This window comes from Bacillus aerolatus (assembly GCF_009183655.1).
GTDB lineage: Bacteria > Bacillota > Bacilli > Bacillales > Domibacillaceae > Pseudobacillus > Pseudobacillus aerolatus.
In genome coordinates this window covers 288,358-674,828 of sequence record NZ_WEIO01000001.1, presented here as the reverse complement: position 1 = coordinate 674,828, position 386,471 = coordinate 288,358, and the positions used below count along the sequence as shown (strand labels likewise).

The following is a 386,471-nucleotide window of genomic DNA, read 5'->3' as shown; positions in this document are numbered from 1 at the left end:
ACTGTCGCAACTAACGGATCACCTTGCTGCTTCGCTAAACTGATTATTTCATAGATCATATGGCTAGCGGCATAGACAGCATCCTTACGATAGCCCATCGGCGTTGTTCCTGCGTGGTTTGCTTCGCCTGTTACTTCAATCGTAAAACGTCTTTGCCCGACAATGCTATGTACGACACCGACGGATTTTTTTTCATTCTCCAGTACATTCCCTTGTTCAACATGAATTTCTACAAATGCTTTTAAATCCTGACGCGAAACTTTTGATTCGTCTTTAAAAGCAAACCCTGACTCTTTCATCGCCTCAACAAAAGGAACACCCTTAAAATCCGTAATGGTTTCTACATCTTTCCAGCTCGCCATTCCCACGACATTCTTCGATCCCCAGAAACAATAAGGAAATCTACTGCCTTCTTCCTCTGCTAAAGACACGATTTCAAGATTTCGTTTCGGTTGTCCATAATGTTCCTTCAAATACTTTATCGCGAGGATCCCCGCCACAATTCCATATTGGCCGTCATATAACCCGCCATTTTTCACTGTGTCAATATGAGAACCAGTAAGAATCGTCTCATTTGTATCTTTCCCCTTTAATGTTCCGCTCAGATTCCCAATTTGATCAAACTGCACATCAAGGCCTTCGCTTTCCATCCAGCGCTTTAAAGCCTGCTGGGCATCAATCCATTCTTTTGAATAGAGAAAGCGAGAAACTCCTCCGGCTGGATCTTTTCCAAAACTACCTAACCACTCGAGCTTATCAACGACCTCTTCTGCCAGATTTTCAACTTCAAGCTTTCCGTCATATTTAATTAGCCCTTCCATAGCTATCATTCCCCCTTAAATTATTCCCGTAAAATTCATTACCGATTTTGCGGGGATAATTAGCTTGAATTGGAATCTATTAAGCTTCTAGCTTAAATTTTAAACAATTTCACTTCATGAGTCATTATCACTAATCAACAAAAACTCTATTAATTATTAGCTATTATAAATAAAGAATGTGTTATCTCTTTAATGGTTTTGCTTAAGATTTGATTTCTGTTTTTTCCTTAACAGTAACGTTTCCATTTTCAAAGACAACATTCCCATTGACGATCGTTGTTGTTACTTTTCCTTAATGTCCGTAAAGAAGGATTTAGTTCGTTTAACATATTCATACTCCCTTTCCTGATTAATTACTAAAAATTTCTGAAAAATAGTTTCATCAAACAGTAATTCTGTATACAATTGATTTTAAGAAAATTAATAAACAAAATCATTATTCAATGTAAACAGTTTGCATTGTCGTTTTTGTTTAAAAGAAACAATCTATAGCTTGAACTCACGATCCTAATTTGGAAATAAGAGTGGTCAAAAAAGTTGAAATAGAGGTGTGTGATGAAAAAGGTTGAGGATTTATTTATTGTCGATGTGTTCCAAGAAGCAACAATCATTGCTGGGCATGCCGGGCTCAAAAGAGCAGTTGAGTCCATAGAGATTTCAGAAACACCCGATGTCATCCACTTTTTAGCTGAGAACTCCTTGCTATTAACCACGGGATATGCCTTTAAAGACGATCCTCAAGGACTGTGCAGTCTCATTTCACAAATTAATGAGCGCCCCTGTGCAGGGATTGCTATAAAGTTAAAAAGATTCATTGATGAAATTCCCGAAGAAGTAATCGACTTAGCTAATTTATTAGAATTCCCAATCATCCAGATTCCAGAATCATTAACATTAGGTACGGTCGCTCACCAATTATTAAGCTTTATATGGGATAACCAAATTGAAGAGTTATTTTATGCAATTCATGTACACAAAAAATTCACCAATATGATGATAAAGGGCTATAGTCTGCAAGCGTTGATCGAAAACCTCGGATCTCTATTAAAATGCCCTGTCCTCCTACTAGATCCAATTGGTGACGTGATTTCTTTTTCCCACCATTTCCACACAGGAAATATGAACATGTTAATGGAAATTGTTGAGGAGCTTTTTAAAAGTGATATTGATACATACCGCGAGAAAGACAAACTCACAATTTCCGGCCTAAATGCACATATTACAGATGTTTCTATAGGAATATTCCAAGTAAAAACGATGTATCTATATCCCTATTTACTAATTATTTTTAATCCTGAGAAGCTTCCATACCCTTCTTCGCAATTAGCTATTGAGCAAGCATCAACAGTCATTTCATTCACATTGCTTAAAAACGAGGCGATCAAAGAAAACAGTCGTTTGTTAGAAAATAATTTTTTTACTTCCCTCGTTGATGGAAACATTTCTACTAAACAAGAAATTATTCATAGAGGAAAACAGTATGGCTTAGTTGACAACTTGAAATATGTTTGCATTGTTTGTAAGGTTGATGATGATAAGCAAAGCACTTTACAGCAAGGTTCAGATATATTGAACAGATTATACGACTATTTATATAAATCTTTGAAGAAATCATTTTTGAAGGTAGATGTTAAAAATATTGTTTTTATGAAGGATGCTTATTTTGTTATTTTGATGCAATATTCAAAGAATATTGATGACCCCATTAAAAACTCAATAGAAGAAAGGCTGAAGGAATTTCAGCATGAAGCTTATTCAAATTTAAAAATTTCGCTCTCATTTGGGGTTGGCAGCTTTTTTAATGACGTTACTGATATTCCGATTACATATGCAGAGGCAGTAGAAGCATGGGAACATGGAGCAGGATTATTTCAATATAATTTTATAAACTTTTATGAAACAAAACAATTAAAAGAAATGATTCGATTAATTCCAGAGGAAAATCTGCGGAAGTTTTATGAAAATACGTTGCGCTCTCTCTCCTACCCGAAAAATAAAGATGAGGAAGACTTAGTTAATACATTGATTGTATATTTAGATAACAATTGTGAAATTGCCATTACCTCTAGGAAATTGTATATTCATCGTAATACCGTTAAATACAGAATTACCAAATGTGAAGAAATTTTCGGTTATTCTGTCCATGATTCACAAAACTCACTTCATTTACGTATGGCTTTACTTATGCGTTCATTTTTAACTTAAATAGCAGTAATAAGAGGGTTTGTCAAGTTAAGTGCAATACTTCGTGCGCCGTGTGCCAACCAAGACATTTTCTGGGCCGGTTATTAATTAAGTAATGAAAAAAGCCGATTAATTCCTTACGCTGGGGAATTAATCGGCTTTTAGTCTTGGATTAACACTATAATATTGTGTAATTCGTTGCCTATAGTAAATATAGATGGCGTAAACCTTTATTATCAGGTTCAAGATAAAGGAGTACCCCTTATTTTTATTTCTCCTCGTTATACATAACCAAAAAATCCATCTCTAAACGTTTGCCTATACATCGCATTGTTGTTAAACATAGCATATTCTAGACTAGCTTATTAAAATAAGTTAACTCAAGTGTCTTAGAAAATATATTGATACTATTCATTCTTAAATTATTATTGGGTCGTTATTTTTTGTTGCATTCACCTTCATAAGAAAAAAGAAAGGAGAGTAAACCATGGGTAAATACGAAAGAATCGAGAATCAGATGGAACAGCAAACTGAAGTGTTATATAAAATTCTCCAAGAGATGGAGGCGCAAGAAACGATACTAGTAGGAACAAAACAACAAGAATTGTTGAATAAAATCTTACAACAAGTAGAAACACAAGAAACAATGCTAAAAAGAACCAAACAACAAGAAACATTAAATAAAATCTTACAACAGGTGCAAACACAAGAAACAATGCTAAAAAGAATAGAACAACAACAACAAGAATTGTTGAATATAATCTTCCGGCAAATAACAGGGATGCCCCCACCAATACAATTCAAAAATCCTTTTAGCATAATCGATAAGTTTGATTTCGATATGGAAAAACTATTAAAAATCATAATGTTTTTAACCAAACTTTATCATAAAAGTGAGAATGAAGATGCAGAAGAAGATGTAAATGTAGATGAGGATGAGGATGAAGATGTAGATGTAGATGTAGATGTAGATGTAGATGTAGATGAAGATGAAGATGAAGATGAAGATGCAGAATAAAAAGAGGCTGACTTATACCTTGATAAGTCAGCCCCCTTTTTATTTTCTAAAAACTCCTATCTTATTAGAGCCATGCTGCTCCGACAATAATTAATAAGATAAACAATACAACAATTAAAGTAAATCCATTTCCATAACCGTAACCAGACATATTCATACCTCCTCTTCAATTTTTTTTGTAAGAGCTCTTACATTAATAAGTTATGCTTCTACATTAAAGTTTGTATAGGACAAGTATATTAGGTACTATGCGGAATTTTAATTTGGGTAAGGGGTTCTTGTGCCAAAACCCAAAAAAACATGCAAGTTGTATACCTGCATGTTTTTCCAATCACTAACAATCGATCCATGATACGTCTCGTACTTCCCAATCTTTCGGCATCGGAACATCCGAGACAAGGCAAGTGATGCGTTTGAGTGATTCGATTTTATAATTTGCCTTTACTCCAAGTTTTGAATGGTCAGCAAGGACAAACGTTTCGTTTGCATTGTTAATATAAATTTTCGATAATAAACATTTCTCTAAATCAAAACTTGTGATCCCGGATTCTGGATGAATGCCGTCAATGGCAATAAATGCTTTGTTCACATAAAATTCCTTCGCCATTCTTTCTGCCAGTGAGCCCGAGGCACGAAAATGCTTGCTTCTGATATGTCCACCAAGAAAAATAATTTCACCTTTAAAAAGTTGCTTATTTTCATAATCCATCAAGATAGCCGCAAGTGGAAAAGAGTTCGTAATAACCGTCACATCCGACAAGTCTTTGAGTGATAAGACCATCTGCAGCGTTGTACTTCCTTCATCGATGAAAATAACTTCTCCCTCTTTTATAAAGGAAGCAGCCTTCCTGCCGATACGCTTTTTCTCTTCTATTCTTAATATTTCACGTTCAAACATAGATGGTTCTGTTGTTTCAGACTCCATTTTCACCGCACCGCCATACACTTTTTTTAATTTTTTTTCATTTTCTAATTCTTCTAAATAGCGGCGGACGGTTTCTGTTGATACATCAAATTTTTTTGCCAGATCATTCACTTTGACTTGTCCTTGATTCTCAATGAGTCCAATAATTCTCTTTTTTCGCTCTTCTGCTAATAAAGACATGTACCTTACTCCTTGCTTTAAGCTAAGATCATATCATTTAAAGATTCGAGTTCCTTCATCTCTTCTTGAACAAATATACCACGTTTTTCTAATTCTGTAAAAATCACCTGTGGGTGAGGAAATGCTTCTTCTGGAATAATGACACCTTTCTTGTCCACCATTCCTTTTGCAATCAGTTCCGTCGCAATGGCCATAGGAATGCCAACGTTTCTCGTATAGGCACGCAAGTCTTCCCACCCTTCGACTGAACCATCGGAAGGAGGATGAGTATGGGTTAATGTATGTAGATAATGTTTGCCGTCCTTTGTGCCTGTTATTTCAACGTGAAGTGCATAACCGTATAACTCCGTTTTATTTCCTTTTTCAGATTGATATAAATACTCGCTGATGCAATCTAAAATTCCTGCTTCCTGACCGTTCATGTTAATTTTTTCATTTTTAAAAAAACCGTAGTTATAAAGGGCACGAACAAGCTCCATGTTTTCCTTCGGCCATGTGCCGCGAACTTCAATCAGTTTCACATTTTTATCATTCAACGCTTTTGCCAGAGTTTTTGTTTCGGCATGAGGAATAATATATTGAACAGTTTTCCCATATGGCTCCGGCAGTTGAATTTCTCTCGGACGGGCGAATGGAGGAACTTGGATAAACTCGCCGTTTTCATACACAACACGTGTCGGCAAATTGGGATCGTATTCATATGTGGTTGTTTCCGCGATCGACTTTGAGAATGCGATTGGACGGAAAGAACCGTGGCTTACACGAACGGCCTCCACTGTATCTAATTGGTTTGCTGCATGCACCGCCATCATTTGTGTTAATCCTGGTGTCATACCAAAGCCTGGCAAACATGTTTTTCCGTTTTTGACGAATATATCGTGAGAATGTTCTTCTTCGCCGAAACCATTTAAGTTAATGCCATGGCAGCCCGCTTCAGCGATACAAGCCGTTGACAAACCGTTTAACGTAATAGTTGTCCCATCCATAACAATATCGTAACCGCGCATCTTTTCCACTGTTTCTTCATGATTAAATACGTTCACTTTTACAAAGTTCACACGTGGATCATTTAACCATTCGACGACTTTTTTTCCTTCTTCTTCATTAAAATCGGCAACGGTGATTTGTTTAAATTCAGAATGCTGAACTAAAACCAAAATCGCTTCACGACAAATTTTCCCTGCTCCGCCTAAACAAAATACTCTCATGCTCTCACTACTTCCTTTAATTGTACAGTTTGTTGAATAGCTTCTAATAATCTTTCAATATCTTCTATATACACTTCGCCAATATTACCGATTCGGAACGTATTCACTTCTGAAATTTTACCCGGATAAATCACAAATCCGCGTTTTTTAAGAGATTGATAAAAATCTTGGAACGTAAAGTTAGAGTCATCTGGGTAAAGAAATGACGTAATAATTGGTGATTGATGCTGCTCGTCTAGCAATGCTTCGAAACCAATCTCCTTCATTCCTTCGACTAAACGCTTTTGATTTTGTTCATAACGCTTGAAGCGTGCATCGACGCCGCCTTCTGCTTCAAGCTCCAGTAACGCTTGATAAAAGGCTCTTACTACGTGGGTTGGAGACGTAAACCTCCACTTGCCTTCGTCTTTTTCCATCGTGTCGTGCTGATCGAATAAATCTAACGAAAGGGAACGTCCATTTCCTTTACATTTGGCCAGCTCATCACGTTTGGCGATGACAAAGCCGAACCCAGGCACTCCTTGAATACATTTATTAGCGCTGCTGATGAGAAAATCGATGTGCAGCTTATGAACATCCATTGGAACACCGCCAAAGCTGCTCATCGCATCAACCATTGTAATTTTATTGTATTGCTTCGCAAGGCGGCATACGTCTTCAATGGGATTCAACATACCCGTTGTCGTCTCACAATGAACGATGGCCACATGGGTGATGTCTTCGTCTTCCTGAAGAAGACGTTCGATCGCTTCTGCTTGAATGGGTTCACGTTCATCCAATGAAATAACTACTGCATGAATACCTAAAACATGACACATTTGAACAATTCTATCGCTATACGCACCATTTGCAGCAATTAACAGTTTCCCACCGTCTTTCGGCATCACCGTTCCAATCGTCGCTTCTACACAGAACGTACCGCTTCCCTGCATTAAGACAGCAGTATATAAATCTTTATGCGATGTCGCTAGCCCCACAAGCCGACGACGAATGTCCTGAACGAGCTGATTATATTCATTATCCCATGTGCACCAGTCACGCAGCATTGCTTGACGAACTGAATTCGTTGTAGATAATGGACCTGGCGTTAAGAGTAAGTAAGGGTTTTTCATATTAACTCTCCTTCTTTCTTTTCTTCTAATGCATCCACTACTTGATCAAGCTCTGAAATTTGATCAATGACAAAATCAGCACCCGCTTCCACTAAACGTTGGCGAACGATGTCCATTTTTTGCTTTAATTCCACCTGATCCATTTGCGCCGCTTCTTCTTGCGTTAATCCCATTTCACTGCCTCCTGAAATCACACCTACTGTCCACATACCGGCATTTTTTCCTTCTTGAATATCAATTGCTGTGTCCCCTACTTTGATCATGCGATTCATCGGATAAACGTCTAATTCCATCGCATTCCGGTAACACATCCATGGAGCGGGACGGCCGGCTTTTACATCGTCTGCTGTGAAACAGCAATCCGGTGAGTAACCTTTTTCTTTTGCTTCTGGCATAACAATTTCCATCATGGCTCTCGTGTAGCCCGTTGTAGAACCGATTTTAATGCCTCGTTCTCTTAACCGTGCAGCTAATTCAACGGCACCCGGAACTGGAGTAGTAAAATCGGGTAAAATGTTGAACAAGATCGACTCAAAATCATCGTTCATCTCCACAATATCTTGCTCCACCGGCTCTTTCCCGTGTACGTTCACCCATTCTTGTCGAATGCGGGGCATGTCACAAAGCGCGCGGATATGTTCAATTTTCAACATCCCCATCGGCTCTCTTGCTTCATTAACGGTAATTTCAACGCCTCTCTTGCGGAAAATCTCCAAAAATACTTCAAGCGGTGCAAAACAACCATAATCAATCATTGTACCTGCCCAGTCAAAAACAATTGCTTCAATTTTTTTCATTTAAATTCCATCCCTTCTTTATTGGTTTTGCCATTTCATATTTTTCTGGCGGATAAGTTTCGTTACGACTTCATATAAAACGCGAACAACAATATTGGTAAAAATGATTAAGACACTCATGGCAGCTGCGGATGCCAGGTTTCCGGCATCATCCATGTTAACAATGGAGATAGCGGCTAATTTGAAGTCGGCTGTGTAAAGAAATATAACAGCTGATATCGTCACCATAGAGTTAACAAAGAAATACATGGCCATCTCAAGCACTGCCGGCAGGCACATCGGCAGAGTAATTTTAAAGAACGTTTTGTAAAACGGAACACCTATTGATTCCGATACAAGTTCAAATTCACGGTCCAGCTTCTTTAATGCTGTCACAGCTGTCACATAGGCTACTGAGTAAAAGTGAAGAATATTTGCGATCACAATGATGGCAATTGATCCGTATAAAAAATTAAGCGGATTTGAAACTGTCCAGCCAAGTATGTTCATTTTCGGCTGACTGAAAAAGAACACGTAGCTTAAGCCAATGACAAGACCTGGTACAGCAAGCGGAATAATCGATAAAAAGTGGCCAAACTTTCTCACGCCGGCCATACGCCTGATTTTTTCAATTGCATAGGCGAAGACAAATGTAAAAATGGTGCCAATCACAGCTGTCAACGCTGCCACGATCAAACTATTTTTGTAAGCTGTAAACCCATCTCCTGTATAGCTTTTCAATTCGAAATGCTTCCATGTAAGACTCATATCATACGGCCATACTTTGACACTTGCCGCCAGAACGACGGCTGCAAACAAAATCAGTATGCAGGCGGAAATAATGGAGCAAAAAACAAATGATAACGAATCCCTTTTAGAATTTTGGCTAATTTGATAAGGGACAGATTTAGACGAAACATAGCTCACTTGTTTTCTTTGCGTCAGTTGATCCACGATGAAAGCGATCAATGCAGGAAGCATTAAGATCAATCCGACCGTTGCGCCCATCTCCATTTTATGCTGACCAATGACTTGCTTGTACACGTCGGTGGCCAGCACGTTATATTGTCCCCCCACTACTTTTGGTGCTCCGTAATCGGTAAAGCTAAGGGAAAATACTACGAGCATGGAGCTGACTAAGCCGTATTTCACACTGGAAAGAGTGATAGTGATAAATTGCTTTGCCTTGCTCACTCCCAATGTATTGGCTGCTTCATATAGACGATTATCGGAACCGTTTAGCGCAACAAGCATGATCAAGAACGCCTGTGGAAATGTATAGATGACTTCGGCCATGATAATTCCAACGGGTCCATATAAATCAATTTCTATTCCTGGTATCGTCCCGAAAAACCCTTTCGTCACAAGTCCTTGGTTTCCAAATAAATACATAAGGGCGATTCCATGCATCATCGTAGGCGCAAACAGCGGAAGTAAAGCCGTATACCGAAAGAAAGTTTTCCCTTTTACATTCGTTCTTACTAAACAGTAAGCAAACATAAAGGCGAGCGTAACAGAAATGGCTGTTGTCATCGTTGCGATGAACAACGTGTTTTGAAACGATTGAACTAAAGATGGTGTTGTAAAATATTTTACAAAGTTGGCTATTCCGATAAATGTTCCTTCTTCATTTTGAAAGGCTTTCGCAAATAACGTTCCTAACGGGAAGATTAATACAGATAAGAATGACAAAAGCATCAAGATGATGAGTGCGCGCTGAAGCCATTCTTCTTTGCCGGCACGCTGACTCTTTGTTTTTGTAAATGACTGAACTCGTTTGCTTTTCTCAACGGCCTCCATATTAACTAACCACCAATTCGTTATAAGCGAGAATACTTTCTTCCGGCAACGAAATATGGATATTCATTCCCTTAACTAACTTCAGATGATTTACATCATGTGTAGAAACATCCACCTTGATCGACTGGCCGTACAAATGCGAGGAAGAATCTTTCACTTTGAATTCCAAACGGTAGATCGGTCCGCGAAATTCCACGTCTTCTACTTCTGCGAGTATGCCGTCAGTTCTGGAAAGGCGAATATGCTCTGGGCGAATCGCGGCTGTTTTCTCTTCGTTTTTTCCCTTCCTACTTTCTTTCCAAAAGTTAATAGAACCGATAAAATCAGCTACAAATGGATTGGCAGGCGTATTATACACTTCTTGCGGTGTTCCGACCTGCATGATTTCTGCATTGTTCATGACGATGATTTTATCTGCCATCGTTAACGCCTCATCTTGGTCGTGCGTTACCATGATTGTTGTAATTTGCAGCTTTTCTTGAATAAAACGTATTTCCCGGCGCAGCCTCTCCCTAACTTTTGCATCAAGGGCTGACAACGGTTCATCCAACAGCAGGAAGTCGGGTGATAATGCAATGGCCCGGGCTAACGCAACGCGCTGCTGTTGCCCCCCCGATATTTGAGCCGGGTACTTATCTTTGACATGCAGTAAGTCGACGAGGGCCAGCGCCTCCAACGCTCTTTCTTTCACTTCTTTTTTAGGTATTTTTTTTGCCTTTAATCCATAAGCGATGTTTTGCAGAGCAGTTAAATTGGGAAACAAAGCATACGATTGGAACACGATGCCAAAGTTTCGTTTAGCGGGCGGCATGTATGTCATATCTTTTCCATTAATAAAGATGCTTCCTGCAGTCGGTTGTTCAAGGCCAGCAATAATTCTTAGCAGCGTTGTTTTTCCACATCCGCTTGGTCCTAACAGACAAACAAACTCGCTTTTCTTTATATCAATCGAAATCCCATTTAACGCTGTAAATGAACCAAAGTTTTTATGAATGCCGGCAATTTTTAAATAACTGTTGTTCAACGTAAAAACTCCTTTTTGAATAATAGTGAAATAGTCTTTCGCTCTTATTATTCTTTCGGCTCCGCTTTGCTGCCGTATTGTTCCTCCCACTTTTCAAGAATGGCGTCGCGATTTTCTGCTGCCTTTTTTAAATTATTGTCTTTGTACATTTTCTCTTCAACGCCTTCCGGGAACCCTTCAGGCTTTTCAAAATCATTTTCCATTGTCGAGAAGCCGTTTGCATCGTAATATTTCTTCATGACATCATCTGTCACAGCCCAATCTAGGAATGCTTTCGCTAACTCGTCACTCTCTTTATCATCTTTGTTGATTAACGCATTGGCCTCAACATCCCAGCCAAGTCCCTCTTCTGGCAATACGACTTCAACAGGTGCACCTTCTTGCTTTTGCTGCACGCCGCTGTATACTAATGAAATGCCGATTGGATACTCACCAGAGGCTGCAAGCTTGGCCGGTTTCGAACCAGAGTGAGTGTATGTACCAATGTTTTTATGTAACTTCGTCATGTAGTCCCAGCCTTTTTCCTCGCTCATGATTTGCAGCCAAGCAGATACCGTTAAGAATCCTGTACCTGATGAAGCCGGGTGCGGCATGACGATCAGACCTTTGTATTCCGGTTTTAATAAATCTTCATATGTTTTTGGAGCGTCTATTCCTCTCTTTTTCAACTCTTCTTTATTGACGACAATTCCTGTCATAAATGTTGTGTTGCCTACCCACTTTTCAGGTTTTTCGCTGTCTTTATAAGGGGCGAGAATCTTGTCGCTTTCTTTCGGTGTATATCCTTCAAGCATATCTTTGCTTTCGAGCGATAATAAACTTGATGCTGCTGTTCCCCATACAACATCTGCTTCCGTGTTTTTCCCTTCAGCTAATAACTTTGCTGTAATCACTCCTGTTGAGTCACGTACGATGTTCAAATCTACATCCGGATACTTCTCTTCGAATGTCTCTAAGTATTGAGGAATTAACTCTTCTTCAATCGCTGTATAAACCGTTAACTCACCCGATAGATTCTCAGAGTTAGCCCCCTCACCATCCGTCTTAGTGCTAGTGTCTTGACCGCATGCTGCCAGCATCATCGCACTTGATAACACAATGAATGATTTTTTAATGTGGTTTTTCATTGTTTTTACTCCTTTTTCGGAAAAATTATTTCTAAATACAATATAAAACCACATTATTAAGCCAGTATTAATTTGAGGTTAAGTAGTTGTAAGTAAATATTAAAAATTTGTTTTCTTCTGTTTTTTTGTAGTTTTAGTTGTTTTTATGACTATGAAAACAACTAAAACTAGCGTGCTGCCCACCTTAAAAATATAGTTATTTATTGATTCAATTGATGTAGAAATAGGTTTCAACCACGATTTAGAAGAAAAAATAGGGTGATATTATGATGAAAGAGGAGGTTTGAAAAGCCATCAATCAGTTTGGAATGAATAAAAGACAGCTTATCCAATCCCGGATAAACTGTCTCTTTTGAATAATTAAAACGCCACAGTCAGCTGTTCATCTTCAAGCGGGACGACTCCGCCTTCAAAATACAATCGTTTTATTGCCATGAACAATTACCTTATCTTCAACATGCCAAGAAACAGCTTGGGCAAGAACACTTCTTTCCACATGACGTCCGGCCACCTTTAAATCTTCTGCTGCATAGCGATGATTAACCCGCAAGATATCCTGTTCAATAATTGGTCCTTCATCAAGGTCATTGGTGACATAGTGTGCAGTTGCTCCAATTAACTTAACCCCCCGATTAAAAGCTCTTGCATAAGGGTTTGCTCCTACAAATGCCGGTAAGAAAGAGTGATGGATATTAATAATTTGATTTGGATATTTGGATATAAAATTAGGAGAAAGAATTTGCATATACCTTGCCAGAACAATAAAGTCTACTTTTCCTTTCATAAGTTCTGCGGCTTTATGTTCAGCCTCTTCTTTCGTTCATAAACGTTATAATTTAATTTTGTGCAAAAAAGAAGACAAGTTTGTACCTAATCCAATTCTGGATATGTTTAGTTCGATGTTCTTCAGTTTGGTAAGTTGCATCTGTCACCTCTCCTTCTCAAAGAACCATGTCCGACATCAATGACCGGCGGCAGAAGAATTAAAGCTGTTGTGCCTCTTCCTTCTTCACTGGAAAAAGTAATGGTTCCTTTATGATTTTTTATTATCTTTTTGCTCACCATTAGTCCCAAACCCATCCCTTTTTCTTTATTAGAATAAAAAGGCTCTCCAAGACGCTCAAGGCGCTCTTTCGATATGCCCACTCCCTCGTCTTTTACTTCTATAGCTGCATAGCCATTATGAGCAGTATGTGTTTTTATATGAATCTTTCCACCGGCTGGCATTGCTTCAATAGCATTCTTGATCAAATTAATAATAACCTGCTTGATTTGCTTAGCCTCACAATTCACAAATGGGAGGGATTTGTCTGGGTCTACAATAATATCTACTTTATTTAATAGCGCTTCCGGTTTTATAAAAGCAGCAACCTCTTTTAAAATTTTATTTATATTTCTTTTTTCCATTTTTATTTCCTGTTGAGGCTTGGCCAGCATTAAAAATTCATTTAAAATAGCCCCTATCCGCTCAAGCTCGGATAAAATAATCTCACTGTATTTATTACCCGTTTCTTGGGCCAGCAGTTGAACAAACCCTTTGACAGCCGTTAAAGGGTTTCTGACCTCATGGGCAATCCCAGCTGCCAGTTGTCCAACCACCCCCGAATTTTCCCATTTACTCATCAGTGTATCTCTCTTTTTTACATCGGTAATATCTTGAGAAATACTAACAAGCCGGTTGGGGGTTCCATTCTCATCAGCAGTCAGAATAGCTTTCATTCGAATCCAACGGGCTTCTGCCTCTTCTTTTCCTTTTAGCTGGAATTCTATTTCTCTCGGAAAGCGGGATGGGTTATGAAATAGGTCAATGAATTTCTCTCTATCTTTTTCCTGCAATTTATCAAGAAAAATAGCAGAACCTTGATAAATTGCGTCAATACTGACTCCCCAAAACCTTTCAAAAGAAGGGCTGATAAAAAGAAATTTGTTCTGTTTAATATCGTATAAGGAAATAACTTCAGTAATGTTTTTAGTAATATCAAGAAGCAACTTTTCCCCTGCACCATCCGTAAAATCTAAAAAATTATTTCTCCAATTGTTATTTAAAGCGCTTTCATTTTTCTTTTCTTTATCATTTTCCACAAGGTGGCCAATCGTTCGAATCCAGCCTTGCTTAGTAATTTCTGCCGTATCCCAATGCACTAAATTATACGTCCCGTCAACCCGCTTGCATTGACTAGTAAATGGTCTAAATTCACGATCTTTTTGAAAATGAAGTAAATGTTCTGTCGTTTTTGCAGTGTCTTCATTATGAATAAAATCTAAAAAAGACTTGTTGATCATCTTAGAAAAAGGAATGTGCAGAATTTTTTCAAAGGTGGGATTTACATATTTTATGAGCCCGGTATCATCCATTAATAAAAACATATCATTTGTCCTGCTGGCAAACCAATTCATTGTTTCGTCCATAAACATTGTTTCTATATTTGTCGGATTCATTGAATTCCTCCTTTTTCCTACTTCTTGAACAGTTACAATTTAGTCTACCAGAAAAAAGCAATAATTTTAACGAAAATTCATTAAATTGTAACTTTTATGGGTTTTTTTACACTTTACCCTAACATAAGACTAAAATTGCATATTAAAATGATAAAAAGATGACCAGCTATCTTTCTAAGGATGCTGGTCACTTTTCTATGAATAAATTGGAATAACAATCATTCCTCCACTGTAACGGCCGGATTTACGTTTTATCAGCAATTAATTGGCGGTAGGCATCCTTAGTATTAATGTTTTTAAATATTTCTTCAGCTGACTGTAAATCAACTTCAGTAACTATTTTTGTATTTATTTTTTTCAAAAAATCTACCATCCGGTAATGGCCGGCAGTGAGCTGATTTATTACAACAGGCAAAACCCTTCGGTGGTAAACAGCGGCAAGCGGCTGCCATTTGCCTGCTATATATGGAACAATGGCATCAAATGCTTCATCAGACGCAGCAGTCAGCCGGCCTATTACTTCAGTATTGACTAACGGCATATCACATGGAAGGACAATATACCATTTGGCATCGAATTGCTTCATCACACTGTATAATCCGGCCAGCGGTCCTTTTCCGGAATAAAGTGTCAAATCTTCAATAACCTGAACAGATGGCTGCCGGTTGAATCGTGCCGCTAGCGCCGGATGGCCTGTGAGCACGGTTTGATCTGTATAAGGAGCGAGTGCTTGTACAGCCCGCTCATAAAAAAAGCTCCCATTATACAGCGCAAAAGCTTTCGGTTCCCCGAATCTCCTTGATTCCCCGCCGGCAAGTACAATACCAATTCGTTCTTTCCGCTTTATCGTCCCCATTTTTGTCCGCCCCTCTTCGCAATGGAAGAAAATAGCTTCTGCCTTAAATAACGTCTTTGCATTTTTCTCTTCCTTTCTGATAGACGGCAATAATTAATTAAATGGAAGCTCCAAAATGATAGTTGTTCTCTTTCCTGGAGCGGATTGAATAAGAATTGCTATTGTAAGAAATAGATAGTGTTTTCTATATCGGGGGAAATTCCCTTATGTATGATTTTTTATTTTAATGATCCTAGTTTCTTTCCTATATATTGAACAAACCAGTCCAGATACTTTTCTTCTTCCTCAAGCAAAAAAACGGGGTAACTCTTTTTTTTCATGATGAGCGGCTGCCAGCTGATCACGGCCTGAATGTTTTTGAGGCGGTCAAGCAGTTCTAATTCTTTGTCGTCTTTAACCAAAACAACTTTCGGATAGTCTGCCTGTTTATATCCTTCAATCAGCAACAGGTCGACAGGGAAATTATCGTATAAACAAAGAATTTCTTCTAGCTGCCACTCTGCTTTTTCAGCGGTAATTTGTAATACCCCTCCGCCTTCTACGCCTGCAACTAACGCGCCTGCCTGAAAGTGTCGGCCGCTGTCCTTTTTATCTTCCGCAATTAAAGGTGCACCGCCGTGGCCATGATGCTTGAAAGAAGCAACTGTCCAGTCTTGCCGCTTCGCTTCTTGAATAAACTTAGTCATTAGCGTTGTTTTACCGCTGTTCTGGTAGCCGGCCACTTGAAGAACCGGCTTGTTCAGTCCCACGGCCACTCACTGCCTTCTTGGGAATCAAGCAGCAGCACGTCCACCATATCACCTTTTTTAAAGCCTCTCGTTCCGCCCGGCAGCATCATTAGCACATCTGTGCAAGCAAGTACAGCGACTGCGTTAGATTTATTAAAGCCGCTTGGATCCACCCGCAAAAAGCCGTCTTTATAATCAAGCCCGCTTCTGACAAAACGGGTAAACGGATTGGGCTTTAGGAAATCTTCCACGAGTTCCGCTTCCACCTTTTTCAAATGCTGGGCAGTGGAAAACGAGCGATGATAAATAACCGGACGCACAAACAATTCAAAGCCGACATAGCAGGCAGACGGATTGCCCGACAAACCGAATAAAATTTTCCCTCCCGCCTGAGCGACCGTCGTAACACTGCCTGGGCGCATGGCGACTTTATTAAATAACACATCTGCGCCGATCTCTTTATAAATATCCGGCAGCAAGTCGTAGTCGCCGACCGACACGCCTCCGGTCGTAATTAGCATATCGACTTTGTGAAGCGCTTCCTCGACAGCAGATAGGCAAAGATCAAACTCGTCCGGCAGTTTGCCAAGATACAGCGGCTTGGCTCCAGCCCGCTCAATCTGCGCAAGAATCATATGAGCATTGCTGTTGCGGATTTTTCCCGGCTGCAGCTCCTCATGCACATCGAGCAGCTCCGAACCGGTTGCAAACACCCCGATGGCCAGCTTTTTGGCCACCTCGACTTCATGATAGCCAAACGTTGCCAGCACCGCCATCACACCGGGATTAATAAACGCTCCTTTTTGAACAAGCACTTTCCCTGCTTCGGTGTCTTCCCCCTTGAACGAAATATTATCGCCAGACTTAAACGGCCGCTTGATCGTCATGTATTTATTTCCGCCTTCTGAATGCTCAGCAGTCAATTCAAACATGACAATGGCATCGCATCCAGCCGGAATTTGTGCGCCTGTCATAATCCTGACCGCTTCTCGTTCTTGCAGCTCTCCTTCAAATACATCTCCGGCTCCTATTTCACCCGCTACCCGAAACGTAACCGGATTATCTCTGCCCGCAGCCTCGGAATCTTCAGCACGAATGGCAAAACCGTCATACGGCGAACGATCAAACGGCGGCACGGGGTGACTGGAGATAATATCCTGAGCAAGCCGGCGCCCGAATGCTTCATTTATATGTACTGTTTCTTTATTGCCGCTGCCGGCCACGTCCATCACTTTTCGAACCGCTTCGCCAACAGTTATTGGTTTTCTTTTCTCCATTGTTCTCCAATCCCCTTTCCTCTCTAATTCTTCTAGACCTCTTCAAGCAGGCTTTCTTCGCCGTGGCTACAGATTTCGTTGACAAACAGCAAATCACTGATAACCTTGGCTGTATCGGCTGCTTTGCCAAGCTAAGCCACGCTAAAATGGCATATATTCTCACTTACTCCGATTGTATCCTAATTACAGTAATTAATCACACATAAAAATAACACTGCTCAATTTTTGAACAGTGTGTACAAGTTTTATCAGATTTTCAGGCGAGAATACCCCCATCTTCAAATACGTGAAGGGCGCAGCCCAGTATTAAGTGGGGGGTGAATCGCCTTCGGACAAGGGATAGCCTCGGCTATCTCGATTGTCCGACTGTTCGAGTGATACTTGCAATAAATGAAAAACAGTTTGTGTACGGGTGCCCAATCTTTTTTCTCTTTGTATCCGTCCACTCTTTTTAAAATTGTTGTAGGAAACCATCATACGATTGTTTATTTTCCTTGATTTCACCCCTGAAATAATATGAAGTTAGTTCCTAATATGGTATAATAAGTATATAAAAAGATGCGAGGAGGTGAAAGCTATGATCGTGAACAAGGCATATAAATTCAGGATATACCCTACTGAAGAACAAGCCGTTTTGATGAATAAGACAATCGGTTGCAGCCGATTTGTATTCAATCACTTTTTGTCTCTTTGGAACGATTCTTATAAACAAACAGGAAAAGGATTGTCCTATAACAAATGTTCTAAACAACTCACGCAATTGAAGAAAGACATCACCTGGCTAAAAGAACCGGATAGTGTAGCCTTACAGTCTTCCCTTGAACATCTTTCAGATGCGTTTGAGCGTTTTTTCAAAAAACAAAATGATGTCCCCCGTTTTAAATCTAAAAAGAATAAAGTACAGTCCTATAAAACAAAACACACAAATGGGAACATTGCTATTGTGGAGCACACAATCAAACTCCCAAAACTCGGACTTGTCAAGTTTGCCAAAATCCGGGAAGTGGAAGGAAGAATTTTAAGTGCAACGATCAGGCGGAATCCAAGCGGAAAATACTTTGTGTCTATCCTGACAGAAACGGAAGTGAAAGAGCTTCCTAAAACAAACTCTTCTGTTGGTATAGATGTCGGCTTAAAAGATTTCGCCGTTCTAAGCACAGGAGAAGTGTTCAGCAATCCTCGATTCTTCCGAACATTAGAACAAAGATTGGTGAAAGCACAGCGCATCATGAGCAGACGGAAAAAAGGCGGATCTAATTGGAATAAAGCAAGGATTCGAGTTGCCCGCCTACATGAGAAAATCACCCATGCCAGAAAAGACTACTTAGACAAACTCTCTACCTGTATTGTCAAAAACCACGACATCATAGGCATAGAAGATTTGCAAGTGTCGAATATGCTGAAAAAACGTAGCCTGTCCAAAGCGATTAGCGAAGCAAGCTGGTCAGAGTTCCGTCACATGCTTGAATACAAAGCAGAATGGTATGGAAAACAAGTGGTTGTGGTGTCAAAAACATTCGCCAGCAGTCAGCTTTGTTCCGCTTGCGGTCATCAGCATAAAGAGGTAAAAAGCCTCGCCTTGCGTCAGTGGAACTGCCCTTCCTGCGGCACACACCATGACAGGGATATAAATGCAGCCATCAATCTTAAAAAGGAAGCATTAAGAATGTTAAAGTTAGATGCATTGTCGGAGGCGTCAGCCGCTTGTACGACCTAACCGCAGGAACTGCGGGGATCGCCTGCTTAATAACTGGTGGATACACTGGTGTTCGCAGAAAAAAGAATCCCCCACTTCAAACAGCTCGAAAGAGTGTTAAGTGGCGGGAGGGTTCAACACAGCGACAAAAAACACCTATTCTAAAGGTGTTTTTGTAGATGATTCAGTTTGCGGGTAAAAAGACTTTGTCAAAATTCAGCGTCTTTGCTGTTCAATTGGAGAATATTATTTTATTGAGATTCAAGAGTTTATGATATCCTCCATCTTTGGAGAAGTCGCTTTTCTTGCCAACTTCCCTCCATCATAAAATTTCCCATATTTTCTCATTAGCTCTGTCGCTTCTGTTGTGGAAGGAATTTGCTCATTTGCAGAATAAGTCAGGTAGTATGTTTTCGTATTTCTTCTGTGAATCACCCAGCCAAAGAATTTCATCGCAAATCCATGTGAACTCTTATTTCGAAATTTCGGCATTAACTTCCCATCCCAAACTGTCATGGTTTGCCCATTTCCTTTGCCGCGCTTTAGTTCTCCACTTAATTCCGCATAAATGAGTCCAGGGGATTTCTTCATTTGCCTCATGACCATTAATGTTAACACGTAGTTGACAAAAAGCTGCAAGAAATTCAGCCCTTCGCCTCTCGTTAAAGAGATAAAAGCAGTTTCCGGGAGAAGCTCTGGCTTCTTTCCTAATACCAACGTACCATTGCTTCCCTTCCCTTTTTTTGTTATCCATTTCTTTTTTTCCATAGTGGCCTCCTGCTGATAAAGTCCACAAATTATATTCTGCAAATGTACGAAGTATTCCTTTTTGGAGGATTGCATGGTTTAATCCCGACTCTCTACTCGCCTCACATCCCCTTTTTGAACATCATTCACCGTCAGGTATTTTCAATGTGATTTTGCCAAATTGCTGGCCTTTTTCCATATACAGTTGGGCTTCGGCAGCTTCTTCAAGGGAAAAAGTACGATCTATAACCGGCCGGATTTGATGCTCTGTGAAGAATTGAAGCATCTGTTCAAAATCCCGTGGGCTTCCCATCGTTGTTCCTTTAACATCCAAATGCTTAAAAAATATTCGTGGAAGCACAAGCTCTGGGATTGGACCGGTTGTCGCACCAAAGTTTACGATCCTTCCGCTAGGTTTAGATAATTGAATCATGTCGTTAAAAGTTTTTCCCCCTACCCCGTCAATGACAAGATCTGCTCCACCCATCTTCTCTTTTAAGTCTTTTACGTATGCACCTGAGCGATAGTTTGTCCCGCCTGCAGCACCGAGTTTTTTAGCTTTTTCCAGTTTCTCTTCACTGCTGGACGTAACGAACACATTTGCCCCGATAGCTGCAGCTATTTGCAGAGCAAACAATGCTACACCGCTGCCAATACCAGGAATCAACACGGTTTCTCCTTTTTTCACATTGCCTCTAGTAACTAATGCACGATAAGCGGTCAAGGCTGATAACGGCAGGGCTGCTGCTTCCTCAAAGGAAAGATAATTTGGCTTAAGATAAACGTTTTCAGATGGGACGCTGACGTATTGAGCATATGTCCCATCTATCGGCATCCCCAATACCGTATAGTCAGGCCCATTAAACGCCTCATTCTCTCCCCAATGCAAGGAAGGGTTAATGACTACCTGACTGCCCACTTCAATTTCTTCCACCTGATCCCCTACGGCCACTACTTCTCCCGCTCCATCTGCTCCCAAAATGGAAGGCAGTTTCATACCAGGGTACATTCCGTATGTAATCCATACATCTCTTCTATTTAAGGAAGCATACTTTAACTTCACCAACACTTCACCAGATTGTGGCACTAGCATTTGCACATCTTCGTATTTGAGCTGATTAGGTCCGCCTGTTTCTCTTAAAATGATTGCTTTCATTCAAATCCCCCCTCTTACCAAGATGATAACTGAATAATCAGTAAACAACAACTTCTTCAGCTTTCGTCACTAAAAGCAGGTTCTGAACAAGCCCCCAAATTAATGCAGCTAAATGATACTCACCTGCAAAAAATAAAAATCCCGCCGAGTGCCGGCGAGATTCATCATTAACCTTTGTAATCGAAATCTGAAATTCTTGTTCCGCCTGTATAGTCGTCTTTAGTCTTTAGTCTTTTGTCTTATCCATTCAATAATTTCCACACTTGCTCATAGACTTTTTTCAGGGGAATACCGTGCATTTTTGCAATCTGTCGGCAATCTTCAAACTCCGGTGATCGCTGCACGACGGCACCTTCATAAATGCCTTCCTTGACGGCCACGGAACCCCATTTTGTTTCCACCGTCTTAAACGATCGCTCGAGACGGTGCACCGTCAGCGGATAATAGCGCACACCGAGCGTTGTCGTTTCCTTAAATAAAATCTCTTTTATTTGATCCACACTGCTCTTTGAACAAAGGAGCTGCAGCAAAACACCCGGCCTGTTTTTTTTCATAAAAATGGGCGTGTAATACACATCATTTGCGCCCGCTTCAAATAAAATATCCATCACGTAACCAAGCCATTCTCCCGAAATATCGTCAAGATTGACTTCCATTTTGACCATTTGATCGTCGAGATGTTCATGATCAGGCGGTCTGGACATTACGATTCTCCAATCATAACGCGGAGCACGTTTGGATGTTCCTTGAACGTTTTCGTGCCGGCGCCATAGCCGATCGCTTCCACTGTCATCGATGGCAGCGGACCGAATGTATCGGCAAGTACCGCCGCAATGGCGGCCCCTGTTGGTGTAGCGAGCTCCGCGCGAATATCAGTACCGGCGATCGGCACCCCCTTTAAAATTTCAAGCGTGGCCGGCGCGGGTACTGGGTAAATGCCATGAGCAATTCGGATCCGGCCCGTACCAGCGGTAATTGCAGAGGATTGAATGGACTGAACGCTGAGCTGGTCGATTAAAATGGCCGCGCCAATAATATCGATAATAGAATCGACTGCTCCAACTTCATGAAAATGAACATCTTCAAGGGGAATACTATGAATCCGTCCTTCCGCTTCGCCAATTTTCTTGAATATAGCAAGCGACATAGCTGTAACCGGTTCATTGAATCCAGCCGCTTCGATCATACCGGCAATCTCCTTGTACGAGCGGTGGCTGTGGTGGTGATCGTGACTATGGCTGTGATCGTGGTGATGACTATTCTGTTCCGTCAAAATCACATCGAACTTCGTGCCTGTAATTCCATTTTTAATCACTTTTTTCCACTGCAATTTATATTCTTCTTCAATTATCAATTTTTTCAATTCTTCTTCCATAAAAGAAGGGTCCGCTCCGGCGTCAATGAGCGCACCGATGACCATATCACCGCTAATTCCGGAAAAGCAGTCGAAATAGAGTGTTTTCATTTTGAGTCATCTCCTTTTTGCGCCAGCCGGTGAATAAGCGCGGCGTTATACGCAGCACCAAATCCGTTGTCAATATTGACGACGCTGACCCCGGAGGCACATGAATTCAACATGGACAGCAGCGCTGACAACCCGTTGAAATTCGCTCCGTAGCCGATGCTCGTCGGCACTGCGATGATTGGGTTCGTCACGAGACCGCCGAGTACGCTTGGCAGTGCCCCTTCCATGCCTGCCACAACAACAGACACAGTCGCGCCTCGAATATCGTCGATATGATCGAGGAGCCGATGCAGGCCGGCGACGCCAACGTCATAAATACGCCGCACATCACAGCCGAGCGTTTCCGCCGTCACAGCCGCTTCCTCCGCCACCGGCAAATCAGACGTACCTGCGCACACAATTGCGATATAGCCTTCTTTAAAGCGGCGTTTGGCGCCAACTTTTTTCCATGATAATGTGCGGGCCATCTCATTATAATCAAATTCTGGAACTTGGCTGCGGATGTAATCGGCCTTTTTCTCGGAAATACGCGTCACTAGGACAGAATCGTTCTGCGCCTTCAGCGACTGTACAATCGCCAAAATATGTTCGGCGGTTTTACCTTCGCCAAATACAATTTCCGGAAAGCCCTGCCTGCTTTTACGATGATGGTCAATTTTCACGAATCCCAAATTTTCATAAGTTGAAAGCTTTTCTTTCGCTTCGGCTGCCGATAATACGCCGTTTTGTACTTGCTCCAAAATGTCATCGATCATTAGTTTCCACACACCTTATTCAAAAGTTTTAAAAGTATTTGGACAAGTCGTTCACAAGACGCGCGTATTTTTTATACACATCTTGATAGATTAGATGCGCATGCGGATCCGGTTTCGTCACTGCCCCCATTGGTACATTTTGTTTAATGTCTTCAAATGAGTCGACTTCCCCAACCGCAACAAGTGCGGTCCAAGCTGCACCCCAGGCAGCACTATGATGACTCTCTGACACGTAAATGTCTTTTCCGAACACATCAGCCATCATTTGCAGCCAGAGCGGTGATCGCGCCAGACCGCCATTGACGTAAATTTTTTTCGATTCACCGGCCAGCCGTTCAAGCGCTTGGCCGATCTGATACAAATTAAACGTGATGCCTTCGAGCACCGCGCGGACGAGGTGCTCTTTTTGATGCGTAATCGACAATCCGAAAAAGTTTCCTTTCGCCTGCTGATTCCAAAGCGGCGCCCGTTCGCCATTTATGTATGGTAAAAAGAGAATGCCATTCGCGCCTGGGGCCACTTTTCCTGCTTCCGCCGTCAGTTCATCGTACGTGCCGTCGTAATTAATTAACTTTTTCAGCCACTCAAGCGCAATGCCACCGTTGTTTGTCGGCCCGCCGATAATAGAAGTGTCCCCAGTAAACATATAGCAAAATGTTTCATGTTTTTCATTTACTTGAAACCCTTTAGCCCACTGTCGGACCGCACCGCTCGTCCCAACGGTTACCGTCACTTCACCTGGCAGAATGGCGCCAATACCGAGATTTGCAAGCTGGCCGTCTGCCGCACCGATAACGAGTGGCAAGTCAGCCGGAATGCCGATTTCATCTGCAATTTCCTGCTTCATGCCTGAGAGCACTTCTGTCGGCGGTACAACCTCGGACAGCTGCTCTTTTTTTACGTTTACTGCGCTTAGCGCTTCTTCATCCCATTCCAACGTGTTCCCGTTGAACATACCAGTAGCAGATGCCATTGAGTAATCCACTACGCGCTTTCCATACCATTTTTGAATCACATACTCTTTCACAGAAAGGAAATAAGCGGCTTTCCGATAAGGTTCATAGCCGCTTTCATTCATCCACTTTAGCTTGACAAAAGGGGACATGGGGTGAATCGGCGTGCCCGTTCTAGCATAAATGCTGAGTCCATTCTCCCCCATCAATTGTTCCGCTTGAGCACTGCTCCGTCCGTCCGCCCAGATGATGGCACGCGTGAGAGGTACTCCATTTTTATCGACGCAAATAATGGAATGCATCGCGCATGAAAAGCCGATGGCGGCGATCTGCGACGGAAGAATGCCTGCCTGTTGAATGGCCGTTTTAATAGCGGCAGCGGCAGAGACCGCAAGCTCTTCTGGATCTTGTTCCACCCAATCTGGTTGTGGATAATATGAAGTAGTCAATTGTTCCGATTCAGCGGCCACTTTTCCATTGAGGCCGAAGACGACCGCTTTGACGCTCGTCGTGCCCATATCGAGGCCAATTACAAATTTTGCTGTCATATTGTCTCTTCCTTTTTGAGCGCTTTATTCATGCTGCCGCTTTGATAGCCGGCGAGGTCTAAAGCGATATATTTATAGCCGAATTGCTGCAGTTTTTTCGTGATGTCTTCATGATGCGCCAAAACAAGCGCCATGTCTGCCTGCTCCACTTCAATGCGTGCGATGTCCCCGTGTGTCCGGACACGCACCTGACGGATAGACAAAGATTTTAAATAGGCTTCCGCTTTTTCGACTTTCGTCAGTTTTTCTTTCGTAATCGTTTCACCGTAAGCAATGCGGGATGAAAGACAGGCAAAAGACGGTTTGTTCCACGTTGACAAACCAAAATGGCGAGAAAGCTCTCTTATTTCCTCTTTAAACAAGTCCGCTTCCTGCAGCGGCCCGCGAATGCCTTTTTCTTTCGCCGCTTTCATTCCCGGCCGGAATTCGTTTAGATCATCGGCAATAACCCCGTAAATAATATTATTAAAACCGTACTGATCCATCACCGGAATGAGGTGGTCAAAGAGACTGCTTTTGCAAAAATAACAGCGGTTTTTGTCATTTTCAGTATAGCCCGGAATCGCGAGTTCCGACGTTTCAATGACTTGATGACGCGCTCCGATTTGTTTGGCGAGTTCACGTGCTTCTTCGAGCTCACTCGTCGGATACGTTTCGGAATCGGCCGTCACAGCAAGTACGCGGTCCGCCCCGAGCGTGTCGACCGCCGCTTTCAATAAAAATGTACTATCGACACCTCCGGAAAAAGCGACAACGACTGTCTCCATTTCACGAAGAATTGCCTGTAGAGCGGCATATTTTTCGTTTACCATCAGCGTCCTCTCCTTTCAATCAGATTGTCATGCTGCCAAAGCCGCCGTCGACACGGATCATTGTGCCGGTTACGAAACTGGACGCTTTATCAGACGCGAGCCAAACAGCAGCTCCCTGTAATTCTTCCGGTTCGCCGAAACGATTCATCGGCGTATGAGTCATAATCGATTCAATTCGTTCTTCACTCAAAATTTTGCGGTTCTGCTCAGCCGGAAAGAATCCAGGGATAATTGCATTGACACGGATGCCGTCCGATGCGAATTCACGCGCGAGAAATTGCGTCACGCTGTTCAGTCCTGCTTTTGATACGGAATACGTAAATACTTTAGACAGCGGCGTCGTGGATGAAACGGACGAAATGTTAATAATGCTGCCTTGACGTCCCTGCTCTATCATCTTCTTCGCGAAAATTTGGCACGTGATGACAATCCCTTTTAAGTTCACGTCCATAATATCATCCCATTCCTCCATGTCCAGTTCAAAAAAAGGAGTCGCGCTGTTTTTGCCCGGTGCATTCAATAAAATATCCCATCCGCCTGACCACGCTTCAATGTCCGCCGCCGCTTGCTGCAATGATTCTCTCGATACAACATCAGCCTGAAAAGCTTTTGCTTCGCCGCCGTTCGCCTTAATTTCTTCTACAACGCTGTTTGCTTTTTCAAGATTACGTCCAACAATCGCTACTTTTGCGCCGTGCGCCGACAATCCTTTGGCCATTGATGCACCGAGAACACTGTTGCCGCCGATCGCGACCGCTGTTTTACCTGTTAAATCGAATAATGTACTCATTGTTTCTCCCCCGTCTAGTTGTTAAATCAAGTTCCCTTGCTGATCGAATGACATCTCTTCCGGAATCGTAATCGATTCAAGCTGTGGATGTTCGTTCACATAATTAAGCAGTGCTTCTGATACTTCAATTTTGCTTACTTCGAGTGTATTTTTGATACGGACCATTTTCACTTTTGTAAAATCAAGGATGTTGCATGTTTTAATGGCTGCTTGAATCGCTTCTTTATCATTTGCAAGCGTCGTGGCAATTTTCGTTGGCGCGACAACAGTCGACGTCAACCCATTTGCATATGTTGTCTCAAGGTCCATTTTATCAACGAGACGCTGTGTCGTGAAATCAGCCGTTCCGACTCCGTTTGCATTTCCTTCTGTCTGTTCAGTTAAATCGAGTACGACCATTTTATTAACATCCGGTCCGCCGTGTGCGTATGGTGTCGGGTAACGTCCTGTAATATTAGGATCCATCCCATCGCCGCTTATATTTTTTCCGATCTCATCAATAACGAGCACATCGATGTCTTTGAAAAATAATTTTGGCAGCAGTTCTTTCGCTTTCACCTGCAGCTCCACTTCTTTTTCTTCGATTTCTTCTGCAGCGAGCACTTCCACAATGGCCGCTTTATCAAATGCATTTTCAACGGTTGCAACACCGAACAATACCGGCTTATGCGCCATAATCATCTTCGCCATAGCCGGCACATGTTCCGCCATATATTTGAATCCTAGCTGATGACATGCTTCCGCTCCTTTTTGTTTTCCGAGGCCAATGCTGATCATTTTCATGATGCCGCTTTCGACCGGTCCGCGAAACGCCGTATGCGGCTTAATGCGATTAATGACGACAATGCCGTCCGCTTCTGATGCATATTTGTCCACGTATACCGGCAAGCCGTTCGGCAGCTCGCCAAGTTTGACGACCTCCATCGACGAGCGGATTTCTGCTCCGGCACTTTCTTCCGTCACACCGAGATGCTTGAGTACATCGCGCTGCCCTTGTGCCGTCGCGCCGCCATGACTGCCCATGCTCGGGACGATAAATGGCTCCGCTCCTAGTTCTTTTAAATAACGAATAGTAGTGGCCGTTATATCAACAAGCCGGTCGACCCCGCGGCTTCCGACCGCGACTGCGATCGACATACCGGGGCGCACTTTTTGCCGGATCACCTCACGCTGTAATTGTTTCATAAGCGCCTGTTCCAAGTCTTCTACTTTCGTATCATCAAAAAACTGTTTAACCTTTACCATTTTCGGTACAGGAATATCTTTTACTAGTTCATGAATAATCCCCATTTTTTCCTCTTCTCCTTATGACCGTTTTAAAAAATATGCTTCTGCATTATTGTACGCAATATTTCGCACCATCTGCTCAAGAGCTGGCAGGTTGTTCGGCGCTTTGCCTTCTTCTACCCATTCACCGAGCAAATTGCACAAAATCCGGCGGAAATAATCATGCCGCACATATGAAAGCAAGCTGCGCGAATCCGTCAGCATGCCAATGAAATGAGCGAGTATACCGATATTTGCTAAATCTTTCATTTGTTTTTCCATGCCATCAATATGATCATTGAACCACCAGGCGGAACCAAATTGAATTTTGCCAGGCACACCTTCTTCGTAAAAGTTCCCCATCATGCCCGCCAGCACCTCATTGTCACGGGGGTTCAAGTTAAACAACACTGTTCTCGGCAGCGATCCTTCCTTTTCAAGCACGTCCAAAAAGCGCGACAACCCTTCCGCCATATCACCGTCACCGATGGAATCAAAGCCGGTATCCAGGCCAATCTGTTCTTTCATGCGCGTGTTGTTGTTACGCATCGCTCCTATGTGCAGCTGCATCACCCATTGTTTGCCAGCGTACATTTTTCCGAGTTCCTTCAATAAAAAGGAACGGTACTGGAGCACCTCATTTGTTGTGAGCTCTTCGCCACTGAGACGCTTATCAAAAATGGCTTCCGCTTCCACTTTCGTCGTTTCAATATAAATCATTTGCGGAATATCATGATCGGAGGCTCGTCCGCCTTGTTCATGAAAGAAATCGACTCGCTGTTGGAGTGCCTTCAGCAAACCACCTACTGAAGTGGTCGACTTGTTTGAAACATCCGCCAATTCCCGGAGCCACTCTTCAAACGTCAGCCGTTCGATAAAAAGTGCGCCGTCCGGACGGAAAGTCGGTGCAATTTGCGCTTCGAATGATGAATCTTCTTTTAATAATTGATGATAAGCAAGGTCAGACACCGGATCATCCGTTGTGCCAATAAATTGAACGTTCGCTTTTTTAATGAACATTTGCGGCTTGAATTCCGGATGTTGCAATTTTTCGTTGCACTCTTCCCAAATTTCTCGGGCTGTGCCAGGACTCAGAAGTTTATCAATTCCAAAAAATGTTTGAAGCTCCATATGAGTCCAATGGTAAAGAGGGTTGCCAATTAAATGTGGCACTGTTTCGGCCCAAGCCGCAAACTTTTCCCAATCATCTGCCCCCCCTGTAATCCATGCTTCACCGATTCCGTGCATGCGCATCAATCGCCATTTGTAATGATCGCCCGCAAGCCAAAGCTGTGTCATATTGTCAAACGGCTTGTTTTCCCATACTTCTTTCGGGCTCAAGTGACAGTGAAAGTCGAAAATCGGCATTTGTTTCGCTGCATTATGATAAAGATGAACCGCTGTGTTATTATTTAATAAGAAATCTTTCGTCAAAAATGGTTTCATTTCGGTTTCTCCTTGGGGGTAATGAAAACCTTTTCAAGATTAATGTGATTTAATTTGTTTAGTAAACTAATTAAGTGTATAATTACTTTATCATGCCCTATATTTTTCGTCAATATTCGCTTTCAATAGAAAGAAAAAAGAAAGTATTTGTATAATAAAAAAAGTATATAAATGAAGGGGGGAACGTATTATGGCTACCGGCGATGCGGCTTATATAAAAAAAATAAACCGCTCTTTAATCATCAGTAAGATCATTGAAGAAAAATTGATTTCGCGGGCTGATTTATCAAAACAGACCAATTTAACTAGAGCCACCATCTCTGCCCAGGCCGCAGCTCTATTAGATGATGAATTAATTGTTGAAACACAGCAAGATCATTCTACAGTCGGCAGACGTCCGATTATGCTTTCGCTGAACCGCGATGCGGGTTGTGCACTCGGGATTGATCTTGATTACGATTCAATTACGTTCGCATTGACCGATTTGCTTGGCCGCCCTGTCTCGTCACGCACGATTGATATAGAGACGACAGAGTATGAAGTGATCGTCCGCTTATTAATTGAAAATATTCAGGCATATAAGACAGAATGTGCGAATCGCCGTTATGGTCTTATCGGCATTGTGATTGGGATTCACGGGCTTGTGACGAATGATGAGTTCATTCACTTTATTCCTCGTTTCCAGTGGAGAGATTCAAATTTGAAGCAGGACCTTGAAAAAGAAATTGACCTTGAGATTCACCTCGAAAATAATGCGAATTTAGTTTCATTCGCTGAGCGGGTGTACGCATACCATGAAACTGAAAATTTATTGTGTGCGACGCTGTATTCAGGAATCGGTCTTGGCATCATGATGAACAGTGAATTTTTCAGAGGCCATAACGGGTATGCGGGTGAAGCCGGTCACATGATTGTGATGCCCGGCGGTAAGCAATGCAACTGCGGAAATCATGGCTGTTGGGAACAATATGCCTCCGAATCGGCTTTTTTCAAAGAACTTGCTGAAAAGAAACAGCAAGAGAGTGTGTCGTATGAAGATGTCCGCGGCTGGCTCGAAGTGCAGGATGATGTAGTACACGAAATGATGGAGCAGTTTATTTATTATTTGTCGATTGGTTTGAATAATATGATTAACTTATACAATCCGGAAATACTCGTGTTGAACAGCGAACTGCTCAGACTTTACCCAAAATCGATTGAACGGATGAAAGACAACTTAGCATCAACCGTCAGCCATTATCGGGAATTATCCATCTCCACGCTTGGAAAAAAAGCTTGCGTTCTCGGCGCTGCTTCGTTAGCTATTAAGAAATTTCTTGATATTCCGACGCTGGATTTGACGTTTGAAGAAAAGGAAAAGACAATGGTATTGAAATAATTAAACGACCGGGGCTAAACAATGAAAAAGAACTGTACCAGCTCCGAAAAATCGGACGCTGAAACAGTTCTTTTTTGAAAAAATTATTCCATCCAGTTCGTATGAAATGTTCCTTCTTTGTCAATACGCTGGTACGTGTGCGCACCGAAATAGTCGCGCTGTGCCTGGATTAAGTTCGCTGGCAGCGTTTCCGTTCGGTAGCTGTCGTAGTAAGCGATGGCACTTGCAAACGATGGAACCGGAACGCCACGCTCAATCGCCAGCCCGAGAACGCGGCGAAGCGAGGATTGATAGTTTTCAACAATGTCTTTAAAGTACGAGTCGAGCAGCAAATTGGACAAGTTCGGACTGTTGTCGAACGCTTCTTTAATTTTTTGCAGAAATTGTGCGCGGATAATGCAGCCGCCGCGGAAAATCATGGCGATGTCACCGTAGCGGAGATCCCAGCCGTATTCTTCGGATGCGGCGCGCATTTGGGCAAATCCTTGTGCGTATGAACAAATTTTGCTCATGTAAAGCGCTTTTCGAACCGCTTCGATCAGTTCTTCTTTGTTACCATCAAACGATGAAGCATCCGGTCCTCTTAACACTTTACTCGCTTTTACTCGTTCGTCTTTCATCGCGGAAATAAAGCGGGCGAAGACGGATTCGGTGATGACTGGAAGCGGTACGCCAAGGTCTAGTGCGTTTTGGCTCGTCCATTTTCCTGTTCCTTTTTGACCAGCTGCATCCAAAATGACATCAACGAGCGGTTTTCCTGTTTCTTCATCCCTTTTTGTAAATATATCGGCCGTAATTTCGATCAAATAGCTGTCGAGTTCGCCTTTATTCCAATCCGCAAACACACGGTGAAGCTCATCCGTATCTAAATGCAATACGTGTTTCAAAATGAAATAGGCCTCGGAAATAAGCTGCATGTCGCCGTACTCAATACCGTTATGTACCATTTTTACATAGTGTCCCGCTCCGTCCGGACCGATGTACGTGCAGCATGCATCGCCCTCCACTTTCGCGGAAATTGCTTCAAGAATCGGGCGCACGAGCTCATACGCTTCCCGTTGGCCTCCTGGCATAATGGATGGACCATTCAATGCGCCTTCTTCCCCGCCGGAAACGCCAGTACCGACGAAATGAATGCCTAGGCTGTCAAGCTCCCTATTGCGTCTGACTGTATCTTGAAAAAATGTATTCCCGCCGTCAATTAAAATATCGCCTTTTTCTAAAAATGGTTTAAGCGAATCAATCGTTGCATCCGTCGCTGAACCTGCCTTAACCATCAATAAAATTTTGCGCGGCTTTTCAAGTGACTGGACAAACTCTTCGATTTCGTATGTTCCTTTAAAGTTCTTTCCTTTCGCTTCTTCTTGTAAAAAAGCCTTTGTTTTATCAGCCGACCGGTTGAAAACCGAAACGGAATACCCTCTACTTTCAATATTTAAGGCTAGATTTTTACCCATTACTGCCAAACCGATTACACCAATTTGCTGTTTTGTCATGTCTTTACCCTTTCTCGAATGATTCGTGTTATTTACTAAAATACTGATACACATTTATTACTTGTCTTTTTGAAGATCAGCAACAATTTTTTTCGTAAATTAATATGAAACAGCGCGAACAGAAGCCGTTAGTAAACTCGAATTAGAGCGCTTTTATTTTTGTTAGTTTACTAAACAAATTAACATTTTATTTTAGCTTACCACCTTCTTCTTCTCTCGTCAATCTTGATATAATCAACATTTAAGGAAACCGTTTTTTTACCAATCTGTTATGTAATTTTGAGAGAAGGAATAAGGACAAAACCGAACTCATTCCTTTACTCCACTCACTATAGAGAGGGTTTCGATTTAAAGTATTAGTCAAAGAGCCATTTTGTATACAAGGTATAGGGGACTGTTTGCATTAGATGATTGCCAGCTCACATTTGAATTTTCTGTTTAGACTTCGTTTCCTACTTACCAAATTTAGGACGTTTACATACAATAAACTATCTTGTCCTTTCGTTCTCTTAGGATATTCCCCCAATTTAGAAAATGTTCACGTATATTTGATTTTAGCAATATACCTAAAAATGATAATTAATTTTGGAATAAGGAGTTTTGCTAAACGGATTGGAGAACAAGAAATATTTAATAAATAGAAAAAGGCTCTAACGTTACACTGCCGTCAGAGCTCCTTCTTTTTTCACTTTATTTATAGATAGCTGGTGAAGTGTGATTTCAGGGCGACTTCCAACCCTTATATTGATAGACGTTTGTCCTAACCCTTCACTTATATAAAAAGGTTTTTCATCATAGTAATGCAGGCCTTTGATCATATTCATTCTCATCATAGTACGTCCGAGCTTTGCGAGATGATAAGGCTTAGGCCAGTAAATTTGTCCGCCATGGAAGTGACCTGATAAAAGATAATCGAAATAGCAATCCTTCATATTTAGAACAATGTTAGGGTCATGAGTTAACACTAAGTCGTATCCTTCCTCTAGGCCGGAAAATGATGTGTGCAAGTTGCTTCTTTTTGTGTGAAAGTCGTCAATCCCTATAATATTAACACGCTCTCCTTGAACATTAATCGTCTCATTTCCATTTTGAAGCGTTTTACAGCCATGCTCCTCCAGTACGTTCCTCAATATTTCAAAATCCTTTTGTTTTAAAATATAATCATGGTTTCCAAATACAGCGTAGACTCCATATTGCGCATTTAAGCGGTTTAAAACATTTAAATATGGGATCAATTTAGGAATACTCCGCCTTTTATCTAAGTAATCCCCTGTAAGAGCGATTAAATCGATTTTTTCATTTGCCAACTTGTTATATAGCTGTTCAGGCGAAATAGAAATATTTTCAAGATGCATATCTGAGATTTGCAAAACATTTAAAAGAGAACCAGGTGGATGATGAGAATCCATAGCAGCTAAATTAACTTTATTTAAAGCAACTTTTTGAGTGTTTTTATATGCTCTATAGAAAAGGAACATAGTAATGGCAAATAGTATCACCAACAAAATGACTGTCATTTTATCTCCTCCCCACTACTCATTATAGAAGAACCGAAAGCGAATTATTAGCGGTAATTAATGGAGGATCTTATATACATCAGGAGCGGCCTTTATTAGAAAGGTAAGCTGCCGCAAGACAAAAATAAAAAAACTTACAGAGGTTGTTCAAAAACTCTGGGAAAAATAGCGGTCGAATTTCTGCGTCAGCTTGCTTCTCCGCTCCTCGAAACTGCGCTTCTTTGAACTTCTCGACCTCCTTTTTGAACACGCACTTACAATAAGGCTGTAAAATAAAGTTCATTATAAAAAAAGCATTTTTTAAACCTTTTTAGCACATTACACCGGAAGTTTTCCTTCGTGAAGTAATTCAGATACTCCTCTTCCTTTCGAATGTAATCACCTTTATCATTAGATTTCATGAACCAGTTGCTAATCGGAGACTTTTCAAAAAAACAGGGTTCAATTACGATAACTTTGCCCTCAGGTTTTAAAATTCTTTTGAATTCCTTTATATAACATTCGATCATTTCTGGAGGAATATGATGCAGGACAGCGATGATTAAAACAAAATCAAAGCTGTTGTCCTCTACGGGAAGTTCATTTCCCATAAAAGTTTCAAACCGGTATGGAGCGTACAATCGTTTAGCAAAGTCAATCCTGTACGAATCGGGGTCTAGCCCGAAATAATGAGCAGGTGAACATAAAGTACAGTTCGCTCCGGTACCCGCTCCAAAATCCAGCACTTTTTTATCTGTAAAATCAAAGTGCTGTTGAATTTTATTTTGAATATATATTTTTGTGAACCATTTTGGCCGAACAAATGAGTGATAAATCCTAGGTGATAATTGCAATTAAAAGCACCTGTCCTTTTTTAATATTTAGTTCCTGTACCCTTATCATCATCCATTTGGGGTTTATTCTGTTCTTAAATAAAGAAGCTTGCTTGTGCGCTTTTTAATCCAGCCAGCGTTTGCTTGACGTCACTGATTACTGTCATGGCTGATTCCCCCTTGTATTTTTAACAACAGTGTTAGAATGAGGAGAAAAAAGCTTGATTATGTATTTTAAAAACATCCAGCTCATGTAAAAAATGCTATATATACATCTAAAAATAAAAAAGTTTGTTGGTACAATCGATTGGAAGTTATCTCCTGTATTTTTTCAGGCTAAGCGGGAAATTTAATAACACATATGGAGTAAATCTTCATAAATATGATGAACAAGGGGTCATTGTATATGAATTTACAAAAAGAATATGTGAAAAAGTTAGTTGGAATAAATTCGATAGCACGTCATAAGGAAGAAAGCCACATAGCTGATCAATTTTTAAATCCATTAATACATAGACAGATTCATGGAAGTGAAATATATGTTCCATTAGACCTTAAACAATTTTGGAGTAGATAATAAGTAACAGGGTACTCCTTCTACTTTATAAACAACACTTACATGAAGGTAAATAGTTACCAGCATAATTAACCGTCAAATTCATCAAGATAAACTTGCTTCTAAAAAAATTGTCTTTTTAGAAGCCATTCACTCGAATATCCAATAAAGGAAGGATGGTTTTTCATGAATAATCAACGTGGTATGATGGCCTCGTTATTAGCTGTGGGTGCTACTGGAGCTGCTATTTACGGAATATCAAGAGGTTTGCGAAACGGAACTTTCCAACAGTTGTCACAAACCGTGTCCAATGCATTAAATAGTCAACCTATTCAGCAAATGGCAAACCCTATGCTCGGTATGGCTGCTAATCAGCCTTTACAACAAACGTTATCAAACCAAAATAATCAATAAGTTTATACAAAAGTGGAACAAGTTGAACAGGTTGACCATTCCTCTTAGGACCCTATTTTCTTCCCTGTGAAAAAAGCTCTTTTTGATCCTATGGTTCAAAAAGAGCTCTTTCTATAAGGTCAAGCTTAAAGGTCAAGCTTAAAATTATTGTGGAGGTGTCATTTGTTGCCAACTGTAAATATAGATGGTGTAAATCTTTATTATCATGTTCAAGGTAAAGGGGTGCCCATTGTTTTTATTCATCCCCCCTTGCTCACAGGCATGAACTTTACCTGCCAGGTGAATGAACTATCAAACGATTTCAAAACAATTATTTTTGATATTCGGGGCCATGGAAACAGCTCTTTTTCAGAAGAGACATTAACTTATCCGTTAATTTCACATGATATAAAACAAATATTAGACCATCTGGAAATAGACAAAGCCTTCATATGCGGCTATTCAACCGGGGGGTCTATTGCTCTTGACTTTTTGCTGACATATCCAGAATACTCTTTAGGAGCCATCCTCTTAGGAGCCATGTCAGAAGTGAAAGATCGCTCATTAAAAAATAAAATTTGGCTGGGGGTGATATTAGCGAAATTGAACGCAATCGAAACTCTTGCTTTATCAGTTTCTTTTGGTAATTCAAATACAAAGAAGCTATTTAAAGAGCTGTATACTGATGCGAAAAAAGGTAAAACACAAAATATTGAACAATATTATGAATACAGTTTGCATTATAATTGTACAGAGCAATTAGATAAAATTAAATCCCCTGTTTTGCTGCTCTACGGAGAAAAAGATAGGCAGTTTCATCCATATGCTCACTTACTAAACGAAAAGCTCCCTGTTAATGAATTGATATTAATAGGGGACATGAAGCACCAGATTCCTACAAAGGCAGCCATAGAAGTAAACCATCTCATTAAGCAGTTTATACATATGTATAAAAATCCAATATATGAAGTCTGACCATACTTTTTAACTCCCGACAAAAGCGTGCAAAGCGGCTGACGGCAAACAGCTCCAAGTACTCTGCATACGAAATGGTGTTTTTTCAAATACTATAAATAGAAAACATTTTTATAGGAGTGAAAAAAGTGATAAAAGAAGGTAGAGGTAACAGTACAAAGATTCACCTATTTTTATTATTGGTTGTTATCGCAGTTTTTATTTGGTCTGTTATCAAGCCAGCGGGGTACTCGTCATGGGCAGCGGAGGTTATTCCCGCCGTTGTCGGATTAATTATCGTAATTGCAACGTATAATAAATTTCGATTCACCACTCTTTCTTATATCATCATTGCCATTTTAGCAGTTATGATGTTCGTCGGCGGTCATTACACCTATTCAAAGGTTCCTCTTTTTAATTGGATAAAAGATGTCTTCGATTTAAATCGAAATCATTATGATCGTTTTGGACATTTGTTAAAGGGTTTGTTTGTGATTGTAATAAGGGAAATATTATTACGAAAAACCCCAATAACAAAAGGTTTTTGGTTATTTTCCATTACTATAAGTATTTCGCTTGCAATCTCTGCATTGTACGAAATTATTGAATGGTTATCGTTTAAAATAACAAAAGGAGGAAAAGCATCTAAAAATTTTTTAGGTATGCAAGGCGATATGTGGGATGCACAATGGGATATGTCATTGACCTTAATCGGTTCGATTCTTGCCTTACTCATCTTTTCAAAACTACATAACCGGCTATTAAAAAAGAAGTAATTAAAAAGTGAATATGTTAAAAAGCGCCGCTTTCTTGAATATTTTCTTGTTTATTTCGTAAACTAACAAGGTGAAATTAAATAAGAGGAATAAGAGGAGGTACGATGATGTTAGTACGTGAAGTTATGTCGAAAAATGTAGAAGCTTGCTCCACCTCTGACTCCCTTCAACAGGTTGCCAGTAAAATGAACACATTAAATGTAGGAGCAATACCTGTAGTAGAAAATGGACAGGTTGTTGGGATGGTTACCGATCGTGACTTGGCTGTTAGAGGGTTAGGTCAAGGAACGACACAATTAAATGATGTGATGTCTAATAATATTGTAACCATATCACCAGATGCTTCATTAGAAGAAGCATCAAGTATTATGGCCAGTCATCAAATTCGAAGGTTGCCTGTAGTAGAAAACGGACAAATTGTTGGAATGTTGTCACTCGGAGATTTAGCAGTGAGAGAGCAATCTAATGTTAATGCCGGCAATGCCCTTTCTCAAATTTCTCAAAACGATTTCTCTTAATCAAGCTATCGTCCCATTTATTACAACATGAAAGAAAAGAAGATGTAAGATAGAGAAGGGAGAAACAATTCTCCCCTTTTTTAGTTGTTATTCGGTTCTTGTTGCTCTTATTAAGCACGCGTATCCAAAAATCACGCCAAAAAATACAGGTTTTCGGAAGGTGCCAGCTAAAGAATGTTTCACTGAATGGCTCTCGATAATTTGGAAGATAGAGCGGCCAGCCAATTCTGTTTCTCTCACATCGAAATGTCGACAGAAATCCGCACTAACCTCAATAATTTCTCCTTCTTCATTCGCCTCAATATAAATCCCCAATTATTCATTGCTTTTTGCCAATGCTTGACCTTCTCCGTTTACATCACCTATCAAACGTGATTGGACAAAACAAGAATCACAACTTGTCCTTTTATTACTTCATTTCCATTGTGTTCACTCGAATAAACGAACCGCCATGCCTCTTTACTTTTTCTTCTAGAATCGTGATAAACATGGCGGGAGCTCGGTGGCCCAATGTTTTCCCGAATCGTTTTTTTCGTTTAAACTTTCCCGTCTTTTCGGAAATTTCCGTTTCTTTTTTGCGTTTTTGAAGGGCTTTGAAATTCATTGTTTCCGTATATAACGTGGCTCCTAAAGTCAATAAAAGGTTGGCTAACGTTCTGTGTGACAGCTTTCCCACTGCAGCTTGTTTACGATGCAGTTCTTTTAACCTTGAACGAAGCAGTTGATAACGATTGGGATCGTTCCAAGTTTTCCTGCCCTTTTTTATTGTACCGTCTGTTTGATAGTTGTTAGGGTTCATTGCTCGTTTGGAACGATCCATTTTTCGTTGAATCAGCCGGATTTCATTAGACATCTCTTTGACCTGTTCGGCTAGATTCATTAAGGATACCTTTGCCAAAGAGGAAACAGCCAAGCTTGCTGTACCGATATCTAATCCTACGTTTCCTTTGCCTAATGTTCTATTTTTGGACGGTGGATAGCCGCAAATGACGAACTGTAATGGGCTTTCCCGTTCGGACAAATCTGTAACTAAATAAATGAAAGGTATCACATCAAAACTAGCACATGGATTAAATCTATCTTAAATTAAAAACAAAAGAAAAAAGCCGGAGATCTCCCTGGCTTTTTGTTAAGCAGACGCGTGAGAATGGACTTTTTTTCGCGATTCCCATTCATGCAGCAACCGAAAAAATGGCGGCAATATAAGACAGACGGCTAAAATTCGGAGCACTTGAACGGCGACAACAAAAGTGGAATCAGCACCTAAAACAACTGATGTCGTCGCCATTTCAGCAATTCCGCCGGGCGCAAAGGCGAGTGCTGTTGTAATAAATGCTAATCCTGTTACTTTTGAAACTAAATAAGCACTGGCAAACATCGCAGCGATTAACCCGAGCGTGCTGATGAAGGCAACAATTAACGTTTGTTTTAATCCAACAAACATTTTTTTATGAAAACGGGATCCGATCGATACAGCAATCAAAATTTGCGACAAAACGATGAAGTGATGAGGCCAGTACGCAGCCATATCGTGTCCGGCGAAAGATGAACTGAACGACTGGACGATTGCGATGGCAGTCATACTCCCGAGCAGCCACGGCGCCGGAAATTTCAACTGTTTTCCAACGTAATATCCGCCCCACCCAACTAGTGCAAGAACGATGGTCCAGGCAGCCGTGCCTATTTCAAATGCCGGTGCGGTGCTTTGAACAGCCATTGGGTCACCCGGATTCACTGCCCACATGGACACAATGACAGGAATAATTAAGATGACTAAAAACACACGCATTGTTTGAATGATACTCACGACCGCTGTATTAGCTCCGACTTCTTCTGCCACTGCAGGCATCGCTGATATTCCGCCGGGGGCTGTACCGAAAAAGCTAGTCAGCATATCCGAACGGCTGAATTTCCAAAGGACGAAACCAGAAAGCAGAGAAAGCACAATTGATAGCAGCAACATTACAATAATGACCATCCAGTGTGATTGAAAAATAGCTAAGACAGATAAATTTATTTTCTGGCCGAGTTCAATTCCTAAAATAAACTGCCCGGCATAAAGCCAAGATTTCGGTATGCTTTTTTTTCCTGAAAAATGAGGAAACGCGAAAGAAATAAGCGCTGCTGTCAACAATGTGCCGAGAATCCAGCCAATTGACAGACCCGACAGCGAAAGAAAAAACCCACCGGCACTACTCAGTATAAGAAACAACCATTTATTTTCTTTCATCTATTACCATTCCTTCTCTCTCTACCCTGTATGAATAACTATAATATAATTAGAGAAATAAATAAAATATCTATTTTTTATAGTTAATCATAACAAACTGTTATGCCTGAAGGAGAATGAACGATATGGATGAACGGGACTGGCTCGTTTTACAGACGCTTTATCACGAGAAAAATATAACGAATGCGGCTAAAAAGCTATACATTTCACAGCCGGCATTAACGAACCGCCTGCAGCAAATGGAAAAAGAATTCGGTGTGCGAATCGTGAATCGCGGGAGACGCGGCGTTCAATTTACGCCGCAGGGAGAATATTTAGCAAAATGCGCAGACGACATGCTGTTATCGCTGCAACGCATAAAAGAAAACGTGCTCAATATGGAAGATAAAATCACCGGTACATTGCGGCTCGGTGTTTCGACATTTTTCACCGATTATAAGCTGCCCGGCCTATTAAAACTGTTTAAAGACGAATACCCTGATATTGAATTTAAAGTAGTCACAGGCTGGAGCAATGAGATTGTTCATTTCGTGCATAGCCAGGATGTTCATGTGGCATTTATTAAAGGGGACTACAGTTGGAAAGAAGGGAAAAAGCTGTTATTTGAAGAGCCAATTTGCATTGCTTCGAAAGAAAAAATTGCGATCGAAGACTTGCCTGAGCTGCCAAGGATTGATTATCATACAGATCAAATGCTGCAAACAGTTATTGATAACTGGTGGGCGGAAAACTATTCAAAACCGCCGCTCGTCAGCATCGATGTCGACAAGGCCGGCACGAGCAAGAATATGGTGGCAAACGGGCTTGGCTATGCCATTTTGCCAGGCATGATTTTAAGTGACCTGGAAGATATTTATAAAGTAGCGATTAAAACAAAGGATGGCCAGCCGATCACCCGCAAAACGTGGATGTTTTTCCACGACGAATCACTGCAGCTTAATATCGTTCGGGCATTTGTAGAATTCGTTGAAAGTCTTGACTTGGAGAAAATAAATTAGCCTTTCAAAGGATATCAGTCAAAGAATGAACGCTGAAGATAAAAAGCTGTTCTAAAGTCAGTGAATGACTAACTTAGAACAGCCCGCTTTTTGCAAGTGAAAAACTATTGATCAATCATTCTTTTTATATAATCATTCATTCGCTCGACGTCTACACGCATTATTTCTCACCCACTTCAAAAGTGACTGCCAACTGCTGCCCTTCCCTTATGTCTGTCTGTTCGGCTATGACTCCATTCTCTAGCCGATACACCCCCGGCTTCAAGTCAGAAATATTGATTTCCTTTTTCAACTGTTCGCCTGGCGGCAGCGGAGAATATCCATATTCCTCTGTTTGTGGACGAGTCGGATACACATGTTCCCACTCGTCTCCGTTCCATTTAAAAACTTCTGTCTTGATATGTTCTCTAATCGAGCACATACCCCTCTATAATCATGGATTTTTCTTGTTTATTCTTTTATAATTTGAATTTTGCATATAATGAATACAGTAATAATTATTAATTCGGCTAGAATTAGAAGAAGTTTTCCACTTTAACAGTAAACAAGACAGCATTTTTTCTTCATTTAATGTAAAACCACTGCCCGTTCCTTGTTTCCCTCCGGCACTCGCCCGCATAGCGCAAATATTCGAGATGAGCCAATGTCTCCCCAACTGCAAAGCGCAGTTCGTGTACCGTCAACCCCGGTCGGAATAGACGCCCGCACACTTCGTAAACAGTGGATCCTTCTTTGATTGCTTCAATTGTCTCAGTTAACCGGTCTTCGTGATGCTGCAACAGCTCATCAATTCGTTTGTTCGCCCCATGAAACGGTTTTCCATGTGAAGGGATCACCAAATCTGCATCCAGTCGTTTCATGTTTTTCAAAGAAAAAAGATAAGATTTCAACGGGTTCTCGTTGCCGTGGAACCAGTAGGAAATATTCGGGGTGATCTTCGGAAGAATGTGATCGGCCGAAAATAGGACACTTTTTTCTTCATTATAAAAACAGACCATTCCATCTGAGTGGCCCGGCGTAAAAATCACTTCGTATTCGTATCGGCCAATCGAAATTTTTTCACCTTCTCCGAAATAGTGATCAATTTCCGGGGAGGGAGTGACAAGCGGCTTGAATTCAGCTGTATTCCTAGTCATTTGGTCTGCTATTTCTGCCGGGATTCCTGCCGTTTCATAGTGGCTGCGGATATGTTCAATAAATTTATTTGTCCAAGCTTTCATTCCCGCTTCCGCGTCTATTCGGCTCATGGACACACGGGCACCGGTCAGCTTTTGAAGTCCACCTGCATATCCGAAATGATCCGGATGATAATGCGTGACCAGCAGATCCGTGATTTCTTTGTCTTCTATGTATTCGTTCCATACACCCCTTGTACTTTCGTTATTTAACCCTGTATCTATGATTGTCCAGCCATGCTCGCCCTCAGCGAGAAAACAATTCACATGATTGAGCCGAAAAGGAAGATCCACTCTAATTAATTTGATACCCAACTGTTCTAGCATGCTAATACCCCCTGTCAAATAATAAAAGGTCATATACACAAACGGCTGCTGCTTCAAGTGAAAATTGATTTTTAACATGTTGTTCAACCCGCAGTTCCTGGAAGCTGACTGATTTTACTGGAAGCCGCCGCAACTATCCCTCTTAAGAATAGCTAACAGAGAAATAGACTGCAACTTGGACTGCTTTGAGGTTCTGTTATACTGCCAGCCCTCGTCTGCCTAAACAATACGGTTTTACAAAAGAATAATTCACCGAAATTTAATAACGAAGTTGAACATATCGGTCTCTTGCTAATAAAAGAGCAAAGGAAGCTGAAGTTAATCAGCTTCCTTTGTTTTCACTAATAGACTGGCAGTGAGAGTTATTTACATGAACTATTTCTCGTCATATTCACCAATGATCTTAACCGCTTTTTCTGCCAGGGACGTATCGACCGCTTCATCAAAATCAAACTCTCCGCGTATGGCTCCGTTTGCTTTGTACATCTCGTATTGCTTTTTGATATCTTCAACGTACATTTCACCGTTCGGGTCCAACCCTGTTACAGATACCTTCTCCCACACTTTCGCATCTTTCAAAGCCGTATACTTCGTCATGATGTCGATAATTTCGGCTTTGCCTTTGCCTTTCATAAAAGCATCATTATAGTCGCGGACGCCTTTTAAGTAGGCTGCCATAAATCGTAAGGAAACCTCTTCTTCTTCGTTAATGAATTTCGGCGACCCAAGAACCATCGCGATCTGCGCTTCTGGTGCGTAGTCCGTCGTATCACCGAAGCGCATGTGAAGACCTTGCGCCATCCCTTGAGTGATCAGTGGTTCAATTTGAAGAGCAGCATCGATAGAACCGTTCTCAATGGCGGCTAACATACTGCCAAAGTCAGGCATCAACACAAACTCGACATCTTCTTTTGTGAGACCGCCATGTTTAATCATTTGCTCAAATATATAATCATCTACTCCATTTTTGGTTGAAACCGCAATACGCTTTCCTTTAAAATCGGCGTAATCTTTAATCTCATCCTGCTTATCTTTACCGATCACAAATGAAAAATAAGATTTCCCTTTAACATTGTGCCCTTTATCCGCAATAATTTTAACGTCGATTCCCTGGGCGATTGCATTGAAAAAAGAGGCAGTGGACACGCCGCCGGCAATATCGACTTCCCCAGCAGCGAGGGCTGGCAGCATATCATCGCTGTTAGCAAATTGCGCGAATTCCACTTCAATATTATAGTCGGCAAAGTACCCTTTTTCTTTTGCAATGTAAAAGCCTGCACCTGAAGCCGCACCGTCTTCTGCGATAACGACCGTCGTTTTTTTCTTGAGCGGCGCTAAATCACCGGACGGATTTTTTTCATTGGTGTCTTCACCCGGCTGTTTGTTTGTGCCGGATTGCGTGCAGCCGCTCACAATGAAAACAAAAGTAAATAACGCAATAAACCAACCACTGATAAATCGTTTTTTCACAGAAAACCCCTCCTTCAGTTTCTTGATTGCTGAACTTCTTCCTGCAGATGTTTGCGGATCTCCATAAAGTAGATAGCCATTTCCGGGTCTGCCCGTACTTTTTCCATCGTTCGCGGCCGCGGCAAGCTGATGTCGATTTCATTCACGATTTTGCCAGGCCGGGCACTCATCAGCAATATTCGGTCTGCAAGCAGCAGCGCTTCATCAATGCTATGTGTAATAAAAAGGACGGTTTTTTTCGTTTCTGACCAGATCGCCAGCAATTCTTCCTGGAGAATGAATTTGTTTTGTTCATCAAGCGCTGCAAATGGTTCATCCATTAATAAAATTTCCGGATCGTTCGCAAACGCACGGGCAATGCTCACTCGCTGCTTCATGCCGCCGGACAGCTCTTTCGGATAGAGGGCGGCATATTTATCGAGCCCTGTTTTCTTCAAATAGTAGGCCGTCCTCTCTTTTATGACACTTTTTGGAAGCTGTCTCATTTTCAAACCGAATGCCACGTTTTCCTCAACAGTCAGCCACGGGATGACCCCGCGCTCTTGAAAGACCATTGACTGCAACGGCCGGGTCTTTTTGCCTGGTGCAATCGCATAAGAGCCAGTGCTGGGCTTTTCAAGATCGGCCAGAATGCGGAGCAGCGTCGTCTTTCCGCATCCGCTCGGACCGACGAGGCAAACGAATTCCCCATCGTTAATGCTAATCGATATATTATCCAAAGCGATGGCGCGGCTGTTTTTCTTGTAAAACACTTTCGTCAAGTTTTCGATTGATATTTTTGATTGTCCGCTCATTTGCTCACCTCCAAGGAAGGATCTTTTTCTGCAGCCCCCGCAGAAGAACCGAAAAAAGATAACCGAAAAACGAAATCAGAATAAGTCCCACGAACATTTCTTTTAACAAAAAGGCTTTATACGATGTCCAGATCAAATACCCAATACCCGATGTTGCCCCCATCATTTCCGCTGCTACAATCGTCAAAAGAGCAATTGCCTGCCCCATCTGAATGCCTTCAAGCATGACAGGGAGAGAACCGGGCAAAGCAATTTTAAAGAAATAATCTTTTGATTCAGCACCGTAATTTTTTGCCACATCCAAGTAAATAGAATCAATATTGAGTACCCCCGCTGCCGTATTGATCACGACCGGGAAAAAGACACTTCCGGCAATCGTAACAATTTTGGACATGTCTCCGATACCAAACAAAATGATAATGATCGGCAGCAAAGCAAGCGTCGGAATGGGCATCAGCGCCATTACGAGCGGAGAAATAAAATGACGAATCGGCGAATAAAGACCCATTAACAAGCCAATAATGACACCCGGAATCACGCCTAATAGAAACCCGGCAAAAATCCGGTATAAAGAAATCCCGATATGGATGAATAACTCTCCGCTGGCCCCCATCGCAATAAAAGTTTCCAAGATTTCAGTGGGCGGCGGAAAAAACCGGGCGTCAATAAGACCCGTTCGCGACAAAAACTCCCATAATAGAAGAATAAAAACTGGAGAAGCAATCGTTAGACCTTTCTTAAACCGTCCTTTCCGCTGCCGCCTTTTCCAGTCCTGCTGTTCAATTTCAAAAGGATCCATACTAATTGGCGATTTTTTCATCTTTCACCGTTCACCACCTTTACTAAAATAAAATATGTCATTAGCCTAAAAAGTGTGAAAAAAACGGAGGGGGCAATTGTTTTTTCCATAAAAAAAGAACCCGAAATATCCGGGTCCTCTAAAAACAATAGCCAGCAAATGAAAACGAGCATCAGCCGGGGTTTTATACCATTTATTCAACTTTGTTCTCGTTCGCCACTGCCTGCTTAAGCAGCCTGACAAACCGTTCTTCAAATAGAGCATCATCTTCTCTTTGACGCTTCTTTGGACCTTTCATCCGACCGCCTGCCTGCCTTGCCTTTTTAGCAACGTGACGAAAGCCAAGAAGCTGATCAATATTCTCCGGAGTATAATAACGGCCATTTTGATCAATTGCATAGCCGTTTTTGGCAAGAACCATCGCCGCCAAGCCGTAATCCTGGGTAACAACAATGTCCCCTTTTTTCACGCGGTTCACTAAGACAAAGTCCACCGCGTCGGCCCCTTTCGAAACGGTGATCGTTTCCGCTCCTTCCCGCTGCATAAGGTGAGCCGTGTCACAAATCAACATCACCTTCAGTCCAAACTGTATGGCTACTTGTATGGTAAGGTCAACGACAGGACAGCCGTCTGCATCAATCAAAACATTAGGCATAATGATTCAACCCTTTCAGTAAATATTTTTCCATTAATCACTCGGGAAGCTAATCCCAATTTGCTTTCGCACTTCATCCATTATTTCCATTGTTATCAATGAATTTTCATAAGAATTCTTAACAGACTCAACGATCCCGCTTTTAATTAGTTCAATAAATTCTTTTACTTCATAATACATCGTGCTCTTTTTTTGAGGAACGGAAATGTCTTCTATGCCGCCTTTGCGATAGTGAATAGCCACTTTTCCCTGTGTAGAGATTCTATCCATTCTAATGACTCCTTCTTCCCCTTGTATTTCGGAAGGAAGGTTCGTTTCTGTAATTTTAGAATACATCATGACTGCACTCATTTCCGCGTATTTGCAGATGATACTCCCTTCACCATCTACTCCTGAATCTAACAAAAAACCGTCCGCCTGAATTTCCGAAGGCTTTCCAAATAAAACAACCATCGGATAAATGCAGTACACGCCAATATCCATTAAAGCGCCGCTCGCAAAAGCGGGATTAAAGGCATTCAATATCGTTCCTTCCTTATATGCATCATAGCGGGAAGAATATTGACAGTAGTTAGCAAAGTATTTCCGGACCGTTCCTATTTTAGGCAAGTGTTCCTGAACAGACTGAAAATTTGGCAAAAACGTGGATTTCATTGCTTCCATTAACAACACGTTATTGTCTTTCGCTGCCTGGATCATTTGTTTGACTTCCCTGCTGTTAGCAGCCATCGGTTTTTCGCACAATACGTGTTTCTTATTGCGCAAGAAAATTTGCGCTTGTTCAGAATGCAGAGTATTAGGACTGGCAATGTATACAGCATCAATTAAACTGCTCTTTGCCATGCTCTCCAAATCTGTGAAAGTATGCTCTACCCCATATTGTTCAGCAAAAAGTTCTGCTCTTTGATTCGTCCGCGAGTAAACGGCCGTTAGTGAGAAGTCTTCCACTAAGCTCGCCGCCTCTAAAAAAGATTGAGTTATCCAGTTCGTACCGACCACACCGAAACGCACCATGTTGATTTCCTTCCTTTCTGTTTTCATCTCTCCAAAGAGTATACAACGGAAAACAGACAGCCGCTATTCATAGCTTGCTGACTGTCAGTCCACTAGCAATAACGTTTAAGCGATATTTATCTTACAAACCATACATTAGAAACTATTAGGAATTATCAGAAATTAACTGTATAGTTAACATGAAAGGAAAGGAGTTCTTCCAATGAGGAGATTTTCACTTAAATCAACTGCAGCAATTACTTTGTTAGTTCTTATTTGGGGGTTAAGCTGGGGTATTTACAAAATGTCCTTATCTCACACTCCACCCCTGCTATTCGCAGGAATGCGTGCTCTATTCGGAGGATTATTATTATCCGTTTTCTTATTGCCAACTTGGAAAAAAATAAAATGGCGTGAAAACTGGTCCAAATACTGTATATCTGCGCTATTTAATGCCGTTTTCTTTTATGGAATTCAAACAGTTGGACTGATCTATTTGCCGGGAGGGTTATTTTCGGTCCTTGTTTATTTCCAGCCGGTACTTATTGGGCTATTCGCCTGGGCATGGCTCGGTGAGCAGATGTCAAGAATGAAAGTCATTGGTCTAATTGTTGGCTTTATCGGAATCTTGGCTATTAGCGCTGATGGATTAACCGGCCAGCTCTCTACCTTGGGGGTCATTTTAGCTTTATTGACAGCCGCAAGCTGGGCGCTTGGTACAATTTATGTTAAAAAAGAGAGCGGTAAAGTAGACCCTATGTGGATGGTGGCTTTACAATTTACAATCGGAGGGGCTATTTTAACAAGCATCGGAACAGGATTGGAAAACTGGGCAGATATTGTTTGGAACAAGGAGTATTTGTTCGGTTTAGGATTTGGAGTTACTTTTGGAATCCCGGTAGCGTTCGTGCTCTATTTTAAGCTAATCAATTCGGGAGAAGCCAGTCAAGTAGCTTCCTTTACTTTTCTTGTCCCACTTATAGCCGTTTTAACTGGGACAATGTTCATGAATGAACCATTCACCTTTTCGCTGCTTGCCGGGTTAATATTAATTGTACTCAGTATTTATTTTGTGAATTATCCTAAAGTGGTAAGAAAATCTCAATTAGTAGAAAGAACCATGCAGAAAACCGCAATAAAATGAAAAAAAGATGAGCTTGTCCTACAGGATAAGCTCATCTTTTGATGAAACAGCTATGAGGACAGTCTTAAATATTGACGAAAATCTAAAAAATGTCTAGTCAAAATATGCGTACATGCATATTATATTATAGGAAAACTTTACAAAAAAATTAAATGGAGGGATAATTAAATTGAAACCTCTACTCTTAGAGGAAGTATTAACTTCTATGGGATTGGAATCCACTGAGGCTCATAAAGGAGTCACCATTTCTAATGTCACCCATAACAAGTTTTATCCAGATCATCATACTTTATATTTTAGGAGAAATGGAAAAACATATCTTAATGGTGAAAAGTTTGTAGATTATACCGACTTTTATATAGTAACGGATACACCGTTTTTAAATATGGATAAATTGAAACCGGAACAAATTATTATGGTAGACGATGTGATGGAAGCTTTTTTCAAATTCACTTCCTACTACCGTCACTTGTTCAATATTCCTGTTGTGGCGGTTACTGGCACTTGTGGGAAAACAACGACGAAAGAAATGCTTAAACATATTTTACAAAAAGATTTTACTGTACAAGCAACCATTTCAAACAAGAATGCAGGTTGTTACAATCTTCCTTATTTAACCGGCATTAATGAAGAAACTGACGCAGCTATTTTTGAAACGGCAGTATCAGAACGTGGCGATATGATGGAGGCATGCAAATATTTTTTCCCAACTATAGGAATTATCACGATGATTGATGTCGATCATACCGACAAGTTCCGTTTATTTCAAGATTATGTTGCAGAAAAAGAAAAGATAATGGAAGGCCTTAATAATAAAGGAACACTTATTATTAATATTGATGATCCACACATTATGTCTATGGATTTCTCCAAGTATAAAGGGGAAATTGTGACCTTTGGAAAAAGTAAATTTGCCCATTTACGCATAGAAAATATTGCTTTTACCGAAAACAGCATGCACTTTAAAATAAAATATAATAACCAATTGTATGATGGAATTGTTCCTGGATTAGGTGAGCATAATGTCTACAATGCAGTCGCTTCTATTGCAGCAGCTTTAGAAATTGGCATGAATATGAACACTGCAATAAAAAGGGTGGCATCCTTTCACCATTTAAACTCTCACTTTCAAATAATCGAAGGCAAAAATCAGGTCACCGTTATTGATGATACGTGGAAATCAAATCCTGCTTCTTTAAAAAATGGATTGTTGGCATTTAAGGAACTAGCCATGCCCTCACAGAGGAAGATTGCCATTCTCGGGAGAATGGCTGCACTTGGAAAATATGCAGAAGAGGAGTACGAAAAAGCAGGATTATTGCTGAAAGAATTAGGAATAGACGTACTGATTACCAAAGGATTTCTGGCAAAAGATATCGCGAAAGCAGCAATTAATGCAGGAATGGACAAGAAAAATGTGTATCACTTTTCTGAAGCGGAAGAAATGATAAACTTCCTCGATTCTTTCTTGCAGCCAACTGATCTTCTGTACTTTAAAACCGCGGGCAATGACAAAGTATTTAAAGATGTCATTCGATATTTAAGGAAAAGTTGACTAAAATCTTTAGATAACTTGTCAAAAGCCGATTAAATAATTATTGTCGGGAATCAATTTTAATTCGTGCCGGACAAGTATATACATTTAGCGATTGCTTGCGGATAAATCCTACTGTTGTAATTCCTAACTCTTCCGCCAGTTGTAAGGCCCGTTCAGTGGGGGCTGATTTTGACAGGACAACCTCACATCCGATTTTAGCCACTTTCAATAAGATTTCTGAAGAGATGCGCCCGCTGAACACAAGTACTTTATCACTAAGGGTAATGTTGTTTTTTAAACAGTACCCATAGATTTTATCAAGTGCATTATGTCTTCCAATGTCCATTCTGCTTAAAACACAGCCATTCAAATCACATAAAGACGCATTATGAACACCGCCCGTCTTCTGAAAAATAATCGCAGACTTTTGCATTTCATCCATCAGCCGAAAACAATCCTCGGGAGTGAGTTTTACATGAATGGTATCCATTTTTTTTGCCGTCAATGCATCATTTACAAACACAAACCCCTGCCTGCTCATTCCACAGCAGGAAGTAATATACCGCTTATTTTGAAAGTTTCTGGAAAAAGGATTCAGTTTATTTGTTTTAATATGAACAAATCCTTCTTTTTCCTGCATCCAAATATGTTGAATATCTTCATATTTACGAACAATACCTTCAGAAGCTAAATAACCAATGACCATGTCCTCTATATACTCCGGGGTGCAAACCATTGTCACAAATTCTTCGCCATTGATTTTTATTGTCACAGGATATTCTGTGACAATGCTGTCCTCTATATATTCAGCCTGGCCATTCGTAAAACGAAGAATCTCTCTTTTTATCTCTATCTCGTTCACTTTCATTCCCCCTTTATACGATATTTTTATCAAAGACAAACACAGAAACGGCTATGTCTTCTTCTACCTTAATATCAAGTTAATATTGTTTATTTCTTAGTTAACTACTATAATAACATTAACAGAGATGAAATCAGAATATTTAAAAAATGTTCTAGTTCTATCACGTTTAATTTCTATTGATTAACTGGATTGGCTATTTAGTACGGACTGCTAAAGAACTATTCCACCATGAGTACACTAGGCCTGCTGTCGGGCCGGGTTCGTGGTGGATTTTTTTATATATAAAAATAAAAAGACAAGGGAGGTATAAAAATGAACTATCATATGTTGATGATCACTATAAATGGCAAAGAGTACACAGCCAATGTAGGATCATCCGTTTTGGAAATCATCAATCAACATAATATTCCCCATCCGCAAATTTGTTACGTACCTGAAGTGGATCCTATTCAAACATGCGATACTTGTATCGTAGAAGTAGATGGTGAACTTGTCCGGTCCTGTTCAACCGTTGCAAAAAATGGAATGAATATCGAGCTTTCTTCCACTCTTGCAAAAGAAGCACAAACAGAAGCGATGGATCGTTTATTAGAAAACCACTTACTTTACTGTACCGTTTGTGATAACAACAACGGCAATTGCACCTTACATAATACCGCGCAGCTAATGGAAATCGAGCATCAAAAATACCCCTACACCCCAAAAGCGGACGTAACGGAAGTTGATATGTCCCACCCTTTCTACCGTTATGACCCCAACCAATGTATTGCTTGCGGTCAATGTGTGGAAGTTTGCCAAAACCTCCAAGTGAACGAAACGCTGTCGATTGATTGGGAAGCAGAGCGTCCGCGCGTTCTTTGGGATAAAGGAAGCGCCATTAACGACTCTTCCTGTGTCAGCTGTGGCCAGTGTGTCACCGTTTGTCCTTGTAACGCTTTAATGGAAAAATCGATGCTTGGCGAAGCGGGCTTTATGACAAGTATAAAAAACGAGACGCTCAGCCCGATGATTGATCTTGTCAAAGCTGTTGAGCCGGGATACAGCGGCATTTTCGCTGTATCTGAAGTGGAAGCTGCCATGCGCGAAACACGGACGAAAAAAACAAAAACGGTCTGTACATTTTGCGGCGTTGGCTGTTCATTTGAAATTTGGACAAAAGGACGGAAAATACTTAAAGTCCAGCCAACGTCCGAGGCGCCGGTGAACGCTATTTCCACGTGCGTAAAAGGAAAATTCGGCTGGGATTTCGTCAACGCCGAAGAACGGCTCACGAAGCCATTAATTCGTAAAGGCGGCGAATTCGTTGAATCCACATGGGAGGAAGCATTGAATTTAGTTGCCAATAAATTAGGTTCGACTCAGCAGCAATACGGCTCTGGTTCTGTCGGGTTTATTTCTTCCTCTAAAATTACAAATGAAGAAAACTACGCTATTCAAAAACTGGCACGACAAGTATTTGAAACAAATGATGTCGATAACTGCTCCCGCTACTGCCAGTCCCCGGCAACGGATGGATTATTCCGGACCGTTGGCATGGGCGGAGATGCCGGCACAATTAAGGACATCGCTAAAGCCGGCCTTGTCATCATCGTCGGGGCCAATCCAGCTGAGGGCCACCCTGTTCTCGCAACCCGTGTAAAACGCGCCCATAAGCTCCAGGGCCAAAAACTCATTGTTGCTGACATGCGGAAACACGAAATGGCCGAGCGCTCGGATATTTTCATTAGGCCAAAGCAAGGAACGGATCAAGTATGGCTGATGGCTGTGACAAAATATATCATTGATCAAGGATGGCACGACCAAAAATTTATCGAAGAGAATGTTAACTTCTTTAATGAGTTTAAAACCGTGCTTGAAAAATATACACTCGAATATGCCGAAGAAGTGACCAGCATTGCAAAAGAAACACTCATTCAAGCAGCTAAAATGATTCGCGATGCTGACGGTACGTGTATCCTTTGGGGAATGGGTGTCACGCAAAACACGGGCGGTTCAGATACTTCCGCAGCGATCTCGAACTTGCTTCTTGCTACAGGCAACTATCGCCGGCCAGGTGCCGGCGCTTATCCGCTTCGCGGCCATAACAATGTACAAGGTGCTTGCGATATGGGTACGCTCCCCGGCTGGCTCCCCGGCTATCAGCACGTAACGGATGATAAGGCACGGGCAAAATTTGAAGAAGCGTACGGCGTAAAGATCGATGGAAAGCCAGGCCTTGACAACATCCAAATGCTTCATGCTGTTGAAGCAGGCAAAATGAAAGCGATGTATTTAGTCGGCGAAGACATGGCACTCGTCGACTCTAACGCGAATCACGTACACGACGTGTTATCAAAACTTGATTTCTTTGTTGTCCAGGATATTTTCTTTTCCCGCACTGCCCAATATGCCGATGTGATTTTACCTGCTGCGCCATCTCTCGAAAAAGAAGGAACATTTACAAACACAGAACGCCGTGTGCAAAGATTGTATCAGGCCCTTCCGCCGCTCGGTGATTCAAAACCTGACTGGTGGATCGTGCAAGAAATCGCCAATCGTCTCGGCGCCAATTGGAACTATCGCCATCCAAGTGATATTTTTGCGGAGATGGCCAGCCTGTCCCCTCTTTTTGGCGAGGCGAACTATGAAGTGCTTGAAGGCTGGAACAGTTTCCTATGGGGAAGCCACGAGGGAGCAAGCACGCCACTTCTTTACGTAGATGGGTTTAACTTCCCGGATAAGAAAGCGCGCTTTGCCTTGTCTGACTGGGTTGCGCCTGCTGAATTTCCGGAAGAATATGATCTTCACATTAACAATGGACGGATGCTAGAACATTTTCACGAAGGCAATTTGACGAACAAGTCAGAAGGAATTCAAGCGAAAGTTCCTGGGATTTTCGTCGAGGTGTCTCCGGAACTGGCAAAAGAGCGAGGAGTAAAAGACGGGTCGCTCGTTCGCTTAGTTTCCCCGTTTGGAGCGGTGAAATTACCTGCCTTAATTACAGATCGTGTCCAAGCAAATGAGCTTTTTCTGCCAATGAACTCGGTTGATAAAAGCTCAGCGATTAACTTTTTAACAGGCCCTGCGGTGGATCAGCGTACGAACACACCTGCTTATAAGCAAACGAAAGTTCGTATGGAGTTGCTTAAAGCAGACGGAGAAAATCCACTGCCAAAAACGAACCCTCGCAACAAAAAACGGCATCCGCAAAATGGTGTCGAAGTGCAGCGCAAATGGGATCGTCCAGGATATGTGCACTTAACGACAAAATAAATCGAGGAGGATAAGCCCATGGCCACACCCATTACTTCTATTCGAAAGCACGAACGAACAGAAGAAGAACAAACACAACAAAAGCTGGAAGACTTACAAAAGCTGCTTGCTGACAATGAAGAAGCACTAAATAAAATCCTCGGCATTGTTAGTGAATTGCATAATACCGGGGCACTTGAAGCAGCAAGTTCCATGCTTCAAGCAAAAGAAGAAATCGTAGGCATCGCACTTCACCAAGTATCTCGTGAACCGGTAACCAACTTGATCAATCATTTTTTAGGCGCAACCGGGGCCCTTGCGAACATAGAGCCTGAAATGACGACAAAGCTTGCGAGCGGTGTAGCAGCCGGCATGGAAGAAGCAAACAAACACATTGATAACAATAAACAAATCGGCATGCTGGATTTGTTAAAAATCTTAAAGGACCCCGATATCAATCGCGCAGTCGGGTTTGGGGTTCATTTTCTGAAAGGCATGGGGAAAGGGTTGAAGGAAGAGGAATAGGCTTTATCCTCGAGCGGCATATTTTTCACTCATAAATTGGGGTGATGCTCACGAATTTCGGATGCTCGCTTATAAATCGGGTGCAGCCACTTGTAAATTTAGGATATCCGCTTATAAATTTGGATTGTCCGCTCACAAATCAGGCATCGTCGCTCATAAGGTCCGAAAGTTCGCGCATAAAGCGGTACCACTTCATTCTCTTTATTTGAAATAAGGTGAGGGTGTCCTATTTGAGGCACCCTCACCTTATTTATTGCTACCTGATACTTCATTTGCTTTTATGAAATATATGAATTTTTATTCAATAAAAAAGTCTTCTTTTGTCAAAGGCTTGATTCATCTGTATTGTTTAAAAAATGAGCGGCAGTATAATTTCCACTGTTGTGCCTTTGTTTACTTCGCTTTCTATATTAAGTGTACCTTTATGCTGCTCAATAATGCGCTTAATGATCATATAACCAAGACCGGTGCCTGTTTCTTTCGTTGTGTAAAATGGAGTGCCCAGCTTTTGGATTTGATCTAATTTCATTCCTTCTCCTTTATCCATGATTTGAATAACGACTTCCTTTTCGCTCTTTTTTCGTACTCGGATCGTCAATTCGCCGCCATAGGGCATGGCTTCCATACTGTTTTTAAAAAGATTGATAAACACCTGCTTCAGCTGATTTTCGTCACAGTTTATGATAAAATCGCTGTTTTCATAATCAACGGCTATTTGAGTGTTGTTCATACTTGCCTGGGCTTGAAACAGCGCAATTGTCTCCTTTAAAATTTGTGTCACATTTTTATCGTGAAAGTGGACGACATTGGGTTTAGATAAAATTAGGAATTCACTCACAATGAGATTGATACGGTCAATTTCATCTAAAATAAGATCAAAATGCGATTCTTTCTGAAAGTCTCCTTTTACGAGTTGAATGAATCCGCGAATCGTTGTAAGCGGATTGCGAATTTCGTGGGCGACACTGGCTGCCATTTGGCCAACAGCCGCAAGTTTTTCAGCGTTTAATAATAATTGCTCTGTTTTCTTACGTCGGGTAATGTCCCTAATTTGTGCAAAGGCACCCATTAAGTTTTGTTCTTCATCAAAGATTGGCAGAGCATCAAATAAAACAGTGAGTACTCGTCCGTCCTCCCGTTTAAAAGGTGTTTCTAAATCAGTATACTGTCGTTTTTCTTCAAGTACATTCATTAAATACGAACCGAAATTTTCTAATTCATGTATATGATGAAAAAGAACTTTTTCTCTTTTCCAGCCAGTTATTCTTTCTGCAGAATCATTAAATCCTATCACTTTACCTGTTCTGTCGGAAATCATCATTCCGTTTCTTGTCGTATCCATGATGAGTTGATTAATGATGTGTAATTTCTCATTTTGTTTTAGCAATTGTAGTTCTCTTTCGATCGAATCTTTCATCGTTAACAAGAGAGTTAATAAAAGAGGACTTCCTTGATCAACGGCTGTCATAAATGTAATCGTTCCTACAGTCCTCCCTTCTATTTGATCGGTAATCGGAACACTGTAACAAGCAGATGCGTGTAAAACATGATGGTAATGCTGTGAACCAATCACTTCGATTGGCTGATTATATTTCAACGCTAGATTGACAGAACTTATCCCGTTGTATTCTTCTGTAAATTGAACTCCTTCTCTAATTCCAAGCTGAGTGATCGTCTCTTTGATCGCCTGATCTCCAAGCAGTTGAATAACATAGCCTTCTTCATCAGTCGTTGCCGTTAACACGGGCACACCTTGCATCGATAACATGAATTTTTCAAAAAAATGGATAACAACTTTTAATAATTTCGCATGCTGCGATTGCTTGATTTTCAGTTCCTGTTTCGTAAGAGTTTTTTTATATGAGGGTATGTTTAATGGGTCGAGGCCCCGTTCCTTACATTGTGCTTTTATTGATTCAAAACACAAGTTTTTTATTTTCATTGTTTTCAAACTCCTAAATAAATGATGATTACTGTTCATTACGTTACTCTGTTTTATTGATTAATGTAAATGTTTTTGGCGTAAACATTTTTAAATTCCTTCAATTACTTGATTATAAACGGATTTTAAAGATAAAAACAGAACAAATGCGCAAGCACCTTAATCAGCCTTAGGCAAAAATGTTCTTTCACCGATGTCTAGCTGCGCCTCCTTGGGGCTCGAGGTCATATGCCAGTCTGACTGCATGGCTGAAAAACGCCATTTTGTCAGACTGTCATATGCTTGTCGCCCCAGAACAGTCGGCTCCGCTTTCCTCAATGAAGTCTTCTTTTTTGACTTCATTGAGGAAAGGTTATTTGACCTCGAGGGGCTAGGCGCTGGAGCTGGACGCAGCCCCGCTCCATTGGCAAAATTATCCACCGTGCGATTGTTTTATAGTTTCCTAAACACAAAAAAACCGAATATCGTGTTTTAATCGCCCGATATTCGGTGAGCCTTCCTACATTAAATAAACAATATCTATTGTTAGATCCTTCTTGAATAAATCCATGTTCTTCCGGGCCATTAACTTCACTGCTGTTTTAATAGCAGAATGGATAACAACCTCTTAGTTCTTATTCCTTATGCACAAGTCAATTTATTGTTATTTTATACCGAAAACCGTGAATATCGTAAGAATTCTCGGAAATTTCAACTGAATATTTCTTGTGATTTTCAAAAATATAGTCCATAATATCTATAAAAAGCTCTATTTTCCTATTGGAAAGAAAGGTTTGAGAGAGAACCATGAAAAGTGAAAAGAATAAACTAATGCATTATATTGCAGGTGCGGTCGTAGTGCTAGCTATGTTATTTAATACTTTAGGCAGATATTTTCATTTATTTAATCATTCGCACGGCGGCGGGCATATCGTTTCATCTTATGACATTGAAGCCCAATATAGTGCAGCCTTAAATATTTTACTGTTCATGCCATTAGTCTTATTTGCCATCAGTATTTTCTTGTATCAAAAAAATAAAAATCATCCGTACATTCCTTATTTGCTTACATTAGTGCTGACTTTCAGCAGTATGGCGATTATATCCGGCGGAAGCGGAAGAGTAGAATTTCACTTTAGCATCTTTATGGTTGTTGCCGCGTTAGGATATTATCAGGAAATTAAGTTATTACTGATTATGACTTCCCTTTTTGCCATACAACATATCGCAGGTTTGCTCATTTTTCCAGAATTAATATTCGGCGTTCACCATTATACTTTTTTCATGCTTTTATTGCATGCTATTTTTTTAGTGTTGACGTCAAGTGCAGTCAGCTGGCAAGTACATAGTAATAAGAAGATTGAAGACTACTATAAGAAAAAACAGCATGAGCAAAGAAATAATATTATCGAAGACATTGTCGGCCGTTTATCTGTGACGTCTGATCAAGTTTTACATGTGTCAGAATCACTTTCATTCAATGCCAAACAATCCATTGAACAGAGTTCGCAGCTCGCCGTTTCTATCGGAGAGGTAGCGAGCGGCACTGAACATCAAATGAATATAATTGAAAGCAACATGAACATCATTTCAGAAATAAATAAAGGCATTCAAGAGATCAATCAAACAGCCCAAATGACTTCTAAAAAGTCTCACCTATCAGCACAGGAAGCCCAGAAAGGCAGCCAGCTTATTGAAAGTTTATTGACACAGATGAAAGAAATAAATCAGAATGTGGAAGTTTCATTTACCACGATAAAAGAACTGCACCTTCGTTCTCAATCGATCGAAAGCATTATTGGAGTAATTACTAATATAGCAGATCAAACGAATTTATTAGCTTTAAACGCTGCTATTGAAGCCGCCAGGGCCGGTGAATATGGAAAAGGTTTTTCAGTTGTGGCAAATGAAGTGAAAAAGCTGGCTGAACAGTCCCTAGATTCTTCCAAAAATATTTCGGAGATAATAAAACAAATTTTAGAAGAGTCAAGTCGGTCGGTTGAATCCATGATAAATGTAAAATCCTCCGCCACAGATGGTCTGGAAATTGCTCAACACTCAAATAAAGTTTTCCATCAAATTTCCGAAGCGTCAATGAATGTAGCTGCTCAAATTCAAGAAATCTCCTCTTTAGTTGAATACTTAAATTCTTCTTCAGGGAAAGTAAATGAAGCCATGAGAATGATGTACGCTACCGCAGAACAGTCTGCCGCAAGTACAAAGGAAATTACTATTGCGACTGAGCAGCAACATGAGCTGACAGAAAATACGTTCCAAGTTTCCAAAGAGCTGAATGATTTAACGAATGAACTAGGTGGAGTAATAAGCAAACTAAGAGACTAATAAATGGATTCATTTTTTATGAAAAAGGCCGTTTTCGATTGAACTCTATATAATAAAGACCAAAAGCATATTCTTAGCAATAAATAAACATTCCGTGTATGCTGTTGGAAGAATTCATATTGGGAGGCTTTCATATGGCACAATCATTATCAGGAAAAACAGCTATTATTACCGGCGCCGGCCGCGGGATCGGACGGGCAATTGCGATCGCGCTCGCAGCGGAAGGCGTTCATGTTGGTTTAATTGCCCGATCTGAAGAACACTTGCAAGCTGTAGCAAAAGAAGTGGAGGCTCAAGGCGTGAATGCTTCATTTGCCGCTGCAGACGTATCTAATCTAGACGATGTCAATCAGGCAGTTGATTCATTAACATCCGATCTTGGCAAAGTAGATATATTAATTAATAATGCCGGCATTGCCAAGTTCGGCGGCTTTCTCGAATTGGAACCGGACGAATGGAAAAAGATCATTGATGTAAACTTGATGGGCGTGTATCACATCACTCGTGCCGTCCTGCCGGGTATGATTGAGCAAAAGTCAGGCGATATTATCAATATTTCATCCACTGCCGGACAAAAAGGCGCACCAGCCACAAGCGCGTACAGTGCGTCGAAATTTGGCGTTCTCGGCTTAACAGAGTCGCTTGCACTTGAAGTGAGAAAGCACAACATTCGCGTCAGCGCGCTCACACCGAGCACAGTCGCTACTGATTTAGCTTTCGAAAACAACCTCACAGACGGCAATCCCGACAAAGTCATGCAGGCAGAGGATCTTGCTGAATTTATCGTCGCTCAATTAAAATTAAACAAACGGACGTTTATTAAATCAGCCGGTTTATGGTCAACGAATCCTTAAAACGTTAGAAGCCCGCAACAAAGTTGTAGGCTTCTTTTTAAATTCTTAACTATATTTTGCTATTTTGTCCGACTTAATCTGGCGAAGACATTCCGCCGGCTCCTGTTGAATTCTTATCCGGATGGGCAGGGATGGTTTTCTGCACTTTTTCCTCTGGCTTAGGTGTTTTCTGTTGGGCAGTTGAAGGAGTATTAGAAAGTTGTTCTTTACTGTCTTTCATTTTTTCGCCTCCTTTTATTCCCCCTTAGTTGTTTTTTCCCCGCTATATTATTTCTAAACCATGCAAGCCAATTATTTCCTTAAACGTTTTCTGCCACGTAAATGTATTATCTGCTTCGATAACCAAAGAAACTCTCCTCTTGCTATTCTCTTTTAAAAAAGAAAGCTTTTTTGAATGAATAATCACTCATTTGTTTTCATTTAATTAATTTTATTGCTTACGTAAGTTGTACCTTTTTATTCGCTAGTAACTCGAGCGCTTCTTGATACGAATCTCCCAGCTCTTCCACGATTTCCTGTACCGTCTGTATTTTTTTTACCGTGTTGATGCCTTGCCCGGCTGACCAAATGTTTTTCCACGCTTTAGGTGAGGTGTTGTTCATTTTCGAAAAGTCTACTTCATCCTTTTTCGTCAAGTTATCGGGATCGAGCCCTGCTTGTCTAATGCTCGGTTTAAGGTAGTTGGCATTCACTCCGCTGAAAGCGTCTGTATAAATAAGATCTTCCAAAGTAGATTCTATAATCATATCTTGATATTCTTTTTGGGCAAAACTTTCTTCCGCTGTAATAAATCTTGTTCCCATGTAAGCAAAATCGGCTCCGAGCGCTTGTGCTGCAAGAATATCTTTCCCATTTGAAATAGAACCTGATAGAATTGTAATTCCATCCCAAAACTCTTTCACTGCCCCCATAAAAGCAAACGGATTAATCGTTCCCGCATGTCCGCCGGCGCCGGTGCAAACAAGAACAAGACCGTCCACCCCTTTTTCAGCCGCTTTTTTCGCATGAAAAATAGTGATTACATCTGAAAATACTAAGCCTTCATATTCATGCACAATTTCTACAACAGGGCTCGGATCACCAAGAGAAGTAATCACAATTGGCGGCTCGTACTTTTTAATAAGCGCTAAGTCTTCATCGTATCGTTTATTTGACCGGTGAGCGATAAAATTCACTGCCCACGGAGCGACCGCCTGATCTGGATGTTGTTTTTTCGCTTCTGCCAATTCAACCGTTATCGTCTGCATCCATTCTTCGAGCACATCAACTGTACGGGCATTTAATAATGGAAAAGAACCGATCACCCCGTATTTGCAGCCTTCAATGACCATCTTCGGACTGGACACTAAAAACATAGGAGCCATAATGACCGGCAATATCACTTTTTCTTCAATTATTTTCATCATTTTTTCCGACATCTTTGTTCCTCCTTTTATAATAATACATAGTAAACTTCTTCAGTCATTGCATAAATTCCTTTTTCAATAAAAAAGCATCCACTAAAAAGTGAATGCCTTGGTGAATTAGTTGCTCTTCTCATATTGCAGCCAGTCAGATCCGTTAATTTGATTGGATACATCAATGACTTTATTTTTAACTCTTTCTGCTTCCGAGCCTTCAAGTCTCTTTGGCTGGTAATTATTTCGGTGAGTGACAGAAGAAATCGAGAACGGCACGACATTAATTTCTTTTTGATCTGTCAGCTTGCCATTTTTCAAATGGAATGTCTGCTGAAATACGTATGTGTCTTTATCACTCGGGTTTCTGTTTCCGCCGAACATAAAGTTTCCAAGGCTGTAGACGATGAACTTCCCCTTATATTCTTCTATCCCTTGTACGACGTGCGGATGATGGCCGAGAATCAAATCGGCTCCGCTGTCTACTGTGTAACGTGCCAGTGTCTTTTGTGATTCTCTCGGGACGTAGCTTCTTTCTGTCCCCCAATGATAGTGAACGAGGACGATTTCCGCTCCTTTTTCTTTTAACGTTTTGATGTCTTCCGCCACTTGCAGCCGGAGTTCAGGTGTATCATCCCAGCCTTCATAGCCGAGAGCTCCAACTTTCACTCCTTTCACTTCTGTCATGTATTTATTGTCATAACCAAAGTAGCCAATCTTTTGTTTCTTCAAATTGTTAATCGTATCATCGTATCCTTTTTGTAAGTAATCATAAATATGGTTGTTTGCCAAGTTGACAGCTTCGATCCCGCCAAGTTCTAAAACTTGGACGTAGGATGGATCACCTTTGAAGCGAAATTTTTTCACCGCTTTTTCAGTAGCTTCCGTTAATGTTGTTTCTAAATTAACTGTGGATAAATCATCGTTTTTAAAAATATCGTCAAGCTCAGCAACAAAATAAGGAAGACCATTTTTATTCGCTTCATCCGGAAAAGACCCGGCATATTGAAACGCTTCATCCGTTCCGAGTGTAAAATCTCCCGCTGCACTGATTTTGATCGTTGTTTCTTCAACAGGTGCTGCCGCTTCTTTTTTCTCTTGCGTCTTGGCTGCGAAGGCTTTTTCTTCTTTTGTCTGGCCGTTCTTCACTGTCTCGGCAGACTTCAAACTAAAATTGTAAATAGAAAGCCCTATTACAAGCATGCAAAGGACGAGAAGTGTCAGCTTAACAGATTTTTTTAACCGTTTGCCTTTTCTTCTTCCATTACGACTGTTTAGTTCATTATTCATTTTTATCCGTATAGCCCCTTTATGTCATTATTTTTCCATCTTCCATGAATATACTACAAAATCTGTTAAAAAACTATATCTTTCTCAATAGTTTCATAGAATGACAAAATAATATTTAGTTACAAAAGTCCTCCAACATTCTATTGAATTTGGAGGAAGCAACCTTTAAATATCGTTGTGACTTATGTATAGGGCACGTTTTTTAGGAAATAGTTTCTCCGATCTTTAATACCGCTAAGTGAATATTCGCTGAAGAAATTGAACGTTTTTTAAATGAAACGCTCGCTCCGCTTCAACAAGAAAGTGATCCTAACAATGAACTGGAACACACGCTGTATGTGTACATCGAATCCAATAAATCTGCTGCTGAAACCGCTGCCAAACTGCATATTCATATTAATACACTGTACAAACGGCTGAAAAAAATCGAAAAACTGTTGCAAATGAATTTTAACTGTCCGGAAGACAATTTAAAAATCCAATTGGCCTGTCATTTAAAAAAGAGCCTCGATTCATCACTACTTGCGTAAAACGAAGGCTTGTTCTTTTATGCTACACAAAAAAAGCTGCTTCCAGTGGGAGCAGCTTTTTTGTATTCACCTTCTATATTCCTTCTCGGCACCGCCCGCATAATCAATTTCCACTTCCACCGATTTTGCATCTGCCGGAACGTCAAATGCTTCTTCTACAGTTTTTAACACTTCATCATCAGGTGTACTTTCATTAAACACAAAAGAAGCAAATATTTCATCCAGTTCTTTCATTGCATCGTCGCCATTTAAACGTTTATTCTGATCCTTATTCATATACGACGCTTCTGTTCCATTTTTATCTTTTTCGTAGCTGACATCAATAGCGTCGTTCGTTCCTTCTAAGTCGACGTCAAGGTCAAAACTTGTAAACGTATAGCCGCCATTAGCTTCCTTTCCTTCTGCTGGAGCCTTTTCTGGCGGGTTTTTTACTTCTTCTTTATCCGCGCAGCCCGCGAGCGACAAAGCTAACACAAATGAGGCGACCGGAGTTATCCATTTCATGTTACCCACTCCTTCTCTTTAATGACTATTGTTTGTATACCCTCATTTGTGCTTTTATATTCACGTTGTTTTTTGCGCGCCTCCTGAAAAAGGAACTTTATACCCTTTAGCAACGATATCTCCTAATACAGCTTGCGGTGTGTCTGACTGGCAGCCGCAAGTTCCCCCTTGTCCTGTTGCCTGTACGTGTTGGACGCTCGCTTTTTCGATGCCTGCTCCGATTAAAATGCCTCTTTTCGCCGAATGTTCAATCACGACATTTTTAATATGGACATCATCCGCTTTTTGTTCCCCGCCAAACACTTTAATATCTACACCGGCTTTATTAAAATGCTTCATTTGAATATGGTTCAAGTGTACGTTCCTGGCTCTGTACTGGATGGCAATAACGGGTTGTTTTTCATAATCGTATTCACGATCGCCGATCACAGCAAAGTGATTGACAACGACGTTTTTATAAGCGGATACGACCAGCGCTCTCGGATGTGAATCGCGGTAAAGGTCCGTCCGTATCGGTGCGAGGGACACGATACGTGCAGCGGTAATATTGTATGCCGTCAGCGATTCCGCATCAGAAGCACTATGGTGGCCGATATGCCTGAAATTAAACGACCGGTTATCGTTCACTGATAAGTGGCCAATAATATGAACATTGGCTGCAGCAGATGAATTGTGGTGGGCTTTTATTTCCACACCGCCAAAACATCTCGCTGTTGAGTTGTTAAACAACCACACGTTTCGCGATCCATCGTCTACTTCAATGCCATTCGAATTGGAAAACCCTTCTTTATGGGCTTTTCCGCTTGGATCACACATATGCGAATGGGAAATAAAGATAAAATCACTGTGATGAGTCGTTATACCATCATCCCCAAAACCATATCCGTTTAGGCGGTCGAGCCAAATGTACTTACTGCCGCCCCGTGCTCTGTAGCCGTCGCCTGAGTAGCTGTACTTTGTGGAAGAAACATCAAAACAGTGCAATCCGGGGTTTATTGCTTGAACATCTTTCACCCAGCCATACGTCACGTTGGCGTAAGTGAGACAGCTTGAACGATTGCCCCCTGTGCTCGTTCTGGGCACATCCCCGAGCCGTTCCACATTCCAGTCGAGCGTCATTTTTTCTACGTAAAGGTGATGGTTCCCTTTCTTATGATCGGCATTCGTAATCAGCCAGCCGGCTTTCGGTGTCTTGTCGTGCAGCTTAAGCACCGTTCTGTCTTTTCCTTCTCCAGTTATGGAAGTGAAAGAAGGCAGCTTGATTTCTTTTACGAGATAAATTCCTTCTGGCACATATACATTCACTTTCCCTTTTCCAATGGCCCGGCGAAAAGCTTCCGTGCAGTCCGTTACCCCGTCTCCTACAGCACCAAATTGTTCTACGTTTACTTTTCTTGCCGTCTGTTTTTGCAAACTTAAGTATTCTTTGTCGAGTATTTTTTTCCACACCGGGTAAATAGAGCCCTGTTCATCCGTCCATGTTTCTGATGAATCCGTCTGTTTCGACCGTTCCGCAGGAAGTATAAGCCCGATGAGAAAAGAGGTGAGTTTTTGCCACAAGCTGCTTTGTTCACGCTGTTTAACGGACGGCGCACAATATAGATCTTTGCATTCAGCAAACATAGTGTGCGTTTCCTGAACAGCTTCTTTTATGGAAGCATTGCGATGAAAAAACTGAGAAATTAACTGATCGTTCTCTTCAGGATGATGCCTTTTGCTTAAGTGGATCATCTAGTACACCTGACCTTTCATTTATTTCTTTTCCTGTAATTGAATGTACCCTTATTTTTCAATTGAGAAGCTTTCTAAGCCCAAAATGAAAGAGATTAAAGAGGAAGAAAGAAGGGTATACAGTCGTTTGACAAGATTTAAATAAATTGGCTGATTATGTATGAGTAAAATCTTTCTTTTCTTTTCATTTTCTTGTCAATTAAGGGCATACATAAAGGAAACACATTAATTTTAATCTTTGCAAGGCTATTCTTATAAAAAGAAGGGGCAGGGAGATATGGGTACTATTTCAATCATCATACCAGCTTACAATGAAGAAGATAATATTCAACTGATTTATGAAAGCATAAAAAAAGAATTTACAAAGTTAGCTTATGATTTTGAAATTTGTTTTATTAATGATGCCAGTACAGATCACACGTTAGAAAAGATAAAACAACTGGCTGCCAAAACGCCGAAAGTCAAATTCGTTTCCTTCTCACGAAATTTCGGAAAAGAAGCCGCCTTGCTGGCCGGTTTGCAGCACGCGCACGGCCGAGCCGTTATTATTATGGATGCTGACTTGCAGCACCCTCCTTTTTTAATTCCTGAACTTCTGAGGGGATATGAAGAAGGATTTGATCAGGTGATTGCGCGACGAAACCGAAACGGTGAACGTACGATGAAAAAATTGCTTTCCTCCAGTTATTACCGGATCGTTAACAAAATTGTCGATGTGAAACTCGAAGACGGTGTCGGTGATTTTAGGCTGCTGAGTGAAAAAGCTGTTCGGGCCGTGTTATCATTAAACGAAGGACAGCGCTTTTCCAAAGGGTTGTTTTCCTGGATCGGCATGAGTCAAAAAATCATCGACTATGACAATGTTCTTAGGGAAAATGGGGAAACGAAATGGTCATTTTCAAAATTATTGAATTACGGATTTGACGGCCTAATTTCGTTTAACAATCGGCCGCTCAGAATTTGTTTTTACACGGGAGCGATGATTTTATGTTTGTCGATTATTTATAGTGCGGTTACGTTTATGCAAATTTTAAACAGCGGCATTGATGTTCCTGGATATTTTACGATTGTTACAGCGGTCCTTATTTTAGGCGGTATTCAACTCGTCAGCCTTGGCATCATTGGTGAATACATTGGACGGATTTATTACGAGACGAAAAAAAGGCCGCCTTATTTAATTCAAGAAACAAACTTTATGAACGGAGCGCAATATGAAAAGAACCAGCCAAGAATTTATCAGATTCGTCATAACCGGGGTAATCAATACCTTTAATTATTATGCGGTCTACTTACTGATGCACGTTTTATTTAATTTTCCCTACTTGCCATCCCATGTGATTGCATTTTTACTCAGTTTCGTCATTTCCTTTTTCTTGAACTCGTATTTCACCTTCAAAGTGAAGCCGACATTAGCAAAGTTTTTGAAGTTTCCATTATCACAAGCGGTTAATTTCATCGCTTCTTCTCTTTTTATGTATGTGTTCATTGAATTCTTTCACATTAGCAGCATGATCACGCCTATTCTGGCTGTTTTTATCGCCTTGCCGGCTACATTTATCGTGACTAGTAAAATTTTGAAAAAAGAGAGTGTCAGCACATGAATAGAAAATGGGTATTTTTTTTAATCATAAGCAGTCTGCTTTTATCAGCAGCTGCTCATTTCTATTTTATTCAGGAATGGTTCGAAGGAAGATTTATGATCGGTCCGAATGACGGTCTGTCGCAAATGATTCCATTTAAACAGTTTCTTTATGATCAATATAAAGAAGGAAATTTTTTCTACTCGTGGGCATTCGGCCTTGGCGGGGGATTTTACAGCCAGCTCGCTTATTATTTCTCTACTTCTGTCATCTTTCTAGCCACAGCGGGTGTTGTCTTCCTATTGGAAACGCTGCACTTAATTGATGCGCCCGATTTACTGTTTTGGGCGGATACAATATTGTTTGTCAGCATCATCAGGCTGTCTCTCATTATGATAGCTGCCACTTTTGCCTTTCGGTATATGGGCATTCGAACAGCCGCTGCTTTTACCGGAGCCGCTGTGTACGGTTTGTCCGTCATGTACTTCCGGCACGTCATTTTCTGGGAATTCTTCACGGATGCGATGCTTTGGCTGCCTCTGCTCGTATTAGGTACAGAAAAAGTAATTCGGGAAGGTAAAACGGGCTGGTTCATTGTTGCCTGGGCACTCATGTTCTTCAATAATTTTTATTTCGCTTATATCCATCTCATCTTTTTATTAATTTACATACTGTTTCGCTGGATCGTCCCGCTTTCGGAAAAAGAATGCACGAAATGGCAGCAACTCCGTCTGTTTTTTACGGCAGGAGTCATTAGCTTTTGTATAAGCGCCGTTTCCTTTATCCCGGCTGTATACGGCTTTCTGAATAATCACCGGCCTGCTTACGAAGCGGATATTCCAATCTTTCATGTCATGGATAATATTTTATATGCCAGCAAGTATATTATTTTACCCGCCATCCTGTTGTTGTTTTTATTCACAAAAACATTATACAAGGAACGTACATATAAGTTTTTTGCATGGCTCACTTTGTTTTTAATTGTACTGCACTTTAGTCCATTAGCGGCGAGTGCGTTTAATGGCTTTTCAGCCCCGCAATACCGCTGGGAATATTTGCTTTCCTTTACGGCTGGAGGCTGTATCGCAGCAGGACTGCAATCTTTGCATAAAGTACGAATAAAGCAGGTTCTTTTGCCTGCAATCGCAGCCTTTGGACTCTATTTTCTGATGGCACAAACCATGGCACGAATAATAGGACCGGTCCTTGCCCTTGAGTTTCAGAGACAGCTGGAGATAGTGTTTCAGTTGTTTCTATTATCTGCCTCTCTGCTCCTTCTTTACGTTTGGAGAAAGCATGTTTCTTTCTTGTTTTTATTGCAGCTTGGAATTGTCGCATCATGCCTCGTTGTCGTTAATGAGTATGAACAGCTCACGATATCAGAAAGATTTGGCATAGATAAAGCCTCTCGTGATTTTTTACATAGCCCCGCCTATAACGGAGCTGAGCAGCAACGCTTAATAAGAAAAATAAAAAATTCAGAGCGTGATCCATTCACACGGATCGATTGGATGATTGGCTTGAGGAATAACACACCGCTCGTGCAGAATTTTAACGGGACGAGTTTGTATTCAAGCATATTTAACGAGGAGCTGCTGTTTTTCTATTGGCGTGATTTACAAATAGATATGAGACGGGAAAGTGTGAGCCGCTATGCGACTTTAGGCAACCGGGCGAATTTACACAGCCTTCTCCAAACTGACTACTGGATGAGAAAAAAACAGCAGTCAGCAAATGCTCCTTATGGCTTTGAACTTTTTGCAGAATCGGCAAATTATGCTGTATATAAAAACACCCTTCCGCTTCCTTTTGTCAGAACAGCTCGGCACGTGTTTTATGAGGAAGATTTAAAAGGCAGCTCTACGCTGGACAAAGAACATGCGATGCTTTCAGGGGTTGTTTTAGAAAAGAAAAAGGGGCAAAGTCATGCACTTCAAAAAGAAAAGAACATCATCAACGAGTCAGTCATCCAAACAGAAAGCGCTGAATACAAAAATGGAAAATTAAAGGTGGCAGCAGACAACGGCGGTATTACTATAATTCCCCGCTCTCCTTCCGCAGGGACGAAAGATTACTATGTCCATTTTCATATAGAGAATGTGCACGGCGACGGCTTTGCATTAAAAGTAAATAAATATCGGACAACAAGAAAGCCGGCTTCTTCCATTTATAAAACAGGAATTCATACGGTTGTCATCCGTATCCCTAAAGAGAAAAAAATCGTGATCCGGCTGCCTAAAGGCACATACGAGCTGAAAGATTTGAAGCTGTATGAAGAAGATTACCACGAGCTTCATCAAGCGGCTTCAAAGAATGTTATACAGCCCAAATTAAATTGGGACAAAAATAAAATTTTAATCGATTATAAAAATGAGACAAATGAACAGTATATGGCTTTGCCTATTCCGTTTGAAAAAGGATGGAAACTAAAAATTAACGGCAAAACACAGCCAATTGAAAAAGCTAATTTTGCGTTTACCGGCTTTAAATTGCAACAAGGAGAGAATCATATTCAGCTCGTCTACCGTCCGCCTTTCTTTTCCTATTCTGTTTTCTTAACTGTCCTTGGCTTAATTGGAGCAGCTTGGCTGATCAGTAGATCGTCTGACAGAAAAAATGTTCTCTAAACTTTATATGTTTAAAGCAATGAGCTTGTTGGTAAAGATATAGGGAAGACAAAAACCAGGAGGAAGATAGAATGGTTACAACAAAAACAGTTGAAAATGCATTGCAGGCAAAAAGTGAAATTGAAGGATTACTCGCTCAAGGATATTCCCTCGACGATGTTTACATCCTTGCTCATGATGAACACCGATCAGAAGATGTCTCAGATGCTCTTCATACGAATGAAGTCGGCATGAAAGAACAAGGTGTACTTAACAGCATGGGCAACATGTTTAAATCGCGCGGCGATGAACTAAGAAGTAAAATGGAATCACTTGGGCTGTCCCAGCAGGAAGCAGAAACATATGAAAAAGAACTAGATAAAGGGAAATTAGTTCTTATTGCAAACAAACATTAAAAGTAAGACACAAAAAAAGCTGTCATAATAGGGCAAAGCCCCTTATGACAGCTTTTTTTTGACGTATTTGCGGCGGAAAACCGCCTGGCCACATCCAGACGTTCTGCTTTACAGCAAGCTTTCCGACTTACGCAAATTAGCTCATCGCTCAATTAATATACCACACATGTTCCATTGACAGCAATCTTTTTTTATTTTTTTAACTCACTGCTCATAAATGGTGTGTAATCCGGGTAAAGTTATAATAAAAAGACAGCAGGCAGCAAGTGGAAAAGGAGATTATCGTAAATGACAGACACACAAAAAACAAATGATGAATTATCTGAACGATTTGAAGCCGCTTTTAACCGCATTCACAACAAATTAAAAGCGATGGGGAAACAATCCGACGGTGATGCATTTGTCGAACTGCTTCACAATAGTGCGCGTAACCACGCGAGTATACGTGCCCATTTAGATGAATTAAAACAGTTTGCTAAATTAAGAAATGCCATTGTTCATCAGAAAACAGAAGCGTATTACTACATAGCCCAGCCTCATGAGAAAATTGTGGACCGCATTGAACAGATCGACAAAATTTTGTCCGAGCCCGCTGAAGCGATCTCTATCGCTTCTACACCCGTTTATACGGTAGAACCTGATACCCCGCTTTTAAAAGTGCTCGATATGATCCGCGACAACAAACTAGCAGAATACCCCATCTACGAAAAAGGCAAATGCCAAGGCTTACTGACGGGGAGAGAAATTTTAAAATGGATGGCGGACAACCAGGAGAATGGGAAAGTTGATATCGCTGATGTAACAGTTAAAGACATATTGCCGTCTAAAAATGACTATATCATCTCTTTTGTGAAAAGAGATGCGAATATATTTGATATTGAATATACGTTTGAAGAACATCAGTCCAACAATAAAAAACTGGAGGCTGTTCTCATCACACCAAATGGCGGTTCAGATGAGCTGCCGGTAGGTATTATTACTTCCTGGGATTTAACGAAAAATAATGACGTCATTTTAGAACCGTAAAAAAACAGGCAGAGTCTCTCCTGCCTGTTTCTTTGATTAATATTTTTTTGCACCTAAGTAGCGTTTAGACCAGTAAGACTCTTTCAAGGAACTGATGGTCACACCTTTTGAAGTGGAACTATGTATAAATTGATTGCCGCCCAAGTAAATTCCAGCATGAGACGCGCCTTTTTTATAAGTTTCAAAGAAGACAATATCGCCAACTGCCGGATTGCTCGTTTTAGATCCTTTTGCGTATATGCCAGCCACCGTTCTTGGCAATGAAACATTGGCACTGTTTTTATACACATAAGTTAAAAATCCACTGCAGTCAAACCCTGATGGTGTGGTTCCTCCCCACTTGTAAGGAACATTCATAAATTTCTTCGCATAACTGACGGTATTTGCTTTGCTATATGTATGACTGTTTTGTGCTGCAGAAGTATGTACGGCTGTTTTTCCTAATACCCTAAACGTATTCTTCCCCGCAATTCCGTCAGCTGTTAATCCATGTGCTTTTTGCAGCTTGATCACCGCTGATTTTGTGAGAGGACCGAAATGCATATCTACTGAAGATTTGTAATACCCTTTTGACTTTAGCGCTTGCTGCAGTTCTTTCACATCTTGGTGCTTCATCCCGCTCCTCAATGTTTGATCACCTAGAGCGGCCTCACTTACAATCGGGCCAGTAAATAGCGCACCCGAAATCGCCGCTGCCATAATCCACTTTTTCACTCTGTTTCCCCCTGCATTTCATATATTTGTTAATGTGATTGTATCATCTGAAAATTTCTGAACTATTTTAATTACATTACAAATATATTAAATTTTCGAGGTTATTCTATACATTTAGTTTATTATTTTCCTTATTTGACATATTCACATATTCAAAAATAGTCATTTTAACCGCCGATTCGAGTATTGGGAGTACCGTTTCTAAAGCTTCTGCCATGTTTACTTAAAAAAAAGCATATCAACATGTCAGCTTTTTTCGAGGTGAATGTCTTTCGTAAAACCGCACTTTTCACACAAAAATCTTTTTGATTCTTAATAATGAGTATACAATTTATAAAATAAAATAAGAATACCATTAACTTTCACAGTTCTCCAAATGCAAATTTATAATTAGACCAGCCGGTCCCAGGAAAAGTTTTATGCCCTGGCGGCAGCGGGTATCATTATATTGCTGACACTATTGCTTTTATTGAATACTATCTGTAATTCAAAAGAAATATTAAAGGAGGTTCATGATGACGAAAACGCCGGAGAATAAACAGACTATAACGAAAAGACGAGTAAATGTGTTAAGCAGTAGTGGAAAAGATATTGTTTATAAAACAAAAGAGTTAAATTTATGGTACGGGGATAATCAGGCCTTGAAGAACATCAATCTGGATATCATTGAAAATGAAGTGACTGCAATCATAGGCCCTTCAGGTTGCGGAAAATCTACTTATATCAAGACATTGAACAGAATGGTAGAGCTTATACCGGTTGTTAGAACTGATGGTGAGATTTTATACAGAGGGAAAAACATCTTCGATAAATCTTACACGGTTGAAGAGCTGCGGACCAAAGTGGGGATGGTGTTCCAAAAGCCTAATCCGTTTCCCAAATCGATCTATGAGAATGTCGTGTATGGGCCAAGAATCCATGGGATCCGCGATAAAAAAATCCTGGATCAAATCGTCGAAAAAAGCTTGAGGAGTGCCGCGCTTTGGGACGAGGTAAAAGATCGCCTTCACCAAAACGCTTTCGGCTTGTCAGGCGGACAGCAGCAGCGACTTTGCATCGCCCGGTGCATGGCGATTGAACCGGATGTTATTTTGATGGATGAACCTACTTCTGCGTTAGATCCGATTTCAACGTTAAAAATAGAAGAACTGATGCAGGAATTGAAAAGAAGTTATAGTATTATTATCGTAACGTATAATATGCAGCAGGCCGCCCGGATTTCGGATATGACTGCTTTTTTCCTAAATGGGGAAGTGGCAGAATTCGCGAAAACAACAAAAATGTTTTCAAAACCCGATGATAAGAGAACAGAAGATTATATAACAGGCCGGTTTGGATAATCTTAGGGACCAGTGTGTATATTGATTTCATTTTCGGGAAGGGAGCTTAAAACATGTCCATCCGTAAGAATTTTGATGAAGAATTACAAAAGCTTCAAGGTAGATTAATGGAATTAGGTGACTTCACCGATAACGCACTTACACGATCACTGGAAGCCTTGGAAACGCAAAACGTTGATTTAGCATTAGAAATAATGGATGACGACACAAAGGCTGATATTATGGAAGAAGAAATTAACGATGTCTCGATTTGGCTTATTGCCAAAGAGCAGCCCGTTGCCAAGGATCTGCGCAAAATCATCGGAGCCATCAAGATCGCAACAGATGTGGAGAGAATTGCGGATTTTGCTGTAAACATCGCAAAATCGACGATTCGAATCGGCACCGAGCCTCATGGCCAGTTTCTTGCTGGCATTAAGCAGATGCATAGCATTTTGCTGGAGATGCTGACATTGTCTTTAGAAGCCTTTAACGAAGAAGATATAGAAAAGGCCAAGAAGGTAGCTGAAATGGATGATGAGGTAGATGACTTATATGGCCAAACGATAAGAAGCTTCCTTTCCATGAATCAAAGCAACCCGGAGCTTCTGCCGCAAGTAACCCAGCTTTGTTTTGTTTGCCGTTTCTTAGAAAGAGCGGCTGACCATTGTACCAATATTGCAGAAAACGTTTATTACCTTGTGAAAGGCAGAAGGTATGATCTAAACAGTTAATAAAAGGCTCTTTTCTAAGAGATTGTTGCTTTTAAAACGAAAACTGTTAAAGGTTGATTGGAGCGGAAATCAACCACACCGCACTACTTGGTAAATAGCAACAAAGTTTGCGAAAACAGCCTAATAAAAAGACTTTCTATCTCTAATAAGTTCTCTACAAGAGTCATTTTCAAGAACGTCAACTACCATCACATCCGTTTTAATAAATAAAAGGTAAAGTAAAAAGACACTAATTTTTAATAAAATCGTGTCTTTTTTAGCGTTATAATGTGTTTTGTTTGTTGTACATATTCCACGAACGGCTCCCAAGTGACGAATATTAAATCTAACATTCACATAAAATGATTAGAACTTCATTTTGGACAAGTTGGACAAGCGAGGAGGATTGCAATGAATAATAAGTTCATTTTTTTTCTATTGCCTGCTCTTTTCATCATTCTTATTGTGGCATCAAGCTTCGATTTTTCCTCCCGCAAGTTTGTAGAGGAAAAAAACTCGATATTATTTTCTGAACAGGATAGTACGCTCGCAATAGCTGAATCAAAGGAACAAAAAGAGACATACCAATTTAAAAACTTTGAACTGGAAGAGAAAATAGTAGGTATTGAGGAAGCGGATGGTTACATTATAGAAACTTATCGTGAATATGAAGTCTACAAAGACAAACAAGGAAACGTAAAGGAAAAGGTCCCTACTTCAAACTATAGCTACATCCGTTATCAAAAATACTAATTTTATCTTATCAAGGGAATCACATCTACCTAGTCATCACTTTTTTTAAAAAAGTAATGATGATTCCGCATAAAATGGCCACACCTAAAAAAAGAAGGGATTAAAAATAAAGGGTTAATGATCATTCCACCAAACGCTACACTTCCTGTGCATTTTTTGGGGATTCTTTCTAAAAAGCAAAAAGACGTCTCTGCTGTCGGAGTAACTTATATTAGCTTTATTGTTCGGTAAAGAAAGTGCTTTTTTTCTTCCTTTTTTCCAATAACGGATGAACCTTCTTTTCAAAATTTTTTATTCCAATGTACACATCCGAAAGACCAACTATTAGAGTGATGGGTATGATACTCACTCCTGTAACTCTCAGGAAGAAAATAGGCAAAACCCATAGGAAGTATGTCCGTTTCACATTTTTCCCACATCTCATATATTATTTTAGATTTAGGTTATTTTCGTAAATATTGTTGTTTTCAAATAAATTTGTTTATTTTATACCAATTAATTTTGAGGTGGTTCAAGTGACTGAAAAGGTAATAGAAATTTTTGATATAAATAAAGGTAAAGTTATAATGAATGTTCAATTAAATACTGATTTACAACAAGAAGTAAAGAAATTTCTTAAAGGGATAACAGGCATATACGTTAAATTCAAACCAATTCCGGATACAGGATTTATGATAAGAATTCCTTTAGAACCTAATATTATGATGAAATATCAATCGTTTAATGCCCTTGTAGATGAAGTAATAATCATATTTTCCGGTCAAGAAAATCCATATTTAATGGTTTTTGACAATGAAAACAGACCGTATTTCTATAGATTTGAAGGCGATACAGACAAATTCTTGGCATTATTAAACTTCAAACCTTGAATTCCCCCAGTTACTCACTTCGTTCGTTGAACGTGGGGATTCCTGCGTACAGAACTCTAACGAATTCTAATTAAGCAAGATTTGATAAAAAGACGAACCTGCGAAGCTGCAGCCCGCCATTATTCCACCATCCTGCTTGTTTCCGAATCAAACCGGCTCATGGAACAGTGTTTTTGCGCCTGCTGTGCGTTTATAATGGCCTCTGTATTTTTTGGCGGGCATGAAATAAACGCCTCTGTGTTTGTTTCTTTTTCAATGAAATTGAATATGACAAACTAACTGAAAAAGCAAACGAGCAAGAGCTTCCACGTTCAAAAAACGGCATTACCTTAACAGCAGAAAAGGAACCATATACAACATCCACTGATACACTCACCGTTCTTATTTAAAATGACAGCAACACTGAATTCATTACGGGTGTACACATTTTCCTAGAGAAGAAGATTGATAGCACGTGGTATGAATTCCCCCATAAGGCCAATATGTTTACAGAAGAAGGAAGGCTCCATCGTCCGGGTGAATCATCTTCACTTAGTCTCTCGGTTAGTGAATTGAAATATGAGCTTACCCCTGGTGAATACCGGGCTACTATTTCTGGTCTTGCTGCTCCTTTTGAAATTACCGGGAAATAAAAAAGAGCCCTCTATATTGGAGATGCTTATTCATTCAGATTCCGGCTGCCTTATCAAAAACAGCCCCATTCCTTAGTTATCAAGGGCTGGGGCTTACTTTATATAAATATTATTTTTGAATAAGTTCTCTTTCTACAGACAAAACTTCTTTATTCTTATCCAGAAAAAAGAGTTCGTTCATCGCACTTCCTTCAACTAGCAGAAATGAATACCACAGCTTAACTTGTTTAAGCTCGGGGTCATTTAACTCCTCCTCTAAATGAAAAACTTTCGTTGCATTTTGGTCTTGCAGCTTCATATTGAACTCACTAGGCACCAGATATTCAACCCGCTCATTTTTTATCAGACCAAACGTTAAGCCTTCTGTTTTCGGTGCATGTGCATAGGGAATTTCTCTTTCTTCATTTATATCATATACGTTTAAAGCAGTTGGGTGAATCTCAAAATCTTTATACCAGCCAAACGGATAAAAAACATAACTGGAAGCGACGGACACACGCCCATCCTCCTCAATAAGAAAAGTTAATGTATTATCAGGCAGCGTGAGGATATGTCCATCTGTCTTTTTCTCCAACTCCTCCATTGCTCCTTCGGCGGTATGATGATAGTTCAGTATATAATAAACAACCGTTCTCAAAATCAACATGGCTATACTAGCTGCTAGCCAATAGAGTGCTTTTATCACAAAAAAGCCCCCTCCATATATTCCAGTATCTTAACGTTTCTTAACAAACGACTTCCTTTTGTATCACCAAAACAAAGCAGAAATGGATAAATTCAGTCTAATATTCGAACAAAAGCTGCTTTGTTAGAAGCAGGTGCCATTTATAAAGATTTCTCAATAAATATTTTAAAAATCAATTATCTTTTTTGCAAGCTATCTAATTTTTCTTCAATCCTTTTCAGCCGTTCATTTCGTTTCTTTGTAGAGCGTAAAAAAAGGATGATAAGAATAATAAAAGCTATTGGTATAAGCATTGCAAATTGTATCGCGACGGTCAGGAGAACTAGCTTAACACCTTTTATATATTTATTTTAGCGTTTTCTTTATTTGGCACATTAGCACTTTCAAAAGTAGCCATTTCAGCTGTCATTTTTACCGCTGATTCGAGTATCGGGAAAGCGACAGCCGCTCCGCTTCCTTCTCCAAGGCGCATGCCTAACTGCAGAATAGGCGATTTTTCTAAATGATTAATGGCCGCCGTATGCCCCGGTTCGGCTGAATGATGGGAAACAATCATATAATCGGATGACACGGGAGCCAGTAACTGAGCTATACAGGCAGAAACGGTGCAAATGAAACCATCAAGTAAAATCGGTATTCTTCTTTCTGCCGCTGCTAACATCGCTCCGGCCATCGCGGCCATTTCAAGCCCACCTACTTTCGATAAAATATCGATCGCATCTTGTGGATTTGGCTGTCTGTTATTGACTGCCCGTTTAACGGTTTCTATTTTTCTTTCATGCTGCTCTTTTGAAATGCCGGTTCCCCGGCCGACCATTTCCGCTGGGTCAGTGTCAGTTAAACAAGTTAAAACAGCGCTGCTCGATGTAGTGTTGCCAATTCCTACTTCTCCAACGATCAGACACTTGATTCCATCGTCAATCAAGCTTTTTGCTTCTTCATAGCCGATGGCAATGGCTTGAACAGCTTCTGCCTTCGTCATCGCTTCTTCCGTTAAAAAGTTCGCTGTGCCTTTTCTAATTTTTTTATGTATGACTCCTTCTTCAACGACTTCTGAAGCAACTCCTACATCTACTAGTTTAAACTTTGCACCGATCTGCCGGCTGAATACATTAATAGCTGCCCCTCCATTTACCATGTTCGCAACCATTTGCGCTGTTACTTCCTGCGGAAAAGCAGAAACTCCTTCTTGCGTGATTCCATGGTCAGCTGCGAATACAATAACGCCCGGGGGTGACACTTCCGGAAATGGCTCACCCGTCATTTCCGCTAATTCAATCGCAAGGGACTCGAGTTTTCCTAGACTGCCAACAGGTTTTGTTAATGTATTAATATAATTTGATACTTGCTTGCCCATTTCTTTATTTAATGATGGAACCTTAAACTTTATCATGATAGACTCCCCTTTTTTATATTGTTACTGCTTACCACAACGGCTCTTCCTTATTGCTTAATTTCAAATAAAACGGAAATAAAAATGAAAAAATAAAAAGACTGATCCATTCGATGAAGAAAATAGTCCCGATCGAAACGTCAAATAAAGAAAGAGGAAACCATGCGATCAGCGGACATACAGCAAGGAGAGACATTCTTCTTCTTTCACTTTCTTTTTCGTTTCATCCGGAATAGCCGCTCCTTGTAAGATTCCCGCAGCACCATAATCATCCCCCCATTTGGCAAACTCCTTGCATGTCATATAAGCTGTATTTGTATAACTTGATTTTCCATGTCTCATCAAGATGATTTCCATTTCTTAAGCTCTCCTGTTCATGTGGTCAATCAGAAAATTTCCCGGAAAATAATTTTATTTTCGAATTTTTTGTGAACAATCGTTATCAAAACTCTGTTTCTCATCATTCATTCATTCATTCATTCATTCATCCATTAGAGAGCTATTTCAACAAAGCTTTCTATGTATTTATTTTCCTATAATGGATGGGTCATATCAATGAAAAGAGAACAAAACGAGTGGTATTTATTGTATTTACCAGAGCCTCTTTTCCCTACAATCAATATATGCTTATGTTTAAGCTCTTCCATGAAGGGAATAAAAAACTATCAACCTTTTAAATCTTTTACTTGGAGGTTTTATTATGAAAGACAGCGGGATGGCAGACAAACTTAAAGGCATGGGTAACAAAGTGATGGGCGAGGCGAAAGAAGCTTGGGGTAATATGACAAATAATGATCGCACGAAAGCTGAAGGAAAAGCCGATCAATTAAAAGGCAAATTCCAGGATGCGGTCGGCAAGGCAAAAAATAAGCTGAATGATAGATAACGAAAACCATTTCCATTTCACATGAGCTGCTGGCAAAACTGGCAGCTTTTTCATATGCATAAGTCACTAAACGGGATTTTTTAAAGTTTTGATTTATAATAAAAGAGATGACAATAAGGAGGGATTTTTATGGCGACTTGGGAACAATTAGATTTCGTACGAACAGCAACAGTAAACACACTTGAAAAAATTGATGAAAACAAATGGGACAAACAGCCAGAAGGCTTTTCCAACACAATCAAATGGAATGCTGGACATATTTACGTATCGTTGGAGTCATTCTTGAAAGCAGCTGATTCAGAATTTCAAACAAATGTAGAAGAGTATGCCCCGTTTTTCGGCATGGGAACGAAGCCTTCCGAATGGCCAGATAATGCGCCTTCGAAAGAACAAATTATTCAGCTGCTTACTGATCAAAAAACAAGAGTTCAACAGCATTTCAAAGACCGTCTATCCGATCAGCCAGCGAATGAAATTAAAATCGGCCCGCTGTCACTAAATACGATCAATGACGTAATTAATTTTTCTCTCTTTCACGAAGGGCTGCACTTAGGAGTCATTCAAGCGCAATTGAAGATATTGTAACAAGTAAAGTGCCCCAACAAACTGCTGTTGGGGCACTTTTTCTGTCAACTTATCATTAATCCACTTTTTTAGACATGCTCTGTTGTCTTTCTTGCCTTTCCTGTTCAGCAATGATTTCATTGTCTTCCGCGTTATCTCTCGTCACTTTTTGCGTTAAGATCGCCCCGACTGCCACCAAAATCATGACGGCAATGTAATATCCTTTTTCATTGAGCTGCAAACTATCAGCATTATAAAGACCAATACTAAATAAAAATACGCCGGCAAAAAATGTGAAATAGGCCAGTACTGTGAAGGCGGTAGTGTTTCTCCGTCTGTACTTTTGCATGCTTATGACCCCCTAAAAAATGAGTGCATGATTATATATATATTTCCCAATCTTCAAAAAAGAAGGTGCACTCTCTTTATAATATCAAGTTCCTTTTTAAATTGGTACCTTTTCACATAATAAACAGTATTTTACTCCTATAAAAAACGCATGTCTTCTAATGAGGAAACATGCGCTTCGTGAACTTCTTACTATTTTTATTTATTATCTTTCATAGCTAATCTATTTTGTTACACATATAGAACCTTATTTAATCAATGAATGCTCGTTTAGCATTTCATAAGAATGATTATCAAACCAATTGATTTTTTCTCTAAGCTGAACAACATCTCCAACAAGTACAATGGCCGGATTTGTGATTTGATGTTCTTTCGCTTTTTGTTCTATAGTCGAAAGCTCTCCGGTAATCGTGCGTTGCTGTGCTGTCGTTCCCCATTCGATAATGGCTGCTGGAGTGGAAGGTTTTTTGCCGTGGCGGATCAGTTGATCACATATATGATTTAAATTGCCGACACCCATATAAAAAGCGATCGTATCAATACCTTGAGCGAGCGCCTGCCAATTAATGTGGTCCTCACCTTTTTGTTCCCGGCCATGAGCAGTGACGATAGCAAAGCTTGATGCATGATCACGGTGGGTGACTGGAATCCCCGCATAGGCAGGTGCAGCAATCCCTGCAGTAATACCTGGGATAATTTCAAACGCGATATTTTTTTTAGCTAATTCTTCAGCTTCTTCCCCACCCCGGCCAAACACGCACGGGTCTCCGCCTTTTAAACGGGTAACTATCAACCCTTGTTCTGCTTTTTCTACTAAAAGCCGGTTGATTTGTTCTTGAATGAGTGCATGCCTGCCTGGAAGCTTGCCGCAAAAAATAAGTTCAGCGCCTTGTTTTGCATATGTAAGTAATTCTTTATTAACGAGCCGATCATAGGCAATCACATCTGCTTGTTGAATGCACTCCATTCCCTTAACTGTAATTAGCTTAGGGTCTCCCGGACCTGCGCCAACTAAAAATACTTTTCCTTTCGTCATCTTTTTTCCCTCCAATCTCTTAATGTATTTGTAAACAGCCGCTTTCTTTCGCTTTCAGAGACGGCTCTCACTTTTTCTTCAAATGTAGAACTAGCAAGCTCTCTTAAAATCTTTTGCCTTGCAGAGGGATCGGAAAACGATTGTTTAACGACAGCCCGGCACTCGTCCAAAAACTCTAAATAAGATACATACTGGTCATCAAACTGCTGCTGTAAATCCCGAACAATGTTTTTGCTTAAACTCGGACTGGCGCCGCTCGTGCTCACTGCCATACAAAGTTTGCCCCGCTTGAATGAAGCGGGAACGATAAAGGTGCTGCCTTCCGGGTCATCCACAATATTGACGAGCTGATGCGGGGAAGCAGTTTGTTTAATGCGTTCATTTACCGCCCGATCATTTGTTGCTGCAATAATGATAAAAGCATCGGCCAGATCAGCCGGTGAAAACTTTTTTTGGATCCACTTTACTTGATGACGGCAAAGCAGCTCGTTCATTGGCTTTGAAATGTCCGGGCTGACCACTTCGACAACGGCCGAAGCTTCTATTAACGACGCTGTTTTTCTCGCCGCAACAGGGCCTCCTCCGATAACTACTGCTTTTTTTCCTGCAAGATTAAGCATCGCCGGATAAAGCATAATGTTCATTCCTCTTTAATCGTTGTTTTGCTCGATAGTCTTCACAAGCTTGAACGAAACGGCCAGCCATCTCTGGTGAAGAAGCAAAATGAACATGTGAGTAACCGGCCACTACATTTTCTATTAGACAGCCTTCTTGTTTCGTTCCCCTTCTCCCTGCAGACTGCCAGGCAGCCGGAAATGACTCATCTGTACTGAACGAAGAATAATGAAATTCATGTCCGCGCGCTTTTTCTCCGGCAGGTAAAAGAAAGTTGGGCTGCAATCCCGTTAATTCGCGGTAGCCGAGAGCCGCCAGCTTTTTCTGCATGGTCACTTTACCGGAAATGACCCCAGTCATCGGGTAAATGTGGCCTTCTGTATCTTCAATCGAATTTGTTAAATACATAAAGCCGCCGCATTCAGCAAATGTCGGCATGCCATTTGTAATGGCTTCTCGGATAGAGGATTTTGCTCCAGTATTCTCAGCCAGCCTCGCTGCAAATTCTTCGGGGAAACCGCCGCCGATATATAATCCGTCTGCCTCTTTTGGGATGGATTCGTTTGAAAGCGGCGAAAAAAATAACAGCTCGGCGCCGTTTGCTTCTAGCAGCTCCAAATTTTCCTTGTAGTAAAAGTTAAATGCCGCATCTTTTGCGACAGCTATTTTCACTGTTGCGGCTTTTTTCTGTTTAAAAATGGAGTGCTCACTTTTTTCTACGATAGGTGCTTCGGCCATATTCCAAATGGCTTCTAAATCTAAAGTAGCGGAAACGAGATCGCCGAGCTGATGAAAAAAGCCAGCCAGCTCTCCTCTTTCCACGGACGGCACGAGGCCGAGGTGGCGTTCAGGGATGGCAATCGCTGATTCTTTCTTTAAATATCCGACAACCGGGATTCTGCATTCTTGCTCAATGGCCGCTTTGACGATATGATAGTGACTTTCACTGCCGACTCTGTTTGCTATGACGCCCACAATTTTGCCGGAAGGGTCCATTGCTTGAAACCCTTTTACGATCGCTGCCGCACTTCTTGCCATGCTTGCACAGTTGACGACTAACAAAACCGGACAATGGAGGAGTGTACTTAAGTCTGCTGAGCTACCGTCATTTTTCAACGGGTCTTTGCCATCGAAATAGCCCATCACGCCTTCTAAAATGGATAGATCAGCTTCCTCTGCTCCTCGTGCATAAATGTCTTTGACGATCTGCCTGTCCATCATCCAGCTGTCCAGGTTGCGGGATGGCCTGCCAGTGACAGCTGTATGGTACGCCGGATCAATATAATCTGGTCCGCACTTAAAGCCTTGTACAGAGCGGCCACGTGCAGTGAACGCCGCCATTAAGCCGAGCGTCACCGTTGTTTTGCCTGCTCCGCTGCCTGTGCCGGCAATCATAATTCTTCTTTGGCTCATTTTTCCCCCTCCTTACCCATAAGTAATCAGCCCAACGGAGATCGTCACATTTCCTGATTTTTTCTTCGCCAGCAGCAAGTCATCGTTCCCGCTCGACAGCATCGCGGCCGGTTCACTAACGCCATATGCCCCCGTAAATTTATACACCGTTTCTGATGGCTGGGCGATCTTCTTTTTATTTAGCTCTTCGGGAGGATAATGGACAAATTCCCATTGGTATTTCTTTACTACTTCCAACAGCCCCGCTTCGTCTTTTTTCAAATCAATCGTAGCGACTGTTTTTACGCTTTTTATGCTTACTTTCAGCCCGTCCAGCGTGTCAGTGATGACTTGCTCAATTTCTTCAGCGGACGTGCCGCGGTTACAGCCGATACCGAGCACGAGCACTTTCGGCCGGAAAAGGACGCCGTTTAATAAAATATCTTCTTCTTCCCTTTCAAGCTGCCGGTGTGTGACGACAAGAGCAGCAGCCGGCTTTTCGGCCAATGCTTCTTTTATCGATGAATACAAATGAATCGTGTCCGGTATTGGTGTATCATACATCCACCAGTCTTTTTCTCCCGATTCTTGGACAACCGCTACCTTTTCTTCATTCACGACAGAGGCACTGACCGGCGTCAGCTTTTCATCCGATTCCCACACCCAGCCAAAACGGCGGCCAAATAAATCGACTGGTATCGTCTTTTGCACATCAGAAGCCGTCGTAACGACCGGATACGCACCTAATAGTGCAGCTACTTCACGCGCCAGTTCATTCGCCCCGCCAATGTGACCGGAGAGTACACTGATAACATGTTCGCCTTTATCGTCAACGACGACGACTCCCGGATCGGTTTTCTTATCTTTTAAAATCGGCGCAATCATGCGGACGACGGCACCGAGTGAAATGATCAGAATCAGCCCTTTATATTTGGCAAAAAGATCCGGCAGAAGCAAACGGACCGACCCTTCAAATAACGTGATCCCCCGTTCGCTTTCATCACCTTGTTCAAATTTTTTCATATAGTAAAGATCGCTGCCGTGAAACAGAGAAGCAATTTTCCTGGCAAGCTGCGTGCCGTGTTTCGTAATCGCAACGACAGCGTAATCGCCTTTTGCTATGATTTCCGGCAGCACCTTTTCTTCTGCTGTTAAGGTCACGCTTTCACCCCCCGGCGGTAACCGTGAGTAAATTCTTTATCGTACAATTTAGAGCGGAAGTCTTTTTGATGAATGTTCGGATCGAGCGCCCAGCCGGCTAAAATCATCGCTTGTTTCCGGATTCCGTTTTTGCGCATATCTTCATCGAGATTGGCGACAGTCGTTCGGACAATCTTTTCATCCGGCCATGTTGCTTTATAAACGACAGCTATTGGTGTGTCAGGAGACCAGCCGGATTCCATTAATTCTTTCATGACCTTTTTCGTCAATGTCGCACTGAGGAAAAAAGCGATCGTACAATGATGTTTCGCCAGCTCCGCTAATCTTTCACGTTCAGGAACTGGTGTGCGCCCTTCTGCTCTCGTTAAAATGACTGTCTGCGTTAAATCCGGAATCGTTAATTCAGCTTCTGCTCTTGCTGCCGCAGCAAAGACGGAGCTCACACCCGGAACGATATCGATTTCGACGCCCGCTTCTTTTAACAGCGCCATTTGCTCCATGATCGCTCCGTAAACGGCGGGATCGCCTGTATGGAGCCGAACGACTTTCTTTCCTGCTTTCAGTCGATTGATCATTATTTCAACCATTTCTTCTAAATGCATGCCGGCTGTTTTTAACACTTCCGCTTCTGGTTTCGCTTCTTGGAAAATTTCTTCATTGACGAGTGAATCCGCATATAAAATAACATCTGCTTCTTTAATGAGACGCAGACCTCTCACCGTAATTAAATCGGCAGCTCCAGGGCCTGCCCCAACGATAGACAGCTTCATTTTCTCACCACCATTAACGTTAAATATTCCGGTTCTGCTCCTTCCAGCTCTTCCATGTTCCACACAACTTCTTCTTCCGATGTTACTTTCGAAACGACCGTTGCTTTATTTGTTAAATCGAGCTCTTTCAAAATGCGAAGCATTAAGTCAATGACTTTTGCCACTTTGATAAAAATAACGCAATCATGTTCTTCAATTGCTTTTTTCATTGCTTCATAGTCATCTCTTGCCGGAACGATTGCGACTATGTCATCTCCTTCTGCAAGCGGGAGAGAGAGTCGTGCCGCTGCCCCGTTAATGGAAGAAATACCGGGGATCACTTTCATGTCCACTTCTCCATATTTGTCTTTCATGACGTTCATCATATGTATAAAAGTGCTGTATAAGAGTGGATCGCCTTCTGTAATAAAAGCGACGTCTTTTCCTTCCTGAAGCTTTTCCCAAACTGCTTCTGCCGTCGCGTTCCATTCCCGTTCTAAAATCGCCGGATCTTTCGTCATTGGAAAGACGAGGCCGAGCATGTCTTTTTCTGATGGGTCTACATAGGCGTCAATAATCTTTCTAGCGTAGCTTTTGCTTCCTTTTCGTTTTTTCGGATACGCGATAACCGGTGCATCTTGCAGTGCACGAAACGCTTTCACTGTAATTAATTCCGGGTCGCCTGGTCCGGCTCCTACTCCGTATAATGTGCCTGTCATGATCTTTCTCCTTCCGCCCTTTTAGCTGTAATAATATAAACGGGGTTTAATCCTTCCATTCTCGTCAAATGTAAAATTGGTTTGCTTCTTGCTACTTGAGCGAGTGTCAAGTCTACTTGAAACCCCCGCTGTTTGAGCGCCTGCTGAGCTTCATATAAATTTTCAATCGTTACCACGTTCATCACGATCGTGCCGCCGTCATTCAGCCGGCTGCAGCATTCGTCGAAGATTCCTTCAATGTTTCCAGCCGTGCCGCCAATGAAAACGGCATCGGGGTTAGGAAAATCAGCCAGTCCGTCCGGCGCTTTGCCATGCACGGCTGTTACATCCGTCCGAAACTTCACAAAGTTTTCTTTTGCATTTTCAAGATCAGCTTCATTTTTTTCGACAGCATACACAGCGCCGTCCACCGCGATTTTTGCTGCTTCGATAGCGACTGAGCCGGTACACGTACCGATGTCCCAGACGACGCTGTCTTTGTGAAGATTCATTTGGCCGATTGTGAGCACACGAATTTCTTTTTTAGTGAGCAGCCCTTTATCCGGTTTTCGCTGTACAAATTCGTTATCTGATATGCCGAGCGGCCATGCTTTTGATTTTTCCTTCGCTTTCAAAAGGACGACATTTAATGGCGAGAATTCAGCCGTTTTCATTTCCTCTAAAGGCATCCACCGGCATCGTTCGCTTTCACCGCCGAGATTTTCAGCAATAAATGCCTCGTACTCGTTCATCTGAAAACCCTCCATATAACGGGCGATCGCATTAGGCGAGTTTACCTCATCTGTTAAAATAGCAACCTTCGCTTTGCCATCTATCCGCTGGGCAAGACCGGTTATTTTTCGTCCGTGCAGGCTGATGACTGCCGCATCGTGCCAGCTTTCTCCCATTCTCGCAAAGGCGAGCTGAACAGAACTCGGCTGTGGATAAATATCCGCTGCTATTCCTTTCGATAAGTAACCGCCTACCCCGTAAAACAGCGGATCTCCCGATGCGAGGACAACCGTTTGTAAATCGCTGCTTTGAAGTTTCTCTTTTAACTCTTTCAAGTTCCCTTTTACCATCATTGTTTCTCCCTGATAATCCGGAAAAAATGACAATTGTCTTTCTCCTCCAACTAACAATTCGGCTTCATTTATCCATTTTTCATATAAAGGAAGCAGCCCCGTTCTGCCTTCATCACCGATTCCGATGATTTTCATTCGTTTATCCATGACGCTCCGCCTTTCCTAAACATTCCCCTTTGAACGTATATAACGTCGTGTCCACTTCTAACCCGCCGTCCACTTCTTTGATGGCATGTTCACAGCAACTGCCGCAAAGGATATCAAAAAACTGCTGATGCCCGGCCGCTGCCATCATTTCACCCGCGTGGGAAGCCGTATTCGCTCCTTTTACTTCTTCCACTTCCTCCGGAGAAGCGCCCGCCAGTCTCGCTGTTTCGGCTAAAAAGTTAAAGTCAACCGGCGCACTTTTCGAATGAACCATCATGACTCCCTGGGCCACTTTAGAAAATTTGCCCATCATACCGACCATCGACACTTTTTTAATGCCGAGCCGTTTGCAATGTTTGAGCGTAAAACCAATAAAGTCTCCCATTTCAATGAACGCTTCTTCTTTTAAATGAGGGAGCTGTTTCATCGCATACTTTTCGCTTCGCCCGCCGGTTGTCACGGCCACATGGTCACATCCCCCTGCGCGTGCAACATGAATGGCTTGAATAATACTCGCTTTATAGGCAGCTGTAGAAAACGGCATCACGATCCCACGTGTGCCTAAAATAGAAATGCCCCCCAAGATGCCGAGGCGCCCATTGAGCGTTTTTTTTGCCATTTCTTCCCCGCCGGGAACAGAAATAATAATTTTTACACCTTTTTGGCACTGGAAGTCCGTTAATATTTTTTCTGCTTCTGACAAAATCATTTTTCGCGGCACCGGATTGATGGCTGCTTGTCCGACTTCAACGGCGAGACCGGGTTTAGTGGCCCGGCCGACACCTTCTCCGCCATCAAGTTCAATGCCGGGCTCTTTTGTTAATATGACTTCTGCGTAAATGATCGCCCCGTGTGTGACGTCCGGGTCATCCCCGGCATCTTTTTTAATAGCTGCAACCGCCCGCCCTTCATACACTTCACATTGCTCGACCGTGAACGTGGCAAACACTTTCGCCGGAAGGTAAATCGTGGCGGTTTCTTGCTTTTCTCCTGATAACAACGAAGTCAGCGCTGCCTGGACAGCAGCCGTGGCGCAGGCACCGGTTGTGTAGCCTTTTCTAAGCGGCTTTTCTTCTTTCTTTTCCTGCGCTGCCATCGTTATTCTTTTTCCGCAAGCAGTGATAAAGCATTTAATGCGGCAACGGTCACTGTACTTCCGCCTTTTCGTCCGATGTTCGTAATATAAGGAATATCGAGCTTGGCCAGTTCTTCTTTTGATTCAGCGGCGGACACAAAACCTACCGGAAGGCCGATGACAAGGCTCGGCTTCGCTATTCCTTCTTTAACGAGACGGATCAATTCCAAGAGAGCAGTCGGTGCATTGCCAATCGCATAAATGCCGCCATCAGCTTCTTTCACTGCTTTGCGCATCGAGATGATCGCTCTCGTTGTATTTAACTTTTTCGCTTCTGCCATGACGTCGTCATCAGAAATATAGACATGGATGCTGCCGCCGAACTTTTCGATTCGCGGCTTGCTGACGCCCGACTGCACCATTTGCACATCACAAATGACCCGTTCCCCATTTTTTATTGCTTGAATGCCCGATTGAATGGCATCTGGATGAAACAGCATGCTTTTGCCGAGTTCAAAATCAGCCGATGCATGTACGACGCGCTGCACGACTTTGTATTCTTTTTCTGTCAAAGTATGTGGGCCAAATTCTTCTGTAATAATGTCAAAGCTGAGCCCTTCAATTTCCATTGGCTGAACTGTTTCCGGTTTGAATTCTGTTTTAAAGTCCACTTCGTACTCCTCCTTGAATGTCTAATTTATTTAGTTGAGCTAATACTTCATCAAAGCTTGAGCAGCGGTTTTCATAGTTAATTTCTGGACGTTCAATCACGATCGTTTCAATGCCGAGTTCTTTCGCCGCTTCCATTTTTTGATCGACTGACCCGCGTTCCCCGCTTGCTTTCGTGACCATACACGTTACTTCATATTGCTCGTAAAGTGCTTTATCAAATGCTTTCGTGAACGGTCCTTGGATGGCAACGATATTTTTTTGCGGCAAGCCGAGCTGCTCGCATTTCTCCATATTGTCTTTTCTCGGAAGCATGCGGGCAATCAAACGGATGTCTGGCATCGGCAGCAACTTTTCGGTAAACACAGCGAGCGTTTTGCTCCCTGTTGTCAGCATCACCGTTCCTTTCACTTCGGCTGCTTTTTCTGCAGCTGCTTCATATGAAGATACGTATGTAATGAACGGTGATTTTTCAAAATTTTGTTCTTTTCTTTCAAAGCGGATGTAGGGCACACCAGCCAATTTCGCCGCTTCCATTGCATTTTTTGATGCTTCTTCTGCAAATGGATGACTCGCGTCGACGACAGCTGCCGCTTGTTTTTCTGTCACAAATTCACACATGTGCCGAGCATCCATACGTCCCGCAAAAGAGTCAATATTTGCTTTTTTCAGTTCATTGACTGCATTTTCTGTCACGACAGAAGCAATGAGCGGATACCCTTCTTCTTGCAGTGTGACCGCCAGTTCCCTCGCATCGCTCGTTCCGGCTAAAAAGAAAATCATTTGACCGTCGCCGCCTCGCTTTCTTCTTCATGGCTATGTTTGTGATCATGATGGTGGTCGTGGTGATGATCATGGTCGTGGTCATGGTGATGATGGTGATCAATATGCTCCATCGCTTCAAACCTGTACTGGCATGTGTCACAGTTCATGTATACCTCGCCTTGCAGCGCTTCTTCCACCCGGTCTTTAATCACCGTTTTTAACTTAGGGTGAAAGCCAAAGTAGTCCGCGAGTGAAAATGGGATTCCCGGATAAGCCTCCTGAAATTGCGCGGTCATTTTTTCGAGCCGCTTAATTAAAATGCCTGTAAATAGAAAATAAGGGAGAATAATCACTTTCTTTGCACCGAGCTTTACTGCTTTTTCCACGGTTTCTTCCAAACTTGGAGAAGTAACACCGATAAATGCCGTTTCAATAATCGGCACCCGCAGTTTTTCCCACAGCAGGCGGGTAATTTTAAACAAATCGCTGTTGGCATCTGCATCACTGCCGCCGCGTCCAAGTAGGATAACGGCTGTGTTCTCCTCTGAGTTCTCTTCATACTCACCCGTTTCCAAAATCCGATTTTTACAAATTTCAACAGCTTCGTAATGAATACCGATCGGCTTGCCGTATGTAAATTGCACCGCCGGGTACTTCTCCTTTGCTTCGTCTATTTCATGAGGAATATGGATTTTGGAATGGCCGGCCGGAAGCAGCATCAATGGAATAAGGGCAACAGATGTTGCTCCTTTCGCCACACACGTCTCAATGCCTTTCGCAATATCGGGCTTTTCAAACTCTAAAAAACAAGTTTCATAGATAATATTGTGTTCAAGTTCCGGTGTTAGCTTTTCGATAAATTGCCTAATTTGTTCGTTTCCTTCCGGGTCTCGGCTTCCGTGGCCGACAAAAAGAATGGCTTTCATTATTCGTCTACTCCTTTAATCCCCGCACGGTGCAGGTTCTAAGTTTATTTTTGGTTCCATGTCACGGTAATCAAAGTGTTGAATTTTTTTCACGCGCTTAAAGTATTTAAAGAGTCGTTCGTTCGGATGACCTTTTTCTTTATATTCAGCAATAATATTTTCAAGCAGCGGGACAAGCGCTTCCGGTTCGATTCCTTCGGCCACCGGCTGCCCAGCGTGGGCCGTTCTGCCGACCGTTTTTGCCCCTAAAAACAAATCAAATTTACCTCTTCGGAAAACAATGCCGATATCATCATTCACCGCTCCGTAGCAGGCCATTCCGCAACCATTTAAGCCGATCTTCAATTCTTTCGGCATATCGAGCCCGTCAAACCGTTCATGCAGCTGTTCAGCGTAAGGAATGGCGTCCTTCTTTTCGCCATCGCAAAAGTCGCATGCTTTTACTGTTGCGACATCACCAATCGCTGACAGCAAAAAGCCCGCTTTCTGCAGTTTAGTAGTCAGCACGTCCGGACTTTCTGTCGGCACGCGCAAGATCATTTGATGGTGCGGCGTATATTCAATGGCCCCTTTTTCTCCTACTGCCGCTGATAGAGTGAGCAGCTGATCGGCTGAAAACATTTTATTAGCGACCCCTGGACTAACGGCCACTTCAAAAATAGATTCGATTTTTTGCTTAAATGGAGATTCTTGACTGTCTGTTGTTTTTTTTCCATCAAGCAATTGCAGTGCTTTCATGCCCACTTTATACAAGTCTGTTTTCTCTTCTTTTCCTTCATGCAGCGCCCACGGCTCATTTTTCGGCTTCAGCCGTTCATGAGGCTTAAGCGGCTGCTTTTCGGATGACAACGTGTACTTTCGCTGGTAACCCCTCGGCGTAATCATTTTGTTGTCATACATAAACGTTGTTGAATTCCCAATGATTACTGTCGTCAGCATGCCGATTTCGTGGTCAAGCATTTCCTGTAAATTTGTCATGACGACTTGTTCTCTTTCCCGGTACGCGCTTTTAACGAGACCAACCGGAGTATCCGGTGAACGGTGTTTTAATAAAATCCGCTGTGCTTCAACAATTTGTCTCGTCCGCCGGCCGCTCTTCGGATTGTACAAAGCGATCACAAAATCAGCAGCCCCGGCGGCATCTATACGCCTCGCGATTAAATCCCATGGGGTTAAATGGTCGCTCAAACTGATCGTACAAGCATCATGCATCACAGGAGCCCCGAGAAGAGACGCGCATGAATTGATCGCTGAAATCCCAGGAATGATCTCTACTTTTACTCCGCTTTCTTCTTTCCAGCCTTGTTCAACGAGCACTTCATACACAAGTCCTGCCATGCCATACACACCGGCATCTCCGCTTGAAATAACAGCTACTTTTTTTCCTTGCTCAGCAAATTTCACCGCTGCCTGCGCCCTGCTGACTTCCTCTGACATGCCGGTGCTAATAATTTCTTTCCCCTCAATAAAATCAGCAATTAAGTCCACATATGTTTTATAGCCGATGATGCTGTCGCTTTCCTTTAACGCTTCTTTCGCCCGTTCTGTAATATGTTCAGCGCTTCCCGGCCCGAAGCCGACAATCAATAGTTTCCCCGTCACTTTCATTGCCCCCTTATGCCTTCACTGCTTTTTGTTTTTCTTTGTCTTTCGCCACTCCCAGTTCACGATCGTTTTTCAGTTGCATACCTATGCCGTTATATGTGTAGGTGATGGCTTCTTCAAGCGGCTCGCCTTTTTCTAGGTGAGAGGCGACGATTTTTTCTGCCAATGTCTCATCCACTTCGTGATACCAAGTGCCTTCCGGATAAACGATAACAACGCAAGCATCTTTGCAGCGTCCATTGCATCTCGTTCTCGTCGTATGGACATTAATATCTAGCTCCCGATTTTTTATTTCATTACGAATCGCCTGCGTTACTTCTTCTCCACCTTTTCTCATGCAGCTTGAACCGTTGCAAATTAATACATGATGTTTCATCTCTGTTAAATTCCAAGTCGCCATGCTTCCCACTCCTTTTCAAAAATAAATGCGCAAGCGCCTTGATCAGCCCCGACAAGCAAATGTTCTTTCCTCAAAGAAGTCCGCTTTTTGAATTCATTGAGGAAAGGTTATTTGACCTCGAGGGGCTAGGCGCTGGAGCTGGACGTAAACCCGCTCCATTTGCAAAGTGATCTAAAATGCGATTATTTTGTAGTTTCCTAAAAAATAAAAAAATCCTTAACTTCAACAGAAGTTAAGGATTTGAGCATTCATGCATAAATAAAGTTGGACCGGTTTAATAAGCCGCACATGCCGGCTCCGTTCCATGCAGTCATCCCGTTCCTCCCTCCGAAGAATGATGGTTCGAAGAAGAAAGCAGGTCTCCTGGCTTACGGATCGCTTTACTCTTGTCCCTTCCCGGCGGTTACACCAGTGGCTTTTGACAATTTCATCACCGTTTACAGTAGCGGGGGCTGCATCGGATTTTCACCGATTTCCCTATTATTCTGAGATACATTATCTCAGACACTTTCTTCTTATTATTCAATTATTATGTACATTCGCCTAATTTTACAGTGTTTCTAACACTGCTATAAGAGTAGCAGGTTCCTCCTTCATTTGACAAGAGAATTTTTAACTTAACTATTTTTATTCACTTTTCCCCATCTAAAATAGTTCCGGTAATGATAGGTGTCCAGCCTGTTTCCAGCTGGATCATCCGTTTAATTTCCTTCACTTTTTTCGGTAGAAAAAGATCGTTTTTATCCAACAGCAGCCCGATAACTGTGCCGCTGTGGCCAACGACGACTCCTGCTTCAAACTGGCTGGCGATTTCGGTAAACAATGAAAAAAATGGCTTCGGAAAAAAGCGATCATTGATAACCGCGCTTTTTGTCGCTGCCAGCAAAATATCAGCTGTATTTCCTGAGATCAGCCCATGATGCATTTGATCATATACGAGCTGCATCTCTGCTTTCTCAGCTGCCGAATACTCTCTTTTCATTAAATAATAATCATGCGTATTTAATATGCCGCCACTGTCGTAGCCGATGAGAAACAACTCCGGCAGGCGAAAATATGATTGAAGAAGCTCGCCGTTTTTCTGATTCAGCGCATTGATCCCTTCATACATGACCCCATCTGTCGGCTCAATTGCTGCTGCGATGGAAGAAATATCGGCCCCGGTGAAATGTGTGCCAAAACTGGAAGCAACGGCCCGCACAGCGGCAGTAATATCAGCAGAGCTGCTTGCCATTCCTTTGCTGACTGGAATTTGCGAAGAAATATACAAGCAGCCGCCCGTTTTCTTTCCTAGCTTTGCTAACGCAAGTTCAGCTGCTCGTATTATTTTACTCTTAGAGGAGCGGCTCCTGACGCCGGCAAAGCGATCGGGGACAAAAACTGCCTGGCTTTTTAATGGCACAGGCAAAGTAAATAAAAAAGGATGCCCGTCCATTTCCCCTTGGGCTAGTTCTCCGAATGTACCAAAGCAGCTGCCTGTTCCTTTTTTCACAACACTCTCACCTCTTTAATAAACAACTATCAAGTTTCAGCCCGCTTTTTTTCTTTTATTAAAAGAAGCGTTAAAGGCAAAGCGAGGATAATCGGGAAAAGTGACACAATGTACACATCATTAATGCTCATTGCTGCCGCTTTGGCCTCTATTCCCGTTCCTTTGATCTCTAATTCATGAAAGGCTGTTCTTGCAGCAAGAATAGCCGCAAATATTCCAATGGAGAAAGATGCCATTCCTTGGCGAATCCAATTATTAATGGCTGAGGCGTATCCAGCATCTTGCGGAGGTACAGCCGTCATACCAGCATTCGTGATTGGCATATTGCATAATGCAATGCCGAGATAGCGGATCGCCATCCAAAAAGCCACATAGCCGTGAGAAATATCGACGGTAAGCCGCCCCATCATGAAAGTACCGATTCCCATAATTAACAATCCGGTGAAAATCAGCCGGACCGGGCCGACAGCGTTATACACTTTACCGACAACCGGCGTCATGAGCGCCATTAATAAGGAGCCCGGCAGCATAATGAGTCCTGTTTCCAATGCTGATGCTCCTTGCACGGATTGAATAAAGACCGGGGTTAAAAAAGCGCCGGAATAAAGGCTCACAGACAAAACAGAATTCAAAATGAGACTGTATGTATACCTAGAATAGTTCAACACACGAAAGTTCAACAGCGGTTCTTTTACTTTTAATTCACGCTGGATAAAGTAGACAAATGTTACGGAACCTAGGAAGAAAAGACCAATTGTTTTCATGCTCGTCCATCCCCAGCCGTATCCTTCGCTGAAGACAATGAGCAAGGAAGCACTTGCAATGATGACACTGACAAATCCTAAAAAATCAAAAGGAAGGTCTTTTTTCATTTCCCCTGCCGGTATGAACTTGATGACAGCCCAAATAGCCGCAAGTCCAATAGGGACATTAATTAAAAAGACGGCCTGCCAGCTGAACTGGTCGATCAGCACGCCGGCTGCTGTAGGCCCGAGAGCAGGAGCAAGTACGGCAGATAAACTCCATAAGCTAATGGCAAATGCCAGCTTATCCTTGGCAATGGACTGATAAACAATCGTCATCGTAGCCGGCATAATCGCGCCGCTGAATACTCCTTGCAAAATGCGAAAGAGAATAAGAGATTCTATGTTCCAAGCGGAGGCGCAAAGGATTGAAAAGAAAGTAAATCCAGCCAAAGCAATCATATAAAGTTTTTTATAACTTAAGCGTCCCCCGAAAAAACCGGCCGTTGGCGCAACCGCTCCCATTGCCAGCATAAAGCCGGTTACTGTCCACTGTACGGTGGATAGATCTGCTGAAAAATCTTTCATAAATACGGGCAGAGCGACGTTAATCGTCGTTGTACTTAATACGGCGAGGAAGTTTCCGAAAAAAACAGCAAATATGACTGTCCAAAACGGTCCCGCTTCTTTTTGTGCCTGTTGCATGTTTTCATCTCCAAAAATAAATTGCGGTGCTTTATTCGGTTCAACTATTAACTATATCGAGCCGTCATTTATAACACTTTATTATAATACTTTTTGATTACCATTCCAATTGAATAAGTTTGATTTGCCTTGTTTGCTAGTTAATTTTTAATATATTATTTGAATTTTGCACATATTGAAATCAGATAATATTAGGTTGACCTTGGCTTTGTTAAAGAATGTTGTTGATTTTCTGCTTTAATGGGTGCTTGAGTTTAAGAGTGGAGATTGTTGCGGCAACCCTTTTTATTCTGCTAAAGAGTCAGGTTAGTTCAAGAATAACTGGTACAGTTTTTTTATTCTGTACCAGTTATTTAAGGACTTCTTTGAAGGTAATATCTATTACTTGTTCTGTTTTAGTATCATATTCAATTTCTACAAAGACACCAAATTCTTCGTCGTCCCCTTTTAACCATAGTTTAAATGTTTCTATTGAAGATTTTGCTCCTTTATGTGTACCGACGTGAAGATAATCAATGATTTTCGCATTTGGGTATTTTTCTTTCGTTTTTTGCATAGCAAGCTTTCCCCATTTTACATAAGGCGGACTTTCATTTTCTGCCTTAACCATATTACTTGTGCTGAATCGGATGGAAGCTAAATTCCCAGAAATCAATAGGATGCAATACAATAAACTAAGTAATAATCTTTTCATTTTAACATCCTTTTTGTGTTAGCTTTCGTAAGCTCCTCAATATTATTCGTTTGTACACCTCCTTTTCCCTAAGTTCCCCTATTAGAAGCAAATAATTTAAAATGAGCGATGCTTGAATAAGGCATCGCTTTTGTTGTGTGACTAACAGGTCAGGGGTGTTTAATACCCTTTAATTTATCAAAATGATATTGTAAAATTAAAAGGTATGGAAAAGATTGGAGGTAATAATCATGGCAACTATTGAGGATTTTTTGAAGTTGGATATCCGAGTTGGCACCGTAATTACAGCAGAATCATTTCCACAAGCACGAAAACCAGCAATTAAATTAGAAATTGATTTTGGGGAGATGGGTATTAAACGTTCTTCGGCTCAAATTACGCGAAGATATGAACCAGAACAACTTATTGGACGGCAAGTTATTGCGGTAGTGAACTTTCCTGCCAGGCGTATCGCAGGTTTTAAATCTGAAGTATTAGTAATCGGTGGTGTTCCAGGAGAAGATGATGTGGTACTTTTAAAACCAGATGAACCTGTTAAAAATGGTACACCAGTCTCCTAGAGCATGAGAGTAACTTAATGATGGCGCTAGAAAGAGCTTAGAAAAGGACCGAAAAAATTGGTCCTTTTCTTTTTATGACGTATCAACACTAATGCTTAACAGAGACTTGTTTTTAACAAAAAAAATGAAGTTGACAAGAATAGTTACCTCTATTTACAATGAAGTTAACACATAGATAAATTGAACGATTGTTTGGAGGAGATCAAATGAATACTCAGCATGAAAAGCTTAGAATGATGCTGACAGCAGCTGTTTTCGCTGCCATCATCGGCATCCTTGCTCAAGTGACGATTCCATTGCCTTTAGTCCCTATAACAGGGCAAACGTTGGCTATCGGTTTAGCTGCCACCATTCTCGGTGCAAGGTATGGTACATTGTCCGCCCTTTTATATATGTTAATTGGCGCGGTTGGCCTGCCTGTTTTTTCAGGCATGACTGGCGGCATGGGTGTGATCTTCGGACCGACTGGCGGCTATATTGTCAGTTTTGTTTTTTCTGCCTTTTTTATCGGGTGGTATATCGAGAAAACAGCAGCAAACATACGGCACGCCTTTGTTGCCAATCTAATCGGAATGATCATCAATTTATCTTTCGGCACTGCCTGGTTGAAAGTCATCGCTGAACTTTCTTGGCCTGAAGCATTCGCTGCAGGATTTGTCCCATTTATTATCGGCGGAATAGTAAAAGCGCTCCTCGCCGCCTGGATTGGCATTCAAGTCCGCAAGCGATTGGCGTCTGTCCGCCTGTTGCCGCAGTCTTCTCAAAAACATCCTGCTTAATTATCAAAAGATGTTACTTTTCATTTGTTTTGTCATCGAAAAAGATATATAGACGCACGTAACACCGTCCGATCATTCGGACGGTGTTTTAATTAGTTGTTAATATTCTTAATTCATAATTTCACATCAAATGGTTATATTAACATGGGAACTACACTATGATTGAGGAAGGTGAATTCATGGTAAACTCAGAGGACTTTGTAGAAAAATTACAGGAGCAACAACAAAAACAAGAAAAAAACAAACAACTTCATGGCCATGGAAATCCTGGCAAGAAAAAGCCGAATAAAACGCATAAATAACAAGAAGAAACACCTCCAGGATTCAATAGTTGGAGGTGTTCCTTCTTTATGTTTGAGATAGCCTTCTGCCTCTCTTCATTTAATCCTTATCTTAGCTCTTTCTATCCTCACACTTATTTATTTGTCTCTCCTCTTCTTTTACAGGGTCGCTTCCACCTTTTCGCTTTTCACTTCATTATTCATTTGCCCTGGATCAGCTTTAGCAATGCCGTACCCTGTAAAAATATAAATAAGGGCAAACACTACTCCAAGATAAATGACGGGAGCATAGAGGATAAATTGACCTGTTGGAACATTCAGCGTGCTTGCGACAAAAGCACCTGTTATTCCCCAAGGAACGGCCGGGGAAAAAGCTGATCCAGTATCTTCAAGTGTTCTTCCTAAATTTTTTCTATGGAGGCCATATTTATCATATAATGGTGCAAGCATTGGCCCTAATACAGAAAATGATACATAAAAACTACCTGTTATGATAAAAAAGAGACTGTGCAGCGTTAGGCAGGAAGTCATCATCGCTTTTCCGGTCTTGGCCAATTCTGTGATTTTATTCAAGATTACCTGAATCACACCGGCAGTTCTCATAGGTGAACCAAAGATAGCTGCGGCAAATAATATCCCCAATGTGCTATACATACTCGATAGTCCACCTTGTTGCAGCATTTCATCAACTGCTTTCACATTTGTGTTAGCTGAAAAACCACCATTCAGAGTATTAGCTACTTCTAGCAAAGTGCTCCCTTGAAAGACCATTGCTAACACACAACCGAGTAAAATGCCAATTCCAAAGACAGGTAACGTAGGTTTCTGCTTATAAATTAAGACCAACACGATAATAGGAGGCAGCAAAAGAATCGGATTCAAGTAAAAATGAGACTCCAATGTAGACAGAATTGTATTGATATCTTCGCTGTTGTTAGCTTGTCCGTGTAACTGGAAACCTAAGACTGCATAAAGAACGAGAGAAATAACAAAACCAGGTATAGTCGTATATAACAAATGTTTAATGTGTTCAACAAGATTTACCTCTGTAAAAGCTGCTGCCATAATCGTTGTATCAGAAAGTGGTGACAGCTTATCACCAAAAAAAGCTCCTGTTACAATTGCTCCGGCGGCATAGTAAGGGGGAATTCCGAGTCCGATCGCAACGCCCATACACGCAACACCAACCGTTCCAATCGTCCCCCAGGAAGTGCCCGTCATTAAAGACATTAACGTACAAGCAAGGGTAACTACGAGTAAAAATATCGATGGTTTCAACAACAATAAACCATAATAAATAATAACTGGGATCGTTCCGGATAACATCCAGGCACCAATCAAGATTCCTACAGCCAGTAAGATTAAAATAGGAAGCAGCATCTTTCGTAAGGTTTCGAAAATATCCTTTTCGATGTCATCCCATTTAATTCCCCACAATAGGGATAGAACGATAACCGTTATTCCTGCAGCGACAAGCACCATAGTTGAAGGAGCTTTAACAACGAGTAACCCCCCAAAGATAACGACAATCGAAACAAGCAATAATGTAGTAGCCTTCATCACGGATAGTTCCCTCAACGTTCTTCCCCCTTTTATTTACTAGAATGGAAAACCTAAAAGGTGCAGCACTACCCTATAGTTTGAAACAACTTTCTTTTATTTGACCGGCGGACAAAATTTTAGGATTCGTAAGTACTTCAATCACGGCAGGACGACCGCTCGACAAGGCTCTTTCAAGTGCAGGGATAAAGTCTTCATTCTTCGCTACTTGTTCCCCGTGAGCCCCGACGAGCATAGCCATTTTAGCAAAATTAGGGTTCGATAAACTCGTTCCAACCACACGATTCGGAAAGTGCTTCTCTTGGTGCATGCGAATCGTTCCATACATATTGTTGTTCGCTACAATGGTAACTACTGGAATATTCTCCCTGACAGCGGTCTCAAGCTCTTGCATTGTCATCGTATACCCACCATCGCCAGAAATAGAAATGACCGCTTTTCGAGGATGAGCTAATTTTGCCCCGATCGCAGCAGGCAAACCATAGCCCATCGCTCCTGAAGTGGACCCTACATACGTATTTTCTTGAACGAAACGGTAATAGCGAGACACCCAGCCAAAGAAATTGCCGGAATCACTTGTAATCACGGCATCCTCCGGAAGTGATTGCACTAGATCATGCATCATGCCATCCATATCAACATAATCCGTAGAATAATCTGCCTTTGTAGTAGAAAATTCTATATAATTGGAATGCAGTTCTGTAAGCAGTTCCTCCCTTTCCGCATCTTTTATTTCCGTCATTTTTTCAAGCGCTTTTAATAAAAATTGTTTTACATCCGCTAAAATTGGAAGAGTTGGAGTATACACTTTTCCGATTTCGTCTGGCGAGATATCAACATGAATGAGACGAGCATTGTCGGCCAAAAGACTATAATCTTGTGTCGTCACTTGAGAAAAACGTGTGCCAAGCGCTATCACTAAATCAGCATTTTGGATGTAGTCAAGCAGATTAGAGGGAGTGCCAAACCCTAAGCACCCTGCATAGCATGGGTGCTTATTTGGGAATGCATCCATGCGCCGGTAAGAAGTAAGAACTGGAAGCTGCAAAGCCTCGGCAAATTGAATTAAAAGCTGAGTCGATTTGGACTGTGTTATCCCACCGCCGACAATGAGTACGGGCTTTCTTGATTTAGAAATTTCCATTAACGCTTCATCCAGTGACTCTTCATTTGGAATCAGCGGTGCGGCTTCATAAGGTTTTTGTTCTAAAAATAATGCTGTATCTTCTAACATATCATGAGGTAACGAAACAACAACTGGCCCCGGCCGACCTGACCGTGCGATATGAAAAGCCCGATGCAAGAGTTCCGGAATCCGTTCAACACGATCAATCTCTACCGTCCACTTGCATAAATGACTAAAGAAAGCAGCAAAATCAACCTCCTGGAAAGCCTCTCTTCCTTTAAACTTGTTACTTTCCCTTGCGAAGTTTGACGATCGGTCCAGTCCGTAAGCTAGCCTTTATCGTTATTGCCTTAATCTAATTGTATATTTTTAACCAAAAGACAACACCTCCTTCTTTAGCTTTTGTCTTTTTGGCTTAATTTCACGGAAGTCTATTAACTGAGAATTCTAATTATATTTATGCAATGCTAGTGAAGCGAAATATATTCTTAAAGTTTTAAATTTTCATTGGATAAAATAGAGAACAATGGAGACGAAGGAGCAATGGAATGGTGAAGTTTGCAAAAAAGACGTATAGACAGAGAAGCAAACTCAGTAAAAGGTTTGCTCCCAGTTACATTGCAACTCGAATAATCAAACTCTTAACATCTATAAAACTCAATAAATGAGACCTAATTTTAAAGTTATTTTGTTTATTGTTATCACCGCTTTTCAACTTACTATCCCTATCATACTTAATAAATCATAATAATTTGTGCAGTTTTTAAGGAGGTTTTTTTAAAATGTTAGAAAAATAATAAGGCGGGTATACTTCAACTGACTATCATTCAAGGAGGTTTTTTTCACAACGTATGAGGAATGTATTAAAGCTTGTCTCGAGTGTATGGAGGCCTGCAATATTTGTTATGATGCATGTTTAAAAGAGGAAAATATAAAAATGATGGCTGACTGTATTCGATTAGACAGAGAATGTGCTGACATGTGCGCATTTGCGGCAAAAGCTATGCAAACTAACAGTCCATTTGCAAAACAAATTTGCCAGTTATGCGCCGACATTTGTGAGGCGTGCGGTAACGAGTAGTGTAAAAAGCATGCCCATGAACATTGCCAAAAATGTGCTGAAGCATGCTTGCATTGTGCTGAATATTGTCGGAAAATAGCCTCTTAATTTGATTAGATCAACAAGTAGAAAAGCCTGTTTACCAATTCCCTAAAATGAACGCTTTAAGGGGTCACCTTATTTATCAAGGTTTTCAGCCTTAGCGTGGGGTATAGGATAAAAAATTGGTATTATCCCCATACAAAAACACCCTCCTGCTTATTCGAATTAGTTACTCAACTAATACGGTGCAGGGGGTGTTTTTTTTCCTTGCTCACTTTATGGGGTCACTTCAGCCCTTCACTGTTTAACAACAAATGGTTAAGCTCACAGTACAAGGGTTCGTACCTTGACGACATCTAAAAAGAACTTGGTTTGCTGCTGCTGCTGAAATGTAACTAGTTAATGTTGCGCCTCGTGGCACTCTCTGAGTTGAACCGGCAATGGGATTACCAGCGGCATCTGCTGAAAAGATATCAATCGAACATTCTCCTGTATTGCGAATATTGACATACCGTTCTCTATCTCCATTAGTTTTGCTGATAACAAATGGACCTGAGAAACACTCTACACTGAAAGTAAGTGTGATTCCGCTGCCGTTGGATTGAGTGGAAATATCTAATGCTTGAGGTGGAATCACTGCCTGTGCTTGCTGAATCGATACATTCTTTTCACTTTCATCTTGGCAACAATCTTTTTCTACAGAAGAAGTATTGTCGTTGTTTTCGGTCATTTCCTATCACCCTTTTACAGTTGAAATTTGTATGTACACACCACGTGCGTTGATTAGCCAAAATTAGACAGACCGATCCCTATGAAACTGAAAATAATGATGCAAAATACATTTTACAAGAGTGCGTTTCTTTTGCTCGTTTCTTTCTGGAAGATTATTCATGATCAACGCGCGTATGTACACACATTTAAAAGAATATTGCCGTAAAGGAAAAAATATGACTATTTTTTAAAATTTCACTTTATATGGAGTACCGCCGTCAAAACGCGGATAGTGTAGGTTAAAATAAATATGATAATAGACATACTGATAGACACAAAATTTTTTCCGCTTGGATTCCGTCTGATCGTTGCACTTAAAACCCGGCCTTCCACTTCCCGGCTTTTGGCAAACTTGACAAGTCCGAGTTTAGGCAGTTTGATTGTATGCTCAACAATGGCAATGTTCCCATTTGTATGTTTTGTTTTATAAGATTGGACTTTGTTCTTCTTGGATTTAAAACGGGGGCCTCATTTTGTTTTTTGAAAAAACGGTTAAACGCATCCGAAAGGTTTTCAAGGGAAGACTGCAAAGCCACACTATCCGGTTCTTTTAGCCAGGTGATTTCTTTCTTCAATTGCGTGAGGTGTTTGGAACATTTGTTATAGGACAATCCTTTTCCTGTTTGCTTGTAGGAATCGTTCCAAAGAGACAAAAAGTGATTGAAAACAAACAGTCGTATGACGATTTCCTAAAATACTTTTAAAAAGAGTCAGAGAATACAAATAGAAAAAAGTATTTGGCCTCCGTACACAAACTATTTTTCATTTACTGCAAGTAGTACGCGAACAGTCGGGCAATCGAGATAGCTGAGGCTCCCCCTTGTCCGAAGGCAATTCATCCCCCACTTCATACTGGGCTGCGCCCTGTACGTATTTGAAGATGGGGGTATTCTCGCCTGAAAATCTGATGAAAAAAGACTGACTTTTCACAGTCAGTCTCTGGAAACGTAGGTCGGTGCTGCCTACCTACGTCCTACATAAATAGAATTTAATTTCTCAACACAACGACCTGCAAAATCATTGGATCCTTATTGTATTGACTAGATTGATATGTTGGATAAGTTAGCTATACTTATATAGTATAGTATGAAATTTTTGAACAAGCGTCACGGCTATTCCCCTAAAGAACGATCTAAAGGTTAAAGTTTAGGACGGGAAAATCAACGAGTGATTTTTGTCCTTATTATATTCTACTACACTACCTTTATATATAGTTGTGGAGAGTGATGAATGAAATCAAATGAAGTTCTTCAAATTCTTTGATTTTTCCAAGCTTCATGCACCTTCTGAACTCATTTACTCCATATACATCCTCTTAATTCGTTAATTCCCGTAGCATGGTAATTCATTTTCACGAAGGCTCAATAACGAAGTGAAATACTTTTTCTGCAGCAAGGCTTCCCTGTAAATACGTTCTTTCTGCAAAAGAAACATTGTTCAGCCGATCAATTAATAAGACTGTTGAAGACCTCGTTCCGTAGTCTTCTCCGGCAATAAATAAAGGGGAAAGTTTCCTCTCCCATTCGAGAGAGACACCAGTTGTCGGCAAATCTTCATCTGCCGCTACTTTTGTGTCCTGTAAAAAGGAGAACAAACAATCGGCAAGATCGTCTGCTTCGTTATGTAAACATTCATCAAGACGAGCTTTTCCTTTTTCCGATTTTGGCCAAGGTGAATTTAACAGTGCATTGCTTAAGCTGTGTGTACCAGGGGCAACGGATTGCAAGTCATTTTGCCGGTTGTTGTAACACCATAGTTTCTCACCTGTTCCGGCAAGTAAATTAAAGCCCGGATATTCGTCTTTCTGCTTTTTCAGTTCATGCATAAATTGCTCAGGGCTGATAGCATCAGTTAAGAAAGAGCGGACTAGTTCTCCTCGTGACCGCTTGCCTTCCGCTTTTTCTGACGGGTCGCGAAAGTTCGTTAACGCAGCAAAACGGCCTGTTTTCGATATTCCAAGCCACGTACCCATTTTTTCTAAATCACGTCCAGCTAAAATACCGGGCTCGTCTTCCCAAAAATGAGCTTTTTGCGTCGGCCGGTTAAAAAACTCATCACGGTTTGCCGCTACAACTAATTTATATTTTTCGTGCTGCTGAAAGTGAAAATTAATTAAACACATGTACCTGCACCTTTCTCACGGTTATGGCTGGTTTACTTGAATAGGCTGTGAAGCAAGCTGAATATTATTTTCCTGGAATAGAAAAGCAATCGCATGGCGGAGCCTGCTTTCTATTTTTTGTTTGATTCCAATGCTTTGTACAGGCATCTCCACCTTGAACACCATCGCTTCGTTGCGGAAATCAATAAAACGGACAGTTTTGGGTCCTTTTAGATCGATTTCTTTTTCAGCGATGACCTTGTCCACCGCCTCATACAGCAATTGTTCAATCTTTTCTGTATCTTGCCCAAAAGTAACTTCCACCACGACTTCTGCTAAAACTTCTGCCCCTGAACGGTTTGGAACAATTTGTTCAATAAAATGTTGATTCGGCACAATTAAAGAGCCTTCTGTTGCTGTTTTCACAATGGTCGAACGAAGACGGATTTTTTCCACACGTCCAAATTTGCCGTTGATTTCAACGATTTCTCCAACTTCAATTGGCCGTTCAAATAAAATAATGATGCCGGATACAAAATTGCCGGCCACATTTCTCATGCCAAAGCCAATCCCGATGCCGAGCACGCTAAATAAAGCCGCTGCTGCTGTTAAGTCAAGTCCTACAGTAGCAAAGCTAATAGCCAGTGCGATCACCATTACCGTGTAGTAGATCATACGGTTAAGCGTGTAGGCCATTCCGCTGTCCAATCCGTAATAGGTATACACTTTGCTCATCACAAACCGGTTAAACAGTTTAACAAGCCGCTGGGCCAGTGACACAGTAAGCACAGCCACAATGATAAGAAAAACAGTCACCTTTGCTTCTCCGGATGTATAAAGCGGATAAAACAGCCAGCTCTCTTTTGAAAAATAGTATAAAAACAATAAAAGAATTCCGTAGAAAGTGAGCCAGTTTAACGTTGTATTGAAAAGAGGAATCAGCTCTTTTTTCCAGGAATCGGACAGTCGTTCTCTTTTTTTGATTCCTTTCATAACGAACCATTTCACAATTAAAATGATCCCAGACAACAAACAAAAATCGAGCAATTTCACTGCCATATTGTCTGCCGTAAATATTTTTATTATTTGATCCATATCATCACCACTGTTTCGTCTTTCTTTCACTTTACCTACATTCAAGTCAGACTAAACAGAAGCTTGTCATTACAATAAAATTCTTTTTTATAAGCCGTTCAGCTGTTCTCCTTTTTTCAACATAGCAGCCATTTCCTTTTCAGGAACGAGACTTCCGCCTGTCGACCAGACAAGATGAACCGCTCCTTCTCTTTGACTAGCCGTAAAATGCTGTTCCAGCCAGCCGCTCATCTCCGCCCGTACCGGACCTTCTAAACCTGCCAATGCAGACGGCTCAAGCTTCTCTTCTTCTAGCGTAAACAGTTGATGCAGATACGCAAACAGTTTGTCATCTGTCACTGTAAAAATACCGTCTAAATGAGACTCGATGGCTTTGCCTACAAAGCTAGACGGACGGCCGACAGCTAATCCGTCTGCATCTGTCTTCAATTCAATGCCGATATCCTGAACGGCAATTTGATCGTGCAGCCCTGTCATCAAACCGAGCAGCATACAAGGAGCCTGTACCGGTTCTGCAAAAAAGCCGTATACGTGGTCCCCGAATACCCGTTTCAAGCCGGCAAAAATCCCTCCAGGCGCTCCGCCTACACCGCACGGCAAATAAACGATCAACGGATGATTTGCATCGATGGAAATTTTTTTTTCTTTTAACTGCTTCTCCAAACGAAGAGCGGCTGTCGAATAGCCGATAAATAATTCTTTAGAGTGCTCATCATCAATGAAAAAGCTGTTGTTTGTCTCTTCACTTAACTTTCTGCCTTCTTCCACTGCCCGGCTGTAATCATCTGCATATTCCATCACTTGTACGCCTCTATCCCGCAGGCGTTGTTTCTTCCACTCTTTTGCGTCAGCGGACATATGAACAGTCGTTTGAAATCCGAGCGCCGCTCCGGTCATGCCGATGCTAAGCCCTAAATTGCCGGTGGAACCGACAGAAAGTGAATAATCCGAAAAGAATGTTCTCATTTTTTCGGATGACAATTTGCTGTAATCGTCCTCTGTCGTTAATAGACCGTGGTGAATAGCAAGCTGTTCTGCGTGCTTTAACACTTCATACATCCCGCCGCGCGCTTTAACGGAGCCTGCGACTGGCAGCAAATGATCGGCTTTTAGCAGCAAGCGCCCCTGAATCGGTTGGCCGTGCTGTTGTTCAAGTGCTTTTTTCATATGAGCTATTTCCAGCAATGGAGATTCAATGATTCCTTCCGCTTCTGCCGTTTCAGGAAACACGCTCGCTAAAAATGGCGCAAATCTTCTAAGTCTGGCATCCGCTTCATACATCTCTTCGATTGTAATGGGCAAAGCGCCCGCTTGATCTTTTCTTTTGTGATCATTGATCCATGTCACTTCCCGGCTGTCTTTCATCGCCTCTATAAGCGGCCATTGAGCCTCTAGATTTTCCTTATTTACTTTTTCTTGTTTCATCCGAATTCCTCCACTCGTGTAAATTATTTTATGTAGCCTTCTGTTGATTAGATCGCTTTAAGAACCGTTTGTTCATGTGATATTCATAATAATGAAACGCGGCCATTGAGAAAAGCAGCCAAGCCGCACCAGCCGCATATCCACCAACCACATCACTCGGATAATGGACACCTAGATAAATGCGTGACAGTCCGATAATGAAGATAAACAACAAGGCTGTGAGCGCACCCGTCACTTTCCAAGACAGTTTGTCCAGCAGCTGAAATAAAATAAATGCAAGCGCTCCGTAAAAAATAAACGAACCCATCGAATGTCCACTTGGAAAACTATAGCCGCCTTGTTCAATCAGCGGCAAAACATCGGGACGCTGGCGTTTAAATAGTTCTTTCAGCAAATGATTAAAATAACCTGCTCCAACGGCCACTGTTAAAATGATAAAGAGCGCGTAATCTCTTTTCCTTTTCAAAAACAAAATAAGGGCTGCCAATAAAGTTCCGCCCGCTATGCCTTTCACTGAGCCTAAATGAGTAATATAGACGACCAGATCTGTTCGCCCCGCTGTCACCCACGATTGCACTTCATCGATAATGGCTAAATCAAATGCCTCTACTTTGTTTTCTTTTAATGCTTCTACTACTTCTAAAAAAGCCCAAGTAAAGAACACGAGAAAAGCAAGTAAAAGAAGGTAATATAACGCCGTCCGCTTTTTTTCCTGATTATTCAACTTTCTGTTTTCCTCTCTTTTTCCACTAGTATTCCACTGAAATTGCCTAAAAAATGCAGAAAGAAGCTGTTTCGCTTAGGTGAATACCGTTTTTTGAAGCAATTGCCTTACTTCATCTCCGAGCTTTTCATACTGTTCCTGTTCTTCTCTTTCTTGCCTGCTTGCCAAAGTGAAGGCAGCCGGTTCATTAAGATCTACTTCCACAGTAGCATCAAATAAGTAAGTGGCATTGCCAATTAAATCTATCCAATAGCTGCCGTCTTCTTTCTGGTGGGATGCACAGCGAACCTTGCCGCCGTTGTTGAACACGTCAATCGTTTTTTCGAATTCATTGAATTCGAGCAGGCATGTCATTAAACTCGATGCTGACATCGCTGTGCCGCACGCATTTGTAAAGCCGACTCCGCGTTCAAATGTTCTTACGTAAATTTTTCCGGTTTCGATTGGATAGACAAAACTGACATTCACGCCATCCGGGCAAATCGGATTCAGGCTGTTCAACTTTTCAGCTATGTATTTCTGCTCATAAGAAACTAACTGCTGTTTATCGACAACGGCAATTAAATGAGGATTTGGCACAGCCGCTGCTGAAAAAGCAATCGATTCAGACAGCTCAGGCACCACTTCATTAAACAAAGTAACTTTTCCATCAATGTTCATCGGCAAACTGGAAAGCTCAAATAGGACCGGTGATATTTCTACCCGATAAGTCGGCACCTCGACAAATAATTCTTCCTCTTTTGTTACTTTTAAAATCGCTTTCATCGTTTCAACTGTAATTTCATCTTTATGTAACAATTCGCACACGTAGCGGCCGAGACAGCGCAGCCCATTTCCGCACATCGACGCTTCAGAACCGTCGGAATTAAAGATCCGCATCTTTGCATCCGCCTGTTCGCTTTCCATGACGAATAAAATGCCATCAGCTCCGAGACTTGATTTTCTGTTGCAAAGGGCAACCGCCAAGCTGCTCCTGTCTTTTTCTGAAAATGAATAGCCGTTCGCCCACTCATCTATTAACAAAAAGTCATTGCCAGACCCGTGGCACTTCAGTAATTTAATCTCCAATTTTTATCCCCTCAATCCACTTGCCCTTTTTTACTAGCATATCAAAATAATAAAGGTGCGGTCCATCATTTCATGAAAAAAAGGAGTCCCAATTAGACTCCTTTACTCATTAAAGATACTGCAATATAAAGTTTATGAAAAACAGCAAAGAAATGATCAATAATAGTTTTGATAATTCGCGTCCTTTGCCTGCAAACAATTTCAATGTAGGGTATAAAATAAACCCAATCGCTATTCCATCAGCAATGCTGTACGTAAATGGAATCATCACAATGATGAAAATAGCCGGCAGTGCTTCTGTTAAATCAGTTAAATCCAAATGGCGGATATTTTGCACCATTAAACTGCCGATAATAATCAAGACAGGTGCAATGGCCATATCAGGAATCAGTTTCATGTAAGGTATGGCAAAGATCGACAGCAAAAATAACACACCGGTCGTCAATGTCGTCAAACCCGTTCTTCCTCCGGCGGCAATAGCAGCTGAACTTTCAACAGTGGCGACTGTTGGGCTCGTTCCGAAAATCCCGGCAGTAAAAGCCGAAATGGCATTGGCCTGTAACGCCCGCTTAAATTTACCCGGACGCCCGGCAAGTCCTGTATGGCCATGAACGAGACCAATATTCTCAAATACGAGTACCATCGTCAATGAAAATACGGCTGCCCAAAATGGGACTGATAGCCAGTCAGCGAACGAAAACGCACCGAATACATCTTTGTATGTCGAAAAGTTAAAAGAAGTGCCGCCTGTTTCTGGCAGCAGCCCGGACATCCATGTGACAAGTGTGCCGAACAAAATGCTCCATAAAAAACCGCCCTGAATCCCTTTTAAAAAAATAAAAATGGTTACGATGAGCGTGAGTATCGTAATTAAGACTGTCGGTTCACTTAAGTCCCCAAGCGCTAAAATAGAATGATCCCCGCGAACGACGAGCCCGCCTTTTTCTAGTCCAATCAGCATAAGAAAAAAGCCGAGGCCAACCGAAATCGCTTCTTTTAACACATCCGGTATCGAGGCATTTAACATACCAGCTAGTTTAGTCACCGATACGAGCGTAAAAATAATCCCTGAAATAACGACGACACCGAGCGCTTCTTGCCAGCTTAACTCCATTGTCTGGACAAACGTGTATGTGAACATCGCATTGATGCCCATTCCAGGTACGAGCAAAATAGGTGCATTTGCCCAAAAAGCCATGATCATGCAGCCGACAAACGAAGCTAAAATGGTCGCGGCAACTGCCCCTTCAAATGGAATACCAGCTTCAGACAAAATCAACGAGTTAACAGCAACGATATAAACGATCGTAAAAAACCCGATTGTCCCTGCTGTCATTTCCCGCTTAAACGTTGTTTCGTGCTCAGTTAACTGAAAAAAACCTCCGCTCTTCTTCATGTATACATGTACCTTTCGTACATCGCCCTCTCCCTACCCGCTTTCCCGCTCATGCGGTTCAGCCACAACAGGTATTGTATCAAAGTGCATATGAAAGAACAACCGACGAGGAAATCATCATATTTTGTCGAAAAGGTGACAAAAAAATTTTTTTCCAATTGTGCCATTTTTTAAAATGAAACTATGATACTATTACTTTAATCCATTATTTTTATCATATTAATGAAAAATTGGTTTTTGTTATATATAGTAACGGAGAGTGAGTTTCATTGAATAAAGGGCAAAAAAGAATGAAAAAAAATATAAAATTGTTAGCGGTTGTTTTTATGTTACTAGCCGTTTGTTTTACATTACTAGGTTATCAACTGAATCAACATACAAAAGCAATCGCTTTAGCTGAACAAAAAAAGACAGCATATAAACAAGCGTTACCGCCAAAACAGCCGCCGCATGAAAAGGCAGCAATTAACACAAAAAATGAGCCAGTGACACCCGTATTTCCTCAGCAAAGCGTTCAGACTAACGGCAGTCAAGCGGGAAAAGTCGTCTATTTAACGTTTGATGATGGTCCGGCTGCCGTGACACAAGATATATTAGCCCTGCTTGACCGCTATGGGGCTCAAGCAACCTTTTTTATGCTTGAGCCTAATATGCGCCATTATCCGGCTGCCGTTCAACAAATGGTCAAGCAGGGCCATGCGGCAGGCATGCACGGCGTTACCCATGACCAAAAAAAGATTTACCATTCCGCACAGTCAGTCATCGATGAAATGAAAGCAGGACAAGAAACGTTAAAAAAACTGACCGGACTGGAAAGTTACTTAATTAGAACCCCTTACGGCTCAGTTCCCTTTATGACACCGGAATACAGGGGAAAAGTAAAAGAAGCAAATTTTAAAATGTGGGATTGGACGATTGACAGTCTAGACTGGAAATTTAGAAGCCAACAATATGTACCGCACGTTATTAACCAATTAAACTGGGCATCAGAAAAACAGCAGCCGCTTGTTATTTTGCTCCATGAAAAAACGACAACACTTCATCATTTAGAACAGCTGCTGCAATACTTGCAGTCCAACAATTACAAAATGGATATATTAAATGAACACGCAACACCTTTTGAATTTCACTCTTAAAAAAGAAACCTAAAACAATAAAAACGCTTGGAATGAAAACCGAGTGTTTTTATTTTTAAGCTTGATAGAGATGGGGTAAGCCCCCTATAATAGAAATTAATGAAATAATAAAAAGCTGCAAAAGCTAGTTTGCAGCAGGTGGATTTTTCGTGTAAGTTGATTACTTTACTTTTCGCCACCTGTCTCTTATAAGAGATGGGTGGCTTTATTGTGTCCTATGGAGGGGTGGAGAATGGGAATTTGGGTCTATGCTTTACTTGTTTTTCTTAGCGGTTGTTCTTATGGAGTCGTCTCAACGTTTGTTAAGTTGGGGTACAGTGAGGGATTTATACTAAGTGAAATAACAGGAAGTCAATACTTTTTTAGTGTCATCATGTTGTGGATCATCGCCATCTTTGTGCCAAAGATCCGCTTGAGCGGTAAACAATGGCTGATTTTGGCCATAAGTGGAATACCGATGGGATTAGCTAGTATTTTTTATAATCAAGCGCTTGATTATATCAATGCTTCATTTGCCATTATCCTTTTACTGCAATTCACATGGATAAGCATTGTTTTGCAATATATCTTTGATAAGAAAGCTCCGAGCCGAAAAAGCTTGATCGCAACGGTCATCATCCTTTTCGGCTCCGTCCTTGCGTCTGGCTTTTTGAAAAGTGACATCACCTTTTCACTTGCTGGAATCAGCTGGGGGATGCTTTCGGCGTTATCCTTTGCTTCCTTTATTTATGTAAGCGGGCGTACACGTATACCGGTTCATCCGATCTACAAAAGTGCCATTATGGCAACTGGAGCAGCAGTGCTTGTATTTATTGTGTTTCCACCGGTCTTTCTTGTAAACGGGGCGCTTACAAACGGGCTGATCATGTATGGTCTTCCTACCGGATTCTTCGGTTCACTCGTCCCAGCTGTTTTATTTAATATTGGCATGCCTAAAATAGGCAGCGGCTTGGGCACCATTTTAAGTGCCTCCGAACTGCCAATGGCTGTGTTCATGTCCACCCTTGTTCTGCACGAGGTCGTCACCTTCTCCCAGTGGGTTGGTGTGATTGTCATTCTAGCTGGGATTGCTTATCCAAACTTTCGGAGCCGTCAGAGGGCTTATTTAATAAAGAAAAAGGAAGATAAAGTGTCAACTTGAACTCTCTGCCTTATCAAAAAAGCAGACCAACACGCGACGTGAATTGGTCTGCTTTTTTATTTATGAAATGACAAAATAATCGCATGGTGGATCACTTTGCTAATAGAGCGAGTTTAAGTGCCTGATACAGCCAGCACTTTGTTGGCAGCGGCTGGCGGCTGATCGATGATACAGCGGCCTTTTCCGTTTGGGATACAAAGCGGCGTTCCGAAAAGCGGGTCGCGGGCTACTTGGCACTCCATATTAAAAACGGCACGTACGAGGTCGCAGCTAATAATGTCTTCCGGCTTTCCTTGAGCATAAACCCCGCCGTCTTTAATAGCTACTAAGTTGTGCGCATACCGGCACGCCAAATTTAAATCGTGAAGCACCATGATGATTGTCCGGTTTTCCGATTCATTTAACTCAAATAATAAATCCAATATTTCAATTTGATGAGTCATATCCAAATAAGTTGTCGGCTCGTCAAGCAGAATAACGTCTGTATCTTGTGCAAGCGTCATGGCAATCCAGGCCCGCTGACGTTGGCCGCCGGACAATTCATCGACTAACCGCTCCTGCAAGTCTTCCATGCGGGTGGATTTCAGCGCTTTTTGCACCATTTCTTCGTCTTCTTTTGACCATTGCTTAAGCCACGATTGATGAGGATAACGTCCTTGTTTCACAAGCTGATAGACAGTAAGGCCTTCCGGGGCAGTCGGCGATTGCGGCAAAATAGCCATTTTCCGTGCCACTTCTTTCGTAGCTAAAGAAGAAATTTCTTTTCCTTCGAGCATAACCGCACCGGATTTCGGCTTCAGCAGCCGGGCAGCTGAACGAAGCAACGTAGATTTACCGCAGCCATTGCCGCCGATAAATACCGTAATCTCTCCTTTAGGCACTTCTAAATTTAATTCTTTAATAATTAAACGATCCCCGTATCCAAGCGACAAGGATTTCGTTGAAATGGCTTGTTTCATCTGCGATCGCCTTCCCTTCCATGCCTTTACTGACTCATTCAGCCTCGATCTTTTTTATTCTTATTGTCTCTAGTATAATGAAATTGATTCTCAGTGTCAATTTCCCTTTCTATCCCTTTTAGAATAAAAAGCTGCTTTTTTCTTTTATTATCCTTCAATAGATCTTACTAAATTAGCCATTTCAATAGCTGTTGCGGCAGCTTCCCAGCCTTTGTTGCCAGCTTTAGTGCCCGCCCGCTCAATCGCTTGCTCAATAGTATCTGTCGTCAGCACACCGAAGATGACCGGTACACCGGATTGCATGCTTGCCTGAGCGATTCCTTTTGTCGTTTCATTGCTCACATATTCAAAGTGGGCAGTCGAGCCGCGAATGACTGTACCAAGCGTAATGACCGCATCATATTTTCCGCTGTCAGCCATTTTCTTCGCAATGAATGGGATTTCAAATGCCCCAGGTACCCACGCTGTATCAATATCTTCTTCCTGCAATCCATGGCGGCGCAGCGCATCTTCCGCTCCGCTTAATAATTTGCTGTTAATAAATTCATTAAAACGGGCAACAACAATCCCCACTTTCAAACCTGTTCCAATTAAATGACCTTCAAACGTTTTGCTCATGTTCTTTTCCCCCTGATTAAATTAAATATTTAAAAAATGTCCTAGTTTTGATACTTTTGTTTCTAAGTAGCGGCGGTTTTCTTCTTTCGCCGGCATTTCAATCGGCACCCGGTCGACCACTTCGAGTCCGTACCCTTTCAACCCGGCAATTTTGCGCGGATTATTCGTTAACAGCTTCATTTGCTTAATGCCGAGGTGACGCAATATTTGGGCGCCAATGCCATAGTCGCGCAAATCATCAGCAAATCCGAGTTTTTCATTTGCTTCCACCGTATCAAAGCCTTCTTCCTGCAGCTTGTACGCCTTCAGCTTGTTAATGAGTCCGATTCCCCGGCCCTCCTGGCGCATGTATAAAAGAACGCCTCTGCCTTCTTTTTCTATTTGCTGAAGAGCAGCGTGCAGCTGGGGACCACAGTCACAGCGGCAAGAGCCAAAAACATCACCTGTAAGACATTCGGAATGAACACGGACGAGCACTGGAGAACCATCATGCACATCACCTTTAACGAGGGCAACATGGTCTTTCCCCGTCATTTTTTCAGTAAAACCGACTGCTTTAAAGCTGCCGAACTCTGTCGGCAAGTCAATGACGACTTCCATCGTGACAAGCTCATCTTTTTTTCGGCGGTATTCAATCAAATGCTGAATGGTAATGATTTTTAAATTCAGTTCTTCAGCCATCACGAGTAAATCAGGCAGCCTTGCCATCGAGCCATCTTCTTTCATTATTTCACAAATGACACCTGCTCCTTGTTTCCCGGCTAAAAGAGCAAGGTCTACTGCCGCTTCTGTGTGGCCGGCTCTTTTTAAGACGCCGCCTTTTTTCGCAACGAGCGGAAAAATGTGGCCTGGTTGTTTAAAGTCATTTGGCGCTGCGTCTTGTTTCATCATTTCTTGAATTGTTGCGGCCCGTTCAAATGCACTGATGCCTGTGTGAGTGGATTGATGATCAATACTCACTGTAAACGCCGTTCCATGACTGTCTGTATTGTTGTCTACCATCATTTTTAATCCAAGCTGCCTTGCTTTTTCTTCTTCAACTGGAACACAAATGAGTCCCCGGCCCACTTTCGCCATAAAATTCACCATTTCAGCATCGGCCAAATCAGCCACTCCAATAAAATCGCCTTCATTTTCCCGGTCTTCATCATCAACGACAATAATGACTTTGCCTTGTTTAAGATCTTCCAGCGCTTCTTCTATAGATGCAAACATTCTTTTCACCTCTTCATTTTTATTAGGCAAAACCGTGTTTTTCCAACAAATCCATCGTCACATTCGAAGATGGCTCCTGCACTTTACGATTCATCATGCGTTCTACATATTTTGCCAGCATATCGCATTCTATATTAACTGAATCGCCAATTGCTTTTGCCGCTAAAATAGATTCTTCCTGTGTATGAGGTATAAGCGATATCGTCAGCTCGCGGTCAGTGACATGAAAAATAGTTAACGATGTACCATCAAGAGCAACCGACCCTTTCGGCAATAAATATGGCGCACACTCGGATGGATAAGAAATATCAATATAAAGAGCATTTTCCACTCTTTTCTTGCCTGATATGGTCCCTATCCCATCCACATGACCCGACACGAAATGCCCGCCAAAACGGCCGTTTGCTGACATCGCCCGCTCCAAATTTACTTTCGATCCGCGGTTCACTTTCCTTAACGAAGTAGACTGAAACGTTTCGGGCATGACATCCGCCGTAAAGCGGTCAGCGGTAAAACTCGTCACTGTCAAACAAACGCCGTTGATGGCAATGCTGTCACCGAGCCGGACGTCTTCTAATACTTTTGATGCTGCTATTGCAAGCTGAAGAGACTGGGCACCGGAGATGACTTCTTCCACTGTACCTATTTCTTCTATTATGCCAGTGAACACTTTTTTTCACCCTTCTTTCAGTGAAGCTGTAATTTTAATATCCGGCCCAATCATCTCCACCTTGTCGAACTTCAGTGGGATCGATTCATCCATCGTGGCCAATCCCTCTCCGCCAAAAGGAGTCGGAGCCATTTTGCCGCCAATCAGCTTTGGCGCCATGTAAATCAACATTTTTTGAAAGGCTTTCTCTTGAAAGAAGGAAGCATTCACTTCTCCGCCGCCTTCAACAAGAAGAGTCATGATTCCTTCCTCTCCCAACTTCTTCAAAAGGAGGGGGATATTGATATTCGTTGTTTCGAGCCGTATGATATCTGCACCTGCCTCGATCAATACAGCTTCCTTTTCTAATGAAGCCTCTTTACCACACACAATCATTGTGTCCGCTTCTTTGTTTTCAATTACTTTTGCTGTTACGGGTATTCGTAAATGAGTATCTAAAATGACTCGAATGGGGTGTTTTCCTCCGTGGGGCAAACGGGTAGTAAGGACGGGGTTATCCTGAAGAACGGTATTGACACCGACTAAAATGGCGTCTTGCTCATGCCTGATGCCATGAACATCTTCCCTCGCCGGTTCATCTGTAATCCAGCGGCTATGGCCGGTATAGGCTGCTGTTTTGCCATCGGCTGTAATGGCTGTTTTCATCGTGACGAATGGGGTCTTGCTTTGAATAAAATGAAAAAACGGTGCTAAAATTTGATCCGCTTTCTCCCGACAAATGCCCGTTTCCACTTCAATTCCTGCGGCTTTTAATTTTTGAACTCCCTTTCCGCTCACTTTCGGATTAGGATCCACCGTTGCAATAAACACACGCTTTATTCCTGTTGAAATGACTAAGTCCGCACAGGGAGGTGTTTTTCCATGGTGTGAACAAGGTTCTAACGTTACATATAAATCCGCTCCGGCCGCTTCTGTGCCTGCTGCTGCGAGTGCATGCACTTCCGCATGACCGCCTCCCGCTTTTAAGTGGGCGCCCATCCCGATAATTCGGCCGTCTTTTACAACAACAGCACCGACAGGCGGGTTAGGAGACGTCTGCCCTTTTACACCTTCAGCAAGCGACAAGGCTAACTCCATATATTGTTCCTTTAACATTTCCGTTAATCGTATCTCCTCTGCTTAATGATTTTCGTCAAATGAAATTGATTTACAGCCAATAAATCAACAAAGCCCCGTATATGAGGTATACGGGGCGTAAAAGGCATAGCCAAATAAGCATCTAAAAATCAAATTTTAAAAATGCTCCATCCTTCTCCCATCCAGACTATCACTGTCGGCTTCGGAATCTCACCGAATCCACCGTAAACGAATACGGGTCACGGGCTGAGAGCGTGCGCTCATTACCGCCGGTAGGGAATTTCACCCTGCCCCGAAGGATTACCTATTCAAGTTAATTCCTATTATCTCTCTTGGGTTATGGTTGTGTCAAGGTTTTTAATGTTCTGATTATGATTAATTTGGGTGGAAAATGAGGATTGTTGACGAGTTTCGTCGACAATTCGTCAACAAACCTTCTTTATGAACATTCACCAGCCGCAAATTCCGGCCCTTTATTAAATACTACCTTCATAATATTCGCGCGTCTCCACTTCAACGGTTTCTCGACAGCCCGAGCCCTCCATTCAGAGGGCTATTTTTCTTGTCTTATTTTTGGATTAAAGCCAAACTCTTGGCTGATCTTTCGTTGGGCAGTCATTGCAGATTCAAGCGTGTTAAACACACCGGTCCAGACCCTTCGCTCCTTGGCAAATGGTTTATATCCTAGATTGGTACCGATCAGCTGAGCTTGTCTTTCGGCTTCTGCATCGGATTTAAACAAGCCTGTGTAGATTCGATACTTCCCTTTTGCAATAACAGCAGCCTTCACTTCCCCCTTACTCAAAAACCAAGACAGTTGCTTCGTTCCTATTAACTGATTTAAATCAACATTGCCTTTCACACCTGCTAGTCGTCCAGTTTCGGTATATTGATGCAAGTCGCATGAATAAGCCGGCTTCTTCCCGCCATATCGAGGGATCCAAACAAAGTCAGCTTCAATTTTATCTGCTTGGAATAGTTTATAAGTGTGATGCCCGACATATAACCCTACTCTCTTTGCACCTAGTTTCCGAAGCTCATCAATAAAAGTCTGTGTACCGGCTTTCATATCATCCATCGTTTTCACTTCTACGTCCGCTACCCAAAATAACGCATCTTTATCGCCACGCTCCCAAAAATCGCGCGCTTCTTTTTTGGCATCACTGATAGAGACAAAGCGGCAAAAAGCATAATTCCCGAAAGGCACACCGTGTTTTTTAGCACCTGCTACATAATTTTGGTACTGTCTATCTTGGACCCTCGAACCATCTTGAACTCTAAGAATGGCAAGGGATAATTCCTTGGATGCCTCGCTCCAGTCGATTATACCTTGATGATGTGATAAGTCAGCGATTTTGCTCATTGTTTTTCACCTCTTCCTTTCATTTTCGCCCGCCATTAATGCTTTCATTATTTTAGCACTTTTTCAGGAGACTAAAAGTACAAGGGATACCACTACTTAACAATGGTGTTTATGTCGCATTATCGTCCGACTGCCCCAGAAAAAAGCCAACAGATTACTGTTGACTTTTGCTCTTTTATTAAATTAAAGCATCCTGTAGTTTAGGTAGAAACCTTCCCAATCTCTTCTACACTTTATCATAATCCTATCCTTTAAATGTGTTGTTCCGAATAAATGTGTTGTTCCGAAATCTGAACCATTACAAAAAGACGCCTTCTTATTCAAGAAAAGCACCCGATTGCTGAACAACCAAAAACCTTGCATTAGCAAGGTCTTTTTTCCTGAAAAGCATTAGTCTTCTTTCATTATTTCATCAAAAGCTGAGGAGACTCTGTCGAATTCCCCGTCGCTTTCAATGGCTGTAAAGTCACCGTCCCGGTCGATCTTTAAAAAGAAGATATCAATGTCTTCCCCGGTTTCTTCTTGAAGATCCTCCACAAAGCTGACTGCAACGTATTCTGTCTCTTCAATATTTATTGCTGCCAACACTTCAACTTTCTGCTCCTGGTCATTCTCATCGCTAATCGTAAAGATTTCGCCTACTTCAATGTTTTCCATGCGATAGCCCTCTCCTTTTTGAAAAATTGTCTTGTACTAATAACCGTATAAAAGTATTCATAATCATTTTATTTCCAAAGAGGAATAGATTCATGCAGGAAATTCAGATTTTAAAATTTAACATATTATAAATTATCATATAACAGTATTTTTTAAAAATTTGCACTCTTACTAACCTGCCCCATTAGTTTAGCAAAAAAATTTAAGCTTAATGAACAATTTCGTCCGACTGCGACATAAAAAGTCAGCACCATACACGCTGACCTAGCCCTTCTTTAACTCACTCATTAGTTTAATAATTTAATATTATTCTTTGATACCTTTAATTAAATAAAAAACACCAACAATAAAGAGCAATAAACTTATAATCAATGGTATATTTCCAATTTCTTTTAAAGCTGTCCCAAACACACCTAAGTTAGTATCGTAGCTGCCTATATCTGGAGCAGTTAAATAAAGCGAATAAACTGCTGCAGCGATTAGTGTCATTCCAAATAAAATAACACCTGATAATACTCCGGTACCACCAATAATTAATTTCTTCATTTTAGTTCTCTCCCTAGTTAGAAACGTGTACTTATCTACTTTAATTACATATCGAGAGCAAAAAACCTCTTTTTTTACAAAGAGTACTTCTTATACTAACCTGCTCCTTTAAGTTTAGGAAGTAGATTATTGCGTAGTACCGTCCTACTAACGACATAAGAAAAGCCAGCACCATACATGCTGACCGAGACTTTCTTTAACTAGTTAATCTATACCTCAATTTGTTTAATTATTTTTGCAGGATTTCCACCTACTACAACACATAATCACAACGAAATGCTGGTTCTATGTATAGATCTCTTCCAGTTGAACCGAATAATTCTTTTAATAGTTCAGTTCTTTTATTCCCATCCGTTTCGAGTGTTTGATTGTATAACCTGGTTAGTCTTCGAGCGTTTAATCTTTCTTTTAGCAAATCCGGGTCGGTTCCATTATAAAGTTCACCCTTCAACATTTTCTCTTTTTCAGTTTTCATTTTTTCGAATCTCCTTAACAAACATAAATGTGTTGTTAAAAACAATCGTACCATATCCATAAGATTATCTTGTTCAAGTAAACTCCTCCTTTAGATTCGTGCGCAGTATCGTCTAACAGATGACATAGAAAAAGCCAACTAAAAGGTTGGCTTCAACTGTAAAATGGGATACGTGTTTGATTATTAAAGTGGTTTAATCAAAGTTATAAACTTTGATACCTTATTAGTTCAGAAGCATTAAATGCACACATTATCGTCCACTAACGATATCAATTAAAAGTTAACATTTTCAAATGTTGACTTTTAATTGATATCATTTCACTTTAATGAATACTTCTCTTTTTGAACCGGCCGCCCCGTACCTCCGAAATATCCGCAAGTGCTAAGAAGGCAGAAGGATCGATTTCTTCAACAATTGTTGTTAGTTTGGATTCTTCGAGTCGAGTGATAATACAGAATATAACCTTCTTGTCGTCACCTGTATAGGCACCTTCTCCATGTAGGTAGGTGACACCTCTTCCTAAACGACTATTGATTGCATCGCCTATCTCTCTTGCTTCATCACTAATGATCCATGCTGACTTTGATTCTTCCATTCCGGCAACAACAATATCAATGGCTTTGGCAGCTACTACATAAGCTAAGATTGAATACATCGCTCGGTCCCAAGTGTATACAAATCCTGCAGAGCTAAGTATAAACAAGTTTATGAACATGACGATCTCGCCAACGGAAAAAGGCACTTTTTTACTTACTACAATCGAAAGTACTTCTGTACCATCCAGCGCACCACCGTTACGAATGACCATTCCAACACCAACACCTAAGATAATCCCCCCGAAAATTGTAGCGAGAAGGATATCCTGAGTAAATGGCAAAATCGGATGAAAAAATGTTGCAAAAATAGATAGCATGATAATCCCATATACCGTAGATATAGCAAAAGTTTTTCCAAACTGTTTATATCCAAGGTATACAAATGGTAAATTTAAGATTAAAAGAAAAATGCCGAGTTTTAAACCTGTAATGTGAGAAAGCATAATAGAAATACCTGTAATGCCACCATCAATTACCTGGTTGGGAACTAAAAAGATTTCTAATCCAACGGCCATTAACAAGGCACCAATTGTAATAAAAATGGCCCTCTGGATCACTTTCAAACGAGATAACTTTTTATGTTGCTTTTTTAGTGGTAAGCCTTCCGTCAAAAAAATCACACCTTTTATTATTCATTTATTTTTATTATATCCTAATCCCGTATTAGGAAGAATAAATATGAACAAATGTCTCTCCAATAACAGGAACTACTCCCGGTACCATCGCTAGACCAAGCAGAATTTCACTTTTGCTCTATAACCCTTGTAGGCGCGGCTTAGAAATGTACGAAACCCCCAGCAAAACGCGGAATGTTGGCTGCCTATCGAGCTCCTCTAAAACAAAACTCTCTGCTCATCTTCTGCTGCGTTTCCCTAAGTGTAAAAATAATTCAATAATAAAGATAAGAAGAATAGATAAACCAAATAAAGTTGCTGCTTCAGCAAAGAAAATCAATACATCGACCTTTTGTGGGGCATAGGCAATCGTCTAATCATAGTAAAAATAAGCTCTTTTCTAAACGCTAAGCATAGCATGTAAATGCCAGATACTCTTTAAAAAAACAAGCGGGAAATGTGTTTGATGAAAGTATGAAGACAGACGAACGAATAAGACCATTTGGTGGATTTGGATCACCATTTTTGGGAGGGTTAGCGGGTGGTTTATTAGGTAGTGCGTTATTTTATCCATACGAAGGATATTATTAATTTTTTGTGCTGTTTAACTATCCTAACAGGTACATTAATCCAAGCTTTCCTTACTTTTTCTCATATCATATATTATTCCTACTAATTAGGAGGTGAAAATTGATATGGGCTTCTTTGGCGGTGGATGCTATGGTGGATATGGTGGTGGTTATGGCGGATACGGCAGCTCTTTTGCGTTAATTGTCGTATTGTTCATTCTTTTAATCATTATTGGCGCCTCTTTTGTAGGCGGGTATGGCGACTCTTGCTAACTTGTGAATTTTTAATAAGATCGGGCTATAGGGAATTATCCTCTTTCTCGCTATAGCCTTGTTATTTAGACATCTTGAATTCTTCTGTATTTGAGATACACTCTTCTTTCACTATTCGTGAAATCAGACTGAACCTGTTTTTCCGTGCGAAACAACGGGTAAAGTCTGGTTTTATTTTCTTTCCCCCTAAAACAATATGATCCGTTCAAAGTTATCTATCTCTTCCTTCTTCGGTTGATTTTAAAACCCGGGGGATTATTAATAATAAAAATAAGGAAAAGATGGCAAAAGCACTTCATTCACGCCATTGGGCTACAGACATTACAAAAGAAAGCACTTATGCTCAAGCAGCTGCTCCAAAAATTACGTAATAAGATTATTTCCTTAATATGCGGGTATAAGATACTAAGCTTACTCCATTTAACAGCTAACACTAAGAGTTCTTCTGTCCGTTTTTCGAACAAAGAAGTCTGGGTGGGAGGTGATTAAATGAGAAAAGTCAATAGAACAAAAGATTTAATGATCTACCTTGATTCGGTAAATTATCCAATGACCGAAGAAAAAATCAATGACCTAATATTCCGGAAAAAGATACCTCACAGCCGACCTATGAGCAGTATTGTTATTTTCGATTTAGATCATATTGATTGGTGGATCAATGAACAACGAAAAAAAACTTGATTCACTAAGGCCCTGCTCTCGAGCGGGGCTTTAGTAATTCAGGAGAGCACCCTTTGCCGCTGCTTTCTATATCACATCATTCACGGAAAGCGATTCAGAGTAATTGCAAAATCACTTGGATACATCGGATGGACTTCGTGACGAGCACATTTTATTTCTGCTGTGCATTATTCACGAACTACGTAATAAATTCTTCCTTTTTTAAGATCCTAAAGTCAGCTATTATGGACATAGAGCATTATATAAAAGGTGTGATACTTTGAATACGTCAACTTTTTTATTGTTAATTGTATTTGCTATGCAATTTATGACTCTTATTAACATCACCATTTTCAACGGAACATGGAATGGGATTGTTTATCCCTAAATACAGGGCTATTTATTCTGGCACTAGCTTTATATACTGCAAACAAGTCTAAAAACAGTGAGAGAAGAGACAACTAAGTCTGTCTTTTTTAATCAACTTTTGTTACATATTTTGCGTCTACAATTTCCATGTACTCCTGTTTCAGTTTATCGTAGGCTAGTATGACCGCCGACGTATTCACGGCCAATTAACCTTCCGGACGCCACAAGATAAGAAAAGCCAGCACCTTGCATGCTGGCCTAGACCTTGTTCATCAAAAAGTTCCCTTGCAATTTATCGTTCAACTCCGTAGTAATAGTTAAATAAAATAAGACATATTATAAATAAGCATTAAACCTAACATTAGAAAAATAAGTGTAATGACATATTCTTTTGAGTTCTTCAAGTACTTCCATTGCACAAACGACTGAAAACCCAATGATAGAATTAAATAGGAGATCCAATACCACTTCATAACATGTTTGTCCTCTTCTATAACAAAGGGAAGACCACACAAAAAAATGACTACGATGATGCCTCTCACCCAGCGGTTAACATTCTTACCAGACGTTTCCGAAACCTTTTTCTTTTCTACACGAAGCCATTTCCTTAATAATCTTTCTACTAAGAAAGACAAAATAATAAGAGTGATTAAGAACCCTAAAAACCCCACTGAACATTCCCCTTTTATATGTATATTATTTTTTAGGTTTTTTATATTTTTGTTAGTGGAAATTTGTTTTAATAATACTCATATTGAACAGAAAAATATAAATATATTGAGGTGATCATTTGCAAATAAAAGATTTCGTGGTTGATCAAAACTTAAAAGAGCTAACCAAACACCGTACAGTCGTGTTGCCGATTGCCTGTTACGAAACAACGATTGACCAAAATATACATGGCTATATCCTACTTCATTGGCATGATGAAATTCAATTTGTCCTGATTGTAAAAGGGGAAGCAATCTTTCAAATAAATGAAGAAAAACTAGTGGTTCGAGAAGGCGACGGCCTATTTATTAATAGCGGCTGTCTGCACATGGCGGAAGAAAAGAACCACTCAGGCTGTGTCTATATTTGTTTAAATGTTTCTCCTCATTTTATTTTACCCCAAGAACTCTATACAACCTATGTATATCCCTATATTCAAGCGACTAATTTCCCTTACTTATATATAGAGGCAAATGAGCTTTGGGGGAAAAACATTTTAGCTGCCATTGTAAAAATCAATCAATGGATTCAACAAAAATCGACATACTATGAAATCGACATCACCGTACAGCTAACGTTCATTTGGCAAAACTTAATCATCAATGGCTTTCAACTAGAATACAATCAGACGGAAATGTTAAAGAGTCATCGAATGAAGCAAATGTTAAATTGGGTACACCTGCATTTTGCTGAGGAAATCATGTTAGACGATATTGCAAGAGCTGGTCAATTGAGCCGTTCTGAATGCTGTCGATATTTCAAACGAATTTTAAAGACAACACCGTTGAGTTACGTCATCGTTTATCGAATTCAAAAAAGCTTAGCCCTACTGCAACAAGCAGAATCCAATGTGACAGAAGTTGCCTATCAAGTAGGATTTAATAGTACAAGCTATTTCATCGATAAATTCCGAAAGTCAATGAACATGACACCATTAGCATACAAAAAATGTAGAATGGATGATTGTTAATTAGATGAGAATCATTATATACTTCAAAGTCTCTAAATTTGATTTTGGTTTGTTTCCTCCTTAAATTTTTGGCAAACAAGAACCTGAATAGTTCAACATACTATTCAGGGAGATATGAACCTTATTCTTCTACAATTCTTATTTCTAAAGCATGTCCTCCATAGGCTGGTGCAGAAAGGCCGTACATATCATGTTTAATAACTACTTTTTGTCCGACATGGAGAGCGGAAATCGTCTTTTCATTGATTGCATCCATGTCAGCCGTCCTAAAACTAACGCCTTGACCGTCATACTTTTCTCTCAAAAGAGCCTCCAGTGCTTCCTCGTTCTTGCCCATTAGTTCCTCTTTTGTAATTTTAGGCATTACCCTTATGTGCCTTTCATCCTTCCTAACAATATAGCCTGTTGTGACATAATATTCCTTCGATTGAGCCTTTTCCTTTACTGAATCATTTTCATTGGCAGAGGTCGATTCTTTTTGAGTTTGACTATCAGATGAACAGGCCGCAAGAAAAAGCAGTGGAATGCACAGAATAATGAAGAGTAGTTTTATTTTCAAACGAATGACTCCTTTACCTTATACTGGTGGAAAATCTATTAAAATATAGTGGACCACTATAACTTATCTTTTTGTAGAGGTTCAGCGCTTAGAAACATCATTCTCTTGTTCAACTAAACTGTCCCGCTAATTGAAGAATGAAAAGAACGGATAAAACACTAAATAAAAAAAGAACCGTCAAAGGTTCCGGCTTTAAAAAAGATGCCTGCACATTTCAAGCACATTAGCGAGAATGGCCTTGTTTCATTAAATCATTAGATGTAGTCTTCGTACTCTTCGTCATAAGAGTTATTTTCCCCCTTCGAACAAAAAATCGTAAACAGGTCCTACTATAACACCCTGCTCTTGTTTTGCTGTTTCGATTTCTGGCTTTTCTGCGACTTCTCACGATTGTTATTCATAGAAAACCACTCCTCTCATTACCTTATTTTTATCATACTGCGAAGGGGGTTTCCTCCGCGAAGCAAAGTTATAACCCTATTCCAAAATAAGATGATTTCTCTTTTAGATTTCAACATAATTAGTTTTTTAGGTTAGTGCAAAAATACCCTGATTAAAATATTCCTCATTAATTATGAAGGAAACTGCAAATCTTTTAGATATGCCTCACAAACAAAAAATAAATACAAATAAAAAACACCGAAATGTTAAAATCGGTGTTTTTTAACCAATCAAAATCCATAACAAATATTAACTTTTATTTGAATGCTTTGGATTAATTCGCTCTGGTTTAGATTTTAGGTCATCGAGTTCGTCTAATTCGCGAGAAAATTCTTCATCTACTTTGCTTGGAGGTATTTTTAAGTTTTTTGGTGTTTGCGGTAAAGAACTTGAGTTGTTACCACCTGTTTTATTATCGTCTCTTCCCATGATAAAGCCTCCATTCAAATATTTCGTTCTTTAAAAGTATGGCTTAGAAACTCCACTTTAATGCAAGATATTTCTTAAATCAATTTTCTTTTTCAAAATAAAAGGCTGATGTATCTGCCAAATAAACGTTTTAAAATCCTTTGCTGGGCCAGGGCGGATTTTGTTTTATAAAAACATAGCTGTCGAGGTCACAAGCCAATCCAACACTTTTAGATTACTTTTTCAGCCGGATTAAGATAATAACAATTTCACCCCCCCTCCGAGAAGAGTGATTATTCAATTTTAACCTTAATTTTTTCTATCGCATTATAACCATACCCTTTTCTATTCCAAAAAGGAGTTGCTGGCTGTTCCTGGTTATACGAATTCGTTGCTTTTGCCATTAATGTATATTCTCCTTTTGCTGCCACTGACCATTCAAACTTCCAAGCAGACCAAGCATAACCTTCTTTATTTTGTTGAGATACCTTTGCTTCCGTCCATGTTTTTCCGCCATTAGTACTTACCTCAACCTTTGTTATATTTCCTTTGCCGGTCCAAGCAATTCCTTCGATTATATGCTTGCCGGTATTCAACACTTCCATATTTAATGGCTTTTGTATAGTGGAGTTAACTTTAATAGTTGTAACCGGAAAAGCCCCTTCATCATTCTCTTTATGTGGATAATAAACATAATCAACAGATTGAAAAGGCCCAGTAAAGTCTGAATCAATCACGCTGATTTGCTTAATCCATTTTACAGAAGCCATTGCGTACCACTGCGGAACAATTAATCTCAGCGGATAACCATGTTTAAAAGGAATGGGGCGGTTATTATATTCATAAGCAATGATCGTATCGGGATGAATGGCTTTATATATAGGTAAACTTCTGGCATAAGTATGAACAGTATCTAGATCCGTTCTTCTTCCATAATCATATCCTTCCACTACCACTTCTTTTGCGCCTTCTTTCATTCCTGCTAACTCAAGAAGCGTTCGTAAAGGAACCCCTTTCCAGTATCCTTGGCTAATCGCTCCTTTTTCCCATTGCTCTCCAAATACTTTCGGCTCAAACAAGCTGCGTTTATTTCCTGCACATTCAAGAACTACCTTCAATGTTTTCGAAGGCAGCCTGAGAATATCTTGTAAGGAAAAGCATTTTGCTGTCTTAACCAGTCCGTTTATAGGAAGCCAATAATTTGAATAGGACAAACCCGGATAGGCAAAATGGTTTCTCCTATAAAATAGCTGATAATCGATTGTATCTGTCTTTATAAACTGAATAGGTGTTTCCTGATTTTCGGGCTGCAAACCGCGTGTCATTAAATAGGGTTTTACAAAAGGATAGAGTGGATAAGGCATCATTTCCTTCCCCTTTCGCTTTATTCACTGGATTATATGTATGGAAAAGAGTGACTAGTCCATTTCTGTACAGGGAGATGATAGGTAAACGCACGGAAACAAAGTTAAGCTCATCCTTTATATGCTTTCTACTTTTCATGCCTCTATCTGTAACATGCTTATGTAACCAAACATCGAAACTACAGTTCGTATTTAACCAATAGCAGCAAAAAACCATTTTATCAAGCGCGGGCTTGCCGATTATCAAACTATTTATACCTCACAAATTTAGCTTAACGAGATGAACCCTTTTTCAATATTAATCACTAACTTCATCAAAAACTTGTTGTGAAAAATGTCCACATGAATCACAAATAAAGACATGTGGACATTGATGGTTCTTGTAATCATCCGGTATACCATCGAATTTTTTCATTGTATCAATTTCTAAATATGGGCTATAAGGATCCCACTTATCGAAGTCCGTTAACCTTCCGTAATCGGTCATAAGATGACCACATCGCGAACAACTATGTTTTACGGATTTCATACCATTACATACAGGACAAAAGTAAGACAAAAAACCAACTCCATTTAAATGTATTTTTATAAAAGTATTATCCCAATACGTAACTACAATTCAGGAGTTTGACTAGACTAAAATGATTTGAACCTTCGCAATGACAGTAGGAACTAAAATGCAAGAAACCATTGCAAGCTGTGAAAGTACGTTAGGTAACCTACATTTATGTTTTTGTATGGGTTTGTACAAAAATTCCGTCTCCCTCCAACCATTCAGCTATAAAAACATCTTTATAATCTGAAATACTTTGTGTTAAAAGTTGCATCTTTAACCAGGATTCATCAAATCCCAAATCTTTTATTTCATCCCATAATACTTCTCCATCACGAATGAGAGTAACAGGAACGTAAACAGGCTTTCCTAAAAGCTTGAAATCCTCCAACGTTGTTTTCTGATACTGTGATTTCTTTAAAATGCTAATTGAACCGTTTGCCTCTAGGTAGCAAAAGGCAACTTCCCGAATCGAAAAGGTTTCACTTTGCCGAAGTAAACTTTGCAGTTGATTGATATTCATTCGACTTTTTTTCAGTGCTTCTCTGTCGACTATCCCGTTTTTTATGAGGGCAGCTGGTTTCCCTTCAAAAACACCTCGAAAAAATAAAGACTTTTGGCCAAGATATTCGACAATAAATAGTAAAAGCCCCCATAAGCACATGGAATAGATAATGTAAGCTACTCCGATTTTGTGGTCATATAAGGCGTTTCCAAGTAGTTCTCCTAACACGATGGCAGCAATAAAAGTAAACGGCGTTATCTGGGTGATGATTTTTCTGCCAACAAACTTTACAAGAATAAACAATAAGAAAAATCCAACGATAAGTTCAAATGTTAAAGGCATCACCTTCATCATTCTAAACACTCCAATCTGACCCCATAACTGGTAAATAATCTTATTATCACCAGATGACGATTAGTTATTAAATTTCCTTATCACAATATGTAAAAACCTTTACCAAAAATGGTAAAGGTTTTTTTATTGGTATTTTAATGGGAGGTAATCGTATGGAAAATGGACAGCATTTACTCGATTTTATATAAAAGGAGCCTGATAAACTAGCACTTCAAACAGTCATACAAAGTCAGAAACTAATTGAAAAGTGCATTGAAGAAAAATATAAAATCTTAAACAAATGAGGAGAGTATTCATTGTTACTGAGGAAATTCATGTCTCGTTTAGGAATAGGTTCAGCACAAATAAGGCCCAACGAAGAAAAAGAGAAAAAAGGGAAAAGCTATCGTATGACTGTTGCTCAAATTGCATTAGCAGATATCGCATTCGCTGTCGATTCAATTTTAGCAGCAGTAGCTCTTGTCGTTGACTTGCCTGATACGCCTATGGGTGATATTGGTGGTATGGATGGCGCTAAATTTATTGTTATTATAATAGGTGCAATTGCAGGTTTAATTGTTATTCGATATGCAGCAGGATTCTTCGTTAAGTTGTTGACAAAACGCCCTAGTCTTGAAAAAGCCGCAATGTTATTAGTTGGTTGGGGTTAAGTTATTAATGCATACTCTTGCTCATCCTTCAGTGAACATTGTTTCCCATGATTTTGTCGAAGGAGTAATTTGGAAGTCAATCTTTTGGTCAGTTATGCTTCTTATTGCTTTAGGTGGTTGGTTTTTATCTAAAGAGAAAACAGAAGAGACCAATAAAGAAAAATAATTATAAAAAACCCCTACTATATTTTTATTCCTTATAATTAATTGGAGATTTATTGATAAAAATCCCGACTTGTCTATGAAATAAAAGAATAAATCGGGATTTGTTTTTTCACTAAAGCAGCCGTTCGTATTAGTGAAATAGATGCGTCACTTAAAACCTGTAGCTTTTTTAAATATAGATATCGGGCCTTTGCTCGCTGTATTAAATACAATTAATTAACGATTATTGCGATTGTTCTTGTTATGTTCGTTATCAAGAAATTGTGCGTCGTTTTCAGCAGCAAATTCAATATTGAAATTATCTACATTTAACTCCTTGTTGCGATTGTTGTTTTTGTTGTCCAAATCACGGTTATTACGATCAAAGCTTTTGTCTTGGTTCACATTCATCCCTCCTTAGTTTTTCATCATAAAAAAACGTATGTCTTTCTATAAAGAATTCTAAATTAGAGCAGCGTTTCATCTAAGCAAACAATCCTTTTGAAATGCGGAGGACTATTGCTTAAGAGTCCAAAAGTATTTGTTTATTTTTAATGCCTGCGCTACTCACTGATATATAGTGCGCCATTTCCAAAAAACTATTCTTAAAAATTTTAGCCTTCTAATTGGGCGACTTATTACCAACTGGCTTTTATTGATTTCGTTTACCTTCGTTAATATAAGGCCGTTTATGCCATTAAGAATATACCGTTACTTTATGGGAGAAAATAACGTCAAAAGGGAGGTGTGAAAATTGACTAGCTTGTTATTAAAAATTTTCGCTTGTCCAATTGCCGTTATAATCGCTATGTATTTATTTCCCGGTGTAGACTATACATCTTTGTGGCAGCCGATTGTTATTGGATTAATACTTGCAGGTGTTGGCGTGGCCATGGAATATTTCATATTAAGAAGAGGAACTTTATGGGTAAGTGTTGCGGCAGATTTTGCAGCCTCAGTTTTGATTGTTTATTTTCTCTCTAATCTTCTCTGGAATGCGTCAGTTACCTTTCTAGGGGCTGTTTTAATCGGGCTTTTGCTAGGTGTAGTAGAATACTTTACCCACAGATATTTAATTTCTACTGGGAAAACACAAAAATCACCGGCCTAACTTTTTGATAGACTTACTTTGTACTATTTCGGAGGATTTGTTATATATGCGAAAAGGAAATATGCTTTTCTTCTTCACCAACCCGGCACGTTAATGGAGTAATGAATAAAACCCAATTTCTCGATTTTAACGCTGAGAAATTGGGTTTTTAATATTGGAATTTCCTTAGCGCTGTAAGTCCGCATCTTCCTGACACTATCCCATTAAAAAGGTGTTGAAGAGGACAGCACTAGATCATGGTTTTAACACAACCTTAATACAATTATCTTCCTTGTTATTAAATATATGATATCCTTTGGAGGCATCTTCTAACGGTATAATATGAGTAATGATTTTTTTAGGGTCTATATCCCCATTTTTTATTTTATCGTACAAATGCGGCATATAATGGCGCGCAGGTGCTTGTCCCATTTTTATTGTAATATTACGAACGAATAAGGGACCTAATGGGAACATATTGTATAATCCGCCATAAACACCTGTAATTTGTAATGTTCCACCTTTCCGTACAGCCTTTGTAGCAATCTGGATTGGACCTAAAGTTCCCCCTTGGAGCTTTAGCTTCTGTTCTACCCACTCAAGTGGAGATTTTTTCCCGTCCATTCCTACGCAATCGATCACAACGTCTGCTCCACCTTTTGTTAATTCCTTTAAAGTTTCACCCATATCATCATACTCGGTAAAGTCAAATATTTCCGTCCTGTTCATCTTTTTCGAGTGTTGGAGCCGATTTGAAATGTAATCTACTGCAATAACACGTTCTGCTCCTTTTTCCCAGGCAAACTGTTGAGCCATTAATCCGATTGGCCCGCAGCCTAGGACAATGACAGTATCTCCTTGTTTTACACCCGCATGATCAACGCTCCAGTAGGCAGTAGGAAGTACATCTGATAAAAACAATAAGGACTCATCTTCTAATTCACAATCCTTCGGAATAACAAAAGGGGTATAGTTGCCAAAAGGGACCCGTAAATACTCAGCTTGTCCACCGGGGTAATTACCGAATTTTTCAGAATATCCTAAGTAGCCGCCTGAATCATAGTGGGGGTTAGAGTTATCACATTGACTTTCCAAATCGTGTTGACAGTATTGGCATGTGCCACATGCTACGGTAAATGGAATGACTACACGATCCCCCTTTTTTACACTTGTAACATCCGGCCCTACTTCTTCAACAATTCCCATCGGTTCATGTCCGATAACATAACCGATAGGTAAAGGGAAATTTCCTTGATACAAATGAAGATCTGAACCGCATATAGCTGTTGAAGTCACTCTTATGATAACATCTTCGCGGTCTTGTATCTTTGGTGCTTCTACTTGTTTTACGGCAATTTCATGTTTTCCCTGGTATGTGACAGCTCTCATGATGTCCTCCTAACATTTTTAAAAAAATATAGAACAATTATGGGTTCCAAATGTTACTATCTTAATAAAGAATTCTAAAAGCTTAATCAAACTCCAACGGAATTTAAGTACCCTTTTCCGTCATATAGTCTCATTTTCTGATTATATGTAGATTTTTATTCAAAAATCGAAAGAACGGGGGATATCACGTTATCGAGGACTCGGAGTTATGATCTACTAGCATATTGAGAAATGTCTCGGCCGCAGACAGGACCTGAATCCGCATATGTATAATGCTGCCAGCCACACGCGCATAAAACGCCTTGTCTTAGACAAGGCGTTTTAATTGATTTCTTATCGATAGGAGGCCAGGGGTCCTTCAAAATAAACGATTTGTGATATTCGTATGTGTAGAGAACGATCTTCCAAGTTCATTTGAATGTGATCTACGGCTACTCCAGCATTTATACCTTCAATTCTACCTGCCGTCGTCATTAATGCCATCTTTTGACCTTGGTGCCTGCTTAAGTGTTGCACAAATACCGGGTCTAAATGCGTAACATATTCGGTAGGCTGAGGCCCCCCCTAATCGGATATATCTGAGTATGCATTGCGGGCAGTTGATTGACATAACCCGGCTGATCGATAGGTTTTTGAACTCCGTGAGCCTTGCCTCTTTCCCCGTCTGTGCCTGTACTCAAATTCCCCCCCCTATATCAACATTATTTCAATATTTATGCTGAAGAGGGATAATGTATTCATGATACTCTCATCTATGTCAAATATGATAATGTCTCATTAATTACTCACAATAATTGAGTGGAGTAGATATGAAATTATATTCTCCTCCTAACATTTTTGATCACTACTTTACTATGGGGAATACTTGGCATGCTGACCATGCTGAAACTTAAATCCTGGTCAGGAACTTCGTAATCTATTCGATTCGCTAGATAATCAAGACTCACTTTCATGACTTCAATGGTAACCCACTCCCCAGCACAGCGGTGTCCCATAAAATAATCACCACCACCCTGCGGAATAAAGCTGAAAGGGCTTCCTTCCCATTTGGCAAACCGCTCCGGACTAAACACATCAGGATTTTCCCAAATTTCAGGGTCATGATTTGTTCCGTAAAGATCCAGCAAAGTTAATGTGCCTTCTTCAAATTTATAGCCGTTCCAGGTGAAATCTTTTTTTACTAGCGCCGCGACAAACGGAAAAAACGGATAAAAACGACGAACTTCCTGTATAAACATCTGAGCATGCTTTTCATCGCCGGATGTGAGCTTCTCCCTTTCTTCCGGGTAATGGTGCACTGCCAGCGCAATGAAATTGATGAATATAGCGATCGCCGCAATCGGTCTCAAAATATTGATCACTTCTACAGCAGCGGTATCGGTATCCAGAAGATTTCCTTCCAGGTCACGATACCAGGCAAATCTGTGTAATGTGGTATTTTCAGGAGGATTCACTTTCCCATCACGAACCCTATCAATAAGTTCTCCGATCCACTTTTCCACGCGATTCCGTGCATTCCTCCCTAGCCAATGATTTGGGCCAATTGCAGCAGCCGACTCGAACATCGCCCCCAAATCTTTTGTCAGCCTCTTAACCTCGTCTTCTTGTATTGTTACACCTGCCCACTGACAGGCTGTCCTGCACATAATTTCCTGTACTTCTTCATAAAGAATCACCTTGTCCATCTGTCTCCATTTATCCACTGCTATCTCCCACTGTTTTTTTGTAATGCTGGTGAGCTTTTCAAGTCCGTTAGGAGACATGATCGACATAAACATTTCCTTGCGATGTTTATGGTTCTGGCCATCTAACGACTGAACACCATTCTTGCCAAACAATGTTTGTACCACCCGGTTTGGTGCTGCATTTTTCCTTTTGAATTTCTCAGTATCATAAAAAACTTCCGCAGCTTCCTTTCCTCCCATGCAGATCGCTTTCTTTCCAAGCAATCGAGTCTCGAAAATATCAGAATTAAAACTGTGACGTCTGTTCAAAATGTACATATATCCTTCTCTCATAAGACTCAAGCTATGATCTATTCCTTCTTCCCGAGGCATTTGATTTGTATTTGACATCTGATTCAGCTCCATTTTTCATGAGTGTTAGTTAATAGGAAGATCCGTCCCAAAGGTATTTTTTAATCAAATCCATATTCACTTCAACTCCAATTCCCTCTCCCTGGGGAATGTGGACGTTTCCATTCACCGGCTTGACAGGAAGGAGCTCCGAGAAAGGGTTCTCCATCGCATCCCACTCGACCGGCTCAATAGCATCCTCCCTCATTTTGCTCCATGGCTTCAGGCTGGCCTGGAAAAACAAGGTATATAGGCGCGTTATCACTCCGTCATAGCTATGGGGGGAAACACGGATTCCAAAATGGCGTGCAAGCTTTAAAGTGTCGAAAAAATCGTCTATTCCATTTTCATGCATGATATCCGGTTGAATGATATCAATTGACTTTTTCGTCAGCAGGGGTAGAAATTGCTTTGCACTTTTGATGTTTTCCCCGCCGGCAACAGGAATGGACAGGTTGGCTCGCAGCATCTGATAATCCTGAATCTGATCCATTGGCATGGGCTCTTCCAGCCACAAAACATTTGTCCATTTGGAAAAGCACCTCTCCCACTTTCGGGAGGCTGCCAAATCATAGCTTTGATTGGCATCCAGGATAATTTCCGCCCCCTCTCCGACGGTTTTCTGGAGAGCTTCGATATGCTCCATGTCTTCCTTGAATGCCCTGCCTCCTATCTTGACTTTCATTTTTCCAAATCCGTTTGAAACACTTTCTTCCGTTATGCTGAGAGAATGCCTGATCCAATCCGGGTGATCCGAATAAGACTGGAACGAAGCATAAACCGGAATGCTGCTTCTGAAGCTTCCTCCCCACAGCTCACAGACAGGAAGATGGGCGGACTTGGCGACAATCTCGGTTAAAGCCATACTAACAGCCGTGGCTGCACGCTGGTGCCACTTTTTCACAGTGCCGACAAGCTTCAGCCGGTCAGTTGCCTTTTTTCCAGTTAAGAAAGGAATAATTCTCTCTTTAAATCCGATGTCTAGGGCCGGCAGCCAGTCAACGCACTCCCCCCAGCCATCTGCACCTGATTCCGTGATGATCCGGATAAGATAGCAGGACCGGTAATGTTTGTAGCCATTTGCATCCCCATATGGCTGAGGCAGCTTATAGAATAAGGGGTAGGTTTCGATTTTTTGGATTTTCATATGTTCACACCTTTTTTTGCAATAAAAAACTCCTAAATAGTATTGCCTATTAAAGGAGCTTTGTTTCAGAATAACCATATTTATTTAAGAGGCATTTTGCTTTGGCTTTTTAGTGATAAAATCCACATTTGGGAAAGGAAGTTCAGGTAGTAGGTATCTAAAAAAGTCTTGAAGCCTCAACATCAACGTCTTCTCCCCCGATAAATCACTAGTTCCTTCTATTTATATATTGCTGCTAGTTAAATCTTCTTCATGTTCTTTACGGAATAAGAAAAGCGTATTTCTTTGTTTGCCTATTTTACATAATTAAAGCTTTTAAGCAGCAAAAAAATCACTGTTCTTAGACTCTTGTCCAATCAAAGTTAGAAGATAAAACATAGTGTAATAGCAAAGGAAAAATAATACCTTTTAATGAAAAATAAGAAGGGAGGTTATATGATGAGTTGGGACAAGTTAAAAAGACTGTGTCAAGAATTTGCTAGGATACTCGATGGGAATGGAAGCCTTGATGAAAATGGAGTTTGTTTAGTACAAAAGTTTCGTGATATTAACTTTACTATTCTTGGACGTGAAACAAACTCTCCACTAGTTGTTCCTCAATTTTTTACTTTTGAAAATTTAGATAGAAAAGGTAATGCGTTAAACTTAGGCGAAACCGTTCTATTACAGGAAGAAGTTAACCCCTTATTAACGGAACTTCGAAAACGAGACATTATCGTTACTGCTGTTCATAATCACTGGTTATTTGAAGAACCTAGGGCAATGTACATGCACTTTGAATCAATTGAACCTCCACTACAATTTGCTAGAAAAGTAAGAGAAGCATTTAAAGTATTAAAAGGGTAAGAAAATTATTCCCTATAGAGCTATAGCATTGTATATCCCATTCATTTCTATTTAACATAATCGTAACTTTAGAAAGTATGAAAAAAGCGAATTCCTTATGTATACACAAGGCGTTCGCTTTTTGTGTTTTTTATAATATAGTTTTTATACATCGTTGATAAATCAACGGTTTCGTGAATCGTGTAAAAACCATCTTGCACATATTCCTCTAAAGGTATATTAATGCCACCAATAAAGTTGCCCATCTCCATTTTCATTTTTTGTGCAAACTTTATTCAGCAGCTGACAATTCACTTTCTGTCACCCATTTATGGTTTTTCACTTTTTCTCCGCCAGTGGCAGGAGTATAATCTACCATATACACAGTTGTTTCTTCAGCTGATTCGATTTCAGCGGCAGCACCATTCATCCCTTGCATATGATCGGCCTCTAAAGTAACTTTTGTTCCCGGTTCTAAAACTTCGTCATCAGCTTCTTTAACCTCTTCATGAATTACCCATTTATGATTTTCTACTCTTTCTCCACCAGTTGTCGGATTATAGGAAACAACATAGGCTATAGTATCATAAGCACCCACGATCGTTGCTTTAGCACCTTTCATCCCTTTCATGTGATCTGTTTTCAGAATCGCTTGACTTCCCACTTCATAAGTTGGATTTTCCGCCACTTTCAAACTTTCGGGAACTTCGCCTGAACTGGAATGGTTCATATCACCATGATTCATGCCTTCCATATCTGTAGTGTTTTCTGTACTTTCCGTGCTCTCTCTGTTGTCTGTGCTTTCGCCATTATCGTTGGAGCAGGCTCCCAGTACTAAGAAAAGGGCTGCAAATAATGAGAGTATTACCGGTTTTTTCCGCATAGAAATATCCTCCTTTGACGTTTGTCCACAATCATATCAAGGAAATTTGCAGAAAGTATGGAGTAAGGCCAATGGAAATAAAAAAACAGAGCGTGTTGTTCACTCTGTTTCCAGGTCCCCAATTATATAGTCCCCATTCTTTGAGACAACTATTATCAACTCTCCATTCTTATAACTTACTATTCTTTACTCACCCACTTATATCCAATCCCCCAAACGGTTGAAAGGTATTGATCGACAGGAAAATTTGCTTGTCTAAGTTTATCACGAATATTTCGCACATGAGAATCAATCGTTCTGTCTTCCGTAAATGCTTCATTTCCCCAAATGCTTTCAAGTAAATTCGGTCTCGAAAAGACTTTATTTCGGTTTTTCAATAATAATCCGAGTAAGGAAAACTCTTTTGGAGTGATTTGAATGGGCTGTCCTTTATACATTAATTCATGAGCTGCTCCATCCCACAAAAGCCCTTTAAATTCAATTTTTATGTTGCTTTCGCTTTTCACTCTCCTGAATACAGCATCTATTCTTGCAAGCAGCTCTGCTTCATCGAACGGTTTTGTCACATAGTCATCCGCACCTATTTGCAATCCTTTTACCACATCCGCTTTCTCATTTCTAGCTGTTAACATAATGATCGGAACATCCGAAAATTCTCTAATTTGTCTGCATGTGTCCCATCCATCCAATTCCGGCATCATAACATCTAACAAAATTAAATCGATAGGATCACTTTTTATGTACGTAATGGCTTTCAAGCCTGAATTTACTTTGATACACCGATAATTTGGTGATAAGTAAATGCTTAATAAATCAAGCATTTTTGCTTCATCATCTACAAGCAGTATTGTTTTCATTCTGTCATCTCCTCTATCAAAATCAAAAACGTGCTCCCTTTACCGAGCCCACTTTTCACCTCAATTCGGCCTTGATGTGCTTCTACGAGCTCTTTTGCAATCGACAATCCCAAACCTGTCCCTCCAAAATCTCTGGAACGGGATTTATCCACCCTGTACAACCGCTCAAATATAAAAGGTATGTCTTCTCCAGGAATTCCACGCCCCTCATCTTTGACTTCGATTAAAACATTTTCCTTTTCTCTTTTAACAAGAACGCTTGTTTTAGTATGTGGATCTGAGTATTTAATGGCATTATCAAATAAATTCAAAAAAACTTGTTCAAATCTCATAGGATCGATTAAAACATACATATTTTCATTGCAATTAATTTCAAGGTTTATGTCTTTTTCCTTAAAGGCTGGCATCATCTTTTCACAAATGCCTCGTAAATAGAAGCATATCTGTACTTTCTCCTGATGAATAACAAAAGTATTTTGGTCCATTTTGGCTAAATCAAATAAATCCTTCATCATATTCGATAATTTTTCAGATTCTTCATAAATAATGTCGAGATAACGTTCTCTATCTTTATCCGCAATGTTCCTTCGTCTAGCCACATCCGCATATCCTTTGATATAAGTTAACGGTGTTCTCAACTCGTGAGAAATACTAGATAAAAAATCGTTTCTTTGTTCTTTCAAGTGCTTTAAGTCTTGGGCAAGAATAGTTATTGATCGCGATAATTCACCCAGCTCGTCTTCTCCCCTATCTGGCAGCTGAACGGAAAAATTACCCTTGCTCAACTTCTCTGTAGCTCTTTTCATTTGAATAAGAGGAGTTGTCAAAGCCCTTGATAAGAACAGAATCGTTACAATTAAAAGTATAATAGTTACAGCCGCTGCCAATAAAAAATGCTGGTTTAATTTTGAAATTAGCCTTTGTACCTGATCCGTACTTTTAAACATATAAACGTATCCATTTTGGTGTCCATTTACTGAATAAGGGCTGACAGTGGAAATATACTTCTCATTTTTCCATCTTCTCTCCAGGATTTTCCCATCACGGGGAACGTTTTCTAGCTTTTTAGATACAATTTTCTTCTCTCCATTGTCTACCTTGGAGGAACTAATAATAATATTTTGTTTGCCGTCTGTGATAATTACCTCTGTATCAGCTTTTAATTCCATAAGAGCAATATGGTGCAGAGTTTCCGTGTTATATAAGTCTTCAAGAACCTCTCTATGACTGTTCCCCCTTGCAAGCAGCGCACTTAATTCTTCTTCTACCCGGCTTTCTACAAGGCCAGTATGCAAAACAAAGAATAAGCAGACTTCAATCATCATCATCACAAAGAAAAACCAGAGACCTAGTTTTAAGGTTATTTTATTAATCGTTATCACCGCTTTTCTAATTACTCTTTCTATCATACTTAATAAAACGCGATAATTTGTGCAGTTTTCAAGGAGTTTTTATTAAAAAATAAGACACCGCTCAATAAATGAACAGTGCCTTTTGCTTTGATGTTGGGTTTATCATATTAATTAGAAGAAGAATCATCAGATGGAGGGCTATCTGGTACAGGTTTGTCTGGTTCGGATCTGGCTGGTGTGGCATTTTCCGGCTCAATATTGTCTTGTGCAGGACTGTCTGAGACAGGATCCGTATGTGTATCTTTGGCATGAGGAAGCTGCACAGGGTGGGCATCTTCAATAATCCGAATAGGTCTCATCATATCATGGTCTTCATGTTCAAGGAAATGGCAGTGCCAGATGTAATTCCCTATATGTTCTTTAAAATGCATAATAATTTTGGTTACCATTCCAATGTCGACCTTCACAACGTCCTTCCAGCCGCGTTCATAGTCTCGAGGTTCCTCTGCCGGTCCCGTCCACTCAAGAACCCCTTCATTTTGGTAACGCTCCACATTGAAAGGACGCCGCTCGAGAATTTTAAACTGAACCAAATGAACATGGATAGGATGCGGAATCCGGGTTAAGTTGATAAAATTCCATATTTCAATGCTATCGAGTGATGGTTTTTCAGAAGCCGGGTCATGATACATTCGATCGTTTAGCATCAGCATTGGCCGTCCGTACCGATCTCTGGAAACGGTCAGAGGCAAATCCCTTATAATATGGGCGTGATGATCGTGCAGCTCCATTTCCGGATATAACGTTTGTGGAATTTGGCTTTCATCTTTTCCCCTTAAAGGAAGATCGACCCTAAGTTGCATTACACCGCTTGTGTGTTCACCTGGAAATTCTGTATCGGTATTTCTCAATGTAAACTGTTGCCCCTCCATGCCGGAGAAATCAATAATAATATCTGTCCGTTCAGCCGGAAGCAATTCAACAGAGGAAAGCTCCATAGGCTGAGTAAGAAGTCCTCCATCCGTGCCGATCTGGAAAAACGCATTTTCGTTGGATAAGCTTAATACATAGCCTCTTCTATTAGAAGCGTTAAGAATCCGAAAACGGTACTTTCTTGGTTCTACCCTAAGATAAGGCCATATTTTCCCGTTTACTACAATCGTATTTCCAACTACACCAGGTGTGATGGACGGATGGACGGATACAGGAAATGGAGGGGTATCAGGATAAAAAAGAGAGCCATCTTCATTAAATGACCGATCTTGGATCATTAAAGGAATTTCGTATCTCCCAGATGGAAGCTGCAACCTTTCTTCAAGAGAGTCGCGAAGCAGATAAAAGCCCGCAAGTCCCGCATAAACATTTAATCTTGTAAGCGACATCGCATGATCATGATACCAAAGTGTCGCTCCCGGCTGGTGGTTTGTATAGGCGTGTACCTTTCTCTTAAAAGTCGGGCCTGTCATTTCATAATTTTGCGTATACCACGCCTCGGGGTGGCCGTCGCTCTCCCAGTCTACATTCGCCCCGTGAAGATGAACGACAGTCCGTACGTCCGGTGTATCAATACTTGAATGAAGAGTACGGTCAATTGGAAGAAAGTGTTTGCATGGGAGCTTATTCACATATTTTATATAAGTGGTTTTGCTCTTCATTGCCTCAATGGTTGGTCCAGGGCTGATTCCATCATACCCCCAAATTCGTGTTTTAGGAAAATCCCTATGGAATCGGTGTATTGCTTCTTTCATTTCAATTTCATAATAAGAGCCTTCAGGATAGCCAGAACGGGGAACAGGCCGGGCAACGGGCGGTTTTTTTAGTTCATCCATAAACTTCGGGATCGTATTTGGATCCGACGGATTTATCTTATTACCCAATGCAATTACATCCTTTCGTTATTACAATTAAAAATCACTAAACTTTAACATGTGACATCCTTATCTCCTGTATAACTCATAAGAGTGACTCAAGCGTGTGAATTTTTGGGCAACAGAAGTTATTTTTGCTCGAATCACTTGTTTCCTTAATTTGCATGTGCAGGAAGCAACTACATCATTATATGCTTGTTAGATCTATTGGCACGGACAAATACCCTTTAAGTGTTCAGTAAAAATAAAGTTTTTTATTTCAATAGCGTGAAGCCGCATTCTTCAGTTCTAGCAGCAAATGGATTTCCTTTATTGTTTCACCGACTGCTTCCTGGTCGATGCCTTTCACGAATAAAGTAAATATAATCCGTTGAAACTCCCCTTAAGTCAAGTTGCCGTAACATAGCAGCTATATTACCTGGATGATACGTCTCATGATTAACCAAATGATCTATAACCTCTACAAACGCAAACCCTTCAGAGAACCGTTGAACCGATAATACCTGCCGCTAAGATGACTCCCGCCACAAGCAGCATCGACCGGACAAACACACGTGAAACCCAACCTTTCTGAAGCAAACGGCCGTAGGTGTAGAGTGTATAGGGCAGAACCACAGCAATGGCGGTCACGACGCCCGGTGTATAGCTATGGAACAGCGCGGTTTGCGCCAAGTGCGTAAACACGTTCAAAAACAGAGCAGTTATTCCGATAACGAACCATTTGCGGTCTTTAGCCGTGGCGCCTGGCCGGGCAGCGCAATAAGATGCGATACAGATCAACCCTAACAACACGGTAACGGCAATAGCAAATCGCGGTGTCGTCCAGAGGACACCTTGCAAATTCCAACCCCCTAGATGCAACTTCTCCGCAAGCATCCCCCGGTGGTTCTCCATCCAAGACTCAATCAGCACCAATTCTTCCATGTCATGGATCAAAAAAACGAGTGGAAAAAGCCACAACACCGCTCTTAACGGCAGCAATCGTTTTACTTGGGCGAACATTGAAATCACTCCTTTGTCCTAGGAATTTATTTACAACCAACAGATTAATAATTTATTAGAATGGCCTGACTGACTTTTCAATTAGAGCCATTCTTTTTACGCTTACGTTGGGTTTGATTCTAGGTCTTGACCTTTGAAGTGCTCTGTAGAAAGAAATTTCTACAGGCATTTTTAATTTAACGAATGATTGTTTTGGAACGGAGACTGCCCGAAACTATAGGGACAAGAAACCTGTCGGCAATAATTACTTAAACGATTAGGAGATAGGACCGATATATAAAGAGGACTTAATAAAGAAATGGCTGGCTTTGTCAAAGAAAAGAGTTTTTGCAAGTTCTTTATGTCTTATTCTAATTTTATATTTATTAGGGGTGAAAAAGTGAAAAAAAGCATTTTTGCAATCATCATGATCGTATCAATTTTTATGATAACTGGGTGTTCGAGTCAGATGGTTTCAGAAGAAAAGAAAGCAAATCGTGAACAGGTGAGTGAAAAAGTTAACGAACAAGTTAGTGAAAAAAAGGCTGCATCTGAACCTGTGGCTACACAGGAAAACAACGAAGAGGATCGCTCTTGGGATGGACAATGGGTCTTTTTGAGTGATGATAATCTTGGACAATTACAAATTGAACAGGTTGAAGGGAACGGGATTAACTATACTTTAGGAGGAACTAGGATTAATCCGAATAATAATAGTTCATATGCCAATTCATTCCAAGGAACAGGCATCATAAAAGGTGACAAGGTTGAATTTAAAAATAATCTGCTTGAAGAATGCGGTGGAATGATGGAAAAAAAAGATTCAGTTATAACCGTTACGGTTGAGAATGAGGGCTGCCATACTCCGCAGGTTTATTTAAATGGTGATTACAAAAAAGATGATTCGATTACCACCCCATCGTTTTTTGCGTACGAGAATGGCGAATTTAATATTTATGGGATTACATTAGGGGATACACCATCAACGACAAAAGGGTTGGTTGGAAACCCGGATTATGAAGGTCCTGATGAAGAAGCCTTCTACGAATGGATTCAAGATTACCCAAGTAAAAATCTATTTATATCCTATTTCAGCAATAAAATTGAATCCATCCATGCAGAGGCTAATGCAAGCGAACTAGAAGCTGCCATTGCCGAGGAATTTGATGGTGATTATTATATTAGTAATGATGGTTCTAACTATTTGTATAATCCTGAGAATAAACAATTATTAATATTCAATGAGAATGAAAAAAATAGCCAAATGATTAGTTTTTTTGTTACATATGCTGACGGGAACTTCTATTACGGAGTTGAAAACGGTTCGATAAAACAAAAATAAGGAGGGTGTAGCTTTGAAATAAAGGTTGATCAAAAACACCCTGTAAACATGCATTCCAAGCAAAATAAGAAGAATCCATTTTGAAAAAAGATTGATCAAAACGGATTTTTCTTATATAAGTACTGACTTGGTTTTTATAAAAAAGGTTGATTAAAACCATCAATCAATGATCATTAATGACAAACTACATATTCTAAATCCCCTTTGTAAGACTTTCCGGCACAGCTGTACTTCCAACATGATGTATATCAACATTAGGAAGTAAAGATTGTAATTTTGTTTTTTTATTCAAAAAATAAAGCATCCACTTTTTCCCGAAACTACTCCTCTTTCACTCTGGATATATAATCTGATGGTAAACTATTTATTCTCCTCTTTTTTATAAAAAGCACAAATGCAACGCTCACTGTTCCAAGCCATACAAATAACAAAATGCCCACAAGGATCGGCAAGGCCGTTAGTTCAAATACAGAGCGGCCTAATGCCGTTTGGAAACCTATTAGTATAATCGATAGCATCCAAGCCATACTGCCATAATGGATGAGCCGTTTTTTAAAGCGATCATTCACTTGTACTTTCTCTAAAAGCCATCCTGGCAAGATTAATGTTTGCAGCGCATGAAAGCCAATTCCATGTAGGACGATTAAATTCCCTGCCTCTCCTGTAAACCGGTCTTGCAGCAAAATCATCCATATTCCGGCAATATTGGCTATTAGGACAGAGAGGAAAGCATAGCGAATCCCCATAATAAGCAATGGACGTTCATAAGGATATTTTATTCTGAAAAACTGGATAGTAAGCAACAATGCTAAAGCAATAAGTAAGAGCGAAACAACCCCAAATAGCATTCCAGCTATTATATCGGCGACATCTCCTGCACGAGAAAATCGTGGATTAAGACCTCGAAAGTTTTGAACCGTTTCAATGGCATAGGAGTATATGGCTGCTATAATAAAAATCCACCGTATCGCCTTCCTGTTACGAGCTTTAAGTCTTGCAAAAGGTAAAATCGCAGCTATTGAAAGGGTAAACATGCCGATTGCCGCATTAAAAGAGAAAGCATCTCCTAAATCTCCTTCAGGTAAAATAATGGGGCCTCGAAAAAAGATAAACATAGCGATGCCTGCTGCAAGTATAAATCCAATCAGACTTGTAATCACAAGCCATCTTTCTCCTTCAAATAGCTTGACAGACGAGTCCACTACATCGTTTCGGCCAGCTCTCATAACATTCGTCAAGGATCGTCCCTTCCTTTCAAATTCGTTTATTTATTTATCAATCAATAAATAAAAATGTAAAAAAAAGAAAGTTGATCCACTTCCTCTTTTTAACAGCAACTCTTCACTCTGCTTCATCTTTTCCACATATTAATTGGGGCAAATTCAATACTTCTGCAACCGTAATAAGTAAACCGGTGCCAATGAAATGTGCGGCTGTTTCTTTAGCATTAGAAATTCCCGCTCCTTCAAATTTCAAAGTTAAGGATTCAAAAATGGTGAGAAACAATTGCCGAACATGTTCTCGAATCCCTGCCTCTGAAATGGCATGAGCTTGCATAACCATTAACACCTCATCACGATGGGTTTGTATAATTTGATTAAAAGCACGACCCATCGTTTCGATTAATTGATCAGCAGGTGCATTTACTTCTGAAAATGCGTCATAAATGCGGCTAAATGCACGATCAATGACAGCCTTGAATAATTCTTCCTTGTTTTGAAAAAAATGAAACACATACGGCTGCGTCACTCCTGCAGCCTTTGCCACCATTCCCGTCGTTGCTTTATAATACCCCCTCTCTGCGAAAACCTTTACAGCATTTTCAATAATTAATTCTCTTTTATCTTCTCGGACTGCCACTACTATCATCCTTTTATCTATTTATTGATTAATAAATAAATCGTATTCAAATTGATTATTTTTGTCAAGGTTTATTTACCTATTTATATCCAATTATCGCAGCATACAAAATTGCTGAGCATTCCATCATTATTACAGGAGGAAGCTCAGAACTCGCCTTTCAGTTACTGTTGATTTCTTTATTTTTCAGTCATATTCCAAGCTACATTGCAAAAAATGTATTACTTCAAAACCTCGAGCATAAGTTTAATGTGAATCTTCCTAACATTGCCAGACAAAGGAGAAGATTATATGAATAACACCGATTCAAAATCAGAACAAAATGAACAATCGCCAATAAGCTCTAGCCTCAGACTTGCCCTGATAGCTGCTATTCTTACTACTATTGCAGATGGGATAGCGGCCATAGCTGCTATCGCTGCTATAGATGAGGAAATCATTAATGCAGAAAAAGAAAAACAAGATCAAAAAGAATTAGATGAGAAGTTTGAACAGATGCAAGAGCAAATTGACAAATTGACAAATGAATTAACAAAAATGAAATACTCAAAATTTTAAACCTTACATTAGGGGAGATATGCTTCGGCTAAGTATTTCTCACGTTAACGAAAATCACATCAGCCAAGGGGTGGAACAAATTGCCCGGTGCATTGACTTCATTCATAGCAGATAAGATTATATCATTCAGAGTCCCCCTTCATTATTATGAGCTTACATTTCAAAGGCTTCTTTTCTTAAAGTGAAAGACAGTTGGCGTGCGACTAATTTTTTCCAGATAGAGAACAAGCTGCGCTCAAAACAGAAGTTAGCATCTTAATCACTAATAGGCAAATAAGCACAACGCCGTTCTTACTCTTTAAAATGAAATAAACATAAAAGACGTTGAGCATTGATTTGCTAACGTCTTTTTATCATGTTACGCATTATATAAACTAAGGATAAGCCTAAAGGGGTACCAAAACTTTAAATAAGATTGAAATCTTCTTTTATGATTGAGTACATATATAAATCATCGAATTTACCATAAGTAAATTCATAATGTCTTAGCAACCCCTCTCTTCTAAAGCCTTGCTTTTCTACTAGCTTTTGTGATGGGAGATTAGAAGGTTCAATTAAAGCCTCAATTCTTTCTAACTGAAAATGTTGATAACCATACTTAACAACGGCTTCCAATGCTTCACTAGCTATCCCTCTTCCCCAGTAACCTTTGCTTAATTCATATCCAACTTCAGCTCGATAATGTTTGGTAAGCATATTAAGAAAACCACAACTTCCTATAACCTTACCAGCATCTTTTAGTGTAATTCCCCATCTAATTCCTGTACCTTCTTTGTATATAGATTTATACCACCTGATTTCATCCCATACGTCTTTTACTTTTTGGCACGGTACTAACCCCATAGGTTTCACAACATTTTTATCAGATAGATAATTAAACATATCATTAGCATCCTCTGTTGTTACTTCTCTCAAGATTAATCTTCTTGTTTCAATTATAGGAAATTCTTTTTCCATTGAAATTCCCTCCTCCCAACTAGAAAGCCACGAATAGAGTAAAGTTATTATATTATTCCTTGTTTAATTAACTTGTCTCATTAGCATAATATGAAAAGGAGATGCCGTAGCAACTCCTCATTTTTAACAAAAGCACCTGTTAGTTGAAGAAGAATATATAAGTTTATAATATTACTCCCGCAAAGCTTCCTCTCAATACTTGTGTCTCATTCTGATTTGTGCATAGGAAAGATGCCGAAATAGATATCCTATTATTATCTTGTTTTTCAAACTTCTCGATCGTTACTTCACATATTATTGTATCTCCGTAATGTAGCAGTCAACAACCCTTGAGTGACAAGTCTCCCCTGTTCATCAGAATTAGTATGGGGATTCCCCTCATCCCAGGATACTTTTGTAAACATTTCAACATCTTCTTTTGTGAATATCTGTTCAAATCTAATTATATCTCCGACCTTTTAATTGAATGCCAGAAAACAATTTGTTAGCTGTTGGACGATTAAATTTTTAGTTGTAATTCTTCAGGTGGTTGAGAATGCTTAAACAAATCATACAGCCGCTCTGCAATGATCGTAGAGTCCGATAACTCCTCATTCGTAAAACTTACTTTATGAATGGTTTCATCGAGATTTCTTTCAAGAATTGCAGCACGCTGGAAATATCCTCCTACTTCTTTGCTGACTGGAACTTGCAGCTCAACATATAGGTCTGTATGGTCCTCATATATATCAAAGATGAGTTCCACTTCTTTAAATTTCTCTCTAAATTCTGGCGAAGGCAAATATTCGATTTCTTGTGCCATTGGAACGAAACTCCTTGAAATCATTGGATATAAGGGATGGTCTAATACTTTTTTATTTGTTATCCATTTACCTCCAAATCCAGCGTAATAAATGACTTCTTCACGATTTGTTTTTTGAAAGCCAAGCTGGCCAGTTAATACTTCATTCACTTTTGTTACGAACGGATGCGCGTTAACATGTATAAAATCAAGATCACGAGGGTCTAATTTGTACGGTATATTGACGTCTGTTTGTATCCAGCATTTCCTCTTCGGCAGTATATGGGGCACGTAATAAGGGACCATAAAAGAAAATGGAAGCTGAATGTTTGTCTGTTTTTTCTGTTCATCCGTTAGATGGATCTCTAATGTATGTAAAGGTTTCATACATAGAAATCGATATTGATCATTTTCTATATGTGTTGTTCAATAATCGCGCCATCTTCTTTAAGAACTAAAGATAAAGTATAGATATAGTTAAGTAAGCTAATGACATTAAACTTAGCAAGAAAACAAAAGTTGCATAAAGTAAAAACTTTGACTTTTTATTCATTACTACACCGTTTTTAAAGGAGTTAGAAAACCCTAATAACAAACCTCCTAAAATCGTTATTAATCCAAACAACGGATCAATCGTGCTTCTCATCCATATTCCTATCATAAAAAGCATTAAAGCAAATATCGGATTAAACATAATATTTACAGCCACTTTGATTTACTCCCCCCCTTGTGCTCTGGCACGCCGGAAATCATATTTTTTGGTGCTTCACCCAGCCGAGCTGGCCAATTTTTTCTAATAAGTTCGTGGTTTCCGCCAATCCCACCGCTCGTCTGCCGGGAAAGAGTGGTCAGACTGGGACGTAAAAAATAAGATAACAGCAATGAATGGAACTTTAACTACTCCAGCCGGAACTTTTAAGAATGTAGTTACTGTAAAATAAAGTGACGGCTACACGAGCTACTATGCTCAAAATATTGGCTTTCTGAAAACGGTTTCTAATGGCGTAACAATAAGTGAATTAACGAGTATAAAAAAGAAATAAACCCTTGGCAGATTAATAATTTATTCGAATGGACTGACTGACTTTTCAATTAGAGTCATTCTTTTTACGCTTATATTAGGTTTGATTCTAGGTCTTGCCCTTTGAAGTTCCCTGTAGAGAGAAATTTCTACAGGGGTTTTTAATTTAACGGATGATTGTTTTGGAACGGAGACTGTCCGAAACTATAGGGACAAGAAACCTGTCGGAAATAATTACTTAAACGACTAGGAGATAGAACCGATATATAAAGAGGACTTAATATATCCTATTTCAGCAATAAAATTGAATCCATTCATGCAAGATTAATATTTGTAACGCATGAGATCCAATTCCAGGGTCCACCATAAAAACCCTGACTTATCTATGGAATAAAGAGATAGGTCGGAATTTTGTTTTTAGTAAAGCCACCTGTTAGGTGAAGAAAAATGTACTATTTAGCAATTACTTTTTAAAATTGAAAACAGTTTTCTCCCAGATTCCACTTTCTATACTGCCTCCTACCAACTTTACTATTTTCCCTTCTCCATTCAGTTCTACCGTGTATTTTTGCTCGTCGTACAATTCAATTGAAGGTGTTACTTGAAAAACACTTAACTCTGAAAGTCTATTATTTTTATAGTGGTACTTCTCGAAATGAAGGTTTGCGTCCTCTTCAAAACCAACAAGACTCCGTTCATACTTAACAATATTTCCATTATCATAAGTACATTTTGATACCACATTTATCTCTCCGATGTTTGAAAATTCTAGTGAATAAATAATGTCTTTGTCGTAAATTAAATATTCCTCATCAAAATGACTAATTGGTGTAGTAAACTCATTTACGCGTTTTACCCTTATCAGCCTGCCGTGATTATCGAATCCATATTCATAAGAATATTTTCCGAATTCAGGTTTCTTTTTCAAAAGTCTCCCTCTTTTAGGACAGAAAAAAGCCTACATCAAATGACAGGTTTTTCGGCTGCAACATTATATCGATCACTATAAAAGAAAAAAATGATTTACTCTTCTAGGCAGCCACGACTAAGTCTTTTATAAACACTCCCTCTGAATATGATACGATATTTTAAAGTGTTGTTGTCATGTGCCCATCATGGATGTACCCCAGAAAAGCAGAGGTGATAAAAGGATGCCCTCTGCTTTATAGGTGTCTACTAATTAGAGTTTCCTAATTTCCGCTCCTTTTTATACTGCCGATAAAAGAACAGCTCATATACAACTGGAACCACAATTAATGTCAACAAGGTAGACGAGGTTAACCCTCCAATGACAGTAACCGCTAACCCTTTTGAAATTAAGGTTCCAGATGACGTTGTCAGAGCGAGGGGGATTAATGCGGCGATAGTTGCAAAAGCCGTCATTAAAATGGGGCGTAGTCTCGTTTTTCCCGCTTCCACAAGAGATTCCCGAATCATAAGACCCCGGCTTCTATTTTGGCCGATGCGATCTACAAGTACTATGGCATTCGTGGTCACAATTCCTATTAACATAAGGAATCCGATCATGACGCTGACCGAGAGCGGCTCTTTTATTAAGTACAAAGAAATGAGCGATCCAACTGGAACGAAAATCAGTGATGACAAAATGATAAATGGAATTCGGGCTTTGCCGAACGTAACGAGCATTGTAAGATACACGAGTCCTATCGCTGCCACAATGGCGATTCCTAATGATTGGAAAATCTCAACGGTCTCATCATTTCCTCCTCCACTTGTCAGTGAAACTTCTTCTGGTAAATGGAGAGCTTGAACACCCGCCTTCACCTGTGATGAAACAGTTTGAATATCGTCCCCTTTTACTTGACCAGAAACGCGTGCGTACACTTTTCCATCTAACTTTTGAATCGACGTAAATGTATCGACCTCTTTTACTTCAGCTATTGCAGAGAGCTGAACAGGCCCTTTTTGTGTAAAAACCTGTACGTCTTCTAATTCTTGTTTCGATTCAAGATCCTTATTGAAGGACAATTGAACCTCTCGTTGTTTGTCTTCTAATTTCAGTGTCCCTACGCTAATTGGTTTTGTCTGATCACTTACAGCGCCTAGAATTTGAAACCCAGATAAGCCATATTCACTCGACTTCTCAGGGTCAATATCAACTAAAAACTGTTTTTGTTTTTCGCTGAAATTGTTTGTTACGTATTTAAGGTCATTATTTGCTTTCATATAATCTTCTACTTGTTTAGAGGCCTTTTGAAGAGCGTTCAAATCATTAGAGAAAAGATCGACATCCACGTTATTATTGGTCGGAGGTCCACCCGTTGATAATTCTTGAACGCTAATTTTCAGATCAGCCTTCTCTTGTTTAGCAATAGACTCAATTTTTTGTTCCAATGTTTTAATAGATTTTTCAACGTTTGCCTCTTCCTTCAAGTTAATGAAGTAGCTCGCTTTGTTTTCAAGTCTAAGGCCCGTCGCAAAGTCTCTCGCTCCAACCGCTGCTGTTACTTCTTTAATGTCGGACTGCTCACCAAACATTTTTTCAATTTCCAACGATATCTCGTTCGTTTTATCTAAGGAAACAGACGCTGGGAGTTCAATCGACGTCGTAAGCGTTTTAGATTCTTCATTAGGAATGAATGTAAAGCCAAGTGTCGGAATGACCGCGAAAGACCCTGCGAGCATAACGACGGATATGATTAAAACAATGAGCTTGTGATTCAACGATTTGTCTATAATCCGCCCATACCACCTTTGGAGGGCCCCTTCTTTTTCGTCAGGAGGCACTTTCTTAAATGAAAACTTGGCAAGGATCGGCACGATGGTTATGGAAACCAGCAGGGAAGCCAATAAAGAAAAGATAATTGTTAAAGCGAATGGCAAGAAGAATTTCCCGGTAATTCCTCCTACAAACCCAATAGGCAAGAACACGACAACCGTGGTAATGGTTGAAGACGTAATGGCCCTCAATATTTCTTTGGTCGATTCAATAATCACCTTATCCGTCATGCCTTCTTGTGATTTTCGAACTCGTCTAAATATGTTTTCAATTACAACGATACTATCATCGACGACGCGTCCTACGGCAACCGCCATCCCACCTAGCGTCATGATGTTAAGCGATATATCGAGTTGATTGAGGAAGATGGCTGCGATTAAAATGGAGAACGGAATCGATATAACTGCAATAATCGTCGCGCGTGTATTCCTTAAAAAGACAAGAACTGCGATGGATGCAAACAAGGCACCTAAAAGGCCTTCCTTCACTAAAGTGGAGACGGATTTCTCAATATCCTTTGCCGAATCAATCCCAATCGCATAATCGATTTCGCTTTCATATTTTTTCAATACGTTCATCACTTCATCGGCCACTTCAATCGTGTTAGCATCCTGCTTTTTCGTAATGGCCATAGACAGGGATTCTTTTTCATTGTACCGGGCTAATTCGCTTTTTTCAGAAATTGCCTCAACAGATGCAACGTCCTTTAAACGGACACCTTTGTTTTGAAAAGGTTGAGACGCATTTCCAGCATTAGAGTTTTGACCTGTTGAAGGAGCTCCTCTTGTATCAGGAGTTAACAGTAAATTTTCAAGTTTAGAAACAGACTCCAGGCTCTCTTCCACACGAATCGGAATTTGTTGCTCATCTACATTCAATTCGCCTGCAGGGAATGAAAGGTATTTGGCGTTGATTTGATCTTTAATGCTGCTTAGTGACAATCCCGCTTGAGTGGCTTTTTCTTTATCTATTGTAATCTGAACCAGATTATCCGTGAGTCCGGCAACCGATACATTGTTGATGCCTCTAATTTTATTGATTTCAGGAATCACACCATCTTGGAGAATACTTTCAATACTGTTTCCATTCTTACTAAACAATGAAATATTATAGATAGGAAAAGACCCAAATGATAATCGATTCAATTTAATTTCCGCTTCTTCTGGAATCCCCGCTTCCTCGACGACCGAATTAACCTGTTGTTCCACCTTATCAAGGTCGGTGTCAAAAGGAAATTCCACATTAATAATACCAATGCTATCATACGAGGAGCTGGTGACTTTGGTCGCGCCATCAATTGATTTTAACTGATCCTCAAGTTTTGATATCACCTGTTCATCGACATCATATGGAGAAGCACCAGGATAAACCGCTTCAATTGAAATTTGGGGAAATTCAATATCTGGGAACTGGTCCACCTTTAACTGTATGAACGAGTATACTCCGCCCATAATTAACAAGAATGAAATAATAAATACAGCTACGACATTCCTAAGACTAAATTTTGTTAGAAAATTCATCTTTAACCTCCTATCTACACATATTTATTTATATTGAGTGATGAAACATCACTTATTTTATTAATTTCACCTTATCAAACGATTTTTGATCCTTAGTTTTTCATCGTTTATCATTATATATAGTCCCTTCTTGATAGATAATATCTTAAAAAATCTATCACTTGATAGATTCATACAAAAAAATAGGATAGAAGTCAAAAAAGATTTCATTAGATGTACGCAGATTAACATAAAAAATAGAAGACCAATCATGCTCGTTACCCATACAAAGCCGACAAAATTATTAAAGTAAAAATCAAATAAGCTGCATTGAACATAAAAAAATAGAGGATAACTCAAAATTAAAGAATCCCCCCTCCCAACCATGGAATATCTAGTATTAAAATGGTGATAATCATTCTAATACTAGATTTTGTGTGGGAGTCAGATCACTTTGAGTTACCCTCAATTTACTTTACAAATGAAGTTCTTGGGCTGGTTCACCATTATTGTTTAAGATACGGATAGTTTCAGGTTGTATTTGTAGAAACACATAGTTCGGATCTTCAGGGCTGTCGAACCATTTTTTAAATGATTCATCCCAGAATTGTTTCTTCAAATGTTGCGAATCATTAACTATTGATGTTCCAGAAATTTCAACATACGTATCGCTTAATCCTTTTTCTTCATAACCCAACAGGACGGATACGGATCGATTCTTTTCTATTTCATCTATTTTCTCGGTATCCATTTTCGTTGGCGTAAATAGTGTTAAGTCCTCATTATAAAACGTCATATATCGTGAATAAGGCTTGTTATTTTCAACGGTTGAAAGGACGCCCTTTCTATGATCAGAGATAATTTTCACGACTTGCTTTTTTAACTCTTGCTGGCTCATTGATTTTCACTCCTTTTCTATGTTACTGTGCCACTTATCCTTGAAATTAAACCTTCCAGTTCTTTGTATTTTCTTCTATGAGAATTGAGTAATGATGATGATCGATTAACTTATCTTTACAAAGGCCTAGACTGCTTCATTAGACTGGATGTAAAATTTATAACCCGAACAATAAAAACCAAAGATGGAATTTTGCTTTATGTGAAATACTCTAATTTTGCATTGGGAAAGAATTTCTCCATATAGGAATAAAGATGTTCTTTTATATCCTCTTCTTCATCTTTTTGATAAATGTATTTGCCTATTCCGTACTTACCCCATTTATATCTTCTTTCTGACTCATTTAATTCTAATTTGGTCATAGGATAATTTTTTTCAATCACTTTCTTGGCCGGCTTTGTAAAACGATGTTGAATGAATTCAAATGTTATATCTTTCCTTGCTTCAACAGGTAATTCTGCATCGAGACGCTCAAACATGTGATAGTAACCATCCTGCCACCCTTCATGAAGGTAAATAGGTGCCACAATAAACCCTAGTGGATATCCAGCCCTTGCTACTTTTCCTGCTGCCTCTATACGCTTTGCTAAAGGAGAGGTTCCTGGCTCAAAGTTTTTAATAACATAATCGGCGTTTACACTGAATCGAAATCTTGTTTTTCCGTTATGCCTTGCATCGAGTAAATGATCAACGTGATGAAATTTAGTGACAAACCTCAACTTGCCATGCTCCGATTTTCCAAAGTGTTCAATCGCCCGCTTTAACGTATGTGTCAGGTGGTCCACTCCTACAATGTCAGAAGTACAAGATGCTTCAAATCTTGTGATTTCGGGCACACGTTCTTCCATATATTGATCAGCAGCTTCCAAAATTTCATCCACATTCACATATGTACGGATATATGGCTTGTTTCCCATCGTTGTTTGTAAATAACAATAATGACAATGACCCATACAGCCTGTTGCAAAAGGAATAGCATATTCAGCTGAAGGCTTTGATGTATCAAATTTGAGGGTTTTTCTTATTCCAACTACTAATGTAGACTTTGCAATACGATACCTTTGAAAATCATTTTCACCAGGAAGATTCCTTACTTGATTATGGGATGTCGTATATCGAATTTCCACATCCATCTTTTCAAATTTTTCTTTAAGCTCCTTCCCTAGTGGATAATCCAAAGCTTTTGGTTCAAAGTATACGAGTTGGGGTGTAAACGGTTTAATCATTCCATCATCCCCTTTTAATAGTTCCCAAAATAATGTTGATAGGCTTGTTCTGCCTCTGCCTCACTTGAATATACAGCCATTTCATTTGTTAACGGGTAGTAAGTCTCGTACAAAAATAAAGCTAATTCATTCGGATTCTCAGGATTATTCACAACTGCCGCTTCCTGTATATTCGCTACATCCTGCGTGTGGGGGTTTCGATAAAAAACATAAACAATATCTCCCTTATCGAAACGACTATTTTCGTTATTCAATTCCATATTCATCACCTTCCTATAGCTTTTATTATATTTTGCCTTCAGAAGAAAAAATTATGATTACTTGAATATAAAAAGAGCAAATTCAACAAGTATGAAAATCTGCTCTAAACTTTTTGTCTCAATTTATCTATTACTTTAAGAACTTCTTCTCTATTTTTTGACAGCTTCATCCAGTCGTTTCATGGAGATGACGTCTCTGTCAAATAAAGAAAATAAGAGTATTGACTAGGTCAACACTCTTTGGATCAACTTGACACAGAGCCTCTATGGGCATCAATAATATGCCCAGAAGCCTGCAGCTTCAAGGCTTGGCTGTACCCCATGCCCACCGCCTCTTTAAGGCGCTTACACTTTCTCTTTGTAACATTCTGCACTTTTATTTTGCCATGCACATTATAGTCCCGGCAAACTTTTAAATCGAGATTCGGCTTTTTCTCCTTCTTCAAAGAGCGCGATATAAAAAAATACATTGACTAATACACCGCCAATTCCATATACAACAATTGCACCGATATATTTATAAACTTTTGTGCTAAATTTAATCTTACCAATGATGAAATCTGCTAACATGGAAAAAATAATGCCTCCTATCAAAAACATAGGCAAAGAATACATTGTATATACAGAGAACAGCCCTGAATATGACCAATATCCAACCGCTTCTTGCTGTTCTGCTACTGGAGTATAATTCATGTAGGATACTAATAAAGAAAAAATAATGGCAGAAATGATAGCGGTAATTAACTTTTCCCCAAATAGCCAACTTTTACATCCCCTCTTTAATAACTTTATTCTAACATTCCCCTTATTAGGATAAGGTTAGGAAATTGTCGATTTACAACGATAAGGAAATTCCAATATAGGAAACCCAATTTCTCTATTTAATACTGAGAAATTAGGTTTTTCGTGATTTCATAAATGAATAGTTTATCTTTCATAGGGAACGTCCATGACCTATTTCAATATACTTAGGAAATGTAATTTTTTCAGGCAAATAGTAAGAAGCAACACTAGCAATAAGAGAAATAAAAGCTGCTAGTCCAAATGCTAATACATGAGTTCCAAACGTCTCATATCCCCAGCCGCCTATAAATGAACCGATTGCTCCTCCGATCTGATGCCCGAAAAAAGCCCATCCATTTAAAATCCCAAGCAAACGAACCCCATATAAATCGCTCAGAATCGCAGAGGTCATGGCAATCGACCCTGCCCACACCAATCCTCCGGTAGCTGCCACTAAATAGAGTTGCCAGGGAGTGGCCACTAATACTAAGCCAAGAATCCCCATCCCTCGAACAAAATAGACCAAAAAGAGAATGTTTTTTCGAGGATAGCGATCTGAGATTGATCCCAAGAATAAAGTGCTAAATATCGCTACAACCCCAATTACTCCAACGCCGAATGAGGAAGTCATAGGCTCAAAATGATGATCCACCAACATAGGGACTGCGTGGGACCCTATTAGATTCATACCAAAACCGCAGGCAAACATTCCAATGACGATTTGCCAGTAGGCCCGTGTCTTAACAGCATCTTTCCATGAGATTTCCAGTTGGATGTCCTGTTTGATTTTCCCCCCACGAGCTGCAGCATCATCTGCCCCCTCTGGTACGTCTTCCCGCATGACGAAGATAGCTGAGGGAAGCACGACACAAATGAACACCCCTGCAAATATTAGAAGTGTCTGCTGCCACCCGACCAGCTGAATTAGCAGGGTTTCAACTGGTGTCATAACAGCGATTCCTGCCATTCCACCTGTGGACAGATAAAAGAGGGCTTTTCCCCTTTGTTGAACAAACCACTTGGTAATGATCGGTGCCAAAGTAATATTGCTTAAAAAAGCAAGGCCTAGGGATAGAAAAATACCGAAAGAAAGAAGAAACGAAAACAATCCTTTTGAGTTTATCGTCCATACTATCGATGCACAAACGGTAATCAAGCCGGTTAACAAGACGAAACGGGTGCTGAAACGTTTTAAAAGAGACCCAGCCAGAGGCATCCCTAATCCATAAACAATCATTCCAATTGAAACAATGAGTGAAAACTCTGTTCTAGACAATGCCAAATCTAACATCATCGGCGTAACAAATGGACCGATCCCCATCCGTAATCCCATGGTAAGTAAAACAATCACGGATGCCGATGCAACGATGTACCACCCATAATATGTATGTCTGCCATTTTTAATCAAAGTGCTGCCCCCTTAGCGATAGGTATCAACAGTTTTGCGATTAATATATAGTAAACCTATAAAAATATGAAATAAGTGTACTTGGAATAATATCTAACATAATAAATTTACATGTTAGGGTTGAATGAGCTTTTCATTGAAACAATGGAAGAGATGATATGAATAGAGTCCCATTGACCCCCGGAAACTTCAACAATTGGGTATTTCCTCGGAAAAAGCTTTTTATTGATTTCATTAATTGAGAGTCCTTGTTTATGAAAATCTTTCACTTCCTCACAAAGATTCTCAAGATAATTTAACTTTTGTTTTAACATCTTTTTTCCGTCCTGTATGTACCCAGCATGACTGCAAAACATTGGTCCAAAATCATAGGAAAGCAACGTTCGGATGGAGTCCATAATCACGGGAATTGATTCACTATCCATAATGACCTTTGTCTTCGGTGCCACAATTAAGTCACCTGTAAATAACCTGCCTGTTTCTTCATGATAATGTGTTTGAATCCGGTATCAATTAACATACCGTCTACTAAAAATACATAAACCGTTCTGCCTTTGTGACCAGACTTTCCATTGCTGCCCTCTACACAAATAACACCCTCTCTTTCATACACATTTATCATGCTTTTCTCTCCCATCTTTTTTATGATAAACATACTAATATTAAACAAGTAACAAATTATTCCTATTATCCTTCCGTATTCTTATTACTTATTCCAATGTCAAAAAGCATTTTCTTAAATAGTCGAATCTCCTCATCAGCAAATTCGGACGTTACTTCTTTATTCATTTCATCCATCTTCTGACACAATAGAACCTCCAAAGATTTCCCCTTTTCTGTCAAAAAAACTAGCTTGTTCCGGCGATCATCGGGGTCAACGCGCCGCTCAATAAATCCGTTATGTTCCAACCGGTCGATGATACCTGTTATGGTTGCACTGTCAAGAAGAAGTCTTTCAGCTAATTCATAACTGAATTGTCTATCCTTTTTCCACAATTGACGAAGCAGCGCATATTGAACAGGTGTCACACCATACGGGGATAGTTTGGATTTACTCACTTGATTCACTCTTTGCAAAGCTTTCCCTAGAAGAAAATGAACACAGATATCGAATTTTTCCATGAATCTCCCACCATTATTAGTTAAAATTTTCCGAATAATAAGAATATAATACATCAAAGATGTTTTGTATACAAGTGATTTGTACACAAGTGATTTTACGGAACTAGAAAACATTTTACGTGGCCAAATAAATACAAAGGTGATAAAAGAAAATTATGAGGATGTTTTGCGGTTAGCCCATTCTATAAGAGAAGGTACTGTCTCAGCATCACTTATTATGGGGAAACTAGGTTCTTACTCTATTCCTGACGCTACCCCTTATTAAAGTAACCTGACCTGTTAAACAACAAACTTAACTTTTTTTCCGACTATAATACAAAGAGATCAGAAGATAGGCGCCAAAAATAAAAGAAAACCAATAGAGCATAAATTCAACATTCAATGTACCCGAACGAATCCAAGCTGTTAAAAAACCTAGGATTGCTGCTACAAAGATAGCAATAAACCCCTTAGAGTGTGGTTTCATTACTTAAAATCCTCCCTACCTAATCACATCTTATATTTACGAATATTATTTATCATCCTTCTTCAACTAACGCATCCGTTCGTTTAAGAAGAAAACAACCCCTCATTTTTTTCATATTTACTTAAAGACAAAGGTTAAAATAATGGCTAACGTAATTAACCATAATCCACTCCATCCATAGTCAATGAACTTATTCCCTGTCTTTTTATCAAAGTTCTTTTTAGTTAAATAACTCTCTAAAATTGAAAATCCTGCACCTAATACAAAAAAAGTGAAAACCCCTAAATAATTCGTAAATAATAGCACTAAAATAATCGCGCAAAAAATTGTCCAGCGAGTAAACGGTAGTCTTAATAAGTACATATAATCATCTCAGTTCCTATAAATTGTACTTTAATACAGATCAATACTTTCTGATTCATCGTTCCACCTCGGATGTGCAACCTCAAAAAGTCAATTAAACGTTGACTTTAGCAATCATTAGAAATATCTTATTTATTCAAATTTTCTTCGAGCGAACGACCATATTAAAGCATATGTCAAAGACATTACTATTGCACGAACAATTCCCCAAAAATCTAAATTAAAAGCTTCTTTCCGTATTATTTCTTGAAATGGTAAATCAGAAGGTTCAAGAATTATACTAAACACTATTATCCCAATAAAAAGTATAAAAAAATCTCTTACAAACTTTCTCATAGAAACTTCATCCCATTTCTACATTTTGGTTCAATCTAATAAATAATACGCTCACTATATTATTTAGTTGGTAACATGTACTTCTTCCATCCATTGGCTTGATTTTGATCTTACTATAATTAAATGCTCATTTTCCCATTTGATTGTCCCTAAAAACCTGGAATATACCATTTCATTCCCGACGTCCTCTGCTAATAATTGGTCGATTACTCTCATCCCTTTCTCATTATAAACCTCGCAGCGCAACTGAAAACCTTCAGATCGATGAATCCCTTTTAAAATAGCTAATTTCTTGCGGCTAGGACTTTTCTTCGGTGTTTTGCCAACTAAAAAAACGGCTTCATAATTTTGTTTAACAACTTCCTCAAGTGCTTCCTCTACATACGTTGAAATAGTTGATGGCGATAATGTTGAGTATTTTTCCAAAATCGGCACGATGTACAGACGAACCAACTCGGTAAATACTTGAAATTTGGCTTGAGTAGAATCCAAGTTTAAAAAAGACATATAATCATAGGGTATTAAAACATTAATCTCTTCAAGAGCATAATTTTTATCATAAGAGAATGTCTTATTCGGATTTGCCAGGCAGTAGACAATAATGGTGTCAAACTCACCTAATTTTACTCCTAACTCACTCAGTTTTTTCGAAAAGATCAACTCGAAAATTCTCATCTCATGTAAACGCTTATAATGCTTTTTGGGACGCTTCTTCCCCCAGTCCTTAAAATGAATACTTAACATTCAATCATCCTTTCTTTATTTGCTGGCTTTTGTGCGGTTGCCGTTGGCGTCGTACGAATACGTCTGGCCGTTAATAATGATATAATCAATTTATCAACTACATAGTAAACAGAGGAGGAAATCTTATTGTCTGAAAAAGCAATTGATAATTTGAAGAATTTTTTGCTCAGCATACACCGTGATGAAGTCAATATCTTGAGTCAAGATGAATCGGTTTGTTTAACATTTATTCTTTTCAAAGAGAACGAATTAGAAGCCGAACAATTAGGTTACAGCGTAGATGAACGAGGAAATTCATTGACAGGCAAAGCTAAAGGTGATTGGCAAGAGGAGTGGATAGTCATTGGTTATGAAGAAGATCTTGAAGATCCTTTAATTGTCGATACTTCTCGAGAAAGCTGCCCAGTACTAACTGCTGAACATGGGACTGGCGAATGGGAACCAATTGTTCTTTTTCATTCCCTCCGTAATATGAAAAAAAGTATCAGCTAATCACTACTCAAGCTGATACTCTTTCTGTTAGCTTAGTAGGAGCTTAGCTCCCGAACACTGTGGTTGAATGCATTTTTGTTATTAACCAGCTATCAAAACTTTCATAGCGAGAAACGAGCTTTGCTGACCTTCTCGTCAGTTCAACCACACCCCCAGCAGCTTCGATAGCAAATATTGTTTTAGGAGTTCCGCCAAAATAGAACAGATCATCAGGAATTTGGCAAGGAGGATCTTCAGTCTCCTCAATTAAATCATATGGCTGGTACAACTGTTCTTCTCTAGACATCCCTTTTTCTAAAAATGATTTCCCATAAATATAAAAGTTTCCCCCAAAAAGAAAAACTCCGTTGCATAGAGACAAAAAATTTTTGTATGATTCAGGGAACCTTTTCTTACTCTCGTTTTCAAGTAAATCTACATCAGCTGGGAGCAATGGATGAAAAATATGATGTACCCAGCCCTCTACACCTGTTTCGTAAGTCTTGTTAATTAATACTGTTTTATTTTTTAATGTTTTGAAACCAAGCATTTTTTCCTTTTCAATTATGTGTAAAATTTCTGCTCTATAATCCATTTATGTTATCATCACTTTCTTTTAATAAATTTACCAGTGATTTGATTTTTCCATTTGCCGCTATGGAGCCTATCAGGAGAAAATTTCTTGCACGATTAGAAATTATATTTCTATCGTTAATTCATTAATTTCTTTGATCCCATGCTTTATAAGTTTAAAGCGCATTTTATCGGCATATGCTTGAGGACAATGAAATATGACATGAAAAGGAACAGCTTTTGCTGAAGGCGAATCATCATTCAGGCCAGACGCCCAGTCTTCAGCTGTATTGATTAATGTTTCAGCAAAAATGGAAAAGTGATCAGCATGCAAAGTCGAGATGTGATCTATTTTGCTAGTAAGCAACTCTTGGCTATCTATAATGATCACCAAATAGGTTTCTTTCACCAGCCAATCTAGATCGTTTATACACTCGTCAAAAGCATCCCAATTATGACCAAAATAAGATGGAAATTGCAACCCTCTTTGAAATTCTTTAAAAAGAACACTCGTTGTTCTGCATTTTCGCCCATTAATAAAAGTGACATGGAGATTGCCATCAAGCGTATTTGTTTTAAAAAAGCCTTCCAGCTTACTGGCTTCACCTGCGAATAAATGAAAAAAAGGAGAAGCTGTCTTGTAAAAAAAGTCCAGGTTTACGTTCATTCCCATCACCTAATTCTTTTAAATGTTTTATAGTGATATGCCGCTTTTCCTCTTAGGTCACTAACGGTTCCATTCGGATAATCTGGCATTTAGTACAAAGAAAAAAGTTTAAGATCATTTCACCAAGCAAAAAAGGAACCGCTGTGATTAAGGTGCCGTCTGTCACATCTTCCGTAACGGATGCAACGTACATCATGTCATTATTAGTTCTAATGAATTTCCATCTAGATCATGAAAGTATATTGCGGCGTGAGCATTCGGGTTATTAGGTAACACAAGAGGCTGTTTTTCCGGCGGGAAATCAAATGATGTTTGTACAACTATTCCTTTCTGCTCTAACAATTTTGAAAATCGTTAAACAATAAATTAGCTTCTCGTAATCCTATTCTCCCCTTTTTTATTGTCCTCAAAGATAGAGATCACTAAAAGCAGAGCAAACCAAGTAAAAGGTTTGCTCTGCTTTGTATATGTATCTTATTCTACTAACGCCGCTCCGTCGTAACAAAAAAGAATGAGCAATAAGCTTAACTTAAAAATTATAACGGATTTTCTCCGTACGCACCCCACAACAGTGGAAACTTTTTACGCAATCCCTCTTCATCATCTCCATCCCAGTCAAATTCCAATTCCGGTTCGATATAATCATCTTTTGCCAACTGATCGTATAACTTGAAATACTTCTCATCGTCAAACCCCGTCTTTTCCTCATAAGCGATACTTGCTACATACAATAGTTCTTCCAACTGTGGAATTTCTTCTTGCTCTTCTAACAACTTGAAATAAGGAAGTAGTGTTTCAGGGTTTTCAATGGCAGCTTCGTAACATTCTTTACCTAGATAAAGCACCCATGCTCTGAAATAATCAAAGCAATCATCTGAACATCCTCCCATAACGATATAAGCAGCTGCCCACAAGTTTGATGTGTACGACTTGTAATAGTATTGATTGAAAATAAAATCAAACATCACGATGTCTTTTACCGGCTTTCTCGACAAATGAGTAACTAACCACTCGATTTGCTCATCTATATCTTCTCCCTTTTCCTTGCATGTCTCTAATAACTCCCAAAACTGGGCCTCTGTCATCGTGCTTTCTTTTACAATCTGATGTGATGATTGCGCGAATACATATCCTTTTTTTAATTTGGATTGAATTAGCTTCTCGCCTTCTCTTTGGCAGGCCTCTTCCGATTGAAACTCTTTTGTTTTTACCGACCCGATCGTACCAACTTTCCCATACGTCACGGTAGATGTGTTTCCTGCAACATATATTTTCCAGAATTTATTAGATGAGCCGTCGTTATAGATAAGTAGTGTTTCCAATACTACTTCACTCCTTAACACAATATTTATATAGTAATGAATTATTTTTTAAAATTGAAAACACTTTTCTCTTGAATTCCATTTTCTATACTGCCTCCTACTAACTTTACTATTTGCTCATCTTCATTAAGTTCTACTGTATATTTTTGCTCGCCGTACATTTCAATTGAAGGTGTTACTTGAAAGATACTTACCTCAGAAAGTTTGTTGTTTTTATAGTAGTACTTCTCGAAATGAAGGTCTGCGTCCTCTTCAAAAATAACTAGACTTCGTTCATACTTAACAATATTTCCATCATTATAAGTACATTTTGATACTACATTTATCTCTCCGGTGTTTGAAAATTCTACTGAATAAATAATATCTTTTTCGTAAATCAAATATTCCTCATCAAAACGACTAATTGGTGTAGTAAACTCATTTACGCCTCTTACCCTTATCAGCCTGTCTTGATTATCGAATCCATATTCATAAGAATATTTTCCGAATTCAGGTTTCTTTTTCAACAGTCTCCCTCTTTTAGCATTGCCAACGATTAAATCATAAATGGGGCTTGGGCAGTAGTATCCTCTATGGATAGTTTCTCCGCCCTTTGAATATTCAAATTGACCAACTTCCCTTTCTGTTAAATTCCGTAATTGCGAAAGATTACTTTTATATTCATTTTTAATGTTTGCTAACTCTGAAATAGTCTCTTTAAAAGCACTCAATTTCTCATGATCGATTTCTATGTGTAAATTTCTTCTTTCATCGGCAATCAATTGTTTTAATTCATCCATCATACGTTCAAATTCTTTCACTTCATCACCCTTTTGAAATGGTTAATTTATTCTTCCATAAAGAAACATAAAAATTTTTATTATAGGGAACTAACCCCGTTACTTAAAGAATACCAATCTAAATTTAAGCAAAGTTGTTTTTATAATAATTATTTGTTTTTCATTATAAGTAGAGTATCTTTAATTTGACTTGGCGCAGATTCCAGGACAATCCCGGTCCAGCAAATTTTTACTTTTTGACCTTTTTCAAAATTTTTGTTCAAGACTTCATTGATAAAGGATACATCATAAAACGACCGTTTTGATGCTCCAACATCGGAACAGTATTTCTTAAATATGTTATAGACCATTAGTTGCTAGTTTTTTAAGAGAAAAGCTATGTTCCTTGTATTTTAATTATTTAATTTTTGATATGAAATATATTACAGGCAAAAAAGAAACTAGAAATACGATTAGCGCAAACATAAAACCAAAGAAATCAAAATAGTATCCGAGGAACAGAATTGTAACGAAGAGTGTCGAAAGATAAATGAACTTCGCCAAAAATCCCTCCTCCTTCTCTTTTATATTTATCTAGAATTTATAGTGTATTACAGCAGTTCCTTGTAGAGCAGTCAATGGAAAAGAGGTGTAAAAATCGTTATTCGATGCTTTATATTTGGCCTTTGCGAATACTCTTAATTTTTGTCTTTCCTCTAAAACTACTCTGCCCTTCGTTTAGCTTAAGAAGAAAAAAGCCTCCATTATCACAATCTTTTCCACAGATTTTGTAAGGAAATCCGTTCTTTAAATAAAAAGACAAACAGGTTATTTGCACCTGTTTGCCTTTTGCATGTAATGATAGAGTACCTGACAGCTTCTGTCCCTGGTAGGGTGAGATTAGGATTCATTCGCCGCTGCAGAAACTTCTGTCTGCCAGTCTTCTCCAAACTCCTCGTCTACTACAATATTATAGATCTTCCATTTACCGTCTGTATCTTTTTTCAGGTAAGCCGTTCCGGATGCATTAATATTCATCGTGAAAGACATGTCTGGTGATGTGAACGATACTTTATATTTCAGACTGTCAACACGCACTTCTGCCAGCCGTTTTCTGATTGTCACAATATCAAGCGAATGGACGCCAGTTTGTTCCATTGAGATAGTGCCATCTAATTCTTCAACATCATCAACCAGTGCAATGCTTTCCAATGAATAAGACAAGTGGTAACCTGTTGTCGTCTCGCGGTAAAGTGCTTCCAGTGCCTGCATGTTTTTTTCTTCCGTCAACTGAAGTTCTTCTTGAATGTTGCGATCCACAACTTCTCTGACAGCTGCCATGTCTTCTGCCATGCCTATTTCTTGATGAAGCGCACGGTCAATGATCGCAATGGCTTGGCCGCGGGTAGCATAATTATGTGGCTTGAACGTATCGCCGTACCCCTGAACAATGCCGTTAGCAGCTAATTTGACAACCGCTTCATATTAGAACTAGTTCAGAACAATGATACGCAAACCGCGCAATGAAATGCTGCCAGTTTTAACAAATTTCAAGCAAAAGTGATTTCCCTCTGGATTTAAGTGATTTTTAAAGAAACCAAAAAGAAGCGGCATTTAACTTTGAAAGTGTTAAATATCGTTTCTTTTCATGTTCAAAAGGATAGTCTCACCTTTATTTAAACCATGTTCATCAATATATTTATATTATGAAGAGAAAGACAACAATCTATGTGGAAACGGTCGCGGTTATGTGCCATGTACGGCCCCAGTCTAATTGATACGTTTTTCACTCATGAGATCACTGACGGTTCCTAGTTGGTACCCTTTCCCCTTAATATCCGCTATCATGGTCTTCAGCCCCTCAGCAACCGGCTTTGTAGGATGCATAAGAACCATTGAGCCATTCTCAACTTTTGAAACCACTCGACTAACCATTTCTGAAGTTGAAGGTTTTTTCCAATCAACCGTATCGACCGTCCATAGAATGGTTTTCATATCAAGTTGGTCGGCTACATTAACCGTTACCTGATTAAAGCTTCCGCTTGGTGGTGCAAACCACTTTGGTTTTATATCGAGGGTTTCTTTAATGACATCATTTGTCTTTTCCAATTCTTCCATGGTTTCAGCCTCGGAACGCTGTTGGAGATTGGGATGACTATAAGCATGATTACCAATTTCATGGCCTTCTTCACCAATCATCTTAGCCAGATCAGGGTTCTTTTTAACCCAGCTGCCATCAAAGAAAAATGTTGCTTTGGTTTGATGGTCATTTAAAACTTCGAGGATTCCCGGGATGTATTCATTCCCCCAGGCGACATTGATTAACAGAGTCACCATAGGTTTTTGAGGATTGCCTCTATAAATCGGTTCGGGATCTAAATCTTCTAAATGAACATTTGGCGATACTTCCTTATAAACGACTTTGTTTGCATCAAACTTACCGCTTGCCTTCATTTTTTTATAACTGGCTTTACTATTTACCTCCAGCCCATTGTACCCGGGTATCGCTTTCCATATTCTGTCGACTTTTGCATCAATTGGCTTAACCTTATGCTTTTTGCTGTACGCTTCAATTTTTTTATAAAGTCCTTCCTTATCCATCCTTGCGGAAGTTGGGATGGCACTTCTGGCATCAGACTCTGTGGGCACAGCTGCATATGGGTTAGCAACGTTTCCCAGCGTCAACACTAACGCACTCGCAAGTAACATAAGGTATATGATATATTTTCTTTTCATCCTTCTCCTATCACCTTGTATCATTGAAAACCCTCCATTTTGTATTTGGTTAGTACTAGGTTTCCCCTTCGCCGGAGGACTATGCTACATGGGATTTTAAGCCTTCTTCATTCCCTTCATCCATTTTGGGATATAAAGTAAAAAGGCGATTTTCCCTATTACAAGAGGGAAATCGCCTTTTGCTTTCTCCAGCCATGTTATAGTTTTTGCTAACCAGTGCTAGCAAATTTAATTTTTTCTTCTCCTGTTTTCAACTAAAGGCTCTCTTACTGCTAGCCAACCGAACCAAAGGTTTAGAAGTATTAATCCACTCCAACCTAACCATTCTCTGATTTTTTGCTGTTTCTCTGGTAAAACTAGTTGGTCTATACCCGGTCAATGAATGTGCAAATAACCGTCAGTAGTGTTTGATAGTGACTGATTCTCTACACCGACCTGCATTGTAACTCCTTTTAAAGGCATTTTTTCCATCACCTTAACATGTGCTGGAGCTCTAGATTCAATTAACTTGCCATCCTTATAAACATCCGCCCAGCCCCAAAGTGCAATGTCTGGTTCCATTTCTGGCAAGTGGCTTGTTCCAGTCTTGGTATCACCATGCATTGGTTGATTATATACAACTCCAAACCACGTTGGGTCTCTGCCGTTAATATGGTTAACCATAGGTTCGGTGATTATTACTTCATAACCTGATTTATCTGTTGAAAACTTTGCCTCTACTGTTAACTCATCTATATTCTGAAGTGAGGACCCGCGATCTCCCTTATCATTAACTTTTATTGAAATCGTTCCGTTAATGGGCTTAGTCTTTTCAAAGTTATATGGATCAGGACCGGTAACAATCACCCCCTCACCTGAAGCATTGACGCTTGCCGGAGATCCGCTGCTATCAGTCGTCGCCAAACTCTGAGTAGGTAAACATAACCACTAATAAGATTAATGAAATTCGTCTCATGACAGCTTTTCCCCCATTGGCGTAAACCTTCTTGTGATCAATAATCCAATTAATGCGGATGCTAAGGCTCCTGGAAATGTCATAAACCAGAGTTCATTATAACCAAGGTAAATCGGGGTATTTCTTGGCAAACCCAAAGGACCAAGATACATGTTGTATGTTAGCCATAATAAACTAAGCAAAACAGCTCCGCTTAACAGTCCCTTTGTATCTAAGCCAACATAACTGTTCCACAAGAACAAGAAAACAAACGCTAGAATGAGTCTCTGCAGGAAAAAAGTAAACCCAGGGTAGACACCGAATATAAAAGCTTGTGTTATTAATCCGTCAAGAAGGAGAATAATAACGGCCGTTATAAGGGAAAAGACCGCGATTTTCCTTGGCTTAATGCCCTCCATAATTTCTTTTATGTGGACCCGGCGACGCCAAATCCATAATGCGAGCAAAAATCCAGCAAGATAATGTACGAGATAGCCAGTCGTCCATATATCATAATGAGAAAGCCAAAAAGGCTCTTGTGGAAGACCGACAGGGGAAAGGAATTCATAGTATACTTCCAACGTTAAGGCCTGAATGGCAATCAATACTATTCCCTGCCAAATACCAATACCCAGATATAGAAGTTCCAAGGCTGATAATCATCGTAATTAAAAAAGCATCTGTAACCCAGTAAGTCCATTAAGGGTCGTTTTTCCAGAATAGTCCATGGCCAATCGCGGCGTCCAGGAACATGGCAAGGACCCCTGTCAAGATGCCGAATTTAATTGCCCCATTCGGAGTAAGAAGCATAATAGGAATACCCCCACTTAGTTTTTATTATCCTTTCCTGTGGTCGAATAATTATTCATTTTATAAAATGCGCATCGGGAAAGTCGTTTAAAAATCAACTTTTGTTGAACGAAAGTTCCGTTAATTCATTAAGGAACATCACTTGTCTATTGTCGAGTTTCAACATACTGTGACATACCAGCACTTTTTATTTCTTCAATAAAAAATCTCTAATACATTAAAATTGAAAGTGTTGGTACAATAGTATAATGATTTACCTTCAAGGTGAAAGGGGTTTAATTATGTCTGTTACAGAACTGGTGCTTAGACTTGCTATTGCTTTTATTACTTTATTGGCTTTAACAAGGCTTATAGGAAGAAAAGAAATTTCTCAAATGACTTTTTTTAACTTTATATCCGCCATTTCAATCGGCACTATTGGCGCTTCCCTTGCCGTTGATAACTCATTAAGCATTCGTAATGGACTGATAGCATTAGTGGGTTGGAGCGCTTTTACCATTTTTCTCGGATTTTTAGATATAAAATCTAAAAAGGCCCGTTATGCTATTGTAGGACAACCAATCATTCTTATTAGAAAAGGCCAAATCATGGAAGACGCTCTTCAAAAAGTACGACTAGATATAGATTCTTTAAACGTTTTATTACGAAAGAAAAATGTATTTTCCATTTCTGATGTTGATTATGCGATTTTTGAAACAGACGGCACCCTCTCTGTAATGAAAAAAGAAGCAAAGCAGCCTTTAATTAAAAGTGACATGAACATTCAACAATCTAATACTGATGTTTTCCCTATTTCTATGTCTGTTGTTTCTGATGGGAAAATTAATACAAAGAATTTGAAAAAGTTGAATCTTGATAAGAAATGGTTAGACGAACAATTGCAATCGGCCGGCATTCATTCTGTTTCCGACGTTTTTTACGCTGAAGTTCAAAAGGACGGTACATTATATATCGATAATAAAAATGATGTTCTTCATTAAATTCAATAATTTTCCTCTTTTTTAAACCTTCATCCTGCGTAGTTTGTGTCAAGTATGGAATACTAAACAAGATGATTTTTATTAAAGTTTCTTTTAGCTGGCTTATTTTAACAAGGAATAGTTATATTCATCGTCATTAATTATTCTATGTAATTTAATAAATTCTTCGGAAATGGAAATAAAGTGGCTATTCTCGCCGTTATGTAAGCCTCTTGCCGTCCCGTCAATCTTTCCCATCAATTGGGCTTGTTTCTTTCCAATTTCCCAACAAAAAAGCTCACCGTTTGAATCATATCTATCATAAAAGTAAGCATATTTCCCTCTAATGCATATAGCATTCGAACCGTGTAGTTTTTTGGGGACTTTATAAGAATTTATTATTCTTGATTCAGGGAAAACCTGTAACAAAGGAAATTCAGTATAGGGGAATAACCATATGGACGATCCGTTTCCTTTACAAATAGCATAACAATCAGCTATCCATGGCCTATCCAATAAGTCGGAGTGATACCTGAAAATGATGTTACCAGAAAAGCTGAATAATACTAAGCCTTCTGTTGATATTCCATCTCCAAAAACGCCTTCATCAAAATAACTTATCCAAATACCTTCTTTACTCACTTCAATACCTTCAATCCCATCTCCACCATTAAATGAACTTAGAATTGTTCCGGATAAATTTAAGATAAAAACATTATCTTTTTGCGATTCATTCCTTGGATTGGCAATGACAATTGTATCCTTATCAATCCACCTTACCATCGGAAAACCCAATTTAATATTTGGAATAAGGAAATTATCATTATTTAAACGTATCATAAACTGTCGTTGTTCTTTTAAAATTACTACTAGCCCATAATTATCTTTCCAATCTGCGTTAATGATTTCATATGAACCTAGGTTAGCGGCTGATTTTGAAAACACGATAGTATCATATATATATTCACTCAAAGAAAGCCCTCCATATTTCTTTTTCTGCCTTTTACCATAATTATCGATTATCAGAAGTTCACTAGTCCTTTTTATTTGTGATATTGAAACTTATCCAAGAAAGACCGGATATTTTAGGCTCTGCAGCTATCCCTCCAAAAGAACAATAGCCATTTTCGTACTCATCCGGTCCTATTACACTCCAATCAATGGAAGAATAAATTCAACAAGTATAAAAACCTAAACTTTTTGTCTCAATTTATCTATCACTTTAAGAACTTCCCCTCTATTTTTTGACCGTTTCATCCACGCTGGCAGCCTGCTCTCCATACTTAAATAATATAATTCAGAAGGCCTTAAATGCTTTTTAATATATTCTTCTATATGGTCAAGGTGTTCAAGGTTAAAGAACCATATGTTATTCCCGCAACATTGCGCTTGAAGATATAAAGACAAACCAAAATACCAGTCAACTCCTTGTTTTTCATCAAATAGTTCATGGTTAAATGTCCACAGATTATTCCAGCTTCTTTTTGGATGTATATCTTTTGTCAATCCGCATTTACTGCATACTAACCGCTTGGATTCGTGTCCTGTATATCTAGGTTCATTCTGACCTTTTGCATTACTGGGAGTAAAAATCCTGGCGCAGCTGCTACATCTAGGACAGTGAACGAGAAACAAATCTGAATAAGCTAGTAACGATCCACCTACACCATTTAGCATAATTGATTCTCACCTGCTTTTTCTTAAATTTCTAATATTATTATAAGCTATCATCTATGAGCCGATCTCATTAAAACAAAATGAATACTACTCAAGAATCCTATATAATGACAATAAACTAGGGAGGAGATTAAATGAACAAGGAACAAGAAGAAATAGTGGTAAGATCCTTTTTTGCTAAGAGACTTCAAGAAAGGGTTATATTTGAGTTGTTTTCTCCTAAGAGACGAGAAAAGGCATTACATCGTCTTAACCATGATTACAAAAAAACTCTTCGTGAGGAATATATGATGGAAATACCGAAACCCAATTCCTCCCCTATGGAAATTGCCAATTTACTAAAAAAGCATGGGGCAGGAAAGCAATGTTATGTCATTTCTTTTAATGATAATATTGATGGTAAAGAGTTACCTTTACTTACTGCTCTAGAACATGCAGTAGGTTATGGCTTCCCTTCTATCGTTTCATGCATACCAAATTTTGAGGCTGAACAAGAGTATGGTGCTCCGCCAAGATATATCCTGAAGAGAGAATCTTAATAGACAGCATTCGCTCTTCAACATACAAATCTAGTTCACATAGCCACTTTCACAAGAAATAAACCATAACAAAATCCCTTGGCGCCCAAGGGGTTTCAAAGTACCCGTTTTTCATCATTTATGCAATCTCTTGTTCAACTAACGCACCGGTTAGCACAATAAGATTTTGGTGAAGATTGGTACATCAGTTCAATTTCTATTTTTTCTCTTCCCAAGTTTCCATTAATTGATTGTGCATCTCTCTTGGCTTTTCAATAAAAAACCAAACTAATGAATATGCCGTTGTTGGCATGATTTTCTTATGGCGAATCCTTATCTTTTCGTGGTTTGTATAATGAGGGTAAATCACAGTAGACTTTATTCCAGTTAAATATCCTTTATCGAACCTAATGTCTTCAATTTCATTCCAGTAAATTTTATTCTCTTTTAGGTCAATGATAATTCCCTCATCGTTCCAATAAATTCCCTTTCCTTCTCTTCTCTTTCTCCATAAATAAAAAGAATATCCTAAAAATAATAACGAAAACATAAACCATAAAATTATAAAGTAAACTTGTTCCGAAAATTTAAGGCTGAGTATATCGTCAAAATTCAAAAGAGCTCCCCAAAAAAGAAATAACCCCAACGTCATTAAAATCATGATGGAATACCAAGGAGTTTTATGTATTTCCATTATCCGCACCTCCCTGCCTACAATGTGAATTCTGTTCCGTTAGTTCAAGAAGAACTATTTTTTAGGGCCGCCGACATAGTTAGTTTTGCCATTCCAAAAGTCATCAAGGCTGTTCCACCATTTCAGCGATTCTTGCTTTAAGCAATTCTTAAATACATTAGGATTAATGTTATTATTTAGTGATATAGTTTGTATGTCCTCCAATAAACCAATGGTTACTGCTTCTTTAACATCATCATCACCATTGGTATGCAATAGTTCAATAACCTCAAACAACTTCGGATATTCGTCTATCTTTTTTTGTCTATATAAATCAACGAGGTAATTAGCGAAATCGGCTAAATCACAATATAATAGGTACTCTTCTCCTCCTTCATAATTCCCTTGAACATATTCTTTCCATCGTTGTTTATATGAAGGACATGCTTCAATTAATAAATCCATTACTTCATGTCTTTTAATTTGATTTTCCATAGAGAAATTACCTCGGTATGTTTATTTTATCACTACTAACCTGCTCTGTTAGTCGTACAAAGATGGCTGCCGGAACTTCAAGTAAAACATCCGGTAATTCAATAATGGGCTAGATGTTAATCTGCCATAAATTTGCTGCGGAGTCTGCTATACTACTTTTATATATTAATGTGGAGAGTGGTGGATGAAATGAAAGCTAAGGAAATTCTTCAAATGCTAGATGATTGTGCTGAAGATTTCAATTTCCCTGTACTGGACAATTATAATTTTGATCTAGCCCAATGCAGATTATCTGTTTTTCGAGATATAGACAAATGGTTAATTGTATTTGAAATTGTGGGCGTGAATAAAAACCAAGACATATGTAATGACCTTTACGTTTACAGTAATGCCACTCAGCAAAGGGGAATCATTATAAGTCTAGATGATATCGTATCCTTAGCTAATGAAGAATGGTGGTATGATGACGAGGACAACTTTATTGTAAATCCGTTCCATCTAGAACTTCTTGTCAATGGAGAGTCTCTTATGCTAAGCCCTAAAGCAGAAGAGTATATACAACTTGGAATTAAAACCGAGCCATTTACCCCAACTAAACTCATTCGTTATTTGAGTTCTAAATATAAAGAAAAATTTTGGTTAGGAATTCCAGACTTGTTAAATGAAATCGACATAAACATTAAACCTACGCTATTTTATCAAACAGAGGAATGGGGACATCCTGATGAAGAAAAACCAAGCGAAAACATATTCTTTCAAAGTCTGGCGAAAGCAATTGAACTAAATGATGTAAGTGTAATAAGGTCCTATAAATCAAATATTCATTGGTCCAACTGGACATGGAGTGATTTTGAAAACCAAGAAGAGGATTAACTTACAATTTCCGATAACAGATGCCATGTTAAAAAGCCACTTTTTGCAAGGTGGCTTTTCTTCCTTAAGACCTTTCTGAACTTAAACATCCGTTAGCTGAATAGCCCATTACCTTTAATTGGTATTTTCTAATATATTTCGTATTTTATCCGTATAAATTTTATCTAAGTGTTCGGTACTGTATTCAAAATTCTCCATACTTGACACTTTGGGAATATCCATGTTTACAAATTGAATGTCAAGTTCTTCAATGATAAAATACTCATGCTCATCATTTTTTACTCCACCCACTTCAGCTAAATCGATTTTTGAACCATCATCTAATTCTATAATGTAAAAGAAATCACCCTTTGAGTGCGTAAACGGTAAATATAGTTTTTTGCCATACACTCCTGTGTTAACCTTTACCACATCGTTGTAGCTATATTCCCTACCCTGTGGAGAAAGAAATGAATAATCTATAATCTTATTATTTGTTATTATAGTAACAGCAGAAGTTATGATGTATATCAGAACTATATTGAACGTTATGAAAGTGGAGAGAATTTGTTTTCTATGCTTTTTAAAAAGGCTATTCAACGTTTTCCTAAACCCCTTATGAAAAATGTAGAATAGGCCTCCAAAAAGGTACAATTCATAAATGAACACTAACCTAGAAGCGGGATATTTAAAAGCCCACATCATATACTCTGGAGGTACAAATAACTTTTCTTGAATTGCTACTATCAATATATAAATCCCCATTGTTAATATAACTATGGCAATTAATGAAAGAATATAAAAAATAATTGATTTTAACTTTTTCAAATTCAATACTCCCATACTGCTTAATTTCCCCGAACAATTTATTAAATTTATTGAATAAGACCTGATGAGCTTCTATTAGCTGGTTTTGTTGAATAAAAAACCTTGTATTATTGTACTTCGATGACAAAAGTATAAGATGAGTCTCCATTTGACCATACAGCGTTAATTTCAATTACATACTTTCCTTTTTCCGATGGTAAGGTTATTTGGTGTTGATTCAAAGGTAATTCTTCACCACGTTTTTCTTCTTCCCACAAATAAGCGTGTAATTGTGGTTGAGAGCCATCATTAAACTTTATATTTGCTACTGAACTTTGTTCAACTATTTTCGCTTTCATATCTTCAGCTATTTGAAATGGTGCAGCAGCATCAGCATTAACCGTGCGATTAGAGAATAACCCCTTTGTTTCCCATTGATAAGTGCCTTTAGCTGTTTCAATATTTTCATCATTTATTTTTACTATCGCTTCTGGTGGTTCTTCCTTGGTTTCACTTGAACAACCCACTACTATAAGTAAAAACAACATTAATATAGCGAATAAATACTTCTTAATTTTCACGTCAATACCCCCTTTTTTTCCTTTTAGACGTTAACTATTTATGAATGTTACATACCTTATTCAACAACCATTGCCCTTTAACTTACAAACCATAGTAATAAGTTCCTGTTCCTAATAAGAGTAAAATGTAACCAATTAAATACTTTCTACTTTTTTTACACTCCACCCAACCCCAATTAAAGCAATTACTAAAATAAATAAAAGACCATAATATGTGGTCTGGGACTGCTCTTCTAATTAAGAACTTGTTAATTTATTTAGAAACTGTCAGAAAGGAAAGATCTCTTGTACCTTTGAAATCTCCTGTACATTGCTTGAGAACATAATTATCGGCGCCATTTTCTGTTTCCATTGCTATGTCTTCACAACTGTATTTCTCTACAAATTTCTCATCAACACTGCTGGAAACATGAATATTGTTCTTTTTAGATGTTAGGGTCATTACCCCGCGTTGCCCTTCTACACCGTACTCAATATAATTTACAACATCGTCCTTGTTGATTTTTGCCCGTTTCATAAACGTATTGAGAGCTTCTAAGTTCTGAATATCGTCATGTTTATTCACTACTTCTGCAATAGCATTGTCATTAGACTGAGTAGCACTATCGTTAGACTGGCAACCTGCAATAATAAAAAAAGAAAGTATTATTCCAAACAAAATACGTTTCATTTAAGCACCTCTTATTTTTATAAGTCTTGTTTTTCCCAAAAAGCCAATAATTTAAAAATTTAAATCGCCTGTATCGAAAACGCCTTAGATCTTTAAAGGTCTGAGGCGTTTTCAAGACAACAAAATAACTATTATGCTGCGTTACATTAGGAAGATAAATTTTATATTTTACCGTATGTCTTTATACAATTTATACTGGTTAACTTATTATGGCTGATATCCTTGCATCGAAATAAAAAAGAAGAAGATTAAGTAACCAACTCCAACTGGAATAATGCTAATTAAAAGCCCTATTCTTTCCCCCCTCGTTTTAGTATTGCTCAGCCAGAAAGCATATCCCCATAGGATAATGATAAGAAGAGGACATGCGAAGAATGGAATGTAGCTGTCAACAAAGGCCGTATTTTTATCCCACCTTACATCGATGGGTTGACCTTGAGATTCCTCCCACCGCCTTTCCTTGCCTGAAAAAAAACACGTAAGAAAGAATACAATAGTATAAAATCATTCCAAACACAGAGCCTAAAAATAATCGCACAATAAATCTCCTCAGTAGTTTTTCTTTTTTTCTCTACTTCTCCTTTGCCATGCTTTTCAATTTCTAATATCTCTCTTAACTTGACCTTAACACGAAATACTAGAACAGTTAATTTTTTCTGTGCACGCATTTTTTATTAATGCGATCTTCTATATTGAAATTAGACAGCCCAAAGAATTCACGAATTCTTTGGGCTGTCTTTCAACAAACACAACATAATCAGATTTATCGGTAACGAAAAAGGATCTCCAATTGGAAGATCCTTTTAGCTGCTTATTGAATTACAGCACCCGATCGTTTACGTACAAAATTTCACAAGTTCAAAATAACTTACTTAACAACCTCTATTGCTTATAGCAAAGGAACAAAAAGTTCTCATGGTACAATTATTAAGAGGTGTTTTATGTTCTAATATCTCCTATGTTGCTGCACAAAGTAGACAACCCTTGAATTAGAGGTGTCTCATCAATTGCTATCTGCGATAAATCATTCCGCATGGCAAATCCATCCCGCAAAAAGTCCAGTAGAATAAAACCTGGTTATATTTGCGAATCCAGACTTTTCCAATAGCACGGTTGGTTAGATCTTGTAATAATTGATCCCAAACTTCATATGCCCAGTCTACTTCTTTTTTTGTAACGGTTAATATATTCTTATAAGCTTCATACTGGATTCCTTTGTCTTTTGATTCTAAATCATCAAAGTAACCTTGAACTTTTGCATCCATTTCATCAACTCCTATACAAATTGATACAACTTTTGATTACTCAAACGATTTTTAGCCTTTATAGCTAATTTTTCCTTTCTCAACTAATTCCTTAAGCCCCATAAACATTAAATTCCAGCCGTGTTCAGATCCATCGTGATACTCTCCAAGAGCTTTTTCGATATCAGATTTTGTCCAATTTTCTTCGTGTGGAACGATGATATTTTGTGAAAATGTCATTTCACAGCCTTGTTGTATTTCTTTTAGCTCAACTGTAATGGTATCTTCTGATTCGCTAAACTGTGGCATTTTAAAGGTAAACACTAATTTTTTTGGAGGGTCAATTTCAAGGTACTCTCCAATCGCTCGATAATCTTTTCCATCTCGATGATCAATAATTTCCCAAGTACCTCCTACTTGCGGATTATTTTGTGTCACCTTATTTGTCCCTTCCAATGTAAAGAACCATTTTCTCATCATCTCAGGGTTCAGCCATGCATCAAAAACCCTTTCAGATGCTACATCAAAATTTCTTGTCATTGTTAAAGTGACTGTTGAATAGTCGTTCATTATAATGCTCCTTTATGTCATTTAGTTTTCTTTAAATGGTTCTATATAGTTGATTGATATAAAGCTCGAAGTCCGGACCCAGGTTTTCATTGTTTTCACCGATGATTTTACCTTCATATAACGATTTCCCTGTGCGTAAATCACGGATAAAGATCGAATGGCCGTCAGAAACACGATTCACCATATACAGTTTACCATTTTTAAGCTGGAAAAACGGGCTGTCTTCATCATTGGCAGAGTTCGCAAAACTAAAGTTTAAAGGATTTTCCCATTGTTCCTTTTCAATATTATAACGGTTCATCTCCAAACCGGTGTCTGAAGGAACAGGAATGAATATATCAGCCCCATGAATGGCCATCAAGTCAATATATGGTTTTAATTCATTAGGAACCGTCCATTCCTCCACTTGCTTGGTGATGTTGTTATAAAGATACATTTGGCTGGAGATGAGTTCGGGCTCAGTATATGCATCGACATCCATTTGATCCTTATATTTGCCTACCATATATAAATAATAGTTTTCGGTTTGAAGTATATCGGAATCATTAAATATACGGATACTGGACATGATTCCCTCTTCCGGCTCTGCTTTTGCAATGATTGAATCGTTTTCGAATTCTTTATTATTTTCATCGACCGTATAAATGCGAAGTTCCTCTTCGCCATTAATAAGAGAGCCGGTTAGGAGGGTTTTTATTTTCCCATCTTCTGCGTATATATCATTCACGTTCATCCAGTTGTAGCTGGCTTGAACTGGCGTATTGATTTCAAAAGATGAACGTTCATTTGTTTTTTTATCGAGAATATCAATCTTAAAGGTTAAGGGACTTCCCTGGATCACTTTTCGTCCATTATCCGGAATGCTAGTGTAAATCAAACGTTCTCGGTCTTCAAAATAATGACTTGGGTTCAATTCTTTGCCGCGCATAAAATTACGGTGTTCTTCAATTAATTTTTGAAACATCGAAGTCCCATAAGTATTTACATTTATCAATGCTTTAATATTAGACTGATTCATCATATCAGTCGTACCATCCTTTGAAATATCCAGCCAACGATTAATATCACCATTCTTATAGGCCACTTGTAAGATAATATTTTCTATTTCTTCCTCATTGCCGCTGATGGTTTCTATTCTAAAGGACAATTTGGTGTCAGCAGCCATTGCTGCCTGGATATAGAAAGCACCGATTGTAATAATTATAACTAAACTGATCAATATGGTTTTCCAATATTTTTTCAATGTGATCCCCCCTCAGACCTTGATTTTATATTTTAGCAAATGATTAGCTATCCAAATTGCACTTACTAAAACGATGACACCTGTCACCAGTTCCATTACAAAGATTTCGATCGGGTAAAAATAGCCCCTTGCAAAAAAGATATCCAATGATGCCGGCGCAAAAAAGACAATGAACGAAAGAATTCCATAAACGCTTGCGAGGAAGACTCCTTTTAAACGGTAACTCCGCTCCAATAAAATGGCGGTGAATACGACCGATACAAAAATCAGTCCGATTCCATAAATAAGGATAAATTCAATAATTGTGTTCGGATAAAGCCAGACCATTAAACTTAGATTAAAAATTTCATGAAATGGCAAATCCGTCCGAAAGTCGGCAGGCACAATACTTTTTAATATGTGCATTTCGATTGGAATCAATAAGATTTGCAAGGCAATAAACCCAAGTACAAAAAACATGATAGCCGTCAGTTTTGCGAAATATATATTAATCCGTTCGACCGGCAACATTAACAATCTGTAAATGAACGTATTTTTTCCAAACCAGTCCCGATACCAAATAAAGAAAACATAAATCATCAAAGTTGCGCTACAAAGCACGATTGGCAGCATAAACCATCCAGAAAAAACGATTTTGGAAAAGGACAAGCCCCCGAATTGCTCAATGAATTGGCTCTTCGGCATTAGATTTTCATAAATCATCCGATTTGCCTCATTCATATATCTTTTTGAGACAGCAAATGAACCAATGATTTGAGAAAGAATTGTGATCCCAATTAAGATCAAGTACATTTTGAAAAATCGATTCACTTCAAAATTAACGAGTTTTAAATAACTTTTCATCCTTGGTACACCTCCCGCATCACATCGACGACCGATTTCCCTTCATTCTCACGTACTTCTTCTACGCTAAATTCCTTTAAAACTTCACCGTTATCAATGAGCACTGCTCTATCAATCAAGTGTTCAATATCATTAATTTCATGAGTTGTGATAACCACGCCGCGGTCTTCAATCAAATGGCTCGTAAACACATCCGCAATCTGTTCACGGGTAAAAATATCGATTCCGGAGAATGGTTCATCCATCAGTAAGTAATCCACATCCAGTGCCAAACCTAATAGCAGATTGACTTTAGCCGTATTTCCCTTTGATAAATCGGAAATCCGTTCTGAAGCATCCAGCTTGAAAAATTGCAGAAGTTCCTTTGCCCTTTCCGGATTCCAGCTTTTATAAAAGTCCGCCATGAACGTGAAGGCATCGACAATCTTCATTTGCGGCAACATCGTGATGGCATCGGGAATAAAGGTGATTTTTTCAAAGCTTTCCTTCCGGATTTTTTCACCGTCAATCAAAATTTCACCGCTATCAATCGGAGTGAGCGCCATGATGGCTTTCATGATTGTCGTCTTCCCGACCCCGTTTATACCGATCAGGCAAGTGATTTCACCTTTTTCAGCAGTAAAGGAAACACCTTTTAAAACCTGTTTCCTGCCGTATTTTTTCTTGACATTTTTTACTTCAATCATTCTGATCCCTCCTCTTCTCCGCTTTCGGTATCATACTTTTCCTTAACCAGTTCTAACACTTCGGAAAGTGGCACGTTGATGGTTTTGATGGAACCGATAAAATTCTCAACCGCTTCGACGATCAATTCCTCACGAACCCTTTTAAGGACCGCTTCATCTTTCGTAATGCGGCTCGGCATATTCCCCTCGGTAAAAACCAATCCTTGTTCCTCCATTTCCTTATAAGCTCGTTGTGCGGTATTGGGATTAATCTTCAGCTGATTGGCCAGTTCCCTTCTTGATGGAATCTCCTGGCCCGGTTCAAAATAGCCCCTGGCGATTTGTTCTTTAAAAAGCCGGATGACCTGCACATAAACCGGATCCCGATTATTAAACTTTACATTCAATCGACCCAACTCCCGGAAAATCATATTTTTGTGTATTAACTAATTAATACAGATGAAGCATAATCATGGGCTATGTACAGTGTATTAATATATTGATACAGAACTACCCAATAAACTGTTGCCGTTAGTACCGATAAAACATGCAGCCATTGCACTGGCTAATCAACTTTATGTATTAAGCTTTTAATACACTATCCGTAAAAAATGTATTAAACAGTCAATAAGCTCATCGAGGTGTATTATATACTTAATACACCTTTCATGTTAACCTATATTCAATACGTTTAGTTAATAGCTCTATTCCTTTTGTCCTTTCTCTTTGTTCATCTTTTTCTTATTTATATTAGGAGTACTACTATCGTTTCGGAATTTTGTACGCTAGGAGAACTTCAACCTAAAAAAGTCGAATTCCTTACTATGCTAAGGATTCGACTTTTTTAAAGAAGGTTCTTAACAGTTATAAAAATTGACTAGTATCTATCCTAGTGGAACTTTTTCCCTTAACCTGCTTTAACGTCGCTACTATAAGAAAGCTAACAATCACTAATAAGAGCCATGAACTCACCTTTCCTAGATGAACGAGACTCCATGCATCGGTTTGGTTTGGATATTCCCAAGCTCCAAAGAACGTTGCGATATTTTCGGCTACCCATATAAAAAATCCGATGAGCACAAAAGAAAGTGCGAGTGGCATGCGGTAACGAGTTCCATCAACCTCGTATGTGACCCATGATTGCCAAAAGACGATAATGACAAGTCCAGATAACCAAAAGCGGACGTCAATCCAATAATGGTGGGTGAAAAAATTCAAATAAATCGCAGCTGCAAGAGGGACAACTACCAAAAACGGCGGCCACTTAACTAGTTCAACCTTAAGCCTCCTCCACGCCTGGCAAAGATAACTCGCTACACTTGCGTACATGAATCCGCTATACAAAGGCACTCCAAAAATCTTGAAATATCCTTCCTCTGGATAAGACCAGGAGCCCATATGTACCTTGAAAAGTTCAAGAGCAAGTCCAATAAGGTGAAACAATGTGATAACTTTTAGTTCATCCCGTGTTTCAAGCCCAGAACGCGCCATCCACCACTGCATGAGAAGGCAGATGATGAGCAGCCAGTCATATCGTGGCAGAAAGGGAAGTGGCATGATTTGTGTAAAAGCCAAAGAGGCAAAAATAACGACAGGAAACAAACATGATAGGGCCTGCTCCCAACCAAAACGAACGAGTTGTTTTAGTGCTCTCATGATTTGTGCCTCACTTTATTAATCTTGAGTGTCTTCGTCCCTTTTGTATTCTAAAATGTCTCCAGGCTGACATTCTAAAGCCTTACAAATCGCCTCTAAAGTTGATAATCGAATCGCTTTTGCCTTTCCATTTTTCAATATAGAAAGGTTAGCCATTGTTATTCCAACCCTCTCCGAGAGTTCTGTTACGCTCATTTTCCTTTTAGCCAGCATCACATCAATATTGATTATAATTGCCATTGTTTTCACCTCAGACTATTAAGTCATTTTCCGATTTTATATCAATCGCTTCTTGTAAAAGTCTTTGAAGAACAGCAGCGAATACTGCAATTACCATTGAAGCAAAGATAGGGACCATTCCTATTATTATGAGACCTGGTGCATCGTCTAGCTCTGCTACGAGATAAACAAATGGCATAATTACCACATACAAGCCACTGATTGTCATTGCACAGAATTTGATATTTTTTAGAGCTTTAACAGACAATTCAGAGAAAGCTTGGTTCTTGTCAATATAGCTTAAAAGTTTAAAAGCCTGATACAATGCAACGAAAAACGGTATTACTGATACATACATACCTATTAAAATGGGATATAGTATATGGGCATAATCTGGATTTACTGGATTATTAGCTAACCAAGGCAACCCAAATATACACAAAGCAAGAACTGGAGTTCCAATAAGAAAAACAGCCATCCTTAAAAATAGTGTTGACCCTCGTTTCATAAAAAGCACCTCACTTATTTATTGTCAGTTTGAATTTAACACAACATTTATCGTTTTGCAATAAATAATTACTGATTCTAATTATACTTTTATTGTTATGGAAATATCCCTTTAATTTTAGACAAAGATAAAAAGCATTCCTCGTTACACAGAATGCTCCATAACTTTAAACTATTCAATTTATAACTTGTTCAACTCCCTCAGTTTAATACGATTTTCTGTAGAGCGTTCAGGTGAAGAATGCGTTTTTATTTTGAAAGGACAAATGACAATCGCATTAGGGGATACAGAATATGTTTTAAGCGAAGGCGACTCGATTCGTTTTAAAAGTACAATCTCCATCGTTTTTTTAACCTCTCACAAGAAACAGCTTTATCCATCCGGGTCATGACTGGGCGAGTGGTGTAATGCAGAAAAAAACGGAACTGAGCTAGCTGCCATTTTGTTGAATGAAGAGTATTTTTAAATAAAAAAGGAGAATGATTAACTATCCATTCTCCTCTTTCATTTCTGAAATTTACTTTATCGGCTTGCCGGAATGCCCGTTTCGACTGTTTCGTCAGGTGCGTTCTCTTTCCTTGAATTAAGTTTAAGAAAAGCGAGACAGCAAACGATGCCGAATGCAACAAGCAGCCAAACAACTCCACTGTATGATCCGTTAAAAAGGTCAATCATGAAGCCGATAGATAACGGAGCGACGAATCCCGAATTTGCATACCTAAATTAATCATTCCGACAGCTGATCCGCCAACAGCTTCCGGCAGCTGTTTGATTGGCAAGCTGAAAATAATAACCGACAGGACTGCTGCAAACATTGGCAATAGAGATTGATAGATGACTACACCCGTAATTGTTTGAGCATTAAACATTAAATAAACCATACACGCGATTCCGATTCCGCTGGCGGCCCCAAGCCATTTTTCATTGCCGGATTTCACTTTATCCAATATATAACCGGCTAAGAGGAAGAAAGCAAAGCCTGTTACGGCAGGAATCATTTGCAGCACACCTAAGACTTGTAGATCAAGACCGCGTTCATTCACTAAGTAAGTCGGCATCCAAGAGGCTGTTCCCCAGCTAATGAAACCATATGCAAAAGAGGCGATCATTAAACTCCATACTATTGGTGTTTTTAACAATACTTTAAATGCTCCTTTAGCCGGAGGTGCAGACTGCTCAACAAGCGGTTGTTCGCTCTCTTGGCGTTGCTGCTCTTTCTTCGGTTTTAAGTAGAACCAATACAATAAACCGACTAAAGACCCGCATACACCAATAACGACGAACATCATCCGCCAGCCGATTTGAAGAAGCATCGTTGTTGCCAGCAAAGGAGCAGCCACACCAGCAACCGTAAGTGCAGAAAGATAGAAAGACATAGCCCGGGAACGTTTTTCTTGAGGAATAGTGACAGAAATCAATTTGGCTCCGGCCGGGAAAAAGCTTCCTTCCGCCAGCCCGAAAATAAAGCGAACAGCGATTAATGAAGCCAGAGACCATGCTAAACCAGTTAAGCCGGTGAAGATGGAAAAGCCAATAATAGAGATAAAGAGCACTAACCGGGCACCGAACCGGTCCGCTAGCCACCCGCCGGGAATTTGCATAAACGCATAGCCTAAGAAAAAGATGCTTAAGATCAGTCCCGTTGAAGAGGCATTCAACTGCAGGTCTTTTGATATGTGTACAATCCCGTAGTTAATAAGAAACCGATCCAATCCGGAAATCAAGTTCCCCATAAATAGTAAAAATACAATCATTTTTGGATTAAGACCATATGTGGATCCGTTCAAATGGATTCCTCCTAAAGTTTATTGGCCCATGAATAACTCCAGTATGCCGGACATTCAATGTCACATCTTCGACAAGGTCATCAACTTCTGTGTGTGCTCTAAACTTAAGAAGTTTTTATCGTTTCATGTCCATAGACCGGCTCTCCGCCAATATAGGTAGCGAGAACGGCAATGTCTTTAATCTCTTCATGTTTGACTGTTGTAGGGTCTGCCTCTAAAACGGCAAAATCAGCCTGTTTCCCCACTTCAATACTGCCTGATACACCTTCAGAAAAATTGAGCTTCGCCCCATAAATTGTCATTGACTTCAATGCAGTTATAACATCAATACGTTGCTCAGGACCAAGAACTCGCCCTTCCTTGGTCAGGCGGTTAACGGCTGCCCATACAGAAAACAATGGGGAAATTGGTGTAATCGGACAATCGGAATGGAGAGTAAACAGCAGATCCGACTTTACCGCATCAGCAAGCGGACTAATGCGCCTTGCTCGTTCTGGTCCTAAAAAGATTTTTTCATGCCGGTCTCCCCAATAATAGACATGATTGATAAAAAACGAACCGGCTACTTTAAGCGCTTTCATTCTTGCTATATCCTCATGTGTAGCTGCTTGTACATGCTCAATGCGGTGGCGGTGATCGCTGCGTTTATGTTTCCCTAGAGCATACTCATATGCTTCTAATATCGATCCGATAGCACGATCGCCATTTCCATGGGTAGCAATTCGGAAGCCACGCTGATGAAGATCTGCCACCTCCTCATTGAACACTTTCTGCGAGTGAATTAGATCACCGTAAACATCGGAATTTTGATAGTACGGCTTTCGCAGTGCCCCAGTCAGCCCTTGGATTGAACCGTCCTGAAACATTTTTGCACTGTCGAGTTTAGCCATGCCGCCGGACCGCTCCTGAATTTCTTTATCCAATTGAGCCGCCGTATATCCACCAAACGCTCCTCCTTCACGAAGAAGGTGATGCATAATCATTAGCTGTGTCCGTATAGGATTAATGTCTTCTTCCGCTGCTTTCAAGTGTGCAGCTAAATCATCAAGACCAAAAATCGCGGCATCCGAATTTGTCGTAATTCCTTGTGCCACGTAATCCTTTGCAGCCTCACGCAGAAAACCTGTCATATCTTCTACTGTCAGTTTAGGCGTCTCGTTCATCACCGGATGCATCGCAGCAGATTCATACAGCACCCCGTTCAGGCGCCCCTTCTCATCCCGCCCGTAATGGCCGCCCTGCGGATCAGAAGCATCGTCCGCTAAACCTCCCATTCGCAAAGCCAGCGAGTTAGCTGCAGCCAGATGGCCAGAAGTATGCATAATAAGAACAGGGTTATGGGGAGCCGCTTCATCCAAATCCGTTCGTGTCAGATGGCGCTTTTCATGAAGCAAAGTGTCATCATAACCATAGCCTTGAATCCATTGTCCATGCGGTATTTCTTTCGCTCTCGCCCTGATAGCCTCTATTATATCCTTGATCGATTGATTAGGAGGCGTACCGCAGTTTAGCTGTCCTTTCATTTGGCCGTATGCCAAAATATGATTATGAGTATCAATAAAACCCGGTATCAGTGTCGCTCCCTTTAAATCAACAACATTTGTCTGGGCTGTTATTTCAAGGTCGCTTTTAGACGGCTCCCGTTCCTTCCAAATGCCGACAATCCTGCCGTTTGCCACAGCTACAGAACCGGCGCAACGATTGTGGCTATCCAAGGTCAGCACATTCGCGTTCTTAAATAAAAGATTTGCTTTACTCATTTACAATCCCCATTTCTTATATGGATTTGAGCCCAGTTCACTCGATCTTACAAATACGGCCATTGACAATACAGCTGCTTCACACAGAACTTGGCTGTTTCCCTTACACTCTCTCGTTTGAACAGCCTTTTTTCAGGTTTAATGCGGCAACCGCTCCTTTCATTATTTGCTTAACACCTCATGGAAGTCCTGTAAATTTAAGTTATTAATATTTTAACGTCTAAATTCTCAATATTCAATGAATTTCCAACAAATATTCATCTTACTAACTCGTAAATGTTATCGGAATTTTGAATAAATAATGAAAAGTAGAGGGAGCGGAATGCTATTATAAAGCAGCTGGATAAGAACTTATCAGAAGGCACCGTTAAAAAGCTAAGCCATTTGTATAATAAGCCTATTATACAAATGGCTTGTAAGATCAGCTTTTAATGATAACGCATTTCAATTACTCTCCAATCTCAATTACACACGCTTTTTCACGTGAATAATCCATCACTGAATCCGTGCCATACCCGCTTTCTTTAAAGCCGCCAAACGGCAAGTCTGCCCCTACCCGTGAATAAGTGTTTACCCATACATTTCCGGATTCGATATTCCGAATCATACGATGGGCAAGGTTAAGGTTCTTTGTCCATACCCCTGCTCCCAGGCCAAAACAAGTGTCATTGGCAATAGCTACAGCCTCCTCCTCTGTCTCAAAAGGTATAACGACCGCGACTGGCCCAAAAATTTCCTCTTGGCAAATACGCAGTGAATTACTGTTTACCTTGAACAAAGTAGGCTCCACCCAGTAACCGTCAGACAGCTCAGCCTTTTCTGGAACAATGTTCTCCCCTCCATGCCGGCCGCCATAGACAATCTCCCCGCCTTCTTTTTTACCTAATTCGATGTAGGAAAGAATTTTTTCATACTGGTCCTGGCTTGAAAGAGGTCCCATTGTACTGGCTGGATCCATGGGGTCGCCAACCTTTATTGTATTTTTCACTCTTTCCGTTATTCGCTCTAGCATCTCATCAAAAATAGTACGCTGAATAAGAATTCTTGAGCCGGCTGTGCATCGTTGACCGGCATTGCTCGTATAGATAGCATGAATGACTCCATCAACCGCTTTATCTAAATCTGCGTCTTCAAAAACGATGTTAGGTGATTTCCCGCCTAACTCAAATATAGATGGTTTTGGGTGCTGAGCACTGGCCCGGAGAATAGCACCAGCGGTTGACCCGGAGCCGGTCATGCTTACTTTATTAACCCCTCGATTAGCCACTAGGGCATCTCCTATTTCCCTTCCCAAGCCGGAAATAACGTTTAATACACCTGCAGGAAGAATTTCACCAAGCAGCTCACCATACCGCAACGAAGAAACAGCAGCCTGCTGCGAAGGTTTAATGATTACTGTATTGCCTGCGGCGAGAGCGTAAGCCGCTTTTATAGTGAATGTAAAAAGCGGGGCATTCCATGGCAGGATCCCTAACACTACTCCGAATGGTTCTCTTAAGGTGTAGCCAACACTGTTAGGCCCCATTTGAACTGTTTTTCCCTGACCGCACTCTTTACAAGCTCCGGCAGCGTCATACCAGACGGATTTTAAAGCTTCAGCCAGATACATAGCCACGCCAATCACATCTCCGTTATCCCGGGTCTCTAGTTTGGTCAATTCTTCAGCATGCACGGAAATAGAATCCCCAATGCGCCTTAAATAGCTTGAACGTTCTTCAGCAGAAAGGGCAGACCAGCTCGGGAATGCATGACGAGCTGCTGCGACAACTGTTTCTACGTCTTCCTGAGTACTGAGCGGGATCTGCGCCCAAGCCTTCCCTGTTGAAGGGTCAACGCTTTCCATCGTCTTTCCCGATGAAGAGACTGTTAATCTGCCACCAATAAAGTTTTGATACTGTTTCAATTCTTGTTTTGTTTTCACTGCAATCCCACCTTTTAGTATTATAGAGAACTACTTTACTTACGCTTTACTTTCACAGGACTCCGTCTCATCCAAACTCTTTCCAGAATTGAAATGTGTCTCCAGTACAGATTTTTCAAGTATTTCTACAATATCCAGCGTTTGCACTCCATCTTCTTTTTCCAGCGCTTTTGTGCCATCACTTAACATTGTCAAGCAATACGGACACCCGCTGCCTATGACGGTTGGGCTTACAGCTAATGCCTGCTGTGTCCGTGCCACATTTATCCGCTGTCCGGTATCTTCTTCCATCCACATCATACCTCCGCCTGCACCGCAGCACATCGCTGTTTCACGACTGCGCTCCATCTCTACAACTTTTACTCCGGGTATGCGCTTCAGAATTTCACGGGGCGGGTCGTAAACATCGTTATAACGTCCTAAATAACAGGAATCATGATAGACAACCGTTTCGTTCACTTCATATTTTGGGGCAAGCTTTCTCTCTTGGATAAGCTTGAACAAAAGGTCGGTATGGTGATAGACTTCAACGTTCTCAAGGCCGAACTCTGAATACTCATTTTTGAATATATTGTAAGCATGCGGATCAACGGTAACAATTTTTCTTACATTGTGTTTCTGGAAGGTTTCAATATTAGCCCTTGCCAGCTCCTGAAATAAGAATTCATTGCCAATCCGGCGGGGCGTATCTCCGGAATTCTTTTCCTTATTTCCTAAAATTGCAAATGTCACGTCAGCGATATTTAATAATTTGGCAAAGGATTGAACAATCTTCTGGCTGCGGTTATCGTAAGAGCCCATCGATCCCACAAAGAATAAGTATTCGAACTCTTCTCCTTTTTTCTCAAGCTCCTTGATCGTTGGCACTTCAATATCTTCACGTCCGGTGCGCCAATTTTCCCGTTCCTTGCGATTAATTCCCCACGGGTTGCCCTGGCGTTCAATATTGGTAATTGCACGCTGGGCATCTGCTTCGATCCTTCCTTCTGTTAATACAAGATACCGGCGAAGATCAATAATTTTGTCCACATGTTCATTCATAACTGGACACTGGTCTTCACAATTACGGCATGTTGTACAAGCCCAGATTTCCTCCTCTGTGATGACATCCCTGATCAAGCTGGGGCTGTCATCAAGTGTAGCGGCTGCTTCCTGAGCCGCGCCCACTTTAGCCATCGCAGCAAGTTGGTTTCCTCTTGTATTAGCAAAAGCAAATTCGGGCACCCATGGTGATTGGGACGTCACAACGGCTCCGGTGTTTGTGAGATGGTCCCGTAGCTTAACAATTAAATCCATTGGTGAGAGCATCTTCCCTGTGCCAGTTGCCGGGCACATGTTTGTACAGCGGCCGCATTCTACGCATGCATATAAGTCAATTAGCTGCTTTTGTGTGAAGTCCTGTATTTTGCTGACACCAAACGTTTCTTGAGATTCATCTTCAAAATCAATTTTCTCAAGCTTTCCAGGCGGAGTTAAGCGGCTGAAAAACACATTGGCCGGCCCGGCGATTAAATGAGCGTGCTTGGATTGTGGAACGTAAACAAGAAAGGACAGCAGCGCCAGTAAATGGACCCACCAGAAAATGTAAAAAAACACAGTTGCAGTCGTTTCACTTAGCCAGCTAAACGCGATAGCCACCACTGAGGCAACCGGTTCAGCGAGCGATGCGGAATGGCCGTGCCAAACAATAGCCATCCCGTTGCCAGCCAGTACAGAAAGCATAAGCGTCCCGATAAAAATTAAAACTAGCCCTGCCTTCAATCCGCGCTTCAAGCGAACGAGCTTTTCAATATACCGGCGGTAAAATGCCCACACAACCGCTGTCAAAATCATTAAGGTAACGGCTTCCTGGAAAAACGTGAAGACTGGATAGACCGGGCCAAGCGGGAGGTGTGCACCCGGCATAAGCCCTTTAATAATAAAATCAATCGCTCCAAGCTGAACAAGGAGAAAGCCATAAAACATCATGACATGAATCGTACCGCTCTTCTTATCCTTTAATAATTTCTTCTGTCCAAAAACGTTGACTTTTACTAAATCGAGCCGTTCCTTAAATTTGCGGTCAAACGCCTGCTTGCTGCCAAGCTTGATATAGTCATAACGAGTCTTGAGCAAATATAGAAACAAGTATAGGGCGTAGCCTGTCACTAAAAGAAAGGCGATTGTGTTGATGATTAATAGATTCATTATTGTCCCTCCCTTTTATTGCGATGACGCCCCTTTATTTACTGCTTCACTGCAGCAAATTCTTCTATTAACAATGGAACGACTTCAAACAAATCACCAACAATGCCATAGTCAGCTACTTGGAAAATGCTTGCTTCCGGATCTTTGTTGATTGCAACAATTACTTTCGAGTTGGACATTCCCGCCAGATGCTGAATCGCTCCGGAGATCCCGCAGGCAATGTATAAATCAGGTGTAACCACCTTTCCTGTCTGGCCAATTTGCAGAGAATAATCACAATAGTCGGCATCACATGCCCCGCGGGAAGCACCGACTGCGCCGCCAAGCACCTTTGCCAGCTCCTTTAGCGGTTCAAATCCTTCCTTGCCTTTCACGCCGCGGCCGCCGGCCACGATGACTTTCGCTTCGGAAAGATCGACGCCTTCAGTCGCTTTTCTAACGACATCTTTAATGATCGTGCGCACATCTTTAATCTCAACGGATAACGAAGAAATTTCCCCTGTCCGTGATTCATCCTTCTCTAACGCTGCAATATTGTTTGGACGGACCGTCGCAAAAATGAGACCGTCTGTGATTACTTTCTTTTCAAAGGCTTTTCCAGAATAAATCGGCCGGGTAAATACGAGATGTCCGCCGGCTTCTTCAACAGCGGTTGCATCGGATATTAATCCTGAAGACAGCTTGCTGGCAATTCTTGGTGCCAGGTCTTTCCCTAATGCGGTATGGCCGAGGATAATCCCCGCTGGATTTTCTTGATCGATCACTGCGAGCAGCGCCTGGGAAAAGCTGTCTGATGTATAATGCTTTAATTGTTTATCCTCCACAGTTACGACCCGGTCGGCGCCGTAATGGATCAGCTCATTGCCCAATGATTGGACGGCATCTCCAATCAAAACACCTACCACTTCTCCACTGCCAGCAGCAAGCTTAGCTGCTCCCATCGCTTCAAATGAGACGTTTCTTAAGGAGCCGTCACGCACTTCTCCTAACACAAGAATTTTTCTGCTCATTATAAAAACCTCCTATACCTTGTTTGATTTCGATGATCTGCTGTTTGCTTTTTATTAAATGACTTTTGCCTCGCTGCGCAGCAGCTGGACGAGTTCACTTACCTGCTCATTCATTTCTCCGGTTAACACCTTCCCTGCCTCTTTTTTCGGCGGCAGGAATACTTCAATTGTTTTTGTTTTCGGCTCGATATCGTCTTCATCGAGGTCTATATCATCCAGCTCCAGCTCTTCAAGCGGCTTCTTTTTTGCTTTCATAATCCCCGGTAGGGAAGGATAGCGCGGTTCATTTAAGCCTTGCTGGGCCGTGACCAGCAGAGGGAGAGAGGCTTCAATCGTTTCAGAATCCCCTTCGATATCGCGAACGACTGTTACACGACTGCCGTCGATTTCAAGATTTGTAATCGTTGTGATTGCAGGGATTCCGAGCATTTCAGCGACACGGGGACCTACTTGACCAGAGCCGCTGTCAATCGCTACATTTCCCGCAATAATCAAATCTGCCGCTTTGTCCTTTAAATATTCAGCGATTATTTTCGCGGTCGTGTACTGGTCGCCGTTTTCAATGTCCTCTTCACTATTAATCAGTACGGCCTGATCCGCTCCCATTGCTAAAGCGGTTCGCAGCTGTTTTTCCGCTTCTTCGTTTCCGACAGACACGACCGTGACTTCCCCGCCCTGAACGTCGCGCACTTGTATTGCTTCTTCAACCGCGTATTCGTCATACGGGTTAATAATAAACTCAGCGCCTTCTTCGTTGATTTTTCCATTAGAAAGCTGAATGGTTTCTTCTGTATCGAATGTTCTTTTCAACAGAACATAAGTATTCATGTAAACCCCTCCGGACAAAATTTAATTTAATACAAGTAACAAATTACAGCTGGCAATAGGTACATACTTTGCAGCCGATAAGGTTTTCTAAATAATTTCAGTGTCTTTTTTATCTTCGAGCAGACCTGCTGTTCCTTCTTGAATGCCTGCTGTTCTTTTAGGAATGAGGATAAGGAATAAGAAGGCTGCCACGGTAAAAACAGTTAATAAAAGAGCCGTCGTTGAAAGTGCTCCTACTGAGTTTCCTCCCGCCGCAAACAATGCGAACGTGACAAGCGCAAAAGAGGCACCCACACGAGAAGCAACGTTCTCGATCGTAATGTATGTGAACGAAATGACCCCAAGACGGGATTCATTGGCTTTTGATACAATCACGGATTTTACGACCGGACCAACCGTACCGATCGCTGTGCCAATCAAGCTCATAGACAGGAATAAATAGAGAAAGGAAGTATCGATCTTCGCAATCGTCAGCATACCGATCCCAATAACGAGCAGACTAATGCTCGCGCCAATTAATGTCCGGGCTGAGAGCTTACCCATTAATCGACCGCTCAATAAGTTGGCCAGTGCCATCGTTAAAAAGAGCGGAAGCTGCAACAAGCCGACAACTGTTGAAGGCTTCCCTTGCACACTTTGAACAAAGAACGTTAATAAATACATGACGCTGCTAAATGACATATACATAATGACAGCAATAACCGAAGGCACCCAGAAGTTTCTCGTCTTTGCATAGTCAATATCAAGCAGAGGCTTTTTCTGTCTTTTCTCAACAACAAGCAGCAAGGCAAAGGAGATAACAGAAACAACAAAAGCAGGAACCCACATCCAAGAGGAAATTCCGTAATTGTTAATAAACGTAGGTACGGTTAAAAGCCCTCCTAATATTAAGAAGACTAGGATAACACCACCGAAATCCAAATATTCAGTTTTCTCTCCTTTTACATTCGGCACACCATAAGCAAACAGCAACAAGGAAATAACACCAAATGCAGTACACAGAAGGAAAATAGAAGACCAGCCAAAGCGGTCAACAAATATTCCGCTCAGAAGCGGCCCTGCCAAACCGCCAATGACTGTATAAAACCCATACAGCCCCATCATTTTTCCCCGCTGCTCGCCTGTAAAATATCTTCCTACAAAGCTTACACCTGCAGGAATGACGGCGGCTCCGGAAAACCCTTTTAAGAACAAACCCGCAACCAATACCCAAAAAACAGGAGCAGTAGCGATTAAAAGTGAACCGATTGCCATACAGGCCGCTCCAAAAAGGATGACTATTTTTTGTCCGAACGAATCTGACACCCATCCCATCAGCGGCTGGAAGCCTGTTAACCCTAACGCAAATCCCAATTGCATATAAACTGAATACCCTGCGCCTAAACCGAAGTTTTCGAGCATTTTAGGATAGGCGGGTATATGTGTGGCTTCAGCAAAAACAACAAGAAGAATTCCAAGGCACAAAAAATGAAAGGCTTTCCTCACTGAATTTTCTTCCATTAACTTTCCTCCTTGTTTTAAAAGGCCCGTGATCCTTTACACAATTAAGATTAGGCGGGGAACAGCACCCGCCCTTGCTATTTTACCTGCTTGGAAGCCAAAGCAGCCGGCTCAGCTGTCCTCCACATATCCCCTTTTAATAACAGATGTTTTTACATGGGCATTTTTCATAAACGGAAATAATCAACTGTATATAAAACTCTCTAATTTCTTTCTTGAAACAGTTTTTTGCTTTTTACGCATTAAAATTGTTTCACTTTTTCTGGTTCGCACCAGCCTAAGGCAGCAGCCGCCTTTTCATAATACGACTGTGTGCTTCCCAAGTAATTTTCATAAAAACGGGCACGTTTGACATAGAGATGGCAGTCAATTTCTTCGGTAAATCCGATCCCGCCATGAATTTGAATATTATCGGCGGCTGCCTTGTTGTATGCTTCTGCTGCAAACAGCCGGGCACACACTATCGCCTGCACTCGGTCTTCAGCCTCGTTTTCCAGCGCCCAGTTTGCGTAATAAGCGAGAGAGCGGGCTATCTCGAGATCAACTTTCATATCGACGATTTTATGCTTAATCGCCTGAAAGCGCCCAATCGGCTGACCGAACTGTTCACGGATTTTTGCGTACTCGGCAGCCATATCTACGACCGCTTCGACTCCGCCAACCATGATGGAAGCAAGAGCAGCATTTACAGCGAGCAATCCTTCCTGCAAAACATCCCACCCTTTATGAAGCGGCCCAATGATTTGTTCCTGGGAAATCCGGATAGGATCGAGTGTGATTTCTGCTAAATGCCGGCTGTCATCAATATTTCTTTGTCTCTGCAATGCTATGTCCGTATCAGCAAGATCTAAGATCACTAGTGAAATTCCTTCTTCGCCGCTTCCTCTGCCTGTTCGCACGGGAAGAATTAAGCTGCTGGCCAGTTCAGCATCCGGCACCAGCGTTTTTGTTCCACCCAGCCGGATAGAGTCTCCCTCTAAAGAAGCCATCATCTGGATATCAGCAGGACCGTAGCTGCCGCCCGGCTCAAGCCAGGCAATCGAGAAGGTGTGGGTGCCTTCTGCGATCGCCGGCAAATACTTTTGCTTTTGACTTTCCGAACCGAACCTTTCAAGCACGGTTACGGCAAAGCTGTTCGTTTCTAAATAGAGACCGGGCAGGACACTGCGGCCCAGCTCTTCAAGTACAGGTACCAAATCAAGCGCTCCGAGCCCCATGCCGCCATATTCTTCAGGAATATTGATGCTTGTGCAGCCGAGTTCAGCCAGCCCGGCAACAATCGTTTCGTAAGATTCCGTCTCTCCTTTTATAAATTCACGGGCTACTTTTGTATGGCCCATATTATTTAAGTACTTGTTCACGTAGCCGCGGAACATTTCCTGTTCTTCACTTAATGAAAAATCCATTTACGCCACCTCCATTATGTCTAGCGTCCGAGATCCTTCGGCAAGCCGAGAATGCGTTCTCCGATTGTGTTTTTCTGCACTTCGCTCGTTCCTCCGCCAATCGTCATCCCGAATGAATACAAATAGTTATCCTGCCAATAGGAATCTCCAAAAACCGCATCCTCTTTCCATAGCACACCTTTATGCCCTTGCATGGACAGCGATTGGGAAAACAGCTCTTTCGTCAACTCGCTCACTATGAGTTTATCCATCGACCCTTCTGCACTCGGCTGCCCATTTTTCAACGTCTTCGTCAAATTTCGGTAATAATTTAAAAGTGAGCCCCGAGAACGGGTATATAAATCAACCATCGCTTTACGGGTAAACGGATTTTTAATTAAAGGCTGGCCGTCTTCCTGTACCTCTTTCGCCAGTACGACCAAATCCTCAAACTGCTGTTCCAGTGTGAACACCTGTGCTCCAATGCCTGATCTTTCATGCATTAACAGCGCGATCATCACTCGCCAGCCTTCATCCACTTCACCAACAATATCTGCATCGTAAGCAACGGCATCCTCCAAATACACTTCATTAAAGTCATGCTTGCCGTCCATCTGAATGATCGGCCGCGTTTCTACGCCCGGCTGATTCATATCTAAAAGAAAAACAGTAATTCCCTTATGCTTCTTTTCCCCGCGGCTTGTTCTTGCGAGGAGGAAACAGCGGTCAGCCAAATGGCCGAAGCTCGTCCACACCTTTTGTCCATTAATTTTCCAGCGGTCCCCATCGCGGACAGCCGATGTTTGAATAGCGGTTAAATCCGATCCGGCGTTAGGTTCTGAATAGCCTTGACACCATACTTCTTCACCGGTTAGTATTTTTTCGATATACGCTTCCTTCTGTTCTTCCATCCCGATTTGCATCAGTGTTGGGCCGACCATATGAATACCGACATAATTCACGAGTGGAGGAGCTTTGACGCGCACCATTTCTTGCTGATAAATAATCTCCTCCATTAAGGTTGCCGCCCGTCCGCCGTATTTTTCCGGCCACGCGATCGCTGCCCATCCGCCTTCATATAGCTTTTTTTGCCAGTTTCTCAAAAACTCGGAGTATTCCTTTTCGTCTTCCGGAATGTCTCTCTTCCCCTCCAACCAGCCGTCAGGCAAATTGCTTTCAAGCCATGTACGCAGCTCCTGGCGAAATGCTTCTTCTTTTTTTGTAAAAGAAAAATCCATTCGTTTTCTCCCCTTTCAAATCAAACAGCTATAAGTTTACGCAGGAATCCATTGGGGAAGAGCGCGCCCTTCCTTAATGTCCTGCCATGTCATTTTCACATTCATCCCAATATTTACTTCTTCGGGATTGCAATCTAGCACATTGGCAATCAGCTTGACCTGCGGGGCTTTTTCAAGCTCTACAGTAGCAATGACAAGCGGGGGATCATCTTGGAATCCGGGCAGGAACGGCCGGTAGGAAACAATAAATGAATAGACTGTTCCCTTCACTTCACTTCCAAGATTTTCCCAACTGAGTTCAGTGCTGCCGCATTTAGCACACGCTGGTCCAGGCGGATGTGAATAGTGCTGACAGCTTTCACACTTTTGGATCAACAGTTCACGGCGGTCGGCCGCATCCCAATATGGATGATTATCCTGATTTTTTAACGGTATTGGCTTTTGATAGTCCATTGTTTCCCCTCCTAGTTTCTAAGAATCATAGCGCCGGCAATATCCGGGCCCGCCCAGCCGGTGCAAAGGCCGATTTCACAGTTTTCTACTTGCCGGTCCGTTCCCTTATATTCATGGCGGATCTGGCGGACAATTTCGAGAACATTATTCATCCCATGCGTGTAGCCTTCTGAGAGCATGCCGCCCGCTGTATTGCTTGGCAGCTTTCCGCCCAGCCGTAGGTTTCCTGCTGCGACAAAGTCGCCTACTTCCCCGCGGGGAGCAATACCGTAAGCCTCCAGCTGCCGCAGGACAACCCAGCTATAGCAATCGTAAATCGATGCAACATCAAGATCCTCCGGTTTCACGCCGGCCTTTTTATATACATCATCTGCTACATAATCAGCCGCTACCTCCGTCAAGTCTGACCAGTAGTGCGAGTGGGACACACATTGCCGGGCAGCTATTCCCATAATATAAACCGGTCTCGACTGGCAATCCTTCGCTCTTTCAGCTGACGTCACGATAATAGCGTTCGCTTCATCTGATTCAAGGCAAAAATCATGTTTATTGAATGGATAGCTTAAGTACGGCGTTTCTTTGTATTGCTCCATCGTTAACGGCTTTCCGTAAAAGTAAGCTTTCGGGTTGCGCTGGGCATGCTCGTAAAAACTGACGCACACATGGCCTAAATGCTCTTGTGTAAGTCCCGTCTCGTGCATATGCCGGGTAGCGAAAAGTCCAAACCATTGAGCCGGTCCCCCTGCTCCGTAAGGAATAATAAAGCTGCCGCCGTCAATAGCGGACTGTAACATATTGACGTCCCATCCGCCGCCGCCCATCCTAACCCCGGAGCGTCCATTCATCGAGCGGTAAATGAGCACAGTATTTACTTGGCCTGTTTCAATTAACCCGATCGCGTCCGCAATTAACATCTCCGTGCTGCTGCCACCACCCATAATGTCTTTTACATATTTCGGGCGAACGCCTAAATAAGTAGCCAGCTGATGGGAAGTACAAGAGTCATTCTCGCTATAGCTCATAAACCCGTCGATATCCTTCGCCTCAAGGCCGGCATCTTGAATGGCGGCCCGCGCCGCATCTAGCGCAAGATGCAGCGGTGTCGTGCCCGAATTCTTTGATCGCTCACTTTCTCCTACGCCAACGATGGCATAGCGGTCTTTTATTTGTGCCACGAAAAACACCCCTTTTCATTTTAGAAAAAACGCAAAGTTGCTTGACCTGAGCCGACAACCTTCCCAGGTGCCTTTTCAGCTTTTATCTCTAAATCGGCATATTGTTTGCTATCTTCTTCGTAAATATTGCGGACAGCCGCAGAACAAGTAATTTCATCCCCCGGTCTTGTTATCGCCCCAAACCTCATGCGAAAATTTGTCGGCTCGGCTTTAGTGCCGGCTATGTGCATTACATATTCACCCAGGAAGCCCATAACAAGCATTCCATGTGCAATAACACCGGGCATTCCAATGCTTTGGGCAAATTCATCGTCTGTATGCAACGGATTGAAATCTCCGGAAGCTCCGGCATATTTCACGAGTTGTACCTTTGTAACAGCCGGCTTTACGAGCGGCTTCAATACCTGTCCCTCTTGCAAGTCATTATATTTCAGCAATTGCGGCGCCTCCTTCCCTTTTAAAAACTCGAATACTTTCTCTATTTTTAGCGGTAAATAATGTTTGTCCGGCTAATTGCTACTTGTTTGCCGTTTTCATCTTTGATTTCCGTATCAAGAACTAAGCACTGCATTTTGCCGCTTCTTCCTTCCTTTTCATATAAATCAGCTACTTTCATTTGGCAGGTCAAACGGTCTCCCGGCCTGATCGGACGGTTATAAATGAATTCCTGCTCGCCATGCAGCATTCTTTTCTGATCAAGCTCAAGGTCGATACTTTCACCTTCCACCCCAATGGCAATTGGAAAAGTAGGTGGGGCAATAATTCCGCCATATGGCGTGCCGGCCGCGTATGCCTCATCGACATACAATGGATTTTTGTCGCCAATAGCCTGGACAAACTGTCGAATATGCCTTTTCTCCACTTCAAATGTAAATTCCGGCCCTGTTAAGCCGACAATGCTGTTGTCTAAACCCATTCTTTTACCCCCCAATCTCTGTTTTCTCAGCCGCTCGACTGTTCGTGACGATAAGCGCATCCGCTGCTTTCAAGCCATTCTCATACACAATGAGCGGATTAATATCTAATTCGTCGATCATTCCTTCTGAATCAGAAATCAATTCAGATACTTTCAATAACACATCAATAATTGCTTCGCGATCGGCAGGCGCCTGGCCGCGCACTCCTGTAAGAATCGCTTTTCCTTTGATTTCCTCAATCATTTCTACGGCATCCTGCCTAGTGAGTGGAGCCACTCTGAAGGAAACATCTTTGAGCGTCTCTACAAAGATTCCACCTAAACCGAACATGATGACCGGACCAAAGACTGGGTCCTTCGTTACTCCGATGATAACTTCAATACCTTTAGGAAGCATTTCCTGAACTGATACGCCGTTAATGACCGCATCCGGATTGTACTTTTTAGCAGACCGTAAAATATCGGCATAGGCATCAATCACTTCATGTTCATTTTGCAAATAAAGTCTAATCGCATCGGCGTCTGTTTTATGCGGGATGTCCTTAGAGTCTACTTTCAGTACGACAGGGTAACCAATTCTTTCCGCACATCGCACTGCTTCCTCTGCCGTAGCGGCGAGGGCTTTTTGAGCGGTTGAAATTTGATAGCGCTCTAATATTTCACTCGCTTCAAATTCACTCAAAGTAACACCTGGCTTCAGTAAACTCTCTAATGTGCCTTTTAACTCATTTGCCTGAACCTTACGCTGTTCTGCTAGTGCGTTCGCATTCTTATTGCGGCGATATTTCTCACTGTAATCCACTAGCTTGGCGAGAGCAGACATCGGCTGTAAATCTCCTGTTACTACCGGAATGCCGTTTTTTTCCATTTCAGCAGCTCCTTTAGGAATCGACATCCCTTGCAGCGGAAAAGTAGTAACAAAAATGAATTTGTCCGAGCTTTTACATATCTCTATAAATTCCTGCAGCAGCGGATGATCGGCATCCCAATGCATCGGAAATTCAGTCAAAATGATATTATCGATCTCAGGGTCTTCAATGAGTGCCCGTAACGGCGCGATAAATAATTCTGGATTCGTAACAGCTGCAGCAGCCGTTAAATCAATCGGGTTAGAAGTACTCGCAAAAGATGGAACATTTTTCTTAATCTTTGCTTTTGTTTCTTCTCTGAGCGGAATAATTTTCAGGCCGTGTGCTTCACAGCGGTCCGCTTCATTGATTCCTCTCCCCCCGGAGCTTGTAATGATGACTGTGTTGCGCCCGGAAGGCAATTTCCCTGAAAGAAACAGCTTGGAAAAAGAAATGATCTCTTCATAATCGTTGGCTCTAATCATGCCTGTCTGCTTAAAGAAAGCATCATACACCTGGTCTGCGCCAGCCAAAGATCCAGTATGCGAAGCTGCCGCGCGACTGCCAGCTGAACTGCGTCCCGTCTTCATGACGATCATTGGTTTATTACAGTCAAGCGCTTCTTTCGCCAGCCGGCGCAGCTTAGCCGGATCCTTTGCCCCTTCTAAATAGCCGCTGATGACTTTCGTGTTCGGATCATGAACCATATACTGGACGATGTCCGCAAATTCCGTTTCCATTTCGTTGCCAACAGTAACAAAATAGTTAAATGTTAATCCATGCTGGGCTGCCGCCATATAAGTAAGAACGCCGAATGCCCCGCTTTGGGAAACATATCCAACAGCACGATTGTCATTTAATGGATGAACCATGACACCAGGTGAAAAGGTACCAACGAGCCCGTTCAGCGTATTCACCATGCCTACGCAGTTCGGGCCAATTAAACGAATACCATTCTTTCTAGCAATCTCGGCAAGAGCTTCCTGCTGCCTTGCCCCCTCTTCGCCAGTTTCAGAAAAACCGGAGGCGAAGATAATGGCAGCTTTTACTTTTTTCTGTGCGCACTCTTCAAGACTTTGCTGAATTTGATTGGCACTTACGCAAAATATCGCTAAATCTACAGGCTTTGGTACATCGGTAATGGAGGAGTAACACGCCAAGCCTTCTATTTCTGTCGATTTTGGATTGATCGGAAAGATCTCCCCGCCAAATTGGCCATCTATTAATGCTTTTATTTGAATATAACCGAGTTTGTTAGGGTTTTGTGATGCTCCTAATACTGCGACAGAACGAGGGTAAAATAATGGTTCAAGACTTCTTTCGGAAACGCTTTCATTGCTCATGCTTTTCACCCCGATTTTATATAATTTGAATAGATGTCCATCCTTGATTGCTATCATACAAAATGGGCTTCATTAATTAGAAAAAAAAAAGTGCTTAGATTATTTAATTGTTAGGCTGTAAATTTTTTTGAAAAATAAAAAAACGGCTGCTATGTAAAGGGTTAAATAATAGAAAAAAAAATTTTGTACACGATAATCCCGACATTCGTTCTTAATAGCCTCGACAAATGAATAAGATAAGCTTTTTCATTGGCTCATGTTTTCTGCTTTGACGAACAAAAAAAGAACGCTGTGCCCATTTGCAAGTATGGACACAACGTTCTTTTTACTGTTAATGAAAGCGCTCCAGCCACTTGATAAGCCTGGCTTGGATTTTCTTTGACGGGGTTTTAATGCCTCTTTCAATGCTGCTTAAATAAGAAGAAGACATTTCAAGTTCTTCCGCTGCATATTGCAAAGACAAACTCAGCCTTTCTCTTATTTCCCGTATTTGGCTTCCAATCATTTTATTTGACTCTTCCGACAGGCGATTGTCGAGCTGAACTTTCGGTAGGGTTTGTATCGGCCGATTTCTCTTAATCGGCCGGTATTGTTCCTTCACATATTCCGGCGGATCAATGATAATTGTAGAATGAATCCAAATACGTCCCCATCCTTTTTGATCGGCGATCGACTCATCCCACTTTTCGTAATGCCATGTTTTAATAAGCCCGTCCTTCTGTAAAATATCGAGCGCTTTTTCGAACCGGTCTCTCGTGCGTGACGGAATGCGGTCATTCAGCTTTATCCCAATTGCTTCAAGCAGTGTGCTCACTTTATTAGGCTGCAGAAAATCACTTTTTCTTGCCTGAATCCGCCACCGCCAGCTTAAATATCTTGCCAGCCGCTTTTCCCATGCTTTTCGGTACGGATCATAATGCAGGGTTTTTACAGGAAGGAGCGCCACTTGTCTTCCCGAACCGAATAAGTATTTAGCAAATACACCATCGACTGTATAGCTTATTTTTTTCTCGTTCATTTCTTCTGTTATCCGGCAATCTTTTCTTTGCTGATCAACAAAGAGAAAAGTCCGGCCCTGAAGCTTTGTCTCTACTGGCTTTCCTTTTTCGTATACGACAGCTTTATCTAAATCAATCCACAGATTTTGAATAAGCGAAAGCGATTTCAACACTTGGCGGCGCTGTTTCAGTTCATAACCGCCTCGGCGGCCCTCTCCGCCCAATTTTGATTTTAATCCGCGAATAGCTAACAAATCATCTAATTGAATGTCAACAACGTCTTCAAAATGCTTTGCTTTCGTTAGAAAATTCGTGCATAAGATATCAAATATATCCGCATCTAAGTCTGATAATGCCTCGGCCTGCTCCCATGCTTCCTGGACACTAGCATTCTCTTTAGCCAGCGGGTAAGAGCCTTTTTGGAGCGGTTTAATTTGCAGCATGCCTTCAATACTCCCTTTGCTGATCGAAGCGGCAGGCCAGAAAGAATGCGCTGCTGCAAAATTCTTTTTATAAAGCGACTCGCGCACAGATTGGTACGGGGCGCTGTTCATGACAAATACATAGTCTTGTACAGTTAAAGTGAAATCATTGGTTGGAGATAATGGAGTAAACTCTTGGAAAGAAGCACCTTTATTTAAATTAAGTATCGTTTCAATTTCATGCAGAGCACAGTTTTCTAAATTCAACGACTGGCTGATTCTTTTCACCCAATCTACCGTGTAGCTGTTAACAATAGCTGCAAATCTTGTGAGGAAATCAATATCGCCGGATAAATTTTTTGATATATATTGATAGAAAAGCTCGTTCAGCTCTTTCTTATTTAATGATTCCAGCTGCTCAGAACCGACAGACTGTGTCATTTCTTCCAGCACCCATTCTGTCAAATGCGCCCGGAACCAGTTGCAGAAATTCTCCCACACATCAGCATTCACTAAAAAAGTATCCTTTTTCAGCATAGCCTCGATCGTCTGAACGGCGAGCATTCTTTTTCTTTCATCATTCAAAATAGTAGAAAGGGCTGGAGACAGTTTTTTGTACTTCATCAAGAGATATGTAACGATATTATCAGCAATCTGCCTGATTAAACGGTTTCGGGAAGCAACACGCAGGCTATTGAAAACTTGAGCACTCTGTTGATATACCCGTTCCCAAATAATAAATGAATTCGTGCCGCTGATTTCTGTGAAAATCGGCAAAGCTGACATTGAACTCTTTGCCTGACCAGCTTCCAGTTTGCTTTCAGCCGCTGATTTATGATCCTGCTCTTCGATGCAAAGGATAAGAAAGTTTTCTATCTTTCCTGATAATTGTTTAGAAAAGCTGTTTTTACTGTTTAACTCTTTCTGATTCTGTCCGACAATATTACTGCTATCCAGCATCATTATTCCCCCTAGCATTTAATAGAGAATATTTGTCCCGGTGAACCTGTTTATGCATTCCAAAGATATTCAGTTATCCTTAAATGTAACAAAAATATTCTTAATATTCAATATAATCAAAAGGGTATTGTTAAGAATAAGAAAGTTTACTAGTCGTGTCAATTTTTCTTATTGTTCCTCTGAAGATGTTACCTTAGAATAAAGCTTGATCAAATAGATACTAATAAACCTGATAAATGAACAAAAAGAAAAGAGGGATTTTTTCACTCGATTCCCACAAGAAGAGCAATCTTGTGACGTGTGGTGCGGTTCTATTTTGACAAGAAGCCCTCCATTTTCCTCACACTTATAAGCAAGCATTTAGCGGAACATTCCCCAGCCTGCATCCGAAATCAATTTAGATAGCTTGCGGTTTCGAACCATGCGGCGAATGTTCAGGTTCTCCGCGCATACCACAGAGTAGGTCTGCGTAATATGATAGCTTAACTTGTGCAGGAAATCCCGTCTTTGATTGGAGACCTTTTCGTGTAATCGGCGCAGGCGCACCACTTGTTTTCTGTAGTTGGAAGAACCGCGTTTCATTTTAGAAAGCTTACGCTGCGCCTTTTTTAGCTGTTTTTCTTTTTTACGGAGGAATGTAGGGTTTTCAAATTCTTTTCCATTGGAAAGAACGGCGTATTTGTGGATACCCACGTCTATACCAACTGCGTGGTTGACATCAAGTGAAGAGAGGGAAGCTTGTCTTTCGACACTGAAAATAGCATACCACCTCTCCCCTTGCCGTTTGATGGGGATTATTATGCCATTATCAAATACAAATCTATACATTTGGAAGCCATTTTCAACATCACCGCCACCACCGTTTACTCAAGCTGTTGGGTCAGCACTGAATAAGCTTATATTAAAAACAGATTAAGAATCTGCGAAATATAAGCTGTTTCGCAGATTCGAAGGAGTAGACGATGAAATCTAAAATTCAGTTCCTATTATCAATGATAATCTTTGGTACGATTGGCGTATTTGTAAGATACATTGATTTATCTTCGAGTGAAATAGCTTTATTACGTGGTTTAATGGGATATTTACCTTAATCATCACCATATTTTTATTAATTTTCGGTATTACTGAAGCAGAAAAGTCGATTCAGGATATGAAAGATTATACAAATGGCGAATGGCAAGTCAAGGACTTATTAGTGATGGATATATATAGAGGATCTCGTCCTTCTAGGACTACGAGTGTACTGATTGAAACCGGTGAAGGTGATATGACACTCTTTTTTGAAGATTTTCTAATATATGAAGGAGAGAAGTATCGTTTCACTTATTTAAATGCAACAAACACAGTTATCAAAGTTGAAAAAATTACAGATTAATTATTTCAATAGTATTCTCATTTTTCCATAAGGTGATGAGTAGAAATTATGTCATTTCCAGTTATTGCTGAAGAACATAGATCTGGGGTATTAGAAAATATGCATCAAGGGAGAATCTGCGTTTTAGAAGTCAAGTCCAAAATCCAGTGTAACTAGTGTTACAATGTTTTTTGGTTAAAACACAGAATATATATCAAAATTACCAAGCAATAGTTAAAACAAACATTGTTAAACAATTTGATATGGAAGGGAGAGTGTAGTAGCCCCAGTGACACAGCCAGTTATGTCTATTAACTCGCTTTTGGTTGGGGGACCACGATTGTTAAAGGAAACAATCAACCGTTCTAACGAACCGTTGATTGCCTCGTTTTATTATGAAAGTCACCTTTAAAAGAATATAACGACATTTCTAAGAAGAAACGTTTATTCGAAGAGAGCAAAGAAGCCGTGTCCATCTTCTCCACTGTGGGTCTCCGCCGACGCTCCGCCACGAGTTTCGAAGCTGGTCACTCTATTCGGGGAAGTATTCTGCGGGCTTATTCATCTGCAGCTATGCCGAAGCATTTCAGGGAAGCCCCTCCTCACATCGCTGCAGGAAGCAAAAGAGGCAATAAGCTTTATTCATTGCTTTAATGTACCGGAACGGTTCGCAAATCAAAACTCTTAATACTGTCTATAACGTTTAAAGAAGTTAACGAAGAAGCCCTTGAAAATTTCGGTTTTAAAGGCTTCTTCTTTTAACCATAATTATACTCCCTACATTTTCCTACCTAACTACTCAACAAGATTAACTGAATTCATGCCGTCTACAATTATTGAAGTAAGCAAATAGATATTCCCCAATTTACCGTTGCCCTTTTTTAATCATATGCATCGCTTCTATTCCAGAAATAACGGACTTCGCTGAGTGAAAGGATTTTAATCCTAACATTGAACGAACTCGCTTTTTAATAAACCGATGATCTTGTTCTATTACGTTATTCAGATACTTCACTTGCCTTACTTGGATACCTGCGGGCCTCTTTTTTTCGTTCTTCAACTCTTCAATCGCTATAGGATAGGCTGGGTTCTTGTCTACTGTGATAACAGGGGGCGTTGAAACATGAAGAGACCGCAAAGCTTTCTTAAAGAATCGCTTTGCGGCCTCTTGTTTTACTTAGATAAAAATCAGTCGTATTTCCTTCTGAATCAACAGCCCGGTACAAGTACATCCATTGCCCTTTAACTTTAAGATACGTCTCATCTACTCGCCAAGAATCATTGGTTGGCTTAAGATGACGCCGTACTCGCTCATCCAATTCAGGACCATACTGATGAACCCAGCGCATGATGGTTGTATGAGCAATAGACAGTCCACGTTCTTCCATTATTTCGACTAAATTACGAAAACTGAGATTGTACTGCAGGTACCACCTTATGGTTAATAAAATAATATCAGGTTGATAATGTTTCCACTTGAATAGATTTTGCTTTTCCATACTGATCACGTCCTTTTTTAGAGTACTGGTACCAGTATCCAAGCTTTGTAGATTACTTGCAGATATTTTGAAGTTTTTGCATCAGAACCGCCCAAAATGAAGTTGGACTCATACATAAGTTGTTTGGAATTGCATCATAATCTATCATTGAACAGTCCATATAGGTTCTATGTCTTTAGCAAATGGTGTTTGCACCAGAACCGAAATTGGACATATATTAAAGTTTGGAAGAGATTGCGAAGGTTTGTAAACAACATTTTTAATAAAACTGAAGCATTAAGTAAAAACTTTATAGGAAAGTAAACAAATTGGGCAGAGAAAAGATTGAGGCAAGCACCTTAAAAGTGCTTGCCTATTAAAAGCTCATCCAGAGAAATAATTCTATGTTTTAACTCTTCATTCGAATCTAAAACTGCTATAACAATTTGATTAGATTCTGTTATGGTCGCATATCTGAAATGTTCATCCCCATTAACGAGTAAACCTGGTACCAGCTTTGCCTCCATCTTCGCAAAGACGCTTTCTGTGTACTCAAGTGGTAGAAAGTCATCTAGCCCTTCTGTTGGCTCACCAATCCATTTAAATAAGAAATCTTTGATTGCAAATTGCTCAATCGTTGATAATTTTTTCTTGAATTTTAGCTTATCCACTGATACTGTTCCCATTTAATCACTCCTCAAGTAAGTAAAGTTTATACTTTCGGATTCCCAACATCAACAGTAGTACAGTAACAGAATGCTAACATTTTTATTACAGGCTAATAATCAATTGTATAAGTATTTTAGGTTCTGGTGCAAAGATAAAATAAAAGAGAATAAAGCGCATATATTCCTAGCAGAATCGTATCTTATGCTACAAGCCCAAACAATCGATGGATGAATTTTTTCTGACTTTGGACAGACTGATCCCGTAAATCAATCTGTTCTTTTTTAATCATATGCATGGCTTCTACTTCTGAAAGAATGGCTGTAGCCGTGTCAAAAGACTTGAATCCTAACATAGGAAGGACTCGCCTCTTAATGAATCGATGATCCTGTTCCACGATGTTGTTCAGATATTTTATTTGCCTTATTTGGGTGCCTTCCGGCATCTTTTTTTCATTTTTCAACTGTTGAATCGAGACTGGATAAGTTGGATTTTTATCTACTGTTATGACACGAGGTCTGGCAACATACGAAAAAGCTAAGGCTTTTTTCATGAAGCGCTTGGCTGCTTTGGCATCTCTTGTTTTAATAAGGAAAAAGTCAATGGTATTCCCACCTGAATCGACCGCACGGTACAAGTACATCCATTGCCCTTTCACTTTTATGTACGTTTCGTCCACTCTCCGTGAGTCATTGGTTTGTTTGGGATGAAATCGGATTCGCTTATCCAACTCAGGACCATATTGATGAATCCAACGCATGATGGTCGGATGAGGAATAGATAGTCCGCGTTCTTCCATTATTTTGACTAAATCACGAAAACGGTGGTTGTACCGCGGGTATCATCTCACGGTTAATAAAATAGTATCAGGCTGATAATGTTTCCATTTGAATTCTACTGGTTTTGTCACACCGACGTCCTTTTTAGTTTAGTAGTATCAATATGTCCAAGATTCAGAGATTAGTTTCAAGTTAGCTGAAATTTTCGCACCAGAACCAATCATAGTAACTCCAAAAGATTCAATCGTAGAGAAAATAACAGTTAATGATGAAAACAAATCCTTTATTGAGAAGGACTATGACAAAGACAAAGTTTATTCTGTTACATTTAATAATACTGAGACTGATTCTTCTGGAAAACTTACGGTTTTTGTTGGTTTGGATAAAGAAATAGTTGTGGGGAAAGGCTTTACGAGCAAATAAAATCTATCCTTGTTACCAAATGGAACATCAATAAAAATGGGAAACCTTTGAAAGTTGGGTTTCCTTTAAATTTATCCAATTATCAACATTAGATTTTAACAGAGCCAATAAAAAAGCCCAAAGGCCGCGGCCTTTGGGCATAATTCGTTACATGGCTGGTGAAGATGGTGCCTGTGTATTGTCTTTTTTTAATAGCCAGTATTGACCGCCAAGCATAAGAGCAAATGCAACAAGACCAATCGCACTATAGATTCCTTCAGGATAGATCAAAAGGAATCCAATGACCAGCGCAACTGCTCTTTCTAAAAAGTTAAGGCTTCTCATCCAGTAGCCGATCATTCCTGCACCGATTGCAATCATGCCGACAAATGCAGTGGAAATGACCCAAAATGCTTCTATCCACGTCGTATCAATCAGCATCAACTGTGGCGAGATGACAAAGATATAAGGAATGATAAAAGCCGCTATAGCAAGTTTTGATGATATGATTCCTGTCCGTATCGGTTCACCTCCAGAAACCCCAGCTGCTGCAAAGGCCGCAAGTGCTACAGGAGGCGTGATATCGGCAATAATTCCGAAATAAAAAACAAACATGTGAGCCGAGAGAGCCGGTACACCAAACAACAGAATTGCCGGAGCTGCGATTGTGGACGTAATGACATAGTTCGCCGTGGTAGGCGATCCCATGCCTAATATAAGTGATGCGACCATCGTTAAGATCAGGGTAGGTATCAAATATCCGCCCGAAAGCTCAAGCAAACCATTTGCCATCTTAAGTCCAACACCTGTTACCGTAACAACGCCAACAATCATTCCGGCAGCCGCTGTAGCAGCTGCTACACCAAGAGCTGTTCGAGCGCCATCTGCCAGCGCTTCAATAAAGAGCTTCGGACCCATTCGTGTCTGCTTATTGAACATTCCGACTGCAATCGCACTGACGATCGACCATAACGCCGCCTTCGTTACACTCATTCCGCTCATTAAAAGGATAATAACGACCAAGATCGGAATGAGCAGGTAGAGTTTTTTAATAACTCTTTTCGTTTCTGGCATCTCTTCCCGGGACAGTCCTCTGAGCCCGATTCGTTTCGCTTCAAAATGGGTCATAATCCAGATCCCTGCAAAATAGAGGATAGCCGGAATAGCAGCAGCCTTTGCAATATCCCAATAGGTGATCCCGCCTCCAATAAATTCAACCATCAAGAACGCAGCAGCACCCATAACAGGCGGCATAATCTGTCCTCCAGTAGAAGAGGCAGCCTCAACCGCTCCAGCAAAGTTCTTGTTATAACCTAACCGCTTCATCATCGGAATGGTAAAAGCACCCGAAGTTACTACATTTGCAACCGAACTTCCACTGATCGTTCCCTGCAAGGCACTTGAGAAAATGGCTACTTTAGCAGGACCACCCACTCTTCTGCCCGCAATAACAATTGATAGATCGTTAAAATATTCTCCTACCCCTGTTTTTACAAGAAATGCCCCAAACAAAAGGAATAAGAAGATGTATGTTGAGGAAACCGCGAGCGGCGTCCCCAGTATTCCTTCTGTCGTAAAAAACATCGTTCTGACAATACGTTCAATCGTCAAACCTCTATGCTCTAAAAACCCTGGCATATATGCCCCAAAATAAGCGTAAAGCAGGAATAAACCCGCAATAACCGTAATAGGAAGCCCGACGACACGTCTTGTTGCTTCTAAAACGAGTACAATCGCGATGGCTCCAATCAGAAAATCCTGTGTTGTAAGCCTTCCTACCCTCATAACAAGATCATCCATAAATAAGTACCAGTACGAGCCGACAGCTAGAGATAATAAAGCCAGGAGCATATCATACCAAGCTACTTGAAACCGCTGCTTTTTTTCTCTTTTCTTTTTTGATGCAGGAAATAATAAAAAGATCAATGTAAGTGCAAAACCTAAATGGATCGTTCGCTGCAGCTGTGCTGGCAAAACGCCAAATATAGCTGTATAAAGCTGAAATAAAGAAAAGGCAACAAGCCCGATAAGCGTAACCCAGTACAGGGCTCCTTTTAAGTTTCGAAAGCCTGCTTCTGGATCGTATTTCTCCATTAACTCTTGTACGGCATCATCTGAAATTTGATCACGCTGCAGATGTTTATTGTTTTCCAAGCCTTTTCCCTCCAATCATCCATTTCCAGATATTCCATTTTTTTGTTTCTATCCTTACCCATGATCCTTTACCACTAAAGCTGGAAAAAGGATATTCTTCCCCATCAATGATCAATCTATGATCTGCAACTACTTGTCCCACCCGAATATCGATAGAAGAAAAGGTTCTATTCATGTTCGCTAAAATATAAGTTCCATCCTTTTGAGTGAATGTCTCGTTTCCGCTTGGTCCTGAAGGCATACCTACTCCAAATTCCTCAAACCTCATTTCCGTCTGTACAATCTCCCCATTTTTATTGGTCAGATAGGTTTCGAGAACAGGCGTCCTGTGGATAGAGTGTATGTACTTTATACTGAATTTTTCACCAGGCTTATTCAGAAAAAAAGCTAATGGTCTGCCGGACTCACCCTCTTCTGCGACGACGACAGAAAGGAAAGGATACGAAACGGCAATAACAAGAACGGTTACAATCACTAATATTGCTATTATTCTCTTCATAAGAACACATGGACTAAAGAAAAATCTTCAGCCCATGCTTGCACCTCTTATTTTAGGATTCCTTTTTCTTCAAAATACTTTTTAGCTCCTGGGTGGAAGTCGATTCCCATACCTTCTACAGCCTTCTCAGCAGAAATCAGTTCTCCTTTTGCGTGGCTGATCTTATCTACATTTTCAAAGATAGCTTTCGTAATCTGATAGACTGCCTCCTCATCCATGTCTTTACGGACAGTCAGCATGGATAATACAGCTACTGTTTTGACATCTGCTTCTAATTTGTAAGTTCCGCTTTTCACTGTGTCCTCAATATAATAAGGGTGAGTATCAATCAACTCTTTAATCTTATCGTCTGCAATCGGAACGACCGTTACAGGATTTGTTGCAGATAATGCATCGACAGCGCCAGTCGGTGTTCCTGCCGTAATGAATGCCGCTTGAATGTTTCCGTCTTGGATTCCTTCAGTGGATTCATCGAATGAAAGGTGCTGCGCGTCAATGTCTTCCATCGTTATACCGTGGACTTTTAAGATCTGCTCTGCGTTTGCGAAGGTTCCGCTGCCAGGAGCTCCTACTGAAACTTTCTTTCCTTTTAAATCTTCAACGCTTTTAATGCCGCTGTCTTTTAGCGTTACAATCTGAACTGTTTCAGGATACAACGTACCAATACCCGTAACCTGATCAACCTTCTCTTTGAACATTTCTTTGCCTTCTACCGCATAGCTCGCAATATCTGTTTGTGTAAAGGCGATATCTGCATCACCGTCTTGAAGAAGCTGCATGTTTTCTACAGATGCTCCTGATGACTGTGAGTTCGCTTCAACGTCCAGCTCTTTACCGACGATTTTCGCCATCTCACCGCCAAGTGGATAATATGTACCTCCCGTACCGCCAGTCACAATGCTGATTCGCTCAAGATTTAAAGCAGGACTTTCTCCTGATTCCTTTTTCTCAGACGGTGTGTCAATTTTTTGTCCACATGCAGCAAGTGAAAATGCCAATAGTAAAACGAATAATAAAGTGATCCTCTTTTTCATGCTTTCCCTCCTAGTGGAATTAATTAATTTCTATTTCAATAGTTTAGCATAAAACTCCAAAAAATTTACAGAATAATCACAATATTCGGATACGTTTTCGCATAAAATGTAGATTTGGAATAAATATTGATTAAAAACGGTTCTGGTGCAAATACTTGAAGAAAATATAAAAAAGCGAAAGTTTTCCAATGACCCTTGTTCTTATGCAACTAGTCCAAACAGTTGTTGGATGAATTCTTTTTGATTTTGGACAGACTTCTTCCTTTGAAGAGTCTGCCCTTTTTTGATCATGTGCATCACCTCTATCCCCGCAATAATTCGTTTGGCAGTCCGTAAAGACTTTAATCCAAGCATCGGGTGAGTTCGTTTTTTTATAAAGCGATGATCCTGCTCCACGATATTGTTGAGATATTTAACTTGCCTTAGTTGGATGCCTTCGGGCATCTGTTTTTCTTCTTTTAACTCTTGGATAGCGATGGGATAAGCTGGGGTCTTGTTTACTGTGATCACACGGGGCTTTGAAACATGAAAAGACTGCAAAGCTTTCTTGAAAATGTTTCCACTTGAACAGATTTTGCTTTTCCATACTGATCACGTCCTTTTAGAGTACTAATATCAGTATGTCCAAGTTTGGAAGATGACTTGCCGATATTCTGAAGTTTTTGCACCAGAACCATATAGCTGCTTCAATAATAAATAAAAGCATTAGTTGAAATTGAGAACAGTTATATAGTTTTTCTAGTCTTTTTTCAAAAATGTACTTGGCATTACGTCAGCGATAACTTCTCCAGTAGCAACAAGTGTGTCATTTGCAAATACCTCTGTTTCAACCTTCCACTTTTTTGGGTGAATCTCTTGTACAGTCCCAACTGCTTTTAATGGAACACCATGTGGGGTTGGATTTTTAAAGTCCACTTTTAAAGAAGCCGTTACAAAGCGAGGAGGAAGCGTACCATCCCCTAATTCATGTCCATTTTTACGGTGTAAAGACATGGATGCCGAACCTGTCCCATGACAATGACAATCTATTAACGACGCAAGCAACCCTCCGTAAACAAAACCTGGAATGGCCATATGCTCTGGTTGTGGCATATAAATTGTTACCGTCTTCTCGCCTTGCCAGCTTGTCCGAAAATGATGACCGTTTTCATTTAACCGACCACATCCATAGCACCATGCAATATCATTTGGATAATCATCTTGAATCGCTTTTAACACTTTTTCCATCATAATTCCTCCTTTTTCAGATTATCTCTTCATATCTTAATTGATTGGGTCCACCTAATTCTCTTAATACGACCGCTTTCATATAACTCCCCCTCGTAACTAAAATATAGATGTACGTCATTCTCAACTTGTTGACTGAGCGCTCGTTCAGTTATTTACTCAGAAATATCTTAATTTTAATAATATTATAATTATTATTTCTTTTCAAGTAGGAGTAGCCTCAGGATTTTGTGGATCTACACCGTTAAGGTATCCCCAAAATCATACGAATACTTTATGCAAATTTAGTAAACATAATCTTCGATATCGGTACTAAAAAAGGATCTCGGCTGGAAGATCCTTTTTACTGCTTATTCGAGGTAGTACCAGCGAAGCTGACATCACCCGCAATAATTAATCGTGCCTGATTGCTAAATATCAGATAGAAACATCTTACGAGTCAGGCTAATAAATTCATCTAAAGGTGGTGTCACCCATTTATCCTTATGCCAAGCAATTTGAGTATAAAGTGGAGATGAGGAAGACTTCCACGGTAATTCCTTCAATCGTCCCTCTTTAATATCCTTTTTCACTACCATTTCAGGCAGTAGTGCCACTCCTAATCCTGCAATTACACATTGTTTGATGGCCTCTATACTAGCAAATTCTATTTTATCTAGTGGGTATATTCCAAAAGAATTTAAGGATTCTTCGAACATATTTCGATAAGAACATCCATCTTCTGTAAGCAAAAGAGTTGCATGCTTCAGATCATCTATTGAAAACGCTGATGTAGATTGGTTTGGTGTGACAACTAGTTTTAACTCCTCTTTGATAAGTTGCTCTACTATTAAAGATCCTTCAGGCTTTCTTTCATCCATAATAAAGGCAACATCTAATAACCCCCCCATAAGATGTTTTCTCGCCATTTCGTCAGAATTTGCCGGTTTAAATACGAGCTTTACTTTTGGAAATGCAGCCTTGAACTCTTTGAGAATTGGCGGTAATCGATAGGTACACTGACTCTCCTGAGCCCCTATTGTTAGAGTACCAGTTAGTTCTTCTTCCCCGTTTGCAGCCGTAATTGCTTCTTCGCTTAAATTAATCATTTTTTCAGCATATCTTTTAAATTGATGTCCGGCTTCTGTTAAAATCAGTCGTTTGCCTAAACGTTCAAATAAGGGTTTGCCAATCTCGTCTTCTAGGACTTTGATTTGAGCCGTAACACTTGATTGTGCAAAATTCAATAATTTCGCCGTTTGGGTAAAGTTCAGATTTTCTGCGGCATGTTTAAAAGTAATTAATTGTTTAATATCCATTTTATCAGCCTCTTTAAATCGGTTTTTCCGATCTATCTAATCGTAATAATCGTCTGTATCGATTTAACAACTTATTATAAGATATAAATACTCGAGAAACAATAGCAGAAAACTACATGGTAAAGGAGATAAGCAAAATGACAATTGTAGTTATTTACGGTGGCAGCCGTCCAAACGGAAATACAGAATCCTTAACAAAGGTAGCAATTCAAGATTTAGATGTGGAAGAAGTATATCTGAAGGATTATTTCATTGAACCTATAATCGATAAGCGACATGCAGAGGAAGGCTTTCCCGAAATCAATGATGATTATAACTCCGTCATTAATCGAATTCTTCCACATGATATTCTTATTTTTTCTACCCCGATTTATTGGTATAGCATGACAGGAACAATGAAGAATTTTATTGATCGATGGTCACAAACTTTAAGAGACCCAAATTATCCTGATTTCAAGGCCGTGATGTCTTCTAAAAAAGCATATGTAATTGCAGTGGGGGGAGATCAGCCGTACATTAAAGGTTTACCAATGATTCAGCAGTTTCAACATATTTTTGACTTTGTAGGGACAACTTTTGAAGGATATATAATTGGGGAAGGAAACAGACCAGGTGATATTGCTCAAGACTTGAAAGCACTGTCTACAGCGGAACAGCTAAGAAGAAAATTACAATAATACTCCAATTCGCAAGAGATACAAGGGGGATTGGAGTTTATGAGCCAACAGACATTGGCAAATATGGTTTTGATAGTTATAAATGCTTTTTGGGGGCTATCATATGTTTTTATGAAGTTAGTGCTTGGTTCACTCCAAGCCTTCAACATTGTTGGGCTTAGATTTTTACTTGCTTTTTTAATATCAGGAATTCTATTTTATAAACGTTTAATGTTAGTTACTAAAAAAGTGATTATTTCTTCCCTAATGTTAGGAACATTATTGTTTGGTGTTTTCACCTTTATTACATTTGGTGTTAGTATGACATCTGCCTCTAATGCCGGATTCCTTGTTAGTCTTACCGTTATATTCGTGCCATTAATCAATTATTTATTAGTTCGATTTCAATTATAGGGTCCTTTAGTTGAATAAGGCTTCTAAGTATCAAATGAATATTCCATACACCCCTTGTTCACATAACGCCACAAGCAGAAAGCTCGCATACTAAAAACTTCTTGTCCTTCAAGGGGTTTCTTTTTGTTCCCTCTTGATTCTTTATGTAGGATTTTATACATCGTTGATTTATCAACGTTTTTGGCTTCTGAAAAAGCCCGGTGGCTGCATAAGAACAGATTCCATTAGGAATCTATATATATCTTTCAAATAAATGCAATCTTTGCACCAAAACCGAAAAACTAACGAGCCCCCTAGTTGGGAAACTCTCTTTTTTACATGAAATTTTAAAAAAATAAAATTTTCTAACCTTTCGATCAATTAAAGCCCCCATTAGCTTAATTACGTTTCTTAATAATATGCTACCCTTCCCCTGTATTGAGATTTACAAGATCTTTAGAATACCTTTTTATACGACTTATTTAATACAAAGCAATATGTATTTTCTGTCCTTCAATAAGCCAATATAAAAGGAATGGCTGATGCCTATAAGATGTGAAAGTGAGGTAAAACCATGTATTTTTACAGGGAAGATTTAATTAATATTATTGTACCTGACAAACCTGATCCAGTTGCAGCAAAGGTAATGCAGGAAATCCTTGGCGGACACTTTGGGGAAATGCGTACCATGATGCAGTACTTTTTTCAGAGTTCAAATTTCCGCGGTACGGATAAGAAATACCGAGATCTGCTCCGGGGAATTTTTTTAGAGGAGATTGCGCATGTTGAACTTGTGCAGACGACCATCAACCAATTACTGAATGAATCCGGGGAACCCGGAGTAGGGTCGGAAAGTCCAAGCGGTGCACCATTGGCAAACCCAGTGACCCACGCCAACCCCCATCATTATATTATTGGTGCCCAGGCTTCTGTTCCAGAGGATGCGGCAGGAAATCCGTGGAATGGATCCTGGGTGTACAGCCATGGGAATTTGATAGGAGACTTGTTGGATAACCTTACATTGGAATCAACTGGGGTTCTGCAAAAGTCCAGAATATATGAAATGAGTTCAAATAAAACGTTCAGGGAAACGCTTGCGTTTCTGATCGTTCGCGACAATGCGCATCAGAATGCGTTTGCCAAAGCCCTTGAAACACTTGGAGTAGACTGGGGGAAATTGTTTCCGGTTCCAAACTACGATATAAATAAATACCCTGAATGCCGGAAGTATATAGATATGGGCTTCCACAATGCCCAGTTTAATTTCAGGCTGGATGATACCTTAATTGCAGAGGTTTTCACTGGGAAATCTCCAAGCAGGAATGGTGGGGAGCTTCAGGTTGTTCCTCCACCGACAGGTTATCCAGTCCCAGTTATGCCTGAGCTTCCAAATGAACACTCCCCAGGAATAAGTGATTTGAATAGATAATTATGACCCGCTCTAAAGAGCGGGTCTCAGTTTGTCGCCAAACTGAAAGCCCCTTTTAAGGGGGCTTTAGCAACACTATCAATTCTGCAAATTATATCTAGGCTCTATTTAGATTATTAAGTATTCTTTTAGTGCCTGTTGCAACGTACCCAGTGTTTTTGTCTCATGATCAAATGAGAGTCCCTGTTGTATCATTTCCCTTACTACTTCTACTCTTAATCCGGTAATGACCGTCTTACATCCCATTAGGGAAGCACCATTGATAATTTTCATTAAATGGGCAATGACCTGGGGTTCCATATCTGCGATTCCCGATAAATCCATGATTAAGGTTTGGATGTGAGCTATACCAATTTCAGTTAGAACCTTTTCCTCAAGGATTGAAGTTCGAAAAGTATCAACCGAACCAATCAAAGGCAAAATAGAGATAGAAGCGTTGATTGGAATGATGGGAACCGATAGATTTTCGACCAACTCTCTCTGAGCTATGATCAAGGAATCCTTAAATGTAGAATAACTAATAAAAAAGGTATTTAAAAATGCATCGATCCGAGTATTAATTTCCTTTTCTAGACGGAAAAAGTTCAAAGTCTTCTGTTCACCTGCTAATTCGCTGTACTGTTCTATAAAATTCCATAGAGTCCTACGAATGGCTTGCACCCACTCCAATTTGAATGATAGGGCGATGGAGTGAGTAGCCCACGCTATTCCTTCTTGTTTCGCAAATAATTGAAGTTCTTTTTCTTTCCCTTCAATAATATAAACAACCATACTGTGGGCATTATTTACAAGGTTAATATTGCCGATAGCTAAAATTTCATTGATTTTGTCTTTTACATTGACAGCCTCCGATAATAACTTCTCTTCAAATTTCTCACTATTTTTTTCAAAAAATTCTTTTAGTTTAAATGAATGTTGAAACGCTTCTTTCATTCTATACTCCTCCTTTGTGTATGTAACTCCACAAAAACCCATACCACTTTCCTTTATTAAACTGCATCATTTATAAAACTGAATTTTCAGATTTTAATAGATTATAAAATTACGGGGAATATTTTTAGTATTCACCTGCCTTTTGTTATTCAATTAACGAGGGGCTTTAGTTCAGAAGCATAAAGGTTTAAGTTTTTCAAAAACGAAAGATCTACTTATTTATCGAATTGTATTTTGAAAGTGTCTCTCCCCGAAAAAGTATTATGCTGTGTTTTAAAACATTTAAAAATAAAAAAACTGAATCACCCTTGTTGAGCCAATTCAGTCTTGGAAGCACACCCATTGTTAGTAATTTTAACGATAAAACAATCATGACAACTTTCTCTTATCGCTGTACAAGTAGCAGAAAATTCTTTTTGGCCATTGATCTCTGTAAAGCTAATTTCTTGATTGACCATACTATCAATATCTGGACAATAAGCAGCGACTCTCCTTAGGTATTTTTCCATTTCACCATTAGCCTTTTACCTTTCCCTGTTTGATAGCGTTTTAAACTGACTATCCCCTAATTTATTTAAATTAAAACAAATGTAATACAAAAAGCTTTACAAAAGAGGTCCCACAACAGAAGGCCTTTTCATGTAGTTCCTATGATTCGAAAGGCGAAGATTAAACAACTTAATTTAATATATGGATTTTCTTTGTATTAGTGATCATAGCTACCTTCCCAGAAATTCTTCCCTAGATTCGCAACTTATTTTAAAATCGATAAGTTTGTTTTACAAGAGTTTTTGTCCTTTATGTTGCGTTCGAAATATGGAATAAATAAAAGCCCTTACTCTTTGGGTAACGGCCCTTTGGATACTTCTGACTCTTTTACTAGCTCAATAAGGTTGGGGTTCTTCACACTTCTGATTTCCCAATACCCTGAATCATATTTATGAATTACCGTATAGAGTTTTCCATTGTAGTTTACTTCCTCAAATGACATACTGCCTTCTCCTTCCAGTTTACCTTGTTAGCCACATTGTATCAGATCCCTCTTCCTGATTTTTCGCTGTCCTTTCTTCCCATCAGCCTGGTGACTGCATAAAAAAGTGGGATTTTATACACTCAGCCCTTACAAACTAGACTTTCTTATGCAAAAAAGAAGGGTGAACAGTAGACACAAACTGTGTCACAAAGAAAGAGAGCGTTCGATAAATGGGAAACAAATCATGTATATAAAAAGAATTCCTCTTAGGGAGAGAGGAATTCTTTTTAGGTAGGATTCTTTTCAAAAGCAAGTTTTAAACCGAAACCCACAAGTACAGCGCCTGATACTCCTTGGATTATTTTCTGAGTAGAATGCTTTTGCATAAATCCACTTATCTGATCTATGAGTAGAATGAAAAACAAGGAGTAAAGGAAGGTTAGTCCAACGTAGATTAACCCTAACATTAGCAATGGGAAGAAGCTGTTTATATTTGGTTCCACAAATTGAGGCAGAAATGTTAGAAAAAAAACAGCAACTTTAGGATTGAGCAAATCTGTTAGAAAGCCTTGTCGGAAAAGATTTTCGTTTGTAGCCTTATGATCCTTATTTAGAGTATTCATGTTTATCTTATCTTTTCTCACTGATAAGAAAGCCATTATCCCTAAATAAATGAGGTAAGCAGCCCCAACGAATTTAAAGATTGAAAACAGATAAGCTGAACTAGCAATAATGGCAGATAATCCAACTACCGCTATAAATGTATGAACCAGTAATGCTAAGCAGATACCTAATATAGTTTGTAATCCACCTTTACTTCCTTCTTTTAACGTGTTTCTTGTCAAAATCACATTGTCAGGTCCTGGAAGAATAACTAAAAAGAAAGACATAATCACGAAAGTAATAACGTTTATCATAGCTTTCACATCCTTTATTTCAGAATTTTACCACAGGAAATGAATGTTTTAAAGATTGAAAAATATAGAATTAATGATAGATATTGATGAAATTACAGAATTTGGCTTTCTCCCTCAAATTACTCCTCAAACTCAACTTGCTCAACTTGAAGAAATGTTAAAGCCTTCCCCAAATACAAACAATTCAAATTAGATTTGGAAGGTACTCATTAAAGGAGTAGCGCCAGAAAAATGCGGATTGACAACGATTAGCTTTTGATACAAGGTTTTCTGTCTTAACGTTGTCAATCCGCATAATCCTGATGCTACCCTTTACTGGGGAAATCATATTTTAATCTTTATTTTTGCTATACAGTTTGTATCAAATACGAAACAAACCGATTTTTATTAACTTCACGATGACAGCTAAAAAAGACACAATTCCTTGTACTGGAATCGTACCCTCATAGTTATGATGATTTTCAAATGAAAAAACATAGTCGGTACGGGCTCATTACTATAGAAGGTTGAATAAGGTGAAGGGTACAAAGAAACGCTCTAAGGAGGATACGCTTTGCAACGCTATACATTCAGCCCTGAAGTAAAGTTATTGTTAGTAGATCATTCAGATGAAAAAGAAAAGGTTTTATATGATTCAAACCCTTATACTCGACAAATGCCCAAAATAGGACCTAGACCGCCATATTATTGTAATCCACGATATGAGCAGTACTATCCTGTTATCTAGTCGTATTTTGTTTTATAAGCCTTGCGATTCTGCCACCCTCGTTTTCCCACTCATCCAGATCTACAGTATCGTTTCGATCAGAAGATTCCTCGTTGTTTTTGGATAGGAATAACCATTTCTTTTCCACTCTATCACCCCATTATATAAATTGACTAAAACGGTGTTTTCCGAACTTGATCGTATTCCTCCCGTAATAGTGTATATATAATGGGTCTTACTCTGTTTTATGCATGGCTTAAACGTGATTTGAATTATGCGGCATTTCTAAGCAAGCAGCAGATAACAATGAATAATTATGAACATTGCTGTGCCAAACAAAGGAAAAGAATTTATGTTTTTTTCTAAAAAGATCAATATCTGAAAATCCCTCTGCTGCCCCACCTTTTATAAGACGGGACATTAGAGGGATTTTTTAATATACATACTTTAACATTTTCAAGACAGTGATTCCCCCTCCGTTTACTGATACAACCCAACTAGCAACAAAAGCAGGGATTCCTTTGCTTCTTGTACTTTATTTAAAAAACAGATCAAAAGTGATTGCAATCAAATACGCAACAACAAGAGCACCCGAGAGATATGTACCAAGATAAAGTAAATTTTCCATCATCGTCCTCCTCACAAATGTTCGTGCATCAAAGATTCGAGCCGTTGTAAGGGTGCCAAAAATCGTTTCCTGACATGTCGATTAATCATATTTTTTAAAACCTTTTCTTGCAGTGATAATATCACTGCAAGAAAAGGTTTTGTTAACAAGAAGTGATACAATCCTTTGCTATACTAAATGTTAATAAATGATCATCTCAAAAATTATTTGTCAGCCGGCTCCTCTGTCACCATTTGAAGGCCATTCTGTATTACTTCTCAGCAGGCTCTTCTGTATTCATATCTCCACTAGAAGGTTCTTCCATATCCGTATCACCACTTGAAGGCTCTTCTGTATTTATCTCCCCACTAGAAGGTTCCTCCGTATTTATATCACTATTTGCAGGTGCTTCTTGAGGATTCATATCTTGATCATTGCTGCAGGCCGTAACAAGCATCAAGGCAAAAACGAGAACTAATATTTTCCAAATCTGTTTAAATACCATTTCTCTTCCTCCTAATCATTTTTTAAAGTACTTAATTATAAAGATTTTCAACTCCTTCCTTCAAAGCTAAAGCCATTATAAACAAGCCATTCTGAAAAGCTTGTCGATTCATTCGATATTACTTAACTTTAAATGAACTGTTAACGTTCCTTAATAAAAGAAATAAACTTTTTATTTCCCCCTCTTAATGTTTAAGGAAGGCATCTTTTTTGTTTAATTTGTAAGGCAACCGCTTCACATACTTTCCAATTTTTACACTTCTTTAAATAAACATTGCATGGAATTAATATTTTATCTTTATACTAAAAATCAGGCGGGGTAGCACGCGTGGCTATCATGGTATTCGGCGAAGGCGGGGCCGGTACTTTTTTTGTGTTGACGAAACATTCATCCCTTTCGTATGATCAACCAGCGGCTCCTGTTTGCGAATAATAAAGTTATTACATAGTAAAAAAACAGAGCACAAATCGTAACGGGTTCGGTTGATGGGAAGAAAATATCAATTCACAAACTATTTCACATTGTCTTTAACACATATTTCGCCATTAAATTAACATAAAAAATAGCAACTGAATTATTCAGTTGCTATTTTAACGGTATTATGAACACGAATGGTGCAAGATTTAATATCAAACCTGATTTATTGAGCCTTTTATTAAATAGCAGAACAACTCCTACTATCTAAATACCTATAAAAAAGTGTCTTATTATCCTTGATTGTCTTCGTTGCTTTTGTATTCTAAAATATCTCCAGGCTGACATTCTAAAGCCTTACAAATCGCTTCTAAAGTTGATAAACGAATCGCCTTTGCCTTTCCATTTTTCAATATAGAAAGATTAGCCATCGTTATTCCAACCCTCTCTGAAAGTTCCGTTACACTCATTTTCCTTTTAGCCAACATCACATCAATATTGATTATAATCGCCATGTTATTCACCTCAAACGACAAATTCATTTTCGGATTTTATATCGATGGCTTCTTTTAAAAGCCTTTGAAGAACAGCAGAAAATACTGCAATTACCATTGAAGCAAAGATAGGGACCATTCCGACTAATGCGAGACCCGGTGCGTCATCTACCTGCGCCATGATAAAAACGAATGGTAGGGCTACCGCATACAAGCCACTGATTATGATGGCACAGTTTCTTATATTCTTTAGAGCTCTTACAGATAATTTCGAGAAAGCTTTGTTCTTGTCAATATAGCTTAAAAGTTTAAAGGCTTGATACAAAGCGATGTAAAACGGTATCGCCGATACATACATAACCATTAAAATGCCGTACACCACAAAAGCCACATCTGCGCCTCTTTTTGCTGCTTCATTTGCTTCATTCGCTATCTGAGGCAACAAAAATAGACACAAAGCAAGAACTGGAATTCCCATAAGAATAACAGCTATTTTTAAAAAGAGCGTTGTTCCTCGTTTCATAAAAAGCACCTCATTTATTTATTGTCAATTTGAATTTAACACATACTTTATCGTTTTACAATAAATTATTATCTTTTTTTATTATATTATTATCGATATATAAATATCCTTTTAATTTTAGACAAAGCTAAAAAGCATTCTTCATTACAAAGAAATGCTCTTTAGCTTTAAACTATTCAATTTATAACTTGTTAAATCAACAACCTGCACCGTTAAATAAATTAGCCTGCGATATAACAATCCTTTAGGATATCATGCAGGAATATCGGTAAAAAAATCATAGACTTTCAATACTTGTCTCTTGAGAAATAAAGTACATACATCCAATCATTTTAGATCATAACGATCATTCAGCTTTTAGTTTAAATGATCCATTATTGTTCACCATTTAAAGAATAATTCCTTTTACTTTACACACCATATCTTTATCGGAGGTGAAGAAAGTGAAAAAAGACAATAACGAGAGTATCAACTTTCAAAACAACGATACTCCTCAAGATGCAATCATGAATAAGGTTAATCAAACTTTTGATGAAATGGTACAGGATGTAAAGAATATAATTAATGAAAATGACCAGGGAAGTAACATCAAATAACCTTAACGCCAATAATGGCGTTTTTTTAATGATTTTTTTAACAATTGATTTTATACATCTACTTAAGATTAGCTTTAGATTGCCATAACGAATGCCTGCTTTAGTTTCTTTATGGTGTAATGGCTATCCATCAGCATTTCGTAAGCGCCCTGCATCCACCTCTACACATCAACGAAACGAACCTTGACCAGCTGGGCTGATGCCTGGCTTTTTGCCGTTGCTGATTAATTTTTACAGAGGCCTTTTTAGTAATTAGATGGTGCTAAATTCTATTTTCAAAGCCTTTTAACTGCTTATTATTTATTTCCGCTCTAGTGTGGGTCTTCATCAGCTCACGCCTTTTCGCTGTTCATCCAAATACTCATTAAAAAGTAAAATTCCCTCAACTACTTCGTCTTTTGAAAATCTCATGGCCACTTCCCTGATAAATATTGGTCCCTGCATCACCCGGCCGGTTGCCCGGTAATACATTTTCATATGATGAAACACTTTATTTTCACTCATAAAGTTTGTGCCTCCCATCGCCTTTTCATATTTGAAAACCTTGAATGTTCTTTAACAAATACTAATGAGAGCGGGCAGACGGCTGATCCATCCGTTTTTTCTCATGTTCAACCAAGTCACGAATAGATTGAATGCCCGCCTTGGCCCAATCACCTAAGATCCGCCAGTCGTTAAGATGCATTAACGCATGCCATAACAGAACAGCTGACTGAGGCAACTCATTTAGTTCGAGCCAGTCATAAAAAGCATGGACTTCTTTGATATAATCCGTGGCTGTTTCAGTTGTCACTTACATCCATCCTTTCTTTTCCATTGAGAGACTAATCCTCCCTCTACTACTTAAATAAGAAAAAAACGGTGAAAAGGACACCAAAATCAAATATTAATATGTAAAGAATATGCAAATATGTTCGTTAAGGGACATTGCTTCATGCTCACCTGCCGTGTTTAACTTGTTTTCATCTTCGTATAGTTGAATCAAAAAAAGCTTCTTCTTTTCAAATAATGTGAAAAGAAGAAGCTTTCAAAAAACATTCGATGATCGCTTAACGTTTAATTCGTCACTTTTACAAATCTCCACAAATTTTCTTTACTGCTAACGTCTGACGATAATGATTGTGTCCGGGTTTATTTCATGAGCCGTGGCACCCAGTATCTTTGCAATACTCGTGCTGGTTTTTTGTAGTGTCTCTTTATTTTCCACAGTAAAAGTGGGTGCGCCGCCTTTTATGTTTTCCTGTTTAGTAGTAACAATGGCAACAATTGAAGTTTGCTTTTCAGCCATTTTTCCCGCCTCCTTGAACTATTTTTGCGGATTTTTTCGTTTGCCTTTATCTGCTTCGCTCGGTAAACGAATAGCACTATCAAGAATCGGTACATTTTCTAAAACCTTTTTTATTTGATTAAAATCTTTTTCCTGGGGCATTAAAAATAAACCTATTCTGCCATCTTCCATATCACGTTTGGAGAGTGGAATAAAGTCAGGCTCCCCGGAATCAATGTAGGCACCAAGTACATTGGCTACATGATGTAACATTGCCTGACGCTGCCCAAGATAGGATAAAGTAACAATACTATTTTCATTTTTAGGATTGATGATCGCTCCCGCTGCTCTTTCCTTAATTACCTTTCGGCTATCCTCTAATCCGACGTTTTTAATATGAATATCACCTATATAAAGGTTCGGTCCTTCAAACCGGATTTCACCTTCCGTAATATCAGCAACGTCTGCTAACAATTTTCCTGACCTCTTGAATTTAACAATTACAAGCATGACTCCCCCGCCTAGTATCCCCAGCCAAGGGGTGAAGACGGAGAAAAGCGTAGTAACGAGGGCGGTAAACATTACCAGATAATTCCGGCTTTCAAATGCTTGAGCCATCCCTTCAATAAATGGGGATCCACGCTTGACCAATTCTTGCTCGTCAATTTTTTCAAGTGTGTCCCTTTCCATTTTCCGAACTTCGCGAAATTGTGTAGCAGCAAGTCCAAGAAATGTAACTGCAGTCCAATCAGATTTCAGAACCGCAGGAATAGCTACCGCTCCAATAAAAGCTGCTATAAATCCAAATGAAAGGTGAATAATTCTTCCTTGCGGATATGTAGGATATTGCCGAAAATCGGTACGCAACAATACAAACCTTGATAAGCAGCCGAAAACAATTCCAATTATAACTGCCAGTAAATATTTATCCATCGTCCGTCCCCCTGTAAAAAACCCTGGCGATTTCGCCAGAGTTAAAAATTGCCGTCGTTCAAAGTGTTAAGATATATATTTATATTAACCATTCGTTAAAAAAATATGATGAATGAGACTTTCTTTTCGAAAAGAACGAAAGCGAACCCTTTTTGCCTTTACCTTCGTATATTGAGATCAAAAAAAGCTTCTTCTTTTCAAATCATACGAAAAGAAGAAGCTTTTCAAAAAAACAGCCGATGATCCCTTAACATTTAATTCGTCACTTTTACAAATTCCCACAAGTTTTCGATAGGGCAAATGCCATGACGCGGTGCGTGTGTAAATTCGTAGCAGGCATAATCTTTCCAGCCATGGAGATTTATTTTTATTTCCCTCTGTTCATCTTCCAGCCAAACAAACTTCCAATCCTCATTTAACAGACTGAGCAACTGATCACTTGTTTTTATCTTTTGAACTGAGCTGAATAAATCTTCCATTCTTTCGCCTCCTCATTCACTTACATACAACTTCTTCTTTTTTATGTAAATTCCTTCCTTAAGATTGGATTTCTCATTTTTTTCTATCTTAAATCAACATTCCACGGCCGGTTGTCTTTCTTTCGGAGTATATGCAAGAAATGCGTGTGAAAGAACAGCAAATTAATAAAAACCTGCTAATGAATCAGCCGCTTGCCAACAAGGCAAGCGGCACTACAATTAGTTAATTTTTTTCTGCGTAATGTCCTTTCAGCTGTTCACGAAGCGCCCGCTTTAAAAATTTACCGACAGACGTTTTTGGAATTTCTTCTATAAAGACGACGTCATCCGGCAGCCACCATTTAGCAAATTGCGGGGCTAAAAATTGCAGCAGTTCTTCTTTTTCTACTTGCCCTTTAAAATGGTCCTTTAAGACCACACAAGCAACGGGCCGTTCCTGCCACTCTGCATCGGGGACGGCGACGACGCTTGCTTCAAAGACCGCTTCATGAGCCATCAGGGCATTTTCAAGGTCGACGGAGGAAATCCATTCGCCGCCGCTTTTAATTAAATCTTTCGTGCGGTCGACGAGTTTAATGACGCCTTCTTCATCCACTGTTGCCACGTCGCCTGTATACAGCCAGCCGTCTTTGAATGCTTCGTTTGTTCGCTCGTCTTTATAATATTCATTTGCAATCCACGGCCCCCGAATAAGCAGCTCGCCCATTTCTTTCCCGTCCCAAGCCACCTCACCATGCGCACCGACTATTTTCATTTCCAGCCCCGGAACGAGCAGTCCTTGTTTCGCACGCTGATCAAGTTTTTCTTCTTCGGAAAGATTGGACTGATAGCTTTTTAACCGTGAAACAGTGGCAAGCGGGCTCGTTTCTGTCATGCCGTACGCATGAAGGAAAGGCACGTTGAACTTTTGCTCAAACGTTTGAATCATGCCTCTCGGTGCAGCCGAACCGCCGCAAAGAACAGCCCGCAAACTCGATATATCGTATGAAGCTTCTTCCAATTCTCTCATGAGTCCAAGCCAAATCGTCGGCACACCGGCCGTAATCGTTACTTTTTCCTGCTCAATGAATTCCGCCAGCAGTTTAGGTGTGAACTGCGGACCGGGCATTACTTGTGTCGTGCCGAACCAGGCGGCCGCAAATGGTACGCCCCACGCATTGACGTGGAACATCGGCACAACCGCCATCGCGACATCGGATTCAGACAGTGCCGCTGTATCTGCCAGCCCAAGCGCATAGCTATGCAGCACGATTCCGCGGTGTGAGTAGATGACCCCTTTCGGATTGCCCGTTGTAGCCGACGTGTAGCACATGCCGGCCGGCTCATTTTCACCGATATCAGTTATAAATTGTTCGTCGGGGTTTCCTGCCTTCAGCAATTGTTCATACGAATAAACCGGCTGAAGAGTTGTTTCCGGCATCTCTGGCTGATCGGTCATAATGACGTAGGCTTTCACCGTCGGCAATTTGTCTGCAATCCGTTCAATGAGCGGGACGATATCTTCGTCAATAAAGAGTACTTTATCTTCCGCATGGTTAATAATATAAATGATATGTTCCGGCGACAGTCTCATATTAATCGTATGGAGAACAGCTCCAATACCGGGAGCGGCAAAATATACTTCGAGATGACGGTGGTGGTTCCAAGCGAGCGTGCCTGCCCGTTCTCCCTTTCGTATGCCTAATGTCTTTAATGCACTCATCAGCCGGCGCGTCCGTTCACCGACTTCTTTGTACGTCAGCCGGTGAATGCGAGAATGAGTTCTGGAGATGACTTGCTTTTTTGGAAAAAATCGTTCGGCGCGTTCTAATAAGGAACCAACTGTTAACGGAACATTCATCATTGCCGCGTCTCTCCATTCCATTACATTATTTGTTTGAAAACATCATTGGATGGCCAGCTAACACCTCAGCTGTGTGCTCCCCTTTTTTCGGCGGTTTGGATGCTTCCTCCAAAGTTGGCTTTACTTGCGTTTTCACGAAAGGAAGGCCCCATTTTTCCGTAACCATTTCCCTTTCTTTCATATAACAGTTTTCCGCCAGCTCGCTTGTTTCCAACACAGGAGCCATACAACAGTCAATTTTTTCGCTAAAAGCAGTCCACTCTTGAAATGTTCTGCTTTGAAACAACTTGACTATGTCTTCATAAACTTCATTATCGTCCGTCGTTTTGGACGTATGAGCGGACACCCACTCTTCCTTGTTGACAGCCGCGCAGAAATTTTTCCAGAAGTTAAGTTCAAGGGCGGCAAGACTCATATAGCGCCCGTCCTTTGTTTCATATAAACAATAAGAAATAATCTCACCGGAAAGAGCTTTTACCCCGTGCTCGTACCCGGACATTTTTTCGATAACAAGGTGATTGGCCATGAAAGCAGTAAGAGCATCTGTTAATGAAAGATCTAAAAAACATCCTTCGCCTGTTTTTTGCCGCGCAATTAAAGCGGCCAATATGGACTCGTTCGCAGCGAGACTGCCGATTAAATCAGCGAAGGTCATTGTTGGATGAACCGGCTTTCCTTCTTTGTCTTTCAGCTGGGAAAGCACACCGCTTAAAGCCATGTAGTTTAAGTCGTGGCTTCCGAGTATGCTGAATGTGCCCGATTGGCCGTAGCCGGAAATAGAACAGTAAATAATATCCGGTTTGACTCGTTTGACTGTGTCATAGTCAAGTCCGAGCCGCTTCATCACTCCCGGTCGAAAGCTTTCTATCACAACGTCCGCTTCGCTGATCAGTTTTAAGGCAGACTCTCTCGCTGCCTCTTCCTTTAAATTCAGCACGACGCTTTTTTTGTTGCGGTTATTAGCCAAGTAAATCGCTTTTTCTACTCTTCTGGCGGGATCGCCGCTGGGAGACTCGATTTTAATAATTTCCGCCCCTAAGTCCCCGAGTCTCATCGCCGCGAACGGACCAGGTAAATAATTAGAGAAGTCGATAATTTTTATTCCTTCCAGCACAAAATCAGTCCTTCCAGTCAGTTCGGTAAAATAGTTTGAATATCCATCAGCAATTCTTCTTTGCTTTTAAAATAGTAGTAAAACGTTCCTTTCGTCACGTTCAATTCATCCATGATGTCTTGTATAGATGTTTCTTTAAAGCCTTTATTAGGAAATAGTTCGATGCTTTGTTCTACGATTGTCTCTTTCATTTGTTAAACCCTCTTTTGATCATTTTTACCAAATTGTATCACAAGGAAGAAGGTTTATTGAGCCCTTGCCGGCCATTACGGAGTATTGATTGCTTCTTCCCGCAAAGCTCTTCTTAAGATTTTTCCGACATTTGTTTTCGGAAGCTCTGTTCTGAATTCCACTTGTTTAGGTACTTTATAAGCAGCTAAATGGGCTTTGCTGAATTCAATCATTTCTTCCTCGGTGGCAGATTGACCGGCTTTTAACACAAGAATGGCTTTAACAGTTTCGCCGCGGTAACCATCGGGTATCCCGATCACGACCGCTTCTTGCACAGCCGGGTGTTCATAAAACACTTCTTCTATCTCACGCGGATAAATATTGTAGCCGCTTGCAATAATCAAATCTTTTTTCCGGTCAATAATGGACAAATACCCTTCTTCATCAAGCACAGCAATATCACCTGTGTACAACCAGCCGCCGCGGAGAGTGACAGCCGTTTCTTCCGGCTGATTCCAATATCCTTTCATCACTTGCGGCCCTTTAATAATCACTTCGCCAAGTTCCCCCGGCTTCACATCTTTCGTACCAGTAGCAATATCGACTACCCTGCAGGCTGTTCCGGGAATGCTAAGCCCTACTGTTCCGGGTTTCCGTTCAGCAAATGGTGGATTACAGTGCGTCACAGGCGAGGCTTCAGACAGACCGTAGCCTTCCAGTATTTTCGCTCCCGTCTTTCTCTCAAACTCGCGGAGAAGCTCGACCGGCATCGGGGCGCTTCCGCTGTTGCAAAGCCGGATACAATCGATGCCAAAGCTTTCAGCCTGCGGGTGGTTCGTAATCGCGACGTACATCGTCGGTACACCCGGAAATATGGTCGGCTGTTCCTGCTTTATTGTTTGCAGCACTTCATCGATTTGAAACTGGGGCAGCATGACCATTTCAAATCCAGCATATATCGATAAGTTCATGCACGAAGTCATGCCAAAAACATGAAACAAAGGAATGACGGTCAGACACTTTTCCTGTCCTTTTTTAATTTCATTTTTAAAGAATTTATAAGACTGGACAACGTTAGCAAGGATATTCTTATGAGTAAGCATCGCTCCTTTTGAGCGGCCAGTTGTACCTCCCGTGTATTGGAGAATAGCCGTGTCTTCTTCCGGATTGATGGAAACAGGGGTGAATAACGTACTTTTTGTTAAAAATTGCATGAATGTACTGTCAGGCGCTTCCGGCTGAAAAGGATCTTTTAATGAGACGGTCACAGCCAGTTCAATAGAGGTATTTTGGCGGATTGCCTGCAGTTTGGGGTAAAGGGCATCAAAAATAACGATCATTTTCGTGCCGCTGTCTTCTAAGATGAATGCCAATTCTCTTTCCATAAGCATCGGATTGATTTGAGTCACGATCGCACCGGCTCGCAAAATGCCAAAGTAGGCGATCACATATTGTGGGCAGTTTGGCAGCATAATACCGACGCGGTCGCCTTTTTTGATGCCCGCTGCCTGCAGAGCACAACTGAACGCCTGGACCGCCTGCCAAATGTCCTGATAGGTCGATTTGCTGCCATAAAAACTGACAGCCGGTCTGCTGCCAAATTGTTCAACAGTTTTCTCAAACATTTGCGCTAGTGACAATTTAGGTATGTTCAATTCATGGGAGTAGCCTTCCGGAAAAGAAGCCAGATACTGATTCGGTGCGTTCATTTTTTATCCCCCTTAGTGATTGAATCTTTTTAGAAGCCTTCTTCAAGAAGACGACTCGTTTTGCAGCCGCCTGTTAAATCAAATAATTCTTTTATATACATGAAAAGTCCTCCTATTCTGAAAATTAATTATTTTTCAACTCTAAACGGGCCAGCTGGGCTTCGTGTACTTCATCCGGCCCGTCGGCAAGCCTGAGCGTTCTCGCATTGGCCCACTGGGCAGCTAACGGAAAAGCATCGCTCACCCCGGCGCCTCCATGGGCTTAAATGGCCCGGTCAATCACGTTCAATGCCATCAAAATTCGTTACTTGCACCTGTAGTGACTTTACTTTTTCTGAATAAGAAAAATCCATGCGTTTATCTCTCCTTTCAGTACTAACTGGTTAGTATGTAAACTATTATTATCTTACCGCCCAGCAGCCGGCAACGTAACGGTTTTTGAATTTTCTGTGTTTTAAAAAGAGAGGACATCCTCGTTTTTTCTCCTCTTTTGTAGACATCGCTAGTTGATTATGTAACTTTAATAGAAGTTTTGTCGAACACCTTTCATTTTAATTGTGAAATCGTCATAATATGTAATGTTATATTTTAACGCAAAAAAATATCTGTTCAGGAGAGCTAAGGAATGGAAAAGCAGGATATTTATAATGAATTAACAGCTAAAATTAATTCTAAAAGAAATTTAATGATTAGAGCCGGCATGACAAAAGGACTTAATCACTTTGAAACGATTCAATACAGCGAAGAACTGGATAAACTAATCCATACATACCAAATGCTGATCAAGCTTCCCAGCAACTGATTGTTTGGAATTTAATTATTGTTACTAACTTATTTGAAAAGATTTTTAGGAAAAAACGGGATTATGTGAGATAATGAAAAAGAGTGTAAAATTGAAAAATAGGAAGTGACAAAATGTCTTATTACAATAACAGACGGGAAGAGCCTTTGCCAAATGAAGATATTGACACTTGGGAATGCGTATCAGAAGATTGCAACGGCTGGATGAGGAAAGATTTTTCTGCTGCTGAAACGCCCGCCTGCCCGTTTTGTGGCAAAGAAATGAAAAGCGGCACACGGTATACTCATTTTCTGAAAAACAACAATATACATAAAGAGTAAGCAAGGGGAATTCATCTTCCCCTTGCTTACTCTTGTTATTTTCTCTCTTCGTACGGAATGAGATAAAAACCTATTTTCTCTGACCATTCTCCATAAAAAATATCCGCTATATCATCTACTCCTTCTTTTTTCAGCTCAGATAAAAGCCATTCTTTGCTTTTGCCGGCTTTTTTTAATTCTTTTTCTTCTACTTCACCTTCATCCACTAATAAATACGTCGGTGCATTTTCTTCCGGCGTTATATTCAGCATACCGGGTTTGACGGCCATTTCTTTTGCTTTTGGCAATACGCTCAATGTTCCGCTCGTTTCCAGTGTGGCATGTTCGATTTCAGTTAAAGAAAAGTACCCTTGGTTTCTCATTAAAATTCGCAGCTGTTCCATTTCAATATGATTTTTCTTGAGTGCTCGTATATCAACTTTTCCTTTAATAATTAAATCAGAAGATTCTCCTTTTAACAGCTTTCTAAATCGATCTGACTTCATGACAAGGACCTCGATCAAATAAATCAATCCACCCCAAATAGCAACGGCATATAAAATATGAAAGATCGAAACCTTTTCATCAAATACTCCTTCTTCAAGAAAGCTTCCTAAGAGGATTAAATAAATAAAATCAAATGGAGTGATTTGCGAGAGTTCTTTTTTTCCAAGCAGACGAATGACAATTAACAAACCGATCAACCCAAAAAATATTTTTAAAGCAATACTTACATACATCCTCTTACCTCCTGTGACAAAGTGATAGTTTATCCTTTCTACTCCTTTCCCTTTATACACACGTTCAACCAAGCAAAAATCTTCCTTCCGAACGTTTAAGTCTTTTCCAATATAAAAAATACATCCGCCATTTATTCAACGGATGCATTCTTTTCGTGAAGCTGTATGGAGACAGCCCATATTTATTTTGTCAGTTTGCTTTCCTTCAGCCACTCGGCTAATGAGTCATATGCGTCAGCAGCATCCTGCCAGCCAAGGTCATACAACTTCGTAAGCTTGCGCTGATTGCGCTCCACACGGCTGACTTCAAGCGATTGTGTCGGACGAATAACAAACGCTTCGTTTTCTTTTTCCAGTTGATGAATGTACTCTATCGTTTGGTTGTACAGTTTCCATCTGTTTTCAAGCACCTTTACTACTCCCGGATAGTGAGCGTACTTTCGTTTCGCCATAAAATGAAGACGGGAAGGTTTTTTCATGTATCCTTCGTGCTGTGTAAGAATGATAACATTGCGGCTGCAGCCATCTTGTACGGCCTTCTTGATCGGAACGGGATCGCTGATGCCGCCATCAAGCAAATGATAGTCTTGAAAAGTGACGACCGGCGCAGCAAACGGCAGTGAACTCGATGCCCGGATTGGCGTTAATAAATCTTCTTTATAATCTTTTCTGCCGAAATAAACTGGTTCACCCGTATGGCAATCCGTCGTTCCTACGACAAACTCCGTCTCACTTTTCTTAAATTCCTCATAATCAAATGGAACAATTTGGTTAGGAATGACATCAAACACATAATCCATGCCAAACAGCTCGCCTTTTCTGATCAAATTCCGAAATGAAATGTATTTTGGATCTCTGACAAATCCAATATTCACCCGCTTGTTTCTTCCCCACTGTTTCGAAATGTAGGAAGCGGCATTGCAGGCGCCTGCCGAAACACCAATCACATATGGAAACTCTATTTTGTTCTCAAGAAAAAAATCGAGCACACCCGCTGTGTATAGCCCTCTCATACCGCCGCCTTCAAGCACAAGGCCTGTCTTTGTGTGCATTATTTACCCTCTCCTTTTCATATAATATTGTATCAAAATCTTCCTTCAGTAACGCCTGTTTTGCTTAAAGAAAACTCATTCTATCCGGATGAAAAAATTTTTTTAAAAATTAGGCAAAAACCTATTTTCAAACGAAACATTTTTTTGTATGATATATTCAGATTTACGATAATTTGATGGGAATTAGGGAAGGCAAATGGTGCGCCACCAGCTTCTGCAGCTGGTTCTAGTGGGTTCGATTCCCACCCCGAAATTTTTTATGAACGCTATGAAAAATTTCGAGGGTGGATTCGGACGCAACAGGACCGGAGTGCCCTCATTTGGAGGGATTTACATGTTAAAGAAGCGCGATGTACATGACAGCCATGTACTATTTGATTTGATGACGCACCCTGAAGTCTTCCCTTTTGTGCGCCAAAAAGCCCATTCCTATGAAGAATTTGTCTTCGTAACAAAACAAACGATTGAATCAGAAGAACGGGGAGAATTAATTTCCCGTACAATTACCGATGAATGGGGCAATCCGATCGGTACGATTAATTTATATGATATCAACGAAAACGCCGGATTCCTCGGCACTTGGCTCGGTAAACCGTTCCATGGAAAAGGCTATAATGTCCTGGCAAAAGAAGCTTTTTTTCATGAACTTTTTTTTGACCTCGGTATTGAAGCCGTTTTTATGCAAATCCGCAAAGTGAATGCCCGGTCACGCAAAGCAGCAGAAAAGCTTCCTTACGCGATATTGGCTAACGAGACCCGCCCGGCTATTTATTCTCGTATTAATGAAACGGAAGATGTGTTCGATTTATTTGAAGTGTCAAAGGACTTGTTTACTTTTTATATGATGAGAAAACAAAACGAATCAGCAGAAGAACAAGCAATGGAAGCTTAAACTTTTCGATCCTTCCCCTCTGTCTATGCAGCTTTAAAAATGAATGTTCCTTTCTTGAACCCTTCGGTATCCCGCCGAAGGGTTTTCCAGTTCATCAGCACAAAAGAAAGTTATATGATATAATTTTCTCGTTCTGTGTGTATTTTTAGAAAGAGAGGAGAAAAGAAGTGCAGCAGACGTTTACCGCAAGTGACAAACTGAAACAGCTTTTTTATATTTTAATGCCGATCTTGATTACTCAGCTCGGTTTATTTTCAATGAATTTCTTTGATACGATGATGTCTGCCCGCTATTCGGCAGATGATTTGGCTGGTGTTGCCATTGGTTCCTCTTTATGGGTGCCTGTTTATACCGGTTTAAGCGGCATTTTGCTTGCCGTTACACCCATTGTCGCCCACCTCGTTGGGGCTCGAAAAAAAGGGGACGTCCCTTTTACAGTGATGCAGGGTATTTATGTTTCTATCGTCCTTGCTATTGCTGTTTTCGCTGTCGGCAGCGTGGCGCTTGAACCTATTTTGAACGTAATGAATCTTGAAGAAAGTGTACGAGCGATTGCAAAAGACTACGTCATCGCTTTGTCTTTCGGTATTATTCCCGTATTCGTGTACGCGGTACTCCGCTGCTTTATTGATGCGCTCGGCATGGCGAGGACCTCCATGGTGATTACACTTATTTCTTTGCCTTTAAATGTTTTTTTTAATTATGCTCTCATTTTTGGGAAATGGGGTTTGCCGGCACTTGGGGGAGTCGGGGCTGGTTATGCGTCCGCCATTACGTACTGGCTCATTGCGATCATTGCTGCCATCGTTATTCATCGCGAACAGCCATTCAGCAACTACAAAATATTCCATGCCTTTCCCGCTGTTTCTTTTTCTAAATGGAAAGAAATTTTGCTCATCGGCATTCCCATCGGACTATCTATTTTCTTTGAAACGAGTATTTTTTCCGCGGTCACTTTGTTGATGAGTGAATACAGCACAAATGTTATTGCTGCCCACCAAGTAGCCATCAATTTTTCGTCCTTGCTTTATATGATCCCGCTCAGTATCTCTATGAGTTTAACTATACTTGTTGGTTTTGAAGTGGGAGCCGCCCGGTTAAAAGATGCCAAGATATATAGCTGGATGGGGGTCGCTTTGGCTGTGACCTTCTCATTAATATGTATTACATTGCTGTTGTTATTCCGGGAGCAAATTGCATCGATTTATACGAAAGATGAGGAAGTGCTTAAACTTACCGCCCACTTTTTGTTTTTTGCTGCTTTGTTTCAACTGTCAGACGCGATCCAGGCACCCGTTCAAGGGGCTCTGCGCGGATATAAAGATGTAAACACGACTTTTTTTATGACGCTGGTCAGCTATTGGGTGATTGGGCTGCCATTAGGCTATTACTTAGCCGACGCTACTCACTTTGAAGCGTACGGCTATTGGATCGGCTTAATTTCAGGGTTAACTGCTGGAGCTTTCACCCTTTCCGCCCGGCTGCTTCTCATTCAGCGAAAAAGGCTTCATGCACCAAAATCTGCCGGATAATTGTTATCTTAATAGGACCCCCGGACTGTTGTTCATTAATTTGACGGCTTTCTTCACGAGTCCGGGCTATTGTCCATCATTTGGATGGCTTTCCGACTGCCAAAAAAGAGGGCGTCTCACAGTTGAGACGCCCTCTTTTTGTTTATCCTATTCCATCTGCTGAAGGATATTGTGCGAGAATATAAACGAGTGACAGCGGACCTGCTTTTCTCTTAAGTTTATGAACACAAAAACCATCAGCATCAGCCAATGGTTTAGAAGCCCTCCTGCTTGCTGGTGAGATTAGCTGTCGGGGTCAGTACGTGATTAATCTTTCCGAGAACATCTTGCCCTCCGGTGACCGGAATAATGCTCCCTGTGATAAAATCGGCATTTTCAGAAACGAGAAAGGAAACAACTCTTGCCACATCTTCTCCTGTCCCCGGACGGCCGACAGGAATAAAAGAGCTGCTCTCCCGCTTCGCCTCAGCAATTGTCTCTTCTTTCCAGCGGCCGGCAACATCCCCAGGACAAATCATGTTCGCGGTAATTCCATTTTTCGCTTCTTCCATAGAAATGGTTCTTGTAAAAGAAGCGAGCCCCGTTTTGGCTGCGGCAAAAGCCGATCGGTAAATCCAGCCGGGCGCGGTTTCTACACGGTCAAAACCAAACGTGACAATTCTCCCCCACTTGTTTGTGCGCATATACGGCAAGGTTAACTTGGTTAAATAAAAAACGCTGTTTAAATTACCGTTAATCATATACCCCCATTCATCCCATGTGTATTCATCCATCGTTTTCCGAGGAGCTACGTAAGGACCGGCATTATGGATCATAACGTCAATACCATCAAAGTATTTTGAAGATTCCTCAATTAATTTCTCGCAATCTTCTTTTTTTGAAATATCTCCTTGCACACATATCGCTTGAATAGCGAATGTTTCCGAAAGCTCGTTCACAAGACTTTCCGCTTCCGGCCTGCTAGAACGGTAATTAATCACTACGTTAAAACCACTTTCAGCAAGCTGGACAGCTGTCCGCTTGCCAATTCCTCTTGAACCTCCTGTAATAAGCGCCGTTTTCCTCCCCATGTCATCCTCTCCAAAAAAGTATGTTATATAGATATATACTAAGCATCCCCCTCAGAATATGCAAATTTAACAAAAAAAAGCATCGTGAAATCACGATGCTTTAAGAACGATTTACTTTTTAATAAACATTTGTGTCCAAATGTGGCCGTTTTCTACATAACCGACACCAATGTGTGTGTAATCTTTATTTAAAATATTAGCACGGTGGCCCGGGCTTTCCATCCAAGCTTTTACAACTTCTGCAGGCGTGCGCTGACCTTTCGCAATGTTTTCACCAGCTGAACGGTAGCTGACGCCGAATTGCTTCATCATATCAAATGGCGATCCGTAAGTCGGGCTTGTGTGGGAGAAATAATTTTTTGCCAGCATGTCTTCTGATTTTTTTCTAGCAACAGAGCTTAATTGACTATCAAGCTGTAAAGCTGCTAATCCTGCTTTTTGGCGCTCATTGTTCGTTAAATCGATTACTTGCTGTTCAAATGCATGCAAGCCGGCTGCTGGTTTTGCTGTTGGTGCTGGTTTTGTTGTTGGTGCCGGTTTTGTTGTTGGTGCCGGTTTTGTTGTTGGCGCTGGTTGTGGCGCTGGCTTTGTTGTTGGTGCCGGCTTTGTTGTTGGTGCCGGTTTTGTTGTTGGCGCTGGTTGTGGCGCTGGCTTTGTTGTTGGTGCCGGCTTTGTTGTTGGCGCTGGTTGTGGCGCTGGCTTTGTCGTTGGTGCTGGCTTCGCTTCTGATGCTGGTTTATCAACAGGCTGGGCTGGTTGCTGAACTGTCCAGCCATATTGTTTCAAGATTGATTGCCAGTTAATATTTCCTGCCATAAGTCTTTGCGCCATATCTTGTGAAACAACGAACGCTTGTGTTTCATATTGAACTTTCACTGTCGGTTGTGAAACCGGTGCAGCTGCTTCTGTTTTGTTTGCAAACGGAGAAGCAAACAACGTTAATGATGCGGCTAATGAAACTAGTACTTTTTTATTCACGTAAACTTCACTCCTGTTTTTTTATTTGTTTGACAGTAAAATCGTAGCATGATTGTTTTGTAATAAGAGAGGGAATTCCTAGCAAAAAAGCCAGTTCCTTTTTCTAAAAGAAACTGACTTCTCCGCTTGGTGTTTTTCTACTATTTCCCCTTATAAGATCAATGGTTACCATAAAATTCACATGAATGCTTATTTTGGTTTTCTCTCCACCACGCTGGATAGTTCACGATAAATTGGCACGTTTATATACTAGCAACGCAGGGAACAACTCCATCAGTTTTTTCAAAAAAGACAGTTTGATGACAATTTCAACAAATGTTTGTCATAAAGAAAAATTCTTTCAATAAAACTTTTACACATTCTCAAGGCTTGTCAGTTCGGCTTTCATGTCGGCTTGATTCAATTGTTCCCCGATAATAACAAGGGTTGTCGGCATGTTCATTTCTTCTGGCATCCATAACGGCATCCCATACGAATATTGAAACAGCATCGGAAAAACAGATTGAGTAACAGGTACATACCCTTTCATTCGAAAAATGGTCTCACTATGTTTGCGAACCCATTGTTCAAACTCTTCCATGTTTACTTTTTGTGTAAACGTATGGCTGAACACACTTAAATGGAGATGGTGATGAGCGTGCACAGCCGTTGTTTCTTCTTTTTTCGACATCGACAAGTTTTGTAACGCTTTCATTGGTATTTTCGCATTGACGGCCGCATACAATGTTCTTTCAGCATTTATTTGCTGAATCTCATAAGCAATGGTGCCTACATCCATTTCCGAAACAAGATCTGTTTTATTTACGACCAGCAAGTCGGCATGTTTAATTTGTTCATACATAAGCTGGAGAACAGCAGGAGGCAATTCTGCCCTCTTTTTCCATGTTAAACAATCAACGGTCGTCAAGATCCCTTTCCACTCCAGCTGATCAGCAAAAAGGGGAGACATAATCGCATCGATCGCTTCGACTGGATGAGCGGCGCCTGTCGTTTCAATAATTAAATCATCGAACGTTTCATTAAAAAGCAGCTCTTGTAATTGTGATTCTAATTGTTCTTGTACGGTGCAGCATATACAGCCGTTTAACAGCTCTTTTAACGGCGTGTCCTCTTCTACAACCGCCGAATCGATCGACACGTCTCCAAGTTCATTCATGAGCACAGCCGGCCGGCGATTTTGGCCCTTTAAATGAACGAGTAATTGTTTCAATAAGGTTGTTTTGCCGCTGCCGAGAAAACCCGACAATACGTATACATGTTTTTTCATTTAATGATCCAGCCTTTCCATTTTGTTTTCATAAAAAAACTGCCTTTAAAAGGAATGTAACCGGCCTTTTAAAGACAGCTTTTGACCCCATTAAGACGTGGAATCTTTTTGCCGTTTCGAGAGGATCTCTACAGCTTTTTGTTTTTGCGTATCGTTTTGCTGAACTTTTTCTCTTAAATCTGTCATTAGTTGAACGGTCGTGTCACCTGACAGCACACCTGTTTCGTCCATTCCTGCTTTTTTCTGAAATTCCTTCACGGCTTCTTCCGTTTCTTCATCAAAGAAACCATCAATTTTTCCAGGGTTGTAGCCAAGCGCTTCGAGCATTTTCTCCGCAGTCTTCACCTCTTCTGACAAGCTATCGAGCTTGAGCTCACTGTCAGGGCTCAGGTAAGACAAGTTCGAATAAGCAGGCAGCTTAACTACCGTATCAGGTTCTACCCCTTTTTTATGAATCCAGTTCCCATTTGGCGTCAGCCATTTGGCCGTCGTAAATTTCATGTTCGATCCATCTTTGAAATCTTCCGCTGTTTGCACCGTGCCTTTGCCGAATGTTTTTTCTCCTATTAAAGGGACACCGGCTGATTCTTTCATCGCAGCCGCAAAGATTTCAGAAGCACTGGCACTTCCGCTGTCGATTAGCACTGCTACAGGAAGAGTGAACTTTTCTTTGTTATCAGACACCATTTTCTCGCGCTTGCCTGTGCTGTCTTCCACTTGGAAAAGAACTTTCCCTTTTGGTACGAACATATTTGTTATTTCAATGGCTTGATCAAGCAGTCCGCCTGGATTTTGCCGTAAATCCAGTACCATGGACTTCATGCCTTTTGCTTTCATTTCTTCGATTGCTTTTTTCAGTTCGGCCGATGTGCGGTCAGAAAAGCTCGTAATTTGAATGTGGGCAACCTTGTCTTCATCCATTTCCGCATAAACGGTCTCTATTGGAATTTCATCACGGACGATCGTGACTTCCATCGGTTTCGTCGCCCCGGCACGCTGAATTTGCAATTTTACTTTTGTTCCTTTTTCACCGCGTATGAGCAAGACAGCCTCAGATGAACTCTTACCTTGCAGACTTTTTCCATCAACCGCCATGATGCGGTCATTTGGACGAAGACCTGCCTTTTCAGCCGGCGATCCTTTAATTGGGGAGACAATTTTGATCGTGCCTTTTTCTTCCTGGATTTCTGCACCTATTCCTTCAAATGAAGATGATACACTTTCATGGAATTGGCTTGCTTCTTTTTTATCCATGTAATCAGTGTAAGGATCATCAAGAGAATCGAGCATCCCATTGATTGCCCCGTTCACTAAAAGATCTTTATTCACATCTTTGTAATAATTTTTTTCCAATTTATCATATGCTTCATATAATTTTTCAAATTCCTGGCGTGGCTTCACACCAACATCTGCCGCTTTTTCATCACCAAAAGCAAGGGCAAATGTCGTAATGGCCGCTGTTGCGAATACGAGAAAAAATAAAAGCATAATAAAGTGGAACTTTTTCAACCGGATATAATGGGAATGATGTTTGTCTTCAGGCTGGCCGGACCTGTTTTCATCCATGATGCTCACCGCTTTCCATGCATTAATATTCATTAATTCAACTCTTACATTCTATCAGTTTTTTATTGAATTAAAAAGGAAAAACCTCTCCTTACTTAAACGAGGAGAGATTTCAAGTTGAATTGTATGAAATAACCTTGGCACTCGGCTATATTTTTTCCACTTCATGAAAATATTCTTCCAGTGTCCAGCCGTGCTGAAACATTTCTTCAGCCATTCTAACGCCGACATAGCGAAAATGCCACGGTTCATACATATATTTTGTTACATTTTCTTTATCTTTCGGGTAACGCAAAATAAAGCCGTACTTATGCGCATGATTGGCGAGCCACTGGCCTTCTTTTGTCGTTTCAAACGATTGGAGTAAATCAAATTGCACGCTTTCCGCGGAGATATCCATCGCAAGGCCTGTCTGATGCTCACTTTGCCCTGGGGGTGCCACTGACTCTGTCGCTTTTTCGAACGAGCCGGCTTTGGCTATTTGATTGTTCATAATTTCCTGCTGCCGGTCGTAGGATCGGTAGCCCGAAACAGCAAACAAATGAATTTGTTCTGTCTTTGCCGCTGCAAACATTTTTTCCAGCGCGGCAGCCGCTTCTTTTCTTACATAGCTTTTTTCAATATCTTGTTCACCGAATGAAAACGGAATATTCGGGCGCACTAAATCTTGCGGCTTATAATCTGCCGGAAGCGAAAACTGTTTATTGACGAGAGCCATTATATTTTCGGGGTTGGCTATGACTGCTTTTCCATCCACTTCTTTTACTTCATTGAAAAAGGCCGCTTCTAGCTGCGGTCCTGCAGAAGCTTGTTGTTCCGGTTCTAATTTTTCCTGCTTCTTCTGTTCAGTTTGTCCACTTTCCCCTGGTTCTTTATTTTTCCATTCATCCATCGCGCCTTCCAGCTGCTGGCATCCGCCGAGCAGTAAAACGGCTGATAAGATCCATCCTGCTTTTTTCACTTCATCACCTGATTTCTCATCCGCTCCTAAATTTCTCCGTAAGAACAGATAAATTGTCAAAGGAAAACCAGCCTGTCAAATGGCTGGCTTCTCGATTATTACTCTTGAATCGCTGCTTCAAGAGCTACTTCAATCATTTCGTTGAATGTCGTTTGACGTTCATCGGCGGACGTTTCTTCCCCCGTTAAAATGTGATCACTCACTGTCAAAACAGATAAAGCTTTTCGTCCAAACTTAGCCGCGAGCGTATAAAGAGCTGCTGTTTCCATTTCAATTGCTAAAATGCCATAATTAGCCCATTTTTCATGTTCGGCATTATCATTATAAAACAGATCGGCTGTAAATACATTACCGACTTTTAAATGAAGGCCTTTTTCGACACCGGCATCAAACGCTTTTTTTAATAACTCCCAGTTAGCCGTTGGTGCATAGTCGACACCTTTAAATGTCATGCGGTTCATTTGAGAATCAGTAGAAGCGCTCATCGCTAAAATAACGTCACGGACTTTTACATCCTTTTGAATAGCTCCACACGTACCGACACGAATCAAATTTTGGACGTTGTAGCTTTGCATTAACTCATTTATATAGATGGAAATGGATGGCACACCCATTCCCGTTCCTTGTACAGAGATTTTCTTTCCTTTATATGTTCCTGTATAACCGAACATGTTTCTTACTTCATTATAACAAGCCGGGTTTTCTAAAAATGTTTCCGCAATATATTTCGCCCGCAGCGGGTCACCGGGAAGGAGAACCGTTTCTGCTATTTCGTTTTCTTTCGCTCCAATATGAATGCTCATTGTAAAACCTCCTGATTAACGTCTATTTGCATCCATCATTTTAATCCTTTTCAGAAGGCTCTGCAATGAAAATGAGCCGTTTTTTGTCAGGACTATTATTTAGATGAACAGCTATTTAAACGTATTTAGCGATGATTTGCTTTAGTTTTTCGTTAAGCTTTGGCACGTCTTGGGAAGTGACTGTCAGTCTCACAAATGTTTCATCCATTTCAAATGCTTCTGCCAAAAACCCGCCGATCCCTTTTGCTTTGCGGTCCACTTGAATGAGCAGTTCCGCTTTTTCTTTCGTTTGAGAAAGGAACATCACTTCAAGTTCATCCAGCTTGCCGCGGAACGGACCGCTTGTCGGCACAAATTCAAACTCCTGAACGAATGGAAAACGGCTGCCTATTCTTTTTGGCGCCTGCTCGCATTCCACTTGCCGCAGCCTGAAACCGAGCTGTTCGACTTCTTTTAAAACAGCAGCAGTCATTTTGTCTGGACGGATTTCAATATAATCTTTATCTTCCGGATCGGCTGCATTTTTAATATCCAGACCAGTCGCTACCCAAACGCGCGTATTGCCGTAAGTGATGGGCGTATCTAAAGGAAGCTCCATTGAAAAAGGAATCACTTTCGTTTCATTTGCCCCGATTTTAAAAGGTTCATTTAGTTTATGTTTTTTGATGGATGCATAATCCGTATATTTTTTGTCATCCGACTCACGAATAAACGTTGTATACACCGTTAAGTAAATGGAATCGATTTGCTGTTCGACGCTTCCCCCACACACTTCAACCTGCCCTTTCATGATGTCTCCAGCTGTGTATTCCGGCTTTTCCAGTTTTGTATCTACTTTTGCGCCGCCGATCCCAATACTTGCAAGCACTTTATTAAAAAACGACATATAAACTCCCCCTTATACTTTTATCTAATCGGTACATATACGTTAGCAACCTCCGAAAGGTTTCGTTAAACATAAAAACTCCCTCTCATTGCAGAGAATGAAAGGGTCAGTCTTTTTCTTCTTCCATATAACGTTCCCACGCGTCATCGAATACAGTCATGCTTGGCAAGTAAAGACCATTCATTTCTAAATACCGGCTTAATTCGTCGTACTGCCGAGCCGTTTTCGGAAAGCTGTGATCGGTAAACGCGTGGTTGGCAAAGTCCGCAAGCTCATCCCGCGGCGGTTCTTCACGAAATTTCATTAAATAATGAAAAAATGACTTTCGCACAACACCATCTCCTTTTTCAATCAATATAAAGGAACGTGGTGTTTCGTGTAAAGAGAAAGTTTTTCACATTACAAAAAGAATGATTCAATAGCCGATCAATTTTCTTCAAAAAGTGACAGCCATTCAACGTAGCCTTCTTCTTTCATTTTTTCTTTCGGAACAAAGCGTAAAGCGGCCGAGTTGATACAATAACGCAGTCCGGAAGGCCCCGGTCCATCAGGAAATACGTGGCCAAGGTGGGAATCGGCTTTTTCGCTTCTGACTTCCGTACGTACCATGTTATGGCTGAGGTCTTGTTTTTCCAACACTTCCTCTTCCTTAATCGGCTTTGTAAAGCTTGGCCAGCCGCAGCCGGCATCATATTTATCGCGGGAAGAAAACAGCGGTTCCCCGGAAATAATGTCCACATAGATGCCGTCTTCAAACGTGTTCCAATATTCATTTCGAAAAGGCGGTTCTGTTCCATTGTTTTGCGTCACTTCAAATTGCATTTCGTTCAACTTTTTCTTTAATTCTGCCGGATTACCTTTCAACTTTTTTCCCTCCCCAATGGTTGCGAATAAAAGCAGCCCGTCCTGACCCTTGCTGATATGATTCGTAATGGGCTGGATTTTTTTTATAATAATGCTGGTGATATTCTTCTGCCGGATAAAATGGCTTGGCCGGCAAGATTTTAACGGCCACCGGCAGCGGAAACCGTCCGCTCTCGTCCAGTTTTTTCTTTGATTCTTCAGCGAGAACCCGCTGTTCTTCCGTATGATAAAAAATAGCTGTTTGATAAGACTGGCCCCGGTCATAAAACTGGCCGCCGGCATCTGTCGGATCGATTTGCGTCCAATATACATCAAGCAGCTTTTCATACGGAAAGACAGACGGATCAAATGTAATTTCAACCGCTTCATAATGGCCCGTCGTTTCGCTGCATACTTCTTCATACGTTGGATTTTCTGTGATGCCGCCGGTATATCCTGAAATGACTTTTTTGATGCCTGGCTGCTCATCAAACGGCTTCACCATGCACCAGAAACAGCCGCCGGCAAATGTTGCTTTTTCTTCCATCTACAATCACCTCTTTAGAAAATATACCCTATTTTAGCTATTTTAACGTACCTTCCCAGAAAGCGAAATAAATCAGCTTATAACAAAAAGGATGTCCCATAAGCGCTTGGCTCTTTGCTTTCGGGACATCCTTTACTCATTTATTTTCGACTGGCAGCAACAGTGTGAAGCTGATATCATCTTTTTTAAGATCAATACGTTCGGCTCTGACTTTCAAGTTGCTTTTCAGCTCCATCTTATCGAGCGATATATAAATTATTTTATCATTAGGCATGATTTTTACCCAATCCGGAAACTGATAGGCGTCGCGCGCTGCTTTTAATACGTAGGACACAGGCAAATTAATTTTACCAACTTTAATTCCTTTTTGCCGGAGAACGACGTTGCCGTTTTCTAATGCTTCCGGTTCAAACGTCAATTTGTAATCAATCCGTTCGGAAAAAACAGCGACATCTCCGTACAGTTCAACTTGATCGCGTAAATAGACGTTGTAATCAACCAGACTGTTCGCTTTTTGTTCTTCAACAAACATTTTTATGACTTTATTAAGATCTTCTTTATTAGATTGCACGTGAAACTTGACTGCCTCTTCTTGAGGGCTTGCTTCAGGCAATGGTTCCTCCTCAATAGGCAAAAGCAAGCCGATGACAAGAGCAAGAACGAGGAGCACATTTAAAGCGAGCAATCCTAAAAATGCAAATTTCCATCCTTTTTTCATGGGCTTTCCTCATTTACGTAAATAATTTTTTTGTTCGTTAGTTCTTCAAGCTTTTCACCTTTAATCGTTTCAAATATTCTGTTGGCCATTAGTTCGTATCCACGGTCATTAGGATGGAACTGGTCTTTATAAAAGAGATTTTCTTTCGTATTCCGAAAAAGGTCTTCCACAGCAACAAAGCATGTTTGGGTGTATTGCCCCACAGCACTTTCACTCGCCGCGTTCCAGTCTTTCATAATGACTTCCACCTCTTCTACATCAGCGAACACTTTCATAAAAGGATTATAAAGGCCGACTAAAACAATGCCTGCGTCCTTGTTTTGCTTTCTGACCGTTTGGATAATTTCATGAAGACGCATTGCATAAGATTCGCGCTGCCGATCAAATTCTTTTACGCTGAGCTGCGCAAAATTGTCTTTGAACACTTTCATAATATCGTTCCCGCCGATCGTAATGATGACGAGGTCTGCTTGTTGAAGTGATTGTTTCACTTCTTGCTGGCCAAGCCGTTCAAGCAGCTGATCCGTACGGTTTCCTTTTACCCCAAAATTTTCAAAGCGGGCGCTTTTCACTGCATTTAATTGTTCCAGCTGTTGTTCTAAATAGGGAATATAGCCGCCGCTGCCTGAACTGTCGCCTACTCCTTGTGTTAAAGAGTCACCGATGGAGACGACATTCAAATCTTTCGGAATCACTTCTTTTTGTTCGGTTATAAGCTGAGCACAGCCGGTTAAACTGAACATAAAAGCAAAGAAAATGATCCACCATTTTCTCAAGTTGTTCACCCCACAGTTTAAATTATTCATATTATAGCATAATCCTTTTTTAGAAGAAGCATGGAGCTTTAAGATGCCTGCATTGGTTCTTTCCGAATCGTATAGTATAATATGTTTGCTTATATAGAAAAACCACCGCAAAGGAGTTTTTACGAATGAAGCTGCTTAATTATTTCGCTCTGCTTAGCATTCTGCTCGTCTTGATCGCTGGCTGTTCAGCAAAAACAGAAAACGCCGAGGATACCGGACATTCCGAGCATGCTAATCATGATCACATGCATACCCAGCCAAATGGCGATCTTCAAGAAACGACTCTATCCGTCGAGACAATGCCCGGATTTTTGAAAGATAAAGATGATCAAATGAAAGCCATTTATCTGGCGGCTGCCAAAAATCCCGATGTGCTGTCATCGATGCCCTGCTACTGCGGCTGCGGTGATTCAGCCGGCCATAAAAGCAATTTAAATTGCTTCGTTGCTGAAATGACCGAAGAGAAAGTTGTTTGGGATGACCACGGAACGCGCTGCGGAGTATGCTTGGAAATTGCTGCAGAATCGGTTCTTATGAAAAAAGAAGGTAAATCACTGAAAGAAATTCGCCAGTATATTGATGAGAAATACAATGAAGGCTACGCTAAACCAACTCCAACACCTATGCCAGCATAATGCCAAGAAGCTATCCCTGTCTATCGGGACAGCTTTTTTATTTTGTTAAGCCGCAGCTTATTTAGCCCAATACATGATTCCAAGTGCACCGGGACCGGCATGTGTTGAAATAATCGGAGTCGTTGTTTCAATGTCAATCTCTTCAACACCGGTTACTTCGATCAGCTTTTCTCTTAGACGGCTCGCCAGCTCGTAACCCCCGGCATGAACTAATCCGATTTTCACTAATTTTTTTCCTTTGACTTCTTCAGCAATTTGCGTCGATAAAAACTTGATGACTTGAGCGTGGCTGCGCACTTTTGTCACCGGACTTAATTCCCCTGTATCAAGGTTGGCGATTGGCTTAATATTCAGAAGTGAGCCAATAAAACCTTTTGCTTTGCCGATACGCCCGCCTTTTATTAAATTTTCCAATGTATCAACCACAATATAAAGCTTTGTTTGTGACCGGATTTCTTGCAGTTTTGTGACGATGTCTTCCATTGCTTCGCCTTGTTCAGCCATTTTGGCTGCTTCAATAACTTGAAAAGAGAGGGCTTTTGAAATATACCCTGAATCCACAACAGTCACATCAGATTGGCTCATTTCTGCCGCTTGTTCAGCTGAACGCACCGTTCCACTCATCTTGCCTGTCATATGAATAGACAAAACTTTGCTGCCGTCTTTCCCTAATTCGTCATATACTTCAAGAAATCGGCCGACAGGAGGCTGAGAGCTTTTTGGCAGTTCTTTCGCCTGCTTCATCCGCTCCAAAAATTCATCAGGGGAAATGTCGACTGCATCCAAGTAGCTTTCCCCATCTATAAAAATCGTTAAAGGAACACTTGTAATCTCATATTTGTTCAGTATTTCTTCTCTTAAATCCACTGATGAATCTGTTACAATTTTTATTCGTTGCACGATTTCACATCCTTACTGTATACAATCAATCTGTTGATATTATATCGTTAAATGCACACAAGTAAAATCATATTCCCTTTATTGACTATAAAAATGTCACTATAAGGGCAGCGTCACTATCGTAAGTGCTAAAATAGTTTTTAGCGGCTGAAAATGGAAGAAACATCCACCTGTCGCCACTTTTTTTAAGGATGAATATGAAGTGCAGCAATCCCTTGTTTCTCAATTACATGAATATAGAGTTTTTGAACTTCATATCTTATACAGTTGGGAAAAATCTTATTAGGGGATGAGGAGATTATGAAATTTGCACTTGAAGAAAAATTTTCGAATTTAGCAAATGGATCTATAAAAAAAGTTTCAACCGAAACCGAGTATGAGGTCAGAGAGAGTGAGAGAAATATCGAGATATTGGGAAGATTTGTGGTCACCAGGGAAATAAAAAACCAAAATAGAGTGACCGAGATCAGAGATTATCTTCCCATAGAAATTACTGTTCCAAAAAATAAAATAATTAAAAAAACAGCGGAGGTATCCCTTCTTTTAAAAGAATTCCGAATTGAACTCGAAGGAGACTTTGCCATATTTGGAGTGGAAGTAGAACTTACTAATGTTACGACTTCTTTACCTTCTCTCATTAACCGGGATAAACTAAAAGATAATTTAGCAGAAAAAGCTATTAATTCGGGGGGGAAACGCTATTTTGATAATGAATTGATTGATGCATATCGGCTTTTAAATTATTAATTAGAACTACTAGATTATTTTCAAGGCATCCAACTTAGCTATGGTAACGGAGTCTTAGTAGTACCCAACGTTTGTCTGTAATGAGTTTAGCAGGCGGGAGTAAGACAGGTTGATGGGCATGTGACGCTGCCCCTTAAAGTCGTTTTTCTCATGAAAACTACCGAGGCGTCAGCTTAATTTTGTCCATACAAAAAAGCTTGAGGGAAACCTTCCTCAAGCTTTTTTATGTGCTATTTAATACGTGAGTGATGATGTTATTTTAGTTTTTCTCCACATTAGTAATCCCGCTTATGGTTGTCGGGGCAGGACAGGCGCTTCCGCTTTTCTTCTTGTCCAGCTGCAGCGCCTTGCCCCTCGAGGTCAAATAACCTTCCCCAATGAAGTCAAAGAACGGACTTCTTTGGGGAAGAACATTTGCTTGTCGGGGCAGGACAGACGCTTCCGCTTTTCTTGTCCAGCTGCAGCGGCCAGACTCTCGGACATAAGCCGTCACGCCTGTGTGGCAAAGAGCGCCACTTCGGCGGTCCGTCTTACGCCTGCCGAGTCTAAACGGCCGCTTCCGCTTTTCTTTATGCAAGAAGGGAACGGTCGCTTAAGAGCGCTTCGCCGCGGATTCTTTGGAATTCAGCTAATAGCTTTTCTACTGTCAGGTCCGGCTTTTCTGTTTCATTTGCCTGAAAAATAATTTGGCCTTTATCCATCATAATTAGACAGTTGCCGAGGTCTAGCGCTTGTTGCATGTTGTGAGTAACCATTAATGTTGTTAACTGGAATTTCGCAACAATTTCTTTCGTTAATTTCGTAATTAAATCCGCTCTTGCGGGATCGAGTGCTGCTGTATGCTCATCCAGAAGCAAAATATCCGGTTTCGTGAACGTAGCCATCAGCAAAGACAGCGCCTGCCGCTCACCACCTGACAGGAGCCCGACTTTTGCCTGGAGACGATCTTCCAGTCCAAGATGAAGAATTTCCAATTGCTCCCGGAAGAAATCACGACGCTTTTTTGTTACGCCAAACTGGAGCGATCTCGGCTTTGTCCGGTTGTATGCCAGTGCCAGATTTTCTTCAATCGTCATCGTTGGAGCCGTTCCGGCAAGCGGGTTTTGGAAGACGCGGCCAATTTTTCTGGCCCGCTTATGCTCAGGCATGGAAGACATATCTGAACCGTTAATTTTTACTGTCCCGTAATCAGGAAAAATATTGCCGGATATAATATTCATTAACGTCGATTTTCCCGCCCCGTTACTGCCAATCACCGTCACAAAGTCACCAGGGTTCATCTGCAATTGCAATTGGTTCAAGGCGATTTTCTCATCTGGAGTGCCCTCATAGAATACTTTATAAATCTGATCTAGCTGCAGCAACTTGATCCCCTCCATTTGTACCAGCCGATCCTAATTGTGCGGCCCGCTTTTTCTTTCTTGCTCCGGCTTTTTGCTTTTCAATCAATTTAGGTACGACGAGAGCGAAGATGACGATCACCGCTGTGATCAGCTTCATATCTCCTGTTTCGAGAAATTCTGCTCTCAGTGCGAGCGTCACGATCAAACGGTATAAAACGGCTCCGATTAACACAGCAAGCGTAGCTCTTACAATCGTCGCATTGCCAATCACGGCTTCACCGATAATGACAGAAGCCAACCCGATAATAATCATCCCGATGCCCATTCCTACATCACTAAATCCGTTGTATTGGGCAACTAAAGCGCCTGAAAATGCGACGAGTGCGTTAGCGATTCCGAGACCAAGGACTTTCAGCCAGTCTGTGTTCGCTGAAAAGCTCCGCACCATGCCATCGTTGTCGCCGACAGCACGCAAGCTCAAGCCGATTTCTGTTTTTAAGAAAAGGTCGACTGCCTTTTTAATAGCAAATGCCAATACAAACATCACAGTAAAAATTCCCCATGTAGAAGGAATGTACTCGCTTAAGCCGATAGAAGTAAGCAAGCTTTGCATCATGCTGTCAAAGCCTAAACCTTGCCACCAGGCAGAAATTTTTGTAATCACTGTTTCTTCCGCAAGCAGCGGCACGTTCGGTTTATCCATAATACGAAGGTTAATTGAATAAAGGGCGATCATCATTAAAATACCGGATAGTAGTGCGTTAATTTTACCTTTCGTATGAAGAATGCCCGTGACACAGCCGGCTAAAAATCCGGCGACTAAAGCACCGGCTGTCGCAAGAAACGGATTGACGCCTGAAATAATCAGCACGGCGGCTGTCGCTCCACCTGTAACGAAGCTTCCATCGACCGTTAAATCCGGAAAGTCCAATATTCGAAATGACAAATAGACTCCCAGGGCCATAATGGCATATATTACGCCGACTTCAACTGAACCGAATAAGGCTGTAAACATATAAATCCCCTCCTGTTAGGCAGAAAACAGAGGGGCTTTTGGCGAAAAAACCCCTCTGCTTATCATTTTAGAAATTCAGCCTGCTCTTTCCACTCATCTTTTACTTTAATATTCATTTCTTTCGCTGCTTTTTCATTGATTAGCAGTTTTAAATTTTGCGGAGGCTGCACAGCCATATCAGCCGGTTTATCTCCATCTTTTAAAACTTTCGCTGCCATTTCCCCTGCTTCATAGCCGATGTCATAATATTCGAAGCCAAATGCGGCAAACCCGCCACGTTTAACAGAGTCCAGTTCACCGACAAATAAAGGAATGTCCTGCTCGTTAGCGACTTGAATGACCGACTCAAGAGCGGATACAACCGTGTTATCAGTAATGATATAAATCATGTCTGCCTTTCCGCCAAGCGACTCCGCGGCTTGCTTGACTTCCGAGGTAGCAGAAACCGTTACCGGCACTATTTTCAGCCCGTTTTTATCCATGACCTTTTTCACTTCTTCTACTTGGGCAACAGAATTTTGCTCGCCGGCATTATAAATGACTCCGACACGCTTTCCTTCAAATTCTTTTGCCATAAATTCAATCGTTTTTGGAATAGCTTCTGGATGCAAATCTGTTGTTCCTGTAATATTTCCGCCAGGCTTGGCCGGATCTTTTACTAAACCAGCTGCTTTTGCGTCTGTGACAGACGTAAAAATGATCGGTATTTCTTTTGTTGCGTTCAATGCGCTCGTAGCACTCGGTGTGGAATTAGCAAAGATTAAATCCACTTTGTCGCCGGCAAAGTTGTTGGCAATCGTTTGGTTGTTATTTTGGTCGCCTTGTGCAATTTGCACATCATATTCAGCTTCCACGCCAGCATCCTCCAATGCCTTTTTAAAGCCTTTATAAGCGTTATCAAGGGACGGATGCTCTACAAATTGCGTAACGCCAATTTGAACCTGTTCTTTTTTCTCATCAGATTCGGATGCTTTTTGCTCTTTTTCTCCGCCGCATCCCGCAAGCAAAACAGCGCTTGCGATTCCTGCGGTTGCCATGCCCTTCATCCACTTTTTCATCTTGTTTCCCCCTCAAATCCCGTTGTTTTCTGACAACTTTTAGACACATTTATAAGCTAAATTCATTATGCTTCAAAAGTAACAGAAAATCAAGTATTTTCAGAATAGTAATAACACGAAATTTCACCGTTATATTTATTAATGTTATAGAGTGAAAGCCGCAGTATACATATTAAATCAATAGCTTTAATAAAAAATAAAATCTATTTATTACGTGTATTTATAAAGCGTATAAATACTTTTGTTTAATAACTTTTTTGAGATTTAATCAAAAAAAAACAGCAGAGGATATCTGCTATTTTTTCTCGTAAATACGAAAGTAATATTCATAAGGGTTTTTATCATTTGTTTCCCCTTGCTTCTCAGAAACAAGGTTCCAGTTTTCCCACTGAATCATGTCCGGAAAAAATGTGTCTCCCTCAAATGAATGATGAATATTTGTGACATATAATTTATCCACATACGGCATCATTTGCTTGAACACTTCCGCTCCTCCGGTAATAAACAATTCTTCTTCGTTTTTAGCTTTTTCCAGCAGTTCCTCATATGAATGAACGATCGTACAGCCGGCTGCTTTATAGTTTTCATCTCGTGTAATGACGATGTTTTCACGTCCGGGGAGCGGTTTTCCGATGGATTCGTACGTTTTTCTGCCCATCACGATCGGGTGGCCCATCGTTGTTTCTTTAAAAAATTTCAGATCTTCCGGAAGTCTCCACGGAAGTGAATTATTTTTGCCGATGACGCCATTTTCATCCATTGCCCAAATAAAAGAAATCATGCCATCCCTACTTTCTTTCAATAATCAAACAGCTACAGGTGCTTTAATAGTGGGGTGCGGGTCATAGCCTGTAAGCGAAATATCTTCCATATCAAAATCAAACACCGACTGCTTTTCTTCGTTCAATTTTAATGATGGCAGCTCTTTCGGCTCACGGCCCAATTGAGCTTTCACCTGCTCAAAATGATTCACATAAATGTGGGCATCGCCCAATGTATGAATGAATTCCCCCACTTCCAAACCGCATTCATGCGCCACTAGGTGGGTTAATAGTGCATAGCTCGCAATGTTAAAAGGAATTCCTAAAAAGATATCTCCGGAACGCTGGTAAAGCTGGCAGGACAATCTGCCTTCTGACACGTAAAATTGAAACATCGTATGACACGGCGGCAGCGCCATCGATGGGATGTCTTCCGGGTTCCAGGCAGAAACAATCAACCGGCGCGAATCCGGATTCTTTTTAATCGTTTGAATCACTTCTTTTAATTGGTCAATCGTTTCGCCGGCAGATGTTTTCCACGCCCGCCACTGGCGGCCGTATACATCGCCCAGTTCGCCGTAGGCAGCGGCAAACTTATCATCTTCTAATACCCGCTGTTTGAATAGATCCATTTGCTCCTGGTATAAAGCATTAAACTCTTCGTCTTGCTGGGAACGCAAGCCGAAGTTCGACATGTCCGGCCCGTTATAATCTTTGCTTTCCACCCAGTTTTTAAACGCCCATTCGTTCCAGATGTTGTTATTATGCTGAAGCAAATAACGAATATTCGTATCGCCTTTAATAAACCATAATAGTTCGCTGGCGATCAAGCGGAAAGGGATGCGTTTAGTCGTTAAAAGCGGAAAACCTTCTTGCAAATTAAAGCGCATTTGCGCACCAAACAAGGAAACAGTCCCTGTTCCAGTTCGGTCTTCCTTTTTCGTTCCTTCTTTTAAGACATGACGGCATAAATCCAAATACTGTTGTTCACTCTTACTCATCGTGTTGTATTCACTCCTCGTTAGTCACATGGCTTACTTTGCAGACACAGCCGATGTCCCGTCCACTTCAATCGTTCCATAATGAAAAAGTGACGTCGGACGGATATGCTGCTTGAAGCCTAGCTCAGAAAATCGTCTAGATTGATAATGATCTTTTAAAACAATCCGCTGTTTTGCCACACGGAGAGCTTCTTGTACCGTTTCCTTTGTTAGTTCATCATGTACAGCAAGTTTTCTCAAACCGGCAATCCCTTCTGAAGATAAAATGGGCTTTGTAAACATCGGATCGAAGTAGACCACATCGAAAGATTTGTCAGGCAGTCCAGTCAAAAGCTCTTGGTAATGCCCTTGTTTAACTGAAATCCTCTCCATCGCTTCATTCAGTTCAGGAAGCGGCGACTTCCACTCTTTCAATCCATGCTTGACGATATAAGCAAGTACAGGGTTTCCTTCAATCCCAACCACCGTACCTTCCTTTCCTGCTATCAAACTTGCGGCGATACTATCGGATGCCAGCCCAAGCGTACAATCCAGCAGCGACATGCCAGGCTGAAGTCCAGCAGCTTCAATAAAAGGATCTTCTTCTCCTCTTATCAGCCGCTTAATCCGGAAGGAAGCAGAGTTTGGATGAAAGAAAAAAGGTTCTGTCGATCCGAATGAATAATACTCGAGCCGCGTTTTTGCGACAATTAAACAATCTGTTCCATACATATCGTGGAGTGAAGCAATCGACCGTTTCCTTCTTTTAACGAATGGATGCTGTAACTCTTCTGCTGCACGTTTCGCTCTATTGTCGAGTACGTCATTTGTTCTTGCTGCTGTAGATATGATCATTATTTCTCCCATAAAAAAGGATGCCTAGTGACATCCTTATCATTATTTGCAATATTGGTCAAACGCTTTCGTTAAATCTTGGATAATCGAGCCGATATCATTTCCTTCAATTTGCTCCCGCGGAACAAAGTGAACGACTTCCTGGCCTTTGAGCAATGCCATCGACGGAGATGACGGCTCATATCCGTCAAAAAACTCGCGCATTTGTGCCGTTGCTTCCCGATCCTGGCCGGCAAATACAGTCACTAAATGATCAGGAGAAGCCTCATGCATAGCGGCTTGCGTTGCAGCAGGACGGGCAAGTCCAGCGGCACAACCGCAAACAGAGTTCACTACAACAAGAGTCGTTCCTTCCACGTTGGAAATAAATTCATTTACCTCCTCGGCCGTAGTCAGTTCTTTAAAGCCAGCACTTGTTAACTCGGCACGCATCGGCACAACCATTTGTTTCATATACTCTTCATAAGCGTTTGTCATCTTTTCTTCCTCCAATCATTACTTTTCTCTTGCTTCAGTCATTTGTTTCCAGACAGAGCCTTTTGCTTCTTCTCCGCCTTCAATTCGTTCAATCGCCATCTTAATTTGCATTTGCACTTCAAATTCCGGATCATTTTCTGCTTGCTTTAAAGCAGGAAGAGCCGTTTCGTCTCCGACTTCATATAAAAACATGGCGGCCCTCCAGCGAACAATCTTACTTTTATCCTGCAAAGAGTCACACATAGCAGGGATCGCTTCTTTAAAGCCAAGATCAGAGAGGCAGTCTCCTGCCGTCCGGCGAACAGTCACGGTTTTGTCCGTCAATCCTTGATAAAGCAGCGGCAGCACTTTTTTATCTTCAATCATGCCAATATAAACAACTGCCAGGCGGCGAATCGCCGGTTTACTGTCTGCCAGCGCCAATTTTAATATCGGCAAGTCGTCCTCTGCCGGGTCTTCCATTTGCTCAAGCCACTGGTAGCGGCGGCGCCAGTCTTCCTCTTCCTGCCACATGGACACAGTCAGCTTTAGGCCACGCCGTTTCGTTTCCGGAACTGGCTTTCCTTCTGCTCCGGCCGACGCCAAAGAGTCAAGCCGCTCTTGCGGATAAGCAGCAACGATTTCTTCTAGTGTTTCTTTTCCGATTTCTTCTAAATCTCCATAGCGGATCCCGAAATCTTCCCATTTTCTTTGAAGTACATAGTTATCGTCTGCCAGCTGCGCTTTTTTGAACGCTTCCATGAAATAATCAGGAAGAGGAAAACGTTTTTCTTCAGCAGGGGATGTTAATTTCAGCTGGATCGGAATGCCTTTAAATACTTGAATAGACGCCTGCACTTCGCCGTATGCTTCTTCAGCGGCAACGGCTGAATTCTCTGCGGATGCCTCTTCCCCAAATATTCCCCTTACTTGTGGCAGCAAACTTTGCCAATCATACTTCCCGTTTCGCTCAATAGCTAGAAAATCAGCCACGTGATAAACACCTTTTACTCCTTCTATCGTTAAAATAGCTTGTATTTTTTCAGGTGCACCTTCTGTCTCACCGGCTTTATAATTGTTGCTTTTACCGGCAGGCAGTTCCTCGTTCAATATGATTTTCATCGTATTTGGACTTGGTGTAGGTTCAATTTTTAAAATCCGCAAAATGAACGGCTCCTTTCACAGTGCTTTCTTTACCGCCATTTTATCATATATAAATCGGCGGCGGTTTCACTTTGCTCATTGAACGAATTCTGACAAGTAACTCCAGCGTTCAATGAAGTGCTCCAACTTTTCGTTTAACCCATCCAGTTCTTCGCTTAACTGCTGGGCTTTTTCAAAATCGCTTCCCACTTCTTCCAGCTCTTTTTCCGCTTCGGCTATGCGGGTTTCCACTTTGGCCATCTCTTCTTCAATCGCATCCCATTCCCGCTGTTCATGGTAGCTTAACTTTTTCTTTTTCGTTTTTTCCCGTTGTTCTTCCGGCTTGCTCTCTTTAACAGGTGAAACGACCAGTTTTTCCGCAGCCGCCTGTTCTTCTAAATAATCACTGTACAAACCGTAATAGGAACCGATGTCACCATCCCCTTGAAAAATGAGCAATTGATTCGCCGTTTTGTCCAGAAAGTAGCGGTCATGCGAAACCGTAATGACTACACCGGCGAAATCCTCTAAATAATCTTCCAAAACAGTCAACGTTTCTGTATCCAGATCATTCGTCGGTTCATCCAATAAAAGAACGTTTGGCTGTGTCATTAACAGCTTCAGCAAATAAAGCCGGCGTTTTTCTCCACCTGACAACTTCGAAATAGGCGTGCCATGCGAATGCATCGGAAAAAGAAAGCGCTCAAGCATTTGGGCAGCAGAAATGGTCTCGCCTGTCTTCGTTGTCACAACTTCTGCCGACTCACGTATATAAGCAATCATGCGCATATTTTCATCCATATCGGTGCGTTCCTGCGTATAATAAGCGGTCTTCACCGTTTGGCCAGTCACTATGTCTCCGCTGTCAAATGGAATTTTGCCGGCAAGCAAGTTCATAAAAGTGGATTTACCGCTGCCGTTTTTACCGACAATGCCGAGACGGTCGCCGGGCTTGACGAGCAAGTGAAAGTTTTTCAAGATCGCTTTGCCGCCGAATGATTTAGAGACATCTTTAAGTTCAAACACTTGCTTACCGAGCCGGCTGCCTTGCACAGATAAATCGACCTGCTCTTTTTTCGGTCCTTGGCCAAGAGTTCCTTCTAACTGGCCGAATCGGTCAATCCGGGCTTTTTGTTTTGTCGTTCTTGCTTTAGCGCCTCTGCGCATCCAAGCAAGCTCCCGCTGGTATAAATTTCGCCTTTTATCTTCGGCAGCCGCCTGTTGTTCTTCCCGCTCCGCTTTGGCAGAAATGTAATCTTGGTAATTGCCTTTATATGTATAAAGGAGGCCATTGTCAAGTTCAAACATCCGGTTCGTTATCCGATCAAGAAAATAGCGGTCATGAGTAACGAGAAGCACGGCTCCTGCATATTTACTCAAATAATCTTCGAGCCAGCGGATCGTTTCATAATCAAGATGGTTCGTCGGCTCATCTAAAATTAATAAATCAGGTGTTTCAATAAGTACTTGAGCGAGCGCCACCCGCTTTTTTTGGCCGCCGGAGAGTTCCCCGATTTTCCGGCTGAAATCATCAATACCAAGCCTCGTCAAGATCGCTTCCGCGTTTGTATTCGCTTCCCATGCACCGAGCGCATCCATCTGCTTTTGCAGCTCGAACAACTTCTCAGCCACTGCTTGATTTTCCGGTTCTAATTCAAGTTTCTTCAGCGTGCTTTCATATTCTTTCAACAGCTGGATGACCGGCGCTTCACTTAAAAACAGCTGATCCATCACGGTCAGTTCAAGATTCATTTCCGGTTCCTGTGCCAAATACGCGATCGTAAAGTCATTTGGGGCTTTGATCTCCCCGGCATCAGGAACATCTTTTCCAGCTACTATTTTCAGCAAGCTTGATTTACCTGTTCCGTTAACACCAATTAACCCGGCGCGTTCTTTTTCGGCAATGGAAAAAGTCAAGTGGTCGAACAATACCTTTTCCCCATATGATTTTGTCATGTCTTGCACAGTTAGTGCTCTCATTTCAGTTCTCTCCCCACCTTGCTTATCATTCGTTCTTATTTGCCGCTTTCAGTGTGTCAGTGATAAAACCGACGAGACTGCCAAATTCTTCAATCATGTCTTCAGTAATCGTGCGGTTAAAATGAATGCACCATTCATAAACGGTTTCACTTCTATTTGATTCGACTTTGCGTCGTTCATACTGCCTTTCTTCTCCCCACATCTTTTCAAGCTCGTCCATCCGTTCAGCAGTAAGGACTTTTTCTGCCCCTGTATATGTAATTTGCAGCATCACACCCGGCTCTGCTCCCGGCAGCTGCTTCAATTCACCGGCGAGCTTATCGAGATCTGCCTGAACAAAAAGAGTCACGCGGAGCTGCGGACTTTCTTTAAGCGAAAAACTAATGGAGGCTTCCCGGCTGAGGCTGGCGAGATCGACTTTATCCGTCCGACTGTGAATGTGAATAAGGCCGTCAAGATCCCGATCGTATACTTCAGCTTGCATTATAAATTTGATATTATCAAAAGCTGATGGGTCAAACAAATGAACACCTTCTTTATTTTCTATTGTTTCTCCAGCATAAATAATGTAAAAAACGTAAGTGCCTGCTTTAATTCCGTTGGGAAAGGTTGAATGTCGGATTCGGTGATGCCGTTCTTATAGACGTGCTGCTCACCAATTAACGCAAAGCCGTGTTCGGACGCAAGTTTCGTAAATTCCCACGGCATCATCGTATTCATGATAACCGGCTTCCCATTTAAGCGGGCATAACTGTTTTCCCGCGGCCCCGCTGTCGGTCCTAAAATAGCTGCGCAAAATTTCCCGGCAGGTTTCAATACTCTTTTAATTTCATCCAGCACCAGTGCCGGATGCTCTGTCCATTCGAGTGAATTAATGGCCATGACCGCATCGAGCTGTTCATCTTCGAATGGAAGACTCGACAAATCTCCCTGCTTGAATGTTAAATGTTCTTTTTCGAACCTTTTGGCAAGCTCCACCATCTTATTAGACAAGTCGATCCCGATCACTTTGTATCCTTCACCGTGCAGTTTTTGGCTGCCATAACCGTCTCCGCAGCCCAGGTCGGCTGCAAAGCTGCCTTTTTGTACATGACTGGCAAAAAAAGGACAAATACCTTTACGGCTGCCTTTTTCCCACATATCGGCACTTTTCGCCCGCCAGCCGTCCGCTCTTCTATTCCACTTGTCTTTCGCTTCAAATTCCCACGACATTTTTTCCATTTCTATCCCCCCTGTATGAGTTCATTGTAAGGGAATGATCACATGTTCGGCAATATAAATGAAACCGCTCTGTCATCAGAGCGGTTTCATTTAAGAAGCTTAAAAACGTCAAGCCATCCAATCAACTGAGTAACGGACTTTTGGAGAAATAACGTAAAGACTCTTCTTTCACATGATTAAATAAATTCCGGTCAATAAAAGGAATCAGTTCTTCAGCGTTATTCCAGGCGTTCAGCTCGATGTGAGCAAGAACCTCGACGCTCTTTGTCTCTGCCAGACGGTCACTTAACCGCGGCAGCTCAGAGTCCAGCGCATGGCCAAGCTCATGAGCTAAAATAATCCATTCATATTCCTTCAGTCGTTCGAGTGAACCGAGCAGTCTTTCGCATTGGATCGCGATATCTCTTTTATAGAGTGTGATGGAGTGGGAATCCGGAGAATACTTCCCTCCTACACAACGGACACCGGGAAATTCTTTTTCTATGTGAAATGTTAACGTATGATCAATTTTTTCTATAAAAGAGTGATAACTCACATTCATTTACTCCTTCTTATTTTTCTGTCTGCGCCTCTTACATTCTGGGCTTTTATATTAGAAGAAGATGAGTCATTTGTATATAGTTACTTTTCCCTGTTTTTTACACAAATCAAGCAGCCGCTCGTTAAAACGGCTGTTTACTCCGATGCTTTTTTCTGGACAGACTGCAATGTTTTGATCCGTGCTGGCTCCTCATTAAAATAATCGACGAGATCAGCAATCCGATCAATAGAATCCCAGCTTAGGTGATGTTCGATTCCTTCTACGTCTTCATAAATATGTTCTTCTTTGACCCCGATAATCCGCAGGAAATCTTCTAATAAGTCATGTCTTTCCACAAGCCGTTTGCCAATCTTCTTTCCTTTGGCTGTCAGGACCAACCCGCGGTATCTTTCATATATTAAGTATTCATCTCTGTCCAGCTTCTGTACCATTTTCGTCACAGAGGAAGGATGGACGGATAGCGCCTCGGCAATATCAGACACACGGGCATACCCTTTTTTATCTATAAGTATAAAAATTTGTTCTATGTAATCTTCCATGCTTGGTGTCGGCATCGGAACCCTCCTGAATGTACTCATCAACTCAAGTTTACTATAAGAGCCAATTTAGCACAAGATAGCGGTCCGTGCCTCTCTATTTACCAATCGACTGAATTGTTCTCTATTTTAATAGATCAAATGAATTTATTTGACTTTTCTCTCTTCTTTCCCCTTGACTATTTCAGGAATTTACTGTATATTATAAGTATTATGAGCAACCTTTTATGTTCATAATGAATATTTTGATTTGGGCACATATAGACAAAATGTGTTTCGAAGATTTAGGAGGATTCATTAACATGCAAAACGGTAAAGTAAAATGGTTTAACAACGAAAAAGGTTTTGGATTCATCGAAGTAGAAGGCGGAGACGATGTATTCGTACACTTCACTGCAATTGAAGGCGACGGATATAAATCTTTGGAAGAAGGTCAAGAAGTTTCTTTTGAAATCGTAGAAGGAAACCGTGGACCTCAAGCTGCTAACGTTACAAAACTTTAATTTCAAATGAAAAGCGATAAAGCCGGCAGACTCTTGCCGGCTTTTTAACATGCTTCTATTTATTTCAACAGCTGTTCCCCGCGCTTTCTCAGCTGTTCTCCTACGGTGCATGTTGTGATACAAAATTTATGAGCAAACGACTTGCCTTTTTCTTTTCGAAACGCTGCTTTCAACAGGCAGTCCTCGCAATATGTGTGAAGCAGTTCTTCCACTTCTGCCATCAGCTGTTTTCTCTCCAAACGTGTCACACCTTTCTATTCTTGCTTCTTACTAAGAAATGACGGAATGGCTATGAACGAAAATTTCCTGCAACGCCTGGTTGGCTAATTTGTCCGCTTCTTTATTTTGCCTTCTGTCTACCGGTTTGTAAAGCGGGGTAATGCCAAGCTTTTCGACTTTGTTTTCTATCCGGTCGAGCCACTTATTTAACCCTTCATCAAAACAAGGCCACTCACCGGACAGCTGTTTCAGCACGACTTGAGAATCTCCTGTAAACGTGACCGGCACTTGTTTGACCCCGATTGTTTCAAGAAGTTCGACAGCTTTATACAGAGCTGCATATTCCGCTTCATTGTTTGACTCAAGCTGTACGAGCCGCTCGTTGACCCGGTAGCGCCAATTGTCACCGTTTTGTTTATAAAAAACGACAACCCCGATACCTGCTGTTTGTGTCTGGCGGTCAAACCCGCCATCAAAATACACCTCTACTTCTCCCGGCTCATCGTCCAGCTTCTTATTCAATTTGATAAATTCTTTGACTGTCCATTCATTTAAAAGTTCATCCGTAATAGTCGTTGATTTCATTCGGCCTGTTTTTGTTAAATCTTCAATAATAGGCAGTACATGTTCTTTGTTCAGCCAGTCTGATTCAAATGCTGTTTTTCTCCCTTTAAACTCATATTGCCAGCTAATTTTCATTTTCATTCAAATCCCTGCTTTCTTCTTGAGCCATTTTCATGATTTTGTATAATGTACGTTATGCTTAAATACTCTACTTAATTAACCAGTTTGTTGATGTTTATATCTTTTCCTTCTTACAGAAAAAGTTTCTGAAATCGATGACTTAATACAGCAATCTTAAAGTCGTCCATTTTTTATTGCAAATTTTTTGTTTTTTTCGTAAAATTTACTGTTAGTACGTGTTCAAAAAGGAGGACAAAGGGGGAATTGAATTGTTCGAAGTATACACAGATGGAGCCAGCACGGGATCTCCAGGATTGGCAGGAGCCGGCATTTTCATTAAAGACGGCAGTCACGTCGACCGATATTCTTTTCCTCTCGGTGTAAGAGATACACATGAAGCCGAATTTATCGCAGTCATTAAAGCGCTGGAACTGTTAAAAGAAAAACAGGCGGCCACTGTTTCCTTGCGCAGCGATTCACAAACCGTTGTTCAGGCGATTGAAAAAGAATATATACATAAAGATCTTTATAAACCGCTGTTAACTGAAATTTTAACTTTATCGAAAGTGTTTCCCCTTTTTTTCGTGAAGTGGATTCCAAGTAAAGAAAACCGCGCCGATGGCCTTGCCCGCGAAGCGATCAGACAAAACAAAGGACATTCGAAATGATGAAATGGGCAGCCGAGCTTTCTTTATTGTTTGTTGCCCTCATTTGGGGAGTAACGTTTGTCGTTGTTCAGCAAGCCATTGAGTTTTTGCCGCCGCTTTTATTTAATGGCATTCGTTTCTCTTTCGCTGCTTTCCTTCTATTTGGCCTTATTCTTTTTCGAAAAGAAGCCGTTAAATTAACAGCAAAAACTTGGAAACACGGAATGATATTAGGGGTTTGCCTCGCTATTGGCTATGCCTTTCAAACGATCGGCTTATTATACACGACCGTTTCCAAAACAGGATTTATTACCGGCTTAAGTGTGGTGCTTGTTCCGCTTCTGTCTCTGATTCTTTTGAAAAAGAGACCAGCGCCTAATGCAGCGATCGGTTCGGTGACAGCTGCTGCCGGCTTATATTTGCTGACAGCCGGCGGCGCAGGCGGATGGAATATCGGGGATTTTTTTGTGTTGATTTGCGCATTTGGGTTTGCTTTTCATATTATATTCACTGATGCCTATACTCAGTATTCGTCCGCATTAGCATTAACCGCTGTTCAAATCACAACGGTGGCTGTTCTTTGTTTTATCGGCGGGTTCTTATTGGAAGACTGGCAAACTTCTTTAACCGCAGCTAATTTACTGAACCCTGCTGTCTGGAGTGGGCTGCTCATCACTGCCTTCCTGGCGACGGCACTCGCTTTCTTTATACAGACAGCCGCTCAAAAACATACCTCGCCGACGCGCGTTGTACTAATTTTAGCGATGGAACCGGTGTTTGGCGCCTTAACCGCCTTTTTCTGGATTAACGAACGGCTCGCAGCAGCCGGATTAACCGGCTGCATCCTCATTTTCTTCGGCATGCTGCTGGCAGAAATCCCCGTCCACAAATGGCTGCATACGAAGTCTATTACAAATAAACCATAAGAAAAACGCCCGGCGCAGCGGGCGTTTTTTTATTACAGTAAACCGTGAGAGCGGGAAAACTCGATAGCCATTTCTCTGTCTGTGACCTTTTGTTCAGTCAGCCGCTCCAGCAGCGATAAAAAAAAGCTGCTGTCAAACCCTTTTTGAGCTTTTAGTGTAATTTCCACGGCTGCGGTTATTAAAGGGTCCGGCGCATTCGTCGATCTTTTTCCAAAATAAATAAATGCGATCATGTCATCTGAAAACTTAAAGCCCCGCCCTTCCAGCTTGAGCAAATAATCAGCTAGAGTCTGTTCTTTCTCCACTATTGTCCCCACCTTGAAAGTTATGAAAATGGATCTAATAAATCCCCACTAGGAACCGCTGTTTTCATTTGCATAAGGTGGCGGCGCAGCACCTTCAGTTCCAGTTCTTCCACCGTTTGTTCCGCCTGACTGCCGATTCCCTCCCAGCTCGCTTCATCAATGTGCCAAATAAGCGGCACACCGCAATCAATTTCTGCCAGTTGCTGCGATAAACGCAGCATATCCATTCCTTCGTTCATCTTCTTTTGCTGGGATGGGCTGAGCTTTTCAATATTGGAAATAATGTCTTCAATTGCCCCGTACTCCTGTACGAGCTTGAATGCCGTTTTTTCACCAATGCCCTTCACACCTGGGTACCCGTCACTCGGATCGCCCATTAATGCTTTGACGTCAATGAACTGCCTTGGTGAAATTCCGAATTGGTCAGAAAAGCTTTCTTTCGTATAAGTTGTATAATTGCCATATCCTTTTTGGAGCAGCATCACATCAATTTGGTCATCGAGCAGCTGCAAAAGGTCTTTGTCACCGCTTAAAATCGTCACTTGTCTTTCTTTATGTTCATTTTTAGCGATCGTGCCGATACAGTCGTCTGCCTCATAGCCTGCCACACCGATATTCGGCAATAAAAAAGAGCCGGCTACTTCTTTAGCCAAGTCAAATTGCGGCAAAAGCTCAACGGGAGGCGCCTGCCGGTTTGATTTATAATCAGCAAACAGTTCGTTTCTAAATGTCTGGCTTCCCATATCCCAGCAGACCGCTGCATGAGTAGGACTTATATGTTCCACCGCCATTAGTAAATGCTTCATAAATCCCTGGACGCCGTTTGTCGGCATACCTTTTGAATTAATCATAAACTGGCCGCTTACTGCTGTAGCGAAAAAAGCCCGAAAAAGCAAAGCCATGCCGTCCACAAGCAGCAAATGTTCTTGTTTCTTCATTTTGTCACCTCATTGCTATTTTACCATATCAAGAGGCTTGAATGAGAAACAACCGCAAAACAAAAGCCGCCCGATAAAATAAACGGAGCGGCTTATTTTTATTTATTTTTTCTTTTCCACTGGCAGCTCCTCATAAGAGGACCAGTCACTGTAACTTCCTGCATAAAGCCGGACATTGTGAAAACCTGCCTGCTTTAACGCAATAATGTTAGGGGTGGCAGATACGCCAGAGCCACAATAAACAATAACGGGCTGAGTGGGATCCAATTCTTGAAATCTTTCTTTTTGCGCTTCTTCACTTTTCCAAAAGGAACCTTCCAGGCCGGCTTTAAAAAAGTGATTAACAGCGGTTGGAATATGGCCGGGCACTCTGTCAAGCGGCTCGACTTTCCCCTCGTAACGTTCAGGTGCGCGGGAGTCGATGAGTGTCGTGCCATCTTTTTCTAGCGCAGCTTGTTTTACGTCCTCAACCGAAGCCGTCCAACCTTCTTGCACTTGAAGAGAAAGACGGCCCGGCTGGGAATCAGGAGCGGCATTTGAAACGGGCAAGCCTTTCTTTTTCCATTCGGCAAACCCGCCATCAAGAATATACACATGTTGATGACCCACGTAGGACAAGAGCCACCAAAACCGGCCGGCAAACATAGCGTCCCCGTTATCATAGACAATCACTGTTGTATCGTCATTTATACCAAAAGATTGTGCAGTTTTTTGGAATTCTTTCAGATCGGGAAGCGGATGCCTGCCTCCATGTGTTCTTTTTTCACCCGACAAATGCCGGTCCAAGTGAGCATAATGAGCACCCGGAATATGGGCTTCTTTATATTCCCGCTCACCGGAATCAGCGTCTGCCAGATTAAAGCGGCAGTCCACAATGCAAACATTAGGGTCATTTAAATGATTTGACAGCCATTCAATCGATCGAATATATTCCACACTTTTCTCCCCTTTTCAGTACTGATCAAACTCGTTTGCTTCTTCTATTCTCTTTTTCATCAGCTTGATCACTTCGTCTTTTGGATCCCAGCAATTAAATTTATAATTTGGCTTTGTTTCATATTGCAGCCGGCTGCAGAAATAGCGCATGCCTTTTTCTTGTTTCACTGGCTGAAAATGACGGCACGTGGCACAAGCATGAAAGCGGTTTTTAATGTCTTCACTGCGATTGTTCGAGTTCAATGAACGTGCGCTCCCACTCTTCGATGTTTTCCGCCTCGTCGAGTACTTGCATCCAGGCGGAAAATTGTTCTTGTACATCAGAAGCAACCGTTTCTTTCATAAGAGCCATTCCTTTGACTAATTCATCCACTGCCCATTCGCGGAGCTTTGCTTTTTCTTTTTCTAGATAGCTGTCAGCAAGGTCGGATAAAATCGCCTGCAAGGCGTCCTGCATAAGCTGTTTCTCATTTTTTTCAAAGAACGATTTTGCATTTTTGTAGATAGACAGAGCTTCGCTAAAAACAGCCGGAGACTCTTCTTGAAAGGCTGTCGGAAATGGCGGTGTTTCCTTTGATGGCCACTCAATCGCTGTAAATTGCAGCTGCGGCTGAATGGATTGATAGTGAAGCTGTAAGCCGGCATGTTTTTCTGACAACAGTTTATGTGCCTGTTTCTCTGAGCGCAAGCTTGTCGCTCTCATCTCCTGCGCGAAATCGTACCCAACAGCTTCCTGCAGCTCTTTTAACGCTTCCTGCAGGGCATTTTTCGCTTGGCGGCTGCCTCCGAGAGAAGCCGGGTTAAACGCTTCTTTAAAGAAATCAGAGAATCGGTAAAAGACACGCTGTTTTAAATAGAAAACGAGCTCGTCCATTTCCTGGTCCAGTCTTTTTTCGATTAACTGCGGAGACTCCTTTTCCAAGTGGCTGCTAATTTGCTGTTGCTGGCTGTTCAGCTCTTCTCTTCTTTGCTCTCTGTTTTCCCGGTTTTCTTTTGCCGTTGCGATTAACTGTCTCAGCCTTTCCAGCCCGCGCTCCCATTCCGCTTCCGCTGACTGGACAGCCATATGAGCAAGATCGCCGTCCAAAAATTGATGGAACGATTGCTTAAACGGCAGCAAGTTTGAGTGAGGATGATCGAGCTCACCCCGCTCTATTTCTTGAATGGCCTGGAGACTTGACACTCCGTGGATGCGCGGAAAACGAATGCCATACTGCAGCAGCTGTTCTTTGACATAATTGGTGACTTCATTTACTTCCTCGTCGTCACGCGCCAAGTCAATGGCGTTGACGATAAAAAACATTTTATCAAGTTCAAATGCATCTTTTACGCGCCCAAGCTGAATTAAAAATTCGCGGTCCGCTTTTGAAAAAGCGTGATTATAATAGGTGACAAACAAAATGGCATCCGAATTTTTAATGTATTCAAAAGCCACTCCTGTATGTCTCGCATTAATTGAATCTGCCCCTGGTGTATCGACGAGTGTAACACCTTGCCGCGTAAACTCACAATCAAAGTACAAGTCAATCGATTCAACGAAGCAGCTTTGTTTTTCATTGGCAACAAACCCTTGGAAAGCGGCTAAATCGACCGAAAGCGTTTGACCTAGATGTCCGCTGTACTCTGGATATCCTTCATAAAAAGCGTTTAAAAAGGATAAGTGAATGTTCTCACGGCCTTCTCCTGCATTTTTCTGCAGCAAGTCCGGGATAAGGGCATAAGCGCCGTCGAGAGTTTGGACCGTGCGGTTGAAAAATTGCAATGATTGCTGTAAATCAAGGAGCAGCTGTTTTTCTGTTTTTAAATGGACAGCTGCCGTCCGGTGACCGTGTGTGTCATCAGGCGGATGAATGCGGTTGACGGCTGCCGTCGTTGGGTTCGGCGAGACCGGCAGCACCTTTTCGCCAAGCAAAGCATTGGCGAAAGAGGATTTGCCGGCACTAAAGGCACCAAATAAAGCAATCGTATACTTTCTTTGTTCAAGACGATCTGCTTTTTGTCTCAGCCCATCAATAAAGCGTTGAAAGCCGGGAATGCCTTCAAGGTGCCTGCTCATCTTTTTCAGGCGCCCAACTGTTTCCCCAACTCCCGCAGATGGCTTTTCAACAGGCATAGAGACGTACTCTTTCGGATCAGCCGTTTTTTCGGCAGGCTGTGCAGCAAGTTCATTAACTTCATCTTCATCGAAAACGGTAACATCGTTGAGCTGTTCATTCCATTCTCTTACGAACTTCTCGAATTGAGCAGGAATGACTTCCTTATCCTCCGCTAACAAGTGAAGAAGGACATGGCGCCTTTCTTCAGCGGCTGCTTCCATTTTTTCCAACTCATCAATTGCTGCAAGCTTTTCATGCCACTCTGACCATCTCGCTTGCAGTTCCTTTTTTTCGGCAGCAAATTGGCGCTCCATGTCAGCCGCCGCTTTCTCTTTTAACGCGTCTGTTAACGTCCGTGCTTTTTTCTTCAATCGGCTCGCCACATCTTCACTGTACGTAAGGACATAGTCGCCAGTAACCATCGCTCCCGGCTTGACCGTCTCTTTTATAAGTGATTCGTCAACGGTCACACTCAATTCTTCCGCTTCAAGCTGCAGCCCTTCATTCACCAGCCCGCTTGATTTGAGCCAGCTGCTTACTTGCTGGCGCAAATGCCATTCCAGCTGCGTTTCCGTTTTTTCCTTTACATCTGCAAGAAAGCGTTCCAGCCTTCTTTCCCGCTCTTCTTCTGTTTTCTTCTTGCTGAAAAACATCCCTACTTTAAATCCCGGCTGCACAGCTTCTAAATATTCTTTCGCCAGCTCGCGTGTCGAGGCAGGCATTAAATAAGCATTTTGCAGTACCTTTTCCCGGCTGTCTTCCAGCTGGCGAACGAGCGCTTCAGTATCGCGTTTGTCGAGCTGCTCTTTTGCCTGCTGTTCTTTTTCAGCTATTTCATTTTTCTCCCACTTGTCACCGAGCAAGTGTAAAATTTCTTCTTTTACTTCTGCCTGCTCTTCTTCCAGCCAGTTCAAATGTTCACTGATAAGCTGGTTCATCATCGTTTCAGCCGAACGGAAAGCGAGTTCTTCTCTGTCGGTCATGCTTTCATGAATCAAGTTTTTTACTGCCTGAAAGTCATTCCCGGGCAGTGCACGCTCTTTTAAGCTCGTAAAGAAAAACCGCTCCGGCCTCACTCCCCATGCATCAAAAGATGTGTATACGGATTGCTTGAATTCTTCAAAAGACAGCTCTTCTTCCCGGTGCTTGTCAATTTGATTAATAATTAAATACAGCTTCACACCATGTGCAAGCAAGTCTTTCGTATAAATGAAATTTAATTCTGATTGGACATGATTATAATCCATGACGTAAAAGACCATATCAGCGAGATGAAGAGCAGATTCTGTTGAAATACGGTGGGCGTCATCCGTGGAATCAACTCCAGGCGTGTCCATAACCGTCACTTCAGCGGGCAAGTTCGACTCGCCGTGCCCAATTTCAATGGCCTCCACTTCTTCCCCATTTTTACAAAATTCTTTCACTTTCTCAAAGCTGTATGGCGCTTTGAAGAGAAGCGGCTTTTTATCTTTGTAATACACTTTCGCGAAATCTTCCGGCGTCCGGTGAATTTTCACTAAATTGGCGCTCGTCGGAATCGGGCTTGAAGGCAAAAGTGTTTCACCAGTTAATTCATTGATCATTGTCGACTTTCCTGCGGAGAAGTGGCCGCAAAAAGCAACGATAAACTCTTCATCATGCAGCTTTTTTAAAAATAATTTCGCTTTTCTTGCCCGTTCTTCATCGCCTGCCCGCTCGAATATTTCAAACAAGCCGGCTGTTTTAGCTATCATATGTGACATGGATGATTGTGCAGTTGCTAATGACATTATAAAAAACCCCTTATATGATGATCTCCTTGTTTCTCTTAAACATTAGGAAGGCAATCTTTTTCCTTATTGTATCCGATTTTCAGTTACTTTCCCACCACAAAAAAAGAAGGCATAGGAAGCCTTCTTTCGGTTCATTATTGGATTTAGGATAAGTTCGTGTTCAAAAAGGAGAACAAAAAGAGCCAAAAAGTTTAAGGCAGCGCAGCTTCGAGTACGAGAGAAGTAAACTGACGCAAATAGTAGACAGCTGTATTGCCCAAACTTTTTAAAAAGCCTCTATTCGTTGCGCGGTGCTTGCGGTTTGCCGACATGGTCTGTCACATATTTCATTACGCCCCCGTAAACTACAACTGTCGCTGCTACAAACATCCAAACCATGAAAAGCACCGTCCTTTTATTTGAAGTCAATTACATGTTTATCATATTGAGAATAATTTTCATCTTCATTTACATCGTAGCACGGTCGATAATGATTTTCAATACCATTTCTATTTTTTCTGTCTTTTTTAAGAAAAGGCTCTTTTCTAAGAGATTGTTGCTTTTAAAACGAAAACTGTTTAAGGTTGATTGAAGCGGAAGTGCGAGACTCCTGCGGGAATAGCGGGACAGGCGAGACCCCACAGGCGTTTACGCCGAGGAGGCTCACCGCCCGCCCCGCGGAAAGCGAGCAACTCTCGCTGCAATCAACCACACCGCACCACTTGGTAAATAGCAACAAAGTTTGCGAAAACAGCCTAAGAAAAAAAGAAGCGTGCCTAATCTACGCTTTTTCATAGACAAGTTCTTTTTTTCACTTCTCTCTAAGCTATCCTGACAATATTTTAGATTTACTTTCAACTTAACAACTATGCCTTTTTATTACTATTATCAAATATCTTCCCTAAGAAGAAGCCATCTATTTCGCTTAATTTCCCCCGCCAGAGAATTTCCCCTTTTGAAGGTGTAGGTTTACTATCGCCACAATATACCTTGGTATCTTTCATATGAATAAAGCAGGCTTCAGGGTTATCTTGTGATTGGGCTGCTTCTCCGGCGTCTACAAGCTGGTCGCTTAACATTTGAGCAACCTCATCACCATCTTCAAATATTTCACTTAGCGTGTCGAAATATTCCTTAGCAGATATGATTGTTCCTGTAATAACGGCGCCTTTTACGTTTAACGTAATATCTAAGGAGAAATCATGTTTATTCGCTGCTTGTACAAAGAATTCAAGAATGCTGTCTTTCATTGCACCGGGCCCCATACTCATTTTTACATCTCCTTTCTCAAGCTATCCAGAAGAAGATAGGTGTCCTGGTCATCGGAAAGAACATTGGAGGCCTCCTTAGCCGAATTTACGGACTTTGATGTTTTTTCAGAAGGGCTTTGCTTTTTAGTTTTACTGGATTCAGCATCAGCACTATGTTTCTCTCCCTTTTCTTCCTCCTTTCCTTCTTCTTTATCTTGCTCATCTTTTTCACTGTTATCTTGACCTTGAGCATGCCCCTTCTCGTTATCAGGCTGGTCTTCTGTTAGGTCTTGTTTCTCTTCTTTATCAACCTCGCTTTTTTGTTGAGTTTCTTTTTCTTTCTCTTTGTCTAATTGCTTTTGAGTCTGAGAATCTTTTTCCGTTTTATTCGTTTCGTCCCCCTTTTGATTAGATGCTAATTCCTGGCTCTGACTCTTTTTATCTTGAATTAAATTCGTTAGCATTTCTTCTATTTTTCCTAAACGATTCTGCAAGTTATCATTTTCCTTCTTTAATGACTCGTAATCGTTGTCGGTTGATTTTTGACTTGATGTAAGGCTTGTCTCATCTTTATTTGTTTCCCCTTGGTCTTCTGGTTGGGATTGTGCCGCTTTATCATCCAACGAACTTTGTTGAAGATACGATTGTGATTCTTTGCTATCATTCTGTTTCTCTAATTGAGACCGGTCCTCTTTACTTTGTGAGCTATTCTGCTCATTGTTTAATCGATTTATCACTGAGGATTCTTTACTCGATTCATCAGATTCATCATTTAGCTGGTTTTCTTTTTCTCTCTGACTCTGGCCCTTTCTTTCTTGAATCAGTTTCATGAGTATTTCTTCTAATTGATCATTAGAAATTGTATTGTCTTTATTAGATGAACCTTCATTATTTTTATTGGAACCTGATTTAAGATAGGTTTCATTCTCAGCCGTTTCATCTTGTTCATTTGAATAACCTTCAATTGAAACATCTTCTTTATTAAATAAATTTCCGGCTGAATCTTTAATAGAATTTGCTGCTTCCTTAGACTTTTCCTTAACTGCCTGGCCTAGTCCTAATCCTGTGCTTTTTAATTTATCTGGACTCATATTCTCCATCAGTTTTTTTCTATGCTCAGGAGCAGCTAAATATCCAACTGCAGCTCCAATCAGCCCCCCTGCTATTGAACGTTTAATTGGGCTGCCATTTAATTCATTCTCATTTTTCGTATCTTGGGATTGATTTTCTATGTTTTTTGTTTTTTCCATTGTAAAACCTCCTATTAGTAGTTGGACTCGGTTGAATTTAATCGGTTTGCAGCTATGCTCTTTTCAAGCAATTCGAGTCTTTCATGCAGCTTCTTATTCTCTTCTTCGAGAGCTTTTGTATTGTTATCCGAAGCTTTAGAAGTTAAATATGGGTCTGTTTCCCACCAATCCATGCCAATTTCTTTTGCCTTATCAACAGAAGCGACAATAAGACGTATTTTAATGGTTAACAGCTCAACATCAGCAATTCCTACTGTGATATCGCCTGCAATAACCACACCTTTATCTAATATCTTCTCTAGCACGTCCACAATCGTACTGGATTGCGTTGAATGTTCGAGTGCCATTTTATAAAGTCCTCCTTGGCATTCGCATTAAAGTAAGCTTCCTAAAGGACCGAGATTAATATTCAAGTCTTCATCATCCAGACCAAAGATTTCTTTCAGTTCTTCCATTTTCTCTTCAAGATTCATTAAAGCTTCACCTAAGTTTTCAATTTGTTCGTCTGTCAGATTCCCACCCTCGACACGTCTAATTGCATGCCTTTCAACAATTTGCCTCAGCAGTTCAATAACAGTTAAAACAAGCTGGGCCAGTCCATGCTCTGCATTTTCAGAGTCGAGGTTAATTTTTCCACTTGCTTGGTTGACCGGTTGCATCAGCCAACTCCTCCCTCTGTCTATCAAATTGTTCTGAAGATACCGTTTTGCCATTCCTCTGCTGAGCCTGAACGAGAGATTCTACAGAAGCAATTAGCAATCTCAAATCCAGATAAACCAAGTCGACTCCCGCAATAGAAATGACTAAATCTGCCTTTATCGCAACGCCCTTATCAAGGATGACATCTAAAATATCAATTAACGCGATATCTTTGTTTTCTATTGATTCTCTCAGTGACATATTCGTTTCCTCATTTATGAAAAGATAGAAAAATGGTAAGCTGGCCATGGTCCGGATACCTCAAACTGCCATCCAGTTTTCCGCATCTCCTCTTCATATTGTTGGATTTTTTCTAAAAAATTCTCTACTTTTGATTCAGCAATAAGATATACACCATTCCAGGTCATATTATCTTTTCTTCCTGTCACATCGGTACCCCAAGTTCTTTTTACATTTCCTTTAAGGGCAAACTCTTTCAGGTGCAAATGAATTTTTTCACTGATTTTGTTTTTTTCTTCTTCAAGTTCAGACTCAATCAATTTGTCCAGCTTTTTCTTTTCAAAAAATTGTTTACCCTTAGATAATTGGCTAATTTCCTCTCTCTTTGCTTCTATTACTGGATTGCTCTGACTCACTCTTTTTTTTAATAGCTGGTCATCACAATAAATTTTTAAATTCCATTCTTCATGTCCGGCTATTAAGTCGAATGTACCCATCATTCTAGATTCATTAGACTGAACAGTTGTTTTTAGACTGTCTGGATTTTTATATAAAGTACAAAATTTCAATGGTATAACGGTGAAAATCTTTGATAGTGTTATTAACGTTTCATGGTGGTGAAATGCTTTTTCCTGAAGCCATTCCATGTCGTGATTAATCCGGTCTTTTATACTTTCTTCTGAGTATGTTTCTCGATCCAATTTACAAACAATCGCTGTTATATTTCCTACCGGGATTGTGTATAATTCACCTGTACCATCGAAGCCTTTTAAAGATGGAAACGATTGATTGTCTGCCTCCTTGGTTGGAATTAACCCATATAGATAAATTAGATCATCCATTTCTCACTATCCTCACTTCTTCTGTGTCATCTGTTCCCATTGCTCCATTTCCATTCGTTTTGCCATTTCATATCTTGTAAGCAGCTCTTCTTCCTTGGCTTTATAGGCCGCTTCAGGAATTTCACCAAGCTCATACATCATTTGCAGCTGAATGAGCTTTTGTTGAATGGTAGAAAGGTCAAACAGTTCTTTATCAGCCTCTTCTTTCACTTTTTCCGCAATTTTTATGACAAGATTGATAGGTGCGGAAACTAGCTTATGCAGCATCAGGCTTCCTCGACTTTTAATCTGATATTGACAAAGTTATATGCGGGCCAAGGGCCGCTATAGCTGAATTCCACCTTATCCTTCCATTTTTCATGCATCTCATTTACTTTTTGATCAAACTGGGCTTCCTTGTCCCGATCCACTAAGAAAGAAGCATTTAGGAGCATTCTCTCGCTTATGGGATCATTCGTTTTTGATGCTTCAGCTAACTCTTTCAATGGATTAAATACTTCCTGTTTTATCTCATTTTGCAGAGAGGTGATAATTTTTTGGGCAGCTCCGCCCAGTTGAACTCTCTCATAATAGCTAGCCGCTTCAGATTTTCCCTTGATCGCTTTGGCCATCTTATCAATTTGTGAATCCTCACTAACCTGTGACTCAAGCCAATCTTTTTTTCCAATCACTTTTAATCCAAGCTCAATCTTTCCTTTTATTTCAGGGAAAAGCTTTTCAAACTGTGGATATAAATTTTCCAGCAGTACGCGTACATCTTCTTGTGAATGGAATACATTGCCGAAACTAACAGGTATGACTGTAGAATTCTGCTTCATCACAAGTGAAACAGCACCTTGGTGTATCATTAAATTATCTTTATTTGGATGATAAATTTTCATTGGTACCTCGGCGGCAACGATAGCTGCATCTTTATACCGAATCGTAAATAGCTCTCTTTGCTCTCCTTCCATTTCAATTTCACCAAACTTCTCATCCGTTTCTGTCTGAATTCCGCAAAAAATATATATACCCATTTGCTCTTCTTGGCTCATTGTCAAACTCTCCTTTATTCTTCAATAACTTTCATGTTATGACATGCTTTTAGAATTAGTATTTCTGCTGTTTTTATTGGATTATCAGATTGTATACACCGACTCACCTGATGACCTAGTATATCTATACATAGGCGCTGAAAATTCGCATTTGATCCGTCTATTGGAATACCTTCTTCTTCAGCCAATTTAACAATCATGAATGAAGCCCGTAGGCTCGGCCCGCTATTCTCTTTGCATTCCTTACGTAGTTCAGCTACAAGAGTGGTAATAGCTTCGGCTTCATTCTTATCGATATCCATTTTTTCCGAGATAATGGCTGCTTCGCGGTCACTTTCTTTATGATCTATAAATATTGTAATGAGTCTATCTAGTAATGCATCCTGCGTTTGGTAGACACCTGCATATTCATCAGGATTGCTGGTAAATATGCAGGCAAAATCAGGATGCACGCGGACAAAGGGTTCAGTTAGTTTTGTCCCGTATAAAGGAAGAATGCCTTCCTCTAAAATGGATAAGAAGATATTATTAGTCGTTGGTCGTGAACGAGTAAACTCATCGTAAATAAGTGTGTATCCGTTCTTGACAGCCTCTAGCAAGCGCCCGTCCCTCCATGTTTCTGTCACGCTTTCGTCTCTTTTGTAAACAGAACGCACATAGTTATCAACAACTTTCTTACTCGTATATCCAGTAAAGTCGCCAATTAAATCCTTATTGTTTAATTCATGATTACCGTGTATGAGCATAACAGGTTTTTTTCTTTTTTTTGCTAGAGCTAGAGCCAGGGACGTTTTTCCTGTTCCAGATGGGCCCGTAAAATGAACAGGATAGCCAGAATTCAAGTATTGTAATGAGCGGGAAAGTAAGTCTTCTGTCTTTGCATCTTGGACGATTGCTCTTGTATTCTTCGTGATTTTTTTCTTTAAGACCGTCACTCTTTTTCCTCCTACTCCCGCGTCCTACATTCCTTGATTAATGGCACTTCTATAACGAATATCTTGTCTTTTATAAGCGGTCACTTCTGTATCCTGATTTAGATAAACCTCGTAGACGCCGATCATTTCATCTTTTGCATACTTTTTCATGTATTCCTTCTCTTCAATAACTTCTACAGTAAGCTTCCAGCTATTGTTTTCACTTTCTTCGACCGAAGTAATTTTATGAACTGGTGCTACGTATTCGTTAAAGAAATCCGTAGCATTTCCAATGATTTTTTTAATTTCCATATTCGCCTCCTGCTAAAGCATGGTCGTGCTTAAATACTAAAGCGTGCATTCCTTTCATTTTGTTGAGCTGGAAGTCCTTTTTCTTCCACCCCGTCCTGAAGTAGCCCGACAGCCTCTGCATAACGTAACCATGTATCAACACTCGCAATAACCACTCTTGCTTCAACTGTTAAAATCTCAATTCCCACTACTGAGACCCTTACAAATGCGTCGATCACGATTCCTTTATCTAAAATTCGGTCAATAACCTCCGCCAAGCTTGAGCTATCTGTACTTTTTTGAACTGCCATCGTTATATTCTCCTTTCGTTATGTCATTAAGAGCTTATTGTCTTGATGTCCTTTGAGGATTTAATAGTATTTGCGCTTTTGATTTTAGTAGCACCCTTAATATCCTTAGAAGTTTTTATATGGCTAACGCCTTTAATTTTCCGATCATTGTCATCTTTGCTTGTGGAAAAGACTTTCTTTTGAAAGTCATCCCCAGTCCCAACAACTTTTTCCAACTTTTCTTTGGCCGAAAGCAAGACATTTTTGGTTTTTTCTTTTGCTTCGCCTGCTTTATCGTGGACTTTATCAGCAACATCATCTCTGGCATTGCCTAGCTTTTCGGTAAATTCTTTTCCTTTATCCTGAATATTCTCCACTATCTGCTCTTTTGCTTTGTCTACTACTATTTCTTTTACTTTTTCCTTTACTGGCTCAGGAGCATGTTCTACTGCATTTTTCACAACTTTTCCAACTGCTTTTTTTACGCGTCTGTTCATCCAATCACCCTACGTTTATAGAAAAATTAACTGTCATTACTTTGAATTCACCAGATTATTCAACATATCTTCTATTCTCTGGAGACGATCATTTAAGTTTTTATTCTCTTCCTTGATCTCGTCATACTTTGAAGATTGACTTTCGTCATTTACACTATTTTCTCTGCCATTTTCCTCGTTCGTCTTTTCAGGAACCGGCAACTCTTCATCCATTTTACTGGTGTAACCCGCGGCTAATTGTTTAAGGCTAATTTGAGCTTGCCTGGCTAGAAGTTCCTGAGCGGTTTTTTTAAATTCCTTTCCTGCAGTTTTTACAAATTCAGATTCACCTAAATTTTTTATGGCTTTCTTGCCCGTTTCTGGATTGGCAAGTAAACCAACTCCGGCTCCTACTACTCCACCGATTATCGCTAAATTCATAGAATAACTGGTGTCATCCTTGTTCTCTTCAGTCTGGTTATTTTCGTTTATTTCTCTATTGTCATTTACTTCTGCAAGGCTGGAACTATCTGTACTTTTTTGAATACTCATATCTTTGCCTCCTCTCAACTTTTTATAGGCGGCGATGGTTACTGAGATCATTTTGTTTTGTGGTTTTAGCATGTATATACCTTCGTAATCCACAATAAAACGAGTTATTTGTATCCATGTTTTCCAAGTTAATCACAGTATGTATGAAAGTGGATATGGAGTAATATTAAAAATGGGTATTGCCCTATTTCTAGAGCATTTATTCCATTTCTTTCATCAAATTACTTATTTTAGAAATAAGAAAGAACATGGAGTTCCATGTTCTTTCCATAATGTTGAAAAACAATATTGTCAATAGACAGAATAAAATAATTGCGAAGGTAAATTGAACATAAAAAAATCCGAGTGTTCTAATAACACTCAGATTTTTTATGCACCTCCTAATTCACCTGGGAAGCCAGTGATCTCTATAGAGACCATTTGAAACCAGCATATCTATTCATTCCAATAAAAGGGATAGTAGCAATATGTATGAATTAGATTTTATTTTCAAAACACCCCTCTTCTTTATATCCGCTGCTTTGAACACAAAAAGTTTTATCCCTGCGAAAAAGGAGGCTATTTCCGGAGAGTTTTAACTGGCTTTGCTTGGAGAAATACTTGATAACCTTTTATCCGTCTGTCGCCTACTCGTTTAATAAACTTGTTATGACTAACATATTTCTGATTCATCATTGTTTTTCTCTCGTAATCGTAATATTGTTCTTCTCCCGTTTGAGCATGCTGAATACATTCTAATGCTTCCTGTAAAGTTAGCTCAGGGGAAACATCAATCAATTCTTTTGTGTCGTAATCGTAGATTTCTAAATGAAACATAAAAACACCTCCAGTTGTTTACCGTATTAATTCGACAATTAGAAGGCGTTTCCTGCTGAATATAGGAAAATTTTCGCGGGTATATTCAATTAGTTACGCCAGGGTAATTCATCTGACTTTTTTACACAAATGAAGTAGTTGAATGCCCGAGGAAAAGCAACATTAAATTCTAATTCTTCATTTACACTTGCCCGTTTCATTCGTCTTTTTTTACGCAAAAAAACGCCACCTTCATCTCTTTTTAGTAAAGAAATGAAGGTGACGCACCGACATTTTATGCTTTTAAAACGCGAGAGTTTCAAGCTCTTCTTAAGATACTTTTTGTTCAGCTAGTTTAACCGCTTTTTTTGATTTTTGGCCGAGCTCGTTAAACAAGATATTCAAGAAAATAGCGGTCATACTGCCGGCAACGATGCCATTGCCTGTTAAGATTTGCACGCTTTTCGGCAAGCCGGCAAACAAATCAGGAACGACCGTCACACCGAGCCCCATGCCAACTGAGCAGGCGATGATTAATAAGTTTTCTTGAGAAGACATATCGACGCGGCTCAGCATTTTAATGCCTTGCGCGACAACCATGCCGAACATGGCGACCATGGCGCCGCCAAGAACGGCAGAAGGAATGATCGTCGTAAACGCGCCGATTTTCGGCACTAAACCGAGCAGCACTAAAAATCCGGCCGTGTAATAAATAACTGTTTTTGATTTTACTCCCGATAATTGCATGAGTCCGACATTTTGAGAAAAAGCCGTGTACGGAAACGCATTGAAGATCGCTCCGATCACAATGGCTAAACCTTCAGCCCGGTAGCCTTTTGCTAAATCTTTTTTCTCGACTTTTTCTTCACAAATGTCACCAACCGCAAAATAAACACCCGTTGATTCGACGAGACTTACGACCGCAACGAGAACCATTGTTAAAATAGCGGTCCATTCAAACGTCGGCGTTCCGAAATAAAAAGGTTTGACTATATGGAAGAAAGAAGCATCCATGACCGGTGAAAAATCTACCTTCCCCATCACAAAGGCGACAACTGTTCCTGCGAGCAGTCCGACAAGCACGGCAATCGAACGAATAAAGCCGTCAAAGAAACGAAACAGCGCAATAATTAAAAATAAAGTGGTAAACGCCAAGCCGATATTAGACAAAGATCCGAAGTCGGGACTCCCTTGGCCGCCTGCCATGTTATTCATCGCCACCGGAATTAATGTAATACCAATGATCGTCACCACAGATCCTGTGACGACCGGCGGAAAAAAGCGGACGAGCCGGCTAAAAAAGGCGGAGATCAATAAGACAAATACGCCCGAAGCTAAAATAGCGCCATATACGGCTGAAATTCCATATGACCCTCCGATCGCAATCATCGGCCCGACAGCTGTGAATGTACAGCCTAAGACGACCGGCAGCCCGATGCCGACAAAACGGCCCTTCCACACTTGCAAGAAAGTGGCGATCCCACACATAAAAATATCAATGGACACTAAATAAGTAAGCTGTTCGGCGGTTAAGCCAAGTGCCCCGCCAACGATAAGCGGCACGATGACAGCTCCTGCATACATCGCTAGTACGTGTTGTATGCCTAAAGAAGCGGTTTTTAAGACAGAGGTATTCATGAGAGAACCTCTTCTGCGAATGTGACTTTACCGTCTTCCAGTGATTGCACTCTTGCAAGGGATTCCACTCTAATTTGCTTTTCGCGCAGCAAATTGCCACCTTCTTGAAATCCTTTTTCAATCACAATACCGATTCCGGCAACAGATGCGCCTGCTTGTTCAGCAATATCCAATAACCCTAAAGCAGCTTGTCCATTTGCCAGGAAGTCGTCAATAATTAAAAGGCGGTCCTGTTTTGTTAAAAATGAGTTAGATACGGCGATCCGGTTCGTTTCTTGTTTCGTATAAGAATGAACATCGGCGGTAAACAAATCTTGCGTCAATGTCAGCGACTGCCGTTTTCGTGCAAAAATAACTGGAACGTCCAACTCTAAGCCGGCCATTACGCTCGGTGCAATGCCGCTCGATTCAATCGTTAATATTTTCGTGATTTTCTCATCGGCAAATCGTTTGGCAAATTCTTCGCCGATTTCTTTCATTAATTTAGGATCAATTTGGTGGTTTAAAAACGAATCTACTTTCAACACGTGGCTAGAAAGCACTTTGCCTTCTTTCACAATCTTTTCTTGCAAACTCTTCATTATATGTCCTCCTCAACTTTAATCGACCGTTTGGACAGAAAAAAACCCAAAGATCATTTCATTCCTCAATACAGAGTGAAGCAATGCCCTTTGGGTATGAGAAGACAGCAAAGAAAGACTGCCCTTCCACTGCTCACTCATAGTCAAATGATTTACGGTCATTCGGTAGAAACTTGCAGGCCATATTCCCGCGATTATATGAGCGAATGTTAAGTTTTAATGTATTCATATTATATCAATATAGAAGAGAATTTCAATCCTATTTACGAACATTTTTTATTTAAACCTCTTTATTATTCGCAATTTTCAATTAAAATTACACAATAATAAAAACGGCCAGAAATAGTTTCCAGGCCGTTTTTGCTACCTTTTTGTCGGATAATCCATCGCTTGTCCAGGATAAAAAGGAAAATCATCATCCGGCTCTTCTTCTTTTTTCGCCCATTTGGATATAAGAAGAAATAAAGCCGTCCCGTAAGACCCGAGCTGAATCGCCTTTAACATCCCGCCAGCGAGCTGCTGGTCCTGAAGAGCGGTTAAATGAGGCAGCAGCTGCTGTCCTCCTTCTGCATAAAGAACATAAAATGGACTGCCGGCCACAAGCAAAAAAATTCCAATCGGCATGAGCAGCACGGAAGCAACAAACACATAGACGACCCGCACAGATTCAGACAGCCGGTTGATCTCCGGCAGCGGTGAAATGATCGTCCACCACATTAAAAATGCGATTGCCAGCAAAGCGGTCTGGCTCATTGCCAGCAAGAAGGTGTGCTGCTGCAATGAATTAAAAATAGAAGGGATGAGATAAACAGACAGCGCTATGTTAAACAACAAAGCCGTCATCCATGGATGAGTAAACAATTTCAAAGCGAATCTCATTCGGTAAGACCAGAAAAAAGAGCGTAAAAACTCTTTCGGCAAGCCTAAAATTAAAAGCGGAGGCACAACAAACAGCATGATCATTAACTCCAGCACATGAGCGCTGAACAACCTTTCCGCAGCGATTACTGCCAACGGACTGCCTACAAATAAGTAAAATAAAACTAAGCCTAAGTTGAAATAAAACTTTTGAATCCTTTTGACTGTATATCTCCCAGAAGAAACTAATTTTGCATACAGAAAAGACAGCAGCAACAGGAAAATGAGATAACCCACTCCCCATAACTGAAACCAGTTAAAATCAGAAACGACATTTCCGACCAATTGATTGTCCCCCCATTAACGATAAGTAATAGAGCTCAATAATCCGCCCAACTTATCACTCATTGTATCAAACCTTCACAAGTTTCTACACCCTTCTGTGCAATCGCTCCTGCCTGAGTCAAAAAGGTCAGCTTAGTCTTTATTTCTAGGCGGACGTTTCCCCCAATATTGGTAATAATCCGTCCGGATAAATCCATTGAACAGCTTCCGTTTTTTTGTCGCTTTCTTGCCGTAAAACTGAGTTTAAAGCAGATTATTAATAACCTTGACCAGATTAATCTTTTACCATTACTTATAATTATACTCTGGTCTTTCAGAAAAGAAAATGGTTTGTATGTAGCCACGCCACTATGTATACTTCTTCTTGTTATTTAGAAAACATGTTCATGGGAACACTTAAGCTAGAAAAGCTTATACTACATTTCAATATCCTTACATGCCCGAAGAAAGAATAGATATGTTAATTCTACTGCCTTTTCATGTTTCCAAATTCCAAATATTATACCTTCCTCTTTTTTTGCAGATTTATAGGTAGAACACGGCCCATTCACAAAGGTGCCGTACTCTACCAAAAGGTTATTTAACACATTCACTTTCATTCTTATTTAGATATTCTAGAACAAATTTATTTAGGTGCTACTAACCCAGGAATCGCTTCACTCCAAAGTTTATGAAGTTCATCAACGGTATCCTCAATTACATGTTCACCGTTTACAGATACAATCAATTTCCCATGGTTAGTTACCGAGCCGATTTGGCTTGCTTCTGTCCATAAATTTTGAAATTGTTCTTTGTTTTCTGCTTTTACAGTTACTAAGAATCTTGATTGTGATTCACTAAATAACGCTACCGTTGCGTCACCAATTAAGCTAACTTCAACACCTAAACCTTGTCCCTTAAATAAACTCTCAGCTAAGGCAACAGCAAGTCCGCCTTCAGATAAATCATGTGCAGATACTACAAGACCTTCTTTAATTGCAGTCGAAAGTAAGTTTTGACGGTTCGCTTCAACTTGTAAATCAATGACTGGCGCTTTTCCTGAATATTTTCCAGCAACTATATTTTGCAGTTCACTGCCACCGAATTCAGGGAACGTTTCACCAATTAAATAAACAAGGTCACCGTTATTTTGGAAATGGCTCGGTGTCACATATTTTGTATTTTCGATTAGTCCGACCATACCAATGATTGGTGTTGGAAGAATCGCTTCGTCTTTTGATTGATTATATAAGGAAACATTACCGCTAATAACTGGTGTCTGAAGAGCAAGACATGCCTCGCTGATCCCATCAATGCTCGCTTCCATTTGCCAAAATACTTCTGGATTGTTTGGGTTACCATAGTTCAAGCCATCTGTAATTGCAAGTGGTTTTGCACCAGAACAAACAAGATTACGTGCTGCTTCAGCAACGGCAATTTGCCCACCAACTTTTGGATCTAAATAAATATAACGAGAATTACAGTCCGTCGTAATCGCAATTGCTTTATCCGTTCCATCGATTTTCACGATTGCTGCATCAGATCCAGGACCAACAATGGTGTTTCCTTGTGCCTCAGCGTCATATTGCTTGTATGCCCATTCCTTGCTTGCAATTGTCGGCTGCTGTAAGAGCTGTCTTAACATCGCTTGATGATCGTCTACTGCTGGAACTTCATTTTCAATCGCTTGAAATTCTTGATAGTATGACGCTTCTTTTGATGGTAAATGATAGACAGGCGCATCATCAGCTAAAATATTGACAGGAATATCTACGACAACCTCACCATGCTGCTTAATACGGAAGGTTTTTTCCTGAATAACCTCACCGATAACTGCCGCATCCACATCATGTTTCGCAAAAATATCAAGAATTTCCTGCTCCTGCCCTTTTTTCGCGACTAATAACATCCGCTCCTGTGATTCAGACAGCATAATTTCATAAGCATTCATACCTTCTTCGCGCTGTGGGACAAGGTCAAGATTCATCTCAATTCCCGTACCTGCTTTAGCTGCCATTTCACTCGCAGATGATGTTAATCCTGCCGCACCCATATCTTGAATACCAACTAATGCATCCGAATGAATGACTTCCAAGCATGCATTCATTAATTTTTTACCAATATGTGGATTTCCGATTGCGACTGCAGATGTATTCTCTTCTTTTCCACCTTCGACAACATCTGAAGAAAACGATGCACCACCAACTCCGTCTTTTCCGGTATCCCCACCGGCATAAATAACTACATTACCTACACCAGCGGCAACACCCTTTTGCACATCGTCATGATGAACAAGCCCAACAACCATCGCATTGACTAATGGATTTTCTTCATATTGCTCATCAAATTGTATCTCGCCACCAACAGTTGGAACATCGATCACATTGCCATAGCTCGCAATCCCACGTACAACCTCAGAAAATAACAGTTTCGTATGGTCATTATCTAGATTGCCAAAACGTAATGAATTCATGGCTGCAATTGGTTTTGCTCCCATTGAAAAGACATCACGCATAATCCCACCAACACCTGTTGCTGAACCTTCAAATGGCTCGACAAAAGACGGACTATTATGACTTTCAATTTTAAAAACAACGGCTTGATTATCACCGATATCAACAACCCCAGCACCTTCACCAGGCCCTTGTAAAACATGACTTCCTTTCGTTGGTAACCTTTTAAGTAATGATTTCGATGATTTGTAGCTACAATGCTCGGACCACATGGCAGAGAAAATGCCTGTTTCCGTGTAGTTCGGATGACGTTTTAATAGATCCTTTGCTAGTTGATACTCTTCGTCTGTTAACCCCATTTCCTTGTATATTTGTTCATTTTCAATTTGTTCTGGGCTAATGTTATGTTGCGACATCGATAGTTCCCTCCAAAAAAAGAATTTAATTTGTTTGCTAAATTAGGCGATATTCAGATGGCTAGGAATAATTTGTTGCTAGCTCGAACATCTGCATCTGTTCTTCCATTTACATAAATCAGTGTTTCTTCGCTTTTCTTTATTTAGTTCGCAAAATCTTCTCCATTGCTTTTCCTTTTGCTAACTCATCAATTAGCTTGTCCAAGTAGCGAATTTCCTGCATGATAGGTTCTTCGATGTCTTCCACTCGGACTCCGCAGATTACACCTTTGATCAGACCTCGTGAAGGGTTCATTTGGGGAGCTTCCGCAAAGAACGTTTCAAAGTCTGTCTTGTTTTCCATTAGTGCTTCTAACTCTTCTTGGCTATATCCTGTCAGCCAACGGATGATTTCATCTACCTCATCTTTCGTACGTCCTTTTTTCTCCGCCTTTGTCACATAATGAGGGTAAACACTTGCAAAACTGGTTGTATAAATCCGATGTTTGCCCATGATCTATCCTTCCTTTTTTCTTTTTCTTCTATGAGAGTAGAACAATAATCTACAGGTAGCGAAAGCTTACTTTCTATAAAGAAGCACATGTTCGTGTGTATATTAGTTAGGTAAATCAAGCTGCCATGACACACCGAAACGATCAACTAGCCAGCCAAATTTCTGGCTGAAACCATAGTCCCCAATCGGCATAAGGGCTCCCCCACCATCACTCAATTTTTGATAGAGATGGTCAATTTCAGCTTCTGATTCGCAAGTAACATAGATCAAAAATGAAGGTGTGCAGGAAAACTCACGTTTTATATTACTACTGTCGATACACATAAATTTCTACCCTTTTAAGGAAAAAACGGCTTCCATCACAGTCCCTTCTTCCCCAGCTTCATTAGCTCCATATCGAACGATACTTTTAATTTCTGAATCCTCCATTAACGAAGTATAATAATTCAGTGCTTCCTCTGCTTTTCCATCTCGAAACATTAAAAACGGCCTAACCTTTGATATTTTTATCCACCTCTTAATAATATATGATACTTATAGGTCATCAATTATTATAGCTGATAGATTCGGTTTCAACTAGCGTTTAAGTACCATTACATGTTAATTTCTCTTATTGAAAATAACTCTAAATACTTTTTATTAATGAGGTGAAGAATAAATCTGTCAAGATTAAAAAGCATTTTCAGGTATATCATCACTAATTACGCGTTTATTCGCAAGTGTCATTATACAAAAAGTGAATATGAAATTGCTGCTCATTATTTCTCTTCTTTATTTTTGGGGCACAATCGCTCTTACATTTGTAAACGACTTCATCGGTTTTTTAATATTCATTCGAGAACTACATAGACACAAAAGAGAAGCGAAATCTCCGCTTCTCTTCTTGTCATCCAATATCAATATTGTTCAAAGGGTTATACTTATCGTTTTGTTGCTTCAATGCCATTCCCCAAAGATTCACATAACGTTGAGTCATGGTTATGTCCTCATGTCGAAGGATTTTCTGTAATGTTAGTACGTCCATCCCATTCATAATGGCTCTATAGGCAAACGTATGACGAAAAGTGTGACTGGACAATCTAACACCGCTCCTTCTTGAGCCGTTTGAAGATAGAAGCAACGGCTTCTGTAGTCATTCCACCGTTAATTTTGACGGTACATCTTCAAAGTGTAGCTTGATAAGTTTTTGTAATTTCTGTCGTCCAAGAACTCTTGAATAGCAAATTTTAATAACATGTCCATCTTCCTCCCAATGATTTTTCATTGGAAAAGTAATCTGGTCAAGTTAAAAATAATCCAGTGAATTTTTGACCACTATATTTGAGAGCCTTCAAACCCGTACTACATCAATCTTTTCTAGGCGGGCGTTTACCCCAATATTGGTAATAATCCGTTCGGATAAATCCATTGAACAGCTTCCTTTTTTTTGTCGCTTTCTTGCCGTAACATTCTTCAAAGCCTTCATGCGAAGTCAACATATATACAGACCACGTGTCATTGCCTGTGAATGCCCGGCCCATTTCCTGATACATTTTTTCCACTTCCGGGCGGTCGCCGAGACGTTCGCCATATGGCGGGTTTCCAACGATGACGCCGTATTCCTTGGAAGTAGTAAAGTCGCTTACATTCATTTGTTTAAATTGGATGAGATCAGCAAGTCCTGCTTCAAACGCATTTTCGCGGGCAATGTCGACCATTCGGTGATCGATATCGCTTCCTGTAATGTCAAGCGGCTGGTCGTAATTCGCCCGGTCTTCCGCTTCAATTCTCGCGTTGTCCCACACCTCTTCACTCAGCCAAGGCCATTCCTCTGAGAGAAATTCCCGGTTAAAACCAGGTGCAATGTTTTGACCGATTAAAGCCGCTTCGATCGGAATCGTCCCTGAACCACAAAATGGATCAACGAATGGCCGGTCAGGGTGCCAGTTCGTCAATTGAATAAGCGCGGCTGCCAATGTTTCTTTCAATGGAGCGCCGCCCTGAGCAATACGATACCCCCGTTTATGTAAGCCTGCTCCACTTGTGTCAATCGTCAGCGTCGCTTTGTCTTTTAACAAAGCCACTTCAATTTTAAACAAAGGACCGGTTTCCTGCAGCCATGTTTGGATTTTATATTTGTTTCTCAGCCGCTCAACAATCGCTTTTTTCACAATCGCCTGACAGTCAGACACGCTGAATAAAGTTGATTTCACGGACTTCCCTTGAACCGGAAACTCCGCATCCACCGGCAAATATTGTTCCCACGGCAGAGCTTTCACTGCTTCAAACAGCTGGTCAAACGTTGTCGCTTTAAACTCCCCTACAACGATTTTCAATCGGTCCGCTGTCCGCAGCCACATATTGCAGCGGGCGATCGCTGACTCATCGCCTTTAAAAATAACTTTTCCGTTTTCAGTCTGGCAATCATAACCAAGGTTTTTCACTTCATTAGCCACGAGCGATTCTAACCCCATCGCCGCCGTGGCAATTAATGTATATGTTGTCATTCAATCACCTGCACATTTTAAGTATATACTGCTTATTTAGCATGAAAAATATCCATATAGAACAAAAGCTCTCCATAAAGGAGAGCTTGTGAAATTAAATCCCGTAATAACGTTCTGTAAGCCATGTTCTGTACCATCGTACTGCAAGCGATCTGGGAAGATCTTGTACTCCGGCGGCAATCATCTATCTGCGGATGTTCTTCAAACATCCACCCTTCTTATCGTTCATTTCCTTAAAGAAGGTGCCCCTACCTAAATTTGGGTTGCTCACTCGCGGGGTTTACCTCGTTCCACCTTTATAATTTCTTATAAAGCTACGTCACTGTGGCACTTTCAAAGTAGTCATGCCATATCCGAAGACTTAGGCATTTTCCCTGCCGTCAATCCAGCCTGAGCCGGACTGCCCTAGCTTATTTTTTCGCTAGGCACGAACACTACGGGCATCTCAGCACCGTGTGAGCATGGACTTTCCTCTGCAGCCGGATGGCTGCAGCGATTACCCGAACGCTATTATCGTCACCTAAACCATTATACAGGAAAACGGCCGACAAAGCAATAGTCGGTTTTCAGACCAATCAAAAAAGCTATTCGTTATACAGTTTATCTCCAAATACATGCCGCTCCAAATTCGATAAGCGCTTGAGAATATCGAAGTTGGTAGCCCCTGCGACCGGCTGCGGAGCAGGCACAGGCGCCGGTTGCGAGCGGCTCCTTGTTATTTCACTTTGCTTTTTCAAACGGAGATTTTCTTGTTGAAGCTCTTCAATCGCCTGATGAAACACTTCATAATCTTTAATGATTAAATCAAGAAATTGATCTACCTCATCTGGATTATAGCCTCTCATGGACGTCTTAAACTCTTTTTCCAAAATATCTTTTCCTGTTAGTTTCACTTTATTAGATAACATTCCCGTCATCACCTCAATATATTCCAAACCGTCTTTCATCCATTTTTTCAAAAATAGGCTGCTTTGTCAATCAATTCACTGGTTATTACCAGTCTGTTTGCTTTAACTGTTCTTCTTCCACTACAAGCTGCAAGTCATAAAATGTCAATTGGCGGATATCAAATGAGTGATTCTCTTGAAACGAGCGGGCCATGTTAAATAAATATTGAGGAGAACCGGTATTTTCTTCATCGTAAAGAACGAGTAAGCCGGCTGATTTTTGTAAAAGCAATTGATTTTTATTCCGGAATTGTTCGGGACCTTTATACGGTTGCTTAGACACTGAATCCACGAAATCGGCTCCCGCCAAAATTTCTTCATAATAAGCCTGGTTTTCTTCTTTCCAATTTTCTTGCTGATTCAAAAAAGGAGTAAGTACAGCAAGTTTTGCGTCGGGATATTCTTCTTTTAACTCAAACAGAACTTCCGCTGCCCAACACTCCACACCGAGCTGTCCGCTAATCAGCATCCACTCCATTCCTTCTTCTAGCAGGGTACGAAGTTCTTTTTCCAATGCTTTTTTTATGTATAGTACAGCCGGATCGTCTCTTTTGAAAACGCCAAGCTCATACGGCTTGTATCCCGTTACTGCCCAAACCGTCATAGCAAGAACCCCCTTTCACATGATAAAAAAGTAAGGGATCGATTTCCCTTACTTTTTAATGAAATTAGAAGCCAAATGGACGTCGTCGAGGGCGTCTCCCGCAAAATTGCTGCTGGCTATGAACATCCTGAACGTAAGATTGAGTGTGCGGATAATAATGCTGATGTTCATACAGCTGATGATTAATATTAGCTGTATGTGTTGGATGAATATGCGGAACGATAAATTTCTCGTACATATGATTCGTGCAGCATACAGGCGGATGCATAACCGCCGGTAATACTTTGGGCCTGTTGCAATGCATGATTCTGTTCCCCCTTTCCCTCTCTTATAAAACAGTTTATGTAAGAAGAGGGGAACATGTACTATTACAAACACCTATTTTACAAGAAACTGTAAAAGCTGTCTTTTAAATTCGTCATTAAAAAAGCGGTCAACCCGACAAATACGAAAAATAACACAAATAAAGCGCGATACACTTTTCATCCACCCCATAAATAATTTTCTCTTATATTTCTACATCATCCAACATTTTACCGCCTTTTGTCATAAGAAACAATAAATAATTGGAAAATATTTCGACAAATCAAATAAAATATTGCGATTTTTTTATTATTTGTCAAATAGAGAAAAAATACTTACTTTCGCATCTTCTTTTCCAGCCGCTTTAGCCTTTTATCGATCTCTTCCACCAGCCGGCCGTTCTCCTCGATGTGAAGAGTGCCGGCCGCATTAGCATGATGAAGCGAGTCAGTATATTGCTTTTCCCTATGTTCGTAATATTTACTTAACTCAATATGTGCTTCTATTCTCTCTTGCGGCGTTCCTTTTTCACACACTTCTTTCCAAAGTGCAACGGCTTGATCCCACTCTTTTTCTCTCTTCAAGTGAAAAGCTAGTGCATGACTCGCTGTTATTTGCGTGTCCGTGTGCTTCTCTTCCACAAGCTGACTGTAAGCTTTCGCCGATAATTGTTTTTCCCCGATTGCATCAAACCACTTCGCCACTTCCATTCGCTCTCTGCTCGTACTTCCAATACCTTCCTGCAAAATGTGAAAGCTGAGATGAGAATAAAGAGTAATGAGTGTTAAAATATCCAGTTCATTGTGATGCATGACTTTTAGTATGCCTTCCGGCTGCTTTCTTTCGACAAAATCAAAGTAAATCATTGGGGCTAAATAACCAGGCACGTCTTCCACCCGGTGAATATTCAGCTTTTCCTTTTCCACGTTCACGAGCTTGACAGAATCCATAGAATGTTTCCACAATCTTCTCGAAGCATGGTATAAATCAAAGTGGCCAAAGCTTGGCAGTTTAGGAACGTGCTCACGAACAAGCGTGTGCCGTGTTTTCACTTGCGGCCAGTCAAACGATTTTCCATTATAAGTAACAAGTGTCGTGTAATCCACCTGTTCAAGAAAGCTTGAGTATAGGGCGACTTCATTTCCAGGAGCCGGCAAAAAATGCTGGCGCAACACGACTTCCCCGCCTTGGACCTTTGCATAGCCGAGTAAAAAAATCGTATTTCCTGCTCCTCCGCCGAGCCCGGTTGTTTCCGTGTCAAAGAAAAACAAATCTGAGGCCGCCATTCCTTTTGCGGACAAAGGATGAGTCCCTTCCCAATGATTCCATTTGGCAACGGCTTCCGTCACGTCAGAAAACTGGTGATTGCCATGTTTGTATAAAAGAGGATAGCGCACTTCACGGATTAAGCAAAATTGATCGCCGGACACATACGGTTTCACACCAGCTTTTTCCCACTCATCCATATAGGGAAGGTCCGCCCCTTTGAAGGACGGCTGCTCTATCGCCTTTTTTTGTGTGTCTTCCCGTACGATATGGCGTTTCATCCGCTGGAGCTTTCCAGATAAACTCATTTTATTTCTCTCCTAACATCAAAAACATCTCAAGAAGGCGGTGAGCATCTTTTTTGGCGGAATAGAAGGCGGTATCTGTCCCGATGCAAGATGGACAGCCGTTTGGACAAGGACAACGGTGAATTAATTCAGCCGCCTGCTTTAAAATATCTTCTAATTGGCTGAAAACTTGCTCGCTTAGCCCGATGCCGCCAGGATAATGGTCATAAACAAAAATCGTTGGTTTTTCATTGTGGCTCGCTTTTACTTGCGGCACAATATGAATGTCACTCGGGTCACACATAGCAAACAATGGAATGATCGCTTTTAAAGCATGAGCCGCTCCAATCAAGCCGTTTTCCAGACGGTCTTGAGACATGTTCTTTAACTCATCGTTTAGTGACATCCAAACCGCATTCGTATGAAGCTCTACTTCCGGAAGATGAATCGGTCCTGAGCCGATGTTTTCATGAGTGTCAAATTTAATCTTTTTAAAAATAGTGGCCATGGCATGGACTGCCACATCTCCGTATGAAAACGTGATATTCTCTTTTTCCCGCCTTTTATCTTCTTCAAGTACTTGCAGCTGAACAGCTAAGTTCGCGTCTGTAAAATAGTCCACATCCACTTCCCGCACATACGCTTTTTTCTCTTCCCAATCAAGTTCTTCCACTTGAAACTGAGTGCCCTGATGCAAATAGATCGCTTCTTCGTGCAACAGCGTCATGGCGCTGAATGTGTCCATTTCTCCAATGACTTGGTGATTGGCTGTCTCGGAAATATCAATAATCACGACATTTTCTTGCGAAGCAGACCGCAAACTAATGTTATGGGCAGGAAATGAATCATTCATCCAAAACCACTGGCCATTGTTTTCATGAAGCACTCTTTCTTCGGTTAAAAATTCAAGTACATCTTCTATGTCTGTCTTTCCGAATCGATCCCCTCGTTTAAACGGCAGCTCATACGCCGCACATTTTAAATGATCCACTAATATAACGAGATTGTCAGGATTAATTCGGGCGGTTTCCGGCGTTCGCTTAAAAAAGTAATCCGGGTGATCAATAATAAATTGGTCAAGAGGATCAGAGCTTGCGACCATAATGACGAGCGACTCACCATGCCGTCGGCCGGCCCTTCCCGCTTGCTGCCAGGCGCTTGCGATCGTGCCGGGATAGCCGGTCATCACACATACTTGCAACTGGCCGATGTCCACTCCTAGCTCAAGCGCATTCGTGCTGACTACGCCATAAATTTCGCCGTTTCTTAAGCCTTTTTCAATTTCGCGGCGCTGTGTCGGCAAGTAGCCTCCGCGGTAGCCTCTGATCGATTTTGACCCGAGTTCATTTTTCACAAGTTCTTGCAAATACGTCAAAATAATTTCCACACGCACCCGGCTTCTGGCGAAAACGATCGTTTGTATCTTGTTTTTCAGCATTTCTCCCGCAAGCCGGCGGACTTCCAAAGTAGCACTGCGGCGAATATTGAGCGGTTTGTTGACGACCGGCGGATTGTAAAACACAAAATGTTTTCTTCCTGCCGGCGCTCCGTTATTATCAATTAGCGTCATTTCTTGTCCGGTCAATGTTTCAGCGAGTTCCAGCGGATTGGCAATCGTCGCTGATGTACAAATAAAAACAGGATCGCTGCCGTAATAACGGCAAATCCGCTGGAGGCGGCGCAACACATTGGCCACATGGCTGCCAAACACTCCTCTATATATATGCAGCTCATCAATCACAATGTATGTTAAGTTCTCAAATAAGGAAACCCATTTCGTATGATGAGGCAAAATCGCGGAATGAAGCATATCGGGATTCGTGAGAATGATTTGTCCTGCTTTTCTTACTTTTTGGCGGATATTTGCCGGTGTGTCTCCGTCATACGTATAACTGTTGATCGGCAGACCGATTTCTTGGATCAATTCATTGATTTCACTTTTTTGATCTTGAGCGAGCGCTTTCGTCGGAAATAAGTAAAGAGCCCGCGCTTCCTCGTTATTAATAATCGATTGAACAACAGGCAAGTTATAACAAAGCGTTTTTCCAGATGCGGTCGGCGTCACCGCTACAAAGCTTTTTTTGTTTCTTGCCGCTTCAAAAGCGGATAATTGATGTGTATATAGCTGATGGATCCCTCTATTTTTTAACGCGTCCGCAAGCCTTGGGGCAATGTCAGCCGGCAGCGGAACAGTGCTCGCTTCTTTTTCAGGAATCGTCTTCCAGTGAATAATATTAGAACAGACGGCTTCTTCTTCCTGCAGCCATCCAATTGTTTCTCGTAACGACTTTCTTTTCGATAGCATCGCCATCACCTCCCCTTTATTCTAGCGAACAAACAATCTATTTGGAAGAAGAAAAGCGAAGCCGACTGCTTTGAGGCGACAAGCATATGACAGGCTGACAAAATGGCGCTTTTCAGCCATGCAGTCAGACTGGCATATGACCTCGAGCCCCAAGGAGGCGCAGCTGGACAAGAAGAAAAGCGGAAGCGCCTGCTTTGCCCCAACCGCAAAAAAAGACCCTGGAGGAAAAGTTCCCTCCAGGGTTCGGCGCAGTTCAAGCTTTCAGCCAGCCAGTCATATCTTTTACTACTTTAGAAAGCTGTGAAACTGTACTGACCATCATACCTGCTGTGTCAACCGCTTTATTGACATCAAATGAACCGTCTTTATTTTTAAAGGACTGTAAAAGAAACTGGCTGCTGCTTTTCTTCCCCGGCGCATTGGGCGGCCTCTGAGAAGCATTCGGGTACATCTGATACGGTCCTCCCGGCATCTGCATTTGATAAAGCGGATGGTTCCACAAATCTCCGGAAAACTGAGAGTGTTGGGAGTATTGGGAGTATCCAGGTGGAGAAGGTTGGTGACCGTGATAAGAAGCAGGCGGATGGTATGGAAAATGGCCGGGATACGGATACATCGGCTCCCATGGGTTCATCTTCTTCCCTCCCACATAGTTGGTTATAGCATGATATGTAGGATTGAGAGAAAAAGTGCAAGCTATTTCAACTCTTTTAACAGCTGCTGTAAAACAAAGAGAGTCGATTCCACATAATTTCTGAAACGGGTATAACTTGTTTCCGGAAAAAATGCCTGGACAGAAATCAATTCTATATTTTCAACGACTGCTTTCACTTGCGGAAAATGAATATATTTAAATTGGCTCGTTCGGAAACTTGCTAATATTTCTTTCTCCCATGCAGCTGACAACCGTTGGGCTTCGTCGGCAAACGGTTTCACTTCTGTATAAAAATCCCCTTTTTCTTTTTTCTCTCTAGCTATATGATAACGATCATTGGCACGGTTCACGATCCTTAACAATTCTTCTGTCAACTCTTGAAGTACAGTCATTTTCTACTCTCCTCTTAACGCCATTTCACTTTTCTTCTTCATAGTTTATAAGTTTTTCCATGACTGTTCAAGCAGCTGCTTATTAAACCGGCTCACATGTCACTTTAAAAGATTGAACCATTTTGTGGGTTGGGGCGGCTGACAATAAAAACTCTGCTCCTTCTTCAAGCAGCCCAATACGTGCCATCACTGCTTCTTTCTTTTTGGAAAGCCGTGAATAATGTGCTTTATGCATAATCGTCACTCTTTTTTTCAGCACTCGCTCGATTTGATCTACTTTTTCCTCAATTTCATTTAATGTGCGAAGCACTTCTTCTCTCGTCATCCGTCCCACTCCTTTATGTTTTCATTCTTTAAAATTCCACTGGCTCTTCATAGTCTCTTGTAAGCTGTATTCTCTCTCTTCTTTTCGATCTCCTTCCCGTCTGACAAAACTAGGTTTCATTCGGCAAAGAAAGAACGAGAAAGACAAAAGTTTCGTTCATTTCGACAATCGCCCTGCACCATAGAAAGACCTCCTCCCTATTAAATGCGGACCGCGCCCGAAAAGGTTATAATAAAGAAGCATGGAAAAGTTATATTAGCCGGGCGAGCGGCATAACTGTACAAGAGAGCCAGAGGAAAGCTTGGATTTAAGCGTCTTTCTCCCAGCCTTCTTTCTAAACAGCTAAGTGAAAAATCAGCCTTTTTTCTTACCCCATGCCATATTTTTTCTGTTATGATATGTATTATCTTGTGAGGTGTATGCAATGGCGATAAGATATCCGAACGGAAAAAAATACGTGCCTGCGGCCAGTGCAGCTGCAATCAAACGGCCCGCCATACAGGACAGCTACAGCAACAGAGGCATGACGCTTGAGGAGGATTTAAATGAAACAAATGCTTATTACCTTGAGCGTGGATTGGCGGTTATCCATAAGAAACCAACGCCTGTGCAAATTGTTCAGGTAGACTATCCAAAAAGGAGTGCAGCTGTCATCAAAGAAGCTTACTTTAAGCAAGCTTCAACAACCGACTACAACGGCGTATACCGCGGAAAATATGTAGATTTTGAGGCAAAGGAAACAAGAAGCACCACCGCATTTCCGCTCAAAAACTTCCATGAACACCAAGTCGTTCATATGAGAAAAGTGGAACAGCAAGGAGGCATCAGCTTTGTTATCATTCGTTTTGCTTTAACTGAGGAAGTATTTTATCTTCCGGCAATCCGCTTGTTAGACTATTGGGCCAGAATGGAGGACGGCGGCCGCAAATCAATTGCGAAAGCGGAAATTGAAACCTCTGCCTATCTGATTCCAATGAGTCTGCACCCGCGGATTCCTTATTTGTCTGTTATCGACCAGTTGCATTTTTAAGCGAAGCGTCTCATAAGCGCCGCTTAGGAGAAACTGTCCGCTAGTCAAACAGGCGTAAATGAACTGTTAAATTTACTGTGGTTTATAAACATTCACAGCAGGAAATTTAACCACTCTTTATTCCCATCGAAAGCGAGGATATTGGACAAATGTCTGATCAATACAATTCACGTACAGAAAGAAGAAAGCAGCAAAAGAAGCGTACGGCTAAAAAGCCGCCTGCAGCAAAGAATCCTAAAAAGGGGCAAGCATCATTAGTTAAAAAAGTATTTTTAACTCTTGCGGTCTTATTTCTTTTATCGTTAGCAACAGGCCTTGGAACATTTGCGTTTATGGTGAAAGATACGCCGAAGTTGGATGAAGCTCTTTTACGCGACCCGATTTCGTCGAAAATTTACGATATGAACGGTGACTTTGTTACATCCGTCGGCTCACAAAAGCGGGATTACGTTAAATACGAAGATATACCGCAGCTAGTGAAAGATGCCATTCTCGCCACAGAAGATGTCCGCTTTTTTGAACACCACGGGATTGATATTATCCGTATTGGAGGAGCAGTCATTAAGAACGTAACAGAAGGCTTCGGTTCACAAGGGGCAAGTACGATCACACAGCAAGTCGTGAAAATGTCTTTCTTGTCTCCTGACAAAACGCTTAAGCGGAAAGCCCAAGAAGCATGGCTTGCTTATCAGCTTGATAAAGAATATTCCAAAGAAGAAATTTTTGAAATGTACGTCAATAAAGTGTACATGTCGGATGGCATTCACGGCATTAAGGAAGCGTCCAACCATTATTTTGGAAAAGACCTCGATGAACTGACGCTTCCGGAAGCAGCCGTCATCGCCGGCATGCCGCAAAGCCCGAACAATTACAATCCATTTGACCATCCGGAACGGGCGGAAAAACGCCGCAACGTCGTGCTTTCTTTAATGGAGCAGCATAATAAAATTTCCGGCACAGAAATGGCGGAAGCAAGACAAACATCCGTTTCCAAACAGCTGGCTGAACAGAAGCCCGACACCAGAAAAGTGAAAAAGTTTAATTCCTATATTGATATGGTCGTAGAAGAAGTCCAAAAAATGGGTGAATACAATCCTTACTCAGATGGCTTAAAAATTTATACGACGCTCGATCCGAAAGCGCAGACGTATATGGAAAAGCTGCTCGACACAGAAGACATCATTAATTATCCTAGTGAAAAGTTCCAGGCAGGGATCGCGCTCACAGATACGAAAACCGGTGAAGTACGGGCAATCGGCGGCGGCCGCAACCAGCAAGTGGAACGAGGCTATAACTATGCCGTTGACTTAAAACAGCGCCAGCCCGGATCTGTTATTAAGCCGCTTATCGACTATGGACCGGCCATTGAGTATTTAAAATGGTCGACATACCAGCAGCTCGATGACCGTCCGGATACGTATTCAAACGGAGCACCTATCCGCAACGCCGGTGGATCCTACATGGGTCCGATGACGATGAGAACTGCACTTGTCTATTCCCGCAACATTCCGGCTCTGCAAACGTATAAAAAAGTCGGACATGAAAAAGCAAATGAGTTTTTAAATAATGTAGGCATTCAACTTTCAAAAGAACAATCAGAAAACGAATCTAACTCCATTGGGGCAATGAGCGGTATTTCCCCTCTTGACTTAGCTGGGGCTTACGCGGCATTTGGTAACGAAGGAACGTACATTAAGCCGCATACAGTCAAGAAGATTGTTTTATCCGATGGCGAAACAGAAGTAAAAAATGATATTAAACCGCAAGCAGCAATGAGCGATTATACGGCGTATATGATTACCGATATGCTGAAAGATGTGATGGATGAAGGAACAGGCAGAAGAGCCAATATTCCAGGCCTTCATGTAGCCGGCAAAACCGGTACGACGAACTACACAGCAGAAGAAAAGCGTGATTATGGTATTCCATCATCCGGCTCACCCGATTCATGGTTTGTCGGCTATACAACGAACTACACAGCGGCCATTTGGACAGGCTACTCAAGTAGAAAAGAGTATTTGTCTAAAGACAGCCAAAATATTTCTAAAGAACTATTTAAACATTTAATGGACGAAGTATCTTCTGATAAAGAGACGAAAAACTTCAAGAAACCGAACAGCGTAGTGGAGCTTCCAATTAGAAAAGGCTCCAATCCGGCACAAATTGCCAGCAAGGGTACGCCTAACAGCGAGAAAGTATATGAGTTGTTCATCAAAGGCGAAGAACCAAAGAAAGTATTTAATGATTTCAAAGAAAAAGATAAAGAAAAAGACAAAGAGAAAGACGATGATAAGAAAGAAGAATCGACAGGAAAAATTCAAGGCTTAACGGCTTCCTACAACGCTTCTGGTCAAAACATCTCCGTGTCTTGGTCATTTGCAGGTGAAGGGTCGCCAAGCTTCACTGTCTCTTCATCCGCTGGAGAATCCCAGTCGACAGGCGGAAACTCAGCAGTCTTCGGCGGTGCCCAGCCTGGCCAGACGTACAGCTATACTGTAACAGCTACAGTTGATGGCCAGACAGTCGACACAGCGTCCACTTCCATCACTGTACCGGGTGGAGAGGAACCACCGACTGAAGATGATACCCATGAATTGCCACCGGAAGAACCTGAGACCCCTGATGACGGTAATGATCAAGATAATCCAGGCGACAACGGAAATGGCAACAACAATGGCGGTGGAAATGGGAACGGAAACGGAAATGGCAACAATAACGGTGGAGGCAATGGAAACGGGAACAATAATGGCGGCAACAACGGTACCCCGCCAACGTCTCCAACTACTCCGCCAGCCCAGCCTTCAAATCCAGGAGAAACACCTGCTCCGCCACAGGAGGATACACCGGCCGCTCCCCCAGCCTCTGGAAATGGGGCTGCATCGAGACAAGATACAGACGAATAATGTGTATAACAAAAGCGTAAGCGCCTTGACCAGCCCCGACAAGCAAATGTTCTTTTCCTCAAAGAAGTCCGCTTTTTGACTTCATTGAGGAAAGGTTATTTGACCTCGAGGGGCTAGGCGCTGGAGCTGGACGTAGACCCGCTCCATTAGCAAAGTTATTCACAATATGATTATTTTATAGTTTCCTAAAAAACAAAAGGATGGCGAAATCGCCATCCTTTTACTGTTTCTTTTTTAATACACAATATTTTGCTGCCTGTTTTTCCTGTTCAATCATCAGTTCACATATTTGCACGTAAGCATGATAAGAATAAAGCTCTGACAGAACAAAGCCGAGCCGCTCCTCAACGTTCACTGGTTTAATGTCAAACTTCTTAACGTTTTGCTGCCAGCCGTTCAGCTGAACTGGCGCACTATTGCTCCAAAACAGCTTCATTAAAAATAAAGCGGCAGCTGCTTTCATCTCTGCTTGAACGTTTTTATCCCGCTGCCGGAATTTTTTTTCGAGCACCGATTTCAGCTTTGTCCATTCCGCAGCGATTAAAAACATTCCCTTTTCTTCCCCCGCCCATGGCTGTTCCTCGCCCGCCAGTTCATAAATAAAAAACGGCTCAGCAGTTACTGTTGCCCGGGCTGATAAATACACTTCTTCTTGTTGAAAAAAAAGCGGGTGCTTTAACCATTCAGGAATAGTGACGGTTTGCTCCATCAGCCGGCTGTCCTTTTCATCCGTTTTTTCCCTTCACGGCACAAGTCAAGCAGCGGGCATATTTCACATTGAGGGGACTGTGCCTTACAATGATAGCGGCCGAAAAAAATGAGACGGTGGTGAGTTACTGACCACTCTTCTTTCGGTATTTTCCGCATAAGCGTTTCTTCTACTTCTGTGACGGAATCTTTCCAGCGGCAAATACCGAGCCGCTTGCTCACCCGCTCTACGTGGGTATCGACAGCAATAGCGGGTACGTCAAAGGCAACAGAAGCGACCACATTAGCTGTTTTCCGCCCTACACCTGGGAGCTTAACGAGCTCTTCTTGTGTTTTCGGCACTTCCCCATTCATATCTTCCAAAAGCATTCGGCTTAAGTTTTGAATGTTTTTCGCTTTATTGCGGAACAGTCCAATCGAGCGAATGTCCTCCTGAAGCTCTTCGAGAGGGACAGATAAATAATCTTCTGGTGTTTTATATTTCTTAAATAATTCCTTTGTTACTTTATTAACTAAAGCATCCGTACACTGAGCTGATAAAGCCACTGCAATGACGAGTTCAAACGGATTATCATGGACAAGTTCGCAGTGTGCATCTGGAAACATATCAGCGATTGTATCAAGACAATAGCGTATTTGGGTTTTATTCAACATCATTTTTCTCTCCTTTTACTGTTCGAGCCAGTTATAGAAAGGTACAGCTTTTCTAGATCGCTGCACTTGATCAGGAGAGGATTGGTTTTGCCGGAAGCGCTGGCCGTACTTTCTCGCTTGCTCAAGCGTCTCGATCCCCTGCTTTTTCCATTCAAAAAGAATTCGATCGATATAGCGAAAGTTCATCTTTCCTGAAATGACCGCTTCTCTTAAAGCGGCCTTTATAATGACCGCATCATGATGGTCCTGATCTATCCAAATAGCGAGCGTTTCACATTCAAGAGGAGAAAGCGGCCGGCCAAATTCTTGTTCAAAACAAGTATATAAATCCTGTTCATCATTCATTGCCTGATGGAGAGCAGATTGCCGCGATTGCTGCATCATAAATTCAGCCAGTTTTTTCCAAAGAGGCTTTAAAGAATAGCTTTCAAAACCTAATGAGTCTCCCTGCTCAATAGCAATCATTTGCTGCTGTATTAATTTTTTTATTAAAATGGAACATTCGCCGGCAGAAATAGTCATGCGGGCAGCTAACTCTTCAAATGTCGGAAAGTGCCGGCCTTTTTGTTTGCAGGCAAAAATCTGCAGCAATAAAACGAGTTCGGCTTCCGTCAACTTTAGCTCATTATAGTGGGTAAGTAAAACTTGGGGGACACTAACCATTCCTTCGTCCATCCAGTGCATTAATAATTCTTTTTGTTCCATCGCAGACACCTCATAGTTAGTATATCATGGTGAGATTTTAAAAATGAGAATTGACAATTAAGAAATTGCTATTCCACCTTTTTTGCGCTTATCTGAAAAATAAAGAAATGCCGCACAATGGCGCGGCATGAGAATTTATGGATATAAGCGGTTTAACAAACGCGGGAATGGAATCGTTTCACGGACATGCTCGACTCCGCTAATCCAGGCAACGGTTCTTTCAAGACCAAGGCCGAAACCTGAATGCGGGACAGATCCGTACTTCCGCAATTCGAGATACCATTCGTAAGCTTCCGGTTCAAGATTATGCTCTTTAATCCGCTCACTTAATAACTGGAAGTCGTGAATCCGTTCCGAACCGCCAATAATTTCACCGTAGCCTTCAGGAGCAATTAAGTCGGCGCAAAGCACGACTTCTTCCCGGCTTTCATCCGGCTGCATATAAAACGGCTTTAAAGAAGTTGGATAATGCGTGATGAACACAGGCTTGTCATAGCTTTGTGCGATGGCTGTTTCATGCGGCGCACCAAAGTCATCTCCCCACTTAACATCCTCAAACCCGTTTTTGTGTAAAAATTCGAGGGCTTCATCATACGTAATGCGCGGGAAAGGCGCCTTGATCTGCTCAAGCTTCGATGTATCCCGTCCGAGACGTTCAAGCTCTAATTGACAGTTTTTCAAAACTGACTGAACGATGTGAGCCACATACTCTTCCTGAACCTTTAGATTGTCTTCAAAATTGTAAAAAGCCATTTCCGGCTCAATCATCCAAAATTCAATGAGGTGACGGCGTGTTTTCGATTTTTCTGCGCGGAATGTCGGGCCAAAAGAAAACACTTTTCCAAGCGCCATAGCAGCCGCTTCCATGTACAATTGCCCGCTTTGGGAAAGATACGCATCTTCATCAAAATAGCGGGTATGGAACAATTCAGACGTTCCTTCCGGTGCGCTTCCTGTTAAAATCGGCGGATCCACTTTCACAAATCCCCGCTCATTAAAAAACTCGTACGTTGCCCGGATGATTTCATTGCGAATTTTCATCACTGCATGCTGACGGCGGGAACGCAGCCATAAATGACGATGATCCATTAAAAACTCAGTGCCATGTTCTTTCGGCGTAATTGGGTAATCAGCCGCTTCTGAAATTATTTCAAGGCCAGTTACCGTTAACTCATAGCCGAAAGGTGACCGGCTGTCCTCCTGGACGAGGCCTGTGACGTACAAAGAAGATTCTTGGGTCACGGCCTTCGCTGCTTTAAACAGTTCCTCCCCGGCTTCACTTTTCACAACGACTCCCTGGATAAAACCTGTCCCGTCACGAAGCTGCAGGAAAGCAATTTTTCCGCTGGAACGTTTATTTGCCAGCCAGGCACCAATCGTCACTTCTTGTCCGACGAATTGACCTACTTCTGCAATTGTAGTTTTCATGTAAGATTCCCTCCAACATATTCAGCAATTCCTATTCTTTTCGTATAATATTATACCTGTCTTTCTTCACAAAGTGCAAGAAACGCCTGCTGAGGCTCTTTTTGCCATATACAAAAGCGCAAGCGCCTTGATCAGCCCCGACAAGCAAATGTTCTTTCCTCAAAGAAGTCTGCTTTTTGACTTCATTGAGGAAAGGTTATTTGACCTCGAGGGGCTAGGCGCTGGAGCTGGACGCAAACCTGCTCCATTAGCAAATTGATCCACCATGAGAGTATTTTATAGCTTCCTAAACATTAAAAAGAACCCGGCAGCTTTGCCGGGTTCTTTCGTTCCATTCATCGTTCATATTCTGCGTTTCACTTATTTTTTAGCAGCTGCATGGCCGTTGACAAATTCAGCGATGCGGGCAACAGCTGCCTCGAGCAAATCGAGTGATGTGGCATATGAGAGACGGATATTATCCGGTGAACCAAAACCGCTGCCTGGAATGACGGCTACCTTTGCTTCTTCGAGAAGAGCGGCCACAAAGCCGTCCACATCGCTGAAGCCAGTAATAGCAGCTGCTTCCTTCACATTAGGGAACAAATAAAACGCTCCTTGCGGTTTCAGGCAGCTGACGCCCGGAATGTCATTCAGCTTCTTGTGAATAATAGTTAACCGTTCTTCAAACGCTTTTTTCATTTCTTCTACCGGTTCCTGCGTTCCTTCATAAGCAGCGATCGATCCATATTGGGACACTGCTGTCGGGTTGGATGTAGAGTGGCTGGCTAAGTCCGTCATTGCTTTAATCACTTGGTCATTGCCTGCCGCATACCCGATGCGCCAGCCCGTCATGGAATGGGATTTTGATACCCCGTTTATAATGATCGTCTGCTCTCTTAAAGCCGGAGAGATTTCCGCAATCGATACGTGCTGATTAGCACCATACACAAGCTTTTCATAAATCTCATCAGATACAATCCAAATATTGTGTTTTAGAGCCACTTCTCCAAGTGCCTGCAATTCCTCTTTAGAATAAAGCATACCCGTAGGGTTGCTCGGCGAGTTAATGATGACTGCTTTCGTTTTTGCCGTCACAGCGGATTCAAGCTGCTCTGGAGTAATTTTAAAGCTGTTTTCTTCTTTGCCGTCAATGTAAACCGGTGTACCGTCAGCGAGCTTTACTTGTTCCGGATAACTGACCCAATATGGAGTCGGGATAATCACTTCATCCCCTTCATCCAATATGACTTGAAACAATGTGTACAGTGCATGTTTCGCTCCTGTCGTCACAATGATTTCATTGCGTTTATATGTAAGTCCTTGATCTTTTTCAAACTTGCCGATGATGGCATCTTTTAATTCAGGCAAACCGCCGGACGGAGTGTATTTTGTCTGGCCTTTTTTCAATGATTCATAGGCCGCTTCAATAATATGTGCTGGTGTATTAAAATCGGGTTCACCTGCTCCAAGACCGATCACATCGATGCCTTGAGCTTTCATTTCTTTCGCTTTTGCCGTAATGGCGAGTGTCGTTGAAGGAGTTAATGCTTTAACACGTTGAGCTAATTGTACGTTCACAGAAAATACCTCCACTATTTTTCTCTTTTTACTAGTATTTATGTACGGTAAATAGTAAAAACGGCTTTATCTTTGTCTTTTGCATCAAGAGCCAAGCCAAACATTAAATCTTCCCGCTTTAACGTGCGGTTTAACACATCGACTATTTTATACAAGTCGGGCTGATTCTTAATTGTGACAGTAGACAAAACTTCAATTTTACTTTCCATTTGAATGCCCCCATTCTTTTTATATTATAGCAGGAAATCATTCAACTTCATTAATAAATTTTGCGAAAAATATGAATTAATCTCACTTTAATTCAGGGATGGAAAAAACTTCATACCCTTCTTTTGTAAATTTAACGATAATTAGCCCATGCTGTTCTGCGTAGTATACGTCAATCCACATTTGATGAAGCATTTCCATTAATTCACCATTAGGACGTTGGTCTTTTCGTTTAAATATGATGGCTGTCTGCGGGTCGATATGTGTTAATAAGTTGTAGGAAAGACTGCCATGGACACCGAATTTTGGAACTTTCACAATGTTACTGTCTTTGAGAGATTGAGTGAGCATCTTCTTTTCGGCTGACCGCGAAGCTGACGACATCCATAAAAAGCGTGAGTCAAAATGTTTAATTGAAAAATCCAGCCCCTCATTTTTTTGCGAACCATTATAAAGAACAGCCAGTTTTACTCCAGAGTCGAGCTCTTGCAATGTCCCAGCCAGCCATTGTTCATAAATGAATCGGCCGCCGCACAAATGATCCTTTGCCGGCCAGCCGGCGAATATCTTTTTCAGCTTTCGCGTTTTAATCAACTGTTGAATAAAACGCTCTTGCCAATATTTTTTTTCAGTAATAATTAATCCATCCAGCTGACGAATTTGAAATTTATTCATATAATGTAAGATTTCCGGTCCGCTGCCTTTATAGCCTGTGTTAATTAAAAACTGGCGTCCCTCTGCCGTGTGCAAAAGCGCCGCTTCCCCATTTGACAGCGGCAAGAATGAAAGAGCAAATTCTCCTTCTTTTAAATGTAAATGAATAACAGAGGCATCTGTACTGGCAGGGAAAATAAACATGAGACTAACAAAGACAGCTAGGATGATTTTCATAACGGGCTCTCCTTTCTCTACCGTTAGAATATGTCATCCACTTGTAAAATAAACGCAGTCACGTTTCTGAAAGCTACAGCCAATTTTCTACAATTGAAATGGTTTCATCGAGTGCGGCTTCTTCTACAGGAATAGGAGGGATCGACTGCAGAAATGTTTTTCCGTAAGCGCTCGTTTGTATGCGCCGGTCAAATACGATAATGATGCCACGGTCTGTGCTGCTTCTAATTAACCGGCCAAATCCTTGCTTAAAGCGCAAAACTGCCTGTGGAAGAGAATAAGCAGAAAAAGCGTTTTTTCCCTTTTGGGCAAACTGCTCGTTTTTCGCTTGAGTAAACGGATCGTCCGGCGGTGCAAAAGGAAGCCGGACGATCACAAGACATGACAAGTCTTCTCCCCGTATGTCGATGCCTTCCCAAAAACTGTTTGTACCAAACAATATCGCTTTGTCAAACCGCTGAAAATTTCTTGTCAGCCTCGCCCGGCTTCCGTTCGTGATGCCTTGCGCTAATAAAATATACTCATCGAGCAGCCCGCTGTCTTTCATTAAATCGTACGTTTTTTTCATCATGTCAAACGAAGTAAATAACACGAGCATTCTTCCTTTTGCCGCTTCAGCAACAGCTGTTAAATGATTGGCGAGTGATTCGACGTACTCTTCCTGATGCACACTTTTCACCTCAGGCACGTCATTCGGGATGATCATGCGGCAATTTTGCTTAAAGTCAAAAGGCGATGGCAATATCACTTCTTTATGGTCAAATGCGGACAGGCCAGACTCTTCGGCAAAGAAGCGGAATGAGCCGTTTACCGTTAATGTCGCTGAAGTGAAAATAACATGCTTTTTGTCAAGTATTGTTTCTTTAATCAACTTCACCGCTTCGATCGGGTGGGCTTTAATAACAAACGTATTGGCAAACGAGCGGCTGTCCCCTTCCATCCAGATCACTTCGTCGTCTTCCGGCCGAAAAATGATTTTTTCCAGCGCCAACTGATATGCTTGCCACTCTTCGATTGTTTCCTTAAAACCATCCATCTTCGCTTGTTCCGCTGCCGCCATTTGCTCGCGGAATTTCCCCATTTTTTCTAGTTGCTGCTTCATCCAAACAACGAGTTCCTGCAACAGTGAGTCAATTCTTTCCGCACCATATTCGACATGATCCCAATAAAGAAGATTTCTCGTTTCCGTGGTTAACCGCAATTGGCGCCGATGCCAGTTGCCTGCCCTTTTTTTCGTATGTTGTTCAAAAAACATTTGCAGCACTTTAAACCATTCATCACTCTCAAACTGAAGTTCTTGCAGCTTTCGGTCGACAGCCCTCCGCTTTTCTTCATCCTGTGTTTGCTGGTACTTGGCAAACAGTTTTTCAATATTAAAAAACAACTCTTTCTGATCATACAGACCAATTTTTCCGAACAAATGTTTAAATGTTATCTGGTCAATCGATAAGCCAAGGCGGTCTCTCGCTGCCCGCTCAAAGTGATGGGCTTCATCAATAATGACATGGCTGTATGTCGGAAAGACGGGTGTTTTCGCCATTAAATCAGCGACAAGAAACGAATGGTTCGTAATGACGATATCTGCTTCTTTCGCTTGTTTTTTTGCGTGTAAATAAAAATCTTTATCGAGCCAAGCTTTCCGCCCTTTATTCATATAGTCTCCGTCTTGTTTGATCTCGTTCCAAAACAGTTCGCCGCCTGAAGACAAATTAATTTCATCTACATCACCTGTTTCTGTCTCAAGCAGCCAAGTCAGGATTTGCATTTTGGCCAGAGCGAAGTCATAGCTGTCCCTTTTTTCTTTCAAGCTTTGGGAAAACTTATACAAGTCGATATAGTGGCTTCTTCCTTTGAGCACTGCGGCCAATAGACGAAAAGGCAACAATTCCTGAAGCTGCCTAATTTCTTTTTGCAATAACTGCTGCTGCAAAATAATCGTGTATGTACTGACAATGATCGGCTCTTTTCGTTCTTTGCTCCGATAAACGGCCGGCAGCAAATAGCCGAGTGACTTCCCGGTGCCTGTTCCTGCTTCTATCGCTAAATGACTGGATGACTGCAGCGATTCATGAATGAGATCCATCATATTCATTTGGCTTTGGCGCGGCTCAAAATGAGACATAACGGAGAGCAGCGCTCTTTTCTCTTCATTTGTTTCCGGATAAGGCAAATGATTTTTTTCGATCATTCTCTTCTCGACGTTTTTTTTGCGCAGAGCCAGTCCACGATACACTTCTGTCTTTTCTGACAGCTGTTCAATGTTCAGCTGTTTTTCCTCAATGATCGCTTTAATTAACAAATAGATGTCACTCTTTAAACGCACGGCCAGCTGTTCAAGCTTTTCAAGCGTCACCATCGGCAGGTCTGCAAGCTTTTCGATCATCATGAGCAGCATTTCTGCTGTCACATACGCATCGCTGTCTGCCTGGTGCGGACGGTCGTGGCTCAGGCCAAGATTGCCCGTTAAGTCTCCCAGCTTATAGCTGTCTGACGTCGGCCAGACAAATCTCGCCAGTTCTACTGTATCGATAGCTGCACCCGAAAAAGGCATATATCCGGCTCTTTCCAGCTCCGACTGAAGAAATTGCAGATCAAAGGAAACGTTGTGAGCCACAAAAACAGCCCCGTCTAAAAGCGGCAGAATATCTTTGGCAGCTTCATGAAAAAGCGGGGCATCTTTGACCATTTCATCAGTAATGCCTGTCAGCTCTTCGATAAAAACTGGAATGGGCGTTTCCGGGTTAAAAAAAGATGTATATTGTCCAGTAATTTGTTTGTTTTCAATAACGACAAAGGAAGCCTGAATAATGCGGTCATTCCCTTTCGACGCATGGCCAGTCGTTTCAAAGTCGGTAACGACGAATCTCGGATAAGTCATAATGGCTTCCACACCTTTTTCTCTTAAAATCTTTCTTTCAGTTTAACATATGAATTTGCGTAAGAGCCAGTGCACAGTGCGGCACCACTCCACTATTTAGAACAAATGCGCTAGCGCTTACCGCAGGCCCGCCCCATTAGCTAAGGTATACACATGCGATTATTTCATAGTACGCTAAACAATAAAAAAAGAGCTGCCTAAAAGCCAGTTATTCATTGACTTTTAGGCAGCTCCCAATTCTTTCAATCTCTTAAACGATGGTGCCCGCAAGCTCTTCGTAAAGAAGCTGCTCAATTTTGTTGCTTTCATCAGCAACAACTACTTTTGGCTGATGATTTTTCACTTTCTCTTCAGGAACCATGGCATAAGAAATGATAATGACTTTATCTCCGGGCTGGACGAGCCGGGCTGCCGCTCCGTTTAAACAAATGACGCCGCTGCCCCGTTCGCCTGGAATGATATACGTTTCCAAACGGGCACCGTTATTGTTATTCACTATTTGCACTTTCTCATTTGCGGTCATTCCAGCAGCATCAATTAAATCTTGATCGATCGTAATGCTGCCTACATAATTCAAATTTGCTTCTGTGACAGTTGCGCGGTGGATTTTTCCATTCATCATTGTACGAAACATGTTCAGCATTCTCCTTTAATTCAAATTAAAAATTATATTGTCTATGAGACGTGCTTTTGAATATTTTATAGCGGCGGCAAGAATCATTTTCCCGTGCGCTTTTTCAAGCGGTTCTAATTCCGGATAGGAAAGCAATTCAACATAATCAACAGCTGCCCCCGCATGGCTCTGCAAATAATCATTTGTCAGCTGTTTAATTTCTGCGGGGCTCTTTTTTCCCCGTTCGGCTGTTTGGACGCCAAGCTGAAGCGCTTTTTGCAAATGGGGCGCCTTTGATCGCTCGTCTTCCGTTAAGTAAACATTACGCGAGCTTTTTGCCAGCCCGTCTTCTTCTCTGATCGTTTCTACACCAATGACTTCTACAGGAAAGTTCAATGATTCCACGAGACCGGCAATAACAGCAAATTGTTGAGCATCCTTTAAGCCAAAATATGCTTTATCCGGCTCTGTTAAATGAAAGAGCTTCGTCACGACAGTCGCTACCCCGTCAAAATGACCTGGACGCTTTTCGCCGCACAGCTTATCCGCCCTGCCAGTTACAGTCATCGTAATGATAGAAGGCTGCGGGTACATTTCTTCCACTTCAGGAACGAAGAGGCAGTCGACACCGGCTGAAGCAGCCAGCTTTTCGTCCCGCTCTAAGTCCCGCGGATACCGCTCAAAGTCTTCGCCGGGCCCAAACTGCAGCGGGTTGACAAAAATAGTCATAATGACAATGTCATTTTCTTTTCGCGCTTTTTCAGCTAAAGAGAGATGTCCCTCGTGAAGAAAGCCCATCGTCGGCACTAAGCCAATTTGGCGGCCGGCTTTTTTCTCTGTCTGCACAAATTCTTTTAATTCTGGAATCGTTTTTACTACCTTCATGAACGTACTCCTCCGTATAGCGCTTCTAATTCTTCTTCTTTCATCGTGAATGAATGCTCCCGGCCAGGGAAAGCCCCGCTTTTCACTTCTGTCACATAAGCTGAAATCGCCGGCAAAATGGACTCATTGACGTCACAGTATGATTTAACAAATTTAGGTGTCCGGTTCACCCCATATTGAATGAGGTCGTGATAGACGAGTACTTGCCCGTCCGCTTCTTTTCCTGCCCCTATCCCGATGACTGGAATGGTGAGCGCGCTTGCCACTTCAGCTGCGATTTGATGAGGAACACATTCAAGCACAATCATGAATGCCCCGGCATCCTCCAGCTTTTTAGCATCGTCCAGCAATTGCTTTGCTGCTTCGGCTGTTTTGCCTTGTACTTTATAGCCGCCGAGAACCCCGACTGATTGCGGTGTCAGCCCTAAATGAGCGACCGCCGGCACTCCGGCGCTTGTTAAACACTGAATGGCTTCTGCTACTTCCCCCCCGCCTTCCAACTTCACTGCATGCGCACCTGCTTCTTGCATAAGCTTTCTCGCAGCCCGCATCGTTTCTTCCCGGTTAATATGATAAGACATAAAGGGTAGATCAGTAACAATAAATGTATTTTTTGCTCCCCGTTTTACTGCTTTCGTATGATGGATCATGTCATCCAATGTCACAGGTACGGTTGATTCATAACCGAGAACGACCATGCCAAGTGAATCGCCGACTAAAATAATGTCCGCTGAACCTTCTTCTGATAGTTTAGCGGATGGATAATCGTACGCGGTGATCATGGCAATTTTTTCACCGGTTTCTTTCATTTTAATAAAATCACTCGTTTGCTTCATGTACGCTTCCTCCTTTTTAAATCAGAGGAGACGAAACAATGGCCAATAAAAAGAGTCCTTCAGACAGAAGGACTCGATTAATTACAATTAGTTGTTTCGACCCTCTGTCCCTGTCCTTTACGGATCAAGGCAGAATTTTCGCTTATTCAATTGAGCCAGCGGCTGAGTATTAGACAAGTGCAGTTCATTAAAGATACTGCCCGTTTTTATTATAACAACACCTGCGTTTTTTGACTATTGGAAATTTAGAAGGTAGTGTAAAATTATGGTTGAAGGAAAATGTTATATTTTAGGAAGGTGAGTCTATGAAAAAATGGATGCTGGCCGCTCTTGTTTTATTGCCGGGATGCACTGTTAACGAAGAGAGACCGGCTGAAGAACAGGCAGCTCTAACTAACGACACAGTTGACACAGGACAAGTTGCAGAAGTCATTGCAACAAACTTAACTATTCCGTGGGATATTACGAAACCGAAAGATGACTTTTTTATTAGCCAGCGCGGCGGTAATATTGTGCACGTTCATCCAGATGGCAAGAAAGAAGAGATGCAACTAAAGCTGAAAAAAACAGTTTCGCATGAAGGGGAAGGCGGATTACTAGGCTTTGAGCTCGACACCGACTTTCACGAAAATAGCCTGGCCTACGTATACCACACGTATCGTGACGGGGAAAGATTATTGAACCGCATCGTACAAGTTCAAAAAGTTGAAAATGGTTGGGAAGAAACGAAAGAACTGTTAGCACGTATTCCAGGCGGCTCTATTCATAATGGCGGCCGGCTTGCCATTGGTCCCGACAGTAAGCTGTATGCGACTGCCGGAGATGCCGGAGTGAAAGATTCCGCGCAAAATAAACAGGCACTTTCAGGTAAGATTTTGCGACTGAATCTCGATGGCTCCATTCCTGAAGATAACCCGTTTAGTGACTCTTACGTTTACACGTTAGGCCACCGTAACCCGCAAGGAATGGCATGGGCTGAAGACGGCACGATGTACGCCGCGGAACACGGTCAGAGCGCCCATGATGAAATTAACACCATCAAGCCCGGAAGAAATTACGGCTGGCCTGTCATTGAAGGAGATGAAAAACAAGAAGGTATGGAAACACCGCTATTCCATTCCGGAGAAGAAACGTGGGCCCCTTCAGGAATGGCCTTTAAAGGTGGCAAACTATTTGTTGCCGCCCTTAGAGGAGAAAAAGTGCTTTCATTTGATTTGAAAAATCACGAAATCACTGTTTTTTACAGCGGCGCTGGCAGGCTGAGAGATGTGTACGTTAGCAATAACTATCTTTTTATTGTAACGAATAACACAGACGGCCGCGGAACGCCAGCTGAAAATGATGACCGCCTGCTCCGTCTCCCGCTATCAATAACAAGCCATTAGCAAAAGCGCAAGCGCCTTGATTAGCCCCGACCAGCATATAATTATTTTATCGTTTCCTAAACATGAAACAAGCTGCCGGAAATCTTCCCGGCAGCTTGTTCAGTTATCAGCCTTTTTGATCGATTTCAATATCGGCTGAGTATATATCGTGAATGGTGCCTTCTTCATCAAGCAGTTTTAATACGCCTTCTTCCGTAATGCCGAGTGCTTTGCCGCGAATCACGCCGGTCACCGTGCGGGCTGTAATTTTTTTGCCGATGGAAAGCGCGTATTTTTCCCAGCGCTTTTTTATGTCAGCAAACCCTTCTTTCATATATACATGATAATACGTTTCGATGTTTTTCAAAATTTCCTGGACGAGCTGTGAACGGGAAACCGGCTCTCCTTTTTCAATGGCGAGTGAGGTCGCAATGTCTTTTAGTTCGTCTGGAAATTCTTTTTGGTTAACGTTAATGCCAATTCCGATAATGATGGAGTGGATTTGATCGGCATCTGCCTGCAGCTCCGTTAATATACCGGTAATTTTTTTGCCGTTCAGTAAAATGTCGTTCGGCCACTTTATTTCAGGCCGCAGGCCGGTTACGTCGATGATGGCTTCGACAATGGCAACGGCTGTAATCAGCGTAAACTGCGGTGCTTTATAAGGAGGAAGCGACGGCTTTAAAATCACACTCATCCAAACGCCGGTATATTTCGGTGAATGCCATGCTCTCGTCATCCGGCCGCGCCCCGCTGTCTGTTCTTCAGCAATGACGACTGTTCCTTCTTTAAATGGCTCCTGCGCCAGCCGATGCGCTTCTTTTTGTGTCGATTCTGTTGTTTCAAGCGAAACAATTTCCTTGCCGAGCCAATTTGTTTGCAGCCCGATTAAAATCTCATTTTCTGTCACTTTATCCGGTTTCGTTAAAATGCGATATCCTTTTTTCCGAACAGCTTCAAGCTCGAAGCCTTCTTGCCTTAATGCTTCAATGTGTTTCCAAATGGCTGTCCGCGAACAGCCAAGTATTTCTGCAAGCGCTTGGCCGGATACAAACTCTCCATCCGCTTTGGAAAACGCCGCTAATAATTGTTGCCTTACAGAAGATTGCACGCTTTCAGCCACTCCTTTATTTTTTCTTTGCTGTTTTCCACTTTCTTTTCCACAACAGCCCGTTCAATCATTTCAAGAAAGCTTTTCATCCATGGGCCGCCCTGTTCATTTTTCCATTCTTTCAATTCCTTGCCGGTGACTGCAAGTTCTTTCCGGTCTTTTATTGGCAACTCCTCGTGCCGGCGGTGGAGCGCTTCCGCATGAGAAGGCCGCCCGGCAATAAGCGCACTTACTTCTTCTATATCCGCCGCCCGTTCCAATCCTGTCTCATATAATGAAAAATCAGACCATGTTTCTTTTGGACTTCTTAGAAACCACTCGTACGTCCCGGTTAAATATTTTATTCTTCGCGCTGGCATCCGCCAAGCTTTCAGCCAGTCATGCACATTATCCGGTACGAAGAGAACGAGTAAGAAAAGCCATTTTTGCCTGACGGTTAACGGCATGAGATCGTAAGAAAGCAAATTTTCCAATTGACTGTCTTTCCCGGCTAAACCCGGCAAAAAAGCAGTTAATTTTCCTTCGAGAAGCACGCGGATACCAGCTGCTGTTTCTTTTCCGGCAAGGAGTTTGTCCATTTCAGTTAATTTTCGCTCAACGGCAATATGTTCTAATAAATGGGAACAGCGGCTTAACGATTCTTTTGTTTCATGATGTAAATGAAAACCGAGCTGACTCGCAAATCGGGCCGCCCTCATCATTCGCAGGGCATCTTCCGAAAACCTTTCTTCGGCGGGGCCGACCGTTTTAATTTGCTTCATTTTCAGAGCTGATTTTCCATTGAAAGGATCAATGATCTTTCCGTGCCGGTCCATGGCCATCGCGTTGATTGTGAAGTCCCGTCTTTTTAAATCTTCTTCAAGCGAACGGACGAAAGACACCTTTTCCGGCCGCCGGAAATCCTTGTAATCCGACTCTGTCCGAAAAGTCGTTATTTCATAGCCGCTTCCTTGCCAAATGACAAGCACTGTTCCGTGTTCAATTCCTACATCGACCGTTTTCGAAAAAACTTGTTTCACCTCTTCCGGCAAAGCAGAAGTAGCAATGTCCACATCACCAATCGGCCGGTCCAGCAAAAAATCCCGCACCGCTCCGCCCACATAATAAGCGTCATATCCTGCTTTTTCAAGACGGGTTAGTAAGGGAGACGCTTGTTCGAACATCAGCCGATTACTCATCTCTCTCACCCGATTGGCCCGGAAGCAAGCTCATATACAGCCGTTCGTATTGATGAACGATGCTTTCTGAATGAAAGCGTGTTTGCACCGTCTTCACCGCCTGGCCGCTAATTTTTTGATAAAAAGAGTGATCTGTCAGCAAACGAAGCGCTTGTTTCGTCATGGATTCAATATCTCCCACTTTAGAAATAAATCCGTTTACCCCGTCTTCAATCACTTCAGGAATTCCGCCGACGTTCGTGCCAATACAAGGAACACCACAAGCCATTGCTTCTAGGAGTACAAGTCCAAAGCTTTCCTTTTCTGACAGCAGCAGCACAAGATCGCTGATCGAATACAGTTCCTCCAAATTATCCTGCTTGCCGAGAAACAATACGCAATTCTCAAGCTTTAGCTCAGCCACAAGTTTGCACACAGTCGTTATTTCCGGTCCATCGCCGACAAGCAATAATTTTGCCGGCATCTTTTCACGCAAACGCTTGAATACGTGGACGACATCTGGCACTCTTTTCACGCTGCGAAAATTGGATACGTGCATAATTACTTTTTCTTCCGGGGCAATGCCGTATTCTCTGCGCAGACGATCGTCCGGCAGCATTTGCCGGTAGATCCGTTCATCAATAAAATTATAAATGGGCTCAATGCGTTTCTCAGGATGAATGACGTCTATCGTCTGGTCAATCAGTGCGTTTGAAACGGCCGTTACGGCATCCGATTCTTCAATACCAAATCGGATGGCCGCGGACAAGGAAGGGTCATGCCCAAGCACAGTTATATCAGTTCCATGCAGGGTCGTGACAATTTTCACATTGGACCGGGCAATTTGTTTGCCGAGTATGGCGCAGACCGCATGCGGAATCGCATAATGCACGTGCAAAATGTCCAGCTGCTCTCTATTAATAATTTCGGCTATTTTATTAGCAAGGGCAATTTCATAAGGCGGATGTTGAAAGACGGAATATTGATTCACATCGACTTGATGAAAATAAATATTGTGATACATCCGGTTCAGCCTAAACGGCCGGTCGGAAGTGATAAAATGAATGTCATGCCCTTTTTCTGCCAGCAGCTTTCCGAGTTCAGCCGCCACTACGCCCGATCCACCGACAGTAGGGTAGCACGTAATGCCGATTTTTAATTTCATATTAATCCCCAATCAAATCTTGTTCTATTAATAAAGGCGATGAAGTAAGAAAACCTTCGGCAAAAGTCTTGCCGGTCTCTTTTCCCATCAGGCGGTCTCTCGCCTCCACCGCTTCAATGTATCCGCTCGTTAAAGGAGTCGCCACCGAACCTTCACTTATGACAAACTGGCTCCGGTAAGCTTGCAGGCTCTTTTTTTTCGTCTCCATAAATTCACCTGTATCCACACAAAAATCAGGGTGGTGAAAGCCGTTAATCATGTAAAAATAAAGGCGGTTTGCTTTATGGGCGTCCCATTGGCCGGCTGTTTCATATTTTCGGATGCCCGCAGAAAAAAAAGCTTCTTGGACAATGCGTGAACAAGCACCGTGATCCGGATGGCGGTCTTTCTCATATGGAGCAAAAATAGCTTTCGGCTTAAAGCGCCGAATGATTTCCGCTGCTGCCCTGATCGCTTCTTCTGTTAGAAAGAGCCCCCGGTCAGGCAAGTCGAGAGTCAAACGTTTTTGCACGCCTAAAAGAGCGGCCGCCCGTTTCGCCTCTTCAGCTCTGTCAGCGACCGTGCCATTAGAGGATAACTCCGCTTTCGTTAAATCACAAAAAACGACCGTTTTGCCTGCCGCTGCATATTTAGCCGCAGTGCCGCCCATCCCAATTTCAATATCATCAGCATGAGCTCCGAAAGCAAGGATGTCTACATCATTTGTTTTCATACGTTGGTCTCTTCCCCTGCAATTTTTCAAAGTCGCCCCGCTTCAGTCCTTCTATCAAAACGGTTGCAGTGCCAACATTAGTAGCAAGCGGAACAGTGTAAACATCACAAAGACGAACGAGTGCCGATACGTCCGGTTCATGCGGCTGAGCTGTGAGCGGATCTCTAAAGAAAAAGACCGCATCCATTTCTTCTCGGGCAATGCTCGCTCCGATTTCCTGATCTCCGCCGAGCGGGCCTGACTGAAAACAGTGAATAGATAACCCCGATGCTTCCATAATTCGCCGGCCGGTTGTTCCGGTGGCGAACAGCTCGTGTTTTGCAAACCCGTCTCGGTGCTCTAAAACGAATTGGATTAAATCATCTTTTTTCTTATCGTGGGCAATTAAAGCTACTTTCATAGGTGCCTCCTCATTAGTCCAATATATTTTCCATGCCGTAAATCAACGTTTCTACTTTCATAACTGTTTCTACACACACTTTCACACCAGACATGAAAGATGCCCGATTATAAGAGTCGTGACGAATCGTCAACGTTTGGCCGTCTGCACCAAACATCACTTGCTGGTGGGCAATTAATCCTGGCAAACGGACGCTATGGATGTGCATCCCTTCCATTTCAGCTCCGCGCGCGCCTGTCATTGTTTCTTTTTCTTGAGGGTGCCCTTGCTGTTTTGCTGATCTCACTTCTGAAATCATTTGTGCCGTTTTGATCGCTGTGCCCGATGGTGCATCTAACTTCTTATCGTGATGAAGCTCGATAATTTCCACGTCTTGAAAATATTTTGCGGCCATTTCGGAAAACTTCATCATTAGCACGGCACCGATGGCAAAGTTAGGAGCAATGATGCAGCCGAGACCTTTTTCTTCAGCCAGCTCTTTTAGTTCCATCAATTGTTCGTCTGTAAATCCGGTCGTGCCGACGACTGGACGAATGTTATGTTCTAGCGCAGTCTTCGTATGTATGTACCCTGTTTCCGGCGTAGTTAAATCAATAAGCACATCGGCATTTATTTCACTAAAGCAGTCATTAATATTCGTAAATATCGGTACGTCAATTCCAGAAAACCCGTCCAACTCACTAAGCTTTTGCCCGTTATATTTATAGTCCAGCACCGCAGCAAGCTCTAAATTAGCTGCTTCCTGTACCATGTAAACAGCTTCTTTCCCCATTCTTCCCCGAGGTCCTGCGATGATTACTTTAATTTTATCCATTACTTACTCCTCCTCTTTTCTCGTCCAGCGATCTTTATCTCTCGTGTTAAACTTTTCCATAACTCTTTCATGAGCCGCTTGCAGATCTATATTGAGCGAATTAGCGAGACACATGACAACGAATTGCAAATCGCCAAGCTCTTCCTCGATTGTTTTTGCTTCTTCTGTTTCTTTTTTTGGTTTTTCCCCGTAATAATGATTCACTTCCCGGGCCAGTTCCCCCAATTCTTCTGTCAGCCGGGCCATCATTGCGAGCGGGCTGAAATAGCCTTCTTTAAATTGGCCGATATAATCGTCGACTTCTTTTTGCATCACTTTCATTGTTTTATCCATTGTCTTCCCTGCTTTCTTCCTTGTTAATTTTATGTTAGCTAATTCTTGCCTGTCTGACAATGAATTTATCCATTTCTTACGTTCATGTTTCTTATTGTCGGATACCGTCTAGTTATATATAATGACAGGTATCGGTAAATGACTCAACATTTAACATAAAGGTGGTTAACATATGTTTGGCATGAAAGTAAAAAATATTTTTTTCATTTTGCTCGGCAGTGCTATTTATGGCTTTGGTCTTGTTCATTTTAATATGGAAAACAACCTCGCTGAAGGCGGCTTTACCGGCATTACATTGTTATTATACAATCTTTTTGCCATTGATCCTTCCTACTCCAACTTAGTTCTGAACATTCCGTTATTTTTTATTGGCTGGAAGCTGCTTGGGAAAACCTCTTTCTTTTATACAATCTTAGGAACAGTGAGTGTATCCGTGTTTTTGTGGATTTTCCAGCGGTACCAGCTGCACATTCCGCTTCACGATGATTTATTTCTGGCCGCACTGTTTGCCGGCGTCTTTATCGGTATTGGCCTTGGCATTACATTCCGTTACGGTGGAACGACTGGCGGAGTGGATATTATTGCCCGCCTCGTTCATAAATACCGCCATGTCAGCATGGGAAAAACAATGTTTCTATTCGACGCTGTCGTCATTACTGCTTCGCTGTTAACGTACATCGATTACCGCGAAGCGATGTATACACTCGTCGCCGTCTTTGTCGGTGCCCGCGTGATCGATTTTATGCAGGAAGGCGCATATGCAGCAAGAGGAGCCATGATCATCTCCAATCACCACGTGGAAATTGCCGAGAAAATCAATAAGCAAATGGACAGAGGTGTCACTGTATTAAAAGGACACGGCTCTTTTACAAAAGAAAATCGGGAAGTGTTATATTGCGTCGTCGGCAAAAACGAAATCGTCCGGCTGAAAAACCTGATCACTTCGGTTGATCCGCATGCGTTCGTTTCAGTCACTGTCGTTCACGATGTGTTTGGCGAAGGCTTTACATTAGATGAAAACAAGCGTCCGTTAGAAATATGAAAAAGCAGGAAGCCCAAGGCTTCCTGCTTTCATATTAACATTAGTCGTCGCTTTGCATTCCTGTGAACATAAAAACAAGACGCAGCAGTTCAAGTAATGCAACAGCAGCTGCAGCAACATACGTCATAGCCGCGGCATTCAGTACTTTACGGGCTTCCCGCTCTTCGTCATTACGGATAATACCTGATGAAACGATTTGATCCATAGCGCGTGAAGAAGCATTGAACTCAACAGGCAGCGTAATCACCTGGAATAAGACCGCTGCAGCCATTAAAATGATGCCAAGCATAAACATGCCTGTCATTGAAGTAAATAATCCAATCATGATAAAAATCCACGATAAGTTCGATCCGATATTTGCCACAGGCACAAGTGCATGGCGGAAACGCAGAAACGCATAGCTTTCTTTATCTTGAATCGCGTGGCCAACTTCATGGGCTGCTACGGCAGCTCCGGCAATGGAATGGCCATGATAATTGTTTGGCGAAAGATGAACTGTTTTTGTCAGCGGGTTATAATGATCGCTTAAAAAACCTTGCGTTTCTACAACTTTGACGTGTTGAAGGCCGTTGTCATCTAAAATGCGCCGCGCAGATTCTGCCCCGGTAATTCCAGTGGAAACAGGTACTTTTGAATATTTTTTGTACGTGCTTTTTACTTTCATCTGCGCCCATAAAGGAACGAGAATAAGGATTAGAAAGTAAATAAGAAAGCCCATAGTTTGGTGTTACCCCCATTTGAATTTTTATTTACTACTCCTTCATTCTACCCTTTCCCGTATTTTATATCAATGATTCTGCTTTTTCTTTGCTTCTTCTTTTTGTCCTTTGTATTTTCTCCAGCCAACATAAGAAAGAGTAGTAATAATGATGCCTCCAGTGATGCTGATGATCCATCCAAGAGAGGGCTGGGATGGATCTTTTTTGGACATTTCATTAAATACCGTCTCCACTTCTTTTTCCAGCTGACTAATTTTCCCTTCAGCAGACGCGCCGGCAAAAACCTTTTCTCGGTTATGGTCCATATAACGAACCTGGTTATCGAGTGACTGAAGACGTTTTTTGGAAATATCCACTCTTAAACTTGGCTGGATCATATAGTAGTTAGCCAGAAATGCATTGAGAGATGCGTGAAAGCCAGAAGAATCAGCCGCGGCAGATGATTCTTTTAAAGATTGCAGCGAATACATGACAGGCTGTTCCATTTCAACCCATAATGGCTGATGGCGGGAGACAACTGCGTCAGCTGCCAAACGGAAAGAAGTAACTGTCTCGAGCGCTTCCTTCTCTTTTCCTTCAGGTGATTGAATAACTTGAAGAGCCTGGCCAACAGAAACTGACAAGACGGTCCAACCTTCCACTGAAAGCCCAATGCTTTCAGACTGCAATTGTATAAGTTCATTCTCGACAGCCTTCAGCTGTGCTTCTGCTTCCTCGTAGCGGCCGGCTTTCGTAAACTCCAGAGCCTGACCGGCTGTTTGATCTAATTTAAGAAGGCGGGCATTAGAATCCTCTGCCTGGCTGTGAATGGGAATAATAAGTAAGCAACAGACAAGAAGCAAATACTTTATTTTTTTCATTTCTCTCCCTCCTCCGCTCCTGCTGTTAATATATGCATGAGTAAAGGAAACGAGAAGAGAAACTTATGAATCCGCTTAAGACAACTCTTAACAGATATTGCATCACAGCGGCCATTTTATACGTTTTTCCCTAACCGCCAAATACCAGGTAAGGAAAATCGCCAGCACACTCAGCCAAAATGTAAAATAGCCTATTTCTCTAATATACAAATTTAATTGGGAATAAACCGGATATTGCATGAACACGTAATCGATTATTTCATTATGCAGCGCCCATAAAGCGGCTGCCGCGAAATGCCATGCTTTCATCCGGTAAAGGGGAGCGTAGAGCAGCCCTTGAATCGCCATGCCTAAATGAGAAGCCATCAGCATGTATCCTTCCCAAGACAAATAGCCGGTTACTTTTAATGTTAATAGGTTCATGACAACAGCCCAAATGCCATATTTAAATAACGTGATGATGGCGAGTGCTTGAAACAGCCCCCATGACTTCTTCCATAAAAAGCCGAGCAAGACAATTGTGAAAAACAAACTTGCAGTCGGACTGTCCGGTACGAACGGCAAAAAAAACCACTCTGTTCTAGCCAATTGCGGGACATACCAAATGTATCCATAAATCGTACCGAGCAAATTAATTAAAAATAATAATAATAAAAACTTTCTATTCGTTAGAAACCAATACACATATTGCAAAGCAGCACCATCCTGTCTGTTCAGCAGATTTTTCCAAGTTTGACATGAATAAATTCATTATATATAAAAAAAGATGCCCTATTCAAGATAGGGCATCTTTTCAACTTATTTCGCTTCTAAAGTAGAAAGATATTCAGCCAGTTTGTCCAGCTCTTCATCGCTGCCTTTAAATTGGTCAGGAGGCATGGCGCCTCTTCCTTCTTTAGCAATTTTTTTAATTTCATCAGGTTTTAATCCAGTGCCGACTAATGTCGGACCTGCTGCACCGCCTGCAAGAGTATCCCCGTGACAGTTAATACAGCCGTTCTCCTGATAAATCTTATATTCTTCTGTCGTTTGATCGATTTCCGCTTCTGCGACGATCTTACCTTGTGCTTTCGCTGCTTCCCAGTCATGGTTTACGACTGATTCCCATGTAAGGAAAACAGTTGCCGCTAATGCAAGAAGCATAAACCCTGTCGCAAATGGACGCTTCATCGGTCTGCGTTCTGGTCCGCGGTCAATAAATGGAGCCAGCAGCAGCCCTCCGAAAGCCAAGCCTGGAATAATAAAGGCTCCAATGACGTTGTAAGGTCCTGAAGCATATGTGTATTTCAATAACTGGTAAAGAAATAAGAAGTACCAGTCTGGAAGTGGAATATAACCAGTATCCGTCGGATCCGCGACACGCTCAAGCGGAGATGGATGCGCCACCGTTAAACATAAGTAACCAATTAAGAAAACGGCACCGACCAACCACTCTTTTAATAAAAAGTTCGGCCAAAAAGCTTCCGTTTTACCGGGATATTCCGAGTAATCTTTCGGAATATTCGGCATGCGTTCTGCCGGGACACGCGAATCACCAACGAACTTCATCCCTTTTCCACGATGCATAGCGTTCCCCTCCTTTTAAAAAGATCTGCACTCATTCAATTAAATATTAATTTTTACAATGGTCCGGAAATACCTTGTTTACGAATCATAATAAAGTGAGCTCCCATTAAGCCGAGCAATGCAGCTGGCAGGAAGAACACGTGAATCGCAAAGAAACGAGTAAGCGTCTGAGCTCCGACGATATCAGAGTGACCGGCAAGTAAAATCTTCACCTGTTCACCGATAAATGGAGTAGAAGCCGCAATTTCAATTCCTACTTTCGTTGCGAATAACGCTTTCATATCCCAAGGCAATAAATAGCCTGTAAAGCCAAGGCCGAGCATGACGAAGAAAATCAACACGCCGACAACCCAGTTTAATTCACGAGGCTTTTTGTAGGCCCCCTGGAAGAACACGCGCAAAGTATGTAAGAATATCATAACGATAACTAAACTCGCACCCCAGTGATGCATACCACGCACAATCATTCCAAAAGCTACTTCATTTTGAAGATAGTAAACAGATTCCCAGGCATTTTTAATATCAGGCACGTAGTACATCGTCAAGAACATTCCTGATAAAATCTGGATGACTGTTACAAAAAATGTTAAACCGCCAAAACAGTAAACGAACGCCGAAAAGTGATGGGCCGGGTTTACGTGTTCGGGCACTTCGTGATCAGCGATATCTCGCCATAAAGGCGTAATATCTAAACGTTCATCAACCCAATCATAAATCTTGTTTAGCATGTATTACGCCTCCTTTATGCAATCGTTTGTGGTTCTGGTTTACCTAGCTGCAGGAAACCATCTTTTACATTTGTCGGGTACTTATCAAGCGGTCTTGTCGGCGGTGTTCCCGGGATGTTCTTGCCGCTCTTCTCATATAATCCGTTGTGACACGGACAGAAGAACTGGTTTTTGTGGTCATTCCCTTCCCAGTTAACCGTACAGCCTAAATGTTTACATACAGGTGAAAGGGCGACTACTTCGCCTTTTTCATCTTTGTAAACCCAGGCAGTGTTTGTAACATCGGATGTGTACCATGCATCTTTTTGTTCGTAAGAGAAGTCTACACGAGTTGGTGTGGTCGTCAATTCATCCACTTTCTGCTTCGTTGTATGGTATTCACCTTCTGCACCTTGCACGAGCACTGGATCAAGTGCAAAGCGAACCATCGGCATCAGCATACCAGCTGCCATAAAGCCGCCAACGCCTGTTAGTGTATAGTTAAGAAATTGACGTCTTGATACAGGTTGTTTACTCATTCTTTTCCCCCCTCTATTGTAAGCTGTGTCCGCACTGGACGTTATATAAGCGCACAAACATAAACTAGGACATAATTATGATAATCCAAACTCGGTAGCAGGTCAATATCACAACCAATGAAATTGTGTCAAACTATGTGACGAATTTCTGAATTACGACAAATTTTGCTGCCATTTATGGACAATAATATTGACAAATTGCTTCGCTTGTTCTTCTATTAAAGAATATTTGTACGAATCCTCCATGTGCTCAAGCGGCACAGAAGGCACCCAGATCAATGAACCATTAATCTTTTCTTCAGCAAGCTTCCAGCTGCTGTCTGAAGTAAAGAAAAACTTATGCTTAAATCCGGCCTTGTCCACCTCATCAGCCCAGCGGTTTAACGCTGTCAGTTTCTCTTCTTCTGTTTGCTTCCTTATGTAAGAAAATGGGGGAACGAGCAGCATTCTTCCTTTAAACTGCTTCTCAAGCAGCATCGTCAAAAGTTGAATGAATTCATACTGGGAAGCCACCTCTTTCATATCGTTTTCAAAAGAAACCGGTGCGAGCGGCATGAGAAGTGTATCAATATATTCTTTTTGCTGCTGAAAACTTTCTATGTCTTTACCATTCCAGTTCATTCTTTTCACCTCTTGTCTATCATCATATCATGTCAGTCTGCAGTGAACCACCTAAATAAAGCCTTTTGCCGTCAGGCAAAAGGCTACTTCAACTCTTTTAATTGAGCGGTCAATTGAAGGAAAGCTTCTTTATCCCCTCTGTCAAGCGCTTCATCTATCCCTTTCAACAGACGCTCTTTTTGAAAACGGTAAATCCCTTCTTTAAGAAAATTCTCCGCGATCACTTTATCTTTTTCAGTGATCTTTAAATTGCGCGGCATGAACGGATTTTCTTCCATAACGGCTGCGTATTGATGGGAAACGTTAGACGATCTAAATTTTAATTCAATATAAATGTCCTCATCTTTGTTCAGCCTGATATCATGGAATGATTTTTCAGCATCGGTCGTCATAATATTTTCTTTAAAAAAGCGAAACGGAGCACTGTCAACACAGTGAGTAGACATAACCATCCCGCGCGGACAATACTGCGCGTCTTCTACAAAGTGAACTTTTTCCATAAGCTGGTCGTGACTCATTAAATAATTTAAAATCCAAACAGATTCTCTTCTCTTTAATTGATAGTGATTTAAAAACCAGCGGACAAAATCTTTTTTCTCGTGAACAGATACAGGGGCAGTCATTTGTAAATCCCTCCTCTGTAAAGAATAATTGTTTCTTTAATCTTGCAGCCGCTCAATCAGCAGCAGCCACTCTTCATTTGCCGGATCATTCTTTAATAGATGTTGGAATACTTGCAGCGCTTTCTTGCGCTTCCCTTCTTCCATTAGAAAAAATCCGTATTCTTCTAAAAAGTGTACATTTTCTTTTAAAAAATTATATGCTTCCTCATAAGCATTTAATGCCTGTTTGTATTCTTCTAATTCACTGCAGGCTTTTGCTTCATCCCATATAAACTGCGGATCCGCCTCTCCATCTTTTTTCAGCAGCGCCGTAATTTCAAGCACATCCTCATAACGCTCTTGATGAAAGAGAAGCTTATTGAGTGTCAGTCCAGCTTCTGAGAATTCCGGGTCCAAAGCGAGTGCGGACCGCAGAAATTCTTCCGCTTCTCCTTCTTTACCTAGCTTCAAGCTTAGTTTGCCGGCAATGAAATACAGCTCTTTTTGAAACTCATCGTGCCGGATGCCTTCTTTAGCCGCCTCCACTCCTTTTTCCAGCTCTTCTTCCCGCTCATACGCTTTCGCCAAGTAAAGATAAATAGAATGATAGTCTGGATCAAGTGCTTTCAGCTCATTAAACTTGCCGATAGCCGTTTGATAAAATCCTGCCTGAAAAGCAGTAAAGGCATAGCCAAACAGCGTGTTAATCTCCAAATTGTTTTCAAGCGCCCTTTCGTAATGGCCAAGACTTTCTTCAAAAGCACCGCCCGCGCTTAATGCTTCTGCTAGGCGCTGATGAGTGGAAATACCGGCAATTTCTTCGTTTCCGTCTGCAAGCAGCCCTTTATAATATCGAACAGCCTCCAAAAACTTCCCTTGTTCTAAGTACAACTCTGCGAGGGCAAATTGAATCACCGGTTCTTCCGGGAGCAAACGATTGGCGGCTTGCAACTTTTGCTCGCTCACTTCGTATAACCCTTGCATTTGATATAAATCGGCAAGGAGCAGCAGCGCTCTTGGATAATATTCATCTGTTTGATCAAACTGTTCAAGGAGAAGCATCGCCTCTTCTTCTTTATCCATATCCACGAGCACTTCAGCAAGAAGAACGCACAGCTCTCCTTCTTCCGGATAAGCAGCGAGCAGTCTTTCATAAAGCGTTCGCGCCTCTTCCAGAAAACCTAAATTGTACAGCTGTTCAGCGAGAGAAAATCTTTCTTCATCTGTTGAAAATGACTGAACTTTTTTAAATAAGGAAAACGCTTTTTTGTCGTCTCCTTTTTGTAAACTTTCGAGCATTTGCTGTGCATAAGACATTTTCTTCGAACCCTTTCTAAAAAACAGTGTATTAATAATGTTATCATAGTGAAAGAAAAACATGTCAGCAATTTTTTTATTTATCTATATTACATACATTCTCCAACAAAGCCCATTTTCCTTCTTCACTTTAAGAAAAGCGAAGAGCACCTGCCTATTAAGGAACGCAGACTAAATTCGCCACTTCCTGTGGCAACGTCTGCATGACCCGCTTCCTGCGGGCCTCAAGCATAAGACGAGCCCGCTGGAAGGTTGTTCTTTAACCTTCTGGACGGATTGGCTTATGACCTCGAGTCGATGGTGCTCAGAGCTAGACAATTAGAAAAGCGCAAGCGCCTTGATCAGCCTTAGGCAAAAATGTTCTTTCACCAATGTCTAGCTGCGCCTCCTTGGGGCTCGAGGTCATATGCCAATCTGACTGCATGGCTGAAAAACGCCATTTCGTCAGACTGTCATATGCTTGTCGCCCCAGAGCAGTCGGCTTCGCTTTTCTATAAAGAAGTCCACCTTTTGACTTCATTGGTGAAAGGTTATTTGACCTCGAGGGGCTAGGCGCTGGAGCTGGACAAAAGAAAAGCACAGGCGCCTTGACCAAACGAAAAAGGAGCTGATAAAAATCAGCCCCCCCTCCCTTTATTTTTGAGTGAGTCGGTTCATATCTTCAAAAAATTCCGGGTAAGAAATCGCAATCACTTCCGGATTTTCTAATTGAATCGTGCCTTCCGCTACGATGGAAGCAACAGCAAGCATCATCCCAATTCGGTGATCGCCGTGCGACGAAACACGGCCGCCGGACAACCGGCTTTTGCCGTAGACGATCATACCATCTTCCGTTGCTTCAATTTCCGCACCGAGTTTTTTTAATTCATCTACAACCGTATCGATGCGGTTCGTTTCTTTTACTTTTAATTCTTCTGCATCTTTAATAACCGTTTTTCCTTCAGCTTGAGTAGCGAGTAAAGCAATCACCGGGATTTCATCAATAAGCCTTGGAATTAACTCCCCGCCAATTTCAATCCCTTTCAGTTCTGAGCTGCGAATCGTGATCTTACCGATCTCTTCACCAGCAGCGTCCTCCGCCTGAACTTCGATATTTGCTCCCATTTGGGTAAGGACGTCAATGATACCGGTTCTTGTCGGGTTCAAGCCGACATTTTCAAGTATCACTTCACTGTCTGTAGCTATTGCTCCGGCGGCCAGGAAAAAGGCCGCTGAAGATATATCTCCGGGAACATACACATCCGTTCCTTTAAACGATTGACCGCCTTTAACGATAATATCATTGCCGCGGCGGGTGATTTCCCCTCCGAACTGCTTGATCATTTTTTCAGTATGGTCACGCGTAGGCTGCGGTTCAATAATGACTGTTTCTCCTTCAGCCTGCAAACCGGCAAAGAGAATAGCCGATTTTACTTGAGCGCTTGCCACAGGCAGTTCATAACGCATCGCCTTTAGCTGTGTACCGTCAATCGCAAGCGGAGTAAAACGGCCTCCGCTTCGTCCATTAATGCGAGCCCCCATTTCGGCCAACGGGATCACGACACGATCCATAGGCCGCTTGGCAATGGATTCATCACCAATCAATACAGAATGAAAGGAGCGACCGGCTAAAATACCGAGCAAAAGCCGTGTCGTCGTGCCGGAGTTGCCGGCATCCAATATATCGGCAGGCTCTTTCAAACCCTCCCAGCCATTTCCATGAACAATAATTTCATCATCTGTTTCTTCGATTTTTACGCCGAGCTTACGGAAACAGTCAATGGTCCGCAGGCAGTCTTCCCCTTTTAAAAAATGACGGACAGTTGTTTTGCCGTCTGCCAGCGCACCAAACATAATCGAGCGGTGGGAAATAGATTTGTCTCCCGGCACTTCTAGATGTCCATTAAGTGAGGACTTAGTCAGATTCAATTCAATTTCCTTCATAGAATCACCCTTCAGGCTAAAAATAAGTCATAATTTGTATGTTTTTCAATGCACTTCTGTGCCCGCATACGGTCTTTTTCATTTTGAAAACTAATGACAAGCACCCCGTACACATCTTCCCGAGTTTCCATAATCCTAATGTTCGTAATGCTGATTCTCTCTTCCGCTAAATAAGCCGTCACTTCAGAAATCACACCAGGATAATCTGGTACATCTACATATAAATCATAGAATGAAGGAATCGCCCCCATCGCTTTGACAGGAAGCTCATCTCTGAATCTTTTCGCTTCATTAAAATAATCAAATAAAAGAGGGGCGCTTCCTTCCTTTAAAATATCTATCACTCTTTCCATTTCTACTTTCCACTCGCTTAACAGAGCCAGCAGCATTTCTCTATTATGTAACGAAATATCTTTCCACATTTCCGGGTTTGACGAAGCAATTCTCGTCACATCCCTAAACCCTCCTGCAGCCAGACGGGAAATCAGCGAATTGCTGTGATTGTGCCGGCGGGCTTGATGTACGAGAGAGGCCGCAATGACATGGGGAAAATGGCTGACGACGCCTGTCAAGTGGTCGTGGTCGTCAGCGGATAGCTCAATGATTTTTGCTTTCGTTCCTTGCAGCCACTTTTTCAGGATAGCCACTTGCTTTTCATTCGCATGTTCACCTGGCGTCAATAAATAAAAAGCATTTTCGAACAAAAGTTCTTTCGCAGCTGCCACCCCGCTTTTATGCGAGCCGGCCATCGGGTGGCCCCCAATAAAAGCAGCCTGTCGGCTTTCCAAGATAGCTGCACAGTCCATAATTCTCTTTTTCGTGCTGCCGGTGTCTGTAATAATGACCTCTTTTTTCAACTCAAACCCTGCCAGCCGTTTGATCATTGCTTCCGTCTGCAGAACAGGCGCAGCTAAAATAATGAGGTCAGCCTGCTCGGCCCCTTCTTGAAACGATTCCGCTTTTCTATCTATGACATTCAGCGCTTCTGCCAAACCAACTTCATCTGCGCGAATGTCATATCCAATAACTTCCGCCTGCGGATGGGCTTTTTTTATCGTTTTCGCCAATGACCCGCCGATTAAGCCCAGCCCGGCAATAAATACTATTCCTCTCATAATTAAACAAGCACCTACTGTCTAATGGCTTTTTCAGCTACGAAGCTTTTCATAGCCTGAATAACTCCTTCATTTTGCTCTTGCGAACCAACGGTCACCCGGACAGCACCCGGGAAGCCAAGGGCATTTCCTGAACGGACGATATAACCTTTTTCCATTAAATATTGAGTTAATTCATCGCTGTTGCATTTGAAATCAATTAAAATGAAATTTCCTTCTGATGGATAATAGAATATATTTTCATTTTGGCAAAATTGATAAAACTGCTCCAGCCCTTTTTTATTTTCAATTCGGCATTTTTCAACAAACGCCTGGTCAGAAAGTGCGGCAATAGCGGCTCCTTTACCAAGCGTATTAATATTAAACGGTTCACGGACCGGCTCTAGGGCACGAACCACTTCTTCAGCCCCGAAACCATAGCCGACCCGGAAACTGGCAAGGCCGTAAATTTTAGAGAACGTTCTTAAGACGAGCACGTTTGGATACTTTTCGACAATCTCAACGGCATTATAATAATCATCCGCTGTGACATATTCATAGTAAGCTTCATCCAAAACAACGAGTACATCTTCCGGCACTTTATTTAAAAATTGAACGAGGTCGTTATTGGATATATGAATGCCGGTTGGATTGTTTGGGCTGCACAGCCAGACAACCGCTGTCTGCTCATCTATAACAGCAAGCATCGCATTCAAATCATGGGCGCCGTCGACGAGCGGCACTTCGCGAATTTCCGCTCCTTCTACCGTCGCATTGTGGCGATATTGCGGAAAAGTAGGTGTAGCCATAACTGTATTTTTTCCCGGCTCAAGCATGGCTCTGGAAATAATTAAAATCAATTCATCAGACCCGTTGCCAAAAATGAGCTGTTTTTCTTCTACATTAAGCGATTCACTGAGGGCAGAGCGAAGATCGGTTATGTAACCGTCCGGATAAATAGCATATGAGGATCCATAAGACTGAATCCATTCTTTTGCTCTGTTGGATGAACCGAAAGGATTTTCATTTGAAGCGAGTTTAACGATTTTTTCCAGACCGTATTCTTTTCTCACATCTTCAATTGAACGCCCCGGCTGATAGGCTTTTAAATTGGTTATTTGTTTTTTCCATTTCATCTTCATCACGATCCCTCCATTTTTTTCGCTTGTTCAGCTGGTTGAATTGCTTTGCTTTTGTAAATCAGGCCGCAGCCTTACTGCTTCCTCTAAATAAATGTGGTGAATTTCCTGCTGTGACACCTTTGTGTTCACATGCATCATGACTCTAATGCACTGGCGCAAGCTTCCTGGAACCGAGATTTCATTCATGCACATTACCGGAACATATTCCCAGCCCTCCAGCCGTCTCAATGCTTTCGCAGGAAAAGCTGCGTTAATATCATCGGTTACCGAAATAAAAACGGAACAAACATCTTCAGGCTGTATGTCATTTTGCTGCACCATTTCTCTAATAAGTCTATCGGTCGAGTCAATCATTTCTTTTTCCGTATTTTCTGTAACAGTGATTGCCCCCCTGATTCCCCTAATCATACCGCAGCCTCCTCTCTCATGAACTGATCAACTTCTTGCAGTTCCTGCCGGCTCATTTCTGCGATCACTGGCCGGCCTACTTCTTGTAATAAAACAAACCGAATGCTTTCACCGATCGTTTTTTTATCTCTCTCCATTAATGTGTATAATTCATCAAATGACAGCCCGTTATTCAAATCGAGCGGATATCCAAGTTTAGCCAGCCAATTCATAAACCGTTTTAATTCAAATGTCAATCCTTCTTTTCTTTCACTGGCGCGCAAAGCATAGACCATGCCTGCTGCCACCGCTTCCCCGTGGGTAACCTTTCCATAGCCGAGCTTTGCTTCGAGAGCATGGCCGTATGTGTGGCCGAAATTCAAATAAGCTCTGACTCCGTGCTCTTTTACGTCTTCCTTAACGATTTTCCCTTTAATTTGAATCCCTTTTTCAAGGCAATAGGCGAGAAAATCAGCAGATATATGTTGAAAGTTCGTTATATTTTCCATAAGCTCTTTTAAAAAGTCAGGATCAGCAATCAAAGCATGCTTAATGATTTCCGCAAAGCCTGAACGGATCTCCCGCTCTGGCAGCGTGTGAAGAAAACGCGTGTCAAAAAGCACCGCTTCCGGCTGATGAAAATGGCCAATCATATTTTTTCCGAGCGGGTGGTTGATAGCTACTTTTCCTCCTACCGCACTGTCATGCGCTAAAATGGTCGTTGGAATTTGAATAAATGAGATTCCTCTCATATAGCTGGATGCCACATATCCAGCCAAATCTCCGGCAGCGCCGCCGCCAAAGGCAAGTATACAAGATTTGCGATCCAATCCTTTTTCAAGCGCAAAAGTCAGGCAGCGTTCAAAAGAAGCAAAAGTTTTAGCTGTTTCCCCCTTCGGAACTGTCAGCCAATCTGTTGGCAGATGAGGCGGAAGAGCTCTTTTCAACGTTTCTGCATGGAGTGATGCAACGAGTTCATCCGCAATGATTAACAGCCTCGTCGTTTTCTTTAAAGGACCAGCAAACAGTTCGTCCAGTTTATTTAATGCGCCTTCTCCGACAAAGACAGGATATGATTGATCAGGTGTTTCGATCAATAGCTCCCTCATCATCAAAACTCCTTCGCATAGCGTCGGAATTCTTCTACCGAAGCGGACAAGGCATCCATCCGGTCACTGTAAAACTGGTCCATAATAGCCGAAGCGAGCTCCCAAGCAACAACTGCTTCTGCGACAACAGCCGCTGCCGGAACAGCGCAGCTGTCAGAGCGTTCAATACTTGCAGTAAATGGTTCTTTCGTATCAATATCAACACTTTCAAGCGGTTTATAAAGAGTCGGAATCGGCTTCATCACTCCGCGGACGACGATCGGCATTCCAGTTGTCATGCCGCCTTCAAAACCGCCGAGACGATTTGTTTTCCGGTAATACCCTTTTGATTCATTCCAGGCAATTTCATCGTGCACTTCACTGCCGAATCTTTCAGCGGCTTCAAAGCCGATGCCAATTTCTACCCCTTTAAATGCGTTGATGCTCATGACTGCAGCTGCCACTTTTGCATCCAGCTTTCTGTCCCAATGAACGTAACTTCCTACTCCGGCTGGCATTCCTTCAGCAATGACTTCGACAATGCCGCCGATTGAATCGCCATTTGCTTTAGCATCATCGATCGCCTGCATCATCTTTTTCTCTGCTTTTGAATCGAGACAGCGTACCGGCGAATTTTCACTTAGTTCCTGCAACTGTGCCAGACTTTCAAACTCCGCCTGCTCTGCTTTAATGCCGCCAATTTCAACGACGTGAGAAGCAATTTCGATGCCTAAAAGCTTTAACAGTTGTTTCGCAACAGCACCTGCCGCAACCCGCACTGTTGTTTCGCGGGCGGAGGAGCGCTCGAGCACATTTCTCATATCACGGTGCCCGTATTTCAAGCCGCCATTCAAGTCAGCATGACCCGGGCGCGGACGAGTAATTTGCCGTTTCACTTCTTCCCCTTCTGTTTCATCGAACGGCTCACTGCCCATTATTTTTGTCCAGTGTTTCCAATCGTCATTTTCAACGACAAGAGCGACAGGTGATCCGAGCGTATAACCGTGCCGAATGCCACTTTTGATTTGCGCCTGGTCTTTTTCAATTTGCATTCTGCGCCCTCTGCCATGCCCTTTTTGTCGGCGGCTCAGCTCTTTATTAACATCTTCAGCCGTAAGCGGCATACCGGCCGGCAACCCTTCAATAATTGTTGTTAATTGCGGACCATGTGATTCTCCTGCTGTTAAATATCTCATAACACTTTCTCCCTTCAACTCGTTAAAGCGGTTATGTACTACTATAACATATTTTTTTTATTCCGCCACAAAGCTTATGTATGTTTTCGAGAATTTTACCATAATTAGCGCCATATTTGTCATAATTCTTTATATTTTTCAAAATATTAATTTCTATAAAGAAAAAGACCTTTTTATGAAAGGCCTTTCACGCAGTCTTCAGTTTCATTTGATTTTACGGTAGAAAAATGTATCTTCCGCTTCAAACCCATATCCACTAGGGTTGAAAATTTGTTCCGTGCTGCCGACGAACAGAACTCCATCCTTCTTCAGCGCCGCACTGAATTTTTTATATAAAAGATCTTTTGCTTCTTCCGTAAAGTAAATCATCACATTGCGGCAAATAATTAAGTCCATATTGGAAGCAAACCGATCTGCCAATAAATCCTGTTTTTTAAAAGTGACTGTCCGCTTTATTTCTTCGTTGACTTTGTAAAAAGCTCCTTGGTTCGTAAAAAACTTCTGTTTTTCACGCGCGGGCACTTCTGCTAAAGAGCGTTCTGCGTATACTCCTCTTTTCGCTTTTTGGATAGCACTTTCGTCAAGATCTGTTGCGGTAATCGAAATTTGCGACAAAGGCACATAGTTGGAGAGAACCATCGCTGTTGTGTACGGCTCTTCACCTGTTGAACAAGCTGCACTCCAGATGTTTAGTTTTTTATTTTCTGTAAGCAAGCGAGGAAAGATTTTCTTCTCCAGCACGTCCCACCTCTTTGCATTTCGATAAAACTCCGACACATTGATCGTCATTCTGTCTAAAAACTCATTAAGAAGGTTTGCATCTTTGTTTATTAAATCAAAAAAATCTTTAAAAGAATGGCATCCTTTTTTTTCATACAGTGAAGTTAACCGTCTTTTCATTTGTGCTTCTTTATATTTGCTGAGGTCAATGCCCGTTTTTCTTTTTATATTAACAATAAAGTTTTCGTAATCGCTCATTTGTCCGTCCCTTTCTCCATCTAATTCCCGGGTAATCCCACATCGTTCTATAGTCCTTATTATAACGAAGGCCGGCATGAAAGGAAGAGCATTTTTTGACAAACAAAGAACAAAAGCGCAAACGCCTTGATCAGCCCCGACATGCAAATGTTCTTTCACCAATGAAGTCCGCCTTTTGACTTCCTTGGTGAAAGGTTATTTGACCTCGAGGGGCTAGGCGCTGGAGCTAGACGTAACAAAAGCGCAAGCGCCTGTGAAAAGCGGCGCCGACTGCCATGGAGGCAGAGCTAGACACAGATCAGCCCCATTATTATTTTATCGTTTCCTAAGCAATAAAAAAACCGCTGTCCAGGGACAGCGGCCTTCACTTTCTTAGTAAATCCATTCATTTACTTCTTTGTTGTAAGTAGTTAATTCTTCCTCTTTAAAGAAAATCGCGATTTCTCTTTCTGCGCTTTCAGGAGAATCCGATCCGTGGATAATGTTTTTGCCGACAGTGATACCGTAGTCGCCGCGGATCGTTCCAGGTGCTGCATCTTTAGGGTTTGTTGCACCCATCATTTGGCGGGCAGTAGCAATTACATTTTCCCCTTCCCAAACCATAGCGAAAACAGGGCTTGAAGTGATAAAATCAACCAATTCACCGAAGAATGGGCGTTCTTTATGTTCTGCGTAATGCTGTTCAGCTGTTTCTTTAGAAACGCTCATTAGCTTTGCACCGACTAATTGAAAGCCTTTCTTTTCAAAGCGAGCGGTAATCTCACCGATTAAGCCTCTTTGTACGCCATCAGGTTTCACCATTAAATATGTTTTTTCCATCGTATTCACTCCTATAGTATGTATCATTTTTTATAACAATCCCTCAAAATAGTACCATTGATTCCACGTCTTGACAACGTTTTCACTAAAAAAACTAATATTTTCGCTTGCCGATGAATTTGGCAATATCCCGAAGCGTTTTCTTTGTTCGGTTAGCTGGCAGTTCATCTAATATGTGCAGTGCCCGGCTTAAGTACCGCTGACTCAATGCATGTGACCGATCAATGACATCACTTTGTTTCATATGGGTGATGATTTCATCCATTTCAGATTTGGGCGTATGCTTATTTACTCGAATTATTTTTTCCCGCATTCGGTCATCTTCAAGCGCATAAAGAGCAGGAAGCGTCACGTTCCCTTGCCAGAGATCGCTCCCAGCCGGCTTGCCAAGTTCTGCTTCCGTAGCGGTAAAATCAAGAATGTCATCTGTAATTTGAAACGCCATCCCGACGTTGTAACCGAATTGATAAAGCTTTTCATGCACCTGCTTTGGAACATTAGAGGAAATCGCCCCGATTTGACAGCTTGTGGCGATTAAAATAGCCGTTTTCCGCTTAATTCTTCGCAAATAGTCCCTCAAATTTTGATCGAAGCGGTACTTATCTTTAATTTGGTTAATTTCCCCTACGCACAATTCAACCATAGCATTTGACAAAATCCGATGAGCTTCGACATTTTCAATGTCGGCCATATACTCAAGTGCTCTGGCAAAAATATAGTCGCCCGTATACATTGCGACCCGATTATCCCATTCGGCTTTTACGGTCGGCTTGCCGCGCCGGATGTCCGCATTATCAATGACGTCATCATGAACTAAAGAAGCCATATGAATTAACTCAAGTGCAACAGCTACATTTTTTACCCGGTCAATTTTATAATCGCCAAATTTGGCGGCAAGTAAAACAAAAACCGGCCGAATCCGCTTTCCGCCTGCTTGCAGCAAATGAAGCGATGCATCACGCAATGAAGGAGAAGTAGAGGAAATCGCCAGTTCTAGTTCTTTTTCAATTAAATCAATGTCCGCTTTTAAAAACGAATACAGCATAGTTAACTTCATTTTTTCCACCCAGCTTATTTACTTTTGTTTAAAACCAATATGGGTTGCCGCCACGCCGCCTGTGTGAGGCATGCAGCTGACATTGATGAGTCCTGCTTGTTCAAACATTCTTTTTAGTTCTTTCATTCCCGGAAAATCACGGGCAGATTCCTGCAGCCAGGAATACTCTTTATAGCTTTTAGCAAAAAGCTTTCCGAACATCGGCATAATAAAGCGAAAGTAAAGAAAGTACAGCTGCCGGAAACCGATCATAGTCGGCTGGGAAGTTTCAAGGCAGACGGCCATACCGCCTGGTTTAAGAACACGGTGCATTTCTTGTAATACTTGCATATAGTCTGGTACGTTGCGAAGACCAAAACCAATGGTGACATAATCAAACGTGTTATCCTCAAACGGCAGTTCCATTGCATTGCCTTGTATCATTTCCACTCTTTTTAAGCCGGCTTCTTCTACTTTCTCCTTGCCAACATTCAACATATTTTGACTGAAATCGAGCCCGACGACGCGTCCTTCCGGGCCAGCTGTTTTAGCAAGAGCAATAGTCCAGTCTCCTGTTCCACAGCATACGTCAAGAGCAGCCGCGCCTTTTTCGACTGCCATCTTTTTCATCGTGTCGTTTCTCCATCGCTTATGCTGCTGAAAGCTGATTAAAGAATTCATTTGATCGTAATTAGAGGAAATTTTCTCAAACACACGATGGACTTTTTCTTCTTTCGATTGTTGCATTCCTTAACCTTCTCCCGCATATATTTTGTTTCCAAAGATAGCATTGTACAATAAGCTATATAATCGCCATGCATGATGAGCAGACAGCTGGCCTTCCAGGGCATTTTCCGCTTTTAGCCTGGCATGGTCGATATAATGGTCGCAAATTTGAATGATTTCATGCTGTTCATCATTTGAAAGCTGCCCATTTCCTTTTGGAAACTGCAAGCTTTTTATTGCTTCTGCCACTAACGCTTTTTTCCCCGAAAGAAAGTACTCCTTCTCTTTCAGCAGCCGTTTCACGAATAACAGCTGGGAAACCGCCGGGAAGAAAGATTGAAAGTGAAACGTTGTAAAGAAGCGCTCCACAATTTCCGTTTCAATTTTAAACACACTTTCCATTACAGAATCGATCGATACATGTTCCTGCTGATAAAGAGCGATCTTATTCTCATTGATGCTTTTGACGGCACCTGAAAGAGAGCGGATCATTTGAATATCTTTTAGTTCTGCCAGGATCTGATAATACAATCCACTAAAATAGTCGCCCGCCAACACAGTCAGCTGCTGATCTTTGGCAATATTTCTCGATAAAGCCGTTACGTTTTCATGGGTATCAAGGGCAATCTGAATTAATGTGGCTGTCGTAATATATTTTTTCATGTCGACCGCCGACAACTGCTCCATCGTAAAAGGCAGCATCAAAATAAGCAATCGGGTGTCGTCGATTTCCGGCTTTTCAATAAACTTTCTCAAATAAGGATAAGAAAGTTTTTGCTGGACTTTTTTCTCAATGTTTGTTTTTTGTTTTAGCCATTCATTCATCTTGTATACCCCTTAATCCCGTATCTTTTGTTTGACCGTGCTTTCTATGTAAAATAGTCTTTCGTCTGTGATTTTTCGTTGTAAAACAAAAAATATTATACCATATAAGTATTAGAAATACGAATGGATGTTAAAAGACAGCTATTGGTTTTTATACCCTGCGGCACCAGCAAAGCAAACAGCTGTTTTTCTTTTTGGAAAAACAGCTGTTACATTTACTTTTTATGCTTCATTTCCACTTTCCACTTCGCCGAAACTCGTAATAATTTTAGCACGCCCGCGAACTTTAATAGCCGAAGTGTGCTCTGTAAACTGGGCAATCATTACTTCTCCTCTATCGAGCTTTTCTGAATGATGAAAGCGGGTATCAGACCCTCTAGTTAAACCAATAACATTCACTCCGTCTTCTACCGCCCGGATCATAATAAAGTCAGCTTGATTGTTCTTCATTCGATCCACCTGCCTCTCTTCTATCAGCCTTTAATTAAATTGAGCAGCTCCGAGCGCGAATGTACATCGTTGGCGAACTTTCCGCGAGCTGCAGTCGTAACCGTTCTAGCTCCCGGCTTTTTCACTCCACGCATCGCCATACACATATGCTCTGCTTCTACGACAACCATCACACCGTGCGGCTGAAGCTTTTCCATCATCGCATCTGCTACCTCAGCAGTAATGCGTTCTTGCAGCTGAGGACGTCTCGCCACCGTTTCCACCGCTCTTGCCAGCTTGCTAAGACCGGTAACCTTTCCGTCTTTAGGAAGATATGCCACATGAGCATGTCCAAAAAAAGGAACAAGATGATGCTCGCACATCGAGTAAAAAGGAATATCTTTTACTAAAACGAGCTCTTCATAATCCTCGCCAAAAATCGTTTCAAAATACTCTTTCGGATCTTTATTTAAACCGGAAAAGACTTCTTCATACATTTTAGCCACCCGCTTAGGCGTATCCAGCAATCCTTCACGGTTTGGGTCTTCCCCGACTGCTTCCAAAATCATACGAACTGCTTCCTCAATTTGGGCACGATTCACTTCAGCCATACTCTACAATCCTCTCTATCAATCGTAAAATTAACAAACACTCACTAAATAGTAGCATAACATACCGAAAAGCGGAAGGCGCTCGTTCAGCGCGATAGCGGATTTATAGCTCTCGACGAGGAGTCGTTCTTCAGGCTCCGACAGAGAGGGCGAAATCAGCGGACGCGCTAGCGCCTGCAGCTAGACACGAAAAGCGGAAGCGCCTGTCCAGCCGCGACAAGCATAAGACAAATAGCGAGGAGGCTGCTCTTCAGCCCCACAGCTATTTGGCTTATGACCTCGAGCGGCTAGGCGCTGCAGCTAGACACCGAAAAGCGGAAGGCGCTCGTTCAGCGCGATAGCGGATTTATAGCTCTCGACGAGGAGTCGTTCTTCAGGCTCCGACAGAGAGGGCGAAATCAGCGGACGCGCTAGCGTCTGCAGCTAGACATGAAAAGCCAGCTAAACAAAAAAGAGAGACCATGAAGGCCTCTCTTGTAGCCGTTAGGCTATGTAATTATTTAACCGCATCTTTTAAAGCTTTGCCTGGTTTGAACGCAGGTACTTTGCTTGCTGCGATCTCGATTTCTGCTCCAGTTTGCGGGTTACGTCCTTTACGTGCAGAACGCTCACGCACTTCAAAGTTTCCAAAACCGATCAGTTGAACTTTGTCTCCGCTTGCCAGCGTGTTTTGGATGGCATCAAAGACGGCTTCAACCGCTTTAGTAGCATCTTTTTTAGATAGTTCCGCTGTTTCTGCAACTTGATTAATTAAATCTGTTTTATTCATGCCATTCACCTCCTCCCAAAGGGGGTTTCAACGAAAGTCTGTATTTTACACTATTACTTTCATTCGTAAGCCATTTTCCTAATTTTTATACATACAAACGGAAAAAGCTTTTAAATCAATGTTTTTACACATTAATTCTGTTAAAAGATTATCACATAAGAAATGTCATATCAAGCAGAATCCCTTAAGAATTGCCATTCTTTCTAGCTTTAGGACAAAAAAAAGCAAAAAAGACTCCCCACGATGAAGAGAGTCTGCAAATATGTGTTCATAATATAATGGCAATCATGCCCCCTGAACCTTCATTAATGATTCGTTCAAGGGTTTCTTTTAATTTATATCTAGCATTTTCAGGCATGAGAGATAGCTTGCCTTGTATACCTTCCCGCACGATGGAACTTAAATTCCGTCCAAAGATATCAGAGTTCCAGATAGACAGCGGATCATCTTCAAAGTCTTGCATTAAATAGCGGACGAGTTCTTCGCTTTGTTTTTCCGTTCCGATAATTGGAGCAAATTCCGATTCGACATCGACTTTAATCATATGAATCGATGGAGCTACGGCCTTTAAACGCACACCAAATCGTGATCCTTGCCTAATGATTTCCGGTTCATCCAGGCTCATATCGGCAAGAGATGGAGCCGCAACGCCATAGCCCGTCTGCCTTACCATACGCAATGCATCAGCTACTTGATCATACTCTGATTTGGCGTTGGCGAATTCCTGCATTAATTCGAGCAAGTGGTCTTTCCCGCGAACTTCCACTCCAACTACTTCTTTTAATACTCGATCATATAACTCATCGGGAGCAAATAAATCAATTTCAGCTACACCCTGCCCCATATCCATGCCCGCAAGCCCTGCATTTTCGATAAATTCATATTCGTCAAACTGCCCGACTACGCGATCGACATCCCGCAGACGCTTAATATCTTGCACTGTTTCTTTAATCGCTTCTTGATAATGTCCGCGCAGCCAGTGACTTTCTTTCAGTACCATCACCCATCCCGGCAAGTTCACATTTACTTCGTGTACAGGAAATTCAAACAGCGCTTCCCGCAGCACATTCATAACATCTGTCTCTCTCATGCTCTCAACAGACATGGCTACTACCGGAATGTCATATTTCTCAGCTAGACTATCGCGGAGACTGTCTGTTTCCGGGTGATAAGGCCGGGCTGAATTGACGATCATAATAAACGGTTTGCCTACTTCTTTCAGTTCTTCAACGAGACGTTCTTCCGCTTCTAAATAATTGCTTCTCGGAAGTTCTCCGACCGTGCCATCTGTCGTGATCAATACGCCGATCGTTGAATGTTCTTGAATCACTTTGCGCGTGCCGATTTCAGCCGCTTCATGAAAGGGAATCGGCTCTTCAAACCAAGGTGTATGAATCATTCTCGGCCCATTTTCATCTTCATACCCTTTCGCTCCAGGAATGACATAGCCGACGCAATCAACGAGACGGACATTCACAGAAAGTCCCTCATCTACGTTGATCGAAATCGCTTGATTGGGCACAAACTTCGGCTCTGTCGTCATAATTTGCTTACCTGCCGCACTTTGAGGCAATTCATCTAATGCTCTTGCTTTTTCCGCTTCATTGTCTATATTAGGAAGAACAAGCAGTTCCATAAATTTTTTAATGAACGTGGATTTTCCCGTACGGACCGCACCAACAACTCCTAAATAAATATCTCCTCCTGTCCGTTCAGCTATATCTTTAAAAATATCTGCTTTTTCCAAGTAATTCCCTCCCGACTTTATTGAGTGCTCTTTTTATTAGTGGCATCATTCATACAGTAAATTGTATGATGTTGTCCTGCTCTTATATGACTGAAAATATTCCTGTAAAAAGAAAAGAGGTGTCTCATAAGTGCCTGGCTCCTCCCTTGTACATCCGCATATAGTAGATAATCGAAGATTTCATACTATATACGGAGCTGGAGATGCCGGGCTCTTTGCTTTTGAGACACCCTCTATCATTTATTTATTTCACCATAAAAATGGGTTCATTTTGATCGTTTACTGTATAAGGAAGAGAAAAAGCAGGTGCAAAAGAAGAATCTTTTAAAAGAAGCGGTCTAATATCTTCCCCTTCCTTTACTTTCTTGCCTGATTTTTTAAGAGCTGTGTATAAATCGCTGCTGTAGTCCACGTATATGTTGCCGTCTCCTGATACGACAAACGGCAAGTTGTGGTTCGTGTATGGACTGACAACGTAAGGCTCCTCTTTATATCCGAGTTTTTTAAAATTTAACGTGTACACATTATTAGCTATATCCTTTTTAAAAGGTGGGTACCCTTGTGCTCGAATGCGCATTTTAATGTCTCTGATTTGTTCGGCCATCCGCAGATCAATTAATTTAACGGTAGGATTTTTTTCTACGTCTACGAGCGCATACTGAAAAATCCCGCCAGATTCAAAAGCATTCCCGGGCGGCTCAGCCATAAATTGCGGCACAATTTTTTTAAAATCTATCGGATATTTCTCATACAACGGTGTATCCGCTTCTTTTGTTTTTATCGGCAAGATACCGCCGTTTGCTTCTTTAAACTGGTTGACTGCGGATTGAACGGCTTGAATTTGATCTTCATATGGAGTTTGATTCTCCACGCGCCGGTCTTCCGGATACATACACCCGCTTATAAGCGCTGCTGACAGGACGATCATCAGTATAATTGCTAGTTTTTTCATTCGTTGACTCTCTCCTTCAATCTTCAAGCTGGACCGCTAAATACAATGTACACCATTATTAGCCCGCCAATGATCATACAAGCATAGGCTAAAAGAGCGGAAATCACTTTTAAAAATCCATTTTTAAATTTATACCGGCTTATATAAATGGTGAAAACCGACAAAATCATAAGCCCCATCCCTATAAAAGAGATCCACATATTCATCATGGCCGTTGACATCTTTCACTGCCCCTTTCATTTATCCTTTATGCACACAGAAATAAGCTGAATATAGACGAATCATCCATCGCAAAATAGCAAAAATGGTGAAACCTCTTCTTTATCGACATGATTATAACATATTGATCAAAAAAGTGGACAACAGCAAAGTTATACACAATACGATTATTTTATAGTTTCCCAAACTGCAAAAAAGGCTGAAGCAGCTTTTTGCCGCTTCAGCTTATACGACCGCCGCCTGTTAAATGCCGGCTTATTCGTCTTAGTATATGAATAGCACGCAAACTTTGACTCAACTGCTTACTTTATAGATCCTCTTTCCTCCGGTCCTCGATGATGTCGACTAGATCTTCCATTTCATGCGTTTTCATGCGGGCCATCAAATCATCTACGGCCTCTTTTGGCTCTTGTCCTTCAAACAAAATTCGGTATAGCGCTTCAGCAATCGGCATTTCCACATTATATTTTATGGAAAGCTGCCGGGCTGCTCTCGTTGTTCGGACACCTTCTACTACCATCCCCATACTGTCGAGAACGTCTTGAAGCTTTTGTCCTTTTCCAAGCAAATTACCGGCGCGCCAATTTCGGGAATGAACGCTTGTACAAGTCACGATTAAATCGCCGATGCCTGCCAAGCCAGAAAATGTTAATGGATTCGCTCCCATTTTCGTGCCGAGCCGGGCAATTTCTGCCAGTCCTCTCGTGATTAAAGCGGCTTTGGCATTATCTCCATACCCAAGACCGTCAGAAATTCCAGCTGCGAGGGCAATGATGTTTTTTAACGCTCCGCCGATTTCTACGCCAACGACATCGGCGTTTGTGTACACGCGAAAATGCTGGTTCATAAAAATATCTTGAATTCTTTCCGCTGCTTTCATATTTTCGGATGAAGCGGTCACTGTTGTTGGATGGCGCAAGCTCACTTCTTCCGCATGGCTTGGACCGGAAAGAACAACAATATCGCTGAGAAGCCCATCCGGCAGTTCTTCTTTTATCATTTCAGATATGCGCATGAGCGTATCCGGTTCAATGCCTTTGCTGACGTGAATAATCGTTAAAGGTTCTTTGCGTATTGTTTTTATTTTTTGCAGCACTTCACGAATTGCTTTTGTCGGTACAGCCAGGACAATAATGTCTAGATTGCTTAACACTCTTTCCAGCGAATCGGAGCCAATGATGTTAACAGGCAATTCAACACCCGGTAAATATTGGCTGTTTGTATGTTTTTCATTGATTTCATTTATTCGGTCTTTATTGTGAGCCCAAAGGCGAACTTCATGCCCATTATCAGCGAGGACAATAGCCAGAGCAGTCCCCCAGCTTCCGGCGCCAATTACCGCAACTTTCACTTTGTTTTCCATACATACTCACCAGCTTTTCTTTATTTTCGAGCACGCGAGAGAATTCGGATTGGCGTTCCTTCAAACCCGAACGCTTCACGAATACGATTTTGTAAAAAGCGCTCATAAGAAAAATGCATCAGCTCTGGTTCATTAACAAAAACAACAAATGTCGGCGGCTTGACAGCCACCTGTGTCGCATAATAAATTCTTAGACGCTTTCCTTTATCAGACGGCGCTGGATTCATCGCCACCGCATCCATAATTACATCATTTAATACACTCGACTGAACGCGCATGGAGTGATTTTCACTCACCTGGTTGATGACAGGCAGCAATGTGTGCACCCGCTTTTTTGTTTTCGCAGACAGAAAAACGATTGGTGCATAATCTAAAAACAAGAAGTGATTGCGAATTTTTTCTTCTAACGTTTTCATCGTTTTTTCGTCTTTTTCCACCGCATCCCACTTGTTAACGACGATAATAACGGCACGGCCGGCTTCATGAGCGTATCCCGCAATGTGCTTATCCTGCTCTCTGATGCCTTCTTCGGCGTTAATGACGACAAGCACTACATCGGACCGCTCAATCGCACGGAGCGCACGAAGCACACTATATTTTTCTGTCGTTTCATATACTTTTCCTTTTTTACGCATACCTGCTGTGTCAATAATGACATATTCCTGGCCTTCGTACGTATATGGCGAATCTGTCGCATCTCTCGTTGTTCCGGCAATATCGCTTACAATCACCCGGTCTTCTCCGAGCAGAGCGTTCACTAAAGAAGATTTTCCGACATTCGGCCGGCCGATTAACGAGAACTTAATAACATCCTCATCATACTCTTCCTCTTCTGTTTTTGAAAAATGGCTCGCCACTGCATCAAGCATGTCTCCGAGCCCGATGCCGTGTGCTCCTGAAATAGGAAACGGCTCGCCAAATCCGAGCGAATAAAAGTCATAAATTTGGCTTCTCATTTCGGGATTGTCCACTTTATTAACGGCAAGAACAACCGGTTTTTTCGAACGGTACAATATTTTTGCCACTTCTTCATCTGCCGAAGTGACACCTTCCCGCCCACTTGCTAAAAAGATAATAACGTCCGCTTCTTCAATGGCAATCTCTGCCTGCTGGCGAATTTGTTCTAAAAACGGCTCATCCCCAATATCGATTCCGCCTGTATCAATTAAATTAAATTCGTTATTCAGCCATTCACCTGAGCTGTATATGCGATCTCTTGTAACGCCTGGAATATCTTCAACAATGGAAATCCTTTCACCGACTATTCGGTTGAAAATGGTAGATTTCCCAACATTCGGGCGGCCAACAATGGCGACAACTGGTTTCACCATTTGGTTCATCCTTTCCATACATTCATTCTCTATCGTTCTTATCCTTATGTTTCTCCGTCCGTACAAATAAAACCCTTCTGGCATGAGAAGGGCTTTGCTGAACTAGTTTATTCTATCAATATTCCCTGCACCAGGCAACTTTAATCATCACTGCCCGGAAACAATAATGATTCTAGACGTTCATTCTTGACACCTTTGACTAAATTTAGCTGGATGACACCCACGCAAATGAAGCCGGTGATACGTATCACCTTGAATAATAATTGGTGCTTTATGAAGATCGGCCACTTCATTCGCCCCGAGCGCACACATAATCATCCTTAAATCTTCGTGCAAGGAGGAGAGTTCTGTGAATAAAGCTTCTGGTCCTTTTTCCATCAATACGTTCAGCAGCAGACCCGCCATTCCAACTGCATTTGCCCCGAGTGCAAGCGACTTTGCAACATCAAGGCTGTTCTGAATGCCCCCTGAAGCAATAACGTCCATATGTCCTGCTTCTGTCTTACACTCCACTATTGCTGCCGCTGTGGGAATACCCCAGTTGTTAAAGTAAGCAAGCGCTTTTGTCCGCCGTTCATTTTCAACGGCCGCGAAGTTCGTGCCGCCAAACCCGCCGACATCTACTGCAGCTACCGGCAGTTCCGCTAGTTTCCCGGCCGCTTCCTTCCCAAAACCGAACCCTGTTTCTTTGACGATGACCGGTACAGCCAGCTTTTCTGCGATGATCCCGATCCTCTCCAATGCGCCTTTGAAGTTTCTGTCTCCTTCCGGCATAGCCAATTCTTGTATAACATTTAAGTGGATCTGCAGCGCATTTGCCTCGAGCATATCAACGGCCGCTTCCGCCTGATCTACCGTTGCTTCACTTCCAAGGTTCGCCATGATTATTCCATCGGGGTTTTGCTTGCGGACAACAGTGAATGAACGTCTTTCCTCCCGGTTTTTAAGGGCAGACATTTGTGATCCAACCGCCATTGCCACTCCCGCTTCTTTTGCCGCTAAAGCAAGCTGGCCGTTGATCTTCTCTGTTTCCTGTCCCCCACCCCCTGTCATCGCGTTGATAAAAACAGGCGAACTTAAGAGAAGTCCGCCTATTTCCGTTTGAATAGATATATCTTCAAGTGCAGTGTTGGGGAAGCTTTGATGAACAAACTCGACATCATCGAGGCCCGTTTGTCTGCTTTGACCTGTTGAAAGTGCATATTGGATATGATCCCGTTTTCTTTGTGCCCTCGTCACTGTATATCACCGTTTCCTTATTCAATAAAAGCAGAAGAACGGATCTATATGAACAGATCCGAACTTCGCATGTTAATTATTCTTCTCTTTTTAAGCCTTTTAATTTATCGCCAATCATTTCGCCAAGCTGGAAGCCAGTGCTTTCCTCAGGCATGCTGTACGATTCATTCGCCTGCTGGGACTGGTCTTCAAATTGTTTCATACTCAGTGAAAGACGGTTTTCTTGTTCGTTTACATCAAGTACTTTTACTTTTACTTCCTGGCCTTCTTGCAGCACTTCATGCGGCGTACCAATATGTTTATTGGAGATTTGAGAGATGTGAACTAATCCCTCGACTCCAGGGAACACTTCCACAAAGGCGCCATAAGAAACGAGGCGCTTGACTGTACCTGTCAGCTCAGCTCCTATAGGGGCTTTTTCAGCAATATCAGACCAAGGTCCAGGGAGCGTTTCTTTAATAGATAAAGAAATTCTTTCGCTGTCACGGTCAACAGACAGCACTTTCACTTTCACATCCTGGCCTTCCTGAATAACATCGGATGGTTTTTCCACATGTTCATGGGAAAGCTGGGAGATGTGGACAAGGCCATCTACGCCGCCAATATCAACGAAGGCGCCAAAGTCAGTCAGGCGCTGGACTTTCCCTTCAAGAACATCGCCTGCTTCAATTTCAGAAAGCACTTTTTTCTTGTTTTCTGATTTTTGCATGTCGATCACTGCGCGATGCGATAAAATTAAACGATTTTTGTCTTGTTCCAGTTCAACGATTTTAAAGCTCATCGTTTTCCCTTTGTAGTCTTCAAAGTCTTCCACATAGTGATCTTCGACAAGTGAAGCAGGAATGAATCCGCGGATGCCAAGATCAACGACGAGACCGCCTTTGACCACTTCTTTTACTTCCGCTTCAAACACTTCTCCGTTTTCAAAACGGCTTGTCATTTCTTCCCACGCTTTTTCTGCATCTGCTTTGCGCTTGGAAAGAACATATAGATCATCTTCTTCTTTTGTTACTTGAAGCTCAAGCTTGTCGCCTTCTTTCACTACATCGGTTGCTTTTTCCACGTGCAAGCTGGAAAGTTCACTAATTGGGATAATGCCGTCTTTTTTACTTCCTTCAATTTCAACTTGCACTTGCTTTTCTTCGACTTTCACTACAGTAGCTTGGACTTTATCGCCTACTTCGTAGTTATTCACTTCAGTTTGGTTCATATCCTCTGTCATATGTACTCCTCCTTAATACAGAACTGCTTACATTCATTTGATAAAATATTCTTTCTATTAACTTCTAACAATTGCCGTCATTTGTCAAGCAGTAAGTATTTAGCAATAGTCCTCTCTTAACTTCCGAATGTGGGACATAATTACTTCTGTTGTTTCTTCAGCACTTGCTTTTCGGCTGCGCAGCTCTTCCATGTCGATGGGGGGGCCGTAAACGACTTTCAGTTTGCCGAGCATTTTATAAGGCCCGACGATCACACAAGGAACAACGTAGGCATCCGTGCGTAAAGCAAAGAATCCCGCGCCTGCCAGTCCCCGGCCGATTTCACCTGTTTTTGAACGGGTTCCTTCAGGGAAAAGTCCGAGTACTTTCCCTTCTTTCAAAAATTTAAGTCCTTTTCGGAGAGCTTCTCTGTCACTCATCCCTCTTTTTACTGGGAATGCATTCAAGTTAGTTAACATTTTCCCAAAAACGGGGACTTTAAACAACTCTTCTTTTGCCATAAATAAAATGGGCCGTGGAGCTGTAATTCCTACAACAGGGGGGTCCAGATTATCGATATGGTTGCTGCACAGAAGCACACCGCCTTCTTTCGGAAAATGTTCTCTGCCATGCACTTCTATGCGGTACAGCGGCATTAAAATAGATTTCACGACTGTTCTGGCGATTGAATAAAATGTTACCATGCCTTTATCCTTTCTTCTGCAATGGACATAATTTGATCGACAACATCTGCAATTGATAAAGATGTCGTGTCCATTTCTATCGCATCCTCCGCTTTTTTCAGCGGGGCCGCTTCCCGCTCCGAGTCAATTTTGTCGCGAAGAGTAATCTCTTCTCTTAACTTCTCTATATTTGATGAAAATCCTTTAGAAATATTTTCTAAATGCCTTCTTTTCGCTCTTTCTTCTGTGCTTGCTTTCAAGAAAATTTTCACTTCCGCCTGCGGGAGCACATGGGTACCGATGTCACGGCCGTCCATAACCACTCCGCCTTGCTCGGCGAATACTTGCTGGCGCTTCACCATTTCTTTACGCACGAGTGCATGCTTGGCTACAAAAGATACGTTATTCGTTACTTCATTTGTTCTTATTTCATTTGTCACCTTTTTTTGATCGAGAAAAACTTGCTGGCCGTTTTCTCCCGGCTTTAAGTCAATGGTTGATTCGTAAAGCAATTGCAGCAGCTGCTCTTCATTTTCAAAGTCAGCCTTTGTTTGAATGGCTTTGTAAGTGAGAGCCCGGTACATCGCTCCTGTATCAATGTAAATATAAGATAGTTTTTCAGCAATAATTTTCGCCACTGTGCTTTTGCCGGCGGCAGCCGGTCCGTCTATTGCTATTTGAATTTGTTTTTGCATGCTTTCACCTTCTACACATTTTTTCTCCTTATTCTATCACACGACGAGAGGATATTCTTCAAAAAAAACCCCCGCCGTTTGGCAGGAGTCATTGAACAAGTCCTTTTCTTTTCATCATGAGCTGGCATTCAAAACAAAAACGCAATAAAACTTGTTGTTCGTGCTCTCGCAAATCAGTAAATTCGATAGAAACAATGGTCCGGTTGGTATGATCCGTTCGTGTCCTTACGACCTTGCCGGCTATTTCAAAATAATGATGTTCACTTGACTGCATAGGGACAGAAAGGAAAACGCGGCCTGAATCTCCGTATTCCGCTTCTACCCCTTCCGGCAGCGCTATAGCTATTCCTCCAGCACTGATATCCTCGGTCGCTGCCGTAAAAGGAGGTTTATTATTCAAGTAAATCGCAGCATTGACCGGTGATTGCAAACGCACAAATTTACGGCGCTGGATCCGCTCGTATTTATCCTTTCCCGGGTCGTGGAGAAGTAACAGCGGGATTTCTCTTTTCGTCCGGCCGATCACTTCCGTGTTAAATGTGTACACAGCCGAAGAAGATTTCGGATCGATAAATTCAGCGGAAAGCTGCATGCCATCTACAAAAAAAGTGGAACGGTTTGTTTTTATTTTCACTGGATAATCAATTAGTATGTGGCCTTCATCTATATCTGCCACCCGACAGCGATAACGCTCTTCTTCCCCTTCAGCGTCCGTTGATACTAGCAGTAAATACATTCCCATTTCGATCATTTTTACCACCCACCTAATTCTTCCTCTCCCTAGTTCATTTGAACTAATATTTTCCTTAAAATTATAGTGTGTGAAAGGTAAAAATGCAATAAGCGATCTTTTCACCTAGAATGATTTACAGTAAATTATCATACACCGGTTCTGCCCGGCGCAGCTTTTCAACTTGCTCTTCTGTGCCATCTTTAGCATTGATTAAAATTCGATAGGTGTCTTCTCCGAGCGTTCCTAAAAATTCATAGCAAAGCACTTCTTTATTGAGGTCGTTTTTGATCACTGCGAGACGTTCTTCTTGTATTTCGACTTTTGAATTGATAAATTTTTCTGCTTCGCTCTCAGTCAGTGCCGGCTTCTCCAATTTTCTTTCGTGATGATTCTCTAAATATTCATTGGCAGCCACCCCGACTACTTGCCCATTATCCAAGGCTACTTTCACTTTCACCGCATCCGGATAAATTCGGATGCCATCTTGTTCGCCTACGAACGTAAACACACCGACATTATCATATTGCGTACTGTCGTAGAGTACTAAATCTTTCATTTTATTACGGTTTAAAAACTCTACTGCTTTGTTGTTTGCATCATTCAAGCTGAGCGCAGGTTTCCCTACTTCCCTGTTGATGATGTACCAAAGCGGATAACCGCCTCTTCTCGTCATGTCAATGCTTGCTTCTCCGCCATCTTTATTTGTCATATGGATGCTGTAAAATGAAAAATCCGATCCTTTCCCGCTTTTTGTCACTTTTATGTCATTCACTTGTTTCATTTGAACGTATTCTTTCGCTTTTTCTACCGCTTCTTTTTGGCTGATCGGAGCCGCTTTGTTTTTCTTTAAGTGATTGTCATCGAGTTTATTCATATCGCCTGGAAGTGTACTGACATTTGTTTCACTGTAGCCTTGTGATTTCTTTTCCACTGTTTTAAAGCCGTCAATGATTGTATTATCTGTTCCTTCTTTTTCCGTGGCTAGTGCTAATTCAACATCCATCCATCTTAAATTGTTCTTCAATACCATGTGCTGCACCTTTCGCAGCTCATTTTGAATGTCGGCTGACTGCTCGTGAAGATTTTTCAAATGAGCATACTCTTCATTCGTGAGTGGTTCCTTCTCCAAATCTCTAACTGCGGCTTTATAGCTGAAGTCACCAATGCTGCCGAGAAACTCTTCCGTTTTGTTAAACGGCAAAAGTGTTAATGGCAGCTGCCCTACATCGCTATGAGCCTCAGACGTCAGCCGCCATACATCTGCAAGAGCCGGTGATAGTGATTTTCGGGTGTTCATAGCCAAGGTTGCGCCGATTTGGTCGTGAATTCGGTCGATTCCGAAAGTTAAATCATGAAACGCACGCTGATAGCTGTTTTCAGCATTTATCAAAATGGCATTTTTCTCTTTATGCTCCTGGTAGCCCCAGAATCCTGTTCCGACGGCAGCCAGCGATAAAACAACAATAGTTAATATACGCAGCATCGTTATCCTCCCTTTTTTTAATTACAGAAAATATGCTTGCCTATTTTTTTAATTTGCGGCCGTGTCCAAATCCAGGCGCTAGTCGCCGTATCGGGATTAAAATAATACAAGGCATCGCCAGTCGGATCCCAGCCGTTGATCGCATCCAGCACGGCACGTTTCGACGTTTCATTCGGCGTCAGCCAAATTTGCCCGTCTGCGACAGCCGTGAACGCACGCGGTTCAAAAATAACGCCTGATACTGTATTCGGAAAACTCTGGCTTTGCATCCGATTTAAAATAACCGCTGCCACTGCCACTTGGCCTTCGTACGGTTCTCCGCGGGCTTCTCCGTGTACTGCATTAGCCATCAACTGAATATCATTTTGTGAAAATCCCGGCGGAACACTTGTCGCCATTGGTTTGTTGCCAGAGGAGCCTGCTTTGTTTTTTGCCTGCTTTGATTGTTTGCCATAGTGAGTAAATGAACGGCCTTTTTCAATTTGTGATTTTACATAGCTTTTATCGTACTTTGACGCTTTCACAAGCTTGTTCTTTGTCGTCGCTCCAACGAGACCATCAATAGGCAGGCCAAATGCTTCTTGAAAGTTCCTCACTGCCCAGTACGTGCCCCAGCCGTATACGCCGTCAATTTTGCCTTTATAGTATCCGATGTACTGGAGCCTTGCTTGGAGTTCAATGACGTCATCTCCGGAAGCGCCCTTTTGAATGACCTGCCCTGAAAAAGCATGTGACGGTTCCGGCATAATCGATAGGCTGCCTGTGACGAGACTAATAACAAAAGCAATCGTTACAGCTGTTCTTTTCATTTTAGGACGAATTCTCATCTTTTTTATCCTCCACCTGATAGATGTTGTGTAAGGGTATTTTTTGCAAGGTGCATATTTTTATACAAAAAAAGAAGCTCTTTTTCAATTAAGAGCTTCCTTCGCGTGCCATTCTATGATAGTGCTGGTCAGACAATGCGTGAGCTTGCTTCACTTTCTTTAACGCCAGCCACCAGAGAATCAACATAAATGGAATGATATAATATATCCATGCCGACTCTATAAATAAAATATAATCATACAGTCCGTGCAGTAAAAATGGGATTAAAAGAGAGAGCCAGAGCCATTGGTTTTTCTTCCCATCTTGGCTGAACTTAGCTTTTCCTAAATAAAACCCCATAAACACACCAAAAAGCGCATGGCTTGAGACCGGCAGCAACGCCCGTAAAAAAGCATGGTCCACGCCGTAAGCTAATAAATAAAGAATGTTTTCCACTGTCGCAAAGCCAAGCGAAACGCTCGTCCCATACACAATGCCGTCATACGGTTCATCAAAATCCACATGCTGATAAATTAAATAAAATAGGATAAACCATTTCACAAATTCTTCGAGAAAACCAACGGTAAAAAAGGCTGTAGCTGCATTTGATAAAACGATGCCTTCTTCTTTTAGGACATACTGAATAAACATGACTGGAAACGTAAGCAGCGCACCATAAATAAATGACTTCGCCACTGTTGCCACCGGCTCTGCATCGTATTGATCACGAAGATAAAAATAACATAAAAGTGCTAATCCAGGAGCAATGCCCGCCGAGAAGACCGCCAGCATAAATCTGTCCTCTTTTCTTTCGGTTTTCTTCATCGTATCATTAATAAAGAGGATTGAACATACATAATCCAAATTTGTACAGTGGGGGTTTTTCTTTTGTCAAAAAAACGAATATTCGTGATTCATACAGGCGGAACGATTTCCATGGAAGAAGATAAACAGTCAGGAGCCGTCAAGCCATCTTCTACAAACCCGATGCGCTCGTTTGATCATTTGCTGGATGAATCAGCAGCTATTTTTTCCGCGGAACCGTTTCATCTCCCTTCTCCTCATATTACTCCGAAAGAAATGCTCGAGCTAAAAAATTTGATTGAGCAGACGTATAAAGAACGGCCGTTTGATGGCGTCGTCATTACGCACGGAACGGATACGCTGGAAGAAACGGCTTATTTTCTTGACTTAACACTGGAAACGAATGTACCTGTCGTCGTTACCGGCGCGATGCGTTCAAGCAACGAAATTGGTGCGGACGGGCTGTATAACTTAATTTCAGCTGTCCGGGCCGCTTCTTGCGACGACGCCAGAGGAAAAGGAGTGCTCGTCGTATTGAATGATGAGATCCACTCTGCGGATAATGTAACAAAAACGCATACGAGCAATATCTCAACCTTTCAAAGCCCGCAATACGGGCCGATCGGCATTATTACGAAAAGAAAAGTCATCTTTCACCACGAACCCGCCATTCAGCAAAAACTACTGGTGACCACCGTCAGCAAAAAAGTTGCTTTAATTAAGGCCTACGCCGGTATGGACTCTTATTTACTATCTGCGTTAAAAGAGCTTCAATATGATGGTGTCGTGATCGAAGCGCTTGGCCAAGGCAACTTGCCGCCTGCTGCTGTTTCAGCGGTAAAGGAACTGATTAATCAAAACATACCAGTCGTGCTTGTTTCAAGATGTTTTAACGGCATTGTGCAAGACATATATGGATATGAAGGCGGCGGAAAACAACTAAAGGAGCTCGGTGTGATCTTTTCAAATGGGCTAAACGGTCAAAAAGCGAGATTAAAGCTTTTAATCGCTTTGTCTTCAGCTAACGCGCCCGCTAATCTTGAAAAAGTATTTGAGTAATAGAAAAACGGGCCGTTTAGCCCGTTTTTTTATTACTTATTCACTTTATTCCTTCCCGCTCGGCAATAGCTGCTGCTATTTCACCGCCGTGAAAGCGCCCGTTTTCAATAAAAATCTCATTAGCATTGTTTCCTGCTGCTATAACTCCGGCAATAAAAATCCCTTCTATATTTGTTTCTTTCGTTTCTTCATTGTATACAGGACGGCCTGTTTCCCGATCGATTTCCACGCCCATTTCTTTCAAGAAACTATGATCGGGATGGTAGCCAGTCATCGCAAACACAAAATCATTTTCAAGTTCCTTCTTTTCACCATTTTGAGTGTAGACAACCGTGTCTTTTTTTATTTCAACGAGTTCTGCATGAAACTCCATGTTCATTTCACCATCGCGGACGAGCACTTCAAATTCAGGCAAAATCCACGGCTTGATGCTTTTCGAGTATTCGCCTCCGCGGTAAAGAACCGTCACCCGCGCTCCTGCTTTATGAAGTTCCAGCGCTGCATCGACAGAAGAATTCTTGCCACCGATCACAGCTACATCCGTATCAAAATAAGGATGCGCTTCTTTGAAATAATGAAACACTTTATCCAGCTCTTCACCCGGAATGTTCATGTAATTAGGGTGATCATAATAACCGGTTGCAATAATAACATATGGGGTTTGATAAGAACCGGCCGTTGTATGAACACAAAAAGAACCTTCCGCTTGTTTTTCCACTTTTTCTACCGCTTCAAAACGCTGGATGCGGAGCTCTTTCATTTTTACGACTTCACGGTAATACGTTAATGCCTGATTGCGCTTTGGCTTCCGGCCTTCAATAATAAAAGGGACGTCACCAATCGCAAGTTTTTCGCTGGAACTAAAAAAAGTCTGGTGTGTCGGGTAATGATAAATGGAATTAACGATGTTTCCTTTTTCGATTACGAGCGGATTTTTGCCGATTTCTTTTAACGCTATAGCTGCTGCCAAACCGCACGGCCCTCCGCCTACAATAATACAGTCTTCCTTCTGCATAACTTCCTCCTTGTTATCCGCACAAAAAAATTTCCTATCATACTTTGATGATAGGAGAAAATCGCTTTGATTTCAACGGATAGCACTTAACGGAAGCTAGGCTTTCTTAACAAAAAACTCATAAATCTTCTTTGTTGCTTCCTTTTGAATAACGGGAGTCGCATATTCTTTTAACATTTCTTCAGGCAGACTGGAAGGAGAAGCGTACTCCAGCAGTGCAGCTTCGAGTCCATCATATTGGCTGTCAAAATCGAAGGAAAAGCAAATATAATAGGCGTCTTTGAAATAGTAAAGCGCACTTTGAATTTCTCTTACTTTTTTCTCATCGTGTACCAATCCGATCGCATCCTCGATATCTTGAAACTTGAACGTCAGATCACAGCCTAAAGTGTCTTCTGATTCCGCAGGCACTTCATCTACTTTGTCTAAAAAATCAAAATGATCAATCGTTAAAATTAATACGAGTTCATCCCCTGACATTGAGTGAACTTCAATCGCAATCATCCCTTCTGTGTCGATGTCCAACTGCTCTTCAATGACATCCAGCATTTCATCAAAAATTTCATGCCAAATGTAAGAATCCTCTAAAATGTGTTTCTTCAAGCATCCTTTTTCTCTTAACTCTTCGTATGAAACGGAAAGCATCACCTTGTTATCTGATAAACGTTCTATCCTCATAGTTTGCTGCCCCCTGCTTAAGGACCTCTTTATCACATACTATGAATCAAAACGCAGATGGTGAGTTGTCAATCATATTAGGGCTGCCCTTTTTTGATCGTAATTAAATGCGTTTCCGCTCTCGCACCAAGCCGGAGCGGCAAAGCACTTGTGCCATAGCCATTCGAGACAAGAACGGACATTCCATCTTGTTGTTCCCATCCACCTTTTTTATAAGGGCCAATATCAAAAAAGCGGATTTGTCCCCCGTGGGTATGCCCGCTTAAAAAAAGCGAGACACCATCTGCTGGAGTAAGCTTTTTCGTAAAAAACGGATTGTGGCTGATCAAAATTTTAAATGAGTCTGCTGGCACCTCGGCGAACGCGCGCGCTTTATCGCTGTTGCCTTTGCTAAAATCATCCACACCAAGCAAACAAACCGAAGAAAGATCACTGTCCGCCGGCAAACAAAAAGAGCCGTTGCGCAGCACGCAAATGTCATGGCTTTTAAATAACTCATGCAGTTCGTCAGACGGCAATTCATAATCATTATTTCCCCATACGAAAAAAACAGGGGCCACTTCTTTTAACAACCGTAAATTGTGATCCACTCTTTTTAACGGAACGCCTTTTTCTCCCAAATCCCCGCCGATAATAATAAATTCAGCTTTGCTTGTAACGTTTTGAATAATGGATGGATGAATCGTCCGCCTGTGCAGATCGGAGATAAAAAAGAAAGTAAGCGGCTTTTGACCGGGATAGTTTTTAAATACTAAAACATCCTCTTTTACTTCATTATAATGGGCCTCTCTCCACATAAAGAAAATGAGTGCTATGAAGAAAAGCAGCCCGATAACAATATACAACATAATTTTTCCCTTCGTTCCTGTTATAAAATAAATGCAAAATAATAACCAGAATAACAGATTCGGCCAAAAAAAGAAATAATTCTATCCCCTCTCCCATACAATGAATTGAAGTATAGAAAGAGGAGGAAGGGAATGAACAGACACACATGGTATAGAACATACCGTCCATACATCAGTCCGATGGATCCCTGCCCGCCAATAAAGGTGAAAAGGTATTCCACCCCACCTAATCTATTTGTTGGCTTTCAGCCGCCGGGTCTTGAACAATTCCCCGCACTTGCCGCTTTAAAAGCCGGGACGCTGTGGAAGTGTTTTTACGATCCATATTATTCATTGAAGGAATTAAAAAGGGGGTCAGAGAATGAAACAGCTTCCCCCTGAATATTACAGTGAGCTGGAAGAAATCCAAGCCGCAGATTTTGTCATCGTTGAACTAGCCCTTTACCTCCATACACATCCCGACGACCTTGATGCCATTAAACAGTATAACGAGTATGTCAAACTGAGCAAAAGCTTAAAAAAGGCTTTTGAAAGAAAATACGGAGCTTTAACGAGCTTCGGCTACAGTTTTGCCCGTTGTCCATTTGATTACAAGGAAGCTCCATGGCCGTGGCAAGTCTAGAGAACTGCTGGCAGAAAGGGGATCACTATGTGGGTTTATGAAAAAAAATTGCAGTATCCCGTGAAAGTAAGCACTTGCAACCCGACACTCGCTAAATATTTAATTGAACAATACGGCGGAGCAGACGGAGAACTGGCCGCTGCTCTGCGCTATTTAAACCAGCGCTACTCCATTCCCGACAAAGTGGTCGGCTTACTGACGGACATCGGTACAGAAGAATTCGCTCACCTTGAGATGATCGCAACAATGGTATATAAGCTGACAAAAGATGCCACGCCCGATCAAATGAAAGCAGCCGGACTCGGTGCGCATTATGCAAACCATGATAATGCACTCTTTTATAATAATGCCGCCGGTGCGCCGTGGACAGCGACTTATATTCAAGCAAAAGGCGACCCAATTGCCGATCTTTATGAAGACATCGCGGCAGAAGAAAAAGCGCGGGCGACTTATCAATGGCTCATTGATTTAAGTGATGATACTGACCTGAATGACAGTCTTCGTTTTTTACGGGAGCGTGAAATCATTCATTCACAGCGCTTCCGGGAAGCGGTTGAAATACTAAAGGAAGAAAGGGACCGCAAGAAAATTTTTTAGCAAATTGAAAAGCACTAGAAACCCGGAGTTCTAGTGCTTTTCACGTTATAATTGTTGTTTATGAAGCCCTTTGCCAAAATCATTAAGGAAGAGGTATTTTCAATACTTGTCCTACCCGTATTTCATTGCCATTCAAATTGTTAGCTTTTCTAATTTTCTCAATGCCGGCCTGTGACTTATAATAAGTCATTGAAATTCGGAAAACAGTTTCTTGAGGTTTGACTGTATGATAAACGATTTTTCCTTCCGGCTGCTTATCATCATTCGGAATGGCTTCGTTTTTCGTTTCTTCTTTCTTCTCTAGCGGTGTCTCTTTTTTTGGTATTTCTATTTCAGGTTTTTTCTCTTCTTCAGGCGGCTTCGCGTTCGTTTCTATTTGTTTTTCCATGTGCTTTTCACTTCGTTGTTTTTGCGTCTCGTCTATAATAATTGCCGCTGTTGCTTCTGGGGCAGGTTCAGCCATTTTTTCACTTGTTGCTTTATCATCGTTTTCCTCTTCTTCGCTCGTTTGTTCCTCCTCTTCTTCGGGTTCTACATATACCGGTCCTGCCACACCCGAATCTTCCGTTACAACAGAAGTTGAGGAGCGGTCATTATCCTTTGCATATGTATACAAAACTAATGTAATAAAAGGCAGCGTAATAAAAAACATAAGCAGCACTTTTAACAGCGGATATTTCTTTTGCTTTTTTTGTTCTTTTCTTTCCATCCGTGATGACCCTTGAACAGGCTGCTTTTCCCGTTCTACCTGGACTTTCTTAATTTCTATGCGATTTTTCTGCGCTAACTCACGGTAAGGGTCTCTTGTCATATTTATCCCTTCTTTATCGATTCATTCTTATTCTGTTTCCGGCGAATGGCCAGGCCAAGCAAAAAGTCAATGGTAAAATGCATCATAATAACAGCTGCCAGGTTGCCTGTCCATTCGAATAACCATCCGATCCCAAAGCTTAAAAGAATCACATTCAGCGTTAAATACCATTGCGCTAAATATCTCACATGGATCATAGCAAAAATAATGCTTGCCGGAATAAACCCTAAAGCCGTCTGGATCATTCCCCTAAAAAATACTTCTTCTGCGACAGCCACTAAAACAGCAATCCAAAAGATCTCCCCTGTTGAGCGGCCGGCGAACAATCTCTCATTTATGCCGCCGTCATCATAATATTTTTCAGGCAAACTTTTCATTAAATAAAGATCTATAATTACAACGACAAGCCCTGCTCCCCCGCCTATTACAAAAATATCAATCATCGACCATTGAAACAGACGGTAGAAGCTGAAGAAGTCTTTGAATAAAAAGAGACCGATGATAAACGAAAGCACTAATAAAAAGAGCTGCGTTAAATAAAGAGCGTTCAGCACTTCCTCATCGGTCATGCGGTGGATAAGGTCGGCTTGCTTATTTTTTTTCATACGTCTGCTTCCTCATCCTTCAACCCGCAGCAGAGAATTTAAAATAGCTTCCCATTCCAGCGTATCATCTTTTTCCAGCGAGTATTGTTTATCGTACTGCTGCATGTTTAAACCGCATATATCACAACAATTATCAGGCGTTTTTCCTATCTGCTCCTCAAAATAGCGAAGAACTTCTCCCCGCCGGCATTGTTTGGACCATATCCACCGGAGCATATACAAGCGTTTTTTTTGTTTTTGTTCCAGCCTTTCCCGCCGTTTGTTTCGTACATATTCGGCAGGTGTTCCCTCGCCTGTCCGCACCGCTTCATCCGCATAATGAAGAAGGAAACGAAACTGAACGTCCGTCAGCTGCACAGCATCTGCCCAATCTGCCGCAGCTAGACTTCGATCCCGCGAAAAATAACTTTTTATTTGCTCGTCTGAAGGAAATTCCCCCTCAGCCACCATCGAATGAAACTCTTCATCTCCGGGTGTGTATAGCAGTACGGCCACAGCCTTTCTGCCGTCTCTTCCGGCTCGGCCAACTTCCTGCAAATAAGACTCAAGCTGAGAAGGGAGCTGGTAATGGATGACAAATTGGATGTTTTCTTTATTGACTCCCATACCAAAAGCACTTGTGGCACAAATGACATCGAGCTCGTCATTTAAAAATTGCTGTTGAATTAAAATACGGTCCTCCTGCTCCATCCCGCCATGGTAAAAAGCTGTTTTTCCTATCCCATTTTGCCGCAGCCATTCCGCTCCTTCCTCGGCTCCGCGCTTGCTCGCAAAATACACGATTCCCGGTTTCTTGAGCTGTCTCACTAATTCCAATAGCCTTTTTTGCTTATCGTTTCGGACTGTAATATGTTCTACTGCCATCGCAATATTCGGGCGGTCAACGGAAAAAATCCATTCCTGCACTCTCTCAATTTGCAAATAGCGGATAATGTCGTGCCTTACTTCAGCCGTAGCAGTCGCCGTTAAGGCAAGCGTCAGCGGGCTGCCCAGCTGTTTTCTTACACCCCCCAAAAGTCGGTAGTCAGGTCGAAAATCATGTCCCCACTGAGAAATGCAATGAGCTTCATCCACGACAAAAAGAGAAATACGCACGTTCTTCAAGGCTTGAAGCACAGGCTCGCTCATTAGCATTTCAGGCGACAAAAAGATAAAGCGGTAATCGGACAAGCGGCGAATGACTCGTTGCTTGTCCTGGAAAGATAAAAATGAATTTAAAGCAGCTGTACTTTTTTCACCGCGCATTTTCAACTGCTCTGTCTGGTCCTGCATAAGCGATAAGAGAGGAGAGACAACGAGTACACTTCCCGGCAGCAAATAAGCTGGGAGCTGATAGCAAAGTGATTTTCCTGTTCCGGTTGGAAGCATAGCCAGCGTATGCCGGCCTGAAAGCAATGATTCAATCGTTTCTCTTTGACCGGTTCTGAAAGCAGAATAGCCGAACCGTTCTAATAAAACTTGATCCACATTCATCTTCCTTCACTTGCTGTATTTGGCTAATACGAGCCTGATTTGAAAATAAGAAACGTCAGGCAGCTGGTCTTTAATCGGTTTGATTTTTTTGTTGGAAAGCACTGCGGCTGCCTGCAGCACTCTTTCCTCCGTCTCCTCGCTGACAAAGGGACGTATGGAGAAGTCCGGGGAGTGAAAAGTTAATTCTACGATGTGGTCTTCGACTGTGCTTCGTTTTAATCGTCTATTTGCCACAATCTCTTCAAGCGTGAAGCCTTTTTTTAGCATGCCGCCTGTCTTTCTCGTTGATTGAGTCAAAACAACCGGCTCATATATATCTTCTGCCATCGCGAATAACAGCGGGAAGTCTGCGGCATGCTGAATACTGTGCTGGATAGTAAAGTGAAGCAAATGTAAAAAGCGAAACCAATATTCCGTACTTTCCACGCCAAGCAGTGCACTGGCCTGGACCGTTGTTTTACCGGTTCTTTTTTTTCCAGTAAGCCGAAGAACTAAAATAAGCGGATCCTCAACCGGCTGGCTTTTCAAAAGAACAACAAGCTCTTGGTGAAGACGTGCGGCTAGTTCATCTTTAGGTAAGCGGGTGCGTGCCAAAAATAACTTCAGCCATCGTTGAATTTGTTCATCTCTCGTCACTGGAAGATAAGCTGAATCCCGGTAAGCCAAGTGCGAGGCTACTTGTACAGCAAGTGAAAGTCTTTTCCAAAAAGCACTCGCACAGTCTTGTAATTTCCATCCATGTAAAAATTCAAGCGGGGGAAGAACGCCGGATAGACCTTCCAGTTTTTCTTTTCCAAAGGCGGTCACTTGAACATGGAGTTTCTCATCTACGCGAATCAATCGTTGTTCGGCCAGCTCAACGATCAGTTGATCGAATGATTTCCTTTCTAAAAAAGGAACTGTTTGAAACCATTTTTCCAAATGATACAGCCTGGCGTCTTGTATCGTTTGCGAAGATTTTTTGCCTTTTAATAAATGAAAGACAGATGAGGCGGTTCTTTGTCCATTTATTTGATTGATCATTATTAATATGATTACCTGCAAAAAAGGCATAGTTTGCCTCCTTTTGGCGCTTTCATTTATTTTACCATGAAATTTGTCAAAATTCCTCGTTTATGGATGAATTGCAAATGAAAGCCCTATCATTTTTTATACGGGAATTTCTTATTGAAAAGGAAACTAATCGGATATACAATGGAATGTAGAAGTTTTCAAACTATTGTGGATTGACGAGATTCACAAAGGCTTGGATATACACTTAGGAGGTTGCGAAATGCCAAAATATACGATTGTTGATCAAGATACGTGCATTGCCTGTGGTGCATGCGGAGCAGCGGCACCAGATATTTATGATTATGATGACGAAGGAATTGCGTTCGTTATTTTAGATGATAACGCAGGAAACACAGCGGTTCCCGATATATTGGAAGAAGACATGCAAGATGCATTTGAAGGATGCCCGACTGACTCTATTAAAGTAGCAGACGAGCCATTTGAAGGCGACCCTTTAAAATACGAATAAAATCCATCTAACTAATGCGAAAAAACCGAAAAGACAAGCCTGTCTTTTCGGTTTTTTCTGCTGGTCCTCATCAGTTGTTTAAAAATTTAATTAAGCACTATGTGCGGCTGTTTGTTTGCGCATCCACACATGAATACGGGAATAAATCAGCATAAATACAGCTGTCATTAGTATCCCTTTTACGATGTTAAAAGGCAGAATGGCTGTAACAACCATTTGCTTCGCTTCAGGAGCACTCATAGCTGGTGCATGTAAGAAAAGTGTGTATGCCGGTAAAATAACATAGTAATTTAACACACTCATAATGACCGCCATAGCTACTGTTCCTAACACTAAAGCAACAGTCAAGCCTCTTTTAGATTCAAATTTTTTATACAAGTAATAGACCGGGAGAATAAAAGTCACTCCTGCAATAAAATTGGCTAAGTGGCCGACAGGAACTCCAGTCGGGCTTCCAGTCATAAAAAAGTCCAGAACGTTCTTGATTAGTTCCACCATGATGCCCGCAATCGGACCGAAGACGATAGCAGCGATCAGTGCAGGAATCTCGCTAAAGTCAATCATTAAAAAGCTTGGAAATGGCGGAATTGGAAAGTTCAGCAGCATAAGTAAATAAGACAATGTGCTTAATAACCCCACAGACGTTAACACACGAATATTCATTTTTCTCACAATAGTTCTCTCCTTCTTCTCATTCATCTTTCATAAGAAGAAAGGCTGCCAAGACTTCCGAGAAACAACAAACCCTCAAGCAAAAAGCTTGAGGGAGAAAAGTCATACTCAAATAAACGTCCAACTCTGCACGTGTTGGACGCTGGCAGACCTTCACCTTCTCCCATCCAGACTATACTGTCGGCTTTGGCATCTCACCAAATCAGCCTTGCGGCTCGCGGGCTCGGAAGCTCGTGCTTCCATACCGCCGGTCGGGAATTTCACCCTGCCCCGAAGATGAATATACGATTTTTTTATTCTATTGAATTCAATTTTTCCAAAAAACGTGAATAGCAAGTAGAATTATTTAAATGATAGCAATTAAAGCGAAAAAAAGCAAGGGTACTGACCCTTACTTTTCAAAATTGACTGACTATTCATTCAAATCCCTTGAACAAATGCGCAAAGGGCTCGAGGTCATATGACAGTCGGCTTCGCTTTTCTATAAAAAATCAGCCGTATGTAAATTTTTCTGCCTCTCTTTCAAGCTGGCCGCTATTTATCCGCGGCTGCTTTTTTTCATTTTTCGATTGAGCAAGCCCCCCGCCGATCATCAGCAAACTTACGCATAATGCCATGAGCAAAGCGATCATAAATCGTTTCAAGTAGTCTTTCATGTTGAACCGCCCCCAACTTGCTTTTTTTACTGCCCTTCTAGTTGTATGACAGGAAGCGTTTCCAGTATGACTATTTTTTTATAAATATTATGGCTGTTTTCGTAAACTTTGTTGCTATTAGAAAAGGGGGTGGTTGATTTCCGCTCCAGGATGCTCGCTTTCCGCGGGGCGGGCGGTGAGCCTCCTCGTCGCTTTGCTCCTGCGGGGTCTCACCTGTCCCGCTAATCCCGCAGGAGTCTCGCACCTTCCGCTCCAATCAACCCTTTTGCTACACTTTTTGTCATAAGAATATACTACAAAAACAACAATCTTTTAGAAAACAGCCAATATTATAAATAAGCTGCCCTCAGATAGAACACCCGGCCTCCCTATCACTGCATTGTGCATAAACGCAAGGATGGAAAAACCGGGCACTTATGAGACCGAATATGTTTAGTTAAGTTTGTTGCATTATTTTTCAGGCAAATGAAATGAAAAAGTGGTGCCTTGTCCTAATTTACTTTGAACTTTTATGTTGCCATTATGAGCCGAAATGATGTTCTTAGCAATAGAAAGCCCAAGTCCTGTTCCGGAACGGCCTCTTGTCCGGGCCTTGTCGCCTTTATAAAAGCGTTCGAACACAAATGGCAAATCCTCTTCACTAATTCCTGCCCCGGAATCTTGAACCGACACGTGATGACCATCCGCTTTCAGCTCGTAGCTTACTTTCACCATGCCATGTTCCGGTGTGTGGCGCAGGGCATTGTCAATTAAATTGGTCAGCACTTGTTCAATACGGTCCGGATCCAATTTCGTCAGCACCTTCTCGTGCGGTATGTGCCAGGTTAACTCAATTTGTTTTTCTTTCGCAATTCCTTGAAATTTATCGGTCACCCGCTGGATAAAAGCAGGAACATTGACTTCCTCCAAATTCAAAGAAATGTGCCCCGCTTCCATCCGGGCCAAGTCGAGCAGTTCATTGACAAGCCGGCCGATTCGCAGCGATTCATCATAAATAATTCTAGCCATTTCGCGTTTTTCTTCTTCTGTGGCGGCAATGTCATCAATGATCGCTTCACTGTAGCCTTGCAACATCGATATAGGAGTGCGCAACTCGTGCGAAACGTTTGCCACAAAATCTTTTCTCAGCTTATCAAGCCGCCGCTCTTCTGTCATATCACGGACAACTGCTACCGCCCCGCGCACTGTTTTTGCATTGTAGAGCGGACTGACGATGATCACGTAAAAGCGTCCCTGGAAAGAAAATTCGCCAATTTTTTCGGTTTCTGTTTCGACTGCCTGTTTTAAGAGATCTTCAACGAGCGAAGGCATCATTTCTTTCGAATGCTCTTTTTCAATTTCATAATACCAGTTTTGTAAAAAACGCTCAGCCGGCGGATTTGTAATTAAAATGGCGCCATCCCGATTAAAGGTAATTACACCATCAGCCATGCTGCTTAAAATACTCGCCAGCTGTTCTTTCTCTTGGTTCAGCGCGTGAATGTTATGATTCAGCTGCTTGGCCATCTGATTAAACGAAGTGGCGAGCGCGCCAATTTCATCCGTCGTTAAAATTGGTACTTTCGTATCGAAGTTTCCTTTTGTCAGCTCTGTTGCTGCTTCTCTCATTTTGCGCAAAGGAGCCGTGATTCTCGTAGACAGGAAGAAAGCAAAGATCGTCGTTAAAAAAATAGCGATACCAGCAGCAAGCAAGATCAGCTTTGTCGTCTGATGGGACGTTTCTTTTATTACTTCGAGTGACTGGTAAATAATAACCGCTCCATCTTTGCCGTTTTTCATTTTCAGCGGAACAGCAATGGCAATGGAATTCTCATGACGGCTCGCCTGGCTGTTTTCATCAACTGCAAGCTCTGTTTTTACTTTCATTCTGTCAGTAAATACACGCGAAAGCGCCGGATCGTTAGTGACTTTGCTGCGCTCCAGTCTGTTCGGCGCCGGATCGTTTGGCGAGTAATAAAATGTTTCTTTATCTTCCGCAATAATGACGTGAACTGGTTCATCTACAAGCTCCCAGGCAACTTCCATTCCTGTCTTTTTATCAGCGTGATCCGCAATGACCTTGGAGATTTTCACGGCTGTATCCGATAAGTCTTTTTCCACTTCGCTTGCATGATAGTTCTCAAAGAATTCCAACAGCAGAATGGTCAGAAAAAAGAGAACGAAGGAAACGAGCAGCAGGATAGTCATCCATAGTTTTCCTACTACACTTCTCCAAAGCTTCATTCGTTCACTACCTCGAATTTATAGCCGACCCCCCAAACCGTAACAATCATTTTTGATGCTTTTTCAGATACTTTATTTAATTTTTCACGCAAGCGCTTGACGTGCGTGTCCACCGTTCTTAAATCTCCAAAAAACTCATAATGCCATACTTCTTTCAATAAATGCTCACGATCAAATACTTTATCCGGCGATTTCGCGAGGAAGTATAGCAATTCATATTCCTTTGGAGTTAAATTCACTTCTTCCCCGTCAGCGGTCACACGGTGTGCATCATTATCGATCATCAAGTGTGGATAAACAATTAAATCTTTTGATGTTGTATCCGTCTGCAAATAAGAAGTTGGGGACGATCTTCTTAACAGCGCTTTCACACGCAGCACAACTTCGCGTGGGCTGAATGGTTTCACGATGTAGTCATCTGTTCCCACTTCAAAGCCCTGCACCCGGTTAGCTTCTTCTCCTTTAGCTGTCAACATGATCACAGGTGTCGATTTCTTCTCACGCAGCTCTTTACACACTTCAATGCCATCTTTGCCTGGCATCATAATATCAAGCAAAATACAATCATATTCTTCATTTAATGCGAGTTCAAGAGCCGCCTCTCCATCTTCCGCTTCATCTACTTCATAGTTTTCTCTTTCTAAATACATCCGCAGCAAACGACGGATTCTTTCTTCATCATCTACTACTAAAATTTTCATTTCGTTATCCAACTAGATTTCCCTCCTACTTAAACAATCAAAACTCCTTATCATTATTATCAACTAATCAAAGACGATTTTCAATTTATTCGCGTCTGTATAAAAAAAGCCTCCGCGCAAGGCGGAGACGGTCATGCATACGAGTGGAGGCCGGCAATGACGAGGTTAACTGCGATCAAGTTAAACATAATGATGACAAACCCGATAACAGCAAGCCAAGCCGATTTTTCTCCGTGCCAGCCTTTGGATAAACGCAAATGTAAAAAGGCAGCGTAGAACAGCCACGTAATGAGCGCCCATACTTCTTTCGGGTCCCATCCCCAAAATCTCGTCCAAGCAATTTGTGCCCAGATCATGGCAAAGATCAAGCCGCCGAGCGTAAAGACTGGAAAACCAATCAATACGGACCGGTAGCTGACTTCATCCATTAAATCGGTATTGACGTTTTTCACGAGCGGCTGCACGAGGGCGCCCACCCGCTTTCTTGCAAGCAGGCGGATTAAGCCGTACAATAAAGCGCCTGCCCCCAATGACCAGATAACTGTGTTCAGCTTTTTCGAGTTGATGAAAGCAGGCATTTCCACTAACGGCTCAAATTGGCCAGGTGTCAATAATTCGCCTTCATTTGGGCCGACTATTGCAGGAAGGTTAAACGTTTCTTGTGCCGCTTGTCCTTCTTTATTCACGTAATCAAACTTTGCTTCATATCCGGACATCGTAAACGCCATTGTTACCGCGACGAAACCAATCACAGCGACAAGGCTGTACATAATCACTTCCAGCCAAATCGTCTGCTTGCTCCGTTTCGAGTGGTCAAGCGTTTTGACAAGATAAATGAGACCGGCAATAAAGCTGATCGCAAGAATCCCTTCTCCTGCGGCAACCGTTGTCACGTGAATGTGGAGCCATTGACTTTGCAGCGCCGGGATAAGCGGACTAATATCGCGAGGAAACATGCTTGCATACGCAATAATAATCAGCGCAACCGGCAGCGCGAATACACCAAGAACAGCCAAACGATACATGAAGTAGATAATGATAAATGCACCGACTAGCATCATGGAAAAGAACGTAATAAATTCAAATAAGTTACTAACCGGCGCGTGCCCGGCAGCTGCCCAGCGCGTGAAAAAGTAGCCGAGCTGCGCTATAAATCCAATAACAGTAACGGTGATGCCGAGTTTTCCCCAGCGGTTAACATCTTGTTTTTCACCGTCTTTTTTTTGTCGTATCGATCCGCCGAACAGAAACGTGGCGACTAAATACATGATAAATGAAGCGTAAAGTAAATTACCACTCCATTGGACTAAATCAGACATAGGGGATTTCCTCCTTTTAAATTAAGCTTGTTGATCTTCCGGAATTGGAACGGCTGTGTTTTCTATCAGCGGATTAATTTCTCTCTTTAACCCATGCCAGTTTTTATTCGTATGGGCAGCAACATAGATCTCTCCGTCTATTTGACGAATCCACAAGCGGCGATGGTTCCAATAAGCTCCTTGAACAACACCAATCATAAAGATCGCCCCGCCTATGCCAAGTATCCATAAAGTTAAATCTTTACGGACAGTTAAAGCTGAAATGTTGCGCGTTTCAATGCCTCTAAACTCCATTTTATATTCCGTTTCCCCAACAGGCTCGAGCGTCTGCCGGATAGCAGTAAAGCTGATTTCTCCATCCGGATGCTCCGGGGAAATCATTTTAAACAGGAAAGCCGGGTTATTCGGAACAGGTGATTTTGTTTTCGGTTCCCCGTTTTCTCCCACTCCGTCATAATCAGGATAGTAGCCAAGCACTTCGACTTTATAGCCTTTGCCGAGATCGTAGGTATCTTTAGGATTAAAGAGGTCGATGTTTACTCTGCCGGCTTCTTCTTTCGTTGCTTTATTCGTCAGCGCAAGTTCCATCGCTTTCATTTCATCTTTGCTGAAGCTATCCTGGTAAAGAGCAAAGTTATCAAACTTCATCGGTTCATTCACTCTAATTTCTTCTTCTTTTACTTTGACGAGCTTCGGTTTAGCCCCCGGTAAATCCTGGTTTTCATCTTTATAAAGAACCGCATCCGTCTGATAGTTTTTCACGATGCTGCCGGTGCGTTCAAGCGCTGCGTTAAACACTTCCGGATCTTTTTCCTTATCATAGTTTTCTATCGTAAACTTTTCATTTTTTAAGTAATACTCACCCTTTGTCCCCGGGATTTCGAGCGTTTCTCCCTCGCGGATCCACAACAGCTCATCTATGTACATTCCTTGCACAGACCGGAGCATAGCGCCAATCAGGAAAATAATCAGCCCAATATGATTCACATAAGGACCCCAGCGGGAAAAACGTCCCTTTTCAGCGAGCAGGCTGCCATCTTCTTCCCTAATGCGGTACCGTTTGCTTTTCAAGCCTTCTTTTATTTTATCAAGCTCTTCCGGCTGGATGGCTCCTTGCTTCGAAGCGAACAAACGCTGCTTTTTCATAAATGTGCCGTGCCGGGCGACACGCTGATTCTTCAATGCCCGATACAGCGGAATTACACGGTCCAGACTGCAAATAACTAATGACACGCCGATCGCTGCAATTAAGGCAATAAACCAAATAGAATTATATAAGTCATAAAATCCGAGCGTATAATAAATTTTGCCTGCCGTGCCGTACGTTTCTTCATAATACGTTTCAGGTGAAACATTGTTTGGAATAAACAGCTTCTGCGGAAAAATGGTACCGAGTGATGAAGCAACAAGCGTCAGCACAATCAGCCAGATACCGACTTTTACAGAAGAGAAAAAGTTCCAAACTTTATCTACAATGGATTTGTTATACGTTTGTGACCGCCGGGCGCTGCCTTCATAACGCATATCATGCAGCTTTTCTTTTTGTGCTTCTTCTGTCAGCGCCCGTCCGCAGGATTCACAGAGAACTGTGCCATGCGGATTCACGTGGCCACATTCACATTTTACTTTCCCCATACTAAAACTCCCTTAAGTTAAGGTTTCACTTTTTCAAACAAAGCTCTAACCTGTTCTTCTTTCACTAATCCGCCAATCACAATTTCTTCAACTTTTCCATCCGGGCTGATCATGAAAGTCGCCGGCAGTGGATTGACTCCGTAAGCGTCTTGGACTTCTTTTGATGAATCAATGGCGATAGGAAACGTCAATCCGTATTGTTTAGCGAACTTTTTCGCTTGCAATTCAGAATCTCCGACGTTAACTGCGAGCACTTCCACACCTTGGTCTTTAAACTCTTTTGACATCTTTTCCATATGAGGCATTTCCTTTTTGCAAGGCTCACACCATGTGCCCCAGAAATTCAAAAAGACCCCTTTTCCTTTATAATCAGACAGCTGATGAGCCTCTCCCGATAGATCCGTTAAAACAAAATCAGGCGCTTCGTCTCCTTTTTGCAAGTTGCCGCGGGCTTCTTTCGTCAAATTGGAGTAAAACGTATAGCCAACTGCCGCTGCTAATATGGCTAAAATAATGGAACGCATGATCAACCTTTTTTTTCTTTTGTTCAAGCCTCTGCCCCCTCCTTATGAAGTATAGACATGTGTTTTTCTCCTTAACCTTCTACAAAGATGACGTTTTTTATCATTCGACAAAATATGATTCAAAACTACCCCCATTATATCATTTTGCCTTTTGGCTGATTGAAGGGGATTTGAAGGATATGTGACAGTTTAATCTGCTCAGCGCAGGGAACCTGTCTCAGCCAAAGTACGCAGTTGCTTTACTTCATGAGCTGTCAATTCCCGGAATTCACCGGCATTTAATCCATTCAAATTCAAAAAAGCATATCTTTCTCTTTTCAATTTTTGCACTTCGAAACCAATGGCTTCAAACATGCGCCTCACTTGACGATTCCTGCCTTCGTGAATGGTGATCTCAATCAACGCTCGCTGCTTTCTTTTATCCGCTGACAGTTCTTTCACTTTCGCCGGTGCGGTTTTGCCGTCTTCAAGCTGAATACCGTCTGCCAGCCTCTTAAGCAAATGACGCTGCGGAATGCCATTAAGGCGCGCCACATACGTCTTATCTATTTGATAGCGCGGATGGGTAAGTAAATTAGAAAATTCGCCGTCATTCGTTAAAACTAATAACCCCGATGTATCATAGTCAAGACGGCCGACTGGAAAAATCCGCTGTTCCACAAAAGGAAAATAGTCAGTGACGACTTTGCGGTTTTTATCATCCGATACGGCGGAAATGACACCGCGCGGCTTGTAGAACAAGTAATAGACTTTTCTTTCCCGCTCAACTGGAATTCCGCCCACTTCCACTTTATCGGAAGCTGCTACTTTCATTCCGAGCTCTGTGACTACTTTCCCATTCACCTTTACTTTCCCCTCTGAAATCAACTGCTCCGCTTTCCGTCTGGAAGCCATACCGGCCTGGGCAATTACCTTTTGTAGCCGTTCCATTTTCTTCACCTCAAAGTTTTCAATATGTGTCCTTATGCATTATTACACATCCATTCAAATAAGAAAAGAAAGAGGCACCTGCTTGAAAATCAGTCATCTTATAGTGATTTCTTCAGACAATTCAACCTTCTAAAAAAGCCAGTGAACCAAAAAAGCTGCACAGAAATCGCCATAGAGACGTCTTCCATTGCAGCTTTTTTATCAAGTTCTCCCGCTTCAGGCGCTAAAAACGGCAATCGGGGGAGTATTCATTAATATATCCACGAGACAATCGCAAGCGCGGCAATAAAACCAGCCACGTCAGCCCATAAACCTACTTTTAGGGCATCACCCATTTTCTTGATGCCGACAGCTCCAAAATAAACGGTTAAAACGTAAAAGGTTGTATCTGTGCTTCCTTGCATAACAGAGGCAAGCCTGCCAATATAGGAGTCTGGACCATGAACAGCTATTAAGTCGCTGACCATTCCGAGCGATGCATTTCCTGAAATCGGCCGGATGAGCGCAAGCGGGAACACTTCGGGCGGCAAGCCGACCCACAGTAAAACCGGTCTCACCCATTCTACTAAACTGTCCAGCGCACCCGAAGCCCGAAAAATGCCAATCGCGACCATCATTCCAATTAAATATGGGATAATAGAAACGGCAATGTGAATGCCTTCTTTTCCTCCTTCTACGAAACTTTCGTAAGTGGGCACTTTTTTAAATGTGCCATACAGCAAAATAAAAGCGACCATTACCGGAATCAGCCACGTGGACATGAGAGAAAGCCATTCCACTTACTTCCCTCCATTCCTTTTTCTTCGCAAATAAAAAAAACGGTCAATCGCGATGGCAGCCATCGCCGAGCACGCGGTTGCCAAAATGGTCGGCGCGACAATTTCGGCAGGTGAAGCCGAATGGTAAGAAAACCGGATAGCGAGAACAGTCGTTGGTATGAGGGTAATGCTTGACGTATTGATTGCCAGAAATGTAATCATCGACCGGCTCACTTCCGTTTTCCCGCCATTCAGACGTTTTAATTCTTCCATTGCTTTAATACCGAGCGGGGTGGCGGCATTTCCGAGCCCAAAAAGGTTAGCTGTCATATTGGAAAGAATGTACCCCATGGCCGGGTGCTCGGAAGGAACGTCAGGGAAAAGTCTTTTGGCAAATGGTTTGAACAAACGGGCAAGTTGCCGCAGCAGCCCCGCTTCTTCGGCAATTTTCATTAACCCGAGCCAGAATACGAGCACACTGACTAATCCGATGCAAATAGTCACCGCTTCTCCGGCTGATTTAAAAATAGCTTCGTTTACTTCATCCATTTTGCCGTTTATTCCTGCAAAAATAAGGCCAATGATTGTCAGTCCTACCCAAATAAGATTAACCATCCACTATCTCACCGTTCATGACCAAGGCCACCAGTCCTTCCATTTTTCCCAGCCTGATTTTTCTCCCTCTTTATCACCACTTTTATAATAAACAGGCAGCGAGTATAGTTTTTCTTTTTTCAAATATGCTTCCGCCCGTCCCACGACAGCGGGCACACTTCCATCCTCCCACTGTTTTTTCGGCTTTAACAGTTGAAAACGGATTTTAATTTGCTTTTCTTCCTTTTTCGTTAAAGGGTAGACAACATCTCGTTTAAGATAAATTTTCTCCCGGTAAAATGGATGACTTGAAGCATGAACTTCTCCTTTTTGCAGAATGATTTTCGGATCATACTTTTCAAATCCTTGTTCATATAAATAAATATGGTCATTCCAGTCATCCGGCGCATCGAGTGTAACAACAATTAAATCAAGATCACCTTTCGTTGCTGTCGTGACGAGTGTCCGATGAGCTTTTTTCGTGTAGCCGGTTTTGCCGCCGGTGCAATATTTATATTTCTCAGTCAGCAAACGGTTTTTATTATGCCATACCCTGTCCCACTCTCCGCCGGGGTCGGGTGATTTGTACACTTCTGTACCTGAAATTTCTCGATACTTAGCATTTTTCATGGCATATCTCGTCAACAGCGCCATATCGTAGGCAGTGGAACGATGCCGTTCACTATCATCTAACCCGTGTGGATTAGCAAAAAAGGTATTTTTCATGCCGATTTCTTTCGCTTTTTCATTCATTAAATAAACGAAGCCCTCTTTGCTCCCCCCGACATGTTCAGCAATAGCCACTGCGGCATCATTTCCTGAACGGAGCATCAATCCGTAAATTAAATCTTCGAGAAGGATTTTTTCTCCTTTTTTCAAGTAAATAGAAGACCCTTCTGTCTGAATGGCTCTTTCGCTCACTTTCACTTTTTCATTCAGCTTGTCCGATTCAATGGCTACGATGGCTGTCATGATTTTCGTGATGCTGGCGATACGCATGACAGCATGCGGGTCTTTCGCATAAAGCACCCGTCCGCTTTGCTGTTCCATTAATACAGCACTTGCTGCACTCGGTCCGGCTTCTGCCTCGGGGATACCGGGTGTCAAAAACAGCAGGAAAGCCAAGATGGCAACTGGCAGCTTTTTTTTCATCCATTCTTCTCTCCCTTGCTCATTTGTACAAATATATGCAAAGCACGCTCATTTAGAATAAAATTGAAGAGAGAGAAAATAAAAAAAGCGGCAGCAGCCGCTTTTACGATTCATTCTTAAAAACATGTTCAAATTGTTCAAAAAACAAGTCTGCCTCTTCCGAATCAGAAGGAGCCATCCCTTCTGAAAGCGGCGGCAGCTCCGCCAGGTCCTTTAAGCCAAAACAATCGAGAAATTCTTTTGTTGTGCCATATAAAATCGGCCTTCCCGGTCCATCACTCCGCCCCGTTTCCTTAATCAATCCTTTCGCGGAAAGAGTATGAAGGGCGCTTTCCGTTTTTACTCCGCGAATCTCTTCTATTTCTGCTCTTGTAATTGGCTGTTTATAGGCAATAATCGCCAGCGTTTCAAGCGCAGCCTGGGACAAAGTCTGCGGCTGGCTGCTTTCTACTAATTTTTTCAAATAAGGAGCATGATCTTTTTTCGTAGCCAGCTGATAAGTCCCCGCCAGTTCTATTAAGACGATACCGCGCTCTTCTTCTTTTTCATATCTCTCTTTCAACTCTTCTGTAATACTCTCGGCTTCAAATTCTTCTATCTCGAGCACTTGCGCCAGTTGCTTTAATGTCAGTCCTTCGTCTCCTGCCGCAAAAAGCAGGCTTTCTGTTATGCTGAGCCAGTTAACGATTATCATCGTCTGTCCCTCCTTTCGCCCGGACGAACAGTTCTGAGAAATTCTCCTGCTGTTCTACCGCGATTTCGTTTTGCTTCATTAATTCAAGTACAGCTAAAAAGCTGACGACTAAAAGTTCTTTATCTCCCGCAGCAAACAAATCCTCAAATCTGAACAGCTTTCGGCTTCGCTTCAGCTGTGATAAAATCTCATCCATCCTTTTTTCGATCGGGATTTCCTGCCTGGACAAAGCAGCCGTATAAGGTCGCTTCAATTTTTTGCGCCGGAGAAGCTTATGAAAAGCTCCGAGCATATCATATACTGTCACGTTTAAATCAGCGGCTGCTGTTTCTTTGTCGTCAAAAGCCGTTAAATCGCTTGGCGCTTTCGTAAAATATTGGCCGCGTTCGTGTTCTTTATCTTGAAGGTGCTTAGCTGCTTCTTTAAACTTTTTATATTCAATCAACTGCTCAACCAGCTCTTCGCGTGGATCTTCTTCTTCCCATATCCCTTCTGCTTCCTCTTCTTCATGGACTGGGAGAAGGGTTTTGCTTTTAATAGCGAGCAGCGTGGCAGCCATCACTAAATATTCGCTGGCAAGATCAAGCTCCAACTCTTTCATTGCGTGGATAAACAGTAAATATTGCTCTGTAATTTCCGCCATTGGAATGTCGTATATATCTATCTCCAACCGCTGAATTAAATGAAGCAATAAATCGAGCGGCCCTTCAAACACCTCTGTTTTTACATTATACTGCATCGTTCATCACCAATTCTTTTCAGTTCGGACAATCAATCTCCTTTTTTTAGTATAGAGGAATACTAGTTTGTGTCCAGCCATTTTTTCAATTTGATTGAAATGTCGTTCGCGTGGTATGATATATAGTAAGCACACCACTTTAGGAGGACTTTCATGTATTCTTTTCCGCTGCCGTATTTGAGTTTTTTGGTCCATTTTCATGAAGATCACGATTACTTTGAATGTCACGAAGTTTTGGAGGAATATTGGAAAGAAAAGACAGAGCAAGCGCGAGACTCCGTGTGGGTCGGATTAATTCAAACTGCCGTTTCTTTCTATCATCATCGCCGCGGCAATTTTGCCGGTGCTAAAAAATTAGCGGTTAAGGCGTTAGTGATTCTCCAAAAAAGGGAAGAAGAATTAAGAGAACTCGGAATCGATGCGAAATCTTTTATCAACCAGTTTACCTGCCGCCTGCAAGAAATAGAAGCAGGGAAACCTTTTACTAACATGTCTATTCCTTTTGTCAATAAAGAAGTTATTAATCAATATCGCCATTTTCAGGAAAGCTGCGCCTCTTCCTTCGTGGAAGAAAATCCTGATTATTTATATAACAAACATACATTAAGAGACCGTTCTGACGTTCTAGCAGCCCGTGAACAATCCTTGCTTGCGCGACGCCATATGCCCACGACAATAGGCAGTCATCTTGACTAAGAACAAATGCGCAAGCGCCTTGACCAGCCTTAGGCAAAAATGTTCTTTCCTCAAAGAAGTCCGCTTTTTGACTTCATTGAGGAAAGGTTATTTGACCTCGAGGGGCCAGGCGCTGGAGTTGGACGTAGACCCACTCTATTAGCAAAGGTATCTTGCCATACGATTATTTTAGAGTTTCCTAAACAGCAACAAAAAGAAGACCCGCTATATTTATGCCGGGTCTTCTTCTTTTTCACACTTGTGAAAGAAAGTTGATGTGGATGGATTAGGTACGATATGTTTATTAACATGAATATCCTTTATCGCTTTAATCATTTTCTTGCCGATCCCTTCTTGTCGATAAGAAGGATTAACAGAGATATGCTGAATTTCCACTTCATCGTCTGTTATTTTAGCTCCTATCGCACCAACGATATCTTCATCTTTCCATAAATACAGCTGCCAGTCATCTGCTGTTTCATATGACTTCATCGTCTGCTGCAGCTTTTTAATATCCCTTTCTTCAGGCATGAACGACAGCAAACCCATAGCTATTTTTTCAAAAGATTTTTTATAACGAATCAGCATCCTAAATCCCTCTTCAATTTAAGTCGCAACCGTAAATTGCTAATTTTTACTATTTTATTCACCATTTACTATGTTACTAAAATTTAAAAAATTAATCAACTTCCAAATTTCTGTTATTTAACGATAAAAAATGCATAGTATAATCCCCAGCCGAGAGAAAATAATAGCAATAAAGCAAATAACAATAAATTTTTCTTATTCATACTTCACCTCTGATTGTCGATCACCAGCTATTGTCTCACTGTCACATTCAGCGGCAAATCAAGTTTCACTAAGTCATCATAGCTTTCTCGTCTTACCACTAGCTCCGCCTGCCCATTTTCTACAAATACGACAGGAGGCCTTGGAATCCGATTGTAATTGTTCGCCATAGAGTAACCGTAAGCGCCAGTACAAAAAACAGCGAGGAGATCTCCGTGTGATGCTTTTGGCAGCGGTAAATCCCAAATGAGCATATCGCCGGATTCACAGCACTTGCCCGCGATCGATACAGTTTCTTCCACCGGATCATTGACTCGGTTAGCGAGCACTGCTTCATATTTAGCATCGTACAGTGCCGGACGAATATTATCGTTCATTCCTCCGTCAATAGCCAAGTATTTCCGCACTTCGGGAACATACTTCTCGGAGCCTGTACGATACAATGTCGTCCCCGCGTCGCCGACGAGCGAACGTCCAGGTTCAATCCAAATTTCGGGCATGGCAAGTCCGAACTCTTTCGTTTTTACTTGAACTTCTTTAATGATTTCCTCTACATATTCAGAAGGTGCAAGCGGCTCATCTTCTTCTGTATACCGAATGCCAAATCCTCCTCCGAGATTTAATACTTCCGATTCAAATTGAAAACGGCCTTTCCACTCGAAGAGCTTTTGAATAATCTTATCGGCAGCGAGCGTAAAGCCTGTTGTTTCAAAGATTTGCGATCCAATATGGCAATGCACTCCCAGCAATTTCACGCCTTTCATACCCATCGCTTTTTGCAATGCCTCTTCTGCTTGTCCATTGTTTAAATCAAATCCGAACTTGGAATCTTCCTGGCCGGTTAAAATGTAATCATGTGTATGAGCTTCAATTCCAGGAGTGACGCGAAGCAAGATGTTTATTTCTTCTCCCTGTTCATCGCAAAGCGATTGCAAAAGTTCAAGTTCATAAAAATTATCTACCACTATGCAGCCGATCCGCTGTTCAAGCGCCATGGCCAGTTCTTCCCGGCTTTTGTTGTTGCCGTGAAAATGAATGCGCTCAGCCGGGAATCCTGCTTTTATAGCTGTATAAAGCTCTCCTCCGGAAACGACATCGAGAGATAAGCCTTCCTGTTCCGCAAGCTGTATCATTCCGATCGCTGAAAAGGCTTTGCTTGCATAAGCAACTTGGGCAGTAACGCCAAGCTTTTCGAATGTGTCTTTAAAACCTCTCGCCCGTTGCCTAATTAATGCCACGTCATAAATATATAGAGGAGTTCCATAATGTTCAGCTAGGCTGACGACATCGACTCCTCCAATTTCCAAATGCCCTTCTTTATTTACACGGCCCGTTCCATATGTATGCATGTCATCGCCTCAATTCTTGATGTTTTGCCTGCTTTGTTGTGTCACTTCCAATATTTAGAAGAAATAGACAGCTGCCTTGCTGCAGACTGCCTATCAGCAAACAAAATTCAGATTAACAGTAATATACCATACATTGCTTTTCTGCTCAACATCGTTATTTTTCAGACGACTGTCTGTAAAGATCTTCCGGGTGAACGATACTTGGGCGAAGTTTTGAGCCGGGAATGGCCCGTCTAATAAACACTTGCGAAAATGCTTTCGGATCAAATGGCAAAAGCGGCCACAAATAAGGTGTGTTTAAAGCGCGTATCCGTGCTAAGTAAATAATGATCAATGTAGAGGCGATCATAAATCCCGGTACTTTAAACAAGGCGACAGCTAACAGTAAAAACAGCCGGAACAACTTGTTTGCGATACTTACTTCATAGCTCGGCGTTGCGTATGTGCCGATCGCTGCAATTGAGACATATAAAATGACTTCAGGTACAAACAGCCCAACATCGACGGCTATTTGCCCAATGAGTACCGCCGCGATCAGCCCCATGGCAGTTGATAACGGCGTTGGAGTATGAATAGCCGCTATTCTCAGAAATTCAACGCCAATATCCGCTATAAATATTTGGAGAACGAGCGGGACATTTGTTTTATCATTCGGACCGATAAATTCAAGTAATTTTGGCAGCAATTCCGGTTGAATCGAAACGAGCAGCCAAAACGGAAGCAAAAATAAGGAAGCAAGCACACCTAAAAAACGGATCCAGCGGACGAAAGTACCTACAGCGGGCGATTGCCGATACTCTTCCGCGTGCTGCATATGGTGAAAATAAGTGGCCGGCATAATGATCACGCTCGGCGATGTATCTACAAACAGCAGCACATGCCCTTCCAGCAAATGAACGGCCCCGATATCTGCCCTCTCTGTATAGCGGACAATCGGATATGGATTATACCCTTGTTTAACGACAAATTCTTCTATCGTTTTATCTGCCATCGGAATGCCGTCTATATCAATGGAGGCTAATTCCTGCTTGATAATTTTGACAAGGTCCGGATCAGCGACCCCGTCGATATAAGCGACAGCGATGTCCGTTTTTGATCGTTTACCGACCTTGGTCATTTCGAAGCGGAGACGGCCATCTCTAATCCGTCTTCTCGTCAGCGCTGTGTTCACTATGATATTTTCCACGTAGCCATCCCTTGAACCGCGAACAACTTTTTCCGTATCCGGCTCTTCCGGCTGACGCCCCGGGTAGCTGCGGACATCAACGATCAACGCTTTCTCATCATTTTCAACAACGACAGCGATGAGCCCTGACAGCACTTGGTCAATGACATCATCTACTTCTTCTACTTTCTCGACTGACTGGTGCGCCAAATGGTTTTCAATTGTCCGTGCAACATGCAGACTTCTTCTTTCCTTTTCATTCAGCTGTGTTAATACCGCAAGCAGTTCAATAATAAACGCCGAATCACATAAGCCGTTTACATAGTAAATATGAACTTTTTTCCCAAGTATTGTGAACTTACGGACTCCGGTGTCAAAGCTTTTTCCGAGCCCTACTTTTTCTTCCATAATCTGATCCATTTTCTCTGGATCTTTCGGAATCTTTAGCTGCAGATCTTCCATGTTGAATCCTCCCTTCTGTCTAATCAATTCCTTTACTTATTAATGAAATAAAGCCAGTGAAACAGTGAGCCAGCCACTTTACCGAGTGCAATGGCCATCATAAGGGCAATAATACGTTCGTGAATGCCGATTCTTTTTGCCAAAATCGGAAAAACATTGAGCACTTCTGTCAGTGCCGCTGCAAGCAGACCGATAAAAATGCCGCTTAATAAACCGACTGGAACGAGCAAAAGCGCCGGCAAATGAAACATAACAGGCATGAAACTGACGAAAGTGCCTGCCAGCACGCCGGCAATGACCGCCCACTCATAACTCCTAATTTGTTTCCATGTTCTTGTCAGTTGCATGAGCCTTGGAATAATGCCTAAAACGGTAATAAAAGCGACAAATCCCGCCCCTACTGCCAATCCACTCGCAAGGCCTATGAAGGCAAGCAAAAGGCTATGAATGCCGCTCATGATCTGTCCTGCTTTCTTTTCTCTCATGCAAAACAACATACTGGTCGAGATCTTGCTGATAATTAAACATTTCCACTTCCAGCGGGCTTGGCTCTTCGTTAAAGCGCTTTTTAAACAAATGATTAAAAAACAGCACCATGCCTATGCCGAGTCCGATCGAGTACGGAATTTGAAAAACAAGCGGCTGATCTGTCTTTTCTCCAGTGACGATTTCATACAATTTCACGTGAACATCGCGCATGCTGACGTCTTCATGGAAATTCATAATGGTCAATGCCGCTCCTGTAAAAAGCAGGCACCAGACGAATAGAAAAAGCGGCAAAGACATGTTTTTTGAGAGTGGGGCAGTATCAATGATCGTTTGAGCAGGGCCGATAAACTGAACATCTGCACCCGGCCATTGTTGGTTGAGCTTTTCAACGACCGTCATCGCATCAATAATAATGATTTGTCCGTCCTCTTGTTTAATTTGATGAATGTCCATATACAGCAAGTCGGGCAGCAAGCTTTCTGGCGCAATCACTTCGGCAATTTCTTTCAGCTTCACTGGCGCATTCATTTGATGCCGGATACGGTGGCGAAGCCGGATGTAAATCGAAGCTTCCATAACTCTCCCACCCTGTTAAATAAATTATTATTTGTTAGTATGAGCGGAAAAAGGAGAATCATGCACAGCTTTCAAGGCAAAACAAAAGCCGGTAAGCAAGAACTGCTTTACCGGCAGGCATTTCATGTGGCATTCATTCGCTCCTTCATTTGGGAGAGGATTTTCTTTTCCAGCCTCGATACTTGAACTTGCGATATCCCAAGCCTGGCTGCTACTTCTGACTGTGTTTGATCTTTGTAGTAACGCAAATACACGATCAGCCGCTCTCTTTCTTCCAGCTCCCTGATCGCCTCTTTCAAGGCTACCTGGTCAAAAGGATGCTGGCTGTTTTTATCCGCCATTTGATCAAGCAATGTAATTGGGTCGCCGTCATTTTCATAAACGGTTTCATGAATAGATGAAGGAGACCGCGATGCTTCCTGGGCCATAACTGCTTCTTCAGGAGTGATATCGAGGTAGCTCGCAATTTCCTGAATGCTTGGCGTCCGGCTGTGCAGCTTCAGCAGCTCTTCCCGCGCCCGGCGAATTTTATTGCTCATTTCTTTTAACGACCGGCTGACCTTCACCGTCCCGTCATCCCGGATAAAGCGCTGAATTTCACCGATAATCATCGGTACCGCATACGTGGAAAATTTCACATCGTAGCTTAAATCAAATTTATCCACCGATTTTAGCAAGCCGATGCAGCCGATTTGAAATAAATCGTCCGGGTCATATCCCCGGTTAATAAAGCGCTGGACTACGGACCAGACGAGCCTCATATTCCGCTCGACGATCGTATCTCTCGCATCTTGGCTTCCCGCTTGGCTTTCTTTAATTAATTGTTTTAGCTGAGCGTCCGATAGGATTTCCGACTTTTGTTTTTTTATTTCAACATCCATGGCAGGGCCCCTTAATTACACATGGCTTTTTTATTGGCAAGCTGCTTTTTTAATCGTATGGTCGTACCTGTTCCCTTGTGTGAAATAACTTCAATTTCATCCATGAAGTTTTCCATTATCGTAAATCCCATTCCTGACCGCTCAAGTTCAGGTTTGGTTGTAAATAAAGGCTCCCGTGCTTCTTCTACATCTTCCATGCCAATGCCTTCGTCACGGACAATAAGGTCAATGAGCCCGTCTTCAAGAATAACGGAAATGTAAACCATCCCGGCCGGGTTCCCTTCGTAGCCGTGGATAATAGCATTTGTGACCGCTTCCGAGACGACTGTCTTAATTTCTGTTAGTTCATCCATTGTGGGGTCAAGCTGGGCGACAAAAGCGGCCACTGCTACTCTGGCAAATGATTCATTTTCGCTGAGTGCGCTAAATTGAACATTCATTTCATTTCTCATAGCAGGCAGCCCCCAATCGTTCAAGTGCTTCTTGTTCAGATGTTTCCATCCGGATAATTTTAAAGAGGCCCGACATGTCGAACAGCCTGCGCACCGCAGGAGAGATGGCACAAACGACCATTTCTCCTTCTTTTTGCTTAATGTGTTTATACCGCCCTAAAATGACGCCGAGACCGGAACTGTCCATAAACGTCAGTTCTCCCAAGTTTAATATGATGTGCCGCACACCTTTATTTTCAATTGCTTCACTTGCTTGATTACGAAGCGCTTCTGCCGTGTGATGATCCAGTTCACCGGCGAGCCGCAGACAAAGCACTTGATCCACTACTTCCAGCTCTACTGTTAAGCTCACTCACAATCCCCCCTTTTTATTGATTAAAAAGCAATTCGACGGCTCCTTTATGCAATCCTTCTCCGTGACAAAACTAGAATGAATTCGCTAAAAGAGGTGTTCTTTCGGCATTAAGAGCCGCTCGTTTTTGTGAAATAGTGAAACACTTTTTTATAAAATTGCCACCAGCTGGCCTGGTTGACGTTTTCTTTTGCGACAAGCGGTGTTTTAGAAAGAACTTTCCCCTCTTTTTTGATCGTTAATTCTCCAAGTGAGTCGCCTTTTTTCACAGGGGCCTGAACGTCTTTCTTCAAATGAATTTCTTTTGAAAATTGCCCTTTCTTTTCCCCTTTTTTCATTAAGACAGAAACTTTGTCCGCTGTCTCCAAACGGACCTCATCCCGGTCCCCTTTTGCCACTTCTACAGAACTCACTTCTTTGCCTTTTTCATAAAGCGGACTGACTTCATATTGGTGAAAACCATAGTCAAGCATTTTGGTCACTTGTGCATTTCTTTCTTTTGGAGTGGGCGCGCCAAAAATGACCGCAATGACCCGCATGTTTCCTTTTGAGGCTGTAGCGGTGAGGCAATATTTCGCTTCATTTGTAAACCCCGTTTTCAGTCCATCCACACCGGGATAAAATTTAATGAGCCGGTTCGTATTGACGAGCCAGAATTTCTTCTCGCTCTCTCCCCGCAAATACGCTTCATACGTACCTGTATATTTTGTTATTTCTTCATGCTTTAACAATTCTTTTGCCATAATGGCCATGTCATATGCAGAGCTATAGTGTCCCTCCACAGGCAAGCCGGTGGAGTTTTTAAATTTTGTCTGCTTTAAATCGAGCTCTTTCGCTTTTTGATTCATTTTTTTCACGAACATTTCTTCGCTTCCCGCCACTCGTTCAGCCATGGCAACTGATGCATCGTTGGCCGAGCCGATTGCTATGCCCTGCATCATTTCACGCGTCGTCATTTCTTCCCCTGGTTCTAAAAATACTTGTGACCCGCCCATAGATGCCGCATATTCGCTTGTACGAATCTTTTCATCCCATGTCAATTTTTTATCTTCGATGGCTTCCATAATTAACAGCATCGTCATTATTTTTGTCATCGAAGCCGGCGGAAGCGGTTTGCGGCTGTTTTTTTCAAATAAAACAGCGCCGGTATCCCGCTCGAGTAATATGGCCGATTTTGACTGTTCGGCCATTTTGATTTTTTCCTCGGCAGCATAAGCGGCAGCTGGCGGCAAAGCGGCAGAATAAATAAGCAAAACAGCGATGATTGACAGAAACATTCGCTTCATCATTTAATGACCTCCAATATGATGGTTGATTTCTCCAGTGATATACATCCATTTTTGCCACCTCCGTCATTTTTATACAAAAAAAGAAGCATCTGTTAAGAAGATGCTTCCTTTTAGGGCATATATTCAGATCTATTAGTGATTTTGTTCACCGTATCGGCGCGCAGTCACCTTTCAAACTGTTATTTCTTCGTGAATTAAAACGGGCGGTTCCACTTTTTCTTTTGACAGGAGAATGCTTTTATATAATTCTTCTTTCACACGATCTACATCTTCATTGTTGCTGTAGATCGTGGCAAGTGATTCGCCTGCTGATACACTCGCGCCAATTTTTTTGTTTAACATAATGCCGACAGCAAGATCAACCTCCGAATCTTTTGTTGCCCGTCCGGCGCCAAGCCACATGGCGGCCGTACCAACATGGTCGGCAATAATTTCTGTCACGTAGCCGTCTTCTTTCGCTGGCAGGTCAATTTTATATTTCGCCTGCGGCAGTTTAGCCGGATTGTCGACGATGGAACCGTCTCCTCCCTGTGCTTCCATGAAGACTTTGAATTTCTCCAGTGCTTCCCCATTATTCATTAATTTAATCAGCATTTGCCGGGCATCTTCCAAAGATTCGGCTCGGCCAGCAGCATACACCATATGGCTGCCGAGGACGAGACAAAGCTCAGTCAAATCTTCTGGTCCTTCCCCTTTAAGCGTATCAATCGCTTCTTTTACTTCTAGCGCATTGCCGATCGCAAACCCTAGCGGCTGGCTCATGTCGGAAATGACCGCCATTGTTTTGCGCCCGACATTGTTGCCGATATTCACCATTGCCCGTGCCAGTGTCCGGGAATCTTCCAATGTTTTCATAAAAGCGCCTGCTCCTGTTTTTACATCGAGGACGATAGCATCCGCTCCGGCGGCGATTTTCTTGCTCATGATAGAGCTTGCAATGAGCGGAATACTGTTGACAGTTGCTGTTACATCACGCAGTGCGTAAATCTTTTTATCAGCAGGGGTTAAGTTGCCGCTCTGGCCGATGATGGCAATTTTATTTTTATTGACGAGTTCAATAAATTGCTCATTCGTGATTTCTACATGAAAGCCGTCAATCGCTTCGAGCTTATCAATCGTTCCGCCGGTATGGCCGAGACCGCGGCCGCTCATTTTAGCGACCGGTACGCCGGCAGCTGCCACAAGAGGACCTAAAACAAGCGTTGTCGTATCGCCGACGCCCCCTGTGGAATGCTTATCGACTTTCACGCCTTCGACCGCTCCAAGGTCTATCTGATCGCCTGATGACACCATCGCCATCGTCAAATCCGCCCGCTCTTTTTCTGTCATATCTTGAAAGTAAATCGCCATTAGCAGCGCACTGACTTGATAATCAGGAATGGTGCCGTCTGTATAGCCTTTAACGATAAAATTGATTTCTTCCGTCGTTAATTGTTCCCCATCGCGTTTTTTTTGAATGACATCGACTATTCTCATCAAATCCACCCCTTACATTGATTTCACAATTTCTTTAATATATCGCAGAAAATCTGCACGGACCTTTTCAGTCGTTTCAATGACTTCATCATGTGCAAGCGGCTGGTCGAGCATGCCTGCTGCCATATTGGAAATGCAGGATATGCCAAGCACTTGCATGCCGCTATGGCGGGCGACAATCACTTCAGGGACGGTCGACATCCCAACGGCATCTCCGCCGAGCACCCTTGCCATCCGGACTTCTCCAGGCGTTTCATACACCGGGCCTGTATTGCCGATATATACGCCTTCTTGCACAGATAAATTAATTTTCCCGGCTGTTTCTTTCGCTAGCTGCTGCAGCTTTTTGCTGTAAGCTTCAGACATATCCGGAAAGCGCACGCCAAGCTCGTTGTCATTCGGGCCGATGAGCGGATTCCCTCCCATGTTGTTAATGTGGTCGGTAATGATCATTAAGTCTCCAGGGGTAAATGATTCATTGACGCCGCCCGCTGCATTGGTCACGATCACCGTCTCCACTCCGAGCGCTTTCATGACGCGCACCGGAAAAGTAACTTGTTCAAAAGAATAGCCTTCATAGTAGTGAAAACGACCTTGCATGGCGACTACTTCTTTACCGGAAAGTGTACCGAACACAAGCTGTCCGGCATGCCCTTCTACTGTTGATACAGGGAAGTCAGGAATGTTGCTGTACGCAAATTTAACTGGATGTTCGACTTCATCAGCGAGCACCCCGAGTCCGGATCCTAAAATTAAGCCGATTTTTGGATTTTTGCCGCTTTCATTTTTTAAAAATTCGGCTGCTTGTTCTATTTTTTCTCTATTCATTCGTCTCTCTCCTTATGTTAAGTCATGTAAGAAACTTTCACCGTGAGCCGGTTTGTTTACTCCGAAGTTATCAGCGATTGTAGCACCGATATCTGCAAATGTTTTTCTGACAGGCAGCTCTTTCCCTTGAGTTTTTTTCTTCGTATAAACTAAAAGCGGCACAAATTCCCTCGTATGGTCCGTTCCGGGATGAACGGGATCGTTGCCGTGGTCAGCTGTAATGATCAGCAAGTCATCTTCTTTCATCTGGGCAAATACCTCAGGGAGACGGGCATCAAACTCTTCAAGTGCGCGCCCGTATCCTTCCGGGTCGCGGCGATGGCCGAACAAAGCGTCAAAATCAACGAGATTGACGAAACTAAGCCCTGTGAACTCTTTATCGAATACACGAATAAACTGGTCCATGCCGTCCATATTAGACGTCGTTCGAATGGATTCTGTCACGCCTTCTCCATCAAAAATATCAGAGATTTTTCCGATAGCAATGACGTCATAGCCGCCATCTTTCAGCTCATTCATGACGGTCCGTTCAAAAGGCTTCAGCGCGTAATCATGGCGGTTTACCGTACGAACAAAGGCCCCTGGCTGCCCTGTAAATGGCCGGGCAATAACACGGCCGACCATGTATTTCTCATTTAATGTCAGCTCTCTGGCGATTTCACAAATGCGATAGAGTTCCTCTATTGGAATAATATCTTCATGAGCCGCTATTTGTAAAACCGAATCGGCTGACGTGTATACTATGAGCGCACCCGTTTCCATATGCTCGGGGCCAAGTTCATCTAAAACGGCGGTCCCGCTTGCCGGCTTGTTTCCAATGACTTTTCTGCCGGTTCTTTGTTCAAGTTCGTTAATTAATTCTGCTGGAAACCCTTCCGGAAACACTTGAAACGGCGTCTCAATATAGAGCCCCATCATTTCCCAATGACCAGTCATCGTATCTTTTCCATTGGAAGCTTCCTGCATCTTTGTAAAGTAAGCAAGCGGTTTATCCGCTTTCTTTAAGCCTTGAATATCCCGAATATTAGCCAGCCCCAGCTTTTCCATGTGCGGCATTTTCAATCCGTTCATTTTCTCTGCTATATGACCGATTGTATCCGCTCCCAAATCATTAAATTTTTCCGCATCAGGTGCTTCTCCAATCCCCACCGAATCCAGAACGATTAAATGGATCCGCTTATATGTAGACGCTGTCATTTTGATTCCTCCTTTTTTCTTTTAGTTCTTCTATTGACCATGTTACCCCATTCTTAGTTGACTAATCCAAAGGTTATTCGTCAGATGTCTGACAACCTTTTTTCTTTTTCTAGTGTAAGGAATTTCTTTCTTTTTTACAAGCAAAAAGCCGTTCTTATTTTGAATGAACGGCGTTAAGCGGGAGTTAAGCTCTCGGGTGAAATTGAGTATATACATCTTTCATTCTCGTTTTTGTGATATGTGTGTAAATTTGCGTAGTGGAAATGTCGGCGTGCCCGAGCATTTCTTGAACAGCCCGAAGATCTGCTCCATTTTCAAGTAAATGCGTCGCAAAAGAATGCCGAAGCGTATGAGGCGTTAATTCTTTCTGGATATTTGACTTTTTGGCCAAGGCCTTAAGAATTTTCCAAAAGCCTTGTCTCGATAAGCGTTTGCCATGGTGATTTAAAAACAATGCTTCATCTGTATGCTTTTTGGACTTCAGCTTCGGCCGCCCTGTTTCCAGATACGTTTCGATGACGTGTATCGCTGTTTTCCCAATCGGAATGATTCGTTCTTTGTTTCCTTTTCCAGTGCAGCGGACAAACCCCATCGTTAAATGAACCGCGTCTAAGTTCAGCGAAGTTAATTCACTTACCCGCATACCCGTTGCGTATAAAAGCTCAAGCATCGCCTGATCACGCAGCCCGAACGGTGTTGAAGTATCCGGCGCTTCTAATAAAGCTTCCACCTCCGCTAAGTTAAGCACTTTCGGCAGCTTTTTTTCCATTTTTGGCGGCTCAATGTGAACAGATGGATCTTGTTCCACTGCTTTTTCACGCAATAAAAATTGATGGAAAGAGCGAACAGAAGCAACGTGGCGGGCAATCGTTTTTGCTGACTTTCCTTCCGTTTTTAAATGGCCGAGAAACTGAACGATATGAGCACGCGTCACTTCATTTAACGAAGCAAGCTGCTCTACCTTGTCCAAAAATAATAAGTAATGCTTTAAATCGCGTTCATAGGCCGCAATTGTATTTTTTGCCAGTCCTTTTTCTACAATCATATAGTGAATGAAGTCTTGCAAACGGTCTTTCATTTCATACTACTCCCCATCTAGATAAAATAGCAGCAGCCGTTCAAGCCATTGGTCCCTGCTTCCCTCCAATTGAAGGCCCACTTTCATGGCTTCTCCTTCCGGCTCTTCGTAGCGGCGCTTTTTATCGTATTCATGTTGAACCCAAAGAATCCCGCTGTAAAACAGCACCGTACAGCTTGTAAAAAGAATAAAGACTTTGCTCGTCCGCCAAACCGCTTTCGCCCATTCCCGCTTCATTCCGCCCACCTGCCTGTTTTCGTTTTATACAAGCTTATGAGCAAAGCGCAGGCGATTAGAACAGCGGAATTTTGTTTAAAACAAAAAGCCTTCCAGTGGTGAAAGGCTTTTTATTCAGCGTGCTGTTTTTCCACTGATTCCTGTTTTGTTTTTTCTTGACAACGCCAGCAAATGCCGTGAAAAGTTAAACGATGGTCTTTCACTTGAAACTTCCAATCGCGCTCTACAACCGCCTCTACTTCGTCAAGCAGGTCTTCCTGAATTTCATCTACGGCGCCGCATTCGATGCAGACAAGGTGATGGTGAAAATGGGCGGCCCCTTCCTGACGCAAATCATAACGGGACACGCCATCTCCAAAATTTATTTTATCAACCACTTTTAGTTCATTCAGCAATTCCAGCGTTCTATAGACGGTAGCCAGCCCTATTTCAGGCGACTTTTCTTTAACGAGGAGGTAGACA

403 protein-coding genes, 1 other RNA gene, 16 pseudogenes and 4 riboswitches (1 of these 424 running past the window's edge) are annotated in these 386,471 nt (G+C 41.4%); of the genes and pseudogenes, 76 read left to right on the top strand and 344 right to left on the bottom strand.

What is annotated here, in order from left to right; genetic code table 11:
* Positions 1 to 821 (bottom strand): hydantoinase/carbamoylase family amidase (locus F9802_RS03595; RefSeq protein ID WP_152149727.1); only part of this gene is annotated, 821 nt, incomplete at its 3' end.
* A gap of 555 nt (positions 822 to 1,376) precedes the next feature.
* Between F9802_RS03595 and F9802_RS03590 the strand changes: the two genes are divergently transcribed.
* Both F9802_RS03590 and F9802_RS03585 read left to right on the top strand, forming a co-directional pair.
* Positions 1,377 to 3,026 (top strand): PucR family transcriptional regulator, encoded by a 1,650-nt coding sequence (locus F9802_RS03590; protein WP_152149726.1) that lies wholly within the window; start codon positions 1,377 to 1,379, stop codon positions 3,024 to 3,026.
* Between the two features lie 466 nt (positions 3,027 to 3,492).
* On the top strand, positions 3,493 to 4,023 hold the full coding sequence (locus F9802_RS03585) for a hypothetical protein (RefSeq protein ID WP_152149725.1): 531 nt from the start codon (positions 3,493 to 3,495) through the stop codon (positions 4,021 to 4,023).
* Positions 4,024 to 4,087: 64 nt separating this feature from the next.
* Here the strand turns inward: F9802_RS03585 and F9802_RS03580 are convergent, their stop codons facing one another.
* From F9802_RS03580 to F9802_RS03520, 13 genes and pseudogenes are all read right to left on the bottom strand, one after another.
* A complete protein-coding gene (locus F9802_RS03580) occupies positions 4,088 to 4,174 on the bottom strand; it encodes a YjcZ family sporulation protein (protein WP_152149794.1) in 87 nt (28 codons plus the stop codon).
* 183 nt (positions 4,175 to 4,357) lie between these two features.
* Positions 4,358 to 5,128, bottom strand: coding sequence for a DeoR/GlpR family DNA-binding transcription regulator (locus F9802_RS03575; RefSeq protein WP_152149724.1), 771 nt, complete (start codon positions 5,126 to 5,128; stop codon positions 4,358 to 4,360).
* Positions 5,129 to 5,145: 17 nt separating this feature from the next.
* A complete protein-coding gene (locus F9802_RS03570; RefSeq protein WP_152149723.1) occupies positions 5,146 to 6,336 on the bottom strand; it encodes a saccharopine dehydrogenase family protein in 1,191 nt (396 codons plus the stop codon).
* Positions 6,333 to 7,448, bottom strand: coding sequence for a 2-aminoethylphosphonate--pyruvate transaminase (gene phnW, locus F9802_RS03565; RefSeq protein WP_152149722.1), 1,116 nt, complete (start codon positions 7,446 to 7,448; stop codon positions 6,333 to 6,335). The genes F9802_RS03570 and phnW overlap by 4 nt, the downstream gene beginning before the upstream one ends.
* Positions 7,445 to 8,245 carry a phosphonoacetaldehyde hydrolase gene (gene phnX / locus F9802_RS03560; protein ID WP_152149721.1) on the bottom strand — a complete coding sequence of 267 codons (801 nt, stop codon included), beginning with the start codon at positions 8,243 to 8,245 and terminating at the stop codon, positions 7,445 to 7,447. The genes phnW and phnX overlap by 4 nt, the downstream gene beginning before the upstream one ends.
* Positions 8,246 to 8,263: 18 nt before the next feature.
* On the bottom strand, positions 8,264 to 10,024 hold the full coding sequence (locus F9802_RS03555) for a putative 2-aminoethylphosphonate ABC transporter permease subunit (RefSeq protein WP_152149720.1): 1,761 nt from the start codon (positions 10,022 to 10,024) through the stop codon (positions 8,264 to 8,266).
* A 1-nt stretch (position 10,025) separates the two neighbouring features.
* Positions 10,026 to 11,048 carry a putative 2-aminoethylphosphonate ABC transporter ATP-binding protein gene (locus F9802_RS03550; protein WP_152149719.1) on the bottom strand — a complete coding sequence of 341 codons (1,023 nt, stop codon included), beginning with the start codon at positions 11,046 to 11,048 and terminating at the stop codon, positions 10,026 to 10,028.
* A gap of 47 nt (positions 11,049 to 11,095) precedes the next feature.
* Positions 11,096 to 12,175, bottom strand: a complete 1,080-nt coding sequence (locus F9802_RS03545; RefSeq protein ID WP_152149718.1) for a putative 2-aminoethylphosphonate ABC transporter substrate-binding protein — start codon at positions 12,173 to 12,175, stop codon at positions 11,096 to 11,098.
* Positions 12,176 to 12,584: 409 nt separating this feature from the next.
* Positions 12,585 to 12,995, bottom strand: a pseudogene (locus F9802_RS03540) (formyltetrahydrofolate deformylase); the annotation flags it as partial.
* A gap of 86 nt (positions 12,996 to 13,081) precedes the next feature.
* Positions 13,082 to 14,614, bottom strand: a complete 1,533-nt coding sequence (locus F9802_RS03535; RefSeq protein WP_152149717.1) for a PAS domain-containing sensor histidine kinase — start codon at positions 14,612 to 14,614, stop codon at positions 13,082 to 13,084.
* 244 nt (positions 14,615 to 14,858) lie between these two features.
* Positions 14,859 to 15,470, bottom strand: coding sequence for a molybdenum cofactor guanylyltransferase (locus F9802_RS03530; protein WP_152149716.1), 612 nt, complete (start codon positions 15,468 to 15,470; stop codon positions 14,859 to 14,861).
* A gap of 218 nt (positions 15,471 to 15,688) precedes the next feature.
* Positions 15,689 to 16,225 (bottom strand): molybdopterin-guanine dinucleotide biosynthesis protein B, encoded by a 537-nt coding sequence (mobB, locus tag F9802_RS03525; protein WP_152149715.1) that lies wholly within the window; start codon positions 16,223 to 16,225, stop codon positions 15,689 to 15,691.
* Complete coding sequence (locus F9802_RS03520; protein ID WP_152149714.1) at positions 16,210 to 17,475, bottom strand: molybdopterin molybdotransferase MoeA; 1,266 nt, start codon at positions 17,473 to 17,475, stop codon at positions 16,210 to 16,212. The genes mobB and F9802_RS03520 overlap by 16 nt, the downstream gene beginning before the upstream one ends.
* A gap of 577 nt (positions 17,476 to 18,052) precedes the next feature.
* Between F9802_RS03520 and tnpB the strand changes: the two genes are divergently transcribed.
* Positions 18,053 to 19,192 carry an IS200/IS605 family element RNA-guided endonuclease TnpB gene (gene tnpB / locus F9802_RS03515; protein WP_152149713.1) on the top strand — a complete coding sequence of 380 codons (1,140 nt, stop codon included), beginning with the start codon at positions 18,053 to 18,055 and terminating at the stop codon, positions 19,190 to 19,192.
* A 240-nt stretch (positions 19,193 to 19,432) separates the two neighbouring features.
* On the opposite strand, the gene F9802_RS03510 is transcribed toward tnpB, so the two are convergent.
* From F9802_RS03510 to uxaC, 10 genes are all read right to left on the bottom strand, one after another.
* Positions 19,433 to 19,939, bottom strand: a complete 507-nt coding sequence (locus F9802_RS03510; protein WP_152149712.1) for a hypothetical protein — start codon at positions 19,937 to 19,939, stop codon at positions 19,433 to 19,435.
* 121 nt (positions 19,940 to 20,060) lie between these two features.
* On the bottom strand, positions 20,061 to 21,074 hold the full coding sequence (locus tag F9802_RS03505) for a zinc-binding dehydrogenase (RefSeq protein ID WP_152149711.1): 1,014 nt from the start codon (positions 21,072 to 21,074) through the stop codon (positions 20,061 to 20,063).
* A gap of 239 nt (positions 21,075 to 21,313) precedes the next feature.
* Entirely contained in the window at positions 21,314 to 21,778 is a 465-nt protein-coding gene (larC, locus tag F9802_RS20060) for a nickel insertion protein (protein ID WP_152149710.1), read from the bottom strand.
* Entirely contained in the window at positions 21,778 to 22,539 is a 762-nt protein-coding gene (gene larC / locus F9802_RS20055; protein ID WP_152149709.1) for a nickel pincer cofactor biosynthesis protein LarC, read from the bottom strand. The genes larC (F9802_RS20060) and larC (F9802_RS20055) overlap by 1 nt, the downstream gene beginning before the upstream one ends.
* A complete protein-coding gene (gene larB, locus F9802_RS03490) occupies positions 22,536 to 23,294 on the bottom strand; it encodes a nickel pincer cofactor biosynthesis protein LarB (protein ID WP_152149708.1) in 759 nt (252 codons plus the stop codon). Before larB ends, larC (F9802_RS20055) begins: the two co-directional genes overlap by 4 nt.
* Positions 23,295 to 23,322: 28 nt before the next feature.
* Positions 23,323 to 24,795 (bottom strand): gluconokinase, encoded by a 1,473-nt coding sequence (locus F9802_RS03485; RefSeq protein WP_152149707.1) that lies wholly within the window; start codon positions 24,793 to 24,795, stop codon positions 23,323 to 23,325.
* Positions 24,792 to 25,607, bottom strand: coding sequence for an ATP-dependent sacrificial sulfur transferase LarE (gene larE, locus F9802_RS03480; protein WP_152149706.1), 816 nt, complete (start codon positions 25,605 to 25,607; stop codon positions 24,792 to 24,794). The genes F9802_RS03485 and larE overlap by 4 nt, the downstream gene beginning before the upstream one ends.
* A 19-nt stretch (positions 25,608 to 25,626) precedes the next feature.
* A complete protein-coding gene (locus tag F9802_RS03475) occupies positions 25,627 to 26,397 on the bottom strand; it encodes an SDR family oxidoreductase (RefSeq protein WP_152149705.1) in 771 nt (256 codons plus the stop codon).
* A 21-nt stretch (positions 26,398 to 26,418) separates the two neighbouring features.
* The gene (locus F9802_RS03470) at positions 26,419 to 27,687 is read right to left on the bottom strand and encodes a lactate racemase domain-containing protein (RefSeq protein ID WP_152149704.1); all 1,269 of its coding nucleotides are present in this window, start codon (positions 27,685 to 27,687) and stop codon (positions 26,419 to 26,421) included.
* Between the two features lie 15 nt (positions 27,688 to 27,702).
* Positions 27,703 to 29,109 (bottom strand): glucuronate isomerase, encoded by a 1,407-nt coding sequence (gene uxaC, locus F9802_RS03465; RefSeq protein ID WP_152149703.1) that lies wholly within the window; start codon positions 29,107 to 29,109, stop codon positions 27,703 to 27,705.
* Between the two features lie 190 nt (positions 29,110 to 29,299).
* Here uxaC and F9802_RS03460 point away from each other — a divergent pair, with 190 nt between their 5' ends.
* Positions 29,300 to 30,487: an ROK family protein gene (locus F9802_RS03460; protein WP_152149702.1), complete on the top strand. Its 1,188-nt coding sequence runs from the start codon at positions 29,300 to 29,302 to the stop codon at positions 30,485 to 30,487.
* 83 nt (positions 30,488 to 30,570) lie between these two features.
* Here the strand turns inward: F9802_RS03460 and gndA are convergent, their stop codons facing one another.
* The 3 genes from gndA to F9802_RS20195 form a co-directional block, all read right to left on the bottom strand.
* Positions 30,571 to 31,983: an NADP-dependent phosphogluconate dehydrogenase gene (gndA, locus tag F9802_RS03455; protein WP_152149701.1), complete on the bottom strand. Its 1,413-nt coding sequence runs from the start codon at positions 31,981 to 31,983 to the stop codon at positions 30,571 to 30,573.
* Positions 31,984 to 32,639: 656 nt separating this feature from the next.
* Complete coding sequence (locus F9802_RS03450; protein ID WP_152149700.1) at positions 32,640 to 33,500, bottom strand: metallophosphoesterase; 861 nt, start codon at positions 33,498 to 33,500, stop codon at positions 32,640 to 32,642.
* 254 nt (positions 33,501 to 33,754) lie between these two features.
* The gene (locus tag F9802_RS20195; protein WP_152149699.1) at positions 33,755 to 34,333 is read right to left on the bottom strand and encodes a class I SAM-dependent methyltransferase; all 579 of its coding nucleotides are present in this window, start codon (positions 34,331 to 34,333) and stop codon (positions 33,755 to 33,757) included.
* A gap of 385 nt (positions 34,334 to 34,718) precedes the next feature.
* Here F9802_RS20195 and F9802_RS19530 point away from each other — a divergent pair, with 385 nt between their 5' ends.
* The 5 genes from F9802_RS19530 (at position 34,719) to F9802_RS03425 (ending at position 37,509) form a co-directional block, all read left to right on the top strand.
* The gene (locus F9802_RS19530) at positions 34,719 to 34,889 is read left to right on the top strand and encodes a hypothetical protein (protein WP_191991745.1); all 171 of its coding nucleotides are present in this window, start codon (positions 34,719 to 34,721) and stop codon (positions 34,887 to 34,889) included.
* A 165-nt stretch (positions 34,890 to 35,054) separates the two neighbouring features.
* Positions 35,055 to 35,282, top strand: a complete 228-nt coding sequence (locus tag F9802_RS03440) for a hypothetical protein (RefSeq protein WP_152149698.1) — start codon at positions 35,055 to 35,057, stop codon at positions 35,280 to 35,282.
* A gap of 165 nt (positions 35,283 to 35,447) precedes the next feature.
* Complete coding sequence (locus tag F9802_RS03435; RefSeq protein ID WP_152149793.1) at positions 35,448 to 36,236, top strand: alpha/beta fold hydrolase; 789 nt, start codon at positions 35,448 to 35,450, stop codon at positions 36,234 to 36,236.
* Between the two features lie 119 nt (positions 36,237 to 36,355).
* Entirely contained in the window at positions 36,356 to 36,991 is a 636-nt protein-coding gene (locus F9802_RS03430; RefSeq protein WP_152149697.1) for a DUF2238 domain-containing protein, read from the top strand.
* Between the two features lie 104 nt (positions 36,992 to 37,095).
* Positions 37,096 to 37,509, top strand: a complete 414-nt coding sequence (locus F9802_RS03425; protein WP_152149696.1) for a CBS domain-containing protein — start codon at positions 37,096 to 37,098, stop codon at positions 37,507 to 37,509.
* A gap of 409 nt (positions 37,510 to 37,918) precedes the next feature.
* Here the strand turns inward: F9802_RS03425 and F9802_RS03420 are convergent, their stop codons facing one another.
* Positions 37,919 to 38,560, bottom strand: coding sequence for a hypothetical protein (locus tag F9802_RS03420; protein ID WP_152149695.1), 642 nt, complete (start codon positions 38,558 to 38,560; stop codon positions 37,919 to 37,921).
* 78 nt (positions 38,561 to 38,638) lie between these two features.
* Positions 38,639 to 39,739, bottom strand: a complete 1,101-nt coding sequence (locus F9802_RS03415; protein ID WP_152149694.1) for an AbrB family transcriptional regulator — start codon at positions 39,737 to 39,739, stop codon at positions 38,639 to 38,641.
* Between the two features lie 125 nt (positions 39,740 to 39,864).
* On the opposite strand from F9802_RS03415, the gene F9802_RS03410 reads away from it, so the two are divergent.
* Positions 39,865 to 40,737, top strand: coding sequence for a LysR family transcriptional regulator (locus F9802_RS03410; RefSeq protein ID WP_152149792.1), 873 nt, complete (start codon positions 39,865 to 39,867; stop codon positions 40,735 to 40,737).
* Positions 40,738 to 40,897: 160 nt separating this feature from the next.
* Here F9802_RS03410 and F9802_RS03405 read toward each other — a convergent pair whose 3' ends face one another.
* The 7 genes from F9802_RS03405 to F9802_RS03375 all read right to left on the bottom strand — a co-directional run bounded on the left by F9802_RS03405 (position 40,898) and on the right by F9802_RS03375 (position 46,971).
* The gene (locus tag F9802_RS03405; RefSeq protein ID WP_152149693.1) at positions 40,898 to 41,158 is read right to left on the bottom strand and encodes a hypothetical protein; all 261 of its coding nucleotides are present in this window, start codon (positions 41,156 to 41,158) and stop codon (positions 40,898 to 40,900) included.
* Between the two features lie 142 nt (positions 41,159 to 41,300).
* Entirely contained in the window at positions 41,301 to 42,239 is a 939-nt protein-coding gene (locus F9802_RS03400; protein ID WP_152149692.1) for an MBL fold metallo-hydrolase, read from the bottom strand.
* Positions 42,240 to 42,614: 375 nt separating this feature from the next.
* On the bottom strand, positions 42,615 to 43,655 hold the full coding sequence (locus F9802_RS03395) for an ABC transporter substrate-binding protein (protein WP_449727610.1): 1,041 nt from the start codon (positions 43,653 to 43,655) through the stop codon (positions 42,615 to 42,617).
* A gap of 68 nt (positions 43,656 to 43,723) precedes the next feature.
* Entirely contained in the window at positions 43,724 to 44,503 is a 780-nt protein-coding gene (locus F9802_RS03390; protein WP_152149690.1) for an ABC transporter ATP-binding protein, read from the bottom strand.
* A 4-nt stretch (positions 44,504 to 44,507) separates the two neighbouring features.
* Entirely contained in the window at positions 44,508 to 45,323 is an 816-nt protein-coding gene (locus tag F9802_RS03385; RefSeq protein WP_152149689.1) for an ABC transporter permease, read from the bottom strand.
* 172 nt (positions 45,324 to 45,495) lie between these two features.
* Positions 45,496 to 45,957 carry a YaiI/YqxD family protein gene (locus F9802_RS03380; RefSeq protein ID WP_152149688.1) on the bottom strand — a complete coding sequence of 154 codons (462 nt, stop codon included), beginning with the start codon at positions 45,955 to 45,957 and terminating at the stop codon, positions 45,496 to 45,498.
* Positions 45,958 to 45,990: 33 nt separating this feature from the next.
* A complete protein-coding gene (locus F9802_RS03375; RefSeq protein ID WP_152149687.1) occupies positions 45,991 to 46,971 on the bottom strand; it encodes a Gfo/Idh/MocA family protein in 981 nt (326 codons plus the stop codon).
* A 202-nt stretch (positions 46,972 to 47,173) separates the two neighbouring features.
* Here F9802_RS03375 and F9802_RS03370 point away from each other — a divergent pair, with 202 nt between their 5' ends.
* Both F9802_RS03370 and F9802_RS03365 read left to right on the top strand, forming a co-directional pair.
* Complete coding sequence (locus tag F9802_RS03370; RefSeq protein WP_152149686.1) at positions 47,174 to 48,094, top strand: DMT family transporter; 921 nt, start codon at positions 47,174 to 47,176, stop codon at positions 48,092 to 48,094.
* Between the two features lie 430 nt (positions 48,095 to 48,524).
* Positions 48,525 to 49,649 carry a Mur ligase family protein gene (locus tag F9802_RS03365; RefSeq protein ID WP_191991744.1) on the top strand — a complete coding sequence of 375 codons (1,125 nt, stop codon included), beginning with the start codon at positions 48,525 to 48,527 and terminating at the stop codon, positions 49,647 to 49,649.
* Between the two features lie 40 nt (positions 49,650 to 49,689).
* Here F9802_RS03365 and fdhD read toward each other — a convergent pair whose 3' ends face one another.
* Positions 49,690 to 50,493 (bottom strand): formate dehydrogenase accessory sulfurtransferase FdhD, encoded by an 804-nt coding sequence (gene fdhD / locus F9802_RS03360; protein WP_152149684.1) that lies wholly within the window; start codon positions 50,491 to 50,493, stop codon positions 49,690 to 49,692.
* 315 nt (positions 50,494 to 50,808) lie between these two features.
* Here fdhD and fdhF point away from each other — a divergent pair, with 315 nt between their 5' ends.
* Both fdhF and F9802_RS03350 read left to right on the top strand, forming a co-directional pair.
* Entirely contained in the window at positions 50,809 to 53,748 is a 2,940-nt protein-coding gene (gene fdhF / locus F9802_RS03355) for a formate dehydrogenase subunit alpha (protein ID WP_152149683.1), read from the top strand.
* Positions 53,749 to 53,766: 18 nt separating this feature from the next.
* Positions 53,767 to 54,252, top strand: coding sequence for a DUF1641 domain-containing protein (locus F9802_RS03350; RefSeq protein WP_152149682.1), 486 nt, complete (start codon positions 53,767 to 53,769; stop codon positions 54,250 to 54,252).
* A 349-nt stretch (positions 54,253 to 54,601) separates the two neighbouring features.
* Here F9802_RS03350 and F9802_RS03345 read toward each other — a convergent pair whose 3' ends face one another.
* Positions 54,602 to 56,194 carry an ATP-binding protein gene (locus F9802_RS03345; protein ID WP_191991743.1) on the bottom strand — a complete coding sequence of 531 codons (1,593 nt, stop codon included), beginning with the start codon at positions 56,192 to 56,194 and terminating at the stop codon, positions 54,602 to 54,604.
* A gap of 786 nt (positions 56,195 to 56,980) precedes the next feature.
* On the opposite strand from F9802_RS03345, the gene F9802_RS03340 reads away from it, so the two are divergent.
* Positions 56,981 to 58,516: a methyl-accepting chemotaxis protein gene (locus F9802_RS03340; protein ID WP_152149680.1), complete on the top strand. Its 1,536-nt coding sequence runs from the start codon at positions 56,981 to 56,983 to the stop codon at positions 58,514 to 58,516.
* 134 nt (positions 58,517 to 58,650) lie between these two features.
* The gene (locus F9802_RS03335; RefSeq protein WP_152149679.1) at positions 58,651 to 59,370 is read left to right on the top strand and encodes a 3-ketoacyl-ACP reductase; all 720 of its coding nucleotides are present in this window, start codon (positions 58,651 to 58,653) and stop codon (positions 59,368 to 59,370) included.
* A 73-nt stretch (positions 59,371 to 59,443) separates the two neighbouring features.
* Here F9802_RS03335 and F9802_RS19525 read toward each other — a convergent pair whose 3' ends face one another.
* The 3 genes from F9802_RS19525 to F9802_RS03325 form a co-directional block, all read right to left on the bottom strand.
* A complete protein-coding gene (locus F9802_RS19525) occupies positions 59,444 to 59,590 on the bottom strand; it encodes a hypothetical protein (protein ID WP_191991742.1) in 147 nt (48 codons plus the stop codon).
* Between the two features lie 217 nt (positions 59,591 to 59,807).
* Positions 59,808 to 60,788, bottom strand: coding sequence for an NAD(P)H-dependent flavin oxidoreductase (locus F9802_RS03330; protein ID WP_152149678.1), 981 nt, complete (start codon positions 60,786 to 60,788; stop codon positions 59,808 to 59,810).
* 105 nt (positions 60,789 to 60,893) lie between these two features.
* Positions 60,894 to 61,970 (bottom strand): CapA family protein, encoded by a 1,077-nt coding sequence (locus tag F9802_RS03325; RefSeq protein ID WP_152149791.1) that lies wholly within the window; start codon positions 61,968 to 61,970, stop codon positions 60,894 to 60,896.
* Positions 61,971 to 62,299: 329 nt separating this feature from the next.
* Here F9802_RS03325 and F9802_RS20190 point away from each other — a divergent pair, with 329 nt between their 5' ends.
* A complete protein-coding gene (locus F9802_RS20190) occupies positions 62,300 to 62,587 on the top strand; it encodes a PucR family transcriptional regulator (RefSeq protein WP_152149790.1) in 288 nt (95 codons plus the stop codon).
* Positions 62,588 to 62,653: 66 nt separating this feature from the next.
* On the opposite strand, the gene F9802_RS03315 is transcribed toward F9802_RS20190, so the two are convergent.
* Together F9802_RS03315 and F9802_RS03310 are read right to left on the bottom strand one after the other, a co-directional pair.
* A complete protein-coding gene (locus tag F9802_RS03315; protein ID WP_152149677.1) occupies positions 62,654 to 63,091 on the bottom strand; it encodes a YusW family protein in 438 nt (145 codons plus the stop codon).
* 60 nt (positions 63,092 to 63,151) lie between these two features.
* The gene (locus F9802_RS03310; protein ID WP_152149676.1) at positions 63,152 to 64,822 is read right to left on the bottom strand and encodes a glycosyl hydrolase family 28-related protein; all 1,671 of its coding nucleotides are present in this window, start codon (positions 64,820 to 64,822) and stop codon (positions 63,152 to 63,154) included.
* Positions 64,823 to 65,099: 277 nt separating this feature from the next.
* Between F9802_RS03310 and F9802_RS03305 the strand changes: the two genes are divergently transcribed.
* The 5 genes from F9802_RS03305 to F9802_RS03285 all read left to right on the top strand — a co-directional run bounded on the left by F9802_RS03305 (position 65,100) and on the right by F9802_RS03285 (position 70,450).
* A complete protein-coding gene (locus tag F9802_RS03305) occupies positions 65,100 to 66,095 on the top strand; it encodes a glycosyltransferase family 2 protein (protein WP_152149675.1) in 996 nt (331 codons plus the stop codon).
* The gene (locus F9802_RS03300) at positions 66,034 to 66,423 is read left to right on the top strand and encodes a GtrA family protein (protein ID WP_152149674.1); all 390 of its coding nucleotides are present in this window, start codon (positions 66,034 to 66,036) and stop codon (positions 66,421 to 66,423) included. Before F9802_RS03305 ends, F9802_RS03300 begins: the two co-directional genes overlap by 62 nt.
* Positions 66,420 to 69,029 (top strand): YfhO family protein, encoded by a 2,610-nt coding sequence (locus F9802_RS03295; protein WP_152149673.1) that lies wholly within the window; start codon positions 66,420 to 66,422, stop codon positions 69,027 to 69,029. Before F9802_RS03300 ends, F9802_RS03295 begins: the two co-directional genes overlap by 4 nt.
* A gap of 71 nt (positions 69,030 to 69,100) precedes the next feature.
* Complete coding sequence (locus tag F9802_RS03290; protein ID WP_152149672.1) at positions 69,101 to 69,424, top strand: general stress protein; 324 nt, start codon at positions 69,101 to 69,103, stop codon at positions 69,422 to 69,424.
* Positions 69,425 to 69,712: 288 nt separating this feature from the next.
* The gene (locus F9802_RS03285) at positions 69,713 to 70,450 is read left to right on the top strand and encodes a CBS domain-containing protein (protein ID WP_152149671.1); all 738 of its coding nucleotides are present in this window, start codon (positions 69,713 to 69,715) and stop codon (positions 70,448 to 70,450) included.
* 36 nt (positions 70,451 to 70,486) lie between these two features.
* Here F9802_RS03285 and F9802_RS03280 read toward each other — a convergent pair whose 3' ends face one another.
* Complete coding sequence (locus F9802_RS03280) at positions 70,487 to 71,164, bottom strand: C40 family peptidase (RefSeq protein ID WP_152149670.1); 678 nt, start codon at positions 71,162 to 71,164, stop codon at positions 70,487 to 70,489.
* Between the two features lie 515 nt (positions 71,165 to 71,679).
* Here F9802_RS03280 and pstB point away from each other — a divergent pair.
* The 5 genes and pseudogenes from pstB to F9802_RS20130 form a co-directional block, all read left to right on the top strand.
* The gene (gene pstB, locus F9802_RS03275) at positions 71,680 to 72,504 is read left to right on the top strand and encodes a phosphate ABC transporter ATP-binding protein PstB (RefSeq protein ID WP_152149669.1); all 825 of its coding nucleotides are present in this window, start codon (positions 71,680 to 71,682) and stop codon (positions 72,502 to 72,504) included.
* A 53-nt stretch (positions 72,505 to 72,557) separates the two neighbouring features.
* Complete coding sequence (gene phoU / locus F9802_RS03270; RefSeq protein ID WP_152149668.1) at positions 72,558 to 73,217, top strand: phosphate signaling complex protein PhoU; 660 nt, start codon at positions 72,558 to 72,560, stop codon at positions 73,215 to 73,217.
* 390 nt (positions 73,218 to 73,607) lie between these two features.
* Entirely contained in the window at positions 73,608 to 73,949 is a 342-nt protein-coding gene (locus tag F9802_RS03265) for a hypothetical protein (RefSeq protein ID WP_152149667.1), read from the top strand.
* A gap of 515 nt (positions 73,950 to 74,464) precedes the next feature.
* Complete coding sequence (locus F9802_RS03260) at positions 74,465 to 74,818, top strand: hypothetical protein (RefSeq protein ID WP_152149666.1); 354 nt, start codon at positions 74,465 to 74,467, stop codon at positions 74,816 to 74,818.
* A 401-nt stretch (positions 74,819 to 75,219) separates the two neighbouring features.
* Positions 75,220 to 75,450 (top strand): annotated as a pseudogene (locus tag F9802_RS20130) (immunoglobulin-like domain-containing protein); the annotation flags it as partial.
* 109 nt (positions 75,451 to 75,559) lie between these two features.
* Here the strand turns inward: F9802_RS20130 and F9802_RS03255 are convergent.
* From F9802_RS03255 to F9802_RS03245, 3 genes are all read right to left on the bottom strand, one after another.
* Entirely contained in the window at positions 75,560 to 76,135 is a 576-nt protein-coding gene (locus F9802_RS03255; RefSeq protein ID WP_152149665.1) for a hypothetical protein, read from the bottom strand.
* A gap of 337 nt (positions 76,136 to 76,472) precedes the next feature.
* Positions 76,473 to 77,528, bottom strand: a complete 1,056-nt coding sequence (gene cobT / locus F9802_RS03250; protein ID WP_191991739.1) for a nicotinate-nucleotide--dimethylbenzimidazole phosphoribosyltransferase — start codon at positions 77,526 to 77,528, stop codon at positions 76,473 to 76,475.
* 168 nt (positions 77,529 to 77,696) lie between these two features.
* Positions 77,697 to 77,885, bottom strand: coding sequence for a hypothetical protein (locus F9802_RS03245; protein WP_152149664.1), 189 nt, complete (start codon positions 77,883 to 77,885; stop codon positions 77,697 to 77,699).
* Positions 77,886 to 78,228: 343 nt separating this feature from the next.
* On the opposite strand from F9802_RS03245, the gene F9802_RS03240 reads away from it, so the two are divergent.
* Entirely contained in the window at positions 78,229 to 78,414 is a 186-nt protein-coding gene (locus F9802_RS03240) for a CsbD family protein (protein WP_152149663.1), read from the top strand.
* Between the two features lie 129 nt (positions 78,415 to 78,543).
* The gene (locus F9802_RS03235) at positions 78,544 to 78,999 is read left to right on the top strand and encodes a DinB family protein (protein ID WP_152149662.1); all 456 of its coding nucleotides are present in this window, start codon (positions 78,544 to 78,546) and stop codon (positions 78,997 to 78,999) included.
* A 55-nt stretch (positions 79,000 to 79,054) separates the two neighbouring features.
* On the opposite strand, the gene F9802_RS03230 is transcribed toward F9802_RS03235, so the two are convergent.
* From F9802_RS03230 to F9802_RS03150, 17 genes are all read right to left on the bottom strand, one after another.
* Positions 79,055 to 79,327 (bottom strand): YiaA/YiaB family inner membrane protein, encoded by a 273-nt coding sequence (locus F9802_RS03230; protein WP_152149661.1) that lies wholly within the window; start codon positions 79,325 to 79,327, stop codon positions 79,055 to 79,057.
* A 246-nt stretch (positions 79,328 to 79,573) separates the two neighbouring features.
* Entirely contained in the window at positions 79,574 to 80,362 is a 789-nt protein-coding gene (gene cobA / locus F9802_RS03225; RefSeq protein WP_152149660.1) for a uroporphyrinogen-III C-methyltransferase, read from the bottom strand.
* Positions 80,359 to 81,006: a precorrin-2 dehydrogenase/sirohydrochlorin ferrochelatase family protein gene (locus F9802_RS03220; protein ID WP_152149659.1), complete on the bottom strand. Its 648-nt coding sequence runs from the start codon at positions 81,004 to 81,006 to the stop codon at positions 80,359 to 80,361. The genes cobA and F9802_RS03220 overlap by 4 nt, the downstream gene beginning before the upstream one ends.
* The gene (locus F9802_RS03215) at positions 80,975 to 82,390 is read right to left on the bottom strand and encodes a cobyrinate a,c-diamide synthase (protein WP_152149658.1); all 1,416 of its coding nucleotides are present in this window, start codon (positions 82,388 to 82,390) and stop codon (positions 80,975 to 80,977) included. Before F9802_RS03215 ends, F9802_RS03220 begins: the two co-directional genes overlap by 32 nt.
* Before the next feature lie 12 nt (positions 82,391 to 82,402).
* Positions 82,403 to 83,530, bottom strand: a complete 1,128-nt coding sequence (locus tag F9802_RS03210; protein ID WP_152149657.1) for a cobalt-precorrin 5A hydrolase — start codon at positions 83,528 to 83,530, stop codon at positions 82,403 to 82,405.
* Positions 83,527 to 84,300, bottom strand: coding sequence for a precorrin-4 C(11)-methyltransferase (gene cobM / locus F9802_RS03205; RefSeq protein ID WP_152149656.1), 774 nt, complete (start codon positions 84,298 to 84,300; stop codon positions 83,527 to 83,529). The genes F9802_RS03210 and cobM overlap by 4 nt, the downstream gene beginning before the upstream one ends.
* Positions 84,297 to 84,998, bottom strand: coding sequence for a precorrin-2 C(20)-methyltransferase (cobI, locus tag F9802_RS03200; RefSeq protein WP_152149655.1), 702 nt, complete (start codon positions 84,996 to 84,998; stop codon positions 84,297 to 84,299). The genes cobM and cobI overlap by 4 nt, the downstream gene beginning before the upstream one ends.
* On the bottom strand, positions 84,995 to 86,209 hold the full coding sequence (gene cbiE, locus F9802_RS03195) for a precorrin-6y C5,15-methyltransferase (decarboxylating) subunit CbiE (protein WP_152149654.1): 1,215 nt from the start codon (positions 86,207 to 86,209) through the stop codon (positions 84,995 to 84,997). The genes cobI and cbiE overlap by 4 nt, the downstream gene beginning before the upstream one ends.
* The gene (locus tag F9802_RS03190) at positions 86,202 to 87,305 is read right to left on the bottom strand and encodes a cobalt-precorrin-5B (C(1))-methyltransferase (protein WP_152149653.1); all 1,104 of its coding nucleotides are present in this window, start codon (positions 87,303 to 87,305) and stop codon (positions 86,202 to 86,204) included. Before F9802_RS03190 ends, cbiE begins: the two co-directional genes overlap by 8 nt.
* A gap of 2 nt (positions 87,306 to 87,307) precedes the next feature.
* Entirely contained in the window at positions 87,308 to 87,955 is a 648-nt protein-coding gene (locus F9802_RS03185; protein WP_152149652.1) for a precorrin-8X methylmutase, read from the bottom strand.
* A complete protein-coding gene (gene cobK / locus F9802_RS03180; protein ID WP_152149651.1) occupies positions 87,945 to 88,736 on the bottom strand; it encodes a precorrin-6A reductase in 792 nt (263 codons plus the stop codon). Before cobK ends, F9802_RS03185 begins: the two co-directional genes overlap by 11 nt.
* Positions 88,733 to 89,644, bottom strand: coding sequence for a sirohydrochlorin chelatase (locus F9802_RS03175; RefSeq protein ID WP_152149650.1), 912 nt, complete (start codon positions 89,642 to 89,644; stop codon positions 88,733 to 88,735). Before F9802_RS03175 ends, cobK begins: the two co-directional genes overlap by 4 nt.
* A 15-nt stretch (positions 89,645 to 89,659) precedes the next feature.
* Positions 89,660 to 91,252: a precorrin-3B C(17)-methyltransferase gene (gene cobJ / locus F9802_RS03170; protein ID WP_152149649.1), complete on the bottom strand. Its 1,593-nt coding sequence runs from the start codon at positions 91,250 to 91,252 to the stop codon at positions 89,660 to 89,662.
* A 7-nt stretch (positions 91,253 to 91,259) separates the two neighbouring features.
* Complete coding sequence (locus F9802_RS03165) at positions 91,260 to 91,649, bottom strand: (2Fe-2S) ferredoxin domain-containing protein (RefSeq protein ID WP_152149648.1); 390 nt, start codon at positions 91,647 to 91,649, stop codon at positions 91,260 to 91,262.
* Between the two features lie 336 nt (positions 91,650 to 91,985).
* A riboswitch (cobalamin riboswitch) is annotated at positions 91,986 to 92,176 on the bottom strand.
* Between the two features lie 104 nt (positions 92,177 to 92,280).
* On the bottom strand, positions 92,281 to 93,141 hold the full coding sequence (locus F9802_RS03160; protein ID WP_152149647.1) for a GHMP family kinase ATP-binding protein: 861 nt from the start codon (positions 93,139 to 93,141) through the stop codon (positions 92,281 to 92,283).
* Between the two features lie 29 nt (positions 93,142 to 93,170).
* A complete protein-coding gene (locus tag F9802_RS03155) occupies positions 93,171 to 94,589 on the bottom strand; it encodes a DHA2 family efflux MFS transporter permease subunit (RefSeq protein ID WP_152149646.1) in 1,419 nt (472 codons plus the stop codon).
* A 349-nt stretch (positions 94,590 to 94,938) separates the two neighbouring features.
* A complete protein-coding gene (locus F9802_RS03150) occupies positions 94,939 to 95,283 on the bottom strand; it encodes a DUF3889 domain-containing protein (RefSeq protein ID WP_152149645.1) in 345 nt (114 codons plus the stop codon).
* Positions 95,284 to 95,513: 230 nt separating this feature from the next.
* Here F9802_RS03150 and csaA point away from each other — a divergent pair, with 230 nt between their 5' ends.
* The 3 genes from csaA to F9802_RS03135 all read left to right on the top strand — a co-directional run bounded on the left by csaA (position 95,514) and on the right by F9802_RS03135 (position 96,924).
* Complete coding sequence (gene csaA, locus F9802_RS03145) at positions 95,514 to 95,843, top strand: chaperone CsaA (RefSeq protein ID WP_152149644.1); 330 nt, start codon at positions 95,514 to 95,516, stop codon at positions 95,841 to 95,843.
* 206 nt (positions 95,844 to 96,049) lie between these two features.
* Positions 96,050 to 96,622, top strand: coding sequence for a biotin transporter BioY (locus F9802_RS03140; RefSeq protein ID WP_152149643.1), 573 nt, complete (start codon positions 96,050 to 96,052; stop codon positions 96,620 to 96,622).
* A 179-nt stretch (positions 96,623 to 96,801) separates the two neighbouring features.
* Complete coding sequence (locus F9802_RS03135) at positions 96,802 to 96,924, top strand: DUF4023 family protein (RefSeq protein WP_152149788.1); 123 nt, start codon at positions 96,802 to 96,804, stop codon at positions 96,922 to 96,924.
* Positions 96,925 to 97,062: 138 nt separating this feature from the next.
* Here F9802_RS03135 and nhaC read toward each other — a convergent pair whose 3' ends face one another.
* Entirely contained in the window at positions 97,063 to 98,481 is a 1,419-nt protein-coding gene (gene nhaC / locus F9802_RS03130) for a Na+/H+ antiporter NhaC (RefSeq protein WP_225435177.1), read from the bottom strand.
* 55 nt (positions 98,482 to 98,536) lie between these two features.
* Entirely contained in the window at positions 98,537 to 99,766 is a 1,230-nt protein-coding gene (locus tag F9802_RS03125) for a thiamine pyrophosphate-dependent enzyme (protein ID WP_152149642.1), read from the bottom strand.
* 706 nt (positions 99,767 to 100,472) lie between these two features.
* Between F9802_RS03125 and F9802_RS03120 the strand changes: the two are divergent.
* Positions 100,473 to 100,757 (top strand): annotated as a pseudogene (locus F9802_RS03120) (four-helix bundle copper-binding protein).
* Between the two features lie 238 nt (positions 100,758 to 100,995).
* Here F9802_RS03120 and F9802_RS03115 read toward each other — a convergent pair.
* From F9802_RS03115 to F9802_RS03080, 8 genes and pseudogenes are all read right to left on the bottom strand, one after another.
* On the bottom strand, positions 100,996 to 101,421 hold the full coding sequence (locus F9802_RS03115; protein ID WP_152149641.1) for a hypothetical protein: 426 nt from the start codon (positions 101,419 to 101,421) through the stop codon (positions 100,996 to 100,998).
* A gap of 308 nt (positions 101,422 to 101,729) precedes the next feature.
* Positions 101,730 to 102,133: pseudogene (locus F9802_RS19885) on the bottom strand (IS200/IS605 family element RNA-guided endonuclease TnpB); the annotation flags it as partial.
* Between the two features lie 680 nt (positions 102,134 to 102,813).
* A complete protein-coding gene (locus F9802_RS03105; RefSeq protein WP_152149640.1) occupies positions 102,814 to 103,584 on the bottom strand; it encodes an NRDE family protein in 771 nt (256 codons plus the stop codon).
* Between the two features lie 21 nt (positions 103,585 to 103,605).
* Positions 103,606 to 104,658: a mechanosensitive ion channel family protein gene (locus tag F9802_RS03100; protein WP_152149639.1), complete on the bottom strand. Its 1,053-nt coding sequence runs from the start codon at positions 104,656 to 104,658 to the stop codon at positions 103,606 to 103,608.
* Between the two features lie 87 nt (positions 104,659 to 104,745).
* Positions 104,746 to 106,083 (bottom strand): D-serine ammonia-lyase, encoded by a 1,338-nt coding sequence (locus tag F9802_RS03095; RefSeq protein WP_152149638.1) that lies wholly within the window; start codon positions 106,081 to 106,083, stop codon positions 104,746 to 104,748.
* A 28-nt stretch (positions 106,084 to 106,111) separates the two neighbouring features.
* Complete coding sequence (locus tag F9802_RS03090; protein WP_152149637.1) at positions 106,112 to 106,807, bottom strand: phosphatase PAP2 family protein; 696 nt, start codon at positions 106,805 to 106,807, stop codon at positions 106,112 to 106,114.
* A 75-nt stretch (positions 106,808 to 106,882) separates the two neighbouring features.
* Complete coding sequence (gene dapF, locus F9802_RS03085) at positions 106,883 to 107,875, bottom strand: diaminopimelate epimerase (protein WP_152149636.1); 993 nt, start codon at positions 107,873 to 107,875, stop codon at positions 106,883 to 106,885.
* A gap of 109 nt (positions 107,876 to 107,984) precedes the next feature.
* Entirely contained in the window at positions 107,985 to 109,271 is a 1,287-nt protein-coding gene (locus F9802_RS03080) for an NCS2 family permease (RefSeq protein WP_152149635.1), read from the bottom strand.
* A gap of 290 nt (positions 109,272 to 109,561) precedes the next feature.
* Here F9802_RS03080 and F9802_RS03075 point away from each other — a divergent pair, with 290 nt between their 5' ends.
* Together F9802_RS03075 and F9802_RS03070 are read left to right on the top strand one after the other, a co-directional pair.
* Positions 109,562 to 110,407 carry a polysaccharide deacetylase family protein gene (locus F9802_RS03075; protein ID WP_152149634.1) on the top strand — a complete coding sequence of 282 codons (846 nt, stop codon included), beginning with the start codon at positions 109,562 to 109,564 and terminating at the stop codon, positions 110,405 to 110,407.
* A gap of 232 nt (positions 110,408 to 110,639) precedes the next feature.
* Positions 110,640 to 111,548, top strand: coding sequence for an EamA family transporter (locus F9802_RS03070; protein ID WP_152149633.1), 909 nt, complete (start codon positions 110,640 to 110,642; stop codon positions 111,546 to 111,548).
* Positions 111,549 to 111,661: 113 nt separating this feature from the next.
* On the opposite strand, the gene F9802_RS03065 is transcribed toward F9802_RS03070, so the two are convergent.
* The 10 genes and pseudogenes from F9802_RS03065 to F9802_RS03020 all read right to left on the bottom strand — a co-directional run bounded on the left by F9802_RS03065 (position 111,662) and on the right by F9802_RS03020 (position 120,336).
* A complete protein-coding gene (locus tag F9802_RS03065; protein WP_152149632.1) occupies positions 111,662 to 112,507 on the bottom strand; it encodes an ABC transporter ATP-binding protein in 846 nt (281 codons plus the stop codon).
* Positions 112,508 to 112,654: 147 nt separating this feature from the next.
* Entirely contained in the window at positions 112,655 to 113,125 is a 471-nt protein-coding gene (gene ribH / locus F9802_RS03060; RefSeq protein ID WP_152149631.1) for a 6,7-dimethyl-8-ribityllumazine synthase, read from the bottom strand.
* Between the two features lie 21 nt (positions 113,126 to 113,146).
* Positions 113,147 to 114,349 carry a bifunctional 3,4-dihydroxy-2-butanone-4-phosphate synthase/GTP cyclohydrolase II gene (locus F9802_RS03055; RefSeq protein ID WP_263862288.1) on the bottom strand — a complete coding sequence of 401 codons (1,203 nt, stop codon included), beginning with the start codon at positions 114,347 to 114,349 and terminating at the stop codon, positions 113,147 to 113,149.
* Between the two features lie 13 nt (positions 114,350 to 114,362).
* Entirely contained in the window at positions 114,363 to 115,010 is a 648-nt protein-coding gene (gene ribE / locus F9802_RS03050; protein WP_152149629.1) for a riboflavin synthase, read from the bottom strand.
* A 6-nt stretch (positions 115,011 to 115,016) separates the two neighbouring features.
* Positions 115,017 to 116,105, bottom strand: a complete 1,089-nt coding sequence (gene ribD, locus F9802_RS03045) for a bifunctional diaminohydroxyphosphoribosylaminopyrimidine deaminase/5-amino-6-(5-phosphoribosylamino)uracil reductase RibD (RefSeq protein WP_152149628.1) — start codon at positions 116,103 to 116,105, stop codon at positions 115,017 to 115,019.
* 148 nt (positions 116,106 to 116,253) lie between these two features.
* A riboswitch (FMN riboswitch) is annotated at positions 116,254 to 116,391 on the bottom strand.
* Between the two features lie 249 nt (positions 116,392 to 116,640).
* Positions 116,641 to 117,450 (bottom strand): glycoside hydrolase family 25 protein, encoded by an 810-nt coding sequence (locus F9802_RS03040; protein WP_152149627.1) that lies wholly within the window; start codon positions 117,448 to 117,450, stop codon positions 116,641 to 116,643.
* Between the two features lie 390 nt (positions 117,451 to 117,840).
* Complete coding sequence (locus F9802_RS03035) at positions 117,841 to 118,107, bottom strand: DUF1292 domain-containing protein (RefSeq protein WP_152149626.1); 267 nt, start codon at positions 118,105 to 118,107, stop codon at positions 117,841 to 117,843.
* A 306-nt stretch (positions 118,108 to 118,413) separates the two neighbouring features.
* Entirely contained in the window at positions 118,414 to 118,653 is a 240-nt protein-coding gene (locus tag F9802_RS03030; protein WP_152149625.1) for a phosphatase, read from the bottom strand.
* A 262-nt stretch (positions 118,654 to 118,915) separates the two neighbouring features.
* A pseudogene (locus F9802_RS03025) lies at positions 118,916 to 119,128 on the bottom strand (maltose acetyltransferase domain-containing protein); the annotation flags it as partial.
* 323 nt (positions 119,129 to 119,451) lie between these two features.
* Positions 119,452 to 120,336 (bottom strand): YitT family protein, encoded by an 885-nt coding sequence (locus tag F9802_RS03020; protein ID WP_225435176.1) that lies wholly within the window; start codon positions 120,334 to 120,336, stop codon positions 119,452 to 119,454.
* A 498-nt stretch (positions 120,337 to 120,834) separates the two neighbouring features.
* Between F9802_RS03020 and F9802_RS19880 the strand changes: the two are divergent.
* The 3 genes and pseudogenes from F9802_RS19880 to F9802_RS03010 all read left to right on the top strand — a co-directional run.
* Positions 120,835 to 120,930: pseudogene (locus F9802_RS19880) on the top strand (hypothetical protein); the annotation flags it as partial.
* A 104-nt stretch (positions 120,931 to 121,034) separates the two neighbouring features.
* Positions 121,035 to 121,181, top strand: coding sequence for a YjcZ family sporulation protein (locus F9802_RS03015; RefSeq protein WP_152149623.1), 147 nt, complete (start codon positions 121,035 to 121,037; stop codon positions 121,179 to 121,181).
* 489 nt (positions 121,182 to 121,670) lie between these two features.
* Positions 121,671 to 121,862: a hypothetical protein gene (locus F9802_RS03010; RefSeq protein ID WP_152149622.1), complete on the top strand. Its 192-nt coding sequence runs from the start codon at positions 121,671 to 121,673 to the stop codon at positions 121,860 to 121,862.
* A 665-nt stretch (positions 121,863 to 122,527) separates the two neighbouring features.
* Here the strand turns inward: F9802_RS03010 and F9802_RS03000 are convergent.
* A complete protein-coding gene (locus tag F9802_RS03000; RefSeq protein ID WP_152149621.1) occupies positions 122,528 to 122,881 on the bottom strand; it encodes a DUF4181 domain-containing protein in 354 nt (117 codons plus the stop codon).
* A gap of 119 nt (positions 122,882 to 123,000) precedes the next feature.
* On the opposite strand from F9802_RS03000, the gene F9802_RS02995 reads away from it, so the two are divergent.
* Positions 123,001 to 123,891 (top strand): AraC family transcriptional regulator, encoded by an 891-nt coding sequence (locus F9802_RS02995; RefSeq protein WP_152149620.1) that lies wholly within the window; start codon positions 123,001 to 123,003, stop codon positions 123,889 to 123,891.
* A 121-nt stretch (positions 123,892 to 124,012) separates the two neighbouring features.
* Here the strand turns inward: F9802_RS02995 and F9802_RS02990 are convergent, their stop codons facing one another.
* From F9802_RS02990 to F9802_RS02970, 4 genes are all read right to left on the bottom strand, one after another.
* The gene (locus F9802_RS02990; RefSeq protein WP_191991738.1) at positions 124,013 to 124,450 is read right to left on the bottom strand and encodes a DUF3221 domain-containing protein; all 438 of its coding nucleotides are present in this window, start codon (positions 124,448 to 124,450) and stop codon (positions 124,013 to 124,015) included.
* 690 nt (positions 124,451 to 125,140) lie between these two features.
* On the bottom strand, positions 125,141 to 125,320 hold the full coding sequence (locus F9802_RS02985; RefSeq protein WP_152149618.1) for a YfhD family protein: 180 nt from the start codon (positions 125,318 to 125,320) through the stop codon (positions 125,141 to 125,143).
* A gap of 272 nt (positions 125,321 to 125,592) precedes the next feature.
* Complete coding sequence (locus tag F9802_RS02980; protein ID WP_318636093.1) at positions 125,593 to 126,666, bottom strand: sulfite oxidase; 1,074 nt, start codon at positions 126,664 to 126,666, stop codon at positions 125,593 to 125,595.
* 722 nt (positions 126,667 to 127,388) lie between these two features.
* Complete coding sequence (locus F9802_RS02970; protein WP_152149783.1) at positions 127,389 to 128,072, bottom strand: DUF421 domain-containing protein; 684 nt, start codon at positions 128,070 to 128,072, stop codon at positions 127,389 to 127,391.
* 317 nt (positions 128,073 to 128,389) lie between these two features.
* On the opposite strand from F9802_RS02970, the gene F9802_RS02965 reads away from it, so the two are divergent.
* Together F9802_RS02965 and F9802_RS19875 are read left to right on the top strand one after the other, a co-directional pair.
* The gene (locus tag F9802_RS02965; protein WP_225435175.1) at positions 128,390 to 128,725 is read left to right on the top strand and encodes a TerC family protein; all 336 of its coding nucleotides are present in this window, start codon (positions 128,390 to 128,392) and stop codon (positions 128,723 to 128,725) included.
* 7 nt (positions 128,726 to 128,732) lie between these two features.
* Complete coding sequence (locus F9802_RS19875; protein WP_225435174.1) at positions 128,733 to 128,891, top strand: hypothetical protein; 159 nt, start codon at positions 128,733 to 128,735, stop codon at positions 128,889 to 128,891.
* Positions 128,892 to 129,106: 215 nt separating this feature from the next.
* On the opposite strand, the gene F9802_RS19515 is transcribed toward F9802_RS19875, so the two are convergent.
* Positions 129,107 to 129,274, bottom strand: coding sequence for a hypothetical protein (locus F9802_RS19515; protein WP_191991753.1), 168 nt, complete (start codon positions 129,272 to 129,274; stop codon positions 129,107 to 129,109).
* 349 nt (positions 129,275 to 129,623) lie between these two features.
* On the opposite strand from F9802_RS19515, the gene F9802_RS02960 reads away from it, so the two are divergent.
* Positions 129,624 to 129,980 (top strand): DUF2512 family protein, encoded by a 357-nt coding sequence (locus tag F9802_RS02960; protein ID WP_225435173.1) that lies wholly within the window; start codon positions 129,624 to 129,626, stop codon positions 129,978 to 129,980.
* A 234-nt stretch (positions 129,981 to 130,214) separates the two neighbouring features.
* Here F9802_RS02960 and F9802_RS02955 read toward each other — a convergent pair whose 3' ends face one another.
* From F9802_RS02955 to F9802_RS02940, 4 genes are all read right to left on the bottom strand, one after another.
* Positions 130,215 to 131,348 carry a zinc-dependent alcohol dehydrogenase gene (locus F9802_RS02955; protein ID WP_152149617.1) on the bottom strand — a complete coding sequence of 378 codons (1,134 nt, stop codon included), beginning with the start codon at positions 131,346 to 131,348 and terminating at the stop codon, positions 130,215 to 130,217.
* A 333-nt stretch (positions 131,349 to 131,681) separates the two neighbouring features.
* Entirely contained in the window at positions 131,682 to 131,831 is a 150-nt protein-coding gene (locus F9802_RS02950; protein WP_263862284.1) for a YuzF family protein, read from the bottom strand.
* Between the two features lie 332 nt (positions 131,832 to 132,163).
* On the bottom strand, positions 132,164 to 133,423 hold the full coding sequence (locus F9802_RS02945; RefSeq protein WP_152149616.1) for a cytochrome P450: 1,260 nt from the start codon (positions 133,421 to 133,423) through the stop codon (positions 132,164 to 132,166).
* Between the two features lie 31 nt (positions 133,424 to 133,454).
* Positions 133,455 to 134,570 (bottom strand): mandelate racemase/muconate lactonizing enzyme family protein, encoded by a 1,116-nt coding sequence (locus F9802_RS02940; RefSeq protein ID WP_152149615.1) that lies wholly within the window; start codon positions 134,568 to 134,570, stop codon positions 133,455 to 133,457.
* Between the two features lie 438 nt (positions 134,571 to 135,008).
* Here F9802_RS02940 and F9802_RS02935 point away from each other — a divergent pair, with 438 nt between their 5' ends.
* Complete coding sequence (locus F9802_RS02935; protein ID WP_152149781.1) at positions 135,009 to 135,416, top strand: DUF1259 domain-containing protein; 408 nt, start codon at positions 135,009 to 135,011, stop codon at positions 135,414 to 135,416.
* A gap of 95 nt (positions 135,417 to 135,511) precedes the next feature.
* On the opposite strand, the gene F9802_RS19510 is transcribed toward F9802_RS02935, so the two are convergent.
* From F9802_RS19510 to F9802_RS02905, 7 genes are all read right to left on the bottom strand, one after another.
* Positions 135,512 to 135,673, bottom strand: coding sequence for a hypothetical protein (locus F9802_RS19510; RefSeq protein ID WP_191991737.1), 162 nt, complete (start codon positions 135,671 to 135,673; stop codon positions 135,512 to 135,514).
* Between the two features lie 14 nt (positions 135,674 to 135,687).
* Complete coding sequence (locus F9802_RS02930; RefSeq protein WP_152149614.1) at positions 135,688 to 136,278, bottom strand: DUF1541 domain-containing protein; 591 nt, start codon at positions 136,276 to 136,278, stop codon at positions 135,688 to 135,690.
* Positions 136,279 to 136,457: 179 nt separating this feature from the next.
* The gene (locus F9802_RS02925; protein ID WP_152149613.1) at positions 136,458 to 137,135 is read right to left on the bottom strand and encodes a response regulator transcription factor; all 678 of its coding nucleotides are present in this window, start codon (positions 137,133 to 137,135) and stop codon (positions 136,458 to 136,460) included.
* On the bottom strand, positions 137,132 to 138,517 hold the full coding sequence (locus F9802_RS02920; RefSeq protein WP_318636092.1) for a sensor histidine kinase: 1,386 nt from the start codon (positions 138,515 to 138,517) through the stop codon (positions 137,132 to 137,134). The genes F9802_RS02925 and F9802_RS02920 overlap by 4 nt, the downstream gene beginning before the upstream one ends.
* A 137-nt stretch (positions 138,518 to 138,654) precedes the next feature.
* Entirely contained in the window at positions 138,655 to 140,316 is a 1,662-nt protein-coding gene (locus F9802_RS02915; RefSeq protein WP_191991752.1) for a multicopper oxidase family protein, read from the bottom strand.
* A gap of 356 nt (positions 140,317 to 140,672) precedes the next feature.
* Complete coding sequence (locus tag F9802_RS02910; protein WP_152149779.1) at positions 140,673 to 140,810, bottom strand: DinB family protein; 138 nt, start codon at positions 140,808 to 140,810, stop codon at positions 140,673 to 140,675.
* Between the two features lie 22 nt (positions 140,811 to 140,832).
* A complete protein-coding gene (locus tag F9802_RS02905; RefSeq protein ID WP_152149611.1) occupies positions 140,833 to 141,357 on the bottom strand; it encodes an HXXEE domain-containing protein in 525 nt (174 codons plus the stop codon).
* A 298-nt stretch (positions 141,358 to 141,655) separates the two neighbouring features.
* On the opposite strand from F9802_RS02905, the gene F9802_RS02900 reads away from it, so the two are divergent.
* Entirely contained in the window at positions 141,656 to 142,678 is a 1,023-nt protein-coding gene (locus tag F9802_RS02900) for a hypothetical protein (protein WP_152149610.1), read from the top strand.
* Between the two features lie 193 nt (positions 142,679 to 142,871).
* Here F9802_RS02900 and F9802_RS02890 read toward each other — a convergent pair whose 3' ends face one another.
* The 3 genes from F9802_RS02890 to F9802_RS02880 form a co-directional block, all read right to left on the bottom strand.
* On the bottom strand, positions 142,872 to 142,982 hold the full coding sequence (locus tag F9802_RS02890; RefSeq protein WP_152149609.1) for a GrpB family protein: 111 nt from the start codon (positions 142,980 to 142,982) through the stop codon (positions 142,872 to 142,874).
* Positions 142,983 to 142,998: 16 nt separating this feature from the next.
* Entirely contained in the window at positions 142,999 to 143,838 is an 840-nt protein-coding gene (locus F9802_RS02885) for a hypothetical protein (protein ID WP_225435170.1), read from the bottom strand.
* 181 nt (positions 143,839 to 144,019) lie between these two features.
* Positions 144,020 to 144,538: a TetR/AcrR family transcriptional regulator gene (locus tag F9802_RS02880; RefSeq protein ID WP_225435169.1), complete on the bottom strand. Its 519-nt coding sequence runs from the start codon at positions 144,536 to 144,538 to the stop codon at positions 144,020 to 144,022.
* Between the two features lie 291 nt (positions 144,539 to 144,829).
* Here F9802_RS02880 and F9802_RS02875 point away from each other — a divergent pair, with 291 nt between their 5' ends.
* Positions 144,830 to 145,096: a hypothetical protein gene (locus tag F9802_RS02875; RefSeq protein ID WP_152149607.1), complete on the top strand. Its 267-nt coding sequence runs from the start codon at positions 144,830 to 144,832 to the stop codon at positions 145,094 to 145,096.
* 405 nt (positions 145,097 to 145,501) lie between these two features.
* On the opposite strand, the gene F9802_RS02870 is transcribed toward F9802_RS02875, so the two are convergent.
* The 14 genes and pseudogenes from F9802_RS02870 to F9802_RS02805 form a co-directional block, all read right to left on the bottom strand.
* Positions 145,502 to 146,053, bottom strand: a complete 552-nt coding sequence (locus tag F9802_RS02870; protein ID WP_152149606.1) for a GNAT family N-acetyltransferase — start codon at positions 146,051 to 146,053, stop codon at positions 145,502 to 145,504.
* 163 nt (positions 146,054 to 146,216) lie between these two features.
* Positions 146,217 to 146,499: pseudogene (locus F9802_RS19870) on the bottom strand (enoyl-CoA hydratase).
* Positions 146,500 to 146,552: 53 nt separating this feature from the next.
* Positions 146,553 to 147,221 (bottom strand): sporulation protein, encoded by a 669-nt coding sequence (locus tag F9802_RS02860; RefSeq protein WP_152149605.1) that lies wholly within the window; start codon positions 147,219 to 147,221, stop codon positions 146,553 to 146,555.
* Between the two features lie 67 nt (positions 147,222 to 147,288).
* Positions 147,289 to 147,543: a hypothetical protein gene (locus tag F9802_RS02855; protein WP_152149604.1), complete on the bottom strand. Its 255-nt coding sequence runs from the start codon at positions 147,541 to 147,543 to the stop codon at positions 147,289 to 147,291.
* Between the two features lie 775 nt (positions 147,544 to 148,318).
* Positions 148,319 to 148,783, bottom strand: coding sequence for a hypothetical protein (locus F9802_RS02845; RefSeq protein ID WP_152149602.1), 465 nt, complete (start codon positions 148,781 to 148,783; stop codon positions 148,319 to 148,321).
* 248 nt (positions 148,784 to 149,031) lie between these two features.
* Complete coding sequence (locus tag F9802_RS02840; RefSeq protein WP_152149601.1) at positions 149,032 to 152,115, bottom strand: efflux RND transporter permease subunit; 3,084 nt, start codon at positions 152,113 to 152,115, stop codon at positions 149,032 to 149,034.
* Positions 152,116 to 152,569: 454 nt separating this feature from the next.
* Positions 152,570 to 152,992, bottom strand: a complete 423-nt coding sequence (locus F9802_RS02835; protein WP_152149600.1) for a pyridoxamine 5'-phosphate oxidase family protein — start codon at positions 152,990 to 152,992, stop codon at positions 152,570 to 152,572.
* Between the two features lie 197 nt (positions 152,993 to 153,189).
* A complete protein-coding gene (splB, locus tag F9802_RS02830; RefSeq protein WP_152149599.1) occupies positions 153,190 to 154,218 on the bottom strand; it encodes a spore photoproduct lyase in 1,029 nt (342 codons plus the stop codon).
* Positions 154,219 to 154,232: 14 nt separating this feature from the next.
* Positions 154,233 to 154,478, bottom strand: coding sequence for a transcriptional regulator SplA domain-containing protein (locus F9802_RS02825; RefSeq protein WP_152149598.1), 246 nt, complete (start codon positions 154,476 to 154,478; stop codon positions 154,233 to 154,235).
* Positions 154,479 to 154,871: 393 nt separating this feature from the next.
* Entirely contained in the window at positions 154,872 to 155,171 is a 300-nt protein-coding gene (locus tag F9802_RS02820; RefSeq protein WP_152149597.1) for a hypothetical protein, read from the bottom strand.
* A 241-nt stretch (positions 155,172 to 155,412) separates the two neighbouring features.
* Positions 155,413 to 156,669 (bottom strand): MFS transporter, encoded by a 1,257-nt coding sequence (locus F9802_RS02815; protein WP_225435168.1) that lies wholly within the window; start codon positions 156,667 to 156,669, stop codon positions 155,413 to 155,415.
* A 107-nt stretch (positions 156,670 to 156,776) separates the two neighbouring features.
* Positions 156,777 to 157,118, bottom strand: coding sequence for a hypothetical protein (locus F9802_RS02810; protein WP_225435167.1), 342 nt, complete (start codon positions 157,116 to 157,118; stop codon positions 156,777 to 156,779).
* Between the two features lie 2 nt (positions 157,119 to 157,120).
* A complete protein-coding gene (locus F9802_RS19865) occupies positions 157,121 to 157,291 on the bottom strand; it encodes a hypothetical protein (protein WP_225435166.1) in 171 nt (56 codons plus the stop codon).
* A gap of 65 nt (positions 157,292 to 157,356) precedes the next feature.
* Entirely contained in the window at positions 157,357 to 157,791 is a 435-nt protein-coding gene (locus F9802_RS02805) for a MarR family winged helix-turn-helix transcriptional regulator (RefSeq protein WP_152149596.1), read from the bottom strand.
* A gap of 88 nt (positions 157,792 to 157,879) precedes the next feature.
* On the opposite strand from F9802_RS02805, the pseudogene F9802_RS02800 reads away from it, so the two are divergent.
* A pseudogene (locus F9802_RS02800) lies at positions 157,880 to 158,032 on the top strand (Tn3 family transposase); the annotation flags it as partial.
* A gap of 987 nt (positions 158,033 to 159,019) precedes the next feature.
* Here the strand turns inward: F9802_RS02800 and F9802_RS02790 are convergent.
* The gene (locus F9802_RS02790) at positions 159,020 to 159,700 is read right to left on the bottom strand and encodes a hypothetical protein (RefSeq protein ID WP_152149594.1); all 681 of its coding nucleotides are present in this window, start codon (positions 159,698 to 159,700) and stop codon (positions 159,020 to 159,022) included.
* Positions 159,701 to 159,826: 126 nt separating this feature from the next.
* Between F9802_RS02790 and F9802_RS02785 the strand changes: the two genes are divergently transcribed.
* On the top strand, positions 159,827 to 160,192 hold the full coding sequence (locus tag F9802_RS02785; protein WP_152149593.1) for a hypothetical protein: 366 nt from the start codon (positions 159,827 to 159,829) through the stop codon (positions 160,190 to 160,192).
* Between the two features lie 43 nt (positions 160,193 to 160,235).
* Here the strand turns inward: F9802_RS02785 and F9802_RS02780 are convergent, their stop codons facing one another.
* The 9 genes and pseudogenes from F9802_RS02780 to F9802_RS02745 all read right to left on the bottom strand — a co-directional run bounded on the left by F9802_RS02780 (position 160,236) and on the right by F9802_RS02745 (position 167,766).
* Positions 160,236 to 160,766, bottom strand: a complete 531-nt coding sequence (locus F9802_RS02780; RefSeq protein WP_152149592.1) for an SMI1/KNR4 family protein — start codon at positions 160,764 to 160,766, stop codon at positions 160,236 to 160,238.
* Between the two features lie 102 nt (positions 160,767 to 160,868).
* The gene (locus F9802_RS02775) at positions 160,869 to 161,411 is read right to left on the bottom strand and encodes a barstar family protein (RefSeq protein WP_191991736.1); all 543 of its coding nucleotides are present in this window, start codon (positions 161,409 to 161,411) and stop codon (positions 160,869 to 160,871) included.
* Between the two features lie 536 nt (positions 161,412 to 161,947).
* Positions 161,948 to 162,733, bottom strand: a complete 786-nt coding sequence (locus tag F9802_RS02770; protein ID WP_152149590.1) for a DUF4240 domain-containing protein — start codon at positions 162,731 to 162,733, stop codon at positions 161,948 to 161,950.
* Between the two features lie 41 nt (positions 162,734 to 162,774).
* Positions 162,775 to 163,533 carry a hypothetical protein gene (locus F9802_RS02765; protein WP_152149589.1) on the bottom strand — a complete coding sequence of 253 codons (759 nt, stop codon included), beginning with the start codon at positions 163,531 to 163,533 and terminating at the stop codon, positions 162,775 to 162,777.
* Positions 163,534 to 164,391: 858 nt separating this feature from the next.
* Positions 164,392 to 164,844, bottom strand: coding sequence for a hypothetical protein (locus F9802_RS02760; RefSeq protein ID WP_225435165.1), 453 nt, complete (start codon positions 164,842 to 164,844; stop codon positions 164,392 to 164,394).
* Positions 164,845 to 164,892: 48 nt separating this feature from the next.
* Positions 164,893 to 164,961, bottom strand: a pseudogene (locus tag F9802_RS20185) (S-layer homology domain-containing protein); the annotation flags it as partial.
* A gap of 300 nt (positions 164,962 to 165,261) precedes the next feature.
* Positions 165,262 to 166,227: a polysaccharide deacetylase family protein gene (locus F9802_RS02755; protein WP_152149775.1), complete on the bottom strand. Its 966-nt coding sequence runs from the start codon at positions 166,225 to 166,227 to the stop codon at positions 165,262 to 165,264.
* Between the two features lie 375 nt (positions 166,228 to 166,602).
* A complete protein-coding gene (locus F9802_RS02750) occupies positions 166,603 to 167,073 on the bottom strand; it encodes a hypothetical protein (protein WP_152149588.1) in 471 nt (156 codons plus the stop codon).
* A gap of 105 nt (positions 167,074 to 167,178) precedes the next feature.
* The gene (locus tag F9802_RS02745; protein WP_152149587.1) at positions 167,179 to 167,766 is read right to left on the bottom strand and encodes a hypothetical protein; all 588 of its coding nucleotides are present in this window, start codon (positions 167,764 to 167,766) and stop codon (positions 167,179 to 167,181) included.
* Between the two features lie 486 nt (positions 167,767 to 168,252).
* On the opposite strand from F9802_RS02745, the gene F9802_RS02740 reads away from it, so the two are divergent.
* Complete coding sequence (locus F9802_RS02740) at positions 168,253 to 168,951, top strand: YetF domain-containing protein (protein WP_152149586.1); 699 nt, start codon at positions 168,253 to 168,255, stop codon at positions 168,949 to 168,951.
* Between the two features lie 102 nt (positions 168,952 to 169,053).
* Here the strand turns inward: F9802_RS02740 and F9802_RS02735 are convergent, their stop codons facing one another.
* Positions 169,054 to 169,902, bottom strand: coding sequence for a TetR family transcriptional regulator (locus tag F9802_RS02735; protein WP_225435154.1), 849 nt, complete (start codon positions 169,900 to 169,902; stop codon positions 169,054 to 169,056).
* A gap of 219 nt (positions 169,903 to 170,121) precedes the next feature.
* Complete coding sequence (locus tag F9802_RS02730) at positions 170,122 to 170,607, bottom strand: hypothetical protein (protein ID WP_152149585.1); 486 nt, start codon at positions 170,605 to 170,607, stop codon at positions 170,122 to 170,124.
* Positions 170,608 to 170,741: 134 nt separating this feature from the next.
* On the opposite strand from F9802_RS02730, the gene F9802_RS02725 reads away from it, so the two are divergent.
* Positions 170,742 to 171,146, top strand: a complete 405-nt coding sequence (locus F9802_RS02725) for a hypothetical protein (protein WP_152149584.1) — start codon at positions 170,742 to 170,744, stop codon at positions 171,144 to 171,146.
* Between the two features lie 196 nt (positions 171,147 to 171,342).
* Here F9802_RS02725 and F9802_RS19855 read toward each other — a convergent pair whose 3' ends face one another.
* Together F9802_RS19855 and F9802_RS02715 are read right to left on the bottom strand one after the other, a co-directional pair.
* Positions 171,343 to 171,819, bottom strand: coding sequence for a hypothetical protein (locus F9802_RS19855; RefSeq protein ID WP_225435152.1), 477 nt, complete (start codon positions 171,817 to 171,819; stop codon positions 171,343 to 171,345).
* Between the two features lie 54 nt (positions 171,820 to 171,873).
* Positions 171,874 to 172,293 carry a DUF7674 family protein gene (locus tag F9802_RS02715; protein WP_152149583.1) on the bottom strand — a complete coding sequence of 140 codons (420 nt, stop codon included), beginning with the start codon at positions 172,291 to 172,293 and terminating at the stop codon, positions 171,874 to 171,876.
* 189 nt (positions 172,294 to 172,482) lie between these two features.
* Here F9802_RS02715 and F9802_RS19505 point away from each other — a divergent pair, with 189 nt between their 5' ends.
* Positions 172,483 to 173,166, top strand: coding sequence for a DUF7003 family protein (locus tag F9802_RS19505; RefSeq protein WP_191991735.1), 684 nt, complete (start codon positions 172,483 to 172,485; stop codon positions 173,164 to 173,166).
* Between the two features lie 114 nt (positions 173,167 to 173,280).
* On the opposite strand, the gene F9802_RS02705 is transcribed toward F9802_RS19505, so the two are convergent.
* From F9802_RS02705 to F9802_RS02650, 12 genes are all read right to left on the bottom strand, one after another.
* Entirely contained in the window at positions 173,281 to 173,973 is a 693-nt protein-coding gene (locus tag F9802_RS02705; protein ID WP_152149582.1) for a hypothetical protein, read from the bottom strand.
* A 107-nt stretch (positions 173,974 to 174,080) separates the two neighbouring features.
* Entirely contained in the window at positions 174,081 to 174,533 is a 453-nt protein-coding gene (locus tag F9802_RS02700) for a hypothetical protein (RefSeq protein WP_152149581.1), read from the bottom strand.
* A gap of 253 nt (positions 174,534 to 174,786) precedes the next feature.
* Positions 174,787 to 175,203: a DUF4362 domain-containing protein gene (locus F9802_RS02695; protein ID WP_152149580.1), complete on the bottom strand. Its 417-nt coding sequence runs from the start codon at positions 175,201 to 175,203 to the stop codon at positions 174,787 to 174,789.
* 1,010 nt (positions 175,204 to 176,213) lie between these two features.
* The gene (locus F9802_RS19500; RefSeq protein ID WP_191991734.1) at positions 176,214 to 176,468 is read right to left on the bottom strand and encodes a hypothetical protein; all 255 of its coding nucleotides are present in this window, start codon (positions 176,466 to 176,468) and stop codon (positions 176,214 to 176,216) included.
* A gap of 51 nt (positions 176,469 to 176,519) precedes the next feature.
* Positions 176,520 to 177,017 (bottom strand): SRPBCC family protein, encoded by a 498-nt coding sequence (locus F9802_RS02685; RefSeq protein ID WP_152149579.1) that lies wholly within the window; start codon positions 177,015 to 177,017, stop codon positions 176,520 to 176,522.
* Between the two features lie 31 nt (positions 177,018 to 177,048).
* Positions 177,049 to 178,260, bottom strand: a complete 1,212-nt coding sequence (locus F9802_RS02680) for a hypothetical protein (protein WP_152149578.1) — start codon at positions 178,258 to 178,260, stop codon at positions 177,049 to 177,051.
* Positions 178,261 to 178,272: 12 nt separating this feature from the next.
* The gene (locus F9802_RS02675; protein ID WP_152149577.1) at positions 178,273 to 179,103 is read right to left on the bottom strand and encodes a hypothetical protein; all 831 of its coding nucleotides are present in this window, start codon (positions 179,101 to 179,103) and stop codon (positions 178,273 to 178,275) included.
* The gene (locus F9802_RS02670) at positions 179,100 to 179,789 is read right to left on the bottom strand and encodes an ABC transporter ATP-binding protein (RefSeq protein WP_152149576.1); all 690 of its coding nucleotides are present in this window, start codon (positions 179,787 to 179,789) and stop codon (positions 179,100 to 179,102) included. The genes F9802_RS02675 and F9802_RS02670 overlap by 4 nt, the downstream gene beginning before the upstream one ends.
* On the bottom strand, positions 179,786 to 180,175 hold the full coding sequence (locus tag F9802_RS02665) for a GntR family transcriptional regulator (RefSeq protein WP_152149575.1): 390 nt from the start codon (positions 180,173 to 180,175) through the stop codon (positions 179,786 to 179,788). Before F9802_RS02665 ends, F9802_RS02670 begins: the two co-directional genes overlap by 4 nt.
* Positions 180,176 to 180,632: 457 nt before the next feature.
* Positions 180,633 to 181,424: a DUF817 domain-containing protein gene (locus F9802_RS02660; protein WP_152149574.1), complete on the bottom strand. Its 792-nt coding sequence runs from the start codon at positions 181,422 to 181,424 to the stop codon at positions 180,633 to 180,635.
* A gap of 18 nt (positions 181,425 to 181,442) precedes the next feature.
* Positions 181,443 to 181,664 (bottom strand): helix-turn-helix domain-containing protein, encoded by a 222-nt coding sequence (locus tag F9802_RS02655; RefSeq protein WP_152149573.1) that lies wholly within the window; start codon positions 181,662 to 181,664, stop codon positions 181,443 to 181,445.
* A gap of 10 nt (positions 181,665 to 181,674) precedes the next feature.
* The gene (locus tag F9802_RS02650) at positions 181,675 to 182,151 is read right to left on the bottom strand and encodes a DUF2975 domain-containing protein (protein WP_152149572.1); all 477 of its coding nucleotides are present in this window, start codon (positions 182,149 to 182,151) and stop codon (positions 181,675 to 181,677) included.
* A gap of 187 nt (positions 182,152 to 182,338) precedes the next feature.
* Between F9802_RS02650 and F9802_RS02645 the strand changes: the two genes are divergently transcribed.
* Positions 182,339 to 182,542 carry a cupin domain-containing protein gene (locus F9802_RS02645; protein ID WP_225435150.1) on the top strand — a complete coding sequence of 68 codons (204 nt, stop codon included), beginning with the start codon at positions 182,339 to 182,341 and terminating at the stop codon, positions 182,540 to 182,542.
* Between the two features lie 280 nt (positions 182,543 to 182,822).
* Here the strand turns inward: F9802_RS02645 and F9802_RS02640 are convergent, their stop codons facing one another.
* From F9802_RS02640 to F9802_RS02560, 17 genes are all read right to left on the bottom strand, one after another.
* A complete protein-coding gene (locus F9802_RS02640; protein WP_152149571.1) occupies positions 182,823 to 183,938 on the bottom strand; it encodes an MFS transporter in 1,116 nt (371 codons plus the stop codon).
* Positions 183,939 to 184,042: 104 nt separating this feature from the next.
* Positions 184,043 to 185,698, bottom strand: coding sequence for an amidohydrolase (locus tag F9802_RS02635; RefSeq protein WP_152149570.1), 1,656 nt, complete (start codon positions 185,696 to 185,698; stop codon positions 184,043 to 184,045).
* A 448-nt stretch (positions 185,699 to 186,146) separates the two neighbouring features.
* A complete protein-coding gene (locus tag F9802_RS02630) occupies positions 186,147 to 187,619 on the bottom strand; it encodes an aldehyde dehydrogenase family protein (RefSeq protein WP_152149569.1) in 1,473 nt (490 codons plus the stop codon).
* Positions 187,620 to 187,658: 39 nt separating this feature from the next.
* A complete protein-coding gene (locus F9802_RS02625; protein ID WP_152149568.1) occupies positions 187,659 to 189,806 on the bottom strand; it encodes a (Fe-S)-binding protein in 2,148 nt (715 codons plus the stop codon).
* Positions 189,807 to 189,844: 38 nt separating this feature from the next.
* Positions 189,845 to 190,816: an electron transfer flavoprotein subunit alpha/FixB family protein gene (locus F9802_RS02620; RefSeq protein WP_152149567.1), complete on the bottom strand. Its 972-nt coding sequence runs from the start codon at positions 190,814 to 190,816 to the stop codon at positions 189,845 to 189,847.
* A 54-nt stretch (positions 190,817 to 190,870) separates the two neighbouring features.
* Positions 190,871 to 191,644 carry an electron transfer flavoprotein subunit beta/FixA family protein gene (locus F9802_RS02615; protein WP_152149566.1) on the bottom strand — a complete coding sequence of 258 codons (774 nt, stop codon included), beginning with the start codon at positions 191,642 to 191,644 and terminating at the stop codon, positions 190,871 to 190,873.
* 87 nt (positions 191,645 to 191,731) lie between these two features.
* Positions 191,732 to 193,144: an MFS transporter gene (locus F9802_RS02610; RefSeq protein ID WP_152149565.1), complete on the bottom strand. Its 1,413-nt coding sequence runs from the start codon at positions 193,142 to 193,144 to the stop codon at positions 191,732 to 191,734.
* 242 nt (positions 193,145 to 193,386) lie between these two features.
* A complete protein-coding gene (locus F9802_RS02605; RefSeq protein ID WP_152149564.1) occupies positions 193,387 to 194,550 on the bottom strand; it encodes an acyl-CoA dehydrogenase family protein in 1,164 nt (387 codons plus the stop codon).
* 20 nt (positions 194,551 to 194,570) lie between these two features.
* Entirely contained in the window at positions 194,571 to 195,767 is a 1,197-nt protein-coding gene (locus F9802_RS02600; RefSeq protein ID WP_152149563.1) for an acyl-CoA dehydrogenase family protein, read from the bottom strand.
* 36 nt (positions 195,768 to 195,803) lie between these two features.
* Positions 195,804 to 196,220: a Zn-ribbon domain-containing OB-fold protein gene (locus F9802_RS02595; RefSeq protein WP_152149562.1), complete on the bottom strand. Its 417-nt coding sequence runs from the start codon at positions 196,218 to 196,220 to the stop codon at positions 195,804 to 195,806.
* An 11-nt stretch (positions 196,221 to 196,231) separates the two neighbouring features.
* Complete coding sequence (locus F9802_RS02590; RefSeq protein ID WP_152149561.1) at positions 196,232 to 197,395, bottom strand: thiolase C-terminal domain-containing protein; 1,164 nt, start codon at positions 197,393 to 197,395, stop codon at positions 196,232 to 196,234.
* Positions 197,396 to 197,415: 20 nt separating this feature from the next.
* Positions 197,416 to 197,832 (bottom strand): MaoC/PaaZ C-terminal domain-containing protein, encoded by a 417-nt coding sequence (locus tag F9802_RS02585; RefSeq protein ID WP_152149560.1) that lies wholly within the window; start codon positions 197,830 to 197,832, stop codon positions 197,416 to 197,418.
* Between the two features lie 47 nt (positions 197,833 to 197,879).
* The gene (locus F9802_RS02580) at positions 197,880 to 198,311 is read right to left on the bottom strand and encodes a MaoC family dehydratase N-terminal domain-containing protein (RefSeq protein ID WP_152149559.1); all 432 of its coding nucleotides are present in this window, start codon (positions 198,309 to 198,311) and stop codon (positions 197,880 to 197,882) included.
* A 4-nt stretch (positions 198,312 to 198,315) separates the two neighbouring features.
* Positions 198,316 to 200,502 (bottom strand): acetate--CoA ligase family protein, encoded by a 2,187-nt coding sequence (locus tag F9802_RS02575; protein WP_152149558.1) that lies wholly within the window; start codon positions 200,500 to 200,502, stop codon positions 198,316 to 198,318.
* A gap of 331 nt (positions 200,503 to 200,833) precedes the next feature.
* Positions 200,834 to 202,885 (bottom strand): helix-turn-helix domain-containing protein, encoded by a 2,052-nt coding sequence (locus F9802_RS02570; protein WP_191991733.1) that lies wholly within the window; start codon positions 202,883 to 202,885, stop codon positions 200,834 to 200,836.
* A gap of 165 nt (positions 202,886 to 203,050) precedes the next feature.
* A complete protein-coding gene (locus tag F9802_RS19850) occupies positions 203,051 to 203,242 on the bottom strand; it encodes a zinc ribbon domain-containing protein (protein ID WP_225435148.1) in 192 nt (63 codons plus the stop codon).
* Positions 203,243 to 203,710 carry an RNA-guided endonuclease InsQ/TnpB family protein gene (locus F9802_RS02560; protein ID WP_152149556.1) on the bottom strand — a complete coding sequence of 156 codons (468 nt, stop codon included), beginning with the start codon at positions 203,708 to 203,710 and terminating at the stop codon, positions 203,243 to 203,245.
* 134 nt (positions 203,711 to 203,844) lie between these two features.
* Here F9802_RS02560 and F9802_RS19845 point away from each other — a divergent pair.
* Together F9802_RS19845 and F9802_RS02550 are read left to right on the top strand one after the other, a co-directional pair.
* A pseudogene (locus F9802_RS19845) lies at positions 203,845 to 203,967 on the top strand (DMT family transporter); the annotation flags it as partial.
* Positions 203,968 to 204,032: 65 nt separating this feature from the next.
* On the top strand, positions 204,033 to 204,257 hold the full coding sequence (locus F9802_RS02550) for a hypothetical protein (RefSeq protein ID WP_152149555.1): 225 nt from the start codon (positions 204,033 to 204,035) through the stop codon (positions 204,255 to 204,257).
* 844 nt (positions 204,258 to 205,101) lie between these two features.
* On the opposite strand, the gene F9802_RS02545 is transcribed toward F9802_RS02550, so the two are convergent.
* From F9802_RS02545 to F9802_RS02500, 9 genes and pseudogenes are all read right to left on the bottom strand, one after another.
* A protein-coding gene (locus tag F9802_RS02545; protein WP_404799132.1) for an IS6 family transposase occupies positions 205,102 to 205,735 on the bottom strand; the annotation gives its coding sequence in 2 pieces (ribosomal slippage) (positions 205,102 to 205,414 and positions 205,413 to 205,735; 636 coding nt in all).
* 338 nt (positions 205,736 to 206,073) lie between these two features.
* Positions 206,074 to 206,400 (bottom strand): hypothetical protein, encoded by a 327-nt coding sequence (locus F9802_RS02540; RefSeq protein WP_152149554.1) that lies wholly within the window; start codon positions 206,398 to 206,400, stop codon positions 206,074 to 206,076.
* Between the two features lie 182 nt (positions 206,401 to 206,582).
* Positions 206,583 to 207,290 (bottom strand): annotated as a pseudogene (locus F9802_RS02535) (IS6 family transposase).
* 439 nt (positions 207,291 to 207,729) lie between these two features.
* A complete protein-coding gene (locus tag F9802_RS02525) occupies positions 207,730 to 209,655 on the bottom strand; it encodes a TRAP transporter permease (protein WP_152149770.1) in 1,926 nt (641 codons plus the stop codon).
* A gap of 46 nt (positions 209,656 to 209,701) precedes the next feature.
* Positions 209,702 to 210,214, bottom strand: coding sequence for a DUF1850 domain-containing protein (locus F9802_RS02520; protein WP_152149553.1), 513 nt, complete (start codon positions 210,212 to 210,214; stop codon positions 209,702 to 209,704).
* A 47-nt stretch (positions 210,215 to 210,261) separates the two neighbouring features.
* The gene (locus tag F9802_RS02515) at positions 210,262 to 211,248 is read right to left on the bottom strand and encodes a TAXI family TRAP transporter solute-binding subunit (protein WP_152149552.1); all 987 of its coding nucleotides are present in this window, start codon (positions 211,246 to 211,248) and stop codon (positions 210,262 to 210,264) included.
* A gap of 201 nt (positions 211,249 to 211,449) precedes the next feature.
* Positions 211,450 to 211,800: pseudogene (locus F9802_RS02510) on the bottom strand (DDE-type integrase/transposase/recombinase); the annotation flags it as partial.
* Positions 211,801 to 211,986: 186 nt separating this feature from the next.
* A complete protein-coding gene (locus F9802_RS02505; RefSeq protein WP_152149551.1) occupies positions 211,987 to 212,478 on the bottom strand; it encodes a PaaI family thioesterase in 492 nt (163 codons plus the stop codon).
* Between the two features lie 407 nt (positions 212,479 to 212,885).
* Positions 212,886 to 213,773, bottom strand: a complete 888-nt coding sequence (locus F9802_RS02500) for a LysR family transcriptional regulator (protein ID WP_152149550.1) — start codon at positions 213,771 to 213,773, stop codon at positions 212,886 to 212,888.
* A 137-nt stretch (positions 213,774 to 213,910) separates the two neighbouring features.
* Between F9802_RS02500 and F9802_RS02495 the strand changes: the two genes are divergently transcribed.
* The 3 genes from F9802_RS02495 (at position 213,911) to F9802_RS02485 (ending at position 216,251) form a co-directional block, all read left to right on the top strand.
* Positions 213,911 to 214,450: a flavodoxin family protein gene (locus F9802_RS02495; protein ID WP_152149549.1), complete on the top strand. Its 540-nt coding sequence runs from the start codon at positions 213,911 to 213,913 to the stop codon at positions 214,448 to 214,450.
* 39 nt (positions 214,451 to 214,489) lie between these two features.
* Complete coding sequence (locus F9802_RS02490; protein WP_152149548.1) at positions 214,490 to 214,843, top strand: EamA family transporter; 354 nt, start codon at positions 214,490 to 214,492, stop codon at positions 214,841 to 214,843.
* A 553-nt stretch (positions 214,844 to 215,396) separates the two neighbouring features.
* Positions 215,397 to 216,251: a manganese catalase family protein gene (locus F9802_RS02485; RefSeq protein ID WP_152149547.1), complete on the top strand. Its 855-nt coding sequence runs from the start codon at positions 215,397 to 215,399 to the stop codon at positions 216,249 to 216,251.
* Positions 216,252 to 216,359: 108 nt separating this feature from the next.
* Here F9802_RS02485 and F9802_RS02480 read toward each other — a convergent pair whose 3' ends face one another.
* From F9802_RS02480 to F9802_RS02455, 7 genes are all read right to left on the bottom strand, one after another.
* The gene (locus F9802_RS02480) at positions 216,360 to 217,184 is read right to left on the bottom strand and encodes an STAS domain-containing protein (RefSeq protein WP_152149546.1); all 825 of its coding nucleotides are present in this window, start codon (positions 217,182 to 217,184) and stop codon (positions 216,360 to 216,362) included.
* A 302-nt stretch (positions 217,185 to 217,486) separates the two neighbouring features.
* A complete protein-coding gene (locus F9802_RS02475; protein WP_152149545.1) occupies positions 217,487 to 217,693 on the bottom strand; it encodes a hypothetical protein in 207 nt (68 codons plus the stop codon).
* Between the two features lie 326 nt (positions 217,694 to 218,019).
* On the bottom strand, positions 218,020 to 218,175 hold the full coding sequence (locus tag F9802_RS19495; protein ID WP_191991732.1) for a hypothetical protein: 156 nt from the start codon (positions 218,173 to 218,175) through the stop codon (positions 218,020 to 218,022).
* A 269-nt stretch (positions 218,176 to 218,444) separates the two neighbouring features.
* The gene (locus tag F9802_RS02470) at positions 218,445 to 219,074 is read right to left on the bottom strand and encodes a LysE family translocator (RefSeq protein WP_152149544.1); all 630 of its coding nucleotides are present in this window, start codon (positions 219,072 to 219,074) and stop codon (positions 218,445 to 218,447) included.
* A 1,584-nt stretch (positions 219,075 to 220,658) separates the two neighbouring features.
* Positions 220,659 to 220,892, bottom strand: a complete 234-nt coding sequence (locus tag F9802_RS02465) for a hypothetical protein (RefSeq protein WP_152149543.1) — start codon at positions 220,890 to 220,892, stop codon at positions 220,659 to 220,661.
* Positions 220,893 to 221,599: 707 nt separating this feature from the next.
* Positions 221,600 to 221,821 carry a helix-turn-helix domain-containing protein gene (locus tag F9802_RS02460; protein WP_152149542.1) on the bottom strand — a complete coding sequence of 74 codons (222 nt, stop codon included), beginning with the start codon at positions 221,819 to 221,821 and terminating at the stop codon, positions 221,600 to 221,602.
* A gap of 10 nt (positions 221,822 to 221,831) precedes the next feature.
* Positions 221,832 to 222,323 carry a DUF2975 domain-containing protein gene (locus F9802_RS02455; RefSeq protein ID WP_152149541.1) on the bottom strand — a complete coding sequence of 164 codons (492 nt, stop codon included), beginning with the start codon at positions 222,321 to 222,323 and terminating at the stop codon, positions 221,832 to 221,834.
* A 443-nt stretch (positions 222,324 to 222,766) separates the two neighbouring features.
* Between F9802_RS02455 and F9802_RS19490 the strand changes: the two genes are divergently transcribed.
* Entirely contained in the window at positions 222,767 to 222,919 is a 153-nt protein-coding gene (locus F9802_RS19490) for a hypothetical protein (RefSeq protein ID WP_191991731.1), read from the top strand.
* 327 nt (positions 222,920 to 223,246) lie between these two features.
* Here the strand turns inward: F9802_RS19490 and F9802_RS19485 are convergent, their stop codons facing one another.
* The 10 genes and pseudogenes from F9802_RS19485 to F9802_RS02410 form a co-directional block, all read right to left on the bottom strand.
* Positions 223,247 to 223,423 (bottom strand): hypothetical protein, encoded by a 177-nt coding sequence (locus tag F9802_RS19485; RefSeq protein WP_191991730.1) that lies wholly within the window; start codon positions 223,421 to 223,423, stop codon positions 223,247 to 223,249.
* Between the two features lie 61 nt (positions 223,424 to 223,484).
* Positions 223,485 to 223,712, bottom strand: a complete 228-nt coding sequence (locus F9802_RS02450) for a hypothetical protein (RefSeq protein WP_152149540.1) — start codon at positions 223,710 to 223,712, stop codon at positions 223,485 to 223,487.
* A gap of 306 nt (positions 223,713 to 224,018) precedes the next feature.
* Positions 224,019 to 224,207, bottom strand: a complete 189-nt coding sequence (locus tag F9802_RS02445; RefSeq protein WP_152149539.1) for a capping complex subunit for YIEGIA — start codon at positions 224,205 to 224,207, stop codon at positions 224,019 to 224,021.
* Between the two features lie 18 nt (positions 224,208 to 224,225).
* On the bottom strand, positions 224,226 to 225,119 hold the full coding sequence (locus F9802_RS02440; RefSeq protein ID WP_152149538.1) for a YIEGIA family protein: 894 nt from the start codon (positions 225,117 to 225,119) through the stop codon (positions 224,226 to 224,228).
* Between the two features lie 254 nt (positions 225,120 to 225,373).
* The gene (locus F9802_RS02435; protein WP_152149537.1) at positions 225,374 to 225,598 is read right to left on the bottom strand and encodes a hypothetical protein; all 225 of its coding nucleotides are present in this window, start codon (positions 225,596 to 225,598) and stop codon (positions 225,374 to 225,376) included.
* A 223-nt stretch (positions 225,599 to 225,821) separates the two neighbouring features.
* A complete protein-coding gene (locus F9802_RS02430; protein ID WP_152149536.1) occupies positions 225,822 to 227,441 on the bottom strand; it encodes a long-chain fatty acid--CoA ligase in 1,620 nt (539 codons plus the stop codon).
* Positions 227,442 to 227,466: 25 nt separating this feature from the next.
* On the bottom strand, positions 227,467 to 228,555 hold the full coding sequence (locus F9802_RS02425) for a CaiB/BaiF CoA transferase family protein (protein ID WP_152149535.1): 1,089 nt from the start codon (positions 228,553 to 228,555) through the stop codon (positions 227,467 to 227,469).
* 38 nt (positions 228,556 to 228,593) lie between these two features.
* Positions 228,594 to 228,746 (bottom strand): annotated as a pseudogene (locus F9802_RS02420) (TetR/AcrR family transcriptional regulator); the annotation flags it as partial.
* A gap of 75 nt (positions 228,747 to 228,821) precedes the next feature.
* The gene (locus tag F9802_RS02415; RefSeq protein WP_152149534.1) at positions 228,822 to 230,435 is read right to left on the bottom strand and encodes a long-chain-fatty-acid--CoA ligase; all 1,614 of its coding nucleotides are present in this window, start codon (positions 230,433 to 230,435) and stop codon (positions 228,822 to 228,824) included.
* 124 nt (positions 230,436 to 230,559) lie between these two features.
* A pseudogene (locus F9802_RS02410) lies at positions 230,560 to 230,730 on the bottom strand (acyl-CoA dehydrogenase family protein); the annotation flags it as partial.
* Between the two features lie 330 nt (positions 230,731 to 231,060).
* Here F9802_RS02410 and F9802_RS02405 point away from each other — a divergent pair.
* Both F9802_RS02405 and F9802_RS02400 read left to right on the top strand, forming a co-directional pair.
* Positions 231,061 to 231,237: an aspartyl-phosphate phosphatase Spo0E family protein gene (locus tag F9802_RS02405; RefSeq protein ID WP_152149533.1), complete on the top strand. Its 177-nt coding sequence runs from the start codon at positions 231,061 to 231,063 to the stop codon at positions 231,235 to 231,237.
* 113 nt (positions 231,238 to 231,350) lie between these two features.
* Positions 231,351 to 231,557 carry a cold-shock protein gene (locus F9802_RS02400; protein ID WP_152149532.1) on the top strand — a complete coding sequence of 69 codons (207 nt, stop codon included), beginning with the start codon at positions 231,351 to 231,353 and terminating at the stop codon, positions 231,555 to 231,557.
* A gap of 35 nt (positions 231,558 to 231,592) precedes the next feature.
* Here F9802_RS02400 and F9802_RS02395 read toward each other — a convergent pair whose 3' ends face one another.
* Positions 231,593 to 232,276, bottom strand: a complete 684-nt coding sequence (locus F9802_RS02395; protein WP_152149531.1) for a DUF421 domain-containing protein — start codon at positions 232,274 to 232,276, stop codon at positions 231,593 to 231,595.
* Positions 232,277 to 232,458: 182 nt separating this feature from the next.
* Entirely contained in the window at positions 232,459 to 233,328 is an 870-nt protein-coding gene (locus F9802_RS02390; protein WP_152149530.1) for a patatin-like phospholipase family protein, read from the bottom strand.
* Between the two features lie 334 nt (positions 233,329 to 233,662).
* Here F9802_RS02390 and F9802_RS02385 point away from each other — a divergent pair, with 334 nt between their 5' ends.
* Positions 233,663 to 234,220, top strand: a complete 558-nt coding sequence (locus F9802_RS02385; RefSeq protein WP_152149529.1) for a GNAT family N-acetyltransferase — start codon at positions 233,663 to 233,665, stop codon at positions 234,218 to 234,220.
* Positions 234,221 to 234,387: 167 nt separating this feature from the next.
* On the top strand, positions 234,388 to 235,752 hold the full coding sequence (locus F9802_RS02380; protein WP_152149528.1) for an MATE family efflux transporter: 1,365 nt from the start codon (positions 234,388 to 234,390) through the stop codon (positions 235,750 to 235,752).
* A gap of 254 nt (positions 235,753 to 236,006) precedes the next feature.
* Here F9802_RS02380 and F9802_RS02375 read toward each other — a convergent pair whose 3' ends face one another.
* The 12 genes from F9802_RS02375 to F9802_RS02320 all read right to left on the bottom strand — a co-directional run bounded on the left by F9802_RS02375 (position 236,007) and on the right by F9802_RS02320 (position 246,167).
* Entirely contained in the window at positions 236,007 to 236,822 is an 816-nt protein-coding gene (locus tag F9802_RS02375) for an SDR family oxidoreductase (protein WP_152149527.1), read from the bottom strand.
* Positions 236,823 to 236,933: 111 nt separating this feature from the next.
* A complete protein-coding gene (locus F9802_RS02370; RefSeq protein WP_225435146.1) occupies positions 236,934 to 237,800 on the bottom strand; it encodes a CAP domain-containing protein in 867 nt (288 codons plus the stop codon).
* Positions 237,801 to 238,152: 352 nt separating this feature from the next.
* Positions 238,153 to 239,067 carry a CobW family GTP-binding protein gene (locus tag F9802_RS02365; protein WP_152149526.1) on the bottom strand — a complete coding sequence of 305 codons (915 nt, stop codon included), beginning with the start codon at positions 239,065 to 239,067 and terminating at the stop codon, positions 238,153 to 238,155.
* Positions 239,068 to 239,157: 90 nt separating this feature from the next.
* The gene (locus tag F9802_RS02360; RefSeq protein WP_318636091.1) at positions 239,158 to 240,666 is read right to left on the bottom strand and encodes a lmo1851 family serine protease; all 1,509 of its coding nucleotides are present in this window, start codon (positions 240,664 to 240,666) and stop codon (positions 239,158 to 239,160) included.
* Between the two features lie 115 nt (positions 240,667 to 240,781).
* On the bottom strand, positions 240,782 to 241,594 hold the full coding sequence (locus tag F9802_RS02355) for a M15 family metallopeptidase (protein WP_404799137.1): 813 nt from the start codon (positions 241,592 to 241,594) through the stop codon (positions 240,782 to 240,784).
* Positions 241,595 to 241,692: 98 nt separating this feature from the next.
* Positions 241,693 to 242,397, bottom strand: a complete 705-nt coding sequence (deoD, locus tag F9802_RS02350) for a purine-nucleoside phosphorylase (RefSeq protein ID WP_152149525.1) — start codon at positions 242,395 to 242,397, stop codon at positions 241,693 to 241,695.
* A gap of 115 nt (positions 242,398 to 242,512) precedes the next feature.
* A complete protein-coding gene (locus tag F9802_RS02345) occupies positions 242,513 to 243,283 on the bottom strand; it encodes a sporulation protein (RefSeq protein WP_152149524.1) in 771 nt (256 codons plus the stop codon).
* 106 nt (positions 243,284 to 243,389) lie between these two features.
* Positions 243,390 to 243,614, bottom strand: coding sequence for a YozE family protein (locus F9802_RS02340; RefSeq protein WP_152149523.1), 225 nt, complete (start codon positions 243,612 to 243,614; stop codon positions 243,390 to 243,392).
* Between the two features lie 95 nt (positions 243,615 to 243,709).
* Entirely contained in the window at positions 243,710 to 244,105 is a 396-nt protein-coding gene (gene msrB / locus F9802_RS02335; protein ID WP_152149766.1) for a peptide-methionine (R)-S-oxide reductase MsrB, read from the bottom strand.
* A 31-nt stretch (positions 244,106 to 244,136) separates the two neighbouring features.
* On the bottom strand, positions 244,137 to 244,673 hold the full coding sequence (msrA, locus tag F9802_RS02330) for a peptide-methionine (S)-S-oxide reductase MsrA (protein ID WP_152149522.1): 537 nt from the start codon (positions 244,671 to 244,673) through the stop codon (positions 244,137 to 244,139).
* Positions 244,674 to 244,809: 136 nt separating this feature from the next.
* The gene (locus F9802_RS02325; protein WP_152149521.1) at positions 244,810 to 245,391 is read right to left on the bottom strand and encodes a YpmS family protein; all 582 of its coding nucleotides are present in this window, start codon (positions 245,389 to 245,391) and stop codon (positions 244,810 to 244,812) included.
* A complete protein-coding gene (locus tag F9802_RS02320; protein ID WP_225435132.1) occupies positions 245,388 to 246,167 on the bottom strand; it encodes a DUF459 domain-containing protein in 780 nt (259 codons plus the stop codon). The genes F9802_RS02325 and F9802_RS02320 overlap by 4 nt, the downstream gene beginning before the upstream one ends.
* A 155-nt stretch (positions 246,168 to 246,322) precedes the next feature.
* On the opposite strand from F9802_RS02320, the gene F9802_RS02315 reads away from it, so the two are divergent.
* On the top strand, positions 246,323 to 246,832 hold the full coding sequence (locus tag F9802_RS02315) for a PCYCGC motif-containing (lipo)protein (protein WP_152149519.1): 510 nt from the start codon (positions 246,323 to 246,325) through the stop codon (positions 246,830 to 246,832).
* Positions 246,833 to 246,889: 57 nt separating this feature from the next.
* Here the strand turns inward: F9802_RS02315 and F9802_RS02310 are convergent, their stop codons facing one another.
* On the bottom strand, positions 246,890 to 247,732 hold the full coding sequence (locus F9802_RS02310; protein ID WP_152149518.1) for a DegV family protein: 843 nt from the start codon (positions 247,730 to 247,732) through the stop codon (positions 246,890 to 246,892).
* 300 nt (positions 247,733 to 248,032) lie between these two features.
* Here F9802_RS02310 and F9802_RS02305 point away from each other — a divergent pair, with 300 nt between their 5' ends.
* A complete protein-coding gene (locus tag F9802_RS02305; RefSeq protein WP_152149517.1) occupies positions 248,033 to 248,479 on the top strand; it encodes a hypothetical protein in 447 nt (148 codons plus the stop codon).
* A gap of 259 nt (positions 248,480 to 248,738) precedes the next feature.
* On the opposite strand, the gene F9802_RS02300 is transcribed toward F9802_RS02305, so the two are convergent.
* The 14 genes from F9802_RS02300 to mntR all read right to left on the bottom strand — a co-directional run bounded on the left by F9802_RS02300 (position 248,739) and on the right by mntR (position 260,386).
* Complete coding sequence (locus F9802_RS02300; RefSeq protein WP_152149516.1) at positions 248,739 to 249,056, bottom strand: hypothetical protein; 318 nt, start codon at positions 249,054 to 249,056, stop codon at positions 248,739 to 248,741.
* Positions 249,049 to 249,843: an ABC transporter ATP-binding protein gene (locus F9802_RS02295; protein ID WP_152149515.1), complete on the bottom strand. Its 795-nt coding sequence runs from the start codon at positions 249,841 to 249,843 to the stop codon at positions 249,049 to 249,051. Before F9802_RS02295 ends, F9802_RS02300 begins: the two co-directional genes overlap by 8 nt.
* Positions 249,818 to 250,837, bottom strand: coding sequence for an ABC transporter permease (locus F9802_RS02290; protein ID WP_152149514.1), 1,020 nt, complete (start codon positions 250,835 to 250,837; stop codon positions 249,818 to 249,820). The genes F9802_RS02295 and F9802_RS02290 overlap by 26 nt, the downstream gene beginning before the upstream one ends.
* 62 nt (positions 250,838 to 250,899) lie before the next feature.
* Entirely contained in the window at positions 250,900 to 251,895 is a 996-nt protein-coding gene (locus tag F9802_RS02285) for an ABC transporter substrate-binding protein (protein WP_152149513.1), read from the bottom strand.
* A gap of 295 nt (positions 251,896 to 252,190) precedes the next feature.
* Complete coding sequence (locus F9802_RS02280) at positions 252,191 to 252,676, bottom strand: dihydrofolate reductase (protein WP_152149512.1); 486 nt, start codon at positions 252,674 to 252,676, stop codon at positions 252,191 to 252,193.
* A 24-nt stretch (positions 252,677 to 252,700) separates the two neighbouring features.
* Entirely contained in the window at positions 252,701 to 253,657 is a 957-nt protein-coding gene (locus F9802_RS02275) for a thymidylate synthase (RefSeq protein ID WP_152149511.1), read from the bottom strand.
* 33 nt (positions 253,658 to 253,690) lie between these two features.
* A complete protein-coding gene (locus F9802_RS02270) occupies positions 253,691 to 254,491 on the bottom strand; it encodes a class I SAM-dependent methyltransferase (RefSeq protein ID WP_152149510.1) in 801 nt (266 codons plus the stop codon).
* 42 nt (positions 254,492 to 254,533) lie between these two features.
* A complete protein-coding gene (locus F9802_RS02265) occupies positions 254,534 to 254,968 on the bottom strand; it encodes a BrxA/BrxB family bacilliredoxin (protein ID WP_152149509.1) in 435 nt (144 codons plus the stop codon).
* Between the two features lie 18 nt (positions 254,969 to 254,986).
* Positions 254,987 to 256,111 (bottom strand): conserved virulence factor C family protein, encoded by a 1,125-nt coding sequence (locus F9802_RS02260; RefSeq protein ID WP_152149508.1) that lies wholly within the window; start codon positions 256,109 to 256,111, stop codon positions 254,987 to 254,989.
* A 75-nt stretch (positions 256,112 to 256,186) separates the two neighbouring features.
* Positions 256,187 to 258,070: an ABC-F family ATP-binding cassette domain-containing protein gene (locus tag F9802_RS02255; RefSeq protein ID WP_152149507.1), complete on the bottom strand. Its 1,884-nt coding sequence runs from the start codon at positions 258,068 to 258,070 to the stop codon at positions 256,187 to 256,189.
* A 25-nt stretch (positions 258,071 to 258,095) separates the two neighbouring features.
* The gene (locus tag F9802_RS02250; RefSeq protein ID WP_152149506.1) at positions 258,096 to 258,593 is read right to left on the bottom strand and encodes a hypothetical protein; all 498 of its coding nucleotides are present in this window, start codon (positions 258,591 to 258,593) and stop codon (positions 258,096 to 258,098) included.
* 20 nt (positions 258,594 to 258,613) lie between these two features.
* A complete protein-coding gene (locus tag F9802_RS02245) occupies positions 258,614 to 259,291 on the bottom strand; it encodes a class I SAM-dependent methyltransferase (protein WP_152149505.1) in 678 nt (225 codons plus the stop codon).
* A 121-nt stretch (positions 259,292 to 259,412) separates the two neighbouring features.
* Positions 259,413 to 259,832 (bottom strand): hypothetical protein, encoded by a 420-nt coding sequence (locus F9802_RS02240; protein ID WP_225435124.1) that lies wholly within the window; start codon positions 259,830 to 259,832, stop codon positions 259,413 to 259,415.
* Between the two features lie 134 nt (positions 259,833 to 259,966).
* The gene (gene mntR / locus F9802_RS02235) at positions 259,967 to 260,386 is read right to left on the bottom strand and encodes a transcriptional regulator MntR (RefSeq protein ID WP_152149503.1); all 420 of its coding nucleotides are present in this window, start codon (positions 260,384 to 260,386) and stop codon (positions 259,967 to 259,969) included.
* 284 nt (positions 260,387 to 260,670) lie between these two features.
* Here mntR and cspD point away from each other — a divergent pair, with 284 nt between their 5' ends.
* Positions 260,671 to 260,871 carry a cold-shock protein CspD gene (gene cspD, locus F9802_RS02230; RefSeq protein WP_024422747.1) on the top strand — a complete coding sequence of 67 codons (201 nt, stop codon included), beginning with the start codon at positions 260,671 to 260,673 and terminating at the stop codon, positions 260,869 to 260,871.
* 59 nt (positions 260,872 to 260,930) lie between these two features.
* On the opposite strand, the gene F9802_RS02225 is transcribed toward cspD, so the two are convergent.
* A complete protein-coding gene (locus tag F9802_RS02225) occupies positions 260,931 to 261,119 on the bottom strand; it encodes a zinc-finger domain-containing protein (RefSeq protein WP_404799131.1) in 189 nt (62 codons plus the stop codon).
* A 22-nt stretch (positions 261,120 to 261,141) separates the two neighbouring features.
* Entirely contained in the window at positions 261,142 to 261,795 is a 654-nt protein-coding gene (locus tag F9802_RS02220) for a reverse transcriptase-like protein (RefSeq protein ID WP_152149501.1), read from the bottom strand.
* A 248-nt stretch (positions 261,796 to 262,043) separates the two neighbouring features.
* Between F9802_RS02220 and F9802_RS02215 the strand changes: the two genes are divergently transcribed.
* Positions 262,044 to 262,442 (top strand): RNase H family protein, encoded by a 399-nt coding sequence (locus F9802_RS02215; protein WP_152149500.1) that lies wholly within the window; start codon positions 262,044 to 262,046, stop codon positions 262,440 to 262,442.
* The gene (locus F9802_RS02210; RefSeq protein ID WP_191991750.1) at positions 262,442 to 263,347 is read left to right on the top strand and encodes a DMT family transporter; all 906 of its coding nucleotides are present in this window, start codon (positions 262,442 to 262,444) and stop codon (positions 263,345 to 263,347) included. The genes F9802_RS02215 and F9802_RS02210 overlap by 1 nt, the downstream gene beginning before the upstream one ends.
* 32 nt (positions 263,348 to 263,379) lie before the next feature.
* On the opposite strand, the gene F9802_RS02205 is transcribed toward F9802_RS02210, so the two are convergent.
* The 37 genes and pseudogenes from F9802_RS02205 to F9802_RS02020 form a co-directional block, all read right to left on the bottom strand.
* Positions 263,380 to 263,652: a DUF6123 family protein gene (locus tag F9802_RS02205; RefSeq protein ID WP_152149498.1), complete on the bottom strand. Its 273-nt coding sequence runs from the start codon at positions 263,650 to 263,652 to the stop codon at positions 263,380 to 263,382.
* A gap of 20 nt (positions 263,653 to 263,672) precedes the next feature.
* Positions 263,673 to 264,590, bottom strand: a complete 918-nt coding sequence (locus F9802_RS02200) for a 5'-3' exonuclease (RefSeq protein ID WP_152149497.1) — start codon at positions 264,588 to 264,590, stop codon at positions 263,673 to 263,675.
* 102 nt (positions 264,591 to 264,692) lie between these two features.
* Positions 264,693 to 265,526: a sulfurtransferase gene (locus F9802_RS02195; RefSeq protein WP_152149496.1), complete on the bottom strand. Its 834-nt coding sequence runs from the start codon at positions 265,524 to 265,526 to the stop codon at positions 264,693 to 264,695.
* A gap of 15 nt (positions 265,527 to 265,541) precedes the next feature.
* Entirely contained in the window at positions 265,542 to 265,769 is a 228-nt protein-coding gene (locus tag F9802_RS02190) for a hypothetical protein (protein ID WP_318636088.1), read from the bottom strand.
* The gene (locus F9802_RS02185) at positions 265,747 to 269,391 is read right to left on the bottom strand and encodes a dynamin family protein (RefSeq protein ID WP_225435122.1); all 3,645 of its coding nucleotides are present in this window, start codon (positions 269,389 to 269,391) and stop codon (positions 265,747 to 265,749) included. Before F9802_RS02185 ends, F9802_RS02190 begins: the two co-directional genes overlap by 23 nt.
* A gap of 848 nt (positions 269,392 to 270,239) precedes the next feature.
* The gene (gene gvpU, locus F9802_RS02175) at positions 270,240 to 270,644 is read right to left on the bottom strand and encodes a gas vesicle accessory protein GvpU (protein WP_152149494.1); all 405 of its coding nucleotides are present in this window, start codon (positions 270,642 to 270,644) and stop codon (positions 270,240 to 270,242) included.
* Between the two features lie 2 nt (positions 270,645 to 270,646).
* Positions 270,647 to 271,873, bottom strand: coding sequence for a GvpT/GvpP family gas vesicle accessory protein (gvpT, locus tag F9802_RS02170; RefSeq protein ID WP_152149493.1), 1,227 nt, complete (start codon positions 271,871 to 271,873; stop codon positions 270,647 to 270,649).
* Between the two features lie 14 nt (positions 271,874 to 271,887).
* The gene (locus F9802_RS02165; protein WP_152149492.1) at positions 271,888 to 272,220 is read right to left on the bottom strand and encodes a gas vesicle protein; all 333 of its coding nucleotides are present in this window, start codon (positions 272,218 to 272,220) and stop codon (positions 271,888 to 271,890) included.
* Positions 272,221 to 272,247: 27 nt separating this feature from the next.
* Complete coding sequence (locus F9802_RS02160) at positions 272,248 to 272,532, bottom strand: gas vesicle protein K (RefSeq protein WP_152149491.1); 285 nt, start codon at positions 272,530 to 272,532, stop codon at positions 272,248 to 272,250.
* Positions 272,498 to 272,773, bottom strand: a complete 276-nt coding sequence (locus F9802_RS02155; protein ID WP_152149490.1) for a gas vesicle protein — start codon at positions 272,771 to 272,773, stop codon at positions 272,498 to 272,500. Before F9802_RS02155 ends, F9802_RS02160 begins: the two co-directional genes overlap by 35 nt.
* 14 nt (positions 272,774 to 272,787) lie before the next feature.
* Positions 272,788 to 273,594: a GvpL/GvpF family gas vesicle protein gene (locus F9802_RS02150; protein ID WP_152149489.1), complete on the bottom strand. Its 807-nt coding sequence runs from the start codon at positions 273,592 to 273,594 to the stop codon at positions 272,788 to 272,790.
* A 12-nt stretch (positions 273,595 to 273,606) separates the two neighbouring features.
* Positions 273,607 to 273,861, bottom strand: coding sequence for a gas vesicle protein GvpG (locus F9802_RS02145; protein WP_152149488.1), 255 nt, complete (start codon positions 273,859 to 273,861; stop codon positions 273,607 to 273,609).
* On the bottom strand, positions 273,861 to 274,628 hold the full coding sequence (locus F9802_RS02140; RefSeq protein ID WP_152149487.1) for a GvpL/GvpF family gas vesicle protein: 768 nt from the start codon (positions 274,626 to 274,628) through the stop codon (positions 273,861 to 273,863). The genes F9802_RS02145 and F9802_RS02140 overlap by 1 nt, the downstream gene beginning before the upstream one ends.
* Positions 274,629 to 274,642: 14 nt before the next feature.
* On the bottom strand, positions 274,643 to 275,563 hold the full coding sequence (gene gvpN / locus F9802_RS02135) for a gas vesicle protein GvpN (protein ID WP_152149486.1): 921 nt from the start codon (positions 275,561 to 275,563) through the stop codon (positions 274,643 to 274,645).
* A 24-nt stretch (positions 275,564 to 275,587) separates the two neighbouring features.
* The gene (gvpO, locus tag F9802_RS02130; protein WP_152149485.1) at positions 275,588 to 275,854 is read right to left on the bottom strand and encodes a gas vesicle protein GvpO; all 267 of its coding nucleotides are present in this window, start codon (positions 275,852 to 275,854) and stop codon (positions 275,588 to 275,590) included.
* A 29-nt stretch (positions 275,855 to 275,883) separates the two neighbouring features.
* Positions 275,884 to 276,144, bottom strand: a complete 261-nt coding sequence (gvpJ, locus tag F9802_RS02125; protein WP_152149484.1) for a gas vesicle protein GvpJ — start codon at positions 276,142 to 276,144, stop codon at positions 275,884 to 275,886.
* Between the two features lie 26 nt (positions 276,145 to 276,170).
* The gene (gvpQ, locus tag F9802_RS02120) at positions 276,171 to 276,620 is read right to left on the bottom strand and encodes a gas vesicle protein GvpQ (RefSeq protein ID WP_152149483.1); all 450 of its coding nucleotides are present in this window, start codon (positions 276,618 to 276,620) and stop codon (positions 276,171 to 276,173) included.
* 36 nt (positions 276,621 to 276,656) lie between these two features.
* Positions 276,657 to 277,151, bottom strand: coding sequence for a GvpT/GvpP family gas vesicle accessory protein (gene gvpT / locus F9802_RS02115; RefSeq protein ID WP_225435120.1), 495 nt, complete (start codon positions 277,149 to 277,151; stop codon positions 276,657 to 276,659).
* Between the two features lie 558 nt (positions 277,152 to 277,709).
* Positions 277,710 to 277,967 (bottom strand): hypothetical protein, encoded by a 258-nt coding sequence (locus tag F9802_RS02110; RefSeq protein WP_152149482.1) that lies wholly within the window; start codon positions 277,965 to 277,967, stop codon positions 277,710 to 277,712.
* 309 nt (positions 277,968 to 278,276) lie between these two features.
* Positions 278,277 to 279,584: a nucleobase:cation symporter-2 family protein gene (locus F9802_RS02105; RefSeq protein ID WP_152149481.1), complete on the bottom strand. Its 1,308-nt coding sequence runs from the start codon at positions 279,582 to 279,584 to the stop codon at positions 278,277 to 278,279.
* On the bottom strand, positions 279,581 to 280,165 hold the full coding sequence (locus tag F9802_RS02100; RefSeq protein ID WP_152149480.1) for a xanthine phosphoribosyltransferase: 585 nt from the start codon (positions 280,163 to 280,165) through the stop codon (positions 279,581 to 279,583). Before F9802_RS02100 ends, F9802_RS02105 begins: the two co-directional genes overlap by 4 nt.
* 120 nt (positions 280,166 to 280,285) lie before the next feature.
* Positions 280,286 to 280,387, bottom strand: a riboswitch (purine riboswitch).
* A 141-nt stretch (positions 280,388 to 280,528) separates the two neighbouring features.
* Positions 280,529 to 281,368, bottom strand: a complete 840-nt coding sequence (locus F9802_RS02095; protein WP_152149479.1) for a cytochrome c oxidase assembly protein — start codon at positions 281,366 to 281,368, stop codon at positions 280,529 to 280,531.
* A gap of 132 nt (positions 281,369 to 281,500) precedes the next feature.
* Positions 281,501 to 281,602: pseudogene (locus tag F9802_RS20180) on the bottom strand (hypothetical protein); the annotation flags it as partial.
* Between the two features lie 391 nt (positions 281,603 to 281,993).
* Complete coding sequence (gene purL / locus F9802_RS02090) at positions 281,994 to 284,216, bottom strand: phosphoribosylformylglycinamidine synthase subunit PurL (RefSeq protein ID WP_152149478.1); 2,223 nt, start codon at positions 284,214 to 284,216, stop codon at positions 281,994 to 281,996.
* Between the two features lie 139 nt (positions 284,217 to 284,355).
* Positions 284,356 to 284,709, bottom strand: a complete 354-nt coding sequence (locus F9802_RS02085; protein ID WP_152149477.1) for a DUF2200 domain-containing protein — start codon at positions 284,707 to 284,709, stop codon at positions 284,356 to 284,358.
* Between the two features lie 102 nt (positions 284,710 to 284,811).
* Positions 284,812 to 285,213: pseudogene (locus F9802_RS02080) on the bottom strand (VOC family protein).
* A 382-nt stretch (positions 285,214 to 285,595) separates the two neighbouring features.
* On the bottom strand, positions 285,596 to 285,733 hold the full coding sequence (locus tag F9802_RS02070; protein WP_263862287.1) for a hypothetical protein: 138 nt from the start codon (positions 285,731 to 285,733) through the stop codon (positions 285,596 to 285,598).
* 322 nt (positions 285,734 to 286,055) lie between these two features.
* Complete coding sequence (locus F9802_RS02065; protein WP_152149476.1) at positions 286,056 to 287,195, bottom strand: THUMP domain-containing class I SAM-dependent RNA methyltransferase; 1,140 nt, start codon at positions 287,193 to 287,195, stop codon at positions 286,056 to 286,058.
* A 112-nt stretch (positions 287,196 to 287,307) separates the two neighbouring features.
* An RNA gene (rnpB, locus tag F9802_RS02060) (RNase P RNA component class B) lies at positions 287,308 to 287,703 on the bottom strand.
* A 76-nt stretch (positions 287,704 to 287,779) separates the two neighbouring features.
* Positions 287,780 to 288,103: a cell division regulator GpsB gene (gene gpsB / locus F9802_RS02055; protein WP_152149762.1), complete on the bottom strand. Its 324-nt coding sequence runs from the start codon at positions 288,101 to 288,103 to the stop codon at positions 287,780 to 287,782.
* An 85-nt stretch (positions 288,104 to 288,188) separates the two neighbouring features.
* Entirely contained in the window at positions 288,189 to 288,746 is a 558-nt protein-coding gene (locus F9802_RS02050; protein ID WP_152149475.1) for a DUF1273 domain-containing protein, read from the bottom strand.
* 64 nt (positions 288,747 to 288,810) lie between these two features.
* Positions 288,811 to 289,050 carry a CotD family spore coat protein gene (locus tag F9802_RS02045; protein WP_152149474.1) on the bottom strand — a complete coding sequence of 80 codons (240 nt, stop codon included), beginning with the start codon at positions 289,048 to 289,050 and terminating at the stop codon, positions 288,811 to 288,813.
* A gap of 334 nt (positions 289,051 to 289,384) precedes the next feature.
* The gene (locus F9802_RS02040) at positions 289,385 to 290,623 is read right to left on the bottom strand and encodes a ribonuclease H-like domain-containing protein (protein ID WP_152149473.1); all 1,239 of its coding nucleotides are present in this window, start codon (positions 290,621 to 290,623) and stop codon (positions 289,385 to 289,387) included.
* Between the two features lies 1 nt (position 290,624).
* Positions 290,625 to 292,907, bottom strand: a complete 2,283-nt coding sequence (locus tag F9802_RS02035; RefSeq protein WP_152149472.1) for a DEAD/DEAH box helicase — start codon at positions 292,905 to 292,907, stop codon at positions 290,625 to 290,627.
* Between the two features lie 253 nt (positions 292,908 to 293,160).
* Positions 293,161 to 293,541, bottom strand: a complete 381-nt coding sequence (locus tag F9802_RS02030) for a YppG family protein (protein WP_152149471.1) — start codon at positions 293,539 to 293,541, stop codon at positions 293,161 to 293,163.
* Positions 293,542 to 293,603: 62 nt separating this feature from the next.
* The gene (locus F9802_RS02025) at positions 293,604 to 293,954 is read right to left on the bottom strand and encodes a DUF1798 family protein (RefSeq protein ID WP_152149470.1); all 351 of its coding nucleotides are present in this window, start codon (positions 293,952 to 293,954) and stop codon (positions 293,604 to 293,606) included.
* Between the two features lie 82 nt (positions 293,955 to 294,036).
* Entirely contained in the window at positions 294,037 to 294,279 is a 243-nt protein-coding gene (locus tag F9802_RS02020; protein ID WP_152149469.1) for a hypothetical protein, read from the bottom strand.
* A 424-nt stretch (positions 294,280 to 294,703) separates the two neighbouring features.
* Here F9802_RS02020 and recU point away from each other — a divergent pair, with 424 nt between their 5' ends.
* Positions 294,704 to 295,309 carry a Holliday junction resolvase RecU gene (recU, locus tag F9802_RS02015; RefSeq protein ID WP_152149468.1) on the top strand — a complete coding sequence of 202 codons (606 nt, stop codon included), beginning with the start codon at positions 294,704 to 294,706 and terminating at the stop codon, positions 295,307 to 295,309.
* A gap of 149 nt (positions 295,310 to 295,458) precedes the next feature.
* Positions 295,459 to 298,212, top strand: coding sequence for a transglycosylase domain-containing protein (locus tag F9802_RS02010; RefSeq protein ID WP_152149467.1), 2,754 nt, complete (start codon positions 295,459 to 295,461; stop codon positions 298,210 to 298,212).
* A gap of 220 nt (positions 298,213 to 298,432) precedes the next feature.
* Here the strand turns inward: F9802_RS02010 and F9802_RS02005 are convergent, their stop codons facing one another.
* The 11 genes from F9802_RS02005 to panB form a co-directional block, all read right to left on the bottom strand.
* Positions 298,433 to 298,921 carry a YpoC family protein gene (locus F9802_RS02005; RefSeq protein ID WP_152149466.1) on the bottom strand — a complete coding sequence of 163 codons (489 nt, stop codon included), beginning with the start codon at positions 298,919 to 298,921 and terminating at the stop codon, positions 298,433 to 298,435.
* A complete protein-coding gene (gene nth / locus F9802_RS02000; RefSeq protein ID WP_152149761.1) occupies positions 298,921 to 299,574 on the bottom strand; it encodes an endonuclease III in 654 nt (217 codons plus the stop codon). Before nth ends, F9802_RS02005 begins: the two co-directional genes overlap by 1 nt.
* A gap of 15 nt (positions 299,575 to 299,589) precedes the next feature.
* On the bottom strand, positions 299,590 to 300,279 hold the full coding sequence (locus F9802_RS01995) for a DnaD domain-containing protein (protein WP_152149465.1): 690 nt from the start codon (positions 300,277 to 300,279) through the stop codon (positions 299,590 to 299,592).
* Positions 300,280 to 300,414: 135 nt separating this feature from the next.
* Entirely contained in the window at positions 300,415 to 301,707 is a 1,293-nt protein-coding gene (gene asnS, locus F9802_RS01990; RefSeq protein WP_152149464.1) for an asparagine--tRNA ligase, read from the bottom strand.
* A gap of 360 nt (positions 301,708 to 302,067) precedes the next feature.
* Complete coding sequence (locus tag F9802_RS01985) at positions 302,068 to 303,267, bottom strand: pyridoxal phosphate-dependent aminotransferase (protein ID WP_152149463.1); 1,200 nt, start codon at positions 303,265 to 303,267, stop codon at positions 302,068 to 302,070.
* A gap of 38 nt (positions 303,268 to 303,305) precedes the next feature.
* Positions 303,306 to 303,476 carry a YpmA family protein gene (locus F9802_RS01980; RefSeq protein ID WP_152149462.1) on the bottom strand — a complete coding sequence of 57 codons (171 nt, stop codon included), beginning with the start codon at positions 303,474 to 303,476 and terminating at the stop codon, positions 303,306 to 303,308.
* A gap of 82 nt (positions 303,477 to 303,558) precedes the next feature.
* Positions 303,559 to 304,365 (bottom strand): ComEC/Rec2 family competence protein, encoded by an 807-nt coding sequence (locus tag F9802_RS01975; RefSeq protein ID WP_152149461.1) that lies wholly within the window; start codon positions 304,363 to 304,365, stop codon positions 303,559 to 303,561.
* Positions 304,366 to 304,438: 73 nt separating this feature from the next.
* On the bottom strand, positions 304,439 to 307,255 hold the full coding sequence (gene dinG, locus F9802_RS01970; RefSeq protein ID WP_225435116.1) for an ATP-dependent DNA helicase DinG: 2,817 nt from the start codon (positions 307,253 to 307,255) through the stop codon (positions 304,439 to 304,441).
* Between the two features lie 238 nt (positions 307,256 to 307,493).
* Complete coding sequence (panD, locus tag F9802_RS01965; protein ID WP_152149460.1) at positions 307,494 to 307,877, bottom strand: aspartate 1-decarboxylase; 384 nt, start codon at positions 307,875 to 307,877, stop codon at positions 307,494 to 307,496.
* 15 nt (positions 307,878 to 307,892) lie between these two features.
* Positions 307,893 to 308,741, bottom strand: coding sequence for a pantoate--beta-alanine ligase (panC, locus tag F9802_RS01960; protein WP_152149459.1), 849 nt, complete (start codon positions 308,739 to 308,741; stop codon positions 307,893 to 307,895).
* A complete protein-coding gene (panB, locus tag F9802_RS01955; protein ID WP_152149458.1) occupies positions 308,738 to 309,577 on the bottom strand; it encodes a 3-methyl-2-oxobutanoate hydroxymethyltransferase in 840 nt (279 codons plus the stop codon). Before panB ends, panC begins: the two co-directional genes overlap by 4 nt.
* Before the next feature lie 305 nt (positions 309,578 to 309,882).
* Here panB and F9802_RS01950 point away from each other — a divergent pair, with 305 nt between their 5' ends.
* Positions 309,883 to 310,962 (top strand): PQQ-dependent sugar dehydrogenase, encoded by a 1,080-nt coding sequence (locus F9802_RS01950; protein WP_152149457.1) that lies wholly within the window; start codon positions 309,883 to 309,885, stop codon positions 310,960 to 310,962.
* 106 nt (positions 310,963 to 311,068) lie between these two features.
* On the opposite strand, the gene F9802_RS01945 is transcribed toward F9802_RS01950, so the two are convergent.
* From F9802_RS01945 to F9802_RS01915, 7 genes are read right to left on the bottom strand one after another with little or no spacing between them, the layout of a single operon-like run.
* The gene (locus F9802_RS01945; protein WP_191991729.1) at positions 311,069 to 312,052 is read right to left on the bottom strand and encodes a biotin--[acetyl-CoA-carboxylase] ligase; all 984 of its coding nucleotides are present in this window, start codon (positions 312,050 to 312,052) and stop codon (positions 311,069 to 311,071) included.
* Positions 312,037 to 313,230 carry a CCA tRNA nucleotidyltransferase gene (locus F9802_RS01940; RefSeq protein WP_152149455.1) on the bottom strand — a complete coding sequence of 398 codons (1,194 nt, stop codon included), beginning with the start codon at positions 313,228 to 313,230 and terminating at the stop codon, positions 312,037 to 312,039. The genes F9802_RS01945 and F9802_RS01940 overlap by 16 nt, the downstream gene beginning before the upstream one ends.
* Entirely contained in the window at positions 313,223 to 314,374 is a 1,152-nt protein-coding gene (gene bshA / locus F9802_RS01935) for an N-acetyl-alpha-D-glucosaminyl L-malate synthase BshA (RefSeq protein WP_191991728.1), read from the bottom strand. The genes F9802_RS01940 and bshA overlap by 8 nt, the downstream gene beginning before the upstream one ends.
* A gap of 1 nt (position 314,375) precedes the next feature.
* Complete coding sequence (gene bshB1, locus F9802_RS01930; RefSeq protein ID WP_152149454.1) at positions 314,376 to 315,086, bottom strand: bacillithiol biosynthesis deacetylase BshB1; 711 nt, start codon at positions 315,084 to 315,086, stop codon at positions 314,376 to 314,378.
* Entirely contained in the window at positions 315,073 to 315,486 is a 414-nt protein-coding gene (locus tag F9802_RS01925; protein ID WP_152149453.1) for a methylglyoxal synthase, read from the bottom strand. The genes bshB1 and F9802_RS01925 overlap by 14 nt, the downstream gene beginning before the upstream one ends.
* A gap of 13 nt (positions 315,487 to 315,499) precedes the next feature.
* Complete coding sequence (dapB, locus tag F9802_RS01920; RefSeq protein ID WP_152149452.1) at positions 315,500 to 316,300, bottom strand: 4-hydroxy-tetrahydrodipicolinate reductase; 801 nt, start codon at positions 316,298 to 316,300, stop codon at positions 315,500 to 315,502.
* Between the two features lie 3 nt (positions 316,301 to 316,303).
* On the bottom strand, positions 316,304 to 316,633 hold the full coding sequence (locus tag F9802_RS01915; RefSeq protein WP_152149451.1) for a nucleotide pyrophosphohydrolase: 330 nt from the start codon (positions 316,631 to 316,633) through the stop codon (positions 316,304 to 316,306).
* 172 nt (positions 316,634 to 316,805) lie between these two features.
* Here F9802_RS01915 and F9802_RS01910 point away from each other — a divergent pair, with 172 nt between their 5' ends.
* Complete coding sequence (locus F9802_RS01910; protein WP_152149450.1) at positions 316,806 to 317,675, top strand: YitT family protein; 870 nt, start codon at positions 316,806 to 316,808, stop codon at positions 317,673 to 317,675.
* 40 nt (positions 317,676 to 317,715) lie between these two features.
* Here the strand turns inward: F9802_RS01910 and F9802_RS01905 are convergent, their stop codons facing one another.
* From F9802_RS01905 to prsW, 36 genes are all read right to left on the bottom strand, one after another.
* Entirely contained in the window at positions 317,716 to 318,393 is a 678-nt protein-coding gene (locus F9802_RS01905; RefSeq protein WP_152149449.1) for a zinc metallopeptidase, read from the bottom strand.
* A 69-nt stretch (positions 318,394 to 318,462) separates the two neighbouring features.
* Positions 318,463 to 319,254, bottom strand: coding sequence for a sporulation protein YpjB (locus F9802_RS01900; RefSeq protein ID WP_152149448.1), 792 nt, complete (start codon positions 319,252 to 319,254; stop codon positions 318,463 to 318,465).
* A gap of 102 nt (positions 319,255 to 319,356) precedes the next feature.
* Positions 319,357 to 319,947: a DUF1405 domain-containing protein gene (locus F9802_RS01895; protein ID WP_152149447.1), complete on the bottom strand. Its 591-nt coding sequence runs from the start codon at positions 319,945 to 319,947 to the stop codon at positions 319,357 to 319,359.
* Positions 319,948 to 320,052: 105 nt separating this feature from the next.
* On the bottom strand, positions 320,053 to 320,820 hold the full coding sequence (locus F9802_RS01890) for a menaquinol-cytochrome c reductase cytochrome b/c subunit (RefSeq protein ID WP_152149446.1): 768 nt from the start codon (positions 320,818 to 320,820) through the stop codon (positions 320,053 to 320,055).
* A 53-nt stretch (positions 320,821 to 320,873) separates the two neighbouring features.
* Entirely contained in the window at positions 320,874 to 321,548 is a 675-nt protein-coding gene (gene qcrB / locus F9802_RS01885) for a menaquinol-cytochrome c reductase cytochrome b subunit (RefSeq protein ID WP_152149445.1), read from the bottom strand.
* Positions 321,549 to 321,562: 14 nt separating this feature from the next.
* Positions 321,563 to 322,066 (bottom strand): QcrA and Rieske domain-containing protein, encoded by a 504-nt coding sequence (locus F9802_RS01880; protein ID WP_152149444.1) that lies wholly within the window; start codon positions 322,064 to 322,066, stop codon positions 321,563 to 321,565.
* 153 nt (positions 322,067 to 322,219) lie between these two features.
* Positions 322,220 to 322,687 carry a YpiF family protein gene (locus F9802_RS01875; protein ID WP_152149443.1) on the bottom strand — a complete coding sequence of 156 codons (468 nt, stop codon included), beginning with the start codon at positions 322,685 to 322,687 and terminating at the stop codon, positions 322,220 to 322,222.
* An 83-nt stretch (positions 322,688 to 322,770) separates the two neighbouring features.
* Complete coding sequence (locus F9802_RS01870; RefSeq protein WP_152149442.1) at positions 322,771 to 323,310, bottom strand: ReoY family proteolytic degradation factor; 540 nt, start codon at positions 323,308 to 323,310, stop codon at positions 322,771 to 322,773.
* A gap of 36 nt (positions 323,311 to 323,346) precedes the next feature.
* Positions 323,347 to 324,606 carry a tetratricopeptide repeat protein gene (locus F9802_RS01865; protein WP_152149441.1) on the bottom strand — a complete coding sequence of 420 codons (1,260 nt, stop codon included), beginning with the start codon at positions 324,604 to 324,606 and terminating at the stop codon, positions 323,347 to 323,349.
* Between the two features lie 633 nt (positions 324,607 to 325,239).
* The gene (aroA, locus tag F9802_RS01860; protein WP_152149440.1) at positions 325,240 to 326,529 is read right to left on the bottom strand and encodes a 3-phosphoshikimate 1-carboxyvinyltransferase; all 1,290 of its coding nucleotides are present in this window, start codon (positions 326,527 to 326,529) and stop codon (positions 325,240 to 325,242) included.
* Between the two features lie 11 nt (positions 326,530 to 326,540).
* Positions 326,541 to 327,644 (bottom strand): prephenate dehydrogenase, encoded by a 1,104-nt coding sequence (locus F9802_RS01855; protein WP_152149439.1) that lies wholly within the window; start codon positions 327,642 to 327,644, stop codon positions 326,541 to 326,543.
* Positions 327,645 to 327,658: 14 nt separating this feature from the next.
* The gene (gene hisC / locus F9802_RS01850) at positions 327,659 to 328,759 is read right to left on the bottom strand and encodes a histidinol-phosphate transaminase (protein ID WP_152149758.1); all 1,101 of its coding nucleotides are present in this window, start codon (positions 328,757 to 328,759) and stop codon (positions 327,659 to 327,661) included.
* A gap of 33 nt (positions 328,760 to 328,792) precedes the next feature.
* Positions 328,793 to 329,173, bottom strand: a complete 381-nt coding sequence (gene aroH, locus F9802_RS01845) for a chorismate mutase (RefSeq protein ID WP_152149438.1) — start codon at positions 329,171 to 329,173, stop codon at positions 328,793 to 328,795.
* Complete coding sequence (gene aroB, locus F9802_RS01840) at positions 329,170 to 330,261, bottom strand: 3-dehydroquinate synthase (RefSeq protein ID WP_152149757.1); 1,092 nt, start codon at positions 330,259 to 330,261, stop codon at positions 329,170 to 329,172. Before aroB ends, aroH begins: the two co-directional genes overlap by 4 nt.
* A gap of 2 nt (positions 330,262 to 330,263) precedes the next feature.
* The gene (gene aroC, locus F9802_RS01835; protein ID WP_152149437.1) at positions 330,264 to 331,436 is read right to left on the bottom strand and encodes a chorismate synthase; all 1,173 of its coding nucleotides are present in this window, start codon (positions 331,434 to 331,436) and stop codon (positions 330,264 to 330,266) included.
* A 204-nt stretch (positions 331,437 to 331,640) separates the two neighbouring features.
* On the bottom strand, positions 331,641 to 332,414 hold the full coding sequence (locus F9802_RS01830) for a CheR family methyltransferase (RefSeq protein ID WP_152149756.1): 774 nt from the start codon (positions 332,412 to 332,414) through the stop codon (positions 331,641 to 331,643).
* 372 nt (positions 332,415 to 332,786) lie between these two features.
* Positions 332,787 to 333,233, bottom strand: coding sequence for a nucleoside-diphosphate kinase (gene ndk / locus F9802_RS01825; RefSeq protein ID WP_152149436.1), 447 nt, complete (start codon positions 333,231 to 333,233; stop codon positions 332,787 to 332,789).
* Between the two features lie 94 nt (positions 333,234 to 333,327).
* Positions 333,328 to 334,290, bottom strand: coding sequence for a heptaprenyl diphosphate synthase component II (gene hepT, locus F9802_RS01820; protein WP_152149435.1), 963 nt, complete (start codon positions 334,288 to 334,290; stop codon positions 333,328 to 333,330).
* Positions 334,291 to 334,308: 18 nt separating this feature from the next.
* On the bottom strand, positions 334,309 to 335,016 hold the full coding sequence (locus tag F9802_RS01815; RefSeq protein WP_152149434.1) for a demethylmenaquinone methyltransferase: 708 nt from the start codon (positions 335,014 to 335,016) through the stop codon (positions 334,309 to 334,311).
* A 3-nt stretch (positions 335,017 to 335,019) separates the two neighbouring features.
* Positions 335,020 to 335,820, bottom strand: a complete 801-nt coding sequence (locus F9802_RS01810; protein WP_152149433.1) for a heptaprenyl diphosphate synthase component 1 — start codon at positions 335,818 to 335,820, stop codon at positions 335,020 to 335,022.
* A gap of 222 nt (positions 335,821 to 336,042) precedes the next feature.
* Positions 336,043 to 336,270: a trp RNA-binding attenuation protein MtrB gene (mtrB, locus tag F9802_RS01805; protein ID WP_152149432.1), complete on the bottom strand. Its 228-nt coding sequence runs from the start codon at positions 336,268 to 336,270 to the stop codon at positions 336,043 to 336,045.
* 23 nt (positions 336,271 to 336,293) lie between these two features.
* A complete protein-coding gene (folE, locus tag F9802_RS01800) occupies positions 336,294 to 336,860 on the bottom strand; it encodes a GTP cyclohydrolase I FolE (protein WP_152149431.1) in 567 nt (188 codons plus the stop codon).
* 496 nt (positions 336,861 to 337,356) lie between these two features.
* Entirely contained in the window at positions 337,357 to 337,629 is a 273-nt protein-coding gene (locus tag F9802_RS01795; protein ID WP_152149430.1) for an HU family DNA-binding protein, read from the bottom strand.
* A 268-nt stretch (positions 337,630 to 337,897) separates the two neighbouring features.
* A complete protein-coding gene (gene spoIVA, locus F9802_RS01790) occupies positions 337,898 to 339,376 on the bottom strand; it encodes a stage IV sporulation protein A (RefSeq protein ID WP_152149429.1) in 1,479 nt (492 codons plus the stop codon).
* Between the two features lie 244 nt (positions 339,377 to 339,620).
* Positions 339,621 to 340,328, bottom strand: coding sequence for a hypothetical protein (locus F9802_RS01785; protein ID WP_152149428.1), 708 nt, complete (start codon positions 340,326 to 340,328; stop codon positions 339,621 to 339,623).
* A 23-nt stretch (positions 340,329 to 340,351) separates the two neighbouring features.
* A complete protein-coding gene (locus F9802_RS01780; protein ID WP_152149427.1) occupies positions 340,352 to 340,549 on the bottom strand; it encodes a DUF2768 domain-containing protein in 198 nt (65 codons plus the stop codon).
* Positions 340,550 to 340,854: 305 nt separating this feature from the next.
* Positions 340,855 to 341,910: an NAD(P)H-dependent glycerol-3-phosphate dehydrogenase gene (locus F9802_RS01775; protein WP_152149426.1), complete on the bottom strand. Its 1,056-nt coding sequence runs from the start codon at positions 341,908 to 341,910 to the stop codon at positions 340,855 to 340,857.
* A 20-nt stretch (positions 341,911 to 341,930) separates the two neighbouring features.
* Entirely contained in the window at positions 341,931 to 343,241 is a 1,311-nt protein-coding gene (gene der / locus F9802_RS01770) for a ribosome biogenesis GTPase Der (RefSeq protein WP_152149425.1), read from the bottom strand.
* A gap of 180 nt (positions 343,242 to 343,421) precedes the next feature.
* Complete coding sequence (gene fni, locus F9802_RS01765; RefSeq protein ID WP_152149424.1) at positions 343,422 to 344,480, bottom strand: type 2 isopentenyl-diphosphate Delta-isomerase; 1,059 nt, start codon at positions 344,478 to 344,480, stop codon at positions 343,422 to 343,424.
* A 76-nt stretch (positions 344,481 to 344,556) separates the two neighbouring features.
* Entirely contained in the window at positions 344,557 to 345,702 is a 1,146-nt protein-coding gene (rpsA, locus tag F9802_RS01760; RefSeq protein WP_152149423.1) for a 30S ribosomal protein S1, read from the bottom strand.
* 99 nt (positions 345,703 to 345,801) lie between these two features.
* A complete protein-coding gene (locus F9802_RS01755) occupies positions 345,802 to 346,386 on the bottom strand; it encodes a lysophospholipid acyltransferase family protein (protein ID WP_152149422.1) in 585 nt (194 codons plus the stop codon).
* Complete coding sequence (gene cmk / locus F9802_RS01750; RefSeq protein WP_152149421.1) at positions 346,380 to 347,060, bottom strand: (d)CMP kinase; 681 nt, start codon at positions 347,058 to 347,060, stop codon at positions 346,380 to 346,382. The genes F9802_RS01755 and cmk overlap by 7 nt, the downstream gene beginning before the upstream one ends.
* Positions 347,061 to 347,148: 88 nt before the next feature.
* Positions 347,149 to 347,811 (bottom strand): flagellar brake protein, encoded by a 663-nt coding sequence (locus tag F9802_RS01745; protein ID WP_152149420.1) that lies wholly within the window; start codon positions 347,809 to 347,811, stop codon positions 347,149 to 347,151.
* Between the two features lie 115 nt (positions 347,812 to 347,926).
* Entirely contained in the window at positions 347,927 to 349,276 is a 1,350-nt protein-coding gene (gene ypeB, locus F9802_RS01740) for a germination protein YpeB (RefSeq protein ID WP_152149419.1), read from the bottom strand.
* 17 nt (positions 349,277 to 349,293) lie between these two features.
* Positions 349,294 to 350,022, bottom strand: a complete 729-nt coding sequence (gene sleB, locus F9802_RS01735) for a spore cortex-lytic enzyme (protein ID WP_225435187.1) — start codon at positions 350,020 to 350,022, stop codon at positions 349,294 to 349,296.
* Between the two features lie 169 nt (positions 350,023 to 350,191).
* On the bottom strand, positions 350,192 to 350,875 hold the full coding sequence (gene prsW, locus F9802_RS01730; protein WP_152149418.1) for a glutamic-type intramembrane protease PrsW: 684 nt from the start codon (positions 350,873 to 350,875) through the stop codon (positions 350,192 to 350,194).
* Positions 350,876 to 350,971: 96 nt separating this feature from the next.
* On the opposite strand from prsW, the gene F9802_RS01725 reads away from it, so the two are divergent.
* Positions 350,972 to 351,946 carry an asparaginase gene (locus F9802_RS01725; protein WP_152149417.1) on the top strand — a complete coding sequence of 325 codons (975 nt, stop codon included), beginning with the start codon at positions 350,972 to 350,974 and terminating at the stop codon, positions 351,944 to 351,946.
* Between the two features lie 40 nt (positions 351,947 to 351,986).
* On the opposite strand, the gene F9802_RS01720 is transcribed toward F9802_RS01725, so the two are convergent.
* The 3 genes from F9802_RS01720 to F9802_RS01710 all read right to left on the bottom strand — a co-directional run bounded on the left by F9802_RS01720 (position 351,987) and on the right by F9802_RS01710 (position 354,487).
* Positions 351,987 to 352,961, bottom strand: a complete 975-nt coding sequence (locus F9802_RS01720) for a YpdA family putative bacillithiol disulfide reductase (protein ID WP_152149416.1) — start codon at positions 352,959 to 352,961, stop codon at positions 351,987 to 351,989.
* Positions 352,962 to 353,057: 96 nt separating this feature from the next.
* Entirely contained in the window at positions 353,058 to 353,639 is a 582-nt protein-coding gene (locus tag F9802_RS01715; protein ID WP_152149415.1) for an adaptor protein MecA, read from the bottom strand.
* 77 nt (positions 353,640 to 353,716) lie between these two features.
* Positions 353,717 to 354,487 (bottom strand): metallophosphoesterase, encoded by a 771-nt coding sequence (locus tag F9802_RS01710; protein ID WP_225435113.1) that lies wholly within the window; start codon positions 354,485 to 354,487, stop codon positions 353,717 to 353,719.
* 132 nt (positions 354,488 to 354,619) lie between these two features.
* Here F9802_RS01710 and F9802_RS01705 point away from each other — a divergent pair, with 132 nt between their 5' ends.
* From F9802_RS01705 to cotJC, 3 genes are read left to right on the top strand one after another with little or no spacing between them, the layout of a single operon-like run.
* The gene (locus F9802_RS01705) at positions 354,620 to 354,868 is read left to right on the top strand and encodes a spore coat associated protein CotJA (protein WP_152149414.1); all 249 of its coding nucleotides are present in this window, start codon (positions 354,620 to 354,622) and stop codon (positions 354,866 to 354,868) included.
* Positions 354,849 to 355,109, top strand: a complete 261-nt coding sequence (locus F9802_RS01700) for a spore coat protein CotJB (RefSeq protein ID WP_152149413.1) — start codon at positions 354,849 to 354,851, stop codon at positions 355,107 to 355,109. Before F9802_RS01705 ends, F9802_RS01700 begins: the two co-directional genes overlap by 20 nt.
* Before the next feature lie 27 nt (positions 355,110 to 355,136).
* On the top strand, positions 355,137 to 355,706 hold the full coding sequence (cotJC, locus tag F9802_RS01695; RefSeq protein WP_152149412.1) for a spore coat protein CotJC: 570 nt from the start codon (positions 355,137 to 355,139) through the stop codon (positions 355,704 to 355,706).
* Positions 355,707 to 355,788: 82 nt separating this feature from the next.
* Here the strand turns inward: cotJC and F9802_RS01690 are convergent, their stop codons facing one another.
* From F9802_RS01690 to F9802_RS01675, 4 genes are read right to left on the bottom strand one after another with little or no spacing between them, the layout of a single operon-like run.
* Complete coding sequence (locus tag F9802_RS01690; protein WP_225435107.1) at positions 355,789 to 356,517, bottom strand: LysM peptidoglycan-binding domain-containing protein; 729 nt, start codon at positions 356,515 to 356,517, stop codon at positions 355,789 to 355,791.
* 2 nt (positions 356,518 to 356,519) lie between these two features.
* On the bottom strand, positions 356,520 to 357,122 hold the full coding sequence (locus tag F9802_RS01685; protein ID WP_152149411.1) for a CPBP family intramembrane glutamic endopeptidase: 603 nt from the start codon (positions 357,120 to 357,122) through the stop codon (positions 356,520 to 356,522).
* Between the two features lie 12 nt (positions 357,123 to 357,134).
* Positions 357,135 to 358,595 (bottom strand): RecQ family ATP-dependent DNA helicase, encoded by a 1,461-nt coding sequence (locus tag F9802_RS01680; RefSeq protein ID WP_152149410.1) that lies wholly within the window; start codon positions 358,593 to 358,595, stop codon positions 357,135 to 357,137.
* Positions 358,596 to 358,601: 6 nt separating this feature from the next.
* The gene (locus F9802_RS01675; protein ID WP_152149409.1) at positions 358,602 to 359,648 is read right to left on the bottom strand and encodes a helix-turn-helix domain-containing protein; all 1,047 of its coding nucleotides are present in this window, start codon (positions 359,646 to 359,648) and stop codon (positions 358,602 to 358,604) included.
* 220 nt (positions 359,649 to 359,868) lie between these two features.
* On the opposite strand from F9802_RS01675, the gene F9802_RS01670 reads away from it, so the two are divergent.
* Positions 359,869 to 360,117, top strand: coding sequence for a ferredoxin (locus tag F9802_RS01670; protein ID WP_152149408.1), 249 nt, complete (start codon positions 359,869 to 359,871; stop codon positions 360,115 to 360,117).
* A 90-nt stretch (positions 360,118 to 360,207) separates the two neighbouring features.
* Here the strand turns inward: F9802_RS01670 and F9802_RS01665 are convergent, their stop codons facing one another.
* The 13 genes from F9802_RS01665 to F9802_RS01605 form a co-directional block, all read right to left on the bottom strand.
* Positions 360,208 to 360,789, bottom strand: coding sequence for an ECF transporter S component (locus F9802_RS01665; RefSeq protein WP_152149407.1), 582 nt, complete (start codon positions 360,787 to 360,789; stop codon positions 360,208 to 360,210).
* 151 nt (positions 360,790 to 360,940) lie between these two features.
* Positions 360,941 to 361,071, bottom strand: a riboswitch (FMN riboswitch).
* A gap of 209 nt (positions 361,072 to 361,280) precedes the next feature.
* Entirely contained in the window at positions 361,281 to 361,445 is a 165-nt protein-coding gene (locus F9802_RS19480) for a hypothetical protein (RefSeq protein WP_191991727.1), read from the bottom strand.
* Between the two features lie 450 nt (positions 361,446 to 361,895).
* Complete coding sequence (locus F9802_RS01655; protein WP_152149405.1) at positions 361,896 to 363,668, bottom strand: ATP-binding protein; 1,773 nt, start codon at positions 363,666 to 363,668, stop codon at positions 361,896 to 361,898.
* Positions 363,665 to 364,369 (bottom strand): response regulator transcription factor, encoded by a 705-nt coding sequence (locus F9802_RS01650; RefSeq protein WP_404799136.1) that lies wholly within the window; start codon positions 364,367 to 364,369, stop codon positions 363,665 to 363,667. Before F9802_RS01650 ends, F9802_RS01655 begins: the two co-directional genes overlap by 4 nt.
* Positions 364,370 to 364,500: 131 nt before the next feature.
* The gene (gene ccsB / locus F9802_RS01645) at positions 364,501 to 365,688 is read right to left on the bottom strand and encodes a c-type cytochrome biogenesis protein CcsB (protein WP_152149403.1); all 1,188 of its coding nucleotides are present in this window, start codon (positions 365,686 to 365,688) and stop codon (positions 364,501 to 364,503) included.
* Between the two features lie 21 nt (positions 365,689 to 365,709).
* On the bottom strand, positions 365,710 to 367,323 hold the full coding sequence (resB, locus tag F9802_RS01640; protein WP_152149402.1) for a cytochrome c biogenesis protein ResB: 1,614 nt from the start codon (positions 367,321 to 367,323) through the stop codon (positions 365,710 to 365,712).
* Between the two features lie 17 nt (positions 367,324 to 367,340).
* A complete protein-coding gene (gene resA / locus F9802_RS01635) occupies positions 367,341 to 367,874 on the bottom strand; it encodes a thiol-disulfide oxidoreductase ResA (RefSeq protein WP_152149401.1) in 534 nt (177 codons plus the stop codon).
* Positions 367,875 to 368,045: 171 nt separating this feature from the next.
* Entirely contained in the window at positions 368,046 to 368,777 is a 732-nt protein-coding gene (locus F9802_RS01630) for a pseudouridine synthase (RefSeq protein WP_152149400.1), read from the bottom strand.
* Positions 368,778 to 369,028: 251 nt separating this feature from the next.
* Entirely contained in the window at positions 369,029 to 369,556 is a 528-nt protein-coding gene (locus F9802_RS01625) for a spore maturation protein (RefSeq protein ID WP_152149399.1), read from the bottom strand.
* Entirely contained in the window at positions 369,557 to 370,150 is a 594-nt protein-coding gene (locus F9802_RS01620; RefSeq protein ID WP_152149398.1) for a nucleoside recognition domain-containing protein, read from the bottom strand.
* A gap of 15 nt (positions 370,151 to 370,165) precedes the next feature.
* Positions 370,166 to 371,281 carry a D-alanyl-D-alanine carboxypeptidase family protein gene (locus tag F9802_RS01615; protein WP_152149397.1) on the bottom strand — a complete coding sequence of 372 codons (1,116 nt, stop codon included), beginning with the start codon at positions 371,279 to 371,281 and terminating at the stop codon, positions 370,166 to 370,168.
* Between the two features lie 103 nt (positions 371,282 to 371,384).
* Positions 371,385 to 371,975, bottom strand: coding sequence for an SMC-Scp complex subunit ScpB (gene scpB, locus F9802_RS01610; protein WP_152149396.1), 591 nt, complete (start codon positions 371,973 to 371,975; stop codon positions 371,385 to 371,387).
* Positions 371,962 to 372,714 carry a segregation/condensation protein A gene (locus F9802_RS01605; RefSeq protein ID WP_152149395.1) on the bottom strand — a complete coding sequence of 251 codons (753 nt, stop codon included), beginning with the start codon at positions 372,712 to 372,714 and terminating at the stop codon, positions 371,962 to 371,964. The genes scpB and F9802_RS01605 overlap by 14 nt, the downstream gene beginning before the upstream one ends.
* Positions 372,715 to 372,867: 153 nt before the next feature.
* On the opposite strand from F9802_RS01605, the gene F9802_RS01600 reads away from it, so the two are divergent.
* The gene (locus tag F9802_RS01600) at positions 372,868 to 373,410 is read left to right on the top strand and encodes a DUF309 domain-containing protein (RefSeq protein ID WP_152149394.1); all 543 of its coding nucleotides are present in this window, start codon (positions 372,868 to 372,870) and stop codon (positions 373,408 to 373,410) included.
* Positions 373,411 to 373,620: 210 nt separating this feature from the next.
* On the opposite strand, the gene F9802_RS01595 is transcribed toward F9802_RS01600, so the two are convergent.
* From F9802_RS01595 to fur, 15 genes are all read right to left on the bottom strand, one after another.
* A complete protein-coding gene (locus F9802_RS01595; protein WP_152149393.1) occupies positions 373,621 to 373,977 on the bottom strand; it encodes a GNAT family N-acetyltransferase in 357 nt (118 codons plus the stop codon).
* A 230-nt stretch (positions 373,978 to 374,207) separates the two neighbouring features.
* Complete coding sequence (gene lysA, locus F9802_RS01590; RefSeq protein WP_152149392.1) at positions 374,208 to 375,527, bottom strand: diaminopimelate decarboxylase; 1,320 nt, start codon at positions 375,525 to 375,527, stop codon at positions 374,208 to 374,210.
* A gap of 154 nt (positions 375,528 to 375,681) precedes the next feature.
* Positions 375,682 to 377,154 carry a spore germination protein gene (locus F9802_RS01585; protein WP_152149391.1) on the bottom strand — a complete coding sequence of 491 codons (1,473 nt, stop codon included), beginning with the start codon at positions 377,152 to 377,154 and terminating at the stop codon, positions 375,682 to 375,684.
* A gap of 32 nt (positions 377,155 to 377,186) precedes the next feature.
* Positions 377,187 to 377,612, bottom strand: a complete 426-nt coding sequence (locus F9802_RS01580; protein ID WP_152149390.1) for a stage V sporulation protein AB — start codon at positions 377,610 to 377,612, stop codon at positions 377,187 to 377,189.
* Positions 377,596 to 378,219 (bottom strand): stage V sporulation protein AA, encoded by a 624-nt coding sequence (locus F9802_RS01575; RefSeq protein WP_152149389.1) that lies wholly within the window; start codon positions 378,217 to 378,219, stop codon positions 377,596 to 377,598. The genes F9802_RS01580 and F9802_RS01575 overlap by 17 nt, the downstream gene beginning before the upstream one ends.
* 122 nt (positions 378,220 to 378,341) lie before the next feature.
* Positions 378,342 to 379,100 carry an RNA polymerase sporulation sigma factor SigF gene (sigF, locus tag F9802_RS01570; RefSeq protein WP_152149388.1) on the bottom strand — a complete coding sequence of 253 codons (759 nt, stop codon included), beginning with the start codon at positions 379,098 to 379,100 and terminating at the stop codon, positions 378,342 to 378,344.
* Between the two features lie 11 nt (positions 379,101 to 379,111).
* Entirely contained in the window at positions 379,112 to 379,552 is a 441-nt protein-coding gene (gene spoIIAB, locus F9802_RS01565) for an anti-sigma F factor (RefSeq protein ID WP_152149387.1), read from the bottom strand.
* Positions 379,542 to 379,904 (bottom strand): anti-sigma F factor antagonist, encoded by a 363-nt coding sequence (spoIIAA, locus tag F9802_RS01560; protein WP_152149386.1) that lies wholly within the window; start codon positions 379,902 to 379,904, stop codon positions 379,542 to 379,544. Before spoIIAA ends, spoIIAB begins: the two co-directional genes overlap by 11 nt.
* Before the next feature lie 110 nt (positions 379,905 to 380,014).
* Positions 380,015 to 381,190 carry a D-alanyl-D-alanine carboxypeptidase family protein gene (locus tag F9802_RS01555; protein ID WP_152149752.1) on the bottom strand — a complete coding sequence of 392 codons (1,176 nt, stop codon included), beginning with the start codon at positions 381,188 to 381,190 and terminating at the stop codon, positions 380,015 to 380,017.
* Between the two features lie 174 nt (positions 381,191 to 381,364).
* Complete coding sequence (locus F9802_RS01550; RefSeq protein WP_152149385.1) at positions 381,365 to 382,669, bottom strand: pyrimidine-nucleoside phosphorylase; 1,305 nt, start codon at positions 382,667 to 382,669, stop codon at positions 381,365 to 381,367.
* Between the two features lie 12 nt (positions 382,670 to 382,681).
* Positions 382,682 to 383,497 carry a purine-nucleoside phosphorylase gene (locus F9802_RS01545; protein ID WP_152149384.1) on the bottom strand — a complete coding sequence of 272 codons (816 nt, stop codon included), beginning with the start codon at positions 383,495 to 383,497 and terminating at the stop codon, positions 382,682 to 382,684.
* 12 nt (positions 383,498 to 383,509) lie between these two features.
* Positions 383,510 to 384,694 (bottom strand): phosphopentomutase, encoded by a 1,185-nt coding sequence (gene deoB / locus F9802_RS01540; RefSeq protein WP_152149383.1) that lies wholly within the window; start codon positions 384,692 to 384,694, stop codon positions 383,510 to 383,512.
* A gap of 184 nt (positions 384,695 to 384,878) precedes the next feature.
* Positions 384,879 to 385,772 (bottom strand): site-specific tyrosine recombinase XerD, encoded by an 894-nt coding sequence (gene xerD, locus F9802_RS01535; RefSeq protein ID WP_152149382.1) that lies wholly within the window; start codon positions 385,770 to 385,772, stop codon positions 384,879 to 384,881.
* Between the two features lie 6 nt (positions 385,773 to 385,778).
* A complete protein-coding gene (locus tag F9802_RS01530) occupies positions 385,779 to 386,009 on the bottom strand; it encodes a YqzK family protein (protein WP_152149381.1) in 231 nt (76 codons plus the stop codon).
* Between the two features lie 110 nt (positions 386,010 to 386,119).
* Positions 386,120 to 386,471: the 3' portion of a ferric iron uptake transcriptional regulator gene (gene fur, locus F9802_RS01525; RefSeq protein ID WP_152149380.1), read on the bottom strand. 125 nt of this gene lie beyond the right edge of the window; the window shows 352 of its 477 coding nt (coding positions 126–477); its start codon lies off the right edge, out of view; its stop codon occupies positions 386,120 to 386,122.

What these genes read in the sequence shown, in the direction of transcription:
- F9802_RS03590 (WP_152149726.1), top strand. Translation starts at nt 1,377, where the DNA reads ATGAAAAAGGTTGAGGATTTATTTATTGTCGATGTGTTCCAAGAAGCA.
- F9802_RS03585 (WP_152149725.1), top strand. Translation starts at nt 3,493, where the DNA reads ATGGGTAAATACGAAAGAATCGAGAATCAGATGGAACAGCAAACTGAA.
- F9802_RS03580 (WP_152149794.1), bottom strand. Translation starts at nt 4,174, where the DNA reads ATGTCTGGTTACGGTTATGGAAATGGATTTACTTTAATTGTTGTATTG.
- F9802_RS03575 (WP_152149724.1), bottom strand. Translation starts at nt 5,128, where the DNA reads ATGTCTTTATTAGCAGAAGAGCGAAAAAAGAGAATTATTGGACTCATT.
- F9802_RS03570 (WP_152149723.1), bottom strand. Translation starts at nt 6,336, where the DNA reads ATGAGAGTATTTTGTTTAGGCGGAGCAGGGAAAATTTGTCGTGAAGCG.
- phnW (WP_152149722.1), bottom strand. Translation starts at nt 7,448, where the DNA reads ATGAAAAACCCTTACTTACTCTTAACGCCAGGTCCATTATCTACAACG.
- phnX (WP_152149721.1), bottom strand. Translation starts at nt 8,245, where the DNA reads ATGAAAAAAATTGAAGCAATTGTTTTTGACTGGGCAGGTACAATGATT.
- F9802_RS03555 (WP_152149720.1), bottom strand. Translation starts at nt 10,024, where the DNA reads ATGGAGGCCGTTGAGAAAAGCAAACGAGTTCAGTCATTTACAAAAACA.
- F9802_RS03545 (WP_152149718.1), bottom strand. Translation starts at nt 12,175, where the DNA reads ATGAAAAACCACATTAAAAAATCATTCATTGTGTTATCAAGTGCGATG.
- F9802_RS03535 (WP_152149717.1), bottom strand. Translation starts at nt 14,614, where the DNA reads ATGAATCCGACAAATATAGAAACAATGTTTATGGACGAAACAATGAAT.
- F9802_RS03530 (WP_152149716.1), bottom strand. Translation starts at nt 15,470, where the DNA reads ATGGGGACGATAAAGCGGAAAGAACGAATTGGTATTGTACTTGCCGGC.
- F9802_RS03520 (WP_152149714.1), bottom strand. Translation starts at nt 17,475, where the DNA reads ATGGAGAAAAGAAAACCAATAACTGTTGGCGAAGCGGTTCGAAAAGTG.
- tnpB (WP_152149713.1), top strand. Translation starts at nt 18,053, where the DNA reads ATGATCGTGAACAAGGCATATAAATTCAGGATATACCCTACTGAAGAA.
- F9802_RS03510 (WP_152149712.1), bottom strand. Translation starts at nt 19,939, where the DNA reads ATGGAAAAAAAGAAATGGATAACAAAAAAAGGGAAGGGAAGCAATGGT.
- F9802_RS03505 (WP_152149711.1), bottom strand. Translation starts at nt 21,074, where the DNA reads ATGAAAGCAATCATTTTAAGAGAAACAGGCGGACCTAATCAGCTCAAA.
- larC (WP_152149710.1), bottom strand. Translation starts at nt 21,778, where the DNA reads ATGTCCAGACCGCCTGATCATGAACATCTCGACGATCAAATGGTCAAA.
- larC (WP_152149709.1), bottom strand. Translation starts at nt 22,539, where the DNA reads ATGAAAACACTCTATTTCGACTGCTTTTCCGGAATTAGCGGTGATATG.
- larB (WP_152149708.1), bottom strand. Translation starts at nt 23,294, where the DNA reads ATGATCGATGACATTTTGGAGCAAGTACAAAACGGCGTATTATCGGCA.
- F9802_RS03485 (WP_152149707.1), bottom strand. Translation starts at nt 24,795, where the DNA reads ATGACAGCAAAATTTGTAATTGGCCTCGATATGGGCACGACGAGCGTC.
- larE (WP_152149706.1), bottom strand. Translation starts at nt 25,607, where the DNA reads ATGGTAAACGAAAAATATGCCGCTCTACAGGCAATTCTTCGTGAAATG.
- F9802_RS03475 (WP_152149705.1), bottom strand. Translation starts at nt 26,397, where the DNA reads ATGAGTACATTATTCGATTTAACAGGTAAAACAGCGGTCGCGATCGGC.
- F9802_RS03470 (WP_152149704.1), bottom strand. Translation starts at nt 27,687, where the DNA reads ATGGGGATTATTCATGAACTAGTAAAAGATATTCCTGTACCGAAAATG.
- uxaC (WP_152149703.1), bottom strand. Translation starts at nt 29,109, where the DNA reads ATGAAACCATTTTTGACGAAAGATTTCTTATTAAATAATAACACAGCG.
- F9802_RS03460 (WP_152149702.1), top strand. Translation starts at nt 29,300, where the DNA reads ATGGCTACCGGCGATGCGGCTTATATAAAAAAAATAAACCGCTCTTTA.
- gndA (WP_152149701.1), bottom strand. Translation starts at nt 31,983, where the DNA reads ATGACAAAACAGCAAATTGGTGTAATCGGTTTGGCAGTAATGGGTAAA.
- F9802_RS03450 (WP_152149700.1), bottom strand. Translation starts at nt 33,500, where the DNA reads ATGACAGTCATTTTGTTGGTGATACTATTTGCCATTACTATGTTCCTT.
- F9802_RS19530 (WP_191991745.1), top strand. Translation starts at nt 34,719, where the DNA reads ATGAATTTACAAAAAGAATATGTGAAAAAGTTAGTTGGAATAAATTCG.
- F9802_RS03440 (WP_152149698.1), top strand. Translation starts at nt 35,055, where the DNA reads ATGAATAATCAACGTGGTATGATGGCCTCGTTATTAGCTGTGGGTGCT.
- F9802_RS03425 (WP_152149696.1), top strand. Translation starts at nt 37,096, where the DNA reads ATGATGTTAGTACGTGAAGTTATGTCGAAAAATGTAGAAGCTTGCTCC.
- F9802_RS03415 (WP_152149694.1), bottom strand. Translation starts at nt 39,739, where the DNA reads ATGAAAGAAAATAAATGGTTGTTTCTTATACTGAGTAGTGCCGGTGGG.
- F9802_RS03410 (WP_152149792.1), top strand. Translation starts at nt 39,865, where the DNA reads ATGGATGAACGGGACTGGCTCGTTTTACAGACGCTTTATCACGAGAAA.
- F9802_RS03405 (WP_152149693.1), bottom strand. Translation starts at nt 41,158, where the DNA reads ATGTGCTCGATTAGAGAACATATCAAGACAGAAGTTTTTAAATGGAAC.
- F9802_RS03400 (WP_152149692.1), bottom strand. Translation starts at nt 42,239, where the DNA reads ATGCTAGAACAGTTGGGTATCAAATTAATTAGAGTGGATCTTCCTTTT.
- F9802_RS03390 (WP_152149690.1), bottom strand. Translation starts at nt 44,503, where the DNA reads ATGAGCGGACAATCAAAAATATCAATCGAAAACTTGACGAAAGTGTTT.
- F9802_RS03385 (WP_152149689.1), bottom strand. Translation starts at nt 45,323, where the DNA reads ATGAAAAAATCGCCAATTAGTATGGATCCTTTTGAAATTGAACAGCAG.
- F9802_RS03380 (WP_152149688.1), bottom strand. Translation starts at nt 45,957, where the DNA reads ATGCCTAATGTTTTGATTGATGCAGACGGCTGTCCTGTCGTTGACCTT.
- F9802_RS03375 (WP_152149687.1), bottom strand. Translation starts at nt 46,971, where the DNA reads ATGGTGCGTTTCGGTGTGGTCGGTACGAACTGGATAACTCAATCTTTT.
- F9802_RS03370 (WP_152149686.1), top strand. Translation starts at nt 47,174, where the DNA reads ATGAGGAGATTTTCACTTAAATCAACTGCAGCAATTACTTTGTTAGTT.
- F9802_RS03365 (WP_191991744.1), top strand. Translation starts at nt 48,525, where the DNA reads ATGGAAGCTTTTTTCAAATTCACTTCCTACTACCGTCACTTGTTCAAT.
- fdhF (WP_152149683.1), top strand. Translation starts at nt 50,809, where the DNA reads ATGAACTATCATATGTTGATGATCACTATAAATGGCAAAGAGTACACA.
- F9802_RS03350 (WP_152149682.1), top strand. Translation starts at nt 53,767, where the DNA reads ATGGCCACACCCATTACTTCTATTCGAAAGCACGAACGAACAGAAGAA.
- F9802_RS03345 (WP_191991743.1), bottom strand. Translation starts at nt 56,194, where the DNA reads ATGAAAATAAAAAACTTGTGTTTTGAATCAATAAAAGCACAATGTAAG.
- F9802_RS03340 (WP_152149680.1), top strand. Translation starts at nt 56,981, where the DNA reads ATGAAAAGTGAAAAGAATAAACTAATGCATTATATTGCAGGTGCGGTC.
- F9802_RS03335 (WP_152149679.1), top strand. Translation starts at nt 58,651, where the DNA reads ATGGCACAATCATTATCAGGAAAAACAGCTATTATTACCGGCGCCGGC.
- F9802_RS19525 (WP_191991742.1), bottom strand. Translation starts at nt 59,590, where the DNA reads ATGAAAGACAGTAAAGAACAACTTTCTAATACTCCTTCAACTGCCCAA.
- F9802_RS03330 (WP_152149678.1), bottom strand. Translation starts at nt 60,788, where the DNA reads ATGTCGGAAAAAATGATGAAAATAATTGAAGAAAAAGTGATATTGCCG.
- F9802_RS03325 (WP_152149791.1), bottom strand. Translation starts at nt 61,970, where the DNA reads ATGCTTGTAATAGGGCTTTCTATTTACAATTTTAGTTTGAAGTCTGCC.
- F9802_RS03315 (WP_152149677.1), bottom strand. Translation starts at nt 63,091, where the DNA reads ATGAAATGGATAACTCCGGTCGCCTCATTTGTGTTAGCTTTGTCGCTC.
- F9802_RS03310 (WP_152149676.1), bottom strand. Translation starts at nt 64,822, where the DNA reads ATGATCCACTTAAGCAAAAGGCATCATCCTGAAGAGAACGATCAGTTA.
- F9802_RS03305 (WP_152149675.1), top strand. Translation starts at nt 65,100, where the DNA reads ATGGGTACTATTTCAATCATCATACCAGCTTACAATGAAGAAGATAAT.
- F9802_RS03300 (WP_152149674.1), top strand. Translation starts at nt 66,034, where the DNA reads ATGAAAAGAACCAGCCAAGAATTTATCAGATTCGTCATAACCGGGGTA.
- F9802_RS03295 (WP_152149673.1), top strand. Translation starts at nt 66,420, where the DNA reads ATGAATAGAAAATGGGTATTTTTTTTAATCATAAGCAGTCTGCTTTTA.
- F9802_RS03290 (WP_152149672.1), top strand. Translation starts at nt 69,101, where the DNA reads ATGGTTACAACAAAAACAGTTGAAAATGCATTGCAGGCAAAAAGTGAA.
- F9802_RS03285 (WP_152149671.1), top strand. Translation starts at nt 69,713, where the DNA reads ATGACAGACACACAAAAAACAAATGATGAATTATCTGAACGATTTGAA.
- pstB (WP_152149669.1), top strand. Translation starts at nt 71,680, where the DNA reads ATGACGAAAACGCCGGAGAATAAACAGACTATAACGAAAAGACGAGTA.
- phoU (WP_152149668.1), top strand. Translation starts at nt 72,558, where the DNA reads ATGTCCATCCGTAAGAATTTTGATGAAGAATTACAAAAGCTTCAAGGT.
- F9802_RS03265 (WP_152149667.1), top strand. Translation starts at nt 73,608, where the DNA reads ATGAATAATAAGTTCATTTTTTTTCTATTGCCTGCTCTTTTCATCATT.
- cobT (WP_191991739.1), bottom strand. Translation starts at nt 77,528, where the DNA reads ATGATAAAGTTTAAGGTTCCATCATTAAATAAAGAAATGGGCAAGCAA.
- F9802_RS03245 (WP_152149664.1), bottom strand. Translation starts at nt 77,885, where the DNA reads ATGGAAATCATCTTGATGAGACATGGAAAATCAAGTTATACAAATACA.
- F9802_RS03240 (WP_152149663.1), top strand. Translation starts at nt 78,229, where the DNA reads ATGAAAGACAGCGGGATGGCAGACAAACTTAAAGGCATGGGTAACAAA.
- F9802_RS03235 (WP_152149662.1), top strand. Translation starts at nt 78,544, where the DNA reads ATGGCGACTTGGGAACAATTAGATTTCGTACGAACAGCAACAGTAAAC.
- F9802_RS03230 (WP_152149661.1), bottom strand. Translation starts at nt 79,327, where the DNA reads ATGCAAAAGTACAGACGGAGAAACACTACCGCCTTCACAGTACTGGCC.
- cobA (WP_152149660.1), bottom strand. Translation starts at nt 80,362, where the DNA reads ATGACGAAAGGAAAAGTATTTTTAGTTGGCGCAGGTCCGGGAGACCCT.
- F9802_RS03220 (WP_152149659.1), bottom strand. Translation starts at nt 81,006, where the DNA reads ATGAACATTATGCTTTATCCGGCGATGCTTAATCTTGCAGGAAAAAAA.
- F9802_RS03215 (WP_152149658.1), bottom strand. Translation starts at nt 82,390, where the DNA reads ATGAGCCAAAGAAGAATTATGATTGCCGGCACAGGCAGCGGAGCAGGC.
- cobM (WP_152149656.1), bottom strand. Translation starts at nt 84,300, where the DNA reads ATGAAGCTGTCTATCGTTGGGGCAGGCCCTGGAGCTGCCGATTTAATT.
- cobI (WP_152149655.1), bottom strand. Translation starts at nt 84,998, where the DNA reads ATGACAGGCACATTATACGGAGTAGGAGCCGGACCAGGCGACCCGGAA.
- cbiE (WP_152149654.1), bottom strand. Translation starts at nt 86,209, where the DNA reads ATGGATAAACGAATGAAAATCATCGGAATCGGTGATGAAGGCAGAACG.
- F9802_RS03190 (WP_152149653.1), bottom strand. Translation starts at nt 87,305, where the DNA reads ATGGCAGCGCAGGAAAAGAAAGAAGAAAAGCCGCTTAGAAAAGGCTAC.
- cobK (WP_152149651.1), bottom strand. Translation starts at nt 88,736, where the DNA reads ATGATTTTCTTTTTAGCCGGAACGAGCGATGCGAGGGAACTGGCGGTC.
- F9802_RS03175 (WP_152149650.1), bottom strand. Translation starts at nt 89,644, where the DNA reads ATGAAAGCCATTCTTTTTGTCGGCCACGGAAGCCGAGACCCGGAAGGA.
- cobJ (WP_152149649.1), bottom strand. Translation starts at nt 91,252, where the DNA reads ATGAAAGTGACGGGGAAACTATTGATTGTCGGCTTCGGGCCGGGAAGC.
- F9802_RS03165 (WP_152149648.1), bottom strand. Translation starts at nt 91,649, where the DNA reads ATGGCGACTTGGAATTTAACAGAGATGAAACATCATGTATTAATTTGC.
- F9802_RS03155 (WP_152149646.1), bottom strand. Translation starts at nt 94,589, where the DNA reads ATGCAACAGGCACAAAAAGAAGCGGGACCGTTTTGGACAGTCATATTT.
- F9802_RS03150 (WP_152149645.1), bottom strand. Translation starts at nt 95,283, where the DNA reads ATGAAAAGATTATTACTTAGTTTATTGTATTGCATCCTATTGATTTCT.
- csaA (WP_152149644.1), top strand. Translation starts at nt 95,514, where the DNA reads ATGGCAACTATTGAGGATTTTTTGAAGTTGGATATCCGAGTTGGCACC.
- F9802_RS03140 (WP_152149643.1), top strand. Translation starts at nt 96,050, where the DNA reads ATGAATACTCAGCATGAAAAGCTTAGAATGATGCTGACAGCAGCTGTT.
- F9802_RS03135 (WP_152149788.1), top strand. Translation starts at nt 96,802, where the DNA reads ATGGTAAACTCAGAGGACTTTGTAGAAAAATTACAGGAGCAACAACAA.
- F9802_RS03115 (WP_152149641.1), bottom strand. Translation starts at nt 101,421, where the DNA reads ATGACCGAAAACAACGACAATACTTCTTCTGTAGAAAAAGATTGTTGC.
- F9802_RS03105 (WP_152149640.1), bottom strand. Translation starts at nt 103,584, where the DNA reads ATGTGTTTAATTAATTTTCACTTTCAGCAGCACGAAAAATATAAATTA.
- F9802_RS03100 (WP_152149639.1), bottom strand. Translation starts at nt 104,658, where the DNA reads ATGGATCAAATAATAAAAATATTTACGGCAGACAATATGGCAGTGAAA.
- F9802_RS03095 (WP_152149638.1), bottom strand. Translation starts at nt 106,083, where the DNA reads ATGAAACAAGAAAAAGTAAATAAGGAAAATCTAGAGGCTCAATGGCCG.
- F9802_RS03080 (WP_152149635.1), bottom strand. Translation starts at nt 109,271, where the DNA reads ATGAAGAAGAGCGGAGGTTTTTTTCAGTTAACTGAGCACGAAACAACG.
- F9802_RS03075 (WP_152149634.1), top strand. Translation starts at nt 109,562, where the DNA reads ATGAAAAAAAATATAAAATTGTTAGCGGTTGTTTTTATGTTACTAGCC.
- F9802_RS03070 (WP_152149633.1), top strand. Translation starts at nt 110,640, where the DNA reads ATGGGAATTTGGGTCTATGCTTTACTTGTTTTTCTTAGCGGTTGTTCT.
- F9802_RS03065 (WP_152149632.1), bottom strand. Translation starts at nt 112,507, where the DNA reads ATGAAACAAGCCATTTCAACGAAATCCTTGTCGCTTGGATACGGGGAT.
- ribH (WP_152149631.1), bottom strand. Translation starts at nt 113,125, where the DNA reads ATGAGCAAAACGTTTGAAGGTCATTTAATTGGAACAGGTTTGAAAGTG.
- ribD (WP_152149628.1), bottom strand. Translation starts at nt 116,105, where the DNA reads ATGTTAAAGGAACAATATATGGAGTTAGCCTTGTCGCTTGCTGAAGGT.
- F9802_RS03040 (WP_152149627.1), bottom strand. Translation starts at nt 117,450, where the DNA reads ATGAGCAAAATCGCTGACTTATCACATCATCAAGGTATAATCGACTGG.
- F9802_RS03035 (WP_152149626.1), bottom strand. Translation starts at nt 118,107, where the DNA reads ATGGAAAACATTGAAGTAGGCGAAATCTTTACGATTAGCGATGAGAAT.
- F9802_RS03030 (WP_152149625.1), bottom strand. Translation starts at nt 118,653, where the DNA reads ATGAAGAAATTAATTATTGGTGGTACCGGAGTATTATCAGGTGTTATT.
- F9802_RS03015 (WP_152149623.1), top strand. Translation starts at nt 121,035, where the DNA reads ATGGGCTTCTTTGGCGGTGGATGCTATGGTGGATATGGTGGTGGTTAT.
- F9802_RS03010 (WP_152149622.1), top strand. Translation starts at nt 121,671, where the DNA reads ATGAGAAAAGTCAATAGAACAAAAGATTTAATGATCTACCTTGATTCG.
- F9802_RS02985 (WP_152149618.1), bottom strand. Translation starts at nt 125,320, where the DNA reads ATGGGAAGAGACGATAATAAAACAGGTGGTAACAACTCAAGTTCTTTA.
- F9802_RS02980 (WP_318636093.1), bottom strand. Translation starts at nt 126,666, where the DNA reads ATGATGCCTTATCCACTCTATCCTTTTGTAAAACCCTATTTAATGACA.
- F9802_RS02970 (WP_152149783.1), bottom strand. Translation starts at nt 128,072, where the DNA reads ATGAAGGTGATGCCTTTAACATTTGAACTTATCGTTGGATTTTTCTTA.
- F9802_RS02965 (WP_225435175.1), top strand. Translation starts at nt 128,390, where the DNA reads ATGTCTCGTTTAGGAATAGGTTCAGCACAAATAAGGCCCAACGAAGAA.
- F9802_RS19875 (WP_225435174.1), top strand. Translation starts at nt 128,733, where the DNA reads ATGCATACTCTTGCTCATCCTTCAGTGAACATTGTTTCCCATGATTTT.
- F9802_RS02955 (WP_152149617.1), bottom strand. Translation starts at nt 131,348, where the DNA reads ATGAGAGCTGTCACATACCAGGGAAAACATGAAATTGCCGTAAAACAA.
- F9802_RS02950 (WP_263862284.1), bottom strand. Translation starts at nt 131,831, where the DNA reads ATGGCATTAATGACGACGGCAGGTAGAATTGAAGGTATAAATGCTGGA.
- F9802_RS02945 (WP_152149616.1), bottom strand. Translation starts at nt 133,423, where the DNA reads ATGTCAAATACAAATCAAATGCCTCGGGAAGAAGGAATAGATCATAGC.
- F9802_RS02940 (WP_152149615.1), bottom strand. Translation starts at nt 134,570, where the DNA reads ATGAAAATCCAAAAAATCGAAACCTACCCCTTATTCTATAAGCTGCCT.
- F9802_RS02935 (WP_152149781.1), top strand. Translation starts at nt 135,009, where the DNA reads ATGAGTTGGGACAAGTTAAAAAGACTGTGTCAAGAATTTGCTAGGATA.
- F9802_RS19510 (WP_191991737.1), bottom strand. Translation starts at nt 135,673, where the DNA reads ATGAAAATGGAGATGGGCAACTTTATTGGTGGCATTAATATACCTTTA.
- F9802_RS02930 (WP_152149614.1), bottom strand. Translation starts at nt 136,278, where the DNA reads ATGCGGAAAAAACCGGTAATACTCTCATTATTTGCAGCCCTTTTCTTA.
- F9802_RS02925 (WP_152149613.1), bottom strand. Translation starts at nt 137,135, where the DNA reads ATGAAAACAATACTGCTTGTAGATGATGAAGCAAAAATGCTTGATTTA.
- F9802_RS02915 (WP_191991752.1), bottom strand. Translation starts at nt 140,316, where the DNA reads ATGGATGAACTAAAAAAACCGCCCGTTGCCCGGCCTGTTCCCCGTTCT.
- F9802_RS02905 (WP_152149611.1), bottom strand. Translation starts at nt 141,357, where the DNA reads ATGTTCGCCCAAGTAAAACGATTGCTGCCGTTAAGAGCGGTGTTGTGG.
- F9802_RS02900 (WP_152149610.1), top strand. Translation starts at nt 141,656, where the DNA reads ATGGCTGGCTTTGTCAAAGAAAAGAGTTTTTGCAAGTTCTTTATGTCT.
- F9802_RS02890 (WP_152149609.1), bottom strand. Translation starts at nt 142,982, where the DNA reads ATGCTTTATTTTTTGAATAAAAAAACAAAATTACAATCTTTACTTCCT.
- F9802_RS02875 (WP_152149607.1), top strand. Translation starts at nt 144,830, where the DNA reads ATGAATAACACCGATTCAAAATCAGAACAAAATGAACAATCGCCAATA.
- F9802_RS02870 (WP_152149606.1), bottom strand. Translation starts at nt 146,053, where the DNA reads ATGGAAAAAGAATTTCCTATAATTGAAACAAGAAGATTAATCTTGAGA.
- F9802_RS02860 (WP_152149605.1), bottom strand. Translation starts at nt 147,221, where the DNA reads ATGAAACCTTTACATACATTAGAGATCCATCTAACGGATGAACAGAAA.
- F9802_RS02840 (WP_152149601.1), bottom strand. Translation starts at nt 152,115, where the DNA reads ATGAATTTTCTAACAAAATTTAGTCTTAGGAATGTCGTAGCTGTATTT.
- F9802_RS02835 (WP_152149600.1), bottom strand. Translation starts at nt 152,992, where the DNA reads ATGAGCCAGCAAGAGTTAAAAAAGCAAGTCGTGAAAATTATCTCTGAT.
- splB (WP_152149599.1), bottom strand. Translation starts at nt 154,218, where the DNA reads ATGATTAAACCGTTTACACCCCAACTCGTATACTTTGAACCAAAAGCT.
- F9802_RS02825 (WP_152149598.1), bottom strand. Translation starts at nt 154,478, where the DNA reads ATGGAATTGAATAACGAAAATAGTCGTTTCGATAAGGGAGATATTGTT.
- F9802_RS02820 (WP_152149597.1), bottom strand. Translation starts at nt 155,171, where the DNA reads ATGAATTATACTCCAGTAGCAGAACAGCAAGAAGCGGTTGGATATTGG.
- F9802_RS19865 (WP_225435166.1), bottom strand. Translation starts at nt 157,291, where the DNA reads ATGATAAATGTGTATGAAAGAGAGGGTGTTATTTGTGTAGAGGGCAGC.
- F9802_RS02805 (WP_152149596.1), bottom strand. Translation starts at nt 157,791, where the DNA reads ATGGAAAAATTCGATATCTGTGTTCATTTTCTTCTAGGGAAAGCTTTG.
- F9802_RS02790 (WP_152149594.1), bottom strand. Translation starts at nt 159,700, where the DNA reads ATGTTAAGTATTCATTTTAAGGACTGGGGGAAGAAGCGTCCCAAAAAG.
- F9802_RS02780 (WP_152149592.1), bottom strand. Translation starts at nt 160,766, where the DNA reads ATGGATTATAGAGCAGAAATTTTACACATAATTGAAAAGGAAAAAATG.
- F9802_RS02775 (WP_191991736.1), bottom strand. Translation starts at nt 161,411, where the DNA reads ATGAACGTAAACCTGGACTTTTTTTACAAGACAGCTTCTCCTTTTTTT.
- F9802_RS02760 (WP_225435165.1), bottom strand. Translation starts at nt 164,844, where the DNA reads ATGGCAGAAGACATGGCAGCTGTCAGAGAAGTTGTGGATCGCAACATT.
- F9802_RS02755 (WP_152149775.1), bottom strand. Translation starts at nt 166,227, where the DNA reads ATGAAAAGAAAATATATCATATACCTTATGTTACTTGCGAGTGCGTTA.
- F9802_RS02740 (WP_152149586.1), top strand. Translation starts at nt 168,253, where the DNA reads ATGTCTGTTACAGAACTGGTGCTTAGACTTGCTATTGCTTTTATTACT.
- F9802_RS02730 (WP_152149585.1), bottom strand. Translation starts at nt 170,607, where the DNA reads ATGCTAAATGGTGTAGGTGGATCGTTACTAGCTTATTCAGATTTGTTT.
- F9802_RS02725 (WP_152149584.1), top strand. Translation starts at nt 170,742, where the DNA reads ATGAACAAGGAACAAGAAGAAATAGTGGTAAGATCCTTTTTTGCTAAG.
- F9802_RS19855 (WP_225435152.1), bottom strand. Translation starts at nt 171,819, where the DNA reads ATGGAAATACATAAAACTCCTTGGTATTCCATCATGATTTTAATGACG.
- F9802_RS02715 (WP_152149583.1), bottom strand. Translation starts at nt 172,293, where the DNA reads ATGGAAAATCAAATTAAAAGACATGAAGTAATGGATTTATTAATTGAA.
- F9802_RS19505 (WP_191991735.1), top strand. Translation starts at nt 172,483, where the DNA reads ATGAAAGCTAAGGAAATTCTTCAAATGCTAGATGATTGTGCTGAAGAT.
- F9802_RS02695 (WP_152149580.1), bottom strand. Translation starts at nt 175,203, where the DNA reads ATGAAACGTATTTTGTTTGGAATAATACTTTCTTTTTTTATTATTGCA.
- F9802_RS19500 (WP_191991734.1), bottom strand. Translation starts at nt 176,468, where the DNA reads ATGGATGCAAAAGTTCAAGGTTACTTTGATGATTTAGAATCAAAAGAC.
- F9802_RS02685 (WP_152149579.1), bottom strand. Translation starts at nt 177,017, where the DNA reads ATGAACGACTATTCAACAGTCACTTTAACAATGACAAGAAATTTTGAT.
- F9802_RS02675 (WP_152149577.1), bottom strand. Translation starts at nt 179,103, where the DNA reads ATGAAAAGTTATTTAAAACTCGTTAATTTTGAAGTGAATCGATTTTTC.
- F9802_RS02670 (WP_152149576.1), bottom strand. Translation starts at nt 179,789, where the DNA reads ATGATTGAAGTAAAAAATGTCAAGAAAAAATACGGCAGGAAACAGGTT.
- F9802_RS02660 (WP_152149574.1), bottom strand. Translation starts at nt 181,424, where the DNA reads ATGAGAGCACTAAAACAACTCGTTCGTTTTGGTTGGGAGCAGGCCCTA.
- F9802_RS02655 (WP_152149573.1), bottom strand. Translation starts at nt 181,664, where the DNA reads ATGGCAATTATAATCAATATTGATGTGATGCTGGCTAAAAGGAAAATG.
- F9802_RS02650 (WP_152149572.1), bottom strand. Translation starts at nt 182,151, where the DNA reads ATGAAACGAGGGTCAACACTATTTTTAAGGATGGCTGTTTTTCTTATT.
- F9802_RS02635 (WP_152149570.1), bottom strand. Translation starts at nt 185,698, where the DNA reads ATGAGTAAAGCAAATCTTTTATTTAAGAACGCGAATGTGCTGACCTTG.
- F9802_RS02625 (WP_152149568.1), bottom strand. Translation starts at nt 189,806, where the DNA reads ATGAATCTATTAATCATCAACACAATCGCCTTTCTTTTAGTGACAGGC.
- F9802_RS02620 (WP_152149567.1), bottom strand. Translation starts at nt 190,816, where the DNA reads ATGAGCAGAAAAATTCTTGTGTTAGGAGAAGTGCGTGACGGCTCCTTA.
- F9802_RS02615 (WP_152149566.1), bottom strand. Translation starts at nt 191,644, where the DNA reads ATGAATACTTATGTTCTGTTGAAAAGAACATTCGATACAGAAGAAACC.
- F9802_RS02610 (WP_152149565.1), bottom strand. Translation starts at nt 193,144, where the DNA reads ATGGAAGAAAATTCAGTGAGGAAAGCCTTTCATTTTTTGTGCCTTGGA.
- F9802_RS02605 (WP_152149564.1), bottom strand. Translation starts at nt 194,550, where the DNA reads ATGGATTTTTCATTAAGTGAAGAACAGGAAATGTTCCGCGGCTACGTG.
- F9802_RS02600 (WP_152149563.1), bottom strand. Translation starts at nt 195,767, where the DNA reads ATGGATTTTTCTTTTACAAAAAAAGAAGAAGCATTTCGCCAGGAGCTG.
- F9802_RS02595 (WP_152149562.1), bottom strand. Translation starts at nt 196,220, where the DNA reads ATGGACTATCAAAAGCCAATACCGTTAAAAAATCAGGATAATCATCCA.
- F9802_RS02580 (WP_152149559.1), bottom strand. Translation starts at nt 198,311, where the DNA reads ATGGGTTTAGACAACAGCATTGTCGGCTTAACAGGGCCGGAATTTACA.
- F9802_RS02575 (WP_152149558.1), bottom strand. Translation starts at nt 200,502, where the DNA reads ATGAGCAATGAAAGCGTTTCCGAAAGAAGTCTTGAACCATTATTTTAC.
- F9802_RS02570 (WP_191991733.1), bottom strand. Translation starts at nt 202,885, where the DNA reads ATGATGCTGGATAGCAGTAATATTGTCGGACAGAATCAGAAAGAGTTA.
- F9802_RS19850 (WP_225435148.1), bottom strand. Translation starts at nt 203,242, where the DNA reads ATGCTTGCTTATAAGTGTGAGGAAAATGGAGGGCTTCTTGTCAAAATA.
- F9802_RS02560 (WP_152149556.1), bottom strand. Translation starts at nt 203,710, where the DNA reads ATGTATAGATTTGTATTTGATAATGGCATAATAATCCCCATCAAACGG.
- F9802_RS02550 (WP_152149555.1), top strand. Translation starts at nt 204,033, where the DNA reads ATGAAAGATTATACAAATGGCGAATGGCAAGTCAAGGACTTATTAGTG.
- F9802_RS02540 (WP_152149554.1), bottom strand. Translation starts at nt 206,400, where the DNA reads ATGGGAACAGTATCAGTGGATAAGCTAAAATTCAAGAAAAAATTATCA.
- F9802_RS02525 (WP_152149770.1), bottom strand. Translation starts at nt 209,655, where the DNA reads ATGGAGAAATACGATCCAGAAGCAGGCTTTCGAAACTTAAAAGGAGCC.
- F9802_RS02520 (WP_152149553.1), bottom strand. Translation starts at nt 210,214, where the DNA reads ATGAAGAGAATAATAGCAATATTAGTGATTGTAACCGTTCTTGTTATT.
- F9802_RS02515 (WP_152149552.1), bottom strand. Translation starts at nt 211,248, where the DNA reads ATGAAAAAGAGGATCACTTTATTATTCGTTTTACTATTGGCATTTTCA.
- F9802_RS02505 (WP_152149551.1), bottom strand. Translation starts at nt 212,478, where the DNA reads ATGATGGAAAAAGTGTTAAAAGCGATTCAAGATGATTATCCAAATGAT.
- F9802_RS02500 (WP_152149550.1), bottom strand. Translation starts at nt 213,773, where the DNA reads ATGGATATTAAACAATTAATTACTTTTAAACATGCCGCAGAAAATCTG.
- F9802_RS02495 (WP_152149549.1), top strand. Translation starts at nt 213,911, where the DNA reads ATGACAATTGTAGTTATTTACGGTGGCAGCCGTCCAAACGGAAATACA.
- F9802_RS02490 (WP_152149548.1), top strand. Translation starts at nt 214,490, where the DNA reads ATGAGCCAACAGACATTGGCAAATATGGTTTTGATAGTTATAAATGCT.
- F9802_RS02485 (WP_152149547.1), top strand. Translation starts at nt 215,397, where the DNA reads ATGTATTTTTACAGGGAAGATTTAATTAATATTATTGTACCTGACAAA.
- F9802_RS02480 (WP_152149546.1), bottom strand. Translation starts at nt 217,184, where the DNA reads ATGAAAGAAGCGTTTCAACATTCATTTAAACTAAAAGAATTTTTTGAA.
- F9802_RS02475 (WP_152149545.1), bottom strand. Translation starts at nt 217,693, where the DNA reads ATGGAAAAATACCTAAGGAGAGTCGCTGCTTATTGTCCAGATATTGAT.
- F9802_RS19495 (WP_191991732.1), bottom strand. Translation starts at nt 218,175, where the DNA reads ATGTCATTTGAGGAAGTAAACTACAATGGAAAACTCTATACGGTAATT.
- F9802_RS02470 (WP_152149544.1), bottom strand. Translation starts at nt 219,074, where the DNA reads ATGATAAACGTTATTACTTTCGTGATTATGTCTTTCTTTTTAGTTATT.
- F9802_RS02465 (WP_152149543.1), bottom strand. Translation starts at nt 220,892, where the DNA reads ATGGTATTTAAACAGATTTGGAAAATATTAGTTCTCGTTTTTGCCTTG.
- F9802_RS02460 (WP_152149542.1), bottom strand. Translation starts at nt 221,821, where the DNA reads ATGGCGATTATAATCAATATTGATGTGATGTTGGCTAAAAGGAAAATG.
- F9802_RS02455 (WP_152149541.1), bottom strand. Translation starts at nt 222,323, where the DNA reads ATGAAACGAGGAACAACGCTCTTTTTAAAAATAGCTGTTATTCTTATG.
- F9802_RS19485 (WP_191991730.1), bottom strand. Translation starts at nt 223,423, where the DNA reads ATGAGTGAAAATAAAGTGTTTCATCATATGAAAATGTATTACCGGGCA.
- F9802_RS02445 (WP_152149539.1), bottom strand. Translation starts at nt 224,207, where the DNA reads ATGGCTGAAAAGCAAACTTCAATTGTTGCCATTGTTACTACTAAACAG.
- F9802_RS02440 (WP_152149538.1), bottom strand. Translation starts at nt 225,119, where the DNA reads ATGGATAAATATTTACTGGCAGTTATAATTGGAATTGTTTTCGGCTGC.
- F9802_RS02435 (WP_152149537.1), bottom strand. Translation starts at nt 225,598, where the DNA reads ATGGAAGATTTATTCAGCTCAGTTCAAAAGATAAAAACAAGTGATCAG.
- F9802_RS02430 (WP_152149536.1), bottom strand. Translation starts at nt 227,441, where the DNA reads ATGATGAATGTTCCGTTAACAGTTGGTTCCTTATTAGAACGCGCCGAA.
- F9802_RS02415 (WP_152149534.1), bottom strand. Translation starts at nt 230,435, where the DNA reads ATGAACGCACCGAATCAGTATCTGGCTTCTTTTCCGGAAGGCTACTCC.
- F9802_RS02405 (WP_152149533.1), top strand. Translation starts at nt 231,061, where the DNA reads ATGGAAAAGCAGGATATTTATAATGAATTAACAGCTAAAATTAATTCT.
- F9802_RS02400 (WP_152149532.1), top strand. Translation starts at nt 231,351, where the DNA reads ATGTCTTATTACAATAACAGACGGGAAGAGCCTTTGCCAAATGAAGAT.
- F9802_RS02395 (WP_152149531.1), bottom strand. Translation starts at nt 232,276, where the DNA reads ATGTATGTAAGTATTGCTTTAAAAATATTTTTTGGGTTGATCGGTTTG.
- F9802_RS02390 (WP_152149530.1), bottom strand. Translation starts at nt 233,328, where the DNA reads ATGCACACAAAGACAGGCCTTGTGCTTGAAGGCGGCGGTATGAGAGGG.
- F9802_RS02385 (WP_152149529.1), top strand. Translation starts at nt 233,663, where the DNA reads ATGTTAAAGAAGCGCGATGTACATGACAGCCATGTACTATTTGATTTG.
- F9802_RS02375 (WP_152149527.1), bottom strand. Translation starts at nt 236,822, where the DNA reads ATGGGGAGGAAAACGGCGCTTATTACAGGAGGTTCAAGAGGAATTGGC.
- F9802_RS02365 (WP_152149526.1), bottom strand. Translation starts at nt 239,067, where the DNA reads ATGAAAAAACATGTATACGTATTGTCGGGTTTTCTCGGCAGCGGCAAA.
- F9802_RS02360 (WP_318636091.1), bottom strand. Translation starts at nt 240,666, where the DNA reads ATGAATATTAATGCATGGAAAGCGGTGAGCATCATGGATGAAAACAGG.
- deoD (WP_152149525.1), bottom strand. Translation starts at nt 242,397, where the DNA reads ATGAGCATTCATATTGGAGCGAAAGAAAACGAAATAGCAGAAACGGTT.
- F9802_RS02345 (WP_152149524.1), bottom strand. Translation starts at nt 243,283, where the DNA reads ATGTCGTTTTTTAATAAAGTGCTTGCAAGTATTGGGATCGGCGGCGCA.
- msrB (WP_152149766.1), bottom strand. Translation starts at nt 244,105, where the DNA reads ATGCAATTTGAAGTGACGCAAAACAATGGAACAGAACCGCCTTTTCGA.
- msrA (WP_152149522.1), bottom strand. Translation starts at nt 244,673, where the DNA reads ATGGAAGAAAAAGCAACATTTGCCGGCGGCTGTTTCTGGTGCATGGTG.
- F9802_RS02325 (WP_152149521.1), bottom strand. Translation starts at nt 245,391, where the DNA reads ATGAAAAAAGGATGGAAATTTGCATTTTTAGGATTGCTCGCTTTAAAT.
- F9802_RS02315 (WP_152149519.1), top strand. Translation starts at nt 246,323, where the DNA reads ATGAAGCTGCTTAATTATTTCGCTCTGCTTAGCATTCTGCTCGTCTTG.
- F9802_RS02305 (WP_152149517.1), top strand. Translation starts at nt 248,033, where the DNA reads ATGAAATTTGCACTTGAAGAAAAATTTTCGAATTTAGCAAATGGATCT.
- F9802_RS02290 (WP_152149514.1), bottom strand. Translation starts at nt 250,837, where the DNA reads ATGTTTACAGCCTTATTCGGTTCAGTTGAAGTCGGCGTAATATATGCC.
- F9802_RS02285 (WP_152149513.1), bottom strand. Translation starts at nt 251,895, where the DNA reads ATGAAAAAGTGGATGAAGGGCATGGCAACCGCAGGAATCGCAAGCGCT.
- F9802_RS02280 (WP_152149512.1), bottom strand. Translation starts at nt 252,676, where the DNA reads ATGATTTCTTTTATTTGGGCAATGGATGAAAATGGCGTCATCGGCAAA.
- F9802_RS02275 (WP_152149511.1), bottom strand. Translation starts at nt 253,657, where the DNA reads ATGAGTAAGAGTGAACAACAGTATTTGGATTTATGCCGTCATGTCTTA.
- F9802_RS02270 (WP_152149510.1), bottom strand. Translation starts at nt 254,491, where the DNA reads ATGATCATATCTACAGCAGCAAGAACAAATGACGTACTCGACAATAGA.
- F9802_RS02265 (WP_152149509.1), bottom strand. Translation starts at nt 254,968, where the DNA reads ATGACAAACGCTTATGAAGAGTATATGAAACAAATGGTTGTGCCGATG.
- F9802_RS02255 (WP_152149507.1), bottom strand. Translation starts at nt 258,070, where the DNA reads ATGAGAGCACTAACTGTGCAAGACATGACAAAATCATATGGGGAAAAG.
- F9802_RS02245 (WP_152149505.1), bottom strand. Translation starts at nt 259,291, where the DNA reads ATGGAAAAAATGTCGTGGGAATTTGAAGCGAAAGACAAGTGGAATAGA.
- F9802_RS02240 (WP_225435124.1), bottom strand. Translation starts at nt 259,832, where the DNA reads ATGAATGTGAGTTATCACTCTTTTATAGAAAAAATTGATCATACGTTA.
- mntR (WP_152149503.1), bottom strand. Translation starts at nt 260,386, where the DNA reads ATGCCGACACCAAGCATGGAAGATTACATAGAACAAATTTTTATACTT.
- cspD (WP_024422747.1), top strand. Translation starts at nt 260,671, where the DNA reads ATGCAAAACGGTAAAGTAAAATGGTTTAACAACGAAAAAGGTTTTGGA.
- F9802_RS02220 (WP_152149501.1), bottom strand. Translation starts at nt 261,795, where the DNA reads ATGAAAATGAAAATTAGCTGGCAATATGAGTTTAAAGGGAGAAAAACA.
- F9802_RS02210 (WP_191991750.1), top strand. Translation starts at nt 262,442, where the DNA reads ATGAAATGGGCAGCCGAGCTTTCTTTATTGTTTGTTGCCCTCATTTGG.
- F9802_RS02200 (WP_152149497.1), bottom strand. Translation starts at nt 264,590, where the DNA reads ATGAAGAAACAAGAACATTTGCTGCTTGTGGACGGCATGGCTTTGCTT.
- F9802_RS02185 (WP_225435122.1), bottom strand. Translation starts at nt 269,391, where the DNA reads ATGTCATTAGCAACTGCACAATCATCCATGTCACATATGATAGCTAAA.
- gvpU (WP_152149494.1), bottom strand. Translation starts at nt 270,644, where the DNA reads ATGAGTATGGGGCCCGGTGCAATGAAAGACAGCATTCTTGAATTCTTT.
- gvpT (WP_152149493.1), bottom strand. Translation starts at nt 271,873, where the DNA reads ATGGAAAAAACAAAAAACATAGAAAATCAATCCCAAGATACGAAAAAT.
- F9802_RS02165 (WP_152149492.1), bottom strand. Translation starts at nt 272,220, where the DNA reads ATGGCACTCGAACATTCAACGCAATCCAGTACGATTGTGGACGTGCTA.
- F9802_RS02160 (WP_152149491.1), bottom strand. Translation starts at nt 272,532, where the DNA reads ATGCAACCGGTCAACCAAGCAAGTGGAAAAATTAACCTCGACTCTGAA.
- F9802_RS02155 (WP_152149490.1), bottom strand. Translation starts at nt 272,773, where the DNA reads ATGTCACTGAGAGAATCAATAGAAAACAAAGATATCGCGTTAATTGAT.
- F9802_RS02150 (WP_152149489.1), bottom strand. Translation starts at nt 273,594, where the DNA reads ATGGATGATCTAATTTATCTATATGGGTTAATTCCAACCAAGGAGGCA.
- F9802_RS02145 (WP_152149488.1), bottom strand. Translation starts at nt 273,861, where the DNA reads ATGCTGCATAAGCTAGTTTCCGCACCTATCAATCTTGTCATAAAAATT.
- F9802_RS02140 (WP_152149487.1), bottom strand. Translation starts at nt 274,628, where the DNA reads ATGAGCCAAGAAGAGCAAATGGGTATATATATTTTTTGCGGAATTCAG.
- gvpO (WP_152149485.1), bottom strand. Translation starts at nt 275,854, where the DNA reads ATGGAAATTAAAAAAATCATTGGAAATGCTACGGATTTCTTTAACGAA.
- gvpJ (WP_152149484.1), bottom strand. Translation starts at nt 276,144, where the DNA reads ATGGCAGTTCAAAAAAGTACAGATAGCTCAAGCTTGGCGGAGGTTATT.
- gvpQ (WP_152149483.1), bottom strand. Translation starts at nt 276,620, where the DNA reads ATGAACAGACGCGTAAAAAAAGCAGTTGGAAAAGTTGTGAAAAATGCA.
- gvpT (WP_225435120.1), bottom strand. Translation starts at nt 277,151, where the DNA reads ATGAGTATTCAAAAAAGTACAGATAGTTCCAGCCTTGCAGAAGTAAAT.
- F9802_RS02110 (WP_152149482.1), bottom strand. Translation starts at nt 277,967, where the DNA reads ATGTTTCATTTAGAAATCTACGATTACGACACAAAAGAATTGATTGAT.
- F9802_RS02105 (WP_152149481.1), bottom strand. Translation starts at nt 279,584, where the DNA reads ATGAATACCTCTGTCTTAAAAACCGCTTCTTTAGGCATACAACACGTA.
- F9802_RS02100 (WP_152149480.1), bottom strand. Translation starts at nt 280,165, where the DNA reads ATGAAGAGTTTGCAAGAAAAGATTGTGAAAGAAGGCAAAGTGCTTTCT.
- purL (WP_152149478.1), bottom strand. Translation starts at nt 284,216, where the DNA reads ATGTCGCAACATAACATTAGCCCAGAACAAATTGAAAATGAACAAATA.
- F9802_RS02085 (WP_152149477.1), bottom strand. Translation starts at nt 284,709, where the DNA reads ATGGGCAAACATCGGATTTATACAACCAGTTTTGCAAGTGTTTACCCT.
- F9802_RS02070 (WP_263862287.1), bottom strand. Translation starts at nt 285,733, where the DNA reads ATGGACGTACTAACATTACAGAAAATCCTTCGACATGAGGACATAACC.
- F9802_RS02065 (WP_152149476.1), bottom strand. Translation starts at nt 287,195, where the DNA reads ATGACAACATATACATTAATTGCCACGGCGGCGATGGGGTTAGAATCG.
- gpsB (WP_152149762.1), bottom strand. Translation starts at nt 288,103, where the DNA reads ATGTTATCTAATAAAGTGAAACTAACAGGAAAAGATATTTTGGAAAAA.
- F9802_RS02050 (WP_152149475.1), bottom strand. Translation starts at nt 288,746, where the DNA reads ATGACGGTTTGGGCAGTAACGGGATACAAGCCGTATGAGCTTGGCGTT.
- F9802_RS02045 (WP_152149474.1), bottom strand. Translation starts at nt 289,050, where the DNA reads ATGCATTGCAACAGGCCCAAAGTATTACCGGCGGTTATGCATCCGCCT.
- F9802_RS02040 (WP_152149473.1), bottom strand. Translation starts at nt 290,623, where the DNA reads ATGAGTTTATCTGGAAAGCTCCAGCGGATGAAACGCCATATCGTACGG.
- F9802_RS02035 (WP_152149472.1), bottom strand. Translation starts at nt 292,907, where the DNA reads ATGCTATCGAAAAGAAAGTCGTTACGAGAAACAATTGGATGGCTGCAG.
- F9802_RS02030 (WP_152149471.1), bottom strand. Translation starts at nt 293,541, where the DNA reads ATGAACCCATGGGAGCCGATGTATCCGTATCCCGGCCATTTTCCATAC.
- F9802_RS02025 (WP_152149470.1), bottom strand. Translation starts at nt 293,954, where the DNA reads ATGACTGTACTTCAAGAGTTGACAGAAGAATTGTTAAGGATCGTGAAC.
- F9802_RS02020 (WP_152149469.1), bottom strand. Translation starts at nt 294,279, where the DNA reads ATGACGAGAGAAGAAGTGCTTCGCACATTAAATGAAATTGAGGAAAAA.
- recU (WP_152149468.1), top strand. Translation starts at nt 294,704, where the DNA reads ATGGCGATAAGATATCCGAACGGAAAAAAATACGTGCCTGCGGCCAGT.
- F9802_RS02010 (WP_152149467.1), top strand. Translation starts at nt 295,459, where the DNA reads ATGTCTGATCAATACAATTCACGTACAGAAAGAAGAAAGCAGCAAAAG.
- F9802_RS02005 (WP_152149466.1), bottom strand. Translation starts at nt 298,921, where the DNA reads ATGGAGCAAACCGTCACTATTCCTGAATGGTTAAAGCACCCGCTTTTT.
- nth (WP_152149761.1), bottom strand. Translation starts at nt 299,574, where the DNA reads ATGTTGAATAAAACCCAAATACGCTATTGTCTTGATACAATCGCTGAT.
- F9802_RS01995 (WP_152149465.1), bottom strand. Translation starts at nt 300,279, where the DNA reads ATGGAACAAAAAGAATTATTAATGCACTGGATGGACGAAGGAATGGTT.
- asnS (WP_152149464.1), bottom strand. Translation starts at nt 301,707, where the DNA reads ATGAAAACTACAATTGCAGAAGTAGGTCAATTCGTCGGACAAGAAGTG.
- F9802_RS01980 (WP_152149462.1), bottom strand. Translation starts at nt 303,476, where the DNA reads ATGGAAAGTAAAATTGAAGTTTTGTCTACTGTCACAATTAAGAATCAG.
- F9802_RS01975 (WP_152149461.1), bottom strand. Translation starts at nt 304,365, where the DNA reads ATGAAAATCATCCTAGCTGTCTTTGTTAGTCTCATGTTTATTTTCCCT.
- panD (WP_152149460.1), bottom strand. Translation starts at nt 307,877, where the DNA reads ATGTTTCGTACAATGATGAATGGAAAAATCCACCGCGCAACTGTCACA.
- panC (WP_152149459.1), bottom strand. Translation starts at nt 308,741, where the DNA reads ATGAAGGTAGTAAAAACGATTCCAGAATTAAAAGAATTTGTGCAGACA.
- panB (WP_152149458.1), bottom strand. Translation starts at nt 309,577, where the DNA reads ATGAAGCAAACGAGTGATTTTATTAAAATGAAAGAAACCGGTGAAAAA.
- F9802_RS01950 (WP_152149457.1), top strand. Translation starts at nt 309,883, where the DNA reads ATGAAAAAATGGATGCTGGCCGCTCTTGTTTTATTGCCGGGATGCACT.
- F9802_RS01940 (WP_152149455.1), bottom strand. Translation starts at nt 313,230, where the DNA reads ATGAGTAATCGGCTGATGTTCGAACAAGCGTCTCCCTTACTAACCCGT.
- bshA (WP_191991728.1), bottom strand. Translation starts at nt 314,374, where the DNA reads ATGAAATTAAAAATCGGCATTACGTGCTACCCTACTGTCGGTGGATCG.
- bshB1 (WP_152149454.1), bottom strand. Translation starts at nt 315,086, where the DNA reads ATGAAAACAAATGATGTAGACATCCTTGCTTTCGGAGCTCATGCTGAT.
- F9802_RS01925 (WP_152149453.1), bottom strand. Translation starts at nt 315,486, where the DNA reads ATGAAAGTAGCTTTAATTGCCCACGATAAGAAAAAAGATGATTTAATC.
- dapB (WP_152149452.1), bottom strand. Translation starts at nt 316,300, where the DNA reads ATGGATAAAATTAAAGTAATCATCGCAGGACCTCGGGGAAGAATGGGG.
- F9802_RS01915 (WP_152149451.1), bottom strand. Translation starts at nt 316,633, where the DNA reads ATGGATAAAACAATGAAAGTGATGCAAAAAGAAGTCGACGATTATATC.
- F9802_RS01910 (WP_152149450.1), top strand. Translation starts at nt 316,806, where the DNA reads ATGTTTGGCATGAAAGTAAAAAATATTTTTTTCATTTTGCTCGGCAGT.
- F9802_RS01905 (WP_152149449.1), bottom strand. Translation starts at nt 318,393, where the DNA reads ATGGGCTTTCTTATTTACTTTCTAATCCTTATTCTCGTTCCTTTATGG.
- F9802_RS01900 (WP_152149448.1), bottom strand. Translation starts at nt 319,254, where the DNA reads ATGAAAAAAATAAAGTATTTGCTTCTTGTCTGTTGCTTACTTATTATT.
- F9802_RS01890 (WP_152149446.1), bottom strand. Translation starts at nt 320,820, where the DNA reads ATGCATCGTGGAAAAGGGATGAAGTTCGTTGGTGATTCGCGTGTCCCG.
- qcrB (WP_152149445.1), bottom strand. Translation starts at nt 321,548, where the DNA reads ATGCTAAACAAGATTTATGATTGGGTTGATGAACGTTTAGATATTACG.
- F9802_RS01880 (WP_152149444.1), bottom strand. Translation starts at nt 322,066, where the DNA reads ATGAGTAAACAACCTGTATCAAGACGTCAATTTCTTAACTATACACTA.
- F9802_RS01875 (WP_152149443.1), bottom strand. Translation starts at nt 322,687, where the DNA reads ATGAACTGGAATGGTAAAGACATAGAAAGTTTTCAGCAGCAAAAAGAA.
- F9802_RS01870 (WP_152149442.1), bottom strand. Translation starts at nt 323,310, where the DNA reads ATGACTGCCCCTGTATCTGTTCACGAGAAAAAAGATTTTGTCCGCTGG.
- F9802_RS01865 (WP_152149441.1), bottom strand. Translation starts at nt 324,606, where the DNA reads ATGTCTTATGCACAGCAAATGCTCGAAAGTTTACAAAAAGGAGACGAC.
- aroA (WP_152149440.1), bottom strand. Translation starts at nt 326,529, where the DNA reads ATGAAGGAAATTGAATTGAATCTGACTAAGTCCTCACTTAATGGACAT.
- F9802_RS01855 (WP_152149439.1), bottom strand. Translation starts at nt 327,644, where the DNA reads ATGAGAGGAATAGTATTTATTGCCGGGCTGGGCTTAATCGGCGGGTCA.
- hisC (WP_152149758.1), bottom strand. Translation starts at nt 328,759, where the DNA reads ATGAAATGGAAAAAACAAATAACCAATTTAAAAGCCTATCAGCCGGGG.
- aroH (WP_152149438.1), bottom strand. Translation starts at nt 329,173, where the DNA reads ATGATTAGGGGAATCAGGGGGGCAATCACTGTTACAGAAAATACGGAA.
- aroB (WP_152149757.1), bottom strand. Translation starts at nt 330,261, where the DNA reads ATGAGGGAGCTATTGATCGAAACACCTGATCAATCATATCCTGTCTTT.
- aroC (WP_152149437.1), bottom strand. Translation starts at nt 331,436, where the DNA reads ATGAGATATTTAACAGCAGGAGAATCACATGGTCCGCAATTAACAACA.
- F9802_RS01830 (WP_152149756.1), bottom strand. Translation starts at nt 332,414, where the DNA reads ATGAGCGATTACGAAAACTTTATTGTTAATATAAAAAGAAAAACGGGC.
- ndk (WP_152149436.1), bottom strand. Translation starts at nt 333,233, where the DNA reads ATGGAAAAAACATATTTAATGGTGAAACCTGATGGCGTACAAAGAGGC.
- hepT (WP_152149435.1), bottom strand. Translation starts at nt 334,290, where the DNA reads ATGAAGTTAACTATGCTGTATTCGTTTTTAAAAGCGGACATTGATTTA.
- F9802_RS01815 (WP_152149434.1), bottom strand. Translation starts at nt 335,016, where the DNA reads ATGCAACAATCGAAAGAAGAAAAAGTCCATCGTGTGTTTGAGAAAATT.
- F9802_RS01810 (WP_152149433.1), bottom strand. Translation starts at nt 335,820, where the DNA reads ATGAATGAATGGCTAAAACAAAAAACAAACATTGAGAAAAAAGTCCAG.
- mtrB (WP_152149432.1), bottom strand. Translation starts at nt 336,270, where the DNA reads ATGAAGAACAATCAAGCTGACTTTATTATGATCCGGGCGGTAGAAGAC.
- folE (WP_152149431.1), bottom strand. Translation starts at nt 336,860, where the DNA reads ATGGCTGAAGTGAATCGTGCCCAAATTGAGGAAGCAGTTCGTATGATT.
- F9802_RS01795 (WP_152149430.1), bottom strand. Translation starts at nt 337,629, where the DNA reads ATGAATAAAACAGATTTAATTAATCAAGTTGCAGAAACAGCGGAACTA.
- F9802_RS01785 (WP_152149428.1), bottom strand. Translation starts at nt 340,328, where the DNA reads ATGAAAAAACTAGCAATTATACTGATGATCGTCCTGTCAGCAGCGCTT.
- F9802_RS01780 (WP_152149427.1), bottom strand. Translation starts at nt 340,549, where the DNA reads ATGTCAACGGCCATGATGAATATGTGGATCTCTTTTATAGGGATGGGG.
- F9802_RS01775 (WP_152149426.1), bottom strand. Translation starts at nt 341,910, where the DNA reads ATGGAAAACAAAGTGAAAGTTGCGGTAATTGGCGCCGGAAGCTGGGGG.
- der (WP_152149425.1), bottom strand. Translation starts at nt 343,241, where the DNA reads ATGGTGAAACCAGTTGTCGCCATTGTTGGCCGCCCGAATGTTGGGAAA.
- rpsA (WP_152149423.1), bottom strand. Translation starts at nt 345,702, where the DNA reads ATGACAGAGGATATGAACCAAACTGAAGTGAATAACTACGAAGTAGGC.
- F9802_RS01755 (WP_152149422.1), bottom strand. Translation starts at nt 346,386, where the DNA reads ATGGTAACATTTTATTCAATCGCCAGAACAGTCGTGAAATCTATTTTA.
- cmk (WP_152149421.1), bottom strand. Translation starts at nt 347,060, where the DNA reads ATGCAAAAACAAATTCAAATAGCAATAGACGGACCGGCTGCCGCCGGC.
- F9802_RS01745 (WP_152149420.1), bottom strand. Translation starts at nt 347,811, where the DNA reads ATGATCGAAATGGGAATGTATTTACTGCTAGTATCAACGGACGCTGAA.
- ypeB (WP_152149419.1), bottom strand. Translation starts at nt 349,276, where the DNA reads ATGCTGCGTATATTAACTATTGTTGTTTTATCGCTGGCTGCCGTCGGA.
- sleB (WP_225435187.1), bottom strand. Translation starts at nt 350,022, where the DNA reads ATGCCGGAACCGTCACATGCTTTTTCAGGGCAGGTCATTCAAAAGGGC.
- prsW (WP_152149418.1), bottom strand. Translation starts at nt 350,875, where the DNA reads ATGCTGGCGGTCTTCTCGGCGGGCATTGCTCCTGGATTAGCACTTTTA.
- F9802_RS01720 (WP_152149416.1), bottom strand. Translation starts at nt 352,961, where the DNA reads ATGCAGAAGGAAGACTGTATTATTGTAGGCGGAGGGCCGTGCGGTTTG.
- F9802_RS01715 (WP_152149415.1), bottom strand. Translation starts at nt 353,639, where the DNA reads ATGAGGATAGAACGTTTATCAGATAACAAGGTGATGCTTTCCGTTTCA.
- F9802_RS01710 (WP_225435113.1), bottom strand. Translation starts at nt 354,487, where the DNA reads ATGTTGTATATTGTTATCGGGCTGCTTTTCTTCATAGCACTCATTTTC.
- F9802_RS01705 (WP_152149414.1), top strand. Translation starts at nt 354,620, where the DNA reads ATGAACAGACACACATGGTATAGAACATACCGTCCATACATCAGTCCG.
- F9802_RS01700 (WP_152149413.1), top strand. Translation starts at nt 354,849, where the DNA reads ATGAAACAGCTTCCCCCTGAATATTACAGTGAGCTGGAAGAAATCCAA.
- cotJC (WP_152149412.1), top strand. Translation starts at nt 355,137, where the DNA reads ATGTGGGTTTATGAAAAAAAATTGCAGTATCCCGTGAAAGTAAGCACT.
- F9802_RS01690 (WP_225435107.1), bottom strand. Translation starts at nt 356,517, where the DNA reads ATGACAAGAGACCCTTACCGTGAGTTAGCGCAGAAAAATCGCATAGAA.
- F9802_RS01685 (WP_152149411.1), bottom strand. Translation starts at nt 357,122, where the DNA reads ATGAAAAAAAATAAGCAAGCCGACCTTATCCACCGCATGACCGATGAG.
- F9802_RS01680 (WP_152149410.1), bottom strand. Translation starts at nt 358,595, where the DNA reads ATGAATGTGGATCAAGTTTTATTAGAACGGTTCGGCTATTCTGCTTTC.
- F9802_RS01675 (WP_152149409.1), bottom strand. Translation starts at nt 359,648, where the DNA reads ATGCCTTTTTTGCAGGTAATCATATTAATAATGATCAATCAAATAAAT.
- F9802_RS01670 (WP_152149408.1), top strand. Translation starts at nt 359,869, where the DNA reads ATGCCAAAATATACGATTGTTGATCAAGATACGTGCATTGCCTGTGGT.
- F9802_RS19480 (WP_191991727.1), bottom strand. Translation starts at nt 361,445, where the DNA reads ATGAAAGACTACTTGAAACGATTTATGATCGCTTTGCTCATGGCATTA.
- F9802_RS01655 (WP_152149405.1), bottom strand. Translation starts at nt 363,668, where the DNA reads ATGAAGCTTTGGAGAAGTGTAGTAGGAAAACTATGGATGACTATCCTG.
- F9802_RS01650 (WP_404799136.1), bottom strand. Translation starts at nt 364,369, where the DNA reads ATGAAAATTTTAGTAGTAGATGATGAAGAAAGAATCCGTCGTTTGCTG.
- ccsB (WP_152149403.1), bottom strand. Translation starts at nt 365,688, where the DNA reads ATGTCTGATTTAGTCCAATGGAGTGGTAATTTACTTTACGCTTCATTT.
- resB (WP_152149402.1), bottom strand. Translation starts at nt 367,323, where the DNA reads ATGGGGAAAGTAAAATGTGAATGTGGCCACGTGAATCCGCATGGCACA.
- F9802_RS01630 (WP_152149400.1), bottom strand. Translation starts at nt 368,777, where the DNA reads ATGGAACGGCTACAAAAGGTAATTGCCCAGGCCGGTATGGCTTCCAGA.
- F9802_RS01620 (WP_152149398.1), bottom strand. Translation starts at nt 370,150, where the DNA reads ATGGTTAATCTTATTTGGGTAGGACTGACAATCATTGGCCTTATTTTT.
- F9802_RS01615 (WP_152149397.1), bottom strand. Translation starts at nt 371,281, where the DNA reads ATGAAAAAAAAGCTGCCAGTTGCCATCTTGGCTTTCCTGCTGTTTTTG.
- scpB (WP_152149396.1), bottom strand. Translation starts at nt 371,975, where the DNA reads ATGATAATCGTTAACTGGCTCAGCATAACAGAAAGCCTGCTTTTTGCG.
- F9802_RS01605 (WP_152149395.1), bottom strand. Translation starts at nt 372,714, where the DNA reads ATGCAGTATAATGTAAAAACAGAGGTGTTTGAAGGGCCGCTCGATTTA.
- F9802_RS01600 (WP_152149394.1), top strand. Translation starts at nt 372,868, where the DNA reads ATGTATTCTTTTCCGCTGCCGTATTTGAGTTTTTTGGTCCATTTTCAT.
- F9802_RS01595 (WP_152149393.1), bottom strand. Translation starts at nt 373,977, where the DNA reads ATGCTGATTCGTTATAAAAAATCTTTTGAAAAAATAGCTATGGGTTTG.
- lysA (WP_152149392.1), bottom strand. Translation starts at nt 375,527, where the DNA reads ATGCATACATATGGAACGGGCCGTGTAAATAAAGAAGGGCATTTGGAA.
- F9802_RS01585 (WP_152149391.1), bottom strand. Translation starts at nt 377,154, where the DNA reads ATGGAAGATCTGCAGCTAAAGATTCCGAAAGATCCAGAGAAAATGGAT.
- F9802_RS01580 (WP_152149390.1), bottom strand. Translation starts at nt 377,612, where the DNA reads ATGAGCGGCATTCATAGCCTTTTGCTTGCCTTCATAGGCCTTGCGAGT.
- F9802_RS01575 (WP_152149389.1), bottom strand. Translation starts at nt 378,219, where the DNA reads ATGGAAGCTTCGATTTACATCCGGCTTCGCCACCGTATCCGGCATCAA.
- sigF (WP_152149388.1), bottom strand. Translation starts at nt 379,100, where the DNA reads ATGGATGTTGAAATAAAAAAACAAAAGTCGGAAATCCTATCGGACGCT.
- spoIIAB (WP_152149387.1), bottom strand. Translation starts at nt 379,552, where the DNA reads ATGAGAAATGAAATGAATGTTCAATTTAGCGCACTCAGCGAAAATGAA.
- F9802_RS01555 (WP_152149752.1), bottom strand. Translation starts at nt 381,190, where the DNA reads ATGAAGCGAATGTTTCTGTCAATCATCGCTGTTTTGCTTATTTATTCT.
- F9802_RS01550 (WP_152149385.1), bottom strand. Translation starts at nt 382,669, where the DNA reads ATGAGAATAGTCGATGTCATTCAAAAAAAACGCGATGGGGAACAATTA.
- F9802_RS01545 (WP_152149384.1), bottom strand. Translation starts at nt 383,497, where the DNA reads ATGAATAGAGAAAAAATAGAACAAGCAGCCGAATTTTTAAAAAATGAA.
- deoB (WP_152149383.1), bottom strand. Translation starts at nt 384,694, where the DNA reads ATGACAGCGTCTACATATAAGCGGATCCATTTAATCGTTCTGGATTCG.
- xerD (WP_152149382.1), bottom strand. Translation starts at nt 385,772, where the DNA reads ATGAAAGACCGTTTGCAAGACTTCATTCACTATATGATTGTAGAAAAA.
- F9802_RS01530 (WP_152149381.1), bottom strand. Translation starts at nt 386,009, where the DNA reads ATGAAGCGGGAATGGGCGAAAGCGGTTTGGCGGACGAGCAAAGTCTTT.